Source organism: Terrabacter sp. C0L_2 (assembly GCF_036352015.1).
Taxonomy (GTDB): domain Bacteria; phylum Actinomycetota; class Actinomycetes; order Actinomycetales; family Dermatophilaceae; genus Terrabacter; species Terrabacter tumescens.
In genome coordinates this window covers 1410550-1871922 of sequence record NZ_CP143557.1, presented here as the reverse complement: position 1 = coordinate 1871922, position 461373 = coordinate 1410550, and the positions used below count along the sequence as shown (strand labels likewise).

409 protein-coding genes, 9 tRNA genes, 1 other RNA gene, 2 pseudogenes and 1 riboswitch (1 of these 422 only partly in view) are annotated in these 461373 nt (G+C 71.5%); of the genes and pseudogenes, 203 read left to right on the top strand and 218 right to left on the bottom strand.

The features are described from left to right. Positions 1–1009, bottom strand: partial view of an MFS transporter gene (locus U5C87_RS08685; protein WP_330476195.1) — the 5' portion only. It extends 458 nt beyond the left edge of the window; the window shows 1009 of its 1467 coding nt (coding positions 1–1009); it begins with the start codon at positions 1007–1009; its stop codon lies beyond the left edge, outside the window. A gap of 47 nt (positions 1010–1056) precedes the next feature. Next, a complete protein-coding gene (locus U5C87_RS08680) occupies positions 1057–1293 on the bottom strand; it encodes a hypothetical protein (protein WP_330476194.1) in 237 nt (78 codons plus the stop codon). 231 nt (positions 1294–1524) lie between these two features. Here U5C87_RS08680 and U5C87_RS08675 point away from each other — a divergent pair, with 231 nt between their 5' ends. The 4 genes from U5C87_RS08675 to U5C87_RS08660 all read left to right on the top strand — a co-directional run bounded on the left by U5C87_RS08675 (position 1525) and on the right by U5C87_RS08660 (position 4851). Next, complete coding sequence (locus U5C87_RS08675) at positions 1525–2073, top strand: TetR/AcrR family transcriptional regulator (RefSeq protein ID WP_030195527.1); 549 nt, start codon at positions 1525–1527, stop codon at positions 2071–2073. Between the two features lie 17 nt (positions 2074–2090). Beyond that, a complete protein-coding gene (locus U5C87_RS08670) occupies positions 2091–3026 on the top strand; it encodes an LLM class F420-dependent oxidoreductase (protein ID WP_330476193.1) in 936 nt (311 codons plus the stop codon). 140 nt (positions 3027–3166) lie between these two features. Continuing rightward, entirely contained in the window at positions 3167–3628 is a 462-nt protein-coding gene (locus U5C87_RS08665; RefSeq protein WP_330476192.1) for a MarR family winged helix-turn-helix transcriptional regulator, read from the top strand. Beyond that, positions 3625–4851: an MFS transporter gene (locus U5C87_RS08660; RefSeq protein ID WP_330476191.1), complete on the top strand. Its 1227-nt coding sequence runs from the start codon at positions 3625–3627 to the stop codon at positions 4849–4851. Before U5C87_RS08665 ends, U5C87_RS08660 begins: the two co-directional genes overlap by 4 nt. Positions 4852–4931: 80 nt before the next feature. Here the strand turns inward: U5C87_RS08660 and U5C87_RS08655 are convergent, their stop codons facing one another. From U5C87_RS08655 to U5C87_RS08645, 3 genes are all read right to left on the bottom strand, one after another. Then, positions 4932–5294 carry a hypothetical protein gene (locus tag U5C87_RS08655; RefSeq protein WP_330476190.1) on the bottom strand — a complete coding sequence of 121 codons (363 nt, stop codon included), beginning with the start codon at positions 5292–5294 and terminating at the stop codon, positions 4932–4934. A 203-nt stretch (positions 5295–5497) separates the two neighbouring features. Then, complete coding sequence (locus U5C87_RS08650; protein ID WP_330476189.1) at positions 5498–6838, bottom strand: MFS transporter; 1341 nt, start codon at positions 6836–6838, stop codon at positions 5498–5500. A gap of 17 nt (positions 6839–6855) precedes the next feature. After that, complete coding sequence (locus U5C87_RS08645; RefSeq protein WP_052358404.1) at positions 6856–8304, bottom strand: NAD-dependent malic enzyme; 1449 nt, start codon at positions 8302–8304, stop codon at positions 6856–6858. A gap of 198 nt (positions 8305–8502) precedes the next feature. Here U5C87_RS08645 and U5C87_RS08640 point away from each other — a divergent pair, with 198 nt between their 5' ends. From U5C87_RS08640 to U5C87_RS08630, 3 genes are all read left to right on the top strand, one after another. Next, positions 8503–10971, top strand: coding sequence for an HAD-IC family P-type ATPase (locus U5C87_RS08640; protein WP_330476188.1), 2469 nt, complete (start codon positions 8503–8505; stop codon positions 10969–10971). Positions 10972–11103: 132 nt separating this feature from the next. After that, positions 11104–12465, top strand: a complete 1362-nt coding sequence (locus tag U5C87_RS08635; protein WP_330476187.1) for a hypothetical protein — start codon at positions 11104–11106, stop codon at positions 12463–12465. Between the two features lie 272 nt (positions 12466–12737). Beyond that, positions 12738–13985, top strand: a complete 1248-nt coding sequence (locus tag U5C87_RS08630) for an MFS transporter (RefSeq protein WP_330476186.1) — start codon at positions 12738–12740, stop codon at positions 13983–13985. A gap of 327 nt (positions 13986–14312) precedes the next feature. Here U5C87_RS08630 and U5C87_RS08625 read toward each other — a convergent pair whose 3' ends face one another. From U5C87_RS08625 to U5C87_RS08615, 3 genes are all read right to left on the bottom strand, one after another. Continuing rightward, entirely contained in the window at positions 14313–14792 is a 480-nt protein-coding gene (locus U5C87_RS08625; RefSeq protein WP_330476185.1) for a GNAT family N-acetyltransferase, read from the bottom strand. Beyond that, the gene (locus tag U5C87_RS08620) at positions 14789–15919 is read right to left on the bottom strand and encodes a phosphotransferase (RefSeq protein ID WP_330476184.1); all 1131 of its coding nucleotides are present in this window, start codon (positions 15917–15919) and stop codon (positions 14789–14791) included. The genes U5C87_RS08625 and U5C87_RS08620 overlap by 4 nt, the downstream gene beginning before the upstream one ends. 365 nt (positions 15920–16284) lie before the next feature. Continuing rightward, positions 16285–16358 (bottom strand) — tRNA-Thr (locus U5C87_RS08615). Positions 16359–16640: 282 nt separating this feature from the next. Here U5C87_RS08615 and U5C87_RS08610 point away from each other — a divergent pair. Further along, on the top strand, positions 16641–17567 hold the full coding sequence (locus tag U5C87_RS08610; RefSeq protein WP_330476671.1) for an NADP-dependent oxidoreductase: 927 nt from the start codon (positions 16641–16643) through the stop codon (positions 17565–17567). A gap of 91 nt (positions 17568–17658) precedes the next feature. Here U5C87_RS08610 and U5C87_RS08605 read toward each other — a convergent pair whose 3' ends face one another. From U5C87_RS08605 to U5C87_RS08575, 7 genes are all read right to left on the bottom strand, one after another. Continuing rightward, positions 17659–19404, bottom strand: a complete 1746-nt coding sequence (locus U5C87_RS08605; RefSeq protein WP_330476183.1) for an alpha/beta hydrolase — start codon at positions 19402–19404, stop codon at positions 17659–17661. Next, positions 19335–21125 (bottom strand): alpha/beta hydrolase, encoded by a 1791-nt coding sequence (locus U5C87_RS08600; protein ID WP_330476182.1) that lies wholly within the window; start codon positions 21123–21125, stop codon positions 19335–19337. Before U5C87_RS08600 ends, U5C87_RS08605 begins: the two co-directional genes overlap by 70 nt. Further along, the gene (locus U5C87_RS08595; protein WP_330476181.1) at positions 21119–22672 is read right to left on the bottom strand and encodes an alpha/beta hydrolase; all 1554 of its coding nucleotides are present in this window, start codon (positions 22670–22672) and stop codon (positions 21119–21121) included. Before U5C87_RS08595 ends, U5C87_RS08600 begins: the two co-directional genes overlap by 7 nt. Before the next feature lie 121 nt (positions 22673–22793). Next, a complete protein-coding gene (locus tag U5C87_RS08590; RefSeq protein WP_030195472.1) occupies positions 22794–23954 on the bottom strand; it encodes a DNA polymerase III subunit delta' in 1161 nt (386 codons plus the stop codon). Continuing rightward, on the bottom strand, positions 23951–24664 hold the full coding sequence (gene tmk, locus U5C87_RS08585) for a dTMP kinase (RefSeq protein ID WP_330476180.1): 714 nt from the start codon (positions 24662–24664) through the stop codon (positions 23951–23953). Before tmk ends, U5C87_RS08590 begins: the two co-directional genes overlap by 4 nt. A 154-nt stretch (positions 24665–24818) precedes the next feature. Then, positions 24819–25853, bottom strand: a complete 1035-nt coding sequence (locus U5C87_RS08580; protein ID WP_030195467.1) for an aspartate-semialdehyde dehydrogenase — start codon at positions 25851–25853, stop codon at positions 24819–24821. Positions 25854–25915: 62 nt separating this feature from the next. Further along, complete coding sequence (locus tag U5C87_RS08575; protein ID WP_330476179.1) at positions 25916–26734, bottom strand: MerR family transcriptional regulator; 819 nt, start codon at positions 26732–26734, stop codon at positions 25916–25918. A 122-nt stretch (positions 26735–26856) separates the two neighbouring features. On the opposite strand from U5C87_RS08575, the gene U5C87_RS08570 reads away from it, so the two are divergent. The 8 genes from U5C87_RS08570 to U5C87_RS08535 all read left to right on the top strand — a co-directional run bounded on the left by U5C87_RS08570 (position 26857) and on the right by U5C87_RS08535 (position 34603). Next, positions 26857–27834, top strand: a complete 978-nt coding sequence (locus tag U5C87_RS08570) for a LysR family transcriptional regulator (protein ID WP_330476178.1) — start codon at positions 26857–26859, stop codon at positions 27832–27834. Between the two features lie 94 nt (positions 27835–27928). After that, positions 27929–28699 carry a dimethylargininase gene (gene ddaH, locus U5C87_RS08565; protein ID WP_330476177.1) on the top strand — a complete coding sequence of 257 codons (771 nt, stop codon included), beginning with the start codon at positions 27929–27931 and terminating at the stop codon, positions 28697–28699. A 72-nt stretch (positions 28700–28771) separates the two neighbouring features. Beyond that, positions 28772–29647: a tryptophan-rich sensory protein gene (locus U5C87_RS08560; protein WP_330476176.1), complete on the top strand. Its 876-nt coding sequence runs from the start codon at positions 28772–28774 to the stop codon at positions 29645–29647. Between the two features lie 88 nt (positions 29648–29735). Further along, complete coding sequence (locus tag U5C87_RS08555; protein ID WP_330476175.1) at positions 29736–30986, top strand: NAD(P)/FAD-dependent oxidoreductase; 1251 nt, start codon at positions 29736–29738, stop codon at positions 30984–30986. A gap of 515 nt (positions 30987–31501) precedes the next feature. Continuing rightward, positions 31502–32323 (top strand): DUF4397 domain-containing protein, encoded by an 822-nt coding sequence (locus U5C87_RS08550; RefSeq protein ID WP_330476174.1) that lies wholly within the window; start codon positions 31502–31504, stop codon positions 32321–32323. A 72-nt stretch (positions 32324–32395) separates the two neighbouring features. Next, a complete protein-coding gene (locus U5C87_RS08545; protein ID WP_330476173.1) occupies positions 32396–33130 on the top strand; it encodes a class F sortase in 735 nt (244 codons plus the stop codon). 23 nt (positions 33131–33153) lie between these two features. Then, positions 33154–33726: an RNA polymerase sigma factor gene (locus U5C87_RS08540; RefSeq protein ID WP_330476172.1), complete on the top strand. Its 573-nt coding sequence runs from the start codon at positions 33154–33156 to the stop codon at positions 33724–33726. Continuing rightward, positions 33710–34603, top strand: coding sequence for an anti-sigma factor (locus U5C87_RS08535; protein ID WP_330476171.1), 894 nt, complete (start codon positions 33710–33712; stop codon positions 34601–34603). Before U5C87_RS08540 ends, U5C87_RS08535 begins: the two co-directional genes overlap by 17 nt. Before the next feature lie 76 nt (positions 34604–34679). On the opposite strand, the gene U5C87_RS08530 is transcribed toward U5C87_RS08535, so the two are convergent. Further along, on the bottom strand, positions 34680–35159 hold the full coding sequence (locus tag U5C87_RS08530; RefSeq protein WP_330476170.1) for a MarR family winged helix-turn-helix transcriptional regulator: 480 nt from the start codon (positions 35157–35159) through the stop codon (positions 34680–34682). A gap of 156 nt (positions 35160–35315) precedes the next feature. On the opposite strand from U5C87_RS08530, the gene U5C87_RS08525 reads away from it, so the two are divergent. Next, positions 35316–37388 carry an MMPL family transporter gene (locus U5C87_RS08525; protein ID WP_330476169.1) on the top strand — a complete coding sequence of 691 codons (2073 nt, stop codon included), beginning with the start codon at positions 35316–35318 and terminating at the stop codon, positions 37386–37388. Positions 37389–37670: 282 nt separating this feature from the next. Here U5C87_RS08525 and U5C87_RS08520 read toward each other — a convergent pair whose 3' ends face one another. Continuing rightward, a complete protein-coding gene (locus U5C87_RS08520) occupies positions 37671–39257 on the bottom strand; it encodes an MFS transporter (protein ID WP_330476168.1) in 1587 nt (528 codons plus the stop codon). A gap of 101 nt (positions 39258–39358) precedes the next feature. Here U5C87_RS08520 and U5C87_RS08515 point away from each other — a divergent pair, with 101 nt between their 5' ends. Next, a complete protein-coding gene (locus U5C87_RS08515) occupies positions 39359–40093 on the top strand; it encodes a TetR/AcrR family transcriptional regulator (protein ID WP_330476167.1) in 735 nt (244 codons plus the stop codon). On the opposite strand, the gene U5C87_RS08510 is transcribed toward U5C87_RS08515, so the two are convergent. Further along, positions 40090–40884, bottom strand: coding sequence for a TetR/AcrR family transcriptional regulator (locus U5C87_RS08510; RefSeq protein WP_330476166.1), 795 nt, complete (start codon positions 40882–40884; stop codon positions 40090–40092). The two genes, U5C87_RS08515 and U5C87_RS08510, sit on opposite strands and share 4 nt — an antisense overlap. 122 nt (positions 40885–41006) lie before the next feature. Here U5C87_RS08510 and U5C87_RS08505 point away from each other — a divergent pair, with 122 nt between their 5' ends. Further along, positions 41007–42533, top strand: coding sequence for an MFS transporter (locus tag U5C87_RS08505; protein WP_330476165.1), 1527 nt, complete (start codon positions 41007–41009; stop codon positions 42531–42533). A 161-nt stretch (positions 42534–42694) separates the two neighbouring features. Here the strand turns inward: U5C87_RS08505 and U5C87_RS08500 are convergent, their stop codons facing one another. Next, complete coding sequence (locus U5C87_RS08500) at positions 42695–43135, bottom strand: GNAT family N-acetyltransferase (RefSeq protein WP_330476164.1); 441 nt, start codon at positions 43133–43135, stop codon at positions 42695–42697. A gap of 153 nt (positions 43136–43288) precedes the next feature. Then, positions 43289–44662, bottom strand: a complete 1374-nt coding sequence (locus U5C87_RS08495) for a serine hydrolase domain-containing protein (protein ID WP_330476163.1) — start codon at positions 44660–44662, stop codon at positions 43289–43291. A gap of 162 nt (positions 44663–44824) precedes the next feature. Here U5C87_RS08495 and U5C87_RS08490 point away from each other — a divergent pair, with 162 nt between their 5' ends. Continuing rightward, positions 44825–46414 carry a Rieske 2Fe-2S domain-containing protein gene (locus U5C87_RS08490; RefSeq protein WP_330476162.1) on the top strand — a complete coding sequence of 530 codons (1590 nt, stop codon included), beginning with the start codon at positions 44825–44827 and terminating at the stop codon, positions 46412–46414. Here U5C87_RS08490 and U5C87_RS08485 read toward each other — a convergent pair. The 16 genes from U5C87_RS08485 to U5C87_RS08410 all read right to left on the bottom strand — a co-directional run bounded on the left by U5C87_RS08485 (position 46380) and on the right by U5C87_RS08410 (position 67002). Then, positions 46380–47048, bottom strand: coding sequence for a sugar transferase (locus U5C87_RS08485; protein WP_330476161.1), 669 nt, complete (start codon positions 47046–47048; stop codon positions 46380–46382). The two genes, U5C87_RS08490 and U5C87_RS08485, sit on opposite strands and share 35 nt — an antisense overlap. Positions 47049–47051: 3 nt before the next feature. Continuing rightward, positions 47052–48089, bottom strand: a complete 1038-nt coding sequence (locus U5C87_RS08480) for a hypothetical protein (protein ID WP_330476160.1) — start codon at positions 48087–48089, stop codon at positions 47052–47054. After that, positions 48086–49426 (bottom strand): lipopolysaccharide biosynthesis protein, encoded by a 1341-nt coding sequence (locus U5C87_RS08475; RefSeq protein WP_330476159.1) that lies wholly within the window; start codon positions 49424–49426, stop codon positions 48086–48088. Before U5C87_RS08475 ends, U5C87_RS08480 begins: the two co-directional genes overlap by 4 nt. Continuing rightward, the gene (locus U5C87_RS08470) at positions 49387–50718 is read right to left on the bottom strand and encodes an O-antigen ligase family protein (RefSeq protein ID WP_330476158.1); all 1332 of its coding nucleotides are present in this window, start codon (positions 50716–50718) and stop codon (positions 49387–49389) included. The genes U5C87_RS08475 and U5C87_RS08470 overlap by 40 nt, the downstream gene beginning before the upstream one ends. Then, complete coding sequence (locus U5C87_RS08465) at positions 50715–51842, bottom strand: phosphotransferase (RefSeq protein ID WP_330476157.1); 1128 nt, start codon at positions 51840–51842, stop codon at positions 50715–50717. Before U5C87_RS08465 ends, U5C87_RS08470 begins: the two co-directional genes overlap by 4 nt. Beyond that, positions 51839–52279, bottom strand: a complete 441-nt coding sequence (locus U5C87_RS08460; RefSeq protein WP_330476156.1) for a hypothetical protein — start codon at positions 52277–52279, stop codon at positions 51839–51841. The genes U5C87_RS08465 and U5C87_RS08460 overlap by 4 nt, the downstream gene beginning before the upstream one ends. Beyond that, a complete protein-coding gene (locus U5C87_RS08455; protein ID WP_330476155.1) occupies positions 52276–53451 on the bottom strand; it encodes a glycosyltransferase in 1176 nt (391 codons plus the stop codon). The genes U5C87_RS08460 and U5C87_RS08455 overlap by 4 nt, the downstream gene beginning before the upstream one ends. Beyond that, the gene (locus U5C87_RS08450) at positions 53448–54470 is read right to left on the bottom strand and encodes a hypothetical protein (protein ID WP_330476154.1); all 1023 of its coding nucleotides are present in this window, start codon (positions 54468–54470) and stop codon (positions 53448–53450) included. The genes U5C87_RS08455 and U5C87_RS08450 overlap by 4 nt, the downstream gene beginning before the upstream one ends. Further along, the gene (locus U5C87_RS08445; RefSeq protein ID WP_330476153.1) at positions 54467–55849 is read right to left on the bottom strand and encodes a hypothetical protein; all 1383 of its coding nucleotides are present in this window, start codon (positions 55847–55849) and stop codon (positions 54467–54469) included. The genes U5C87_RS08450 and U5C87_RS08445 overlap by 4 nt, the downstream gene beginning before the upstream one ends. Before the next feature lie 326 nt (positions 55850–56175). Beyond that, a complete protein-coding gene (locus U5C87_RS08440) occupies positions 56176–60675 on the bottom strand; it encodes a PKD domain-containing protein (RefSeq protein ID WP_330476152.1) in 4500 nt (1499 codons plus the stop codon). A 22-nt stretch (positions 60676–60697) separates the two neighbouring features. Further along, positions 60698–62161 (bottom strand): RtcB family protein, encoded by a 1464-nt coding sequence (locus tag U5C87_RS08435; protein ID WP_330476151.1) that lies wholly within the window; start codon positions 62159–62161, stop codon positions 60698–60700. Positions 62162–62283: 122 nt separating this feature from the next. Next, on the bottom strand, positions 62284–63792 hold the full coding sequence (locus U5C87_RS08430) for a polysaccharide biosynthesis protein (protein WP_330476150.1): 1509 nt from the start codon (positions 63790–63792) through the stop codon (positions 62284–62286). Then, on the bottom strand, positions 63789–65000 hold the full coding sequence (locus U5C87_RS08425) for a DegT/DnrJ/EryC1/StrS family aminotransferase (protein ID WP_330476149.1): 1212 nt from the start codon (positions 64998–65000) through the stop codon (positions 63789–63791). Before U5C87_RS08425 ends, U5C87_RS08430 begins: the two co-directional genes overlap by 4 nt. Beyond that, positions 64993–65640 carry a response regulator transcription factor gene (locus U5C87_RS08420; RefSeq protein ID WP_330476148.1) on the bottom strand — a complete coding sequence of 216 codons (648 nt, stop codon included), beginning with the start codon at positions 65638–65640 and terminating at the stop codon, positions 64993–64995. Before U5C87_RS08420 ends, U5C87_RS08425 begins: the two co-directional genes overlap by 8 nt. Positions 65641–65703: 63 nt before the next feature. Then, positions 65704–66351: a response regulator transcription factor gene (locus tag U5C87_RS08415; protein WP_330476147.1), complete on the bottom strand. Its 648-nt coding sequence runs from the start codon at positions 66349–66351 to the stop codon at positions 65704–65706. Positions 66352–66375: 24 nt separating this feature from the next. Beyond that, entirely contained in the window at positions 66376–67002 is a 627-nt protein-coding gene (locus U5C87_RS08410) for a sensor histidine kinase (RefSeq protein WP_330476146.1), read from the bottom strand. Positions 67003–67385: 383 nt separating this feature from the next. On the opposite strand from U5C87_RS08410, the gene U5C87_RS08405 reads away from it, so the two are divergent. Together U5C87_RS08405 and U5C87_RS08400 are read left to right on the top strand one after the other, a co-directional pair. Then, positions 67386–69608 (top strand): NADP-dependent isocitrate dehydrogenase, encoded by a 2223-nt coding sequence (locus tag U5C87_RS08405; RefSeq protein WP_330476145.1) that lies wholly within the window; start codon positions 67386–67388, stop codon positions 69606–69608. Between the two features lie 98 nt (positions 69609–69706). Next, complete coding sequence (locus U5C87_RS08400) at positions 69707–70621, top strand: DUF2199 domain-containing protein (RefSeq protein ID WP_330476144.1); 915 nt, start codon at positions 69707–69709, stop codon at positions 70619–70621. Between the two features lie 97 nt (positions 70622–70718). On the opposite strand, the gene U5C87_RS08395 is transcribed toward U5C87_RS08400, so the two are convergent. Further along, positions 70719–71423 carry a FadR/GntR family transcriptional regulator gene (locus U5C87_RS08395; protein ID WP_330476143.1) on the bottom strand — a complete coding sequence of 235 codons (705 nt, stop codon included), beginning with the start codon at positions 71421–71423 and terminating at the stop codon, positions 70719–70721. Positions 71424–71582: 159 nt separating this feature from the next. On the opposite strand from U5C87_RS08395, the gene U5C87_RS08390 reads away from it, so the two are divergent. Together U5C87_RS08390 and U5C87_RS08385 are read left to right on the top strand one after the other, a co-directional pair. After that, positions 71583–72116 (top strand): gluconokinase, encoded by a 534-nt coding sequence (locus U5C87_RS08390; RefSeq protein WP_330476142.1) that lies wholly within the window; start codon positions 71583–71585, stop codon positions 72114–72116. Then, positions 72113–73507 (top strand): GntP family permease, encoded by a 1395-nt coding sequence (locus U5C87_RS08385; RefSeq protein WP_330476141.1) that lies wholly within the window; start codon positions 72113–72115, stop codon positions 73505–73507. The genes U5C87_RS08390 and U5C87_RS08385 overlap by 4 nt, the downstream gene beginning before the upstream one ends. 199 nt (positions 73508–73706) lie before the next feature. Here the strand turns inward: U5C87_RS08385 and U5C87_RS08380 are convergent, their stop codons facing one another. The 6 genes from U5C87_RS08380 to U5C87_RS08355 all read right to left on the bottom strand — a co-directional run bounded on the left by U5C87_RS08380 (position 73707) and on the right by U5C87_RS08355 (position 80399). After that, entirely contained in the window at positions 73707–74921 is a 1215-nt protein-coding gene (locus U5C87_RS08380) for an acyl-CoA dehydrogenase family protein (RefSeq protein ID WP_330476140.1), read from the bottom strand. Positions 74922–74932: 11 nt separating this feature from the next. Next, on the bottom strand, positions 74933–75400 hold the full coding sequence (locus U5C87_RS08375) for an SCP2 sterol-binding domain-containing protein (RefSeq protein WP_330476139.1): 468 nt from the start codon (positions 75398–75400) through the stop codon (positions 74933–74935). Positions 75401–75456: 56 nt separating this feature from the next. Next, a complete protein-coding gene (locus tag U5C87_RS08370) occupies positions 75457–76260 on the bottom strand; it encodes a PIG-L deacetylase family protein (RefSeq protein WP_330476138.1) in 804 nt (267 codons plus the stop codon). Between the two features lie 12 nt (positions 76261–76272). Next, on the bottom strand, positions 76273–76767 hold the full coding sequence (locus U5C87_RS08365) for a GNAT family N-acetyltransferase (protein ID WP_330476137.1): 495 nt from the start codon (positions 76765–76767) through the stop codon (positions 76273–76275). Positions 76768–76962: 195 nt separating this feature from the next. Then, positions 76963–79734: a type I DNA topoisomerase gene (gene topA, locus U5C87_RS08360; RefSeq protein WP_330476136.1), complete on the bottom strand. Its 2772-nt coding sequence runs from the start codon at positions 79732–79734 to the stop codon at positions 76963–76965. A 206-nt stretch (positions 79735–79940) separates the two neighbouring features. Beyond that, positions 79941–80399, bottom strand: coding sequence for a GyrI-like domain-containing protein (locus U5C87_RS08355; protein WP_330476135.1), 459 nt, complete (start codon positions 80397–80399; stop codon positions 79941–79943). A gap of 161 nt (positions 80400–80560) precedes the next feature. On the opposite strand from U5C87_RS08355, the gene U5C87_RS08350 reads away from it, so the two are divergent. The 15 genes from U5C87_RS08350 (at position 80561) to U5C87_RS08280 (ending at position 96924) form a co-directional block, all read left to right on the top strand. Continuing rightward, positions 80561–81340 (top strand): dioxygenase family protein, encoded by a 780-nt coding sequence (locus U5C87_RS08350; protein ID WP_330476134.1) that lies wholly within the window; start codon positions 80561–80563, stop codon positions 81338–81340. Between the two features lie 388 nt (positions 81341–81728). Further along, positions 81729–82997 carry a toxic anion resistance protein gene (locus U5C87_RS08345; protein ID WP_043416425.1) on the top strand — a complete coding sequence of 423 codons (1269 nt, stop codon included), beginning with the start codon at positions 81729–81731 and terminating at the stop codon, positions 82995–82997. A gap of 147 nt (positions 82998–83144) precedes the next feature. Then, a complete protein-coding gene (locus tag U5C87_RS08340; protein WP_330476133.1) occupies positions 83145–83666 on the top strand; it encodes a hypothetical protein in 522 nt (173 codons plus the stop codon). Between the two features lie 14 nt (positions 83667–83680). Further along, complete coding sequence (locus U5C87_RS08335) at positions 83681–85342, top strand: AAA family ATPase (RefSeq protein WP_330476132.1); 1662 nt, start codon at positions 83681–83683, stop codon at positions 85340–85342. After that, on the top strand, positions 85339–86685 hold the full coding sequence (locus tag U5C87_RS08330; protein ID WP_330476131.1) for a hypothetical protein: 1347 nt from the start codon (positions 85339–85341) through the stop codon (positions 86683–86685). The genes U5C87_RS08335 and U5C87_RS08330 overlap by 4 nt, the downstream gene beginning before the upstream one ends. After that, entirely contained in the window at positions 86682–87698 is a 1017-nt protein-coding gene (locus tag U5C87_RS08325; protein WP_330476130.1) for a glutamate ABC transporter substrate-binding protein, read from the top strand. Before U5C87_RS08330 ends, U5C87_RS08325 begins: the two co-directional genes overlap by 4 nt. Further along, positions 87695–88933 (top strand): hypothetical protein, encoded by a 1239-nt coding sequence (locus tag U5C87_RS08320; protein WP_443082109.1) that lies wholly within the window; start codon positions 87695–87697, stop codon positions 88931–88933. Before U5C87_RS08325 ends, U5C87_RS08320 begins: the two co-directional genes overlap by 4 nt. Further along, positions 88930–91371, top strand: a complete 2442-nt coding sequence (locus tag U5C87_RS08315; RefSeq protein ID WP_330476128.1) for a serine/threonine-protein kinase — start codon at positions 88930–88932, stop codon at positions 91369–91371. Before U5C87_RS08320 ends, U5C87_RS08315 begins: the two co-directional genes overlap by 4 nt. Then, a complete protein-coding gene (locus tag U5C87_RS08310; protein WP_330476127.1) occupies positions 91368–92714 on the top strand; it encodes a protein phosphatase 2C domain-containing protein in 1347 nt (448 codons plus the stop codon). Before U5C87_RS08315 ends, U5C87_RS08310 begins: the two co-directional genes overlap by 4 nt. Beyond that, a complete protein-coding gene (locus tag U5C87_RS08305; RefSeq protein ID WP_330476126.1) occupies positions 92707–93996 on the top strand; it encodes a VWA domain-containing protein in 1290 nt (429 codons plus the stop codon). The genes U5C87_RS08310 and U5C87_RS08305 overlap by 8 nt, the downstream gene beginning before the upstream one ends. Beyond that, positions 93993–94886: an FHA domain-containing protein gene (locus tag U5C87_RS08300; RefSeq protein ID WP_330476125.1), complete on the top strand. Its 894-nt coding sequence runs from the start codon at positions 93993–93995 to the stop codon at positions 94884–94886. The genes U5C87_RS08305 and U5C87_RS08300 overlap by 4 nt, the downstream gene beginning before the upstream one ends. A 69-nt stretch (positions 94887–94955) precedes the next feature. After that, positions 94956–95087, top strand: a complete 132-nt coding sequence (locus U5C87_RS08295; protein ID WP_330476124.1) for a hypothetical protein — start codon at positions 94956–94958, stop codon at positions 95085–95087. Positions 95088–95130: 43 nt separating this feature from the next. Further along, the gene (locus U5C87_RS08290) at positions 95131–95694 is read left to right on the top strand and encodes an AAA family ATPase (RefSeq protein ID WP_030195346.1); all 564 of its coding nucleotides are present in this window, start codon (positions 95131–95133) and stop codon (positions 95692–95694) included. After that, complete coding sequence (soxR, locus tag U5C87_RS08285; RefSeq protein ID WP_330476123.1) at positions 95695–96126, top strand: redox-sensitive transcriptional activator SoxR; 432 nt, start codon at positions 95695–95697, stop codon at positions 96124–96126. It begins immediately after the preceding gene. Between the two features lie 150 nt (positions 96127–96276). Then, positions 96277–96924: a peptidoglycan recognition protein family protein gene (locus tag U5C87_RS08280; RefSeq protein ID WP_330476122.1), complete on the top strand. Its 648-nt coding sequence runs from the start codon at positions 96277–96279 to the stop codon at positions 96922–96924. Between the two features lie 101 nt (positions 96925–97025). On the opposite strand, the gene U5C87_RS08275 is transcribed toward U5C87_RS08280, so the two are convergent. Further along, positions 97026–97562, bottom strand: coding sequence for a hypothetical protein (locus U5C87_RS08275; RefSeq protein ID WP_330476121.1), 537 nt, complete (start codon positions 97560–97562; stop codon positions 97026–97028). A gap of 236 nt (positions 97563–97798) precedes the next feature. Between U5C87_RS08275 and U5C87_RS08270 the strand changes: the two genes are divergently transcribed. Both U5C87_RS08270 and U5C87_RS08265 read left to right on the top strand, forming a co-directional pair. Beyond that, positions 97799–100942, top strand: coding sequence for an AfsR/SARP family transcriptional regulator (locus U5C87_RS08270; protein ID WP_330476120.1), 3144 nt, complete (start codon positions 97799–97801; stop codon positions 100940–100942). A 103-nt stretch (positions 100943–101045) separates the two neighbouring features. Beyond that, positions 101046–101207, top strand: a complete 162-nt coding sequence (locus U5C87_RS08265) for a hypothetical protein (RefSeq protein ID WP_330476119.1) — start codon at positions 101046–101048, stop codon at positions 101205–101207. Between the two features lie 245 nt (positions 101208–101452). Here the strand turns inward: U5C87_RS08265 and U5C87_RS08260 are convergent, their stop codons facing one another. The 6 genes from U5C87_RS08260 to U5C87_RS08235 all read right to left on the bottom strand — a co-directional run bounded on the left by U5C87_RS08260 (position 101453) and on the right by U5C87_RS08235 (position 108895). After that, positions 101453–101941 carry a hypothetical protein gene (locus U5C87_RS08260; protein ID WP_330476118.1) on the bottom strand — a complete coding sequence of 163 codons (489 nt, stop codon included), beginning with the start codon at positions 101939–101941 and terminating at the stop codon, positions 101453–101455. A 190-nt stretch (positions 101942–102131) separates the two neighbouring features. Then, complete coding sequence (locus tag U5C87_RS08255; protein WP_330476117.1) at positions 102132–104261, bottom strand: ABC transporter ATP-binding protein; 2130 nt, start codon at positions 104259–104261, stop codon at positions 102132–102134. Then, a complete protein-coding gene (locus U5C87_RS08250; protein ID WP_330476116.1) occupies positions 104261–105991 on the bottom strand; it encodes an ABC transporter ATP-binding protein in 1731 nt (576 codons plus the stop codon). Before U5C87_RS08250 ends, U5C87_RS08255 begins: the two co-directional genes overlap by 1 nt. Before the next feature lie 73 nt (positions 105992–106064). Further along, a complete protein-coding gene (locus tag U5C87_RS08245; RefSeq protein WP_330476115.1) occupies positions 106065–106823 on the bottom strand; it encodes a TetR/AcrR family transcriptional regulator in 759 nt (252 codons plus the stop codon). An 87-nt stretch (positions 106824–106910) separates the two neighbouring features. Next, complete coding sequence (locus tag U5C87_RS08240; protein ID WP_443082128.1) at positions 106911–108527, bottom strand: DUF7059 domain-containing protein; 1617 nt, start codon at positions 108525–108527, stop codon at positions 106911–106913. Beyond that, the gene (locus tag U5C87_RS08235) at positions 108524–108895 is read right to left on the bottom strand and encodes an anti-sigma factor antagonist (RefSeq protein ID WP_330476113.1); all 372 of its coding nucleotides are present in this window, start codon (positions 108893–108895) and stop codon (positions 108524–108526) included. Before U5C87_RS08235 ends, U5C87_RS08240 begins: the two co-directional genes overlap by 4 nt. A 219-nt stretch (positions 108896–109114) precedes the next feature. Here U5C87_RS08235 and U5C87_RS08230 point away from each other — a divergent pair, with 219 nt between their 5' ends. Further along, positions 109115–111427, top strand: a complete 2313-nt coding sequence (locus U5C87_RS08230) for a DEAD/DEAH box helicase (RefSeq protein WP_330476112.1) — start codon at positions 109115–109117, stop codon at positions 111425–111427. A 69-nt stretch (positions 111428–111496) separates the two neighbouring features. Here the strand turns inward: U5C87_RS08230 and U5C87_RS08225 are convergent, their stop codons facing one another. Together U5C87_RS08225 and U5C87_RS08220 are read right to left on the bottom strand one after the other, a co-directional pair. Next, positions 111497–111850, bottom strand: coding sequence for an aldo/keto reductase (locus U5C87_RS08225; RefSeq protein ID WP_330476111.1), 354 nt, complete (start codon positions 111848–111850; stop codon positions 111497–111499). Positions 111851–111864: 14 nt separating this feature from the next. Next, positions 111865–112404 (bottom strand): aldo/keto reductase, encoded by a 540-nt coding sequence (locus tag U5C87_RS08220; RefSeq protein ID WP_330476110.1) that lies wholly within the window; start codon positions 112402–112404, stop codon positions 111865–111867. A 223-nt stretch (positions 112405–112627) separates the two neighbouring features. Between U5C87_RS08220 and U5C87_RS08215 the strand changes: the two genes are divergently transcribed. The 5 genes from U5C87_RS08215 (at position 112628) to U5C87_RS08195 (ending at position 117212) form a co-directional block, all read left to right on the top strand. Further along, entirely contained in the window at positions 112628–113665 is a 1038-nt protein-coding gene (locus U5C87_RS08215) for a sulfate ABC transporter substrate-binding protein (protein WP_330476109.1), read from the top strand. After that, positions 113662–114645 carry a sulfate ABC transporter permease subunit CysT gene (gene cysT, locus U5C87_RS08210; RefSeq protein WP_443082108.1) on the top strand — a complete coding sequence of 328 codons (984 nt, stop codon included), beginning with the start codon at positions 113662–113664 and terminating at the stop codon, positions 114643–114645. Before U5C87_RS08215 ends, cysT begins: the two co-directional genes overlap by 4 nt. After that, positions 114642–115448, top strand: coding sequence for a sulfate ABC transporter permease subunit CysW (gene cysW, locus U5C87_RS08205; RefSeq protein WP_330476107.1), 807 nt, complete (start codon positions 114642–114644; stop codon positions 115446–115448). Before cysT ends, cysW begins: the two co-directional genes overlap by 4 nt. After that, positions 115445–116455, top strand: coding sequence for a sulfate/molybdate ABC transporter ATP-binding protein (locus U5C87_RS08200; protein ID WP_330476106.1), 1011 nt, complete (start codon positions 115445–115447; stop codon positions 116453–116455). Before cysW ends, U5C87_RS08200 begins: the two co-directional genes overlap by 4 nt. A 292-nt stretch (positions 116456–116747) precedes the next feature. Continuing rightward, positions 116748–117212, top strand: a complete 465-nt coding sequence (locus U5C87_RS08195; protein ID WP_330476105.1) for an RrF2 family transcriptional regulator — start codon at positions 116748–116750, stop codon at positions 117210–117212. A 32-nt stretch (positions 117213–117244) separates the two neighbouring features. Here U5C87_RS08195 and U5C87_RS08190 read toward each other — a convergent pair whose 3' ends face one another. The 8 genes from U5C87_RS08190 to U5C87_RS08155 all read right to left on the bottom strand — a co-directional run bounded on the left by U5C87_RS08190 (position 117245) and on the right by U5C87_RS08155 (position 124170). Next, entirely contained in the window at positions 117245–117727 is a 483-nt protein-coding gene (locus U5C87_RS08190; RefSeq protein WP_330476104.1) for an Rv3654c family TadE-like protein, read from the bottom strand. Beyond that, positions 117724–118068 carry a TadE family type IV pilus minor pilin gene (locus U5C87_RS08185; protein ID WP_330476103.1) on the bottom strand — a complete coding sequence of 115 codons (345 nt, stop codon included), beginning with the start codon at positions 118066–118068 and terminating at the stop codon, positions 117724–117726. The genes U5C87_RS08190 and U5C87_RS08185 overlap by 4 nt, the downstream gene beginning before the upstream one ends. A gap of 41 nt (positions 118069–118109) precedes the next feature. Beyond that, positions 118110–118325 (bottom strand): DUF4244 domain-containing protein, encoded by a 216-nt coding sequence (locus U5C87_RS08180; RefSeq protein WP_330476102.1) that lies wholly within the window; start codon positions 118323–118325, stop codon positions 118110–118112. A 166-nt stretch (positions 118326–118491) separates the two neighbouring features. Beyond that, positions 118492–119412 (bottom strand): type II secretion system F family protein, encoded by a 921-nt coding sequence (locus U5C87_RS08175; RefSeq protein ID WP_330476101.1) that lies wholly within the window; start codon positions 119410–119412, stop codon positions 118492–118494. Beyond that, the gene (locus tag U5C87_RS08170) at positions 119409–119912 is read right to left on the bottom strand and encodes a type II secretion system F family protein (RefSeq protein WP_330476100.1); all 504 of its coding nucleotides are present in this window, start codon (positions 119910–119912) and stop codon (positions 119409–119411) included. Before U5C87_RS08170 ends, U5C87_RS08175 begins: the two co-directional genes overlap by 4 nt. 515 nt (positions 119913–120427) lie before the next feature. Next, positions 120428–121726 (bottom strand): TadA family conjugal transfer-associated ATPase, encoded by a 1299-nt coding sequence (locus U5C87_RS08165; RefSeq protein ID WP_330476099.1) that lies wholly within the window; start codon positions 121724–121726, stop codon positions 120428–120430. Further along, positions 121723–122604, bottom strand: a complete 882-nt coding sequence (locus tag U5C87_RS08160) for a hypothetical protein (RefSeq protein WP_330476098.1) — start codon at positions 122602–122604, stop codon at positions 121723–121725. Before U5C87_RS08160 ends, U5C87_RS08165 begins: the two co-directional genes overlap by 4 nt. 693 nt (positions 122605–123297) lie before the next feature. Beyond that, positions 123298–124170: a hypothetical protein gene (locus tag U5C87_RS08155; protein WP_330476097.1), complete on the bottom strand. Its 873-nt coding sequence runs from the start codon at positions 124168–124170 to the stop codon at positions 123298–123300. Between the two features lie 239 nt (positions 124171–124409). Here U5C87_RS08155 and trpS point away from each other — a divergent pair, with 239 nt between their 5' ends. Next, positions 124410–125555: a tryptophan--tRNA ligase gene (gene trpS, locus U5C87_RS08150; RefSeq protein ID WP_330476096.1), complete on the top strand. Its 1146-nt coding sequence runs from the start codon at positions 124410–124412 to the stop codon at positions 125553–125555. Here the strand turns inward: trpS and U5C87_RS08145 are convergent. Together U5C87_RS08145 and U5C87_RS08140 are read right to left on the bottom strand one after the other, a co-directional pair. Further along, a complete protein-coding gene (locus U5C87_RS08145) occupies positions 125549–126373 on the bottom strand; it encodes a lysophospholipid acyltransferase family protein (protein WP_330476095.1) in 825 nt (274 codons plus the stop codon). The two genes, trpS and U5C87_RS08145, sit on opposite strands and share 7 nt — an antisense overlap. Positions 126374–126545: 172 nt before the next feature. Next, positions 126546–128213 (bottom strand): alkaline phosphatase D family protein, encoded by a 1668-nt coding sequence (locus U5C87_RS08140; RefSeq protein ID WP_330476094.1) that lies wholly within the window; start codon positions 128211–128213, stop codon positions 126546–126548. 280 nt (positions 128214–128493) lie between these two features. On the opposite strand from U5C87_RS08140, the gene acs reads away from it, so the two are divergent. After that, entirely contained in the window at positions 128494–130488 is a 1995-nt protein-coding gene (gene acs / locus U5C87_RS08135) for an acetate--CoA ligase (RefSeq protein ID WP_330476093.1), read from the top strand. 226 nt (positions 130489–130714) lie between these two features. On the opposite strand, the gene U5C87_RS08130 is transcribed toward acs, so the two are convergent. Beyond that, positions 130715–132127, bottom strand: a complete 1413-nt coding sequence (locus tag U5C87_RS08130; protein WP_330476092.1) for an HNH endonuclease signature motif containing protein — start codon at positions 132125–132127, stop codon at positions 130715–130717. A 67-nt stretch (positions 132128–132194) separates the two neighbouring features. Here U5C87_RS08130 and U5C87_RS08125 point away from each other — a divergent pair, with 67 nt between their 5' ends. Next, on the top strand, positions 132195–132518 hold the full coding sequence (locus U5C87_RS08125) for a hypothetical protein (protein WP_330476091.1): 324 nt from the start codon (positions 132195–132197) through the stop codon (positions 132516–132518). 125 nt (positions 132519–132643) lie between these two features. Here U5C87_RS08125 and U5C87_RS08120 read toward each other — a convergent pair whose 3' ends face one another. Further along, positions 132644–134449: a CotH kinase family protein gene (locus tag U5C87_RS08120; protein ID WP_330476090.1), complete on the bottom strand. Its 1806-nt coding sequence runs from the start codon at positions 134447–134449 to the stop codon at positions 132644–132646. A gap of 253 nt (positions 134450–134702) precedes the next feature. On the opposite strand from U5C87_RS08120, the gene U5C87_RS08115 reads away from it, so the two are divergent. The 7 genes from U5C87_RS08115 to U5C87_RS08085 all read left to right on the top strand — a co-directional run bounded on the left by U5C87_RS08115 (position 134703) and on the right by U5C87_RS08085 (position 145288). Continuing rightward, positions 134703–135248, top strand: a complete 546-nt coding sequence (locus U5C87_RS08115) for an NADPH-dependent FMN reductase (protein WP_330476089.1) — start codon at positions 134703–134705, stop codon at positions 135246–135248. Positions 135249–135501: 253 nt separating this feature from the next. Beyond that, on the top strand, positions 135502–136041 hold the full coding sequence (locus tag U5C87_RS08110) for a hypothetical protein (RefSeq protein ID WP_330476088.1): 540 nt from the start codon (positions 135502–135504) through the stop codon (positions 136039–136041). A gap of 28 nt (positions 136042–136069) precedes the next feature. After that, positions 136070–136894: an NYN domain-containing protein gene (locus U5C87_RS08105; protein WP_330476087.1), complete on the top strand. Its 825-nt coding sequence runs from the start codon at positions 136070–136072 to the stop codon at positions 136892–136894. Between the two features lie 95 nt (positions 136895–136989). Then, positions 136990–138792 carry a DEAD/DEAH box helicase gene (locus U5C87_RS08100; protein WP_330476670.1) on the top strand — a complete coding sequence of 601 codons (1803 nt, stop codon included), beginning with the start codon at positions 136990–136992 and terminating at the stop codon, positions 138790–138792. Positions 138793–139291: 499 nt separating this feature from the next. Beyond that, complete coding sequence (locus tag U5C87_RS08095) at positions 139292–139984, top strand: helix-turn-helix transcriptional regulator (RefSeq protein WP_330476086.1); 693 nt, start codon at positions 139292–139294, stop codon at positions 139982–139984. 60 nt (positions 139985–140044) lie between these two features. Beyond that, entirely contained in the window at positions 140045–140785 is a 741-nt protein-coding gene (locus U5C87_RS08090) for an AAA family ATPase (protein WP_330476085.1), read from the top strand. A gap of 372 nt (positions 140786–141157) precedes the next feature. After that, on the top strand, positions 141158–145288 hold the full coding sequence (locus U5C87_RS08085; protein WP_330476084.1) for a hypothetical protein: 4131 nt from the start codon (positions 141158–141160) through the stop codon (positions 145286–145288). A 1875-nt stretch (positions 145289–147163) separates the two neighbouring features. Here U5C87_RS08085 and U5C87_RS08080 read toward each other — a convergent pair. From U5C87_RS08080 to U5C87_RS08045, 8 genes are all read right to left on the bottom strand, one after another. Continuing rightward, a complete protein-coding gene (locus U5C87_RS08080; protein WP_330476083.1) occupies positions 147164–147967 on the bottom strand; it encodes a type II secretion system F family protein in 804 nt (267 codons plus the stop codon). A 115-nt stretch (positions 147968–148082) separates the two neighbouring features. Beyond that, positions 148083–150068: a type II secretion system F family protein gene (locus U5C87_RS08075; RefSeq protein ID WP_330476082.1), complete on the bottom strand. Its 1986-nt coding sequence runs from the start codon at positions 150066–150068 to the stop codon at positions 148083–148085. Continuing rightward, the gene (locus U5C87_RS08070) at positions 150065–151462 is read right to left on the bottom strand and encodes a CpaF family protein (RefSeq protein WP_330476081.1); all 1398 of its coding nucleotides are present in this window, start codon (positions 151460–151462) and stop codon (positions 150065–150067) included. Before U5C87_RS08070 ends, U5C87_RS08075 begins: the two co-directional genes overlap by 4 nt. Continuing rightward, positions 151459–152628 (bottom strand): AAA family ATPase, encoded by a 1170-nt coding sequence (locus U5C87_RS08065; protein ID WP_330476080.1) that lies wholly within the window; start codon positions 152626–152628, stop codon positions 151459–151461. The genes U5C87_RS08070 and U5C87_RS08065 overlap by 4 nt, the downstream gene beginning before the upstream one ends. Then, positions 152628–153422 carry a Flp pilus assembly protein CpaB gene (gene cpaB, locus U5C87_RS08060; RefSeq protein ID WP_330476079.1) on the bottom strand — a complete coding sequence of 265 codons (795 nt, stop codon included), beginning with the start codon at positions 153420–153422 and terminating at the stop codon, positions 152628–152630. The genes U5C87_RS08065 and cpaB overlap by 1 nt, the downstream gene beginning before the upstream one ends. A 43-nt stretch (positions 153423–153465) precedes the next feature. Further along, entirely contained in the window at positions 153466–154737 is a 1272-nt protein-coding gene (locus U5C87_RS08055; protein ID WP_330476078.1) for a pilus assembly protein TadG-related protein, read from the bottom strand. After that, entirely contained in the window at positions 154728–155117 is a 390-nt protein-coding gene (locus U5C87_RS08050; protein WP_330476077.1) for a TadE/TadG family type IV pilus assembly protein, read from the bottom strand. The genes U5C87_RS08055 and U5C87_RS08050 overlap by 10 nt, the downstream gene beginning before the upstream one ends. A gap of 345 nt (positions 155118–155462) precedes the next feature. Further along, a complete protein-coding gene (locus tag U5C87_RS08045; RefSeq protein ID WP_330476076.1) occupies positions 155463–155666 on the bottom strand; it encodes a Flp family type IVb pilin in 204 nt (67 codons plus the stop codon). A 183-nt stretch (positions 155667–155849) separates the two neighbouring features. Here U5C87_RS08045 and U5C87_RS08040 point away from each other — a divergent pair, with 183 nt between their 5' ends. Further along, positions 155850–157238 carry a hypothetical protein gene (locus U5C87_RS08040; RefSeq protein WP_330476075.1) on the top strand — a complete coding sequence of 463 codons (1389 nt, stop codon included), beginning with the start codon at positions 155850–155852 and terminating at the stop codon, positions 157236–157238. 970 nt (positions 157239–158208) lie between these two features. Here U5C87_RS08040 and U5C87_RS08035 read toward each other — a convergent pair. Continuing rightward, the gene (locus U5C87_RS08035) at positions 158209–158439 is read right to left on the bottom strand and encodes a hypothetical protein (protein WP_330476074.1); all 231 of its coding nucleotides are present in this window, start codon (positions 158437–158439) and stop codon (positions 158209–158211) included. A gap of 331 nt (positions 158440–158770) precedes the next feature. Here U5C87_RS08035 and nhaA point away from each other — a divergent pair, with 331 nt between their 5' ends. The 5 genes from nhaA (at position 158771) to U5C87_RS08010 (ending at position 164424) form a co-directional block, all read left to right on the top strand. Then, complete coding sequence (gene nhaA, locus U5C87_RS08030) at positions 158771–160132, top strand: Na+/H+ antiporter NhaA (protein WP_330476073.1); 1362 nt, start codon at positions 158771–158773, stop codon at positions 160130–160132. Between the two features lie 67 nt (positions 160133–160199). Further along, a complete protein-coding gene (locus tag U5C87_RS08025; protein ID WP_330476072.1) occupies positions 160200–162026 on the top strand; it encodes a hypothetical protein in 1827 nt (608 codons plus the stop codon). Between the two features lie 138 nt (positions 162027–162164). After that, entirely contained in the window at positions 162165–162662 is a 498-nt protein-coding gene (locus U5C87_RS08020; protein WP_330476071.1) for a phage holin family protein, read from the top strand. Between the two features lie 21 nt (positions 162663–162683). After that, positions 162684–163595: an alpha/beta fold hydrolase gene (locus U5C87_RS08015; protein ID WP_330476070.1), complete on the top strand. Its 912-nt coding sequence runs from the start codon at positions 162684–162686 to the stop codon at positions 163593–163595. A 1-nt stretch (position 163596) separates the two neighbouring features. Next, positions 163597–164424 (top strand): serine hydrolase, encoded by an 828-nt coding sequence (locus U5C87_RS08010; RefSeq protein ID WP_330476069.1) that lies wholly within the window; start codon positions 163597–163599, stop codon positions 164422–164424. A gap of 10 nt (positions 164425–164434) precedes the next feature. Here U5C87_RS08010 and U5C87_RS08005 read toward each other — a convergent pair whose 3' ends face one another. Continuing rightward, on the bottom strand, positions 164435–166732 hold the full coding sequence (locus tag U5C87_RS08005; RefSeq protein WP_330476068.1) for a hypothetical protein: 2298 nt from the start codon (positions 166730–166732) through the stop codon (positions 164435–164437). A gap of 155 nt (positions 166733–166887) precedes the next feature. Here U5C87_RS08005 and U5C87_RS08000 point away from each other — a divergent pair, with 155 nt between their 5' ends. Further along, positions 166888–168324 (top strand): sensor histidine kinase, encoded by a 1437-nt coding sequence (locus tag U5C87_RS08000; RefSeq protein ID WP_330476067.1) that lies wholly within the window; start codon positions 166888–166890, stop codon positions 168322–168324. Beyond that, positions 168321–168956 carry a response regulator transcription factor gene (locus U5C87_RS07995; protein ID WP_330476066.1) on the top strand — a complete coding sequence of 212 codons (636 nt, stop codon included), beginning with the start codon at positions 168321–168323 and terminating at the stop codon, positions 168954–168956. The genes U5C87_RS08000 and U5C87_RS07995 overlap by 4 nt, the downstream gene beginning before the upstream one ends. Here the strand turns inward: U5C87_RS07995 and U5C87_RS07990 are convergent. Continuing rightward, positions 168934–169227 carry a DUF6907 domain-containing protein gene (locus U5C87_RS07990; RefSeq protein ID WP_443082107.1) on the bottom strand — a complete coding sequence of 98 codons (294 nt, stop codon included), beginning with the start codon at positions 169225–169227 and terminating at the stop codon, positions 168934–168936. The two genes, U5C87_RS07995 and U5C87_RS07990, sit on opposite strands and share 23 nt — an antisense overlap. Before the next feature lie 494 nt (positions 169228–169721). On the opposite strand from U5C87_RS07990, the gene U5C87_RS07985 reads away from it, so the two are divergent. Further along, positions 169722–172589: an HYR domain-containing protein gene (locus U5C87_RS07985; RefSeq protein ID WP_330476064.1), complete on the top strand. Its 2868-nt coding sequence runs from the start codon at positions 169722–169724 to the stop codon at positions 172587–172589. An 87-nt stretch (positions 172590–172676) separates the two neighbouring features. On the opposite strand, the gene U5C87_RS07980 is transcribed toward U5C87_RS07985, so the two are convergent. Beyond that, the gene (locus tag U5C87_RS07980; RefSeq protein WP_330476063.1) at positions 172677–173876 is read right to left on the bottom strand and encodes a sensor histidine kinase; all 1200 of its coding nucleotides are present in this window, start codon (positions 173874–173876) and stop codon (positions 172677–172679) included. Between the two features lie 62 nt (positions 173877–173938). After that, the gene (locus tag U5C87_RS07975; protein ID WP_330476062.1) at positions 173939–174613 is read right to left on the bottom strand and encodes a response regulator transcription factor; all 675 of its coding nucleotides are present in this window, start codon (positions 174611–174613) and stop codon (positions 173939–173941) included. A 61-nt stretch (positions 174614–174674) separates the two neighbouring features. Here U5C87_RS07975 and U5C87_RS07970 point away from each other — a divergent pair, with 61 nt between their 5' ends. Together U5C87_RS07970 and U5C87_RS07965 are read left to right on the top strand one after the other, a co-directional pair. Continuing rightward, complete coding sequence (locus U5C87_RS07970) at positions 174675–176147, top strand: ferredoxin reductase family protein (RefSeq protein ID WP_330476061.1); 1473 nt, start codon at positions 174675–174677, stop codon at positions 176145–176147. Beyond that, positions 176144–176674 carry an FMN-binding protein gene (locus tag U5C87_RS07965; RefSeq protein WP_330476060.1) on the top strand — a complete coding sequence of 177 codons (531 nt, stop codon included), beginning with the start codon at positions 176144–176146 and terminating at the stop codon, positions 176672–176674. Before U5C87_RS07970 ends, U5C87_RS07965 begins: the two co-directional genes overlap by 4 nt. A gap of 190 nt (positions 176675–176864) precedes the next feature. Here the strand turns inward: U5C87_RS07965 and U5C87_RS07960 are convergent, their stop codons facing one another. Both U5C87_RS07960 and U5C87_RS07955 read right to left on the bottom strand, forming a co-directional pair. Then, entirely contained in the window at positions 176865–177548 is a 684-nt protein-coding gene (locus U5C87_RS07960; protein ID WP_330476059.1) for a response regulator, read from the bottom strand. Beyond that, on the bottom strand, positions 177545–179326 hold the full coding sequence (locus U5C87_RS07955; protein ID WP_330476058.1) for a sensor histidine kinase: 1782 nt from the start codon (positions 179324–179326) through the stop codon (positions 177545–177547). Before U5C87_RS07955 ends, U5C87_RS07960 begins: the two co-directional genes overlap by 4 nt. Positions 179327–179408: 82 nt before the next feature. On the opposite strand from U5C87_RS07955, the gene U5C87_RS07950 reads away from it, so the two are divergent. From U5C87_RS07950 to U5C87_RS07935, 4 genes are read left to right on the top strand one after another with little or no spacing between them, the layout of a single operon-like run. Continuing rightward, the gene (locus U5C87_RS07950) at positions 179409–180473 is read left to right on the top strand and encodes a Bug family tripartite tricarboxylate transporter substrate binding protein (RefSeq protein WP_330476057.1); all 1065 of its coding nucleotides are present in this window, start codon (positions 179409–179411) and stop codon (positions 180471–180473) included. Position 180474: 1 nt separating this feature from the next. Continuing rightward, positions 180475–181020 carry a tripartite tricarboxylate transporter TctB family protein gene (locus U5C87_RS07945; protein ID WP_330476056.1) on the top strand — a complete coding sequence of 182 codons (546 nt, stop codon included), beginning with the start codon at positions 180475–180477 and terminating at the stop codon, positions 181018–181020. Then, a complete protein-coding gene (locus U5C87_RS07940) occupies positions 181020–182564 on the top strand; it encodes a tripartite tricarboxylate transporter permease (RefSeq protein WP_330476055.1) in 1545 nt (514 codons plus the stop codon). Before U5C87_RS07945 ends, U5C87_RS07940 begins: the two co-directional genes overlap by 1 nt. Next, positions 182561–182950, top strand: coding sequence for a universal stress protein (locus U5C87_RS07935; protein ID WP_330476054.1), 390 nt, complete (start codon positions 182561–182563; stop codon positions 182948–182950). Before U5C87_RS07940 ends, U5C87_RS07935 begins: the two co-directional genes overlap by 4 nt. Positions 182951–183062: 112 nt before the next feature. On the opposite strand, the gene U5C87_RS07930 is transcribed toward U5C87_RS07935, so the two are convergent. The 4 genes from U5C87_RS07930 to nth all read right to left on the bottom strand — a co-directional run bounded on the left by U5C87_RS07930 (position 183063) and on the right by nth (position 186649). Further along, positions 183063–183842, bottom strand: coding sequence for a GNAT family N-acetyltransferase (locus tag U5C87_RS07930; RefSeq protein WP_330476053.1), 780 nt, complete (start codon positions 183840–183842; stop codon positions 183063–183065). A gap of 208 nt (positions 183843–184050) precedes the next feature. Then, positions 184051–185253, bottom strand: a complete 1203-nt coding sequence (locus U5C87_RS07925; RefSeq protein ID WP_330476052.1) for a MarP family serine protease — start codon at positions 185251–185253, stop codon at positions 184051–184053. Beyond that, complete coding sequence (locus U5C87_RS07920) at positions 185250–185984, bottom strand: NUDIX hydrolase (RefSeq protein WP_330476051.1); 735 nt, start codon at positions 185982–185984, stop codon at positions 185250–185252. The genes U5C87_RS07925 and U5C87_RS07920 overlap by 4 nt, the downstream gene beginning before the upstream one ends. Before the next feature lie 5 nt (positions 185985–185989). Continuing rightward, positions 185990–186649, bottom strand: coding sequence for an endonuclease III (nth, locus tag U5C87_RS07915; RefSeq protein WP_330476669.1), 660 nt, complete (start codon positions 186647–186649; stop codon positions 185990–185992). 180 nt (positions 186650–186829) lie between these two features. On the opposite strand from nth, the gene gntA reads away from it, so the two are divergent. The 3 genes from gntA to U5C87_RS07900 all read left to right on the top strand — a co-directional run bounded on the left by gntA (position 186830) and on the right by U5C87_RS07900 (position 189189). Further along, positions 186830–187777: a guanitoxin biosynthesis heme-dependent pre-guanitoxin N-hydroxylase GntA gene (gene gntA / locus U5C87_RS07910; RefSeq protein WP_330476050.1), complete on the top strand. Its 948-nt coding sequence runs from the start codon at positions 186830–186832 to the stop codon at positions 187775–187777. Further along, positions 187740–188426 (top strand): urea carboxylase-associated family protein, encoded by a 687-nt coding sequence (locus U5C87_RS07905; protein ID WP_330476049.1) that lies wholly within the window; start codon positions 187740–187742, stop codon positions 188424–188426. Before gntA ends, U5C87_RS07905 begins: the two co-directional genes overlap by 38 nt. An 85-nt stretch (positions 188427–188511) precedes the next feature. Beyond that, positions 188512–189189 carry a Crp/Fnr family transcriptional regulator gene (locus U5C87_RS07900; RefSeq protein WP_142179195.1) on the top strand — a complete coding sequence of 226 codons (678 nt, stop codon included), beginning with the start codon at positions 188512–188514 and terminating at the stop codon, positions 189187–189189. Positions 189190–189243: 54 nt separating this feature from the next. Here the strand turns inward: U5C87_RS07900 and U5C87_RS07895 are convergent, their stop codons facing one another. The 5 genes from U5C87_RS07895 to U5C87_RS07875 all read right to left on the bottom strand — a co-directional run bounded on the left by U5C87_RS07895 (position 189244) and on the right by U5C87_RS07875 (position 192353). Further along, positions 189244–189915, bottom strand: a complete 672-nt coding sequence (locus tag U5C87_RS07895) for a nucleoside/nucleotide kinase family protein (RefSeq protein ID WP_330476048.1) — start codon at positions 189913–189915, stop codon at positions 189244–189246. Between the two features lie 55 nt (positions 189916–189970). Next, on the bottom strand, positions 189971–190726 hold the full coding sequence (locus U5C87_RS07890; RefSeq protein ID WP_330476047.1) for an MBL fold metallo-hydrolase: 756 nt from the start codon (positions 190724–190726) through the stop codon (positions 189971–189973). A 120-nt stretch (positions 190727–190846) separates the two neighbouring features. Next, positions 190847–191698, bottom strand: a complete 852-nt coding sequence (locus U5C87_RS07885) for an NUDIX hydrolase (protein WP_330476046.1) — start codon at positions 191696–191698, stop codon at positions 190847–190849. A 20-nt stretch (positions 191699–191718) separates the two neighbouring features. Further along, positions 191719–192183, bottom strand: a complete 465-nt coding sequence (locus U5C87_RS07880) for a RidA family protein (protein WP_020145788.1) — start codon at positions 192181–192183, stop codon at positions 191719–191721. Between the two features lie 14 nt (positions 192184–192197). Then, positions 192198–192353, bottom strand: a complete 156-nt coding sequence (locus U5C87_RS07875; protein ID WP_142179199.1) for a DUF4177 domain-containing protein — start codon at positions 192351–192353, stop codon at positions 192198–192200. A gap of 73 nt (positions 192354–192426) precedes the next feature. On the opposite strand from U5C87_RS07875, the gene U5C87_RS07870 reads away from it, so the two are divergent. From U5C87_RS07870 to U5C87_RS07855, 4 genes are all read left to right on the top strand, one after another. Then, on the top strand, positions 192427–193197 hold the full coding sequence (locus U5C87_RS07870) for an alpha/beta hydrolase family protein (RefSeq protein ID WP_330476045.1): 771 nt from the start codon (positions 192427–192429) through the stop codon (positions 193195–193197). A 224-nt stretch (positions 193198–193421) separates the two neighbouring features. Then, a complete protein-coding gene (locus tag U5C87_RS07865) occupies positions 193422–194342 on the top strand; it encodes a hypothetical protein (protein ID WP_330476044.1) in 921 nt (306 codons plus the stop codon). Positions 194343–194507: 165 nt separating this feature from the next. Continuing rightward, positions 194508–195533 (top strand): ArsA-related P-loop ATPase, encoded by a 1026-nt coding sequence (locus U5C87_RS07860; RefSeq protein WP_330476043.1) that lies wholly within the window; start codon positions 194508–194510, stop codon positions 195531–195533. Beyond that, positions 195530–196732, top strand: coding sequence for an ArsA family ATPase (locus tag U5C87_RS07855; protein WP_330476042.1), 1203 nt, complete (start codon positions 195530–195532; stop codon positions 196730–196732). Before U5C87_RS07860 ends, U5C87_RS07855 begins: the two co-directional genes overlap by 4 nt. 75 nt (positions 196733–196807) lie before the next feature. On the opposite strand, the gene U5C87_RS07850 is transcribed toward U5C87_RS07855, so the two are convergent. Further along, positions 196808–197113, bottom strand: coding sequence for a WhiB family transcriptional regulator (locus tag U5C87_RS07850; protein ID WP_443082106.1), 306 nt, complete (start codon positions 197111–197113; stop codon positions 196808–196810). Between the two features lie 317 nt (positions 197114–197430). On the opposite strand from U5C87_RS07850, the gene U5C87_RS07845 reads away from it, so the two are divergent. Further along, positions 197431–199848, top strand: a complete 2418-nt coding sequence (locus U5C87_RS07845; RefSeq protein ID WP_330476041.1) for a transglycosylase domain-containing protein — start codon at positions 197431–197433, stop codon at positions 199846–199848. Between the two features lie 217 nt (positions 199849–200065). Here the strand turns inward: U5C87_RS07845 and U5C87_RS07840 are convergent, their stop codons facing one another. Continuing rightward, positions 200066–200521 carry a GatB/YqeY domain-containing protein gene (locus U5C87_RS07840; RefSeq protein WP_330476040.1) on the bottom strand — a complete coding sequence of 152 codons (456 nt, stop codon included), beginning with the start codon at positions 200519–200521 and terminating at the stop codon, positions 200066–200068. A gap of 79 nt (positions 200522–200600) precedes the next feature. Here U5C87_RS07840 and U5C87_RS07835 point away from each other — a divergent pair, with 79 nt between their 5' ends. Both U5C87_RS07835 and U5C87_RS07830 read left to right on the top strand, forming a co-directional pair. Then, complete coding sequence (locus U5C87_RS07835; protein ID WP_330476039.1) at positions 200601–201551, top strand: metallophosphoesterase; 951 nt, start codon at positions 200601–200603, stop codon at positions 201549–201551. 113 nt (positions 201552–201664) lie between these two features. Then, positions 201665–201741 (top strand) — tRNA-Pro (locus U5C87_RS07830). Positions 201742–201818: 77 nt separating this feature from the next. Here the strand turns inward: U5C87_RS07830 and U5C87_RS07825 are convergent. The 8 genes from U5C87_RS07825 to U5C87_RS07790 form a co-directional block, all read right to left on the bottom strand. Continuing rightward, positions 201819–202406: a site-specific integrase gene (locus tag U5C87_RS07825; protein WP_330476038.1), complete on the bottom strand. Its 588-nt coding sequence runs from the start codon at positions 202404–202406 to the stop codon at positions 201819–201821. Positions 202407–202453: 47 nt separating this feature from the next. After that, positions 202454–202987, bottom strand: coding sequence for a hypothetical protein (locus U5C87_RS07820; RefSeq protein ID WP_330476037.1), 534 nt, complete (start codon positions 202985–202987; stop codon positions 202454–202456). Next, complete coding sequence (locus U5C87_RS07815) at positions 202984–203181, bottom strand: helix-turn-helix domain-containing protein (RefSeq protein WP_330476036.1); 198 nt, start codon at positions 203179–203181, stop codon at positions 202984–202986. The genes U5C87_RS07820 and U5C87_RS07815 overlap by 4 nt, the downstream gene beginning before the upstream one ends. Positions 203182–203194: 13 nt before the next feature. Beyond that, complete coding sequence (locus U5C87_RS07810) at positions 203195–204823, bottom strand: replication initiator (RefSeq protein ID WP_330476035.1); 1629 nt, start codon at positions 204821–204823, stop codon at positions 203195–203197. 95 nt (positions 204824–204918) lie between these two features. After that, positions 204919–205311, bottom strand: coding sequence for a WhiB family transcriptional regulator (locus U5C87_RS07805; RefSeq protein ID WP_330476034.1), 393 nt, complete (start codon positions 205309–205311; stop codon positions 204919–204921). Continuing rightward, positions 205308–205697, bottom strand: a complete 390-nt coding sequence (locus tag U5C87_RS07800; RefSeq protein ID WP_330476033.1) for a WhiB family transcriptional regulator — start codon at positions 205695–205697, stop codon at positions 205308–205310. Before U5C87_RS07800 ends, U5C87_RS07805 begins: the two co-directional genes overlap by 4 nt. Positions 205698–205702: 5 nt before the next feature. Then, on the bottom strand, positions 205703–207307 hold the full coding sequence (locus tag U5C87_RS07795) for an FtsK/SpoIIIE domain-containing protein (RefSeq protein WP_330476032.1): 1605 nt from the start codon (positions 207305–207307) through the stop codon (positions 205703–205705). A gap of 91 nt (positions 207308–207398) precedes the next feature. Continuing rightward, complete coding sequence (locus U5C87_RS07790; RefSeq protein ID WP_330476031.1) at positions 207399–207824, bottom strand: hypothetical protein; 426 nt, start codon at positions 207822–207824, stop codon at positions 207399–207401. Positions 207825–207961: 137 nt separating this feature from the next. Between U5C87_RS07790 and U5C87_RS07785 the strand changes: the two genes are divergently transcribed. From U5C87_RS07785 to U5C87_RS07765, 5 genes are all read left to right on the top strand, one after another. Beyond that, positions 207962–208807: a GntR family transcriptional regulator gene (locus tag U5C87_RS07785; protein WP_330476030.1), complete on the top strand. Its 846-nt coding sequence runs from the start codon at positions 207962–207964 to the stop codon at positions 208805–208807. Then, positions 208804–209481, top strand: a complete 678-nt coding sequence (locus tag U5C87_RS07780; RefSeq protein WP_330476029.1) for an HAD family hydrolase — start codon at positions 208804–208806, stop codon at positions 209479–209481. The genes U5C87_RS07785 and U5C87_RS07780 overlap by 4 nt, the downstream gene beginning before the upstream one ends. Positions 209482–209669: 188 nt before the next feature. Beyond that, complete coding sequence (locus tag U5C87_RS07775) at positions 209670–210812, top strand: TIR domain-containing protein (RefSeq protein WP_330476028.1); 1143 nt, start codon at positions 209670–209672, stop codon at positions 210810–210812. Positions 210813–210954: 142 nt separating this feature from the next. After that, positions 210955–211446 carry a Pycsar system effector family protein gene (locus tag U5C87_RS07770; protein ID WP_330476027.1) on the top strand — a complete coding sequence of 164 codons (492 nt, stop codon included), beginning with the start codon at positions 210955–210957 and terminating at the stop codon, positions 211444–211446. 30 nt (positions 211447–211476) lie between these two features. After that, positions 211477–212172, top strand: a complete 696-nt coding sequence (locus U5C87_RS07765) for an adenylate/guanylate cyclase domain-containing protein (RefSeq protein ID WP_330476026.1) — start codon at positions 211477–211479, stop codon at positions 212170–212172. A 660-nt stretch (positions 212173–212832) separates the two neighbouring features. On the opposite strand, the gene U5C87_RS07760 is transcribed toward U5C87_RS07765, so the two are convergent. Further along, a complete protein-coding gene (locus tag U5C87_RS07760) occupies positions 212833–214185 on the bottom strand; it encodes a dihydrolipoyl dehydrogenase family protein (protein WP_330476025.1) in 1353 nt (450 codons plus the stop codon). Between the two features lie 285 nt (positions 214186–214470). Further along, positions 214471–214770 (bottom strand): DF family (seleno)protein, encoded by a 300-nt coding sequence (locus tag U5C87_RS07755; protein ID WP_330476024.1) that lies wholly within the window; start codon positions 214768–214770, stop codon positions 214471–214473. A gap of 55 nt (positions 214771–214825) precedes the next feature. Here U5C87_RS07755 and U5C87_RS07750 point away from each other — a divergent pair, with 55 nt between their 5' ends. Further along, a complete protein-coding gene (locus tag U5C87_RS07750; RefSeq protein ID WP_330476023.1) occupies positions 214826–215233 on the top strand; it encodes a heavy metal-responsive transcriptional regulator in 408 nt (135 codons plus the stop codon). Between the two features lie 329 nt (positions 215234–215562). Here U5C87_RS07750 and U5C87_RS07745 read toward each other — a convergent pair whose 3' ends face one another. Further along, entirely contained in the window at positions 215563–216144 is a 582-nt protein-coding gene (locus U5C87_RS07745) for a hypothetical protein (RefSeq protein WP_330476022.1), read from the bottom strand. A gap of 181 nt (positions 216145–216325) precedes the next feature. Between U5C87_RS07745 and U5C87_RS07740 the strand changes: the two genes are divergently transcribed. Next, entirely contained in the window at positions 216326–217066 is a 741-nt protein-coding gene (locus U5C87_RS07740; RefSeq protein WP_330476021.1) for a hypothetical protein, read from the top strand. A gap of 7 nt (positions 217067–217073) precedes the next feature. Here the strand turns inward: U5C87_RS07740 and U5C87_RS07735 are convergent, their stop codons facing one another. Continuing rightward, positions 217074–218237 (bottom strand): carboxylate-amine ligase, encoded by a 1164-nt coding sequence (locus tag U5C87_RS07735; RefSeq protein WP_330476020.1) that lies wholly within the window; start codon positions 218235–218237, stop codon positions 217074–217076. A gap of 251 nt (positions 218238–218488) precedes the next feature. Here U5C87_RS07735 and U5C87_RS07730 point away from each other — a divergent pair, with 251 nt between their 5' ends. Together U5C87_RS07730 and U5C87_RS07725 are read left to right on the top strand one after the other, a co-directional pair. Beyond that, positions 218489–219955: an MDR family MFS transporter gene (locus U5C87_RS07730; protein ID WP_330476667.1), complete on the top strand. Its 1467-nt coding sequence runs from the start codon at positions 218489–218491 to the stop codon at positions 219953–219955. A 58-nt stretch (positions 219956–220013) separates the two neighbouring features. Next, a complete protein-coding gene (locus U5C87_RS07725; protein WP_330476019.1) occupies positions 220014–220499 on the top strand; it encodes a pyridoxamine 5'-phosphate oxidase family protein in 486 nt (161 codons plus the stop codon). A gap of 87 nt (positions 220500–220586) precedes the next feature. Here U5C87_RS07725 and U5C87_RS07720 read toward each other — a convergent pair whose 3' ends face one another. Beyond that, positions 220587–221576: a DNA topoisomerase IB gene (locus U5C87_RS07720; protein ID WP_330476018.1), complete on the bottom strand. Its 990-nt coding sequence runs from the start codon at positions 221574–221576 to the stop codon at positions 220587–220589. 103 nt (positions 221577–221679) lie between these two features. Continuing rightward, positions 221680–221907 carry a hypothetical protein gene (locus U5C87_RS07715; RefSeq protein ID WP_330476017.1) on the bottom strand — a complete coding sequence of 76 codons (228 nt, stop codon included), beginning with the start codon at positions 221905–221907 and terminating at the stop codon, positions 221680–221682. Positions 221908–222087: 180 nt separating this feature from the next. On the opposite strand from U5C87_RS07715, the gene U5C87_RS07710 reads away from it, so the two are divergent. Next, entirely contained in the window at positions 222088–223422 is a 1335-nt protein-coding gene (locus U5C87_RS07710) for an FAD-dependent oxidoreductase (RefSeq protein WP_330476016.1), read from the top strand. A 97-nt stretch (positions 223423–223519) separates the two neighbouring features. On the opposite strand, the gene U5C87_RS07705 is transcribed toward U5C87_RS07710, so the two are convergent. From U5C87_RS07705 to recR, 4 genes are all read right to left on the bottom strand, one after another. Then, entirely contained in the window at positions 223520–224623 is a 1104-nt protein-coding gene (locus U5C87_RS07705) for a WD40/YVTN/BNR-like repeat-containing protein (RefSeq protein ID WP_330476015.1), read from the bottom strand. A 40-nt stretch (positions 224624–224663) separates the two neighbouring features. Further along, positions 224664–225935, bottom strand: coding sequence for an aspartate kinase (locus tag U5C87_RS07700; RefSeq protein WP_330476014.1), 1272 nt, complete (start codon positions 225933–225935; stop codon positions 224664–224666). A gap of 131 nt (positions 225936–226066) precedes the next feature. Next, positions 226067–226663 (bottom strand): DUF5063 domain-containing protein, encoded by a 597-nt coding sequence (locus U5C87_RS07695; protein ID WP_330476013.1) that lies wholly within the window; start codon positions 226661–226663, stop codon positions 226067–226069. A 297-nt stretch (positions 226664–226960) separates the two neighbouring features. Further along, positions 226961–227560: a recombination mediator RecR gene (gene recR, locus U5C87_RS07690; protein ID WP_030203716.1), complete on the bottom strand. Its 600-nt coding sequence runs from the start codon at positions 227558–227560 to the stop codon at positions 226961–226963. 89 nt (positions 227561–227649) lie between these two features. Here recR and U5C87_RS07685 point away from each other — a divergent pair, with 89 nt between their 5' ends. After that, the gene (locus U5C87_RS07685) at positions 227650–228882 is read left to right on the top strand and encodes an aminotransferase class I/II-fold pyridoxal phosphate-dependent enzyme (protein WP_330476012.1); all 1233 of its coding nucleotides are present in this window, start codon (positions 227650–227652) and stop codon (positions 228880–228882) included. Positions 228883–228916: 34 nt separating this feature from the next. Here U5C87_RS07685 and U5C87_RS07680 read toward each other — a convergent pair whose 3' ends face one another. From U5C87_RS07680 to U5C87_RS07665, 4 genes are all read right to left on the bottom strand, one after another. Further along, the gene (locus tag U5C87_RS07680) at positions 228917–230029 is read right to left on the bottom strand and encodes a HoxN/HupN/NixA family nickel/cobalt transporter (RefSeq protein WP_330476011.1); all 1113 of its coding nucleotides are present in this window, start codon (positions 230027–230029) and stop codon (positions 228917–228919) included. Between the two features lie 40 nt (positions 230030–230069). Beyond that, positions 230070–230744, bottom strand: a complete 675-nt coding sequence (locus U5C87_RS07675; RefSeq protein ID WP_030203711.1) for a lysophospholipid acyltransferase family protein — start codon at positions 230742–230744, stop codon at positions 230070–230072. 111 nt (positions 230745–230855) lie between these two features. Next, entirely contained in the window at positions 230856–231614 is a 759-nt protein-coding gene (locus U5C87_RS07670; protein WP_330476010.1) for a class I SAM-dependent methyltransferase, read from the bottom strand. Positions 231615–231832: 218 nt separating this feature from the next. Next, positions 231833–234469 (bottom strand): DNA polymerase III subunit gamma and tau, encoded by a 2637-nt coding sequence (locus U5C87_RS07665; RefSeq protein ID WP_330476009.1) that lies wholly within the window; start codon positions 234467–234469, stop codon positions 231833–231835. Positions 234470–234654: 185 nt separating this feature from the next. Between U5C87_RS07665 and egtB the strand changes: the two genes are divergently transcribed. From egtB to U5C87_RS07635, 6 genes are all read left to right on the top strand, one after another. After that, the gene (egtB, locus tag U5C87_RS07660; RefSeq protein ID WP_330476008.1) at positions 234655–235956 is read left to right on the top strand and encodes an ergothioneine biosynthesis protein EgtB; all 1302 of its coding nucleotides are present in this window, start codon (positions 234655–234657) and stop codon (positions 235954–235956) included. Then, positions 235953–236933, top strand: a complete 981-nt coding sequence (gene egtD / locus U5C87_RS07655) for an L-histidine N(alpha)-methyltransferase (RefSeq protein ID WP_330476007.1) — start codon at positions 235953–235955, stop codon at positions 236931–236933. Before egtB ends, egtD begins: the two co-directional genes overlap by 4 nt. A 73-nt stretch (positions 236934–237006) precedes the next feature. After that, positions 237007–237468, top strand: a complete 462-nt coding sequence (locus U5C87_RS07650; RefSeq protein ID WP_330476006.1) for a DUF3817 domain-containing protein — start codon at positions 237007–237009, stop codon at positions 237466–237468. A gap of 176 nt (positions 237469–237644) precedes the next feature. Beyond that, positions 237645–238301 (top strand): ABC transporter ATP-binding protein, encoded by a 657-nt coding sequence (locus U5C87_RS07645; protein ID WP_330476005.1) that lies wholly within the window; start codon positions 237645–237647, stop codon positions 238299–238301. A gap of 13 nt (positions 238302–238314) precedes the next feature. Continuing rightward, complete coding sequence (locus tag U5C87_RS07640; protein WP_330476004.1) at positions 238315–239844, top strand: hypothetical protein; 1530 nt, start codon at positions 238315–238317, stop codon at positions 239842–239844. A gap of 49 nt (positions 239845–239893) precedes the next feature. Then, the gene (locus U5C87_RS07635) at positions 239894–241195 is read left to right on the top strand and encodes a GNAT family N-acetyltransferase (protein WP_330476003.1); all 1302 of its coding nucleotides are present in this window, start codon (positions 239894–239896) and stop codon (positions 241193–241195) included. Positions 241196–241375: 180 nt separating this feature from the next. Here U5C87_RS07635 and U5C87_RS07630 read toward each other — a convergent pair whose 3' ends face one another. After that, positions 241376–242623 carry an MFS transporter gene (locus U5C87_RS07630; RefSeq protein ID WP_330476002.1) on the bottom strand — a complete coding sequence of 416 codons (1248 nt, stop codon included), beginning with the start codon at positions 242621–242623 and terminating at the stop codon, positions 241376–241378. Positions 242624–242779: 156 nt separating this feature from the next. Here U5C87_RS07630 and U5C87_RS07625 point away from each other — a divergent pair, with 156 nt between their 5' ends. Then, positions 242780–243853, top strand: a complete 1074-nt coding sequence (locus tag U5C87_RS07625; protein ID WP_330476001.1) for a LacI family DNA-binding transcriptional regulator — start codon at positions 242780–242782, stop codon at positions 243851–243853. A gap of 67 nt (positions 243854–243920) precedes the next feature. On the opposite strand, the gene ffs is transcribed toward U5C87_RS07625, so the two are convergent. Together ffs and U5C87_RS07615 are read right to left on the bottom strand one after the other, a co-directional pair. Then, positions 243921–244017, bottom strand: an RNA gene (gene ffs, locus U5C87_RS07620) — signal recognition particle sRNA small type. 24 nt (positions 244018–244041) lie between these two features. Then, positions 244042–245379, bottom strand: a complete 1338-nt coding sequence (locus U5C87_RS07615) for an MFS transporter (protein WP_330476000.1) — start codon at positions 245377–245379, stop codon at positions 244042–244044. Between the two features lie 109 nt (positions 245380–245488). Between U5C87_RS07615 and U5C87_RS07610 the strand changes: the two genes are divergently transcribed. Beyond that, entirely contained in the window at positions 245489–245971 is a 483-nt protein-coding gene (locus tag U5C87_RS07610; protein WP_330475999.1) for a hypothetical protein, read from the top strand. 239 nt (positions 245972–246210) lie between these two features. On the opposite strand, the gene U5C87_RS07605 is transcribed toward U5C87_RS07610, so the two are convergent. Next, a tRNA-Ser gene (locus U5C87_RS07605) sits at positions 246211–246298 on the bottom strand. Between the two features lie 79 nt (positions 246299–246377). Here U5C87_RS07605 and U5C87_RS07600 point away from each other — a divergent pair. The 4 genes from U5C87_RS07600 to U5C87_RS07585 all read left to right on the top strand — a co-directional run bounded on the left by U5C87_RS07600 (position 246378) and on the right by U5C87_RS07585 (position 250615). Next, on the top strand, positions 246378–247313 hold the full coding sequence (locus U5C87_RS07600; RefSeq protein WP_330475998.1) for an MBL fold metallo-hydrolase: 936 nt from the start codon (positions 246378–246380) through the stop codon (positions 247311–247313). A 43-nt stretch (positions 247314–247356) separates the two neighbouring features. After that, positions 247357–248364 carry an ornithine carbamoyltransferase gene (argF, locus tag U5C87_RS07595; protein WP_330475997.1) on the top strand — a complete coding sequence of 336 codons (1008 nt, stop codon included), beginning with the start codon at positions 247357–247359 and terminating at the stop codon, positions 248362–248364. An 8-nt stretch (positions 248365–248372) separates the two neighbouring features. Next, complete coding sequence (locus U5C87_RS07590; RefSeq protein ID WP_330475996.1) at positions 248373–249461, top strand: GNAT family N-acetyltransferase; 1089 nt, start codon at positions 248373–248375, stop codon at positions 249459–249461. A gap of 122 nt (positions 249462–249583) precedes the next feature. After that, positions 249584–250615, top strand: coding sequence for a metallophosphoesterase (locus tag U5C87_RS07585; protein ID WP_330475995.1), 1032 nt, complete (start codon positions 249584–249586; stop codon positions 250613–250615). A gap of 104 nt (positions 250616–250719) precedes the next feature. Here the strand turns inward: U5C87_RS07585 and U5C87_RS07580 are convergent, their stop codons facing one another. Together U5C87_RS07580 and U5C87_RS07575 are read right to left on the bottom strand one after the other, a co-directional pair. Continuing rightward, entirely contained in the window at positions 250720–251256 is a 537-nt protein-coding gene (locus tag U5C87_RS07580; RefSeq protein WP_330475994.1) for a LytR C-terminal domain-containing protein, read from the bottom strand. Positions 251257–251301: 45 nt separating this feature from the next. Further along, a complete protein-coding gene (locus U5C87_RS07575) occupies positions 251302–251598 on the bottom strand; it encodes a type II toxin-antitoxin system VapB family antitoxin (protein WP_020145941.1) in 297 nt (98 codons plus the stop codon). Between the two features lie 51 nt (positions 251599–251649). Here U5C87_RS07575 and U5C87_RS07570 point away from each other — a divergent pair, with 51 nt between their 5' ends. From U5C87_RS07570 to U5C87_RS07555, 4 genes are all read left to right on the top strand, one after another. After that, positions 251650–253254: a helicase HerA-like domain-containing protein gene (locus U5C87_RS07570; RefSeq protein WP_330475993.1), complete on the top strand. Its 1605-nt coding sequence runs from the start codon at positions 251650–251652 to the stop codon at positions 253252–253254. Between the two features lie 131 nt (positions 253255–253385). After that, positions 253386–253898, top strand: a complete 513-nt coding sequence (locus tag U5C87_RS07565; RefSeq protein WP_330475992.1) for an RNA polymerase sigma factor — start codon at positions 253386–253388, stop codon at positions 253896–253898. Then, positions 253891–254973 (top strand): hypothetical protein, encoded by a 1083-nt coding sequence (locus U5C87_RS07560; protein ID WP_330475991.1) that lies wholly within the window; start codon positions 253891–253893, stop codon positions 254971–254973. Before U5C87_RS07565 ends, U5C87_RS07560 begins: the two co-directional genes overlap by 8 nt. Positions 254974–255102: 129 nt before the next feature. Continuing rightward, a complete protein-coding gene (locus tag U5C87_RS07555) occupies positions 255103–255399 on the top strand; it encodes a hypothetical protein (protein WP_330475990.1) in 297 nt (98 codons plus the stop codon). 4 nt (positions 255400–255403) lie between these two features. Here the strand turns inward: U5C87_RS07555 and U5C87_RS07550 are convergent, their stop codons facing one another. From U5C87_RS07550 to U5C87_RS07540, 3 genes are all read right to left on the bottom strand, one after another. Next, on the bottom strand, positions 255404–256240 hold the full coding sequence (locus U5C87_RS07550) for a helix-turn-helix transcriptional regulator (protein ID WP_330475989.1): 837 nt from the start codon (positions 256238–256240) through the stop codon (positions 255404–255406). A 326-nt stretch (positions 256241–256566) separates the two neighbouring features. After that, a tRNA-Ser gene (locus U5C87_RS07545) sits at positions 256567–256656 on the bottom strand. A gap of 10 nt (positions 256657–256666) precedes the next feature. Next, positions 256667–257170: a nucleoside deaminase gene (locus U5C87_RS07540; RefSeq protein WP_330475988.1), complete on the bottom strand. Its 504-nt coding sequence runs from the start codon at positions 257168–257170 to the stop codon at positions 256667–256669. 17 nt (positions 257171–257187) lie between these two features. On the opposite strand from U5C87_RS07540, the gene upp reads away from it, so the two are divergent. Beyond that, the gene (upp, locus tag U5C87_RS07535; protein ID WP_030200991.1) at positions 257188–257826 is read left to right on the top strand and encodes a uracil phosphoribosyltransferase; all 639 of its coding nucleotides are present in this window, start codon (positions 257188–257190) and stop codon (positions 257824–257826) included. Between the two features lie 26 nt (positions 257827–257852). Here upp and U5C87_RS07530 read toward each other — a convergent pair whose 3' ends face one another. Then, on the bottom strand, positions 257853–258842 hold the full coding sequence (locus U5C87_RS07530; protein WP_330475987.1) for a small ribosomal subunit Rsm22 family protein: 990 nt from the start codon (positions 258840–258842) through the stop codon (positions 257853–257855). Between the two features lie 163 nt (positions 258843–259005). On the opposite strand from U5C87_RS07530, the gene U5C87_RS07525 reads away from it, so the two are divergent. The 4 genes from U5C87_RS07525 to U5C87_RS07510 all read left to right on the top strand — a co-directional run bounded on the left by U5C87_RS07525 (position 259006) and on the right by U5C87_RS07510 (position 262037). Beyond that, positions 259006–259176: a hypothetical protein gene (locus U5C87_RS07525; RefSeq protein ID WP_330475986.1), complete on the top strand. Its 171-nt coding sequence runs from the start codon at positions 259006–259008 to the stop codon at positions 259174–259176. An 18-nt stretch (positions 259177–259194) separates the two neighbouring features. Continuing rightward, entirely contained in the window at positions 259195–259992 is a 798-nt protein-coding gene (locus tag U5C87_RS07520; protein ID WP_330475985.1) for a PH domain-containing protein, read from the top strand. Positions 259993–260219: 227 nt separating this feature from the next. Next, the gene (locus U5C87_RS07515) at positions 260220–261719 is read left to right on the top strand and encodes an APC family permease (RefSeq protein WP_330475984.1); all 1500 of its coding nucleotides are present in this window, start codon (positions 260220–260222) and stop codon (positions 261717–261719) included. A 153-nt stretch (positions 261720–261872) separates the two neighbouring features. Next, on the top strand, positions 261873–262037 hold the full coding sequence (locus U5C87_RS07510; protein ID WP_330475983.1) for a type IV toxin-antitoxin system AbiEi family antitoxin domain-containing protein: 165 nt from the start codon (positions 261873–261875) through the stop codon (positions 262035–262037). 109 nt (positions 262038–262146) lie between these two features. On the opposite strand, the gene pntB is transcribed toward U5C87_RS07510, so the two are convergent. The 3 genes from pntB to U5C87_RS07495 all read right to left on the bottom strand — a co-directional run bounded on the left by pntB (position 262147) and on the right by U5C87_RS07495 (position 266185). Then, on the bottom strand, positions 262147–263523 hold the full coding sequence (gene pntB / locus U5C87_RS07505; RefSeq protein ID WP_330475982.1) for a Re/Si-specific NAD(P)(+) transhydrogenase subunit beta: 1377 nt from the start codon (positions 263521–263523) through the stop codon (positions 262147–262149). A gap of 6 nt (positions 263524–263529) precedes the next feature. Continuing rightward, positions 263530–265101: a Re/Si-specific NAD(P)(+) transhydrogenase subunit alpha gene (locus tag U5C87_RS07500; RefSeq protein ID WP_330475981.1), complete on the bottom strand. Its 1572-nt coding sequence runs from the start codon at positions 265099–265101 to the stop codon at positions 263530–263532. 175 nt (positions 265102–265276) lie between these two features. After that, entirely contained in the window at positions 265277–266185 is a 909-nt protein-coding gene (locus tag U5C87_RS07495) for an AraC family transcriptional regulator (RefSeq protein WP_330475980.1), read from the bottom strand. A gap of 388 nt (positions 266186–266573) precedes the next feature. On the opposite strand from U5C87_RS07495, the gene U5C87_RS07490 reads away from it, so the two are divergent. The 6 genes from U5C87_RS07490 to xylB all read left to right on the top strand — a co-directional run bounded on the left by U5C87_RS07490 (position 266574) and on the right by xylB (position 273659). Beyond that, complete coding sequence (locus U5C87_RS07490) at positions 266574–267938, top strand: ABC transporter substrate-binding protein (protein ID WP_330475979.1); 1365 nt, start codon at positions 266574–266576, stop codon at positions 267936–267938. Positions 267939–268079: 141 nt separating this feature from the next. Next, positions 268080–269027, top strand: a complete 948-nt coding sequence (locus tag U5C87_RS07485) for a carbohydrate ABC transporter permease (protein WP_030200966.1) — start codon at positions 268080–268082, stop codon at positions 269025–269027. Further along, positions 269024–269848, top strand: coding sequence for a carbohydrate ABC transporter permease (locus tag U5C87_RS07480; RefSeq protein WP_330475978.1), 825 nt, complete (start codon positions 269024–269026; stop codon positions 269846–269848). Before U5C87_RS07485 ends, U5C87_RS07480 begins: the two co-directional genes overlap by 4 nt. Beyond that, positions 269845–270630 carry an SDR family oxidoreductase gene (locus U5C87_RS07475; protein ID WP_330475977.1) on the top strand — a complete coding sequence of 262 codons (786 nt, stop codon included), beginning with the start codon at positions 269845–269847 and terminating at the stop codon, positions 270628–270630. Before U5C87_RS07480 ends, U5C87_RS07475 begins: the two co-directional genes overlap by 4 nt. Before the next feature lie 93 nt (positions 270631–270723). Beyond that, positions 270724–272241, top strand: a complete 1518-nt coding sequence (locus U5C87_RS07470; protein ID WP_330476666.1) for a mannitol dehydrogenase family protein — start codon at positions 270724–270726, stop codon at positions 272239–272241. Continuing rightward, positions 272238–273659 carry a xylulokinase gene (gene xylB / locus U5C87_RS07465; protein ID WP_330475976.1) on the top strand — a complete coding sequence of 474 codons (1422 nt, stop codon included), beginning with the start codon at positions 272238–272240 and terminating at the stop codon, positions 273657–273659. The genes U5C87_RS07470 and xylB overlap by 4 nt, the downstream gene beginning before the upstream one ends. A gap of 39 nt (positions 273660–273698) precedes the next feature. On the opposite strand, the gene U5C87_RS07460 is transcribed toward xylB, so the two are convergent. From U5C87_RS07460 to U5C87_RS07415, 10 genes are all read right to left on the bottom strand, one after another. After that, complete coding sequence (locus U5C87_RS07460) at positions 273699–274304, bottom strand: DUF4328 domain-containing protein (RefSeq protein ID WP_330475975.1); 606 nt, start codon at positions 274302–274304, stop codon at positions 273699–273701. 99 nt (positions 274305–274403) lie between these two features. Then, the gene (locus U5C87_RS07455) at positions 274404–275888 is read right to left on the bottom strand and encodes a DUF2252 domain-containing protein (protein WP_330475974.1); all 1485 of its coding nucleotides are present in this window, start codon (positions 275886–275888) and stop codon (positions 274404–274406) included. 19 nt (positions 275889–275907) lie between these two features. After that, entirely contained in the window at positions 275908–276288 is a 381-nt protein-coding gene (locus tag U5C87_RS07450) for an SHOCT domain-containing protein (RefSeq protein WP_030200941.1), read from the bottom strand. Between the two features lie 114 nt (positions 276289–276402). Further along, positions 276403–277176, bottom strand: coding sequence for a flavodoxin family protein (locus U5C87_RS07445; protein ID WP_330475973.1), 774 nt, complete (start codon positions 277174–277176; stop codon positions 276403–276405). Positions 277177–277293: 117 nt separating this feature from the next. Next, positions 277294–278121 carry a DUF4328 domain-containing protein gene (locus tag U5C87_RS07440; protein WP_330475972.1) on the bottom strand — a complete coding sequence of 276 codons (828 nt, stop codon included), beginning with the start codon at positions 278119–278121 and terminating at the stop codon, positions 277294–277296. A gap of 88 nt (positions 278122–278209) precedes the next feature. Then, positions 278210–279970 carry an arginine--tRNA ligase gene (argS, locus tag U5C87_RS07435; RefSeq protein ID WP_330475971.1) on the bottom strand — a complete coding sequence of 587 codons (1761 nt, stop codon included), beginning with the start codon at positions 279968–279970 and terminating at the stop codon, positions 278210–278212. A gap of 259 nt (positions 279971–280229) precedes the next feature. Further along, positions 280230–282137, bottom strand: a complete 1908-nt coding sequence (locus tag U5C87_RS07430; protein WP_330475970.1) for a sunset domain-containing protein — start codon at positions 282135–282137, stop codon at positions 280230–280232. 138 nt (positions 282138–282275) lie between these two features. After that, a complete protein-coding gene (locus tag U5C87_RS07425; protein WP_330475969.1) occupies positions 282276–283919 on the bottom strand; it encodes an AMP-binding protein in 1644 nt (547 codons plus the stop codon). Between the two features lie 94 nt (positions 283920–284013). Next, positions 284014–285666, bottom strand: a complete 1653-nt coding sequence (locus U5C87_RS07420; protein WP_330475968.1) for an MFS transporter — start codon at positions 285664–285666, stop codon at positions 284014–284016. Positions 285667–285815: 149 nt separating this feature from the next. Then, positions 285816–285888 (bottom strand) — tRNA-Arg (locus tag U5C87_RS07415). A gap of 430 nt (positions 285889–286318) precedes the next feature. On the opposite strand from U5C87_RS07415, the gene U5C87_RS07410 reads away from it, so the two are divergent. Both U5C87_RS07410 and U5C87_RS07405 read left to right on the top strand, forming a co-directional pair. After that, positions 286319–288163: a phosphoenolpyruvate carboxykinase (GTP) gene (locus U5C87_RS07410; protein ID WP_330475967.1), complete on the top strand. Its 1845-nt coding sequence runs from the start codon at positions 286319–286321 to the stop codon at positions 288161–288163. A gap of 193 nt (positions 288164–288356) precedes the next feature. After that, positions 288357–288854, top strand: coding sequence for a DUF6328 family protein (locus tag U5C87_RS07405; RefSeq protein WP_330475966.1), 498 nt, complete (start codon positions 288357–288359; stop codon positions 288852–288854). A gap of 207 nt (positions 288855–289061) precedes the next feature. Here U5C87_RS07405 and U5C87_RS07400 read toward each other — a convergent pair. Continuing rightward, positions 289062–289151, bottom strand: a tRNA-Ser gene (locus U5C87_RS07400). 207 nt (positions 289152–289358) lie between these two features. On the opposite strand from U5C87_RS07400, the gene U5C87_RS07395 reads away from it, so the two are divergent. Next, positions 289359–290933, top strand: coding sequence for an LCP family protein (locus U5C87_RS07395; RefSeq protein WP_330475965.1), 1575 nt, complete (start codon positions 289359–289361; stop codon positions 290931–290933). A 134-nt stretch (positions 290934–291067) separates the two neighbouring features. Here the strand turns inward: U5C87_RS07395 and U5C87_RS07390 are convergent, their stop codons facing one another. The 5 genes from U5C87_RS07390 to cysK form a co-directional block, all read right to left on the bottom strand. Further along, on the bottom strand, positions 291068–291271 hold the full coding sequence (locus U5C87_RS07390) for a cold-shock protein (protein WP_030200907.1): 204 nt from the start codon (positions 291269–291271) through the stop codon (positions 291068–291070). A gap of 226 nt (positions 291272–291497) precedes the next feature. Then, positions 291498–292433, bottom strand: a complete 936-nt coding sequence (gene folP / locus U5C87_RS07385; protein WP_330476665.1) for a dihydropteroate synthase — start codon at positions 292431–292433, stop codon at positions 291498–291500. A gap of 714 nt (positions 292434–293147) precedes the next feature. Then, positions 293148–293235: transfer RNA gene (locus U5C87_RS07380), tRNA-Ser, on the bottom strand. Positions 293236–293462: 227 nt separating this feature from the next. Next, a complete protein-coding gene (gene cysE, locus U5C87_RS07375) occupies positions 293463–294032 on the bottom strand; it encodes a serine O-acetyltransferase (RefSeq protein WP_443082127.1) in 570 nt (189 codons plus the stop codon). A gap of 175 nt (positions 294033–294207) precedes the next feature. Next, positions 294208–295137, bottom strand: coding sequence for a cysteine synthase A (gene cysK, locus U5C87_RS07370; RefSeq protein ID WP_330475963.1), 930 nt, complete (start codon positions 295135–295137; stop codon positions 294208–294210). A gap of 308 nt (positions 295138–295445) precedes the next feature. Here cysK and U5C87_RS07365 point away from each other — a divergent pair, with 308 nt between their 5' ends. The 4 genes from U5C87_RS07365 (at position 295446) to U5C87_RS07350 (ending at position 302970) form a co-directional block, all read left to right on the top strand. Then, on the top strand, positions 295446–297794 hold the full coding sequence (locus U5C87_RS07365; RefSeq protein WP_330475962.1) for a (Fe-S)-binding protein: 2349 nt from the start codon (positions 295446–295448) through the stop codon (positions 297792–297794). 157 nt (positions 297795–297951) lie between these two features. Then, positions 297952–299865 (top strand): glycosyl hydrolase family 28-related protein, encoded by a 1914-nt coding sequence (locus tag U5C87_RS07360; RefSeq protein WP_330475961.1) that lies wholly within the window; start codon positions 297952–297954, stop codon positions 299863–299865. Between the two features lie 90 nt (positions 299866–299955). Further along, complete coding sequence (locus U5C87_RS07355; protein ID WP_330475960.1) at positions 299956–300678, top strand: transporter substrate-binding domain-containing protein; 723 nt, start codon at positions 299956–299958, stop codon at positions 300676–300678. A 222-nt stretch (positions 300679–300900) separates the two neighbouring features. Next, the gene (locus U5C87_RS07350; protein ID WP_330475959.1) at positions 300901–302970 is read left to right on the top strand and encodes a hypothetical protein; all 2070 of its coding nucleotides are present in this window, start codon (positions 300901–300903) and stop codon (positions 302968–302970) included. Positions 302971–303053: 83 nt separating this feature from the next. Here U5C87_RS07350 and U5C87_RS07345 read toward each other — a convergent pair whose 3' ends face one another. The 3 genes from U5C87_RS07345 to U5C87_RS07335 form a co-directional block, all read right to left on the bottom strand. Further along, positions 303054–303503, bottom strand: a complete 450-nt coding sequence (locus U5C87_RS07345) for a DUF779 domain-containing protein (protein ID WP_330475958.1) — start codon at positions 303501–303503, stop codon at positions 303054–303056. A 14-nt stretch (positions 303504–303517) separates the two neighbouring features. After that, a complete protein-coding gene (gene exaC, locus U5C87_RS07340; protein ID WP_330475957.1) occupies positions 303518–305041 on the bottom strand; it encodes an acetaldehyde dehydrogenase ExaC in 1524 nt (507 codons plus the stop codon). A gap of 204 nt (positions 305042–305245) precedes the next feature. After that, a complete protein-coding gene (locus U5C87_RS07335) occupies positions 305246–306484 on the bottom strand; it encodes a helix-turn-helix domain-containing protein (RefSeq protein WP_330475956.1) in 1239 nt (412 codons plus the stop codon). Positions 306485–306670: 186 nt separating this feature from the next. On the opposite strand from U5C87_RS07335, the gene U5C87_RS07330 reads away from it, so the two are divergent. Together U5C87_RS07330 and pip are read left to right on the top strand one after the other, a co-directional pair. Further along, positions 306671–307402: a hypothetical protein gene (locus tag U5C87_RS07330; RefSeq protein WP_330475955.1), complete on the top strand. Its 732-nt coding sequence runs from the start codon at positions 306671–306673 to the stop codon at positions 307400–307402. A gap of 48 nt (positions 307403–307450) precedes the next feature. Beyond that, positions 307451–308422 (top strand): prolyl aminopeptidase, encoded by a 972-nt coding sequence (pip, locus tag U5C87_RS07325; protein WP_330475954.1) that lies wholly within the window; start codon positions 307451–307453, stop codon positions 308420–308422. A gap of 159 nt (positions 308423–308581) precedes the next feature. Here pip and rpmG read toward each other — a convergent pair whose 3' ends face one another. From rpmG to dcd, 7 genes are all read right to left on the bottom strand, one after another. Then, positions 308582–308749, bottom strand: a complete 168-nt coding sequence (gene rpmG / locus U5C87_RS07320) for a 50S ribosomal protein L33 (protein ID WP_030200825.1) — start codon at positions 308747–308749, stop codon at positions 308582–308584. Positions 308750–308854: 105 nt separating this feature from the next. Continuing rightward, positions 308855–309787 carry an ABC transporter substrate-binding protein gene (locus U5C87_RS07315; protein WP_330475953.1) on the bottom strand — a complete coding sequence of 311 codons (933 nt, stop codon included), beginning with the start codon at positions 309785–309787 and terminating at the stop codon, positions 308855–308857. Further along, positions 309784–310641: an ABC transporter permease gene (locus U5C87_RS07310; protein WP_330475952.1), complete on the bottom strand. Its 858-nt coding sequence runs from the start codon at positions 310639–310641 to the stop codon at positions 309784–309786. The genes U5C87_RS07315 and U5C87_RS07310 overlap by 4 nt, the downstream gene beginning before the upstream one ends. Continuing rightward, a complete protein-coding gene (locus tag U5C87_RS07305) occupies positions 310638–311279 on the bottom strand; it encodes an ABC transporter permease (protein ID WP_330475951.1) in 642 nt (213 codons plus the stop codon). Before U5C87_RS07305 ends, U5C87_RS07310 begins: the two co-directional genes overlap by 4 nt. Beyond that, a complete protein-coding gene (locus U5C87_RS07300; RefSeq protein ID WP_330475950.1) occupies positions 311276–312415 on the bottom strand; it encodes an ABC transporter ATP-binding protein in 1140 nt (379 codons plus the stop codon). The genes U5C87_RS07305 and U5C87_RS07300 overlap by 4 nt, the downstream gene beginning before the upstream one ends. 52 nt (positions 312416–312467) lie before the next feature. Beyond that, positions 312468–313193 carry an alpha/beta fold hydrolase gene (locus U5C87_RS07295; protein WP_330475949.1) on the bottom strand — a complete coding sequence of 242 codons (726 nt, stop codon included), beginning with the start codon at positions 313191–313193 and terminating at the stop codon, positions 312468–312470. Next, the gene (dcd, locus tag U5C87_RS07290; RefSeq protein ID WP_030200807.1) at positions 313190–313768 is read right to left on the bottom strand and encodes a dCTP deaminase; all 579 of its coding nucleotides are present in this window, start codon (positions 313766–313768) and stop codon (positions 313190–313192) included. Before dcd ends, U5C87_RS07295 begins: the two co-directional genes overlap by 4 nt. Before the next feature lie 79 nt (positions 313769–313847). Between dcd and U5C87_RS07285 the strand changes: the two genes are divergently transcribed. Then, on the top strand, positions 313848–315353 hold the full coding sequence (locus U5C87_RS07285) for an ATP-binding protein (protein WP_330475948.1): 1506 nt from the start codon (positions 313848–313850) through the stop codon (positions 315351–315353). Positions 315354–315415: 62 nt separating this feature from the next. Here U5C87_RS07285 and U5C87_RS07280 read toward each other — a convergent pair whose 3' ends face one another. Both U5C87_RS07280 and U5C87_RS07275 read right to left on the bottom strand, forming a co-directional pair. Then, a complete protein-coding gene (locus U5C87_RS07280) occupies positions 315416–316291 on the bottom strand; it encodes an SMP-30/gluconolactonase/LRE family protein (RefSeq protein WP_330475947.1) in 876 nt (291 codons plus the stop codon). Further along, on the bottom strand, positions 316291–316722 hold the full coding sequence (locus U5C87_RS07275; protein WP_330475946.1) for a hypothetical protein: 432 nt from the start codon (positions 316720–316722) through the stop codon (positions 316291–316293). The genes U5C87_RS07280 and U5C87_RS07275 overlap by 1 nt, the downstream gene beginning before the upstream one ends. 108 nt (positions 316723–316830) lie before the next feature. On the opposite strand from U5C87_RS07275, the gene U5C87_RS07270 reads away from it, so the two are divergent. After that, positions 316831–316901: transfer RNA gene (locus tag U5C87_RS07270), tRNA-Gly, on the top strand. An 8-nt stretch (positions 316902–316909) separates the two neighbouring features. On the opposite strand, the gene U5C87_RS07265 is transcribed toward U5C87_RS07270, so the two are convergent. Next, the gene (locus U5C87_RS07265) at positions 316910–317986 is read right to left on the bottom strand and encodes a M15 family metallopeptidase (protein ID WP_330475945.1); all 1077 of its coding nucleotides are present in this window, start codon (positions 317984–317986) and stop codon (positions 316910–316912) included. A 46-nt stretch (positions 317987–318032) separates the two neighbouring features. Here U5C87_RS07265 and U5C87_RS07260 point away from each other — a divergent pair, with 46 nt between their 5' ends. Next, a complete protein-coding gene (locus tag U5C87_RS07260; protein WP_330475944.1) occupies positions 318033–319676 on the top strand; it encodes a CapA family protein in 1644 nt (547 codons plus the stop codon). Between the two features lie 42 nt (positions 319677–319718). Here the strand turns inward: U5C87_RS07260 and U5C87_RS07255 are convergent, their stop codons facing one another. After that, positions 319719–320237: a C40 family peptidase gene (locus tag U5C87_RS07255; protein WP_330475943.1), complete on the bottom strand. Its 519-nt coding sequence runs from the start codon at positions 320235–320237 to the stop codon at positions 319719–319721. A gap of 66 nt (positions 320238–320303) precedes the next feature. Next, positions 320304–320461, bottom strand: a riboswitch (cyclic di-AMP (ydaO/yuaA leader). Between the two features lie 282 nt (positions 320462–320743). Between U5C87_RS07255 and U5C87_RS07250 the strand changes: the two genes are divergently transcribed. Continuing rightward, positions 320744–320817: transfer RNA gene (locus U5C87_RS07250), tRNA-Gly, on the top strand. Positions 320818–321090: 273 nt separating this feature from the next. Next, positions 321091–322953 (top strand): acyl-CoA dehydrogenase, encoded by a 1863-nt coding sequence (locus tag U5C87_RS07245; protein WP_330475942.1) that lies wholly within the window; start codon positions 321091–321093, stop codon positions 322951–322953. A gap of 96 nt (positions 322954–323049) precedes the next feature. Here the strand turns inward: U5C87_RS07245 and U5C87_RS07240 are convergent, their stop codons facing one another. The 8 genes from U5C87_RS07240 to U5C87_RS07205 form a co-directional block, all read right to left on the bottom strand. Further along, the gene (locus tag U5C87_RS07240) at positions 323050–324057 is read right to left on the bottom strand and encodes a GNAT family N-acetyltransferase (RefSeq protein WP_330475941.1); all 1008 of its coding nucleotides are present in this window, start codon (positions 324055–324057) and stop codon (positions 323050–323052) included. Between the two features lie 65 nt (positions 324058–324122). Then, complete coding sequence (locus tag U5C87_RS07235; protein ID WP_330475940.1) at positions 324123–325517, bottom strand: acyltransferase family protein; 1395 nt, start codon at positions 325515–325517, stop codon at positions 324123–324125. 124 nt (positions 325518–325641) lie between these two features. Next, the gene (locus U5C87_RS07230) at positions 325642–325935 is read right to left on the bottom strand and encodes a DUF6458 family protein (protein ID WP_330475939.1); all 294 of its coding nucleotides are present in this window, start codon (positions 325933–325935) and stop codon (positions 325642–325644) included. A gap of 105 nt (positions 325936–326040) precedes the next feature. After that, positions 326041–326919, bottom strand: a complete 879-nt coding sequence (locus tag U5C87_RS07225; RefSeq protein WP_330475938.1) for a hypothetical protein — start codon at positions 326917–326919, stop codon at positions 326041–326043. A 57-nt stretch (positions 326920–326976) separates the two neighbouring features. After that, positions 326977–328851, bottom strand: coding sequence for an NHL domain-containing thioredoxin family protein (locus tag U5C87_RS07220; protein WP_330475937.1), 1875 nt, complete (start codon positions 328849–328851; stop codon positions 326977–326979). Then, positions 328848–329654 (bottom strand): carbon-nitrogen family hydrolase, encoded by an 807-nt coding sequence (locus U5C87_RS07215; RefSeq protein WP_330475936.1) that lies wholly within the window; start codon positions 329652–329654, stop codon positions 328848–328850. The genes U5C87_RS07220 and U5C87_RS07215 overlap by 4 nt, the downstream gene beginning before the upstream one ends. A 117-nt stretch (positions 329655–329771) precedes the next feature. Continuing rightward, positions 329772–329963, bottom strand: a complete 192-nt coding sequence (locus U5C87_RS07210; RefSeq protein ID WP_330475935.1) for a DUF6767 domain-containing protein — start codon at positions 329961–329963, stop codon at positions 329772–329774. A 45-nt stretch (positions 329964–330008) separates the two neighbouring features. After that, a complete protein-coding gene (locus tag U5C87_RS07205; RefSeq protein ID WP_330475934.1) occupies positions 330009–332102 on the bottom strand; it encodes a cytochrome c oxidase assembly protein in 2094 nt (697 codons plus the stop codon). 26 nt (positions 332103–332128) lie between these two features. On the opposite strand from U5C87_RS07205, the gene U5C87_RS07200 reads away from it, so the two are divergent. Both U5C87_RS07200 and U5C87_RS07195 read left to right on the top strand, forming a co-directional pair. Next, positions 332129–332992 (top strand): maleylpyruvate isomerase family mycothiol-dependent enzyme, encoded by an 864-nt coding sequence (locus tag U5C87_RS07200; RefSeq protein ID WP_330475933.1) that lies wholly within the window; start codon positions 332129–332131, stop codon positions 332990–332992. Positions 332993–333323: 331 nt separating this feature from the next. After that, a complete protein-coding gene (locus U5C87_RS07195) occupies positions 333324–333989 on the top strand; it encodes a sigma-70 family RNA polymerase sigma factor (RefSeq protein WP_443082105.1) in 666 nt (221 codons plus the stop codon). A 77-nt stretch (positions 333990–334066) separates the two neighbouring features. Here the strand turns inward: U5C87_RS07195 and U5C87_RS07190 are convergent, their stop codons facing one another. After that, a complete protein-coding gene (locus U5C87_RS07190; RefSeq protein ID WP_330475931.1) occupies positions 334067–334822 on the bottom strand; it encodes a GAF and ANTAR domain-containing protein in 756 nt (251 codons plus the stop codon). Positions 334823–335069: 247 nt separating this feature from the next. On the opposite strand from U5C87_RS07190, the gene U5C87_RS07185 reads away from it, so the two are divergent. Continuing rightward, positions 335070–335579, top strand: coding sequence for a MarR family winged helix-turn-helix transcriptional regulator (locus tag U5C87_RS07185; protein WP_330475930.1), 510 nt, complete (start codon positions 335070–335072; stop codon positions 335577–335579). Position 335580: 1 nt separating this feature from the next. Continuing rightward, positions 335581–337329: an MDR family MFS transporter gene (locus tag U5C87_RS07180; protein ID WP_330475929.1), complete on the top strand. Its 1749-nt coding sequence runs from the start codon at positions 335581–335583 to the stop codon at positions 337327–337329. 84 nt (positions 337330–337413) lie between these two features. Here the strand turns inward: U5C87_RS07180 and U5C87_RS07175 are convergent, their stop codons facing one another. From U5C87_RS07175 to U5C87_RS07145, 7 genes are all read right to left on the bottom strand, one after another. Next, complete coding sequence (locus tag U5C87_RS07175; protein ID WP_330475928.1) at positions 337414–338613, bottom strand: MFS transporter; 1200 nt, start codon at positions 338611–338613, stop codon at positions 337414–337416. 93 nt (positions 338614–338706) lie between these two features. Then, a complete protein-coding gene (locus U5C87_RS07170; protein ID WP_330475927.1) occupies positions 338707–339444 on the bottom strand; it encodes an enoyl-CoA hydratase-related protein in 738 nt (245 codons plus the stop codon). A gap of 37 nt (positions 339445–339481) precedes the next feature. After that, on the bottom strand, positions 339482–340588 hold the full coding sequence (locus U5C87_RS07165; protein WP_330475926.1) for an acyl-CoA dehydrogenase family protein: 1107 nt from the start codon (positions 340586–340588) through the stop codon (positions 339482–339484). Next, positions 340588–341736: an acyl-CoA dehydrogenase family protein gene (locus tag U5C87_RS07160; protein WP_330475925.1), complete on the bottom strand. Its 1149-nt coding sequence runs from the start codon at positions 341734–341736 to the stop codon at positions 340588–340590. The genes U5C87_RS07165 and U5C87_RS07160 overlap by 1 nt, the downstream gene beginning before the upstream one ends. Positions 341737–342206: 470 nt before the next feature. Beyond that, on the bottom strand, positions 342207–343466 hold the full coding sequence (locus U5C87_RS07155; RefSeq protein ID WP_330475924.1) for an Nramp family divalent metal transporter: 1260 nt from the start codon (positions 343464–343466) through the stop codon (positions 342207–342209). A 116-nt stretch (positions 343467–343582) separates the two neighbouring features. Then, positions 343583–345046 (bottom strand): hypothetical protein, encoded by a 1464-nt coding sequence (locus tag U5C87_RS07150; protein ID WP_330475923.1) that lies wholly within the window; start codon positions 345044–345046, stop codon positions 343583–343585. A 54-nt stretch (positions 345047–345100) separates the two neighbouring features. Next, entirely contained in the window at positions 345101–345724 is a 624-nt protein-coding gene (locus U5C87_RS07145) for a hypothetical protein (protein ID WP_330475922.1), read from the bottom strand. A 249-nt stretch (positions 345725–345973) separates the two neighbouring features. Between U5C87_RS07145 and U5C87_RS07140 the strand changes: the two genes are divergently transcribed. After that, positions 345974–346336 (top strand): TraR/DksA family transcriptional regulator, encoded by a 363-nt coding sequence (locus U5C87_RS07140; RefSeq protein WP_030200704.1) that lies wholly within the window; start codon positions 345974–345976, stop codon positions 346334–346336. A 45-nt stretch (positions 346337–346381) separates the two neighbouring features. Here U5C87_RS07140 and U5C87_RS07135 read toward each other — a convergent pair whose 3' ends face one another. Beyond that, a complete protein-coding gene (locus U5C87_RS07135) occupies positions 346382–346990 on the bottom strand; it encodes a TetR/AcrR family transcriptional regulator (RefSeq protein ID WP_330475921.1) in 609 nt (202 codons plus the stop codon). 74 nt (positions 346991–347064) lie between these two features. Here U5C87_RS07135 and U5C87_RS07130 point away from each other — a divergent pair, with 74 nt between their 5' ends. Together U5C87_RS07130 and U5C87_RS07125 are read left to right on the top strand one after the other, a co-directional pair. Next, on the top strand, positions 347065–349197 hold the full coding sequence (locus U5C87_RS07130; RefSeq protein ID WP_330475920.1) for an MDR family MFS transporter: 2133 nt from the start codon (positions 347065–347067) through the stop codon (positions 349195–349197). A 186-nt stretch (positions 349198–349383) separates the two neighbouring features. Next, positions 349384–350205 (top strand): oxidoreductase, encoded by an 822-nt coding sequence (locus U5C87_RS07125; RefSeq protein WP_330475919.1) that lies wholly within the window; start codon positions 349384–349386, stop codon positions 350203–350205. Here U5C87_RS07125 and U5C87_RS07120 read toward each other — a convergent pair. Then, positions 350187–351098, bottom strand: coding sequence for a LysR family transcriptional regulator (locus tag U5C87_RS07120; protein ID WP_330475918.1), 912 nt, complete (start codon positions 351096–351098; stop codon positions 350187–350189). The genes U5C87_RS07125 and U5C87_RS07120 overlap by 19 nt on opposite strands. A 102-nt stretch (positions 351099–351200) precedes the next feature. On the opposite strand from U5C87_RS07120, the gene U5C87_RS07115 reads away from it, so the two are divergent. After that, positions 351201–352283 carry a YeiH family protein gene (locus U5C87_RS07115; RefSeq protein WP_330475917.1) on the top strand — a complete coding sequence of 361 codons (1083 nt, stop codon included), beginning with the start codon at positions 351201–351203 and terminating at the stop codon, positions 352281–352283. Positions 352284–352455: 172 nt separating this feature from the next. On the opposite strand, the gene U5C87_RS07110 is transcribed toward U5C87_RS07115, so the two are convergent. Genes U5C87_RS07110 through pdhA form a run of 3 tightly spaced genes read right to left on the bottom strand, consistent with a single transcriptional unit; the run spans position 352456 to position 356069 of the window. Beyond that, positions 352456–353913: a dihydrolipoamide acetyltransferase family protein gene (locus U5C87_RS07110; RefSeq protein ID WP_330475916.1), complete on the bottom strand. Its 1458-nt coding sequence runs from the start codon at positions 353911–353913 to the stop codon at positions 352456–352458. Positions 353914–353928: 15 nt separating this feature from the next. Then, positions 353929–354915, bottom strand: a complete 987-nt coding sequence (locus tag U5C87_RS07105) for an alpha-ketoacid dehydrogenase subunit beta (protein WP_330475915.1) — start codon at positions 354913–354915, stop codon at positions 353929–353931. Then, on the bottom strand, positions 354915–356069 hold the full coding sequence (gene pdhA / locus U5C87_RS07100; protein WP_030200681.1) for a pyruvate dehydrogenase (acetyl-transferring) E1 component subunit alpha: 1155 nt from the start codon (positions 356067–356069) through the stop codon (positions 354915–354917). Before pdhA ends, U5C87_RS07105 begins: the two co-directional genes overlap by 1 nt. A 234-nt stretch (positions 356070–356303) precedes the next feature. On the opposite strand from pdhA, the gene U5C87_RS07095 reads away from it, so the two are divergent. After that, the gene (locus U5C87_RS07095; protein ID WP_330475914.1) at positions 356304–356687 is read left to right on the top strand and encodes a hypothetical protein; all 384 of its coding nucleotides are present in this window, start codon (positions 356304–356306) and stop codon (positions 356685–356687) included. A 54-nt stretch (positions 356688–356741) separates the two neighbouring features. Here the strand turns inward: U5C87_RS07095 and U5C87_RS07090 are convergent, their stop codons facing one another. From U5C87_RS07090 to hisC, 7 genes are all read right to left on the bottom strand, one after another. Continuing rightward, positions 356742–358142, bottom strand: a complete 1401-nt coding sequence (locus tag U5C87_RS07090; RefSeq protein WP_330475913.1) for an AAA family ATPase — start codon at positions 358140–358142, stop codon at positions 356742–356744. Positions 358143–358231: 89 nt separating this feature from the next. Then, positions 358232–358789, bottom strand: coding sequence for a hypothetical protein (locus U5C87_RS07085; RefSeq protein WP_330475912.1), 558 nt, complete (start codon positions 358787–358789; stop codon positions 358232–358234). Next, on the bottom strand, positions 358786–359196 hold the full coding sequence (locus U5C87_RS07080; protein ID WP_330475911.1) for a glyoxalase superfamily protein: 411 nt from the start codon (positions 359194–359196) through the stop codon (positions 358786–358788). Before U5C87_RS07080 ends, U5C87_RS07085 begins: the two co-directional genes overlap by 4 nt. 120 nt (positions 359197–359316) lie before the next feature. Further along, on the bottom strand, positions 359317–360027 hold the full coding sequence (locus U5C87_RS07075) for a hypothetical protein (RefSeq protein WP_330475910.1): 711 nt from the start codon (positions 360025–360027) through the stop codon (positions 359317–359319). Between the two features lie 59 nt (positions 360028–360086). Next, entirely contained in the window at positions 360087–360779 is a 693-nt protein-coding gene (locus U5C87_RS07070) for a hypothetical protein (RefSeq protein WP_330475909.1), read from the bottom strand. Continuing rightward, complete coding sequence (locus U5C87_RS07065) at positions 360776–361582, bottom strand: hypothetical protein (RefSeq protein WP_330475908.1); 807 nt, start codon at positions 361580–361582, stop codon at positions 360776–360778. Before U5C87_RS07065 ends, U5C87_RS07070 begins: the two co-directional genes overlap by 4 nt. Positions 361583–361673: 91 nt before the next feature. Beyond that, positions 361674–362819 (bottom strand): histidinol-phosphate transaminase, encoded by a 1146-nt coding sequence (gene hisC, locus U5C87_RS07060; RefSeq protein WP_330475907.1) that lies wholly within the window; start codon positions 362817–362819, stop codon positions 361674–361676. A 147-nt stretch (positions 362820–362966) separates the two neighbouring features. On the opposite strand from hisC, the gene U5C87_RS07055 reads away from it, so the two are divergent. Together U5C87_RS07055 and U5C87_RS07050 are read left to right on the top strand one after the other, a co-directional pair. Beyond that, the gene (locus U5C87_RS07055; protein ID WP_330475906.1) at positions 362967–364055 is read left to right on the top strand and encodes a 6-phosphofructokinase; all 1089 of its coding nucleotides are present in this window, start codon (positions 362967–362969) and stop codon (positions 364053–364055) included. Positions 364056–364059: 4 nt separating this feature from the next. Then, entirely contained in the window at positions 364060–364437 is a 378-nt protein-coding gene (locus tag U5C87_RS07050; protein WP_030200652.1) for a phage holin family protein, read from the top strand. A gap of 97 nt (positions 364438–364534) precedes the next feature. Here U5C87_RS07050 and U5C87_RS07045 read toward each other — a convergent pair whose 3' ends face one another. The 3 genes from U5C87_RS07045 to U5C87_RS07035 are packed head-to-tail and all read right to left on the bottom strand — an operon-like array spanning position 364535 to position 366788. After that, positions 364535–365395 carry a biotin-dependent carboxyltransferase family protein gene (locus tag U5C87_RS07045; protein ID WP_330475905.1) on the bottom strand — a complete coding sequence of 287 codons (861 nt, stop codon included), beginning with the start codon at positions 365393–365395 and terminating at the stop codon, positions 364535–364537. After that, positions 365392–366021 (bottom strand): 5-oxoprolinase subunit B family protein, encoded by a 630-nt coding sequence (locus U5C87_RS07040; RefSeq protein WP_330475904.1) that lies wholly within the window; start codon positions 366019–366021, stop codon positions 365392–365394. Before U5C87_RS07040 ends, U5C87_RS07045 begins: the two co-directional genes overlap by 4 nt. Then, entirely contained in the window at positions 366021–366788 is a 768-nt protein-coding gene (locus U5C87_RS07035; RefSeq protein ID WP_330475903.1) for a LamB/YcsF family protein, read from the bottom strand. Before U5C87_RS07035 ends, U5C87_RS07040 begins: the two co-directional genes overlap by 1 nt. 290 nt (positions 366789–367078) lie before the next feature. Between U5C87_RS07035 and U5C87_RS07030 the strand changes: the two genes are divergently transcribed. The 3 genes from U5C87_RS07030 to U5C87_RS07020 all read left to right on the top strand — a co-directional run bounded on the left by U5C87_RS07030 (position 367079) and on the right by U5C87_RS07020 (position 371886). Beyond that, positions 367079–368275 (top strand): exonuclease SbcCD subunit D, encoded by a 1197-nt coding sequence (locus U5C87_RS07030; RefSeq protein ID WP_330475902.1) that lies wholly within the window; start codon positions 367079–367081, stop codon positions 368273–368275. A gap of 1 nt (position 368276) precedes the next feature. Beyond that, the gene (locus U5C87_RS07025) at positions 368277–371270 is read left to right on the top strand and encodes an SMC family ATPase (protein ID WP_330475901.1); all 2994 of its coding nucleotides are present in this window, start codon (positions 368277–368279) and stop codon (positions 371268–371270) included. A gap of 235 nt (positions 371271–371505) precedes the next feature. Then, the gene (locus U5C87_RS07020) at positions 371506–371886 is read left to right on the top strand and encodes a DUF1304 domain-containing protein (protein ID WP_330475900.1); all 381 of its coding nucleotides are present in this window, start codon (positions 371506–371508) and stop codon (positions 371884–371886) included. A gap of 22 nt (positions 371887–371908) precedes the next feature. Here the strand turns inward: U5C87_RS07020 and U5C87_RS07015 are convergent, their stop codons facing one another. Next, the gene (locus U5C87_RS07015; protein WP_330475899.1) at positions 371909–373186 is read right to left on the bottom strand and encodes an MFS transporter; all 1278 of its coding nucleotides are present in this window, start codon (positions 373184–373186) and stop codon (positions 371909–371911) included. A gap of 55 nt (positions 373187–373241) precedes the next feature. After that, positions 373242–374966 carry a phenylacetic acid degradation protein PaaN gene (paaN, locus tag U5C87_RS07010; RefSeq protein WP_330475898.1) on the bottom strand — a complete coding sequence of 575 codons (1725 nt, stop codon included), beginning with the start codon at positions 374964–374966 and terminating at the stop codon, positions 373242–373244. Between the two features lie 105 nt (positions 374967–375071). Between paaN and U5C87_RS07005 the strand changes: the two genes are divergently transcribed. Then, positions 375072–376316 (top strand): 3-hydroxyacyl-CoA dehydrogenase NAD-binding domain-containing protein, encoded by a 1245-nt coding sequence (locus U5C87_RS07005; RefSeq protein WP_330475897.1) that lies wholly within the window; start codon positions 375072–375074, stop codon positions 376314–376316. Further along, positions 376313–376801, top strand: coding sequence for a hydroxyphenylacetyl-CoA thioesterase PaaI (gene paaI, locus U5C87_RS07000; protein WP_330475896.1), 489 nt, complete (start codon positions 376313–376315; stop codon positions 376799–376801). The genes U5C87_RS07005 and paaI overlap by 4 nt, the downstream gene beginning before the upstream one ends. Before the next feature lie 149 nt (positions 376802–376950). Here paaI and U5C87_RS06995 read toward each other — a convergent pair whose 3' ends face one another. Beyond that, a complete protein-coding gene (locus U5C87_RS06995) occupies positions 376951–378537 on the bottom strand; it encodes a DEAD/DEAH box helicase (protein WP_330475895.1) in 1587 nt (528 codons plus the stop codon). Between the two features lie 474 nt (positions 378538–379011). Between U5C87_RS06995 and U5C87_RS06990 the strand changes: the two genes are divergently transcribed. The 6 genes from U5C87_RS06990 to U5C87_RS06965 all read left to right on the top strand — a co-directional run bounded on the left by U5C87_RS06990 (position 379012) and on the right by U5C87_RS06965 (position 385357). Continuing rightward, complete coding sequence (locus tag U5C87_RS06990; protein WP_330475894.1) at positions 379012–380046, top strand: ScyD/ScyE family protein; 1035 nt, start codon at positions 379012–379014, stop codon at positions 380044–380046. Between the two features lie 206 nt (positions 380047–380252). After that, on the top strand, positions 380253–381155 hold the full coding sequence (locus U5C87_RS06985) for an ABC transporter substrate-binding protein (protein ID WP_330475893.1): 903 nt from the start codon (positions 380253–380255) through the stop codon (positions 381153–381155). 8 nt (positions 381156–381163) lie between these two features. Further along, a complete protein-coding gene (locus tag U5C87_RS06980) occupies positions 381164–382105 on the top strand; it encodes an amino acid ABC transporter permease (RefSeq protein ID WP_330475892.1) in 942 nt (313 codons plus the stop codon). Further along, positions 382105–383004, top strand: coding sequence for an amino acid ABC transporter ATP-binding protein (locus tag U5C87_RS06975; RefSeq protein WP_330475891.1), 900 nt, complete (start codon positions 382105–382107; stop codon positions 383002–383004). Before U5C87_RS06980 ends, U5C87_RS06975 begins: the two co-directional genes overlap by 1 nt. A 123-nt stretch (positions 383005–383127) precedes the next feature. Continuing rightward, a complete protein-coding gene (gene paaK, locus U5C87_RS06970) occupies positions 383128–384468 on the top strand; it encodes a phenylacetate--CoA ligase PaaK (RefSeq protein WP_330475890.1) in 1341 nt (446 codons plus the stop codon). Positions 384469–384574: 106 nt separating this feature from the next. Beyond that, the gene (locus U5C87_RS06965; RefSeq protein ID WP_330475889.1) at positions 384575–385357 is read left to right on the top strand and encodes a DUF402 domain-containing protein; all 783 of its coding nucleotides are present in this window, start codon (positions 384575–384577) and stop codon (positions 385355–385357) included. A gap of 74 nt (positions 385358–385431) precedes the next feature. Here U5C87_RS06965 and U5C87_RS06960 read toward each other — a convergent pair whose 3' ends face one another. Then, entirely contained in the window at positions 385432–385758 is a 327-nt protein-coding gene (locus U5C87_RS06960; protein WP_330475888.1) for a hypothetical protein, read from the bottom strand. Positions 385759–386011: 253 nt separating this feature from the next. Here U5C87_RS06960 and U5C87_RS06955 point away from each other — a divergent pair, with 253 nt between their 5' ends. Next, positions 386012–386233: a hypothetical protein gene (locus tag U5C87_RS06955; RefSeq protein WP_330475887.1), complete on the top strand. Its 222-nt coding sequence runs from the start codon at positions 386012–386014 to the stop codon at positions 386231–386233. Between the two features lie 26 nt (positions 386234–386259). Here U5C87_RS06955 and U5C87_RS06950 read toward each other — a convergent pair whose 3' ends face one another. Further along, positions 386260–386628, bottom strand: a complete 369-nt coding sequence (locus U5C87_RS06950; RefSeq protein ID WP_330475886.1) for a GntR family transcriptional regulator — start codon at positions 386626–386628, stop codon at positions 386260–386262. Positions 386629–386785: 157 nt separating this feature from the next. Between U5C87_RS06950 and U5C87_RS06945 the strand changes: the two genes are divergently transcribed. The 7 genes from U5C87_RS06945 to galE are packed head-to-tail and all read left to right on the top strand — an operon-like array spanning position 386786 to position 395419. After that, a complete protein-coding gene (locus tag U5C87_RS06945) occupies positions 386786–388264 on the top strand; it encodes a cytochrome ubiquinol oxidase subunit I (protein WP_330475885.1) in 1479 nt (492 codons plus the stop codon). A gap of 16 nt (positions 388265–388280) precedes the next feature. Further along, positions 388281–389330, top strand: a complete 1050-nt coding sequence (cydB, locus tag U5C87_RS06940; protein ID WP_330475884.1) for a cytochrome d ubiquinol oxidase subunit II — start codon at positions 388281–388283, stop codon at positions 389328–389330. 51 nt (positions 389331–389381) lie between these two features. Beyond that, positions 389382–391121: a thiol reductant ABC exporter subunit CydD gene (gene cydD, locus U5C87_RS06935; protein WP_330475883.1), complete on the top strand. Its 1740-nt coding sequence runs from the start codon at positions 389382–389384 to the stop codon at positions 391119–391121. Then, positions 391118–393007 (top strand): thiol reductant ABC exporter subunit CydC, encoded by a 1890-nt coding sequence (gene cydC, locus U5C87_RS06930; protein WP_330475882.1) that lies wholly within the window; start codon positions 391118–391120, stop codon positions 393005–393007. Before cydD ends, cydC begins: the two co-directional genes overlap by 4 nt. A gap of 11 nt (positions 393008–393018) precedes the next feature. Further along, on the top strand, positions 393019–393429 hold the full coding sequence (locus U5C87_RS06925) for a BlaI/MecI/CopY family transcriptional regulator (RefSeq protein WP_330475881.1): 411 nt from the start codon (positions 393019–393021) through the stop codon (positions 393427–393429). Between the two features lie 35 nt (positions 393430–393464). Beyond that, positions 393465–394361, top strand: a complete 897-nt coding sequence (locus U5C87_RS06920) for a M56 family metallopeptidase (protein WP_330475880.1) — start codon at positions 393465–393467, stop codon at positions 394359–394361. A gap of 41 nt (positions 394362–394402) precedes the next feature. Further along, a complete protein-coding gene (gene galE, locus U5C87_RS06915; protein WP_330475879.1) occupies positions 394403–395419 on the top strand; it encodes a UDP-glucose 4-epimerase GalE in 1017 nt (338 codons plus the stop codon). 234 nt (positions 395420–395653) lie between these two features. Here the strand turns inward: galE and U5C87_RS06910 are convergent, their stop codons facing one another. Continuing rightward, on the bottom strand, positions 395654–397003 hold the full coding sequence (locus tag U5C87_RS06910) for an MFS transporter (RefSeq protein ID WP_330475878.1): 1350 nt from the start codon (positions 397001–397003) through the stop codon (positions 395654–395656). 9 nt (positions 397004–397012) lie between these two features. Next, the gene (locus tag U5C87_RS06905; protein WP_330475877.1) at positions 397013–397444 is read right to left on the bottom strand and encodes a YybH family protein; all 432 of its coding nucleotides are present in this window, start codon (positions 397442–397444) and stop codon (positions 397013–397015) included. Positions 397445–397732: 288 nt separating this feature from the next. Between U5C87_RS06905 and U5C87_RS06900 the strand changes: the two genes are divergently transcribed. The 10 genes from U5C87_RS06900 (at position 397733) to U5C87_RS06855 (ending at position 406311) form a co-directional block, all read left to right on the top strand. After that, positions 397733–398218, top strand: coding sequence for a low molecular weight protein-tyrosine-phosphatase (locus tag U5C87_RS06900; RefSeq protein WP_443082104.1), 486 nt, complete (start codon positions 397733–397735; stop codon positions 398216–398218). 4 nt (positions 398219–398222) lie between these two features. After that, positions 398223–399014, top strand: coding sequence for a VOC family protein (locus tag U5C87_RS06895; protein WP_330475875.1), 792 nt, complete (start codon positions 398223–398225; stop codon positions 399012–399014). Positions 399015–399134: 120 nt separating this feature from the next. Continuing rightward, positions 399135–400547, top strand: coding sequence for an adenylosuccinate lyase (gene purB / locus U5C87_RS06890; protein WP_330475874.1), 1413 nt, complete (start codon positions 399135–399137; stop codon positions 400545–400547). 100 nt (positions 400548–400647) lie between these two features. Next, positions 400648–401055, top strand: coding sequence for an MmcQ/YjbR family DNA-binding protein (locus U5C87_RS06885; protein WP_330475873.1), 408 nt, complete (start codon positions 400648–400650; stop codon positions 401053–401055). A 54-nt stretch (positions 401056–401109) separates the two neighbouring features. Further along, positions 401110–401391 carry a metal-sensitive transcriptional regulator gene (locus U5C87_RS06880; RefSeq protein WP_020143728.1) on the top strand — a complete coding sequence of 94 codons (282 nt, stop codon included), beginning with the start codon at positions 401110–401112 and terminating at the stop codon, positions 401389–401391. 65 nt (positions 401392–401456) lie between these two features. Beyond that, complete coding sequence (locus tag U5C87_RS06875) at positions 401457–401675, top strand: heavy-metal-associated domain-containing protein (RefSeq protein ID WP_030200559.1); 219 nt, start codon at positions 401457–401459, stop codon at positions 401673–401675. Then, positions 401672–404167 carry a heavy metal translocating P-type ATPase gene (locus U5C87_RS06870; RefSeq protein ID WP_330475872.1) on the top strand — a complete coding sequence of 832 codons (2496 nt, stop codon included), beginning with the start codon at positions 401672–401674 and terminating at the stop codon, positions 404165–404167. Before U5C87_RS06875 ends, U5C87_RS06870 begins: the two co-directional genes overlap by 4 nt. A 111-nt stretch (positions 404168–404278) precedes the next feature. Beyond that, the gene (locus U5C87_RS06865) at positions 404279–404617 is read left to right on the top strand and encodes a VOC family protein (RefSeq protein WP_330475871.1); all 339 of its coding nucleotides are present in this window, start codon (positions 404279–404281) and stop codon (positions 404615–404617) included. 126 nt (positions 404618–404743) lie between these two features. Then, complete coding sequence (locus U5C87_RS06860; protein ID WP_330475870.1) at positions 404744–405790, top strand: hypothetical protein; 1047 nt, start codon at positions 404744–404746, stop codon at positions 405788–405790. Beyond that, positions 405787–406311: an NUDIX hydrolase gene (locus U5C87_RS06855; RefSeq protein ID WP_330475869.1), complete on the top strand. Its 525-nt coding sequence runs from the start codon at positions 405787–405789 to the stop codon at positions 406309–406311. The genes U5C87_RS06860 and U5C87_RS06855 overlap by 4 nt, the downstream gene beginning before the upstream one ends. Positions 406312–406371: 60 nt before the next feature. Here U5C87_RS06855 and U5C87_RS06850 read toward each other — a convergent pair whose 3' ends face one another. The 5 genes from U5C87_RS06850 to U5C87_RS06830 form a co-directional block, all read right to left on the bottom strand. After that, complete coding sequence (locus U5C87_RS06850; RefSeq protein WP_330475868.1) at positions 406372–407085, bottom strand: hypothetical protein; 714 nt, start codon at positions 407083–407085, stop codon at positions 406372–406374. Between the two features lie 136 nt (positions 407086–407221). Further along, positions 407222–407857 carry a VOC family protein gene (locus tag U5C87_RS06845; protein WP_030200539.1) on the bottom strand — a complete coding sequence of 212 codons (636 nt, stop codon included), beginning with the start codon at positions 407855–407857 and terminating at the stop codon, positions 407222–407224. A 151-nt stretch (positions 407858–408008) separates the two neighbouring features. Next, positions 408009–408866: a TrmH family RNA methyltransferase gene (locus U5C87_RS06840; RefSeq protein ID WP_330475867.1), complete on the bottom strand. Its 858-nt coding sequence runs from the start codon at positions 408864–408866 to the stop codon at positions 408009–408011. Positions 408867–408969: 103 nt separating this feature from the next. Next, the gene (locus U5C87_RS06835; protein WP_330475866.1) at positions 408970–409398 is read right to left on the bottom strand and encodes a DUF2000 domain-containing protein; all 429 of its coding nucleotides are present in this window, start codon (positions 409396–409398) and stop codon (positions 408970–408972) included. A 163-nt stretch (positions 409399–409561) separates the two neighbouring features. Further along, positions 409562–410380: an AraC family transcriptional regulator gene (locus U5C87_RS06830; protein ID WP_330475865.1), complete on the bottom strand. Its 819-nt coding sequence runs from the start codon at positions 410378–410380 to the stop codon at positions 409562–409564. Between the two features lie 58 nt (positions 410381–410438). On the opposite strand from U5C87_RS06830, the gene U5C87_RS06825 reads away from it, so the two are divergent. The 7 genes from U5C87_RS06825 (at position 410439) to U5C87_RS06795 (ending at position 416497) form a co-directional block, all read left to right on the top strand. Further along, positions 410439–410876 carry a VOC family protein gene (locus tag U5C87_RS06825; protein WP_443082103.1) on the top strand — a complete coding sequence of 146 codons (438 nt, stop codon included), beginning with the start codon at positions 410439–410441 and terminating at the stop codon, positions 410874–410876. 76 nt (positions 410877–410952) lie between these two features. Next, the gene (locus U5C87_RS06820; protein ID WP_330475864.1) at positions 410953–411513 is read left to right on the top strand and encodes a cysteine hydrolase family protein; all 561 of its coding nucleotides are present in this window, start codon (positions 410953–410955) and stop codon (positions 411511–411513) included. A 53-nt stretch (positions 411514–411566) separates the two neighbouring features. Next, positions 411567–412037: a DedA family protein gene (locus U5C87_RS06815; RefSeq protein WP_330475863.1), complete on the top strand. Its 471-nt coding sequence runs from the start codon at positions 411567–411569 to the stop codon at positions 412035–412037. 197 nt (positions 412038–412234) lie between these two features. After that, the gene (locus U5C87_RS06810; protein ID WP_330475862.1) at positions 412235–413005 is read left to right on the top strand and encodes a response regulator transcription factor; all 771 of its coding nucleotides are present in this window, start codon (positions 412235–412237) and stop codon (positions 413003–413005) included. Then, on the top strand, positions 413002–414417 hold the full coding sequence (locus tag U5C87_RS06805; RefSeq protein ID WP_330475861.1) for a sensor histidine kinase: 1416 nt from the start codon (positions 413002–413004) through the stop codon (positions 414415–414417). Before U5C87_RS06810 ends, U5C87_RS06805 begins: the two co-directional genes overlap by 4 nt. 167 nt (positions 414418–414584) lie before the next feature. Next, the gene (locus U5C87_RS06800) at positions 414585–415277 is read left to right on the top strand and encodes an NADPH-dependent F420 reductase (RefSeq protein ID WP_330475860.1); all 693 of its coding nucleotides are present in this window, start codon (positions 414585–414587) and stop codon (positions 415275–415277) included. Positions 415278–415447: 170 nt separating this feature from the next. Beyond that, complete coding sequence (locus U5C87_RS06795; protein ID WP_330475859.1) at positions 415448–416497, top strand: TerC family protein; 1050 nt, start codon at positions 415448–415450, stop codon at positions 416495–416497. Between the two features lie 130 nt (positions 416498–416627). Here U5C87_RS06795 and U5C87_RS06790 read toward each other — a convergent pair whose 3' ends face one another. From U5C87_RS06790 to U5C87_RS06750, 9 genes are all read right to left on the bottom strand, one after another. Then, complete coding sequence (locus tag U5C87_RS06790; protein ID WP_330475858.1) at positions 416628–417260, bottom strand: hypothetical protein; 633 nt, start codon at positions 417258–417260, stop codon at positions 416628–416630. 124 nt (positions 417261–417384) lie between these two features. Then, positions 417385–417855 carry a hypothetical protein gene (locus U5C87_RS06785; RefSeq protein ID WP_330475857.1) on the bottom strand — a complete coding sequence of 157 codons (471 nt, stop codon included), beginning with the start codon at positions 417853–417855 and terminating at the stop codon, positions 417385–417387. 99 nt (positions 417856–417954) lie between these two features. Next, on the bottom strand, positions 417955–419334 hold the full coding sequence (locus U5C87_RS06780; protein ID WP_330475856.1) for an amidohydrolase family protein: 1380 nt from the start codon (positions 419332–419334) through the stop codon (positions 417955–417957). Further along, complete coding sequence (locus U5C87_RS06775; protein WP_330475855.1) at positions 419319–420152, bottom strand: uracil-DNA glycosylase family protein; 834 nt, start codon at positions 420150–420152, stop codon at positions 419319–419321. The genes U5C87_RS06780 and U5C87_RS06775 overlap by 16 nt, the downstream gene beginning before the upstream one ends. An 86-nt stretch (positions 420153–420238) precedes the next feature. Further along, positions 420239–421465: an RNA polymerase sigma factor gene (locus U5C87_RS06770; RefSeq protein WP_330476663.1), complete on the bottom strand. Its 1227-nt coding sequence runs from the start codon at positions 421463–421465 to the stop codon at positions 420239–420241. Between the two features lie 104 nt (positions 421466–421569). After that, the gene (locus tag U5C87_RS06765; protein ID WP_330476662.1) at positions 421570–422001 is read right to left on the bottom strand and encodes a YciI family protein; all 432 of its coding nucleotides are present in this window, start codon (positions 421999–422001) and stop codon (positions 421570–421572) included. A 46-nt stretch (positions 422002–422047) separates the two neighbouring features. Then, a complete protein-coding gene (locus U5C87_RS06760; RefSeq protein ID WP_330475854.1) occupies positions 422048–422974 on the bottom strand; it encodes a hypothetical protein in 927 nt (308 codons plus the stop codon). Positions 422975–422991: 17 nt separating this feature from the next. Beyond that, positions 422992–423849: an HAD family hydrolase gene (locus U5C87_RS06755; protein WP_330475853.1), complete on the bottom strand. Its 858-nt coding sequence runs from the start codon at positions 423847–423849 to the stop codon at positions 422992–422994. A 194-nt stretch (positions 423850–424043) separates the two neighbouring features. Continuing rightward, a complete protein-coding gene (locus U5C87_RS06750) occupies positions 424044–425411 on the bottom strand; it encodes a dihydrolipoyl dehydrogenase family protein (protein ID WP_330475852.1) in 1368 nt (455 codons plus the stop codon). Positions 425412–425499: 88 nt separating this feature from the next. On the opposite strand from U5C87_RS06750, the gene U5C87_RS06745 reads away from it, so the two are divergent. Then, the gene (locus U5C87_RS06745) at positions 425500–425877 is read left to right on the top strand and encodes a hypothetical protein (RefSeq protein ID WP_330475851.1); all 378 of its coding nucleotides are present in this window, start codon (positions 425500–425502) and stop codon (positions 425875–425877) included. On the opposite strand, the gene U5C87_RS06740 is transcribed toward U5C87_RS06745, so the two are convergent. Then, positions 425864–426850 (bottom strand): EamA family transporter, encoded by a 987-nt coding sequence (locus U5C87_RS06740; protein WP_330475850.1) that lies wholly within the window; start codon positions 426848–426850, stop codon positions 425864–425866. The two genes, U5C87_RS06745 and U5C87_RS06740, sit on opposite strands and share 14 nt — an antisense overlap. Between U5C87_RS06740 and U5C87_RS06735 the strand changes: the two genes are divergently transcribed. Both U5C87_RS06735 and U5C87_RS06730 read left to right on the top strand, forming a co-directional pair. Further along, positions 426830–427327, top strand: a complete 498-nt coding sequence (locus tag U5C87_RS06735; RefSeq protein ID WP_330475849.1) for a MarR family winged helix-turn-helix transcriptional regulator — start codon at positions 426830–426832, stop codon at positions 427325–427327. The two genes, U5C87_RS06740 and U5C87_RS06735, sit on opposite strands and share 21 nt — an antisense overlap. 51 nt (positions 427328–427378) lie before the next feature. Next, the gene (locus tag U5C87_RS06730; RefSeq protein WP_330475848.1) at positions 427379–428113 is read left to right on the top strand and encodes a sulfite exporter TauE/SafE family protein; all 735 of its coding nucleotides are present in this window, start codon (positions 427379–427381) and stop codon (positions 428111–428113) included. 12 nt (positions 428114–428125) lie between these two features. On the opposite strand, the gene U5C87_RS06725 is transcribed toward U5C87_RS06730, so the two are convergent. Then, complete coding sequence (locus U5C87_RS06725) at positions 428126–429940, bottom strand: chloride channel protein (RefSeq protein ID WP_330475847.1); 1815 nt, start codon at positions 429938–429940, stop codon at positions 428126–428128. A 23-nt stretch (positions 429941–429963) separates the two neighbouring features. On the opposite strand from U5C87_RS06725, the gene U5C87_RS06720 reads away from it, so the two are divergent. The 6 genes from U5C87_RS06720 (at position 429964) to U5C87_RS06695 (ending at position 435052) form a co-directional block, all read left to right on the top strand. Further along, entirely contained in the window at positions 429964–430473 is a 510-nt protein-coding gene (locus U5C87_RS06720) for a MarR family winged helix-turn-helix transcriptional regulator (RefSeq protein WP_330475846.1), read from the top strand. 4 nt (positions 430474–430477) lie between these two features. Then, positions 430478–431413 (top strand): ABC transporter ATP-binding protein, encoded by a 936-nt coding sequence (locus U5C87_RS06715; protein WP_330475845.1) that lies wholly within the window; start codon positions 430478–430480, stop codon positions 431411–431413. Further along, positions 431403–432191, top strand: a complete 789-nt coding sequence (locus tag U5C87_RS06710) for an ABC transporter permease subunit (protein WP_330475844.1) — start codon at positions 431403–431405, stop codon at positions 432189–432191. The genes U5C87_RS06715 and U5C87_RS06710 overlap by 11 nt, the downstream gene beginning before the upstream one ends. Before the next feature lie 24 nt (positions 432192–432215). Then, positions 432216–433064 (top strand): SCO6745 family protein, encoded by an 849-nt coding sequence (locus U5C87_RS06705; protein WP_330475843.1) that lies wholly within the window; start codon positions 432216–432218, stop codon positions 433062–433064. Positions 433065–433401: 337 nt separating this feature from the next. Beyond that, on the top strand, positions 433402–434142 hold the full coding sequence (locus U5C87_RS06700) for an alpha/beta fold hydrolase (RefSeq protein ID WP_330475842.1): 741 nt from the start codon (positions 433402–433404) through the stop codon (positions 434140–434142). Between the two features lie 73 nt (positions 434143–434215). Next, on the top strand, positions 434216–435052 hold the full coding sequence (locus tag U5C87_RS06695) for an alpha/beta fold hydrolase (protein ID WP_330475841.1): 837 nt from the start codon (positions 434216–434218) through the stop codon (positions 435050–435052). 7 nt (positions 435053–435059) lie between these two features. On the opposite strand, the gene U5C87_RS06690 is transcribed toward U5C87_RS06695, so the two are convergent. Both U5C87_RS06690 and U5C87_RS06685 read right to left on the bottom strand, forming a co-directional pair. Beyond that, complete coding sequence (locus U5C87_RS06690; protein WP_330475840.1) at positions 435060–435719, bottom strand: VOC family protein; 660 nt, start codon at positions 435717–435719, stop codon at positions 435060–435062. Positions 435720–435827: 108 nt separating this feature from the next. After that, complete coding sequence (locus U5C87_RS06685) at positions 435828–437411, bottom strand: alkaline phosphatase PhoX (RefSeq protein WP_330475839.1); 1584 nt, start codon at positions 437409–437411, stop codon at positions 435828–435830. A gap of 199 nt (positions 437412–437610) precedes the next feature. Here U5C87_RS06685 and U5C87_RS06680 point away from each other — a divergent pair. The 3 genes and pseudogenes from U5C87_RS06680 to U5C87_RS06670 form a co-directional block, all read left to right on the top strand. Beyond that, positions 437611–437859: pseudogene (locus U5C87_RS06680) on the top strand (DUF5655 domain-containing protein); the annotation flags it as partial. A gap of 217 nt (positions 437860–438076) precedes the next feature. Continuing rightward, positions 438077–439444, top strand: coding sequence for a ferredoxin reductase family protein (locus U5C87_RS06675; RefSeq protein WP_330475838.1), 1368 nt, complete (start codon positions 438077–438079; stop codon positions 439442–439444). Between the two features lie 81 nt (positions 439445–439525). Further along, entirely contained in the window at positions 439526–439897 is a 372-nt protein-coding gene (locus tag U5C87_RS06670; protein WP_330475837.1) for a hypothetical protein, read from the top strand. 83 nt (positions 439898–439980) lie between these two features. Here the strand turns inward: U5C87_RS06670 and U5C87_RS06665 are convergent, their stop codons facing one another. Then, positions 439981–449373, bottom strand: coding sequence for an RHS repeat-associated core domain-containing protein (locus U5C87_RS06665; RefSeq protein WP_330475836.1), 9393 nt, complete (start codon positions 449371–449373; stop codon positions 439981–439983). Between the two features lie 397 nt (positions 449374–449770). Between U5C87_RS06665 and U5C87_RS06660 the strand changes: the two genes are divergently transcribed. Continuing rightward, positions 449771–450634 (top strand): oxidoreductase, encoded by an 864-nt coding sequence (locus U5C87_RS06660; RefSeq protein ID WP_330475835.1) that lies wholly within the window; start codon positions 449771–449773, stop codon positions 450632–450634. Positions 450635–450700: 66 nt separating this feature from the next. Here the strand turns inward: U5C87_RS06660 and U5C87_RS06655 are convergent, their stop codons facing one another. Beyond that, positions 450701–450958, bottom strand: a complete 258-nt coding sequence (locus tag U5C87_RS06655; RefSeq protein WP_330475834.1) for a hypothetical protein — start codon at positions 450956–450958, stop codon at positions 450701–450703. 215 nt (positions 450959–451173) lie between these two features. Here U5C87_RS06655 and U5C87_RS06650 point away from each other — a divergent pair, with 215 nt between their 5' ends. Beyond that, complete coding sequence (locus U5C87_RS06650) at positions 451174–451836, top strand: ribonuclease H family protein (RefSeq protein WP_330475833.1); 663 nt, start codon at positions 451174–451176, stop codon at positions 451834–451836. An 8-nt stretch (positions 451837–451844) separates the two neighbouring features. Here U5C87_RS06650 and U5C87_RS06645 read toward each other — a convergent pair whose 3' ends face one another. Further along, positions 451845–452093 carry a hypothetical protein gene (locus U5C87_RS06645; protein ID WP_330475832.1) on the bottom strand — a complete coding sequence of 83 codons (249 nt, stop codon included), beginning with the start codon at positions 452091–452093 and terminating at the stop codon, positions 451845–451847. A gap of 132 nt (positions 452094–452225) precedes the next feature. Here U5C87_RS06645 and U5C87_RS06640 point away from each other — a divergent pair, with 132 nt between their 5' ends. The 4 genes from U5C87_RS06640 to U5C87_RS06625 all read left to right on the top strand — a co-directional run bounded on the left by U5C87_RS06640 (position 452226) and on the right by U5C87_RS06625 (position 455345). Continuing rightward, positions 452226–452822 carry a dihydrofolate reductase family protein gene (locus U5C87_RS06640; protein ID WP_330475831.1) on the top strand — a complete coding sequence of 199 codons (597 nt, stop codon included), beginning with the start codon at positions 452226–452228 and terminating at the stop codon, positions 452820–452822. 87 nt (positions 452823–452909) lie between these two features. Then, the gene (locus U5C87_RS06635; protein WP_330475830.1) at positions 452910–453353 is read left to right on the top strand and encodes an SRPBCC family protein; all 444 of its coding nucleotides are present in this window, start codon (positions 452910–452912) and stop codon (positions 453351–453353) included. Positions 453354–453396: 43 nt separating this feature from the next. Beyond that, positions 453397–454335 carry a patatin-like phospholipase family protein gene (locus tag U5C87_RS06630; RefSeq protein ID WP_330475829.1) on the top strand — a complete coding sequence of 313 codons (939 nt, stop codon included), beginning with the start codon at positions 453397–453399 and terminating at the stop codon, positions 454333–454335. Between the two features lie 98 nt (positions 454336–454433). Next, the gene (locus tag U5C87_RS06625; RefSeq protein ID WP_330475828.1) at positions 454434–455345 is read left to right on the top strand and encodes an alpha/beta hydrolase; all 912 of its coding nucleotides are present in this window, start codon (positions 454434–454436) and stop codon (positions 455343–455345) included. On the opposite strand, the gene U5C87_RS06620 is transcribed toward U5C87_RS06625, so the two are convergent. Both U5C87_RS06620 and U5C87_RS06615 read right to left on the bottom strand, forming a co-directional pair. Next, on the bottom strand, positions 455311–456453 hold the full coding sequence (locus U5C87_RS06620) for a DNA glycosylase AlkZ-like family protein (RefSeq protein WP_330475827.1): 1143 nt from the start codon (positions 456451–456453) through the stop codon (positions 455311–455313). The genes U5C87_RS06625 and U5C87_RS06620 overlap by 35 nt on opposite strands. Positions 456454–456504: 51 nt before the next feature. Further along, on the bottom strand, positions 456505–457812 hold the full coding sequence (locus U5C87_RS06615) for a hypothetical protein (protein WP_330475826.1): 1308 nt from the start codon (positions 457810–457812) through the stop codon (positions 456505–456507). A gap of 63 nt (positions 457813–457875) precedes the next feature. Between U5C87_RS06615 and U5C87_RS22655 the strand changes: the two are divergent. The 3 genes and pseudogenes from U5C87_RS22655 to U5C87_RS06605 all read left to right on the top strand — a co-directional run. Then, positions 457876–458211 (top strand): annotated as a pseudogene (locus U5C87_RS22655) (putative immunity protein); the annotation flags it as partial. A 165-nt stretch (positions 458212–458376) separates the two neighbouring features. Further along, on the top strand, positions 458377–458829 hold the full coding sequence (arr, locus tag U5C87_RS22650) for an NAD(+)--rifampin ADP-ribosyltransferase (RefSeq protein WP_443082126.1): 453 nt from the start codon (positions 458377–458379) through the stop codon (positions 458827–458829). A gap of 116 nt (positions 458830–458945) precedes the next feature. Continuing rightward, the gene (locus U5C87_RS06605; RefSeq protein WP_030203637.1) at positions 458946–459389 is read left to right on the top strand and encodes a PA2169 family four-helix-bundle protein; all 444 of its coding nucleotides are present in this window, start codon (positions 458946–458948) and stop codon (positions 459387–459389) included. A gap of 102 nt (positions 459390–459491) precedes the next feature. Here U5C87_RS06605 and U5C87_RS06600 read toward each other — a convergent pair whose 3' ends face one another. Continuing rightward, positions 459492–460175 carry a maleylpyruvate isomerase family mycothiol-dependent enzyme gene (locus U5C87_RS06600; RefSeq protein ID WP_330475824.1) on the bottom strand — a complete coding sequence of 228 codons (684 nt, stop codon included), beginning with the start codon at positions 460173–460175 and terminating at the stop codon, positions 459492–459494. 10 nt (positions 460176–460185) lie between these two features. Further along, entirely contained in the window at positions 460186–460818 is a 633-nt protein-coding gene (locus tag U5C87_RS06595; RefSeq protein WP_330475823.1) for a mycothiol-dependent nitroreductase Rv2466c family protein, read from the bottom strand. Positions 460819–460895: 77 nt separating this feature from the next. On the opposite strand from U5C87_RS06595, the gene U5C87_RS06590 reads away from it, so the two are divergent. Beyond that, positions 460896–461330: a MarR family winged helix-turn-helix transcriptional regulator gene (locus U5C87_RS06590; RefSeq protein WP_330475822.1), complete on the top strand. Its 435-nt coding sequence runs from the start codon at positions 460896–460898 to the stop codon at positions 461328–461330. The last annotated feature ends 43 nt before the right edge of the window (positions 461331–461373 follow it).

Genomic DNA, 461373 nt, shown 5'->3' with positions numbered 1-461373 from the left:
TCGGGCGCGGACCGACCTTGGCGACGAGGCGGGCGCTGACCCGCGACGTCGCGAAGATCGCGAGGCTGAGCGGCAGGAACGCGGCGCCGGTCGCGACGGGGCTGAATCCGAGGACGAGCTGGAGGTACTGCGTCACGAGGAAGAACGTCGAGAACTGGGCGCCGACGACGAGCGCCATGAGCACGAGCGCTCCCCCACGGGTGCGGTCACGGACGAGCGCGATCGGCAGGAGCGGCGCCGGGACGCGGCTCTCGGTGCGCACGAAGAGTGCGAGCAGGCCGAGGCCGACGACGAACGACGCGAGCGTCAGCGGCGCCGCCCAGCCGCGGTCGGCGGCGCTGATGAAGCCGTGGACGACGGCGACCGAGCCGAGCGTCGCCGTGACGGCGCCGACGACGTCGAAGCGGCCACGCACGCGCGGCGTCTCGGTGACGAAGCGACGGGCCAACACGAGCACGACGGCGCCGATCGGCACGTTGACGAAGAGGGTCCAGTGCCAGCTGACGAAGTCGGTGAGCGCGCCGCCGAGGAGCAGGCCGATCGAGGCGCCGGCGGACGAGACCGCGGTGAAGAGGGCCAGGCCGCGGTTGCGCGCGGCCTCGTTCGGGGCGCTCGTCGTCACGAGCGCGAGGACGCTCGGGGCGGCGAGGGCGGCGCCGACGCCCTGGAGGGTGCGCGAGGCGATGAGCCACGCCGGGGACGTCGCGAGGCCACCGAGGAGGCTCGCGACGGTGAAGATCGCCAGGCCGATCTCGAAGCTGCGCAGGCGCCCGAGGACGTCACCGAGCCGCCCACCGAGGAGCAGCAGGCCGCCGAAGGCGAGGGTGTAGGTGTTGAGCACCCAGGACAGGCCAGCCGGCGTGAAGCCGAGGTCGGTCTGGATGTGCGGGAGGGCGACGTTCACGACGGTCGCGTCGAGCACGAGCATGAGCTGGGCGACGAGGACGACGCCGAGGCCGATGGCGCCGCGGCGGGCCGTGCGGTCAGATACGGACGGTGTGGCTGCCACGGGCGGTCGGGTGGCGGGCGGGGTGGTGGTGGGCGACATGTTCTGCCTCAGGCTTCGTGGTGCTGGAACTGGGGGCGCGGCGTCGGGGCGGTGAGCGGGTCGCGGGTCATCGGGGTGAAGGCGGCGGCGCGGGTCCGGGTCGCACGGCCACCGGTCGCGGCGCGGGCCGAAGTGGCGGCGGCGCCGGTCTCCGGGCGGGCCACGAGCGGCGCGCGGTGGGTGGTGGCGAGGTGCGACAGGTGGACGCGGCGGGCCTGTCGGGTGGGCTGGATCATGGTGGTCATGGGTGCCGGACTCCTCTGTGACGACGGTCGGCGCTACGATTAGCGGAGAACCACTCCGGTTCTGCTCGACCAACAATACGGAGACAGTCTCCGTTTTAGCAAGGGAGTTTTCTCGTGACGCCTGCCGAAGCCGGCAAGGCGACGCTCGATCCGTCGCCGGGATCCGTTGCCGCCCAAGGGGATTCGGCCGACGGACCAGCCCAGGAATCGACGGGGAAATCTCCTCGCCCGATGCGCGCCGACGCCCGGCGCAACTACGACAAGATCCTCGCGACGGCCCGCATCGTCTTCACCGAGCGCGGCACCGACTCCTCGCTCGACGAGATCGCCAAGCGCGCCGGAGTGGGGCCGGGCACCCTCTACCGCCACTTCCCCACCCGCGAAGCCCTCGTCGACGCGCTCATGCAGGACTGGACCGACCGCGTCGCAGCCGACGCCGACGCAGCGATCGCGACAGGGCTGCCCGCCCGGCAGATGCTGCTCGACTGGTTCGAGCACTTCATCGACCACATCACCCTGCACCGTGGGGCCGCGAGCAAGATCTGCGCCGCCATGGACGACCCGGCCTCGCCGATGTACCGCAAGTGCCGCGTCATGAGCGACGCCAACCGCCGCGTCATCGACCACCTCGGCGCCGATGGCGAGCTCCGTCCCGGCGTCGACGCCGCCAACATCATGCGCCTCGTCAGCGGTGTCGCCAGCGTCGCCGACACGAGCCGCACGGAGCTCGACGTGCGCCCCATGCTCGAGGTCGTCGTCGATGGGATTGTTCGCGACTGAACCGTGGTTGCAGGGTCATGACCCTCGACCTACGCATCTTCACCGAGCCCCAGCAGGGCGCCACCTACGACGACGTGCTCGCCGTCGCCCGGGCGGCCGAAGACACCGGCTTCAGCGGGTTCTTCCGCTCGGACCACTACCTGTCGATGGGCGGTGACGGAGGAGCGGGACCGACCGACGCCTGGACCACCCTGGCCGGCCTCGCCCGCGAGACCTCGACCATCCGCCTCGGCACCCTCGTCACCTCCGCGACCTTCCGTCTGCCCGGCCCGCTCGCGATCCAGGTCGCAGGCGTCGACCAGATGAGCGGTGGACGCGTCGAGCTGGGACTCGGCGCGGGCTGGTTCGAGGCCGAGCACACGGCATACGGCATCCCCTTCCCACCGCTCGGCGAGCGCTTCGACCGGCTGGAGGAGCAGCTCGCCGTCATCACCGGACTGTGGGCCACCGAGCCGGGAAAGACGTTCAGCCACAAGGGAAACCATTACCCGATCACCGACTCCCCCGCGCTCGCCAAGCCCGTGCAGCCCGGCGGCGTCCCGATCATCATCGGTGGCGGCGGCAAGCGCCGCACGCCCGCTCTCGCGGTGCGGTATGCCGCGGAGTTCAACGCGCCGTTCGTGTCGGCCGACGACGCGGGCCGGCTGTTCGAACGCGTGCGTGACGTGGCTCGCGAGGCGGGACGCGAACCGTCGTCCTTGACGATGTCGGCCGCGCAGGTGGTCTGCGTCGCCCGCGACGACGCGACGCTGCGACGGCGGGCCGACGCCATCGGCCGGGACCTCGACGAGCTGCGCACCAACGGTCTCGCCGGCTCGCCCGACGAGGTCGTCGAGAAGCTCGCGACGTTCGAGGCCGCGGGCGCGGAGCGCCTCTACCTGCAGGTCCTCGACCTCTCCGACCTCGACCACCTGGCCGACATCTCCGACGCGGTCCTGCGCCAGCTCGCCTGACCCACCCCATCCCCGCCCCACTCGAGTGAGCGCCCCGCCGCACTCGAGTGAGCGCCCTGTCCCACTCGAGTGAGCGCCCCGACCCACCTCAGCGGTGTCGCGACTTGATATGCATAGGTTGTCTATGTAAATTGGAGCGGGTGACCGAACCGACCACCCTGGGCAACGACCTGCTGCGCTCGGCCGCGCGACTCTCGCGCTGGGCCAGCCGGCACGCGTCCTTCGACGTGCCCTTCGCGCAGGCCCGGCTGCTCGCCCTCCTCGACGAGCTCGGACCCTCGCGCGTCAGCGCCCTCGCGGCCGCCGATCACAGCAGCCAGCCGACGATCACGAGCCAGCTCCAGCGCCTCGAGGCGTCGGGCTGGGTGCACCGCGCGTCCGACCCCGACGATGCGCGCGCCACGGTGATCTCCCTCAGCGACGAGGGCCACGCCGCGCTCGAGAGCGTGCGCCGGGCCCGACTGGCCGTCCTGTCCCCCGCCCTCGACCAGCTCGACGGACCGGCCCTCGACCGGGTCCGCGTCGCCATCGACGTCATGAACGAGCTGCTCGCCGCCGCGGCGGACGCCCCTGTCCCCCACCCCACCCGAAAGGACGGATGACCACCACCATGTGGCGCCAACCCAAGACCGTCTGGTCGATCGCCTTCGCCTGCGTGATCTCCTTCATGGGCATCGGCCTCGTCGACCCCATCCTCAAGCCGATCGCCGACGAGCTCGGTGCGGGCCCCTCGCAGGTCTCGCTGCTCTTCACGAGCTACCTCGCCGTCATGGGCATCGCGATGCTCGGCACCGGCTGGGTCAGCAGCCGCGTCGGCGCCAAGCGCACCCTGCTGCTCGGCCTCGCGCTCATCATCGTCGGGGCGGCCTTCGCCGGCAGCCAGGACACCGTTGGCGGCATCGTCGCCTTCCGCGCCCTGTGGGGCCTCGGCAACGCCCTGTTCATCGCGACCGCCCTGGCGACGATCGTGAACGCCGCCTCCGGCTCGGTCAAGCAGGCGATCATCCTCTACGAGGCCGCACTCGGTGTCGGCATCGCGACCGGCCCGCTGCTCGGCGGCTGGCTCGGTGGCATCTCGTGGCGCTGGCCGTTCTTCGGCGTCGCCGTCCTCATGGCCGTCGCCTTCATCGCCACCGTCGCGACGCTGCCCAAGACGCCGCCGGCCGAGAACCCGACGTCGATCACCGCGCCGCTGCGCGCCCTCGGCCACCGCGGCCTGCTGACGGTCGGCATTACGGCGCTGCTCTACAACTTCGGCTTCTTCACCCTCCTCGCCTTCACGCCCTTCCCGCTCGCCATGGGCGCCCACGAGATCGGCTTCATCTTCTTCGGCTGGGGCCTGCTGCTCGCGATCACGTCGGTCTTCGTGGCCCCGATGGTCCAGCGCCGCTTCGGCACGATGGCCGGCATCGTCGGGGCGCTCCTCGGCTTCGCCGTCATCCTCGCGGTCATGGCGGTCGCGACGGAGAACAAGACGGTCCTCGTGATCGGGGTCATCCTCGCCGGCGCCTTCCTCGGCGTGAACAACACCCTCATCACCGAGACGGTCATGAAGGTCGCCCCGGTCGAGCGTGGCGTCGCGTCCGCGGCCTACTCCTTCGTCCGCTTCAGCGGCGGCGCGGTGGCCCCGTGGCTCGCCGGCAACCTCGGCGAGAAGTCGATCCACCTGCCGTTCTGGGTGGGCTCGGGCGCGGTCGTGCTCGCGGTCCTCGTGCTCCTCACGGCCCGCCGGATCATCAGTGCGCTCGACGAGGCACCCGACCACGGCGCCGAGGCCGTCACCTCGCGCACCGAGGCCGAGGCCCTCACGGTCGGCGACGCCTGACCGCACCCGCTCCACCCGTCGAGAGGCCACGAACCGCGGCCCCCGCGCAGGGCGACCCCGGTTTGTGGCCTTTCGACGGTTCAGCGCAGGAGGTCGGCGAGGTCGGTGTCCCCGCGTCGACGGCGACCACCGCGGATGTCGAAGGACTCGAGCAGCAGCTCGGCGAGCTCGCGCCGGTCCAGCCGGTCGAGTCGCGCCCACATCGTGACGCGGAAGCGGAACGTGTCGATCCACACAAACGTGTCGCGCCGACCCGCGAGCGCCTGCTCGGTGTCCATCTCGCCCGTCCACACCTGGACGAGGTCGCGCCCGTCGTCGTCCCGCCGCAGACGAGCGAACGTATGCCGTCCGGCCCGCCAGGCGGGCGAGCCCTCGTGGGCGACCGTCGCCTCGGCCCCGGGCAGGCGGGCGGCCAGCTCCTCCACGTCGGTCCACGTCGCCATCGCTCCTCCTGGTGCGCAGGCTAGACCGGGGACACCGACCACTCGTCCGTCCACGACCCGCAAACTCTGGCCTCTCGACGGTGGAGGAGGGGCCACACGTGGCCACTCGACGGTGGAGCAGGGGCCGGACGTGGCCTCTCGACGGTGGAGGAGGGGCTGGACGTGGCCTCTCGACGGTTGGAGGGAGCGGGGGTGGGGGCCTGTCAGTGGAAGGTGACGCTGCGGCCGGCCTGCATGGCCGCGTAGGCGTCGGGGTCGGCCTCCAGCGCCGCACGCCGCGCCTTGTGCCGGTAGCGCAGCACCTGCACGATGCCGAGCGCCCACACGGGGTACTGCACCGTCATCGCGCGCCGGAAGGCGTCGACGTCCCACGTCGACGGTCCGCCCGGCGCCACCCGGTCGAGGACGACACCGACGAGGGCGACCGCCGTCAGCGTCGCGATGAAGCCGCCCGTGTTGACGATGCCCGACGCGCTGCCGATGCGGGTCGGCGGGTTGAAGGTGCGGGCCAGGTCGAAGCCGATCATCGAGCCGGGGCCGCCGATGGCGATGAGCACGACCAGGACGACGAGCATCCACAGCGGTGCGCGCCCGGGCCACAGCAGCACGACGGTCCACGCGAGGATCGCGGCGGCGACGATCCACAGCACGAGCGTGCTGCGCGAGAACGGGTAGCGCATCGTGAGCGTGCCGATGACCGGGCTGGAGACGACGGTCGTGACGACCATGACCATGAGCAGCACGCTCGCCGTCGACGGCGAGAGTCCCTGTCCTGCAACGAGGAACGGGAAGCCCCACAACATCGTGAACATGTTGGCGGCAAACTGCGACGTGAAGTGCGACCACAGCCCGAGGCGGGTGCCGGGCACGAGCCACGCGGCCTTGAGGGTGCGGGCGATCGCGCGCAGGCGCAGCTCGTCGCGGTGGTGGTCGGTGTAGGGGCTGTCCTTGACGACGAGCACGAGCGCGACCCCGGAGAGCACGCCGACCGACGCGGCCACGGCATACGACGGGGTCCATCCGAAGTGGTCGAGCGCGGCGGCCAGCGGGCCGGCAGCGGCGAGCGCGCCGAGCTGCCCGAGCACGCCCGTCAGCTGGGTCACCATCGGCGTGCGCCGCGGCGAGAACCACAGCGCCACGAGGCGCAGCACCGAGATGAAGACCATCGCGTCGCCGATCCCGAGCAGCACGCGGCAGGCCAGCGCCGCCGCGAAGGAGTCGACGAAGGCGAAGCCGAGCTGCGCGACGGTGAGCAGCCCTAGCCCGAGACCGAGCAGCTTCTTGCTGCCGTATCGGTCGAGCAGCGCCCCGACCGGCAGCTGCATCGCGGCGTAGACGAAGACCTGCACGATCGTGAAGGTCGACAGCTGCGCGCTGCTGATGCCGAAGCGGTCGGCGGCCTCGAGCCCGGCGACGCCGAGGGACGTGCGGTGGAAGACGGCCAGGACGTAGACGGCGATGGCCGCCGCCCAGACCGCCCAGGCGCGGCGGCCGTCGAGGGGATAGCGCTGCCCCGGCTGGGCCGGCTGGGTCGTGCTCGTCATCCGGTCGGTCGTGCTCCTCAGTTGGCGCCGGTCATCGGGATGCTCTGCGCCGGGGCCTTGGGCACGCAGTCGACGATCGCCTTGGCGACGGTCTTGCTCATGTCGGGCTGGAAGACGCTCGGGATGATGTAGTTCGGGTTGAGCTGCTCGTCGGTGACGACCGAGGCGATGGCGTCGGCCGCCTTGATGAGCATCTCGGTCGTGACGTCGGTCGCGCGCGCGTCGAGCAGGCCGCGGAAGACGCCGGGGAAGGCCAGCACGTTGTTGATCTGGTTCGGGTAGTCGCTGCGGCCCGAGGCCACGACCGTCGCCCGCTGCGTCGCCTCGTAGATGTCGACCTCGGGGTCGGGGTTGGCGAGCGCGAAGACGATGCGCTGGTCGGCCATCTCGTCGATCCACTCGGGCTGGAGGATCCGAGGCGCGCTGACGCCGATGAAGACGTCGGCGCCCTGGAGCCCGTCGCGCAGGGTGCCGGTGAGGCCGCGCGGGTTGGTCTTCTCGGCGAGTTCGCGCCACGCCGGGGTGAGCGACTCGTCGGCCTTGTTGAGCAGGCCGGGGCGGTCCGAGACGGTGACGTCGATGGCGCCGGCGGCCAGCAGCAGCTGGACGATCGCGGAGCCCGCGGCGCCGCCGCCGGAGACGACGATGCGCGCGTCGGGCAGCTTCTTGTCGATGCAGCGCAGCGCGTTCTTCAGGGCGGCGAGCACGACGATGGCGGTGCCGTGCTGGTCGTCGTGGAAGACCGGGATCGAGAGGCGCTCGCGCAGCTTGGCCTCGACCTCGAAGCAGCGCGGGGCGGCGATGTCCTCGAGGTTGATGCCGCCGAAGCCGGGGGCGATGAGCTCGACGGTGCGCACGATCTCGTCGACGTCGGTCGTGTCGATGCAGATCGGCCAGGCGTCGATGTCGGCGAAGCGCTTGAAGAGCGCCGCCTTGCCCTCCATGACGGGCAGCGCCGCCATCGGGCCGATGTTGCCGAGGCCCAGCACGGCCGAGCCGTCGGTGACGACGGCGACCGAGTTGCCCTTGATCGTCAGCTTCGGCACGTCCTCCGGGTGCTCGGCGAGCGCCTGGCTCACGCGGCCGACGCCGGGCGTGTAGGCCATCGCGAGGTCCTGGCGGTTGCGCAGGTTGACCTTGGACTCGACGGAGATCTTGCCGCCGAGGTGCATGAGGAAGACGCGGTCGGAGACCTTGTGGACGCGGACCCCCTCGAGGGTCTCGACGGCGTCGACGACCTCGTTGGAGTGCTCGGCGTTGCTCGCCGAGCAGGTGAGGTCGATGACGAGACGGTCCGGGTGCGAGTCGACGATGTCGAGCGCGGTCGTGATGCCGCCGCTCTCGGCGACCTTGACGGCGAGGGCGCCGATGACCGCCGGGTCGGTCCCGGCGTGGATCCGCATCGTGATCGAGTAGGAGGCAGTGGTGGCGCGGGCACGTTGGATCGACTCAGTCACGCCTCCCATCGTCCCACGATCCGAGAAACGCCCCCGCCGTCGTCCGAAGACCGATCAGTAACCTTTGTCCGCTCGGGTCCGATGGCCGCCTCGCGCCCTCACCCGACCGACGGCGTATGCCGTGTCGCCCGGTTGCGTGCGCCCCCACCCGAGCGCTCGTGCGCGTTCCACCCCGGAGCCGGCGACCCGGCATACGACAATGGGTCGGTGACGACACCCGGGACGCCGCCCGTGACTGCCGGCCCACCCACCCTGACCGGGCCCGACGGGCTGACGAGCGCGGAGGTGGCCGAGCGGGTCGGGCGCGGCGCCGTCAACCGGCTGACCGAGCGCACATCGCGCTCCATCGGCGAGATCGTGCGCGCCAACGTGCTGACCCGCTTCAACGCGATCCTCGGGGCGCTGTTCGTCCTCGTCATGGTCACGGGGTCGTTCGCCGACGGGCTCTTCGGGATCGTCCTCGTCGTCAACTCCGCCATCGGCATCGTCCAGGAGTACCTCGCGAAGCGGAAGCTCGACCGGCTCGCCCTGCTCAACGCCCCGACGACCCGTGTCGTGCGCGACGGCGAGGTGCGCGTCGTGGCGACGACGGACGTCGTGCAGGACGACCTCATCGAGCTGCGCACCGGCGACGAGGTCCCCGCCGACGGCACGCTCATCGCGAGCGCCGGGCTCGAGCTCAACGAGGCCAACCTCACCGGCGAGTCCGACCCCGTCGCCCACGACGAGGGTGAGGCCATCATGTCGGGCACGAGCGTCGTCGCGGGGTCGGGCCGCTACCACGCGAGCAAGGTCGGCGCCGACGCCTACGTCAACCGGATCGCTGCCGACGCAAGGAAGTTCACGCGCACCCGCTCCGAGATCCAGGAGTCGATCAACACGCTGCTGACCTACATCACGTGGGTCATCGTCGCCGCCCTGCCGATCGCGATCTGGTCGCAGTGGCGCACCGTCGGCGACCAGGGCTGGCGCGAGGTCGTCATCCGCTCGGCGGCCGGGGTCGTCGGCCTCGTGCCCGAGGGCCTCGTGCTGCTGACCTCGGTGGCGTTCCTGCTCTCGGCCGTGCAGCTGACGCGACGCAACGTGCTCGTGCAGCAGCTCCCCGCGGTCGAGGGCCTGGCCCGCGTCGACGTGGTGTGCCTCGACAAGACGGGCACGCTGACCGCCGGCGAGATCGCCTTCGAGGACGCCCACACCCTCGACGGGCAGGACGGGGACGAGATCCGTTGCGCCCTGGGCGCGCTCGCCGACGACCCCAACGCCAACGGCACGCTGACCGCGGTCGCGGCGGCCGTCGACTCCCCCGGCTGGGAGCGCACGCAGACGATCCCCTTCAACTCCTCGCGCAAGTGGAGCGCGGCCTGCTTCGCCCAGCGCTCGACGTGGGTGCTCGGCGCGCCGGAGGTGCTGCTCGCCGCCGACCCGCAGCCGTCACCCCCCGAGGTGCTGGAGCAGATCCGGTCACAGGTCGCCCGGCTCGCCGACTCGGGCCGCCGCGTCGTGCTGCTCGCCCGCAGCGAGCAGCACCTCGCCGAGCCCACCCTGCCGCCCGACCTGACCCCGGCCGCGCTCGTGACGCTCACCGAGCAGGTGAGACCCGACGCGGCGGAGACGCTCGCCTACTTCGCCGAGCAGGACGTCGCGATCAAGGTGATCTCGGGCGACAACCCCGTCACGGTGGCTGCGGTGGCGCGCTCGGTCGGGCTCGACGTCGGCGAGCCGGTCGACGCACGCACGCTGCCCGACGAGCCCGAGGCCCTGCGCGAGGTGCTGGCCACGCACTCCGTCTTCGGGCGGGTCACCCCGGAGCAGAAGCGGGCCTTCGTGCACGCCCTGCAGGCCGACGGCCACGTCGTCGCAATGACCGGGGACGGCGTCAACGACGCGCTCGCCCTCAAGGACGCCGACATCGGGGTGGCCATGGGCAACGGCGCGCAGGCCACCAAGGCCGTCGCCGAGCTCGTCCTGCTCGACGGGCGCTTCTCGCACCTGCCCGACGTGCTCGCCGAGGGGCGACGGGTCATCGGCAACGTCGAGCGCGTCGCCAACCTCTTCGTCGCCAAGAACGCCATGAGCCTCGTCGCGATCCTCGCCGCGGCCGTGATCGCCGTGCCGTTCCCGTTCCTGCCGCGCCACCTGACGCTCGTCTCGGCGGTCACGATCGGCATCCCGGCGTTCTTCCTCGCGCTCGGGCCCAACCGGCGCCGCTACCTCTCCGGCTTCCTCGGTCGCATCCTGCGCTTCGCCGTGCCGTCCGGGGCGGTCGCGGGCCTCGCGGTCATCGCGTCCTACTTGCTAGCCGGCAGCAGCTACGGGGTGCCGCGCGACCAGTTCGCCGAGCGGTGCACCGTCGAGGCCGGAGCCAAGGCCGTCGCTGACGTCGAGTGCTGGCAGCCCGGCAGCGGCGCGACCATCACGCTGCTCACCGTCTTCTTCTGGATCCTCGTCGTGCTCTCCCGCCCCTTCCGGCCCTGGAAGGCGGCGCTCGTCGCGGCCATGGTCGCGCTCGCGGTCACGGCCTTCCTCTGGCCCTTCGCGGCCCGCTTCTTCAACCTCGACGCACCCCTGCCGCTCATGTGGCAGTCGCTCGCCATCGGCGCAGCCGGCGCCGGTCTCGTCGAGGTGATCTACCGGCTCTCCCCCTCCGTCCGCACCGCTCACCACATCCGGGACTGATCACCCCGAACCGGACAGCGCGTCGATGAGGTCACAAGTGGCACGCGAACGCCCACGGGTGTCTCCTGCCGGTGATACCTTCCGCAGGCACGCTGCCGCAGGGGCAGCTTTTCGTGAACAGGGGGACCTGCCGTGCGGCGGTCTGTCATCACTGGGCTCTCGGCAGCCCTCATCCTCACCTCGGCCGGCGTCGGCGGCGCGCTGACGGCCACGGCCGCTCCCTCGCTCTCGGCGTCCCCGGCTGCCACGACCGGCGTCGCGGACGGCCAGTTCGTCTCGCTCAAGCCGAGCCGTCTGCTCGACACCCGCGGTGGGTCGCTCGCGCGGCCGCTCAACGCCGGCGAGGTCTTCAACCTCAAGGTCAACGGTCGCGGTGGCCTGCCGTCCTCGGGCGTCATGGCCGTCGTGCTCAACCTCACGGTCACCGGCCCCACCCGGGCCGGCAACATCGTCGCCTACCCCAAGGGCGCTGCCGTCCCCAACGCCTCGAGCCTCAACTTCGTCGCCGGTGACACCCGCGCCAACCTCGTCACCGTCCCGGTGAGCAGCGACGGCTGGGTCAGCATCCGCAACGCCGTCGGCCAGACGCACGTCATCGCGGACGTCCAGGGCTACTACGTCGGCTCGACGACGACGAAGCCCGCCGGCGCCGACGACTACTTCCCCGACGACCCGTGGCGCGTCCTCGACACCCGCACCGACGCGAACGTCCACGCCCTCGACGCCGGCACCTACGTCGTGCAGTCGATCGACTACGGCCCCGACACCCCCGGCATCGCCGCCCTCGCCGTCAACGTCACGGCCGTCAAGCCGGAGACCAAGGGCTACCTCACCGCCTGGAACGGCGACGAGAACGCGGTTCCCAACACCTCCAACCTCAACTTCGCGGCGGGCATGACGACGTCCAACATGGTGCTCGTGCCGGTCACGCACCGTCTGGCCTCCGACAACACGACGCCGCTCATCGACTTCGCCGTCGGCAACTCGAGCAACGGCAAGGTCGACGTCATCGTCGACGTCGTCGGCCTCTACGCCACGGGTGACGGCCTCCGCTTCCGCAGCGCCGGCACCCCGAAGCGCATCGTCGACACGCGCACCAGCGTCGGCACGACGACCCTCGGCGCCGCCACGACCCGCACGGTGACGGCCCCGACCACGGTCGCCAACGCCAGCACCTACGCGCTCGTCGCCAACACGACCGCCGTGGGCCCGACGGCCGCGACGTACCTCACGCTGTGGGAGAACGGCACCACCCGCTCCTCCTCGAGCAACCTCAACCCGGCGGCCGGCCAGACCGTGGCCAACATGACGATGTTCGGCCTGAGCGACCTCCGCAAGTTCAACATCTACAACAACGCCGGCACGACGAACGTCCTCGTCGACGTCGCCGGTCGCTTCGACATCTCGCCCAACCTCGCCGGCTCCCCGATGCAGGCGTTCGCGAGCCGCACGGCTCCCAGGGCGACCTCGTCGAAGCCGGCTCCGCTGCGCTGACGCTGCATCACCGACGGCCGCTCCGGCGGTCGCTGTGACGGCCGCACGGGCGGGCACTCCCACACGGGGGTGCCCGCCCGTTCCCGTTCGTGCCGGGCCGCTTCGTGCCGAGCTGGTTCGTGAGGGTCCCGGACGCGCCCCGACGGACGGCGGCAGGACGCACCCCTGCCGACCCCGTAGAATCGAGGTGCACAGGGATCCGGCGTGACCTGATGGGCGGGTAGGCACGCACCCGCGTCGCGCACCCCGCGACCAGATCCGGAGCCGCCCTCGTGTCACCCATCGACTCGTACCGTCACCTCTTCGGCCTCACCGGCCGCACGTACATCGTCGTCGCCTTCCTCGCCCGCATGCCGCTCGCCATGAGCCAGCTGGGCACCCTCCTGCTCGTGTCGTCCGCCACCGGCAGCTACGGCGCCGGCGGCTTCTGCGCCGGCGCGCTCGCGGTGGCCAACGCCGTCGGGGCCCCCTTCTGGGGTGCCCGGGCCGACCGGCTCGGGCAGCGCCGCGTCGTGGCGTTCCAGTCCATCGGGGGCGGGATCGGGATCGTCGGCATCCTCGTCGTCGTGGCCGCCGGGCTGCCCTGGGGCGTGGCGGCGGTCGCGAGCGCGGTCGCGGGCCTGCTGCTGCCGCAGATCGGTCCGCTCGCCCGCGTGCGGTGGCGGCCCATCACCGCGGCCACCGGCTCGCGGCAGCACCGTCTCGTCGACGCTGCCTTCTCCTACGAGGGCGCGGCCGACGAGGCCTCGTTCGTGCTCGGTCCGGCGCTCGTCGGGCTCGGCGTGTCCGTGGCCGGCCCGACCGCGGCCCTGGCCCTCGCAGCCGCCGGCCTCGCGGTCTTCGGCACGTGGTTCGCGCTGCACGAGACGGCGGACGTGACGCACGCGGCGACGTCGCGCAGCACCGGTGAGGTCGGCCGCCTGCTGACGCCGGCCCTCGTCGTCCTCGGCGTGGCGCAGCTGCTCGTCGGCACGGTCTTCGGGTCGGTCCAGACGGGCACGTCGGTGCTCGCCACGGCAGCCGGCTCCCCCGGACTGACCGGCTACTTCCACGCCCTCCTCGGCGTGGGCAGCGTCCTCGCGGGCCTCGCCGTCGCAGGCCTGCCGGCCCGCTTCGCGCTCTCGACCAGGCTGCGCTGGTTCGCCGCCGGACTGCTCGTGCTGTCGGCCCCGCTGCTGCTCGTGGGGTCGCTGCCGGCGCTCGTGCCCGTGCTGCTCGTGCTCGGCTGCACCGTCGCGCCGTACATGATCACGACGTTCACCCTCGGTGAGCGGGTGACGCCGCCGTCGCGCACGGGCGCCGCCATGACCGTCCTCGCCGCCGCCACCGGGCTCGGCTACGCGGTCGGGGCCGCGCTCGCCGGTCGCCTCGCCGACTGGGGCGGACACACGCCGGCGTATGCCGTCACCGTCGGCGCCGGGGCCGCCGCGGTCCTCGTGTCGTGGGCTTTCAGGGGCGTGCTCGACCGGGCCCAGGCCGAGGTCGGCTCCGACCCGGCCGAGCCCGCGCCACACGCGTAAGGAAGAGCCGCCCCCAACCGCCTCAACAACTCCGCCAAGGCGGACCTACCGCGCCCCACGCACCCCCAACCCCCTCAGCTTCTCCGCCCGGGCGGACCTACCGCACCCCACGCACCCCCAACCGCCCCAACTTCTCCGCCCGGGCGGACCTACCGCACCCCACGCACCCCCAACCGCCTCAGCAACTCCGCCAAGGCGGACCTACCGCACCCCACGCACCCCCAACCGCCTCAACTTCTCCGCCAAGGCGGACCCACCGCGCCCCACGCACCCCCAACCGCCTCAACTTCTCCGCCAGGGCGGAGGAGCTGAGGCGGGGCAGGTGGGTCAGCGTTGCAGGCGCAGCCGCATCGCGGGCCAGGCGGTCGGCGTGAAGCCGAGCTCCTCGTAGAGTCCGGCCCCCTCGCCCGTGGCGAAGAGCTCGACGACGGTCGCCTCGGTCTCGTCGCGGAACCAGTCGAGGACCCCGACCACGCACGCCCGAGCCAGGCCCCGCCGTCGGGCCTCGGGGCGGGTCGCCACGTTGTTGACCAGTCCCCAGACGCCGTTGGGGTTGACCGGCGACGGCGTCTCGAAGCGCAGCCCGCCCATGGCGCCGGCGACGACGCGGCCCCCGGGATCCTCGGCGACGACGACGCAGGCGTGCGGCCCGCCGAGCGCGGCCTCGAACCAGCGGACGGCCGCCTCGCGCCATCCCGGGTCGTCGACGCCGGCCACGCCCATCGCCGAGAACATCAGCGCCCGCAGCTCGACCACGGCCTCGGCGTCGACTGCCGTGGCACGCCGGGTCGTCCACGCCGGGGTCATCGGAGGACTCCCCCGGCGAAGGCGGGCGCGAGCGGCACGTCGGTGGCGGCATACGTCGCCTCGACGGCCCGGGCCAGCTGCACGGCGGTGTCGGCGAGCTCGGGCAGGGCGCGCCCGGCCGCCGCGGTGCGCAGGAAACCCAGCACGCGGTCGGGCATGCGCGGCATCGGCTTGAGCGGGTGGGTGCGCCGGGGCTCGCCGTCGACGAGCGGCGCGAGGCACCAGCTGCCCGCCAACCATGCCCAGGCCTCGGTCGCGAGGTCGAGGTCGTGGTCGAAGTCCGGACCGAGCGCGGCCGGCCAGGACTTCCCGACCTCGTCGCGCCAGCGACCGAGCGCCACGTCCGCGGCGGCCGCCTCGAGGGACCAGGCGCACCAGCACGTCGGCCACGGCACGCGGAGGTAGGCCGCGTCCCAGACGACGGGCCGCCAGAGGGCGAACTCGAAGTCCAGCAGCGCGAGGCCCGAGTCGCGCACCAGATTGTTGTCGGGGCACATGTCGGCGGCCGACAGGCTGCTCGCGTCGACGCGCAGCCGTCCGGGCACCGTGGTCAGCACGTCGAAGGCGCCGTCCGCCACCGGCACGTCCAGAGCTGTCGCCAGCCGACCCCAGTCGGTCGCGGCCGCCTCGAGGAGGCCCGGCAGACCGTCGAGCTCCACCGGCCCGGCAGAACGCGCCAGCACCCCGGCCTCGAAAGCGTCGCGGACCTGCCGGCCCGCCCGGTGCAGCCCCGCCACGGCCGTCGCCCATCCGGCCAGGGTCGCCGCAGCGCGGTCCGCATCCTCGCCGAGCAGGACGTCCGCGAGGTGCTGGCCCTCGCCGAGGTCGTCCATGACGACCAGACGTGGGTCCCCGCACTCCGCGAGGAGCGAAGGGGTCCGGCCGAACCCCGCCAGCGCCGCGAGCGCCGAGGCCTCCCGGGCGTACGCCTCGGCCCCCTCGTCCCCGAGGTAGCGCTTGACGACGAACGTGCTGCCGTCGCTGGTCCTCGCCCGCACGACGAGCGTGCGCCGGCTCCCCGGGAAGGGCTCACCGACGACGGTGAGCGGCGACCCGAGTCGGTCCGAGGCCACCGCGAGCGTCTCCGCCACGAGGTCCGGGGTCGGGTCCGTGGAGGTCGTGGTCACCGGGTCACTGTGCCAGAGCCCGGCGGCCGTCCCGCCCGGCGCGTGCCCGAAATCCAAACTTCTCATGCCAAAACATCGAAAACCCGTACATCTGCCTACAGCTTCATTACTGTCACACCTGTAACACCCCCACGGCTGGCACGCACCCCCCCATCCGCACCAGCCTCGAAGGAGCCCGTTCTGCGCGCGCAGACGGGCTCCTTCGCCATTCCGGGGTCCGTATGCCGCGTGGCCCGGTCGGCCCCCTTTGCACGACAGCACGCGGCGCGGCAACCGACGCGAACGCGTGCGCCCAGCGCAGAGTCGCAGGAAACGGCGAAGGCCCCGCCTCCTGCGACGAACGCAGGTGACGGGGCCTCGGGCCGAGCCGCTTGTCGGAATCGAACCGACGACCTATTCATTACGAGTGAATCGCTCTGGCCGACTGAGCTAAAGCGGCTGGACGTGCCACCCGCGACGAGCGCGACCGGACACGGAGGTTGAGTATACGCACGACCCCGGTCGGAGAAAAATCGCCTCGGGTCGACGACGGTCGGCCGGCCGAGAGCCCTTGCGACGACGCTGCCGCCACGCGGGGAATGCCGCGCCATGGACAGCGCATTGACCTTGGGGAGACCGCGGCAACGACCGCCGCCCCACCCCGACGAACGACCACGACGAACCACCACGCCGAAGCAGGAGATCCCGGATGAGCGACACGACCGAGGCAGCCACCCCGACGATGCGGGCCATGACCTACGACACCTACGGCGGACCCGAGGTCCTGGCGCTCACCGAGCAGCCGCGGCCCAAGGTCGGCCCCGGTGAGGTGCTCGTACGGGTGCGTTCGGCCTCGGTGAACCCGGTCGACTGGAAGCTCATGTCGGGCGGCCTCGACCCCGTCATGGACGTGCGGTTCCCGGTCGTGCCGGGCTGGGACGTCTCGGGCGTCGTCGAGGCCGTCGGCTTCGACACCCCGGAGTTCTCCCCCGGCGACGAGGTGCTCGCCTACGCCCGCAAGGACTACGTGCACGGCGGCACCTTCGCCGAGCTCGTCTCCGTGCCGGTCCGGGCCCTGGCCAGGAAGCCCGGGTCGATGTCGTGGGACGAGGCTGCCGGTCTGCCGCTCGCGGGCCTGACGGCGCTGCGGCTGCTCAAGCGCCTCGAGGTCGGCGCCGGCGACACGGTGCTCGTGCACGCCGCCGCCGGTGGTGTCGGCTCGCTCGCCGTGCAGATCGCCCGCTCGCTCGGGGCTCGGGTCATCGGGACGGCGTCGGAGCGCAACCACGACCGGCTCCGTGAGCTGGGCGCCGAGCCCGTCGCCTACGGAGACGGTGTCGTCGAGCGCGTCCGTGCCCTGGCCCCCGAGGGCGTCGACGCCGTCGCAGACTTCGTCGGTGAGGTGCTCGACGTGACGACCGCCGTCCTCGCCGAGGGCGGACGGCACGCCTCGATCGCCGACGGCTCGGTCACCGAGGCCGGCGGCCACTACATCTGGGTGCGTCCTGACGGCGCCGAGCTGGCCCACCTCACGTCGCTCGTCGAGCGCGGCGAGCTGACCGTGCCGGTCGCTCAGACCTTCCCGCTCGAGGAGCTGGCCGACGCCTTCCGGCTCAACGCGGAGGGCCACACCGCCGGCAAGATCGTGCTGCGCGTGTCGACCGACTGACCGCCACCACACGGCATACGCCCTCGAGCCGTCGAGTGGGCACCCTCCCTACACGGGACGGTGCCCACTCGCCTGTCGCGGGACGGGTCGGTCAGGCGTCGCAGGTCTCGCCGTTGGGCGGCGCGAGACCACGCACGAGGTAGTCCTCGACGATCACGTCGGCACACTCGTTGCCGTTGGAGTAGACGCCGTGGCCGTCCGCGTCGACGAGCACGTAGCGCGAGTCGAAGATGCCGTGCCCCATCTCCCGCGTGCCGTCGGGCGGTGTCGTCAGGTCCCGCTCGTTGGCCAGCACGAGCACCGGCGAGGCCGCGTCGACCGTGAGGATGAGGTTGGTGCGCTGCGTGCCGACCCAGCCCTTGCAGGAGTCCGTCGAGGCGCCGTAGAGGTGCGCATAGACCGGGTGCGCGTCGAGCACCGCCCGGCTGGGCTCCATCTCGTCCGTCGCGTCGAGCGGCCAGTCGGCGCAGTGGATGGGGAGGTGGCTGGCCTCGAAGCCACCGACGTAGGTCCCGTCGTCGTCGCGCATGACGGTGTCCATCGCGGCCCACACGAGGTCGGTCCCGTCGCGGTCCTCGAGCGCCACGCGAAGGGCGTCCTCGACCTCCTCCCACGACTCCGGGTAGAGCAGGACAGCGTTGACCGCCGTCACCGCCCATCCCTCGGTGAGTCGCGGGATGCCCTGGGCGTCGCTCGGCAGCGGCTTGCGGTCGAGCCCGTCGAGGAAGGAGAGGAGCGTGGTGCGCGCGGTGTCGACGTCGTCGCCGAGCGGGCACTCGTCGCCGTCGACGCAGTCCTGCAGGAAGGCGTCGAGCCCCTCCTCGACCGTCCCGGCCTCGTCTCCGGCCCACCGGTCGATGTCGTCCTGCGACGCCGAGCTGCTCGGGAGGTAGTCGGGCGAGACCGCCGAGTCGATGACCATGAGGCCGATCCGGTCGGGGAACTGGGCGCCGTAGAGCGCCCCGATGAGGGTGCCGTAGCTGATGCCGTAGTAGTTGAGGTGGGCGTCGCCCACGGCGTCGCGCATGATGTCGAGGTCGCGGGCCACCTGCTCGGAGCCCATGTTGCGTGCCAGTGCGCCGCCGCGGGCGAGGCACCCCTGGAGCCGCGCGGTGCGCGACGCCACGGCCGCGGCCTTCTCGGCCTTGGTGTCCGGCGTGGGGTCGGCGGCGTACATCGCGTCGAGGTCCTTCGCCCGAAGGCACGCGAAGCCACCGGACTCGCCGATGCCGCGGGGGTCGAAGCCGACGACGTCCCAGACCTGCCGCACGTCGTCGGCGAAGAAGTCTCGCGCCTCCTTGGCGAAGTCGAGGCCGGAGGCGCCGGGGCCGCCCGGGTTGATGAAGAGGGTGCCCTTGCGCAGCGTCGGCTTCTCGGCCGGCACCTTGCGCAGCGCGATCTCGACCGTCTCGCCGCGGGGGTCGAGGTAGTCGACGGGGACGCGCACGGTGCCGCAGCGGTCGGCGCTCGACGAGCCGTCGCCCTTGCACGGGATCCAGCTGATCGCCTGGTCGTAGAAGGCGTCGAGCCCCTGGGCCGGCTTGGAGGTCGGGGTGCCGAGCTCGACCCGGTCACGCTCGTGGCCCTCGCCGTCCGGGGAGTCAGCCGCATCGGCGGTGTCGGTCGCGGCTGGGGCCGTGCCCGCCGTTCCAGACCGCCCGGCCTGCCCACCGGACGCGGTGGCGCCGGGCACGTGGGAGGGCCCGATGGCGAGCAGCAGGAGGGTCGCGAGGATCGCGAGGGAGATGAAGGGCGCGAGCAGTCGGCTCAGCAGGTCGTGCCGTCGGACGGCGCCGTTCCCCTGAGCAGGTACCCGTCCACGGCGGAGTCCACGCACGAGTTGCCAGCGTAGTAGGTGCCGTGACCGTCGTGGTCCGAAGTGAGAAGAACGCCCGATGCGAGGTCTTTGGCGAGCTGCTTCGTGCCGCCGATGGGCGTGGCGGGGTCGCGCTCGTTGCCGATGACGAGGATGGGTCCGGCCCCCTGCGCGAGCGTCGTGCCCTTGGGGGTGCGCCCGGCCGTCGGCCACGTGCGGCAGTTGTCGTAGAGCTCGCCGGTCATCCGGGCCCACAGCGGGTGGGCCGCCTGGGCGCGCTTCTGCTCCGCGACGAGCGAGGGGTCGCTGCTCGCCCGCGGCCAGTCCGCGCAGCGGACCGGGATCATCGCCTGCAGGTAGGTCGTCGGGGCGTAGTCGCCCGTGATGCCGCGCTCGACGACCGACATGCCCTTGGCCAGCAGGATGTCGCCCTTGCCGGTGAACGCCTGGGCGAGGCCCTTGTTGAGGGTCGGCCAGGACGAGTCGGAGTAGAGGCACATGAAGATCGAGAAGCCGACCCAGCCCTCTCCGATCGTGGTCAGCCCGGGCTTGCTCGTCGTCAACCCCTTCTTCTCGACGGCGTCGAGCAGGTCGACGATCTTCTGGCGGGCGCCGGCCCTGTCGGTGCCGAGCGCGCAGTCGCTGCGCCCCACGCACCAGGCGATGAACGCGTCGATCGAGGACTCGAAGCCCTGGATGTCGTAGGTCATCTCCTGCTGCTCGGTCTGGTTGGGCGACATCGCCGAGTCGAGCACCATGCGGCCGACCCTCTCCGGGAACGTATCGGCGTAGATCGCGCCGAGGAACGTGCCGTAGGAGCCGCCGAAGAAGTTGAGCTTGGTGTCGCCGAGCAGCACGCGCATGACGTCCATGTCGCGCGCCACCTCGGTGGTGCTCATGTGCATGGCGCGCTCGCCGCCCCGGGCGGCGCAGCGCTTGGTCACCCCGTCGACGTCGCCGAGCAGGGTCGAGCGCTCGGCCGGCGAGTCGGGCGTCGGGTCGGCGCTGAAGAGCAGGTCCATGTCGGAGTCGGTCAGGCAGCGCACCGGGCTGGACGCGCCGATCCCCCGCGGGTCGAAGCCGACGACGTCGTAAGCCGCCCGCACCGCGGGAGAGAAGACGAACGAGGCGTACTGGGCGTACTCCACACCCGAGCCCCCGGGACCACCGGGGTTGATGACGAGGGAGCCGAGGCGCTTGGCGGGGTCGGTGGCCGGGGCCTTGCGCAGGGCCAGGGTGAAACGCTCACCGCCCGGCTTGGCGTAGTCGACGGGCACCTCCATCGTGGCGCACCGGTGCTTGGCGTTGTCGGAGCACGGGGCCCAGTCGAGCTTCTGTGTGTAGAAGGCGGCCAGCGCGGCCGGATAGCCCTGCGCCGCAGGGTTGCCGGTGGTCGGGGTGCCGGCGGTGGGGCTGGGCGATGCGGAGCCCGAGGTGCTCGCCGTGCTCGCCGGGGTCCGCGGCTGGGGCTGTGCGACGGGAGGCGGGTTGCCGATGCGCCAGACCGCGAGGGCAAGCACAGCGATGACGGCGACCACCGCCACGGACGCGAGGACCGGGCGCACCCACGACCGTCCCGGATGCGCGCCGCCTGCCGCGGCTGCCCCGGTGAACCAGCCGGGCCCGGCGGGCGGGGTCGCCCCGTCGGCACCCGGGGGCGGCGGCGGGTAGGCGGACGGCAGGGCGGCATACCCCGTCGGTGCGTCGGGGAGGTCGTCGGGACGCGGGTCCTCGTTCAGCACTTGAGTCCGTCCTTGGGCACGCGCCCCTGCACGTAGAAGGCATCGATGGCGCTGTCGACGCACGTGTTGCTGCGACCGTACGCCGTGTGCCCGTCGCCGTCGAAGGACACGAGCACGGCGTTGTCGAGCTGGTCGCGCAGCCGCTTGGACCACTCGTAGATGGTCGCCGGGTCGCGGGTCGTGCCGACGACGACGATCGGCTCGCTGCCGGCCGCGTGGATCTTGTGCGGGCCCACGGCGGACTTGACGGGCCAGACGCCGCACGGCAGCGCGCCCCACGCGAGGTTGGCACCCCACGTCGGGGCCTTGGCCGAGAAGTCCTTGGCGTACGTCTCGTAGGCGGACAGGTCGGGGCTGTCGGGCCGGTCGAGGCAGTTGACGGCGAAGATCGACTCCATGAGGTTGCCGTCGTAGCCGCCGCCCGGGCGGCGGTCGGCGTAGGCGTCGGCGAGCTGCATGAGGCTCGAGCCGTTGCCGGCCTTGGCCTCCTTGAGCGCGTCGGTGAGGATGCCCCAGGAGCCCTGGTCGTAGAGCGCCACGGCCACCCCGAGGCGGGCCCAGCCCTCGGTGAGCAGCGGCGCGCTCGGGTCGCCGGTCGGCAGCGGGTTGCGGTCGACCTGGGTGAAGAAGTCGTCGAGTCCCTTGAGGGCGGTCTCGGGCGTGCTGCCGAGCGGGCAGTCCTCGGTGACGCAGTCCTCGACGTAGGCCTGCGTCGCGATCTGGAACCCGCGGGCCTGGCCCTCGCCGAGCTCGGCGCTCGTCAGGTCGGGCGGCACGACGCCGTCGAGGACGACGCGGCCGACCCGCTTCGGGAAGAGGTCGGCGTAGGTGGCGCCGAGGAACGTGCCGTAGGACTTGCCGAGGTAGTTCAGCTGCGTGTCGCCGACGGCGGCCCGCAGGATGTCCATGTCTCGGGCCGCGTCGGCCGTCGAGAGGTGCTTGACGAGGTCGGGGTTGGAGGCCTCGCAGCCGTCGGCCATCGCCTTGGCCTGCGTCAGCAGCGCCTGCTCCTCGGACGCGTCGTCGGGCGTCGGGTCGGCGGCGAGGAAGCGGTCGAGGGCCTTGTCGTCGAGGCAGTCGATCGGGTCGGAGCTCGCGACACCGCGCGGGTCGAAGCCGACGAGGTCGTAGTAGCGGCGGACCCCGGGCCCGCCGATCGTCTCGGCGCCGCCGCGGACGTAGTCGATGCCGGACGCCCCCGGGCCGCCGGGGTTGACGAGGAGCGAGCCGAGCCGCTTGGCCTGGTCGCGGGCCTTGACCCGGGCGACCTTGATCGTCAGGTCCTTGGCGGGGTCGGGGGCTGCGTGGTCGAGCGGGACCCGGAGGTCGGCGCACTCGAGGGTGCCGCACCTCTTCCAGTCGAGCTTCTGGGCGTAGTACGGCGCGAGCGCCGCGGTGGGGGGTGCCGTGGCAGCGGGGACCCCGGTCCGGGCGCCGGGCGCCACGGGCGCCTCGGTGGTCGTGCACGCCGCCGCCGACAGCACCAGCGCCAGGGTCGCCGCAGCGGCGGTCAGGGCACGGGAGATGGCGGCAGGGCGTGTCGTCATGCGCGAAACCGTAACGGGTCGACCTGTATGCAGCCTGCCCCGTCGAGGAGTCGTGACCGCATCGAGGCCGTATGCCGTGTGGCCCGGTCGAGGGTCGGGCGGCGTGGGTGTGGGAAGGGTCTCAGACGCCGAGGTCGCGGGGCACCCGCAGCTGCAGGGCCATGGCCTCGAGCGCGAGGAGGGGCGGCACGTTGGCGTTGATGCGGTCGCGGGCCTCGTTGATGGCGTCCATCGCCTCGAGCAGCTGCTCGGGGGTGAAGACGCCGGCCAGCGCCCGCACCTTGTCGACGGCGTCGGGGTTGACGAGGTCGACGTCGGAGCGCAGGCGCAGCACGAGGGCGTCACGGTAGATCGAGGTGAGGTCGACGAGGGCGCGGTCGACGACGTCGCGGGCGGCTCGGGTGGCGCGGGTCTTCTGCTCGCGCTCGAGGGCCGCGACCTGCGCACGGATGTGCGGCGGCTGGGTGCGTGCGGTCGGGTCGGCGCCGAGGGTCTCCATGAGCCGGGAGCGTTCGGCGGCGTCGCGCTCGGCGCTCGAGGCCGTGGACTCCTCGTCGGCGATCTGGGCGAGGTCGGCCGCGGCGCCGATGGCGTCGCCGACGCCGAGGATCTTCGTGGCCATGGCGATGACGTCGCGGCGGCGGATGCGGGCCTGCTCGTCGCGAGCCAGCCGACGCGCGAGGCCGATGTGCGACTGGGCGGCGCGGGCGGCATACAACGCCATGGCGGGGTCGACGCCGTCGCGGCGCTGGAGCAGGTCGGCGACGGCCTCGACGGGGGGCGTGCGCAGCCGCACGTGGCGCGAGCGCGAGCGGATCGTCACGATGACGTCCTCGAGGCTCGGCGCGCAGAGCATCCAGACGGTGCGCGGCGTCGGCTCCTCGAGCGCCTTGAGCAGCGCATCGGCGGGGGCGTCGGTGTAGGCGGTCAGGCGGTCGGCGTCCTCGATGATGATGATGCGCCAGCGGCCGACGGACGGGCGCAGGGCGGCCTCCTGGACCAGGGCGCGCGCCTCGGCGACCTTGATCGACAGGCCCTCCGTCGCGACGACCTTGACGTCGGCGTGGCTGCCGTCGAGCGCGGTGCGGCACTCGCGGCACTGCCCGCACCCGCCGTCGGGGCACTGGAGCGCGGCCGCGAAGGCGCGGGCGGCCGTCGACCGACCCGAGCCGGGCGGACCGGTGAACAGCCACGCGTGCGTCATCGCCGACTCGTCGGACACCGCCCGCGAGAGCGTCTCGATGGTCGGCCCCTGGCCGACGAGGTCGTCCCAGACGGTCACGGACGCGCCGCCTGTGCCCGCTGTGCCGCCTGTGCTGTCTGTGCTTCCTGCGCGGCTCGAGCTGCCAGGACGCGGTCGACGCCGTCGACGACGGCGGCGTGGATCCGCTCGACGGTCTGGGTCGCGTCGAGGACGAGGTAGCGGCCCGGGTCGGCCGCGGCCAGCTCGAGGTAGCCGCGGCGGACGGCCGCGTGGAAGGCGTCGGCCTCGGACTCGAGGCGGTCGTGGACGTCGCCGCGGCGCTCGCGTCCCACCTCGGGCGAGACGTCGAGGACGATGGTCAGGTCGGGCAGCAGGCCACCGACGGCCCAGTGCTGCAGGGCGGTGATCTCGTCGCGGCCGAGGTCGCGGCCGGCGCCCTGGTAGGTGATCGAGCTGTCGACGTAGCGGTCGGTGATGACGACCTGCCCCTCGGCCAGCGCGGGCCGGATGAGCTGGTCGACGTGGTGGGCCTTGTCGGCGGCGAAGAGCAGCGCCTCGGCCCGGGCCGACACGTGGTCGCCGTGGAGCACGAGCTCACGGATCTGCGCGCCGAGCGGCGTGCCGCCTGGCTGGCGGGTCACGACGACCTCGCGTCCACGCTGCTCGAGCACCTCGGTGAGCAGCCGCACCTGGGTGGACTTGCCGGCGCCGTCCCCACCCTCGAAGCACACGAAGAGCCCGGGGGCGGTGTCGACTCGATGGGTCGCGGCCGCGAGGTTCTCCGTCACCCTCCGAGCCTATGCCAGCACCCTGACACGGACCCCTTCGCCCGCGCCCGAGCCCACCGCCCTACCTGCGCGAACGCCGCGTTCGGTCTCGAACTCAGTGCTAGAACAGTGAGTTCGACACCGAACGCGGCGTTCGGTTCGAGAAGCGGGGGGGTCAGCGGCGGGCGACGAGCTCCTCGGCGATCTGGACCGCGTTGAGGGCCGCGCCCTTGCGCAGGTTGTCGCCGACCACGAAGAGCACGAGGCCCTTGCCCTCCGGCGCCGCCTGGTCGGCGCGGACCCGGCCGACGAAGACCTCGTCGCGGCCGGCGGCCTCGAGCGGGTTGGGCACGTCGGTGACGATGACGCCGGGCGCGTTCTTCAGCAGGTCGAGCGCCTCGTCCGGCGTGATGTCCTCGGCGAACTCGGCGTGGATGGCGAGGCTGTGCCCGGTGAAGACGGGGACGCGCACGCACGTGCCCGAGACCCGGAGGTCGGGGGCGTGCAGGATCTTGCGCGACTCGTTGCGCAGCTTCTGCTCCTCGTCGGTCTCGAGCGAGCCGTCGTCGACGATCGACCCCGCGAGGGGCACGACGTTGAAGCCGACGGGGACGGCATACACCTGCGCGTCCGGGACGGCCACGGCACGCCCGTCGAGCGCGAGCCCGGTGACGTCGCCCGCGGCATACGCTCCCTTGAGCTGGCGGTCGAGCTCGTGGACGCCCTTGCCGCCCGAGCCGCTGACGGCCTGGTAGCTGCTGACGTGCAGGCGCACGAGACCGGCCTTGTCGTGGAGCGGCTTGAGCGCGGGCATCGCGGCCATCGTCGTGCAGTTGGGGTTGGCGACGATGCCCTTGGGGATGTCGTCGAGGTCGGCGGCGTTGACCTCGGAGACGACGAGCGGGACCTCGGGATCCTTGCGCCACGCGCTCGAGTTGTCGATGACGGTCGCGCCGGCCGCGGCGACCTTGGGGGCGAGCTCCTTGGAGGCCGCACCGCCGTTGGAGAAGAGCGCGATGTCGATGCCGGAGAAGTCGGCCGTGGCCGAGTCCTCGACGACGACGTCCTCGCCCTTGAACGGCAACGTCGTGCCGGCAGAGCGCGCGGACGCGAAGAAGCGCACCTGCGTCACCGGGAAGTCGCGCTCCTCGAGAAGCGCGCGCATGACCCCGCCGACCTGACCCGTTGCACCGAAGACTCCGACTCGCATGTCACAAGGTTACGGCGGAGGAGGTGCCCTCCTCCGCCGCGTTCACCTTTCGGTCAGGTGAGTTACGTCGCCCGGTCGGCGCCCCGGTCGGCGCCCCGGTCGGCGCCCCGGTCGGCGCCCTGGTCGGCGGCCCGGTCGGCGTTGGCGTGGATCGCGTCGTGGACGTAGGCCGCGAGCCCGGGTGCGATGTCCTCGTACGTCTTCGTGAAGCGCGGGTCCGCGACGTACATGTCGGCGAGCCCGCGGTGGAAGTCGTGCGTCAGGTCGTAGAAGCGGTCGTGGATGTGGCGGCGGTGCTGCTCTGCGGCATCCATCGCCGCCTGACCCGTCGCCGGCTCCCCTGAGCGCAGGGCCGCGACGAAGGCGGCGTTGACCGCGTCCATCTCGGCCTTGACCTGCTCCCAGTCGGCCTTGGTGTAGCGGCTGGTGCGCGACTGCGACTGCTTCCACGCGTCGCTCTCGCCCCAGCGCTGCTGCGCCTCCTGCTCGTACTCGTCGCTGAAGCCGTCGCCGAAGAGCTCCTTGAGGTCCTCGGTCGTGGCGGGCTGGTCGTTCATCTCTCTCTCCAGTGCTCGGTCGATGGCCGAGACGAGCTCGCGCAGCTCGTCCAGCCGGGTCATGACCGTCGCGCGTTGACGGCGCAGGTGGTCGGCCGCGTCCTCGCCGCCGTCCAGCAGGGTCGCGATCTGGTCGAGCGGCAGCTCGAGCCGCCGGTAGACCACGACCTGCTGGAGGCGCGTGAGGTCCCCGTCGGTGTAGAGCCGGTAGCCCGCCCGCGAGCGCTCGCTCGGGACGAGCAGGCCGATCTCGTCGTAGTGGTGCAGCGTGCGCACCGTCACGCCGAAGAGCTCGGCGACCTGCCCCACCGTCCAGGTGGTCATCTCCTGCGTCCTTCCGGTCATGCAACGAGGTTGGCGCCTCACGTCGCGTGAGGGTCAAGTCCCATTGAAGACGAGTGCGCTTGCGTATGCCGTGTGGCCGGGTCCGCCCTACGCTCGGTGCCGTGGAGCTCGAGCTACGACACCTGCGCGTCGTCGCGGCGGTGGCCGAGCACGGCAGCATCGCGGTGGCGGCTGCCGCGCTCGGGGTGCCGACCGCCACGCGGGGCTCGGAGGTGGGCCGCATCGAGCGGGCGCTCGGGTGCATCCTGTTCCGGCACAGCGGCGACGACGTCACCTGCACGGCCGTCGGTGAGCGCGTCGTCGCGCGTGCCCGCACGGTCCTGGAGGAGCTCGCGCTCCTGCGAGAGGACGTGCGCTCGCAGCGGTCGGGCGACAGCCCGCTGCGCATCACCTCCGACTCGCTGCGCTACTTCACCTCCTTCGTCAGCCACACCTACGCGACCGACATCCGGCGACCGCTCCTGCCGGTGCCGCCGCTGGCCGGGGGCACCGCGACCGACGCGATCGCCGACGGCCGGGTCGACGTCGCGGTCGTCGTCATCGCCCTCGACGCCGACCGGCGCGAGGAGCAGGTCCGGCCGACGATCGGCGAGCGGGTCATCGTCGAGCGCGAGCCTCTCCTCGTCGCGCTGTCCGCGTCGCACCCGCTGGCGGCCCAGCGGTGCCTCGACATCCGGGACCTCGCGCGGGAGGACTGGATCCTGCCGCCGACCGAGGTCGACCCGGGCTCGGAGGCGACGGCCGCCGTGCTGGCGCGTCTCGGGGTCACGCTCCACTCGTCCTACGGTCCGCACGACCTGGGGCCGCTGTGGCCGGCGGTCGTGGCGGGACGCGCCATGTCCTTCGCGGTGCCCACCGCGTCGGCACCACCGGGCGGCGTGCTCCGTTCGCTGTGCGACCAGCCGATCACGGCGCGTCGGATCCTGCGGTGGCGCCTCGGTGCCCTCGACGACGAGGACGTCGAGCGCTGCGCGCGGGCGGCCGGCTCGGCCTACCGGGAGCAGCTGACGCACACGGCGCAGACGCAGGGGTGGTGGCCGACGGCCCGGTCCGAGGAGAAGCCGACCCTCGCCCACTGAGGCCGTCGCCGTTCGCTGCGACGCTCCTGCCTTGCGGCACAAGCGGATCCGGAGGGCGCGCCGGGCCGGATCGGCAGCGCCCTAGAGTGAGCGCGTGCACCGTCGCCTCGCTCTCGTCCGCCGCCCCTCCCCCCGACTCGCGGACGGGATCGTGACGCACATCGAGCGGTCGGGCTCGGTCGACGGCGCGCTGGCGCTGCGTCAGTGGCAGGAGTACGTCGACGTGCTGCGCCGGCGCGGCTGGACGGTGCTCGAGGCGCCTCCGGTGGACGACTGCCCCGACGGCGTCTTCATCGAGGACCAGGTGGTCGTGCACGGCGACGTCGCGGTGCTGTGCCGTTCCGGTGCGCCCGAGCGCCGCGGTGAGCGTGCCGGGGTGCGCGAGGCCGTGGAGGCGCAGGGCTACCGCACGGTCGAGGTGCAGGAGCCGGGGACGCTCGACGGCGGGGACGTGCTCAAGCACGGCCACCTCGTGTGGGTCGGCGTCGGTGGCCGCACCAACCTCGCGGGTGTCGACCAGCTGCGGCGGGCGTGGGAGGGGCACCGGGTCGAGGTGGTCCCGGTCCCCCTGTCGAAGGTGCTGCACCTGAAGTCGGCGGTGACCGCCCTGCCCGACGGCACGGTCATCGGCTATCCCCCGCTCGTCGACGACCCGACCGTGTGGGACGAGTTCCTCGCTGTCCCGGAGGAGTCCGGCGCCCACGTCGTCCTGCTGGGCGGCATGTCGGTCCTCATGTCGGCCTCGGCGCCGCGCACCGCCCAGCTCCTCGCGGCGCGCGGGCACGACGTGACGACGGTCGACATCTCCGAGTTCGAGAAGCTCGAGGGATGCGTCACCTGCCTGTCGGTGCGCCTCCGCGGCTGAGGGCGTCGCCACCACGGCTCTGTTAGGGTCGCTAACTGGATGAGCAATCTGCCGAGCGACCGAGGTGACGACATGTCCACATCCGCCAGCCGCCCGCCCTCCGCCCCGACGAGCGCTTCGACGAGCGCACAGACGACCACCCTGACGACCACCGACCAGGTGCGCCGGATCGCCGTCATCGCCGCCGAGATCTTCTGCGTCGTCGGCACGCTCTTCGGCGTCGGCGTCATCGGCACCCGCGTGGAGGAGTCGTCGGGCGGCGCCCTCGCCGCGACCGCGACTCTCATCGCGCCGGCCGGTCCGGCCTTCTCGATCTGGACCCCGATCTACCTGGGACTGCTGGGGTATGCCGTGTGGCAGGCCCTGCCCGCCAACGCGGTTCGCGAGCGCGTCCGCAGCACCGGCTGGCTCGCGGCCGCCTCGATGGTGCTCAACGCCGCCTGGCTGCTCGTGACGCAGCAGGGCTGGATCTGGGTCAGCGTCGTCGTCATCGTCGCGCTCGCCCTGACCCTCGGCACCTTGGTGCAGCGCCTGACCCGTGAGACCGCCGCGTCGACGCTGGAGCGCATCCTGCTCGACGTGACGTTCGGCCTCTACCTCGGCTGGGTCGCGGTGGCGACCTGCGCGAACATCACTGCGGCACTTGTCGATTCGGGCGTCGACCTCGGCGCCACCGCCAACCAGGTCGCGGCCGTGGTCGTCCTCGCCGTGGCCGCCGGTCTCGGCGTGCTCTTCGCCCGGCGCCTCGGTGGACGGTGGTCCGTCGCGGCCGCGATGGCCTGGGGCCTGGCCTGGATCGCTGTGGGGCGGCTCGGCGACGAGCCCCGTTCCGGCGCGACCGGCATCGCCGCGGTCGTCGCCGCGGTCGTCGTCCTGCTCGCGGCGCAGCGGCTGCGCGACCGCCGGACCCCGTCCGGGGAGTCGTCGCCCCGGCTCCGCGCCGTCTGAGGATCCCCAGGCTGCAGCCCCACCGCCGCACCCCGCCGAGGTCTACGCTGCGACGGGGGCCGGACTCGAGCAGTGGGGTGATCCTTTCGTGGACGCTGACGTCGTCATCGTCGGGGCAGGGCTGGCTGGACTGAGGTGCGCGCGGCGCCTGACCGAGCTCGGTCACGAGGTCGTCGTCCTCGAGGCCGGCGACGCGGTCGGCGGTCGCATCCGCACCGACGTCGTCGACGGCTTCCGCTGCGACCGCGGCTTCCAGGTGCTCAACCCGGCCTACCCGGCCGTGCGGCGGTGGGTCGACGTGTCGACGCTCGACCTCAAGCCCTTCGGTTCGGGCGTGCTGGTGCGCCGCAGCAACGGGCTGCAGGTCCTGGCCGACCCGGTGCGCGAGCCCCGGCTGCTCGCGCAGACGATGCGCAGCGGCTACCTCCACCCTCGCGAGCTGGCCGGCGTCACCCGGTGGACCGCCCGCGTCATCGCCGACCCGAAGACCGTCATCGCACAACCGGACAGGGCCCTGGCCGACTCGCTCGACGAGGCCGGCGTCACGGGGCGGCTGCGCCAGGAGGTGCTCGACCCGTTCCTCGCCGGCGTCCTCGTCGACAGCCACGGCGGGTCCTCGGCCAACTTCACCAAGCTGCTCGTGCGGATGTTCGCGCTGGGCCGCCCGGCGGTCCCGGCGAACGGCATGCAGGCCCTGCCGGAGCAGGTGGCCGAGCCGCTCGGTGACCGGGTGCGGCTGCAGAGCCACGTCGAGTCCATCACCCCGGTGCGCGGCGGCGTCGAGGTGCGCGTCGACGGCCAGCGCCTCAGCGCCCGCAGCGCCGTCGTGGCGACCGACCCCGTCGGTGCGTCCACCCTCACGACGCTGCCCGAGCCGGTGACCAAGGGCCTCGTGACGTGGTGGTTCGAGGCCCCGGAGCCGCCCCACTCGCTGCCGCTCGTCGCCGTCGACGGCCGGCGGCGCCACGACGCCGCGCCGCCCGGCCCGGTCTGGAACACCGCCGTGATGACCGCAGCCGCCCCGAGCTACGCCCCGCCGACGAAGCACCTCGTCGAGGCGACGTGCCTGCTCGACCGCCCCGACGGCGACGCCCCGGAGGCCGACGTGCTGCGCCACGTCGGCGAGATCTACGGCTGCGACACCTCCGGCTGGCGCACCGTCACCCGGCACCGCGTCGACGCCGCCCTGCCCGCGATGACGCCGCCGCTCACGGTGCGCTCCCCCGTCACGCTCGGCGACGGCATCTTCGTCTGCGGCGACCACCGCGACACCGCCTCGATCCAGGGCGCCCTCGTCTCCGGCCAGCGCGCGGCCGAGGCGGTCAACGTCCACCTCTGACACCGCCCCGGCGGAGAAACCGCGGTCGGCCGACCCTCCCCCGCCCCGAAACCTCCGCACCGGCGGAGAAACCGCGGTCGGCCGCCCCTCCCCCGCCCCGGAACCTCCGCCCCGGCGGAGAAACCGCGGTCGGCCGCCCCTCCCCCGCCCCGAAACCTCCGCCCCGGCGGAGAAACCGCGGTCGGCCGCCCCTCCCCCGCCCCGGAACCTCCGCCCCGGCGGAGAAACCGCGGTCGGCCGCCCCTCCCGCGCCCCGAAACCTCCGCCCCGGCGGAGAAACCGCGGTCGGCCGCCCCTCCCGCGCCCCGGAACCTCCGCCCCGGCGGAGAAGTCGCGGTCGACCCGCTGGCGGTGCGGGCAGAAAAAAGTTCGTGTCCGGTGCATCCACGGAGGGGGCGTCCTCGGAAGAGGGGGCAGACGGCATACGCAGTCGTCATCAGCCCGAAGCACGAGCTCACACGCCCGCCGGAGCGCAGCCGACGCTCCCGGGTGCAACCCCCTCGAAAGGAACCGTCATGAAGTCCCTTCGCATCGCCGCCGCCACCGCGCTCGCCCTCGCTCCGGCTGCGCTCGTGGCCGGCCCCGCGCACGCCGCCGACGCCACGGTCTCGATCCTGCACGCCGTCCCCGGCGCCACGGTCGACGTCTACGCCAACGGAAAGTCCCTCCTGACGAACTTCAAGCCGGGCACGTTGACCGACCCGCTGATGCTCCCCGAGGGCAGCTACGACCTCAAGGTCACGGCGGCCGGTGCCGGCGCCGGTGGCAAGGCGATCATCGAGGCCAAGGGCGTCGCCGTGCCCGGCGGCGCCAACGTCACGGTCGTCGCGCACCTGTCCGAGGCGGGCAAGCCGGTGCTGACGCCGTTCGTCAACGACACGTCCAAGGTGCCGGCCGGCAAGGCGCGCCTCACGGTCCGCCACACGGCAGCCGCCCCGGCCGTCGACGTCCGCGCCAACGGCGCCGTCGCCCTCAAGGGCCTGACCAACCCCAACGAGGCCAAGGCCGTCGTCGACGCCGGCACCATCAAGGCCGACGTCGTCCTCGCCGGGACCTCGACCGTCGCGATCGGCCCGGCCGACGTGAAGCTCAAGGAGGGCACCAACACGATCGTGTACGCGTGGGGCAGCGCCGCCGACAAGAACCTCGCGCTCGCGGTCCAGACCATCTCGGGCATGCACTCGGCGCCGGGCGGTGTGCCCGCCGGGGCCGGCGGACAGGTCGCCGACGAGAAGCAGGCGGCCGACGTGGCCCGCTACGCCGCCATCGGCGGCGCTGCTGCTGCCGCAGGCGGGCTCGTCCTGCTCGCCCGCCGTCGCACCGCCGAGGCTCGCTGAGGCCGCTGAGCGCGACTGAGCCGCAAGCGAACCCGCCACGACCAGTCACTGGATCAGGAGGATCGAGCCGAGATGGACCACAACGTCGACAGCCGACGTGACCGGCCCTCCCACCGTGGCTCCGGACGGACCAAGGGGGTGGCCGCCGCTCTGGCGGCCGCCCTCCTGGCCGGCGGGGTCACGACCTGGCTCACCCGATCCTCCGACGCGGCGACCCCACCTGCGACCTCCCTCGCGAGCTCGGCCGGCACCACCGGCGCGACCACCGCTCCACCCACCCCCGGTTCGTCGACCGGTGCCACGGTGAGCGATCGGCCCTCCCCCTCCGCCCGCCCTGCCACCGCCGAACCTGACGAGTCGGCCGCCGCGCCCGAGCGCCTGACGATCGATCGCGTCGGCATCGACATGCGGATCGTGCCCGAGGGCGTGGCGCGGGACGGAGAGATGGCGCTGCCGCCGACGCCCGCGACCGTCGGTTGGTACCGATACGGCCCACGGCCCGGGGACGCGACCGGCGCAACGGTGCTCGCGGCGCACCTCGACATGCCGGGCTACGGCGTGGGGCCCATCGCGGCCGTCGACGAGCTGCGCTCCGGCGACACCGTCGTCGTCCGCTCCGCCGGGGCGAGCCACCGCTACCGCGTGACGGCCGTCAAGAGCATCCGCAAGACGACCCTCGACCTCGACGCACTCTTCGCGCGCGACGGACCGGCCGTGCTCCACATCGTGACCTGCGGTGGTGACTTCGACCGGGAGAAGCGGCGCTACGACGAGAACGTCGTCGTCACGGCAGTGCCGACAACATGACCGTCACGTGGTTAGGTGGGCACGTGCACGTGCACGACGACCCTGACGTCGAGTCCGCAGAGCTCGCCGCCCGCCTGTCCGGTGGGGACCGTGAGGCCCTCGCCGAGATGTACCGCCGCTGGTCACCCCTCGTGCACACGATCGCGCTGCGCTCGCTCGGCACGCGTGAGGACGCCGAGGACGTCGTCCAGCAGGTGTTCGTCGCCGCCTGGCGGGGCCGGGAGACGTTGCGTCCCGACCGCGGCTCTCCAGCGGCGTGGCTCGTGGGCATCGCCAAGCACCGCATCGCCGACGTGCGCACCCAGCGCTACCGGACCCACCGCAACCTGCAGGCCCTCGCGACCGAGGCCGTCACGGAGGCGGCACCGCCGGGCGACTCCGACTGGGCCGAGCGGCTGCTGCTCGTCCACGAGCTCGAGCGCATGGGCGATCCGCGGGCGACGGTGCTCCGAATGGCTTTCATCGAGGACCGCACGCAGGACGAGATCGCCAGGGCGCTCGGCATGCCGCTCGGTACCGTCAAGAGCCACGTCCGCCGCGGACTGATCGAGCTGAGAGACCGACTGAAGGAGGTGGAACGTGTCTCATCCGAGTGACGACGAGCTCGTCGACCTCGCGGTCGGTGAGCCGGTCGACCCCGAGCGGGCCGCGCACGTCGCGGGCTGCGACACGTGCTCCGCCGCCGTGGAGCAACTGCGGCGCACCGCCCAGCTCGTCTCCGGCACGAGGACGTATGCCGCGTGGCAGGCTCCCGCGGACGACGTCTGGGCACGCGTCACCGCGGAGCTTGACGCAGAGACGGACGCGGAGAGCGACACCAGGACCGACACCAGGACCGACACCCGGACCGACGCCAGGACCGACACCAGGACCGAGATCGACGCAGCGGCCGATGCGAAGACACGTGCCGACGCCGAAGCTGATGCCGACACCGGTGCCGACACCGATGCGCACACCCCCCGGGTGGCGGACGCCCCGTCCGTCGTGTCGCCAGTGACGGCTCCGGAGCCTGCGACGGTCACGCGCCTCGACCGACGCACGCGTCGGCGCGCGGCTGGCTGGGCCGCGGGACTCGTGGCCGCCAGCCTCGTCGTCGGGCTGCTCGTCGGGCGAGCCATCTGGAGCCCGGACATGGACGGACAGGTCGCCCAGGTGGCGCTGTCCACGCTCGACACCCGCCAGCGCGGGGGCGAGGCCACGCTGGTCCGGGCCGCCGACGGCCTCGACCTCAACGTCGCGACGGCGCGGCCGCTCGACGCCGGCGACGGCTACCTCGAGGTGTGGCTCATCAACGCCGACGGCAAGCGCATGGTCTCGATCGGCGTCCTGCAGCCCGGCGAGTCGGGCACGTTCCCGGTCACCCAGGCCCTCATCGACCAGGGCTACGTCATCGTCGACATCTCCAAGGAGCAGTTCGACGACAAGCCTGCACACTCCGGCGACAGCCTGCTGCGCGGTCGGCTCCCTGCCTGACCACCCGGCCTGACCGTCCACGGGGCTGAGCGCCTGTCCCGCCCAGACATCGCGCCGGTCGGTGTCCTCCGTCAGGTCAGGACATGAGGCTCTTCATGGCCGCGGTGGCGCCGCGGAGGTAGCGCTCGACGACCTCGCGGTCGTCGTCGCTCAGGGTCGCGTCGAGGGCGGCGAGGCTCTCGAACATCGGGGTCATCCGCGCCAGCACCTCGGCGCGGCCGCTGGCGGTGATGACGACCTCGGTGCGCCGGCCGTCCTCGGGGTGAGAGCGCCGCTCGGCGTGCCCGTGCCGGACGAGCCGGTCGACGACGCCGGAGGAGGCGGCCGAGGTGACTCCGAGCACCTTGGCGAGGTCGACCGGGCCGATGGGGCCGCGCATGAGGTGGCGCAGCGAGTGCAGCTCGGACGTGCTGAGCCCGGCCTGGCGCGCGACGACGGCGGGCACGGCCTCGGACACCTCGACGAGCTCCTGCAGGGCCGAGAGCGTGCCGGTCGTGCGCCACGCGGGCACGCCAGGGACGAGCCCGACCTCGGGTCGGCCCGTGGGGTCGCCCACGGGAGCGGCCTGGGCCGTCGCCCCACCGGTCCTGCGGGTACGCCTCGGGGCCGCCGGTGTCCCCGCGCTGTCCTTGCTGCTAATATCACTCACCAACTTAGTAATCTTCTGAGTAACCTCGTTACTCATCCTATCTGGAGGTGCGGTGTGCGCTCGGTGACCGACAGGATCACGCGCAAGTGGTGGGCGGTGGCGATCGTCGTCCTGGCCCTGGCAGGGGCGATGGGCGTCGTCAGCGCCGTCGGCGAGGCCCAGCGGACGGCGAGCTCGACCGACGCCCTTCCGATCGGCTCGGACAGCGCCGCGGCGACGCAGCTGCGCGACCGGCTGCCCGAGTCCGAGGGCTCGACGGCCGTCGTGGTCTTCAGCAAGGCGTCCGGCACGCTGAGCCCGGCCGACGTCACGGCGATCGAGGACCGCGTGGCGCAGCTGCCCGGCGCCGGACGCGCGCCGGTGCAGCGCAGCGAGGACGGCACCGCCGCTCTCGCGGTCGTGCCCGTCGACGCCACCGACGCGACGGCCACGGCCGACCTCGTCGCCGACATCCGGACGACGGTCAAGACCGACCTGCCGTCGGGTGTCACCGCCCAGGTGACCGGACCGGCAGCCGTGCAGGCCGACCTCGCGGCCGTCTTCGCCGGGGCCAACACCCGACTGCTCATCGCCACCGCCTCCGTCGTCGCCCTGCTCCTCGTGCTGACCTACCGCAGCCCGATCCTGTGGATCTTCCCGCTCGTCGTCGTCGGCGTCGCGGACCGACTCGCGGCCGTCCTCGCGACACACACCCTCGCAGCCTTCTCGGTCACGTGGGACGAGTCGACCATCGGCATCCTCTCGGTCCTCGTCTTCGGCGCCGGCACCGACTATGCCCTCCTGCTCATCTCGCGCTACCGCGACGAGCTGCGCAGCCACCACGACCGCCGCGAGGCCATGTCGCTCGCGCTGCGCCGCACGGCCGAGGCCGTCCTCTCCAGCGCGGTGACCGTCGTCATCGGCCTGCTGACGCTGCTGCTCTCCCTCTTCCCCGCGACCCGCGGCCTGGGCCTCGCGTGCGCCGTCGGCGTGGTCGTCGCCGCGGTCTTCGTGCTGCTCGTGCTGCCTGCCGCCCTCGTCATCTTCGACCGCTGGATCTTCTGGCCCAAGGTCCCGCGTGAGGGCCAGGCGGCCCTGGCCGACGGCCACTCCCTGTGGCGCCGGGTCGGCGACCGGGTGGCCGCCCACCCGAAGCGGATCATCAGCGTGACCCTCGTCGTCCTGGCCGTCATGGCGGCCGGCATCGCGGCCATCGACACCGGCCTGAAGTCCTCCGACCAGTTCCTCAAGAAGCCCGAGGCCATCGCCGCGAGCGAGCGCCTGGCACAGTCGTTCCCGGCCGGCAGCGCCGACCCGGCGGTCATCGTCACCACGGCCGACCCCGACGCCGTCGCGTCCGCCGCGAAGGACGTCCCGGGCATCGCCGGGGCTCGCACCGTCAAGCAGGGCGGCGGCGTCGCCGAGGTGGACGCCGTCATCGAGGCGGCGCCCGGATCCGACGAGGCGGCGCAGACGGTGCGCGACCTGCGCACGGCGCTCGCTGCCCTGCCCGAGAGCCACGTCGCCGGCACCGAGGCGGTCGCGCTCGACCAGGCCGAGGCGTCCTCGCGCGACCGGCTGGTCATCTTCCCGATCGTGCTCGTCCTCGTGCTGCTCGCCCTGGGCCTGCTGCTGCGCTCGGTCGTCGCACCCCTCGTGCTCGTCTCGACCGTCGTGGCGACCTTCCTCGCGAGCGTCGGCGCGTCCTGGTGGATCTTCACGAAGGTCTTCGGCTTCTCGGCGCTCGACGACAGCGCCCCGCTCTTCGCGTTCGTCTTCCTCGTCGCCCTCGGCGTGGACTACAACATCTTCCTCGTGACGAGGGCCCGCGAGGAGTCGCGCCTGCACGGCGCGCGGCAGGGCATGCTGCGCGGCCTGGCGGCCACCGGTGGCGTCATCACCAGCGCGGGCGTGCTGCTGGCCGCCGTCTTCGCGGTGCTCGGCGTGCTCCCCCTCGTCGTGCTGGCCCAGATCGGCGTCATCATCTGCGTCGGCGTGCTGCTCGACACGCTCGTGGTGCGCACCCTGCTCGTGCCCGCCATCGCGGTCGTCCTCGGGGACCGCTTCTGGTGGCCCCGGCGCCCCCACCCCACGCCTGAAGGGTCGTCGGACGAGGCCCCCGAGCTGGTCGCGACGTCGTCCGCGAGCAAGCCGTGACGAACCCTTGACACGGCAGGTCGTGAGTGTGACATTGGTGCTGACCAACATGTGACAAACCATGGACAGCGGGGCAGCCGGCTCAGACCCCACCCGTACCGCCGGCTCCCCGGGCACGCTGCACGACCCTCCTCGCGCCGGGCCGACGCCCTCCCTCGTCGGCCGGGCAGGCCGTGGGCCACGCGTCGGACTCCCTTCCGGCGCGTGGCCCACACCCTTGCCCCCACGCATTCGGCCTGCGATCGGCTGGCGACCGGCCTGCGATCTCCCGAGTCGGACGGGTCAGGGCATCGACGTCAGGCGCTCCGCACTCTCGCCGGGCACCGGGGCGCCGTCGGCCGCCACCGGCGCGACACCGTCCCGGTGCCGGGGCAGGGTCGCCAGGGCGACCACGGCCCCGACGAGCAGCAGTGCCGCGGCCGCGAGGTCGGTGACGCGCATGCCGTGGACGTATGCCGTCCGCGCCGCCGCCAGCACGGCGCTCCCCTCCCCGCCGCCCACCTGACGCGCGACCACCCCCGCCTCGCCAAGTGTCTGCAGCGCCGCGTCGCGGGCTGCCGGCGGCAGACCGACGGGGAGCAGGACCTCGAGACGCGCGGCATACGCGGCACCGAGGATGCTGCCGAGGACGGCCATGCCGAGCGCCCCACCCAGCTCCCCCGCGGTCTCGACGAGGGCCGAGACCGACCCGGCACGCTCGGGCGGCGCCACGCCGATCGCATACTCCGTCACGAGGGTGGCGACCGACACGAGACCCATGGCCACGAGGGCGGCGCACACGAGCGCGACCCAGATCGAGGAGTCCACCCCGGCCGCCCTCATGGCGACGAATCCGACTGCTGCGACGACGAATCCTGTTGCCATTACGACGGGTCGGCCGACGCGGAGCGAGACGGCCGCGGCCGCCGGCGCCGCCATCCCCACCGCGACCGACGGCACCAGGCTCCACAGCGCAGCGGACAGCGGGCTGTAGCCCAGGACCGACTGGAGGTACTGCGTCATGAGGACGGCGTTGCCCATGACGCCGAACATCCCGATGACCTGGACCGCGATCGAGCCACCGAACCCGCGACGGGCGAAGAGCCGCGGGTCGACCATCGGACTGTCGATGCGGGACTGGCGGCGCACGAAGGCCACGGCCGCACAGAGCCCGGTGACGGCATACGGCAGCAGGGCGGGTGACCAGCCGTCGGCCGCGAGCTGCTTGAGCACGTGGACGACCGGGAGGATGGCCAGCAGGGACAGCACGGAGCTCGCGAGGTCGACACGGCTCGCGACCGAGCGCGACTCGGGCAGCAGGAACGGCGCGACGACGAGCAGCGCGACCATGACCGGCACGTTGACCAGGAAGACCGAGCCCCACCAGAAGCGCTCGAGCAGCACCCCGGAGATGACCGGACCGATGCCGACGCCGCCGGCCATGACCGCGGACCACACGCCCACGGCCTTGGCGCGCTCGGCGTCGTCGGCGAAGAGGGTGCGGATGATTGCCAGGGTGCTGGGCATGAGCGTCGCGCCGCCGATCCCCAGGAGGGCCCGGGCGGCGATGAGCCAGCCGGCGCTCGGCGCATAGGCCGCGAGCACCGAGGCTGCGCCGAAGGCCACGGCCCCGAGCAGGAGCAGCCGGCGCCGGCCGATGCGGTCGGCGAGGCCGCCCATCGTCAGGAGCAGGCCGGCGAGGACGAAGCCGTAGACGTCGAACACCCAGAGGAGCTGGGTCGCGGTCGGAGACAGCGCCTCGGCGATGTGCGGCACGGCGAAGAAGAGGACGGAGACGTCCATCGAGACGATGAGCAGGGGCAGGCAGAGGACCGCGAGGGCGGTCCACTCACGGCGACCTGCCTGCGGTGGTGACGGCTTGAGGGACACGACGCTCCTCGAGTTTCTGCGTACAACGCATAGTGTTTATCTGGCACACGGAAAGTACACTTCATCTGCGTATAGCGCAAGCAGTTGGCTAGGATGAGCCCATGGCCCTCCTCCCCCGCTACCTCCAGCTGCTCTGGGGTCGTGAGCCCGAGGGGCGCCGCGGCCCCAAGCCCGGCCGGAGCATCGCCGAGATCGGGGCGGCCGCCGTCGCCATCGCCGACGCCGAGGGCCTCGACGCCATCTCGATGAAGAGCGTGGCCAACGCGGTCGGCTTCACGACGATGTCGCTCTACCGCTACGTCGACAGCAAGGACGAGCTCTCGGCCGTCATGGTCGACGTCGCCTACGGACCGGCCGACCTGCGCTACGCACCCGAGCAGGGCTGGCGCGAGCGCATCACGCGGTGGGCGCGCGAGATCAGCGCCCGACGCATGGCCCACCCGTGGACCACCGAGGTGCGCCTCGCCTCACCGCCCTTGACCCCCAACACGATCGGCTGGATGGAGTCAGGCCTCGAGGCGCTCGAGGACACTCCCCTGACGAGCCAGCAGCGGCTCTCGACCCTGCTGGCCATCGACGGGTGGGGGCAGAACCACGTGCGCCAGACGGTCCAGATGGGCCTCACCGGCCCGGTGGCCCCCGACAGCCCGCAGGGCGCCTACCTGGAGCTCGTCGGTGAGCTCGTCGACGCGGCCGCCTTCCCGCGGCTCGCGACTGCCGGGCCGGAGGCGCTGGGCGATGACGACGACACCTTCTTCGACGAGGAGTTCGACCACGGCCTGGGCCTGCTCCTCGACGGCATCGAGGCCCTCATCACGCGGACGAGCCAGGCCTAGCGCGGGACCTGGCTCGCGATGCCGGCGATGAACATGTCGATGCCGAAGCGGAACCGCTCCTCGCCGTCACCCTCCATCATCTCCTGCAGGTGCGAGGTCATCATCGGGAAGCGCTCGCGGGGCAGTGAGGCGAAGAAGTCCCCCACCTGGTCGAAGTAGGCACGGCCGAGCTCCTCCGACTCCTCCGGCGTCGCCCCGCCGAAGCGCACCTGCATGAGCCAGCCCTCGTAGGCGTCGGCGGCGATGTAGAGCGAGATCCGGTCGAGCGCCCACGCGGCGACGTGGACGGGCACGTTGCCGCGCAGCATCGAGGCGAGCAGGTCCTCGGCCCCCTGGAGCGACTTCGCGGTCGTGGGGATGTCGGCGAAGCTGAGGAGCGCGATGTCGGCGTGCCGGCGGTAGACGTCGTGACAGCTGAGCGCGAACTGGCGCACCCCCTCCTGCCAGCGGAGCGCGCCGAAGTCGGGGAAGGGCACCTCCTCGATGACGCGCTCGTGCACCCGCTGGAGCAGCTCCTCGCGCGAGTCGACGTAGGCGTAGAGCGAGGCCGGGCCCGTGCCGAGCTCGTTGGCGACGCGGCGCATCGTCACGCCCTCGGTGCCCTCGGCGTCGACGATCGCGAGCGCGACGTCGACGATCCGCTCGAGCGAGATCGGGGTGCGGGCACGGATCTCGCGCGGGCGGGGACGCCACGGGGGCACCGGCAGGGGCTCGGCGGGGGCTTGCGCCGTGCCCTTGGCCTGGGCAGCTCGAGGGCCACCGGCCCGGCTCACCGCTCGGGGGTCCGTCATCGCGCCTCCTCGTCGACACCTAATGACGAACATCGTACTTGACTCGAACAGTGTTCGTGAGTAGAACAGTGTTCGTCACGTTGACGAACGCCGTTCGCCAGCCGCCCCGAGAGGAGACCCCCATGAACACGCCACCGTCCACCACCAGCCCACCAAGGGCCCGCACCTCCAGCGACGCCCCCACCGACGCTCCCACCGACGCTCCCACCGACGCTCCGGCCGACGCCCCGACGGCGCATCGGTGGCGCTGGGTCGCCCTCTTCGTCATCCTCACCGCCGAGGTGATGGACCTGCTCGACGCGCTCGTCACCGTCATCGCCGGCCCGTCCGTGGTCCGCGACCTCGGCGGTGGGGCGACGTTCATCCAGTGGTTCACGGCGGCCTACACCGTGGCGATGGCGTCCGGCCTGCTGCTCGGGGGTCGTCTCGGCGACGTCTTCGGACGCCGGCGGATGTTCCTCATCGGCATGGCCGGGTTCACCCTCGCCTCCTTGCTGTGCGCGGCGGCGGCCTCGCCGGAGATGCTGCTCGTCACCCGCATCGTCCAGGGCTTCTTCGGGGCCGCGATGATCCCCCAGGGCCTCGGCATGATCAAGGAGATGTTCCCGCCCGCCGAGATGGCCAAGGCGTTCGGCGCCTTCGGGCCCGTCATGGGACTCTCGTCGGTCGGCGGCCCGGTCCTCGCCGGCTGGCTCGTCAGCGCCGACTTCCTCGGGCTCGGCTGGCGGATGATCTTCGCCATCAACGTGCCGATCGGCATCGCCGGGCTCGTGGCTGGGCTGCGCTATCTCCCCGCGTCGACCCGGCACCCCGACCTGCGCATCGACGTGCCCGGGGCGCTGCTCGCCACGCTCGGCATGACGGCGCTCGTCGTCCCGTTGATCCAGGGCCGTGAGCTCGGATGGCCCCTGTGGTGCTTCGCCCTGCTCGCCCTGGCCGTCGCCTCCTTCGTCGCGTTCGCGGTGGTCGAACGGCGCCGGGACCGCGGTGGCAGGACCACCCTCGTCGTGCCCTCGCTCTTCGGCCGGCGGGCCTTCACCTCGGGCCTGCTCACCGGACTCGCGTTCTTCGGGTCGCTCATGGGCAGCTCGCTCGTCTTCACCCTCTTCGTGCAGCTCGGGCTGGGCTTCGACGCGCTCCACGCCGGGCTCGCGAGCCTGCCGCAGGCGCTCGGGATGATGGTGGGCTTCGGCATCGCACAGGCGCTCAACGCCCGCCTCGGCCGCAGGCTGATGCATCTCGGCGGCGTGGCCCTGGCAGCCGGCCTGGTGGCCCTAGGCACCACCATCTCGGTCGCCGGCGCGTCGATCGGCATCTGGGCCATGGCTCCGTCGCTGCTGCTCATGGGCATCGGGATGGGCCTGACGATGGCGCCGTTCTTCGACATCGTGCTGGCCGGCGTCTCGCCCGAGGAGTCCGGGTCGGCCTCGGGCACCCTGACCGCGGTCCAGCAGGTCGGCGGCGCCCTCGGCATCGCCGTCCTCGGCACGGTCTTCTTCAGCCGCGTCGACGGGCCCACCGCGCCCGACCTCGCCGCCTTCGAGGCGGCCACGCGCTCCGCCCTGGGGGTGGCAGTCGCCCTCGTCGCCGTCGGCTGGGGGCTGACCTTCCTGCTCCCGAAGAAGGCCGAGCACTACGGCGACCACTGACCCCGGACCCCCGTCCTCCTGACCGAACGCCGCGCTCGGTGTCGAGCTCAGTGCTCTACCAGCGTGTTCGGCACCGAACGCGGCGTTCGGCGGCAGCGGGACGGGGCGGACGGCATACGACAGCGGGATGGGAGCGTCGGGTGGCGGGTGCTGCGCGAACGTCAGCCCGGCCACTCCTCGCGCAGCAGCGCCCAGGTGTTGTCGTCGAGCCACGTGCCGTCCTTGCCCATCGACTTCGCGAGCACCGTCGACTCGTGCCGCATGCCGATGCGGCGCAGCACCCGGTTGGAGGCGATGTTGTCGGCGTAGGCGTCGGCGGTGATCCGGCGCAGACCGAGGTCACGAAAACCGCTGACGAGCAGCTCGGCCGCGGCCTCGGCGGCGAGGCCACGACCCTGCACGTCCGGGTGCAGGGCGTAGCCGATCGTCCCCTCCCACGCGTCGCTCGGCGCCGAGGCGATGCTGTGGCTCGGCTCGAGGCGCAGCATGACGTCACCGACGACGCGGCCGGTCCGCAGCTCCTCGACGGCGAGCCCGAGCAACGGCTCGGTCGCTCCCGGTCGCCCGCGTTCGATGCGCCTGGCGATCGCGCACCTGGTCACGGTCCAGCACGTCGTGGCTCAGGTGCACGACGACCTCGGGGAGGGAGCGGAAGGCGAGGACGGCGTCGACGTCGTCGAGGGTGAGCGGGCGCAGCGCGAGCCGCGCCGTGTTCCGCGGCCACGTCAGGCGGGACAGGTCCGGTGCCTCTCCCACTACCGCCAGCCACCCTCGTCGACGCCACCGGGCACGTCGGCCGCGGGGTCGTAGGGCGTCCGCGTGAAGCGGAACGACGCGAGGTCGAGGTGCGAGGGGGCGCCGTCGGCGGAGCGCACGACGCGCAGCGGCTCACCCGTGTGGTAGCCGTCGAGCCCGACCCACTCGTCGGGCCCCACGCGCTCGAAGCGCGACCCGCGCGCCTGGCCGGGCTCGCCGAGCACGAGGTGCTCGCCGACGACCTTCGCCGTCGACACCGACGGGCCCCAGTGCCACGTGCCGACGAGCTCGAGAGCCGACGGGTCGCCGGCCGCGTGCCACGGCTCGGGGGTGCGCGGCTCGCGCTCGAGGTATGCCGCGAGCAACGCGGGGGCGACCGGGCCGAGACCGCTCGTGGTGTTGGTCAGGGTCACGACCCCGTCGCCCGACTCGGTCTGCACGCGCAGTCCCGCGAGGAAGCCCGGCATCGAGCCGCCGTGCCCGGCATACCTCGTGCCCTCGAGGTTCCACACCTGCCAGCCGAGACCGTGCGCGGTCGTCCACGCCTGACCGGGCTCGTCGTTCACCGTGTGCGGCTCGTACATCTCGGCCAGCGTGTCGGGCGAGATCACCTCGGCCGTGTCGCCGCCGGCGAAGGCGGCCCAGCGGGCGAGGTCCTGGGCCGTGGTCCACAGCTGGCCGGCGGGCGCCATGGCCCCGGCGTCGTGCTCCGGCTCGGGCAGCAGGACGTCGGCGAACGGGTGGACCGCGAGGCCCTGCGCCGCCTTGCCGCTCGGACGGGTGGTCGTCCGCGTCATCCCGAGCGGCTCGAGCAGGTCGCGGCGGACCACGTCGAACCAGTCGGTGCCGTGGGCACGGGCGACGAGCTCGCCGAGCGCGGCGAAGCCGACGTTGGTGTAGTGGAAGCGGCGGCCGGCCCGGAACCGTTGTCCCACCAGCGATCCCGCGAGCTCGTCCCACGTGCCGCCGGGGGTGCGCTCCCACCAGGGGCCGTTGGTCTCGGCCTGCAGCCCGGCACCGTGCGAGAGCAGCTGGGCGATCGTGGCAGCGCCGAACTTGGCGCCAGGGACGTGGTCCTCGAAGCGGTCGAGCAGGTCGAGCCGGCCGGCGTCGCGCAGGCGCATGACCGCCACGGCGACGAAGGTCTTGGTGATCGAGCCCATGCGGTACTGCGTGTCGGTGTCGGCGGCCACGCCTCCCGCCCGTCCGTCGGTCGTGCCGATGGCGTCGGACCAGACGAGCGCGCCGTCCCGCACGATACCCGCGGTGATCGACGGGAGGCGTCCGCGACGCTGCTCGGTGGCGAGCAGGTGGTGCAGGTGGCGGGCCGTGCTGTCACCGACGGACGTTCCACGGGGTGGCGTGCTGGACATGCGAGCCACCCTAATGACGGGCCCAACCCAGCGGCGGACGGGGCGCGGGCGCGGCCTCCGGTGGCGATGGCCTGCGGCGCGCCCGACGTACGTCATCTGCTGTAGGCGGGGCTCCGTCCGCCGCTGGTGTTCGCGGTCGCGAGCGACGCCGATGCTGACGAGGTGGACACGCCTATCGTCACCTCCCTCGGACACGCCGGGCTGCGCATCGACGCACCGGGACTCTCCATGCTGTGCGACCCGTGGATGTCCCCGGGGGGCGCCTTCATGGGGTCGTGGTTCCCCTTCCCGGACAACTCGCACCTCCGGACGGCCGAGGTCCTGGACGCCGACTGGGTCGCGATCTCTCACGAGCACCTCGACCACCTCGACCTGGCCCTGTTGAGCGAGCTGCCTTCTCACGTCAGGCTCGTCATCCCGAGGTACCCGGCACCCGAGATGCACAACCGCATACGGAAGGCCGGTATCCGGAACGTCGTCATCGAGCTCGACAGCTGGGAGCGGCTCCAGCTCAACGACCGTGGGGACTGGGTCACGGTGGTGCAGGAGCAGTCCCCGATGTGCCACGACTCCGCCATCCTCGTCGTCACGGCGGGACACAGCATCCTGCACACGAACGACGCGCGGCTCTCGGTCGCCCAGCTGCGTCGCGTGGCCGAGGAGGCCGGGCGTCCGCCGGACCTCATGGGGGTGCAGATGTCAGGCGCCTCCTGGCACCCCATCTGCTACGACTATCCGCCCGAGGTCGTGGCGTCGGTCAGCGAGGGCAAGCGCATGGGCAAGTTCAAGGCGGTCAGTCGCCTGCTGCGCTCGGCACCGCCGCGCATCGCCCTGCCGTATGCGGGGCCGCCGTGCTTCCTGGATCCCGCCCTGCAGCAGCACAACGCCCACATGCGTCCCCCCGGGATCTTCCCGGACCTCGCGCAGGCCGCACGGTTCCTGGCCGAGCGCCTGCCGAACCAACAGGTCGCCACGCTCCTGCCCGGCGACCGCATCCACCTCGGTGACGGCCGGGTGGAGCGCGACTCGCGCTGGGACGGCTTCTCCTTCGACGAGGGGGACGTCGACGCCTACCTCGCCGACTACGCGGAGCGGCGCCGGCCCGAGATCGAGGCCCTCCACGACGCCTACCCCGACCCACCGAGGGGCAGCGGCCTCGCAACGCGGTTCAGCGACCACTTCACCGCGCTCGGGTCGCTCTCGGACTACTTCCTGCACCGGATCGCGATGGTCGTGCGCTTCGTCGTCGACGGCGCCGACGGTGGCGTGTGGGACGTCGAGCTCGGCCCCTCGGAATGCCGGATCGACCTCACCGGAAGCTCGCAGCACCCCGGCTACGAGCTGCGGGTCGAGGCCCGCTGGCTCGATGCCGTGCTGACGGGGCGCATGCGTTGGGAGGACCTCTTCCTGTCGTTGCGCATCCGCGCCTCGCGCGACCCCGACCGCTACAACGACTACCTCGTCGGTCTGCTCAAGCACGCCGACGCCGGGGCGCTGGAGGCGGTCGAGCGCTACGAGTCCGAGCGCGACCCGGAGGACACCGTCGTGGTGCGGGGCGACGAGGGCGCGTGGGAGGTGAGCCGCTACTGCCCGCACGCCGGTGAGGACCTCTCCTACGGGGCGGTGGTGCGGGACGGCGTGCTCCGCTGCCTCGGCCACAACTTCGACTTCGACCTGCGCACCGGGGAGTGCCTCAATGCTCGCTGCGACCCGCTCGTCAGCCGGTCGGTGGCACCCAGCGTCGTCCAGTGACGAGGTAGCGCGCCGTCCTCGCCAGCACGCCGACCGTAGCCGCCACGGTGGGTCGGGCCAGGAAGGTCAGGTCCACGGCGACCCGTCGCGGGACGACGTTGCCGAGGTACCAGCTCTCGACGTCGACGTCGGACCCCTGCAGCGCCACGTCGTCACGCATGCTGATCTGGGCCGGCCCGGTGACGCCGGGGGTGAGCTCGAGCACCCACTGCGCCTCCGCCGGGTAGCGCGCCGCCAGGTCGGGGGTCTCAGGGCGCGGACCGACGAGCGTCATCTCGCCACGCAGCACGTTGACGAGCTGGGGCAGCTCGTCGAGGCTCGTCCGCCTCATGAAGCGCCCGGGTCGGGTCACGCGGGCGTCACCCGAGCGCGTGACGCTGGGGCCCACCCCGTCGGTACGCATCGTGCGGAACTTGTAGATGGTGAACTCGCGCCCGCCGGTGGTGATGCGCCGCTGGCGGAAGACGACGGGCCCCGGGCCGCTGAGCCGGACCACGACGGCGAGGAGGAGCAGCAGGGGGGAGAGCAGCACGAGGGCCGACCCGGCGACCACCACGTCGAGCGCCCGGCGTCCGGAGGACACGCCACGCGGGATGGTGGTGCCGCCTGCGGTGCGATAGGTCTCGAAGGTCATGGCTCATCCCGTTCCTGATGCGACGAAGATGGTCGAGAAGATCGCGGTGGCGGCTGCGACGTCGGCCGCGGAGCCGACCTGGAGCGACGACGGCGTCATGTGCGTCCACAGCTCCACGCCGCGGCCCCGGCGCGCGCGCAGCTGCTCGACCAGGGGGTTGGAGGCGAGACCCGGGTCGGTGAGCTGGTACGTGCCGTCCTTGTATGGCTGGCTCCACGTCCAGACGTCGACGGCTCGGGCTCCGTGTGCCAGCGGCAGGTCGACGAACGTCTCCACGTCGGCGGCCGCCGACGCCGCGGTGCCCGGGTAGCGGCCCGGGTGCGCCAACGCCTTGCGGGCCTGCAGGCGGACCTGGCCGCCCCACCGACGGTGCGCCTCGTCCCAGGCCGCGGCCATGACGGCATTCCGCGTGGTGCCCCACGCGGCATACTCCCCCTCGCTGAGCAGCCCCGCGCTGAGATCGACGACGTCGAGACCGCCCGAGGCCACGTAGCCGTCGACCGCCGCCAGGGTCGCGGCAGGGTCACGCTCACGCGCAGCGCTCGCACACTGCGCCCGGCGCTCGTGAGAGGGGCCCGTCTGCTCGATCCAGGCGGCACAGCCGAGCTCAGGGACGATGAGGTCGACGAGCACCTTGCGACCGGGCAGCGCCCGGTGGATGGCCGCGGTCGTGTGGGTGAGGAAGTCACGGGCCTGCTGCGGTGACGCGCCGTCGCGGTAGCCGAGCTCGTCGGCGATCTTGACGCCGTCGACCCCGGGTCGGTCCGCGAGGACCACGACCCGGGAGAGCACGCCCTGATAGGCGTCTGCGCCCGCGAGCCACGCCTTGAGCAGGTCGGTCTCGATCCAGACCTTGCCGCCGTGCGCGACGACGGCGTCGACGAGGGCGGCATACTGCGGGCGCACCTGGCTCGCGCTCGGCGCGGACGGGCGGGGGTCGGGCGCGCCGGCCGTGCACGCGCTGGCGAGCAGCACCGCGGCCAGGATGGCGTACGCGGCCTGCACCCTCCCGCGCCCCGGCCGCGTTCGTGGGGTGGTCACGGGTCACCCCGCAACCTGCACCAGGCCCGGACGAGGAGGACATCGGTGACGAGGTAGGCGACGGCGCTCGCCCAAGCCGCGCCGTCCGACCCGTGCGTCGGGATGAGGACTGCATCAAGGGCAACCGTCACGACGAAACCTGCCCCGAGGATCGTCGAGTTGAGGCCCGGGCGGCCCGTGCCCAGCAAGAAGCCGGAGGCGACACCCGCCGCGGGCTCCGCCATCAGACCGAGGGCGATCCAGGCGGCGGGCCAGCACGCGGCGCGGAAGTCCTCTCCGTAGAGGGCGGGCAGGACGAGGAAGCCGCCGGCAGCCACGACAGCCGCCATCGCGGTGCCCAGACCGAGCAGCGCGCGGACGCTGGGGACCCGAACGGGACCCACCGGGTCAGCGGCCGCGGCGGCCTCGGAGCGGGCAGCGGCTCGTGCGGCGAACTGCGGGTACGTGACCCACGTCAGGGCCAGGGCCGGAAGACGGAGCAGCTCGGCCACCTTCGAGGCCACGACATACACCCCGACCGGCGCCGGGCCGGCGAGCGCGCCGAGGATCACGACGTCGAGTCGCAGGTTGAGCAGGCTCAGGATGCCGCCGACCTGCGCGCGCATCCCGAAGGTCGCCATCCTGCGGGCCAGTGGCAGGTCCCACCGCCCGACGAAGGGGTGCCCCAGCGTCCTGGCCCTCAGGCGTCGCCAGGCCAGGGCAGACACGAGCACGTCTGCGAGCAGCAGCGACACGACGAGCAGCGGTCCGCTTCTCAGGCCGATCCACCACCCGACGGCCAGGACAGGGACGAAGACGGCCTCCTCGGCCGCGGTCACGAGGTTCGCCCCCCGCGTGTCACCCAGGGCCTGCAGGCAGGCCTTGCCGACGGCCACCGGGAGCTGAGTGGCCACCGTGACGCCCGTCAGGACGACCACGGCGAAGGTCGTCGTCGACATGAGGTGGTCGTGGATCAGCCCGCTCAACAGCATCCAGACCGCGGTGCCGAGCGTCGCGCCGGCCGCCATGAGCACATGGATCGTGGGCCACAGGCGGGGGTGCGCGCGCTCCGCACCCCCCACGAAGAAGCCCATGGCACCGGGCAGCCCGCACGCCGAGACGACCCCGACGACGCCGGGCAGCACGCGCATCAGGGCCAGGAGGCCGACGTCCTCCGCGCCGCCGGAGCGGGCCACGAGGACGGTGACGAGGGCGACCGAGGCCAGGGCGACGAGGCGGGCTCCGAGGTTGCCGTAGACGTGCGAGGTCGGGGCCCGGTGCCGTCCACCGGCCCGGGTCGCGAGCGGTCGGGTGCGGCTCAGCGGCTGCATCGACGCCTCGCGGACGGCAGCATCCACGCGCCGGGGTCGATGCCCGCGACGAGGCCGAGAAAGGCCCAGAGGTGGCGGAAGTGCAGCACCTCGTAGAAGAAGGCGGAGACGAGGAAGGCGCAGCCTAGGCCCAGCAGGAACTCGGGGCGCGGAACCAGCATGCGGACCCACTCGGTCTGCGGCCGGCGGACCGTGCGGCCCAGTCGGGCGGCGACGGCGGCGATCAACAGGGTCAGGCCCACCCCGCCGGCGGCCCCACGCTCGACGATCGTGGCCAGGTAGTCGTTGTGGGCCTCCTTGACGTAGGGCGCGGCGGAGCCCTTGAGGGTGGCCTTGGTCCGGCCCGGGCCGACCCCGACGAGGTCGCCCTCGAGGTAGAGCTTGAGGGTCTCGGAGGCCAGAGCCTGCCTCGAGCCGCTGGACTCGTCGGTGCGGCCCAAGGAGTCGCGCAGCACCTGCGCGCTGTCCGCCGCCGACTGCCTGATCTGCGAGAGGCTGACGTACGGGGACACCAACGCCAGCGCGACGACGCCCAAGGACAGGAGCGAGGTGGCGGCGAGCACCCCGAACCGCCGGCGCAGGCGCAGCAGGCCGCCCACACCGACGAGGGCAGCGAGGGCCAGCGTGGCCCCGTTCGAGCCGGTGAAGACGATGGCCAGGAGCAGCACGGCCAGCGCGAGCACGCGAGCCCACGGACGCCGGATCACCGACGTCGCCAGCACGAGCGCGAGGATCACGAGGAAGTAGTTGGCCGCGAGGTTCGGGTCATCGAAGGTCAGGGACGCGCGACCGCCGTCCTTGGGGGTCACCCCGGCCAGCCAGTCGATGCCCGTCATCCGGCCGAAGCACATGACGGCCGCCCACCCGACGCCCGACCAGACCCACGTCCGCAGCAGCACCTGCAGCAGCCATCGACGGTGCCGGACGGCGTTCGCGACCGCCGCCCCCCAGACGAGACAGAAGAGGTCCTGGAGTACCGCGATCGCGGCGCTCTCCGCATGAGCGAGGTAGGCGGCCACCGCTCCGGACAGCATCATGATGCCGACCGGCAACGCGTACGGAAGGGTGACGACGAGCCGCTTCCGACGCATCCAGACGAAGAGCGAGACGACGAAGGCGAGGATTCCGACGTCGGCGAGTGCCGTGTTGCCCGGCCCGCTGGGGACGAGCACCGACAGCACGACGAGGGACGCGACGAGCAGGTGGCCGACGCGCCTGGGCCCGGCCTCGAAGTAGGGGTCGTCCATGGTGCGCAGGTCGTAGGGCGGCCGCACGCTGGTCAGGACCGGCGCCCGGTCCACCCGGTACGTCATGGTCATGGGATGCCTCCGCGTGCAGCGGACCGGCCGGACGTCGCCGCGGGCCCCGCGACCGCCGATTGAGGCCGTGCCGAGCCCGCCGGAGCGACCGATGAGGTCGACAACGAGGCGGCGAGCGCGAGGTGCTGGCCGGCGAAGACCTCGTGGTCGCTCCCGGCGGCCACCTCGGCGAGACCGACGAGGAGAGCGTCGCGCCACAGACCCGGGTCGCGGTCCGTCTGCTGGAGGCCGAGGGCGACGAAGGCCTGCACGAGCCGGGGGAACCACCCGGAGCCCTCCATGGCGTAGCGCACTCCCTCGCCCCAGCGACCCGCCACGAGGTCGGCGTGTCCGGTCACGCGGCGGCCCGGGCCGGTGTGCCGGTCGAGGTAGAGCGCATAGCTCAGGGCGAAGCGCACGCGGTCGCGCACCGGGTCCCCACCGAAGGCCGCGTGCTCCCAGTCGATCACCCCGGAGACGAGCCCGCCACGTCGCAGGACGTTGCCGCACCAGAAGTCGCCGTGCACCACGGACGACGACGATCCGCTCCCGACGAGGGCCCCGGAATCGCGGACGCGCTCTGCGAGCTGCAGCGCCACCGGGTCGGCCGGCCAGCGCGCCACGAGCTTGCGTGCGAGGGCTGCCCCCGGAGCGAGGGCATCGGACTCACCCGCCTCGACGACGTCCGCAAGGGGCACGAGGGCGAGCCGATCGAGCCACCCGGCGGCGCACCGGAAGTCGTGCTCGACCGTGCGGGGTCGAGCGGTGTGACGCCACCGGTGGTAGTCGACCGAGAGCGAGATCCCGCGTTGGGCGGTGGTCACCATGACGGCGCCGCGTGCGTCCTGGCGCTCCTCGATGAGCCGTGGGACGGTGTCGCCGACCAGGCCGGGGTCGGCCGCGACGACCTGGCGCAGAGCCGCTGCCTCGGCGGCCACCGCGGCTCGGGCGCCCGACGTCCACGCGACCTTCACCGCGAGGGTCGGCGCCGACGCGCGCTCGGGCAGCACCATGACCGTGGTCTTCGGGTTCTCGTCCTTGGACATGGCGAGGACGACGAGGCGGCGGGGCCGACCGACGTGGTCCTGCAGCACCTCGCGCAGGAGCTCTCCTGCGTCGGTGTCGACGAGGGTGTCCGGAGTCATCGTCGCCTCCCGACCACGATGCGAGCCGGCGCGACCGCGGTGAGCAGGCCTGCGGCAAGGCGCTCCCCCGGCGCACCAGCCGACGCCAGCGCCAGCCACAGCCGCAGGCCGGCCTCGAGAGCGAGGCGTCCTCGGCGGACGTGCGGCGGGACGGTGCCCAGTGTCCGCACCAGCCAGCGCAGGGACTCGGAGCTGTCGTCCGAGACGAAGACGGGGTGCTCCCATGTCGGCAGGAGGACGTACTCCGCCTCGATCGAGACCCCCAGTCGATCGGCGTGCCGGCGCAGCCTCCCGCGGCTCCCCAAGCGCCGGTCGGCCAGCACGACCGGCGTGCCCGACGAGGCCCCGCGCACCTGCTCGGCGTCGGCACGACGGTCCGGCCACGCCACGCGCGAGGCGACGGGGACGACGACGCGCGCAGCGGGGGGCAGGGTCACCGATGCCTCCCGGGTCCTGCACCCGCCAGCTCGCGGTGGGCCCGCGCCGGGGCCGAGGAGTAGATGTCGTCGAGGATGCCCGCTCCCGTCTCGACGTCGTAGCGGTCGCCGAGGTGCTCGCGCGCGCGCACCGCCCACCGTTCGGCCGTCTCCGGGTGACGCAGCGTGAAGTCCAGGGCGCCGGCCAGCAGGTCGGCCCGGCCGGGCGGCACGAGCAGACCGGTCTCACCCGGGATGACGACGTCCGGCACCGCGTTGACCGCTGTGGCGACGACGGGCACGCCGCACTGCTGCGCCTCGACGATGGCGCACGGCAGCCCCTCGTAGCGGCTGGCCATGGCAAACACGTCGAAAGCAGGCAGCAGCTCGGCGACGTCTGCGCGGTTGCCCAGCAGGCGGACGCGGCCGTCCAGCCCGAGCTCCCGCACCTGTCGGGCGGTCCGCTCGGCGAGATCTCCGTCCCCCGCCCAGACGAGGACGGCCGGCACCTCCATCCGACGCAGGGCTCCCAGCATGATCTCCGGAGCCTTCTGGAAGTCCAGGCGTCCGACGGTGCCGACGACCGGCGCGTCCTGGGCCAGGCCCAGCACGGCCCGCGCAGCGGCCCGGGACTCCGGCGTGCGCGCCACGTCCGAGAAGTCCACCTGGGGGCCGACCGTGTAGACCTGCTCGGGTCTCGCGAGCCCTCGTCGCAGCGCCTCGACGGCCACGCCCGTGCCGACCGCGAGGTAGGCGTCGGTGATGCGGGAGAGCCGCCTCTCGATGCCGACGTAGGTGGCGTGCACGGCCGGGTTCTGGAAGTCGTGGAACGGGAAGCCGTGCAAGGTGTGCACGATCAGCTCGACGCCGGCGTGGTGGGCGGCGAGCCGGCCGAGCACTCCGGCCTTGGAGCTGTGCGTGTGCACGACCTGCACGCGTCGTTCCCGCATCAGGGCGGTCAGCCGCGAGAGCGCCTGGGCGTCGTGCCGCGGGCTGATGGGAGCCACGAGGTCCGGCAGCACCACGACCTCCACGCCGTGGGCACGAGCTCGGTCGAGGAGCGTGCCCTCACGCGTCCCGGTCACCAGGATGCTCTCGTACCGCGTCGGGTCCAGTCCGACGGCTCCGCGCACCGCGACGCCGCCGGCGCCGGCGATGCACCTCGTGATGACGTGCATGACCCGGCGCCTCATGGCTGCCCCACTTCCATCGTCTCCGTGACGGGAGCCGAGCCCCCGCTCTCGACACCGCGCAGCAGCGCGGCCACCTGCGCGACGCCCGTCGTGGGTGTCGGCGGCAGCAGCAGTTCGAAGGTGCGCGTCCGGGCCACGAGCTCCTCGCACACCGCAGCGACCGGCGGATGCACCAGCCCGAGGCCGGTTCCCAGGCCCAGGGTCGCGGCGAAGCTCCAGTAGCGCCGCAGCTCCCCGGCGACGTACGTGCCTCCGACCAGCTCGCGAGCAGCGTCCTCGGCGCCGATGCGGCGCACGTGTGCTGTCGGCCCCTGACCACGCCGGATCACCACGACCGCGGTCGGGACGAGGGACGGGTCGAGCAGGCGCCACGGACTCTCCCGGCGGCCATGCGGCATACGGCGGCCCCCGGCGTCGTCACGACGAGCTGGCTCGAGCAGGCCGTGCACGCTCCGCGCGTCCGTGACGCAGACGTTGTCACTGACCGCGTGACCACCCGCGGGCTCGACCGTTGCCATGAGGGTGGACTTGCCCACTCCGCCCGGCCCGGCGAGCACGAGGCCCAACCCGTCGACCGACGCAGCCGAGGCGTGCAGCGGGACGTGGCCTCGCAGTCCCGCCCACCAGAGCGCGGGGTACTGCAGCAGCACGGCGCGGGCCAGCAGGATGCGACGGTCCGGTGCGGCCAGCCCGAGGAGCCGGTGGCGCCACGACGGTCTCGGCGTCGCAACGACCTCGAGGTGGTCGGGGCGTGGTGCGAGCTGCAGGTCCAACCCACTGGCGCAGGCGTCCTCCAGCACCACCCGGGCGCCGTCCGACCAGGCGCTGCGAGTGAGGGTCTGCAGGCCCGCCACGTGCGGACGGGCGTGGCCACCGACGACCCTGACGCGGACGTCCGCGGACTCCTCGCCCTGCGTCGGGAGCAGCTGACCCGCACCGGCCTCGACCACCAGCGAGGCCCAGGCGCCCTCCGCGTCCACCTCGACGACGAGGCCGGCCGTACGCATGCGCACCTTCATCGGTGGTACACCTCGCGCTCGTCGTGGACGGGGTGCCGCGACTCGTGCGGCACCGGCACGCTCGCCCGCGCCGCGTCGTGGCCCGCCCCGTTCCTCTGAGCGTCCATCCCGGCCGATCCCTGCACGGTCATGGCGGTCGGCACGCGGCCCGGGCGACCACCGCGGGGCGACGACGCGTGGTGACGGCGCCAGAACCGACGGCGTGTGGTCTCGTAGGTGACGACCCCGAGCAGCGGCCACCCCAAGCCCTCGACCATGGCCCGCACCGGCTCCAGGTCGCGCGCCAGCACGTTCCGCGGCACGAGCGCGACGGCCACCGGGCAGTCGCCCATGTCGACCCATCCCGTGCCGAGCACCTCGCTGGGCAGGCGGTGTGGGTGCTCTGTGGCGTCGGGCCCCAGGGACCCGACGAGCTTGCGCGCCCAGGCATCGTCCGCCGGGCGGCCGAGCGCGAAGAAGAGCCGGTCGGCGTCGTAGCGCTGCCCGAGCAGGGCGATCCGGTCGGCCACCTGGCCGGCTGCCGCCCTGACCCGCTCGTGGGAGAGCTGCCGGCGCGGGAGGTGGCCCAGGTGTGGGGCGTCCAGCGCGTAGGCGATGGCCCGGGCGCTGCGCAGTCGAGGACGCATGCTCTCCCGTCCGGCGGCGAGGCCCAGCCCGAGGAGCGCGCCGATGAACAGGGCGAGCACGGCCCGTTGCGCCGTGTCCGTCGGCACCGGGGTCGAGGGCAGTCGGACAGGGTCGAGCAGCACGGCCTTGGGTCGCGAGAGCTCGGCGATGTCGAGCTCCGAGAGCTGGCGCTCGTACTCGGTCTGGCTCGTCATCAGCGCGCCGAGCTGCGCCTGGATTGCCAGCACGTCGCCGGGTTGGGCGCGGCCCAGCTTGCCGACCAGGGCGCCCCGCTGCTTCCGGATGTCGGCGAGCTTCCGGTTGACCTGAGCCCGCCCCTCCGCGACCGTCTGCTGGTCGCCGAGGTTGGAGAACTGCAGCACGCTGGAGGTGATCGACTTGGCGATCTTGGCGGCGCGGGGCGGGCTCTCCTCGGTCACGGCGATCTCGACGACGGAGGAGACGCCCACGCGCCGGACGTCGACGTGGTCGCGGGCGAAGGCGACCGGTTCGGTCGCCAGGCCGGCGTCGTCCAGGGCCGCCCTCACGACGGAGACGCTCGTGGCGATGCCGAGCACGCGCTCGCTCGTGGCGTCGGCCTGGACGTTGGAGGCCGCCGGCTCGCGTCCCATCTGCACGCGCGCGACCGCTTCGTAGAGCTCGGGCGTTCGCGAGCCGATGTAGAGCGTCCCCACCACGGGCAGAGCCATGCACAGCAGCAGCAGGAACCAGTGTCCCCGGATCACCCGATGGACGGCCTCGTCGATCGTCATGCGCCCCACCCCTCCCGGGCCCGCAGGCCCGACTCGAGCTCGTTCCTCTCCTGCGACGGTAGGTCGCACGCGCGCTCGGCAGATCACCTGCGCGGCCGACCCCCGCCTACGTCAAACGACTGACTCCTGCGGCGCTCCCGCACGCCGCGTGGTTGGTGAGCGTCCTCGGCGCGGGAGTCGCCCGTCCCTGTCGGACCCGAGCGACGACCCGGAGGACGCGTGCCGAGCGCGCCAGCGGCCGGGACGACCGTTCCCGGGGGGCGTGGGAGAGGGGTCGTCCCGGCCTGTCCCGCGGCTGCGCGCTGCCGCGGGGGCCAGTGGGCTGGCTAGAGCCGGATGCTGGTCGAGGTGGAGCTGGTGAGGCCGACGGGGTCCGTGACCTTGAGGGTGATGGTGTAGCGGCCGGCGGTCGCGTAGGTGCAGGTGGTCTTTGCGGAGGACGTCGGCCCGACGACGACCCCGTTGCCGCAGGTGTAGGTGTAGCCGAGGGTGCCGCCCTCGGGATCGCTGGACCCCGTGGCGTCCAGGGTCGCGGTGGAGGGTGCCGTCCTGGACGAGAGCGTCACCGTGAGACTTGCGACGGGCGGCTTGTTGGAGCCGATGACGAGCTTGACGTTCGCGCTCGCCGCCTGTTGCCCGACATCGTCGGTGACGGTCACCTTGGCGTTGAACGTGCCGCCCGCGGCATAGCTGCACGTGGCGCTCGGGGACGCCTGCGGGCCGACGGTGGTGCCGTTGCCGCAGGAGAAGGTGTACGTCAGGGGACCTCCTTCGGGATCGGACGACCCGGACGCGTCGAACGTGGCCGTCGTGGGGGCCACCGGGCCCGGGCCCGAGGTCATCGTGAGGCTCGCCCTGGGCTCCAGGTTGACGGGGGCCGTCACCGTCACGGTTGCGGTCGCCGTCGCCGCGGCACCCGCCGGGTCGGTCACGGTCACCGACGCGGTGGCGGTGCCGGCCGTCGAGTACGTGCAGCTGACCGTCTGTGCAGTCTGCGGCCCCACCGGGGCACCGCCGTTGCCGCAGCTGAACGTGTAGTTCAGGGGCTGGCCCTCGGGATCCGACGAGCCGGACGCGTCGAGTGTGATGGTGACGGGCGCCGTCCCCCCGGGCGCCGACGTGGCCAGCTTCGCCACCGGCGGCTGGTTGGCCGTCGTGGTCACCGTGGTGGTCGCCGACGAGCTGAAGCCGCCTGCGTCGGTGACGTCGACCGAGGCGGTGAAGGTCCCGGCCGCCGAGTAGGTGCACGACGCCGTCGCGCCCGCCTGCGGCCCGATCGTGGAGCCGTTGCCGCAACGGAAGGTGTAGGCGGTGACGGGGTTGGCGCCGGCCGCCGTCGCTGCTGCCGACAGGGTCACGGTCAGCGGTGCGGTGCCGGACGCGGGCGTGGCCGACAGGCGCGCGACGGGCCCGGCGGCGGAGGCGTCCGCGCCCGCGTACTCGAGGGCTCCGCGGTCGCCGTAGGCGGGCGTCCCCGCACCCGTGTCCGCCACGGCGACGACGTCCACCGGGGCGATGCCGTCGTGGTCGTTCGCCGAGGTTCTCGGCACGCTCAGATCAGCCGAGTCCACGGCGGGCGAGCTCACCTGCAACCTCAGGTCCGAGGCGGCCGCGTCGACGAAGCGGGGGTCGCCCGAGAGGTCGCTCGCGCCCTGGCCGCTCCCGGCACGGAACGATGCGACGGTGGCATAGGAGACCGAGTTCCATTCGTAGAGAGGCCCGCCCGCAGTCATGTGAACGAGGTTGCGGTCCACGACCGACCCCGGGCTGGAGGCCTCGTCGAGCCGGACGTCCCCGATGGTCCGCGGGCTGCCGACGGCGTTGTCGACGCTGATGTTGTCGGCCACGACGGACCCGGAGCAGCCACCCTCGAGGTTGATGCCTGCGGTCGCGTTGCGCACGGCGGTGTTGCCGATGACCCGGTCTCCCGACGAGCGCACGCAGTCCAGACCGTGGTCGCCGTTGTCGTGGACGATGTTGCGGCGGACCGTCGCGTTGTTGGAGTCGGTGTAGATCTCGATGCCGGAGTCCTGGTTGGCGTAGGAGGTGTTGTCCTCGACGACGGCCCCGGTGGAGCCGAGGCTGACGTCGATGCCTGCCGCGAGGCGCTGCGTGGGCTGGACGTTGTCGTGGGCGACGTTGCGAGCCACCCGGGCGTCGGTACTGCTCTGGATGCTGATGCCGTGGTAGCCGTTGCCCGAGACCGAGTTGCCGTCGACCACGGCCGTCGAGCCGCCGGAGACGCGGATGCCGATCGAGCCGTTGGAGCGGCTCGTCGAGCCCGAGACGCGAGTGCCTGAGGACCGGTCGGAGGAGACGCCGTAGCTCGAGGCGCTCGAGACGTCCACGGCGGAGACCACCATGCCGGTCGAGTCCTGGACGCTGACGCCGACCCCGTTCTGACCGACCAACGAGAAGCCGTCGACGACCACCGAGGCGGTGCTCCACAGCTTGAACCCGTACGTGCGGGTGGATGCCTCGACCACCGCGTTGCCCGGGTTGGCTCCGCCCAGGTCGACGTACAGCGTTGCCGCGGCAGAGTCGTAGAACCAGGTGCCCGCCGTGGTGGTCGTCGCGCTGCCGGCTGCCGGCAGGCGGCTGCCGTCGCGGAACACCTGGGTCACCGGGGCGGACGAGGTGAGGGGGGTGCGCCAGGCAGACGTCGACGTGGCGGTCCAGCGGCTCGGGTCGGACAGGCTCGTCGTGCCGATGACGCGCACCTGCCCGTTGGCACGGAAGGTGAGTGGTGCGGCGCTCGTCCCCGTGCCCGTGGGGGTGACCTGCTCCCGGTAGTCCGCCGCCTCGACGAGGACGGTGTCACCGGCCTGCGCCACGGCAGCAGCGCGGCTGATCGAGCAGAAGGGCGTCGTCGTGCCGTTGCCGCCGTCCGAGCAGCCGGGCGAGGCGGCGTCGACGTGGTAGGTCACGAACGCCCGATCGGTGAGCGAGACCGAGGCGGAGTCCGTGGAGCTCAAACCCCCGCTGTCGGTGACCGTGACGCTCAGCATGTGCGTGCCGCTCGTGGCGTAGTCGTGCGAGGCCGTCCCCGAGCTCTGTGGCCCGACGACGGTCCCGTCGCCGAAGTCGAAGGTGTATGCCGTGATGCCCGCGAGGTCGACGTCGCTCGAACCCGTCGCGTCGGCCGTGACCCGCACGGCGGGAGGCACCTGACCGGTCGTCGTGGACAGCACGAGGCGGGCGTGCGGAGGGTTCGTGGCCCGGTCGCCGTCCTGGGGCATGCGCTCCAGGGCGCCGCGGTCGGCGTATGCCGGCGTGCCGAACCCGCGGTCGACGACCGTCGGGTCGTCGACGGGACCGTGCCCCGCGCGGTCGACCGGCTCGAAACCCGCGGCGGAGGCGTCTGCCGAGTCGATGGCGACCGACTGGGCGGAGAGCCTGAGGTCGCCGGCGGCCGCGTCGACGAACTGGGGGTCCTGCCCCAGCCCGGCGGACTCCTGGCCGGTGGCCTGTCGGAAGTCGGCCATCGTGCGGTAGCGGGTCAGGCCGACGCGCACGGCCGGCGCCCACGTGCTGTTCCAGAACACGTCGCGGTCCGCCGAGAAGCCGGTCATGGAGCTCTGCTCGACGTAGAGGTCGTTCTCCCCTGTCGCGATGCCGTTGTCGACGGCGATGTTGTCGCGCAGGGCGGCGCCGGTGCTCGATCCGGCCACCGAGAAGCCGTCCCTGCGGTTGCCGTAGGCGGTGTTGGAGACGTAGCGGGCGTCGAGCGCCGCCTGGGTGTCGAAGCCGTGGTCCCCGTTGGCGTAGCTGAGGTTGCGCACGACGAGCGCGCGCGCCGAGCCGTTGTACACCTGGATGCCGGAGTCCTGGTTGTCGTGGACGACGTTGCGGCGCAGCACCGTGTCGGTGGAGGTGGAGTTGACGTCGATGCCGGCGGCGGTGCTGGTCCCGGAGGTCACCACGTTGCCCGAGGACTCGTTGTCCTCGACCGTGTTGCCGGAGGCGCCCTGGAGCGAGATCCCGTGGAGTCCCGAACCGGTGACGGAGCTGCCTGCCACCCGTGACCCGGTCGTGGCCGACAGCTTGATGCCGATCGAGGCGCTCCGGGTGACCGTGGCGGCGGTGACGACGACGCCGGAGCTGCCCGACTCGACGAGCACGCCGTTGCTCCCGCTGTCGGCACTGGAGACGTGGTCCACGGAGACGGCGCTGCCGCCGCTGATGCGGACCCCTGCGAAGTTCTGTCCCCTGGTGACGAAGCCGGAGATCTCCACGTTCGACCGGCCGACGGCGTTGAAGCCATAGGACTGCGCGCCCGCGAGCACCGTCCTGCCGACGGGAGACGGTCCGCCGAGGTTGGCGTAGAGCAGCTTGGAGGTGCCGTCGTAGAAGAACGAGCCGCTCGTCATGGCGGTCCGCGAGGCGGCCGCGGCGAGGCGCGTGCCGTCGACGAAGACCTGGCGGGGCGCACTCGGGGGTGCGTACGGCGTGCTCCACGAACCGCCGGTCGCGTCGGTCCACGGACCGGCGGAGACGTCTCGCGTCCCGAGGACGACCACACCGGGCGCGGTCGCGACGAAGCGGATCGGGGCGCCGGCCGCACCCGAGGCCGCCACGGTCACCTGCTCTGCGTACGTTCCCGGTCGCACGTCGACGACGTCCCCGGCAGAGGTGGCCCGGGTGGCTGCCGCACCGATGCTGCAGAAGGGCGCTGCCTCGGACCCGGCGCCGCTGTTGGTGCAGGCCGTCGACGTGCTGTCGACCCAGTAGGTGGTCACGGCGAACGCGGGCGCCGCCGAGACCACGGTGGTGCCCAGGGCGAGCGCCACCGCGCTCACCGTGCCGATCAGGCCACGACGGTTCATGGCGACCTCCAGCGGTCTGGTCTCAGTGCAGGACGGCGAACGGACGCATCCGCGCGACCGGCCGCACGATGCGGTGGTCGGACAGGACGCTCATCGCGGCGTTGACGCCGTTGTCGTCCAGGTGGTGGGCGCGGGTCGGCTCCTTGTCGGAGTAGCGGAACCGCAGCGTGTGTCGGCCCGACGGGTCGAGCACGGAGCGACCGTCCTGCTCGAACTGGTCGATGACGGTGCCGGCCCCGTGGCACGCCGAGTGCAGGCTGTCGGCGCTGCGGTCACCGGCGACCGCCAGGTAGGACGATGTCCGGTGGGTCCCCGGGAGGAGGACCGCTTGGCCCGTTTGGGCGAAGACGGTGCCCTCGGGCATCCGGTCGGCCGGGTAGGCCCGGCAGGAGTTGTGCCGGTGGACGACCGCCCGGCGACCCTCCACCTCCTCCTCGTAGATCGAGTTGTGGGGCGAGTCGACGACGAGACGGCCGGGCTCGCCGCCGAAGACCCGTTGCGCGATGCTGCGCAGCGCGCCGTAGGTGGCGAGCCGGAACGCGTACCCGTAGTTCATCGCGGCGGCGTTGGCGAGCATGAGCCGCTGCCCCTCGTCGGTGTCGAGCTCGACCGGGGCGCAGCCGCTGGCGAAGTAGAGGCGCATGCGCTCGCGCAGCTGCGCCACCGAACGGGACGTCGCGAGGTGGAAGAGCGGCTTCTGCACCGCCATCGCGGCCTGCATGACGCGTGCCGTGTCGCGCCGCCGCTGGAAGAGGTGCCCGATCTCCCCGGTGAGGACGCCGCCGCCCGCGTGGTACTGCAGCGTCACCTGGCCCTCGCGCACACCGAGCAGCGCCGCGGCCTCGGGATCCAGGATCTCCTCGACCTCCTGCAGCTCGACGAAGTGGTTGGACGGGCCGATGGTGCCGAAGCGCAGCCGGGCCAGCTGCCACGTGAGCGCGGGGATCTCGCGGTGCAGCCGCGCGCCGCCACCCCAGGTCTCGAGGTCGACGCGGCCGCCCTCCTCGATGCGTTCGAGCTCGTCCGACTCGACGCCCCAGCGCTCTGCGGCGAACCTCGCGCCGTCGACGGCCGAGGCGGTCACCTCGTCCCGCGTCAGCTCTCGACCGCCACGCGTCGGGTAGGGATAGCGCTCCCTGACGGCACGGTAGAACTCCCCGATCGCGCGCTCGTGCGGTCGGTCGCAGTCGAGGGCGATGAGCGCCATGCCGCAGTTCACCGACGAGCTGGTGAAGGTGGGCCGGATCGTTCCCCGGGTCGCGACCGCAATGCTCGAGGGCATCTCCATGGCGCGCTTGTGGTGGAAGTCGGGCAGCACGACCGGCGGCGCTGCGAGATCCAGCCCGACGGCGCCCAGCTCCAGCCGCCGGAGCACGGCCTCGTCGGCCGCCATGCCGGGGCCGTCGAAGACCCGGGCGGTCGGCGTCGCCGGGGCACCCGGCCCGGGCAGGCCGGCGCCCTCGGCGCTGATGACGGTCAGGTCCACGGTCGTTCCTCTCGTCGTGATTCGATCTGGCGGTCTGGTGTGTGGCGGTCTCGCGGTGTCGCGGTGTCCCGACGGGCCGACGCGGGACAGCACGAGTCAGGCGCCGGGTGCCTTCGAGGGGTTCAGAAGTCGTCGGGGTAGAGCGCACCGAAGCTGGACGGCGCGCTCTGCAGGGGCCGGTCGTAGTTGCCGAGGATCTCGGCGAGACGGTTCTTCACCTCGTCCACCGCGTTGCGCGAGGCCGCCCGGAAGAGGCCCTCGAGCTGGGTGTCGAACTCCGGGTGCATCTGCCCGGCCGCGGTGCTGAAGATCCGCGGGTGCGACGTGTCGACCTGCTGCTCGTGCGAGGCGAAGAGCGCCTCATGGAGCTTCTCGCCCGGACGCAGCCCGGTGAACCGCACGTTCGGCCCCTCGAAGCCGATCTGGCGGGCATAGTTGTCGACGAGGTCCATGATCCGCACCGGCTTGCCCATGTCGAGGACGAACGTCTCTCCCCCTCGCGCCAGGTGCGCGGCCTCCAGGACGAGTCCCACCGCCTCCTCGATCGTCATGAAGAAGCGCGTGACGTCCGGGTGGGTGACGGTGATCGGTTCGTCGTTGCGCATCTGCTCCGCGAGGACGGACAGCAGGGACCCGCGGCTGCCCAGCACGTTGCCGAAGCGGACGGCGGCCACGACGGTCCCGGCTCCGAGCGGGGCGGCCTGCTTGATGACGAGCTCGGCGAGCTGCTTCGTCGCTCCCAGGACCGAGGTGGGGTCGGCGGCCTTGTCAGTCGAGATGAGGATGAAGCGACCGACGCCGGCGGACACTGCGGCGCGCACGAGGTTGAGGGTGCCGATGACGTTCGACTTCACGCCCTCGCACGGGTGACGTTCGAGCATCGGCAGGTGCTTGAGCGCTGCCGCGTGGAAGATCACGTCGGGGCGCAGGTCCTCGATGACCTGGGTGACGCGGTCGGCGTCCCGGATGTCGGCCACCACGATGTCGTCCGAGTCGAGCAGTCCCTCGCCCGTGAGCTCGAGCTGCAACCGGTGCAGGTTGGACTCGTCGTGGTCGAGCATGACGAGTCGCTCGGGCTCGAAGCCACTGACCTGGCGGCACAGCTCGCTGCCGATGGACCCACCGGCCCCGGTCACCAGCACGCGCGCGCCGGCGATGGTGCGTGCAGCCTCGGGCGAGACGACATGCATCTCCGGGCGCCCGATGAGCTGGCCCACCTCGAGGGACCGCAGGTCGGTGCCGGCGGCGTCACGCTGCAGCAGGGAGACGAACGACGGAAGGTGGCGCACGCTCGCCCCGACGCGCGCCGCCGTCATGGCGAGGAGCCGCACCTGCGCGGCCGGCAGTCCCGGGATTGCCAGGAGCACGACGTCGACGCGCTGCACCGTGGCCACGGCGAGCAGGTCGGCGAGCGCACCGAGGACGGGCAGCCGGCGAACGACTCGCTTGTCGGTGTCGTCGTCGAGGAACCCGATCGGCGCGAGGCCGAAGTCGGGCACCTTCTGCAGGTCGCGCGCCAGCGCCCGCCCGGCCTCGCCTGCTCCGACGATGAGGGTGCGAAGCCCCTTCTGCATCGTCGGGATGAAGCCGAGCTCGGCGGGGGTCCACTGGTACTGGAGTGCTGTGGTCACGAGGCCCTTCCCTCCTCGGCGAGCGCGGCACACACCGCGTCCACCTCTGCGTCCGAGATGATGGCGTCCATGGGCAGGGACAGGGTGCGTTCGAACACCCCGTCGGCGCCCGGGAGGCCGGCTGCTGGTTGCAGGCACTGACCCCGGTACCAGCTGAGCTGGTGCACCGGGATGAAGTGCACCGAGGTCCCGATGCCGCGCTCGCGCAGGCGGTCGATCAGCTCGTCGCGTCCGACGCGGTAGTCGGGCAGGACGCGGACGGCATACAGGTGCCACGCGTGGGTGCCGTCGACCGGGCGTGGGGGCAGCCGGAGCCCGGGCACCCAGGCCAGAGCCGCGTCGTAGCGGGCGGCGACCGCGCGACGACGGGTCTGCATCTGGTCGAAGCAGCGCAGCTGCGCACGACCCATCGCCGCCTGGACGTCGGTCATGTTGGCCTTGATGCCGTCGACGGCCACGTCGTAGCGCCAGCCGCCGCCCGGCAGGTAGCGGCGCCACGCGTCCTTCGACATCCCGTGCAGGCGCATCTGTCGGATGCGTGCCGCGAGGTCCGGGTCGTCCGTCGTGACCATGCCGCCCTCCCCGATGGGCAGGTTCTTGGTCGCGTAGAAGCTGAAGCACGTGGCGCGCGAGATGCTCCCCACGGGCGTCTGGCCGACCCAGGTGCCGAGCGCGTGCGCCGCGTCCTCGACGACGTGGTGGAGCGGGACCCCCGCGGCCTCGGCGATGGCGGCCACGTCGGTGGGGAGACCAGCGAGGTGGATGACGACGAGGGCATCCACCCCGCCACACTCCCGGGCTGCGGCCGCCGCGGTGGCCGGGGACGGCATACCCGTCACGTCGTCGACGTCGGCCAGCACGGCCAGGTGCCCCGCGTGGGCGATGGCTGCGGCTGCGCCGCAGAACGTCATGGTCGACATCAGCACCTTCGACCGTGGCGGCAGCTGGAGGGCACGCAGGGACAGCTCGAGCGCGGCGGTGCACGAGCTGACCGCCACGGCCTCGTCGGCGCTCACGTAGCGGGCGAACTCGTCCTCGAAGTCGACCACCTGCTGGCCGGAGGTGATCCAGCCCGTGGCCAGGACGTCGAGCACCGCGCGGCCGGCCTCGGGAGAGATGTACGTGCGCGTGAACGGCACCGGCGTTCCGTGGCCCTCGGGGGCCTTCCGGACGCGCGCCGCAGGGAGCGGGCGGGCCAGCTCAACCATGGGTGGTCTCCATCTCCTGGCTGACGGCGATGGCCGCCGCGGCCGATCGGACGTGCAGCTTGCGCAGGATGCGCCGCACGTAGGTGCGCACGGTGTTGTCGGACAGCTCCAGCGCGAGGCCCACCTCCTGGCGGGTCATGCCGGTGGCGAGGCAGGCCAGCACGTCCGACTCGCGCTGGGTCAGCCGGCGCGTCGAGAGCGTCGTCGCCCGACCTCGGTCGTCGAGACGGGACACCAGCAGCGCGCGCAGGGCCTCGGTCGGGAAGTAGGGCTCACCCCGGCTCACCTCCCGCAGAGCGGCCAGCAGCTCGTCGAGACCGTCGTTGAGCGTGACCCAGCCCATTGCGCCGGAAGCGATGGCGTCGAGGATCCTCGGCTCCTCCTCGGCGTCCGCGACGAGGACGATGCCGAGGTCGGGGTGCTCGCGCGAGGTGTCGCTCAGGACCTGGAGGAGCGTCTGGGCGCCGAACCCCAGCATCAGCACGTCGGACGCGTCGAGCAGACCCTCGCTGACGGCGAGGTCCAGCGACCTGCACGTTCCTGTCACCACCAGGTCGGTGGTCTCGCCGAGGCAGCGGCTCAGGGCATCAAGCAGGCCCTGGTTGCTGTCGACCATCGCGACTCGGGTGGCACCGTCCATGAATGGCAGCGTGCCGGTCCGTCGGCGAGGGCGAACCCTCCGCGCGCGGGACCTCGTCGTACGTCAAAAGGATGACGCCCTGACGTGCGCCGGCCACGGCACGTGACGGGCATGAGCCGCAACCAGGGCAGAGGCCTGCAGCCGCGAGTGGACGCCGAGCTTGGCCAGGACGTTCTGCACGTGCGTGCGCGCGGTGCTCGGGCGCACCTGGAGCATCTTGGCGATCTGGACGGTGCTCAGGCCGTCCACGATGCAGCGGAGCACCTGCCACTCCCGGTCCGTCAGGAAGTTCAGCATCCACAGCTGGTCGTCGCCGTGGTCCCGTGCCCTCAGGGAGTCCTGGAGGAGCGACGGGTCGATCGCGAGCTGTCCCCTCGCCGCCGTGGCGATGGCCTCGAGCAGCTCCCGGAGCGGACGGTCCTTGCGCACGAAGCCGGCTGCGCCCGCCGCGATGGCTCCTGTGACCACCTGCAGCGACGCGTCCCCGGAAAAGAGGACGACCTTGGTCTCCGGCGAGGCGGCGCGGATCTCGGCGATCGCCTCGATGCCGGACCCTTCCGGGTAGTGGGCGTCCAGGAGGCACACCTGGGGCTGGTGCTCGCGCACCGCGTCGATCGCCTCCTGCGGAGAACGGGTCTTGACGACGTCGTGTCCCTCCTCGGACAACGCGACGCCAAGGGCATCGAGGATCAGCGCATGGTCATCACACACGACCAGTCTCATGGCTCGCTCCGCTCACGAGACGGCAAGGTGCACGGTGCCCGCCGGCAGGGCTATCTCCGCCACGGCGCCGCCGCCGTCGGCCGCGCTGAGGGAGAAGGCGCCCCTGCACGCCGCGACCATGGCCCGGACCGTCGTGAGGCCGAGCGACGTCCGGTGCGCGACTCTTCCCAGACCCGGACCGTCGTCGCGGACGCTGACGTGCACGACGTCGTCGACCTCCGCCACCGTCACAACGACATGGCCGTCCGGGCCACCGGCCCGGACCGCATTGTCGAGGAGGCACCCCAGGGCACGACCGAGGGCCACGGGTCGAGCCCAGGCCCAGCCGTCGCTCACGGCTCGAACCGTGATGCTCGCCGCCGTGCTGCACCGCGCCCGTTCCGCTGCGGCCCTCGCGGCTGCCCCCACCTCGACCCACTGGAGATCGTCCTCGGCGGCTTGGTCCAGGCTCGAGGCCACGAGCTCCGCAAGCCACTGCGCTTGTCGGCTGATCGCCTCGAGCTTGCCGCCCACGTCCCCCTTGGCGGACGTCGACAGCAGCATGATCGCCGCCAGCGGCTCCCTCAGGTCGTGGCACAGCGCACGGATGGTGTCGATCTCCCCGGTCCCCCCGAGCAGGCCATCGCTCTGCTCAAACATCTTGGTGCCCTCCAGCTCCCTCGGCCATGCGACATGGCCGCCCTACCAGGCTCAACGTGGTTGTAAGCCACGAGGGACCGCCGACCCTCTTCGGAGGTAACCCTCGACGCGATCAGGGTAAGTCGCTGCGGAACCGATGGACGTGGATCCCCGAATCTGCTGGGAGCAACGGTGCCAAGAGCCGTCAAAGGTCGCCATCCGCACAAAGGTGGGAGGAACGGCAACGGGGATGCCTCAGGGCCGCCCTCCCGACAGGATGGGACGGCGGCCCCACCGCGCCACCCCATCGGATATCTTGATATCAAGATTTATCCGGGATCCACCGGCGTCGCACCGACACCATCGGACGACGGCACCACCAGCAACCCGAACGGAGCACCGCGTTGGACTCGACCATCATCTACACGCACACAGACGAGGCACCCGCCCTGGCCACGGCCTCGCTGCTGCCCATCGTCTCGGCCTTCGCCAAGCAGGCCGGCGTCGACGTCGAGACGCGTGACATCTCGCTCTCGGGTCGCATCATCGCGGCCTTCCCGGACGCCCTGAAGCCGGAGCAGCGCATCGGCGACGCCCTGGCCGAGCTCGGCGCCCTCGCCAAGACGCCCGAGGCCAACATCATCAAGCTGCCCAACGTGTCGGCGTCGATCCCGCAGCTCAAGGCCGCGATCGCGGAGCTCCAGGCTGCCGGCTACGCGCTGCCCGACTACCCCGACAACCCGAGCACCGACGAGGAGAAGGCGGCGCGGGCGGCCTACGACAAGATCAAGGGATCTGCCGTCAACCCCGTTCTGCGCGAAGGCAACTCGGACCGCCGCGCGCCTGCGTCGGTCAAGAGCTACGCGCGCAAGCACCCGCACTCCATGGGCGCCTGGACCGCCGAGTCCAGGACCAACGTCGCGACGATGGGCGCCGACGACTTCTGCCACAACGAGAAGTCCGTCGTCATCGAGGCCGACGACACGCTGCGCGTCGAGCTCGTCGGCGCCGACGGCTCCACCACGGTGCTCAAGGAGTCCATCCCCGTCCTCGCCGGCGAGGTCGTCGACGCGACGTCGATGAACGTCGCCGCGCTGCGCGACTTCCTCTCCGAGCAGGTGAAGCGCGCCAAGGACGAGGGCGTCCTCTTCTCGGTGCACCTCAAGGCAACGATGATGAAGGTCTCCGACCCGATCATCTTCGGCCACGTCGTGCGCGCCTTCTTCCCCGACGTCTTCGAGACGTATGCCGGGTCGCTGGCCTCCGTCGGCGCGTCCCCCAACGACGGGCTCGGCGCCGTGCTCAAGGCCGTCGAGGGCCTGCCCGCCGACGAGCGGGCCGAGGTCGAGGCCGCGGTCGCCAAGGGCTTCGAGGACGGGCCGGCCATCGCGATGGTCGACTCCGACAAGGGCATCACCAACCTGCACGTCCCGAGCGACGTCATCGTCGACGCGTCGATGCCGGCGATGATCCGCACGTCGGGCCACATGTGGAACCGCGACGGCGCCGAGCAGGACACCCTCGCGGTGCTGCCCGACAGCTCCTACGCAGGGATCTACCAGGTCGTCATCGACGACTGCCGCGCCAACGGCGCCTACGACCCCGCCACGATGGGCTCGGTCGCCAACGTCGGCCTCATGGCCCAGGCGGCGGAGGAGTACGGCAGCCACGACAAGACGTTCGAGATCCCCGCCGACGGCACCGTGCGCGTCGTCGACGGCTCCGGCACGACGCTCCTCGAGCACGCCGTGTCCGCCGGTGACATCTGGCGCGCCTGCCAGACCAAGGACGTCCCGATCCGCGACTGGGTCAAGCTCGCCGTCATCCGCGCCCGCGCCACGGGCACGCCGGCCGTCTTCTGGCTCGACGCCGACCGCGCCCACGACGCCAACCTCATCACCAAGGTCAACGAGTACCTCACGGAGCACGACACCGACGGGCTCACGATCGAGATCATGAAGCCGACCGATGCGATCGCCTACTCCCTCGGGCGCATCCGCAAGGGCGAGGACACGATCTCGGTCACCGGCAACGTGCTGCGCGACTACCTCACCGACCTCTTCCCGATCCTCGAGCTCGGCACGTCGGCCAAGATGCTGTCGGTCGTCCCGCTCATCAACGGTGGAGGCCTCTTCGAGACGGGCGCCGGCGGGTCGGCTCCCAAGCACGTGCAGCAGCTCGTCAAGGAGAACTACCTCCGCTGGGACAGCCTCGGCGAGTTCCTCGCTCTCGCAGTCAGCTTCGAGCACCTGGCCGACGTCACCGACAACGCGCGGGCGCGCGTGCTCGGCCAGACGCTGGACCGGGCGACCGGCACGCTGCTCGACGAGAACAAGGGCCCGGCCCGCAAGGTCGGCCAGATCGACAACCGCGGCAGCCACGTCTGGCTCGCGCTCTACTGGGCGCAGGAGCTGGCCAAGCAGACCGACGACGCCGCCCTGGCCGAGACGTTCGCGCCGGTGGCGCAGGCGCTCTCGGACAACATCGCCACGATCTCCCAGGAGCTCGTCGACGCCCAGGGCCACCCGGTCGACATCGGCGGCTACTACCGCCCCGACGCCGACAAGGTCGCGTCGGTGATGCGTCCGTCGAAGACCTTCAACGAGATCATCGACGCGCTCGCCTGACCTGACCCGCAGCGGACCCACCGCACGCACGAGGTGCCCACCCGACCGTCCCGGTCGGGTGGGCACTTTCGCGTGCGCCGTCGTGTGACACTTCGACCATGACCCTCGGCCTGGACTTCGCCCTCCGCGACGACGAGCAGCAGTGCCCCGACTGCGGCGGCCGCCGTGTCGCCCACGCCGGGTCGGTCGACGGGCTGGGCGACGGTCTGCAGGCACGGTTCCGCGCGTTCGAGTACGACCACGAGGCGCCCGAGGTCATCGTCGAGGTGACCTTCGGCCGTATGCCGGGAGCCGACTTCCGGCCCGACGAGACGTTCGCGGCCCGCTACGGCCACGTCCACGGGCAGGAGGATCCCGCCTGCACGCTCGTGACGGCCGGCGCGACGGAGGCACCGGCCGTCGACCTCGGGCGACGGCTGGAGAGGCCGGAGGCTCTCGGGCACCCTCGGCTCGAGCAGTTCTGGGAGGTCAACGACCTCGTGCTGGAGCACCTCGCCGGAGAGCACGGCACCGCCTGCTCGTGCTGCGGTGGCGACCTGGACGAGTTCGACCGGCACGTCCGCTTCCGCCTCCCGGACGTGATCGCAGCCCTGCCCGACGCCGAGCACACCGCCGGTGTCGGCCTGAGCAACCACGACCCGGAGCGCGCCGACTTCCTCGAGTCGGTCGACCACGGCTGCTTCGTCCGCTCGCTGCTGCGCCTGCCGTTGACGGGCGGCTACGCGCTCACCTTCGGCGTGTGGCTCGAGGTCTCACCCGAGACGGCCCAGCGGATCGGGCGGCTGTGGTCGAGCGACCTCTACTTCACGCTCGCCTTCGAGGGCAGGCTCGCCAACGCGCTGCCCCTCGTCGGCGCACTCGGCGCCCCGGTCACCGCGGGCGCGCCCATGCCCGCCGAGGGCATCCCGCTCGTGCGGACCTCGACGGACCCGGCACTGGCACAGGCCCTCACGGTCCCCCAGGACGCTGCCGCCGCGTTCGAGGCGGCCGGGATGGCGCCCCCGCTCGGCTGAGCACCGCCGAGCACCAGCCGGGCACACGGCATACGGCCTAGTCGAGGAGCACGGCCGCCAGAGATGACGACAGGTCCTGCGAACCACCTTGTGGGGTCTAGGAGTCCGACTCCCGCAGGGCGTCGCTGGCCTCGGCGATGATGGCCTGCATCGCCGCCGCTGCCGCCGCCCCGTCCCCGGACTGGACCGCCTCGGCGACGTCGCCGTGCAGGCGCACGGCGACGGGGTTGGGCGTCGTCGGCATGAGGTCGTGGTGGGTGCGGCCTGCCAGCACCTCGCTGACGACGTCGGAGAGGGCCGCGAGCATCTCGTTGCCCGAGGCAGCGAGCAGCGTCGAGTGGAAGAGCTGGTCGGCCTCGAGGTAGGCCTCGAGGTCACCGGACTTGGCGTGGACCGCCATCTGCATGACGGCCCCGACGAGGACCCCGCACTGCTCGGGGGTGGCCCGGGCGGCCGCGAGCTCGGCCGCGACGGGCTCGACGCCCCGACGCACGTCACCGAGCGAGAGCAGCTGCTCCTCCCGGCCCGGGCCGTCGAGGCGCCAGCGGATGACTCGTGGGTCGAAGACGTTCCACGAGGTGCTCGGCAGGACGCGGACACCCACGCGCTTGCGCGCCTCGACCAAGCCCATCGAGTCGAGCACGCGGACCGCCTCGCGCACGACCGACCGCGACACCCCGTATCGCTCGTCGAGCTGGTCGATGCGGATCACCGTGCCGGGTGCCAGCTCGCCGGAGACGACCTGCCGTCCGAGGGCGTCGAGGACGCTCGCGTGGAGCGCGGGGCGGCGGTCGGCGGGCACGGCCCCAGCCTGACACACGGCAGCCATGCTCCACGCCGACCGTCATTAAAACCGTTTTATTCGGCCTGAGGACTTGATAAGACGCCCTTCTTGCCTCACTCTAGGTCGAGCGACTCGACGAAGACGTCGTTCGAGCCGGACGAAGGAGTCACGGAGAACATGCAGCACCACCACCCACCACCCCTGGTCGTCGTCATGGGGGTGTCCGGCTCGGGCAAGACCACCGTCGGCGCGGCCCTCGCGCAGCGGCTGCGCGTCCCCTTCGCGGACGCCGACGACTTCCACCCCGAGGCCAACATCGCCAAGATGTCGGCCGGCATCCCGCTGACCGACGACGACCGCGGCCCGTGGCTCGCGACGATCGCCAGCTGGCTGGGTGAGCACGCGACGAGCGGCGGCGTCGCCAGCTGCTCGGCGCTCAAGCGCGCCTACCGCGACGTCCTCGCGGCAGCGGCCCCCCAGGTCTTCTTCGTGCACCTGCACGGCGACCCGGACGTCATCGCCGCCCGCGTGGCCGGGCGTCCCGGCCACTTCATGCCGGCAGCCCTGGTCGAGTCGCAGTTCGCGACGCTCGAGCCCCTCGAGCCGGCTGAGCACGGAGCCGTGCTCGACGTCGACCAGCCCGTCGACGACCTCGTCGGCCAGTCCGTCATCCTCCTGCACCCCCGCGACCCGGAAGCGACCAGCTCATGACCACCGACCTGCTCTCCCTGCTGCCCGGCTCGGCGCTGACGGCAGACACCCTGCCGGACATCCCGGCCGGACGACTCGTGCCCGCGGCGCTGCTCGGCATCGCCGTGCTCGTGCTGCTCATCGTGCGGTTCAAGCTGCACCCCTTCCTGTCCCTGACGCTGGGCTCGCTCACCGTCGGCGCGGTCGCCGGCGTGCCCATGGCCGACGTGCTCGACAGCTTCACCAAGGGCTTCGGCAGCACCGCTGCGGGCGTCGGCATCCTCATCGCCCTCGGCGCGATGTTCGGCAAGCTGCTCGCCGACTCGGGCGGCGCGGACGAGATCGTCGACACGATCATCGGCCGCAGCGGGCCCCGGACCCTCCCGTGGGCGATGGCCGGCGTGGGCGCGATCATCGGCCTGCCGATGTTCTTCGAGATCGGCCTCGTCCTGCTGATGCCGGTGATCTTCCTCGTGGCCCGACGCTCCGGGCTCTCGCTCGTGCGCGTCGGCATCCCGGCGCTCGCCGGCCTGTCGGCCATGCACGGCCTCGTGCCGCCGCACCCCGGCCCGCTCGTCGCGATCGACGCCCTCAAGGCCGACCTCGGCGTCACGCTCGGCCTCGGCATCATCGTCGCCATCCCGACGATCGCCGTCGCCGGCCCGTGGTTCGCCCGCCTGGCGGCCCGCTGGGTCGACGTCCCCGCGCCGGAGCTGTTCGAGGCGCGCGAGTCCGAGACCGGCCCCCGCCCGTCCTTCGCCGTGACGATGCTGACCGTCCTGACGCCCGTCGTGCTCATGATGGGCAAGGCCCTGGCCGACATCCTCGCCGACAAGGGCACGCCGGCCCGCACCGTCCTCGACTTCCTCGGCACGCCGCTCATCGCGCTGCTCATCGCCGTCATCCTCGCGATGTTCACGCTCGGCCGCGGCGCCGGCATGGGCATCAAGGAGGTCGGCTCCTCGCTCGAGGCCTCGCTCGGCCCGATCGCCGGCATCATCCTCATCGTCGCGGCCGGTGGCGGCTTCAAGCAGACCCTCGTCGACACCGGCATCGGCCAGCTCGTCGCCGACTGGATCGCCGGGAGCGGCCTGTCCGTGCTGCTGCTCGCGTGGCTCGTCGCGGTGCTCATCCGCCTCGCGACCGGCTCGGCCACGGTCGCGACGGTCACGGCCTCCGGCATCCTCGCGCCGCTCGCGGCCGGCATGCCGACGACCCAGGTCTCGCTCATGGTCCTCGCAATCGGGGCGGGCTCGGTGTTCTTCTCGCACGTCAACGACGCCGGCTTCTGGCTCGTCAAGGAGTACTTCGGCCTCAAGGTCGGCCAGACCATCAAGTCCTGGTCGGTGATGGAGACGATCCTGTCGGTGACCGGCCTCGTCCTCGTCCTGCTCCTCGACATCGTCGTCTAGCGCAGCTCCCGACACCCGCCACCGCAGACCACTGCAGACCACTGCACCGTCGAGAGGCCAGTGTCTGCGGGTGTCGCCGAGTCGAGAGGCCAGTTCTCGTGAGGAGAACTGGCCTCTCGACGTCTGGGGACCCACGAACTCTGGCCTCTCGACGGTCAGAGCTGGGTGGGTCAGAACTGGGTGGGTCAGAGGTGGATTGTCAGTGGATGCGGACTCCGCTGATGGCGCGGGCGATGACGATCCGCTGGATCTCGCTCGTGCCCTCGAAGATCGTGTAGATCTTCGCGTCGCGCGACCACCGCTCGACTGGGTGGTCGGTGACGTAGCCGGCGCCGCCGAGGATCTGCACCGCCTTGTCGGTGACCGCCACCGCGACCTCGCCGGCCTTGAGCTTGCTCATCGAGCCCTCGGCCGCCGTGAACGGCTGGTTGGTGCGGCCCATCCACGACGCGCGCCAGACGAGCAGCCGGGCCGCGTCGATCTCGGTCCTCATGTCGGCGAGGGCGAAGGCGATCGCCTGGTTCTCGATGATCGGCCGACCGAAGGCCACGCGGTCCTTGGCGTAGTCGAGGGCGTACTCGTATGCCGCCCGCGCGATCCCCAGCGCCTGCGCCCCGACCGTGGGGCGCGAGATCTCGAACGTCCGCATGGCTGCCTGGCTGCTCGACGCACCTCCCTCACGGGCCCGGGCGAGGCGCTCGTCGAGCTTGTCCTTGCCGCCGAGCAGGCACGACCCCGGCACGCGCACGTCGTCGAGGAAGACGTCGGCGGTGTGCGAGGCGCGCAGCCCGAGCTTGCGCAGCTTCTTCGCACCCTCGATCCCCCTGGTCCCGGGCGGGACGACGAACGCCGCCTGCCCGCGCGAGCCGAGCTCCGGGTCGACGACGGCAGTGACGACGTGCACGTTCGCGATGCCGCCGTTGGTGATGTAGGCCTTCTGGCCGTTGATCACCCACTCGTCGGTCGCCTCGTCGTAGCGGGCACGGGTGCGCATGGCCCCGACGTCGGAGCCGGCCTGCGGCTCGGTGGTGGCGAACGCCGCGAGCTTGGGGTCGTCGGCGTCGCCGTAGCACTGCGGCAGCCACTCGACCATCTGGTCGGGCGTGCCGGAGCCGTAGATGGCCGCCACGGCGAGGGTCGTGCCGAAGATCGACATCCCGATGCCGGCGTCACCCCAGAAGAGCTCCTCGTTGGCGAGGTTGATCGAGATGCCGGTGGGGTCGGACCAGCACTGCGCGAGGAACTCGAAGCCGTAGAGACCGTTCCTCGCCGCCTCCTGGATGACCGGCCACGGCGTCTCCTCGCGGGCGTCCCACTCGGCGGCCGCCGGGCGCACGACGTCGGCGGCGAAGCCGTGCACCCAGTCGCGCAGCTCGGTCTGGTCGTCGTCGAGCGCGAGCGAGAACTCCACCACGACAGGACCCCTCAGGCCTTGGGGATGTCGAAGAAGTTGGCGATGTTGGCGGCGAGGCCGAGGTCGCCCTTCGCCTTGATCTTGCCGGTCATGAACATCATGACCGGGTTGCCGCTCTTGGTGATGACCTTGGTGAAGTCGACCGGCGTCATGGCCAGGGTGAGGGTGGAGTCGCCGTCGTGGCCGGGGACCGTGGTGCACGTGCCGTCGGCGAAGCGCACGGTCCACTCGTCGGCTCCGCCGTCGGGCCGGCCGGTGATGCTCCAGTGCGTCGTGGCCGTCGTGGAGCCGGCCCGGTCGGCGCGGAAGAGCTCGGGCATGCGCCGGAAGATCGCGTCGATGATCGGCTCGCGGTTGGCGCTCTCCATCACCTGCTTGACGTCCTTGTCGGACATCTCCTTGACGATGCGGATGAACTCGCCCGGCTCGACGGCGGCGATCTGCTCGGCGGTGGCGGTCGTGAAGTCTATCTCGGTCATCGGGGGTCCCTCCGGAGGAAACGGCGCTGTCGCCACGGTTGGTTACCGAGAGTAGGTTACTGGACGGTTCGGTCGTCGAGGAACCAGCCCTCCACCATCCCGTCGGGACGGCCGGGCTCGATGTAGTGCTCGCGCGCGAAGCCGACGGCGAACATCTCCACCGGCATCTGGAGCATGCCCTGGGCGTCGGACTGGCTCGCGTGCGCCTTGAGGGCCGAGCGCTTGACCTCGAGGAACTCGCTGACGTCGCAGGCCCAGTGCAGCTCGCTCTCGAGGCTGCCGAGCGGGTTGCCGTCGTCCATCGGCGCGCTGGGGTCCCACTCCCCCACGTCGAGCCCGGCCGCCATCGCCGCCTCGTGCGAGCGGATCATCGCGTCGCGGTTCATCGAGCCCTCGAGGTAGCGCGGCGTGCCGGCGAGCTCGGCCGCACGCTTGGTCACGGCGTGCACCTTGACGTGGTCGGGGTGGCCGTAGCCGCCGTGCCAGTCGTAGCCGACGACGACGTCGGCGTCCTCGTCGCGCAGGACCGCGGCCAGGCGCTCGGCGGCCTCCTCGGTGTCGGCGCGGACGAAGCTCTCCTCGTGGTCGTTCTGCGCCCACCCGGTCATGCCGGAGTCGGCGTAGCCGAGGAACTCGACTCGGTGGGTCCCGATCACGGCGTTGGACGCGGCGGCCTCGGCCCGGCGCCGCTCGACGACGGTCTCGCCCTCGGCGAGGTCGTCGGGGGCGTCGCCGTGGTCGCCGTTGGTGGCGACGACGAGGACGACGCGGTGACCCTCGCTGACGGCACGCGCCATCGATCCGGCCGACTGCGAGGCCTCGTCGTCGGGGTGGGCGTGGACGAAGACAACGGTTGACATGTGCTCAGCCTCTCACCGCGCGCCGACGTTCCCACCATCGGCGGAGGCCACCCCCGCACCGCCGGACGCCTCCGCGACGGGCAGCGTGTAGACGACGTAGCCCTCGAACGTCGCCACCTCGTCGTAGAGCCGGCGCGCCACGGCGTTGGACTCGTGGGTCTGCCAGTAGACGCTGCCGCAGCCCTGCTCGCGGGCCCAGTCGCGCACGGCGTCGATGAGCGCGGTCGCCACGCCCCGACCGCGCACGGCCGGGTCGGTGAAGAGGTCCTCCAGGTAGCAGAGGTCGGGCTCGCTCGAGCTCGGGTGCACGAGGAAGTGGGTGATCCCCACGAGCTCGCCGTCCAGCCAGGCGCCGAGTCCGTGCAGCCTTGCGCCAGAGGTGATCTCACGCCACGCCCTGTCGTATGCCGTCTGGCTGAGCTCGCGCTCGTAGAAGCCGATGTAGGCGCGGAAGAGCTCTTCCCACCGGCCCCGGTGGGCGGGCTCGAAGCCTCGGATCTCGATCACGACCCGACGCTAGCGCGACGGCGCCGGCCCCGGGAGGGCCAGCACCCGGCATACGCAATGGACCACTCTGTGGGAGGTGTGACGACGGGGCCACCCGACGGGAAGGGTGGCCATGGACGTGGGACGGGGCGGCCACTCGAGAGTCGAGTGGCCGCCCCGTCACTGGCGTCGCCGGCGTCCCGGCCGGCCGGCGGGTCAGGCCTTCTTGGCGGCGGCCTTCTTCGTCGTGCGCGTGGTCGCCTTCTTCGCGGTCTTCTTGGCCGTCTTCTTCACGGCGCGCTTGCGGGTCGTCGGGCCCTTGGCGCGCTTCTCGGCGAGCAGCTCGAAGCCGCGCTCCGGCGTGATCTCGGCCGGGTCGTCGTCCTTGCGCAGCGTCGCGTTGGTCTCGCCGTCGGTGACGTAGGGACCGAACCGGCCGTCCTTGACGACGACGGGCTTGCCGCTGACCGGGTCGGCGCCGAGCTCCTTGAGCGGCGGCGCCGCGGCGGCACGACCGCGCTGCTTGGGCTGCGCGTAGATCGCGAGCGCCTCCTCGAGCGTGATGTCGAAGAGCTGCTGCTCGGTCGTCAGCGAGCGCGAGTCCGTGCCCTTCTTGAGGTACGGGCCGTAGCGGCCGTTCTGCGCCGTGATCTCGACACCCTCGGCGTCCGCGCCCACGACCCGCGGCAGCGAGAGCAGCTTGAGCGCGTCGTCGATGGTGAGTGTCGCGAGCTCCATGTCCTTGAAGAGCGACGCGGTGCGCGGCTTGACCTTGGCCGCCTTCTTGGCCTTGGGCTTGTCTGCGGCAGAAGGCTCGTCGTCCTCGATGACCTCTGTGACGTAGGGCCCGTAGCGGCCGGCGCGAGCGACGATGTCGCGGCCGGTCTCGGGGTCCTTGCCGAGCACCTTGCCGTCGTCGGCGGCGACCTCGAGCAGCTCGCGCGCCATCTCGGGGGTCATCTCGTCCGGGGCGATGTCGTCGGTGATCGTCGCGCGCCGCGGGTTGGCCGGGACCTCGGCGCCGTCGGCGACCTCGCCCGTCGCGAGGTCGACACCGGCGGGCACGACCTCCTCGACGTAGGGACCGTAGCGACCGACGCGCACGACGATGCCGTCGCCGATCGGGATGGTGCTGATCTCCTTGGCGTCGATCTCACCGAGGTCCTCGACGAGGCTGCGCAGGCCGGCGGCCGAGGTCGCCTCCTCGCCGAAGTAGAAGCGCTTCAGCCACTCGACGCGCCCCTCGTCGCCGTTGGCGATGCGATCGAGGTCCTCCTCCATCGAGGCGGTGAACTCGTAGTCGACGAGGTTGCCGAAGTGCTCCTCGAGCAGGCGCGTCACGGCGAAGGCGAGCCACGTCGGCACGAGGGCCTGGCCCTTGGTGAAGACGTAGCCGCGGTCCTGGATCGTGCCGATCGTCGCGGCATACGTGGACGGGCGGCCGATGCCGCGCTCCTCCATCGCCTTGACGAGCGTGGCCTCGGTGAAGCGGGCGGGTGGGCTCGTCTCGTGGCCGTCGGCCTCGGCGCGCACGACCTGGAGCGGGACGCCCGCCGAGAGCTTGGGCAAGCGGCGCTCCTCGGCGGCGGCGTCGGCCTTGGCGGTGGCCTCGTCGTCGCGGCCCTCCTCGTACGCAGCGAGGAAGCCCTTGAAGGTGATGACGGTGCCGCTGGCGCTGAACTCGACGGACTGCGCGCCCTCGATCACCGTGTCGACGGCGAGCTTGACCGTGGCGGTAGAGCCGCGGGCGTCGGCCATCTGCGAGGCGACGGTGCGCTTCCAGATCAGCTCGTAGAGCGCGAACTCCTCGCCACGCAGCGAGCCGGCGACCTGGGCCGGGGAGCGGAAGCGGTCACCGGCGGGGCGGATGGCCTCGTGGGCCTCCTGCGCGTTCTTGACCTTCTTCTCGTAGCGGCGCGGGCTGTCCGGCACGTACTCGGCGCCGTACATGTCGCGGGCCTGGCTGCGCGCTGCGGTCGTCGCGGCGTCCGACAGCGTCGTGCTGTCGGTACGCATGTAGGTGATGTAGCCGTTCTCGTAGAGCCGCTGCGCGACGCGCATCGCGTTCTTGGACGACATGCGCAGCTTGCGCGAGGCCTCCTGCTGGAGGGTCGAGGTCGTGAACGGCGCCGACGGGCGGCGGGTGTACGGCTTCTCCTGGACGTCCGTGACGCGCGCCGTCAGCGGGAGGCACGCGGCAGCGATCCGGGTCGCGAGCGCCTCGTCGAGGTGGACGACGCCCTTGCCGGTCAGGCGGCCGTCGTCGGCGAAGTCGCGGCCGGTGGCGACGCGGACGCCGTCGACGGACGACAGGCGCGCGGTGAACTGCTGGCTCGCGCTGTCGGGGGTGAAGTCGCCCTCGACGTCCCAGTAGGAGGAGCGGACGAACGCCATGCGCTCGCGCTCGCGCTCGACGACCATGCGGGTCGCGACGGACTGCACGCGGCCGGCCGAGAGGCCTTGGCGGACCTTGCGCCACAGGACCGGGCTGACCTCGTAGCCGTAGAGACGGTCGAGGATTCGGCGGGTCTCCTGGGCGTCGACCATCGCGGTGTCGATCTCGCGGGTGTCGTTGACGGCGCGCTGGATCGCCTCGCGGGTGATCTCGTGGAACACCATGCGCTTGACGGGAACCCGCGGCTTGAGCGCCTCGAGCAGGTGCCACGCGATGGCCTCGCCCTCGCGGTCCTCATCGGTGGCGAGGTAGAGCTCGCTGGCGTCCTTGAGGAGGCGCTTGAGCTCGGCGACCTTCTTCTTCTTGTCCGGGTCGACGACGTAGTACGGCTCGAAGCCGTTGTCGACGTCGACGGCGAACTTGCCGAACGGGCCCTTCTTCATGTCGGCCGGCAGCTCGGACGGGTTGGGCAGGTCACGGATGTGACCGACGGACGCCTCGACCTCGAAGTCCCCTCCGAGGTAGCCGGCGATGGTCTTCGCCTTGGCGGGCGACTCCACGATGACGAGCTTGCGGCCCTTGCCTGCGGCCATGGTGCACCTTCGACTTCCCGCATCTCACGTGCAGCGGATTCGTCGCTGCCCCGACGTGGACGCGGACCGACCGTAACAGCCCGGGCCGCGTGGGGTCTCCCAGCATCCGTGGGAGAGGGCGTATGCCGTGGCGCGCGGTGCGGCGCGTCGGTGCCCTCGAGCGGCCGGCCGGGACCGTGCCCTCGAGACCCTCGAGCTCTTCCGGCTCAGGCGACGGACCAGTGGATGACGGTGCGCCAGGTCGTGGGGTCGGGCTCGCGCTCGGGGTCGCTGAGGTAGCTCTCCCAGACGAGGGCTCCGGGGACCAGCCGCTGGCCGACCATCCACTGCTCGACCTGACCGTAGGTCTCGCCCATGGTGTCGTAGGGCCCGACGTGGACGGCCTCGACGGCGGGGCCGCCGGGCAGGGTGCTGGGCACCACCTCGCCGTCGGGCTCGAGCGGGGCCGTGACGGGGAAGCCGGCCTCGACGTCGACAGTCGTGCTCGGCATGCTGCGGTAGAGCCCGAAGGGCGGGCCCGCAAGAGCCCCACCCTGCTTCGCGACGGCCGCGGCGGCGGCGGTGAAGGCGCGGGCGAAGAACGCGGGCAGCTCGTCCATCGCCACCGTGTCCCGCAGGACCGCGGTGGGCTGCTGGGTCATCTCGACGGTGCGTATCTCGTTCATCGCTCCAGCGTGACCCGCCCACGCGGCCCTCGACAGGGCCCAAGGACCCGGGACGGCCGGTCCCAAAGCGGGCCCCACGGCATACGTCCTCGGGAATGATGGCGCCCGAGGCCACGTTCCCTCTGATAGTTTAGACTTCAACAACTTCGGAAGGAACCACCATGTCAGCCCCCGTCCTCTACCTCAGCCACGGCGCCCCGCCGCTCGCCGACGACGAGCGCTGGACGGGCGAGCTCGCCGGGTGGTCCGCCGACCTGCCGAAGCCCAAGGACGTCCTCATGGTGTCCGCGCACTGGGAGGACGCGCCGACGACGCTCGGCTCGACGACCGGCGCCCCGCTCACCTACGACTTCTGGGGGTTCCCGCAGAAGTACTACGAGGTGACCTACGACGCCCCGGCCGCCCCCACGCTCGCCGACGACGTGACGAAGCTGCTCACCTGGCCCGGCCACCAGGTGCACCGCGACGAGGCTCGCGGGCTCGACCACGGCGCCTACGTCCCGCTCAAGGAGATGTTCCCCGACGCCGACGTGCCGGTGCTCCAGATGTCGATGCCGACGCTCGACCCGCGCGGCCTCTTCGAGGTCGGCCGGCGCCTCGCCCCGCTGCGCGAGCAGGGCACGATGATCGTCGGCTCCGGCTTCACGACCCACAACCTGCGCTGGTTCAACCCGGCCGGTGGCTCCGACGGCACGCCGCCGCGGGCGAGCGCCGAGTTCGACCACTGGGCCCAGGAGGCCATGAAGGCCCAGGACGTCGACAGCCTGCTCGACTTCCTCGACAAGGCACCGGCCGCGCACGAGGCGCACCCGCGCACCGAGCACTTCGCGCCGCTCTTCGTCACGCTCGGCGCGGCCTACGAGTCCGGCGGCCTCGACAACAAGAGCGTCATCGACGGCTTCTGGTTCGGCCTGAGCAAGCGCTCCTGGCAGTTCGGCTGAGCCACGACCCCGGGGGCTCGACGACTCTCCGGCGGGACGGGGGAACCCGCGGGTAACCCCACCCGTTCGAGAGGTGTGGGGCCCCACATTCGCGGCCGCGGCTCGGAACCTCCCCTGACTCCGAGCCGCGGTCGCTCCCTCTCTCCTCGTGCTTCATCGAGGAGGTCCGGAGGGGGTCTGCGGGGCCACGGAACCCACTCGTTCACCCATCCGTCGCAGGCGCGCGGCACGTAGAGTGGCCGTACGCCCAGCGAGCGCGCCGCCGGCGTGTGTCGTGCGCCCTCCGCGGTGCACCTCCCACGGTCCCGGCGGCGGTCCCGCTCGACGGGCGAGGGACTTCGGTCGCGTCGCCGACGCGGCCGGCACGCGAGGGAAGGACCCGCAAGAGATGACTGACCAGCCCGCCGCCCAGCAGGCGACCGCGGCCGCACCCGCCCAGGTCGCCCCCCTCGAGCCGCCGCCCGGCGAGGCCTTCATCCTCACGGCGCCCGCGCCGACCGCGCCCGTGGCCGAGACCGCCGCCCCCAAGATGGCCCCGGCGGTGCCCGAGGCCGCGCTGCCCGGTCTCGACGCCAAGGTCGACACCTACCTCGAGTCCCTCAGCAAGGCCGCCGCCCGCTCCCCCGAGTGGGAGACCAAGGCCGCCGACGTGCGCAGCATGGGCAACGACGAGGTGCGCTTCGCCGCCGAGAGCAGCAACCGCATGCTCCAGATGCCGGTCAAGGCGCTCAACGAGGGCGGCCTGTCGGGCAACTCCAAGGTCGGCAAGACGCTGCTCGACCTGCGCCGCACGGTCGAGGACCTCGACCCGGGCCAGGCCACCGGCGCCAAGAAGTTCCTCGGCATGATCCCGTTCGGCGACAAGGTCACCGACTACTTCCGCAAGTACCAGTCGGCGCAGAGCCACCTCAACGGCATCCTGCACTCGCTCCAGTCCGGCCAGGACGAGCTCGTCAAGGACAACGTCGCCCTCAACCTCGAGAAGAAGAACCTCTGGGAGTCGATGGGCCGGCTCAACCAGTACGTCTACGTCGCCGAGCGGCTCGACGCCAAGCTCGCCGCCCAGGTCGCCACGGTCGAGTCCAGCGACCCCGAGAAGGCCAAGGCGCTGCGCGAGGACGTCCTCTTCTACGTCCGCCAGAAGCACCAGGACCTGCTGACCCAGCTCGCCGTGTCGATCCAGAACTACCTCGCGATCGACATCATCATCAAGAACAACATCGAGCTCATCAAGGGCGTCGACCGCGCGACGACGACCACCGTCTCGGCCCTGCGCACCGCCGTCATCGTCGCCCAGGCCCTCAACAACCAGCAGCTCGTCCTCGACCAGATCACGGCGCTCAACGTGACGACCTCGGGCATCATCGAGCGCACGTCCGAGGCGCTCAAGCAGAACTCGGCGCGCATCCAGGAGCAGTCGGCCAGCTCGACCCTGTCGATCGAGTCGCTGCAGAAGGCGTTCGCCAACATCTACGAGACGATGGACACCATCGACCAGTTCAAGGTGCGGGCGCTCGACAACATGGCCGCGACGATCGGCACGCTCGAGACCGAGGTCGCCAAGTCGCGCTCCTACCTCGACCGCGTCTCCAAGCAGGACGCCCGGCGCGCCGAGAACGCCGCACCCGGACTGCTCGACCTCGGCTCGAGCCGGTGAGCCAGGCGGCCTGACGCAGCAGGCCCGTCGAGCTCGTGCAGGATGTGCGTGGCCGGTCGACGGTCGGCGCACGACACACCAGAGGGGAACAACGCAGTGGGAATCCGGTCGTGGTTCGGGTTGGACAGGCCCGAGGCACCCGAGCCGGTGCGCTCGGGACCACCGACCACCGAGCAGCTGCTCGGCGCGCTCGACTCCATCGAGGCGCAGGCCCGTGAGGGCCGCGTGCCGGGCGTCGTGCTCTCCCGCCTGCTGCGCGTCACCCGGATCGTGCGCCAGACCCTGCCGCGCCTGGACACCCTCGGCCTCGGCAGCAGCCAGGGCTTCAGCGTCATGGCCACCGCCACCGACTACCTCCCGGTCGCCATCGGCAACTACCTGCGCCTGCCCCGCGACTGGGCCGACACCCGTCCCATCGCGGCGGGCAAGAGCTCGGTGATGCTCCTCGTCGACCAGCTCGACCTGCTCGGCACGACGATGGACAAGGTCTACGACGCCGTGTGCCGCGCCGACGCCGAGGCGATCATCGTGCACGGGGCGTTCCTCGAGCAGAAGTTCGGTCAGGCCTCGGCCGGGGGCGCGCTCGGGCTCGGCCCCGACCCGGTGCAGGTGGTGCCGCCGCCGCCCGGACCGTCCCTGTCGCCAGGCCCGCTGGCCCCGCCCGAGTGAGGATGCCCGAACGCATGAGCAGTGACGAGTCCCGCCTCGCCGAGAGCCTGGAGCAGCTGAGCGACGTCGCCGCCGAGGCCGGCCTCGACCCGGCCGCCGCCCGCGACGAGGGGCTGCGCGTCGCGGCCGCCCTGGCCGAGTCGGTGCCCGGCGCGGCGCCTGCGTGGGCCGAGGTGGCCCACCCGGGCCTGACCGACCTCGCCTCCATCAACGAGGCCTTCTTCGAGGCCGCGTCCCGCGGGCGTCGCTGGCGCGGCGCCCCGACCGAGCTGCTCGAGACGCTCGTCGGCGCTCGGCACGGCCTCGCCGCCGAGTACGCCGAGGCGCTGACCGAGGTCGCCTCCTCGGCCGTCATGCTCGGCACCGCGCCGATCTGGGTCATCGCCAACGCCTCTGCCGCGTCGGGCGCCTACCTCGCGGCAGCCCGTATGCCGTCGGCCGAGCGGGTGCCCGCGTTCCCCGGGAACGTGCCGGCCGGCATACCAGGGATGGGTCTCGGCTCCCCCGACACGATGCGGCCCAGCATCCCCGGCCCGCTGGACCCCCGGAGCGTCGACCCGTCCGTCGCACCGGGCGGTCCCGTCGGCGACCCGGTCGGTACCACCGCGGCTGCCGCGCCGACCGAGCCCGCCCCCGCGCCGGAGGAGCCCGCCGAGCCCGAGCGGACCGTCGAGGAGCTGCTCGCCGAGCTCGACGGGATGATCGGGCTGGCCCGGGTCAAGAAGGAGATCCACCGGCAGGTGGCCCTGCTCACCGTCGAGAAGATGCGCACCGAGGCCGGGCTCAAGGCCCCGAAGATGAGCCGGCACCTGATCTTCGTCGGCAACCCCGGCACCGGCAAGACGACCGTCGCCCGCCTCGTCGGCGGCATCTACAGGGCGCTCGGGCTGCTGCCCACGGGCCAGCTCGTCGAGGTCGACCGCAGCGAGCTCGTCGCCGGCTACGTCGGGCAGACCGCGATGAAGACGGCCGAGGTCTGCGCCAAGGCGACCGGCGGCGTGCTCTTCATCGACGAGGCCTACGCCCTGACCGGCGACCAGTACGCCCAGGAGGCCGTCAACACCCTCGTCAAGGAGATGGAGGACCACCGCGAGGACCTCGTCGTCATCGTGGCCGGCTACCCCGACCCGATGGTCGGCTTCATCGCCCAGAACCCCGGTCTCGCGAGCCGCTTCACGACGACCATCGAGTTCGACGACTACTCCGACGACGAGCTGCTCGCCGTCCTCGACTCCATCGCGGGCGGCAGCGACTACGAGCTGACCGACGACGCCCGCACCCGCGTCCGGCACCAGCTCGAGGCGACGCCGCGCACCCCCGCCTTCGGCAACGGGCGCTTCTCGCGCAACCTGTTCGAGCACGCCGTCGGCCGGCACGCGTGGCGGCTCAAGGACGCGACGGAGCCGACGCGCGACGAGCTGCGTCTACTCACCGCGGGCGACTTCACGGAGCAGCCCGACGAGACCGAGCAGCCCGACGACACCGATCAGCCCGAGCAGCCCGGCGAGACCACGCAGGATCCGGCGGGGGTCAGGGCAGACCCTGATGGTCCGGCGGCCCCCGATGGGGCAGTCTCGGACGACGAGCACGACCAGCACGACCAGCACGACGAAGCGGACGAGACGCACGACGAGCACGCCGACCCCAGCGCGACCGAGCACGAGGACACCGCATGAGCGCACCGACGACGAACATCCCCGTCGCCATCCCGGCGGGCGCGTCGTCCGGCGCGCCCGGCACCCAGCCGCCGCGGACCATCGCCGGCAGCCTGTCCGGCAGCCTGTCCGGCGGCGTCCCCGGCGCACGCGGCATCGCCGGCCGGCTCCTGCACGGCACGCCGGGCCGGATGCGCCTCTTCGGCCTGCTCGGGGTCATCGCCGCCGTGCTGCTCGGTGCGGTCAGTGCCAACGCGCTGCTCGCCTCGCAAGCCGCCGTCGAGCGCGCCGCCAACAACACGGCGCAGGTGGTGCGCGCCCAGTCGATCCACGTCGACCTGCTGCGCGCCGACGCCGTCGCCACCAACGCCTTCCTCGTCGGCGGCCTCGAGTCCGCCGAGTCCCGCGCCCGCTACGAGGCCGCCATGTCCCGCGTCGCGTCCGGCATCGCGACGGCGGCCGCCGCCCAGCCCGCCGACGGCAAGGCCCTCGGCGTGCTCGCCGAGCGGGTGCAGACGTATGCCGCCCTCGTCGAGCAGGCCCGCAGCAACAACCGCCTCGGCCTGCCGGTCGGGGCGCAGTACCTCACGCAGGCCAGCGCGGGACTCCGGGCCGACGCCATCCCGATCGTGACGCAGGTCGTCAAGGCCAACGAGGACCGCTCGAGCAAGGAGTTCGACCGGAGCAACTCGAGCCTGCAGCTGCTCGTCGGCGTCCTGTCCCTCATCGGGCTCGTCGCCCTCGCGGTCTGGCTCGCGAAGCGCACGCACCGCTACCTCAACCCGTCCCTCACCGGCGCCATCGCGCTGCTCCTCGTCGCGCTCTTCGTCACGGCGACGACGATCACCGGCATCGGCAGGGCGACCCGGGCCGTCGCCCTGGGCGACTTCCAGAGCGCCGTGACCCTCGCGAACATCACGACGGCCGCCAACGACGCCCGCGCCAACGAGAGCCTCACCCTCATCAAGCGCGGCTCCGGCGCCGCCAACGAGACGTCGTGGAAGACCGACAGGACGGACGTCGACACCGACCTCGACCGCCTCCAGGACGCGACCCTCATCTCGCTGTGGGGCGACTACGTCGCCTCCCACCAGAAGGTCCGCTCGCTCGACGACGGCGGCCGGTGGGACGACGCCGTCAAGCTCTCGACGAGCACGGCCACCGACGGGGCTGCCAAGACCTTCGGCGACTTCGACGTCGCCGTGACCAAGGCGCGCGACGACGCCGGCAAGACGACCGTCACCAACCTGCAGGGCCAGGGCGGGAGCGCACCGCTGCTCGCCGTCGTCGTCGCCCTCGTGGCGCTGGCCGCGTCGTGGCTCGTGGTCCGAGGTATCGGCCAGCGGATCGAGGAGTACCGATGAGCGCCCTCACGTCGTCGCTGCGGCGCCGCCTCTCCGTCCTCGTCGCGGTCGTCGGGCTCGGCGCGCTGGCCGGCTGCTCGGGCGTCACGTACGCCGAGACGCAGCTGCCCACGTCGTCGGCGCCCAAGCCGTCGAGCAGCGCGCCCGCCGTGGCCGCGCCGACGTGCGACAACGCCACCCAGTCCTACGCCCCCCTCTCGAGCCTGCCGAGCCGGGGCGAGATCAGCGACGCCGCGATGCGCAAGATCATCGACAAGGGCTACCTCACCGTCGGCGTCTCCGCGGACACCTACCTCTTCGGGGCGCGAAACGCCTTCACGGGCGGCATCGAGGGCTTCGACATCGACATGGCCCGGGCCGTCGCCAAGGCGATCTTCGGCGACCCGAGCAAGGTGCAGCTGCGCGTCATCACCGCAGGCGACCGCATCCCGCTCCTCAAGGACCGCGAGGTCGACATGGTCGCGCGCAACATGTCGATGACGTGCGGCCGCTGGAACGACATCGCCTTCTCCGCCGAGTACTACCGCTCCGGCCAGAAGGTCCTCATCTCCAAGAGCCTGGTCACCGAGGACAAGAATGCCGCCTCGTGGGGACTGGCCGAGCTCAAGGACAAGCGGGTCTGCGCCCCCACCGGCACGACGTCGCTGACCAAGCTCCAGCAGGTCGCCCAGCCCACCAAGGCCGACGGACCGGTCGTCGTCACCGCCGGCACGCACACCGGCTGCCTCGTGCTGCTCCAGCAGGGCAAGGCCGACGCCATCACCGGTGACGACACGGTGCTCGCCGGCCTCGCCGCCCAGGACCCCAACACCGTCATCACGAGCGCCAAGGCCATCACCGTCGAGCCCTACGGCCTCGGCCTCAACAAGGCCGACACCTACCTCGCGCGCTACGTCAACCGCGTCATCGCCGACCTCGTGGCCGACGGCGAGTGGAAGGCCATCTACAACCGCTGGCTCGCCGCGCCGCTCGGTCCGGCGCCGGCGCCCCCGACACCGGTCTACGGACGATGACCGCGGTGCCGCAGAGCCACCCCGACCCGGGCACCGCCGCGCCGACGGCGCCCGGTCGCCTCGGTGTGCCCGTCCAGGCGGCCGAGGCCCAGACGTACCTCTTCGCCCTGCGCGAGTGGGTCGCCCAGCGCCGGGCCGACCTCGGCGAGGTCGACCGCGCCGTGCTCAAGCTCTCGCAGGCCGAGCAGGTCGCGATCACCAACGACCTCACGGTCGCCCTGACCTTCTGGAAGGCCGTCAGCGACCGGCTGACCCTGCTCGAGACGACGTTCGACGGCGGCCGCGTCGGCCCGGTCGAGGCCGAGCGGCTCTCGACCCTCATCCACGGACGCCTCGACTCCAACACGACCGAGCACCTCGCGCTGCCGTCGAGCGGCTCGCTCGCCGTCAGCCTGCCCGAGGCGTGCCGGCTGCTCGACTCGCTGACCCGCACGCTCCAGGCGCGCGCCTCGCTCGCCCCCGGCGCCGCAGAGGCAACCCAGCGAATCACCTTGGTGCGCGCGGGGATCGAGCGCACCCGTGACCAGATCCCGCTCGTCCCGGCCGGCGCCCAGCGCGACGACGCCACCGAGAAGCTCGCGCGGCTCGACCGTCGCATGGAGGACCTCGTCGAGCGCGCGCGGCGCGGCGCCGACGTCGGCGGCATCATCGGCCCGCTCGAGATCGACGTGGCCGTGCTCGAGCGCGACCTCATCGTCGCCGCCGCCGAGCGCGCCTCCGCCGCCCGCAGCCGCGTCCGCACCCAGCAGCAGGTCGAGGAGCTCGACGCCCGCGCCGCCGCCATCCGCGCCCTCGAGCGCGCCTGCGTCGAGGCGATCACCCCCGCCCCGCACCTCGCCATCCCCAACGTCCGCGCGCTGGGACCGGTGCCGCAGGCGGCAGCCGAGCTCACGGCATACCGCGACAAGCTCGAGCGCGTCTCGCGGGCCCTCGACCTCGCCCACGAGACGTATGCCGCGGGGCTGGCCGAGCGCGACGAGGTCGTCGGCCTCGTCGGCGCCGTCGGTGCGATGGCCGATTCGGCCACGCTCGCACCCGAGGCGGCCGAGGACGTGGGCGAGCTGCGGCGCCGGCTCGACGAGACCCTCACCGCACGGCCCCTGCCGATCGCCCGCGCCCGTGCGCTGGCAGCCGCCTTCTCGGCCTACGTCGACACGGCCACCCGGCCCCAGCCGCGCGCCGGGCGCACGGCCCCCCGTCCTTCTTCACCCCGACCCCAGAGGCCACGCCCATGACCTGCACGCAGCCGGGCTGCACCGGAACGATCGTCGACGGCTACTGCGACCTCTGCGGCATGGCCGCCGGGTCCAACCCCGTCCCCGTCGTGGCGGGTGCCGCCGCGTCCCCGGGCAGCGCGGCATCCCTCCCACCCGTGCCCGCACCGAGCGGCGGTCCGGCCATCCCCGAGGGCGGCGCGTGCCAGCAGCCCGGGTGCACCGGCACGATCGAGGCCGGATACTGCAACGTCTGCGGCACGCCGGCCGACCAGCTGAGCGTCGCCGGCTACGCCGCTCCCGCCGACCCCCCGAACGGCAGCGCTGCCGGCGTCGAGACGGCAGTCTCCACCGCCACGGCAGGCGTCGGCCCGGAGATCTCGACGCGCTCCGCAGCCTCGAGCAACCTCGCGTCGGCGGCCTTGGGCTCCAAGCGGGCCCGCGAGTCGGGCTCGATCGCGACCCGCCGCACCGGAGGCTCGCAGCGCCTGCGCTCGGCCCGCCTCGGTGGCGGCATCACCACCGTGCGCCCGGCGCCCGAGATCGACGCCGCCAAGGCCCTGCTGACCAACCCGTCGGTCCCCGAGAACAAGCGCTACTGCCCCAAGTGCGGCGAGCCCGTCGGCCGCGGGCGGGACGGCAAGCCCGGCCGCACGACCGGCTTCTGCGCCAAGTGCCGCCACCCCTTCTCCTTCGACCCCAAGCTCAAGGCCGGCGACCTCGTCGCGGGACAGTACGAGGTCGCGGGCTGCCTCGCGCACGGCGGTCTCGGCTGGATCTACCTCGCGCGCGACAAGAACGTCTCCGACCGATGGGTCGTGCTCAAGGGCCTGCTCAACTCCGCCGACCCCGACGCCCTCGCCGCGGCCATCGCCGAGCAGCGCTTCCTCGCCCAGGTCTCGCACCCGAGCATCGTCGAGATCTACAACTTCGTGACGCACGACGACGCCGGCTACATCGTCATGGAGTACGTCGGCGGCACCTCGCTCAAGTCGATCCTCAAGCAACGCCTGCAGGCGGCCGGCAAGTACGACCCGCTCCCCGTCGACCAGGCCCTCGCCTACATCCTCGAGATCCTCCCGTCGTTCCAGTACCTCCACGACCTCGGGCTCGTCTACTGCGACTTCAAGCCCGACAACATCATCCAGGTCGGCGACGAGGTCAAGCTCATCGACCTCGGTGGCGTCCGCCGCGCCGACGACGAGGACTCGGCGATCTTCGGCACCGTCGGCTACCAGGCGCCCGAGGTCGCCGAGCTCGGCGTGTCCGCCGCCTCGGACATCTACACGATCGGTCGCACGCTCGTCGTGCTGACGATGGAGTTCCGCGGCTACCAGACGACCTACCTCAACGTCCTGCCCGCGCAGGACACCGTGCCGGTCTTCCAGCGCTACGACTCCTTCTACCGGCTCGTCGCCAAGGCGTGCGCGCCCAACCGCGACGACCGCTTCGTCTCCGCAGACGAGCTGCGTTCCCAGATGGTCGGTGTGCTGCGCGAGGTCGTGGCCCTCGACCGCGGGGCGGGCGCCGCGACGTCGACGGTCAGCTCGCTGCTCTTCGACGTGCCGACCCCCGGCAACGAGCCCGACGACTGGCGCAACCTGCCGGCGCTGCGGCGTGACCCGCACGACCCGCAGACCGGTTGGCTGACGACCGTGTCGGGCACGCCGGAGGAGCGGCTCTCCACGCTCAAGCGGGCCGCCGTGCGCACGACCGAGGTGCTGCTCGAGCAGGCCCGCACCGCCCTCGACGCGGGCCAGCCCGACGTGGCCGAGTCCACCGCGGCCGAGCTGCTCAAGGCCGACCCCTGGGAGTGGCGCGCGGTCTGGGTCCAGGGCCTCGCGGCGCTCGAGCGCGGCGACTCCCGGGCGGCCCAGGCGGCCTTCAACGCCGTCTACGGCCAGGTCCCCGGCGAGCTCGCCCCCAAGCTCGCCCTCGCCCAGGCGTCGGAGCAGGCGGGCGACGACGCGGTCGCCGAGAACCTCTACGTCGCGTGCGCGCGCACCGACGCGACCTACGTCCCGATGGCCGCCTTCGGCCTCGCCCGCATCCGGGCCGCGCGGTCCGACGTCGACGGCGCCGTCGCGGCATACCGGCTCGTCCCGATCCAGTCGAGCGCCTACCGCACCGCGCGGGCGGGCCTGGCCGAGCTGCTGGCCAAGGCCAACCGCGGGCTGCCCGACCTCGCCGAGGCGCTGCGCACGCTCGACGACACGTCGCTGTCGGCGCGGCGCCGGGCCGAGCTGACGACGCTGATCTACCGTGAGGCGCTCGTGACGGTGGAGAAGACCGGCAACAAGGCCGACGTCCGTCTCGGTGAGCACAAGGGCACCCCCAACGGTCTGCGAGTCGGGCTCGAGGAGGCCCTGCGCGAGCTGGCCAAGCGCACCCCCGACCTGTCCGAGCGCGTCCCCCTCGTCGACGAGGCCAACGCCATCCGACCCTGGAGCCTCTGGTGACCCACATCCCGACGACGGGAGCGCCCCACCCCGCTCCGGTCCCCGCTGACGCTGCGTCCGACCCCGGCCCTGCCGCTGCTCCTGCCAGTGCGACGCCGACGGCGTCGCGGGACTGCCCGGTCTGCGGCACGGCCAACCCCGCCGAGTCGAGCTTCTGCGAGGCCTGCGGCGCCGACCTCGTCGTCGCGCCCCGTGCGGCCGGCTCGCAGCCGCCCGGTGTGGCAGGGGCTCCCGGGACGCCCGCAGCCCCCGGGCAGGTCGAGGAGGCAGCCGTGCTCGCCTCCGCGACGCCGCAGACCGCCCCGGCCGGCGAGGAGTCGCCGCTCGACGTCGGCTGGACCGGCGCGGTGCCCTCGGCAGCGGTGGCCCCGGTCGACGACGAGCTGACCTGCCACGCCTGCGGCCAGGGACGCATCGTCGACGGCTACTGCGACCACTGCGGCACGCCGCCGCCCAACCCGCGCGACCACCTCGTCGAGTCACCCACCTCCTGGGTGGGCGGCGTGTGCGACATCGGCAGGCGCCACGCCCGCAACGAGGACGCCATGTCGCTCAGCGCCGCCGAGGCGCCGGGATCACGCGCGGTCCTCGTCGTCTGCGACGGCGTCTCGATGGCGACCGACTCGCACATCGCCTCGCTCGCCGCGGCCAAGGCGGCGCGAGCTGTCCTCGACCAGCCGTTCCCCAAGGGCGCGGGCACCCCGGACGCGTGGGCGGCCGGCGCCGGCCGGGCGCTGACGGGCGCCGTCGCCCGGGCCAACGAGGCCGTGGCCGCCGCCGTCGTCGAGGACGTGCCCAACCCGCCCTCGTGCACCTTCGTGGCCGCGGTCGTCGAGGACGACGTCATCGTCGCGGGCAACGTCGGCGACAGCCGCGTCTACTGGCTGCCCGACGCCGCCGACGAGCCCGCGCGCCAGCTGGGGCGCGACGACTCCTTCGCCCAGGAGCAGATGGCCGCGGGAGTGCCCCGCCAGGAGGCCGAGACCGGTCCGCACGCGCACTCGATCACGCGCTGGCTCGGCCGCGACGCCCCCGACGACCTCACGCCCCACCTGACGACGGTGACGGCGACGCCCGGCTGGCTCATGGTCTGCTCCGACGGCCTCTGGAACTACTGCTCCGAGGCCGAGGCGCTGCGCACCCTGCTGCACGAGGCGGCCGGCCGGCTCGAGGAGCCCACTCCCACCGCGGTGGCGCAGGCGCTGGTCGACTTCGCCAACGAGCAGGGCGGACGCGACAACATCACGGTTGCCCTCGCCAGACTGGCTGGGCGAGGATCGAGCACGACGAGCGAGGCGACCGCACCGGCGGCGCCGGTGGAAGGGGACCCGACGGATGGCTGACTTCACGGCAGAGGTGTTCCAGAACGAGTTCCTGCCCGACGGGGGCACCGACGTGCACGCCATCGTGCGGGTCACGTCCACGGGTGCGTCCACCGCGACGGCCTCGTCGGGGACGACCGATCCAGGGTCGGCCGCCGAGGTCATCCTCATCGACACCTCGGGCTCCATGGGCCGCCGCGGCGTGGCTGCCGCCGGAGAGGCTGCCAAGGCGGCGCTCGCCGAGATCGTCGACGGGACGCTCTTCTCGATCGTCTCGGGCAACGGCACGGCCCAGATCGTCTACCCCTACAGCCACCAGGGCGCCCTCGTGCCGATGTCGGCGCACACCCGGGGCGAGGCCAACCGCGCCATCGAGGGGCTGCGCGCCAACGGCGGCACGGCGATGGGCACGTGGTTGACCCTCGCCCGCCAGATCTTCGAGACCGTCCCCCACGTCACCAAGCGCCACGCGATCCTGCTCACCGACGGCGTCAACGAGGGCGAGACCCCGGCCTCGCTGCAGGCTGCGGTCGCAAGCTGTGTCGGCGCCTTCCAGTGCGACTGCCGCGGCGTCGGTGACCAGTGGCGCGTCGACGAGGTGCGCGGCATCGCCTCGGCGCTGCTCGGCACCGTCGACCTCATCCCGGCTCCCGAGGAGATGGCGGCCGAGTTCGAGGCGATGATGCGCGCCTCGATGTCGCGCGGCGTCGCCAACTCCGAGCTGCGCGTGTGGGTCCCGCAGGGCGCCGAGCTGCTCTTCGTCAAGCAGGTCTCGCCGACCCTCGAGGACCTCACCTCGCGCCGCACCGTCGTCAACCCGCTCACGGGCGCCTACCCGACCGGCGCGTGGTCCGACGAGAGCCGCGACTACCACGTGGCCGTCCGCCTCCCGGCGCGCACGCTCGGGCAGGAGCAGCTCGCCGCCCGCGTCCAGTTCTCGCTCGGCGGCGACCCCGTCGCGCAGGCGCTCGTCAAGGCCAAGTGGAGCAACGACGACTCGCTGACGACGCGCATCGACCCCGCCGTCGCCGCCTACACCGGGCAGGCCGAGCTCGCCACCGTCATCCAGGAGGGCCTGGCCGCCAAGGCCGCCGGCCAGGACGACGTCGCGACGTCCAAGCTCGGCCGCGCGGTGCAGCTCGCAGGCATGACGGGCAACGACGAGATGACCTCTCGCCTGCGCAAGGTCGTCGAGATCGACGACGCCGACACCGGCACGGTCCGCCTCAAGAAGGGCGCGTCCAAGATCGACGAGATGTCGCTCGACACCGCCTCGACGAAGACGAGCCGGGTGCGCCGATGAGCGCTGTCTGCCCCAACGGACACACGTCCGAGGCCGAGGACTACTGCGACACCTGCGGATCGCCCATCGACGCGAGCGCGCAGCCGGCGGCGAGCGCCGGGCCGGCCGGTGCCCCTGCACCGTCGTCGACGGGATCGTCGCTCGACCTCGGACCATCGGGTATGCCGTCCGCCGCGGCGAGCGCGCCCGTCGAGCCTCCGGCCACCCCCGGCGCGCTCGTGTGCCCGAACTGCAAGACCGAGAACCCCGACGGTGCGCTGTTCTGCGAGGCCTGCGGCTACGACTTCACGACCGGCGCCATGCCGCGCGACCCCTCGGCCGGTCCCGGCGAGCTCGACGACACCGAGCCCGACGGCGAAGCCGTCCCCGGCCCGGAGGCCGCGGCTGCAGCGACGGCAGGCTCGGCCACCGGTGCCGCGACGGGCTCGGCTGCTGGTTCGTCGGCGGGGAACGGGACGGGGGCGGCACCCGAGACGTTCGAGTGGCTGGCCGAGGTCTGGGTCGACCCCGACTGGTACCAGACCCAGGAGGCGGAGGACCCCTGCCCCTCCCCCGGGCTGCCGACGATCATGCCGCTGCGCCACCGCAGCGTGCTGCTCGGGCGCGTGTCGACGAGCAAGAACACCCACCCCGAGATCGACCTGTCGTCCGACCCGGGTGTCAGCCGCCGGCACGCCCAGCTGACCACCGACGGCACGCGCTGGTTCGTCGAGGACCTCGGCAGCTCGAACGGCACCTTCGTCGGACCGGCCGCCGGACCGCTGCCCGTCACGGCCATTGCCGTCGGACCCAAGACCGAGCTCAGTGACGACGACCGGCTCTACGTCGGCGCCTGGACCCGCGTCGTCGTGCGCCGGGCCACGCCCGACGAGGTCGAGGCCTACGCCTGACGACCGTCCCACCTACTCGTCGAGTGGCCTCTCCGTCACACCTGCCCCACACGTCGTCGGGTGACCGGTGTGACGGCGGGGCCACTCGAGCTCGTCTGCGGCCTGGCCATGGGTGTCCTGGCCATGGGACGACGGGGCCACTCGACGAGAAGGTGGGGGACGGCATACGCCATCGGTGAGGGGCACCTGGACGTCACCTGAGGTCCGGCGACTTTTGGGGCGCCGCCCCCTAGGGTGGTGCAACGTGAGCGACCGGCCCCTCCACCCCGCCGTCGACATCCCGCAGGTCATCGTCGTCACCGGCGTCATGGCAGCGGGCAAGTCGACCGTCTCCCAGCTCCTCGCCGAGCGCTTCTCGCGTGCCGTCCACCTCCGCGGGGACGAGTTCCGGCGGGTCGTCGTGCGCGGACGCGTCGACATGTCGCCGCACGGCGACCCGGAGGCCGAGCGTCAGCTCGCCCTGCGCCACGCCATCACGGCCCACTCCGCGAACGAGTACGCCGCGGCCGGCTTCACCGTCGTCGTGCAGGACCTCTTCGTCGGCGCGAGCCTTCAGCCGTTCCTCGACCAGCTGACCGCGCGGCCGCTCAGCCTCGTCATGCTGGCGCCCGACGTCGGCACGGTCATGCAGCGCGAGTCGGAGCGGGCCAAGGTCGGCTACGGCGACCTGTGGTCGATCCGCGACTTCGACCACAAGGTGCGCACCGAGACCCCGCACATCGGGCTCTGGCTCGACAGCTCGCAGCAGACGCCCGACGAGACCGTCGAGGAGATCGTCGCGCGGCTGGCCGAGGCTCGGATCGCGTAGATGTCGACGCTCACGATCGGCCAGGTCGCCGAGCGCACCGGCGCCGCGACGTCGGCGCTGCGCTACTGGGAGGACCTCGGGCTCATCGACTCGGTGCGCACTTCCGGCAACCAACGGCGCTACGAGCGGGTCACGATCCGGCGCGTCTCGTTCATCCGCGCCGCCCAGCGAATCGGCCTGTCCCTGGACGAGATCGGGGCCGCGCTCGCCACGCTGCCGGAGGGACGCACTCCAACCGCCGGTGACTGGGCCCGCCTCTCGCGCGCTTGGCGCAGTCGTCTCGACGACCAGATTCGACGCATCGAGCGGCTGCGCGACCAGCTCGACTCGTGCATCGGCTGCGGTTGCCTCAGCCTGCGCACCTGCGCCCTCAACAACCCGTCGGACGTGCTCTCCGAGCGGGGACCCGGCCCGGTGCTCCTCGAGCCCTGACGGCTCCGTGCCGCTCGGGGCCGTGGTCGGGCGAACGGCCCGTCACGCCGGACTGCGGCTGACGGTGGGGTCGCGGTTAGGGCGTTGTTACTGACGGTCGGCAGGGTTCGATCGCGACCGGATCGCCCGGCGTCATCGAAGGAGGCCCAGATGGCCCATGCACCGCGCGCCGGCGGCCCGCTCTCCCCGTCCTCGCCGGAGGACCTTGCCGCCGCGACGAGCCTCCTCTGGCTCGCGGACGCACTGTCCGACGCAGGCCTGACCGTCCACGAGACCCCGGGCTGGCAGTCCCGCGCGGCGACCGGACTGTTCGCGCCCGTCGGCGTGCTCCTGCACCACACCGGCGCCTTCGCGACGCCGGAGGCGCCGGCCCCGTCGCTCGCCGCGCTGACCGGCGACGGGACGGCCGGGACGGGGGGCGCGTCGGGCGCCCCGCGGTGCCACGTGCTCGTCGACCGCAACGGCGAGTGCTGGGTGATCGCCGCCGGACGCGCCCACCACGCCGGACGGGCCCTGGCCAACGGGCCGGTGCCCGAGGGCCCGGCCGACGTGCTCTACGTCGGGGTGCAGATCGAGTATGCCGCCACGTCGGCCGAGCCCACGCAGTACGCCACGAGCGTGCAGAAGTCCGTCGCAGTCGTGGTCGCGGCCCGGATCGTCGGCGCGCTCGGGCACGACCACCGCTTCGTGCGGGCCCACCGGGAGACAAGTGCCGCGGGCCGCGCCGACCCGTTCAACTGGGACATGGTCTCGATCCGCGACTCGGTCCGCCAGACGCTCGGCCGCACCGGCTGGTAGCACCGGCTGGTGGCACCTGCTGGTGGCACCGGCTGGTAGCACCGGCTGGTAGCACGACGGTGCCGGCCCCGGGAGGATCGGGGCGGGCACCGTCGGGTCGGTCAGTCGCGGATGTTGTCGGCGCGGCGGGCGACGTAGCCGGCGTAGGTGCTGAGGTTGGCGATGCGGTGGTTCATGTCGTCGGTCGGGTTGGACTCCTCGTAGAGCCAGAACTGCGTGTGGTCGGTGTTGGCCCACTTGTGGAAGAGCACGACGTGGTTGCCCGCGTCGACGAGGTAGTCGCCCGCTTTCATGTTGGCCTTCGAGATGCCGAAGCTGTACGTCGAGCCGGCGAGGGCCGTCGTGTTGGGGGCGCTGAGGCCGGTGGGGCCGAGCTTGAGGGCCATCGAGACGAAGCCCGAGCAGTCCCGGCGCCAGGAGTAGACGCCGTCCGGCCCGGTGGCCGTGCCGGACTGGCTGTACTGGATGTTGCGGTTCATCCAGTTCTGGGCGCGGGCGATGACGTCGGCGCGGGAGATCGGGTCGTTCGGGGCGGCCTGCGCCGTGAGCGCCGGTCCGGCCGTGAGGACCGCGGTCGAGAGCACTGCGGTCGCGAGCGCCGAGCGCAGGACGGCGCGGCGGGTGGGCTGGGTCTTCATCGAGTGTCTCCCTGTGGGTTGTGAGGCCGAGCCACGTCGGCCGCTCCATCGGCACGACGCGGACGTATGCCGTGTGCCACGTGCCGTGTGCAAGCGGGGTGCCTGCCACCGCACACGATTCGACGCTTCCCTAACATTCGACTAACCCCGCCAGCCGACCGAGCCGCCCCAGACCGAGCCGGGGCCACGGCGGTTCGGCTTGCCCCGCCATGTTCGGCGTCGGGTATCAATGACCCGTGCGATTTGGGGTGCTGGGGCCGGTCGAGGTCCTCACCGACGACGGGGTGCAGGTGCCTCTCGGCAGCGGCCGTGAGCGTCTGGTGCTCGCGATGCTCGTCCTCGGCGCCGACCGGCTCGTCCCCACCGAGCGACTCATCGACGTCCTGTGGACCGAGCCGCCCCCGACCGCGAAGCAGCAGCTGCAGAACCTCATCGCCGGGTTGCGGCGCCGACTCGCGACCCATGACCGCGATCTCGTGGCGACCCGCCCGTTCGGCTACCAGCTGCGGATGGGCCGGCACCGGCTCGACGTCGTGGACTTCCGCCGACTCGTCACGGAGGCACGCGGCACGGCCGAGGCGGGCGACCCGGCCGCAGCCGTCCGGGCTCTCGAGCAGGCGTTGGACCTCTGGCGCGGTTCACCGCTCAGCGACGCAGCTCCCGCCAGCACCGACACCGAGGTCGCGACCCTCGTGCAGTCGCTGCACGACGAGCGGGTCGGCGCCGTCGACCTGCTCGTCGAGTCGCTCGCGGCCGCAGGCCTGCACGACCAGGTTCTGGCTGCGACCGCGAGCCAGCTGCACCTCGACCCGTGGAACGAGCGGCTCCACGCCCACCGGCTCCGGGCCCTGTCCGCGACCGGCCGGCGCAGCGAGGCCGGTGACGAGTACAGGCGCCTGCGGCGCACCTTCGTCGACGAGCTCGGGGTCGAGCCCGGCGCCGCACTCGCCGAGCTCAACGTCGAGATCCTCGAGGGGCGCTCCGTCGCGGCAGCCCCCTCCCCCGGGGTCTCGCGGCCGAGGCCCGTGCCGCGCGAGCTGCCGGCCCTGGCGTGGACCCTTGTCGGCCGGGACGAGCTGCTGACCGCGCTGGCGGAACAGCTCGGCGGCACGACACCGGACCAGTCGCACCCCTCTCCCCCGACGTCGGCCCACAGCGGCCGACCCACCGTCGTCGTCCTCGTCGGCGTCGGAGGGGTCGGCAAGACCGCCCTCGCCGTCGCTGCCGGGCACGCGCTCGGGGACGCCTACCCGGACGGCACACTCCACGCGGCCCTCGGCCACGGTCCCCGGGGCTCCGCGGACGTGCACGACGTCGCCGCCCGGTTCCTTCGGGCGCTCGGCGTCGACCCGGCCGCCATCCCGGCCGACCCCGACGAGCGCATCTCGCTCTACCGCAGCACGATCGACCGCAAGCGGCTGCTCGTCGTGCTCGACGACGCCCTGAGCGAGGCGCAGGTGCGACGCCTGCTGCCCACCGGTCCCGGCTCTGCCGCCATCGTCACCTCACGCAGCAAGCTGGCGGGCCTCGTCGGGGTGCGTCGCCACACCGTCCCGCCACTGTCGCCTGAGGACGCGGCCGGGCTCATCGTCGAGCTCGCCGGTCCGGACCGGCACGTGGCGCCCGGGGTGGCCGGCACCCGCACCTCGAGGGGGGTGGACCCGGTCGTCGCCGAGATCAGTGCCCTGTGCGGCCACCTCCCCCTCGCGCTGTGCGTCGCCGGGGCCAAGCTGGCGACGAACGCCGACCTCGAGCTGGGCGAGCTGCGCGACCGGCTGTCGGGCGAGCACGCGCGGCTCGACGAGCTGTCGGTGGGAGACATCGACGTGCGGGCGAGCATCGGAGCCTCGGTGAGCGACTTGGGCGATCCGGCTGCCACCCTCTTCGCCCGCCTCGGCGCCACGTCCGGGGAGTGGCCCGAGTGGGTGCCGCGGCTGCTGATGGGCGACGCTGTCAGCCGTGGTGACGCGCGCCAGGCGCTCGACCTGCTCATCGACCGACACCTCGTCGAACCGAGCGGCCGCGACGCGGCAGGTCAGGCCCGCTTCCGGGTGCACAGCCTCGTCGTCGAGCTGTCCCGCGAGCGGTTGCTCGCCACCGAGGGTGCGGCCGCGCGCGACGCCCTGTCACTGGGCCTCGACTCCGCCTGGCTGAGCCTCGCCCTGGTGGCCGAGGCGCACCTCGGCGCCGATGGGCCCGCACCGTCGACGACGACTCCACTTGCCGGCACCGGTCCCTGTGCCGGTACCGGCACAGGGACCGGCACAGGGACCGGCACCCCGCTCACTTCGGCGCCGTCGCGGGCGCCGGCCGACTGGTTCGAGGCCGAGCGGATCAACCTCACGGCGGCCGTGCTGGGCGCCGTCGCCCTGGAGGAGCGCGAGCTCGCCGCCCGGCTCGCACTCGCGCTGCGCACCTTCCTCACGGTCCGGGCCTACGACGACGAACGGGAGCGCGTCCTGCGCCTGGCGCTCGACGACTACCCCGAGACGTGCGACCAGGGCCTGCTGGCCCAGCTGCTCGGCGCCCTCTTCGGTGTGCTCGCCCAGGCGGGGCGTTTCCCCGAGCTGCCCGCGGTCGCCTCGCGGCGGCTCGAGACCGCTCGCGCGCTGGGCGACATCGCCCTCGAGCAGGCCGCGACGGTCCAGGTCGGGTGGGCCGCCATGGTGCTCAACAGGTTCGACGAGGCCCTCGAGGCCTATGCCGCCGTGGCCGCCCTCGCCGAGCAGCGCGGGGACGAGTCGGGGCGGTTGGGCGCTGACGGTCAACGGGGCGTGCTGCTGCGCAACATGGGCCGCCCGGGTGACGGTGACCCCTTGCTCGCGACGATGGTCGAGGCCTCACGGCAGGGCGGGTCGACGCGGCGGACCTGCATCTGGCTCGTGACCCGGTCCGAGGGCCTGCTCGACCTGGGGCGGGTCGATGACGCCGAGGACCTGCTCACCGAGGCCTTGGGGATCGCCGAGGACCTGCGGGACGAGCTCGGGGCCGCCCACTGCCGACTCGCGCTCGCCCGGGCGCAGCTGCTGCGCGGCGCCCCCGACCGGGCCGGCGAGGAGCTGCAGGCCGCCCGTCCGCAGCTCGATGCTCACGCGCCCGGCGGTGAGGACCTCGACTGCCTGCGTCTGGCCGTCGACCTGGACTGCGCGGCCGGTGACTGGCGCTCGGCGCAGCAGCGGACCCGCCGGCTCGTCGACGCACGCCGGACCGAGGGGGACGAGCTCCAGCTCGCGTGCGACCTCGCTCGCCTCGACCGCGTCCGTGCGGCCGTCGGCTCGACCGGCGCCGAGCCCGACCAGCCCGACGAGGTGACCGCGATCCTCCAACGCCTGGGACTCGGCCGGGAGGCCCTTCGGCTCCCACCCCTCGCCACGGCCTGACCCCGCGAGCCAGTTGTTAGGGATTTGTTGGCGGGCGGCCCTTACATTGCAGACATCAGCAGGGCGCACCCGTCGCCCTCGACGAGCCAAGGGGACCGCCACCATGAAGCAGATCATCCGCATCGCCACGGCACTGACCGTCACTGCAGTGCTCGGCTTGGCCGCCGGCACGGCGAGCCACGCGAGCTCCGCTCCGGTCGATGCCTGGTGCGTCAAGGGCGGCCAGTCCGCCAACGGCCCGTGTGAGTGGCTCGCCGGGAGCTGACGCCCGCACCACCCGACCTCGAGGACCACGACGCGCAGGGGCGTCGTGGTCCTCGTTCGTGTGCGGCCAGGGGGTGGGGATACCGGGAGCTGCCAGGGGCGGAGGCGCGGGAACGAGGTCCTCCGAACAGCCGGGAGGCACGGCGATGCCGCGGGGACCGAGGTCCCCGCGGCGTCGCGGTGTCGAGCTGTCGAGCTGTCGAGCTGTCGAGCTGTCGAGCTGTCGTGCTGTCGTCGGCCGAACGTTCAGCCCTTGTGCCAGTAGTAGGCGACGCCGCCGTGGGACTCCGCGTGCGTCGTCGGGTTGTAGGTGTGCTCCCCGACCTTGTTGGGCGCCACGAAGTTCGAGTCGATGACGCGGATCTCGGCGCCCGCCGGGTCGCCCGAGACGATGGCAGTGTGGATACCCGTGGTGTGCGAGCCGGAGTCGGTCTCCTGGATGATGTCGCCGGGCACGACGTCGGCCTTGGCCACGCGGTGGTAGCCGGCGTTGATGTAGGCCTGGTAGTAGCCGGTGCCGAGGGTGTTGGGGTAGACCTCGGCGTAGATCTTCTGGACGAAGACCTTGCACTGCCCTTGGTAGGTGCCGACGTAGTTGCGGGCGTGGGTGACCATCGCGCTGGCGGCGTCGGCGGATGAGACGGCCCCGACGGGGACGACGCCGGCAGTCGCTGCAGCCAGGACGACGGTCGTGGCGAGGGTGCGGAAGGTGGCCTTCCGGGCTCGAGTGTTCATGGTGAATCTCCTTGTGGTGGCGTGTGATCGGGCCGGTCGGCCGGACTGCCCTTGCGGACCGGCCCGCCCCCGAGGGGACGTGGGAACAGAGTCCGGGAGTGCCCTAACCACGCGCTAACAAGCCCTTGGACACGGCAAGAGGCCCCGTCGTCCGCCGGGGACGTCGGGGCCTCTCGCCGTGCAGGTGCGCTCAGTCGACCTTGGGGTCGGCCGGCGTCGCCGAGTCCGGCGTGGGCACACCCGGGCCACCGCCGGGTCCCGGCGCGCCCGCACCGACACCGGCAAGCTCGGGTGTGCCGTCCAGCCCACCGGGAGCGCCCGCCGCGTCGTCGAGGTCAGCTGCGGCACCAGCGAACTGCGCGGCATACAACGTCGCGTAGGCGCCGCCGGTCGCGAGCAGCTCGGTGTGCGAACCCTGCTCGACGATGCGGCCGTCCTCCATGACCAGGATGAGGTCGGCGTCGCGGATCGTCGAGAGGCGGTGCGCGATGACGAAGCTCGTGCGGTCGGACCGGAGCGCCGCCATGGCGTGCTGGACGAGCAGCTCGGTCCGGGTGTCGACCGAGCTCGTCGCTTCGTCGAGGATGAGCAGGGCCGGGTCGGACAGGAACGCGCGGGCGATCGTGACGAGCTGCTTCTCGCCGGCCGAGATGTTGGACGCCTCGTCGTCGAGCACCGTGTCGTAGCCGTCGGGCAGCGAGTGCACGAAGCGGTCGACGTAGGTCGCCTTGGCGGCGGCCACGACCTCCTCGTCCGTGGCACCAGGTCGGCCGTACGCGATGTTGTCGCGGATCGTGCCGCCGAAGAGCCACGTGTCCTGCAGCACCATGCCGATGCGCGAGCGCAGGTCGTGGCGGGTCAGGTCGCGGATGTCGACGCCGTCGAGGGTGATGCGTCCGCCGTCGAGCTCGTAGAACCGCATGATGAGGTTGACGAGCGTCGTCTTGCCGGCGCCCGTGGGTCCGACGATGGCGACGGTCTGGCCCGGTCGCACCGACAGGTCGAGGTCCTCGATGAGCGGCTTGTCGGGCGTGTACGAGAAGGACACGTCCTCGAAGGCGACGGCGCCGTGCGGGTCGTCGATGCGGGCCGGCTCGACGGGGTCGGGCTCCTGCTCGTCGGCGTCGAGCACCTCGAAGACGCGCTCGGCCGACGCGACACCCGACTGCAGCACGTTGGCCATCGACGCAACCTGCGTCAGCGGCTGCGTGAACTGGCGGGAGTACTGGATGAAGGCCTGCACGTCACCGAGGGTCATGGTGCCGGACGCGACGCGGAGGCCGCCGACGACGGCGATGGCGACGTAGTTGAGGTTCCCGACGAACATCATGACCGGCATGATGATGCCGCTGATGAACTGGGCGCCGAACGCGGCCCCGAACAGCTCGTCGTTCTTCGTCCGGAAGTTCTCGCGGGTCTCCTTCTGCCGGCCGTAGACCTTGACGAGGCCGTGGCCGGTGAAGGTCTCCTCGACGATGCCGTTGAGCTCGCCTGTGTTGCGCCACTGCTGGACGAAGAGCTTCTGCGAGCGCTTGGCGATGAGGCTCGTCACGACGATCGAGATCGGAATGGTGACGAGCGCGATGAGGGCGAGCAGCCACGAGATCCAGAACATGATGCCGAGCACCGCGATCACCGTGAGCAGCGAGTTGAGCAGCTGCGAGAGCGTCTGCTGGAGCGACTGGCCGACGTTGTCGATGTCGTTGGTGACGCGGCTCAGCAGCTCGCCGCGCGGCTGGTTGTCGAAGTAGGGCAGCGGCAGCCGGTTGAGCTTGGCCTCGACCTCCTGGCGCAGGTCGTACATCGTGCGCTGGAGCACGCCCTGCAGGATCCAGCCCTGGATCCACATGAGCAGCGAGGCCGCGACGAAGAGCCCGACGACGAGCATGAGCACCCGGCCGACGGCGTCGAAGTCGATGCCCTGGCCGGGGGTGAAGGCGACGTTGCCCAGCAGGTCGGCATACGTCGTCTGTCCCCGCGCGCGCAGGGCGGCGACGACCTGCTCCTTGGTCGTGCCGGGAGGCGCGTTCTGGCCGACCTGGCGGCCGATGACGCCGGCGAAGATGAGGTCGGTCGCCCGGCCGAGGATCTTCGGGCCGATCGAGCTGAGCGCGACGCTCGCGACGGACAGCACGAGGACGAGGACGACCTTCGCGCGGTGCGGGCGCAGCCGACCGATCAGCCGCTTGGCCGACGGGCCGAAGTTGAGCGACTTCTCGCCCGGCTGGCCCATCTGCATGTGGGGCGGACCGCCCCGACGGGCCGGACCGCGGCGGCTCTCCGCGGCCTTCTCCTCGGCCGTCTTGACTCCCTCGGCCATCAGGCCGCCTCCTCCGCGCTGCGCTGGGACTCGACGATCTCCTGGTAGGTCTCGCAGGAGTCGAGGAGCTGGTCGTGCGTGCCCTGGCCGACGACGCGGCCGTCCTCGAGCACGATGATGTGGTCGGCGTCGACGATGGTCGACACTCGCTGGGCCACGATGACGACGGTGCTGCGGGCCGTGGCCGGACGCAGCGCCCGGCGCAACCGCGCGTCGGTCGATAGGTCGAGCGCCGAGAACGAGTCGTCGAAGAGGTAGATGTCAGGCCGCTTGACGATGGCCCGGGCGATGGCGAGGCGCTGGCGCTGGCCGCCGGAGACGTTGGTGCCGCCCTGGGCGATCGCCGCCTCGAGCCCGCCCATGGCCTGGACGAAGTCCTGCCCCTGGGCGATCCGCAGGGCGTCCCACAGCTCCTCGTCGGTCGCCTCGGGGTTGCCGTAGCGCAGGTTGGTCGCCACCGTGCCGCTGAAGAGGTAGGGCTTCTGCGGGACGAGGCCGATCCGGGCCCACAGCTCGTCGAGCTCGAGGTCGCGCACGTCGACCCCGCCGACGCGGACCTTGCCGGCCGAGGCGTCGAAGAGGCGCGGCACGAGACCGAGGAGGGTCGTCTTGCCCGCTCCGGTCGAGCCGATGATCGCCGTCGTGCGACCGGGCTCGGCCCGGAAGCTGACGTCGTGGAGCACGGCCACCTCGGCGCCCGGGTAGTGGAAGTCGACGCCGGCGAGCTCGAGCCCGGCCGACCCGGTGGGCAGGCGCAGGGGCTGCACCGACTCGACGACCGACGACTCGGTGTCGAGCACCTCCTGGATTCGGGTCGCCGAGACCGAGGCACGCGGGATCATCGTCGCCATGAAGGTCGCCATCATGACGGCCATGAGGATCTGCACGAGGTAGGACAGGAACGCCGTCAGCTCGCCGATCTGCATGTCGCCGGAGTCGATGCGGTGCCCGCCGAACCACATGACGGCCACGGTGGACAGGTTGAAGATGAACATGACGATCGGGAAGACGAGCGCCATGAGGCGCCCGACCTGGAGGCCGGCGTTGGTGAGCAGCCCGTTGGCCTCGGCGAACCGGGCCTCCTCGTGCTCCTCGCGGACGAAGGCGCGCACGACGCGGATGCCGGTGATCTGCTCGCGCAGCACGCGGTTGACCCCGTCGAGCGAGGTCTGCATGCGCCCGAACCACGGCACCATCCGCGAGATGACGAGCCCGACGAAGAGGCCGAGCAGGGGCACGGCGACGGCGACGAGCCACGAGAGCCCGACGTCCTCGCGCAGCGCCATGATGATGCCGCCGACCATCATGATCGGCGTCGTCACGAGCAGCGCGAAGCCCATGAAGACGACCATCTGGACCTGCGTGACGTCGTTGGTGTTGCGCGAGATGAGGGTCGGCGCGCCGAAGCGGGTCACCTCCTGCGCGGAGAAGTCGACGACGGTGCCGAAGAGGTTGGCGCGCACGTCGCGCCCCATCCCCATCGCGACGCGGGCCGCGAGGAAGGTCGCGCCCACGGACGCGGCGATCTGCACGAGGCTGACGGCGAGCATGAGGCCGCCGTGGCTGACGATGAAGCCGGTGTCGCCCTTGGCCACGCCCTCGTCGATGATCTCGCCGTTGAGGCTCGGCAGGTAGAGCGATGCCATGGTGCTGACCAGCTGGGCCAGGCAGATGAGCACGATCTGGCCCGAGTAGGGGCGCAGGTGACTGCGGAGCAGTCGGATCAGCATGAGGGTGCCTTTCGGTGCATGGTGTCGCTGGACGACGGTAGGGACTCACGTGGGGTGAGGGTCAACAGGTTTGTCACGGACGCGCCTCCCACTCGCCGCCCAGGTGGCGGGGATCGCCACCGAGCTGGGCGTGGAGCTCGGCGATGGACAGCCCGCTCTCGGTGGGAGGTCGGCGACACACGACCCCGAAGAGCACGGTGTCGACGATCTCCTCGGGCGTCAGCACCCGGCCGTCGGCGATGCCGGGGTGGCTGCCCGAGAAGGTGAGCAGCCGGATGCGGTGGATGACGTCCGTGCCGGGCACGACGAGGTGGTCCTCGTCGTGGATGAGCAGCGCGTGGACGGCGTCGAGCAGCGGCTGGTGGGCGGCCCCGTGCTCCTCCTCGTCGGCGTGCCCGCGCAGGTGGCGCCCCGCCTCGTAGCAGCTCTCGTGCGGGCCGCGGTTGGGCGGCTCGGTGAGGCCGAGGGCGCCCATGAGCCCGAAGACCTCGGTGAAGCGCAGCTGCATGATGCGGGTGAAGTCGACGAGCCGGTCGCGCAGCGAGCCCTCGGGGTCGATGGCCGAGATGCGCCGGCGCACCGGGGCCGGGCAGAACGCCGCCTGCACGGCCTCCTTCTCGAGGACCTCCTTGGTCGGGAACGCCCGGAAGATCGTGCCCTCGGCGACGCCGGCCTCCTGGGCGATCTCGCTCGTCGTCGGCTTGCGGCCCTCCCGGTGGGCGAGCCGCACGAAGACCTCGATGAGGGCGTCGCGCCGGTCGTCGGGGTCCATCGGGGCCGCCCTGCGCTGGGCGGTCCGGGCGGCCTTGCGTCCTTCCACGCGTGTCGACACCCGACCATCATGAATGAGTGAGCACTCACTCACAAGCGGTTTGTGACGACGGCCCGCGTTCCCACGATGACGGGGACACCCGTCGCGTCAGACGAGGAGCCCGTCGGCGACGAGGTCGCGCAGCTGCGGCACCGTCTCGGCCCGCACCTGCGCGGGGTCGAGGTCGAGCAGGGTCGCGATGGCGTCGAGCGCCGCCCGCGCCGTGAGGTCCCCGTCGGCGACGCCGAGGTATGCCGCGAGCAGCGTCCCGGCGCGCACGACGCGTCCCAACCCGCCGCCCTGGCGCACGAGGATGACGGCCGGGTCCTCGGCGCCCGGCCGGCCGTGCCGCTCCTCCGTGACGTCGGGCGCGCACGACCACGCGACGTCGAGGAGGTCGTCGTCGGAGTGCTCCGCCAGCCAGGTGCGTGCGCGCAGGCCCGCGTCGACGGTCGGGCCCATGGGCGCCGCGACCGGGCCGTTGGCCTCGTCGAGCGACCGCCAGACCGGGCGGTCGGTCGCCGGGCGCTGCAGCGTCACGACGCCGAACCCGACCCGCTCGACGTCGCGCGAGGCGAAGTCGCGCAACCACGCTGCATACAGCTGCGAGTGCGGCTCGCTGCCGGGCTGGGCGCCGCCGTCGCGGGCCCACAGCTCGGCGTACTCGGCCGGGTCCTGCGACTCGCGCTGGACCACCCAGGCGTCGAGGGCGACACCGTCACGGGCCTGCTCGTCGAGCCACTCGCCCCAGACCTCGCGCCACGTGCGGCCCGCGGGGACCTCCCAGTTGCCGAGGAACTGCGCGACCCCACCGGGCTCGAGCACGCTGCCGACCTGGCGCACGAGCGACCGCACGAGCGTGTCACCGGCGCGGCCGCCGTCGCGGTACTCGTAGAGCGGCAGGTGCTCGTCGCGCGGCGTGATGACGAACGGCGGGTTGCTCACGACGAGCGAGAACGACTGTCCCTCAACAGGATCCAGCAGGTCTCCGGACAGCAGCTCGACCGGCGGCACCGCGCCGGAGCGCTCGGAGGCGGCGAGCGCGAGGTTGAACGCGGCATACGCCAGCGCCCGCTCGGAGATGTCGGTCGCGACGATGGATCGGGCGTGTCCGGTCAGGTGCAGCGCCTGCACGCCGCACCCCGTGCCGAGGTCGAGCGCGCGCTCGGCCGGCCGGCGCACCGTCCAGGAGGCGAGGGTCGTCGACGCACCGCCGATGCCGAGCACGTGGTCGGGACGCAGGGGGCCGCCGACCGCGAGCTCGGACAGGTCGGAGGCGACCCACCAGTCGTGGGCGTCGTCGCCGTAGGGGCGCAGGTCGCACGTCGCGACGACCTCGCGGTCGGACGTGACCGGGCGGCCCGCGGCGAAGCCGGCCCTACTCGCCCCGAGACGCACGAGACCGAGCGCGACGGCCCCCTCGACCCCGAGGGCCGGCAGCGCGGCGGCCAGAGCGGACGCGGCGACCGGACGGCCGAGGGTGAAGAGGCGAACGAGCACGCCGCACGCGTCCGTGGCGTCGGAGTCGTCGGACGTTGCGGACGTCGCGGACGTCGCGGACGGCTCGGTCGCGAGGAGCGCCGGCAGCGGCTGCTCCCGGTGCAGCGCGGCGGACGCGACGGGACCGAGCCGTTCGGCGACGCCGTCGACGGTGAAGCGGGCCGCCGTCAGGTCCGCGCGGAGCAGCGCGACGAGGGCCTCGTCGACGACGGGCGTGTCGCTCAGGACCCCTCGCCCGGTGCGCTTACGCCGGCCTCGCTCGCCGCGAGCGCGGCGTCGAGGGTGGGGTGGATCTCGAAGACCTTGTCGAGCCCGGTGATGGAGAAGACCTTGAGCACGCGGTCGTCGGTGCCGACGAGCCGCATGGCGCCACCTCGCGTGCGGGTCAGCTTGAGGCGTCCGACGAGGACACCGAGGCCCGTCGAGTCGAGGAACGTCACGTCCGTGAGGTCGACGACGAGCTGCGTCCGGCCGCCCTGGATCTGCTCGTCCAGCTTCTCGCGCACCAGCGGCGCGGTGTAGACGTCGATCTCGCCGCCGAGGTGGACCACGGTCTGGTCGCCATGGTCGGCTCGGGTGATCGAGAGATCCACCTGTGCCCCTTCCTGTGCCCACGCGTGCAAAAGAACGCTTCCGGTTGCTTGCTCGGGGTGCTGCCACGCGACGAGCCGGTCATCTCCTGACGGGACCTGAGGGAGTCCTCGTCAGTCACGTTCCCCTGGTTGACCGACTGCGCAGTAACATGCCCCGCACGTCGGTTACCGTACCCCCACGGCATACGGTTGCTCCACATGAACCGGGAGCCAGCGCCCATGGGACCCGTGCCGGAGGACCTCCTGCGCACGCTCGTCGGCGACCATCCCGAGCGGCTCGTGCACGTGCACGAGGTGCCGGCGCGTCGCGCCGTCCATGCCGAATGGCCGGAGTGGGTCGACCCGACGCTCCTCGGGGCCCTGCTCGCGTCCGGCATCGAGGCGCCGTGGTCGCACCAGGTCGAGGTCGCGGAGGCCGCCCATGCGGGGCGGCACGTCGTCGTCAGCACGGGCACCGCGTCGGGCAAGAGCCTCGGCTACCACCTGCCGATGCTCAGCGACCTCGTCTCCGGGGCGAGCGCGCCCAACGGTCGCGGGGCGACGGCCCTCTACCTCTCCCCCACCAAGGCGCTCGCGGCCGACCAGCTGAGCCGCATCGACCGCCTCGCCCTGCCCGCCGTCCGGCCGGCGACCTACGACGGCGACACCCCCACCGACGAGCGGCGCTGGATCCGCGACCACGCCAACCTCGTGCTGACCAACCCCGACCTGCTGCACCACTCGCTGCTGCCCGGGCACGAGCGGTGGAGCTCGTTCCTGCGCGCGCTGCGCTACGTCGTCGTCGACGAGTGCCACGTCTACAAGGGCGTCTTCGGCGCCCACATGGCCGCCGTGCTGCGCCGCCTGCGCCGCGTGGCCGCGCGCTACCGCTCCGAGCCGACGTTCGTCTTCGCCTCGGCCACCGTGGCCGACCCGCAGGAGCACGCCTCACGCCTCCTGGGTATGCCGGTCGTCCCGGTCACGCAGGACGGCTCTCCTCGGGCGTCGATGACCTTCGCCCTCTGGGAGCCGCCGCTGCTCGTCGACGAGACGGGGCAGCCGCAGCGGGTCAGCACCATCACCGAGACGGGCGAGCTGCTCGCGGGGTGCGTGCGCGAGCAGGTGCAGACGGTGGCGTTCGCGCGGTCGCGCGCCGGCGTCGAGGTCGTGGCCCGCATCGCCCGCGAGCGGGTGTCGGTGACCGACGAGGGACGCATCGCGGCCTACCGGGGCGGGTTCCTGCCCGAGGAGCGCCGCGAGCTGGAGCGGTCGCTGCGCTCGAAGGAGCTGCTCGGCCTCGCGGCCACCAACGCGCTCGAGCTCGGCGTCGACGTCAGCGGGCTCGATGCCGTGCTGCTCGCCGGGTGGCCCGGCACCCTGTCGTCGCTGTGGCAGCAGGCCGGGCGCGCCGGTCGTTCGGGGGCACGCTCGCTCGCGGTGCTCGTCGCCGCGGACGACCCGCTCGACACCTTCGTCGTGCACCACCCCGAGGCGATCTTCGGCCGTGGGATCGAGGCCACCGTCGTCGACCCCGACAACCCCCACGTGCTCGCGCCGCACCTCGCGGCGGCGGCCGCCGAGCTGCCCGTCACCGAGGCCGACGTCGACGTCTTCGGGCCGCAGACGCGGTCGCTGCTCGACGCGCTCGTGGCCCGCGGCATCCTCAAGAAGCGTCCGCGCGGCTGGTTCTGGGGGCGCGAGGACCGGCCCGCCGACCACCTGTCGCTGCGCGGGGCGGGCGAGCCGGTGCGCATCATCGAGACGCGGACCGGGCGGGTCGTCGGCACCGTCGACGACGCCGCCGCACACTCCCAGGTGCACACCGGCGCGGTGCACCTGCACCAGGGCCAGACGTGGGTCATCACCGAGCTCGACCTCGACGACCACGCCGCGTTCGCGGTGCGCGGCGACCCCGGCTGGACGACGCAGGCCCAGTCGGTCAGCGACTTCCAGATCGTCCACGAGGTCGAGCACGAGGACTGGGGGCCGCTGCGCTGCTCGTTCGGGCACGTCAGCGTGCGCCACCAGGTCACCTCGTTCCTGCGCCGGCTGCCCGGCGGCGAGGTGCTCGGCGAGCACCCGCTCGACCTGCCGCCGCGCACCCTCGCCACCAAGGCGGTGTGGTGGACGATGCCGGTCGACGAGCTCGCGGCGGCCGGGGTGGCGGAGGACGGCATACCTGGAGCGGCGCACGCGGCCGAGCACGCCGCGATCGGCATGCTCCCCCTCTTCGCGACGGCGGACCGGTGGGACATCGGCGGGGTCTCGACCGCGCTGCACCCGGACACCGGACTGCCGACGATCCTCATCTACGACGGCCACCCCGGCGGTGCCGGCTTCGCAGAGCGCGGCTACCGACGAATCCGACCGTGGCTCAATGCGACCCGCGAGGCCATCGCGTCGTGCGAGTGCGCGACGGGTTGCCCGTCCTGCATCCAGTCACCGAAATGCGGCAACGGCAACGAGCCGCTCGACAAGGCCGGGGCGGTGGCGCTGCTCGACCTCACGCTGCGCAACGCCGGGCCATGGCTGGTGGGCGCTGACACCGCCTGACTGCTGCGGCTCGCGGCGGCTGAGAGCGGGCGGGCACGTGGGGCGCGCTTCGGGCCCAGTCCGGGCGGCTCAGGCCTGCGCGGCGCTGAGGCGGTCCAGCCGGCTCAGGTCGTCGGCGGTGAGCTGCAGCGAGCCTGCGGCGACATTCTCCTCGAGGTGGCGCAGGTCGCCGGTGCCGGGGATCGCCAGCACGTGGGGGCCCTGCGCGAGCGTCCAGGCGAGCCGGACCTGCGCGGGAGTGGCCCCACGGTCCCGCGCGACCTCGAGCACGACGTCGTGCTCGGCCGACGCGTCGACACCCCGCTCCTTGCCCTCACCGGCGATGGAGAAGTAGGGCACGAAGGCGATCCCGCGCTCGCCGCAGACCCGGAGCACGTCGGCGGCACCGGGCAGCCGGAAGTCGAGGCCGTGTCGGTTCTGCACGCAGACCACGTCGGTCACGGTGAGGCCTCGTCGAGCTGGGCGACGTCGACGTTCGACAGGCCGATGTGCCGCAGGAGGCCGTCGGCGCGCAGCTCGACCAGCGCGCCGACGTGGTCGGCGATCGGCCCTCGTCCGAAGGTGCGCAGGTTGACCACGTCGAGGTGGTCGCGGCCCAGCAGGCGAAGGTTCTCCTCGACCTGGCCGCGCAGCTGCTCGGGTCGGGCCCACGGGAGCCACTCGCCGGAGGGGTCCCGCCCCGGTCCGACCTTGGTGGCGATCACGAGGTCGTCGGGGTAGGGGGCGAGGGCGCTGCGCACCAGCTCGAGCGCCGAGCGCAGCGGCGAGAAGTAGAAGGCCGCGGTGTCGAGGTGGTTGACGCCGAGCTCGAGCGCCCGGCGCAGCACGGCGATCGAGGTGCTCCGGTCGCGTGGCGTCCCGAGGTCGAACGCCGCGGTCCCCGTGAGCCGCATGGTCCCGAAGCCGATCCGGTTGACGGTCAGGTCGCCGAGCTGCCAGGTGCCCGCGGCGTCGGCGGTGAAGGTCTGCGAAGGCATCCCGGGAGTCTGCCACCCACACGGCCCCCTCGCCCGGCACCTGGCGCGTGCGCCATCGACCACACTCTGAGACATAAGCACACGTTATTTGACCGGTAACGTGCCGCTATTCGAAACTCCCATGCAACGGATAGGGAAAGGGCCGCTCGCGGCCACGACCCCACCGGCGCGACGCACCCGCGGCGCGACCCCGATCCGGACGACACCCCTCAGGAGCTCCACCATGCGACGCCCCTCCATCGCCCTCGCCGCCATCGCCGTCACCGCGACGCTCGGCCTGACGGCGTGCGCCGGCGGCGGGGCCAGCGACAGCGTCGCGGCCCCGGGGACGGCAGCCGCCGCCGGGGCGGCGACCAGCACCGTCAACCTCTTCGCGTATGCCGTCCCGAAGGTCGGCTTCGACGTCGTCATCCCGGCCTTCCAGAAGACCGCGGCCGGCAAGGGCGTGCAGTTCCAGCAGAGCTACGGAGCCTCGGGCGACCAGAGCCGCAAGGTGGCCGCGGGAGCCGAGGCCGACTTCGTCAACTTCTCGGTCGAGCCCGACGTCACGCGCCTCGTCGATGCCGGACTCGTCGACCCCAGCTGGAATGCCAACGCCCACAAGGGGATTCCGTTCGGCTCGGTCGTCACGATCGTCGTGCGCAAGGGCAACCCCAAGGGCATCAAGGACTGGGACGACCTGCTCAAGCCGGGCATCGAGGTCGTCACGCCCAACCCGTTCTCGTCCGGCTCGGCCAAGTGGAACCTCCTCGCGCCGTATGCCGCCAAGAGCAACGGCGGCGCCGACAAGGCCGCCGGCCTCGCCTACGTCTCGGCGCTCGTCAAGGACCACGTCAAGGTCCAGCCGAAGTCCGGCCGCGAGGCCACCGAGACCTTCCTTCAGGGCAGCGGCGACGCGCTCCTCAGCTACGAGAACGAGGCGCTCTTCGTCGAGAAGAACGGCGACCCGGTCGAGCACGTGACCCCGCCGACGACGTTCAAGATCGAGAACCCTGCCGCCGTGCTCAAGGGCAGCAAGAGCCTCCAGGCGGCCACGGCGTTCAACGACTACCTCTACACGCCGGAGGCGCAGAAGCTGCTCGCCGAGGCCGGGTTCCGTCCCGTTGACGAGACGGTCGCCCAGGAGTACGCCTCGAAGTTCCCGACGCCGAGCAAGCTCTGGACGATCGCCGACCTCGGCGGCTGGAAGACGGTCGACAGCACGCTCTTCAAGAAGGACGTCGGTGACATCGCCAAGATCTACGACCAGGCGACCCAGTGACGGCCGACACCGACCAGCAGCGCAGGGGCCCGCGTCCGGGGACGGACGCGGCGCCCCTGCCGGCGCGTCCGGACGCGCCCCGGCCTGACGGCATACGACCGGAAGACAGCGGGTCGCTGGATCCGCAGGAGTCGGCACGTCCCGGCGACACCGTGGCGGGCGCACCACCACGTGCCCGGGGCGCGCTGGGCGGGTTGCGTCGACCGCTCGGCGTCGGCGTCGTCACGCTGTGGCTCAGCGTCATCGTGCTGCTGCCGCTGGCGGCCCTGACGGCCGAGGCCTTCGGCGAGGGACTGAGCGGCTTCTGGGCCGCGGTGACCGCACCGACCGCGCTCGCCGCGCTCTGGGTGACCCTCCTGGTCTCTGCAGTCGTGGCCCTCGTCAACGCGGTCCTCGGCACGCTCGTCGCGTGGGTGCTCGTGCGCGACGAGTTCCGCGGCAAGCGCGTCGTCAACGCGCTCATCGACCTGCCGTTCGCGCTGCCGACGATCGTCGCGAGCATCGTGCTGCTCTCGCTCTACGGTCCCAACAGCCCCATCGGCGTCGAGCTCAACGCGACCCGCTGGGGGCTCGTCGTGGCGCTGCTGTTCGTCACGCTGCCATTCGTCGTGCGCTCGGTGCAGCCCGTGCTCATCGAGGCCGACCGCGAGGTCGAGGAGGCGGCCGCGTCGCTCGGGGCGTCGGGGTGGACGACGTTCCGGCGCATCGTGCTGCCGACGCTGGCTCCCGCGATCCTCAGCGGCACCGGGCTGGCCTTCGCCCGCGCCATCGGCGAGTACGGCTCGGTCGTGCTCATCGGCGGCAACATCCCGCGCGAGACGCAAGTGGCCTCGCAGTACATCCAGCAGCAGATCGAGATCGACCGTCCGCTCAACGCGGCCGCCGTCTCCGTGGCACTGCTCGCCATCGCGTTCGTCACGCTGCTCGTGCTCCGAGTCGTGTCGAGCCGCACGCTGCGACGTGAGGAGCGGGACGCATGAGGGTCTCTCGTGGCACGCGCCTGTCGCTCCGGGTCGTCGCGCTCGGCTATCTCTTCGTGCTGCTCGCCGTGCCGATCGGGGTCATCCTCTGGCGCACCTTCGAGCCGGGGCTGTCGGAGTTCGTCGCCTCGATCTCGACGCCGGCCGCGAAGTCGGCGCTCAACCTCTCGCTGCTCATCGTCGCGATCACCGTGCCGGTCAACGTCGTCTTCGGCGTCGCGACGGCGATCGCCCTGGTGCGCGGTCGGTTCCGCGGACGCGGGATGCTCCAGGCGGTGGTCGACCTGCCGTTCGCGGTGTCGCCCATCGTCGTCGGCGTCGCGCTCATCATGCTGTGGGGCGCGGGCGGCTGGTTCGGGGCGGTGGACGCGGCCGGCTTCAAGGTGATCTTCGGGATCCCGGGCATGGTGCTGGCGACGATCTTCGTGACGCTGCCGTTCGTCGTGCGCGAGGTGGAGCCGGTGCTGCACGAGATCGGACTCGACCAGGAGCAGGCCGCCTCGACGCTCGGCGCGAGCGGGTGGCAGACCTTCTGGCGCATCACGCTGCCGGCGATCCGGTGGGGCCTGACCTACGGCGTCGTGCTGACGGTCGCCCGGGCCCTCGGCGAGTTCGGCGCGGTCATCATGGTCAGCTCGGGCTTCCCCGGGGTCTCGCAGACGCTGACGCTCCTCGTCCACTCGCGCTACATCGACGACCACAACACCTACGGCGCGTATGCCGCCGCCACCCTCCTCATGGGCATCGCGCTCGTCGTGCTGCTGCTCATGACCGTGCTCGACCGCAAGAGGAGCGACCGATGATCACCGTGACCAGCGCCCGGAAGAACTACGGCTCCTTCGCCGCCCTCGACGACGTGAGCATCGACATCCCGAGCGGATCGCTGACCGCGCTGCTGGGGCCGAGCGGCTCGGGCAAGTCGACGCTGCTGCGCTCCATCGCCGGCCTCGAGGGGCTCGACTCGGGCACCGTGACGATCGAGGGCCGCGACGTGACGCACCAGCCGCCGCAGCGACGTGGGATCGGCTTCGTCTTCCAGCACTACGCCGCGTTCAAGCACATGACGGTCCGCGACAACGTCGCCTTCGGGCTGACGATCCGCAAACGGCCCAAGGCCGAGGCGGCCAAGAAGGTCGACGAGCTGCTCGAGATCGTGGGGCTCGAGGGCTTCCAGCACCGCTACCCCGCGCAGCTGTCGGGCGGTCAGCGCCAGCGCATGGCCCTGGCCCGCGCGCTGGCCGTGGACCCGCAGGTGCTGCTCCTCGACGAGCCGTTCGGCGCCCTCGACGCGAAGGTGCGCACCGACCTGCGCCAGTGGTTGCGACGGCTGCACGACGAGGTGCACGTGACGACGGTGCTCGTCACCCACGACCAGGAGGAGGCGCTCGACGTCGCCGACCGGATCGCCGTGCTCAACAAGGGCCGCATCGAGCAGGTCGGCGACCCGGTCACCCTCTACGAGCGGCCCGCCAACGACTTCGTCATGGGCTTCCTGGGCTCGGTGGCGAGGCTCGGCGGGCAGCTCGTGCGCCCGCACGACATCGTCCTCGATCGGGACCGCGCGACGGCGCTCGCGCTCGACGCCAAGGTCGCGGACTCCCCCGGTGTCATCGACGCGGTCGTGGAGCGCGTCGTGCCCCTGGGCTTCGAGGTGCGGGTCGACCTGCGGGCCGACTCGGGCGAGCGCTTCGCCGCGCAGATCACCCGCCGCGACGCCGCGCAGCTGCAGCTGCGCGAGGGCGAGACGGTCCACGCGCGCGCCGTCGCACGCTCGAGCGTCGTCGACGTCGACCCGGCGCTCGCGATCTGATCTCACCCAGTCCAAGCCGGGTACGTCCGGATGAGACCGGGCTCCCATCCGGACGCGCAACGGCCTAACGTATGCCGTGAAGCTCCCTTCGTCGCCACGCGACAGGGTGGGTGGCTCGGGACACCGAGTGAAATGAGGCGGCGAGGGGACGACACCTCGCCGCCTCAGTCACACCCCGCCCCTTCCCGTCGAGTGCCCAGCTCTCCACGTCGTGAACTGGGCACTCGACATGGCAAAGGACGGGACCCGATGTCTGGCGCGTGCAGCACGTCCGGTGCGGCAGACTGCACGCGTGGACATCTCGGCACGAGTCGACTACGCGGTCCGCGCGATGCTCATCCTCGCCGAGGCCGACGCGCAGGGCTCGGGACCGATCAGCATCGACAGCCTCGCGACCCGGCAGGAGCTGCCGCGCAAGTTCCTCGAGGCCATCTTCGCGGACCTGCGCCGCAGCAACCTCGTGCTGAGCCGTCGCGGCGCCCGCGGTGGCTACGTCCTCGGCCGGCCGCGCGGCGAGATCAGCGTGGGCGACATCTTCCGTGCCGTCGACGGCCCGCTCGCCGAGGTGCGAGGTCTGCGCCCGCACGAGACGGAGTACCACGGCGTCGCGACCCACCTGCCGAGCCTCTGGGTGGCGGTCCGCGCGAGCCTGCGCGAGGTGCTCGACGAGACCTCGATCGAGGACCTCCGCACCGGCGATCTGCCCGACCGCGTCCGTCAGCTCCTCACGGCGCCGGACGCCTGGCAGAACCGCTGACCGTAAAGGCCGCTCGCCGCTGACGGGCCATCTCACTGTGTCGCGACCGACTCGGGCCCGGCTCGCGCCCGGGCGACAGCCGGGTCGGGCCACAAGGCGGAGCTCACGGCCACGGACAGGTCGACGACCGAGCCGTCCGACGAGCAGCTTTGTGCCGCAGCGCCATTGGCCACGGCAACCTGTCGCGCGGCTGCGCACGCGCCCGAGGGCGACGCCCCGTCCTGGACCGCCGAAGCCCCTGCGAGCGATCCGAGATCAGCAGCGAGACGGGCCCGTTGGCTGGCAATGAGCACCGACGCGATGACAAGAGCGCCCACGGTGAGTGACAGGACGACTCCGATGAGGGACAGCACCATGACGCTCGCGGCCCCGGACTCCGCGCTGGACTCCGCGCCGGACTCCGCGCCGGACGCCGGGCTGGACTCCGGGTTGAACTCCGGGCGCAGCTCTGCGCCGGTCGTCGTCGTGGGGCTGGCCGGTGCCGGCAGTCGCGGCGCCCGAGCCGGCCGCCTCACGGGGCCGACTCCACCGGGGTCACTGCTGAGGCACTCAGCTCCCAGCCGGGCAGGGCACCCCATCCGCCGGTGCGTACCGAGACCGTGACCCGCACTCCCCCACCCGCGTCACCGCCTCCGGATGCCGAACCCTCGACCCGGACGTTCGCGCCGGCCGGTGCCGACGCGGAGGCGAGCGCCCGCACCCGGGCCGGATCGTCCCCGCGCGCAGCGGCCCGGCTCGCCACTCGCGCGGCGTCGACGCACCGGATCTGGTCGACTCCCGCCTTGGCTGCCACGAGGCACAGAGCCAGGACGAGCACGACGGACGGGATGGCGACGGCGAGCTCCGCCGTCACCATCCCGCGCTCGGCGCCGGGTGAGGACCGAGCACGTCGTGACCTCACCCCGCGATCCCCAACGCGCTCTGGACGATGCCGGCCAAGGCGCTGCGCACCGCATCGGACTTCACGACCCCGAGCAGGACGAGGGCGAAGGTGCAGGCGGCCATGATGCCCACGGCGTACTCCGCGGTGGTCATCCCCCGGTCTCTGCGCGGGATCGAGGTCGTCAGACGCGTGAACTGACGAGTCAGTCTGTGGCTCAGTCGGTCGGTCATGGGCTTCTCCTTCTCCTGTCCGGGCCGTGGTGCCCGAGACGCTTTTTGGGGGGGCCTCGCACGTCGAGGCATGACGAGATCGGCGCCCGGCCTCGCGGTCGAGGTGCGCCGGGCCGGCGGGCCAGGTGGGCAGCGGCTCTGCGGGTGCGCCAGCCGCGACGCCGGTTCAGCCGGTCAGCAGGTCACCGGCCAGGGCGATGACGAGCGGCGCGACCGTCGTGAGGCAGAAGGCCGGCAGGAGCACGAGGCCGAGAGGCGCGACGAGTCGCACGCCGACCTTGGCTGCGGACACCTCTAGTCGCTCGAGCTCGGCGGCGCGCAGGTCGTCGGACGCGGCGAGCAGCATCGCCCCGGGCGGCACGCCGGCCTGGTGGGCGATGGCGACGGCACGCGCGGCAGGCGCCCACACCCGCCCGACCGAGGCCCAGGCTTCCGGTTCCGCGGCTCCCCAGCGCAGGGCCGTCGCGACCTGGCGCAGGTCGGCCGACGCCCGCCCGGTCAGGCCCGCAGCGACTGCCTCGAGGACGTCCCACGTGGGCAGGCCCGAGCGGTAGGTCAGGGCCAGCAGCGCCAGGGCCGACGACACCTGCGCGTCGTCCGCATCGCCATGGTCCGTGCCTTGACGGCGTCCCAGTCGGCGCAGTCCTCGGAGGGGCGGGGTGTGCCCTCCGGGCGCGGTCCCCTCACTCGCCCCTGCCGCGCCGCCCGTCACGTCCGCGGCGTCGAGCCCGGTGTCGAGCCCGGTGTCGAGCCCGGTGGCGGGCGGCTGCCGGTCCGGAGTGTCAGCGTCAGGGCGACCTCCGAGCAGGACGAGGACCGCTGCAGCCGCGAGACCCGCGGCCACGAGGCCGAGAGTCACCGGTCCGTGCAGCGACTGGGCCAGCCAGGTCACATCGGTCAGGCTGGTCGTCCCGGCGAGGACGGTCAGGACCGGTGCGTCGGTCATGACGGTCGGGCCGGGCACCTCGGCGAGGACGGCCAGGCCGGGCACCTCGGCAAGGGCGGTCGGGCCACGCACCTCGGTAGGGACGGCCAGGACGGGCGGCTCGGTAAGGAGGGCCAGGCCGGGCACCTCGGTGAGGCTCACGGTCGCACCGCCCGCCGGACCATACGGGTGCACCAGACCCGACCCAGCCACACGAGGGCGAGGCCGAGCGCGGCGCAGCCGGTGGCGATCGGTGACCCGAGGTAGAGCCCGACCGGGTCGATGCCGCAGGCCAGCCCGAACAAGGGACCGGTAAGAGGGAGCAGCGTGAGGACGGTGACCGTTGCGCGAGGTCCCGCAACGGCAACGGCGACCTTGCCGCGGCGGGCTCTCGCGTCGAGCAGGCCGCGGACCGCGCGGTCGACCGCCGAGGCCAATGGCGCACCGGTGGTCTCGGAGAGACGCCAGGCCGCAGCCACGAGGCTGAGCTCCGCCGACGCGCTGCGCTCGGCCCACGCCGCCCAGATCGGCGAGATCGGTTCCGCTCGGTCGCTCGCGTCGAGGAGGGCGCCGACGAGCCGGTCGATGTCGGCACGTGGTGGGGAGCCGGCCCCAGCCCCGGCCGCGGGGAGTGCCTCGTCCGTCGTGTCGACGTCGTCCATAACCGGCGTGGAACGCGAGGGCTTTTGCGGCATCGAGCCGGCGGCCGCCCTGCGTGACGGCCGCCACGAGACTCTGCGAGACGAGGTCCGGTCGCTGCGTCGGGAGCGCCGGTGCCTCGACTCCCGAGCGGCGCGCACACGGTCGGCGCCGAGGGTCGAGGTCGCCGCCAGCTCGATGGCACGCGTCGGAGTCAGACCAGCACCGAGCGCAGGGCCAATGCCTCGCAGCAGGTCGAGGACGTCGTCGATGAGGTCTGCGGGTCGTCGGCGCAGTCGCCACTGGCGGTAGAGGTCGATGGGGTCCTGCTGCCAGAGGCTCGGGGCCGCGTCGCCGGAGGCGAGGCCAGTGTCGGCGCCCGCCCCACGCCTTGCTCCGTGGCCGGCTGACGCGCACGGTGCCAGGACATCCTCCGCCCGGAGTCCGGCGACGGAGGATCGTGTCGACGCCCGTCCCGGCCACAGCACGACGGCAAGACCGAGGAGCACCGCGGACAGCACGCCGGCGGCGCCGACGTTCACGACGCGCTCCGTGCCGGCCGGACCGGCTGCATCGGCGACGAGTCCGGGCTGCCGGGGCCACCCAGCGCCGACGTCCTCGGAGTCGACTCCGACGCAGGTCCCTCCGACACCGAGGGCTGCGCGTGCAACCCGAGCCGTGCTGCGAGCGCCGGCCATCCGGCGCCGGACCGAGGTGGGTGACCGGGCCCGTCCCACTCGAGGGCCGGGACGATGCACGGATCGCCGTCGCGACGGAACAGCGCCGCCACCGAGGCGACGCGTCGCAGCCCGTGGTCGCGGGTGACGTGGACGACGACGTCGATCGCCGCGGCCAGCTGTGATCGGACGGCCTCGGGCGTCAGCCCGGCCAGCGCGCCAAGCGCCTCGAAGCGCGCCACCACGTCGGCCGGGGCGTTGGCGTGCACCGTGCCGCACCCTCCCTCATGGCCGGTGTTGAGGGCAGCCAGCAGCTCTCGCACCTCGGCGCCACGGACCTCGCCCACGACGATGCGGTCGGGGCGCATGCGCAGGGCCTGCCGCACGAGCGTCGTCAGGGTGACCTCGCCGGCCCCCTCGACGTTGGCCGGTCGGGCCTCGAGCCGGACGAGGTGCGGGTGGTCGACGCTCAGCTCGCGGACGTCCTCGACGACGAGCAGCCGTTCGACGGGGTCGATGCAGCCGAGTAGCGCGGCGAGGAGTGTCGTCTTGCCCGCACCCGTGCCGCCGGAGACGACGAATGCGAGCCGCCGCGACACCAGTGCCCGGAGGACGGTCTCCCACTCGGGCGGGAGCATGTCCCGGGCGCACAGCTCCGACAGGCTCACCGGCTCGCTCGGTGGCACGCGGATGGTGATGTGGGGCCCGCCGTCGACGAGGGGCGGCAGCATCGCGTGCAGGCGAGCGCCGGACGGGAGCTGCCCGTCGACCCAGGGACTCGCCTCGTCGAGGCGGCGACCGGCGATACCGGCCAGCCGGACCGCCAGTCCGCGGGCGTCGTCGGGGTCGAGGCGCTCGCCCACCGGCTCCATGCCGTGACCGCGGTCGACCCAGATGCGGCCGTCGCCGTTGACGGCGACGTCGGTGACTCCCTGCTCGGCGAGCCAGGGGTCGAGGGGTCCGGCGCCGAGCACTCTCGACGCCAGGGCTGATCGTGTCTCGGCCACACGGCGAGCCCCGAGGGCGCCTCGCTCCTGCTCGGCCACGGCGCCGACGGCGGTGCCGTCGGGCCCGACGCCCGCCCGGACGCGCTGCCACACGGCGGGGCTCAGGGAGCCACGGGACGACCGGCTGTCACCCGGAACCGGTTCGGCGCTCATGCGGCGACCGCCTGGTCGGTGAGCCGCAGGAGCAGCTCGTCCGCTGCACGCACCACGTCGCCGCGTCCGTGCAAGCCGGGCGGCAGCCCCTCGGCCACGTCCGCGACGACGCGCCGGTCGTCCCCGACCGTGGCCACGAGGGGGACGTCGAGCTCGTCCATGACGAGGTCCTCGAGGTCGGCCTCGATGCGACGGCCACGGAGCACGACCCACGGCTCGATCGGGAGCAACGGCTCGGCCTCCCACGGTCTCCTCGCGTCGCGCAGGCGGTGCAGCAGACCGCGCACGCCGGACACCACCGCCGACGCGGCCGCGAGCTGGGGCACCTGCGTGCCGACCACCACCACGACCGCGTCGACGAGGAGCGCGACGGCGTCGAGCACGGCCGGGTCGCGCGGCAGGTCGAGCACGGTCAGGGCATGCGCGTCGGCGAGCCCGGCCACGACGTCCGGCAGCGTCTCGAGCCACCCGTCGACGCCGCCGCGCCCATCGACTTCGTCGACCCCGTAGCCCCCGTAGCCCGCGTAGCCCGCGTCCCCTCCGACGACCGCAGCGCCCGCAGCGCCCATAGGTAGGCCCGCAGACAGCCCCCAGCCCCCGTTGCGCCTGCCTGAGAGCACCGGCACGCCGCACGACACGGGCAGCTCGTCGGCGAGGCCCAGGCCGTGGACGACGCCCGACACGTCGGAGAGCTCGGGCCAGCGCCAGCCCGGCTCCTGCTCCAGTCCGAACACGACGTCCAGGCACCCGGCGAGCGGGTCGAGGTCGACGGCCACGACGCTGCGGCCTGCGGCGCACGCACGGACGGCGACCGCGGCGGCCAGGGTCGAGGACCCGACCCCACCGGAGGCGGGCACGAAGGCGATGACGTTTCCCATGCGCCCACCGTCGCCGACCCGCGAGGCCGCGCCCACCGGCATACGACCAGCGGTGGACAGACGGCCTCGCCGCCGAGGAGGTGTGGACAACCCCCGCCCCGCACGCAATGAAGGAGCACGAAACAGCCCGGAAAAGAGTGGTGGCCCTCGTCCGGGGGAAGACGAAGGCCACCTCACGAGACTGGCGCCGGGGGGGAGGAGCCAGATCGCGTTGGTGCTCGACCCCTGAGGGGAGCACCACCAACAATGTTGGGCCTTCGGACCCCGGATTGCAAACCGAGATGTCCCGACACGCGGTGATTTCTCGCGCTATGTCACGACACGGGAAATTCGTTCAGATCGGGCCGCGCGACGGGAGAATTTCGCATACAGGGCGGAGGCCCCCCGACCGTCGGTCGGGGGGCCTCCAGAGAAGTTCCGGGCTACCAGGCGTGCATTCTCGAAGTGTCGCCCCGGTTGTGCGCCCGGGGGTGGACTGTTCAAAGTGAACTGCTTCGCGTGGGTACTCGGCCTCTTCTCGAGACTTCTGTCCTACGTGGATCCGGATCTACGCCTCTCGGCGATGTGGTTCCTGACTCCGTTCTACTCCAGACCGTCGGCGTGGCGACACCCCCCACCTGCCCCGCCGACCAAGAAACTGTCCACCCCCGTGGACATCCCGCACGAATCGGCGCATCCGACACCCGGCAGGGCTCAGGTGAGGCGGCCCGCCCGCACGGCGTCGCTGATCCGCCCACCCTCGGCGGCCCCCTGCACCATCGCCTGGCCCGCCTGGGAGAGCCACAGACCGACGCCTGCGGCGCCACCGCTCGCGTATGCCGTGAGCGCACCGAGGTAGGCCGGCCCGCCGTTGCCGACGTGGCCGGCTTCCGGGACGGCGACGCCGGTGGGGTCGAGCCCCAGTGCCTGGACGAGCGCCCGCTCCATGGCTCGCGCGACGAGTCCGTTGCCGTGGACGAAGGGGCGGACGGCCGCGATCTCGGCGTGGACGAGGGCCGCGACGACGGCGGCCGGGACCCGGTTGCTGCCGGCGGCGGCGACGATGACGTCGGACAGGGCGCCGAGGCGGGCAGCGACGACAGTGGGCGCGGGAGCAGGCCCGAGGTCGACGAGCTCGGTGCAGTCCTCGTCGCCGATCCTGGGGCGTCCGAGGGCGTCGCCGGTGACGACGGGCGAGGCGGCCGCGACATGGAGCCGTGCCAGGGCCTGGAGCGGCGCGGTCCGCACGAGGGAGACGACCCGCTCGCTCTCTGCCGTGGCTGCGACGGCGCCCTTGAGCGTGCGGAGGCCGGGGTCGAGGTCCTCGGGCCAGTCACGGGCGCCGCTCATCAGCTCCCGGACCACGTCGACGGGGAACTCGGCGCCGTCGAGGGCCGCGCTCGCCTGCGCGCCCCGGACCCGCGACTCGGCGGCGGCCTCCGGGATGCGCCGGCGCAGCGCCTCGTGAAAGCGCAGCTGCGTGCAGGCCTCGCGGGCGGCTTCGGCGCGCTCGCGCACGTCGGGCAGCTCGGTGAGGGCGGCGAGCTGGTCGAGGAGGGCGGTCTGGGCGGGAGTCGCGTCGGGCACCGGCCCAGCGTAGGAGCGTCCGCGAGCGCCGACGACGGATCGACAGCCGCGGAGGGCGTGAGTACCCTCACTGACATGAGTTCGAACCTCGCACCGACCCGCGCGTGGTGGCTGCCCAGCTGAGGCGGCCCGTCGAACCAACCCGAGATCCGGAGCCGCCCACGGGCGGCTCCTTGCATGTGTCCTGACGACGGGACGCGGCACCAGGTCTCCCGTGGGCCCCCACCACAGGAGAGAGCATGTCCACCGTCACGACCACCGAACCGCCCGTCCCGACCGACCCGTCCTCCTCGGCAGGTCCCGCCGGCGACGCGGAGGAGAGCGCCACGTATGCCGTGTCGCGAGACCGCAGCGCCGTGCTCGACGCGCTCATCGACGAGCACGCGAGCGAGGACCCGACGCGCTTCCGCATGCTGACCGGCGACCGACCGACGGGCCCGCTGCACATCGGGCACTACCTCGCCAGCCTGCGCAACCGGGCCCGGCTGCAGGACAAGGGAGTCGAGACGTTCGTCGTCATCGCCGACTACCAGGTGATCACCGACCGCGACTCGGTCGGTGAGATCGGGGCGAACGTCCACGGCCTCGTCCTGGACTACCTCGCCGCCGGTCTCGACCCCGCCCGGACGACGATCTTCACGCACAGCGCCGTCCCTGCCCTCAACCAGCTGATGCTGCCCTTCCTGTCGCTCGTCACCGATGCGGAGCTGCGGCGCAACCCGACGGTCAAGGACGAGCTCGCGCTCTCGGGCGGCCGGCCGCTGTCGGGCCTGCTGCTGACCTATCCGGTGCACCAGGCGGCCGACATCCTCTTCTGCCACAGCCGGATCGTGCCGGTCGGCCGCGACCAGCTGCCGCACCTCGAGCTGACCCGTGCCATCGCCCGACGCTTCAACACGAGGTATGCCGCGGGGCAGAGCGTGTTCCCCGAGCCCGAGGCCCTGCTGAGCGAGGTTCCCCTGCTGCTCGGGACCGACGGCACGAAGATGAGCAAGAGCAAGGGCAACGTCATCAACCTGCGCGACACGGCCGACGAGACGGCGGCCCGCATCCGGGCCGCGCGCACCGACTCCGAGCGGCGGATCACCTTCGACCCCAATGGCCGTCCCGCCGTCGCGAACCTGCTCACCATCGCCGGGCTGCTGCTGGACGAGTCGCCGGAGGCGGTTGCGGACCGCATCGGCGACGGCGGTGCCCAAGGCCTCAAGCGCGTGGTCACGGAGGCGGTCAACGAGACCCTGGCGGAGCACCGGGCGCGGCGGGCCGACCTCGCCCGGGACCCGGCCTACGTCACCTCGGTGCTGCACGAGGGCAACGCGCGCGCCTGCGAGGTGGCCGACCGGACCCTCGCGACGGTGCGGGCGGTGATGGGGATGAGCTACTGAGCAGACCGGTCCGCGAGGCAGGGGCGGCGGGCACGAGAACGCTTGCGGGAGCGACTGATCCGCGCCTCGGCCGCGAGGTCCGCCTTGCGCATGCCCTCCTCGTCGAGCCGCAGGCCCTCCTCACGCCCCGGAGCCGTGCCGCCCCGCGATGCCGGCAACCACCAGCGGTCGGCATCGTCGCGGGGACGGTCGGGGTGGGTCTCGATCGCCTCGTCGAGGAGGGTCTCTAGCCGTGCCCTGAGCTGCTCGGTCACGGCATACGGGTCGGCGTCCGGAGCTGGGCGCAACGGCTCGCCGACGAGGATGGTGACGGCAGTCCCGCGGCGCAGGCTGAAGCGGCCGCCGACGGTGAGGATGCGCTGGCTGCCCCAGACCGCCACGGGCACGAGGGGGACGTCGCACCACGCCGCGACCGCCGCGGCGCCGGGTCGGAACGGTCGCAGCTCCCACGAGTGCGAGATCGTCGCCTCGGGGAAGACACCGACGACCTCGCCCGCGCTCGCCCGGGCGACCGCCTGGCGCAGCGCGACCTCACCGTGCGCCCGGTCGACGGGGACGTGGCCCATGGCTCGCATCGCCGGGCCGACGACGGGTGGGTGGAAGACGCCCTGCTTGGCGAGGAAGCGCACGAAGCGGCCCCGCTCGCGGCCGACGAGCCCGACGAAGAGGAAGTCGAGGAAGCCGACGTGGTTGCCGGCGAGCACCGCTCCCCCGTGGGTCGGCAGGTGCTCGGCGCCGCGCACGTCGAGGCGCAGCCCGAGCCCGGCGAAGACGCCGCGGGCGGCACGGACGACGAGGCGGTAGGTCCGGTCGGTCACACCCCATCTTCGTCACGCCGGCCCCGCCCGGATGGGCCGACACACCCGCACCCTGCACTCGAGTGGCCCCGCCGTCCCAGCCGTCTCAGACACCGGGGGTCTGGTGCGGCGGTCCGCCTGTGGCAGGTGGGACGGCGAGGCCACTCGAGGGATCTGAGGTCTGGGGTCTGGGTCAGTCGGAGCCGTGGGTCTCCTCGCGGATCGTGTCGGCGACGATCTGCTCGTCCGTCGGGGCGGAGCGCCGCAGAGACGGCGTCGTCGGCAGCGGGTTGTCGACCGTCTGGCGCAGGCCGCGCACGCCGTCGTCGATGACGAACTCGGCGCGCGTGAAGGCTTCGGCGCCGGGGGTCGTCACGACCGGGACGCACCGGAAACGCGCCGTCAGCTCCGAGGCCGTGATCGTCGTCGAGACGTAGCCGCGCAGGTTGGTCCAGAAGCGCAGGTTCGGGTTCCACGCTGCCCAAGGGTGCTGGCCGGTCGGGCTGTCGTAACCGTTGCCGCCCGAGGTAATCGAGCTGGTGATGAGCTCGGAGCCGACGACCTCACCGGGAGCGGCGTAGTCGAGGTAGAGGTCCGAGGCCCAGTGCGCGTGCACGTCGCCGGTCAGTACGACGGGGTTGCGCACGCCCGCGTCGACCCAGCCCTGGGTGACCCGCTGCCGCGAGGCGCGGTAGCCGTCCCAGGCGTCCATCGAGACCGTCGTCGCCGCGGTGGGGTTGTTGTCCCGCTGGCCGAAGAAGACCTGCTGGCCGAGCAGGTCCCACCGCGCGGTCGAGGCCCGGAAGCCGTCGAGCAGCCACCGCTCCTGCTCCATCCCCGGCAGCGAGCGCGTGGGGTCGTCGGCGGCGGGGCAGTCCTTGTAGCCGTCGCCGCACGCCTGGTCGGAGCGGTACTGCCGGGTGTCGAGCATGTGGAAGTTCGCGAGGCGCCCCCACCGCACCCGGCGGTAGAGGTCGAGGTTCGGGCCGTCAGGCACCGACGAGCGGCGCAGCGGCATGTTCTCGTAGTAGGCGCGGTAGGCCGCGGCCCGCCGGGCGAGGAACGTCGGGGTCTCAGCGACCTTCTCCGGGATGTCGCCGGCGTAGTTGTTGTCGACCTCGTGGTCGTCCCAGACGGCGAGCCACGGCGCGGCGGCGTGCGCGGCCTGCAGGTCGGGGTCGCTCTTGTACTGCGCGTAGCGCTGGCGGTAGCCGGCGAGGGTCTTCGTCTCGGGGCCGGCGTGGTTGCGGCCGACGCCGTTCCCGGCGCCCTCGTACTGGTAGTCGCCCAGGTGCAGGATCAGGTCGGGCCGCTCCTCGGCGAGGCGGCCGTAGGCGGTGAAGTAGCCGGCGGGGAGGTTGGAGCACGAGACGAAGGCCATGGCGAGCGCAGAGGGCATCTCGGTCGCACTCGGCGCCGTGACCGCGCGCCCCGCGGGCGAGAGGTGCCGGGCGAGCCGGAAGCGGTAGAAGTACTCGCGGCCGGGTCGCAGTCCGCCGACCTTGACGTGCACCGAGTGCGCCCAACCGGGCTGGGCTGCAACGGAACCCGCCTTGACGACGTCGGCGAAACGGTCGTCCGACGCGACCTGCCAGTTCAGCTGGTAGGTCGCGGACGGCATACCACCCAGTCCGTCGGCGGCGAGCGGGTCGAGGGCGAGGCGCGTCCAGATGACGAAGCCGTCGGGCTCGGGGTCGCCGCTCGCGACACCGAGGGTGAACGGGTCGGCGGCGGGGATGACGGCGGCCGCGCTCGGGCGGCTGTCGACGACGAGGCCGGCGCCGGCGAGGGCGACGGTGCCGGTGGCGAGGCCACCGCGGATCAGGGTTCGGCGAGAGGGCAGCTGGTGAGTCGTGTCCATGTCGTCCACATTTGCGACTTCGCGCGCAGCCCGGCCCACGTGGCGGAGAACCTCAGGTGAAGCGTTGGGGTGAGAGGGCGTATGCCGTCCGGCCGGCCCCGGTGCTCCGGCGCCGCTACCGCTCGTCCTCGGACTCGGACCGCTCGGCGGGCTACTCGTCGGTAGCGATGAGACCCGCCTCACTCGACCCTTGATGCGCGAACTAGCCTGCGTTTGAGTTGTGCATCAACCACGTCCCCCCGCCGACACGTGCGCGGGTGGCGCGACCGCACCATCGTCGATGCGAAAGGGTGACACCGTGAGCGAAGAGCCGCTCGAGAACCTCGTCAAAGAGGGACAGACCTTCCCACCGCCGCCCGAGTTCGCCGCGCAGGCGAACGGCTCGGCTGACCTCTACGAGAAGGCAGCCGCCGACCACGAGGGCTTCTGGGCCGAGCAGGCCCGCACCTACCTGACGTGGAGCACGCCCTTCACGCAGTCGCTCGACTGGAGCAACCCGCCCTTCGCGAAGTGGTTCGCCGACGGCGAGCTCAACGCGTGCGTCAACGCCGTGGACCGCCACGTCGAGGCCGGTCGCGGCGACAAGGTCGCGATCCACTTCGTCGGCGAGCCCGAGGGCGACACCCGCGACATCACCTACGCCGACCTGCACGCCGAGGTGCAGCGCGCCGCCAACGCCCTCGCCGACCTCGGCGTCGGCAAGGGCGACACCGTCGCGATCTACCTGCCGATGATCCCCGAGGCCGCCGTCGCGATGCTCGCGTGCGCCCGTCTCGGCGCCCCGCACTCGGTCGTCTTCGGCGGCTTCTCAGCGGAGGCATTGCACTCGCGCATCAACGACGCCCAGGCGAAGGTCGTCATCACCTCGGACGGCGGCTACCGCCGCGGCGCGCCCTCGGCGCTCAAGCCCGCCGTCGACGCGGCGCTCGACCACGGCGACACGTCGGTCGAGCACGTCCTCGTCGTCAAGCGCACCGGCCAGGACACCGTGTGGAACGACCGCGACGTCTGGTGGCACGAGGCCCTCGAGAAGGCCGCCCCGACCCACGAGGCGCAGGCCTTCGAGGCCGAGCACCCGCTCTTCATCCTCTACACCTCCGGCACGACCGGTAAGCCGAAGGGCATCTTCCACACGACCGGCGGCTACCTGACGCAGGCGGCCTACACGAACGCCGTCGTGCACGACGTCCACCGCGACACCGACGTCTACTGGTGCACCGCCGACATCGGCTGGGTCACGGGCCACTCCTACATCGTCTACGGGCCGCTCACCAACGGCGTCACGCAGGTGATGTACGAGGGCACGCCCGACACCCCGCACCAGGGGCGCTGGTGGGAGATCGTCCAGGACTACAAGGTCACGATCCTCTACACCGCCCCCACCGCGGTGCGCACCTTCATGAAGTGGGGCGCCGACATCCCGGCGAAGTTCGACATGAGCTCGCTGCGCCTGCTCGGGTCGGTCGGCGAGCCGATCAACCCCGAGGCGTGGCTCTGGTACCACAAGCACATCGGCGGCGGCCGCGCCCCGATCGTCGACACGTGGTGGCAGACCGAGACCGGCGCGATCATGATCAGCCCGCTTCCGGGCGTCACGACGCTCGAGCCCGGCTCGGCGCAGAAGCCGATCCCCGGCATCAGCGCCGAGATCCTCGACGACGAGGGCCAGCCCTTCACGACGCCCGAGCAGGTCGGCTACCTCGTGCTGACCAAGCCGTGGCCGTCGATGCTGCGCGGCATCTGGGGCGACCCCGAGCGCTACAAGGAGACGTACTGGTCGCGGTTCGGCGAGAAGTACTACTTCGCCGGCGACGGCGCGAAGTACGACGCCGACGGCAACATCTGGCTGCTCGGCCGCGTCGACGACGTCATGAACGTCTCGGGCCACCGCCTCTCGACGGCCGAGATCGAGTCGGCCCTCGTGTCGCACCCGAAGGTCGCCGAGGCCGCCGTCGTCGGGGCCAACGACGAGACGACCGGCCAGGCCGTGTGCGCCTTCGTCATCCTGCGCCAGGAGTTCGTCGAGGAGGCCGACGAGCCGGGTGAGGGCGGCGACCTCGTCAAGGAGCTGCGCAACCACGTGGCCAAGGAGATCGGCCCGATCGCGAAGCCGCGCTCGATCATGATCGTCAGCGAGCTGCCCAAGACCCGCTCCGGCAAGATCATGCGCCGCCTGCTCCGCGACGTGGCCGAGGGCCGCGAGGTCGGCGACGTGACGACCCTCGCCGACAGCTCGGTCATGGACCTCATCAAGACGGGGATGTCGAGCAGCTGACCGCCCGACCGCGCGCGAGCGGTCCCCGACCGCCCGAGCACGTATGCCGCCCGCCTCGCCCCACGGTGAGGCGGGCGGTGTGCGTGGCGAGCCCACGACATCGGCTCACTGATGACGGGCGGCAGGTCGACGCAGCAGTCCGATCCCCCGTAGTCCGACCGGAAGCAGGCCGACCCTGGGCGTGCCACTGACCCCGCCGTGGCCGGCGGGGTGCGGGGCGAGGCAGCTACAGGTGCCAAGTGACGCCGGTCGGGGTGACGGTTGCCGTCAGACCCCGCTGGTGGACGACGGCGTGGTGCCGGCCGCAGAGCAGGGCGCCGTTGCGCAGGTCGGTGGGACCGCCGTGGAGCCAGTGCGTGACGTGATGGGCCTCGCACCACATGGGCGGCACGGTGCAGTCGGGATAGCTGCACCCCTGGTCGCGGACCGCGAGCGCACGGCGCTGCGTGGGTGTGAAGTAGCGCCGGGTGTAGGCGAGGTCGAGGACCTCGGACGGGGCGCCGAGGACCATGGGCACGATGCCCGCCTCGCAGGCCAGACGCCGCACCGCGGAGGGCGACAGCGCCGCGTCTGTGTCGAGCATGCCTACACCACGCAGGGCATCCATAAGCGCGTCGAGGGTCATCGTGATGACGAGGGTGGCCCGCGGGGAGCGGGTGACTCCCTCGGGCGAGGCGACGCCGCGACCGATGATCTCGAGCAGCGCGTCGGCCCGGCGCGTGGCCGCCGTGCGCGGGTCGGCCTCGCGCGCCGCGGTGGCGTTGCAGCCCTCTGAGGCCTGGCGGCTGTCCCCGTGCGACCCCGCGTCAGCTCTCTCAGCCCGGTCAGCCCGGTCAGCCCGGTCAGCCCGGTGCACCCCGTCGGCACCGTCGGTGTTGTCGGCTTTGGTGTCACCGGCCCCGTCGAACGCGAGGTCGGGGCGCGGCCTCGACAGTCGGTCGATGGCCGCTTCGACGATCGCGGCCCCCTCGGGGTCGAGGCGCAGCTCGAACACAGTGAAGCCGGCGCACGAGCGGACCTTGCGGAACGACCGTCCCAGCCGGAGCCCGGCCTCCTCGGCCTCGTGCTCGGCCGGCGGTTTGAGGGTGGCGCGGGCGTGCGCGATGAGCCGTCGGAGCTCGCGCGCAGTGAGGACGTCGCTGGCCTCGACCATCGACGCGACGATCGCGTCGAGGTGCTCGGGGTCGGCGATCCGGGCGACGTCGTCGTGAAAGCGGATGATCGCTGCGGCGTGCTCCACGGAAACCTCCGAGGCCACGACCCGGGCAGCCAGCGCAGCCCACCGAGGCTCGTTCATCGCGGCGCCGACCCGCGTCACGGCCGCCGCTGCCGGACCGTCGATCCCGGCGCCGCTGCCGTGGCCCGCGAGCCCGGCGCCCGCCTGCAGGCGCAGCCAGTCGACGCGCGAGAGCCCCTCGTCGGTGCCGAGACCACGCGCGTCGGCCTCCCGCGCCAGCACAGCCGTGAGCGACTGGCTCAGCTCTCGCACGGCCTGCGCCTGCCCGATGACCTCGCCGACGTCACTCTCGGGCAGCGACCACGTGGGGAAGTCACGGGTCAGCTCGCGCAGGGTCACCGCCATGGAACGCAGCACGTCGACGAGGCTCACGGCCGGGGCGACGGCGGGTGCTGTGCTCATGGGAACCACGATAGGCTCGACCACTGACAATGCACTACGTCGTCACACATCACCACTGAGGAGCGCGATGCCCGACACCTCCCGCGGGGCCGACCGCACGAAGGTCCTCTCCGTCCGCTTCACCGCCGAGGAGTTCGACGCCCTGTCGGCCCGGGCCACCGAGGTCGGCGTCGGCCCGTCGACGCTCGCCCGCACCTTCGTGCGACAGGCCCTGACCGCGCTCGCCATCGAAGCCCCACCGAACTCCCCCGCATCCAGCCCGACTGCCGCCCCGACCGCCACCTCAGCGCACACCCCGGAGTCCGCCCTCGAGGCCCGGCTCCAGACACTCCTCGACGCCGACCTCGTGGCCCGCGTCGAGGCGCTCGAGAGGCGCACCCCCGAGGACTGAGCCGGCGGCGCACGAGGGCGCACACGGCATACGCCATCGGTCGAGCAGCCGGGCACCCGCAAGCGCGCCGCCCACCCTCGGGAGAGGTGGGCGGCGCGTCCGTCATGACGTCGCGGGCGCGAGCGTCACTTCTTGGTGATGCGGATCTGCAGGGCCTCGATGCGCAGCGACAGGCCGGTCGTGCCCGCCGTCGCCCCGTTGGACACCCAGCTCATCCAGCCCTTGTTCTGCACCTGCACGCGGTAGCTGATGTTGTAGCTCGTCGCGAGGTTGCCGGTGAGCTTGAGCTGGATCGCCTCCATCCGGAGCGAGCGACCGACGGTGCCGATGACCGCGCCGGGCGCCTGGTAGCCCATCCAGCCGAGGTTCTGCACGTGGGCGTTCCCGACGACCGAGCCCGTGGTCGTCGTGTTGGTGTCGGTGATCTTCAGCGCCTCGGCCCGCAACGACTTGCCGACGGTGCCGGCCATCTGACCGGTCGACACGAGCGGCTGCCAGCCGATGCTCTGCACGTGCGCCTGGTAGCGCAGCACCGGGACGTTCGAGCCGTAGTTGTGCGCGAGGAAGCTCGCACGCTGCGTGGCCCACGTCTTGAGCAGCCCCACCTCGCCAGCCCACGTCGACAGGATGGGCGTGTGGCCGCCGTTGAAGGCGATGACCGACGTCTTGCCGAGGATGCCCGGCCACACGACGAAGTTGTGGGCCGCCGACTGTGCGATCTGCGTCTGGTAGGCGTCGATCCTGGACGGCACCGCGTTGACGAGGGGCTTGAGCGTCTCGTACGTCGTGTTGGCCTGCGCGGCGAACGCCTGGTTGCGGAAGAGCTGCGTCCACCAGTCGAACTGGCCGTTGCCGGTGATGGTCAGCAGCTCGTTCTTGACATAGTCCTCGGTCGGGTTGCCGCCACGGTTGGTGCTGGCGTAGTTGCCGAGGGAGATGTCGTAGTCCCACACCGGGCCGGCGTGCAGCTTGTCGGTCGGGCCGTCCTTGTAGAAGTAGACGCTCGAGGACGACACGTCCGGGTTCTCGACGAACTCCGAGACGAAGTAGTACTTGATGAACGAGTCGACGTCGATGAGGGCGCTGATCTTGGCCCAGTCCGGACTCGGTGCGTAGAGCAGCCCCTCCAGAGTGTTGATGGTGCTCTTGGCGTCGTTCCACCCGGCCAGCGTGTCGGCGTCGAGCACGACTCCCGGGTCGTTCTTGAAGCCGACGTAGGAGTCCTTGAGGACGAAGATCGACCTGCTCCTGGCCGTCGTGAAGTGGAACGGGTCGGCCGAGCCGTAGTGGTTGTCCATCTCGAGCAGCACGCCCTGGGGGCTCGTGAGCGCCACGTGGCTGTCGGGCTTGGTCGCGTCGTACTTCGTGACGGAGACCTTGTCGGTCAGCAGGTAGCTGCCCAGGTCCTTGCCGTCGACGACGAGGTCGACGAAGCGCGACTCGGGAGTGGCATACATGCCGAACTGCGAAGCGAGGTCGAGCGTCGCCTTGTTGCGCATCAAGGAGGCGTCCGCACGGTTGGCGATGAGAATCCACGTCTTGCCCGGCAGCATGCCGAGCAGCGCGGTCTTCTTGTCGAACTTCAGCTGGTACGACTTCTTGTCGAGCGTCCAGGTGAAGTTGCCGTGGCCCTTGATGGTCGGACAGCCGGTGCCGTCCGGTGCGGCGTCGGTCGGCAGCGTCGTGCACTTGACCGTCGTCGTGGTCGTCCCGTCAGCCACATCGACCTGGCTGGCGACGGGAATGTCCTTGTTGCTGTTGACAAAGCTCAGGCTGTCCTTCGCGGGAAGGTCGGTCAGCGTCACGTAGACGGTCGGCAGGTTCGTGACCGTCGCGGGCGGCGTGGGCACCACCGCGGATGCGGCTACGGCGGGTGCGACCAAGGCCAACGCCCCGAAGAGCGAGAGGCTCGCAATTCGTAGGTTTCTCATAGAGAAAGAATGCAGGGATCGCCGTCGGGGGAGATCTTTTTGGGAATTGTCGGAGATATTTGACAGAACCCATTCCTGACATCAACTTTTAAATACCGACAATGAGGATTTTGATGTCTGAAAGAAGTCTGGGAGAACCATTAAGTCGACCTGAGAGAGCGCCTCGGCCGACCGCCCGTCCCTGTGGCCTGGCTCACACCGAGAGCACGGCGGGGTCCGGAATGCCCGGACCCTCGTGATAGTTGGTTGAAGCGTGAAGCAACTTCGTATCGTCGTGTCCAGCACCCGCCCCGGCCGCATCGGCCCCAAGGTCGCGGAGTGGGTGGCCTCGCAGGCTCCCGCCTCCGACTGGGAGGTGGAGCTGCTCGACCTGTCGTCGCTGCCGTTCTTCGACGAGGAGGACATGCCGCGCAACGGCAACTACGCCAAGCCGCACACCAAGGACTGGGCCTCCAAGGTCTTCGAGTCCGACGCGATCGTCGTCGTCACGCCGCAGTACAACCGCAGCTTCCCGGCCCCCATCAAGAACGCGATCGACTACCTCTTCGCCGAGTGGGACGCCAAGCCCATCGCGCTCGTCGGCTACGGCTGGAGCGGCGCGAGCGACGCCACCGCCGACCTGACCAAGGTGCTCGAGCACGTCAAGGCCGACGTCGTCGGCGCGACCGGCCTCGTCTTCACCCAGGACGTCTCCCCCGCCGGTGAGCTCGACGTCACCGACGAGCGCCGCGCCGAGCTGGGCGCGCTCCTCGACGCGCTGGCGGCCAAGGTCGACGAGCCCGTCGGCGCCAACGCCTGACGCACTCCGCCACACCTGTCCCGAAGGGGGCCGCCCGCCGCGGGCGGCCCCCTTCGCCGTCCACCGATGGCGTATGCCGTCCCGCCACGTCTGCCTCTGCACGCCCCGACGCGGGTGCGCCAGGTTGCCCGAAGCTCGCCCCCGATCGGTCCTCGGGTGTCACCATCTCGTGAGAAGTGGCACGGCGACAGGGGCACACGATGGTTCAGACAGTCAGCGACGGCTGTCGTCGGCAGCGATGACAGGGGCGGCGGTGACGAGGGCGGCTGCCGTGGGCGTGGCCGTCGCGATGCTCGCCGGCTGCGGCACGACGTCCGCGCCGGAGGCGCCATCCCCAGGCATCCCGACCGGCGCAGGCGTCTTCCCGGCCCCGGGTGGCTTCTCCACAGCCGCCATCTCCACGGGCAGCGCGAGCAGCCCTGCGCTGCCGGCGCTCCCCGGCTTCTCCGTCGAACGCCGGACGTGGGGTGGAATGTGCCCGGGTGGCCCATGCCAGGCGACGCTGCTCGTCGTCGGCGACGGCAGGTGGAGCCTCGTCACCCAAGCCGCACGGACGACCGGCACACTGCCCCAGGACCAGGTCGCCGCCCTCGCCCGCGCTGTCACCCTCACGACCCTGGACCAGACCACGGGGACGCCCGACTGCGCAGCCGACCACGACGGCACGTCGGTCTCCTACACGTGGACCGTGGCCGGACGGCGGCTCTCCACCTCGTCGTGCGACCACCCGATCCCCCGGAGCGACCCGTTCGTCATCGAGGTCGAGCGCCTCGCCGCGAGGCTCGCACCTTGAGGGCCCTCAGGACCTGCAGGATGAGCCCATGACAGCAGACGGCAGCGCGTACTTCGCAGTCCTCATCGACGCCGACAACGCCGACGCGTCGGTCATCGAACCACTCCTGGCCGAGGTCTCGACCTTCGGTGTGGCCAGCGTGAAGCGCATCTACGGCGACTGGACCACTCCTCAGCTCGGGAAGTGGAAGGACACGCTCCTGGCCCACTCCATCCAGCCCATTCAGCAGTTCGCTTACACCAGCGGGAAGAACGCGACTGACAGCGCGATGATCATCGATGCCATGGACCTTCTCCACACCGGCACGTTCGACGGATTCTGCCTGGTCTCGAGCGACAGCGACTTCACCCGGTTGGCCTCACGGATCCGGGAAGCGGGCAAGCGCGTCATCGGTTTCGGTGAGGAGAAGACGCCACGGCCGTTCGTGACGGCTTGCGACCAGTTCATCCACGTCAGCATCTTCCGGTCACCCGCCGACCCGGAAGCCCTCCCGGTTGTGCCGCTCACCGGCCCGCAGCTGAGGCAGGACACAGCACTCGTACGCCAGCTCCGGGCCGCAGTGCAGGCCGCCAGCGGTGAGAGCGGCCAGTCCGACCTGGCCCACGTCGGGAGTCTGCTCGTGAAGCAGACTCCTGACTTCGACGCGCGACGCTACGGCTACGCCAAGCTGAGTGAGCTTGCCGAGGCAATCGGACTGTTCACCGTGACCCGCACCGCAGGGCGGGTGAGCCTGGCGCCGCTGCCGTCGGCAAAGGCTGCTGCCAAGGGGCCGAATACCGGGACATCCGTGTCCAGCCGACCTTCCGCGCGAAAGGCCACCGGCTCGGACGCACGGGATAGTGGGCCTGGTTGACGGTCTTGGTCCTCGCTGCTCCCGGCCTTGGGACGCCGAGGCGTGACGCGCACCCTGCCTGACGCACTACCGTCAGGGGGGTGAGTGACCAGAGCATGCAGTCCGAGTCCGCCCAGACCGTCGCCCCCGAGGCCGAATCGGGTGCCGGCGACGATCGCGTGTCGTTCGCGGACCTCGGTCTCGACGACAAGGTGCTCAAGGCGCTGCGCGACGTCGGCTATGAGTACCCGTCGCCGATCCAGGCCGCGACGATCCCGGCCCTGCTCGAGGGGCGCCACGTCGTGGGCCTCGCACAGACGGGCACGGGCAAGACGGCCGCCTTCGCGCTCCCGATCCTCAGCCGGCTCGACCTCAAGCAGAAGTCGCCGCAGGCCCTGATCCTCGCGCCGACGCGTGAGCTCGCCCTGCAGGTCTGCGAGGCCTTCGAGCGGTACGCCGCCCACCTCAAGGGCGTGCACGTGCTGCCCGTCTACGGCGGCCAGGCCTACGGCGTGCAGCTGAGCGCGCTGCGCCGCGGCGTGCACATCGTCGTCGGCACCCCGGGCCGCATCATGGACCACCTGGAGAAGGGCACGCTCGACCTGAGCGAGCTGCGCTTCCTCGTGCTCGACGAGGCCGACGAGATGCTCAAGATGGGCTTCGCCGACGACGTCGAGACGATCCTCGCCGACACCCCGGACGACAAGCACGTCGCGCTCTTCTCCGCGACGATGCCCTCGCAGATCCGGCGCATCTCGAAGAAGTACCTCCACGACCCGGTCGAGATCACCGTCAAGTCGACGACCTCGACGGCGCCCAACATCACGCAGCGCTACCTCACGGTCAGCTACCCGCAGAAGGTCGACGCCCTGACCCGCATCCTTGAGGTCGAGAACTTCGAGGGGATGATCGTCTTCGTCCGCACCAAGAACGAGACCGAGACGCTCGCCGAGAAGCTGCGGGCGCGCGGCTTCTCGGCGATGGCGATCAACGGTGACATCGCGCAGAACCAGCGCGAGCGCACCGTCGACCAGCTGAAGTCGGGCAAGCTCGACATCCTCGTCGCGACCGACGTCGCGGCCCGCGGCCTCGACGTCGAGCGCATCAGCCACGTCGTCAACTACGACATCCCGACCGACACCGAGTCCTACGTGCACCGCATCGGCCGCACCGGTCGTGCCGGCCGCAGCGGGGACGCGATCTCCTTCGTCACGCCGCGTGAGCGCCACCTGCTCAAGGCGATCGAGAAGGCGACGCGCCAGTCACTCGTGCCGATGACGATGCCGAGCGTCGAGGACATCAACGCGACGCGCCTGAGCCGCTTCGACGACGCCATCACCGAGGCGCTCTCGGGGGACCGGATCGACTTCTTCCGCGACGTCATCGCGCACTACGTCAACGAGCACAACGTGCCGGAGGCCGACGTGGCGGCAGCGCTGGCGGTCGTGGCCCAGGGTGACGAGCCGATGCTGCTCGACCCCGAGCAGGTCCGTCCCGCAAGGACGTTCGACGACCGCGGTCCCCGTGACCGGCGCGACGACCGACGCGATGACCGGCGTGACGACCGCGGCTCGCGTGGCCGCAGTGACCGCGGAGACCGAGCCGACCGAGGCCAGCGCCGCGGCACCTCCGGGCCCATGGCGACCTACCGCATCGCGGTCGGCCGGCGGCACCGCGTCGAGCCGCGGCAGATCGTCGGTGCCCTGGCCAACGAGGGCGGTCTCGGCCGAAACGACTTCGGGCACATCGACATCCGAGCCGACCACTCCCTCGTCGAGCTGCCGGCCACCCTGCCCGCGGGCACGATGGACAAGCTGCGCTCGACCCGCATCTCCGGTCAGCTCATCGAGCTGAGCGAGGACCGCGGCCCGCGCGGTGGCGGCACGAAGAAGCCGTACACCAAGCGCCCCCGCGACTGAGCCGGGCAGCATCGGTGCGCTGACGGCATACGGTCGTTGGCGTATGCCGTCGGGCTACGCGGCCCTGCAGCCCCGACGCGTCGTCGGTGTCGTCACGACCTTCGACGCGTCGGAGCTGCCAGACCTCCCACCCCCGAGTGACACTGCTGCCGCCGCCACGACACGCACTCGGCTCGTCGCCGTCCCAGGCTCCTTGGGTACAGCCCCACGGCGCCGGGTGTGGACGTTCGAGACCGAGCCGTGCGTCGCAACCTCCCCTGACGGCTCCCACCGTGCCATTCTGAAGAGGACGCGATCACGGCATTAGTGCCTCTTCGGACACCTTGACGCATGTCGCGATCTTCACCACGACAGGGGTTCGTGCGCGCGGAACCGCCGGACCTGCTCTGCAGGAGGATGAGTGGTGCCAGACCGTCGACGGCTCGCGGCAGCCACTGCACGTGATCTCGCGATCGCCGCTGCCCGTGGGAAGTCGCTGACTCCTTTGCTGCCTGCGGTCGTGGAGGCCCTCCGGGCCGAGGCCGGCATCGGCGTCACCCGGATCGACCGTTCGGGTCCCTCCGTCGGGATATCGGTCGAGACCGCCGGCCCGGGGCCCGTCTCGGACGAGCTCGCCGGGCAGGCAGCCGAGGTGGCCGACCAGCACCCGGCCCTGCTCTCGCTGTCGCCCACCGAGGCCGTGCGCGTCAGCGACCTCGTCGTCATCAAGGACTTCTGGCACACCGAGGTCTACGAGCGCATGCACGGCTACCTCGACGGCCGCTACCCGATGGCGATGTTGCTGCACGCGTCGCCGACGGAGGTGATGTTCATCGGCGCGCACCGCTCGTCGTCGGACTTCGCCGACGAGGACGTCGAGGCGCTCGAGCTCATCCAGCGCCCGCTCGCCGCTGCGCTGGCCTTCCGCGCCGCGCTGGACGCGACGACCGCCGTGCTGCGCGGCGACCCCTCGGAGTCGCTGGTGGGGCTCGTCCCGGCGGCTGCGCTGTGCGCCGAGTACCGCCCGACCCGCCGCGAGGCCGAGGTGCTGACCCTGGCCGCCGCCGGCTGGACGAATGTGCGCATCGCCCGACAGCTCGGCATCGCGGAGCGGACGGTGCGCAAGCACCTCAGCTCGGTCTACGAGCAGTCGGGTCGCTCCGGCAGGGCGGCCGCTGCCGCCTGGTGGGCGGGCGTCCAGGAGAACGGCTGAGCGATGGCGTATGCCGTCTGCTTCGGCCCGCACGCCGGCCCCTTCTCGTAGGGTCGGCTCATGGGGGACGACGACTGGACGGCGCCGCTGCCGGTCCGCCGCGTGCGGCGGTCCGAGGACGCGACGCTGAGCGACGGTCAGTGGCCGGCAACCCTGGCCCCGGTCGCGCAGGTGCTCCGCCACGGTCTCGACCTGGCCCAGGCCACCGTCGTCGTCGGTGAGAACGGGACGGGGAAGTCGACGTTCGTCGAGGCGGTCGCGACGGCATACGGCCTCTCCCCCGAGGGCGGCTCGACTGGTGCGCACCACTCGACGCGCGTCTCGGAATCGTCTCTGGCCGAGTCGATCTCGCTACTCCGCGGCCCCGGTGCCTCGCGCTGGGGCTACTTCCTGCGCGCCGAGACGATGCACGGACTCTTCACCTATCTCGAGGACAACCCGTCGGGCCGCGGCGAGACACGTTTCCACGAGCTGAGCCACGGCGAGTCGTTCCTTGCGATGCTCAACAGCAACCGCTTCACCGGCGAGGGCTTCTTCGTCATGGACGAGCCGGAGGCGGGACTGTCGTTCACCGCGCAGCTCGCCCTCGTCGGGGCGCTGCTCCAGCTGGTGTCGCAGCCGGGCGTGCAGGTGCTCATCGCGACCCACTCACCGGTCGTCGCCAGCCTGCCCGGCGCGACGATCCTCGAGTTCGACGACGAGGGCATCCACGAGCGCGCCTGGGAGGACCTCGACGTCCTCGAGCACCACCGCCGCTTCCTCGAGGCTCCAGAGCGCTATCTGCGTCATCTGCGCTATTGAGCGTCGGTGCTTCTGTCCGACCGCCACTCCGAAAGGCCGAGGACTTAGGCAGAAGGAAGGCCCACTAGTGCACACGGCCCGCCGGGCGGGGTCGGGGCGATTGCAGAACGCAATTCACGCGAATCACGAACAAGGCGGAACTTCACCTCTTAGCCTGACCGCGGACCACTGAGTCAGGGGAGGGTACGCATGTCCGGGGTAAAGGTGCGCCGTAGGGGCGCTTGGGCCGTGAGGGCCGTTCTTGCAGTCGTCGTGGCGGCCGCGGGGCTGCCAGTCATTTCGATCGCGGCTGGTGCAGCGAGCGCTCCCAGCGGATTGACGCCGTCGGCGGGCGGTGCGGCCTCGCCCTCACCGGTGCTGAAGTGGAATCGGGTGGCCGACGCGACAAGCTACGACGTCCAGGTCGCCTCGACGTCCGCCTTCAGCCCGACGCTCTTCGCGAAGACGACGACCAACCGTCAGATCGTGCCGACCTCCCTGCTCCCGGAGGGCACCGTCTACTGGCGGGTGCGCGCCAACGGCCCGTCGGGGTCGAGCTCCTGGTCGACCACGGACATCAACGTCGCCGCGACTCAGGCCCCGACACCCTTGAGCCCAGCCGACAACGGGCCGGCGCTCGAACAGCCCGCCAACCCGCCGCTGCTCTCGTGGACCGCCGTCCAAGGAGCCGTGAGCTACCAGGTGGAGGTCGACCCCGACAGCGACTTCATCGGGGCAGCGAAGTACGTCACCAAGAACCCGTCACTGCTGGTCCCGGACCCCGCCGCCAACGGCAGCTACTACTGGCACGTTCGGGCCCAGCTGGCCAACGGCCTCTACACGGCCTACTCAGACGCCAACTCGAACCCCTGGCGGTTCCAGATCGGGTCGTTGGCGCAGGTCCAGACGGTCGCTCCTACTGAGAACCAGGCCGCCGAGGACGTCTTCCTGGAATGGCAGCCGGTCAAGGGCGCGAAGACCTACGAGCTCCAGGTCAGCACCGACCAGGACTTCAACACGATCATCGACAGCAAGGTCAACATCAAGAGCACGCGCTACAGCCCGGCCACGACCTACCTCAACGACCAGTACTACTGGCGCGTGCGGGCCCGCAACAACCAGAACGAGACGATCGACTGGGTGTCGGTCGATCCAAAACCCGCGCACACCTTTCAGCGGAACTGGCCGGACAAGCCTTCCCTGGTCTACCCGCCGAACACCATGTCGCCACCGGTCTCCGACGACTTCTACTTCCAGTGGAGCCCAGTCGACCATGCGACCCGCTACCAGCTCGACGTGGGCACCGACCCCAACTTCACGCCGCTCACCTTCAACAGCTGCATCACCGCCAGCACGACCTACACCGCCGGGTACACCTACCCCAAGGCAGACCTCTGCATGCCGAGCCAAGGCTCCGTCACGTATTGGCGGGTGCGAGCGCTGGATGACCCGGCCAACGTCCAGGGCATCTACTCGAGCATCAGCTCCTTCGTCTACTCCGCCGGCGAAGTGCAACGGGTGAGCCCGGACAACAACTCCACCGTGTCCGTGCCCACATTGAGCTGGCAAGCCATGCGTGACACAGAGAAGTATCACGTCACCGTGGTCAACGGCGCTAATGCGACAGTCGCCAGTTTCGACACCTACTCCTTGAGCTGGACTCCCACAGGCGCAACGGCGCTTGACCCGGCGAAGGGACCTTACGGGTGGACGGTCCAGGCTGTCGACGCCAACGGCTCGCTCTCCCCGAAGTACGGGAACTGGACGTTCAACGTCACGAGCCCCAGTGGCGGTGGCGTGCGTCCTGACGCGACCGACATCACCGCACCGAGCGTCCGGTTCCCCTCGCTGACGTGGACGCCGGTCGCCAACGCCGCCTACTACCGGATCGACATCGGCATCAGCGGCAGCGGCTTCTTCTTCGACAACACCTACTCGCCGATCCTCAACGCCCAATACCCGTATGCGGCCGCTACCGACATCGGGAAAGCCCTGCTGACGCCGGGCACGTACGACTACCAGGTCGAGGCGTTCAACAGCGCGAACGCATCGCTGGGCCGAGGGACGCAAGCCTCGTTCACCATCGCCGACCTGCAGGCCACCGGAGGGCGGCAGGTGGCCCTGAGCGGGAAGCGGCTGGACACCTCCTCCGCCTGCACCTACTACCTCGACGCGCCGACTCTTCCCCGCGTGTGTGAGAACGCCTCGACGACGCCGGTGCTGGACTGGGACCCGGTTCCAGAGGCTGCCTACTACATGGTCTACGTCGGGCGTGATCGCGAGCTGACCAACCTCGTCTACGGATCCATCATCCCCCGGACGACAAGCACCCGGTGGACGCCGTCCGACGTCAACAACCCCAGCACCTTCCCCGACAGCCAGGCGGGCACTGCCTACTACTGGTTTGTCCGGCCCTGCAAGGCGAGCGGCGTCTGCGCGCCGGACCCCGTGTCCACGGCCAACGCCGCCACCAATGCCTTCAGCAAGACCTCCCCGCAGGTCAAGCTGCTGTCGCCTGCCGACAAGGCAACAGTGAGCAACGACGTGACCTTCACCTGGCAGGACTACCTCACGAGCAGCCTCACCAGCACCTGGGGTCCGACGAGCGAGTCTGGCAACCAGGCGGCGAAGCAGTACCGGATCCAGGTCTCCACGACGGACAGCTTCGCCACCCTGCTCGACAATCAGGTCGTCGACCAGGCGACGTACACCGCCTGGGACCGCACCTACCCGGAGGGCACGCTCTACTGGCGTGTTCAGGCCATCGACGCCGAGAACAACGGCCTCCAGTGGTCACCGACGTGGCAGGTCACCAAGTCGAGCCCCGCTGCGGCCCTCGCCACGCCGAAGGGCGCCGCGGGTCCGATCACCAGCGCCTGCCCGACGCCGACGATCACGGCCTCGTGCACGAGCGGCACCTCGCCCTTCGTCTGGGCTCCCAGCGACTTCGCCGGCGGCTACCAGCTCGAGGTCTACAAGAACGACGACACCAACTGGTCGCCGACCAACCGCGTCATCAGCGTCACGACGAAGCAGACGGCATACGTCCACTCCGTCCCGCTGCCAGCCAACACCTCGGCCTACGTGTGGCGCGTGGCGCGCCTCGACGCGGACAACCGGCCGGGCCAGTGGTCGGCCACCGGACGCTTCTTCTCCTTGGGTGTGTCGCCGACCCTCACCGCACCTGCGGTCAACGGGGTGGTCAACGGCTACGCGCCCTACATGACGTGGATCGGGGCGCCAGGCGCCGTCAGCTACCGCTTCGAGCGTCGCCCGGCTGGCGGTAGCACGCTTGCCGAGTCGGTGACGACGAATGCGCAGGCGTATGCCCCGACGTCCATCATTCCGACCGGCACGTGGGAGTGGCGAGTCGTCGCCATCAACGTGTCCGGAGCCGAGCTCGGTTCCAGCGAGTGGCGCCGGTTCACGGTCGACAACAACCGCGGATCGTTCACCCCGGTCACCCCCCAGCGCTTCCTAGACACGAGGACCGGCCTGGGCGCCCCCAAGGCCAAGGTCGGGGCAGGGCGGACGATCACCGTGACCGTCCCCGGCCTGCCGGCAGGGGTCAGCTCCGTCGTCCTCAACGTCACCGCGACCAACACGACGGCGACCGGCTACGTGCGGGTCTGGCCCTACGGGCAGCCGCTGCCCAGCACGTCCAGCCTGAACTTCACCGCCAAGAAAACGGTCCCGAACCTCGTGATGGTCCGGGTCGGCCCCGGTGGTCGCATCAGCCTGAACAACTCCGCGGGCACGACCGATCTCATCGCGGACCTCTCGGGCTACTTCGCACCCGACCTCGGCTCTGGCTTCACCGCCGTCCCGCCCCAGCGTGTGCTCGACACGCGCTCTGGCGTCGGGCACCTCGGGGCCGTGGGTGCCGGCCAGGCGATCACCCTGACGGTTCCGAACATCCCTGCGGGCACAAAGGCTGTCGTGCTGAACGTGACCGTCACGCGGCCCACGGCCTCCAGCCACCTGATCGTCTACCCGTACGGCACCACGCGACCGAACGTCTCCAACCTCAACTTCGTTGCGGGGCAGACGGTGCCGAACCTCGTGACGGCCCCGGTCGACGGTGCCGGGCGGGTGAGCATCTACAACTATGCAGGCTCGACGCACGTGGTCGCTGACCTCGCCGGCTACTACCGGGTGGGCAGCGGGAGCACGTACGCCGGCGTGACGCCGGTGCGCGTGATGGACACGCGCACCGGTGTCGGCGTCACCAAGGGGAAGATCCCGGCCGGTGGCTCCAAGACTCTGACCGTCCCGGGACTGCCCGCCGGAACGACTGCGGTGGCCCTGAACGTCACGGTCACCGGTCCCACGAACGGCAGCGTGCTCACGGTCTACCCGGCCGACGCAGCGCGGCCGACTGCCTCCAACCTGAACTACGTCGCCGGGCAGACGATCGCCAACATGGTGGTCGTAAAGGTGGGCGCCGGGAACAAGATCACGTTCTTCAACTCCTACGGCAGCGTCGACGTCATCGCCGACCTGGCAGGAAGCTTCGCGAGGTGAGCAAGTCGCACAAATGCCAAAGCTGTACGACCGCACATATGGGTGACTGCCTGCGGTGACCTAGGGTCGCGAGCCGGTCGAGAATCGCCATGTCGGCCGCGTGAGGATTGATGTTCGAGCTGGTCCTCGCGGTCCTGTGAGCGGGCCACCCCATCCATTGGCTCCGGACAGCAGAAGTGTTCACCACGTTCGCCGGACTTCGGACAGAGGGCCCGGGCGCCCAATTCCTTCATAGCTCGTGGTCCACCAAGCGTCATGGGAGGACGACTTCGTGGTTGATCGAGCCCTCCAACAACCCGGTGATGGCCGCTCCTGGGATCCGGGAGGGGTTCCGCGTCTGGCCTTGCGACGTGAGGCTGAGCCGAAGCCGATCTGGTGGTCGTCGGCATCGCCAACGGTCGATGCCATGACCTCGATTCCTGCCCTGACCAGCACAGTCTCCTTACCCGAGGGCGAGTCCGCGGTGCACCGGCCTGTCGCTGTCTCGCCCCCTTCGTACTTCAAGACCACCAAGACCGGCGCACGGCCACACGGCCGCGGAATCGATGCGCGCCCGACGCCTGTCAGCCGTCGCGCTGCGACTGCAGCAGCACATATCCCGCGACGCGCCGAAGAAGCCGCCAGTCCCCTGAAGCCTGCATCGCCGACGCAACAGCGGCAGTGTCGGGCAGCAGGCTGACGGTGCACCCGACGTCTCGGGTGTAGCTCTGGCACCAGCTTCGCGGCGATGAACCGCAGGTACGACGTGATGTGCTGCACGGTGTAGAGCTCGACGCGCGTGTCCATCGTGGGTCTGAGGCCGGGATGACGGAACATCAGCCACCCTCCGTGCACATGGTCGTTGCACATGACCGTGCCGATGGGCAGGCGGAACAAGTCCTCATTTGAAGGCCAGTCGGCCCGAGTTCCAGCGTTGCCGCCATCCTCCCGGCGAGGATGCCTGCAACGACGAGACCAGCGACTCCGGCGGCAACGTCCGCCGAACGTTCCGGTACCTCGAGGCGCGGCCTGGGCTGACGCGTCACGGCCTGCATGCCGGCTGCAGCCAGCGGCGCGAGGATCACTGCACCCCAGTCCGACGATGCGCGACCACGTGAGCGCGAGTGCCACGGCAAGCACCGTCAACAGGACGACGGTCCATCGACGGCGTCCCCAACGCAGCCGGTCGATGACAGCCATGGCCGCAAGCGCGCGGGCCGCGGGGACCGCAGTCTCAGCAAGCCCCGGCCGTTGCCATTCGGTGATGATGGCCGTTAGGCCACCGACCTGAAAGGGTGACGCGAGCAGGGTGGGACCGACTGGTGTCAGGGTCGCGACAGCGACGGACAAGGCGGGTATCAGCGCCAGATGGGCTGCACGGCGCAAAGTGGCGCGGCGCTTGAGCAGCAGACCGCCCACCACAGACCCGGTGAACCACCTGCCGTGGCTGCAAGCCCATATCCAGGACGTGGGCACCAACCATCAACGAGCGCGACCATCCTCACGCGTGCGCAGCTAGGTGTACTGACCGGGCACCTTGGTTGAGGGAATGCGACTCATCGCTGGGAGCTGCTGACATGGGAGGGACTCCCGGGGGCCGTATGCCGCGTGCGCCCAGCACATGAGCACCTCGGGCAGCCACTGGTTGACGATTCCAGGCTTTCTCGGTTGCGTCGCGGACGGGTCGCCGACAACGAACTGACCTCTCTGGAGCAGGCGTTCGCCGGCGACGACGTGCCATATGCGTCTGGTTCCTTGGCCGGAGCCAGCGGCCTCAGCCAGTACGGGAGGAGGACGAACGCAGGCAGCGCCTAACCAATGCTGGAGACCGGTGAGCTGATCGTGGATCCTCGATTGGTCGGGACGCCGGGGCCGGCGGCGACGGGCACCCTTCGGTCAACCGCCGAACGCCTGCATCATGCGGATCCCGCCCGGGCCGATGATCACGATGAAGAGGGCCGGCATGATGCAGAGCATCAGCGGAAACAGGATCTTGATGGTGACCTTCTGAGCCTTCTCCTCGGCCTTCTGCCGACGGACGAGGCGCATGTTGACCGTCTGCTCGCGCAGCACTCCAGCGATCGGCAGTCCGAGTCGGTCGGCCTGGACGAGAGCGGTGATGAAGTTCTTCACCTCAGGCAACGAAACGCGGTCGCCCATCGAGCTGAAGGCCTCTCCACGCGACTTGCCGATCTGGATCTCGGACAGCACCCGTGCGAACTCTCCGGAGATCGGGCCGTCGACGTTGCGGGCCACCTGGAGAAGAGCAGAGTCGAAGCCCTGGCCCGCCTCCACGCACACGCTGAGCATGTCGAGCGCGTCGGCGAGGCCCTTGCTCGTCTGCTCCTGCCGACGCATCGCGAGGTTCTTGACGAGCAGGTCGGGAAGGAAGAAGAGTGCGGCACCCAGACCTACCGCGAACAGCAGGCTGTTCGGGATCTGAAACTTGCCGTAGAAGGCGCCTAGGACGATGCCGAGCAGCAGCGCAGCGCCCTTGAGACCGAGGATGCGCTCGATAGTCCAGCCCGACGGGTTGCCGGCTTGGTCTAGCAGCCTGGTGTAGCGGTCGTCGACGCCGCCCGGTGACAAGGCACGCGCCAGGCCCTTGGTGCGCTCCAGGATCGGAGCGACGAGGCGGTCCTTCGCCGCCAGGTCGGTCGTGACAACCTCCCGACGGTCGATGGTCTGCTCGATCAGCATGAGCGACTTGGCGACCCCTCGCGGCTCACCGCCGCTGAAGCTCACGCTGAGGACGGCGATGAGCAGCCCGGCCCCGAGCAGTGCCGCCGCGACGTACACCAGGTTCACGTTCACCTCAGACCTCGATCTTCACGACTTTGCGCATCCACACGATGCCGATCCCGAGCGCGATGAGGCCGCCAACACTCATGAACATTCCTACAGTCGTCGTCCACAGCAGACTGACGTACTCGTAGTTCACCTGCGTCATGTAGACGAAGATGAAGACGGGCAGCGCGATAAGGATGTAGGCAGAGAGTTTTCCCTCCGCGGAGAGAGTCGCGACTTGTCGGTGCAGCGACTCTCTCTCGCGCAGCGTGGCCGCGGTCGTGCGTAGGGTCTCCGCGAGGTTGCCACCGACCTCCCGCTGGATGCGAATCGCCATGACCGTCCAGTGCATGGACTTGCTCTCCATACGGACGCCGACACGTTCGAGAGCGTCCGAGATGTCCGTGCCGATCCGCGTCTCGGCAAGGGCCCGGCTGAACTCCTTGCCGGCGGGCTTCGCGGCGTCTCTGGCCACAGCATCGAGCGCCTGCGGCAGACCGAAGCCACTGCGAAGGCTCGTCGAAATGAGAAGGAGGATCTGCGGTAGCTGCGCCTCGAACTTTCGGGCGCGCCGAGACGCGGCGAAGCGCAACCATCCCGGCATGACAAGCAGGCCCAGGACGACCCCGAAGAGCAGGCCGACGACCTTGGACTCGCCGACGAGAACGAGACCAAGAGCCGCCCCGACGATCACCGCCACGACTCGAAGGACGAGCCACTCACCCGCGCGGAACGGCAGGTCGGCGCGCTCGATGAGTTCCATCGTCTTGCTCGTCGACTTGCGGTCCTTCATGACGCGGTCGCCCATGTCGAGCAGCTGCGCGGTGATGGTGCTCTGGGCCGCCTTCATCTCCTGGCGAGAAATCGTCACCGTGTCTCCGACGTAGGCCTCGATGGAGGCCACGCGGCGCTCGCGCTTCGTCTGGAGCGTCGGCATCAACGAGGTCGAGAGGACGACGAAGAGCGCGAGGCCGAGCAGTCCGGCCGCGATGTAGGGCGTTCGGTTGGTGATGGTCTTCGCACCCAAGCCGACTCCGGCCACCTGCGGCGCCGGCTCCGCTGGGAGGACCACCGCGGGGGCGGGCGCCGCCGGAGCAGGAGCCGCGCTCGGAACGTCGAAGGCGATCTGCCGGCTGAAGCTGAAGGGAGTGCCGCCAGCGGTGCCGCTGACCTCGTAGCGATGGGAGCCGCTGAGGGTCTTGGAGATCGAGGCGGAGAACTGGACCTGGCGGTTCAGCGCCTGGGCCGACGCCTCGAACGCCGAAGACACGCCGGCCGAGTCGTCCGCGGAGACGACCGTGCCGTCGTTCGCGTCTGCGAACGCCACGAGCGCCGCCGTGGCGCCGGGGTCGTTGCTCTTGAAGCGGACGACGTCCACGCGGATGCCCAGGGTCTTGACCTTCGTCAGAGCGTCCTTGAGAGCCTTCGCCCTGTCAGCGGCGACGGTGTCGGCGCCGTCGCTGAGCAGCACGACGCTGCGGTCACCCGAGCCGGCAAGAGCCGCCGCGGCGCTCTGCATGCCCGCGTAGAGGCTGGTGTCACCCCGTGCGTCAAGGCCGTCGATGACGCGCTGCGCCGCGGCCCGGTCAAGGGTGGGTGCCAGATCCACCCCGGCTGTGTTGGCGAAGGACGCGACGCCGACCTTGACGTCGGTGGGGACCGTCTTGAGGTACGTGGCGGACGCCTTGCGCACGGTGGCCATCCCCTGGGCGCCCATCGAACCGCTCGTGTCGATGACGAGCATGGATCGGCGGTCCAGCTTCGCCGCCTGCTTCACGCTGGCCGGGTACTCCTGTCCGTCGAGGGTCACCTTCAACGAGGCTGGATCCACCTGCACGTCGACCTTGCTGCGCAACGTGATCACGCCGGTCAGAGTGGAGGCCGTGGCGGTCGAGGTGCCGTGGACGTTGCTCAGGGCCACCGAGACGTCGGCGGCGAAGGCAGCGCCAGAGGGCAGGACCACCAGCCCGACCGCGAGAGCGGTCAGGCCGGCGAGGACTCGGCGCTCCGTCACAGGACCGACCTGGAGAAGAGCGTGACCGGCAGGTCGACACCCACGTCGGCCAGATCGGCCGTGAACTTGGGTCGGATGCCGGTGGGCATGAGAGTCCCCAGGAAGCGGCCGTTCTCGTCGCGGCCAGCTTGGTAGTTGAAGGTGAAGATGTCCTGGAGCGTGATGACGTCGGACTCCATGCCGACGACCTCGGAGATGGCAACGATCCGACGTGAACCGTCCTTGAGGCGTGACTGCTGGACGATGAGGTCGACGGCGCCGGCCACCTGCTCGCGAATGGCTCGGACGGGCAGCTCGACACCGGCCATGAGGACCATAGTCTCGAGGCGCGCGAGGCTGTCTCGAGGGGTGTTGGCGTGCACGGTGGTGATCGAGCCGTCGTGGCCGGTGTTCATGGCCTGGAGCATGTCGAGCGCTGCGCCGTCACGGATCTCACCGACGATGATGCGGTCGGGACGCATGCGCAGGGTGTTCTTGACGAGCTCACGGATGGAGACAAGGCCGCGGCCCTCGATGTTGGCTGGACGGGCCTCGAGTCGAAGCACGTGCTGCTGCTGGAGCTGGAGCTCGGCCGCGTCCTCGATCGTGACGATGCGCTCGTCGTGCGGAAGGAAGGAGCTGATGACGTTCAGCGTCGTCGTTTTCCCCGAGCCGGTGCCGCCGCTGATGATGATGTTGCGTCTGCCCTTGACGCAGGCGTCGAGGAAGTCGCGCACGTTCTCGGTCATTGTGCCGAAGGAGATCAGGTCGCGGTCGGTGAAGGGGTCGGCCGAGAACTTACGGATCGTGAGCATCGAACCGTCGAGCGCGATGGGCGGCACCACAGCGTTGACACGCGACCCGTCGGGGAGGCGCGCGTCGACCATCGGGCTCGACTCGTCGACGCGGCGCCCGACCCGGCCGACGATCTTGTCGATCGTCCGGCGCAGATGGGTCTCATCGGAGAAGCGCGCGTCGACTGGATAGATCTTGCCCGCCCGCTCGATGTAGATGTCCTCCGCGCCGTTCACCATGATTTCGGAGACCTCGGCGTCACGCAGGTAGGGCTCAAGTGGACCGTGACCGAGGATGTCGTCCGACACGTCTTGGGCGATGCGAGTGCGGTCGGCGTGCGACAGCGGAGTCTGCTCGGAGTCGATGACCTCCTGCAGAGTCGTGCGCACTTGGGCGGCCAGCTCGTGTTCACTGAGGTTGGGGTCATAGAGTCGAGGTCCGAGCGAGGCCACGAGCGCCTGGTGCACGCGCTCCTTGACTCCCGCAAACGGGTCGACACCCCGACGGCGCACGGGAACGGCGCCGTTGACCATGCGGACCTGCGCGCCGTTGGTCGGTGCAGGCTCCGTGATCTGGTGGGAATGGCGGGCCCGTTCCAGGCGGTCGGCGAGGTTGCTCATCTCTTGCTCCCGAAGAGGCTGCGACGCTTGGCACCGTTCTGGAGGTCCTCGCCGAAGCGGCGACGGATTTCCTGGTCGGCGAGGTCACGAATGGCCAAAGACACCGGGTTGCGGGGGTCGTCCAGCACGAGCGCGACACCCCGATTGACCGACGCCGGCACCGTGAGGCTGTTCGGCACGTTCGCCGAGATGGCCGTCTTGAGCGCCGCCTCCACGTCGTCGGGCTTCAGGCCGACCTTGGCATCCGCACGGTTGAGCACGATGGTTCGCGCCTCCTTCGACGCGCCGAGGGTGTCGAGGGTGTTGATCGCGATGCGCAGGTTCTTGACGGCCGGGATGTCGAGCGTGGCGATCAGGACCGTGAGGTCGCTGACGTCGAAGGCTGCCAGCACGTGCTCGGTGAAGGATGGTGGCGTGTCGACGATGACGTAGTCGTACTGCCCGCGGGCCACCCGCAGGAGCTCGATGACGACGTGCGACGGGACCCGGTCGGCGTCGGCCGGATCCGACGGAGCGGCAATGACATCCAGACCGCTGTCCTCGTGACGCGTCACCACCGACTGAACGCCTTGGTCGTCCAAGTGTCCGCTCATGGCGACGACGTCGCGCACCGACCCGGGCGGCTGGAGCTGGAGGCTGATCGCGACATCGCCGAACATGAGGTCGAGGTCGACGAGCAGGGTCTTGGCACCGGTGGAGGCGAGGTAAACGGCGATGTTGGTCGACATCGTCGTCTTGCCGACGCCGCCCTTGGCGCTGAAGACCGTGATGATCTTGCCGTCGCGCGCACCGACGTTGGTGCCATGCCCGCTCAGCTGCTGCGTCAGGGCGAGCGACCGCCGGACCGCGTCTGCGAGAGCCGTCTGGTCGTCGGCCTGCACGACCTCACGCACCCCGCTGCGCAGGGCCTGAGCGAGCGCGGTGACGTCGAGACGGTGGCGCAGCAGGATGACGCCGAGCTCGGGGCGGTCGATGCGCTCTCGCTCTGCAAGGTCGCAGGCGGAGTCGAGGTCGATGTCGGGCCCGATGACGACGAGCTGCTGGTTCCGGTCCTCCTCGAGCGCCCGACTCACCCGCGGGGCCGAGTTGAGCAGGATCGCGTCACCGCCGAGCGCGAACCGGTAGGTGTCGATTGCTGCAGGGTCGAAGTCCCAGAGAATTGTCATCAGCCACCCACCGAGCTTCGTGCGTTGAGGTCGCTCACCTCGAGCGACGGGTCGAGCTTCACCTCGGAGCCGCGCAGGGCGGCATACAAGGTGCGGTTGTTGATGCCGTGGACGAGGACCGGGGCCTCGGTCGGCTTGACCGCCACAGTCACGAGGAAGTCACCACTCGCACCCTGAGCCGTCGTGGGGTCGCCCTCGGCCGCGGGCTTGGCCGCTGCGCCGGCGAGTGGGGCGTCGCCCATGCCGATGACGAGAACGTCACCGAGCAGCAAACTCGTGCCGTGGATGTCGTTCTCATTGAGGATCTTGGCCTCGGGCGTGTCGCGGAGGTCCTTGATCTTGTAGGACTGGTAGATCGCGATGTGCGACCCCGGGGTCACGAACTTGCCCACGCGAGCCGGGTCCGACAGCGCTACCGACACGGCCAGCATCCCGGTTGGGACCTCGATGGCCTTCGTGCCTGCCGGCGTGGTGCCGAAACGCGCCGACAGGAGGTACTCGCCGGCAGCGATGTCTGTCGTCGCCAACAGCGAGTTGTTGTCGGCGTTGATCTCCTGGAGCGCTCCGACGGGAACGGCCTTGGCGCTAACCGCGGTCTGGGCGATGAGCTTGGTTCGTTGCGCATCCTTGAGGGTCGTGCCTGCCGGGACCGGCTGCTGCGCCACCCACACGGTGGCTGGCGCCTCGGCCGCGATCGCTCGGGCATCGGCGTTGCGCGCATACATGATGACGAGCGCACCACCGCCCACGGCAAGCGCCAGGGCCACGATGATGGCGAGGATTCGACGGTTCATGCGGAGCTACCCCCAGAGACGAAGTGCATGGTCACGCTTGGTGTCAGCCCGCAGGCTTCACGATGGTCAGGCCGTAGTTCGGGTTGGTCGGAGTGGGCGGGATGAAGTCGCCCGTGGGGATGAGGTCCTTGAGGAACCAGCCAGAGAGACAGCGCTGCGAGCTGCTGCTCCCGCAGAGCGCGTTCGGTGGCCGGATGCTCACCTGGCTGCCCTTCGTGAGTCGCCAGCCGCTCAGGTAGAAGGCGGCGAACCCCGAGATGTGGTACCAGGTGTTAGTGCCCGCCCCTGCAGTGCAGTCGTCGGTGGCTATGGGCTCACGATTCAGGTTGCTCGCCGCCTTGCAGTCAAAGACAGGCACGTAGATCACTGTGCCGCGCAGCGGGTCGAAGTTGCTGGTATCGCAACCGTCAGCACCGGTGTCCCCGTGCACCCACTTACCGTCGGTGACAACACCCGAGCATGAGCCCACCATGCCGTCCAGCCAAGCGAATCCGCCCGGGGCCGTGCCGCCAGGACTCGACGTGTCGCACGTCGTGTCGTTCCCCTTGGAGTAGATGGTGTTCTCGCTGCTCGGCCAGTCGGGCCTCACATCGGTGTTGGAGTAGCCGGGCCACGTGCCGGACGGAGCCGGCGGGTAGTTCGTCGCACCGGGATAGCCCACCTGTCTCGCCCAGTCGCACTCGGACATGGCCAGCGGGACGACGGTGACGGAGGAAGGTCCGCCGGGTCCCCATGCGGCGCGGGCGCAGGCACCGACCTGAGTGCCACCCGCCAGCGTCTGGGCGAAGAAACTGGGCAGGAGCGTGTTGTCTGCCGCGTTGGACTTCGTTCTGATGTACGTCTCTACGTAGCCCAGGTCCTTGCCTGCGCCCGTCGTGTAGTAGTCGCTCAACGGAGGGCACAATCCGAGGTTGACGAGAGCCGCGCTCTTCTGCGCCGCCGTGGCGGTCGCCGACGCACAGGCCGGCATGTTCGTGTAGGTGACCCCTGCAGGCGGCCGAGCACACTGACCGTTCGTGCCCATGGTGGTGTTCAGCTGCTCTGTGTTGTCGAGAGCGTTAGCGCTGGCCAGCGTGTTGAGCGATGTGAGAGTCGTGCCGGCATTGCAGGCAGCGGCGCTGTCCGCACAGGTCTGCGCCAGAGACATCGACGTGGCGTCGGTCCCGTTCTGCAGCTGACGACGCTCGAACATGATGTTGCCGATGTCGACGCTCAAGGCAAGAGACGGGAGCGCGATGAAGGTCAGGACGAGCGCGGCAACGACAGCGGTTGCGCCGCGGTCGCGTCTGCGAGCGCGGAAGGCTCTCAAGGACATTTCACCACCGCCGTAGAGGAGAGGACATTGCCCGCGCCCCAGGTCCCGCCGACCATGCGAATGGCCGGGCCCATGATGAGCCACTGAAAGCTGGCTTGCACGGTCACGGAGGCGTTGGTCGTGCCACAGGTGACCATGCCGGGAAAGCTGAGGTCCGCTGCCGGAATTCCGCCCACGCCGGCCTTGGCGCGGTCCTGGATCTGGGTCGTGGTCAGCGTGCCGATCACGGCCGCTCTCGCGCCTTCACGGGCAGCGTTGGCGAGCTGGATCTGGTAGAAGTACGCGCGACCGAAGTCAACGATTCCGGCGATGACGAGAAAGAGGATGGGGAAGACGATTGCGAACTCCACGGCCGATGCGCCGCGTTCACTTCTGGCCATGCCAGATCGCCTCCCCAAAGTGGTGTGTGCAGTCGGCGCCCCCCGGCACAGACGTCAAGCAGAGCAGACCCCGATCCAGGCCGCGTCGCGGTTCACGCCGCGTTGGCGATGATTGGGTTCTGGAGCAGTCACGTCGACTGCCAATGGGCTGGTCGTGAGAGCTGGCTGACGACCTGGGCACCGGGCGACCCCGGGCGCACGTGCTGAACGGGCCGGAACGTTTGGCACGAAAGACTTTTCGTGGCGAGTTCTGCCGGCCGCGGTCTCGCAGTGGCCCACAGTGGAGCGGTGGGCCGGGGTGCGGGCGCGAAGCTGTTCCCCCAACTTCGCGCCCGCCGCAGATGCTCAGATCTTCGTGCCGACGTCGGTGAACGTGGAGTTCACGTTCTCGCCCAGTGTCGTGACGGCGACAATGATCACGGCGGCGATCAGGGCAACCATCAGGCCGTACTCGACAGCGGTCGCACCGCGCTCCTTGTTGAGCAGCGTCTGGAGCTTGGCAGCAATCTTGGTCATGGTGAAGCGTTCCTCCCAGTGATGCAGGGCCACCCGATGTGCCCCCCGCTGAAGGAAGATTAGGTGGCACGCCACGCCGTGTCTCGAAAATGCTTGAACTTCACTAGACCTTGCCAATCCCCGCGTTTCGGACGGGCCGGGATGGCAGGCTGCAGAGTGCCGAAAACAGTCCTTCCACGGCCCCCAGCGCAGGCGTGAGCACACCCCGGAGTCCCCATGACGAGCAACCTGGATACACGGCAGCAGCCGTCCGTCTCCACCCAATCAGTGCCAGCACTCGTTGTGGTGTTCCTCGGCTCAGCTGCAGTCGTGGCCGGCAGTTTATCCGTCGTTGGCACCGACGCGCTGTGGCTGCCCGCGATGGGTGATCGCATCCTCCAGGATGGTGCCATTCCACGCGGAATCCCTTTTGCCGCAGCACCATCCGCCGATTGGATCAACACCACCGCACTCGGCCAGGTCATCCTTTCAGGGGCGTACACGCTCGGCAGTCTCGGCGTCGTAGCTGCAAACGTGGTCGCCGTGACGGCGACGCTGTCGGCGCTCGCTCTGACGGCCGGACGACGCGGGGCAGCCCCGATGGCAACGTCCCTCACGGTCCTCACCGTTGCACTGGGTGCGGCCGCACCGCTGCTCATAGCCAGAGCGCAACTCCTCTCCCTTGTGCCCTTCGTCCTCCTGCTCGCACTCCTGCGTCGCGAGCACCACCGACCATCGCGTGCCATCTGGTGGACGGTGCCTCTGCTCGCTCTGTGGAGCAACCTGCACGGTGCGGTCCTGGTCGGCGTGGCCGTCACGGGCTGCTACCTGTGCTTGTCCCGCCTGCGAGTCACGCCGGCAACTGCCATCGCAGTCGGTCTCGCGTCAGTCGTCGCCACGTGTCTCAACCCGGGGCTGTGGTCCGCGCCCAGCTACTACCTCGGCGTCCTTGGCGGCGAAGCGACCACCGACGAGTCCGGCATGTGGGGTCCCGTCACCCTCACCAATCCCTTCGACGTCGTCTTGGTGATAGCGGCGGTCGCCCTCGGCGTCTCCGCTCTTCGCAAAGGGCTCACTCTCTGGGAGCTTGCCGCGACGGTGGGGCTCGTGGTGGCTACCGGACTCGCAGCTCGCAACGGCATCTGGCTTTTGCTCTTCCTCGCTGTGCCGGCCGCCACGGCGTTTGCGAGACGCAGGAGTCAGCCGCCTACCACTGCTCGGCTGTCACAGAGCCTTCCCATCGCGCTGGCTCTGGCGTTCCTCCTGATCGTGTCGGTTGTCCTGGCACTTCGAGCACCCGGCTTCCGAGCGGCAGACGGCGAGGCATCCCGTATCGCGGCCGCGACGTCAGGACAGGTCGTCCTCACGGTCGAGCCGCTGGCTGAGTCGCTCGCCGCCGTCGGCGCGACTGTCTGGGCCAGCAACCCGCTGGACGCCTTTGCACAGCACGACCAGGCGACCTACCTCGCCTTTCTTCGTGGCGACGCGGCGGGTGCCCGCGATGCCCTGGAAAGCGCGGACGTCGTCGTGGCCGTGCCCGGATCAGCACAGGCGCGCCTCGCCCTGGGCAGCGGGTTCTCGAGGAGCGGCACCATCGGGTCCTACACCGTGTTCCGCCGCGCCTGACACGTCGCGAGGGCCACGACGAGGACCACGACGACGCTGGCTGCGGCGGCCGAGCCGAACTCCTCGGACTGAAGCCAGGGTGCACTGAGGGCCAAAATCGCCGGGTGCGCCATGTAGACGCAGAATGACCTCTGCCCGAGGCTGACCAACAGATGGTGGCGAAGAGGCAGTAGGCCCTTCGACCACATCTGCTCTCGAAGACGCGTGATCAGCGGCACGCAGCTTCGCACCATGTCAAACGTGATGGCTCAGCGGTCCTCGAGTCGGTATCTGATGACGACGTGCGAGCAGGACCACAAGGTACGAGGCCACCAATGCTGCCGCCCATGGCACTCGCACGTCTGGAGTCCAGGCACGGATCATTACGCCCCAGCCAGACATCCACAGGTGAACTCGGCCATCGAATGCCGGGAGATGTAAACGGGCAGTACCAGCTCCGGATCTCGAGTGCCGAGGAGCAGACCCGTCACCAACACCCAGAAGACGACGGCTCGTTCACCTGCGTCGCCTGCGCCGCCCCAGAGAACGACCGACGCCACCTCGACAACTGCTGTGCAGGCCCAGCCGCCAGCTCGGTGAGGATCGAACGCACTTACCGCCGGCGACGGGGCCAACCTCGCCCACGCAGGTGACCCCGCGATTGTGACTTTGACCCCGACGACAGTCGGCGCCTACGTGGCCTTGTCGAGACTCTCGCACGTCCCTGCAACCGACGCGTCTTTCTGTCCCTATATACCCTTAGCAGCGTCTAGGAATGCTGGCACGAGTGCGGGGCCGATGAGGGCGACCGTCCCGGCGATGACGCCGGCGACGAGCGCCGCCAGCAGCGCATACTCTGCCGAAGTCGCCCCTCGATCCATGTGACTGTGGAGTCGCTCCGTGAAGCTGCGGCGGCCCCAGATTCGCACGCGGGAATGAGCTTTGAGCCGCCAAAGGCGTGAAGACTTGTCACCTCTGGCGGATGGCGACGTCATACCGACCCGCTTCGTCGGCCGCGAAGAACGGCGCGTCTTCTTGGGACCTTCGCAGACGCGGTTCGTTCCTCATCGCGCAACTGCTGCAGCAACGTCTTCGGGGCGGGCGGCGGCCAAGTCTGCGCCCGCGGGTCGCTGGTGTCCATGTAGTACTCGGTCCAGCCATAGTCGTCGCGGAAGCGCAGCTTGCCGTCGCCGACGTAGTACCAACCAGAAGACTTGTCCATCGTCACTCCCCCAGCCGAATCCACCGTTTCGGGAACCCCCTCCCGAAGCACAATGTACGGCTCCCGAACCGGCCAAACCACCGATGTCTAATTAGTCCGATTTGACCGAGTGACAGGACAATTGGCGATTCAGACTCGCCCGCCGCGCGGTCGCAGGTGCTGACTTTCTCAGCGCGCTCTTGCGCCGACCTCGACCGGCTCCGCGGCCGGCGTCGACTGTCGGGCGTTCCACGGCCGATAGGCTCGACTCGGAGCCCGCCGCCGCGCGGGCGACACGGTGTGCCGGGAAGTCTGGTCGGCGTCCGATGACGCATCCCCGAAGGAGCCCACCATGAGCGACCCGCACTCCGCGACTCCCGAGCGCGAGCCCGGCCGAGGACCTGCCACCCGCCTGCTGGGGCGCGGCAGCTGGCGGGAGGCTCGCTACGTCGCAGACCTGTTGCGGACGGAGACGGTCGGCGGCGCCATCCTCCTGCTGGCCGCAGTGGTCGCGCTCGTGTGGGCCAACTCCCCGTGGCGGGACGGATACGCCGCCCTGCGTGACACCGTGGTCGGCCCGTCCGCCCTGCATCTCGACCTCTCTCTCGGCACGTGGGCCGCTGACGGACTGCTCGCGGTCTTCTTCCTCGTGGCCGGCATCGAGCTCAAGCGTGAGTTCGTGGCCGGCGACCTGTCCGACCGGCGCAAGGCGGCGCTGCCCATCGCCGCTGCTGTCTGCGGAGTCGTCCTGCCGGCCCTTCTCTTCGTCGTGACCGCCACCCTGGTGAGCCAAGGAGGCAGCGGTGGGGAGCTGAGCGGCATCCTGCGCGGTTGGGCCATCCCGACGGCGACGGACATCGCCTTCGCCCTCGCGGTCCTGGCGGTGATCGGCACCCACCTGCCGAGTGCACTGCGTTCGTTCCTGCTGACCCTCGCAGTCGTCGACGACCTGATCGCCATCACGATCATCGCCCTCTTCTACACCGAGACCGTCAACCTCCTCTGGCTCGCTGCGGCGGTGATCCCCTTGGGCGCCTGGCGGCTCCTCCTCCGACGACGCATCACCAACCAAGCGTTGCTGGCCGTCCCGGCCCTGCTGGCATGGGGCTTCGTCCACGCGAGTGGGATCCACGCCACCGTGGCCGGCGTGCTGCTCGGGCTGCTCGTCCCGGTCAACCGTGAGGTCGAGGACGATCCTGACCGGCACTCTCTCGCCGAGCGGCTGGAAGACCGGATCCGACCGTTCTCCGCCGGCTTCGCCGTGCCCGTCTTCGCGTTCTTCGCAGCCGGGGTGACGGTCGTCGGCGGTGGTTTTGGAGCTGCGTTGCGCGATCCTGCCGCTGTCGGCGTCGTCGTGGGCCTCGTCCTGGGCAAGACCGTCGGCGTGCTCGGTGGCACCTGGGCTGTCGCGCGGTTCACCCGGGCAGAGCTGGACGAGGACCTGTCCTGGACCGATGTCTTCGGCCTGTCGCTGCTGGCGGGGGTGGGTTTTACCGTGAGCCTGCTCGTGGGCGAGCTCGCCTTCGGCACCGGCTCCGAGCGCGATGACCACGTGAAGCTGGCGGTGCTGTGTGGCAGCCTCATCGCTGCGCTGCTGTCCAGCGTCGTGCTGCGGCTGAGGAACCGGCACTATCGCCTCATCGAGGCTAGAGAGACGGCGGACCAGGACCACGACGGCGTGCCTGATGTCTACCAAGGTTCAGATCCGGCCTAAACCGACATCTGACTGGCAGCGGACGGTTAGCATCCCTGTGCGGCCCGGACCATAGCTGGGAGGACATGTGGCCACCCTGCAAGCGCCCGCGCCCGCGACGGTTGAGCCCGCCGGGTCGACTCGTGTATGGCAATGGCTCGCGCCGCTCACCATCATCGCCCTCAGCGTCGCGACCCTGGGCGCCGTCCTGGCCTTTCAGAACCGCGGCTTCAACCTGCTTGACGAGAGCTACCTCTGGCAGCTCATCGCCGATCCGGACGCTTCCAAGAAGGCCGGCGACGTCTACCTGTTCGGATTCGTGCTGTACCCACTGCAGACGCTGGCGGGCGGCGACATCTACGTCTACCGCATTCTCGGGCTCGTCCTGACAATCGGTACGGCGAGCCTCCTCGGCCTCGAGGCCGTGCACTTCGCGAACCGAGCACGAGGGACTGCGCCGCCGATCGGGCGGCTGTGGGGCATCGCGGTGGTGGCGTGCATGGCGGCCATGTCGACGCTTGCCTTCACGTACAACAACCGCATCCTCAGCTACAACTCGCTGACGGTGCTCGGTCTCATGGTTGCCGCCTTGGGGATGCTCCTGCTGACGCGGGGCTGGTTCTGGCGCGGCGCGGCCGTCCTGGGCGCAGGCTTCTGGGTGACGTTCGCGGGCAAGCCCACCTCGGCACTCGGCCTCGTGGCGCTGTCGCTGGGCGTGCTTGCCTACGTCCGCCCTGGCTCGCGTCGATGGCTCAGGGTCGCCGCCGTGGCGACCGGGGCGGGAGTCATCCTCGCTCTGATCACCATCCGCATGTCGCCCTCGGAGGCGATCGGTTACCTCGAGCGCGGAGTCGCTCGCGCGCGCCTGCGCGGCAACGCCTCGCCGTGGATGTTGCTGGGCTGGGGCACTCAAGACTGGAGCGCGCTGAGCATTCTCGGGCCGGCGACCGCGGCCGCTGCCATTGCCGGCTTCGCGCTCATGCGGCGAGCGTCTCCGCCGAGGGCTGCCGGGGTGCTGACGTTGCTCGTCCCTGTAGTCCTCGCTCTGTCTTTCGTCGACTTCGGTGTCTTCGCCCGCTCACTCGCGGCGGCCAACTCCGGCGATCGCATGCGGTCCCTGGCTCTACTCATTCCCCTTCTCGGAGTCGCCTTCGTTGTGATCGGCTCATGGCGTCGCACCGAGGGGGCGGCCAGACGCGACAGCCGACGAGCAGTCGCCTTGGCAGCGGCACTGTCACTGATGCCGTATGTCTATGCGCTGGGCAGCAGCACGCCCTTCAGCCTCGTCGTGAGCCACGCGGCACTCTTCTGGGTCGCGGCGATCACGGTCCTGGCCGCGGATCCCGAGCTGCGCAGTGCGATGCAGGTGTTGGTCCTGGTCAGTGCCAGCATCACCGTCGTCCTCGTCGGCAGCAGCTTCGTCGACGGCGCCCGAGGCGAGTCGCTGCTGGCCGCGACCCAGCAGGCGTCGGTCAACGGGTCGGCGCTCCTGGTGACGCCGACGGACCAAGGGGTCCTGCACCGGCTGGAGAGTGTGCGGCTGGAGCACGGCCTGAATGCCGATGTGCCCGTCGTCGACCTCACGGGCATCGCGCCCGGTTACGCCCTACAGCTCGGAGGCCGCCCTCTCGGTGGTGGCTTCTTCATGGGCATCTTCGACGGAGCTCCCGAGGCAGCGGCCTACGGCCTGTCCTGGGAGGACTGCTCGGACCTTGCGGAGGCTTGGCTGCTGTACGCCGCTGACAACACGGCCGACGTCAGTCGCGGCTTCACGCGTGGTCGGGTCGACCTCAAGCGTGACTACGACAGGGTCGCCACCTTCCATCCCACCCAGGGACCCGCGGAGTGGAGAACGCTGGACATCCAGGTGCTCCGCCCACGCGACTCCGTCAGGGCAGCCTTGGGCTGCTCCTGAACCACGCTCCCAGGTCGACGGCTTCGCTGCAGACTCGCGTCGAGCGTCCCGAGCCGTCCACGTCTGGGTACGACCGGCACAGTAGGGTGGCAACGGCGACGGAAAGCGTCGCCCCTGCACGATCGAGGAAGTGAGCTCATGAGCATGGATCCCCGGCAGGAGCGGACACTGGGCCAGCTGGTCGCGTCCGCGACACAGGACATCTCGACGCTGGTTCGCAGTGAGATCGCCCTGGCCAAGGCTGAGGTCTCGGTGCAGGTCAAGAAGGCGGGCGTCGGCGGCGGCCTGCTCGCCGGGGCGGCTGTCATCGCCTTCTACTCCGTCTACTTCATCTTCACGACGATCGCCGAGGGCATCCAGGCCTTGGGCTTGCCGCGCTGGCTCAGCTTCCTCATCGTCACCGTCTTCATGCTGCTCGTGGCCGGCGTCCTCGCCCTGCTCGGCGTCAAGAAGATGAAGACCGTCAACCCGACGCCGGAGAAGACGATCTCCGAGGCGCAGACGACGGTGGCTGCGCTGAAGTCGGCGACCGAGCACCCGGGCACCACGGTCCCCGCACCGCGTCCCGAGTGGGACCGCAAGGACCTCCCGTCGACGACGGCGGTCACCACGCCGGACCCGTCGCGCGACGCCTGACCGAAGGCCTTCATCACACCCATGTCCGTCGACGCTGCCTTCGTCAACATCGACGGACCGTGGGAGCACCGCTACGTCTCCGCCAACGGCGCCCGTTTCCACGTCGCCGAGCTTGGGGACGGGCCGCTGCTGCTGATGTTGCACGGCTTCCCGCAGTTCTGGTACGCGTGGCGCCACCAGATGGTCGCCCTCGCCGACGCCGGCTACCGCGTCGCGGCGATGGACCTTCGCGGCTACGGCGGCAGCGACAAGCCGCCGCGCGGCTACGACACCTACATGGCGACCCTCGACGCCGCGAGCGTCATCCGCGCGCTCGGTGAGAAGGACGCGGTCGTCATGGGCCAGGGCCTCGGCGGCTGGATCGCCTGGTGCATGCCGACGCTACGACCGGACGTCACGCGCGCCATCGCGTCACTGTCGATGCCGCACCCGCGGATCATGCGGCACGCGACGTGGACCAACCCGAAGCAGCGGCGCGCCTCCGCATGGATCGCCGGGCTGCAGAAGCCGTTCGGCCCCGAGCGCGAGATGGCGAGGTCGCACGACTACGTCGCCGACCTGCTCCGCTCCTGGGCCTCCCCCTTCGGCACGTTCCCCACGGCCGAGGACGTCTCCCGCTACGGCGACGCCATGATGATCCCCTTCGTGGCCCACTCCGCCGCCGAGCACTACCGCTGGCTCGGCCGCTCATCGGTGCGTCCCGACGGACCGATGTTCATGCGCCGCATCCGCCACGCCATCCGCGTCCCGGTCCTGCAGCTCCAAGGCGGCGACGACGGCTGCGTCATCCCTGGCGTGACCCACGGCTCAGGCGCGTTCGTCCCCGGCGACTACCGCCAGGTCAAGATCCCCGGGGCCGGGCACTTCCTCACCGAGGAGGCCCCCGACAAGGTCAACGCCGCCCTCCTCAAGTGGCTCGGATCCCTTGCCTGACATGGAGCTCGAGCTTCCTGACGCCGGCGGGGTCACGTGGTCGGTCTGCGTCCGTGACGGATCAGGTATGCCGCTTGCCTCCTCAGGCGCCGACCTGCCCTTGCGCACGGCGTCCGTCGGCAAGGTGCTGCTCCTCGTCGAGACCGCCCGGCTCATCGCGTCCGGCGAGCTCTCCCCGGACGAGCCGCTCACCCGGTCCGTCGACCTGTGGGTCGGCGACTCGGGCCTCTGGCACACGCTGTCGGTCGAGACCCTCCCCCTCGTCGACGTCGCTGCCCTGGTGGGCGCCGTCTCCGACAACCTCGCCACCAACGTCCTGCTCCAGCGGGTGGGCCTCGCCGAGGTCGCCGCCCGGGCCACCGCCCTGGGCCTGCGTGCGACCGCCCTGCACGACCAGGTCCGGGATGTCCGCGGCCTCGACCACCCGCCGACCCTCTCGACCGGGACCGCAGGCGAGCTCAGCGAGCTCATGAGCCGGCTTGCCAGCGGATCAGCCGCAGGTCAGGACGCGGATCGGCTTGTGCGGCAGTGGCTCTCGGCCAACGTCGACCAGTCCATGGTCGGCTCAGCTCTGGTGGAGCAAGGCGGCCTCGACCCCATCGCCCACCATTCCTCGCTCGACCTGCCGACGGCGTTCTGGAACAAGACTGGCACCGACGCAGGAGTGCGTGCCGACGTCGGCGCCGTGACCGTCGGCGAGCGCACGGTCTCGTGGGCAGCCATCGCCAACTGGGACCCCGCCCCCGGCACGACGCTCGACCACCTCACCGTCTGGGCGGTCCTGCGCGGCATGCGCTACGTCGGCGAGCAGGTGCTGGGCAGCGTCTGACGAGGGCGCGCTAGCGAAGTCCCAGCTCGGAGGGGGCGAGAGGCAGGGAGACCCCGGTGTCTACGGCTTCCGTCGACGTCATCGTCACCACCGACAGATACGGCAGTCCGTCCTTGTCGTAGAGCGAGTCGAAGTCGACGGCACTGCCACTGACGTCGGTCAACCGCACGGTTGAGACACCTGGCGGGGCCTTCACCACGAGTGCGAGCGTCTGGTCCTCCCCCATCGCCACGCGGGCCACGTCCGACGACCCCGCCGGGCCGTCCAGCCTCCCGGCGAACACCCCCACGCGCGGTCCGTGGAGACGAACACCGACCCGCACTTCGACCGATCGGTCGCCCATGTTGCTCAGCGTCAGCGACGTGCCTGGCCCCACGGCATACCTGATCTCCGGACGTTGCTCGAGCGGCCAGACGCCTCCCAGCGACGCGATCACGGGTGACAGGACCGCCGCCCGGCGAGCCGCGAGCCCAGAAGTCCCGGCGCGCTCGGTCAGCGCCGCGCGCTGGGGGCGCAGGTCGTAGGCGGTGAACTCGTCTCCCGCGGAGACGGCGACAGGCGCGCCGAGGACGGGCGGCAAACCCGAAGCGAGGGCGGGCAGCTGCCGGCTGAGGCTGCTGTGGACCACGACGCCGCAATAGCCCATGGTGGCAAGGTCATCCACGAGTCGCTGCGCGTCCGTGGTGGACAGTCCGAGCTGCCAGTCGGCACGGCTGGTCCCCTTCATCCCGCCGAAGCTCCAGCGCAAGTGGTCCGAAGCTAGTCCGAGGGTCAGGAACTGCTCCCTACCAACCAGCGACTCCTCCGGATATGGCAGCACCGGCAGGTTGAAGATGGTGCAGCCCTCACCCAACGACTTCTCGATCTGCCCCGTGAAGGTGCGCAGCGAGTCCATGCGCGCCCGGAGCGCCTGGTAGGCAGGCGCTCGACCGGGGTTCGTCTGGTCAAGGACTCCGACGACGAGGAGCAGCACGGCGAGCATTCCCGCGAAGACAGTCCCCTTGCTCCGAGCAAGGCGGCTCAGCCACCACGCGATGACGAGGAACGCGAAGGCCGCGACGAAGACCGAGAGCCGGGACCACGTGCGGATCTGCGGGGTGACCGTGAGAGCGAACAGCGAGCCCAGTCCGCCTCGTGTGAACCACGCCAGCGCGATGAGGACCAGCACACCCACGGGGATGACGAGGTCGCGGTCCTGGTGCTCACGACGAAGCACCCGCGCCGCCGAGATCACAGCAAGTCCCACGAGGCCGATCGAGGCCACGAGACCCAGGGAGGCGACCTCTCCGACGTTCTCGGTGAGCACGTTGTAGGTCTGGGTCGTCGTCGAGAGCGAGCCGACCCGGTGCCCGGCCCAGGGCAGGAGCAGGTCGATGGGGCGACCGGCATACGTGTCCGAGTCGACGAAGCTCCGACCGAAGGCCGCCACCCCTGTGACGGTGTCCCCCGAGGTCCTGGCCCGCGCCACCGCGACGCTCACCAGCGCCGGAACCGCCACGATGCCTGCGGGCAGCGCCAGGCGCACCGCCTCGCGGAGATCGGGTCGGCGGACCTGCCTGACGACCATGACCGTCGCCGTGAGCAGGAGCGTGAAGGCCACGTAGTAGACGTCGTTGAGGCCGATGACGAGCAACAGCAGCGCCGCGGCAAGCCGGGCCGCGCGGCCACGTCCCCACCCGTCCGTGATGACGCTGTGGCCGAGAGCCGTCTGGATCAGCACGTGCGCGGCGAGTGGAACCACCCAGTAGTGCGAGAGGAAGAGGTGCGGGAAGCGCTCCTGGTGGCCGGGCAGCAGGGCGAAGAGCACTCCGACGACGGTCGCCGCCACACGCCCCGCCCCATACCTGCGGCATAGCCAGTACATGGTGAGACCGGCGAGCGGGAAGCTGAGGAAGAAGTAGAGGGCCATGACCGTGAAGGGATCCGTGGTGAACAGCCCGAGAAGGGCAAAGGCCCAGGCATGGAGGTCGTCGCCAGTCGGGGCCCATCCGAGGTTCAGACCGAAAGGGGCCCCGAAGGTCGGGTCATCCGAGTACGGCCCGAACCACATGTAGCCGCGGACGAGGACGGCCATGGCCGGAGCGTCACTCGTCAGGCCCAACGGAGTTCCGGGCCTCCACTCCCAGACGCGCAGCGCCTGCCCCATGCCGAGCAGGGTCAGGACGACGGTCGCCGCCGGACCCAGGGTTCGGTCCCACCAGCGACCACGGCTCCGGTGCCGCCCGGTCGGTCCGGGACGCGCGGCCGCGTCAGCCTCGCTCGGCTCGTCCGCCTCGGCAACGGTTGTTGCCGCGCTCCCTGAAGTCACTGAGGCAGGCTAACGGCGCTCTTCGCATTTGTCGGCGAAGTGCGCAGGTTGCACGCGGCGCCCGAGTTCTGCCCGCTCGCGCGCCTTTACCGTTTATAGAACCAGTTGAACCAATTGGCAGACCTCCTGCTCACCGCGAACTTAAACTCCGCATCATGTGCCAGATGGGGACGGCCGGTCGGGGAGGACCGGGTCGTGGGTTGGCCGCCGCGGGCGGTCTCCCCACCCTTCTCGGTTGGGCGGTCGGCATCATCGTCACCGCGGCGATCCTTGGCACGCCCTACCTGCTCTTCGCCTACCACAGCCCTGATCTGCACCTCGTGCTCGACTCCCTCGACACGGGCGTGGCGCTTCTAGTGGCGTACCTGCTCTTCGGCCGCTACTCGCGCACCGGAAGGCTCCAGGACCTCCTCTTGGCTGCCGGCCTGCTGCTGCTCGGCCTCGCGGGGATCGGCCTGACGCTCGCGCTGCGACTGTTCGGACTCGACGACGACCGCGGCGGCGTGTGGCTCCCGGTCGCCGTGCGGGTGGTCGGCGCAGCCCTCGTCCTCGCCGCCTCGATGACGGCCACCCGGCGACCAGCCGGCCGGTGGAGCCGTCCGCTGAAGCTGCTGCCGTGGATCACGGTCACCGTCGGGCTCGCGGTCACGTGGGTGCTGCGCGACTCGTTGCCGCTCGCCCTGGCGCAGACGCCTCCCGCCTCGGCCCAGCGTCCGGTCATCGCGGGGCACCCAGGGCTGCTCGCCGCCCACGCCCTCACGGCGCTGTGCTTCGCGGCCGCCTCCGTCGCGTTCTCCGTGACCTCGCGGCCACGCGCCGGTGGGCGCGACGAGCTCATCCGGTGGCTCGGCCCCGCGTTCGCGCTGGCCGCCTTCGCGCGCCTCAACTACCTGCTCTTCCCCTCGCTCTACAGCGACTGGCTCTACACCGGCGACCTCCTGCGCACCGCGTCGTATGCCGTCCTCCTCATCGGCGCCGCCCGCGAGATCCGCCGCTACTGGTCGATGCAGGCGCAGGCCGCCGTCCTCGAGGACCGGCGCCGCCTCGCCCGCGAGCTGCACGACGGGGTCGTGCAGGAGCTCGGCTACATCCGGTCGGAAGCCCATACGTTGAGCGGCGATCCCAACAGTCGCCAGCGCATCGTGGCCGCGTGCGACCGCGCCCTCGACGAGGCCCGCGCCGCCGTCGACGCCCTCGGCCGCAGCAGCGACGAGCCCCTCGGCTTCGTGCTGCACCGCGCCGCCCGCCAGGTCGCGGACCGCTACAACGCGAGCCTCGAGGTCGAGGTCGACGACTCGGTGCACGCGGACGCCGACCAGCGGCACGCTCTCATCCGGATCACCCGTGAGGCGGTGTCCAACGCCATCCGTCACGGCCGCGCCGACCGCGTGCGGGTGCGTCTCGACCGTCACGGGCCGCGGCGGCGGTTGCTCGTCCAGGACGAGGGCGAAGGGTTCGACCCGAGCGTCGTGCGGACGCACGCGGGTGGCTACGGCCTGACGAGCATGGAGGAGCGCGCCTCCTCGGTGCGAGGCGCCTTCAGCATCGACTCGGCACCGGGCCGTGGCACCACTGTCGCGGTGACCTGGTGACCGTGCGCGTCGTCCTCGCCGACGACCACGCGCGCATGCGCGGCCGCATCCGGGAGGCCCTCGAGGCCAGCGGCTGCGAGATCTGCGGGGAGGGCGCGACGGCCGACGAGGCCGTGCGGCTCGCAGTGGAGCTCCGCCCCGACGTGGCCCTGCTCGACATCCACATGCCCGGCAACGGCATACAGGCTGCGCGCGACATCGTCCGCGCCGCGCCCGAGGTCGTCGTCGTCATGCTCACCCAGTCCGCCGAGGACGACGACCTCTTCGACTCCCTGCGGGCCGGCGCGTCCGGCTACCTCCTCAAGGACACCGACCCGGCGACCTTGGCGGACAAGCTCCGTGGCGTCCTCGACGGCGAAGCCGCCATGCCACCAAGGCTCGTCGCGCGCATCATGGACGAGTTCCGCGCGCCGGCCAAGCGCCGCTTCGCCCGCCGCAGCACGGCCGCCGCCAAGCTGAGCGCCCGCGAGTGGGAGGTCATGGAGCTCCTCGGTCAGGGGCTCACCACCGAGGAGGTGTCCAAGCGCCTCTTCCTGTCGGCCACGACCGTGCGCGTGCACGTGTCGTCCGTGCTCAAGAAGCTGCGCGTGAAGGACCGTGAGAGCGCCTTCAGGCTCCTGCGCGGCGAGTGAGCCCGAGCCCCTCGTCGACGAGTTGGGTCAGCGCGTCGATGAGCGCGTCCGCCTCGTGCAGCGAGTACTCCTCGCCGCCCACGAGGACGTAGGGCCCGTCGCCCTGCAGCGTCACCGGGTCGACCGTCGTGCACAGCCGCAGCGACGTGCCCCTCACGAGCAGCTCCCCGCTCACGTGGATGGCATCGTCCTCACCCTCCCGTATGCCGTGTCGCTGCACGCACCACGTCGGGCACCCCGGCGGGCGAACATTGTGCCTCTGGCGTCTCATGACATCCCTCTCTGTTGGAGATGCTCGGGGTGCTGCGGGCGGCGCCGGTAGCCGCGGACCCGCGCTCCCGGCCCATGCATTTGAGGCCCCCCTCCAAGGCTAGGCAGGAGTCACCGCGGACGACTACAAGGCAAGGCGTTCAATCCTCTGAACATGAGGCCAGTGAGGCTTGGAAGCAACACGGTGATGCCTCCAATTCACCACGACCACGGAGCGTTTAGAGATTTGAACGCCGTTTGCCCGACCGTTCAGCAGGTTGAACGTGAAACCTCTGCGACGCCCTTCTCCGCGAACTTACGGTTTACCCGGTCCATACCGAATCGCAACCAGCAACTGACGAAATCGAAGGTGCCCACATGGCCGTACAAACCTCGAGGAGTCGGCGCCCCGGCTCACGCACACAGACTGGGCGGCCGCTCCGGCGGCTCCTGGCCCTGACTTCAGCCACCACCCTTGCACTGCTCGCTTTCCCTGGCGCGGCTCACGCAGACCTGGTGCAGAACAACATCGTCGCCGGTGGCAGCCCCACCATCACGGCGGGTGGCAGCACCACGATCAGCTACAACATCCAGAACCAGAACAACAACGCCGGCGACCCGCAGAACAGCTGCAACCCGGCCGACGGATCGGCCGCCACGGTGAGCATCTCTGCCCCTGCCGGCGTGACAGCCACCCCGTCGTCCCTGACGTTCACCGGCTGCAGCCAGATCCTGCCCGTCAGCTTCACCTCGTCGACTCCCGGCCAGTATCCGATCACCGTCTCGGTGAAGGACTCGGGCGTCGGCACGTACTCGACGATCGACGCCGGCTTCACCCTCACGGTCAACGCTGCCCCGGTCACCAACACCGCTCCGACCGTCACGGTCGGGGGCGTGACCAACGGCGCCTCCTACGAGTTCGGCAACGTTCCCGCTGCCCTGTGCAACGTCGTCGACAAGGAAGACGGCACCAAGAGCTTCGCGGCAGGCCTGACCGGTCTGACGGGCGCGCGTGCCGCGGATGGCCTTGGAAGCCAGACTGCGTCCTGCAGCTACACCGACGCTGGCGGTCTCTCGGCGGCGGCGTCTGCGACGTACAGCATCGTGGACACCACCAAGCCGCTCGTCACCGCGACCGCGCCGGCCTCGGTCGAGGCCACGTCGGCGCTGACGCCGGTGGCCTTCTCCGCGAGCGCCTACGACGCGGTGGACGGCTCCAGGCCCGTGACCTGCAAGACGGCGGGCGGCACGACCTACGCCTCCGGTGACGGCTTCCCGGTCGGCACGACCACGCTCACCTGCTCGGCCACGGACAAGGCCGGCAACACCGGCACGAGCGACCTGTTCGCCGTGGTGGTCACCGACACGACGGGTCCGGTCGTCACAACTCCGGCCAACATCGTCGTGGGAAACTCCAGCTACACCGTCACCTACCCGAGGGCGACCGCGACCGACCTCGTCGACGGTGCTCTGACCACCAGCTGCAGCCCGGCATCCGGATCTACCTTTTCGCTCGGGACGACCACGGTGACGTGCTCAGCCACCGACAAGGCCGGGAACCTGGGCACCAAGACCTTCACGGTCGAGGTCCAGGACAGCACCAAGCCGATCGTCACCGTTGGGGCCGACCAGACGATCGAGGCGACCGGTCCTGACGGCGCCACCGTGACGTTCGACGCCGCGACCGCCACGGATGACGTGGACGGCACGCTGTCCACCACGTGCGACAAGGCATCCGGCACGGTGTTCCCGCTCGGCGACACCACCGTCACCTGCTCCGCCAAGGACAAGGCGGGCAACACCGGCGACAACTCCTTCGTCATCTCCGTCGTCGACACCACGGGGCCGCAGATCACGGTGCCGGATGACTTCACCAAGGAGGCCACCGCGTCAACGGGTGCTGAGGCCAGCTTCACGAGCTCGGCGACCGACCTGGTCGACGGATCGGTTGCCATCACCTGCGACCCGAGCTCAGGCTCGACCTTCGCTCTGGGCACACACACCGTGACATGCACCGCTGCCGACAAGACCGGCAACCAGAGTGATGCCTCCTTCACCATCACCGTGAAGGACTCCACGCCTCCGACCGTGACCGTGCCGGACGACGTCCTGGTCGAGGCCACCGGCCCCGACGGCGCCAAGGTGGCCTACGACTCAGTGACCGCCAGCGACATCGTCGACGGCACGGTCCCCGTCACCTGCTCCGCGGCCCCGGAGTCCGTCTTCAAGCTCGGCACGACCACGGTCAACTGCTCTGCGACGGACGCCGCGGGCAACACCGGCCACGCGTCGTTCACTGTCAAGGTCGAGGACACCACCGACCCGGTGGTGACGGTTCCTGCCAACGTCGTCGTGGGCAATACGTCGTCTACCGGGGCAAGCAACGTCACGTACGGCGCCGCGACTGCCCACGACATTGTGAGCGGCGACCTGCCGGTCTCGTGCACGCCCGAGTCGGGCAGCACGTTCAACCTCGGATTCACCACGGTCACGTGCTCTGCCACGGACGCCGCCGGCAATATGGGCACGAACTCGTTCACGGTCGAGGTCCAGGACCAGACCAAGCCCGTGGTGACCGTCCCCGCCGACATCACCGGCATCGAGGCCACCGGGCCCGCTGGCGCCGCCGTCACCTACGTAGGCGTCACCGCCCTGGACGACGTGGATGGTCTGCTGGCCGCAACCTGCGACAGGCTTTCCGGGTCGGTGTTCCCACTCGGAACCACCACCGTCACCTGCTCCGCCAACGACAAGGCTGGCAACAAGGCGGACAACACCTTCACAGTGACGGTTCAGGACACCACGGCGCCTGCGGTGAGTGTGTCGGACAATAAGGCCGCGACGGCGACATCTGCCACAGGGGCTGTCGTGACGTTCGCTGACCCCAAGGCGATGGACATCGTGGACGGCACTGTCGCAGCCAGCTGTGACCGGGCCTCTGGCAGCGTCTTCCCGCTGGGCTCCACCACGGTGACCTGCTCGGCGACTGATAAGGCTGGCAACAAGGGTTCGAAGACCTTCACTGTCACCGTCACGGCGGCGTGGTCGAACGTCCTGCAGCCCGTCAACGTCGACGGCAGCTCGGTCTTCAAGCTCGGCAGCACCGTGCCGGTGAAGTTCCAGCTGACCGGGGCCAGCGCCGGGGTCAAGGACCTGGCGGCCCGCCTCTACCTGCAGCGCCTTGCTGCTGTCGGCACGAGCGGCAGTGTCCTCGAGGCCATCTCGACCTCGAACGCGACGACCGGCAACCTCTTCCGATACGACGCGACGAGTGGGCAGTACATCTTCAACCTCGCCACCAAGACCCTCAGCGCGGGCACGTACCAGCTGAAGATCGACCTGGGCGACGGTGTGCCGCACACGGTCAACATCACCCTCCGGTGATGGACTGACCGAACCAAGTGATGGCCCCGGACTTCTCGTCCGGGGCCATCGCCGTCCTCGGCCTCCGACAGCGCGACCGCCTGCAGCTCAGTCGTCGCCGGCCGCGGGGATGAGCAGGCTAAAGGTCGCTCCCCCACCGGGGGTCGCCGCGACCTCGAGACGGCCGCCGTGCGACCGGACGATCTGGGTCACGAGGGCGAGTCCGAGGCCGACGCGTCGTACTCCGGATGCGCCGTCGCCGCGGGAGAAGCGCCGGCTCAGCCGTTCGACGTCCTCGACGTCGACGCCGTGGCCGTGGTCGACGACGTCGACCCGCACCTCGCTGCCCGCCATCGACGACCGCACCTCCACTTCAGATCCCTTGTCGGAGTGCGAGATCGCGTTGTCGACGAGGGCCAGCACCGACCGTCGCAGGCTCGGCGCGACCCCGTCCACGACGCACGCGCCGCCGCCACCGCCGCCAACACCGGCGTCCTCGTCGACGAGCGTCACTCCCCGCTCGGCGGCATACGGCATCAGCGACCGCACGACTTCGGATGCGAGCGCCCCCAGGTCGACACGCTCGGCGACCTCGTCGACGTGCTCGAGCTGCGCCGAGAGCAGCAGGTCGGAGACGACGTCGGCCATCGCCTGGGTGTCGTGGACGAGCTGGTCGACCTCGGCCAGCCGGCGCGCAGACGCCGCCCCACCTCCACCAGCCGCAGCATCAGCAGCGACGTGCCGGCGCAGCAGCTGCGCGCGCGTGCTAATGACGGCGAGCGGGGTGCGCAGCTCGTGAGACGCGTCCGCGACGAACTGGCGCTGCAGCTCCATCGCCTCGCCGAGCGGCCGCACGGCCCGGCGTCCCGCGAGCAGCCCCGTCAGCGCGGCCAGCAGCACACCCATAACGCCGGCCGCGATCGTCGACACGAGCAGCCGCTGCTCCTCCCCGGTGTGCAGCCGGATGTCGTAGACGGCGACGTACGTGACGCCGTCGCGCTGGTCGACCCACGCGGGCCACGACCGCCCGTCGGCGGTGAAGCTCGTCTGCCCGGTGACGTCGGGACCGACCCCCACCGCGGACGCAGCGAGGTCCGCCGGCATCGACCGGGTCGCCTCGTGACCGGACTCCGTCAGCTTGACCAGCCACGTGCCGGGCGGTGCGTCGACGACGTCGTCGGCCGTGCGCGCGGTCGTCTCGGTGCGTCCGCGGATCTCGGCGAGCTGCTGGCGGTCGAAGAGCACGGCCGTGCCGATGATGGCGAGCAGCACGACGAGCGCCGTCGTGGCGCCGACGCGCAGCGCCACCGACCGCGACGCCTGCCGCAGCGGATCCGCTTCAGCCCGAGACCGATCCGTCCATGGCCACCTCACGACGAGGCACCGAGGCGGTAGCCCACGCCGTGCACCGTGTCGATGACGGACTTCCCGAGCTTGCGGCGCAGGTAGTAGACGTACGTGTCGACGGCACCGAGCGTGTCGGCGTTGTCGAAGGCCGCGTCGAGCAGCTCGTCCCGCGTGAAGACCCGCGTCGGGCGGCGCGCGAGCACCTCCAGCAGCCGCGCCTCACGCCCCGAGAGCATGACCTCGCCGTCGTCGCCGACGAGCCGCTGCTCCCCGACGACGAGCCGCCGCGACCCGACGACGAGCTCCCCCGCAGCCCCACCCAGCGGCCGCAGCATCGCCCGCAGCCGCGCGAGCACCTCCTCGACGTCGAACGGCTTGACGACGTAGTCCTGCGCCCCCGCGTCGAGCCCCTCGACGCGGTCGGCCACGGTCCCCCGCGCGGTGAGGAAGAGCACGGGCGCCGCCATCCCCCGCGAGCGCAGCCGCGTCACGAGGTCGACCCCCTCGATCCCCGGCAGGCCACGGTCGACGACGAGGACGTCCCACTCGTCGACCAGGCCACGGTGCAGGCCGGCCTGTCCGTCGCGGACGGCGGTCACGGCATACCCCTCCTCGTCGAGCAGCTCGGCGAGCATCTGCGACAGGTCGGGGTCATCCTCGACGAGCAGCAGCCGCGGGCGCAGCGACGGAACGGTCATGCCGCAACTCTCCTTCGCACGTCTCATAACTTTCTGAGATCACCTGAGCACCATCGTCTATGTGAGCACCACCATCGCACCACACCGTGGGACCCCGAGCCGGGTCCGTCGTGCCCTGCGTGCCGGGGCGGACTTCCGCCGCTGGCAGGCCCGCACGGGCGACCTCCTCGAGTCCCTCGCCATCGCGAGCCTGCTCGCCGTCATGGCGCAGTTCCTCCTCGGCGGCGGCAGCCACGACCTCGTCGCCGGCCCGAGCAGCACGACGCTCATCGCCGTCGGACGCCTCACCGGCCTCGTCGCGATGGACCTGCTGCTCATCCAGCTGCTCCTCGCCGCCCGCGTGCCGTGGATCGACCGCGTCTACGGGATGGACCGCGCGCTCAAGGCGCACCGCATCCTCGGACGCATCACCGTGCCCCTCGTGCTCGTGCACGTCGGCGCCATCGTCCTGGGCTACGCCGCCCGCGACGAGCTGCACGGCCCCTTCGCCCCCGTCGTCGAGAGCTTCCGCCTGCTCACCGGTGGCAGCGACCTGCTCTTCGCGTTCGTCGCGACCGCACTGCTCGTCGTCATCGCCGTGACCTCGGTCAGCATCGCCCGCCGCCGCCTGTCCTACGAGTGGTGGCACCTCGTGCACCTGACGGCGTATGCCGCGGTCGTCCTCGCGGTGCCGCACGAGCTCTCGATGGGGTCGGACTTCACTGCAGCGCAGTGGGTTCGGACCTACTGGTGGACCCTGTTCGTCCTCGTCGCGGCCAGCGTCCTCTGGTGGCGCCTGCTCGTCCCCGTCGCCCGCAGCCTGCGTCACCAGCTGCGCGTCACCGAGGTCGTCGAGGAGGCCCCCGGCGTGTGGTCGGTGCGCATGGAGGGTCGTCACCTCGACAAGCTCCCGGTCCGCGCGGGGCAGTACCTCAACTGGCGCTTCGTCAGCCCGCGCCTGCTCGCGACCGCCCACCCGTGGTCGATCTCGAGCGCCCCCGACGGCCGCCACCTGCGCATCACGGTCCGCGAGCTCGGCGACCACTCGAGCCGCCTGGCCCACCTGCGCCCCGGCACCCGCGTCCTTTTCGAGGGCCCCTACGGCGCCTTCACCTCCCGCCAGCGCGTCCGCCGCCGCGTCCTGCTCCTTGCTGCCGGCATCGGCGTCACGCCGGTCCGCTCGATCCTCGAGGAGCTCGTGCGCCACGGCCACGCCGGCCGCGGCGACGTCACCGTCGTCTACCGCGCCAACTACGAGTCCCAGCTCGCCCTGCGCGACGAGCTCGAGCACCTCACCGCCCTCGGCGGCCACCGCCTGCTCCTGCTCGTCGGCCCGCCCGTCGACGGCTCGTGGCTGCCGCCGGACCACTCCCTCGGCCAGCGGGGCGCCCAGCCCGTCCCCGACGCCGAGCGCCTCGCCGAGCTCGTCCCCGACCTGCGCCGGCACGAGGCCTACCTCTGCGGCCCCGGCGGCTGGATGCACCTCGTGCACCGCAGCCTCCTCGAGGGCGGCATCCCCAAGTCCCACATCCACGACGAGAGGTTCTCCTGGTGAGGAAGGCAACGACCGCACTCGTCGGCCTCGCCAGCGTCGTCACCATCGGCGCGTCCTGGGCCTCGGGCCTGACGCCCAAGCACGCCGCCGTCATCGGCGTCCACGTCCTGTCCGGCGCCAAGGCGGGCACGCCCGTCGCGGCCGCTCCGCCGCAGCCGTCCGGCAGCTCGACGAGCAAGAGCAGCAAGGGCAGCTCCAAGAGCTCGTCCGGCGGCAAGGCCTCCAAGGCTCCCGCCGCGGCGCCCCGCTCCGGCACGGTCGACGGCGCCGTCGTCGGCACGCAGTACGGCTCCGTCCAGGTCCGGGTCAGCTTCACGGGCAAGAAGATCACCAACGTCCACGCCCTGCAGCTGACCGACAGCTCCGGCACCTCCGTGTCGATCAGCGCCGGCGCCGCGCCCACCCTGCGCCGCGAGGCCCTCGCCGCGCAGTCGGCCAAGATCGACGTCGTCAGCGGAGCCACCTACACGAGCGAGGCCTACCAGCAGAGCCTCCAGTCGGCGCTCGACGCCGCCCATCTGGGCTGACCGCCCACCCCGAGCTGCACCCGAGGGTGCCTGCGACGCGGCCCGCCGATCTTCCCCTGTGGTCGGCCGTCCGCAGCGGCCCGCCGACCTTCCCCTGAGGTCGGCGGGCCGCACTTCTCCACGGATCTCCTGGTGGCGTATGCCGTGTCCCCCCTCCCCGAGACCCGCGCAGTCGCGCTGGTGGCCGGGTTCAGAGCCAGCGGTAGCGGCGCTCCGGGCGACCGGTCGAGCCGTAGCGGAGCGTCACCTCGGCCCGCCCGAACGAGACGAAGTGCTCGAGGTAGCGACGCGCGCTGACGCGTGAGATCCCCACGACCTCAGCGCATTCCGTCGCCGAGAGCGTCTCGCGCGACTCTCCGGACTCCCGCAGCGCGCGCTCCACGGCCTCGGCCGTCTCGGCGCTGAGGCCCTTCGGCAGCGCCGCGACGGGCCCCCGCCCGACCGGCTGCGACGACGTGAAGGCGGCATCGATCTCGGCCTGCGTCAGGTCGTCACCGAGGTCGCGTGCCCGCTCGGCGGCATACGTCAGCAGGCGCTGCTCGAGGTCGGCGAACGCGAACGGCTTGAGGAGGTAGCCGACGACGCCCTGGCGCAGAGCTCCGCGCACGGCGTCGGCCTCCTTGGCCGCGGTGATGACGAGGACGTCGCACGTCTCGCCCGCCGCCCGCAGCCGCGCGACGACGTCGAGCCCGAAGGCGTCCGGCAGGTAGAGGTCGAGCAGCACGAGATCGGGCTTCAGCTCGGCGACGAGGGTCAGCGCCTCGTCGCCGGTGGGGGCGGTGCCGACGACCTCGAAGCCCGTGACGCGCTCGACGAAGCCGCGGTGGATGCGCGCCACCATGAAGTCGTCGTCGACGACGAGCACCCGGATCATCGCTTCTCCTCCACGGCCGCAACGGATTCGGTCGAGTCATCGGTCAGGGCAGTGGCGGGGCCGGGCCCCGGCTCCACCGTCAGCCGGGCGACGAACTTCGCACCCGTCGGGGTGCTCTCGACCTCGACCTCGCCGCCCCGACGCTGGCAGATGAGACGCGTCAGCGCCAGCCCGATGCCGCGCTCGCCCGCCCGGGCCGCCTTGGTCGTGAAGCCGTGGGTGAAGACCTCGGTGACGAGCTCGGGCGCGATGCCCGGCCCCGAGTCGACGACGCTCACCTCGAGCGAGCTCGCGTCCTGGCGGATCGTCAGCTCCACCCACTTGTCGTCGCCCTCGGACGAGGCCGCCGCGTCGATGGCGTTGTCGACGAGGTTGCCGACCACCGCTGCGACGTCGGCGGAGTCACGAGCCCCGATGCGCCCGAGCGACGTGTCGTCCGAGACCCGCAGCTCGACCCGGCGCTCGGTGGCCTGCGCCGCCTTGGCCATGACGAGCGCGGTCACTGCCGTGTCCCGGATGCGCCGCGCGACGGTGAGGTCGAGCTGCGCGCGGTGCTCGCTCACCGAGTCCACGTAGGCCACGACCTCGTCGTACTCCCCGAGCTGGATGAGCCCCGAGATGGTGTGCAGCTGGTTGGCGAACTCGTGCGCCTGGGCTCGCAGCAGCTCCGTCGTGCTGCGGAACGAGCCGATCTCGCGCTCGAGGTCGGCGAGCTCGGTCCGGTCGCGAAGCGTCGTCACCGACCCGAGCGGTCGGCCGTCCTTGCTGACCTGCATGCGGTTCATCACCAGCACGCGGCCGCGTCGCAGCACCACCTGGTCACGCTGCCCCCCGTGGGCACCGGACGCACCATCAGCACCGTTGCCCGTCACGTCGTCCGTGACGCCGCGCAGCACGTCGCGCAGCCGCGGGCCGATCGGCAGGTCGTCGAGCCGCATCCCGACGGCATGCTCCGGCAGGTCGAGCAGCCGGTGGGCGACGTTGTTGACCAAGGTGATCCGCTCATTCGTGTCGAGCGCGACCACCCCCTCGGCCAGCCCGAAGAGCATCGCCTCGCGGCTCTCCGCGAGACCCGTGATCTCCGCCGGTTCGAGCCCCAGCGTCTGGCGCTTGATGCGCCGGGCCAGCAGCCACGACCCGACGCCGCCCAGCACAAGCGCGATGCCGAGGTAGGTCGGGAGGTACGAGGAGTTGCCGAGCAGGCGGTCCCAGGCAGACGGCATACGCACGGCGATCATCACGGTGCCGAGCTGCGTGCCCACGGGCAGCTGCGGCTCCTTGACCCTCGGGTCCGGCACCGACAGCAGCGGGCTCTGCGCGACGATCATCCGCTCGCCGCCGAGCTCCATGACGCCCGTCCAGCTCGCCCCGTCGGCCACCGCCCGCGACCCGAGCGGCATCGGCGCCCGCTCGAGCGTCGGGTCCGACGACACGCGTACGACCTCGGCGGCGTCGGCGACGCTCATCGAGGTGATGTTGTACTGCGTCACGATCGACTGCACCAGGCTCGGCAGCACGTTGGGCACCCCGCCGGGCGACATCTCGGTGCGCACGATCGGGGTGCTCGCGAGCTGCTCGGCGACGGCCGACACCCGGCGCCCCTCCGTGCGGGTGAACGTCGCCTCCGACTGCGACAGCGAGACGAGGGCGACCGCCACGAGCACGCCGAGCAGAATGAGCAGCTGCACGGCGAACAGCTGCCCCGTGAGGGTCAGCCCGCCGAACCATCGGCCGAAACGGCGCCTGCTCTGCTTGACCACAACGAACTCAACCTTCATTGGTGACACAACGGCGACACCGCTCCGGGACGCGGGCACGATCATGCCGTTCCAGCCCAAGAACGCGAAAGAGATCTCAACGATGAGTACTCACCACACTGCCCGTCCCGGCACGTCCGGCACCAGCAGCGCAGTCCCCACCCGCCGGCGCATCGGCGCCCTCGTCGCCCTGGCCGCCGTCGGGACCCTCGCCCTGTCGGCGTGCGGCGCGACCGCCAAGAAGGACGACGCCTCCACCGGCGCGGCTGCAGGCCCGGCGACGGGCCTGCAGATCATGGTCCCCAACAGCCCCGGTGGTGGCTACGACACGACGGCCCGGACGGTGGCCCAGGTCATGGAGAACCAGAAGGTGACCAGCTCGGTGCAGGTGTTCAACCTGCCGGGCGCCGGCGGCACCGTCGGCCTCCAGCGGGTCGTCAACGAGAAGGGCAACGGCAAGCTCGCCATGCAGATGGGTCTCGGCGTCGTCGGCGCGGCCTACACGCAGAAGAGCAAGGCCACCCTCAACGACACCACCCCGATCGCCAAGCTCATTGAGGAGGCCGGCGCCGTCGTCGTCTCCAAGGACTCGCCGTACAAGGACCTCAAGAGCCTCGTCGACGCGTGGAAGAAGGACCCGTCGAAGATCAACGTCGGCGGCGGCTCGAGCCCCGGCGGCCCCGACCACCTCCTGCCGATGCAGCTGGCCAAGGCGGTCGGCATCGACCCGACCAAGGTCTCGTACATCTCCTACGACGGCGGCGGCGAGCTGCTGCCGGCGATCCTCGGCAACAAGATCGCCTTCGGCGCGAGCGGGTTCGGGGAGTTCCTCGAGCAGGTCAAGGCCGGCTCCGTGCGCGTCCTCGCCGTCACGAGCGACAAGCGCATCGACGCCCTGCCCGACGTGCCCACCGTCAAGGAGTCGGGCATCGACTTCACCTTCACCAACTGGCGCGGCATCGTCGCCCCTCCGGAGATCTCGGCCGGCGACAAGCAGGTGTGGGTCGACGCGCTGACCAAGATGCACGGCACCGACGCATGGAAGGCCGAGCTCGAGAAGCGCGGCTGGACCGACGCCTTCGAGACCGGCGACCAGTTCGGCACCTTCCTCAAGGCTCAGGACCAGGACGTCGCCGACATCCTCAAGGGCCTCGGGCTGACGAGCTGACATGACGGACACGACGCCTGACCGCACGCACACCGACACCGCGGCCCAGGATGTCGAGACACAGGGCGGGGACCGCGCGCAGTACGGCATGTGCGCGGCCCTCGCCGGCCTCGGCATCGTCCTGCTCGTCAACTCGGCCCAGCTCGCCCCCGTGGCGAGCACCAACGACTCGCTCGGCCCGAAGGTCATCCCCACCGTCCTGGGGATCCTGCTCCTCATCGTCTCCGTCTTCTACGCCGTCGACATCCACCGTGGCGGGGTCGGCGCCGCCGACGAGGGCGAGGACGTGGACCTCGACGCCAAGGCCGACTGGAAGACCGTCGGGCTGCTCGTCGTCATCTTCGCCGCGAGCGCCGCCCTCATGGAGCCGCTCGGCTGGGTCATCGCCGGCACGCTGCTGTTCTCGGGCAGTGCGTATGCGCTCGGCAACCGCCACGTCATCCGTGGCCTTCTCGTCGGGCTCGCGATCTCCCTCGCCACCTTCTACGCGTTCGCCATCGGGCTCGGGGTCAACCTGCCCGCCGGCATCCTCCAAGGAATCCTCTGATGGACAACCTCAACCACCTCCTCGACGGGTTCGTCAACGTCCTGACGCCGCTGAACCTGCTCTTCGCCTTCATCGGCGTCGTCGTCGGCACCGCCGTCGGCGTGCTGCCCGGCATCGGCCCGGCCATGACCGTGGCCCTCCTGCTGCCGATCACCTTCTCGCTCGACACGACCCAGGCGCTCATCATGTTCGCCGGCATCTTCTACGGCGGCATGTACGGCGGGTCGACCACCTCGATCCTGCTCAACACCCCGGGCGAGTCGTCGTCGGTCGTCACCGCCCTCGAGGGCAACAAGATGGCCAAGGCCGGCCGCGCCGCCCAGGCCCTCGCCACCGCCGCCATCGGCTCCTTCGTCGCCGGGACCATCGCCACGGCCCTGCTCGTGCTCGTCATGCCGCAGGTCGTCGCGTTCGCCGTCCAGCTCGGCTCACCCGAGTACTTCGCCATCATCATGCTGGCGTTCGTCGGTGCGAGCATGGTGCTCGGGACCTCCCGCCTTCGCGGGTTCGCCGCCCTGCTCGTCGGCCTGTCCATCGGCGTCATCGGCATCGACAAGGTCACCGGCCAGCAGCGCATGACCTTCGGCATCCCACAGCTCGCCGACGGCATCGACATCGTCGTCGTCGCCGTCGGGCTCTTCGCCGTCGGCGAGGCCCTGTGGGTCGCCGCCCACCTCCGGCGCAAGGCCGGGGGCGTCATCCCGGTGGGCCAGCCGTGGATGGGCAAGCAGGACTGGAAGCGGTCCTGGAAGCCGTGGCTGCGCGGCACCGCCCTCGGGTTCCCGTTCGGCGCCATCCCCGCCGGCGGCGCAGAGGTCCCGACGTTCCTGTCCTACGTGGCCGAGCGCAAGCTGACCAAGCACCCCGAGGAGTTCGGCCACGGCGCCATCGAGGGCGTCGCCGGCCCCGAGGCCGCCAACAACGCGTCCGCCGCCGGCACCCTCGTGCCACTGCTCGCGATCGGCCTGCCGACCAACGCGACCGCTGCGATCATCCTCACCTTCCTGCAGGGCCGCGGCCTCGAGCCGGGCCCGCTGCTCATCGAGAAGCAGCCGGTGCTGGTGTGGACCCTCGTGGCCAGCCTCTTCGTCGGCAACACGCTGCTGCTGCTGCTCAACCTGCCGATGGCTCCGCTCTGGGCCAAGCTGCTCCAGATCCCTCGGCCCTACCTCTACGCGGGCATCCTCTTCTTCGCGACGATGGGTGCGTGGGCCGTCAACGGCCAGGCCTTCGACCTCTACCTGCTCCTCGGCATCGGCCTGGTCGGCTTCGCGATCCGCCGCTTCGGCCTGCCCGTGCTGCCGCTCATCATCGGTGTCATCCTGGCCCCGATCGCCGAGCTGCACCTGCGCCGCTCGCTGCAGCTCTCGCACGGCGAGGTCAGCGGCCTGCTGGGCGGTCCGGTGGCCTGGGTCTGCTACGGCATCATCGTGCTCACGATCCTGTGGCCGCTCATCGCCAGGGCGATCCGCAAGGCCCGCGGCGGCAAGGGCGGCCCGGGCGAGGGACTCATGGCCGAGCTCAAGGACGAGGTGGCGGCATGATCCTCGTCGGCTACATCCCCACGCCGCAGGGCGAGGCCGCCCTCGCCGCCGCGATCGGCGAGGCCAAGGCGCACGACGAGTCGGTCCTCGTGATCAACATGTCGCGCGACGACAAGCTCGTCGACGCCCACCGCGCCGAGAGCTCGACCCTGGACCGTCTCGACCGCGACCTCGCCGAGTCGGGCGTGGCCCACGAGGTGCGGCGCATCGAGCACGGCACCGACCCGGCCGACCAGATCCTGTCGGTCATCGAGGACGAGGGTCCGCGCATGCTCGTCATCGGCATCCGCCACCGCAGCCCGGTCGGCAAGCTGCTGCTCGGCTCGACCGCGCAGCGCCTGCTCCTCGACGCCGCCTGCCCCGTGCTCGCCGTCAAGGCGGACTGAGCCACCCGGCATACGCACGCTCCACCCGTCGAGTGCCCATTTCCCGACGCTCCCCCGGAGTCGAGTGCCCACTTCACGGCGTCGGGAAGTGGGCACTCGACGTTGGGGATGCTCACGCGGGAGGCCGGGAGACGCCGACGTGGCGGGCGACCTCGGCGAAGCCGGCCCGCTGGTAGAGCCCGATGGCCGGGCCACCGTCCTCGGCGACGATGACGAGCCGCCCGACCGCGGGATCCTCGAAGGCCCACTCCCCCGCAGCGCGCACGAGGGCACCGGCCAGGCCACGTCGGCGGTGGCTCTCCAGCGTCACGACGTCCTGGTAGCGGGCGAGGTCACCGAGCCGCACGATGCCGAGCCGGGCCACGAGCCGGTCGCCGTCGAAGGCCCCGAACCACTGCGCCCGCCCCGCGTCGACGAGCCCGCGCTGGGCCGTGACGCGGCGCCGCTCGAAGACGAGCCGCGGATCGCGCTGCTCCTGCGGGGTGTCGCGGGCGCCGACCTGCGCCGACTGCTCCCAGTCGTCGTCGCTCGTCAGCGCACGCAGTTGTATGCCGTCCGCTGCGTCCGCGGCCGTCGGCAGCGTCGTCGTGGCGAGGTCGACGTCCCCTTCGACGTCCCAGCCGCGCGCGGCCCAGGCGTCGGTGCCGCCGCCGTCGTGGGCGAAGGCGACGGCGCGGTGCTGGGCGTCCGGGAACTCCTCCTCGAAGCGGGCGACCCACCGGTCGACCTCGTCGGCGTGGGCGGCGGTGGGGACGAGCACGAAGTTGCCCCACCAGAAGGTCGGGTTGGCCTCGGTCCGCACGACGAGGTGGTCGCCGTGGTCGGTCACCGTCGCCCCCTGCAGCCGCAGCAGGTCGAGGTCGGTGGTCAGGCCGGGACTCTCGAGACGCATCCCCCGATCATGACGCACCCCACCCACACCCAACCGTCGAAAGGCCACGAACGGCCCCCCTTGCACGTCGAAAGGCCACGACTGGCCCCCTCTTCCACGTCGAGAGGCCAAGTTTTGCGACCCCTGACACGTCGAGAGGCCAGAGTTCGTCGGGCGAACTCTGGCCTCTCGACTGCGAGGCACCCACGAACCATGGCCTCTCGACGGTTCAGCCAGCGACGCAGGCGCCGGTGTCGACCTCGGCCCCGGCGGCGGCGGCCTCGTCGAGGACCGGCTTGGCCTCGGCGAGCGTCAGGGCGTAGCCCGTCGAGTCGTCCTCGAGCGACTTGGCGAAGATGACGCCGACGACCTGGCCGTTGGTGTCGAGCAGCGGACCACCGGAGTTGCCCGGCTGCACCGTCGCGGCGAGCGAGTAGATCTCACGGACGACCCGCTCGCGGCCGTAGATGTCGAGGCCCCGGGCGTCGAGCTGGGCCCGGACGCGGGCCGACACGACGCGGTAGGGCCCGTCGAGGGGATAGCCCGGCACGGCTGCCGAGTCGCCCCGCTTGAGCTCGCCACCGAGCGGCAGCGGCGGCAGGAGGAGCCCCGGCACGCTGAGCACGGCGAGGTCGCGCCGCGAGTCGAAGACGACGACGCGGGCGCGCAGCACCTGGTCGCCGCCCTGGACGCGCACCTCGTCGGCGCCGGCGACCACGTGGGCGTTCGTGACGATGCGACCCGGCGACAGCACCCAGCCGGTGCCCTCCTGGCCGCGCTGGCACGACTGGGACTGCGTGGTCACCTTGACGACGGACCGGCCGGCGGAGCGGATGGCCTGGGACCGCGCGACCGACGGGTCCGGGTCCTGCACAGGCGTGATCGGCTCCGGCGCGAGACCGCCGAACACCTGCGGGAAGCCCTGGCTCGACAGGAAGCCGCGGAAGCTCGCGAAGACCTGGCCGGTCTCCTCGGGGACGACCGAGTTGACGACCTGCAGCACCTTGGACTCCGCCATGGCCTTGGACAGCGCCGGGCTGCCAGCCGTGCGCAGGGCGCCCCCGATGAACCAGATGATGAGGCTCGCCGCCAGGGTCACGACGACGGCGCCGAGCACCGAGTCGACGTGGCGCAGCGAGGTCTGGCCCATCCGTCGCCTGATCCGGGAGCCCAGCAGGCTGCCGAGGTACTGCCCGATCCAGCCGAGGACGACAACCCCGAGCAGCAGGACGAGCACCCGGGTGCGGTCGTCATCGGCCACCGACTGCCAGCGCGCGAGGAGCTCGGGCAGCTGCCAGACCCCGAGCATCGCGAACGCGAAGAAGCCGACGAGCGAGAACACGCTCTGGATGAGCCCCGACCGGTAGCCCGAGTAGCCGTAGGCGAGCAGGAGCAGGACGAGGGCGATGTCGAGCAGGACGCTGCCGCTCACGACCGCCTCCCCGCGAGGTAGCGCTCGGGCAGCGGCCGCATGACGTCCGCGTCCCACGGCTGCGCGAGCCCACCGAGCTCCAGCACGCTGCTGATGAGCCCGGCCGTGAAGCCCCAGAGGAGCAGGTGGTCCAGGTCGAAGCCCGGACCGACGTAGCCGGACGGGTGCGTCACCGAGAAGCGGGTCGCCGGGTCGACGAGGTGAGACACCGGCACGGAGAGCACGTCGTGCACCTCGGCGGGGTCACGGACCCCGATCGACGAGGGCCGGGCCCACCAGCCGAGCACCGGGGCCACGACGAATTGCGCCGGGGCGAGGAAGAGCGAGGGCAGCTGAGCGACGACGTCGACGCCCGCCGGGTCCACACCGGTCTCCTCCTCGGCCTCGCGCAGCGCCGTCGCGACGAGGTCGTCGTCCTCCGGGTCGCGCGAGCCGCCCGGGAAGGCGATCTGGGCCGGCTGGGTGCGCATCGTGTGCGAGCGCTCGATGAGCACGACGTGCTCGCCCTCGTCCTCGGCGCCGGCCGGCGGAGGACCGAAGAGGATGAGCACCGCGGACTCCCGTCCACCCTCCTCCGGCGGCAGGAAGCGCGAGAACCACTCGGGCGCAACGCTCTCCAGCCGCACGGCAAGCTCGTCCAGCCACGCGGGACGTGCGAGCGACCCGGCCCCGAGCGCCGGGGACGGCTCGATGGAACCCGACCTGCCGGCATACGCGATCCGGCTGACCACGTCGGTCACTTCGGCGCCAGCTCGTACTTCAGGAGCTTCGCCGCCTTGTCCGGGTCGGTCTCGCCCGCGCCGTAGCTCGGGCACCAGCGCGCGACCGGGCACGCCCCGCACGCAGGCTTCTTCGCGTGGCACGTGCGACGCCCGTGGAAGATCACGACGTGGCTGAGCATCGTCCAGTCCTTGCGCATGAACAGCCGCCCGATCTCGTGCTCGACCTTGACCGGGTCCTCCTCCTCGGTCCAGCCGAAGCGGCGCGCGAGGCGGCCGAAGTGCGTGTCGACGGTGATGCCGGGGACGTCGAAGGCGTTGCCGAGCACCACGTTCGCCGTCTTGCGACCGACCCCGGGCAGTGTCACGAGGTCCTTGAGGCGCGGCGGCACCTCGCCGTCGAACTGCTCGACGAGCGCCATGCCGAGCTTGATGAGCGAGTCGGCCTTGTTCCGGTAGAAGCCGGTGGGCTGGATGATCGTCTCGAGCTCGGTGCGGTCGGCGTTCGCGTAGTCGGCGGCCGTCGGGTACTTCGCGAAGACGATCGGCGTCACCTTGTTGACCCCGACGTCCGTCGTCTGGGCCGACAGGATCGTCGCGACGAGCAGCTCGAGGGGCGTCGTGAAGTCGAGCTCGCAGTGCGCGTACGGGTAGCGCTCGTGCAGCGCGCGGTACATCTTGCGGGCGCGTCGGGTCCGCGCGACGGGGGTCTCGTCGTCGATCACGAGTGCTCGGGGGGACACGGACGACACTGTATGCCGCTGGGCTGGGTCACGCCGTCCGCGTCCGGCTGTACAGGGTTTCGCGCAAACGGCACCCGAGGTGGGTACGTGCTGCCTGAGCGAGAGGAGTCCGACATGTCGACGGATACGCGCATTGCTGCCCACACCCCGGTCGAGAACGCCCGGCTGCACCTACCCGCCGAGGCGACCGGGTCGACCGGGCTGTCCGCGCCGGAGGGGCACCACGGCCTCGAGGCGACTCTCGACCTTCTCGCCGGCATGGACCTCGCCCACGCGTCCGACGCCGACGTGGTCCGGGCCCTCGAGCTCATGGTCACGCACGCCGAGTTCCCCTGCCTCGGAGCCAAGTCCGTCTTCCGACGCGGCAGCGTCGCGCACGCCGTCCTCGACGACATGGACGACCCCGACGTGCCGGCCGACCTGCTCGGGCGGCTCCAGGAGTTCGCCAGCTCCATCGAGGGCGAGAGCGGCTTCCACTCCTTCATCGCGACCTTCCGCGGGCCCCTGCCGAGCAGCGAGGCGAGCTTCGAGGCCTCGCTCTTCGGTCTGCTCCAGCGGCTGCACGACGCCGACGACGAGTCGTGGGCCGACGGCGTGGGCTCGGACCCCAACGACCCGCACTTCGCCTTCAGCGCCGGCGGCACGGCGTACTTCATCGTCGGCCTGCACCCGGCCGCCTCGCGCGTGGCCCGGCGGGCGCCGCTGCCGACACTCGTCTTCAACCCGCACGGCCAGTTCGAGCAGCTGCGCGCCGAGGGACGTTTCGACGGCATGCGCACCACGATCCGGCGCCGCGACGAGGACCTCCAGGGCTTCATCAACCCGATGGTCGCCGACCACGGCGACAGCACCGAGGCCCTGCAGTACTCCGGCCGTCGCCACGCGGCCGACTGGGAGCCGCCGCTCGACCTGAAGCCGGTCACCGACAGCACCGATGGCGCCGACGGCGCCGACGGCGCCGATGCGCCCGACAGCTCCGACACGCACGACAGCACCAGCACCCACATCGACCAGGGGAACAGGCATGACGATCTCGCAGGACGCACGACTCGGCACGACTGACCGCCACTTCGGACCCGGCGGCCCCGTCGTCCAGCCACCCGGCGACTACCGTGACGGGATGACCCTGACGCGGCTCGCCCCCCAGACCGGAACCGCCTTCTTGCTCAAGGCCGGGCAGCGCCTCACGGTCGTGGACCCGACGGGCGAGCAGGTCAGCGACTTCTTCGCCGTCATGGACGACGAGCGCGACGAGTGGTTCAGCTCGGGGCGCACCATCGACTACGCCAACTCGACCGCCGTGACGACCGGCAGCGTGCTCTACAGCAACCGGAGCCGGCCGATGGCGACCGTCGTCGAGGACACGTGCGGGCACCACGACATCCTGCTGACGCCGTGCTCGCAGCAGACCTTCGACCTGCTCTACCCCGAGTTCGAGGGCGCCTACCACCCGAGCTGCTTCGAGAACCTCGCGACCAACATGGCGACGTTCGGCGTGGAGCCCGACCGGATCTCGACGACGCTCAACATCTTCATGAACGTCTGGGCCGAGCGGAACGGCGAGCTGCACATCGACCCGCCGACGTCTCGCGCCGGCGACCGGTTCGTGCTCCGGGCCGAGGCCGACCTCGTCGTGGGCCTGACCGCGTGCTCCGCCGAGAAGTCCAACAACGGCGTGTGCAAGCCGATCGACTACCGCATCGACGACTGACGGCGCCGAGCCGCCGTCGCGGACCCGCAGGCGAATTGCCCACGGTGGCACGGCGACGGCGGGGGCGACGTGGCACACTGACCCCGTGGATCTCGACGTGGTGAGGCGTGCGCCCCTGTTCAAGGCTCTGGACGACGAGGCGGCCTCCGCCCTGCAGTCCGAGATGAGCCGGTCGCACATGGAGCGCGGCGACGTGCTCTTCCACGAGGGCGACCGGGGTGACACGCTCTACGTCATCGCCGAGGGCAAGATCAAGCTCGGCCGCACGAGCCCCGACGGCCGCGAGAACCTCGTCGCGATCCTCGGTCCGGGCGAGATGTTCGGCGAGCTCAGCCTCTTCGACCCGGGCCCGCGCACGATGACCGCCACCGCCGTCGCCGAGACGCAGCTGCTCGGCCTCGGCAACGACTCCCTCACCGCGATCCTCACGGGCCGCCCCGAGGTGTCCAAGACGCTGCTTGCCGCGCTCGCCCAGCGCCTGCGCCGCACCAACGCCCACCTCGCCGACCTCGTCTTCACCGACGTCCCGGGCCGTGTCGCCAAGGCCCTGCTCGACCTGTCCGAGCGCTTCGGGCGTCCGGTCGAGGGCGGCATCATGGTGAGCCACGACCTCACCCAGGAGGAGCTCGCGCAGCTCGTCGGGGCCTCGCGCGAGACGGTCAACAAGGCGCTCGCCGACTTCGCGACCCGCGGCTGGCTGCGCCTCGAGGCGCGCGCCGTGCTGCTCCAGGACGTCGAGCGCCTCAAGCGCCGCGCCCGCTGACGCCCACGTCTCCCACCCGTTTGAGGTGAACCCGCCGAGGTTACGACGGCGCGCCTACCTCAAAGCACCGAACGACCAGCCGTCCGGACCGTTGACCACGACCCGATCGGCCCGACTGGCCGCTGCTGCGACCACGGTCGCGTTCGGGTCGTCGTTCCGCGTGACCCACGCCTCGGCCGCCTCCTGCTCCTTGCCGAACGCCACGTGTCGCTCGACGAGCCGCGACCGGCGCAGCTGCTCGTCACCCGTGACGAACCAGACCTCGGCGAGCTCGGCGCGCGCCCGTTCCCAGCGCGCCTCGGCCAGCAGCAGGTAGTTGCCCTCGGTCACGACGAGCCGAGCCGACGGAGGGACGACCATGCTTGCGGCCAAAGGCTGCTCGAGCGTCCGCTCGAAGCCGGGCGCATAGATCCACGAGTCCGGCTCCGCCGTGATGCGTCGCAGCAGGTGGGCGTAGCCGTCGGCGTCGAACGTGTCGGGCACCCCCTTGCGCGACCTCGCCCCGAGCCGGTCGAGCTGCGCGTCCGCGAGGTGGAAGCCGTCCATCGGCACGTGCGCGACCCACCCGTCGCCCTCACGCGCGGCGACGCCATCGACGAGCGCCTCGGCCAGCGTCGACTTGCCCGCCCCCGGGGCTCCCGCGATCCCGAGCACCACGCGGCGCCGCTCCCCGACCAGCGCCACCGCCGCGGCGACGAGCGCCTCGAGGCCTGCCTCCGGGGTCATCGGTGGGGTCATCGGTGGGGTCATCGGTGGGGTCATCGGTGGGGTCATCGGTGGCTCATCCGTGCTCGCGGAGGTACTCCAGCTGCGCCTGCACCGACAGCTCGGCGGCGGGCCACACGCTCCGGGGCACGTCGGCATAGACCTGCCCCACGACGGCGTATGCCGTCTGCGCACCTCGGGCGACCGCGTCCCGCACCTGGTCCAGCCGTTCCGCGCGGTGCTTCAGGTAGAAGGTCACGGTGGCAGCCGCGTCGGCGACGAACGGCCCGTGCCCTGGCAGCAGGCTCGTGACCGTGCCGGCCTGCGTGAGGGACTCGATGCGCTCGAGCGAGGCGAGGTAGGACTCGAGGCTGCCGTCTGGCCAGGCGACGACGGTCGTGCCTCGCCCGAGGATCGTGTCGCCGGTGAGCAGCGTGTTGTCGGCCGGGAGCACGAAGGAGAACGAGTCGCGCGTGTGGCCGGGCGTCTCGACGGCGAGGATCTCGAGGCCGCCGACGCGGATGGTCTCCCCCGGCCACAGGTCGTCGTGCCCCCGGCCGAAGGCCCGCACCGGCGCCCCCGTCAGCTCGTGGAACCGGTCGGCGCTCTCGGCGTGGTCGGCGTGCCCGTGCGTGAGCAGGGTCAGCGCGACGCGGCGGCCGGACTGCTCGACCCGCCGCAGCACCGCCTGGAGGTGGCCCTCGTCGAGCGGGCCCGGGTCGACGACGACGACCTCGTCGGAGCCCGGCTCGGTGAGCAGCCAGGTGTTGGTGCCGTCGAGGGTCATCGGCGAAGGGTTGGGGCACAGCACGCACTCGGCGCGCTCGCTCATGGCCCCGCCGTGCCAGCCCGGGTCGGGCGCGGCGCCCTCCATCAGTCCCTCACCCGACCCGTCGGGTCCGTCGGGTCCGCCGGGGCCACCGGGGCCGGCAGGTCCAACGCGCTCGCCGGATCACTGCTCGGCCCACCGCTCGACGATCTCCATCGCCGCCCCGTCGGGGCCGTCGACGACCTCCGGCATGATGAGCGGCAGGGACTCGCTGTGCACGACCACCGCTGCAGCCGAAGGGGCGTCGCGGATCTCCTCCACGCACATGACCGTCGGGGGCAGCATGAGGGCCGAGCCCGCGGCATACGCCTCCAACAGCTCGGACGGGACGAACCAGTCGGCGTGGTCGGCCTCGGAGGTGTCGCCGTCGGCGACCTGGAAGGGGGGCATGACCGCGGCGAAGAACCACGTGTCGTAGCGCCGCGGCTCGAAGACCGGGGTCAGCCAGTGCGCCTTGGCGACGATGAGGTCCGACCGCAGGACGAGGCCCTTGTCGTGCAGCACGTCCGCGAGCGAGAGGCGCCGCTCGACGAGGCCGCGACGGATCTCGGCCCACTCCGGGCCGCCGACGAACGCCAGCGGGCCACTCGCCGAGGGGCTCGCGAGGAGCACGCCGCACTCCTCGAGGACCTCGCGGATGGCGGCGGCGACGTACATCTGCGCCTCGGCAGGCGAGCAGCCGAGCCGGTCGGCCCACTCGGCCGGCGAGGGACCGGCCCAGGGCAGCCCGAGCTCGCCGTCACGCTCGTCGACCCCGCCGCCGGGGAAGACCATCATGCTCGGCGCGAACTCCATCTCGGAGACGCGCCGCAGCATGAAGACCTCGGGCCCCGTGGCCCCGTCGCGCACGAGCATCACGGTGCTCGCGCGGCGCGGGACCGCCTCGTCCCAACGCTCGCCGGCGAGCCAGCGCGACGCCGCGTCGGAGATGCCGGGCGTCGTGGTCAGGGCGAAGCGTCGCTTCGTCTCGCTCACGCGTCCACCACCCTCACCGGTCACCGGGCGACGGAGACGATGACCTCGACCTCGACGGGTGCGTCCAGCGGGAGCGCAGCGACACCGACGGCCGAACGGGCGTGGATCCCCTTGTCACCAAAGGCTTTGACGAGCAGCTCGCTCGCGCCGTTGATGACCCCGGGCTGGCCGGTGAAGCCCGGGTCGGAGGCGACGAAACCGACGACCTTGACGACACGGGTCACCGTGTCGAGGTCGCCGATCTCGGACTTGATGGCCGCGATCGCGTTGAGGGCACACGTCTCGGCGAGGGACTTGGCGGTCTCGGCGTCGACCTCGGCACCGACCTTGCCGGTCGCGGCGAGGGAGCCGTCGACCATGGGCAGCTGACCGGAGGTGAAGACGAGGTCGCCCTCACGGACGACGGGGACGTAGGCGGCGACGGGCGGCACGACCTCGGGTACGGTGAGGCCGAGCTCGGACAGGCGGTCTTCGACTGCAGACATGGTGCGCTGGCTCCTCAGGACTTCGGGCGCTTGAAGTAGGCGACGAGGCTCGTGCCATCGGGACCGTTGACGATCTGGACGAGCTCCCACCCGTCCGCCCCGAAGTTGTCGAGGATCTGCTTGGTGTTGTGGATCAGGAGCGGTGCGGTGAGGTATTCCCACTGGGTCATGGCCCTCACCCTACTCAGTGTCAGCACGGCCCTCGCGGGGTGCGTCGGCGGGGCCGGTGGCACGATGACGCCCATGACGAGCAGCTCCTCGACGACGTCCGCCGCGAGCACTCCGGGGGCCCCGACGCGGTCCTACGGCAGCGACCCGGCGCAGGTCTACGACGTCCTCGCGCCGGCCGCCGGGGCGCCTGCCGTGACGGGCACGGTCGTCGTCGTGCACGGCGGCTTCTGGCGCGCGGAGTACGACCGTGAGCACGCCCGTCCCGAGGCGGCGGCGTTCGCCGGGGCGGGCTACCACGTGGTCCTGGCCGAGTACCGCCGAGTCGGTATGCCGGGTGGGGGCGTCCCCGGGACCCTCGACGACGTCCGCGGCCTCCTCGCGTCGGTGGCCGCCCAGCCCGACCTGCCCAAGCCGCTCGTGCTCGTCGGCCACTCCGCCGGTGGCCACCTCGTGACGTGGGCGGCCGGCCAGCCGTGGGCCCGCGAGCGCGGCATCGCCGGGGTGGTCTCGTTGGCCGGGGTCGTCGACCTCGGGACCGCGGACCGGCTGCACCTCGGCTCCGACGCGACGCGTGACTTCGTCGGGTCCGGCCCCGGCTCTGCCGCTTGGACGTCCGCCGACCCGATGTCGACCCTGCCCCCGAAGGTGCCGGTCCGCCTCGTCAACGGTCTCGACGACGACACCGTGCCGCCCGAGGTCGCCGACGACTACGTGGCCAAGGCGAGGGCGGCCGGCGGCGACGTGACGGTCGACCTCGTGCCGAACGCCGACCACTTCGCCGTCATCACCCCAGAAACCCCCGCCTTCAAAGGAGTCCGAGAGGCAGTCAACTCCCTCCTCTGACCCTCTCCTTCCCGCGGTTCGAGGTGATCCCGGGAGTCGCGTCGGCGCCGACATCACCTCGACGCGGCCCTCGGCGAGCCTTGGTTCGAGGTGATCGCGCACCTGACGTTGTTGCCGGGATCACCTCGACCGGGCTTCCACACCCCCGACCGCTGCGGCCTCGTCATCAACAGGCCTGCGTATGCCGGTCGCTGGCGGCCGGGACGCCCGCGACGTTGGGAGACATGAGGGGTCCAGAACGACGACAGATCGCCCGTGAGCTCGCCGACCGCCACGGCGGGGTGGTGTCGCGGGCGATGCTCCGGTCAGCCGGCATCGAGCGACGCCACGTGGCATACGAGGTCCGTTCGGAGCGATGGGTGGTGCACGGCGACGTCACGGTGGCGGTGCACACTCGTCCGCTGAGCCGTGAGGAGTCACTGTGGCGAGCCGTATGGGAAGTAGGCCCCGCCGTGACGGCCATCGACGGGGTCACGGCGTTGGAGCTCGCCGGTCTGAAGCACTACGACGATCCAGCCATCCACTGCTCCGTCGTTCACACGGCAAGAGTCATCTGGCCGAGCGGCGTGACTGCGCACAAGGTCATCCGTCGCGTGCCAGCCGAGGTTCTCCTGACGGGGATCCCGCGCACGCGGCCTGCCGTCGCGGCGGTTCGGGCGGCTCACTGGGCCGTCAGCGACCGGCAGGCCGCCCTCATCCTGCTGATGACCGCCCAGCAGGGACTGGCCTCGCCGGAGGAACTGCTGCGGACGAGCAAACAGCTGCGGGGCAGACGGCGCAGAGCCTTCGTCAAGAACGTGGTGCGTGACATCGCGCTAGGCGTGCAGTCCTTGGGCGAGCTCGACTTCGCCCACCTGTGTCGCGAGCGCGGACTTCCTGAGCCGGATCGGCAGGTGGTCGTCCACACGGACCGCGGCCGCGTCTACCTCGACGTCCGGTGGCGAAACGGGCTCGTGGTCGAGATCGACGGCGTCCAGCACCGGCGCGCCCTGGCTGTCTCGACGGACAACCTCCGCACCAACGCCCTCGTGCTCAAAGGCGACCGCGCCCTGCGCATCGACCTGGTCGGGCTCAGAGTCTTCACCGACGAGTTCATGGCCCAGGTGGCCCAAGGACACGCCCAGTTCGAGAGCGCCGCCGCCTGACCCTGGATGTCTCGCCGTTCAAGGTGAAACCGACACCCACGCGGGTCACGCAATCACCTCGAACCGCGGGTCCGCTGGGCACCATTGAAGGTGAAACCGACACCCACGGGGGTCACGCGATCACCTCGAACCGGGTGGGGGTGGGGGAGGTTCTAGGGTGGGAGCGTGACGAACGACTGGGCGCGGGCGCGGCTGCACGTCGTCACGGGCAAGGGCGGCACGGGCAAGACCACCGTCGCCTCGGCGATCGCACTGGCGCTGGCCTCCGCACCGGCCCACGTGCTGCTCACCGAGGTCGAGGGGCGGCAGGGCATCAGCCAGACGTTCGACGTCCCGCCGCTCGGCACCGACGAGACCCGGATCGTGCGCCTCTCCGGCGGCGGCGAGCTCGTCGGGCTGTCGATCGACCCCAAGGCCGCCCTGCTGGAGTACCTCCAGATGTTCTACAAGCTCGGCCGCGCCGGCCGACTGCTCGAGAAGTTCGGGGCCATCGACTTCGCCACGACCATCGCGCCGGGCGTGCGCGATGTGCTGCTCATCGGCAAGATCTACGAGGCCAACCGGCGCCGGCGCGACGGCAAGCACAAGGGCGACGCCCCACCGGTCTACGACGGCATCGTCCTCGACGCCCCGCCGACGGGCCGCATCGGCCGGTTCCTCTCGGTCAACTCCGAGGTGGCCGACCTCGCCCGTGTCGGCCCGATCGCGTCGCAGGCCTCCTCGATCACGCGCCTGCTCCAGTCAGACCAGACGGTCGTCCACGTCGTGACCCTCCTCGAGGAGATGCCGGTGCAGGAGACCCTCGAGTCGATCGACGAGCTGCGCGAGAAGGGCCTGCACCCGGGCGCCGTCATCGTCAACCTGGTGCGCGAGCCGCTGCTCGACGACGTCGCCCTCGACCAGGCGCGCGAGGGCCGCCTGCACAAGGCGTCGATCCGCACCCAGCTCACCGAGGCCGGGGTCAGCGCGACGCCCGAGCTCGTCGACGGCCTGCTCGAGGAGGCCCGCGACCACGCCGAGCGCATCGACCTCGAGCGCGAGCAGCTCGCCCTCCTCGAGGCCACCGGCCTGCCGATCGTCCAGCTGCCCGCGCTGCCGGCCGGCGTCGACTCCGGCTCGGTCCGCGAGCTCGCCGACCTGCTCGTCCCGCTCTTCCTGACCCAGTGCGCCGACGCCGAGGTCGAGGCGTGAGCCCGCAGAGCCAGGGCAGCCGGGGCACCCCCGGCCGGGTCTCGAGCGCCGCCCCCAGGCTCGACGTCGACGCACTCATCGACGACCCCCGCACCCAGATCGTCGTCTGCTGCGGCTCCGGCGGCGTGGGCAAGACGACGACCGCAGCCGCCCTCGGCCTGCGCGCCGCCGAGTCGGGACGCAGGGTCGTCGTCCTCACCATCGACCCGGCCCGGCGCCTCGCCCAGTCACTGGGCCTGACCGAGCTCGACAACACCCCGCGCCCGGTCACCGACATCGACGCCACGGCCGGCGGCAGCCTGCACGCCATGATGCTCGACATGAAGCGGACCTTCGACGAGGTCGTCATCGCCCACTCCGAGCCGGGCAAGGCCGAGCAGATCCTCGCGAACCCCTTCTACCAGGCGGTCAGCAGCTCCTTCGCCGGCACGCAGGAGTACATGGCGATGGAGAAGCTCGGCCAGCTCAAGGCGAGCGCCGGCACCCCGGACGCACCGTGGGACCTCATCGTCGTGGACACCCCGCCCTCACGCTCGGCCCTCGACTTCCTCGACGCCCCGAACCGGCTGGGAAGCTTCCTCGACGGCCGCTTCATCCGGCTGCTGACCGCGCCCGCCAAGGCCGGCGGACGCGCCGGGCTCAAGGTCTTCGGTGTCGGCGTCCAGCTCGTCACGTCGACGATGACGAAGATCCTCGGCGGCCAGATGCTCACCGACGTCCAGACCTTCGTCAACGCGCTCGACACGATGTTCGGCGGCTTCCGCGAGCGCGCCGACGAGACCTACCGGCTGCTCTCCGAGGACGGCACGGCCTTCCTCGTCGTCGCCGCACCCGAGCGCGACGCGCTGCGCGAGGCGTCCTACTTCGTCGACCGGCTCGAGGCGGACGGTATGCCGCTGGCCGGGCTCGTCGTCAACCGCATCGGTCGCGTCTCGGCGACGGGGGTCACCCCGGCGCGCGCGCTCGCGGCCGCGGAGTCCCTCGAGGACGGCGGCGGTCCGAAGTCGGCGTCCAACGCCGCCGGGCTGCTGCGCCTGCACGCCGCGCTCGTCCGTACGGCCGAGCGACAGCGCGAGCTCGCCGACCGCTTCTCACGGTCACACCCCGGCATACCCGTGGTGCAGGTGCCGGCGCTCGGACGCGACGTGCACGACCTCGACGGCCTGCGCGAGATCGGGCACGCGCTTGCGGGGTCGTGACGCACCCGATGGGTGGTCACGGCCCCGTTCACGTCTTCGATGTGGCGACCGGAGACCGGTCGATGTGGTGCCGGTTCAGTCGCGCTTGCCCTGGGAGGCCATGCCTGCCCGGAGCGCGGACTTCCACGACGTGATGTCAGGCCGCTTGCGCAGCAGGGCCCGGCGCTCGCGCTCGGTCATGCCTCCCCAGACACCGAACTCGGTACGGTTGTCGAGAGCCTCGGCCAGGCACTGCGCGAGGACCGGACACGTCTTGCAGACGGCCTTCGCGTCGTGCTGGGCCTTGCCTCGGACGAACAGCGCATCGGGATCCGAACCGGAGCAGCTGGCCTGACTGGCCCACTCGTCCACCCACGGATCCACCATGACGACAGCACTCATTGTGTTACCCCTCCCCGCTCGGCACCTCCCATGACACCGAGCAGACCCGGACCGTCCCACCGGTCCAGATCGTGCGGGCCCCCCTAAGGCCCAAACGAGACATTACGAGCGTGGAGCCCGGTCCGACATAGCCTCTATGGACCATTTAGTTGAGGGAGTGACTAGTCACCTGCCCCGGGCAAGCCCCGGGGAGCCCTGGTCATCAGGGTGGCGACGCGGGTCCCTGATACGTGCGGATGCCCGCGCGGCCGCACACGAAGGGTCTGCGCAGCGCCGGAAGCCCGGTGGCCATAGGGTGAGCGGTTACCCTAAGGCCCATGTCTTCACGCACTACCTCGATCGGTGGCGTCATCAGCCTGCTCGGCGCGTTCCTCGCGTCCGCGCTCGTGCTCGGACTGCTCGCCGCCGGCCTGGTGATGCCCGCGGTGGGCGCCACGGGCGCCCTCGCCCGCAGCGGCGTCGACGTCTTCAACGAGCTCCCGAGCGAGTTCACGACCAACCCGCTGGCCCAGACCTCGCGCATCCTCGCGGCCGACGGCACGGTCATCGCGACGCCGCAGGAGCAGAACCGCACGATCGTGCCGCTCGACAAGATCGCGCCGATCATGCGCGAGGCGCAGATCGCCATCGAGGACCACCGCTTCTACGACCACGGCGGCATCGACATCCAGGGCACCATGCGCGCGGTCATCTCCAACCTGCGCAGCGGCTCGTCGGTCGGCGCCTCGTCGCTCACGCAGCAGTACGTGAAGATCTCGCTGCAGTACTCCGCCCTCAACGCCGGTGACAAGGAGGCCGCGGCGGAGGCGGTGAAGAAGGACTACATGCGCAAGCTCAAGGAGCTGAAGTACGCCATCACGCTGGAGAAGAAGCTGACGAAGGACGAGATCCTCCAGGGCTACCTCAACCTCGTCTACTACGGCGACCGTGCCTACGGCGTCGAGGCCGCGGCCCAGCACTACTTCAGCATCCCGGCCAGCAAGCTGAGCCTGTCGCAGGCGGCCCTGCTCGCCGGGCTGACGCAGAACCCGGGCACGACCGACCCGGTCAACTTCCCGAAGAAGGCCATCGCCCGCCGCGACGTCGTGCTCGACCGCATGCACGAGCTCGGCCGGATCACCGACAAGCAGTGGCAGGACGCCAAGAAGCGCACGCTCAAGCAGGACATGCGGGTCTCGCAGCCGAAGAGCACCTGCCTCGCGTCGCCCTACCCCTACTGGTGCGACTTCATCGTCAACTACGCCCTCGCGATGCCGCAGCTCGGCAAGACGCTCGAGGAGCGCAAGCGCACCCTCTACCGCGGCGGCGTCACCATCACGACGACGCTCGACCCCAAGCTGCAGGACTACGCGCAGAAGGAGGTCACCAAGAAGGTGCCGATCGGCAACAGCGAGCGCATCGGCGCGGCCGCCTACGTCGCCGACCCCAACACGGGCCAGGTGAAGGCCTTCGCCCAGAACACGGCATACACCGTCGACAAGGAGACGAAGGGCAAGACGGGCATCAACTGGGCGCTCGACAAGAAGTACGGCGGCTCGATCGGATTCCAGTTCGGCTCGACGGCCAAGGCCTTCGCGCTCGTGACGGCCATGGAGTCCGGCATGACGACGAAGTCGAGCATCGATGCCAAGGGCGCCGGCGGCAACTCGCAGGCCGTCTACACCCCCAAGGAGTGGCCGGGCGGCATGGCCAACTGCGGCCCGGGTGGCACGTGGAAGGTCTTCAACGACAGTCCCTTCGCCGGCGGCAAGATCTCGCTCATGGAGGCGACGGCCAAGTCGACCAACACCGCGTTCGTCGCCCTCGCCGAGAAGCTCGGCGGCTGCAAGGTGCGTGACACGATGCTGCGCCTCGGCCTGCACCAGGCCGACGGTGAGCCGGTCGGACGCTACGCCCCGCAGTACATCCTCGGCGCCTCCGACGTCTCGCCGCAGGGTGTCGCCCACGCCTACGGTGTCCTCGCTGCCGACGGCAAGAAGTGCCCGATGGTGGCCGTCACGAAGATCACCCAGAACGGCAAGAACATCGCCCTGCCGGCGACGAAGTGCGCGCAGGTCGTCGAGCCGGATGTCGTCCGCGCCACCGACAAGTTCCTCGAGTTCAACATGACCCACGGCTCGGGCATCCGCAACCAGCTCGCCGACGGCAAGCGCCAGTCCGCCGGCAAGACCGGCACGGCCAACAACAACAACGAGTCGTGGTTCGTCGGCTACACGCCGCAGCTCGTCACGGCCGTCTGGGTGGGCACGCCCTACGACCCGATCGACCGCGTCATGAAGAACATCAAGGTCGGGGGCAACTTCTACCCCGTCATGCACGGCGCGGCGATCGCGGCGCCGATCTGGAAGGCCATCATGAACAAGGCCCTCGACGGCCAGCCGATGGTCGACTTCAAGGAGCCCTCGTCCAAGCTCGTCTCCGGCGACCAGGTCGACGTCCCCAGCGTCACCGGCATGTCGGTCTCGCAGGCCATCGCGACGCTGCAGGCCGCGGGCTTCTCGGCCGGCGTCGGCGGCACGATGAGCTCGTCGGTGCAGAGCGGCCTCGTCGCCGGCACCTCGCCCTACGGCAAGGCCCCCAACGGCAGCTTCGTGACGATCTACACCTCACGCGGCGCCGACCGCCAGCAGCTGCCGCAACCGCAGACAACCGTCGCGCCGCCCGCCGGTGGTGGGGGCAACACCAAGCCGGGCAAACCCGGCGGCAAGCCGACCAAGCCCCCAGGACGCGGCTGACGCAGTCCTGACGAAGGCCCGACGCGCTGCGCGTCGGGCCTTCGTCGTCCCCGCCACGCGGCACACGACCCAAGAGCGTGGTGCCGCACGCCGATCGCGTATGCCGTGTGGCGGGTGAGCGCGTGCGCCCGCCAGGGTGGCCGCGAGGTCAGGAACGGAAGGCGGCCACGGCCTCGGCGCGGTTCGACACGGCGGCCGACCAACGGCCAGCCGGTGGTCAGCCGGCGAGGACCCGGCGCACGATCGCGGCGACACGGCCGCCCTCGGCGCGCCCGTCGACGGCGGCGTTGGCGGCCTTCATCGCCAGGCCCATCTGCGGCATGCCGGTGGCGCCGGAGGACGCGACGGCCTCGCGGACGATCGCCTCGAGCTCGTCGTCGCCGAGCTGCTTGGGCAGGTAGGTCTCGAGGACGGCGAGCTCCGCCTCCTCCTTGTCGGCGAGCTCGGCGCGGCCGGCGCCGGTGTAGGCCTCGGCGGCCTCACGGCGCTTCTTGGCCTCCTTGGCGAGGACCTTGAGCACGTCGTCGTCGGTGAGCTCGCGGTGCTCCTTGCCGGCGACCTCCTCGTTGGTGACGGCGGTGAGGGCCATCCGCAGCGAACCGGCCCGGACCTGGTCGCGCTCGCGCATCGCGGACGTGAGGTCGGCCTGCAGCTGCTCCTTGAGGGTGCTCATGCGTCCAGTCTGTCAGGTCGGGCGCGCCCCATCGTCCGGCTGCGTCGGGCCGGCCGCCGTGGGTGCGAGGATGGGCCCCATGCGTGCCGCGACCAAGACCGTGCTCAAGACCGCGCTCGGACTGGGCGCGGCCGGTGCCGGGGTGCTCGGGTGGGCCTCCCTCATCGAGCGCAACGCCTTCGTGCTGCGCCGGTTCGACGTGCCGGTGCTGCCCGACGGCGCCGCGCCCCTGCGGGTGCTGCACCTGTCGGACCTGCACCTGCTCCCCCGCCAGCGCGCCAAGCGCGCCTGGGTGCACAGCCTCGCCTCGCTCGACCCGGACCTCGTCATCACGACGGGCGACAACATCGCGGCGGCCGACGCCGTGCCGGCCCTCCTCGACGCCTACGAGCTGCTCCTCGGCATCCCGGGCGTCTTCGTGCTCGGCTCCAACGACTACTTCGCGCCCAGGCTGAAGAACCCGCTCGGCTACCTGACGCGCAACTTCGCCAAGGGCGTCGGCACGACCCAGCGGTTGCCCACCGCGGACCTCGTGCGGGGCATGAGCTCGCGCGGCTGGGTGGACCTGACGAACCGGCGCGACTCGATCACGGTGCGCGACCTGCGCATCGACCTCGTCGGCGTCGACGACCCGCACCTCGGCTACGACCGCCTCGACCTCGTCCGCGGCCCGGCGTCGCCCGACGCCGACCTCGCACTCGCCGTGACGCACGCGCCCTACCAGCGCGTCCTTGACGCGTATGCCGCGGACGGCGCGGACCTCATCGTCGCCGGCCACACCCATGGCGGTCAGGTCTGCGTGCCGGGCTACGGCGCGCTCGTGACCAACTGCGACCTCGACACGAGCCGGGTCAAGGGCCTGTCGCGCTGGTGGCCGGGGGCCGGCTCGACGCCGTCGTCGCTGGCGCCGGAGGGGGCTGCGTGGCTCGAGGTGTCCGCTGGTCTCGGCACGGCGCCGACCGCTCCCGTGCGCCTCGCCTGCCGTCCCGAGGCGACGCTCCTGACGCTCGTCCCCCGCTCGCAGGACTGATCGGCGGCGGGGTCGTGGGTGGCTGCGACGGCCCGATTCGGAGTTGGGCCGGGGGCTGCGCTAGCATCTCTGCTTGCTGCCTCCGGTCCGCGGACCAGGGGTAGATGCAGCACCGGGGTGTGGCGCAGCTTGGTAGCGCGCTTCGTTCGGGACGAAGAGGTCGCAGGTTCAAATCCTGTCACCCCGACCAGTGTCTCCGCAGGTCAAAGGCCCTCTGCCAACCACAGGCAGGGGGCCTTCGCCGTCGCTGAGTGACAATCTGAGTGACTACCGATCCGCATCGCCCGTCCCGAACAGGCTGTCCATGGCAACCGCTCCGGTCTGGAGGACGGGGCGAATCTGGTGGCGGTAGACGAGCTCGGTGACGCTCGTCCCGCTGTGACCGACGAGACGAGAAATCTCCTCGATCGAGACACCCGAGTCGGAGAGCAACGACACGAACGAGTGCCGCAGCTCCCGTGGCGACCAGTCGCTCGGCTCGATGTTCGGCACCTTCGCGAGAGCCATGCGAAAGGCACGCAGGGCGTTGTTCCTGTCCATCGGGGTGCCGACCTTGCTCGGAAACACCAGGCCGCTGTCTGTCCAGCGCTCCCCCACCTGGAGACGCAGCTCGGCCTGCTCGACCCGCTGTCGCCGGAGAGCGTCGACCGCCCTGCTCGGAAGGGCCAGCGTCCGCCGCGACTTTCGCGTCTTGGTGTCCCCGCCTGACCGGACCGAACGCCAGACCTCCACGTAGGCAGGCACGGGCGGCGATGCGCTCGGGATGCCGTCTAGGTGTACGTGCTGCCACTTGAGCGCCCGCAGCTCTTCGGTCCGGGCACCCGTAAGCAGCGACACGACGATGTAGTTGTGCATCCAGTCGCCGGCCGTCTTGGTCAGGACGTCTCGTGCCTGCTCGGTTGTCAGCGACTTCGACGGGCGACCGGGTCGCCGGTCGGGACGGTGCAGAGAAGCACGACGTTGCGCTTGACCTTGTCGCGAGCCATGGCACGGTTCACCGCGCGGACGAGACAGGCGCGGACACCGCGCAGCGTCCGAGTGCTCAGGTTCCCCGAGAGCCCGAGCAGCCACGCATCGACCTCGCGCGCGGTCAGGTCCCGGAGGCGTCGCGCGCCCAGGTGCGGGATCACGTGGTTGCGACTGAGACTCTCGTTGGCGGCGCGGGTCTCCTCGTCGCGCGAGTTGAGGCCGAAGGCCAGCCAGTCCTCGACCGCTTGCTTCACGGTGTAGGTGTCATCACCGACGGCGACCCCGTCCTCGTGGTCACGAAGAACTTCGCGCAGCTTGCGCTTGGCCTCGGTCTTTGTCCGGCCCGAGCCCTTCTTGACGATGCGCTTGCCACGGCCGTCATAGCCGAGGGTGACGGTCGCGATCCATCGTTGTCGACGTTCGTCCCAGTGCAGCCCACCGTCGCCCTTCGACCTTCGCTCGGTCATGCGACGTCCTCGGAAAGCGACTCGAGGTAGTCGTGGAGCGCGACGACAGGGACCAGCCGCCGACTCCCCTGTTTGACCGTGCGCAGCCTGCCCGACCGGATCAGCTCGTAGATGACGGATCTGCTCAACCGGAGGGCCTCGGCCGCCTCATCAACGCGGTAAGCCAGTGCCGGAACTTCCTTCTGGTGCTTCATCACTGCTCTCCTCTCAATCGGGTTGCGCACCGGTCGGCGCGCACTGGGTCGTTGCCGAATGACTGTCCACAGGTGTGACGGGCGGTGAGCCGCGCTGACTTTCGCGTTGTGCCGCAGTGTGTTTCGCGTCCTCGTACTGGGTGCGCCAGCGTTGGGCTTGGTGCAGGGAGGCGCTGATGACGGCGGTGTAGTCGCGTTCGCGGAGGGGGACGTCTTCCCAGACGAACCGGGGCAGCCCGTCCTCGTGCAGGACGTCGGCGGCGAGCCGGTCGGCCTCGGGGGCCTCGATGCCGGCCTCGGTGAGGACGGCGCGGACGACGGCGGCGCGGTCGGCCTTGTGCTGGGTGAGGGTCTTGCCGGACCAGTGGCGGGAGACCAGGACGCGGCGGCCGCCGAGGCCGAGGTGGTCCCGGTCGTGGGCCTTGGACGGGCAGGCGCCCGGGATCAGGCCGGGGCCGGGGTCCTTGGGTTGGATGCCGTGGCGCAGCCAGTTCGCGCAGGCCGGGGAGCAGGGCAGCCACCGGACTTCGCGGTGCAGCCGGTCGATGTGCCGCTCGTATGCCAGGGCCGCCGCATCGGGTTCACGCTCCGGGCCATGAGGGTCCTGGCCGTCGTTGGCGGGTGTTCCGGCGTAGGTGTCGGCGATGGACTTGGTCAGGTACTTGCACAGGTACCGGACGGCGCGGTCGCTGTCGGGGGTGCCGCCGAGCAGGCCTTTGATGTCGACCTGCTTCCCGAGGGTGAGTACGTGCATCGGCTCGACGTCTTCGCCCACGGCGCGGTCTGCGTCGAGCCGGTCGAGGGCGTCCTGCCACCTGAGCAGCGGGGCTCCGGTGGTCGGGTCGGTGTAGGCCTCGCGGTCGCGGTCCCAGACCGGGAGGGTGTCGCCGTCGAAGACGACCTCGTCGATGGAGGGCCACCAGATGGCGGCGTAGGTGCCGCGGGCGACGGCCTTGATGGTGGCTCGCGGGATGGCGCCGCGGACGGCGGCGTGCAGGTGCGGGGCGAGCCGGCGTTGGGGTTCGACGGCGGCGAAGTATTGGACCTTGTAGCCGGCCGCGCGGCGCAGGTTCTGCCAGAACCGGTCGACCAGCCGCGGGAACAACAGCGCGTCGAGCGCGGCGCGGCGGTAGTCGTATCGGGCCGGGTTGCGGGGGACGCCGCTGCCGGGCAGCACCTTGCCGTAGGAGGGCAGGGTGAGAGTGAGGAACATCGAGGGCCGGTAGGTGCGGCCGGTGCGCTCGTCGGTGAACGCCGTGCCGATGGTGCGGTCCTCGACGGGGATCGTGGGCAGGTCGGGGAAGCCGGGCAGGTGCCGGGTCGAGCGCACCCGACGCGACGGGGCCCCGGCGTCCGGCGCCTCGTCGGCCTGGTCCGCCCCTTCCTCGTCTTCGAGCTGGTCTTCGTCGTCGAGCTGGTCGGTGTCGAGGTGGCGTGGTGGGTCCTCGGTGAGGTGCCAGCCTTCGCGGCACTGGTGCATCCGTAGCCGGCGGGCCTTCTCGGCGCAGGACGGGCAGACCTTCTCCCGGGTGGAGCCGCACGCGATGGGCACGGTGGTGACGGCGCCGGTCGCGCGGTCGGTGACCTGGCGCAGCAGCGGCCGGATGCAGACCCCAGCGCTCTCGGCGGCGGCGACGGCCATGTCGGTGGTGACGCCGTCGTGAGCGCGGGTCCGCAGCCGCCGCTCAACGCCAGTCCCGCGGCCAGTGGTCGCAGCAGGTGCCGGGCGGTGGCTGCTCATGCCGCGCCGCCGAGCGGGAGGACGCCCTGCCACGCAGGCCGGTCGTCGTTGGCGCCGGACGCTTTGACCCAGCGCGGCACCGGCGGGGCGACGTAGTCCGGGTCCCGGTTCGTCCCCGCCCACCATCCCGCGCACACCCCCGAGGTGTCGGCGTACGCGGCGCAGTCCGCGAGGACCGGGCATGCCGTGCAGAGCCCGCGCATGGACTCGGCATCCCACGGGCCGATGCGCTCGGGATCGGCGGTCCACGGCAGGTCGGTGCGGGCGCCGCACGAGCCGAGCGTCTGCCACGCCACCGAGCCGAGCGGGCGTCGAGCTGCGGCGTCCGCGGCCTGGCACCAGACGGCCTCCAGGGCGGCCCACCGGGCGGAGCGGGTCAAGGCGGTCATGCGATCTCACCCCCAGCAGCAGACCCAAGACCTGACGGCCGAGAGAGTGCGTCGTCGACGACGACGGCAAGGGGGACACCGCGCGCGAGCCGCTTCCGGAGCGGGCGCCGTTCTGGGGCACCGAAGCCGCCCCAGGTCCCGAACGGCTCGTCGAAGACGAGGGCCCAGGCCAGGCAGGGGCGGCGGACCGGGCAGTCGTCGCAGATGGACGCGGCGCGGGCGTGGACGCGGCGTGAGGTCTCGGCGAACCAGAGTTCGGCGTCGGTCTGGCGGCAGGTGCCGTACTCCTTCCAGCCGCCGGAGGCGAGGTCACGTGGCACCGGGCCGGTCGAGCGCGACAGGTCCGGCCCACCCGACAGGGCGGTCAGTGCGGTCTGGGTGCGCATGGTGATCAGGCCGCCTCAGGTCCGCGGTCGGCCGACCCCGACCGCAACCCCGACACGGATGAGGCGGGGTCAGCGTCCTCGCGCGGTCGGCGTTCCCGCGGCGTGCGGGGCTGGCGCGGGGTGCGCGTCGCGCGCGCAGGTCGCGGCGTGCGAGGCGTCGGCATAGAGGCGACGTCTGCCCGAGCCATCTCCTCGTGGGGCTGCGTGACGGCCGGGGCCTCGCTGGTGGTGTCTTCGATGACGAGAGCGGGGTAGGTGGCGGCGGTCTCGCGGACGAGCTGGTCGGGCCAGTAGTCGGCGCGGACCCGGTCGAGGGTGCCGTCCTCCTCGACGATCCAGGCGGAGCCGGGCGCGGCCGGGGAGAGCCGGTGCGCGGGGGCGAGGGCGGCGGTGCCGTCGCCGAGGACCATTCGGGTCTCCTCGGCCGAGCGGAGCCGTAGGGCGATGGTCTGGGTGAACAGGCCTCGCATCCCGACGACCTCTTTGCGGGGGTCTTGCACGCAGGCCAGGACGACGACGCCCAGGGCGCGGCCTTGGGTGAGGATCTCGGCGAGCAGCCGGGAGGCTTCCCGCTTGGTGTCCGTGTCGCTGTAGGCGGTCAGGGCGGCGAGCTCGTCGATCACGAGCACGTGCAGCGGGTCCCCGGGACGGGGCGCGTGGAGGCGGGAGACGCCGGCCATGGCCCGCCCGCGGTCCTCGATGACCTGCAGGAGTCGGGTCAGGGTCTGGATCGCGTCGGCGGGGGTGACGGCGACGGTGGTGAACAGGTGGCGGCCCATCATGACCTCGACGCCGCGTTTGAGGTCGACGCCCCAGAGCCGGACCAGGTCCGCCCGCACGGCGGGGGCGAGGCCTCCGCAGACGCCCCACAGCATGGAGCCCTTCCCGGAGCCTGAGCAGCCGACGACGAGGGTGTGCCGACCGCGGACCTGGAGCGCCCACGGAGTGTCGTCCTGCCGGCGTCCGAGGGTGATGGTGTCCACCGTCAGGTCTCGGCCGAGGGGTGCGGGCAGCTGCGCGTCGGCGGTCGCCGAGAGGGCCTCTCGCATGACGAGGGCGATGTCGAGGACGGACGGGGTCCGCTGCCGGACCCGGTATGACACCGCGGACGCTGCAGCGGCGAGGGCCGGAGCTGCCGCCTCGAGGTCCTGGACGGTCTGTCCCATCCGGGTCCGGACCCGCAGCGTGAGCGTGTCCCCGGCGGTGAGGACGTCGACCAGCCGGGGCGGGACCCACTCCGAGGCGGTGCCGGTCGAGGAGACCTGCACGCGGCCGTTGCGGCGGGCCAGCGCCCAGGTACGGCGGCGGACGTTGCGCTGCACCGACAGCCCGCACTCCCGCGTGAGGGCCGGCCACGTTCGGCGGGCCCACCGGCGCCACCCGAACCGACGCGACGGACCGGCAAGCCAGCGCTGATACCCGGCCGGCCACCGGTACTCCCAGACCGCGACCACCAGACCAGGCAGCGCCGCGACGGTGATGAGGACCCGCGCCGCCGCGGGATCGGGGTGGGTCAGGGCCGCCAGCAGCGCCAGCAGCGCGAACCCGAGCGCCCACCGCGGGTGACGTCGCGCCCACCGGCCCCAGCCTTCCGCGAGGGCGAGCACCACGCGAGCGCCCGCACCGGCCGAGCGCAGGGCCCGGGAGCCGACCGCAGCCGACCCCCGAACCCCACGCGGAACAGCAGTTGAGGACGTCATGTCACGCCGCCTTCGAACCCTGACCCGACGAACCAGACGCCGAACCGTTCGACTGGCCCGGCGCCTGGCCGGCGGCCTTGCCCTCGTCGACGAGCCGGTCCGCCCGCCACATCTCCGACAGGCCGCCGGCCTTGTTGACCCGCACCTCGACCGTCAGGTCGACGAACTCGACCGGCGCGAACTCCGCCAGCACCGGACGGTGCGGGCACCCCAGCTCGACGACACCTGTCGTCATCGACTCACGCCCGAACGTCGTCTGCTTGTAGACCACCTCGACCTGCCACAGCGGCATCCCCGTCGCCTCGTCCCGCGCCTGCATCTCGCTCGGGCGCCGCTTGCCGTCCCGCTCCTCCCACTCCCGAACCTCGTTGACGATGCCCGTCGAGCGAAGACCCGCCCGCTTGCTGTCGACCGCGTAATTCGACATGTTCGAACCCTTTCGCGAATGACTAGGTTGGCTAGTCAAATGGTTTGGTTCGATCACTGTGGACTAGGTTGGCTAGCCAAGTCAAGCATTTGGACGGATTTGTCCAGCCCGGCTAGCCAACTGGGTAGCCTGAGGCCATGAGCTTGGACCCTGACGACCCCCGCCCGCCGTATCAGCAGGTGGCTGCTGCGCTGCGCGCGGCGATCTTGACGCGTCAGATCGCGCCAGGTGACAAGCTGCCCTCGCAGATGGAACTTGCGCGACGCTACGGAGTCGCACGGATGACGGTCCAGCAGTCCCTGCGCATTCTCAAGGACGAGGGCCTGACCGTCTCCAGGCAGGGAAGCGGTGTCTTCGCGCGGGCTCGAACCGAGCGTCCAATCGGGCTACGTCCTCACATCGAGCGCGCCTTCGAGCAGCCCAACGTCGAGATCGACTTCTCCGGGTACACCGCTGAGACGCTGCACGGGATCATCGCCGAACCACTCGACAAGATCCGCAGCGGTCGCCTCGCTCCAACCTCCATCCGGATCCGGATGCTCCTGTCGGACATGAGCCGGCCGCTGTCGCTTCCGGTCAACGTCGACAACAAACCCGAAGCAAGCGGGCCTGCACGCGAGCGCATGGCCGAAATCAGCACGCGTCACGCGGGAGCCATCACCGCCACTGTCGAAGAGCTCGCAGACCTCGGCCTCGTCCCCGAGGCGACAGTCGAGACTCGGCTGCACGGTTCCGCCCCGCTGTTCAAGGTCTACATCATCAACCGCGTCGACGCCTTCTTCGGCTACTACCCCGTCGTACGTCACGAGGTCCGGATCGGGCGCAAGCGCCAGGCGATCTTTGACCCTATGGGCAAGGACGCAGTCATGTTCCAGCGCACTGACGACGGCGACGCCGAGTCCGCCGACGCTCTGTTCGTCGGCCAGACCCGACTGTGGTTTGACAGCGTCTGGGACACCATCGCCACGCCCCAAACGACATGAGCCATAACGCTGTACGACTCGTCCAGCGAGCCCACGCTGTCCTGCTCGACTTCGATGGCCCAGTCACCATCCTCATGTCGCCACCAGCCAACGCCCGCGCCGCGGATATGGCCCGTGTACCCCTCGCCGGACTCGACGCACCCCCTGATGTGGCAGCCACGACGGATCACCTCGCAGTCCTCCGCTGGACCGGCGCCAACGCACCAGATCGGCTCACAGAGGTGGAGCAGGCCTGCATCGACGCGGAGATAGAGGCCGCTCGAGTCAGCGACCCAACCCGTGGCGCGCTCGACTTCCTCGAAGCCTGCAAGCACAGCGACAAGCCCGTCGTGATCGTCAGCAACAATGCCGCCGGTGCCGTGCTCACATTCCTCAATCGCTACGACGCCACTAGCCTCGTGCGCGGCATCGTCGGCCGTGAACCGCGACGGCCGGACCTATTGAAGCCCCACCCCTCCCTAGTCCTCGCCGCACTCGACTTGGTCCAGGTCGCGGCAGTGGACGCGGTACTCATCGGTGACTCGGTGACAGACATCGAGGTCGCCCAAGTGACGGGTGCGCGGGCAATCGGCTACGCCAAGTCCGCTCTGCGGGGGCGAGAACTAACTGCGGCCGGCGCCGACGCGGTCGTGAGCGAAATGCGGTCGCTGTGGGACACGGCAGCCCCGGAGTAGATGTCGCAATGCCTCTGGCGAGCACTGTGTGGACGGTACGTCCGGATCTGCGGGATGCGCGCCGAAAGCGGCCCAAAACGTGTTGATCGCCGTCGCCACGCAGGCCGACATTCAGGCTACGCGCAACTGCCAGATCTCCCCCGTGGCGAAACCGCACCCTCAGCCCGCGATCTGTCAGGATCACCGTCATGTCTGAAGTGCACGTGGAGCAACTGCGAGCCGCTGCCACCCGTCTCGATTCCATCGCCGCGGAGCTCACCGAAGAGATGGAGGTGCACCTGGACCGCATGGAGACGCTTTCCGACCGAGCGGCGAAGGCTTGGTCAGGCTCCAATCTCGGCTACCACGCGACCGTCTACTACAAGGACCTCGAGAGCCCCCCGCCTGGCAATCACTTCAGCTCTGAGTGGGGACTTCGAAGCACCTTTGCGCCTGGGACGACGGGAGATTGGCGCGAGTACAACTTCGAGGAGGTGAAGGCGGCTCTGCTCCAAGAATCGGGTGCGCCCGATTTTGAGGAGTGGGCCCCATCGGTAGAGGCGGCAAGGTCGGCCTTTGAAACTGAGCAGAGCCGATTCGCTTCTCTAACTTCGGCTGCAGTCTCAGGCGTCCAGGACGAGTACATCGCTGACTTGCAGAGGCAGGCAAGCTCATTGCGTGCGCTTTCCATCGGAGATGCCATCCAAGCCCAGCTCCAGCAGGGCCAGATGATGACGCGTGACGCTTTGGCTGTCAGTGGCGGACGTAAGCACGCTCCACATCAAGAGATCCTCGCGGAAGTCGTCGCTGTTCGTGCGCCGTTCAGAATGAGCGCTGAACTAGCCCGTCTCTGCCGGCTCGCTGCGGATCATCTGGAAATGAGCGCCTCGGAACCAGTTGCAAGGATCGTGATGCAGGGCACCAAGGTGTTTATCGGTCACGGGCGGAGCGGCGAGTGGAGAAAGCTTAAGGACTTCCTGCAAGATCGACTCGGCCTGGAATGGGACGAGTTTAACCGCGTTCCCGTAGCAGGCGTGACCAATATCGCACGCCTCGGTGAAATGCTAGATAATGCCTCAATTGCATTCTTAGTCATGACCGCGGAGGATGAACAGGTCGACGGGGAAATGCGCGCGCGGGAGAATGTGGTTCACGAAGCCGGCCTGTTCCAAGGCCGGCTGGGATTCGAGCGGGCAATTGCAATGATCGAGGATACTTGCGGCGAGTTCTCAAATATCGCGGGACTCGGTCAGATTCGTTTCCCGCAGGGGCGTATCGAGGCCGTGTTTGAGGATGTCCGGCGGGTTCTCGAGCGTGAGGGGCTGCTGACGGATCCGGAGAGTGCTGACTGACGGCGAGGGAATTCGTGAGGCCCCTGCCGAGCGGTCACAACGTGTTGGTCGCCAGCGGCACGCAGCCCGCAACACCGCTATTCCAAGCGCACCCCGCCGTCCATTGGCTCTGCACGCCGCCATCGTCCGCTACATTTCCCGCATGACGGAGGAAGCTTGGCGGCTCTTGGGTTCAACGAACGAGTGGTTGAGGTATGCAGACGCGAAGGCAGCGGGTGCGCTCGCGGGAGCCGGAGTTCTGGGTGGCGTCCTCGTCCAGAGTGGATTGGACGATGCCAACGAGGGAGCGCCTGGCGGAGCCATCTTCTTCTTTGTAGTGGCTGCGCTGGCGGTGTTTGCTTCGGCGACGTTTGCCCTGATTGCATTAGCCCCTCGTTTGAAGGTGGGAGAGCCGAACTCACTTATCTACTTCGATCACGTCGCTCGGAAGTACGTCGGTGACCCTGATGGTCACGCGGCCGCGGTTAAGACGCTTCTGGAGGATGGTGACGCGCTCTTCTCCGACTTGGCTGCGCAGGTATGGGCGAATTCTACCGTGGCGCGCAAAAAGTTCTTCTGGAGCGGCTGGGCCATTTTCTTGCTAGGACTCGGACTGCTTCTTGCCGGCATCGCCGGAGCGTTTACGGTCCGCTGATTTTTAGTTTCCAACAGACAGGGGCCCACAATGTCTCTTAACGATGAGCTTGAGACCTACGTTAAAGGCGTGCTTGCCGAGAGTTGGCAGACCAGAGCAGGTCAGGTGGTTCCGGACCCGCAGGACCTGCCTCTACGGAACTTGGCCGTCACGCTCGAAGCGACAGTTCTCTATGCGGACCTGGCGTCGTCTACAGACATGGTTGCCACCTATACCCGTGAATTCGCGGCGGAAGTCTATAAGACCTACCTCTATTGCGCCGCGAAGATCATCCGCGCAAACAATGGATCCATCACGGCGTATGATGGCGACCGAGTGATGGGCGTCTTTATCGGTGATGCGAAGAACTCCAACGCAGCCAAGTGTGCACTCAAGATCAATGGCGCCGTGCACAAGATCATCCAGCCTGCCATCAAGGCACAGTACTCAACAACTTCGTACGAACTTGAGCACAAGGTGGGCGTTGACACGTCGAGCCTCTTCATTGCAAGAACGGGAATCCGCGGAAGCAACGACCTCGTTTGGGTGGGCAACGCCGCTAACAATGCGGCGAAGATGGCTGCGCTTCCTGCGACATACCAGTCCTACATATCGAGTGATGTCTACTCCGTGCTCAACGCCGCTTCAAGGTACGGCGCGGATGGCGAAACGAACATGTGGACGTCCCTAGGTTCCTCTGCGTTGGGGTATCCGATATATGGCTCTTCATGGCATTGGACCCCGTAAGCCGTCGCCCAGGTCCACGCGTTGACTTGAACTGGCAACACACTCGCCAGATGCCGTGAACATGGGCAGGGCCGTCACGCGGCGCCGCGAGCTGATACACAGAGCGGCCAAGCGCCGGACCGATGACGCCAAGACGTGGACGCTCAACTTGGGGCTGCGCTGGCTGAGCATCCGAGGGGCCGAGGACCGCGTGGAATCGAGGAAATGTCGGCCCACGCTGCATGCTGCGACGATCCTTGACCCGTCGACGGCAGCACTCCCTCAATGGAGCTCGCACCCGGTCCGTGCCGCGTCGAACACGAGTGTTTGCTGGGCCGGGCTCTAGGAGATCAAGGGCGCGGCTTCGCCGCGCCAACCGGCTGGCTCCGGCCGGCTCACGGCAGGGACCCCCGCGCTCCGGCGCTGGCGCGCCTACGCGCACCCCCACCACTCACCGGCCACGCCAGCCGGGACACCCGGGTGCCACGCCTCGTCACTGTCAGAGGCAACCAACCTCCGAGCCGCCGACCCGACGCTTGAGCATCCGCCCGACTCCGGACCGCATCAACGGCGCTACGCGTCACTGCGTGATGACCTTCGGCCACCGTTGACCCGGCCACTCCGTCAGGCTCTTGTGCTCCGCTATCGGTTCGGCAGCTCTCCCTGGCCGTGGATGCCGCGTCAGAGCATCGATCCGAGATCCGACCCAACGGTGGGGTAGGCGGCGGTCATGGATTTCAGCTGACGGGTCGTGAGGTCGAGTTTCATCGCGAGGCCGACGATGTTGATTAGTTCGGCGTACTCGGGACCGAGCAGATGCGCGCCGACGATCCGATCGGTAGATCGGTCGACCAAGATCTTCGCGGCCGCCGTGCTCTCCCCGATCCGGTAGTTGGAGTACCAGCCGCTGGTGTCTGAATACCGGACGGCCACGTCGATGCCCTGTTCTTTGGCCTCGGCCTCGAGCATGCCGACGCGCACGAGTTCGGGGATGGTGAAGACGGCAGTCGGGATCCCGGCATAGTCCGGGACGGTCGTGGTGCCCTTGATCATGTTGGACGCTGCGACCTTGGCCTCCGAGACCGCTACAGGGGTCAGTGGCATACCAGCGGTGTCGGCAGAGTCACCCGCGGCCCAGAAGGCAGGGTTAGTCCTGCTTTGGAGATGGTCGCTCACGCTCACTCCGTGCTCGCCCCATTCCACGCCAGCGGCATCGAGACCCAGAGTGGCGAGGTCAGCGATGCGTCCCGCACCGTGGACGACGAGGTCGGTCTCGATCGTCTCGCGAACGCCCGCGCGCTCAAGCGTGACTCGGTAACCCCCATCTCCCAGCTCGACACCTGCGATGGTCGAGGCGCGCCGCACGTCGACGCCAACCTTCCCGCTCCGCTCCACGAGGAGCTCGACAAGGTCCGGGTCGAAGCGCTTCAGCGGGCGATCCCCGCGGTTGACAATGATCGCGCTGCTACCGGCGCGGACGGCGATGTGAGCGAACTCGAACGAGATGAAGCCGCCGCCCACGAACAGAATCCGCTCGGGGATGGCGTCGAGGTCCAAGAAATCGGTGCTGTCGATCAGGTGCTCGTGGCCGGGGAAGTCGAGGGGACGGGGCCTTGCGCCGGTCGCGATCAGGAACCGGTCGGACTCGTAGGACTTGCCATTGACCTCGACCTGGCGAGCATCGACGAATTTCGCGTGCCCATGAAGCGTCTCGACTCCGTTGCCGGCAAGACCATCCTCCATGTTCTGAGGGACCGGATCAGTGAAGCCGTGTTTGTGCTCCATGAGGTCCGGCCAGTTGATGGCGAGTCCCGCATCATCGATGCCCTTGCCGCGCATGAGGCGCGCGCTGTCGATGACCTCGGCCCCCCGGCGCAGGATCTTCTTTGGGTCGCATCCCCGGAGCGCGCACGTGCCGCCGTAGGGGAGGGAGTCGACGATGGCTACACGCCAGCCCTGGGCGGCGCACTTGTTGGCGGCCGCAACACCGGCCATCCCAGCCCCAATCACGATCAGGTCAAACGTCCGACTCATGAGGAGAGTCCCTTCGTTGAGGCGTCCGGGGTGCGTTCAGGCTTGCGGTCGGGCACTGCGTTCGACCCGCCAACGGCACAGCAGGCATCAGCCGTCCGTCGGCTCTTTGCCCACCGCGCCCCTCCGAAGAGGGCGAGCGCGAGTCCGAGGCCGATCAGTCCCCAGCTCTGCAAAGAAACGCCAGCAACTGCTCCCAGCGCTCCGAGCGACAGAAGCGCGGGGAGGCCGCAGCAGAGCCCGAGGACTCCGATGACGGCGGCTACTGGCGCGAGGGCGGAACTCCGGTCACGCATCTGAAAGCACCCTCCGCAGTTGTTCGAGTGTTGGGGCGCCCTCGTAGCCGTTCGGAGTGGCGTACCGGCGGCATGCCAGCCCTACCCGCGCGCCTGGTTCGGCAAAGACGTCGACGCCAGCCACCTGGATGCTGGGTGAACCCAGGAACCCGGCACGTTCCGCCTGCTCGGGGGTCTCCACCAGCCGGTGAGTCACTGTGATGTCCGGGCGCTCGGCCGCCAGCAGGGTCAGCCGTGCCGCCGCGGTCTTCCAGTTCGGGCAGTCCTCGAAGTAGAGCAGTGTGATGTCCATGCGCCCGACCGTAGACCTTGATCCACGGTACAAGGTCAAGGCGTATGTTGAGCTCATGCGCATCGGAGAGGTCGCCGCCGCCGCGGGCCTGCCTACCCAGACCATCCGCTTCTACGAGCGCAAGGGTCTGCTTCCCCAACCTCAGCGCGGTCCCAACGGCTACCGGGTCTACGACGCGCCAACCCTGACCCGACTCCAGTTCATCCGCAGCGGACAAGGGGCAGGGCTCACCCTGGTCGAAATCGCCACCATCCTGGAACTGCGCGGCGAAGGCGCCACTCCCTGCGCCCACGTCCGAGAACTGCTCTCAACCAAGCTGCACGACCTCCACACCCGACAGCGAGAACTGGCAGCCCTGGAATGCGAACTGGAAAGTCTCATCAGTCGCAGCAACCGACTCGATCCAGCCGACTGCACAGACGCCCAGATCTGCCACATCATCGCGCCCCCACCCAACGCTTGAAACCCGGGAGCCGATTCGCTCACGGAGTAGCCGCACCCCATGAGACCAAGGACGAGCCATGGGTGAGTGACTATCTGAGTGACAATCGCACCGCGCCTCGCTGCTAAACAACGGACAGCCTTGGACAGCCGTTGTGCTGCCTCGGTCATCCAGCTCGCCCGTGGCCCTGCTTCGGGACGAAGAGGTCGCAGGTTCAAATCCTGTCACCCCGACCATCACCGAAGGGCCTGGTGGAGAGCGACGAGACGTCGCCTTCCACCGGGCCCTTCGTCATGCGGGGGCCGCGTTGGGTCGCCGTCGACCGAGCGTCCCGCACTCGTCGAAGGTACCTAGACCTTCGTGAGCGGCTGGTCGGCAGGGAGTCCGTGATCGGCCGCCGGTCCCCGGTCCAGTGCCCCTGCCAGCAGCAGGAGAGCGGCCAGCGCGAGCAGCGGGATCACGACGACGCCGGTCGAGCCGACGAAGAGGTCACCCAGTCCCGGTCCCTCGTGACCGGACTCCCGCACCAGGATCGAGGCGAGCGACAGGAACGGCACAGCGGCGACGACGACGAGCAGCGCCCCCGCGCGCAGCGCGTACGTCAGGCCGACCACGGCGATCGGCAGCGCCAGGACGAGAGCGATGATCGGGAGATCCGGCGCATCGACGAGATCGACGAAGAGCCCGATCACGGCCCACACCGCATACAACCCGACGGCGACCGCCAGGACCCGGGGCGCGAGCCGACGCCGGAGCGCGGCCAGCACGGTGAGGGCGGCGAGGGGCACGACGACCGCGGCAGCCAGCAGCACCGCCATGCCACCGCCCGGGTCCTCGAACGCGTAGCCGAGCGCGAAGAGCAGACCACCGCACACGAACACCGCCGTCAGGACGAGAGCCGTGCGACGCAGAATCACGGAGACGGTCCTCATCTCCCCACCTCCTTGCCTCACCTCGATCCTCACGCCGACAGCAGCGGTACCGACAGAGTCCAAGGGCCCGCACGGCAGACCCGCCCGAACCGGATGACGGAACACCCCGGCCGCGCGACACTGGGACGGACGCACCCCCGGGTCGCGTCATCGGCGCGACGCGACGGCTCCGGAGGCAGGCATGGACGTCGAGGGCTCGAACGATCCCGCGAGCGGGTCGGACGGCGGTGACCCCGAGCGCCTCGCGCCGAGCCTGCGCGATTCGACGGCGCCCGGGCTGCCGGTCTTCCTCTCGACCGAGCACTGGAGCCTGCTCGGCACCCGCTCGATGACGTGGTCGGAGGTGATGAGCCGCATCACGATCCACCTCACCGTCGTGTCGGCCTTCCTCGTCGTGCTGGCGCTGACCGCGCAGGCGACCGGCTTCGGCACGCCGTTCCGGGTCATGGCGATCGGTTTCGCGTCGGCGGCGCTCGTCATGGGTGTCCTCACCGCGATCCGGGTCAACACCGCGAGCCGCGAGGACGCCGACCTCATCCGCGCCATGAACCGCCTGCGCCACGCCTACGTCGAGTTCGCCCCCGAGCTGGCGCCCTACCTGACGGCCTCGACGCATGACGACGGGCCCGGTCTCATGCAGACGTATGCACTCGGGCGCCACCGCAACATCGTGCTGCACGTCGTGGGCAGCACCTCGATGTTCCTCATGGTCGTCAACGCGATCGTCGCCGGCACGCTGGGCGCGCTCGTGGGCAACACCGCCGGCGGAGGGACGGTCGTCGTCGTGGCCTCGGGCGTCGGCGCCGGGCTGTTGTATGCCGCGGGCCACCTCGAGGTGGGCCGCCGGGTCTTCGGTCCGCAGTCGCTCGACGTGCGGTTCCCGTCCCCCGAGCCTTCGGGGTCGTCCGATCCGGAGGCCTGAGGAGGCCTCAGGTCCGCCGCCCCGGGCACGGGGCAGCCGTGGTGCGCACGGAGTCGGTGACGACGTCGGCCAGCTGCCCCGTGTGCGCCAGCAGGGCGCGCTGCCGGACCGCGCCGTTGCCCTCCTCGCGGACGCGGGCCAGACCGTCCTGGACGGTGGCGAGGTCCCCGGCCGCCTCGAGCGCGGGGCCGACGTGGTCGATGAGGGTCTCAAGCACCGACCAGCACCGCGCGGGCAGCCCGGTGCGCCAGTCGAGCAGCTGCCCGCCCAGCCCCTCCCGCCCGGCCTGCCACGTCGCGCACCGCAGCAACCGCGTCGACACGTCCGGCGCCTCCTGGCCCGCCGCCCACTCCTGGGCGGCCGTCTCGACGAGCGCCCGGCACAGGGCCGCGACGACGACGGCCTCCTCGACGGTGGCGCACACGTCGGAGGCGCGCACCTCGACCGTCGGGTAGCGCCTCGCCAGACGCGCGTCGAAGTAGGCCATGCCCTCGTCGAGGATGACGGTGCTGCGCACGAGGTCCCGGACGAGGCGGTGGTAGGCCGCGGCGGAGCCGAACCGGTCGTTCGGGCCCCACGAGGGCAGCCGCGTCAGCACCTGCGCCCGGTAGCTCGCGTGACCGGTGTCCTGCCCCTGCCAGAAGGGCGAGTTGGCGCTGAGGGCGAGGATCGTCGGCAGCCAGACGCGGATGCGGTCGAGCACCCCGACCCCCTCCTCGTCGCTCGCGACCGAGACGTGGACGTGGCACCCGCCCACGAGGTGCTCGCGCGCCGTCAGCCGGTAGCGGTCCTCGAGCCAGAGGTAGCGCGGCGACCTCGACACGGCAGGCTCCACCGGCAGCGGCGAGGTGGCGAGCGCCGCGACGCCGACGCCGCACTCCCGGGCCGCCGCGACGGCCTCCCCGCGCCACCGCCACAGCTCGGACCGCAGGTCGTCGAGCTCGGCGGCAGGCGCCGTGTGCGTCTCGATCTGCTGCTGCCGGAACTCCCCCTCGACGGCGCCGTGCGCGCACACCCCGGGAATCACCGGCGGGCGCGTCACGGCCCCCTCAGTCGCCGCCGCCTGCGCCCGATCCGCCGCGTGCGTGAGCACCTGCTCCGACGCGGGCAGAGGCCGGCCGGTCCGTGCGTCGACGAGCAGCATCTCCTCCTCGACCCCCACGGTTCGCATGACGGCGCTCCTGCCCGACGTGGCGGCATCTGCCACGGCTCAGCCTTCAGTCTCGCGGCAGGCACGGTCCGGCGGCAGGGGCAAAGGGCCCACCTGTCGAGGTACGTGTCGAGGCACGTGTCCAGCCTTGGGAATGAACTGCCGCCGGATGCGTTGTCCCTCTTCGTCGCCCCCAAGACCTCAGGAGGATCGTGTCCACCTCGTCCAACCTGGGATTCCGCTCGGAACGCGGGCCGATCCTCATCGCCCTCATGCTGTCGACGTCGCTCATCGCGCTCGACTCCACGATCCTCGCGACGGCCGTGCCGTCGATCGTCGCCGACCTCGGCGGCCTGACCCAGTTCCCGTGGCTCTTCTCCGTCTACCTCCTCGCCCAGGCGGTGTCGGTCCCGGTCTACGCGAAGCTCGCTGACACGGTCGGGCGCAAGCCGGTGATCCTCGTCGGGATCGCGCTCTTCCTCGTCGGCAGCATCCTCTGCGGCTTCGCGTGGGACATGGGCTCGCTCATCGTCATGCGGGCCCTGCAGGGTCTCGGCGCCGGCGCGGTGCTGCCCATGACGACGACGATCGCCGCCGACATCTACACCGTGGCCGAGCGGGCCAAGACCCAGGGCTACATCGCGAGCGTCTGGGCCGTGTCGTCGGTCGTGGGCCCGACCCTCGGTGGCGTCTTCTCCCAGTTCGCCTCGTGGCGCTGGATCTTCTTCGTCAACATCCCCTTCTGCCTGCTCGCCGCCGGGATGATCTGGCGCAAGTACGACGAGTCCGTCGAGCGCCGTCGGCACCGCATCGACTACGCCGGCGCGGCCGTGCTCACGATCGCCCTGACCCTGCTCATCCTCGCCGTGCTCGAGGGCGGCCAGGCATGGGCGTGGACCTCGTGGCAGAGCATCGGCTCCTTCGCCGTCGGCGCCGTGCTGCTCCTCGTCTTCGGCCTCATCGAACGACGCGCGGCCGAGCCGATCCTGCCGCTCGAGGTGCTGACGCGGCGGCTCATCGTCGCGACCTGCCTCATCGGCATCGGCATCGGTGCGGTCCTCGTGGGCCTCACCTCCTACGTGCCGACGTTCCTCGAGCGCTCGACGGGGGCCACCCCGATCGTCGCCGGGCTCGCGGTCGCCGCCCTGACCATCGGCTGGCCGATCTCGGCCTCGCAGTCGGGCCGGCTCTACATGCGCATCGGCTTCCGCCCCACCGCGCTCATCGGCCTCGTCGTGGCCACGCTCGGCGCGCTGTCGCTGTGGCTCACCTCGTCGACACCGAACGTCTGGGCCACCGCCGGCTCGTGCCTCGTCGTCGGCCTCGGGCTGGGTCTCGTCGCGACGCCGACGCTGATCGCCGCGCAGGCCTCGGTGCCGTGGAACGAGCGCGCCGTCGTCACCGGCACCAACATGTTCATGCGCTCGGTCGGCAGCGCCGTCGGTGTCGCGATCTTCGGTGCCATCGCCAACGCCGTCATCGCGACCCGTGGCGGCGACGGCTCGAGCGAGGCCGTGCAGGCGGGCTCGACCGCCGTCTTCCTCGCCGTGCTCGTGGCCGCCGCCGTCAGCATCGGCGCCGGCCTGCTCATGCCGCACACCATGGCCGAGGACGTCGCCCACGGCGGCCCCGACGACGCCGCCACCGAGACCTCCGACGAGACCTCAGACGAGACCACCGGCGGGATCGCCGACGACGACCGGGTGCCGGAACCCTCGACAACGACGCACACCGCCTGACCGCATCGGGTAGGTGGCGAGGGACAGAGTCACCGACCCCGACGACGAGGAGAACGCGATGAGCGAGCACGACGGCACCCAGAAGGTCGCCGAACTGATCAAGGACATCCGGATCGCGATGCTGACGCACGCGGACTCGAACGGTGCGCTCGTCAGCCACCCGATGGCGACGCAGGAGGTCGAGTTCGACGGCGACGTGCTCTTCATCGCCGAGCGCGACAGCCACAAGGCCCGCGACATCGCGGCCCAGTCCCCCGCCAGGGTCAACGTCGCCTACAGCTCGAGCAGCTCGTGGGTGTCCCTCTCCGGCACCGCGACGATCGTCGACGACCCGGCCAAGCTGGCCGACCTGTGGAACAGCTTCACCGGCGCCTGGCTCGAGGGCGGCCCCGAGAACCCGAACAACATCATCATCGAGGTCAGCGCCGACTCGGCCGAGTACTGGGACTCCCCCGGCGCCAAGGTCACGCAGATCGCGAACTTCGTCAAGGCGAAGGTGACCGGTCAGCGCATGGAGGGCGACAACGAGGTCGTCGACCTCTGACCGCCTGAAACGTGGGCGTATGCCGTCGGGTTCCCTTCCGCGTGAAGGGAACCCGACGGCATACGTACGTCTCTGGGACGGAGTCGCTCAGGCGGCGCCCTTGACGAGCCGCATGACGGCCCGCTCGAGGGCGTCACGGTCGCGGACCTGTACGAGGTCGCCGAGCTCGAGGCGGCTGCGGTCAGCCTTGGTCAGGCGCGAGAGGCTGCGCGCGATGGTGCGGCCGACGGCGTACTCGTCGAGGACGCGCGGGTCGACGTAGGAGCTGCGGGCCACGGCCGGGGTGTTGCCCAGGTGCTCGGACACGACCTTCATCGCGTCCTTCTCGGCCCGCTTGAGCTCGCGCTCGGACTCGACGGGGCCGGTGCGGGCCAGTGCGACGGCCGCGGTGACGGTCGCCGCCCACGTGCGGAGGTCCTTGACCGTGTGCTCCTCGCCGACGAGCTCCTTGAACGCGATGTTGAGGTCGCTCGAGCGCAGCTCGTGCCAGCCGTTCGTGTCGCGGTAGGCCAGCAGCCGCTCGCCCGGGTAGCCGCTTCGCTTGAGGGACAGCACGATCCGCGCGAGCAGCTGGTCGGTCATGACCGCCTCGCGGTAGACGCCGGACTTCGCCGGGAACTCGAAGGTCACGTCCTCGCCGCTCACCGTGACGTGCGAGCGCAGCAGCGTCGCCACGCCGTGCGACCCGTGCTCGGCCTCGTACTCCTCACCGCCGCTGCGGAAGAGGCCGGCGTCGAGCATGCGGAGCCCGGCGGCCGTGACGCGCTTCTTCGTCAGGCCGTTGGTGCGCAGGTCGGCGGCGATCTGCTTGCGCGCCGCGGGGAGCTTGCGGGCGAGCACCATGACGCGGTCGTGCTTCTCGCGGCCCCGCTCCTCGTGCCACGCCTCGTGGTAGAGGTACTGGCGCCGGCCGGCGTCGTCGGTGCCGACGGCCTGGATGTGGCCGTTGCGGTGGGGGCTGATCCAGACGTCCTGCCACGCCGGCGGGATGACGAGTGCCGTCACCCGCTCACGCGTCTCGGCGTCGACGGCCCGCCCGTCGGCGTCGACGTAGCTGAACCCCTTGCCCCGTCGCACGCGACGGATGCCAGGCTTGTCGAGGACACTCCGCCGCAGTCTCACACGGAGGAGATACCCCGATCGCCGTCGGACGCGAACATGCGCCCGACGGCGCGGGACGTCAGTCGGTCTCGGGTGTCTGCTCCCGCACGCCCGCGGTCTCGCTCGTCGCGTCCTGCGTCTGTCGGGTGTCGCTCGCCCGGTCCGGGCCGTCCGGCGTCGACACCGGCACGATGTCGGGCACCTTGATCTCAGCCTGACCGGGTGGCGGCGGCGGGTCCGGAGTGACCGGCGGGAAGACCGATCCGTCGTTCTGGAGATGTGATTCGTGAGGGGTCACGTCGTTCACCTATCGCCCCGAGTAGGTGGTTGCTGCTTCGACTTCGACCATACCCACGCCCTGCTGCGACGAACCTGTGAGCGCAAAGGGGCATATGCCGTATATGGTGCGGTAGCGACCGGAGAGCGCCGAAACCGCTTGACGCGCAGCAGGACCGCTTCCACTGTGGAAGCGGAGGGGGTGGTGGTCGTGAAGGTGGCCGTCATCGGAGGAGGTCCCACGGGCCTCGTCACGGGGATCGGTCTCGCGCGCCGCGGACACCACGTCGTCACGGTCGACCGCGACCCCGGTCCCCCTCCGGACGGCAGCCGGTGGCCGCGCCGCGGAGTCATGCAGTTCCACCACGCCCACGCCTTCCGTGCCCAGGTCGGCGAGGTGCTGCGCGCCGAGGCGCCCGCAGCCTGGGAGGCCTGGGTTGGCCTCGGCTGCGAGGCGATCGAGCTGCCGCTGCCGGACGGCCGGACGGTGACCGCCGGCATCCGATCGCGCCGCGAGACCTTCGAGCGGGCCGTGCGCTCGGCGGCTCTCGAGCAGCCGGGCCTGGAGGTGCGCACCGGCCACGTCGACGGCGTCACGACGAGCCGGGGCCGCGCGCAGGGCATCAGCGTCGACGGCTCGGACCTCGAGGCCGACCTCGTCGTCGACGCGTCCGGGCGGTCGGGCCGGGTCAACCGGCACCTGCGCAGCCCGGGCGTCGGTGGCGAGTGCGGCATCGCCTACGTCGACCGCACCTACCGGCTGCGGCCCGGCGTCCCCGTCCCACCGATGACGAACGCCATTGCCTGGCAGGGCAACTACGTCGGCTTCATGGTGCTCGTCTTCCTGCACGAGAGTGGCATCTTCTCCGCCCTCATCATCCGCTCGACGGCCAACCGCGACCTCGTGGGCCTGCGCCACACCAGGGCGTTCGAGGCCGCGAGCGCCGCCATCCCGGGGCTCGCCGCGTGGACCGCCGACGACGTGGCCGAGGCCCTGACCGACGTGCTGCCCGGCGGTCCCCTCCTCAACGTCTACCGCGGCCAGCGCGGCCCCTCCGGGGGTCTCGCCCTGCCCGGCCTCGTCTTCGTCGGCGACTCCGTCTGCACGACGACCCCGATCTTCGGCCGGGGCATCGCGACCTCGCTGATCCAGGTGGCCCAGCTGCTGCGTCTCGTGGACGAGCACGGCTCCGACGTCGTGGCCGTCGGGGAGGAGCTCGACGCGTACGACGAGGCGCGCATGCGGCCCTGGGTCGAGGACCACATCGCGATGGACCACGCCCAGGCGCGGCGCTGGGCCGGCGACGACATCGACCTCGCGGGGCACCTGCCGTCCGACCTCATCATGACGGCGGCGTCGCAGGACGCGTCCATCGGCGAGGCGATCGGGCCCTACGCGTCGATGGAGGCCCTCCCCTCCGTGCTCGGCGCGGTCGAGGAGCGGGCGCGCGCCGTCTACCGCACCGGCTGGCGACCACAGCCGGACCCCGGCCCGACGTCCGACGAGCTCGCCGAGCTCGTCGCCGCGGCCGTCCCGACCGCGTAGGGAAGTGGGCACTCGACGCAAGAGGCTCGTCGAGTGCCCACTTCCCGACAGATCAACCCGTCGAGAAATGGGCACTCGACCCGAAGTTCTCGTGCGGTCAGCGGGTGAGGACCCCGACCCGGCCCTGCTCGCCCGAGGCCCAGCACGCGCCGTCGGCGGTGCACTCGACCGAGTCGAAGCTGCCCGTGTCGAACGTCGACCACGAGCGGCCGCCGTCGGTCGACACGTCCGATCCGGACGGTCCGACGGCCAGCACGGTGCGTGCCGTGCGCGGGACCCAGGCCGAGCCGGAGCGGTAGCCGGACGGGTTGCTCGTCGACTTGGTCCACGTCGCGCCGCCGTCGTCGGTCCACGCCGCGTTGTCGACGGCGCCCGTCGGAGCCGCGAAGTCGCCGCCGACGATGACGCCCCGGCGGGCGTCGCGGAAGCTCACCGAGAAGATGCCCGCCGACGCGCCTCCGGCCACCGGGCTGTCGGCGACCGTCCACGTGCGCCCGTGGTCGGTCGAGGTGAAGACGCGTGCCGGGTCGACGCCGCCGCTCACGAGGTAGGTGCGGCCGCCGACACCCGCGGACAGGCACGTGCCGGACGCCGCGAAGGCGAACTCGCCGGCTTTGGCCTCGGGCATGCCGGCCGGGTCGACGAGCGACCACGAGTGGCCCCCGTCCGAGGTCTCGACGAGGCGGAACCTGCCGTCGACCGGGTCGCTCATCGCGAGGCCCCGGCGCGGCGAGCTGAACGCCATGCAGTCGTAGAACGCGGCCGCGTCGGTGTTGCGGAACGACTCGGTCCAGCTCGCGCCACCGTCGTCGGTGGCGAGGATGCGCGAGTCCGTGCCCTCGCCGATCGAGAGCACGACGGCGTGACGGGCGTCGAACGCCTCGATGTCGCGGAACTGCAGCGCGTCGGTGCCCAGTCCCTCGGGGCTCACGTCGCTCCACGTGCGGCCTCCGTCGGTCGTGCGCAGCACCGTGCCGTTGGTGCCGCTGACCCACGCGACGTCGCGCGACACCGGGGCGAGCCCGCGGAAGCGCTCGGTCGTCCCCGTCGGCGTCACCGACCAGCCGTATGCCGTCACCTCGGCCCCCGCGGGAGCGTCACGTCCCGGCGAACCGGGCGACACGGCATACGCACTCGTGGCCGCGGCGACGAGCGCGGTGGTGGTGGCGGCGAGCAGGACGGATCGCGTCAGGAGTCTCATGCCTCCCGAAACTAGCGCCGTCGGAGGCGCTGCGGGGCGATCAGCGCCCGGTGCCGCCGTAGACGATCGCCTCGTCCGCCGAGTCGAGACCGAAAGCGGTGTGCACGGCGCGGACGGCGTCGTCGAGCTGCTCGGCGCGCGTCACCGCCGAGACGCGGATCTCGGACGTCGAGATCATCTCGATGTTGATGCCGGCCTCGGCGAGGGCGCCGAAGAACTTCGCCGAGACACCCGGGTGGCTCTTCATGCCGGCGCCGACGAGTGCGATCTTGCCGATCTTGTCGTCGAGGCGGAGGTCCTCGTAGGCGACGTCCTGCTTGATCGACTGGAGCACCTGCATGCCCCGGGCGCCGTCGGCCTGCGGCAGCGTGAAGGAGATGTCGGTCTTGGCGGTCGCGGCAGCGGACACGTTCTGCACGATCATGTCGATGTTGATGCCGGCCTCGGCGATGGCGCCGAAGATCTTGGCGGCGACGCCGACCTGGTCGGGCACCCCGACGATGGTGATCTTGGCCTCGCTGCGGTCGTGGGCGATGCCGGCGATGATCGGAGCTTCCACAGCGCCTTCTCCTTCGTAGGGGTTGTCCTTGATCCACGTGCCGGTCTTCTGCGACCAGGACGAGCGCACGTGGATGGGGATGCCGTAGCGGCGGGCGTACTCGACGCAGCGCAGGTGCAGGATCTTGCTGCCGTTGGCCGCCATGTCGAGCATCTCCTCCATCGAGAGGACGTCGAGCTTGCGGGCGCTCGGAAGGATGCGGGGGTCGGCGGTGAAGACGCCGTCGACGTCGGTGTAGATCTCGCAGACGTCGGCCTCGAGGGCCGCCGCGAGCGCGACGGCCGTCGTATCGGAGCCGCCCCGGCCGAGGGTCGTGATGTCCTTCGTCGTCTGGCTAACGCCCTGGAAGCCCGCGACGATCGCGATGTGTCCCGCGTCGAGGGCGCTCTGGATGCGGCCGGGCGTCACGTCGATGATGCGGGCCGCGCCGTGCGCGTCGTCGGTGATGACGCCCGCCTGGCTGCCGGTGAACGAGCGCGCCTCGGCACCGAGCTGCGCGATGGCCATCGCGACGAGCGCCATCGAGATGCGCTCCCCCGACGTCAGGAGCATGTCGAGCTCGCGTGCCGGCGGCGCCGACGAGACCTGCTTGGCGAGGTCGGTCAGCTCGTCCGTCGTGTCACCCATCGCCGACACGACGACGCACACGGAGTTGCCGGCTCGCTGGGTCTCGACGATGCGCCGGGCCACGCGCTTGATGGCCTCGGCGTCGGACACGGACGAACCGCCGTACTTCTGGACGACGATGCTCACACTGGCTCCGGATCTCCTCGGGGGGTCTGCGTCAGCACCGAGTCTAGGCTCGCGCGCCCCACGTCCACCGGGACGTCGCGATGGTGAGATGTACGGTTCGTCACCCCTCGCGCCGCACGTTCTCGCGCGGACTACGGGTGCAGCGCGTCGAACTCCGCCTCGCCGACGGTCTCCTCGTCGGCGTCGAGGCGCAGGTGGGCCAGGATCGACTGCAGCGCGCGCAGCGACGTCAGCGCGCGGTCGCCCCAGTCGGACAGGTAGCTGAACTGCCACCACCACAGGGCCTCGAGCTTGCGGCCGGTCGCGTAGTGCTTGAGCCCGTGGCTGAGGGCGACGGCCACGTCGACGAGGTCGTTGGTGATGGAGCCGTCGGCCCGCTCGGACGAGGTGATCGGGTCGATGACGTAGACGTAGTCGTCGATCCCAGCGAAGACGTTGGCCAGGCCCGTGCGCAGCGGGTCCGCGTCGTCGTCGGTGGCGTCGGGCTCGAAGCGCTCCTCCGGGACGACGTCCTCGACCGCGCCGAGCCGTGCGCCGGCCACGAGCACCTGCGAGAGCGCGAGCGTCAGCAGCGGCAGGGCCGTGTCGGGCGAGCTGCCCGAGGCGACCTCGGTCACCGACGTGAGGAACGCGCTCGCCTCGGCGGCGGTCAGGTCGGCCAGGCCCGACAGGTCGTCGATCTCGTTCGCCTGGCTCGGCTGGCCCTCGGTCACCGGATGGTCGGTCATGGGTCCCAGCATGCCGTATGCCGTGTGGCCCGGTCGCGCCGGCAACGACCACCCGCACCCAGTCGAGTGGCCACCCCGCCCCACCAGCCCCAACGGGCTGCCGCACTTCTCAAGTCGAGTGAGCGCTGCGTCCCACGAGCGCATGAGAGTCACGAGCGCATGAGACGCAGCGCTCACTCGACTGTGACGACGGGGCCACTCGACGCGGATCAGGTGTCCGAGGGTGTGACGAGGGGGCCACTCGAGGAGAGGGGTGTGTGGAACGGGCGGGACGGCATACGTCCTCGGTGGTGCGGGTCAGGCGTCGACGCGGCGGCGGCCCTCGAAGGCCCGCCCGAGCGTGACCTCGTCGGCGTACTCGAGGTCGCCGCCGACGGGCAGGCCCGACGCCAGGCGCGTCACGGTGAGGCCGACGTCGCGCAGCAACCGGCTGAGGTAGGTCGCGGTGGCCTCGCCCTCGAGGTTGGGGTCGGTGGCGATGATGACCTCCTGCACCTCCCCGGAGGCGAGGCGCGTCATGAGCTCGCGGACCCGCAGGTCGTCGGGGCCGATGCCGTCGATGGGGCTGATCGCACCGCCGAGCACGTGGTACTTGCCGCGGAACTCGCGCGTGCGCTCGATGGCGACGACGTCCTTGGGCTCCTCGACGACGCAGATGGCCGTGTGGTCGCGGCGCGGATCGGCGCAGATGCGGCACTTCTCGGCTTCGGCGACGTTGCCGCACTCCTCGCAGAAGCGGACGCGCGCCTTGACCTCGGTCAGTGCCGTGACGAGGCGCGTGACGTCCTCGGAGTCGGCCTGCAGCAGGTGGAAGGCGATGCGCTGCGCGCTCTTGGGACCGACCCCGGGGAGTCGTCCGAGCTCGTCGATCAGGTCCTGGACCGCGCCTTCGTACACACCGCAACCCTAAGCCTGCCAAAGCCGTCCCGAGGACCGCCGCTCCGGTCTAGCGTGACGAGGAGGTTGTCGTTCCTCCAGGAGGCAGCATGCCCGAGCCGAGTGCCGTGACGGGCGTCGAGCCGACCGTCGTGTCGAGACGCAGCGAGCGCATCCAGGCCGCCGCACCGTTCCGGGCCATGTTCGACTTCCGCATGCGCTCGGGCTACGCGCAGCGACGGCTCGACCCGGGCGTCCTCGACTTCACCTTCGGCGACCCGCACGAGGTGGCGACGACCGACTACGTCGAGGCCCTGCGCGAGTCCGCCGTCCCCCGCGACGAGCTGTGGTTCGCCTACAAGCAGAGCGAGCCGGCGGCGCAGGACGCGGCGGCCGCCTCGCTCGAACGCGTCGTGCCGCTCGGCTGGACCGGCGACGACCTGCGGATGACGACCGGCGGCTTCGGCGCGATCACCGTCGCGCTCAAGGTCCTCGCCGACCCCGGCGACGAGGTCGTCTACACGCTGCCGCCGTGGTTCCTCTACGAGCCGCTGATCCTCGAGGCGGGGCTCGTGCCGGTGAAGGTCGCCGCGCTCGAGCCGTCGTTCGACCTCGACCTCGACGCCATCGGTTCGGCCCTGACCGACCGGACCCGCATGGTCGTCGTCAACTCGCCCAACAACCCGAGCGGCCGGATCTACCCGCTCGAGCTGCTGCGGTCCCTCGCTGCGCTGCTCGACGATGCGTCGGCGCGGTCCGGCCGTCGCATCTGGATCGTCTCGGACGAGCCCTACAGCCGGATCGTGTTCTCGGGCAACGACTTCCACAGCCCTGCCGAGGTGTATCCCCACACGCTCGTCTGCTACTCCTACGGCAAGACGCTGCTCGCGCCGGGTCAGCGCCTCGGCTACCTCGCCGTGCCGCCGACGCTCGAGGACCGTGCCGACCTGCTCGAGGCGGTCGACATGATGCAGATCGCGGCCGGCTGGCTCTTCCCGAACGCCGTCATGCAGCACGCCGCGCCGCGGCTCGAGGAGCTGTCGCTCGACCTCGTGGGCCTGGAGGCGAAGCGCGACCGGCTCGTCGGTGCGCTGCGCGAGATCGGCTACGAGGTGGGCGCCCCCGAGGGGACCTTCTACCTGTGGCCGCGCTCGCCGGTGCCGGACGACGAGGCCTTCGTCGCGGACCTGTCGCGCCATGGCGTGCTCGTCATGCCCGGCACGCTGTTCGAGACCCCCGGTTGGTTCCGGATCTGCCTCACCGCGACGGCGGAGTCGGTCGAGGAGGCGATCCCGCACTTCCGGGCCGCCTTCGAGGCCGCTCGCCAGTCCCACCCGAGCTGAGCTCCCGGCCCACGGCTGCGCGTCGCGGCTCGGGTCAGCGGCCGTCGACGAGGGCGGCCGACCACCGCTCCTCGATACGGCCGAAGCGCCACACGGCGACCGCGACGAGCCAGGTGACGACGAAGAGCCCGACGACCCAGAAGCCGACGTTGCCGAGGTCGATGCCGCCGACCCAGGCGAGCGGACCGCTCGTGACCCCGAGCCGGTCGGTGAGCACCGACACGAGCTCGATGCCGCCGATGCCCAGCGCGACCGCGACCGACAGGGCCGTGACCGTGGCGTTGTAGTAGACCTTGCGCACCGGCCGGCTGAACGCCCACCCGTAGGCGACGTTCATGAACGCGCCGTCGGCGGTGTCGAGCAGCGACATGCCCGCGGCGAAGAGCACGGGAAGGGTGAGGACGGCATACCAGGGCAGGTTGGCGGCGGCGGCGCCTCCGGCGACGACGAGCAGGCCCACCTCCGTGACCGTGTCGAAGCCGAAGCCGAAGAGGACGCCGACGGGGTACATGTGCCACGGCTGGGACACGGTGCGCGTCACGCGCCCGAGGATCCGGGTCAGGAAGCCGCGCCGCTCGAGCTGCCGCTCGAGCTCGGCCTCGTCGAGGTGGCCGCCGCGCATCCGCCGGGCCACGCGCAGGATGCCGACGAGGGCGGCGAGGTTGAGCAGCCCGATGAGCACGAGAAAGACGCCCGACACGGACGTGCCCCACAGGCTCGTGACGTGCTGGAGCGTCGAGTCGCCGTCCTGGAGGGCGCCGGCCAGGGCGCGGATGCCCAGCGCGACGAGCATGACCATGACGAAGACGACCGACGAGTGGCCGAGGCTGAACCAGAAGCCGACGCTGAGCGGCCGCTTCCCCTCGCCCATCAGCTTGCGGGTCGTGTTGTCGATGGCGGCGATGTGGTCGGCGTCGAAGGCGTGCCGCATGCCGAGGGTGTAGGCCGTGACGCCGAGCCCCACGCCGAAGAGCTGGCCGGCGACGCGGTACTCCTGCGGCGCGACGACCCCGACGAGCAGTCCCCACCCGACGACGTGCAGCAGCAGGACGAAGCCGCCCATCCCGAGCAGGCTGCGCCGGTCGTCGCGTGAGAGCCGCTGGAGCAGCGGCGGGCTCGAGCGCGGGCGCGAGGACGTCAGGGTCACGGGCCCACGCTAGATGCGACAGGGTCGCATCTGCAACGCGTCAGGCGGAGGGCTCGCCGCCCGGCACCTCGTTGTACGCGTCCACCCGCTCCTGGCCGCTCAGCTCGGCGATCGCCGCCATGACGCGATCGGTCAGCAGGCGACGGGCCTTGCCGGCCGGCATACCGGCGTACTCCTCGACCCCGATCGGCTCGCCGAAGCGCACCGTGACCTTCGCCAGCCGCGGGAAGCGCGCCCCGACGGGCTGGATGTCCTCGGTGCCGATGAGCCCGACCGGCACGATCGGCACCTGCGCCGTGAGCGCGAGCCACGCCACGCCGGTGCGCCCGCGGTAGAGCCGCCCGTCGCGCGAGCGCGTGCCCTCGGGGTAGATGCCGAACGCGTCGCCTGCGCGGAGCACCTCGAGCGCGGTGTCGAGGCTCTCCTGCGCCGCGGTGGCCGAATGCCGGTTGACCGGCACCATCCCGACCGCGCTGAAGAAGCCCTTGCGCAGGAAGCCGCCGACGCCCGTGCCGGTCCAGTACTCCTCCTTGGCGAGGAAGCGCACCTGCCGCGGCGACGCGAGCGGGATGGCGAAGGAGTCGATGAACGAGCGGTGGTTGCTCGCGACGATGACGCCGCCTTCGCGCGGGATGTTCTCCTTGCCCTCGATGGTGGGCCGGTACAGCGCATGGGACAGCGGGTACAGGAGGTTGCGCCCGAGGCTGTAGAACATGGGCCACAGCCTAGGGCCGCGGGCCGGGCGCCCGGGGTGGGGCGTCCGTCGCAGCCGCTCGGTGACCACCCTTTGGTATGCCGTGTGCCCGGCTCGGGCGCGGCCGGACCGTCACGGGCGGGCGCGGACCGCCCACGCGGTGGCCATGACGTAGAAGGGCGGCTCGGGCAGCAGCTCGCGGCAGTGCTCGCGCAGCCGCATCCGGCCGACCTCGTCGAGGCTGCGGACGAACGCGCCGGCCGGACCGACCCCGAAGGTGTAGGGCTCCCACCAGTCCTCGAAGCTCGGGTGGCGCAGGGTGACCGTGAGGGCGGTGTCCTCGATCTGATTGAGGCCGGCCTCGTCGCAGAGCCGCGCCAGCTCGCCCTCCCGGGTGCCGGGCATGCCGGACTCGTCGTCGACCTCGGGGTCGAGGTCGCGTGCCGCCCGCCAGAAGGCTGCGAGCGGGGCGCCGCCTCCCGCGAGGTCCCACACGCAGGCCGACACCGTGCCGCCCGGGCGGGTGACCCGGCCCATCTCGCGCAGCCCCAGCGCCGGATCGGCCATGAAGCTGACGACGAGCTGCGCGAGCGTGTGGTCGAAGAGGTCGTCGGGGTAGGGCAGCTGCTCGGCCGGGGCCGTCTGCACGTCGAGGGTCGGGAACGAGTGCCGCAGGGAGGCCAGGAGCAGCTGCGACGGGTCGACCGCCGAGACGCCCTCGACCCCGAGCCGCTCGATGAGGACACGGGTCAGGGCGCCGGTCCCGCAGCCGACGTCGAGCGCCCGACCCGGTCCGGCAACTCCGGACCAGTCGGCGAACCGCACTGCGAGCGGCCCCGAGTAGCGCCCCATGAATCGGTCGTACGCGTCCGCCGCAACCTCGAAGGTCACCGTCCGACGCTACCGCCGAACACCCCTGCGCCGTCGAGGAACTGGCGATCGGCTCGGATCTCGTGAAGAGATCCTGCGGGCACCCGTGGAGGGTCGAGAACACCCCGCCCACCCCGTCGAGTGGCCCCGTCGTCACACCCAGCCCACGCCGAGTGGCCCCGTCGCCACACCCGACCGCCGCCGCCGATTGCCGGCCCCGACGTTCGGGCCGGACGAGGTCAGTTCTCGAGCTCCTGGACGACGCGCCCGCCGAGGACCTTCTCGATGACGGAGCGGCCGACGTCGCCGGACTGCTCGATGTCCTCGTCGTCGGCGCTGACGGCCGAGTCGTCGGTGACGGGCTGCCGCGGCTGGTCGTCGTCGCTGGGGCGTGCGCCACCGGCGCGCGAACGCGCCTGCGCGAAGGACTGGCGCACGGCGCTGGCGCCGCGGACCGCGGAGTCCGTGGGCACGTCGCCACCGGTGGGAGCCGCGGAGGACGCAGCCCCGGACTGGACCGGGGACTGCGCTACCGCGGGAGCGGCAGCCGGAGCGCCGGACGTCGGACCCGTGGCCCAGTCGGGGGCCGGACCCGTGGCCGAGCCCCAGCCTGCGTTGTCCTGGAGCGAGCGGCCCGCGACCGGGCTCAGGCCGGCGTCGGCGAGCGCCGTCGCGCCCCGCGAACCGGCGGCCGATGACGCCGCACCGCCACCGCCTGCACCCGCACCGCCGGACCCGGTGGCGCTGCCGGGGCCGGCGGACTCATGCCCCGCGCCGGCATCACCCCACGACGGACGATTCGCCCCGGGGTCGCCTTGCGACGAACCCTGACCGCCCTGACCGCCGGGACCGTCCTGACCGCCGGGTCCGCGCTGGCTGCCGCCGGACGGGGCCACCGACTCGCCCTTGCTCGGCGGGTCAGGCTCCCCGACCGGCGCGGCACCCGGTGGCGGCGCCACCGGCGCCTGCTGCGAGACGGTGTCGACGTGCACGCCGTCGACGACGGCGTCGACGCCGAGCTCGTCGATGAGGGCCTGGCGCACGATGTCGGCGTGGTTGCCGGCCCGGAAGGTCTGGGTGAGGCCGGCCGTGGCGATGCCGAGGGTCAGCTTCTTGCCGTCGAAGGCAGTGACCTGGGCGTTCTGCGAGACGAAGGTCCACGTGATGCGGCGCATGGTGAAGATGCGGCCGAGCACGTTTGGCCAGGCGCGACGGATCGCGTCGGTGTCCATGCCGCCGGAGGGGCCGCCCTGCGACGCGTCACCCGAAGGCCCCGCCGCCGCGGAGGGGGCCGCTGCCGGTGCCGTGCCGGAACCACCCTGCTCCGAGGCTCCCGACAGGTGCTGGCGCTCGCCGTGCGACTCGGCGGTGGCCGATGGGCCACCGACCGACTCGGCCGGCGTCATGACGGGCGGCGCGCCGACCTCGGCGCGGACTGCGTCGACGCGTCCGGCATCTCCGGGGCCCGCGTTCGACGAACTGGTCGGACCGGTCTGGCCCGCCGAGGGCGAAGAACCGACCGTGCTCTCGATGCCGGCGCTGCGTCCACCGCCACCCATGCCACCGGCGGCGTGCGACGCACCCCCGCCGCTCGACGGCGGCGTGTAGTCGGAGACCGTGCGCGGCGGAGCCGTCGCGGCCGGTGCGGGCGCAGGGGCGGGAGCAGACGTGGGCGCAACCGCAGGCGCGTCGCCGCGGGCGGCGCTCGGGACTCCCCCGACGTCGAGGCGACGCTCGAGACGGTCGAGGCGGGCGGCATACCCCTGCTCGCCGGACGCGGCCGGCAGGAGGATGCGCGCGCAGATCAGCTCGAGCTGCAGGCGCGGCGCGGTGGCGCCCGTCATCTCGGTCAGGCCCGTGTTGACGATGTCGGCGGCGCGCGAGAGCGCACCCGGACCGAACCCGGCCTGCTGGACCCGCATGCGCTCGAGCTGGTCCTCGGGCACACCGCGCAGCACCTGCCCGGCACCCTCCGGGATCGCGGCGACGATGATGAGGTCGCGCAGGCGCTCGAGAAGGTCCTCGACGAACCGGCGCGGGTCGTGCCCCGACTCGATGACCTTGTCGATCTGGCGGAACGTGGCGGCGCCGTCACCCGCCGCGAGCGCGTCGACGGTGCTGTCGAGCAGCTCGCCGTCGGTGAAGCCGAGCAGCGACACCGCGCCGTCGTAGGTCAGGCCCTCGGGACCCGAGCCGGCGATGAGCTGGTCGAGGACCGAGAGCGAGTCACGCACCGAGCCGCCGCCCGCGCGCGTGACGAAGCTCAGGACACCTGGCTGGGTCGCGACGTGCTCGGCCTCGAGGAGGCGCTCCATGTAGCTCGTGAGCTTGGCCGGCGGCACGAGGCGGAAGGGGTAGTGGTGCGTGCGCGAGCGGATGGTGCCGATGACCTTCTCGGGCTCGGTCGTCGCGAAGACGAACTTCACGTGCTCCGGCGGCTCCTCGACGATCTTGAGCAGGGCGTTGAAGCCCTGCGGCGTCACCATGTGCGCCTCGTCGATGATGTAGATCTTGAAGCGGCTCTGCGCCGGGCCGTAGGAGGCCCGCTCGCGCAGGTCACGGGCGTCGTCGACGCCACCGTGGCTGGCCGCGTCGATCTCGATGACGTCGACCGAGCCGGACCCGCCGCGGGCGAGCGCCACGCACGACTCGCACGTGCCGCACGGGATCGGCGTCGGGCCCTGCTCGCAGTTGAGGCAGCGCGCGAGGATGCGCGCGCTCGTCGTCTTGCCGCAGCCGCGCGGGCCGCTGAAGAGGTAGGCGTGGTTGACCCGTCCCGTGCGCAGCGCCTGCATGAGCGGCTCCGTCACGTGCTCCTGGCCGATCACGTCGGCGAAGCTCTCGGGCCGGTAGCGGCGGTACAGGGCGGTGGCCATGCCCGAAACCCTAACGGCCACGACCGACGCCGGGAACGCGGACCGAAGGCGGTCGACCGGGGACGAAGGGGTGAACAGCTCCTTACGGCGCGCGGTTCCGACGGGCGGCTGTCGGTGGGTGTGTCTAGGGTCGATGAACCGGCCCGTCGAGCGACCCGTGCGGCGGCCGGACGGAGGAGGACACCATGCCCGATTCGACCCCGCAGCACCAGTGGGACGCCGACACCCTCGTCGCCCGCTACGACGAGGTGCGCTCCCACACCGAGACCCTCGCCGCCCCGCTCTCACCCGAGGACCAGACCGTCCAGTCGATGCCCGACGTGTCACCGACGAAGTGGCACCGCGCGCACGTGACGTGGTTCTTCGAGACCTTCGTGCTCGCCGACCACGAGCCGTCGTTCAGGCCCTACCAGGACCAGTACTGGTTCCTGTTCAACAGCTACTACGAGGGCGTCGGCCCGCGCTACGCCCGCGCCGAGCGCGGCTTCATCACCCGCCCGGGCGCCCACGACGTCGGCCTCTACCGCGCCGATGTCGACGCCCGCATGCGCGACCTCGTGACCACCCTCGACGGCGGCTCGCTCGACAAGCTCGCCTCGACCATCGAGCTCGGCTTCCACCACGAGCAGCAGCACCAGGAGCTGCTGCTCATGGACATCAAGCACGTCCTGTCGGTCAACCCCCTCCAGCCTGCGTATGCCGGCGCCCCCCTCACGCCGTCCGCTCCCGACCCGTTGGGCTGGGTCGACGTCGAGGGCGGGCTCGTCGAGGTCGGTCACCGGGGCGGCGGCTTCGGCTTCGACAACGAGCTGCCCCTGCACCAGCAGTGGCTCGAGCCCTACCGCCTCGCCGACCGCCTCGTCACCAACGGCGAGTGGCTCGAGTTCATGGCCGACCGCGGCTACGACCGCCACGAGCTGTGGCTCTCCGACGGCTGGGGCCGGGTGCGGGCCGAGGGCTGGCGGGCGCCGTTCTACTGGCGCGAGGTCGACGGCGTCTGGTTCGAGCACACCCTGAGCGGCACCCGCCCGGTCGACCCCGGCCTGCCGGTGAGCCACGTCAGCCACTACGAGGCCGACGCCTACGCGACGTGGGCCGGCAAGCGCCTGCCCACCGAGGGCGAGTGGGAGCACGGGGTGGTCGCCGACGGTCAGGTCGAGACCGCGGCCGTGCGGGGCAACCTCGCCGACACCGAGACCTTCCACCCTCGGGCGGCCGGCCCGCCGACGGGTCACCTGCGCCAGGTCTACGGCGACTGCTGGGAGTGGACGAGCTCGGCCTACCTCGCCTATCCCGGCTACCACCCGCCGGCCGGGGCCATCGGCGAGTACAACGGCAAGTTCATGTCGGGCCAGATGGTCCTGCGGGGCGGGTGCGCCCTGACCCCTCCCGGCCATGCCCGAGCCAGCTACCGCAACTTCTTCCCGCCCGGATCCCGCTGGGCCCTCTCGGGGGTCCGTCTCGCCGATGGAGGTGCTCGCCGATGACCGCTCATGAGCCTGTCGTCACCGTCGCTCTCGATCCCGACTGGGCCTCCGGTGCTCTAGTCGACGATGTCCGCCGCGGGCTCGGCTCGCAACCGCGCACGCTCCCGCCGAAGTGGCTCTACGACGACGTCGGCTCCGACCTCTTCGACGAGATCACACGGCTGCCGGAGTACTACCCCACCGAGTGCGAGCGGGCGATCCTGCGCGACCACGCCGCCGACATCGTCGCTGCCTGCGACGCCACGACCGTCGTCGAGCTCGGCAGCGGCACGAGCGACAAGACGCGCACCCTGCTCGACGCCTTCGCCGCCGACGGCAGCCTCGAGCGGTTCGTTCCCGTCGACGTGTCCGAGCAGACCCTGCGCGACGCGGCGGCGATGCTGTCCGAGCGCTACCCGTCGGTGCGCGTCGAGGCCCTCGTCGGCGACTTCACGCTCCACCTCGGCCACCTGCCCCGCGGCGGCCGGCGCCTGGTCGCCTTCCTCGGCGGCACCATCGGCAACTTCTACGTCGAGGAACGGGCGGCCTTCCTCGGGGCGCTGCACGACAGCCTCGAGCCCGGCGACTGGTTCCTCCTCGGCACCGACCTCGTCAAGAGCGCCGACCGGCTCATCGCGGCCTACGACGACAGCCGGGGCGTCACGGCGCAGTTCGTCACCAACTGCCTCCGCGTGCTCAACCGCGAGCTGGGCGCCGACTTCGACATCGACGCCTTCTCCTACGTCCCCTTCTGGGACCCGCGCCAGGAGCGCATGGACCTGCGGCTGCGGGCCGACATGCCCCAGCGAGTCACCGTGCCGGGGGCCGACCTGACGTTCGAGCTGGCACACGGAGAGGAGATCCGGGTCGAGATCTCGACGAAGTTCCGGCCCGAGGGCTTGCGGGACGAGCTGACCGTGGCCGGCTTCGCCGTCGAGCGCACGTGGACCGATGACGCCGGCGACTTCGCCCTGACCCTCGCCCGGCGGGGTGAGTGACCCGATTCGGCGAATTCTCCAGGTGTGGGTGAGACTGGGCGCTCGAGTACGACACGACGTAGGAGACGCCCGTATGACCCCTCGCACGCTCTACCGCCGCATCGCGCTCGCCGAGGTGGTGACGTGGGCCCTGCTGCTGCTCGGGATGGTGCTCAAGTACGTCACCAGGACGACGGACCTCGGGGTCCGGGTCTTCGGGCTCGCCCACGGTGTCGTCTTCATCGCCTTCTGCCTCGTCACGGTGCTCCTCTGGGTCAACCAGCGCTGGACCGTGCGCGAGGGCGTGCTCGGGCTGCTCAGCGCGGTCCCGCCGTTCCTCACGGTCTGGTGGGAGCGACGCCTCGAGCGCCGCGGACGCCTCGACGGCGGCTGGCGCCTCGGCCGCGACGGCGAGGCTCCTGCCAACCCGGCGGAGCGGGTCGTGGCCACGCTGCTCGCCCGTCCCATGATGGCCGTCGGCGTCGGGATCGTCGCGGTGCTTGCCCTGACCGGGGTGGCCCTCCTCGTGGGACCTCCGGTCGGCAAGCAGGGCTGACCACGAGGCGCACCTGTTGCGAAGTGCCCACTCGACGTGATCCCCCCGTCGAGTGGGCACTTCGAAACATCGGGTGGGCCCTTTGAAACGTCGAATGGGCAGCGTGCTGCGGTCAGCGCGCTCGGAGCCACGCGGCATACGGTGGCCTCCTCAGGTTCGTCGAAGGGATGGTTCAGATGGGTGTGGTCGCAGTGCTGGCCGGCGAGGTCCGGGCGGAGGGTGTCGGCAAGACCATCGACGAGACGACCCTGCTGCTGCCCACCGATGTCAGCGCCGACCCCGGCGAGTGCATCGTCCTGCGCGGCCCCAACGGCTCGGGCAAGACGACGCTGCTGCGCATCATCGGCGGACTCCTCGCACCCAGTACCGGCACCGCGACCATCGGCGGGCGTGAGGCCGACGAGCGCGACCGGGCCGTGCGCGCTGCCGTCGCAGCCCTGCTCGGCGCCCCGACGACCTACCGCGACCTGACGTTGATCGACCACCTGGTCCTCATCGACTCGACGTGGGGCGGCGACCCCAACAGCTCCGACGAGCGCAGCGTGGCCCTGCTCGACCGGCTCGGCATCGCCCACCTCGACGACCGGTTCCCGCACGAGCTGTCGTCGGGCCAGGAGCAGCTCTTCCGCCTCGCGCTGACCTTCTCGCGCCCCGCGAGCGTCGTGCTCCTCGACGAGCCGGAGCAGCGCCTCGACACGGCCAAGCGCCAGGTCGTCGCGACCCTGATCCGCGAGCGCACCGCATCCGGTGGCACCGTCGTCATGGCCTGCCACGACCCCCAGCTGACGTCCGACCTCGCGACCCGCGTCGTCGACGTCGTGCCGGCGCGCTGAGCCGAGACCTCGCATGAGCAAGCGCAAGAAGCCGGGCCGCACGCAGCCCGCACCCGCGGACCAGCCGGACCAGCCGGGCCAGCCGGGCCAGCCGGACCAGCCGGGCCACACGGCATACGACACCCCGACCCCGGCTGCGACGACTCAGGTCCCGACCACGCAAGTCTCGACGGCGACCGAGGTCGACTACGACGACCACGACCTGCTCGGCCAGGCCGACTGGGTCATCGGCGGCGACGCCGCGCGCAAGGCCCGGCAGCAGGGCCTGTATGCCGGCTACGTCCTCTTCCTCGGCGCCCTCGTCTACGGCCTGCCGATCGTGCAGGCGGTCTTCCGCACCTCCGACGCGGGCTCGCTCGGTGAGCAGCTGCGCTCCCCCGTGGCGATCGCGCTCCTCGTCGCGTCGGTCGCCGCGCTGCTCGGCGCGGTCGTCTTCGCCGGCCGCTTCCGCGGCCCCGTCGTGCCGCCGATGCCGTGGATCGACCTCGTGCTGCCGGCGCCGCTCGACCGTGCGCTCGCCCTGCGCCGCTGGTGGCGCTACGCCGCGGTCGGTGGCCTCTTCGTCGGCGCACTGAGCGGCCTCACGGTCGGCGCGGGCCTGGCCTTCGCCCATCTCGCGGGTGTCGTCACGATCATCGTGACCACGCTCGTCGGGACCGCCCTCGGCGTGCTCGCGAGCCGGCTGTGGCTGTGGTCGCAGGTGCGGTCCTGGCCGGGGCCCGACCGCAGCCTGACCCTGCTGTGGCGCGTGCCCGACGCCCTGCGCGAGCTGCACGCGGAGTCCCTTCGCACCCACTCGGCCAACACCTCGACGATGGCCGGCTCGGCCCTCACCGGCAACCTCCGCACCGCGCGGCTCGCGCTGACCCGCCCAGTGCGTCATGGCCGCTCGGCGCGACTTCGACCCGGCAGCCCGTTCGCGGTGCTCGTGCGGCGCGACGTCCTCGGGCTGCGCCGCACGCCCGGCGCCTTCCTCTCCGGCCTCGGGCTCACCGTGCTCGGCGGCGCCGTCGTCACGTGGGCCTTCACGCAACCGGCTGCTCCGAGCATCGCGGCGACGATCGGGCTGCTGCCGCTCTACCTCGGCTTCGGCGCGTGGGCCGAGGGCCTGCGCCTGCAGGCCGACAACGTAGGCACCCCGTCCCTGCTGGGCACGACCGAGGTCACCGAGGCGGTGGCGCACGTGACCGTGCCGACCGCGCTGACGGTCATCGTCCTCGGCGGCTGGGTCGGCGTCGCGGCGGCGCTCGGCTCGCTCCCGGCCGACGCCCTGCTCTCGTTGTGGCTCGTCCTCGTGCTCGTCCTCGCCGGCAACGTGCTGGCTGCGTTCCGCGGCTCCCCCACCTTCGTGCTGCGCCCCCAGATGGTCGCGATCTGGTATGCCGTGCCCGCCCTCACCGTCGTCGTGCTCGGTTCCGTCGTGGCGGTGCTGACCAAGGCCGGCAACTACACGTGGCTCTCGGTCGTGAGCTGGGTCGTCTACGCCGTGCTCGCGTGGTCGGTCTCGAAGGTGCGCCGCCTGACCTACCTGCACCGCAGCTGACCGACAACCCGGTCGCCGCTCGGGTGGCCGGGTCGTTAGGTTCGGGGCCATGAGCGAGCTGCGCACCCGCGACGTCGTCGACGCCGACCTCCCCGCCGTCCTGTCGATCCGCAACCGGTCGTTCGGGCCGCTCGGCACCGGGGGCGAGCAGTGGTGGCAGCGGGTCTCGGTCGAGACGCTCGGCGGCCGCATGATCGCGGTCGTCGACGAGTCCGACACCGTCGTCGGCGCCGGTCGCATCCGCCCGTACGAGCAGGCGTGGGGCGGCCGGCACCTCCGGATGGGTGGTGTCGCCGGCGTCTACGTCGAGCCCAGCGCGCGCGGTCGCGGCGTCGCGACCACCCTGACCCGCGCCCTCATCGCGCGGATGGGCGAGCTCGGCGACGTCGTCTCCTGCCTCTTTCCGACCACGGCCACGCTCTACCGCCGGTCCGGCTACGAGATCGGCGGCGTGCAGACACGGACGACGTATGCCGCCCACCTCCTCCGCGACCTCGGCTCCCCTCGCGCAGGGCGGGGCGGGGTGGCCGCCTCGGGAGGTCTGCGACCGGCGACCCCGGACGACGCTGCGCTGATGCACGAGCTGTCCCGGGGCGCGCACGTCCGGCACGGCGTCAGCGGACCGATGCCACGCTCGACCGAGGCCTTGAAGGGGATGCTTGAGCAGGACGAGCTCATCGCCTACGTCGTCGACGGCGGCTATGTCGTCTACGACCTGTCCGACCAGGCCGTCACGGTCGAGGAGCTCGTCGCGACGACGCCGGAGGCGGCCGCCGCACTGTGGGGCGTCGTCGGCTCGGGCTCCTCCGCCGCGCCCACGGTGCACACCTATCTCGACCCCAGGGACCCGGTGACCCTCGGGCTCGGCGGCCTGCCGGCCACCGAGGTGACGCAGATCCCGTGGATGGGCCGGGTCATCGACCTCGCGGCGGCGTTCGGTGAGCGAGGGTTCGCACCCCACACCACGGCCTCGGCGGACCTGGTCGTCGACGACAAGGACGCCCCGGCCAACGCCGGCGCCTGGACCCTGTCGGTGTCCGGCGGGCGTGGCACCGCCACCCGCACCGCTGACTCCGACTCCCCGGTTCGAGGTGATGTCGGAGGCCCCGTGGCCGCCGGGATCACCTCGACTGGAGACGGCGTGAGGGGCGGCGAACGCGCAAACGGGCCCGGCGCGACGGGTGCGGAGGCCGCGCTGCGGGTCGGCGCGCGTGGGCTGTCGGCGCTGTGGTGCGGCTGGTCGGTATCCCGGCTTCGCCAGGCCGGCCTCGCCGGTGGCGGCAACCCCGACGGCGACGCAGCGCTCGACGCGATCTTCGCCTGCCAGCCCTTCATCACCGAGTACTTCTGACCCCACCCGCTCCAGCAACCACTCGAGTGGCCCCGTCGCCACACCCGTCACAGGACCGCTGTGACTCCAGGGACCACGAGGCCACTCGAGTGAGCGCTTGCTCCCAGACGTCACGTGGCACCTGGGGCGGGGCGCTCACTCGGCCGACGTGGAGTGGGACGGGGAGGCCACTCGACGAGGTCAGGTCGTCGGGTTGTGGACGGTGTCGTTGGGGGCGTCGGTGTCGGCGGATTCGGAGCGGGCGGACTCGCGCACGGCGGGAAGGGCCACGAGGGCCACGACCGCCATGGCGCCGACGACGAGGAGCGAGTGCAGCACCCCGACGTGGTCGCCGAGGAAGCCGAGCAGTGGCGGCCCGGCGAGGAACGCCGTGTAGCCGATCGTCGAGACGACGCTCATCCGGGCAGCGGCGCGCTTCGGGTCGTCCGCAGCTGCGCTCATGCCGACCGGGAAGCCGAGGCTTGCCCCGATGCCCCAGATCGCCGCACCGACGAAGGCGAGCACGGGTCCGCCGAAGACGACGAGCAGGCAGCCGACGACGGCCGAGACGAAGAGGACGCGCAGCACGGGGATGCGGCCACGCTGGTCGAGGACGCGCGTGCCGAGGAGGCGACCGGCGGTCATGGCCGTGAGGAAGACGGCGAAGCCGACGACGCCGACCCAGCGCTCGAGGCCGTAGCCGTCCGACAGCGCGACGGCGACCCAGTCGTTGGCCGTGCCCTCGGTGAAGGCGGCGGCCAGCACGACGACGCCGATGAGCAGGGTGCGCGGCTCGCGCCAGGCCGCACCGATGCCGGCCTCGGAGCGCACCTCGGCCCCGGTCTCGTCCGTCTCGACCGACCGGGGCAGGAAGGCGCGCAGGAACCACGGGGTCACGAGCAGGAGCAGCACGACGACGCCGACGAGGTGTGCGACGACGGGCACGTGCAGGAACGACAGCCCCGCCCCGATGAGGGCGCTGACGACCGTGCCCCCACTGAAGGCGGCATGGAAGTGCGGCATGATCGCGCGGCCGAGGAAGCGCTCGACCTCGGCGCCCTCGAGGTTCATCGACACGTCGAAGACGCCCGTGCCGATACCGACGAGCAGAAGGCCGCCCATGACGACGGCCCGGTTGCCGGCGACGTCGACGCCAAGGCCCACGCCGACGAGGCCGAGGCTCTGGATCACCGCAGCTCCGAGGAGGGTGCGGGCCGCGCCGAGGTGGTGGACGATCCAGCCCGAGAGCGGCAGGCCGATGACGGAGCCGAGCGAGGCCGCGAGCAGGGTGAGGCCGAGGGCCCCGGCCGACAGCCCGAGCGCGTGCTTGATGTCGGGGACGCGCGAGGCGAACGCTGCGAAGGCGGCCCCGTTGACCGCGAAGGCCACGAAGACAGCGGTGCGGGCCGCGCGGACGGTGGTGGCCGGCGGTGCGCTGGCGACGGACATGACTCAAGCCTCTCAGGGGCGACGGCCGGGAGGGCAGGGTCGGCGGCACGCAGGTGGTGCGGCCGAGGCTCCGCAACGACGGTCGGATGGATCGATGATGGTTCCCACATCGCTTCGAATCGATTCGACTCGAAACGTTTCGATAGCATGCCTCCCATGGTTGCCCGAGGTCAAGCCCGTCCGACGCTGCGCGACGTCGCCGAGCGCGCCGGCGTCTCGGTGTCGACCGCCTCCCTCGTCTTCAGCGGCAAGGGGCCCGTCGCCGAGGCCACCGGCGAGCGGGTCAGGGCGGCCGCCGGCGAGCTCGGCTTCACCGGACCCAACCCCCTCGCCTCCTCGCTGCGCCAAGGACGCTCGGGGGCCATCGGAGTCCTCGTCGAGGGCCGCCTGCGCATGGCCTTCCGCGATCCCTTCGCCATCGCGGTGCTCGACGGCCTGGCCGAGGTGCTCGAGGCAGTGCCGACGGGCATGCTCCTCATCGGGCAGCCCAGCGACGCAGGCGATTCCGTCGTGCCCCAGCTCGCACCGCTCGCCCTCGACGCCGTCGTCTTCTCCCTCTGCGGGCCGGGAGAGAACCCTGCCGTCGAGCACCTCGCGGCCCGCGGCATCCCGATGTTCAGCACCGGTGTGCCGAGCGACCGCCGCATCACCCAGGTCCGCGTCGACGAGCGCGCAGCCGGAGCCGCCATCGCGGAGCACGTGCGCTCGCTCGGGCACCGACGCGTGGCCCACGTCGCCATGCCGATGCTGCCGACGAGCGTGGCCGGCCCGGTGCCGGACGACGAGGTGGACCCGCGCGAGGCACACGCGCCGAGCGTCGGCCGGCTGCTCGGTTTCCGCGACGTCTTCGGACCGGACGCCCCGGCCGTCCAGACGGGCGACGGGTCCTCGTTCGAGGGCGGCGCCATCGCCGGCCGCGCGCTGCTCGACGTGCCCGAGCACGAGCGCCCCAGCGCGATCGTCGCCCAGTCCGACGTCATCGCCGCTGGGGTCATCACCGCCGCGGAGGAGCTCGGCCTTCGCGTGCCGGACGACCTCAGCGTCACCGGCTTCGACGGCGTCGACCTGCCGTGGCTCCCCCACCGGCTGACGACGATGGACCAGCACGGCCGCGAGAAGGGCCGCATCCTCGGCACGCTCGTGCGCAAGCGCCTCGACGGCGCGAAGCCGCGCAGCGTCACCCAGCCCGTGGAGCTCCGGGTCGGCACGACCACGGCCCCTCCGCCCTGACGCACCAGCCTTGGCGCGCTCAACCAGACGCGCTCACCGGGCCACCGACGCACCGCGCCGGCCGGGGAAAAGGGACACCCCGCGTACCTGGAAGAGCTCTCCTACCCTTGCTGCATTCCTGCCCTGGGGGAGTTCGGAGAGGTACCACCACGCGGGGTGCCGACGGCAAGCATATGCCGCAGCCGACGTCAGCCGGAAATCGCCCCGTCCGTCGCCGCCGGAGCCGTCGTACCCACCGCGGCCGCTGCCTCGACCCCGCGGACCCCGTTGACGTGCGGCGGCAGCCGCCGCTCGACGACGAGCGCGATGACTGCGAGCACGGCGCACCCGACGACGAGGAAGCCGATGTAGACCAGGCCGAGGTCGCGGCCGACGAGGAAGCTCGCGACGACCGGCCCGACGACGAAGGCCACCGAGAACATCAGCGAGCTGAGCGCGTTGTAGCGGCCGCGCAGGTGGTCGGGCGCGAGGTCGTTGACCATGGCCGCGCTCGTCGGCTGGAGCATCGTTTCTCCGAGGCCGAAGACGCCGGCGCACGCGGCGAGCAGCACCGTCGCCGTCACGGTGCCGGGCACGAGCGAGGTGGCCCCGAGCAGCGACCAGGCGACCATCCAGGTCAGCGCCATGACGACGGCGACCCGCGTGCGGCGCCGGCCCTCGATGCGCTGGAGGACGAAGAGCTGCAGCACGACGATGACGACGGTGTTGGCCGCGAAGGCGTAGCCGAGCCCCTCGGTCGAGATCTGCGCCTCGGCCCGGGCGTAGGCGGGCATCCCCGCGTTGAGCTGCGGATAGCTGACGAGGGCGGCGACTGCGACGAGGAGCAGCAGCGCCCGCAGCCGCGGGTCGCGCAGCAGGGTCAGGTAGGACACCGAGTCCGAGCCGGCGTCGACGGGCCGCTGCACCCGGTCGCGGGCATGGCGCAGCGCGACGAGCAGGATGAACAGCCCCGGCACGTAGCTCAGGGCGTCGAGCAGGTAGACCGTCACGAAGGTGCCCGGCCGGCCGACGTCGACGAAGCGGCCACCGACGATGCCGCCGATGCCGATGCCGAGGTTGAGCAGCGTGAAGTTGAGGCCGAAGTAGCGCTGCCGCTGCTCGGTCGGGATGAGGTTGCCGATGAGGGCGCTCGATGCCGGCCACACGATGCCGAAGCCGTAGCCCATGAGCACGAGCGCCGCCGCGGCCTGCCCCGTCGTCGTCGCGAGCGCCAGCAGCACGTCGGCCACGGCCAACGCGACGAGGCTGCTCGCGTAGACCCGGCGCGGACCGATCCGGTCGATGAGCGCGCCTGCCGGAGTGACGAGCACGATCCCCACGCCCGCCTGCAGCGCGAGCAGCAGGCCGACCGTCTCGAGCGGGATGCCGCGTACCTCGTGGAGGTAGACGACCATGAACGGCAGGACGAGGCCCGTGCCGATCGACTGGAAGACGACGGTCGAGATCAGCAGCTTGCCCTCGCGCGGCAGGTCGTGCCAGAACGAGGACGGCCGCGGCCGGTCGGGCGCAGGGCTGGTCGAGCTCACCGGCGCATTCTGCCGTGACCCACCGACAGTCCCTGCACCCCCGAGGACCTTCGCCTCTGGCGGCGCCTCCCGGCCCCGGACGAGCGTGGAGGGACCGAAGGAGGTCGCCATGTCGACCGTCGAACGACGCCACCAGGCTCCCAAGCAGGCTCCCCGGCAACCCGGGCTCCGTACGGAGACCAGAGCAGCCATAGGACTCGGGATCGCCGGGTTCCTCGTGGCCGGCGCCACGTTCGTCACCCCGAAGGGAGACGTGGCGGGCGCCTGCTGGACCGTCAGCTTCACCCTCTTCTTCGTCGCGCTCGTCATGGCCGTCGTCGGCATCGTCCACGCGCGCGGCGACCGCCTCAGCGCGTTGCCGACGAGCGCCGCCGGCTGGGTGGCCCTGCTGTGCTTCGTCGCCGGCGCCGCACTCCTCTTCGGCCCGTTCGCCGAGTTCAGCCTCGCCCTCGCGCTCGTGTCGGCCGCCGCCGCGGTCCTCGGCGTCGGCGCCCTCCGCGAGCGCTCGCTGGCCGTGATCGCGCTGCCGCTGCTGGGCGGCACCTTCGTGCTGGCCTTCCTGCTCGGCGAGCTGCTCATCGGGCACGAGTGACGAGCTGGCGTATGCCGTGAGCCCACCTCTGGACGACCAGCGCCGCCCGTTCCTTCTGCAGTCCACGACCCGCGAGGCTCAGGACACTCCGGCCCGCGGGGATGGGGGAACCGTCGGCGTGGGCCGGGCGGGGCCGCTCGTTCCTCGCGGCTGGCCGGCTCACGCCTCCTCCCAAATCCGGAGACTCCGCCACATGACAGAGGCCCCGCCGCGCTGAGCGCGGCGGGGCCTCTGTCATGTGGCGGAGGATGGGGGATTTGAACCCCCGAGGGTTTTATCCCAACACGATTTCCAATCGTGCGCACTAGGCCACTATGCGAATCCTCCGTCGCGCAGGTTACCCGAGGCGGACCCCGCACAAGAAATCGGCAGGCGCAGACACCCGTCATGCAGCACACTCACGCGCATGCCACACCCTGAGAAGGTCCCGCTCGACACCGACGTCGCCTGGATCCACGGCTCCCCGTCGCCGCGGCACCTCTCCGACCCGCCGCTGCAGGTCCACCTCCTCGCGCCGGGCACCGTCCTCATCCGGCAGAGCAAGGACCTCACCTACGAGGCGCCCTTCATCCTGCTGCTCCTCGGCGACGACCGCGCCCTGCTCCTCGACACCGGAGCCGTCGACGGCGCCGAGCTCCGGGCCACCGTCGACCGGCTCGTCGCGGACCACACGGCCACGCGAACGGGCGACACGGCATACGACCTCGTCGTCGCGCACACGCACGGTCACGGCGACCACGTGGCCGGTGACGCGGCTTTCGCCGACCGTCCGCACACGACGGTCGTGGGCCGCGACCGCGCCGACGTCATCGCCCACTTCGGCTTCACCGACTGGCCGAACGAGGTGGTGACGGTCGACCTCGGCGGCCGCTCGCTCGAGGTCGTCGGCATCCCCGGGCACCATGCCGCCTCGATCGCGGTGCACGACGAGCGGACGGGCCTGCTGCACACCGGTGACACCGTCTATCCCGGCCGCATCTACGTCGAGGACCCCACCGCCCTGCTCGACACCCTCGACCGGCTCGTCGCCTTCGCCGAGCAGCGCGGCGTCGAGCACGTGCTCGGCTGCCACGTCGAGATGACCCGACGGCCGGGCCGCGACTACCCGCTCGGCTCGCGCTACCAGCCCGACGAGCCGTCGCCCTTCATGACGGTGGACCGGCTGCGCGCGGCGCGCGACGCCTTCCGCACCGTCGCCGACCGTCCGGGCATCCACCGCTTCGACGACATCGTCTTCTGCGTCGGCACGGGGCCGCGCGTGCTCGTGCCGCTCCAGGCGCGGGCCCTCGTCGAGCAGGTGCGATGGAGGCTGGGACTGCTCGCCCGACGTCCGAGCACCTGAGACCGGATTGCCGCGCTCGACCGCGCCTGAAACCATCACGTGCATGTCGCTCGCCGCACTCCACCGCCGCAACCTCCTCAAGGAGATCGACCTGACGCCCGACGAGTTCCGGGCGCTGCTCGACCTCGCCGCCGAGCTCAAGGCCGCCAAGCGAGAGGGCCGCGAGGAGCGCCGCCTGGCCGGCAAGAACATCGCGCTGCTCTTCGCCAAGACCTCGACCCGCACGCGCTGCGCGTTCGAGGTGGCCGCGGCCGACCAGGGCGCGAGCACGACCTACCTCGACCCCGTCGGCTCGCAGATGGGCCACAAGGAGTCGGCGAAGGACACGGCGCGCGTGCTCGGCCGCTTCTACGACGGGATCGAGTACCGCGGCGCCGGCCACGACGTCGTCGAGACGCTCGGCGCCTTCGCCGGCGTGCCGGTGTGGAACGGCCTGACCGACGACTGGCACCCGACGCAGTCGCTGTGCGACGCCCTGACGATGCGCGAGCACGCGGGCAAGCCCGACGAGCAGATCGCGTACGCCTACGTCGGCGACGCGCGCTTCAACATGGGCAACTCGCTGCTCGTCACCGGGGCCATCCTCGGCATGGACGTGCGCATCGTCGCCCCGCGGTCGCTCTGGCCGTCCGACGCCGTCATCGCCATCGCGAGGAGGTATGCCGCCGAGACCGGTGCGCGCGTCACGCTCACCGAGGACGTGGCCGAGGGCGTGCGCGGTGTCGACTTCGTCCACACCGACGTCTGGGTGTCGATGGGTGAGGCCAAGGAGGTCTGGGCCGAGCGCATCGAGCTGCTGACGCCCTACCAGGTCAACGCGGATCTCCTTGCGCTGACGGGCAATCCGCAGGTCAAGTTCATGCACTGCCTGCCGGCCTTCCACGACCTGGAGACGGCCGTCGGCATGGAGGTGCACGAGCAGTTCGGGCTCAAGGAGCTCGAGGTCACCGACGACGTCTTCGAGTCCGAGGCCTCCGTCGTCTTCGACCAGGCCGAGAACCGGATGCACACCATCAAGGCGCTCATGCTCGCCACGCTGGTCGAGCTCTGACCGCGGCGGTGCCGGGCCACGACGAGCTCGACCTCGACATCGAGCAGCTCGACACCGCAACGGAACCCGGCTCCCCCGGCTGGGCCGACTTCGTCGCCACGAGCGCGCTCATCGACGACGTCTACGCCGAGCTCGAGGGCGACCGGGGCATGACCCGCACTCCCGAGCAGCGGCGGATCGCATGGCGCGAGAGGGACATCCACGAGATCAGGGTGTGGATCGCCCGCCTCCGCGGCGAGGTCGTCGGCTTCGCGTTCCACCGTCGACCATTGCACGAGGGCGCACGCGAGTCCTGGCTGTTCCTCGGGGTCCGGCCCGACGCACGGAGGCAGGGCGTCGGCTCCGCCCTGCTCGACCGGGTGGTCGACGAGGCGTGCCACGCAGGCTCCACGACGCTCCAGTCCTTCGTGATGTCGCCGTTGGCGGGTGACGAGGAGCTGCTGCCCGTCGAGGGCGGCGACGGCGGAGTCCCGGTCGGCGCTCCGTCGACCGGCCTCGCGCTGGCCCGCGGCTTCCGGCTCGTCCAGGCGCTGGTCGGCTCGTCGGTCGAGGTGCCCCTGCCGGCCGACCGGCTGTCCGCCCTGGAGTGCGCCCTCCCGGCCTCCGCGAGCGACTACGACGTGCTGACCTGGGAGATGCCGACGCCGCCCGAGCTCGTCGCCGACGTGGCCGCTCTCAAGACGCGCATGGCGACCGACGCCCCGTCGGGCGGCACGGCCGCCGGCCCCGACCCGTGGGACACGGACCGCCTCGTCGAGGCGGAGCACGGCCTGACCTCAATGGGCCGGCGACGGCTCTACGCCGCGGCCCGGCACCGCGCCTCCGGCCGCCTCGTCGCCTTCACCGAGATCGACCCGCCGCTCGTCGAGGGCGCACCCGCCAGCCAGGAGTTCACGCTCGTGCTCCGCGAGCACCGCGGCCACGGGCTCGGGCTGCTCGTCAAGATCGCCAACGCCCGCCACCTCGCCGAGGCCAGCCCGGGCACGACGCGGATCACGACCTACAACGCCGACGAGAACGCGCCGATGCGGCGCATCAACGAGGCGCTCGGCTACCGCCCGTCCGTCGTGTCGGGTGGCTGGCGCCTCGACCTCTGACCAGCGACAGCAGGGATCCCCGACGGTCCCAGCACACTCCCAGCGATCTCCGAGCCCGTGGACGCCTGGTGTTCACGCGCCCGAGGTGGTGCCGTTCGCCGGGGGTGCGGGACAACGAGACCATGCACCTGACTCGCACCCCAGTCCTCGCGGCAGCCGCAGCCGCCCTCATCGTCCTCCCCGCCGCCGCAGCAGCCTCGGCCGCCGACGCCCCCGGCCAGCAGAAGGACGGGCACTACCAGTTCGCCGTCATCGGCGACGTGCCCTACGGCGACGCCCAGGTCGCGGCCTTCCCGAAGTGGGTCGACCAGATCAACGCGACGCCGGACCTGTCGTTCACCATCCACGTCGGCGACATCAAGAACGGCTCGTCGACGTGCACCAACGAGTACTTCTCGATGATCCGCACCCAGTTCGACCGCTTCACCATGCCGCTCGTCTACACCCCCGGCGACAACGAGTGGACCGACTGCCACCGCACCAACAACGGCACCTACGACCCGCTCGAGCGCCTCGCCGCAATCCGGTCGACGTTCTTCAACCGCCCCGACCACACGCTCGGCGCCGACATGACGGTGGCGTCGCAGGAGGCGGCCGGCTTCCCCGAGAACGTCTCGTTCCGCCGGCAGGGCATCGACATCGCAACCCTCCATGTCGTCGGCAGCAACAACGGGCTGCTCCCCTGGCCCGAGCTGGGCCACCCCACGCCGACTCCCCAGCAGGTCGCCGAGGAGAAGGCGCGCATGGACAGCGCTGTGGCACAGGTGCGCTCGGCCTTCGCCGATGCCCGGCAGCGTCACGACCGGGCCGTGGCCCTCTTCCTCCAGGCCGACATGTTCGACCCGACGTATGCCGTGACGTGGGCCGACAACTCGGCCTTCCAGCCGCTCGTGCGCGAGCTCGTCGCGCAGTCGAAGGCGTTCGACGGCGAGGTCTACCTCTTCAACGGTGACAGCCACGTCTACAACTCCGACCGGCCGCTCGCCGCCGGGTCGACGTGGCTCGACTTCTACGGCGTGCAGGGCTCGGCCGACAACCTGACGCGCGTCACCGTCGACGGGTCGAGCAACAACAAGGACTTCCTCGAGGTCACGGTCAACCGGCCAGGCGCCGAGCACGTGCTCTCGTGGGAGCGCGTCCCCTACGCCTCCTGACGTCCAGCCGCCGGTTCGAGGTGGACGCGCCGTGGATTCCGCGGCGCGTTCACCTCGACCGAGCGGGCCCGACCCAGACCGAGACCGCCGAGACAGACGAGACCTCAGCCGCCGACCGTGATCGTCGGGCACTGGCGCAGGGTCTGGGTCGGCGTCGGCAGGGCCGGCACCTTGCCGAAGCTCTTCCAGCCGTTGCCCACGACGAGGTCGACGGTGTCGCCCTTGCGCTTGTCGTTGACGAGGACGGCCTGCGGCACGTGGCTCTTGACGAGCTCGGCCGAGTCGGCGCCCTCGGGTCCGAAGCGGACCTGGGCGACCTGCTTGATCGTCGCCTTCTTCGGGTCGTTGCCGATGGCCTTGACCTTGAAGCCGCGATCGGTCGCGGTCTTGGCGACCGCGGCGGCCAGCCCCTTGCGCGAGGTGGCGTTGTAGACGTTGAGGCTCACGTCCTCGGGGCTGAGCGGCGCGGCCGGGACCTCGGTCGTGCAGGGCCCCGGCGTCGGCGTCGTGTCACGGAAGTAGGTGGACGCGTAGTAGAACGCGCCGGCCAGGCTGAGCAGGACCACCGCGATGACGATCGTCGACCGGCGCTGGCGGCGCACCCGGTAGGTGCGGTCGTCCTCGTCCACGACCTCCGACATCCACGCTCCTTCGTCCGTCGCCCCCGATGGTCGGGCGGCCTCGTGTCAGGAGAGTACGAGGACTCGGGCGTGAAGGACAGGACGTTGCTGCAGCGCGGCGCGTAGTGCCCGGTGCAGCCCGTCCTCGAGGTAGAGCTCGCCCTCCCACTCCACGCAGTGCGGGAAGAGGTCCCCGTAGAACGTCGAGTCGTCCGCGAGCAGGCCACGCAGGTCGAGCGTGCTCTTGGTCGTGATGAGCTCGCCGAGCTGCACCACCCGAGGCGGGACGTTCGACCAGTCCTTGGTCGTCTCTAGTCCATGGTCGGGGTACGGGCGGGAGTCGCCGACGGCCTTGAAAATCACCGGGTCAGCATAGGCGGCGAACGTGGACGACCCACCACTAGAGTTCGAAGCGTGACCGAGACAGCAGCCTCAGGGGCCCCACAGACGGGCGGCACCAGCGACACGACCCAGATCGACGAGATCCGCGCCGGCTACGCCTTCGACGGGGGCGTGCTCAAGCTCGGCGCCGCCGTCGTCGACGGCCAGGCGCACGCCGACGCCCCGGTGCAGATCCCGCTCGGCGTGCTCAACCGCCACGGCCTCGTCGCCGGCGCGACGGGCACCGGCAAGACCAAGACGCTCCAGCTCATGGCCGAGCAGCTGTCCGACCAGGGCGTCCCGGTCTTCCTCGCCGACATCAAGGGCGACCTCTCCGGCCTCGCCACGCCCGGCGAGGGCGGTGACAAGATCACCAGCCGCGCGGCCGACGTCGGCATGCCGTGGACGGCGACGGCATACCCCACTGAGTTCTTCTCGCTCGGCGGCAAGGGCGACGGCATCGCGATCCGCGCCACGATCACGAGCTTCGGCCCGACCCTGCTCAGCAAGGTCCTCGGCCTCAACGACACGCAGGAGAGCAGCCTCGGGCTGATCTTCCACTACGCCGACAAGAACGGCTTGGCGCTGCTCGACCTCAAGGACCTGCGCGCCGTCATCAGCCACCTGACCTCCGACGAGGGCAAGGCCGACCTCAAGGAGCTCGGCGGCCTCTCGAGCGCGACGGCCGGCGTCATCCTGCGCAACCTCATCACCTTCGAGGACCAGGGCGCCGGCGACTTCTTCGGTGAGCCCGAGTTCGAGACGAGCGACCTGCTGCGCACGGCCGCCGACGGCAAGGGGATCATCTCCTGCCTCGAGCTGCCACAGGTGCAGGACCGACCGCAGCTGTTCTCCACCTTCCTCATGTGGATGCTCGCCGACCTCTTCCACGACCTCCCCGAGGAAGGCGACCTCGACAAGCCCAAGCTCGTCTTCTTCTTCGACGAGGCGCACCTGCTCTTCAACGACGCGAGCAAGGCGTTCCTGCAGGCCATCGAGCAGACCGTCCGGCTCATCCGGTCCAAGGGCATCGGCGTCTTCTTCGTGACGCAGTCGCCCAAGGACGTCCCTGCCGGCGTGCTCGCGCAGCTCGGCAACCGTGTCCAGCACGCCCTGCGCGCCTTCACCCCCGACGACGCCAAGGCGCTCAAGCAGGCCATCGCGACCTACCCGCACACGGCATACGACATGGAGAAGCTCCTGACGAGCCTCGGCATCGGCGAGGCCGTCGTCACGGTGCTGTCCGACAGGGGCGTGCCGACCCCGGTCGCGTGGACCCGGATGAAGGCGCCCAACTCGCTCATGGACCCCTCGCCCCAGGCGACGATGGACGCCGTGATCGCCGCGTCGACGATCAAGACGAAGTATGCCGCCGTCGTCGACCGCGAGTCCGCCTACGAGATGCTCGCGGCTCGCCTGCAGGCAGCACCCGCGGCGGCCGCCCCGACCGCCTCCGCCCCCACCCCAGCTCCCGCGGCGCCCGCTCCCGCCCCCTCGCCCAAGCGGGCCGCCAAGGAGGAGCCGAGCATCATCGAGCAGGTCGCCGGCAGCTCGGCCTTCAAGTCGATGCTCCGCTCGGCCGGCACCGTCATCGGCCGCGAGATCACCCGCAGCATCTTCGGCACGCGCAAGCGCTGACCCCACCGACTCCCAGCCGGGGCGCCTCGACCGTTCGTGGGTCGGGGCGCCCTATCGCGTGCCGATGCAACCAAACAGTCGGCCCGGGTCTCGTCCCAGTGGAAGCATCGGGAGGGACGGCAGGTGAGCTCATGCACGAGAGCGACGACGGTGACCCGCTCCGGGCCGTGTACGACCTGTCGTACCGACGGCTCGTGACGCAGCTGACCGCGCTCTGCGGCAACCTCGCCGAGGCGGAGGACATCGTGCAGGAGGCCTTCGTCACCGCCATGACCCACCGTCGGGACTTCGTCGAGGTCTCCAACAAGGAGGCCTGGCTGCGCACCGTCGCCGTCAACCTGCTGCGCAACCGCTGGCGCCGGGCCCGCGTGACCGCCCGGGTGCTGCCGAAGTTCCGTGCCGAGCTGAGCATCGACCTCGGCCCCGGCACACCGGAGGACCACGTCGCGATCGTGTACGCGCTCAGCCAGCTCAGCCTGCCGGTGCGGATCACCGTCGTGCTGCACTACATCGCCGACCTCAGCGTCGCCCAGGTCGCCAGGGAGCTCGGCGTGCCGGAGGGGACGGTCAAGGCTCGGCTGGCCCGGGCCAGGGCCCAGATGGCCGACCACCTCGTCGACCGTGCGGAGGCAGACCATGTCTGAGCTGACCACCTTCGCCCGCGACACCGAGCGGCGCGTCGAGCAGCCGTCCTTCGAGACCCTCGTGTGGCGCCAGCGCCGGGCCCGTCGTCGCCGTGCGGCGTGGGTCTCGGCGGCGGCCGTGGCTGCCGTCCTCGCGCTGGCGCTGGCCGTGTCGGGTCTCGGGCGGCTCGGCGCCCAGAGGCTGCCGTCGGCGCCGACCCCGCAGCTGACGTCGGTGGCCGTCCCCGACTGGAGCGCCGACGAGGTGGTCGGTCACCCGGATGCCTTCGTCGCCGCCCAGCTCGAGTCCCGCGTCGATCGCCGGACCGTCCTGACGGTCTGGAAGCGCTGCGTGGCGCCCCGCGCCGACCACGACTGCCTCGGCCGCGAGGCCATCGCCGTCGTCGACGGGACCGACCACCGGCTCCTCGTGCTCGGCGCGGTCACCGGGTCGAGCAACCAGCCCTCGCTGGGCGCTCCCGGGCTGTACCGCGAGGTGGGCGACGGCATCTGGTACTGGGCACACACCGGCCCCGGGCCCTACCTGCTCTCCGCAACGATGCACCAGCAGGTGCCGCTCACCGTCATGGACCGGCCCGCAACCAAGCCCTACGGGACACCGGCGGTCGAGTGCGCCGACGGCGTCGGGCTCTGCAGCCTTGACGTCAACGCACGCACCCTGGAGCGGCTCGCCGTGCCCACCCTCGACGGCGTCCGCTGGGCCACGCCCACCACGAAGGGCTGCGGCATCTGGGGCGTCGCCGGAGCCGGCGGCGACGTCAGGCTCGTCATCCAACAGCGTGACGGCTCCTACGCGAGCGCCGACCTGCCCGACGACTCGACGCCGATGTCCCTCGCCGAGGGCGGCCCCGAGTGCGAAGTCGCCTACTACCAGGGGAGCTCGGCGTCGGAGACCCAGCTCGCCGTCAGCCTCGACCAAGGCAGGACATGGCAGGCCCGCCGCGCCGCACTGCCGCAGCTGAGCGGGTTCATCGAGGAGAAGCCGCGCCTGCGGGTCCTCATCCCTCCACGGTGGGCGGCGCTGCCCGAGATCACCCGACCGTCGGACCTGCCCGGGCGCCTCGAGCCGCTCTGAGCACGTCGCAGGCTCCCGACCCTGGACAGACAGCAGACGGCAGGGCCGGGTCGGGTATGCCGACAGGGACGCGGCCTCGACCGCTGGGCACGCACCGCTGCCCCTCGTGGCCGCCGGAACGAGATCCCCATGACCGACATGCCGACCGAGCGCGACCTCGAGGAGGGCGCCCGATCCCGTGAGGCTCGCCTCCAGACCATCATCAACGACCTCGCTCGCGAAGGTGGACGTTCGCAGCCCGAGGTCGTCGACGCCCTGGCCAGGGCCATCGAGGCCGAGGGCCTCGGCACCCGACCCGAGCCGTGGCTCGACGCCGTCGCCGACGAGATCGCGCAGGGCAACGCGTACGTCGTCTCGGCTCACGCCGCCCAGGTGACGGACGTGCCGCACCCCTCGACCGACGTCCGCGGCGAGACGGTCGACTGACCGGTCAGGCGTCGAACTCGATGTCGTCGAGGTCGCCGTCGACGTCGGCGAAGTAGCTGATGACGCGGATGTCGGGCTCGTCGAGCACCTGCAGCACGAGCTGGCGCAGCTGGATGACCTGGCCGGTGTCGAGGCGGATCCGCTTGGTGCGGCCGCGCCGCGGGTCGCTGTCGTGCCGCTCCCACCACTCGACGGTCGCGGGGTTCGCCTTGAAGATCTCATCGAGGACGCGCTTGAACGACGGGTCGTCGGGGTGGCGGGCGTACGCCTCGCGGAAGAGCGCGAGCTGGTCGGCGGCCTCCTGCTCCCAGTCGACGAAGAGGCTGCGAGCGGCCGGGTCGCAGCAGTAGAACCACAGCAGGTTGCGCTCACGCTTCGTGCGCTTGCTCTCCCAGTCCGTGAAGAGCCGGCACGCCGTGTGGTTGGCGCCCAGGACGTCCCAGCGCGCGCCCACGACGTAGGCCGGGTTCGGGTCGAGCGAGTCGAGCAGCTCCTCGAGCTCCTCGGTGAGCTCCTCGTGGGGCTGCGGCCGCCGCGACGGGGCCCCGCTCGCGAGGGCGTGCAGGTGCGACCGCCCGTCGGCGTCGAGCTTGAGGGCGCGGGCCAGGCCGTCGATGACGCTCTTGCTCGGGCGCAGGTCGCGGCCCCGCTCGATGAGGTCGTAGTACGCCACGGAGATGTTCGCCAGCTCGGCGACCTCGGTCCGGCTGAGGCCCACCCGGCGGCGGCCCTTGACCCGCTTGATGCCGACCTCCTCGGGAGCGAGCTGCTTGCGGCGGGTGCGCAGGAACTCGCCCAGCGGTGAGGGGGTGCGCACGCTGAGCGGGACGTCCGTGGTCATGGCGCACATCCTGCCAGTGGGCCGAGCGTCCGACGGCGCCGACGCGGGCCGACCGTCCACCGATCGCGTATGCCGTGTCCCTCGCCCAGCGCGATGGATCGTCGGCTTGTGGTGCCGGTAGACCACCGCCTTGCGGGCTTCTCGGTCGTCTTCCGTGTCTCCGCGCTGCTTGCGCGCTGACCCGTCGCCTTCGGCGACGCGGTGGGACGCCGTCGTTCGCGGGCGGGTTCGTTCCTCACCCGACCGCGAACCCCTCCCAAATCCCGCAGCGTTCGATAAATGCAGCAGGACCCCGACGGTGAAGCGTGTCGGGGTCCTGCTGCATTTGGCGGTGGCGGTGGGATTTGAACCCACGGTGGAGTTACCCCCACACACGCTTTCGAGGCGTGCTCCTTAGGCCGCTCGGACACGCCACCGGGAGAGACCTTACCGGAGCCTGCGGCCCTCGAAGAAATCGACCAGCAGGGCCGCGGACTCCTCGGCCCGGACGCCCCCGACGACGTCCACGACGTGCGTGGCGAGCGGGTCCCTGGTCAGGTCCCAGACCGACCCGCACGCCCCCGCCTTGGGGTCCCAGGCGCCGAACACGATCCGCTCGACCCGCGCCGCCATCGCCGCGCCGGCGCACATGACACACGGCTCGAGGGTCACGACGAGCGTGCAGCCGTCGAGCCGCCACGAGCCCAGGGCGGCCGCAGCCTCGCGCAGGGCGACGACCTCAGCGTGCCCCGTCGGGTCGCCGAGCTCCTCCCGGACGTTGCGTCCCCGGCCCATCACCGCCCCTTCGGGGTCGACGACGAGCGCGCCGACGGGCACGTCCTGGGCTCCTGCCGTCGCAGCGGCCAGGTCGAGCGCCTGGCCCAGCCACGCGGCATACGTCTCGGGTGCAGGGACGGCGCCCTTGCCGGGGGTCTCGGATCTCTTCGCCACGCGCTAAGTTTCCACCCATGGACGTCCATGTCGCAGACCACCCGCTCATCGCCCACAAGCTGACCTACCTGCGCGACAAGCGGACCGACAGCCCCACCTTCAGGCGCCTCGCCGAAGAGCTCGTCACGCTCCTCGCCTACGAGGCCACGCGCGACGTCCGCGTCGAGCCGTTCGACATCGAGACGCCGGTCTCGCCGACCACGGGCATCAAGCTGTCCAACCCCAAGCCGATCATCGTGCCGATCCTGCGCGCCGGTCTCGGCATGCTCGACGGCATGGTCAAGCTCCTCCCGAGCGCCGAGGTGGGCTTCCTCGGCATGATCCGCAACGAGGAGACGCTCGAGGTCTCGACCTACGCCAACCGGCTGCCCGACGACCTCACCGGGCGCCAGGTCTTCATCCTCGACCCGATGCTTGCCACGGGCGGCACGCTCGTCATGGCGATCGACTACCTCACCGCCAAGGGCGCCCGCGACATCACCGCCGTGTGCCTGCTCGCCGCGCCTGAGGGCATCAAGCACCTCGAGGACGAGCTCTCCGACAGCGATATCCCGGTCAAGGTCGTGCTCGGCACCATCGACGAGAAGCTCAACGAGAAGGGCTACATCGTCCCGGGGCTGGGCGACGCGGGTGACCGCCTCTACGGCGTCGTCTGAGGGCCCTCCTTGCGTATGCCGTGTGCTCAGGGCAGCGCGTCGCCCCACTCGGCGTCGCGCGCCCTTCGGTAGCGCTCCCCCGCCTTCTTCGAGACGACCTCGCGGCCTGCGGTGCCGTCGGGGCGGCACACCTGGAACTCGACGAAGCCCTTGCGCTTCAACGGGTGCCGCAGGATGCGTCCTGAATCCGACTCTGCCGTGAAGGTTTCGGCGACCTGTGGGGCTGCGGCCGCGATCCACGAGAACTTCTCGTCCTCGTAGGACAGCTCGGCGCCCTTGAGCCGACGGTGCTCGGCGCTGCGGTTGACGCGAGCTGCGAAGTGGCACCAGTCGCCGTGCGCGAGTGGACATCCGGCGGCATGGGGGCACGGCCCGAGCAGCGTCCAGCCGGCGGCGATGAGGGCCGACCGCACCCGCAGCACCCGCGCATAGCCGTCGGGCGTGCCGGGCTCCACGACGACGACGGAGCGCCCCCGCCTCATCGCGTCAGCCAGGAGGGCGTCCTGCTGCGGCCCGTCGAGCTCGCTGAGGACGTACGACACGGTCACGAGGTCGGCCTCGAGGTCGGGCCACGCGCCGGCCCGGGCCTGCCGGAACGTCGCTGCCGCCAGAGTCGGCGAGGGGGCATCGGCGACGAGGTCGCGCCCCAGGGTCAGGGCGTCCTCGACCTGGTCGAGCACGGTCACCGACTCGAGCGTGTCGAACGCCTCGGCAGCCGCCCACGCGGCGGCGCCCGTGCCACCGCCGAGGTCGAGCACCGAGCGGGGCCGCAGCCCGCGGGCGGCGACCTCGCCGAGCACGCGTGACAGGGCGGCATGGGTCGCCGGCATCCGGTAGGTGGCGTAGGCCGCGACGTGCACTCGGGAGGCGAGGATCGGCGCCGAGGCGGGCGCGACCGAGCGGTAGCGGGCCACGAGCGCCTCGGTGGCACGGGTCAGCTCGCGCTCGTCGACCGCACCCACCGCGCGCCGCAGGGCGGTGCGCAGCGCGGCGGCATACTCTGGCGTTCGCGACACGCGAGGAGGATAGCGGCGCGCGGTCCGGCGGGCTCAGGACCTGACCGACACGCGGGGCACGGTGACCCACCACACCAGCCCCGTGCGGCACACTGTTCACACCCCTGTGCCGTGGGGCTGTCAGGGCAGCCTGCGCCACCTTCCCTCCAAGGAGCGACCCACCATGGGCCCCAAGGCCAAGAAGATCATCCTGATCATCGTGCTGGCGTTCTTCGTCTATGCCGTCTTCACCTCCCCTGACAAGGCGGCCGACATCGTCAGCAACATCTGGGGCGTCCTCGTCGACGGCTTCAACGCGATCCTCAGGTTCTTCAGCTCCCTGCTCAACCGCTGATGCGAGCAGACTGAGGTCATGGCCTTCCTGCGGAGCTCCGACGTCCCGGCGGGACTCGCTCCGATCCTGCTGCCCGGCGAGCGGCTCGTGACCGCCGTGCGCGCGCACTGGGCCAAGCTCGCCGAGCCGGTCGCGACGACCACGCTCGGCCTCGCCCTCGCCGTCTGGGTCGACTCCAACGTCACGAAGTCCACGCAGGCCGTCGGCACGATCTTCTGGTGGGTCTTCCTCGCGCTGCTCGTCCGGCTCCTGTGGTGCCTGCTCGACTGGAGCCACAACTGGTTCGTCGCGACCGACAAGCGTCTGCTGCTGCGCTACGGCCTCATCACGCACAAGGTCGCGATGATGCCGCTGCTCAAGGTCACCGACATGAGCTACGTCCGCTCCATCCCCGGCCAGTTCCTCGGCTTCGGCAAGTTCGTCCTCGAGAGCGCCGGCCAGGACCAGGCCCTCCGCGAGGTCAAGTGGGTGCCCAACCCCGACCAGACCTACCGCGACATCTGCGCCGAGATCTTCCACATCGTCCCTCCCCCCGGCGACGAGGACTTCGAGGAGATCGACGAGCTGCCCGACGAGCCGGGTCCGTTCGGTGGCGCGCCCACGCCCGGCAGCCCGGAGGCACCCGCGGGCAACACGGCATACCCCGACGTGCACCGCACCCACAACCCCATCCAGGACCGCCTCGACTCCTACTCGCGAGCCGTGCCGATCCACCGGCCGAGCGACCGGCCCGAGACCGTCTACGAGAGCGACGACCTCAGGCGCCGCCGGCGCGGAGCCGACACCGGGCCGATCTGGCCGCGCTCCGACGACTGACCGCCTGCCCCGTCGTCGACGGTCCGAACTGCCCGACGTGTCCCGTCGGCGCGGGTCGACCGGGACGTGACCGGGACGTGACCGGGACGGGGACGTTCGGGGTACCAACCGGTAGCCGGGACATCCGTCGACGGCACGTGGCCGACGGTGGCCGGCAGGACTCGCCGCCGGGCGCGCTCACCGATAGTTTGTGATGATCCCCATCACCGACCTGCTCGGAGGTCAGCATGAGTGTCTTTCGCACCAAGTCGATCGAGGCGTCGATGGCCTCGGCCGAGGACGCCGACCACCAGCTGAAGAGGACCCTCAGCGCGCTCGACCTCACGGTCTTCGGCATCGGCGTCATCATCGGCGCCGGTATCTTCACGCTGACCGGACGGGCGGCGAAGGACTACGCCGGGCCGTCGATCGCGCTGTCGTTCGTCATCGGCGCCATCGTCTGTGGACTGGCGGCCATCTGCTACGCGGAGTTCGCCTCGACGGTGCCCATCTCGGGCTCGGCGTACACCTTCTCCTACGCGACGCTCGGTGAGCTCGTCGCGTGGATCATCGGCTGGGACCTGCTGCTCGAGCTCATGCTCGGTGCCAGCGTGGTCGCCCAAGGGTGGTCGCAGTACTTCGTGACCCTGCTCGACCAGCTGGGGATCACCTGGCCAGAACCACTGGGGCCGGGGTCGCACTTCGACCTGCCGGCCTTCCTGCTCATCGCCGCGCTGACACTGCTCATCGCCAAGGGCATCAAGGAGTCGATGCGCGTCAACCTCGTGCTCGTCGGCGTCAAGCTCTTCATCGTCCTGTTCGTCATCTTCGCCGGCATCCAGTTCATCAACCGTGACAACTGGTCGCCCTTCATCCCGCCGAGCCAGGCGGGTAAGGCGGCCGAGGGCCTGACGACCCCGCTGCTCCAGGTGCTGACCGGCATGACGCCGGCGACCTACGGCGTCATGGGCATCATGGCCGGCGCGGCCATCGTCTTCTTCGCCTACATCGGCTTCGACGTCGTCGCGACCACGGCCGAGGAGGCCAAGAACCCGCAGCGCGACCTCCCCCGCGGCATCATCGGCTCGCTCGCCATCTGCACCGTGCTCTACGTCGCGGTCACGCTCGTCATCACGGGCATGCAGAACTACAAGGAGATCGACCCGAAGGCCGCCCTCGCGACCGCCTTCTCCAACGTCGGCAGGGACGGCTTCGCGACCCTCATCTCCGCGGGCGCGGTCGCCGGTCTCACCACGGTCGTCATGACGCTCATCATCGGCGCCACGCGCGTCACGTTCGCCATGAGCCGCGACCACCTGATCCCCGCGAGCCTGGGCCGCACCAACCCCAACACGGGCACCCCGGTCAAGCTGACGCTCATCATCGGCGGCGTCGTCGCCCTCATCGCCTCGCTCACGCCCATCGGCAAGCTCGAGGAGATGGTCAACATCGGCACCCTGACGGCGTTCATGCTCGTCTCGCTCGCCGTGCCGATCCTGCGCAAGCGCCGCCCCGACCTCAAGCGGTCCTTCCGCGTCCCGGGCAACCCGGTCGTGCCGTGGCTGTCCGCGCTCGCCTGCTTCTACCTCGTGCTCAACCTCTCGATCGAGACGTGGATCCGTTTCGTCGTGTGGATGGCGCTCGGCTTCCTCATCTACTTCACCTACTCGCGCCACCACAGCAAGCTGGCGACGGGCGAGGAGGAGGAAGGCAGCCGCAAGGCCCCCGAGGTCGTCAGCGAGCACTGACCCCACCCCGCTTGACCACCGAACGCGGCGTTCGGTCTCGAACTCAGTGTTCTGACAGAGCTTCCGAGACCGAACGCCGCGTTCGGTTCGTGGTGCCAGGGCTTATCCACAGGCTGCCCGCGGGCCGCTGTCGCATGCCGTCACTATGGCCCCATGGACCTGCACCGTCTCGCGCCTTCCGGCGTCTTCTCCGCCTCCGCTGCCCGTGCCAGTGGCATCAGTGGCGCACTGTTGAAAAGCCTGGTAGCACGCGGTCAGTGCCATCCGCTGCACCGCGGCTGGTACTCCGTGCAGCGTCCGACGAGCGACACCGGCTGACCCCTCGTCCCCACCGAACGCAGCGTTCGGTCTCGAACTCAGTGCTCTAACAGTGAGTTCGAGATCGAACGCCGCGTTCGGTGGGGCAAGCGGGTGGGGCGAGGGTGGGTCAGAGGGCCTTGATGATGTCCTCGACGCGCTCCTTGGCGTCGCCGAAGAGCATGGCGCTGTTGTCGCGGAAGAAGAGCGGATTCTGCACCCCGGCGTAGCCGGCGTTCATCGACCGCTTGAAGACGACGACGTCCTTGGCGTTCCACACCTGCAGGACCGGCATGCCGGCGATCGGCGAGGTCGGATCCTCCGCGGCGGCGGGGTTGACGGTGTCGTTGGCGCCGATGACGAGCACGACGTCCGTGTTGGGGAAGTCGTCGTTGATCTCGTCCATCTCGAGCACGATGTCGTACGGCACCCGCGCCTCGGCGAGCAGCACGTTCATGTGACCGGGGAGCCGGCCGGCCACCGGGTGGATGCCGAACCGGACGTCGACGCCGCGCTCGCGCAGCTTGGACGTCAGCTCGGCGACGGGGTACTGCGCCTGCGCGACGGCCATGCCGTAGCCGGGGGTGATGACGACGGAGGAGGCGTTCTTGAGCAGGTCCGCGACCTCGGCCGCGTTGGTCTCGCGGTGGTCGCCGTAGTCGACGTCGGAGTCGGACACCGCTCCGTCAGAGCCGAACCCGCCGGCGATGACCGAGACGAACGAGCGGTTCATCGCCTGGCACATGATGTAGGAGAGGTAGGCACCGGACGAGCCGACGAGCGCGCCGGTGACGATGAGCAGGTCGTTGCCGAGCATGAAGCCGGCCGCCGCTGCCGCCCATCCGGAGTAGCTGTTGAGCATCGACACGACGACCGGCATGTCGCCGCCGCCGATCGAGGCCACGAGGTGCCAGCCGAAGGCGAGCGCGATCGCCGTCATGACCAGGAGCGGGACGATCGAGTGCGCCGCGACGAACCACACGAGCAGCCCCGCAGAGACGACGAGCGCCGCGAGGTTGAGCCAGTGCCGGGCGGGCAGCATGAGCGGCTTGCTCGAGATGCGCGCCGACAGCTTGAGGAAGGCGACGATCGAGCCGGTGAACGTCACGGCGCCGATGAACACGCCGAGGAAGATCTCGACGAGGTGGACCGAGTCCCCGGCGCCGTCGGAGGCGAGGAAGGTGTTGAGCCCGACGAGCACCGCCGCCGCACCGACGAAGGAGTGCAGCATCGCGATGAGCTCTGGCATGCCCGTCATCTCGACCCGCCGCGCGCGCCAGATGCCGATCGCCGCACCGATCGCCATCGCCACGGCGACGGCGATCACGTTGCCCCACGGGGCATCCCGCAGGGCGAGCCAGAGGGTCGCCACGAGGGCGATGCCCATGCCGATCATGCCGAGCACGTTGCCGTCGCGCGCGGTCTCGTGCTTCGAGAGCCCGGCGAGCGACATGATGAAGAGCAGCGCAGCGATGATGTATGCCGCTTGGATGAGTGCGATGTCCATGTGCGGTCAGCCCTTCCGGAACATCGTCAGCATGCGGCGGGTCACGGTGAAGCCACCGAAGATGTTGATGCTCGCGATGAGCGTGGCGACGAACGCGAGGACGATGATGACGAGCTGCGAGCCCGACGAGCCCGGCGACGTCCGCGCGGAGCCGAGCTGGAGCAGCGCCCCGACGACGATGATGCCGCTGATCGCGTTGGTCACCGACATGAGCGGCGTGTGCAGGGCGTGGTGCACGTTGCCGATGACGTAGTAGCCGATGACCACGGCGAGCGCGAAGACGGTGAAGTGACCGAGGAAGCTCGCGGGTGAGACAGCAGCGATCACGGCGAACACGACCGCACCGACTGCCATGCCGGCATACCTCCGGCGTGGATCCTTCGGTGGCTCAGGCTCTTTGACGACCTTCTTGCCGGCCGGCGACTGCGCAACGGGGGCCGCGCTGACCTGGATCGCGGGTGGCGGCCAGAGCAGCTCGCCGTCCCGCGCGACCGTCATGTTGCGCTGCACGACGTCGTCGAAGTCGAGGACGAGCTGCCCGTCCTTGCCCGGCGTCAGCAGCTTCATCAGGTTGACGAGGTTGGTGCCGTAGAGCTGCGACGCCTGGGTGGGCAGCCGTGCCGCGAGGTCGGTGTAGCCGATGATCCGGACGCCGTTGTCGGTGACGACCATCTGGTCGGCGACGGAGCCCTCGACGTTGCCGCCGTTGGCCGCGGCCATGTCGACGATGACCGAGCCCGGCCGCATCGAGGCGACCATCTCGCCGGTGATGAGGCGGGGCGCGGGACGTCCGGGGATGAGCGCGGTCGTGATGATGATGTCGACGTCGGGAGCCTGCGCGGCATAGAGCTCGGCCGCGCGCCGGTTGTACTCCTCCCCCATCTCCTTGGCGTAGCCGTCGCTCGATGCCGCCGCCTCGTCGACCTCGGGCAGCTGCACGGCGAGGAAGTCGGCGCCCATGGACTCGACCTGCTCGGCCACCTCGACGCGGGCGTCGGTCGCGCGGACGATGGCACCGAGCGAGCGCGCCGTGCCGATGGCGGCGAGGCCGGCCACACCGGCCCCGGCGACGAGCACCTTGGCGGGCGGCACCTTGCCCGCCGCGGTCACCTGCCCGGTGAAGAACGAGCCGAACTCGTGTGCCGCCTCGACGACGGCGCGGTAGCCGGCGATGTTGGCCATCGACGACAGGACGTCGAGCGACTGGGCGCGGCTGATGCGCGGCACGGCATCCATGGCCATGGCGGTGACCTCGGCTGCCCGGAGCCTCTCGACGAGGTCGGGGCTGATCGCGGGCGCCATGAGAGAGACGAGGACGGTGCCCGGTCGCAACCGCGCGATCTCGTCGTCGGACGGCGCGTTGACCTTGTGCACGATCGGCGAGCCCCACGCCTCGTCGGCGGTGACCACGCGAGCGCCGGCTGCGGCATACGCCTCGTCGGAGAAGCTGGCGGCTGCTCCCGCCCCGCCCTCGACGGCGACGTCATAGCCGAGGGCGACGAGCTGCTCGACGGTCTTGGGCGTCGCGGCGACGCGTGTCTCTCGGGCGCGGGTCTCTCGGGGGACACCGATCTGCACGCTGGGCTCCTTCGCGCGGAGGGCTGTGGGCACTGGTTCACGAACCTAGGGCACGACCCGCGGGTAGCGGCAGGTCTGCCGGGCACGTCACACAAATGACGTGCGCCTGGGCCCGACCGTCTCTGATGGTGGGCACCCCGACGGCGCAGGGGCGCCCGTCGTGGTCGGTGCCGCGTCAGGGCGACGGCGCCCGCAGGCCCAGGCTGAACAGCTCCGGCGGCGGCTTCTGGTCGGACTCCAGACGGCGGTAGGCGCTCGGCGTGGTGCCCACCTCGGCGAGGAACTGCCGGTTGAAGTTGGCCATGTTGTGGTAGCCGCTGCGCTCGGCGATCTGGGCCACCGAGTCGTCGGAGGTGTCGAGGAGACGCCGGGCGTAGGCGATCCGCAGCTTCTTGACCATGTTGGAGAACGTCATGCCGGTCGCGGTCTTGAAGTACTTCGAGAAGGTCGGCTCGGACATGTAGGCCAGGCGCGCGGCCGTCGACAGTCGGATGTCGCCCGTCAGGTTGTCGAGGATGTAGCTGAGCCCGGCCTCGCCGGCGTCGCGCGACGCCGCGTCGTTGGGACGGCCCACCCACTCGCTCGCGACGAGCTCGTACTCGTCCGTCGGGGCGTGCGCGAAGAGCGCCAGCAGCTTGAAGAGGTGGCCGAGCTGCTCGACGCCGTGGCTGTGCACGCAGGCCAGGATGGTCTCGGCGGCCCGCCACGCGGTGGCGCCGGAAAACACGAGCCCGCGCGTCGACCGGTGGAGCAGCTCGGAGACCTCGGCGAGCTCGGGCAGGTGGTCGGTGGCCTGGCGGATCCACTCATCGCTGAACTGGATGACGGCGTCGCGGTCGACGGCCACCTGTCCCTCGGCGAGGTCGCTCACCCAGTCGTGCGGCAGGTTGGGCCCGACCATGCTGACGTGACCCGGGGCGAAGGTCCCGATGTGGTCGCCGGCGATGAAGCTGCCGCGCGTCTTGGTGATGAGGTGGATCTCGTACTCGGGGTGGTAGCCCCAGCCGCAGATCTCGCTCGGGAAGTCGTGGGTCAGGACGCGGATGGACGCCTGCGGGTGCGGCGGGATGACCTCCCGGCGCATCGGCCCCCCGAGTCGCAGGGCCGATGAGGCCGGCGAGGCCGACGAATCAGGCGCAGCGGTACTCCCCCCGCCCGCGGGTGCCGTTCCACGGTCGTGGGTCTGGCTGGATCGATACGAATCCATTTCGTCCTTCGTCGGCCTGGGACCTCGTCGTCTCCGCCTCGTGCAGGGAGCGCCACCTGAGTAGGCATCCCGGACGAGCCGCCGCGAAAAATCGTATCAACGACAGAGGGCTGATGGTGCTTGTTGGGGCTGCCGTCGCGTCATTACCGTTCCGGCAAGTTCCAGTCAAGAACTGTTGCGGATGCCACAACCGACGGTGTCCTGCCTCACCCGTGATCGTCGAGCTCGGGCCGGAACGAGAGATTGCCTACCAAAGGAGTTGGGAATGCTTGCGAACAAGCGCATGCTCGCGCTGGGGACGGGCGTGGTGGCGGTGGCCATGACGGTGACTGCCTGTTCGTCCGGCGCCGTGCAGTCCGGGAACGGGTCTACCGGCGCGGCCGGCGGAGCCGTCACCCTCAAGGTGGCCACGGTGAACAACGGCCAGATGAAGGACATGGAGAAGCTCAAGGCCGAGTACGAGAAGGCGAACCCCGGCGTCACGGTCAACTTCCAGGTCATGGAGGAGGGCGACCTCCGCGCCGCCGTGACGGCGGACGTCGCGAGCGGCGCCGGCCAGTACGACATCGTCACCATCGGCGCGTACGAGACGCCGCAGTGGGGCGCCAACGGGTGGCTCGTCGACCTCACCCCGGAGCTGCAGGCCGACTCGTCCTACGACGTGAACGACCTCCTCCCGCCGGTGCGCGACGTGAACAGCTACAACGGCAAGCTGTTCGCCGTCCCGTTCTACGGCGAGTCCTCGATCCTCATGTACAACAAGGAGGTCCTGGACAAGGCCGGCGTCACGATCCCGCAGAACCCGACCTGGCAACAGGTCGCCGACGCGGCCAAGAAGGTCAAGACCAACGACATGGCCGGCATCTGCATGCGCGGCAAGCCCGGCTGGGGCGACCTCTTCGCGCCGCTCACGACCGTCGTGCAGACGTTCGGCGGCAACTGGTACGACAGCAACTGGAAGGCGACGGTCAACACGCCGGAGTGGAAGGAGGCCGTCGGCTTCTACAAGCAGATGCTCGACGACTCCGGCGAGAAGGACCCGGTCTCGTACAGCTTCAACGAGTGCCTGACGGCGCTCAAGGAGGGCAAGGCCGCGATGTGGGCCGACGCCTCCGTCGCCGCCTCGATGCTCGAGGCCGCGGACTCGCCGGTCAAGGGCAAGATGGGCTACGCCCACATGCCGGTGAACAAGACCAAGGAGTCCGGCTGGCTGTGGAGCTGGAACCTCGCCATCCCCGCCTCGACGAAGCAGAAGGACGCGGCGGTCAAGTTCGTGAAGTGGGCCACGAGCAAGGACTACATCAAGCTCGTCGGCACCAAGATCGGCTGGTCCAACGTGCCGCCCGGCTCGCGCACCTCGACGTACTCGATCCCGGAGTACAAGGAGGCCGCCAAGGCGTACGCCCCCATCACCCTCGACGTCATGAGCTCCGTCAACCCGAAGCAGCCGGGCGTCAACCCGCAGGGCTGGGTCGGCATCCAGTACGTCTCGATCCCCGAGTTCCAGGACGTCGGGAACCAGTGCGCACAGCTCGTCGCGGACTACCTCGCCAACCGCGGCACGATCGACGACGCCCTCGGCAAGTGCCAGAGCATCGCCCAGGCCGCCGGCGACAAGCACAAGAAGTGACCTGCCGCTGACCAGCAGCTGACAGGTGGTGCCGGGTCCGGCACGCCCCGGACCCGGCACCACCCCACCCTCAGCACCGCTTTACCGTCTCCCAGTCGCACGAGCCGCACCAGCCGCACAACCGCACGAGGAAGTGCCGACATGACCACGACCACCACGAAACCGACCGAGCTCGAGGACGTCCCGGCCGCCACGGCGACCGACAAGCGTCGGGTGCAGCGCAAGGAGCTCTGGCGCAACCGGGGCCTGCTGCTGCCGGCCGTCATCTTCCTGATCCTGCTGACGCAGATCCCGTTCCTGACGACCATCGGGTTCTCGCTGACGAAGTGGAACCTGCTCTACCCCAACGACCGCGCCTTCGCCGGCTTCGACAACTACACGAGCGCCCTGACCTCCGGCGACCTGTGGCCCTCGATCGTCGCCACGGTGCTCATCACGGCCTTCTCGGTCGTCCTGGCCCTGCTGTTCGGGCTGCTCTTCGCGATGCTGCTCGACCGCAAGTTCCGCGGCCGCGCCCTCGCCCGGACCCTGATGATCACGCCCTTCCTCATCATGCCGGCGGCGGCCGCCCTCATCTGGAAGTACTCGATGTTCGACACGAACATCGGGATGCTCAACTGGCTCTTCCGGACCCTGCACCTGCCGGTCGTGTCGTGGAGCACCGAGCACCCGATGATGACCGTCGTCATCGTGCTGACGTGGCAGTTCACGCCCTTCATGATGCTGATCCTGCTGGCCGGTCTGCAGGGCCAGGACAAGGGCATCCTCGAGGCCGCCCAGGTCGACGGGGCCGGCGCGTGGCGCACCTTCACGTGGATCACGCTCCCCCACCTGCGGATGTACATCGAGATCGGGGTGCTCCTCGGCTCGGTCATCATCCTGCAGGTCTTCGACCCGATCGCCATCCTCACCAAGGGAACCGGCGGCACGAAGACCCTCGCCTACCTCCTCTACGAGCGCGCCTTCATCGGGCTCGACGTCGGGCAGGCAGCGGCATACGGCGTCGTGACCGTCATTCTCACGATCATCGTCGCGACCATCGCGCTCAAGAGCGTCTTCAAGGTCTTCATGGCAGGAGGAAGCCGATGAACAGCTCCAACAGGTCGGCCCGCGGGGCCCTCGTCACCCTCGCCACCTGGATCCTCGTCCTCGTCTTCTTCTTCCCCGTGCTGTGGATGTTCCTCAACGGGTTCAAGCCGGAGTCGCTCGCGTCGTCGGTCAACCCGACGTTCTTCTTCAAGCCCGTCACCGAGGGCTACCAGCTCGCGATGGACCGCGGGATGGCCGGCTATCTCCAGAACTCGCTGACGGCGGCGGTGACGTCGACGATCATCTCGGTGCTCCTCGCGATCCCGGCCGCCTACGCTCTGTCGATCCGGCGGGTGAAGAACGTCGAGAACTCCCTCTCGTTCTTCATCTCCACCCGGTTCATGCCGCTCGCGGCGATCGTGCTGCCGCTCTTCATGATCTTCAAGACGGTCGGCCTGCTCGACAACATCTACGTGCTCGCCATCGTCTACGGCGCCATGAACCTGCCGGTGACGGTGTGGATGATGCGCTCGTTCCTGCTCGAGGTGCCCTTCGAGATCATCGAGGCCGCGCGGGTGGACGGGGCCGGCATGTTCCGCGAGATCGTGCGGATCGTCCTGCCGCTCGTGCTGCCTGGGGTCGCGGCGGCTGCGCTCATCAGCTTCATCTTCGCGTGGAACGAGTACTTCCTCGCGCTGCTGCTGACGAGCTCGGCGGCCCGCACGACGCCGCCGTTCCTCGGGAGTTTCGTGGACGGCCGTGGCCAGTTCCTCGCCGTGCTGTCGGCAGCCGCGACCATCGCCGCCCTGCCCGTCATCATCGCCGGCTGGGTGGCGCAGAAGCAGCTCGTCCGCGGCCTGTCGATGGGTGCCATCAAGTGAGCGACGCTGCAGCAGAGAGCCGCTCGGGTGTCGGTCATGCCGTCGACCGCGCTCGGAGCCTCGAGGACACGGTCGTCGTGGTGACCGGCGCGGGCGGCGCCATCGGCGGCGCGATCTCCCGGCTCGTCCTCGAGGCGGGTGGGCGGGTCGTCGCCGGGGACCTCCGGCCCGACGCGCTGGCCCCGCTCCGGGACGCCTGGGGCGAGGACCGGCTGGCCGTCGCGGTCGGCGACGTCCGGGACGAGGCCACCGCCGACGCGCTGGTCGCGGCGGGTGTCACGGCCTTCGGCCGGGTCGACTCCGTCGTCGCCAACGCAGCCGTCGGCTTCTACGGCGGGGTGCTCGACTACTCCGCGGACGAGGTCTCGCTCATGGTCGACGTCAACGTCAAGGGCACCGTGTGGCTCTCGCGGGCCGCCGTGCGGCAGTTCCGCGCCCAGGGCGACGGCGGCGACATCGTCATCCTCGGCTCCGTCGCCGGCCTGCTCATCGGGGGCGGGAAGGAGGCGGTCTACGCCGCCACCAAGGCCGCCCAGATCAACCTCGGCTACGCCCTCGACCGCGAGCTGCGCTCCGAGGGGATCCGCACCACGACCATCGCGCCGGCCGGCGTCAACACCCCCTTCGCCGCCGCCGACGGGCGCTTCGGCGACCGGGACCCGTCCGAGGCCGACTTCCTCGAACCCGAGGACATCGCCCAGGCCGTCGCCTATACCCTGCGACAGCCGCGCCGGATGCGCACCGAGCTCTGGACCATGTGGAGCCTCTCCGAGTCGCACTGACCACCGTCGCCCGACGACCCGGTGACTGCCGCACGACCCGAGGCCCTCGCGACCTCCCAGACCCTCGAGACCTCCGAGAGAGGACCCACGATCATGACCAACTCCGACGCCGCTGCGTCATCGACGCCGATCCCCTTGTCGCAGAGCACGTATGCCGCCCTCCCGACCGAGGTGAGCCGGCCGGGCTACGACCGGGCGAAGGTCACGGCGAGCATCGTGCACTTCGGTGTCGGTGGCTTCCACCGGGCCCACCAGGCGATGTACGTCGACCGCCTCCTCGAGGACGGGCTCGCGCTCGACTGGGGCATCTGCGGGGTCGGGGCGCTGCCCCAGGACCGCCGGATCGTCGACACCCTCAACGCGCAGGACGGGCTCTACACGCTCGTGGTCAAGCACCCCGACGGGCACCGTGAGGCACGCGTCGTCGGCAGCATCGTCGAGATGATGTTCGCGCCGGACGACCCGCAGGCCGTCGTCGACCGGCTCGCCGACCCGCGCACGCGCATCGTGTCGCTGACGATCACCGAGGGCGGCTACGTCGTCAACCAGGTGACGGGCGAGTTCGACGCCGACGACCCGGCGATCCGCGCCGACCTCGAGGCGGGCGCCGTCCCGCGCACCGTCTTCGGCTACGTCGTCGCGGGTCTCGCGGCGCGACGGGATGCCGGCCAGGCGCCCTTCACCGTCATGTCCTGCGACAACCTGCCGGGCAACGGCGACGTGGCCCGCAGGATGATGACGGCCTTCGCGCGACTGAAGGACCCGTCGCTCGCCGACTGGATGGACGAGCACGTGTCGTTCCCGAACTGCATGGTCGACCGGATCACCCCGGTGACGGCGCTGGAGGACATTGACCGTCTGGCCGACGAGTTCGGTGTCGCCGACGGCTGGCCCGTCGTCTGCGAGCCCTTCACGCAGTGGGTCCTCGAGGACCACTTCACCGACGGCCGCCCGCCCTTCGAGCAGGCCGGGGTGCAGCTCGTCGACGACGTCGTGCCCTACGAGCTGATGAAGCTCCGGCTGCTCAACGCGAGCCACCAGGCCCTCTGCTACCTCGGCTACCTCGCCGACTACCGCTACGCCCACGAGGTGTGCCAGGACCCGCTCTTCGTCGACTTCCTCCTCGGCTACATGGAGCACGAGGGCAGCCCCACGCTGCCGGAGGTGCCCGGCGTCGACCTCGACGCCTACCGGCACGAGCTCATCGAGCGCTTCGCCAACCCGGAGGTGCGCGACACGCTCGCCCGCCTGTGCGCCGAGAGCTCGGACCGCATCCCCAAGTGGCTCGTGCCGGTCATCAACCGCAACCTCGAGACCGGTGGCGAGATCGGCCGCTCGGCGCTCGTCGTCGCGTCGTGGGCGCGGTATGCCGAGGGCACCGACGAGCAGGGCGAGCCCATCGAGGTCGTCGACCGCATCAAGGACCGGGTGATGGCTGCCGCCGCCCGACAGGGAGAGGACCCGCTCGCCTTCCTCCGTGACCGCGACCTCTTCGGCGGCCTCGTCGACGACGAGCGCTTCACCGCGGTGTTCACGGACGCCCTGTCGGCCTTGCACGAGAAGGGCGCCCGGGAGACGCTGCAGTCATGGAGCACCAGGGTGACCACGTGACCGACGGCCGAACGCTCGTCGCCGGGGTCGACAGCTCGACCCAGTCGACCAAGATCGTCGTCTGCGACGCCGAGACGGGGCAGGTCGTCCGGTCCGCCCGCGCCCCGCACCCGGACGGCACCGAGGTGCACCCCGACCGCTGGTGGGACGCCTACGAGCAGGCCGCTGCCGGTGGCATCCTCGAGGGCGTGGCGGCCATCGCCGTGGGTGGCCAGCAGCACGGGATGGTGACGCTCGACGACGAGGACACCGTCGTGCGCGACGCCCTCCTCTGGAACGACACTCGGAGTGCAGGCGCCGCCCGTGACCTCACGGCCGAGCTCGGCGGCGCTGCTGCGTGGGTGGAGGCCGTCGGCTCGGCACTGGTCCCGAGCTTCACGGTGACGAAGCTGCGCTGGCTCGCCGAGCACGAGCCCGAGCACGCTACCCGGGTGGCTCGGGTCGTGCTGCCGCACGACTGGATGACGGGTCGGATCCTCCAGCAGGGCAACGGCTTCGAGCGCTGGAGCACCGACCGCGGCGACGCGTCGGGCACCGGCTACTGGTCGGCGGCCGACGGCGACTACCGTCTCGACCTGCTCGAGCGCGCCCTCGGTCGCGTCGTCGAGGTGCCCGAGGTGCTCTCCCCCGCCCAGCCGGCGGGGCGCACGACCGGAGGCCTGCTCGTCGCTGCCGGGACCGGCGACAACATGGGCGCAGCGCTCGGCCTGACCCTGCAGCCGGGCGACGTCGTCGTGTCGCTCGGCACGAGCGGCACCGTCTTCACCCCCCACCGTTCCGCGATCCGCGACGAGTCGGGCGCCATTGCGGGCTTCGCCGACGCCACGGGCCACCACCTGCCCCTCATGTGCACCCTCAACGCCGCTCGCGTGCTGAGCGCCGCCGCCACGATGATCGGAGTCGATCTCGCAGAGCTCGACCGCCTTGCGCTGCAAGCGAGTCCGGGCGCCGCTGGCCTCAGCCTGCTGCCCTACCTCGACGGCGAGCGCACGCCCGACCTGCCCGACGCGACCGGCACGCTCGCGGGGCTGACGCGCTCGAACGCCACGCCCGAGAACCTCGCGCGTGCTGCCGTCGAGGGGATGCTCTGCAACCTCGTCGCCGGTGTCGACGCGTTGCGTGCCAAGGACGTCGAGGTTGGGCGCATCCTGCTCATCGGCGGCGCGGCGGCCTCGCGCGCCGTGCGCGAGGTCGCTCCCGGGCTCTTCCGAGCACCGGTCGTGGTGCCCGCGCCGGCCGAGTACGTCGGCGTCGGCGCCGCCCGACAGGCCGCGTGGGCCCTGTCGGCTCAGCCGGCCCCGCCGACGTGGGACCTCGAGATCGACTCGGAGTATGCCGTCCGGCCAGGTGACGAGCAGGCGCACGCCGACGTCGTGGCGCGCTACCAGGCGCTCGTCACCCGGACGCACGGGATCTGACCGGGCCTGGCTGCGCCGCACCTACCGGCTGCGCCGCACCTATCGATGCGTGAACGCGGTGATCCGGCCAACGACGAGCGCGAGGAGCACCGCCGCCCCGGCGAACAGGGCGTTGCCCACGCCCTTGACGCCGAGGTAGAGCTCCAGCGTCTGCAGGAGCGACTCGACCGAGGCCGGCGCGCTGAGCCCGACCCGGAGGACGCGTTCGACGGCGGCACACAGGACGGCCGGCAGGGCGACGAGCCACCAGGCGGTCACGAGCCTCGGGGTGCTCCGGTCGACGGGACCGTCGTGGACGCCGCGACGGGCGTTGTGCGTGCCGTGCCACAGGTCGCGCAGGGCATAGGCGCCCAGCACGACGTCGGCCACGGGGACGAACCATCCCCCGACGGCGATTCCGGTGCTGCGGGTGTAGACGTTGTGCGCCGACCGGTCAGAGGTCCAGAGACGGTGCAGCCAGACGAGGAACACCACGAACGCACCGGGAAGGACGTAGGTGATGGGCCACGTCAGGCCCATCAGGCCAGCGCGGGCCGGCGCGGCCGGCGCGACGGGGGCCAGCGTGGAGGTCGGAGCCGGCGGGGCAGCCGGCGCCGCAGCGACCCGGCTCGGTCCGGTCGGCGTGCTCGGTGGTTCGTAGGCCATGACGTTCCTCCCCTGTGAGTGGACGTCTGGAACCTATGGGAGGTCGAGGTGTGGCCGTCGCCGCTCATCCACAGGCCCGCGCGAGGCCCGATCGCCGGGTCAGAGCTCGCTCGCCGCCTGAAGGCGACCGGAGGCCACCGCCTCGGCGAGAGCGGCATGGTCGCCCTCGTTCTTGTCGGCATAGGCCACGGCGAAGTCCGCGACCGCCTCGTCGAACTCGATCCCCTCGCCACCGCCCCCGCCCTCACCACCGCCCGCGCCCTCGGCACCTCCCGCACCTTCGGCCGCGTCCTGCCCGCGCTCCCCCGACCCGAGGTAGGCAGCGATGTCGCGGTGGTCCCCCGACCGGGCATGCGCGCGGGCCAGCGTCCAGGCGCACATCTGCCCCAGCATGTCCAGGGTCGCGTCGTCGATGGTCTCGATCTCGAATCCGCCCTTCCAGTCACGGAACTGGCGGACGTAGAAGTCCCGCTCGACCCCGTCGACCCCGGCGGTGCGCTGCCACCCGAGCAGGATGTCGCTGCTCGCCTGCATGAGCCGCTGCCCCTCGACGACCCGTCGCCCCTGGTTGTCGAAGGTGGGGCCGGGCAGGTGCGCGGCGAGCACCGAGTCGACGGCCTCCTTGGCCTGCAGCATCAACGGGTCCCCCGACTCGTCGAGCAGCAGCATCAGCCAGGCGCGGGTGCCGACCGAGCCGACGCCGACGGCCTTGCGGGCGAGGTCGACCACGCGGAACCGGTCGAGCAGGACGCGTCGGTCGGCCTGCAGGGTGCCGCGGTACTGCACGAGGATCCGGTCGGCCCAGTCGTCGAGGTCCTCGGCGAGGTCCGGGGCGAGGTCGCGCACCGGCACGAGCAGTGGCGGGTCGCTGGCGAAGCGTGGCTGCCCGCCCTCGACGGTGGTCAGCTTGCCCAGCGCATGGGCGGAGTCCCGACTGCGGGACTTCTCCACGACCCGCCGCGTCGTGGCGCGGGACGCCGTGGGCAGCGCCTCCTTGAGCCGGGGCAGGCCGGGTTGCAGCTCGCCCCGGGCGTACCAGACCTCCAGCATCGACTGCGCTGCGAACCGTGCCATCGACAGCCGGTAGGACCGCACGGCTGCCGTCGTGATCGCGCGACGGCGTTTGCGGCGCAAACCGTTTCCGCGGCCGGCGATCTCGAGGCTGGCGGCCAGCCGCTTGACGTCCCACTCGAACGGACCGGGCCACGTCTCGTCGAAGTCGTTGAGGTCGAAGACCTGTCGCCGCTCCGGCGACGCGTAGAGCCCGAAGTTGGACACGTGCGCGTCACCGCACAGCTGGACCGTCAGCCCGGTGCCCGGTGCGGTCGAGAGGTCGGCCGCCATGACGGCCGCGGCGCCGCGGTAGAACGCGAAGGGCGAGGCGAGCATGCGGCCGTGACGGACGGGCAGCAGCTCCGCGATGCGGGCGCGACCCTGCTCCTCGAGGAGGGTGACGACGTCCTGGGCACCCGGGGGTGCGAGCTGCGCGTGGGCAGCGAGCGGCATCCGCGATCGGGCCTCCCGGACGCGCTCGGCACGTGCGGCCGAGGCCTCCGGGAGGGGCCCTTCGGGCGCCCCGCTCACGGGATCACTGCTCCCGCGGTCAGGCCAGCGCCTTGGCCTTGAGGGAGGCGAACTCGTCGGCCGTGATCGCGCCGGTGTCGAGCAGCTCCTTGGCCTTGGCGATCTGCTCCGGGGCCGACGTGCCCGTGCCGGCCACCGAGCGCACGTAGTCCTCCTGCGCCTGGCGGGCCTGCTCGTACGACTTCGCCGTGCGCTCGTTCATGCCACGGCCGCGCACGATGAGGTAGACGATCGCGGTGATGAAGGTGAAGAAGACGAGGCACACGACCCAGAGCGCCTTCATCCCGCCGGAGACCTCGGGGTCGCGGAAGAGGTCAGCGACGATCGAGAACAGCACCATGAGGTACGACGCGAACGCGAAGAAGATGATGATGAACCAGATGATGTCCCAGAACGACATGTTGGGGCGACCTTTCTCGTAGGGCAGCGACCCAGTCGGGTGTGCTCCCTGCCATCGTCACCACCACCCCCGCCCCGCGGCATCATCCTCACGGGGTGACTGTGGCCCGTGGGATCAGCGGTACTCGGGGTTGTGCCAGCCGAAGTGCTCGCCCTGGTTCCACGCCGATCGCACGTTGCCGTATGCCGGCACGCCGCCTGCGTCGTGCAGCATCCTCGCGAGGTGCATGAGGTTCCACGTCATGAACGTCGTGTTGCGGTTGGTGAAGTCGTTCTCTGGTCCCCCGCTGCCGGGGTCGAGGTAGCTCGGGCCCGGGCCGGCCTCCCCGATCCAGCCGGCGTCGGCGTTGGGCGGGATCGTGTAGCCGACGTGCTGGAGGCTGTAGAGCACGTTCTGCGCGCAGTGCTTGATGCCGTCCTCGTTGCCGGTGATGAGGCACCCGGCGACCCTGCCGTAGAAGAGGTACTGCCCCTGGTCGTTGAGCATGCCGCTCAGGGAGTAGATGCGCTCGATGAGGCGCTTGGTGACGCTGGAGTTGTCACCGAGCCAGATCGGTCCGGCGACGACGAGGATCTGGCTGTCGAGGATGCCGGGGTAGATCTCGGGCCAGGCGTCGGTCTCCCAGCCGTGCTCGCGCATGTCGGGGTAGACGCCGGTCGCGACGTCGCGATCGACGAGGCGGATCTCCTCGACGGTGACGCCGTGCTCGCGCATGATGGCCGCGCTCGCGTCGACGAGCCCCTGCGTGTGGCTGGGCTCGGGGCTCTTCTTGAGGGTGCAGTTGACGTAGGTGGCCTTGAGGCCGCTGAAGTCCCAGCCGCTCGGGCCGGCTGTGGTGCTCGTGCTGCTCGTCCCGCTCGTGTCGCTCGTGCTGCTCGTGTCGCTCATGAGCCGACTGTCCTCTGCCGCAACGGACCGCCGCAACGGCCTGGATGTGACGAGGTGCTGACGTCCCGTGGACGTCAGCACCTCGTCGACCGCGTGGCGGCGCCCCTCCCGGCGGTGTCAGCGACGCGTGAGCGCCATGACCTTGCGGATGTAGAGGATGGCGATCACGGCGCCGGCCGCGCCGGCCACCCCGCCGAGGGCTTCGTACGTGAGGCTCGCCTGGACCGAGGTCATGAGCGCGTCGATCGAGTCGGGGCGCTGCAGACCGCTCTCAGCACCACGACCCAGCATGACGAGCACGAGGTTGACGGCGATGACGACCCAGAAGGCGATGACGAGTCGCGGGGTCGCGGCCGGGCGGCCCGGCTTGGCCTGGGGGCTGGCGTGCTCGACGCCCCACAGCAGGTCTCGCAGGGCGAGCGGGCCGAGGACGAAGTTGGCGAACGGGATGAACCAGCCACCGATCGCCATGCCCGTGCCACGCGTGTAGAGGCTGTGGTCGGAGCGGTCCGAGGTCCACACGCGGTGGAACCAGACGAGCAGCAGGATGGCGCAGAGCGCCCCGACACCGAGGATGAGCATGTAGAGGCCGTCGGCGCTCTGGGCCTCGCGCTCCATGGCGGCGAAGTCACGGTCCTCGAGCAGGCCCTTGACCTTGACGTCCATCGAGGTGAGGTAGAGGTTTGCGAGCGCCCCGACGACGAACGCCGCCTGGGCCATGACGGCGACGACGGCCGTGGACTGGCGCCACGGCCGCACCGCGACGTTCTTGAAGTTGGCCGTGACACCCGTCTGGGCGGCGGGCGCAGGCGGCGGTGGTGGTGGTGCCGTGGCCGTGGCGGCCGGCTGGGCGCCGGCCGCGACGGGCGGGACCGTCGAGGCCGTCGAGGCCGTTGGAACCGCGGACGATGCCGGTGGTTCGTACGGTGCGGCGGGCTGGGTCATGTGCGTTCTCCCCTGTCGATGTGACGTGCGCCCGCAACGTAGCGCAGCGCCGACACCGACAAGGGCAGAACGGGACGAACCGCCGCGGTCACATCCGCTCTGGAGACTCCAGCCCGAGCAGGTCGAGACCCGTCGTCATGACACGGAAGACGAGGGCGCACAGGGTCAGGCGCGACTCCTTGACCTCGTCGTGCTCGGCCTTGAGCACGGGACAGTTCTCGTAGAACGCCGAGAACGCCTGGGCCAGCTCGAAGAGGTAGCCGGCGAGCCGGTGCGGCTCGTAGGTGTCGCCGACCTCGGCCACGACATCGCCGAACCCGAGCAGGTGCGTGGCGAGGGCACGCTCGTGCGGCTCACCGAGCAGGATCGGCGCGTGCTGGGCGGCCGGGTCGAGCCCCACCTGGCGGAAGATCGACCGGACGCGGGCCACGACGTACTGCAGGTAGGGGCCCGTGTTGCCGGTGAGCGCGACCATGCGGTCGAGGTCGAAGACGTACTCGCTGTCGTGCGCGACGGACAGGTCGGCGTACTTCACGGCCCCGATGCCGATCTGGCGCGCGATGGTCGCCCGCAGCGTGTCGTCGAGGTCGGGGCGCGTCTCGTCGATGACGGCGCGCGCCTTGTCGACGGCCTCCTCGAGGAGCGCCATGAGCCGCAGAGGTGCACCGGAGCGCGTCTTGAGGATCTTGCGGTCCTCGCCGAGCACGTTGCCGATCTGCACGTGGACGGGCACGACGTCGTCGGGCAGCCAGCCGGCCTTGCGCGCCGTGTCCCAGACCATGTTGAGGTGGAGCGACTGCGGCGCCCCGATGACGTAGAGCACCCGGTGGGCGCGGAGGTCGTGCACGCGGTACTTGATGGTCGCGAGATCCGTTGTGGCATAGCCGTATCCACCGTCGGACTTGCGGATGATGAGCGGCACCGGCTTGCCCTCGCGGCCGGTGTAGCCGTCGAGGAAGACGCACAGGGCGCCGTCGGAGACCTCGGCGATGCCGCGTGACTCGAGCTCCTCGCAGATGCCGGGGAGGGCGTCGTTGTACAGCGACTCGCCCGCGAGGTGCAGGTCGGTCAGCGTGACGCCGAGGGTCGAGTAGAGCTTGTTGAAGTAGACCTTGGACAGGTCGACGAGCTCGTTCCAGAGCCGCAGCGTCTCGGCGTCGCCGGCCTGCAGGAGCACGACCCGGGAGCGGGCCCTGACGTTGAAGTCGCCTGCGCTGCCGGCGGGTTCGGCCTTCTCGGCGGCGTCGAACTTGACGCGGGCCGCCTGGTAGAACGCGTTCGGGTCGGTGACGAGCAGACCCGCCTCGTCCGAGCCCTCACCGACGTCGAGCAGGTGCTCGATGAGCATGCCGAAGGGCGTGCCCCAGTCACCGATGTGGTTCTGGCGGATGACGTTGTGGCCCAGGTGCTCGAGCGTGCGGGCGATGGAGTCGCCGACGACCGTCGTGCGCAGGTGCCCGACGTGCATCTCCTTGGCGACGTTGGGCGCGGAGTAGTCGATGGGGATGTTCTGCGTCGGCTGGAGCGGGACACCGGCGCGCTCGTCGGCCTCGACCTCCTGGAGCAGGCCGGCGATCCACGCGCTCGAGAAGGTGAGGTTGATGAACCCCGGCCCGCTCACCTCGACGGAGTCGCAGACGCCGTCGAGGTCGAGGGCCGCGACGATCTTGGCTGCCACGTCGCGCGGCGGCATCCCGACCTTCTTGGCCAGGGCGAGCGCGGCGTTGACCTGCACGTCGGCGAACTGCGACGGACGCAGCACCGGGTCCGCCTCGCGGTAGTCGTCACCGAGAGCGGCGGCGATCGCGGACTGGACCTTGGGCGTGAGCGCGACGAGCGGGGAAACCATGCCGGTCAGTCTATTTGTGCGCACCGGGTGCCCGCGCCACCGTTTCCGCCGGGCACGGGCGATGGCGTATGCCGCGTGCTCGGGTCCACGTGCTCGCCCGGGTGATCCCGGGGCGTGCTGAGTCGCGGCGGCAGACCGACCCGAACGGGCTCGAAGAGGCGCGGAGGCACGCGGGACCGGCCCGGACAGGGGTGTGGCCACGTGCACCGGGTGCACGTGGCCACGTCGACCTGTGATGACGCGGGCCGTCAGGCCGTGGTCACTCCCCCTCGCGGCGGAAGCCCGCGCGGCGGGCTGCCTCCTCGTTGTAGAACCACACGTCGGGCTCGACGTCGTCGTAGCCGGCGTCGTCGGGGCCGAGGAAGGTCGTGCCGTCGCGACGTCCCTTGATCGCGTGGCCGAGCGGCTGGGCGCCGTCGGCGATGGGTGCGGCGGAGCCGAGTCCGAAGCCGCCGTCGACGACCTCGTCGAAGCCGGACGTCCGTCGACCGGACGCGGGCTGCTCCTCAGCGGACTCCTGCTGGGCCGACTCGTCCTGGACCGGCTGGGCCGACTCGTCCTGGACCGGCTGCTCGACTGACTCGTGGGCCGGCTCGTCGGTCGAGCCCTCCGTCGCGTCGGACGTCGGGTCGTCTACCGACCACGCGGTGTCCGTGGGCGCGGCGCCGTCGTCCTGCTGCTCGTCGCTCTCCTCCGCGACGGGCTCGTCGCCCGCGTCGGCGGTCGGGGCCGCACTCTCGGGGGCGTCGGGGGCGTCGGTCCAGGCCGTGTCGGTGAGACCGTCGTCGCCCGTGTCCGACCCGCGGTCATCGGTCGCGTCCGAGGCACTGTCAGCTGTCGCAGCGGACGCGGTGGCCGGTGCGTGGTCGGCGTCGTCGCTCGCCGGCTCGGCCAGCTCGTCGTCCTCGTCGCTCTCGTGGGAGTGCGGCGCCATGTCGACGTCGAGCCCCTGGTCGGCGGCGTCCTCGTCGCCGGCGTCCTCGTCGAGGCCGCGCTCGCCGGGGGTGGTCGCCCAGGCCTGGCCGCGATGGTCGCCCGGGTCGCTCGCGGGGGTGCCACCGTCCGAGAGGACGTCGTCACGCTCGTCCAGCGCGGGGACCTCGACCTGCTCGGGCTCCTCGGCGTCGGCCACGGGCGGGGCGAAGGAGTGGTCCGTCGCATCGGCAGCCGTCTGGGTTGAGGCGTCGGCGTTCTCGTCGGTGCTCGCGTCGGTGTCGCTGTGCTCGCTCATGGTCGTTGACCTTTCGTCGGGAAGCCCATCCGGTGCACTCCCAGTACCCACTGAGCCCTGCGACGTCGCGTCGTCCTCGTGACCGGCTTCGGCTGCCGCCTCGGGCGTCACCTCGTCCGTCGCCCGGTCCGTCTCCATGTCCGTCGCTGTTTCCGTGTCCTCGGCCGTGTCCTGCCGCGGCGTGCCGAGGACCTCGGGCTCCTCCGACGCGTAGGAGGACTCGTCGGCCGTCTGCTCGTCGACGTCACGGTCGGCCTCGCTCGCGAGGTCGGTGCCCTCGCCCGAGGCCACGGCGGGCTCGGCGGCAGCGGGTGCGAAGGGGTTCTCCGCGTCGGCGAGGTCGTCCTCGTCGTCGTCGTCACGCGTGAAGGCCGCAGCACCCACGGCGGACGCGCCCGCCACGGCTGCGGCACCGGGCGCGCCGCCCCGGTGCGCGGGCTCCTGCCCCGGGAGGCGGTTGCCGTCGTCGTCCACGCGGAAGCCCTCGTCGTCGGTGGCGACGTCGGGGTCGATGCGGTCGGCCTCCCGCTCGAGTCCCGTGTGCTCGACGCGCGCGGCCTCGGCGGTGGCGCGGTGCTGCTCGGCCTGTTCCTCGAGGCGTCGGGCCTCGGCAGCCTGCTGCTGCGCCTCAGCCGCCTGTCGTTCGGCCTGCGCCCTCTGGCGCTCGGCCTCGGCCCTCTGCCGCTCGGCCTCGGCGGCCTGCCGCTCGGCGTCGGCCCGCGCGTCGGCGGCCATGGCGGCGGTGACCGACGCCCGGTCCTGGGTGTCCTGCACCTCGGGACGACGGTCGTCGACGCGGGCGCGGAGCTCGCCGGCCTCGAAGCGACGCGCCTCGACCTCGCGACGGCGCCCTGCCGAGACGAACAACCAGATGATCACTGCAATGACGACGATCGCCACCACGATCCACAGAACCGTCTTGCCTGTGTCGGACATGCCATTCCCCTTACGGATTACGGGTCCTCGCGACCACGTCACCCGAAACCTACTGCGCCGGAGCGCTCCTGCGGCACCCAGCACACCGCTGGACTCGTCTCGCCGGCCGCCGAGCAGGTCAGCGCACGTGCAGGCCGGTCAGCCCAGTCCGAGCTTCTTCGCGGTGGTCTCGCGCATCTCGACCTTGCGGATCTTGCCCGTGACCGTCATCGGGAACTCCTCGACGATCTCGACGTAGCGCGGGATCTTGTAGTGCGCGAGCTGCCCGGTGCAGAACTCACGCAGCGACTCGGCCGTCAGGGGCGTCGCGCCGTCCTTCATCCGGATCCAGGCGCACAGCTCCTCGCCGTACTTCTCGTCGGGGACGCCGATGACCTGGGCGTCGAGGATGTCGGGGTGGGTGTAGAGGAACTCCTCGATCTCACGCGGGTAGACGTTCTCGCCGCCGCGGATGACCATGTCCTTGATGCGGCCGGTGATCTCGACGTAGCCGTCGTCGTGCATGACGCCGATGTCGCCGGTGTGCATCCAGCCGTCCTCGATGGCCTCCGCGGTCTTGTCGGGCTGCTCCCAGTAGCCGAGCATCACCGAGTAGCCCTTGGTCATGAACTCTCCCGCAGTGCCGCGCGGAACCGTCTCTCCCGTCAGAGGATCCGCGATCTTGATCTCGAGGTGCGGACCGACGCGACCGACGGTGCCGACCTTCTGGTCGAAGGTGTCGTCGGTGCGGTTCTGGGTCGACACCGGCGAGGTCTCGGTCATGCCGTAGCAGATCGTCATCTCCTCGATGCCTGACGCGATGAGCTTCTTCATCAGCTCTGCGGGACAAGGAGATCCGGCCATGATGCCGGTGCGCACGCTGGACAGGTCGTAGTCGGCGAAGTCGGGCAGGTTCCACTCGGCGATGAACATCGTGGGCACGCCGTAGAGCGAGGTGACCTTCTCGTCCTGCGTGGCCCGCAGGGTCGCCGCCGGGTCGAAGCCGGGTGCCGGGATGACCATGCAGGCGCCGTGCGTCGTGCATGCGAGGTTGCCCATGACCATGCCGAAGCAGTGGTAGAAGGGCACCGGGATGCAGACGCGGTCGGCCTCGGTGTAGTCGCAGAGCTCACCGACGAAGTAGCCGTTGTTGAGGATGTTGCGGTGGCTCAGGGTCGCGCCCTTGGGGAAGCCCGTGGTGCCCGACGTGTACTGGATGTTGATGGGGTCGGTGTTCTTCAGGCCTGCTTGTATGCCAGCCAGCTCGCTCTCCGGCACCTCGTCGGCGCGCGCGACCAGGTCGTCCCAGTCGGACGTGCCGATGTAGACGACGCGCTCGAGCCCGTCGACCTCGTCCCGCACCTCGTCGACCATCTGGCGGTAGTTGCTCGTCTTGAACGACTCGGCCGCGACCAGCGTCGAGATGCCGGCCTGGCCGAGCACGTACTGCAGCTCGTGGGAGCGGTAGCTCGGGTTGATGTTGACGAGGATGGCGCCCATCTTGGCCGTCGCGTACTGCACGAGCGTCCACTCGGAGCAGTTCGGCGCCCAGATGCCGACCCGGTCGCCGGTCTGCACCCCGATGGCCAGCAGCGCCCGGGCCAGCCGGTCGACGTCGGCCCGCAGCTCGGCATACGTCCACCGCTTGCCCTGCGCGACGTCGACGAGCGCCTCACGCTCGCCGAAGCGCGCGACGGTGGCGTCGAAGTTGTCGCCGATCGTCGTCTCGAGCAGCGGGGTGTCGGTCTCACCCCGGGTGTGCGAGAGCGAGGGGTCGAGGGTGGCGGGCGGAGCAGCGGTCATCGGTGGCCTCCCGGCGTGCGGCGTGGACGGTCTCACCACACCCAACCCCGCGAGGCGACCGCGCACAAGGCACCGCTCCCGATGTGGAGCGAACTCACACGTCGGCGTGGTCCCTGCGGTCATCCTCGTCGTCGTCCCCGCGGTCATCCTCGTCGTCGTCACCGGGCGCCCGGTCGGTGAGTCGCCCGGTGAACATCAGGGCGCCCGCGGCCAGCAGCGCCGTGACACCGAACGCCTCACGCAGCGCGTCGAGGCGCGCGCTGGCGTTGACCTCGGTGATCGCCGACGCCGTGGCGGCGTCGAGCTGGGTGGCGGCCAGGGCCTCGGTGAGCTGCTTGTCGGAGATGAAGGGCACGCCGCCGACGAGCTGGGTCGAGGCCTGGGCCTTGACCGACGCCGGCACGGCCGGGTTCTCCTGGATGCCCGAGGCGACCGAGGCGGTCAGCGTCGCGAGCAGCACCGAGCCAACGAGGGCGGTGCCCAGCGAGGCCCCGAGGTTGGTGCCGGTGTTCTGCAGGCCCCCGACCTCCGCGCTCTCGGAGTCCGGCACCGACGAGACGGTGACGCTGCCGAGCTGCGACGACAGCGCGCCGAGGCCGAAACCGATGAGCAGCATCGGGATCGCGACGACGCCGGCGTTGGCGCCCGGGTCCATGCCGGCGACGAGCACGAGGATGCCGGCGAGCACCGAGAAGAGCCCGATGCGCACGACCCGACGCGGGTTGGCCCGTGGCCACACCTTGGGGATGCCGGCGGCCGCCGCGAGCAGGGCGAACGACAGCGGCAGGATCCGAAGTCCCGTCTGGAGCGCGTCGAGCTCGAGCACGACGGAGAGGAAGAGGGGCACGGCGAAGAAGACGCCCGCCTGGACGATGTACTGCGAGAAGAACATCGTCAGGCCCGCGACGAGCCCCCGGTTGCGCAGCAGCGCCGGACGCAGGAGCGGCTCGCCGCCGGTGCGCACGAGGCGCTCCTCCCAGCGCATGAACGCGAAGACGACGAGCACGCCGAGCAGGATGAGCCAGATCGAGGGCGACGCGCCGAGCACCTTGGGGGCGCCCGGCTTGGCGACGACCCAGCCCCACTCGCTCGTGCGCAGCACGCCGTAGACGACCGAGCCGAGGCCGACCACCGAGAGCACCGAGCCGACGAGGTCGATGCGGGCGGGACTCGGCGGCACGTCGGCCACCTTGCGGAGGAAGGCGATGATCGCGAGGACGATGACGACCTCGCCGGCGAAGACGTAGCGCCACGAGGCGAAGGTCGTGACGGCGCCGCCGATGAGCGGCCCGGCAGCAACGGCCATGGCGCCCGCTGCGGCGACGAGACCGTAGGCGGCGGCGCGCCGCTCGGCTGGGAAGTTCGCGGCGACGAGCGCGACGATCGCCGGCATGATCAGCGAGGCGCCGAGCCCCTCGAGCAGCGACCAGCCGAGGAGCAGCACCAGGAGGTTCGGGGCGAGCGCCGTGACGAGCGAGCCGGCGCCGTAGACGAGCAGCCCGATCGCGAAGGCGCGACGCCGTCCCAGGATCGTGCCGAGCTCGCCGCCCGTGATCATCATCGTGGCCATGACGAGCGTGTAGAGCGTGATCGCGGTCTGGATCCCGCTGATCGTCGTGCCGAGGTCCGAGGCGACGACGGCCATCGAGACGTTCATGACCGAGCTGTCGAGGGTCATGAGGAACTGGCTCGCCGCGAGGACGGCGAGCACCAGTCCGGCGTTGCCCCGCACGGGTGTGCTCGACATGGGCCCAGCGTCGCGCCAGGGCCGGCGGCCGCTCATCACCCCCAGAGGATGAAAGTCCCCGTCGGCAGGGCTCCCCGCATCACCACCCGGAAAGCACGAGACCCCGACCGGCAACCGGTCGGGGTCTCGCGTTCTGTCTCAACACAGAGTGCACCCGTAGGGATTCGAACCCCAAACCTTCTGATCCGTAGTCAGATGCTCTATCCGTTGAGCTACGGGTGCGTCGTTCCTCACCGGGAGGAACGAAAAGTTACCTTAGCGCCTCGGGTCCGCATCCACGAAATCGGCCCCGGACCGCGCCACCCCGAGACCGTCCGGGCGGGCCCGCGAGAGGGACCACGCGGCATACGCAGGCGGTGTCGGGACCACCGGCCGAGCGCACCCCGACCCTACGGATGAGTACTGAAAATCCTGCAAGAAACCGACAACGAACCGTCGTAATTCTTGCGGCCTCGACGGGGTGTGAGGCGTCTCACCGGTATCGACTCGGCTTGCGGCCTGAGGCGCTCCCCGCGGCGCGTACCTTGAAGACATCACGTCATCTGTTCAGCATGTGGACACCTGCAGCCCGATCCGGGTCTGCCCAGGATCCACGTGGGGGACAGCTTCACACCGGCACGACGTGGTGCCGGGCGGCACCGCGCGCGAAGGGATGGGCCCCGAGTTGACCACGACCCACGAGAAACAGACACACACGACGCACGCGGGACTGTCCGCATGGGTCGAGCAGGTCGCCGAGCTGACGCAGCCGCGCGACATCCGCTGGATCACCGGCTCCCCCGAGGAGTGGACGGAGCTGACCGACCAGCTCGTCGAGGCCGGCACGTTCGTGCGCCTCAACGAGAGCAAGAAGCCGAACTCCTTCTACTGCGCGAGCGACCCGACCGACGTCGCGCGCGTCGAGGACCGGACCTACATCTGCTCCGTCGACGAGAAGGACGCCGGGCCCACCAATAACTGGATGGCGCCCGACGAGATGAAGGCTCGCATGACCGAGCTCTACCGCGGCAGCATGCAGGGCCGCACGATGTACGTCATCCCCTTCGTCATGGGCCACCTCGACGCCAAGGTCCCGATGTTCGGCGTCGAGATCACCGACTCGGCCTACGTCGTCGTCTCGATGCTCGTCATGGCGCGCTGCGGCGACGCCGTCCTGCGCAAGATCGAGGACACGAACGCCGACTACGTCCCGGCCCTGCACTCCGTGGGCGCGCCGCTCGCCGAGGGCGAGGCCGACGTCCAGTGGCCGTGCTCCGACACGAAGTACATCGTCCACTTCCCCGAGGAGCGCACGATCTGGAGCTACGGCTCCGGCTACGGCGGCAACGCCCTGCTCGGCAAGAAGTGCTACTCGCTGCGCATCGCCTCGGCGATCGCCCGCGACGAGGGCTGGATGGCCGAGCACATGCTCATCCTCAAGCTCACGTCTCCCAAGGGCTCGGTCCACTACATCGCGGCCGCGTTCCCCTCGGCCTGCGGCAAGACCAACCTCGCGATGATCACGCCCACCGTGCCCGGCTGGAAGGCCGAGATGGTCGGCGACGACATCGCCTGGATGCGTTTCGGTGAGGACGGCCGGCTGTACGCCGTGAACCCGGAGTTCGGGCTCTTCGGCGTCGCCCCCGGCACGGGCGAGTCGACCAACCCCAACGCGATGGCCACCATCGAGAAGGGCAACTCGGTCTTCACCAACGTCGCCCTGACCGACGACGGCGACGTGTGGTGGGAGGGCATGACCGACGAGCCGCCGGCCCACCTCACCGACTGGCACGGCAACAGCTGGACGCCGGCCGACGGCGAGGCCGGTACGAAGGCCGCGCACCCGAACAGCCGCTTCTGCACGCCGATCGCCCAGTGCCCGATCGCGGCTCCCGAGTACGACAACCCCGACGGCGTGCCGATCGACGCGATCCTCTTCGGCGGCCGCCGCAAGACGACCGTGCCGCTCGTCTACGAGTCGCGCGACTGGCAGCACGGCACCTTCATCGGCGCCACGCTCTCCTCGGAGACCACCGCTGCCGCGACCGGCGCCGTCGGCGTCGTGCGCCGCGACCCGATGGCCATGCTGCCCTTCATCGGCTACCACGCCGGCGACTACATGAACCACTGGCTCGAGATCGGCAAGAGCGCGGACGCCTCCAAGCTGCCCCGCATCTTCGGCGTCAACTGGTTCCGTCGCGACGACGAGGACGGCTCCTTCCTGTGGCCCGGCTTCGGCGAGAACAGCCGCGTCCTCAAGTGGGTCGTCGAGCGCCTCGAGGGCGACGTCGACGCCGTGGAGACGGCGATCGGGTTCGTGCCGACCGCGGACTCCCTCGACGTCGACGGTCTCGACATGACCCCCGAGCAGGTCGCCAAGGCCCTCAAGGTCGACGCGGCCGACTGGCAGAAGGAGCTGCCCCTCATCCAGGAGTGGTTCGACAAGTTCGGCGACCAGCTCCCCGCGGAGCTGTGGGCCGAGTTCGACGGTCTCAAGGCCCGCGTCAGCGGTCACTGAGGTCGGTCCACCGCCTGCTGGCCGGCGGGCGGCGGACGACGTGATGCAGGGCCCGGCACCTCTGGGTGCCGGGCCCTCCGTCATGCACGGACGGGCCACCCGAGGTCGCGTATGCCGTGTCGCCCGGCACCCGGCATACGCGATGCCCGCGTCCTCCCGTCCTCCACGGCACGCGGCGGGGTACATGAGAGACATGAGCGACCCCGACGGCTACAGCCGCGACGAGAGCGAGGCCGAGCGGCTCGACCGCAACTTCAACGAGCAGCTCCAGGAGCTGCGCATCGCCCAGGCCGGCGTGCAGATCCTCTTCGCGTTCCTGCTGACGATCCCCTTCCAGCAGCGGTTCACGACGTTGACCGACCTGCAGCGCGACATCTACGTCGTCACGCTCGTGTCCATCGCGATCAGCACGCTCGTGTTCATGACGCCCGTCGCGATGCACCGGATGCTCTTCCGCGAGGGCCTGAAGGACTTCGTCGTCCGGCACACCGACACGCTGATCGGCGCCGGACTCTTCTTCCTCGTCGTCGGCATCATCGGCGGCGTCGTGCTCGTGCTCGACGTCCTGCTCTCGCACACGACCGCCATCTGGATCGGCGGTGGCCTGACGCTGCTCGCGGTCGCGCTCTGGCTCGTGCTGCCCCTCTCCCAGCGCCGGCGCCGCCGCCGCGAGGACCCCGACACCCCCTGACACCGTCGATAGGCCAACGTTTGCGGGTCCTCACCCGTCGAGAGGCCAACGTTTGCGGGTCCTCGCTCGCCCGGCGGCGGGAACCGTCGCTGGGCAGGCCCCTCGTTCCTCGGGGCCTGCCCAGCTCCTCCCAAATCCCACGCGTTCGTTCAGCACAAGGCAGAAGGACCCCGACGAAAAGCGTGTCGGGGTCCTTCTGTCTTGTGCTGGCGGAGGCGGCGGGATTTGAACCCGCGAGAGGTTTTATCCTCAACCCGCTTAGCAGGCGGGCGCACTAGGCCACTATGCGACGCCTCCGTGCCCGCGATCGAGGCCGCCGAGGCGACGCCGGATGCACGGGCGGACACAGGCTACCGGGCCACGCACCGCAACCCAAACCCGGGTCCTCCGCCACGCTCATGTGACTGTCGACGCGCAATGAGGCGCTTCAAAGGATCACCGTGCACAATGGCAGGGTTGCCCACCCAGGACGACAGGTGACAATGCCCTGGCCGAGAGGATCCGATGACTGACGCCACCGCGCCACGGCCGCGGCGTGACGACGCACCCAGTGGTCGCGAAGCCATCCGTCGCCAGGTCAGGGCCGGCTTCCGTCGGGCGCTCGGACTCACCACCCTCGGCACCCTCCTACCCGGTGCGGGCCTGACCCAGACACGGAGCAAGCGACTCGGCTGGGCGGTCCTCGCCCTCTTCCTGCTGACCGGAGTCGTCGTCGGCTACGTCGTCCTGCGCGACGGCATCACCAACGCAGCCCTCTCGCTCGTCGCGCGCCCCTCCCTGCTGCAGGGCGTCGCCGTCGGTTTCGTCGCCATCGGCATCCTGTGGTGCGGCTCGATCATCCTCACCGCCGTCCAGTCCCGTCCGACCCGGCTGGACCGCACACGGACGAGGACCCTCGCCGCCCTCACGACGGTCCTCGTCTTCCTCGTCGCCGGCTCGACCTTCAAGGTCGCCGAGTACACCTTCATCACGACCGACACGGTCAACCAGGTCTTCGGCACCACCTCACTCGGCAGCAAGCAGGCCGGCTCCGGCGTCAACGTCACGACCGAGGGCGACGACCCCTGGGCCAACCAGCCCAGGGTCAACATCCTGCTCCTCGGCTCGGACGCGGGGGCGGACCGCACCGGTATCCGCACCGACTCGATGATCGTGGCCAGCATCGACACCAAGACGGGCCGCACCGCCCTCATCTCGATGCCGCGCAACCTGCTCTACGCGCCGCTAGCGCCCAACAGCCCGCTGCGCGCTCGCTACCCGTCCGGCCACTTCGGTGCGCCCGAACCGACCTGCGCCCAGAACCGGCCGGGCGAAAAGGGCCAGTGCATGCTGACCAACCTCTACGTCGAGGCGGAGAACTACGCTAAGGACCACCCCGGCGCCTACCCCGCCGGCTCGGTGCCGGGCCGCCAGGAGATCCGCGGTGCCGTCCAGGAGATCCTCGGCCTGCAGATGAACCAGATGGTCATCGTCGACCTCTACGGCTTCCAGCAGCTCATCGACGCGATGGGTGGGCTCGACGTCAACGTCAAGCTGAGCGCCAACGGCACACCGCTGACGATCGGCGGTCAGCACGACGCGTCGGGACGCGTCTTCGGCGTCAAGGGCTACTTCGAGCCCGGTCGCCAGCACCTCGACGGCTACCACGCCCTCTGGTACGCCCGGACCCGTGCCGCCGACGACGACACCCACCGCCAGATGCGCCAGCGCTGCGTCGTGCAGGCCATCGTCCAGCAGGTCAACCCGGCGTCGATGGTGAGCCGCTACCCCGAGATCGCCAAGATCCTCAAGCAGCGCATCTACACCGACATCGAGGCCCAGTCCCTGCCGGCCTTCGTGCAGCTCGTCGAGCGGGTGCAGAAGGCCAAGATCACGAGCGTCGCCCTCACGTCCAGCCAGGGCGTCTACTCGAGCGACCCCGACTACGCCCTCGTCCGCAAGCTCGTCCAGAAGGCCATCGCCCCGCCCAAGCCGGCGGCCACGCCGTCGACGACTCCGAGCACGTCGAAGCCCTCGTCGACCAAGACGAGGACGCCGTCGACCCCGAGCCCCACGACGACGCCGTACGAGCAGTGCTGACCGCGCCGAACGGCATACGCCCTCGGCGCTGAGCCCGGACAAACGAAGGCCCCCCGGTCGAGACCGGGGGGCCTTCGCACAAACGACTGTGCGGTGAAGCGGTGTCGCTCGTTAAGGGTGAACGATCCCTCAGATCAGAGCGGACGAACCGCGTCAGCCTGGGGGCCCTTGGGACCCTGGGTGACCTCGAACTCGACGCGCTGCGCCTCCTCCAGCGAACGGTAGCCGTTCGACTGGATCGCCGAGTAGTGGACGAAAACGTCGGGGCCGCCGCCGTCCTGGGCGATGAAACCAAAGCCCTTTTCAGCGTTGAACCACTTGACGGTGCCCTGTGCCATACGGGTAACTCTTCCTTCTTTAGCGTGTGGAACGACGCACTTCGCGCATCCCAAGCTGCCGCTTCGACTCCACTCGACGGGCGAACCCGTCTATGTCGAAAGAAATCCCGTCACCATTGCGGATGACGGGATCCTGCTCGACTACGAGGAACTGCAACTGCAACCGCGACGAACCTAGCAGAATACCGGCCGGTCGGCCCGTCGGATGACACTGGTTTTTGGGCGTTCAGGAGTCGTTCGTCACGGCGTCACGCCGGGTGCCCCGAAGGGCCAGTCGCGGGGCTCGGTCGCCGCGGATCGTCGCGACCATGTCGAGCACGCGCCGGGTGGCCCGGACGTCGTGTGCACGGAACACCGTGGCCCCCAGCCAGGCGGCGACCGCGGTGGCCGCGAGCGACCCCTCGAGACGCTCCTCGGCGGGCAGGTCGAGGGACTCACCGACGAAGTCCTTGCGCGACATCGCTTGCAGCACAGGGTAGTTCAGGGCAACGACGTCAGCCGTGTGCCGCAGCACCTCGAGCGAGTGAGCCGTCGTCTTGCCGAAGTCGAGCGTCGGGTCCACGAGGATGCGCTCACGAGGTATGCCGGCCTGCTCGGCCGCATGGGCACCGCTCGCCAGGGTGCGCACGACGTCACGCACCACATCGAGCGGGTCGTCGCCGTAGGTGACGTCGACGGGGTCGGTCCGGGGCGGCAGGCCTCCGGTATGTGAGATGACGTAGCCGGCGCCGATGGCCGACGCGACGTGGACGAGCTCGCGGTCGTGCCCGGCCCACGTGTCGTTGACGAGGTCGACGACGCCGGCGGCCTCGCGCGCGACCTCGGAACGCCACGTGTCGAGGCTGAGCAGGACGTCCGGATGCTCCGAACGGGCCCACTGGAGGAAGGGCACGACGCGCCGGATCTCCTCGTCCGCGTCGACGACCTCGCCCTCCTGGCCGGCGCGCACACCCCCGACGTCGACGAGATCGGCGCCGAGCTCGACGGCGTCGACGAAGGCCACCTTGGCGGAGTCGAGGTCGGCGTGCCGGTTGCCGCTGAAGAAGGAGTCACGGGTCCGGTTGACGATCGCCATGACAGCGGGGGACGCCGCGTCGAATCGCTTGCCGCGCAGCACGAGCGGGCTCGCCGACGGCAGGTCGAGCGGGGCCAGCCGGCCCAGGATCTCGGCGGTGTCGGGCGCGGGATCCGAGCCGGAATGTGTGGTCACACTGTCGTATCTCACGGTGCCCGGCAAAGGTCAACGGTCGTCCCGAGCATGGTTGCGGAACTGTTACCATTGCACTGCAGACCTCATCCACGGCCCGGCCACGCTCCCTGCCGGGTCGCGGATGGTCTGCCGGTCCTGATCGTCCCGCAATGACGGTCGACCACCGAGCCCTCCGACCACAGGTCAGCAGGGCTGCGCCATAAGGAAACTGAATACAGAGATGTCGTACATCGTGTCGTTCTTCGCGGCCATGAACCGTCCGTCCAGGTCACTGCCGGTCGGTCAGTACAACTCCAGCACGACGTTCGAGGAGAGGCTCGGCCTGCTCTGAGAGCGCGTGCACGTCCGGCCCCACCGATGAGGCCGGCGCATGAGAACAAAAGGGACTCCGGATCTCCGGGGCCCCTTTTTTCATGCCCGGATCCGGCGCGAGGTCCTCGGCGGCCGGCGCGAGATCGCGCATGAGATCGCGCAGGCGCTGCGCCCTGACGACAGCAGACGCGCGATCAGCCGCACGATCTCGCGGCAACCGAGTGGGGCCTGGTGGCGGAGGGCGTGGGACTCCGCGCTTACCGGGCTCGTTCCTCGCCCGAGCTCAGCGCTCCCCGTCATCGCACGCCTCCGCCCAACTGCTCCGAAGGCGCTCCGCGCCGACGGAGCATTCTGCGGAGGGCGTGGGATTCGAACCCACGATGGGCTATGAACCCATAGCGGTTTTCAAGACCGCCGCACTCGGCCACTATGCGAGCCCTCCAGTGTCCGCGGAAGTCTATCCGCGGCGCGCTCACCCGTCCGAATCGACCTCGTCCGGGTGTCGGCTCGTCGCTCACCGGCCACGGTCAGCAGACCTCCGATCGGGTCCGGACGCACGGCCAACCGCACACGTCGAGGTCAGCCGCACGCGGCACCCGGTGAGTCGATGACCTCTAGGTGTGCGGCCGAGTCCGACATGACGGCGCCGCGAGGGAGCAGCGGCTCGGCTCAGATGTAGATCGCGGGGTCGAGCCACTGGTTGGTGGCGTTGCGCTTCGGGAAGCGCACGACCGCCGGTATGCCGGTTGCCACCGCTCCGGACGGAACGTCCTTGACGACAACGGAGTTCGCGCCGATCTGCACGTCGTCGCCGACGTTGATCGGCCCGAGCACCCGGGCGCCGGCACCGATGGTGACGCGGTTGCCCACGGTGGGGTGGCGCTTGACGTGAGCGAGCGACCGACCGCCCAGGGTGACCCCGTGGTAGAGCATGACGTCGTCGCCGACCTCGGCCGTCTCGCCGATGACGACGCCCATCCCGTGGTCGATGAAGAAGCGGCGGCCGAGGCGGGCGGCCGGGTGGATCTCGACGCCGGTGATCGAGCGCGCCACCGTGGCGAGCACCCGGGCTGGCAGGCGCCCACCCGGCTGCTGGTACAGCGCGTGCAGCCCGCGGTGCGCCCAGATGGCGTGCAGGCCGGGCGAGGTCAGGACCAGCTCGAGGCGCGAGCTGGCGGCGGGGTCGCGCGCGATGGCTCCGTCGACGTCCTCCAGCGCGCGGTCGGCGAGCTTGCGCACGAGACCGAGCGGGCCGGCATACCGGCTCTCGTCCGTGACGACATCGGTGACGACGTCAGCGGCGGGAGCGGCGGGAGCGGCGGGGGGCGCTTCGGCTGGGCCGTCGCCACGCACGAGCGTCAGCGGCTTCTCGGCCGGACGGCCCTGGTGCTCGAACTTCGGTGCAGTGCTCATCTCAGTCGACGAGGCCCTCGAAGAGGATGGTGGACAGGTAGCGCTCGCCGAAGGAGGGGATGATCACGACGATGGTCTTGCCCTTGTTCTCCTCGCGCTGGGCGACCTGGACCGCGGCGGCGATCGCGGCGCCGGAGCTGATCCCGACGAGCAGGCCCTCCTCCGTGGCGGCGCGGCGCGCCCACTTCACGGAGGTGTCGGCATCGATGTCGATGACCTCGTCGTAGACCTCGGTGTCGAGGATCTCCGGGACGAAGTTGGCGCCGAGGCCCTGGATCTTGTGCGGACCCGGCTGCCCGCCGTTGAGGATCGGCGACTCGGCCGGCTCGACGGCGATGATCTTCACATCGGGCTTGCGGGACTTCAGCACCTGGCCGACGCCCGTGATCGTGCCGCCGGTGCCGATACCGGCGACGACGATGTCGACCTCGCCGTCGGTGTCCTTCCAGATCTCCTCGGCAGTGGTCTTGCGGTGGATCTCGGGGTTCGCGGCGTTGGCGAACTGGCGGGCCAGCACGCCGCCCCGCTCCGCGGCGATCTCCTCGGCCTTGGCGACGGCGCCCTTCATGCCGGTGGACGGGTCGGTGAGGACGAGCTCGGCGCCGAAGGCGCGCAGCAGCGCGCGACGCTCCTTGCTCATCGACTCGGGCATCGTCAGCACGACGTCGTAGCCGCGGGCAGCACCGACCATGGCCAGGGCGATGCCGGTGTTGCCGGACGTCGCCTCGATGATGGTGCCGCCGGGCTCGAGGTCGCCGCTCTCCTCGGCCGCGTCGACGATCGCGACACCGATGCGGTCCTTGACGGAGTTGGCGGGGTTGTAGAACTCGAGCTTGGCCGCGACCGTGGCCTCGGCGCCGTCGGTGATCCTGTTGAGGCGCACGAGCGGCGTGTTGCCGATCAGCTTGGTCACGTCGTCGTAGATCGGCATTGCGGGAGCCCTTTCAGCGGGGTGCGGCGGAACGGTCTGTCGACCCGGTCGTTGTCGACAACCGGGAGCTCGTTATACATATTCCAACACGTCGTTATCGCCTGCCAAGGCGTCGCCCATGATCCGGGCGTCCCGCGGGGCCGGCCACGCGGCATACGTACCCTTCGTCCGCCGGCCGGGTCCGGCGAGCGTCATGCGCTTCCCGAGGGCGTATGCCGTGTGGCGGGGGGACGAAGGGGACGAGCGTCACGCCGCGACGGCCGTCACATTCACTAAGCGCTTGCTAACTCGTCAGTAGACTCCCCGGCATGAGTGCGCTCCAGATCGTCGCCGTCGTCGTCTGCCTCGGTGTCAGTGCCGTCGCCGTCGCCCTGCTGGTCAAGACGGTCAACCACTTCCTCGCGACGTTCCGACTGGGACAGCCGGAGGACCGCGGCGACGACAAGGGGGCCCGCACCCGCATGCTGCTGCGCGAGTTCCTCGGCCACACCCGCATGTCGCGGCTGCCCGTCGTCGCCATCGCGCACTGGTTCACGATGGTCAGCTTCGGCGTCCTCTTCTTCACGCTCCTCAACGCCTTCGGGCAGCTCTTCTCGCCGGAGTTCGTGCTGCCGGTCATCGGCCACTTCTTCCTCTACGAGTGGATCACCGACTTCTTCGCCTTCGCCGGGTTCATCTCGATCCTCGTGCTCATGGCGATCCGGCAGAAGAACCACCCGCGCTCGGCCGCCGGCGAGGACGGTCGACGCAGCCGCTTCTTCGGCTCCACGTGGTGGCAGGCCTACTACGTCGAGCTGACGATCCTCGGCGTGACGCTCTGCATCGGCCTGCTCCGCGCGCTCGAGTGGACGCTCGCCCGCAAGCAGGGCACCGGCATGGACAACGCCCTGCACTTCCCGTTGACCGGCTGGATCGGCAACTTCTTCACCGGCCTGTCCATCGGGGCCATCGAGAACCTCATCGTGATCATCGCCGCGATCAAGATCCTCATCAGCTTCGCCTGGATGATCACCATCGCGCTGCAGCCGACGATGGGCGTCGCCTGGCACCGCTTCCTCGCCTTCTTCAACATCTTCTTCAAGCGCCACGCCGACGGCCGCACGAGCCTCGGCGAGCTCCAGCCGATCAAGGTCGACGGCAAGCCGCTCGACTTCGAGAACGTCGACGAGCTCGACGAGGACGCCGCGCTCGGAGTCGGCAAGGTCGAGGACTTCACGTGGAAGGGCCTGCTCGACTTCACCACGTGCACCGAGTGCGGCCGCTGCCAGAGCCAGTGCCCCGCCTGGAACACCGACAAGCCGCTCTCCCCCAAGCTGCTCGTCATGACGCTGCGCGACCACGCGCACGCCAAGTCGCCGTGGCTGCTCGCCTCCGAGGAGGTGCGGGCTGGCGGTATCGACTCGGCCGAGGGCTTCAGCGACGCCACGAAGGGCGCCGTCGCCACCGAGCAGCTCGTCGGCGAGACCGGCTACGACATCCGCCACCCGCTCCAGGCGTACAACCCGCACGGCCCCGACGCCGTCATCGACGAGGACGTCCTCTGGTCGTGCACCACCTGTGGTGCGTGCGTCGAGCAGTGCCCCGTCGACATCGAGCACGTCGACGCCATCGTCGACATGCGCCGCTACAAGAACCTCATCGAGTCGGCCTTCCCCGCCGAGCTCAACGGCCTGTTCAAGAACCTCGAGAAGAACAGCAACCCGTGGGGCCTCGCGCCGCGGCTGCGGATGGACTGGGCCAAGGACCTCCCCTTCGAGGTCAAGCAGGTCGGCCAGGACGTCGAGAGCCTCGACGAGGTCGACTACCTCTTCTGGGTCGGCTGTGCCGGCGCCTACGAGGACCGCGCCAAGAAGACGACGCGCGCCGTCGCCGAGCTGCTCGACACCGCGGGCGTCAGCTTCGCGGTGCTCGGTGACGGCGAGGCCTGCACCGGCGACTCGGCCCGCCGCGCCGGCAACGAGTTCCTCTTCCAGATGCTCGCCCAGCAGAACGTCGAGACCCTCAACGAGGTCGGCGCGACGAAGATCGTCGTCACCTGCGCGCACTGCTTCAACACCATCAAGAACGAGTACCCGCAGCTCGGCGGCCAGTACGAGGTGCTGCACCACACGCAGCTGCTCAACCGCCTCGTCCGCGAGAAGCGCCTGACCCCGGTCGCCCGCCCCGGCGACGCGTCGTCGGCCGGCACCCTGACCGGTGCCGCCTCGACCGGCGCCAAGGTGACCTACCACGACCCGTGCTACCTCGGCCGGCACAACCAGGTCTACGCCCCGCCGCGCGAGCTGCTCCAGATCCTGCCCGGCGTGGAGTACGCCGAGATGGAGCGCAGCAAGGAGAAGTCGTTCTGCTGCGGCGCCGGCGGCGCGCGCATGTGGATGGAGGAGAAGCTCGGCACGCGGATCAACACCAACCGCACCGAGGAGGCCCTCGCGACGGGCGCCGAGCGCATCGCCGTCGGCTGCCCCTTCTGCAAGGTCATGCTCTCCGACGGCCTCAACGCCGCCATCCAGGACGGCAAGGCCACCGACGCCGTGGAGGTGGTCGACGTCGCGCAGATGCTGCTCGCCGCCGTGCGCCGCGGTGACGACGGCGACGACAAGCCCGAGGCCGCGACGCCGGAGCCCCAGCCGGACCCGGAGCCCGCGCCGGTCAGCTGAGCCGGCCGGACGGCATACGTCCTCCGGTTGTCGAAGGCCCTCTCCATCCGGAGGGGCCTTCGTCGTCGTGCGGGCGCCCCGCACCCCTCGGAAACTCGCCGTGAGAACGCTCTCACAAACTCTTGCCCTCACCGCCGCGACAGTGAATCGTGAGCGCATGACTCATCGACGAGATCGACGCGGGTGGCCCTCCCGCGGGCTCCACCGACTGGCCCTCGCGGCCCTGGCCATCACGACCGCAGCCGTCCCGACCATCGCCGTCACGGGGGCCGGAGCGGCCGGAGCGGCCCCCGCGCCTTCGTCCGCCGTGGCTGCGGCCCCTGCCGCACCGGACCTCGGAGCGGGCACCCTCGTGCTCGACCCGTCCATGTCGACCGCCGAGATCCAGGCCAAGGTGGACGCCGTGGCCGCCTCGCAGGTGTCCAACGAGATGGGCCCCGAGCGGTACGCGATCCTCTTCAAGCCCGGCACCTACGGGTCCGCCGCCGACCCGCTGAACTTCCAGGTCGGCTACTACACCGAGGTCGCCGGACTCGGGAAGGACCCGGGCGACGTCGTCATCAACGGCTCGGTCTACGTGCACAACCAGTGCACGAACGGCAGCTGCATCGCGCTCAACAACTTCTGGCGCTCGATGTCCAACCTGACGATCAACGTGAACAACTCCAGCGCCGGCTGCTACACCAACGAGTTCTGGGCCGTCTCGCAGGCCGCTCCCCTGCGCCGCGTGCACGTCCAGGGCACGACGACGCTCATGGACTACTGCACGGGGCCGTCCTTCGCCAGCGGCGGCTTCATCGCCGACTCGAAGTTCGACGGGACCGTCATCAACGGCTCGCAGCAGCAGTTCTTCGTGCGCAACAGCACGCTGAACGGCTGGAGCAACGGGGTCTGGAACCAGGTCTTCTCCGGCGTCGACGGCGCCCCGGCCGAGTGCTTCCCGGCCGCGGCAGCGTGCGGCGGGCCCTACACGACCGTCGCCAAGACCCCGGTGAGCCGCGAGAAGCCCTACCTCTACGTCGACGACAAGGGCGCCTACCGCGTCTTCGTCCCGTCGGCCGCCACCGACACGACCGGGGTCTCGTGGGAGTCCGGGTCGACGCCCGGCCGCTCCATCGGCATCGGCGACTTCTACGTCGCCAGGCCTTCGGACTCCGCGCAGGCGATCAACCGCGAGCTCGCCCGCGGCCGCAACCTGCTGCTCACCCCCGGCGTCTACCACCTCGACCAGACCCTCAAGGTCAAGCGGGCCGACACGGTCGTCCTCGGGCTGGGCCTCGCCAGCCTCACCCCGACCAACGGACAGGTCGCGATGAGCGTCGCCGACGTGCCCGGCGTCGACATCGCCGGCATCACCTTCGACGCCGGGCCGGTCAGCTCGCCGGTCCTGCTCCAGATCGGCACCCAGCGTGCCGCCGGGACGCCGGCCGCGAGCCGGGCCGGGTGGAGCAGCGCCGCCGACCCGACCGCACTGCAGGACGTCTTCTTCCGCATCGGCGGACCGTACGTCGGCAAGGCCACCGTCAGCCTCGAGGTCAACAGCGACCACGTCGTCCTCGACGACATCTGGGCCTGGCGCGCCGACCACGGCAACGGCGTCGGCTGGACGAGCAACACCGCCGACACCGGGCTCATCGTCAACGGCGACCACGTCACTGCGACAGGGCTTTTCGTCGAGCACTACCAGAAGACCGAGGTCATCTGGAACGGCGAGCACGGGTCGGTCACGTTCTTCCAGAACGAGCTGCCCTACGACCCGCCGTCCCAGGCAGCCTGGCAGTCGCGGCCGGGCCACGACGGCTACCCGGCGCTGCTCGTCGGTGCGGGCGTCAAGAGCTTCACCGGGACCGGTATGGGGTCCTACAGCTTCTTCAACCAGGGCATCGACATCTTCGCCGACAACGCGTTCGAGGTACCCACGACCCCGGGGGTGCGGCTGCACAACCTGCTGACGATCTTCCTCGACCCGTCCAACGGCAAGGGCGGCATCCGCCACGTCGTCAACGGCATCGGCGGCTCGTCGACCATCGCCAACCCGGACGTGCCGGTCACGGTCGTCGACTACCCCTGACCACCTGCCCTCCCGGCCCGACGGTCGTATGCCGTCGGGCCGGGTCGGCTCGTCCCGCAACCTGGCCGCCCGGCACCGTAGGGTGTGCCGATGAGCGCCGACCTGACTGCCATCGCCCGCGACCTCGCTCCCACGGGGACGCTCAGGGCCAGCATCAACCTCGGCAATCCCGTTCTCGCGCAGGGCAGCCCGTTGCAGCCCTCAGGCGTAACGGTCGACATCGCCCGCGAGGTGGCCCGCCGACTCGGTGTGCCCGCGTCGTTCGTCTGCTTCGACGCCGCCCGCAAGTCCTTCGACGCGATGACCTCCGGTGACGCCGACCTGTGCTTCCTCGCCGTCGACCCGGCTCGCGCGGGCGAGGTGGCCTTCACCGCGCCCTACGTCGTCATCGAGGGCGTCTTCGTCGTGCCCAGCGAGTCGCCCGTGCGCGCGGCCGCGGACGTCGACCGCGACGGGGTGCGGGTCGGGGTCAAGGCCGGCTCCGCCTACGACCTGCACCTGACACGGACGCTCGAGCACGCGACGGTCGTGCGCGGCGACGAGGGTGTTGACGTCTTCGTCGCCGAGGGCCTCGAGGTCGGGGCCGGCATCCGTGAGCCCGTCACCGCCTTCGTCGCCGGTCGCGAGGACCTGCGCCTGATCGACGAGCCGTTCATGCAGATCCGGCAGGCCGTCGGCACCACCCGGACGCGCTCGGCCCAGACCGTGGCCTTCCTGCACGACCTCGTCGAGGAGCTCAAGGCGAGCGGATTCGTCGCCGACTCGCTGGCGCGATCCGGCCAGCGCGGCGCCGCGGTGGCCCCGCCGAGCTGATCACACGGCATACGCCGTCGTGCTCGTCGTGTCGCGTCTCGTCGCGTTCCGACCCCACGGGGGTCACAGCAGTGCCACAGTGGCCGGTGAGGACGACCCGGCTCTCAGGTGACCGCCGATAGCTCAAGGTCGGTCGGCCCCGCTCCGGTCTGGCACGCCAGACCGAGACCGCCGATCCACGTGGCGCGCCCCGGCCTGGCATCACCTCGAAAGGAATGCTCCATGGCCTTGCGCCGCACGCGCCTTGTGCGCACCAGTGCCCTCGCGGCACCCGCTCTCGTCGTCGCAGCCCTCTTGCTGCCGACCACCCAGGCGAACGCCTCGTCACCGTCCGTGCCGCTCACCGGCACCTCCAGCCCGGTCACCGGGGACTTCAGCCCCGACACCGGCCAGTACCCTGAGTTCCAGACCCCCGAGGACGAGAACTCCCCGGAGGTCGGCCCCACGCAGGTCGTCAACCGCACGATGTCCCAGGGCCACGCAGCCGGTCACGGCGTCACCGTCCGGGGCACGACACGCAGCAAGTCCAACCCGACGTTCGTCACCGGCTTCGAGGGTCTGAACCACTACCAGCAGCGCTACTCGCGCGGGGGCAACCAGTTCAGCATCGAGCCGCCCGACCAGGCGCTCTGCGTCGGCGGCGGCCACGTCGTCGAGGCCGTCAACGACGTCTTCAACGTCTACGACTCGAGCGGCGCGTCCCAGCTGACGGACAACACCGCGACCAACGTCGTCGGCGGCTTCCCGCGGGACGTCCACCACGCGGTCGACCTCAACTCGGTCTTCGGCTACCCGCCCGCGGTCAACCGGACGACCGGCGCGCTCGGTCCGGAGCTCACCGACCCGACGTGCATCTACGACGCGGCAACGCAGCGCTTCTTCCTCGTCGTCCTGACCCTCGACCGCGGTCCCTCAGGTGCCCTCAACGAGGTCAACCACCTCGACCTCGCGGTGAGCGCGACCTCCGATCCGACCGGGCGCTGGAACATCTACAAGATCGACGTGACCAACGACGGCACGAACACCGGCGGGCAGAACCCGGGACCCTACCTGGGCGACTACCCCCACATCGGCGCCGACGCGAACGGCGTCTACCTGACGACGAACGCCTATCCGTGGAACAGCGGCGGGTTCGCCGGGGCGCAGGTCTACGCCCTGTCCAAGGCGCAGCTCGCTGCCGGGGCCGGCAACGTCAACGTGCAGCACATCGACACCTCCGGCATGGTGGCGGCGCCCAGCGACGCCGGTGCCACCCAACCGGGCTTCACCGTGTGGCCGGCGCAGTCGCCCGGCACCGGGTCGTTCAACCTCGCGAACAACGGCACCGAGTACTTCCTCAGCTCGAACGCCGCTGACGAGGCCACGCATCCCGTCGCGGGTACCGGCGGCAACTACACGTCGTCCAAGATCGTCGTGTGGTCGATGACCAACACGGCATCGCTCAACTCCGCCTCGCCGGCCGTGCACCTGTCGAGCAGGCTCGTGGACGTCGGGCTCTACGCGCTGCCGCCGAAGCAGCACCAGCCCGGCTCGGGCCAGCCCGCTGGCCTCAACTCTCCGCAGGGCCACTGCACCAACGACACGACGACGCCGACCATCGCGGGTGTCGGCTGCTGGCGCCTGCTGTTCGGCGGCCAGCCGGCCCACAACGAGGTCGTCTCGACGCCCGACTCGAACGACACCCGCATGCAGCAGGTCATGTATGCCAACGGCAAGCTGTGGGGCGCGCTCGACACCGCGATCACCGTCAGCGGCGGCAACCGCGCAGGGATCGCCTGGTACGTCGTCAAGCCCGGAGGCGCGAGCCTGTCGCCGAAGGTCGCCCTGGCTGGCTACCTCGGTGAGACCGGCATGGACTTCACCTACCCGGCCATCGGCGTCACGCCGAGCGGCCGCGGCGTCATGGCCTTCACCGCCACCGGAGAAGCCACCTACCCGAGCGCCGCCTACGCGTCCATCGACGCGCTGACCGGCGTCGGCGCCTGGAACGTCGTCACCGGCGGAGCCGGCGCTGCGACGGCCGACGGCTTCACCAGCTACAAGGCCCAGGTCGGCAACCCGCCGCGCACCCGGTGGGGTGACTACGGCGCCGCATCGGTCGACGGCAGCTCCGTCTGGGTCGCGAGCGAGTACATCGCCAGCGCGTGCGACTACACCGCCTGGGGTGGACCGTTCTTCACCGGCGGCACGGGCGACAACCTCCTCGGCACGTGTGGCGGAGCCGACCACGGGCCCGGCGTCCGCACGGCTCTCGCCAACTGGTCGACGCGGGTCAGCGCCTTCACGCCGTGACCTCGTAAGACCGCACTCGAGCAGCTCACACGCATGACACGATGCGCCGGCCTCCCTGAGGAGGCCGGCGCATCGCCACGTCCTCAGCCCGTGACCCGTCCGATCTTCGGCGGCTCGAGCCCGAGCGCGGCGCTCTCCTCGTCGCTGAACAGCCGCGAGCGGATGAGGAAGCGCACCCCCTCGGGCGCCTCGACGGAGAAGCCGCTGCCGCGGCCCTTCACGACGTCGACGGTGAGGTGGGTGTGCTTCCAGTACTCGTACTGCGACACCGACATCCAGAAGCCGATCGGCGCCTCGACCTGATCGACGAGGAGGTCGGCCAGGTGCACGTCGGCCTCGCTCGTGATGAAGTCACCCGCCGGGAAGCACATGGGAGAGCTGCCGTCGCAGCAGCCACCCGACTGGTGGAACATCAGCGGTCCGTGGATCCCGGTGAGACGGCGGAGCAGGTCCGCCGCCTCACCGGTGAGGTCGACCCGGCTGGGGGAAGCCGATGGCTCACCGGGTGCGACCGTCTCTGGGGGTCTGGTCACGGGGACCCGCCCGATCAGAAGAACCCGAGCGCGTCGGGCGAGTAGGAGACGAGGAGGTTCTTCGTCTGCTGGTAGTGGTCGAGCATCATCTTGTGGTTCTCGCGGCCGATGCCCGACTGCTTGTAGCCACCGAAGGCCGCGTGCGCGGGGTACTGGTGGTAGCAGTTGGTCCACACGCGACCGGCCTTGATGCCACGGCCCATCCGGTAGGCGCGGGAGCCGTCGCGCGTCCACACGCCGGCGCCGAGGCCGTAGAGCGTGTCGTTGGCGATCGAGAGGGCGGCGGCCTCGTCGTCGAAGCTCGTCAGCGAGACCACCGGGCCGAAGATCTCCTCCTGGAAGATCCGCATCGAGTTGTCGCCCTCGAAGATCGTCGGCGCGACGTAGTAGCCCTCGGCGAGGTCGCCGTCGAGCACGTTGCGGTCACCGCCGGTGAGGACCTTGGCGCCCTCCTGACGGCCGATGTCGAGGTAGGACAGGATCTTCTCGAGCTGGTCGTTGCTCGCCTGGGCACCCATCGTCGTCTCGGTGTCGAGCGGGTTGCCCTGCTTGATCTTCTCGACGCGGGCCACGGCGTCGGGCACGAAGTCGGCGTAGATCGAGCTCTGGACGAGCGCGCGCGAGGGGCAGGTGCAGACCTCGCCCTGGTTGAGGGCGAACATCGTGAAGCCCTCGAGAGCCTTGTCGTAGAAGGCATCTCGCTCCTGCGCGACGTCCTCGAAGAAGACGTTCGGGCTCTTGCCGCCAAGCTCGAGGGTCACCGGGATGATGTTCTGCGAGGCGTACTGCATGATGAGCCGCCCGGTCGTCGTCTCGCCGGTGAAGGCGATCTTCGCGATGCGGGGCGAGGAGGCCAAGGGCTTGCCTGCCTCGACGCCGAAGCCGTTCACGACGTTGAGCACGCCGGGCGGCAGCAGGTCACCGACGAGCTCGACGACCTTGAGGATCGACCACGGCGTCTGCTCGGCCGGCTTGAGCACGACGCAGTTGCCGGCGGCGAGGGCCGGGGCGAGCTTCCACACGGCCATGAGGATCGGGAAGTTCCACGGGATGATCTGGCCGACGACGCCGAGTGGCTCGTGGAAGTGGTAGGCGACGGTGTTCTCGTCGATCTCGCTGCTCGAACCCTCTTGTCCCCGAAGGACGCCCGCGAAGTAGCGGAAGTGATCGACAGCGAGCGGCAGGTCGGCGGCGAGGGTCTCGCGGACGGCCTTGCCGTTCTCCCAGGTCTCGGCGACGGCGAGCGCCTCGAGGTTCGCCTCGATGCGGTCGGCGATGCGGTTGAGGATGAGCGAGCGCTCGCCGAGGCTCGTGCGACCCCACGCAGGGGCGGCGGCGTGGGCTGCGTCGAGAGCCGCCTCGATGTCCTCCTCGGTGCCGCGGGCGACCTCGCAGAACGGCTTGCCGTTGACCGGCGAGACGTTCTCGAACCACAGGCCCTTCTTCGGGTCGACCCAGTTGCCGCCGATGAAGTGGCCGTAGCGGTCGAGGACGGTCACGAGCGAGTCCGGCTGCCCGGGCGGTGCGTAGACGGTCATGGTTGATCTCCCAACATCCTTGGTGGTCTCCCCTCGAAGGGGTTGGCGAGACCGTAGGCAGCGCAACGTTGCAACCACGTTGCGTCGCGTATGCCGCGTGCTGGCGTCACGGCATACGCCCGGTTTGTGGCCTCTCGACGTGCGCACACCCACGAACTTTGGCCTCTCGACGGTTGAAACCGTCGAGTGGCCAGCGTCTCCGGGTCAGGGTGGGCCGAGCTCTCGGTCGAGGCGGTGGATCTGGTTCTGGACGAGCGGCATGAGCGGTGAGCCGGGACCGAGCACCCGCGCCTGGGCCTGCCACATCTCGTAGTCGTCGGCCCCGGAGGCCGACCTCGTCCACGCCGACATCAGGTCGGCGCGGCCGCTGCCGAGCACGGCGCGACGCAGGTCGCCCTCGACGCTCTCACGCAGCCGCACCACCCCGGGCGCCACCGACCGCGGCAGCAGCGGGCCGCGATAGGCGCGCATCGCGCTCGCGACGTCACCTGCGGCCAGGTGCGCCTCGACGCCGAGCCAGTCACCGGAGAGCTCGGCGACGAGCCGGTAGGGCCTTGAGGCGAGCAGGTCCTCGCCGAGCAGACTGCGCAGCCGCCCCATCTCGACCCGGAGCGTCGAGGCGCTGCTGTCCTCCTCGTAGAGCAGGACGGCGAGCTCGTCCCCGGACAGGCCCCGAGGGGCCGACGCGAGCAGGAGCAGGATCTCGCTGTGCCGCGGGCTGAGCCGCACCGTCTGGCGGCGTCCGCGGCCGTCGTCGACGGTCAGCAGGGTGTCGTTGCGGCCGAGGGACTCCATGAGCACCGAGAGACCGCGCGCCGAGGTGGGCGAGGGCGCGGCCGCCCGGCCGTGCACGAGCAGCTCGCGGGCGAGCTCGGACTCGGCCATGCGGGCGGCGGCCCGGACCATCGCCATCGTCTGCGGCACGACGATGTCGTCGCCGCCGGTGATGTCGAGAACGCCGAGCACGCTCTGGTCGGACGGGTCGTGGATCGTCGTCGCGGCACAGCTCCACCGCTGCACCGAGCGCCGGAAGTGCTCGGCCCCGACGACGTTGACGGACTGGTCGAGCCGCAGCGCCATCCCGGGCGCGTTGGTGCCGGCGAGCCGCTCGTCCCAGTTGCTGCCCTCGACGAAGCCGATCGACTCGGCGCGCCGGAGCACGCTCGGGGTGCCGCACACCCAGAGCAGCTGGCCCGACGCGTCCGAGACGGCCATGACGGCGTCACAGTCGCGCGCGGCCTGGCCGAGCACGTCGTCGAGCAGCGGAAACACCCGCGCCAGCGGGTGCGCCTCACGGTGGTCGCGCAGGGCGTCGGCGGGCAGGGTGATCGGGGCGTCGACCGTGTCGACGTGCACGCCGGCGGCCGCCGAGCGCAGCCACGAGTCGGCGACATGGGCGCGGACCCCGCTGCTCTCGGACTCGGGGTGCGCGTCGACGGGCATGCGCCGATTGTGCACACACTCCGGCGCCCGGCGACAGGAGTACGACCTATCCCACAGGACGCACGGGGGGCGGGCTGGCCAGAGGGGTAGGACCGGGTTGGACAGAAGGGGTGGTCAACCGGCGGATTGAGGCGCACCATGAAGGAACCCGCCAGGAGCCTTTTTGGGAAAGTCCGAGGAGCGACGATGTCACGACGAGCCCCCTTCGTGCCCGACGGCGTGCCGGTGCTGTCACGCGGTCGCCACCGCAGCCCCCGCAAGGGCGCCTGCTTCATGGAGATGGCCTCGTTCCTGGCCGGTGAACGCTGGAGCGACCACCCGTCGTGCACGCACCCCGTCCTGGCCACCCTGGCCCGCTGCGTCAACGACATGCTCGACGAGACGCACCGCCAGCGGCTCGTGACGATGATCCCCGAGGTGGTCGGGCTCAACCCGGACGACCCGCGCGTCGCCACGGCGCTCGTGCTGACCGCCGCCCGCGCGGCCCTGCCCATCTCGGCCGAGGAGCGCCAGAACGTCATGGCTCTCGCGATCCTCAACGCCGAGGGCGTCCTCGCCGAGCAGGACGGCCGCTCCCCCGGTCAGCTGTCCGAGGCCTCTCGCAAGGCGCTCACGTCCTCACCGGCGGCCGAGCGGTGGGCCCGGATCCACTTGGCCCGCATGGGATTCAACGCTGCAGCCGTGCGACCGCCGATGGCGGCCAAGGTCGTCGCTCTCGCGGTCGACGGCATCGCCCGGGCCTGCGTCGACGACCCCGAGGACCGACTCGTGACGCTCCTGCGTGACGGCATCGACGTCGTCGCGGCCTTCGCGCCGCTCGCTCCGACCCCGGTCGCCTGGGTGTCCCCCGAGCCGACGTCGGCCACCCGCGCTGCCGACCCGAGCACCGACCGGCAGGCCCGCACCGTCGCCCGCTGAGCCTCCGCTCACCCGCCCCACTGCGCCACGCGGTGGCATCCTGATCCGATGCATGCCGCCCACGAGCCGTTCGAGACCGGCACCCTCGTCACCGGGGACGGGCACGAGGTCCACTGGGAGCGGTCGGGGCGCCCGGACGGCACGCCTCTTCTCGTGGTTCACGGCGGTCCGGGCTCGGGCGCCTCGCCGTGGTGGACGACGTTCTGCGACCCGCAGCGCTACCGCGTCGTGCTCGTCGACCAGCGCGGCGCCGGGCGCAGCCGCCCGCACGCCGGCGACACCCCGGAGGCACTGCGGCACAACACGACAGCCCACCTCGTCGCCGACTTCGAGCAGCTCCGTGAGCAGCTCGGCATCGACGCGTGGGTGCTTTTCGGCGGGTCCTGGGGCTCGACCCTCTCGCTGGCGTATGCCGTCCAGCACCCCGAGCGGGTCCGCGCGCTCGTGCTCTGGGCCGTGGTCACGACCCGTCGCCACGAGGTCGACTGGCTGACCCACACGATGGGCCAGGTCTACCCCGCCGAGTTCGACGCGCTGCTCGCGTCCCTACCTGCCGGCGCGGACCGGGGCAACGTGCCGCTGGCCGTCAACCGGCTGCTCCTGGACGACGACCCGGTCGTGGCCGACGCTGCGGCACGCGCTTGGTGCGCCTGGGAGGACCGCCTCGCGACGCTGGCCGGGGCGGTGCGCCCGAGCCCGCGCTACGCCGACCCGCGCTTCCGGCTCGGGTTCGCGAGGCTGGTGACGCACTACTTCGGGCACCACGCCTTTCTGGCCGGCGACGCCATCACGGGCCATCTCGACCGGATCGCGGAGATCCCGGCCGTGCTCGTGCGCGGCCGGCTCGACATCGCCTCCCCGCTGAGGGTCGCCCACGAGCTGGCGCAGGGCCTGCCGCTCGCCGAGCTGCACGTCGTCGAGGACGACCTGCACGGGCCCGGCATCGAGGGCGAGCGCCTCATAGCCGAAGCCCTCGACCGTTTCGCCGGGCCGGACCGCCGAGCCGACCGGGCGGGCTGACCGGGCGGGCTGACCGGGCGGGCCGACCGGGCGGCCCGAAACCGCGCCGGGCTGACCGGGCGCACGGACCGTGGGACCGCGGCACACGGCATACGCCAGTGGCCACGTCTGCGATCGGACGTGGCCACTGGAAGGTTCACCGCAGCAGCTGCGACGACGTCAGCGGGTCTCGCGGAAGTCGACGTGCTCGCGGGCGATCGGGTCGAACTTGCGCAGCACCATCCGGTCGGGCTGGGTGCGGCGGTTCTTGGTCGTCACGTAGCTGAAGCCGGTGCCGGCAGTCGAACGCAGGGTGACTACGGGGCGCAGGTCGGTGCGCTTGGCCATGGGGTGCTCCTTCGGTCTGGGTCTCGGGTCACGGACAGCCGCGACAGTAATGAGAACCATTATCGACACTCAGGCATTCCCGGCCGACCTGCGCCGCACGTCACCTCAGGCGAGGCCGGCGCTGGCCAGCCAGGTCTTGGCGACCGCGCTGGCGTCCTTCTTGTCGACGACGACCTGCTTGACCATGTCGGCCAGAGCGGACGTGTCGAGCTTGGCCGAGACCGCGTTGAGCACGTCCTTGACGCTGTCGGCCTTGTCGGAGCGCACGAGCGGCACGACGTTGTCGGAGCCGAAGAGGCTCTGCGGGTCCTCGAGCACGACGAAGCCGTTGGCCGCGATCGAGGGGTCGGTGCTGAAGATGTTGGCGGCCTTGACCTGGCCGTTCTTCAGCGCCTCGACGGTCGCCTGGCTCTGGAGCGGGCGGAACTCCTTGGGCGTGATGTTGTAGACCGACTTGAGCCCGAGGAGGCCCTGCTGGCGGGTCTTGAACTCGGGCGGGGCGCCGATGGTCAGGTCGGCCTGGTGCGCCGCGAGGTCGGGGATGGCCTTGAGCGACCACTCGTTTGCGGTCTCCTTGGTCACCGCGAGGGAGTTCTTGTCCTCGGCGGCCGACTTGTCGAGCACCGTGAGGCCCTGGGGGACGGCCTTCTGCAGGGCGGCGTAGACCTCGTCGGGCTGCACGACCTTGGCGTTCTTGTCGTAGAAGTTGAGCAGCGAGCCCGTGTACTCGGCGAGCACGTCGACCTCACCGCCCGTGATGGCCTTGAGGTAGGTCTCGCGGCTGCCGATGTTGAACTGGCGGGTGACCTTGGTGCCCTTGGCCTCGAGGGCCTGGGCGTAGATCTCGCCGAGCAGGGCGGCCTCGGGGAAGTCGGCGGAGCCGATCTTGACCGAGCCGGCGGCCGCGGTGGAGCCACCGGTCGAACCCGCTGCCGGGCTCGAGGCGGGGGCGAGCGGGTCGCCGCCGCCACCGCACGCGGCCAGAGGCACGACGGCGGCGAGCAGCAGGCCCGCGGCGAGGAAGCGCGTGCGTGTCATGTTCGGTCCCTTTCGGATGGGGTGCCCGTGGCGGCGGTCGCCTCCGCGGGGCCGGTGCTTCCGGGACCGACGAGTGCGGCCTGCCGCGGGTCGGTCTCCGGGCGGTCTGCACCGGCGGAGTCTGGGTCGGATGGGGCATCGTGGTGTCGTGCGCGTGAACGGGCAACACGCGTGGCCCGTCCGCTGATTCCCGGTGAGACGGCTCTCTTCTCGAGCAGGGCCAGGACACCGTCGGCGACGAGCGCAAGGACCGCGACGAGGATGGAGCCGCAGATCATCTGGACGTAGTCGCGCGAGGCGAGCCCGTCGATGAGGTAGCGGCCGAGACCCCCGAGGCTGACGGAGGCCGCGATCGTGGCCGTGGCGATGACCTGGAGCGTCGCGCTGCGCAGGCCGCTGAGGAAGAGCGGCAGCGCGCACGGCGCCTCGACCTTGGCCAGCACCTGCCAGCCGGTCATGCCCATTCCGCGCGCCGCGTCGCGGGCAGCCGGCTCGACGCTGTCGATGCCGGCATACGTGCCCGACAGGAGCGGTGGGATCGCGAGCAGCACGAGGACGGCGATGCTCGGGATGACGAAGGCGAGGTCGCTCTTGATGAGCGGCCCGACGAACATCGACACCGCGAAGAGCAGTCCGAGGGTCGGCACGGCGCGGGCGGCGTTGGCCCCGGTGACGAGCCAGCGCATCCGGCCGGAGTGGCCGACCCACGCCCCGAGCGGCACGGCGATGACGAGCGCGATGAGCAGCGTCAGGCCGGTGTAGAGCAGGTGCTCGAGCACGCGGCTCGGCACGCCGTCGGAGCCCTGCCAGTTGGCGGGGTCGGTGAACCAGGCCCAGACCTGCGAGAAGGTCATGCCGCCACCGCCCGGGTCCACGGGGTCAGCAGCCGGGAGGCGACCTGGATGACGAGGTCGAAGATCAGGGCCAGCACGAGGCACGCGATGATCCCGACCCACACCTCGGTCGGGAAGGTGCGCGCGTAGCCGTCGGTGAGGAAGTAGCCGAGCTGCGAGACGCCGATGAGCGAGGCGACGCTGACGATGCTGACGTTGCTGACCGCCGCCACCCGCAGACCGGCGGCGATGACCGGCACGGCGAGCGGGAGGTCGACGGCGCGGAACCGCGCGAACGGGCCGTAGCCCATGGCGATCGCCGCCTGCCGGGTCGAGGGGTCGACCGACGACAGGCCGTCGGCGACCGTGCGGGTCAGCAGGGCCACGGTGTAGACGGTCATCGCGACGATGACGTTGACGGGGTCGAGGATCTTTGTGCCCAGCAGCGGGGGCAGCAGGATGAAGAGGGCGAGCGAGGGGATCGTGTAGAGCAGGCCGGTCGTCGTCAGCAGCACCGCCCGCAGTCTCGGCTGCCGGGCGGCCAGCCAGCCCAGAGGCACGGCGATGACGAGCCCGAGGACGAGCGGCAGCCCGGCCAGCCAGGCGTGCTGCCCGGCGCGCGACACGATGTCACCGAGGTGGTCGAGGGCCCAGGTCACCGGGCGGTCGCCCCCTCGGCGGGGGCCGCGTCGCGGCGGGCCTCGATCGCGGGGATCACCTCGGCGGCCCGGATGGTGCCGACGAGCCGGCCGTCGTCGTCGGCCACGACGCCGCGTCCGCTCGGGGAGGACAGGGCGGCGTCGAGCAGCGCGCGCAGCGAGCCGCTGGTCGAGGCGACGGTGCCGCCCCGGTGCAGCAGGGTGCGGGTCACCTCGGACTCGACGGCCGCGGCGCGCACCCAGCCGAGCGGCTCCCCTGCGTCACCGACGCACAGCACCCACGGGGTGCCGACGGCGCGCACCTCGGCGGCGCCGGCTCCCAGGCGCACCGTGGGCTCGTCGGCGAGCGAGAGCTCAGGCGCGGCGGCGAAGGACAGCGCGCGGTAGCCGCGGTCGCGCCCGACGAACTCGGCGACGAAGTCGTCAACGGGGTCGGCGAGGAGCTTGGCGGGCGAGTCCAGCTGTGCGAGAACGCCGCCCACGCGCAGCACGGCGACCTGGTCACCGAGCTTGACGGCCTCGTCGATGTCGTGGGTGACGAAGAGGATCGTCTTGCCGAGCTCGGACTGCAGGCGCAGGAACTCGTTCTGGAGCTGCTCGCGCACGACGGGGTCGACCGCCGAGAAGGGCTCGTCCATGAGCATGACGGGCGGGTCGGCGGCGAGCGCCCGGGCGACCCCGACGCGCTGCTGCTGCCCACCGGACAGCTGCGCCGGGTAGCGCCTGGCCATCGCGGGGTCGAGGCCGACGCGCTCGATGAGCTCCATGGCGCGGGTGCGCGCCGTCTTCTTGTCGGTGCCGAGCAGACGCGGGACGGTCGTGACGTTGTCGAGGACCGTGCGGTGCGGGAAGAGGCCGGCGTGCTGGATGACGTAGCCGATGCCGCGGCGCAGCTCGGCGACGTCGAGCGAGGCGGTGTCCCGGCCGTCGATCGAGATCGTGCCGGACGTCGGGGTGATCATGCGGTTGACCATGCGCAGCGTCGTCGTCTTGCCGCAGCCCGAGGGCCCCACGAGGACGGTGATCTTGCCGGTCGGAGCCTCGAGGGTGAGGTCGTCGACGGCCACCGACCCCTGCTCCTCGTCGGTGCCGGACGCATCGGCGTATCGCTTGGTCACGCCCTCGAAGCGGATCATGCTCCTCAACGTACCCGCCTGCACCGACCGCGCCGCGGACGTCGAATCACGGTCAGATGTCGATGATGACCCCCCCGTCGTGCACGACGCGGGCCACGACGGCCCCGATCGGGCCCGAGCGAGGTTCACGCGAGCTGCCGAGCTCACGCGCGAAGGTCGCCTCGACGACCTCCGTCACGAGCGCCGTCCACAGGCGGGCGCGCACGAGCATGGCGTGGTCGGCGCGCGCGACACGGACGAGCGAGGCGTCGAGCCCGCGCACCTGCATCTGCTCGACCGCCGTGCGCGTGCGCGCGAGGGAGCAGATGACGTCGCGGTCGCCGTGGAGCAGGACGGTGCGGGTGCCCTCCCCCGGCTGCGGGTCCCCGGGCTCCACCCACGGCGCGAGCCCGACGACGAGGCGCACGTCGGGGTCGTCACCGACGTGCAGCGCCACGCGTCCGCCCATCGAGTGGCCGACGAGCGCGATGGGGACTCCGGGGTAGGCCGCCCGCACCTGCTCCAAGGCCCACCTCGCGTCTTCAACGGGCATCGCGTCGCCGTTCCAGCCACGGACGCGGAAGCGCAGCCGCGCCACCGCGAGCGGCCCGGGCACGCGCCTCAGCGCGCGGGCGAACGGCACGAGCCGGGCGACGTTGTGCGACCACGGACGGTTGGGCTCGTGACCCTCCACGGCGCCGCCGTGCATGACGAGCGCGACGGCGGTCGCCCCGGCGGGCCGAGCGTCCCAGACGAGGGACGCCAGCGGCAGCCCGGATCGGTCGTCCGTGGCGCTCACACCTGGGTGCGGTGGAAGTTGGCGAACGACCGGCTCGCCGTGGGACCGCGCTGGCCCTGGTAGTGGGAGCCGTACACGCCTGAGCCGTAAGGGTTCTCGGCGGGCGAGCTGAGACGGAAGAAGCAGAGCTGGCCGATCTTCATGCCCGGGTAGAGCATGATCGGGAGGGTCGCGACGTTGGACAGCTCGAGCGTCACGTGACCCGAGAAACCCGGGTCGACGAAGCCGGCCGTCGCGTGGGTCAGCAGCCCGAGGCGGCCGAGCGAGCTCTTGCCCTCGACGCGGGCGGCGAGGTCGTCGGGCAGCGTCACCGTCTCGAGCGTCGACCCGAGGACGAACTCACCCGGGTGCAGCACGAAGCCGTCCTCCTCGGGCGTGACCTCGACGAGGCGCGTCAGGTCGGGCTGCTCCGCGGCGGGGTCGATGTAGGGGTACTTGTGGTTGTCGAAGAGCCGGAAGAACTTGTCCAGGCGCACGTCGACGCTCGACGGCTGGACCATCTGCGGGTCCCACGGGTCGAGCACGACCCTCTCGGAGGCGATCTCGGCCCGGATGTCCTTGTCGGAGAGCAGCACGGGACGAGGCTATAACGCCGCACCGAATTCGCCCCGCGACTCCTGCCCTGCGGACGTCGTGGCGGCCTATCGTCACGTCATGGACCCCGCGACCCGCGACGACGACGCCCTGCTCCGCGACTTCCACACCGTGCTGCGACGGATCCTCGAGGAGCTGCCGGGCGGCGACCGCGGTCGGCGCCTCTCGGACGCCCTCCACGAGCACCTCGGGACCCCGCCGCACCTGCTCGCCGTCGTCGCGGCGCAGGTGCCGCCGCACCGGCTCGTCGACGCCGACATCGCGCTCTCGGAGGTCATGGCCGCGGACCCGGACGCGACGGTCATCGGGATCGCCGGCGACGCCCGCCACCACATGTCGCTCGGCGACCTCGTGCAGGGCATGGGCGGGCAGGGCATGTCGGTCGGCCAGGTCGACTACGACCGCATGCCGACCGGTCCGGGCAAGGACGACCAGCGCCAGGTCGTCACGTCCGGAATTCGGCTCTTCTCCTTCGACGGCCAGCCGGTCGCGGTGCGCCAGCAGGGCATGAACCGGCAGTTCGGCCGCGAGGTCGGCAGCATCGAGGTCGTGGCCCGCGACCGCCACCTCTCGGACGCCCTCATGGCCCGTGTGCAGCAGCTCATGGACGAGCGAAGCGTCATCCGCGGGCAGGTCGTGACGTTCGGCTCGGACCCGTACGGGCCGGGCCTCGCCGGGGTGACCTTCATCGAGCGGCCGACGGTCGACGCGGCTGCGGTCGTGCTGCCCGACGGCGTGCTCGACCGGGTCGCCCACCACGTCATCGGGATGGGCGAGCAGCGCGAGCGCCTCGTCGCCCACGGCCAGCACCTCAAGCGGGGCGTCCTGCTCTACGGCCCTCCCGGCACGGGCAAGACCCACACGGTGCGCCACCTGCTCTCGGCGACACCGGGCACGACGGCGGTCCTGCTGAGCGGTGGGTCGCTCCGGTTCATCCACGACGCCGCCAAGGTGGCGCGGGCGCACCAGCCGGCCATCGTCGTCCTCGAGGACTGCGACCTCGTCGCCGAGGACCGCTCGTTCGCGCCGATGGGCGCGTCGCCGCTGCTCTTCGAGGTGCTCGACGCGCTCGACGGCCTCGACTCCGACGCCGACGTCGCCTTCATCCTCACGACGAACCGGGTCGAGGACCTCGAGGTCGCGCTGTCCCAGCGTCCGGGCCGGGTCGACCTCGCCGCCGAGATCCCGCTGCCCGACGCCGAAGGACGTCGAGAGCTGCTCCGCCTCTACGGCGGTCACCTCTTCGGCGCGGAGGCCATCTCGGCCGCGGCGGCGCGGGCCGAGGGCACCACCGCGTCGTTCGCCAAGGAGCTGGTGCGGCGGGCGGTCCTGACCGCGGCCCTCGTCGACGAGCCACCGTCGGACGACCACCTCGGGCTCGCCCTCGACGAGCTGATGTCCGACGCTCAGCGACTCACCCGCAGCCTCCTCGGGGTGGGCTCGCGCGACGACGACGTCCTCTACGGCGCCCGACTCGGTATGCCGTCCGGCCGGGTCCCGCGGCCCGCTCGCTCCGTCGCGGTCTTCGGTCCGTCCACGGACGGCGGGATGACCGAGCCGGGCTGAGCGCGCGACCCTGGCACACGGCATACGCCCTCGGTGGCCGTCGGCCGCCCGTCAGCCGTCTGTCAGCCGGCGAAGGGGCGCACGGGCTGCCCCGGGACCGAGACGCGGACGCGGAAGAGCGCGCCGGCCTCGGGCTCGGGGTCATCGAGGTTCTCGCGGGACGTCGTGACGTAGAGGTCGCGCAGGTCGTCGCCGCCGAACGTGCACGCGGTCGTCAGGCGCACCGGGACGGCGACCTCCGCGAGCACCTCGCCCGCCGGCGAGAAGCAGCGCACGCGTCCGGCGCCGTTGAGGGCGACCCAGACGTTGCCCGCACTGTCGACCGTGAGGCCGTCGGGGTGGCCGACGTCGTGGGTGACGAACGGGCGGCGGTTGACCAGCTCGCCGTCGACGACGTCGAAGACGTCGGTGCGGCCGGTCGGGGTGTCGTCGTAGTAGGCCAGCCGGCCGTCCGGCGCCAGGTCGATGCCGTTGGAGATCGTCACGTCGGGCAGGACGACCGCGACGCAGCCCGCCGGGTCGACGCGGAAGAGCCGCGCGCTCCCGGGCACCCGGTCGTAGCCCATCGTGCCCGCCCACAGCCGTCCGAGGCCGTCGACGCCGCCCTCGTTCATCCGCACGGACGGGTCGTCCCAGAGGTCGAACCACGGAGTGGGTATGCCGTCCGCCTCGTCCGCGCGGGCCAGCCCGCGCTCGGTGGCGACCACCCAGCCGCCACCGGTGCGCGGTCGCACGAACGCGGCGACGTCGCCGACGTGCAGGCGGTCGACGGAGCCGTCGGCGCGGAGGGTGAGCACGTCGCCGGCGAGCATGTCGACCCAGCGCAGGCCGCCCCATTCGGGCGACCAGACGGGGCCCTCACCGTGGTAGCAGAGGGCGTCGGTGACCTGCTCGAGCTCGCCGGTCACGACCGGGACCTCCGGGATGGCCGACCCCATCAGTCCCACCACACGCCGACGTAGTGGTGCCCCTCGGGCACGGTCGGCCCGTCGACGAGCCAGTCGGCTCCGGCAGCCGGACCGCCGCTCGGCTGGGTGTCGGCGTCGATCGTCATCGCGTCGACCTCCTCCGGCTGCAGCGTCGTGATGACGGCCACCCCACTCGCATAAGGCCATTCGTCGTCCGGGAAGTCCTGGAACTCGAGCACGTCGAGCTCGACCCGCACGTCGTGGACCTCCGGGTGCTCACGCAGCTCGGCGAGCACGCGACGGATGGTCTCGAGGGGCATGTCCTCGGGCCGGTTCGGCGCGATGCACCACTCGCAGTCGTTGCCGTCGAAGAACTGCTCGAGAGTCACGGCGACCTGGGCGCTCGCCCCGCCGCGCTGGCGCACGTGGTCGACGAAGGCGGTCTGCTTGACGAGATCCATGACGGTTTCGAGCCCCTGGGGTCGCGGTCTGGCCACTGGCGCGGCGTCGGCTACACTGGCGCCGCGTGCCGCTCACCGGCTCCCTGTCGGGGGCTCCCGGCGGCCCGTGCGAGCGTAGCTCAATGGTAGAGCGCCAGCTTCCCAAGCTGGATACGCGGGTTCGATTCCCGTCGCTCGCTCCGACTCCTCACCGGTCCGGTGCGCGTGCGGCACGCCGCCTCAGGGCGAGCGCCACACCCACGCCAAGCGCGACGGCTCCTGCGCCGCCCGCGACGACCACCGGGACGGGAATACCGCCGTCCTGCTCGACCTCCTGCGCGGCGCGCGCGTCGGTCGGTGTCGCGGCGTCCGGATCCGGCGTGGGCGGCGTCGTCCCGGTCGTTGTGGTGGTGCCGGCGGAGGTCGACGGTGAGGCGCCGGTCGTCGGCGTCGCCGTTGGCGTGGGCGCAGGCGCCGAGGGCGTGGCGGCACGTCCGGTGCGGTCGAGCAGCGTGTGGTTGCGCCAGAGGTACTCGCGGATCGTCAGGCCGGACTCGTGCACCTTCGCGGCCACCTCGCGGCCGAGATAGCGGTAGTGCCAGGGCTCGTAGCGGAAGCAGGTGCGGTCGCTCCAGCGCGTGCCGCCCTTGCCCCGCGGGTAGCTGTTGACCCAGCCGTACCTCCAGGAGTTCTCCCGCATCCAGGCGCCGGCCGGCGTCCGGCCCCAGTCCCCCGGCAGCGGGCTGCCACCCCCGGCGCTCATGAAGTCGACGCCGAGGCCGAGCTGGTGCTCGGAGTGGCCGGGCCGCTGCGAGTAGGTGATCGCGCTGTCGAAGCCGTTCTGCCTCGTGTACATCGTGAAGAGCCCGACCTGCTCGCGGTAGCTGCGGTAGCCGCTCCAGATCGCGATCGGCGCGCCTGCCGCTGCGGCCGCCTTCGCCATGGCCCGGGTGTCGTCGGCGGCCACGGCACGGATGCGACCGCCGCCGCCGATCCCGGCCTCGCTCGACCGGACCAGGTCCGGCGGCACGTAGTCGGCCTCGACGCGCAGCAGCCGGTCCACGAGCGTCACCGACCAGTCGTCGTAGCCGCGAGGGACCGTGAGCACGTCGCCGGGGTCGCACGAGGGAAGTCGGCCGAGCGCCGACGCCGGCGGCGTCGCGACCGAGGGTCCGACGACCAGCGCCAGCGCGAGACCGACGGCACCGGCGGCACCGGCGACGACCCGTGGGCGGCGCGCAGCCGACCTGCGGCGGGCGTCGTCGGGGACGGCGGTCTGGGGCATTCGCGGAACCTCCGCCTTTGGGGTGGCTGGCGCCTAGGCTAGCCGCGTGGGGAGCATCGGGAGGGCCCGTTACGCGTCGATCGGCGTATGCGTGTTGCTCGCGGCCGCGTGCACGACCGGGAGCCCGCCGCCCGACGCAGGCACGGCCACGGGCACGACGTCGACGCCCGCCGGCTCGTCGGCCCCGCCGTCACCCGCGACCTCCACCCCTGCAGCGACGACGTCGACGACCCCGGCGACGACCTTCCCGCTCGCCGTCGTCACCGGTCTGACGAACCTCAAGGCGAACGTCTCCATTGCCGAGCTGCGTGACCTCGCCGGCAAGGGAACGCTCGTCGTGCCGTGCGGTGTGAAGCTGACCGCACCGGATCTTCCTGCGCCACAGGCGTCCTCGGCGTGCGTCCCTGCGGACAAGATCGCTGCGGCCCTCGTGGCCGGGCAGAAGCGCATCGCGCTGCTCCCACCCGGCCTCGTCGAGCCGGCGACCAAGGTGCTCTCGATCCGGGGCAAGGGCCCGTTCGGCATGTTCGGCCCCGACCTCTTCGGTGACGAGCAGGCGCGAGCGATGGACTATCCCGTCACGGCGACCACAGCGCCCGGCGGGCCGAGCCTCGACCCGCGCTGGACGGCATACGACTCCTCACAGGTCTGGACCATGACCAACCTCGGCAGCCTCTGCTCCGACCGCGGCGCGGCGACGCAGGTCGTCTCGCGGGGCCGGGGGTGGGACTGGGTCTTCGGGGGCGGTACCGCTCGCTACGCCGCGCCGGCGGTCGTCGACCCGCCGGACCACGAGCCCTACCGCTCGGTGCTGCCTGTCGACACGGGCAACGCCGGCGCCACACCCCAGGTCATCAAGCGGTCGGACGTCGCGATCGCCGACCACGAGTGCCCGGTGGTGCCCGACTCGACGTGGAAGCCACAGCTCGGCACCACGGCGGTCTTCAGCGTCCCCGAGGCGGTGCTGCCCCGCTGGCGCGACACCCTGGGGCTCGACGTCGTCTACCTCGCGGCCAACCACATGAGCGACAAGGGCGTAGCCGGCATCGAGTCGACGCTGCGCCTCATCGACAAGTACAAGATCCCGCGGACGGGCCTGGGCCGTGACCTCGACGAGGCCATCGAGCCGGCCTACGTGCAGGTCGCGGGGCTCAAGGTCGGCTTCGTGGCCGTCAACGACGTCGCCGGGGTGGCCAAGGCTGACGCCGACACCGCCGGCGTCCCGTGGATCACCGAGAGCAACATCCGCGAGGGCGTCCGCCGGGCCAAGGCGGCCGGCGCCGACCTCGTCATCTGCAACCCGCAGTGGTGGGGCGGCGCGGAGTACCACGACGACCTCTGGCCCGTGCAGAAGCGCCAGCTCGGCTGGTTCGACAAGGCGGGCTGCGACCACGTGATCGGGTCCGGCACCCACGTCGCCGGCCCCTTGCTCGTCCGCGGCCCGGCGGCCGACCCGAACGTCGTGCTCGTCAGTCCGGGCAACTACCTCTTCGGCCAGGGCTGGTGGCAGGAGACGCAGGAGGGGGTCATCCTCGACTTGTCCTTCCGCGGCAGGACCCTCGTCAACGTCCGGCTCCGGCCGACGGTGATGATCCGTCAGGCCCGGCCGGCCCTGCTCGACCCGCAGGGCGACGGACGCTACGTGCTGCAGCGGATGTGGAAGTACTCGACGACTCCCTCGGCACGCTAGCCACCGACTCCCGGGTGCCGGCGTGCCGAGGGGTCGCGGTGGTCAGCGGATGCGACCGGCCACCCATCTCGTCGTCCAGAGCTTCGAGAGCTGGACGCGCTGCCCGGGCCGCGGCGAGTGCCACACCTTGCCGGCGCCGGCGTAGATGCCGACGTGGTAGGCGCGACCGCCGGACATGAAGAAGACGAGGTCACCGGGACGCATGCTCGACTTCGCGATGCGAATCGTCTTGAGGCGCTGGGCATTTGCCGTGCGCGGCAGTGAGACGTTGAGCCTCTTCTTGTAGACGTAGTAGACGAGTCCGGAGCAGTCGAAGGACGATGGCCCCGCACCGCCCCAGCGATAGGGCTTGCCCTTCTGTGCGGCCGCGATCCTGACGGCCTTGAGACCGCGCGGGATGGCGATGGACGCCGGGGTGACGTAGGCGACGGACGTCGTCCTGACCTCGACCGGCGCTCGGGTTGCGGGGGCCGAGGCGGCCGGTGCTACCGGGGCGCTCGGCGCGGAGGCTGTGGGAGCGGGCGAGGTGCCGACGGTCCCGACCAGCAGTGCTGCGGTCACGAGTGGTGCGATGGTCAATGACTGCAAGGAAATTCGGCGTGCAGAGGTAGAAGTGGACATGGCGGGTCCTTCCCACGCCTGTGAGGTGAGCTGTCGGGTTCGGGCGGAAGTTGCCCGGCCGCAGATGCGGCTTCACCCCGAGGACTGGCAGGCCGGTCCGAAGGTGGGTCCCCCACTCCTGTCCGTTTTTCCTTGACTGCCCCACCGGTGGACAGGACTCGGCGTCCGGCGGGCCGTCCGGGGAAGACCCCGGACGATGAACATTCATCGAATGTGACAGAGAAGGTCACGAAAGCATCGCGTCCGGGCAAATTCTGGCAAGAGTTGCCACCTCAAAGACCGCCGAACCGGGCAGATGGATAGGCCGAGCGGACCCTCCGCACTCGAGTCGCTCGGTCACAGCGCCATGTGCGCCTGGGGCGAGGTCGCGTTCGCACGGGTTCGTAGGGACGGCGCGTCGCATTTGGACGTCGGGCCCTGTCTGTTGCTACGGTTGGCGACGCCTCGCAGGCGTAGTTCAGTAGCAGAACAACCTTCTTCCAGAAGGAAGACGTACGTGCAATTCGTGCCGCCTGCTCCAGTCCAGAAGGGCCCGGTCACCGCGACCGGGCCCTTCTGTTGTCCTCGCCCGGACGACAGCCGGCCACAACCTGACTCCACGGACGACCCCGACCGGCCACCCGGCATACGCCATCGGTGCGGGCCGCAGCCCCTCGTGGCCCAACTGTGACCCCTCCCTCTTGCGGTCGTTACCGGTCAGTAGCATCATGGAAGTGACCGGCCAGTAACTTGGCGCGCCCGCCGACGACAGCGCGGACGCACGACGAGCGACAGAACGCGGAGGGTCCCGAAGATGGGCCACTACAAGAGCAACGTGCGCGACCTCGAGTTCAACCTGTTCGAGGTCTTCAACCGCCAGGACGTCCTCGGAGAGGGCATCTATGCCGACGTCGACGTCGACGCGGCCAAGGACATCCTCCGCGAGGTCTCGCGCCTCGCCGAGAACGAGCTGGCCGACAGCCTGCTCGACAGCGACCGCAACCCGCCGGTCTACGACCCGGCCAGCCAGACCGTGACGATGCCCGAGTCGTTCAAGCGCTCGTTCAAGGCCTACGTCGACGGCGACTGGGGCAACCTCGACGTCCCGGCCGAGCTCGGCGGGATGGTCGTCCCGGCCTCGCTGCGCTGGTCCGTCGCCGAGATGGTCTGCGGCGCCAACCCGGCCGTGCACATGTTCACGGCGAGCTACTCCTTCGCCAACCTGCTCTGGCACCTCGGCAACGACGACCAGAAGAAGCTGGCCAAGCACATCGTCGACAAGGCCTGGCACACCACGATGGTGCTGACCGAGCCCGACGCGGGCTCCGACGTCGGCGCCGGCCGCACCAAGGCCGTCCAGCAGCCCGACGGCACGTGGCACATCACGGGCGTCAAGCGCTTCATCACCTCGGCCGAGTCCGACATGGTCGACAACGTCGTCCACTTCGTCCTCGCCCGCCCCGAGGGCGCCGGCCCCGGCACCAAGGGCCTCAGCCTCTTCATCGTCCCGAAGTTCCACGTCGACCTCGAGACCGGTGAGCTGGGCGAGCGCAACGGTGCCCACGTCACCAACGTCGAGCACAAGATGGGCCTCAAGGTCAGCACGACGTGCGAGGTCACCTTCGGCGAGCACGAGCCCGCCGTCGGCACCCTCCTCGGCGACGTCCACGACGGCATCGCCCAGATGTTCAAGGTCATCGAGAACGCGCGGATGTTCGTCGGCACCAAGGCGATCGCCACGCTCTCCACCGGCTACCTCAACGCGCTCGAGTACGCCAAGGAGCGCGTCCAGGGCGCCGACCTCACGCAGATGACCGACAAGGCCGCGCCGCGCGTCACCATCACGCACCACCCCGACGTGCGCCGCTCGCTCATGCTCCAGAAGGCGTACGCCGAGGGCCTGCGCGCGCTCGTGCTCTACACCGCGAGCCAGCAGGACGCCGTGAGCCAGGCGCAGGCCGGCAACCCGGCGGCGCCGCTCGAGAAGGGCTCCGACGCGGCCCTCGCCAACAAGATCAGCGACCTCATGCTGCCGCTCGTCAAGGGCCTCGGCTCCGAGCGCGCCTGGGTGCTGCTCGGCACGGAGTCGCTGCAGACGTACGGCGGTTCGGGCTTCCTGCAGGACTACCCGATCGAGCAGTACGTCCGCGACGCGAAGATCGACACGCTCTACGAGGGCACCACCGCCATCCAGGGCCTCGACTTCTTCTTCCGCAAGATCGTCCGCGACAAGGGCCAGGCCCTGCAGCACGTCGCCGGCCAGATCCAGGAGTTCGCCAAGGACCTCGGCGGCTCGCTCGACACCGAGCGCGAGCTGCTCGGCAAGGCGCTCGAGGACATCCAGGGCATCGTCGGCCACATGATCGGCGACCTCATGAAGAGCGACCCGCGCATGGGTGGCGACGCCGCCAACCTCTACAAGGTCGGCCAGAACACGACGCGGCTGCTCCTGTCCGCCGGTGACCTCGTCGTCGGCTGGCTGCTGCTGCGCCAGGCCGAGGTCGCCCAGAAGGCCCTCGACGGCGGCGCCGCCGGCAAGGACGCCGACTTCTACCGCGGCAAGGTGGCGGCGGCGTCGTTCTACGCCAAGAACGTCCTGCCGAAGATCGCCGCGGAGCGCGCGATCGCCGAGGCCACCGACAACGACCTCATGGACGTGCCCGAGTCGGCCTTCTGAGCCACCCCTCACGACGAGGCGCCCTCCCCACCTCGGGGACGGGCGCCTCCTCGTTCTCAGCGGTCCTCGTCGACCTCGCGACGATCGCGTATGCCGTCAGGCCAGCGAGCGCTGGTAGGCGGGGTTGCGCTCGACGACGCGGAAGCCGAGGTCCTCGTTGATCGAGACCATCCACGAGTTCGTGTCGTCGTTGGTCGTGATGACCCGCGAGCGCTCGGGGTGGTCGGCCTGCAGGCGCCGGAGGTTCTCGACCTTGACCGCCATGCCGAGGCGCCGGCCCCGATGCGCCTTGTGCACCAAGGTCCCCCACTGCCACGCGACCGACGGCGCACCCGCCGGCAGCATCAGGTCGGTGTAGGCGACGACGTCGCCGCTGGCCTCGTGGACGGCCACCGTCGTGACCCTGGTGCGCCCCTGACGGCGGAAGAGCTCGAGGTGCTCCTCGTAGCGTGCGGGCGTGAGGCTCTCCTCCTCGAACTCGATGTCGCCGGTGGGTGCGTCGACGCCGAGCTGGTTCATCACGGCGCACAGGGACGGCTGGAGCGCGGCCGGGACGCCGCCGACATGGGTCTCGAGCCGGTAGCCGCCCTCCCAACGGGTGCGGGCGTGCTCGGCGTGGCGGGCGAGCAGGTCGTCGTCGACGGGCAGCTCGAGGTGGCGGGTGATCTCGGTGTTGCTGAGGCGGAAGCCGTGCTTCTCCGCGAAACGGCCGTAGGGGTGGCCGTCGTCGCCGGCCGGGACGATGCAGTCGGTGACGAGGGTGGGTCGGCCGACCTCCGTGGCCCGGCCGACGATGCGCTCCACGAGGGCCGAGCCGGCGCCGCGCCGGCGGTGGGCAGCGTCGACCTGGACGTCGTGCCACACCATCGAGGTGTTGTCCTCCATCGGCAGCCAGATGGTGGCGACGCCCACGAGGCTGTCGCCGTCCCACGCTCCCCACATCTCCATCGGCTCGGACTTGTCGACGTGCCGCCACTCGACGAGCGTCTCTGCCAGTGAAGGCGGTTCGTTCCACGGCCGCTCGTGGTTCTTGCTGGCGACGATGACGTCGTAGGCCCGGGTGCAGACCGCGTCGTCGTCCACGTCGATGAGTCTCGTCTCCATGGCTCGACCGTACGGTCCCGGGAGGTCTCCGAGCCATCGACTTTGCCCCGGTCGGGAGCGAGGCGTCAGAGGCGGGCGGTGGGGGTGGGTCGGGGCCGGGTCGCGCGCAGGAGCAGCAGCCCGAGGGCCAGGACGGCGAAGCCGACGATCGGGGTGACGTCGCCGACGAGGAAGAAGACCGGCCGGTTGCCGAGCACGTCGACCCCGACGATGGAGACGATGAGGATGCCGAAGAAGAGCACCGCGGCGGACACGGCGGCCACGGGGTCGACCCAGCCCCGCTGCTCGTCGCCGAGCCCGGCCGGACCCGCCCCACGCGCGCCATGGTCGAAGCGCACGAAGACCGCGACGAACGCGGCCGTCACCGCCGCCAGCACCGCGAAGAGCACCGGACGCGTCAGCCACCAGGCCCACGACGCGACAGCCGGCTGCTCGATGCCGAGCGCGCGGATCGTCAGGAGCACCGTCATCAGCGCGGTGAGGTGCCACAAGAAGGCGGTCATGGCGAAGGGGCCGGCCAGCACGACGACCCGCCAGGCCCGCGGCCGGGCGAGGACCCGAGTCATGACGGGCCGCACCACGACGGCCAGGCCGCAGATCCCGATGCCCTGCGCGAGCAGCGCCGCCGTCGGTGGCGCCATGTTGGAGACGGCCTCGCCGGGCAGGCCCACCATCGACGTCGGGTAGGGGCCGACCGTGATGGCCAGACCCATCGCGGCGAAGCCCACGACGGCCATCACCCAGCCACGCCCGGTCGTGAGCAACCCGTCACGCCAGGCGAACCCGAGCTGGTGCAGCGCCAGCCACACGAGCGCGAAGTTGAGGTTGCCGACGAGCTCGGGCCCGCCGCCGAAGCGCACCGCGTCGACGAGGCACGCCAGCGCGACGAGCACGACGACGACGCGAAGTCCCCACCGCCGGTGCAGGTTTCGCATGAGCGGCGCGAACGCGCAGGCGCCGAGGTAGATCCCGACGAACCACAGCAGCTGCGGCACCATGACGAGCGCATCTCGGGCCAGGCGGCCGGTTTCGCCGGGCCTCGACGTCAGGCCCGTGAGGTCGGCGACGACACCCAGGAGCACGTAGACCGCGAGGAAGGCGAGGGTGGGGCGCAGGAGGCGAGCGGCCCGCGCGCGGAAGAACGCGGCATACCTCCCCGTGGCTGCCGGATGGCGGCGCTCGAGCGACTCGAGCGTGTGCGCGTGGGCAACGCCACCGACGAGGAAGAAGAGCGGCATGACCTGCAGGACCCAGGTCAGCGGCTGGAGCGACGGCACGACGGCGAGCGCGTTGGTGATCTGCCCGTCCGGCGTGAGCGCGACCATGAGCCAGTGCCCGAGGATGACCACGAGGAGCGAGCCCACCCGGAGCGTGTCGACCCAGCGGTCGCGGTCGGGCGGGGTCGCCGCGTCGATGGCCGACGCCGTGCGCGGCGTTGCGTCAGGGCGGGTCCGGCTCACATCTCATCGAAGCACGAACGGCGGCCCGAGCAGGTGAGTTCTCCTGCTCAGGCCGCGCACCCCGCAACCGTCGAAGGGCCGCGAACCGGAGTCCGGTTCGTGGCCCTTCGACGGTCTGGCAGGTCTAGAGGGTCTCGTCGCGACGCTCGACGCGGCGCTCGACGACCTCGTCGCCGTCGACCCGGCGCTCGACGACATCGGGCGCGCCGCGGCGCTCCGTGACGACCGTGTGCTGCGTGCGGGCACGCTGGGCGTTGAGGACGAGCGCGAGGATGATCGAGAGCGCGCCGGCGATCATGAGGATGATGCCGATCGTGTTGCCCGTGCTGCTGCTCAGGTTGAGGACGCTGGAGTCGACGCTGGTGAAGTAGAAGATCGCTCCGACGACGAGCAGGAAGATCCCGAGTCCGATACCCATGAGGTCTCCTTGGCTGGGGCGCGCCCCGGTGGCACACCTACCGTCCCCATACCCGCACGCCGTCGAACACCCACGAAACGCCCATCGGGGCCGCCTGTCGGGCGCTCAGTGCGCGCGGCGTCGACCGAACGCGAGCGTGACGGCCGAGACGATGAGCATGACGACGCCCACGCCGACCGCGATGGCGATCTCGTAGTAGAGGTTGCGGGCGGCGAGGCCGTAGGCGGCGTCGGCGATGGTGCGCGCCACCTCGGGGTCGACCCGTCGCATGAGCGGCTCGCGCGCCACCATGACGACGAGCGCGAGCGCTAGGGCGGTCACGACCCAACCGATGCCGATGAGGGTCGTCGCCGCGCGCCAGCGTCGGGCGAGCGCGATGGACAGCAGGGCGAGGGCGGCCACCACGAGGGGCGCCCAAGGTCCCCACGCGTCGGCGATCCGGTATGCCGTCTGCGCCTTCTGCAGGTCGGTGGCCTTGACGAGGGGGATCGTCACGACCGGCGCGATCGCCCCCGCGTTCGGGACGCCGGCCTGCTCGAGCGTGGAGGTCAGGGCGGGCACCGGGATGGTGACGCGCACCGAGACCCGGCCCTGGTCGTCGAGCTCCGTGTCGCCCCGGCCCTGCATGACGGCGATGAACTGCGTGTGGAGTGCGCGGATGCCGGTGGTCCAGGCGGACGCGACCTGCGGGCTCGCGACGAGAGCGGCGGCCTGCGTGCGGATGGGCGCCTCGAGCGCCTTCTCGATCGCCGGGCGCAGGTCCACCGCGCCGAGGATGCCCTGCACGATGCCGTCGGTGAGGGCCTCCTGCACCTGCGGCTTGGCGACGACGGGCCGCAGCTCCTCGACGAAGACGTCGGTGCGGGTCAGCAGCACCGAGGCCCAGAAGCCGACGAGCGAGACGGGCAGCAGCACGATCGCCAGCAGCCCGCACACCGCCGAGAGGACGGAGCGCCCACCGCCGCCGGATGCCTGTCGAGCCACGTCTGCCACCTCGTCCGTTCGGTCTCGCGCGCACGGGGCAGGCGGCTGGTCGGCCGCCTACACGCCCCGCAGGTCGAGAGTCAGTGTGGCACCGGCGGTGGCGTCGAGGACGACCGGGATGCCCCAGTCCTGCTGGAACAGGTGGCAGGCCGCGTGCTCGGGCACCTCGCCGGTCTCGGGGTCGCCGTCGCACGCCGCGGCCTGCACCGAGATGTGCAGCGTGCCCGAGCCAATGCCCTCGCGCAGCACGAGGGTGCGGGTCAGGCCCTCGGCGCGACCGGCGCCGGAGACGAGCAGGGCGTCCGGGGTCGCGGACACCTCGAGACGGGTGGGGTCGCCCCACCGGTAGTCGAGCTTCTGGCCGGTCGGCGGCACGAAGGTCACCTCGAGCGCGACCTCGCCGGCGGGCAGCGGCGTGGACGGGCGCTGGGTGCGGTGGGCGGGCCCGTCGACGCACTGGGCGGCCTCGGGCAGCCCGACGCGGGTCAGGCGGTGGGCCGCCGACTCGACGACGACCAGACGCACCTCACCCGACTCGGGGTCGCGCTCGACGACGGCGTCGCTCGGCTCGGCGAGACCCTGCGCGAGGGTCGTGACCTGACCGCTGGTCGGGTCGAAGCGGCGCACGGCGCCGTTGTAGGTGTCGCTGACGGCGACCGAGCCGTCCGGCAGCTCGGTGACGCCGAGCGGGTGCTGGAGCAGTGCCTCGGCGGCTGCGCCGTCGCGGTGTCCGAAGTCGAAAAGCCCTGTGCCGACGTGGGTCTCGACGACGAGCGTGCCGTCGGGTGCTCGGGTGACCGAGCGCAGCGCCGACGTCTCGGAGTCGGCGACCCAGACCCGGTCACCGGTCGCGGAGGTCGCGAGGCCGGACGGCTGGGCGAACCACGCCTCGAGCGCCGGTCCGTCGACGAGGCCCTCGTTGGAGGTGCCGCCGACGACCTCGACCCGGCCGTCGGCGAGGGTCTCGCCCGGAGTCCAGGCCCATAGCTGGTGCGTGCCGGCCATGGCGACCATGAGCCGGTCGCCGAGCCACGCGAGGTCCCACGGCGTCGACATCGCCTGCCCGAGGGCGGGGCCACCACCGGAGCGCTCACGCAGCTGCGATCCGGTGCCGGCCACGACGTGAACCGAGCCGTCGGAGAAGCGGATTCCCTTGACCTGGTGGTTGACCGAGTCCGCGACGAGGAGGTCGATGCCGAGGTGCTCGGCGACCTCGGGCGTCGCGAGCAGGACGCCCTGCGGCTCGTTGAGCACACCCTCGCCGCCCCAGCGGGCGCGCTCGGTCTCGAGGTCGGGCTCGAGGTGGACGACCGCGTGGTTCGCGGTGTCGCTGACGACGAACGACCCGTCGGGCAGCGCGAGCGCCTTGCCCGGGAAGCGCAGCGCGGTGTCGAGGGCCGGCGGCGCGACGTAGGGGTCGTCGCCGGGCTGGAGCGTGCCCTTGGCGGCGTGCTCCTCGACGAGCTCGGTGACGAGGGAGGCGAGGCCGGGCCCGTGCCCCTCCCCCGACAGCGAGGCGACGACGTAGCCCTCGGGGTCGATGACGACGAGCGTGGGCCAGGCGCGGGCGGCATACGCCTTCCACGTCACGAGCTCGGGGTCGTCGAGCACGGGGTGGTGGACGGCATACCGCTCCACGGCGGCCACGAGCGCGTCGGCGTCGGCCTCGTGCTCGAACTTCGGGGAGTGCACGCCGATGATCGTCAACGCGTCGGGGAACTGCGCCTCGACGGGGCGCAGCTCGTCGAGGACGTGGAGGCAGTTGACGCAGCAGAAGGTCCAGAAGTCGAGGACGGCGACGCGTCCGCGCAGGTCGGCGAGCGACAGCGACCGGCCGCCGGTGTTGAGCCAGCCACGTCCGACGAGCTCGGCCGCGCGGACCCTGACGCGCGAGCGCAGCGAGCCGGTGTCGGTGCCGGCTCCCGCGGTCACCGGAGCCTCCGGTCGGCCAGCACGGGGAAGGAGCGGCGCCACTCGGGGGTCGCCGCGGTGTCGATGTCGATGCTCAGCACCTCCTCGTCAAGGCCCGCGGCGGCCAGAACCTTCCCGGTGGCGTCGACGACCTGCGAGTGACCGCCCATCTCGTGCCGGGCGTGCGTGCCGGCGGTGTTGCACTGGAGCACGACGCACTGGTCCTCGACGGCCCGCGCCTGGCCCAGCAGGGTCCAGTGCGAGACCCGCTTGCGCGGCCACGCGGCCGGGATGACGAAGACCTCGGCGCCCCGGTCGAGCAGGCGCCGGTAGAGCTCGGGGAAGCGCAGGTCGTAGCAGGTCGAGAGCCCGACGGGCACGGTGCCGCCGGCAGCGACGGGGACGTCGACGACGACGAGGTCCTCTCCGGCGTCCATGAGGCTCGGCTCGCCCTCGCCGAAGCCGAAGCGGTGGATCTTGCGGTAGGTCGCGACGAGCTCGCCGTCGGGCGAGAAGACGAGGCTGGTGTTCCACAGCCCGCGGCCGTCGGCACCGACGGGGGCGCCGCGCTCGACGATCGAGCCGCCGTGCAGCGTGACGCGGGCGTCGCGGGCGGCGTCCGCGAGCGCCCGCGCGACGGGGCCGTCGACGGGCTCGGCCCGCTCGTCCCACGCGGTGTAGTCGAAGCCGCCTGCCGGCCAGAGCTCGGGCAGGACGACGAGGTCGTGGCCCGCCTGGGCGCGGACGAGGGCGGCGACCCGCGCCGTTCGGTCGGCGACCGACTCGTCGTCGCCGTAGGCGAGCTGGATGAGCGCAACCTTCATGACCCCACTCTCACACGCGCCGCGCGGCCGGCGCGCGGGTGCCCACCGGATGCCGTCGGCGAGAGGGACCACGGGCGTGGCCCCGGCCACAGGGGGAAGGCCGGGGCCACGCCCGGGTCAGCCGACGCCGAGGTCGCGCGTCAGGTGACGCTCACGGCGTCGTGCCGCGAGCTCCTCGCGCTGCTCCGGGTCGCTCTGGACGAGGTAGACGAGGCCGCAGTCCTGCGGTCCGCGTGCTCCGGGAAAGCACAACGTGCACGGTTCGCCGAGTCGGATCGGGCACCGGGGGTTCGACGTTCGCTGTGGCATGTCCCCTCCTCCGACACCAATACTACATGGAGTAGTAGCGAGAGGTCATCGCGAGGAGCCGTGATCGCGCTTGGCCAGCGCGGCCAGCCGCTCGTTGTATGCCGTGAGCTCGGCATCGCCGTCCCGGTCGGCCCGCCGGTCCTGCCGCACGGACTCCGCGCTGTCGGTCCGGAACCACTGCAGGGCGACCGTCAGTGCGAGCACGAGGCTCGGCAGCTCGCCGATGGCCCAGGCGACGCCGCCGCCGTAGCGCTGGTCGGCGAGCGGGTCGGGCACCCACGGGATGGCGATCGTCGGGAAGAAGTCCCCGCCGAGCAGGGTCGTGCCGCTGATCATGGCGACACCGAAGAAGGCGTGGAAGGAGATCGTCGCGAAGAGCACGACGAGGCGCAGTGCCGGGCTCCACCGCTTGGGTCCGGGGTCGACGCCGACGAGCACCCAGGCGAAGAGGTAGCCGGTGAGCACGAAGTGCGCGGTCATGAGCAGGTGGCCCGTGTGCGTCTCCAGGGCCAGCTGGAACAGGCCCGTCCAGTAGAAGACGACGAGGCTCATGAAGAAGAAGGCGGCGGCGAAGATCGGGTTGCCGACGACGGCCAGGAACCGGGAGTGGACGAGCGCGAGGAGCATCTCGCGGGGGCCGAGCGTGCCGTCGGAGCGCGGCTTGACGGTGCGCAGCGCCAGGGTGACGGGAGCACCGAGCACGAGGAAGATCGGGACGACCATCGCCTCGATCATGTGCAGGGTCATGTGCCAGGAGAACGCGACCCGGCCGTAGATGCCGAGCACGCCGTTGGTCGCGTAGAGGAAGAGCAGCCAGCCCGTGACCCAGCTCAGCAGCCTCAGCACCGGCCACGCGTCGCCGCGTCGTCGCAGTCGCAGCACGCCCGCGACGTAGAGGCCGATCGCGAGCAGCCCGGTCGCGAGGAAGAGCCACTCGACCCGCCAGGCGGTCAGCCAGTCCATCGCGGTGGGCGCAGGCGGCGCGGGATAGCCCGTCAGCGACAGTGCCGCACTGGGGTCCGAGACGGTCTCGGGCACCGGCGGCTCGCTGCGGGCGAGCGCCGTGGCCACCCCGAAGGCGAGCGCCATGAGGAGCGTCTCGACGACGGCGAGCCGGACGAACAGCCGCCCCCGCAGCCCCGACGCGGTGCCCGTGCCCGTGCCGGTCGTCGCCGCCTCCACCGCGTCGATGCGGTCGAGGGTCACGCGTCGGTGGCGCACCCCGGCGGCGCCGAGGACCACGAAGGCCGCGACCTTGACGAGGATGAGCACGCCGTAGGGAGTCAGGAGGTCGGACCACGAGCCGAGCCGGGTCGTCGCGGACATGACACCCGAGACGCCGAGTGTGACGAAGCACCAGAGGGCGACGGTCGAGTAGCGCCGCGCCACGACGCCGAGCGCCTCCCCCAGGGGGCGGCGCAGCACGACGAGCGCGAGGAGCCCGCCGACCCAGACGGCGGCGCTCAGCAGGTGCGCGGCGATCGCGTTGACGGCCGTCTCGTGGTCGGCCGAGCCCCCGGCGTGGCCGGCCAGCCCGAGGACCAGCAGGCCGAACGCCGAGACGACGGTGAGGGCGAGCGCGGCCCCACGCGAGCGGGCGACCGCCGCCACGGAGGCGACGACGAACGCCGCGACGGTGCTGATGACCCCCACCCGCAGGGTCTCGATGGACCAGACCGACCCCATGAGGTTGCTGCCGAAGAGCGGGTCGGCCAGCGGCATACCAGCGGCGTCGGCGAAGGCAAAGACCACGCCGACCGCCCCGGCGACCGCCCATACGAAGGCTGCGGTGGTGGCGACGCGCAAGGCTGCGCTCCGGCGAGGCTCCACCAGGGCGGCGCTCTCGGCGCGCGTGCGTCCCGGGACCATCGTCGCGGCGAGCAGGAGCGACCCGATCGTGAGCGAGGCCGCGACGTCGTGGACGACCCGCACGAGGGGCAGGGACCACCGCACGACGGGCCCGGCGTCGGACAGGCCGCCGGGCAGGGCGTCGGCCGCGCCGGTGTAGCGCGCAGCGACCACGCTCGCCACCAGACCGACCGTGACGACACCGGCGACGACGAGCGCGGCCGCGGGCCGGCCCGAGGAGTCGGACCCGGTCCGCGGACCGATGAGACCGTCTCGCTCGAGGGTTGGCATGCCTCAAGGGTAAGTACTCTGATGACATGCCCATGCACCCGGCCGCCCCCGACGACCGCAACGGACTGATCGACGCGTTCGACCACTCCGTGCAGTCGATCATCGACCTCGGGTACTCCTGCCGAGACGAGGACTTCGAGCTCCAGACCGAGTGCCCCGGGTGGACCGTCAAGGACCAGATCGCCCACGTCGTCGGCGCGGAGAAGTCCTTCGCCGGCATGCCCCGCCCCCAGGTCACGGTGCCCGACTACCCGCACGTGCACAGCGACTTCGCGCGCTTCGTGGAGGTCGACGTCGAGGCCCGGCGCGGCGTCACCGGACGTGACGTCGTGGCCGAGCTGGCCGAGTTCCACCCGCAGCGGGTCGCCGAGCTGCGCGCGTCCGAGGCCGACATCGACACGGTCATCGGCGGTTTCTTCGGGCCGGACACGACCTTCGGCGAGCACCTGCACCGCCGCATCGTCGACGCGTGGGTGCACGAGCAGGACATCCGCGCCGCCCTCGATCGCCCCGGCAACCTCGACTCGGCGAGCGCCGCGGTCTTCACCGCCGACATCCTCGCAGCCCTCCCGCGCATCGCGTCGCGGGTCGCCGGGATCGGTGCCGGACACGCCGTCGTGCTCGACGTCAGCGGACCCGTCGTCGCCCGCGGCGGCGCGCGCATCGTCACCGGTGAGGACGGGCGCCCTTACGGGGAAGCACTATTCAGCGGTCACGACCGTCCGGAGGGCGAGGAGCAGCTCGACGTCACGTCGATCCACCTCACCACCGACGCGCTCACCCGGCGCGCCGCCGGTCGCCGCTCGGTCGAGGAGACGCACTACACCGTGACCGGTGACGAGCAGATCGCCCGCACCCTGCTCGAGTCCCTCGTCGTCGTCACGCACTGACCCCGGGAGGGTCTCCGAGCATCGGTGCGCGGTCGATTTCGCTCTGCGGCAACGGGCTGCGACGCGGGCCCGGGCGCACCCGCGTATACACCTCTTGGCCCCTGAACGGGGCCCGGATCCACCTTGTGTATCCGTGGACAACGGCCTAGCGTCACTAGTAGACGGTCAAGCCAGCGCCGCATCGGGGATCCGATCCATCGGAGTTGAAATGACCGACTCATCCGTGGGTCCGCGCAAGGATGCGCGAACCAGAGAGCTCATCCATACCCTTCGCACCTCGGACTCGGCGTCCGAACGCGCCAGCGCTCTCGAGACCGTGACGGTGCTGCACATGCCGCTCGCACGCTCCCTCGCCCACCGCTACTCGGGCAAGGGTCTCGACCGCGAGGACCTCGAGCAGGTGGCCTTCCTGGCCCTGCTCAAGGCCCTCCAGCGCTTCGACCTGTCCAAGCCGACCGAGTTCGGCGCCTACGCCACACCCACCATCACCGGCGAGCTGCGTCGTCACTTCCGTGACCACGGCTGGCTCGTGCGGCCCCCGCGGGAGCTGCAGGAGCGCCGCCAGCTCGTCACCGACACGAGGTCACGGCTCGAGCAGCGGCTCGGCCACGACCCGGACGCCGGCGAGCTCGCCTCCGAGCTCGACATCACGCTCGAGTCGGTGCGGGAGGCCCAGGTCGCGGCAACCAACCTGCGCCCCGCCTCCCTCGACGCGACCACCGCCGACGGCAACCGGCCCGTGCTCGACCTGCTCGACGCCCGTGGCGACCCGGGGTCCGACCCGGCGCTCGACGAAGGCATCGTCGTGCGCACGGCCCTCGAACGGCTCCCCGCCCGGGACCAGCGGCTCGTGCAGCTGCGTTTCGGCGGAGACATGACCCAGGCGGAGATCGCCGAGTCCATGGGCCTCAGCGCGATGCAGGTCAGCCGCCTGCTGCGGCGCACCCTGGACGAGCTGCGTCGACAGCTGTCCGCGGAGGGCATGGCCTCGGCCTGACCCCCGCCGTTCCTCCGAGTGGTCCCGACGCCCGCAAGGCGGGTCGGGGCCACTCGTCGTTCCAGGGCCCGGCAGGCTCAGACGGACGAGCTGGCCGTGGCGTTGCCGCCGCCGGGCGCCGAGCCGAACTGCGACTCCTGGCCCTCGATGACCTGCGAGGCCACCTGGGTCAGCTTCATGTTGAGCTCCTGCGACGTGCTCCGCAGCAGCTCGAAGGCCTGCTGGCCGCTGATGTGGTGCGCGGCCATGAGCAGGCCGACGGCCTTGCCGATCTCGCGGTTGCTCTGCAGGCCCTGGCGCAGCGTGGCGGCCTCCTCGCGGGCCCGGATCGCCATCAGGGCAACCGAGGCGAACGAGGCGATGACGGCCCCGACGTCGGCCGACTTGGACGTCAGGCCTCCGGGGGTGTCGGAGAAGAGGTTGAGCGCGCCGACCTTGTCGCCGTCGAGGAGCAGGCGGTAGCCGATGGCCGAGCGCACCGGCGTCTCGGCGACGATCCGCTCGGTGAAGCGCGGCCACGGGGTCTTGGCGTCGGTGAGGTCCGGGTCGTGCTGGTAGGCCTCGGAGACGATGGCGTCGACGCAGGGCCCCTCGCCGACCTCGAGCTCGATCTGGTCGATCCGACGCGCGATGTCGTCGGTGCTCGCGGCGGTGACGTAGCGGTCGCGGGTGCGCACGAGCAGCGAGGCCCGGTCGCAGCCCTCGACGAGTCGGCGGGCGGCGTCGACGAGGGACTGGTGGATCGACCCCGAGTCCGCGCCGGCATAGATCAGCGCCGACATCTGTCGGAAGGCGTCGTTGACCGTCGGGTCGATCGGCACGTCGCTCGTCATGTCACTCCCTGCACTTCTGCATTCTGGCGCCTGGGCCCGCACTCCTGCTCGGCGGTCCGGGTGCGTGAGCCATCCTCGCACCTCCCCCGTGGCGCGAGACCACAGACAACCACACGAGTGGTCTCCGTGGCGACACCGTCCCATCATTGTACAAACCTTGGACAGTGGCGACAGGCGAGTTGACGCGTCGTCGCGAGCGGCAGATACTTGCGTGCTGCAAGCAACTATAAAGACCGAGGAGCACCCCATGGCAGTCACCGAGGACGAGGCGAACGCCGTCTTCCTCGCGCTCCTGCGCGTGCAGAAGCTCCTCGTCGCGGCCAAGCACAGCGCACCGCGCCTCGAGGACGGCGTCGACGTCACGGCATACCCCGTGCTCTTCCTCGTCGCCGGCGCGGGCACGGTGCGCATCTCCGAGCTCGCCACGACGCTGCACAACGACGTCTCCACCGTCAGCCGCCAGGTCAGCGCCCTCGTCACGAGCGGCCTGCTCGAGAAGAGCGCCGACCCCAACGACGGCCGCGCCTGGGTCGTGTCCCTCACCGACCGCGGCCGCGAGGCCCTGGTCCGCATCCAGTCGAGCCGCGCCGCGTGGTTCCAAGGGCTGCTCACCGACTGGGACGGCCCGTGCACGACCGAGTTCGTCCACCGACTGCGTGAGCTCGGTGACGCGCTCGACGCCAACCTCCGGGCCCGGGGTGCAGCGACGCCTCCCATGCCCTTCGACTCCAGAAACCAGAAGCAGAAAGAGGACTGACATGTCCGACACCACCGCCGAACCGTCGCGCGCCGCCGCGCGCACGGCCAGCGCGAGCGGCGCGTCCGGCCCGGACGGGCAGCCGCTGCTCTCCCACAAGGAGATCATCACGATCCTCATCGGCCTGATGATGGGGATGTTCCTCGCGGCGCTCGACCAGACCATCGTCGCGAGCGCGATGCGTGTCATCGCCGACGACCTCAAGGACCTCGCCGGACAGGCCTGGGTCACGACGGCATACCTCATCACGAGCACCATCGCGACGCCGCTCTACGGCAAGCTCGGCGACATCTACGGGCGCAAGAAGCTCTTCATCTTCGCCATCTCGATCTTCACGATCGGTTCGATGCTCTGCACGCTCGCCTGGTCGATCCCGTCCCTCGCGGCCTTCCGTGCCGTCCAGGGCATCGGCGCCGGCGGTCTCTTCTCGCTCGCCCTCGCGATCATCGGCGACATCGTGCCGCCGCGTGAGCGCGCGAAGTACCAGGGCTACTTCCTCGCCGTCTTCGGCACCTCGAGCGTCATCGGCCCGGTCGTCGGCGGCATCCTCTCCGACCAGGACTCGATCCTCGGCATCACCGGCTGGCGCTGGGTCTTCCTCGTCAACGTGCCGATCGCCGTGGCCGCGCTCGTCGTCGTCACCCGCACGCTGCACCTGCGCCACACCCGCCTCGACCACCGCGTCGACTACTGGGGCGCGCTCAGCCTGTCGGTCGCGCTCGTGCCGCTGCTCATCGTCGCCGAGCAGGGCCGCGAGTGGGGCTGGGGCTCGGCCACGTCGATCGCCTGCTACGCCATCGGCCTCATCGGCCTCGTCGCGTTCTTCGTCATCGAGCGCTCGATGGGTGAGGAGGCGCTCATCCCGCTGCGCCTGTTCAAGAACCGCACCATCGCCGCCGCTTCGGTCAGCTCGGTCTTCATCGGCATGGGCATGTTCGGTGGCCTCGCCGCGATCCCGCTCTACCTGCAGATCGTCAAGGGCTCCTCGCCCATGGAGGCAGGCCTGCAGCTGCTGCCGATGACGCTCGGCATCATGAGCGGCTCGATCTTCTCGGGCCAGATGATCAGCCGCACCGGTCGCTACCGCAAGTTCCCCATCATCGGCGCGGCGATCCTCGTGCTCGCGCTCTTCGGCTTCCACTTCGTCGGGGCGGACACCCCGCTGTGGAAGACGATGATCGGGATGTTCTTCTTCGGCATCGGCCTCGGCTTCAACTTCCAGCCGCTGACCCTCGCCGTGCAGAACGCCGTGGACCGCCGCGACATGGGCGTGGCGACGAGCTCGGCGACCTTCACCCGCCAGATCGGCGGCACGCTCGGCACCGCGGTCTTCCTCTCGATCCTCTTCTCGCAGGCCGGCTCGAAGATCTCCGAGGCGTTCGCGAGCATCGCGCCGACGCCCGCCTTCCAGGCGGCGCTGCGCAACCCGACCGGTGGCGACCCCGCGGCCAACAAGGCGTTCATCGCCCAGCTCCAGGCCTCGCAGCAGGCGGGCGGCTCGGGTGCGGGTGCCGGCTCGTCGGCGCTGTCGGACAGCTCGTTCATCAACCAGCTCGACCCGCAGCTGGCCCGGCCGTTCCTCGTCGGCTTCTCCGACGCCATGTCGGTCGTCTTCATGGTCGCCGCCGGCGTGCTGGTCCTCGCGTTCGTCGCCTCGCTCTTCCTGCCGCACGTCGACCTCGGCCCCAAGCCGGGTGCCGCGCCGGCGAAGGACGACGAGGAGGCCGTGGTGATCCCCGCGGGTCACTGACCACCTGCTCCACCTCCAAGGGCCACCTCCCGTCACGGGAGGTGGCCCTTTCGCGTGCCCGATGGCGTATGCCGGGTGGCGCGGTCAGCGCAGGTCGTGCAGCTCTCGTCGGGTCAGGAACGCACGCGTGCCGAGCGCCATGACGAAGGCGAAGCCGCCGGCGATGATCGCGACCCAGTAGCCGTGCTGCGCCCCGATGTGGTCGACGACGGCGCCGGACACGGCCGACCCCGCGGCGATGCCGATGATAAGGCCGGTCAGCACGATCGTCATGCCCTCGTTGAGCTGCGCCTTGGGCACGATGCGCTCGATGAGGTTCATCGTCGTGATGAGCGTCGGGGCCGTCGCCATGCCCGCGACGAACATCAGCCCGGCGAGGATCCAGAGGTTGCCCGCGAAGAGCACCGGCATCTCGAGCACCGCCATGCCGAAGGTCCCGGCGATGAGGAGCTTGACGAGGCTGCGGCCGTGCGACACGTGACCGAAGACGAGGCCTGCGGAAGCCGACCCCACGGCATACAACGCGAGGATGGCACCGGCCGCGCTCGGCGCACCCGCATCCTGGGAGACGGCGAGCGTCACGACCTCGTTGACGCCGAAGATGGCGCCCGTCATGACCATGATGAAGGCGAGCGGGATGAGGCCCGGCACCGTGTAGGCGTGCTCGGTCGGGCGCTCGTGGTGCGGCACCACCGGCGGCTCGGTCGAGCGGGCGGAGATGAAGACGAGGACGCCGACGGTGTAGGCGAGCGCGGCGAACGCGAAACCCGCCTCGGGGAAGAGCGTCGTCGAGAGCCAGATCGCGAGGACCGGGCCGATGACGAAGGTGATCTCCTCCATGACCTGCTCGAACGACATCGCCGCGTGGAGGTTCTTCGGGTCGTGGGCGAAGATGTGCGACCAGCGGGCCCGCGCCATGGTGCCGAGGTTGGGGATGGCGCCGCACAGCGGGAAGGTGATGAACAGCAGCCACGACGGCCAGCCGCGCATCGACACGAGCAGGGTCATGACGACCCAGAAGCCCGACCACAGGAAGAACGGGATCGCGACGCGGCGCTGGCCGTAGCGGTCGACGAGCCGGCCGAGGAAGGGCGCGCAGAGCGCCAGGGACACCATGCCGACGGCCACGACGGCGCCGGCGAGCGCGTAGGAGCCGGTGCGGGCCGCCACCATCGCGACCACGGACACGGCGAACATCGAGCCTGCCGAGCGGGCGATCATCCCGCCGGTGATGAAGACGCGTGCCCCCGGTACCTCGAAGAGAGGTCGGTAGGACGCCAGCACTGGTGCTCCTTCAGGTCGGGGACGGCCAACTTCCCCATCCTTGCACCACGACCCCCGAGGAGCCGAAATGCCCGATACGCGGTGAGGCGCGTCTCACGCCCCGTGCTTGCGGCGCAGCGACCACATCTGCGGCGAGCGCTCGAGCTCGACGGAGACGTCCCAGGGGAGGCCCCCGGGGGCGGTCTCGCGGCGGAAGCTCGCGACCATCCGGCGGGCGAGCGCCGGGTCCTTCGCGACGCGTCCGGCGATCGCCAGCGCCTCGTCCTGCACGTCGCCGTCGTCGTATGCGGCCCAGGCCAGTCCCAGCGCGACGGCTCGCTCGCCGTCGACCTCGTCGCCGAAGAGGCCCAGGGCCGCGGCGGCCTCGCGCCCGGCGACCCGGTTGATCAGGGTGAAGTGGCCGCCGCCGGGGTGGATGCCGATCTGCGCGAAGCCGGGCAGCAGGCGCGCAGTGCGCGACACGATGCGCAGGTCGGTGGCCAGGGCGAGGTTGAGGCCGGCGCCGACGGCGGCGCCGCGGACGGCGGCGACGGTCGGGACGGCGATGGAGCCGACCGTCGTGAACGCGGCGTAGACGGTCTCGAGGTTGCGGTAGGCCTCGTCCTCGACGGGGTCCTGGCCCGTGTCGGCGAGGACGCTGCGGACCGCGCCGGCGCAGAAGTGGGCGCCGCCGGTGACGACGACCGCGCCGACCTCGTCGTCGGACTCGGCCGTGCGGGCCGCATCGATGAGCTCGCGCGACATCTCGACGGACAGGGCGTTGCGCCGCTCGGGCGCGTCGAGGGTGATGAGGGCGACGCCGTCGGTCACCTCGTAGCGGACCTCGGTCATGGGGGGGCTCCTTGCTCCGGTGTGCTCCGGCGCGCGCTCAGGCGCCGTCGTAGGGGTGGAAGCGGCCGCTCGACGGCTTGGCCCGGCCGGTGGTGATGAGCGTCCAGAGCCGGTCGTGGCCGGCCGAGGAGGCGAGCGCGGTGAGGGTCTCGTCCCAGTCCTGGAGCGAGCCGTACTCGCTGCGGCGCGCGAGGATCGGCCGGGTCAGGGTGTGCAGCTCGTGCTCGAGCGTCGTGCCGATGGCTCCGAGCGCCTGGTGCGATCCGCGGACGACGACCGAGGCGGCATGGCCCACGCACGACTTGGCGACCCCCACGGCGAAGAGCATCCCGGGGTCCTGCCAGTCGGAGGCGGCGGCGCGGGCGACGGCGGCGTCTGTGGCAGCCCGGGCCAGCGCGGTCTCCGAGGCGATGTCCGCGACGAGGTGCTGCACGGCCTGGAACCGACCGATCGGCCGGCCGAACTGCTCACGGGCGCGGACGTGCTCGAGGACGACCTCGACGACGCGCTCCATGGCGCCGACGACCTGGGCCGAGCGAGCCAGCGCGCCGCGCAGGTGGAACTGCTCACCGATCTCGTGCGCGACGACGATGCCCGACTCGAGGTCGTCGAGGTCGAACTCCACTGTGTCGCTTGGCTCCCCGGCGAGGTTGCGGCGCTCCTCGATGGAGACGCGGTCGACCGGGACGTCGGCGACGCGCCACTGGTCGCGGTCCTCCCAGAGGGCCACGATGCTGCTCGCGTCCCGCGCCCACGTGACGTTGAGGGCGACCCCGGACGGGTCGGGACGGCACACGGTCCGAAGGCCCCCGTCGTTCGGGAGGCCGGCGGACTCGAGCAGCCAGCCGCCCAGCACGTCGTGCTCGGCGAGCGGCACGGGAGCCGCGGCGGCGGCTGCGAGCCCGAGCAGCGCTGCGGCGTCGACCCATCCGCCGCCACTGCCGCCGGCCGCCTCGGTGCCGGTCAGGCGGGTCAGACCGAGGTCCTCGAGCCGCTGCCAGAGGTCGCGGTCGAGGTCGACGACAGCCGTCGGCGTCGCGCGGGTGGCGCGGTAGTCGTCGAAGAGCTCGGCCAGCACACCGACGAGGTCGGGGTCGGGCGTCGTGGGGGCAGCGAGGTCGTCGAGCCCGTGGCTGTCGGCCATCAGCGCATCCCCAGCCCGCGCGCGATGACGCCGCGCAGGATCTCGTTGGTGCCGCCCCGCAGCGTGAAGCCGGGCCGTTGCAGGATCGCGGCGTGCAGCAGCGTGTCGAGCTCCTCGTCGAGGGCCCAGCCGGTGGCGGTCAGGGTGTCGACGTAGTCGGCGATGTCGCCCTCCCCCGTCGTGCCGAGCACCTTGACGACGGCGGCCGCGGTGTCGGCGTCCTCGTGCTGCTCGAGCGCCGTCGAGACGGCGAAGGACATGTGGTGCAGCGCGGCGACGCGCGCGACGTGGCGCCCGAGGCCGGGGTCGGTGGGCAGGCGGCCGTCGTCCATGGCCTGGGCCGCGGCGGCGAGCAGCTGGAAGGTCGAGAGCACGCGCTCAGGGCCGCTGCGCTCGTAGGCGAGCTCGGAGGTCACCTGCGTCCAGCCCTGCCCGACCTCGCCGAGCACCCGGTCGTCGGGGATGAGGACGCCGTCGAGGTGGACCTCGTTGAAGTGGTGGTCGCCGCCCATCGAGATGATCGGGCGGATCGTGACGCCCGGCGCGCGCAGGTCGACGATGAACTGGCTCAGGCCGTCGTGCCGGTGGGCGGGGTCGAGCGGTGCCGAGCGCGCCAGGGCGAAGAAGGCGTCGGCCTCGTGCGCGCCGCTCGTCCAGACCTTGGTGCCGGTCAGGCGCCAGCCGCCGTCGACGCGGTCGGCGCGGGTGCGCACGCTCGCGAGGTCGGAGCCGGAGTCGGGCTCGCTCATGCCGATGCCGAAGACGACCTCGCCGCGGCTGATGCCGGGCAGGAAGGCCTGCTTCTGCTCCTCGGTGCCGTAGCGCAGCAGCGACGGCCCGATCTGCCGCTCGGCGATCCAGTGGGCCGCGACCGGGGCGCCGACGACGAGCAGCTCCTCGGTGATCACGAAACGCTCGAGGTAGGTGCGGCCCTGGCCGCCGTACTCCGTCGGGATGACCATGCCGAGCCAGCCGCGCCGCCCGAGCTCACGCGTGAAGTCGCGGTCCCAGCGGGTCAGCCACGTGTCGACGTGCGGCACGAACGCGCCTGCAGCCACCTGCTCGGCGAGGAAGGCGCGCACCTCGAGCCGCAGCTCGGTCAGCGCGGGCAGCTCCCTGGCTCCCGGGGGGACGAGTCGGGCCGACATGCCCACCTTCCTCATGCGACGTCGCAGCGGTTCGTGCGCCACTCTCCCACACGCTCCCCCGAGGAAGGCGAGGGCGTATGCCGTGTGGTCACCTACCGCAGTCCGCCCCCTCGCGCACCCACGTCGAGAGTGGCCGCCCCGCCCCACCAGCCCCACCCGCCACGGGACAGGCGTGACGACGGGGCCACTCGACCATCGACGGCCTCCCTCCCCCAACTCGAGTGAGCAGGCAGCCACACTCGAGTGAGCGCCCCGTCACACGGCTGCAGGACGGGGCGCTCACTCGACTGGGACAGAGCGCTCAGTCGACTGGGACGGAACGCTCAGTCGACTGGGACGGAGCGCTCACTCGACTGGGGCGGGGAGCTCACTTGACTGGCCGCCCCGCCTCAGCAGCCTCACGCGTCACGGGACGGGTGGGACGACGGGGCCACTCGACGGGGAGCGGTGGGGCGGGTCGGCGTCGCGGGTCAGAGGCCGGTGGCGACGAGGTAGGCGCAGAGGCCGACGATGACGGCGGTGATGAGGGTCGCGACGGCCGTTGTGAGCCGGTGGTTGACGAGCACGCCCATGATCCGTCGGTCGCGCGTGAAGAGCAGGAGCGGCACGAGCGTCCCCGGCAGCGCGAACGAGAGCACGACCTGGCTCCACACGAGCGCGTTGGTCGGCTCGACGCCGATGCCGAGGATGACGAGCGCGGGCACGACGGCGAGCAGGCGCCGCAGGAGCGGCGCGATGGGCCGGCGCCCGAAACCCTGCATGACGACGTCTCCCGTCTGGACCCCGACCAGGGTCGACGCGAGACCAGAGGCGAGCAGGGCGACGGCCAGCATCGTCGCGACGATCTGGCCGGCGCTGGCCGAGAGGGCGGCATACGCCGTCTCGATGCTCGCGCCCGCCTCGGACGGCAGGGCGGCGGAGAAGACGACGAGGCTGACGTTGGCGACCCCGGCGACGGTCATGGCGATGACGACGCTGCGCACCGTGCGCCGGCCGGCGCGGAGGCGCCCGGCCTGGTCGACCTCCGCGGAGCCGTCGTCGTGGCCCCGCGACGCGGCGGAGTGGAAGTGCAGGGCGTGCGGCATGACGGTGGCGCCGACGATGCCGACGGCGAGCAGCGCGGCCGACGAGTCGAGCGGGCCGGGGACCACCGACCTGAGGAGCGCGACCCGGTCGACGTCGGCGATGAAGACCTGCCAGACGAGCGAGGCGATGATGACGACGAGCAGCACGAGCACGACGGAGTCGAAGTGGCTGCGGCCGCGTACCTTGAGCGCGAGGACGGCGAGGCTGAAGAGGGTCACGCAGACGGCGCCGGCCATGAGCGGCATGCCGAAGAGCAGCTTGAGGGCGATGGCGCCACCGACGATCTCGGCGAGGTCGGTCATGATGACGACGAGCTCGGCCTGGGCCCAGAGCAGCAGCCGGCCGACGCCGGGGAAGCGCTCCGAGCTGTGCTCGGCGAGGCTCTTGCCGGTGACCATGCCGAGCTTGGCCGCGAGGTACTGGATGACCATGGCCGAGCAGCTCGCGAAGACGACGACCCAGACGAGGGCATAGCCGTGCTCGGCGCCCGAGGTGATGTTGACGCCGAAGTTGCCGGGGTCGACGTAGGCGATCGCAGCGAGCAGCGCCGGCACGAGGGTGCGGGGCGCGCTGATCGTGCCGCCGAGACCACGCTCCGGCGACCGGTCGTCCACGCGCGGCTGCTGCGCCACTCGCTCACCCATGGGACACAGCATCGGGCCTCACGGGCGGCCGCGCCAACTCCCTGGACGTCAGTGCGACCCACGCCTCACGCCGCGAGTCGCGGACCCAGCCCCGGGCCGGGCCGGACGTCCGGCGCTCAGCGGGCCGAGGCCACCCCGAGCAGCGCGGCGATCCCGAGCGCGCTGCGCGGGTCGTAGGCCGCGGTCCACAGACCTCCGTGGGCTGCGGCATACGCCTCGTCCTGCCACGGACTCGGCTGCGCGGGAGCGCCGGTGCGCAGGTCGTGGACGAGGAGCGCGGCCATGAGCGTGTTGGCCGTGCCGGGCTCGAAGACCTCGATGCCGAAGCGGTGCGCGCCGGCGTAGGCCGCCGCGAGCGCGCGGTTCTTGACGACCGACCGGGTGCGCGTCGGCGGGGCGACCTTGAACGACACGAGGCCGCCGTCGGCGCGGTATGCCGTCGCACGCCACCGCTGGAGACGCTTGGCGAGCAGGTAGTTGGGTCCCTGCTGGAGCACGACGCTGTCGTTGATGCCGGGGTCCTGGCCGGGCACGTAGTTGCGCCGCAGCAGTCGGCCGCCACTCACCGTGCGGAGCGGCACGCGCAGCACCTTCGAGGTGCGGCGGTGGGCGTAGCTGTCGACGGAGCGCTCGACCGCGGCACCCGGTACCGCGAAGACGTCGGTCGGGGTGGCGAGGAAGGCGAGGGCGACGTCGTCGCGCCCCTTCGCCTCGATGACGTGACGGGTCAGGGCGTCGACGGCCATCGAGACGCGGACGTTGGTCTCGCCGTCGGCGTAGACGTAGTTGCCGATCGCGAGGGGCCCCTCGAGGGAGGACACCCACCGGGTGACGGCGCCGAGGTCGTGGACGAGGTCGCCGCCGGCGCGCGCAGCGAGCGGCTCTTCGCCCGGACGCACCGGCACCGTGATCGAGCCTGCTAGCCGCCGGGTGTCGCCAATCAGCTTGTCCCACAGGTCCTTTCGCGGCAGGTCGACGGCTGCCACATCGGCGCCCCAGCGAAGCAGCGACCGGAGCGGGCCCATCTCCGCGGCCGCCCCGAGCACGACGACCGTGCGGTCGGAGAGGTCGAGCCACTCGGGGTTGTCGACGACCCGCCCCACGGCCTCGGCGCACGTCGGCTCGATGGTGCCCGCCTCGACCCAGAGGTCGAGACGACGGCGCAGCGCGTCCCCCGAGAGGCGCTCACCGGCATACGGCACCGAGAGGGTGCGGTCCGGCAGGCCCTTGCCGCGGATCGTCTCGGAGCCGAGCGGGCTGGTGCCGGCCTCGCTCGCGAACGCCGCGCCGAGGGGGTGGTCACCGCCGTCGCCGACCCAGCGCATCCGCTCGTGCAGGGACTCCAGGCCGCTGCGCGCGATGGTGCGGGCCGCGTCCGGAGAGGTCAGCCCCGCCTCGACGAGGCGGCGGAAGTGCGGGAGGTAGCCCTGGCGCCAGTTCGTCTCACGCTCGGCCGAGGCCGCGCCCACCGGGTCGACCGCGCGCAGGGCGTCGGCGACGACGGCCCGCCCGGTGGCGGTCGTGCTGCGGCGTCCGGACGACGGGTCGAGTGGGAAGACCACTCCGCGGGGCTCGCTCATGCGCCCATCCTGCCCGGTCGCCGACAGGGCGGGCGCGACCGGCGCGTGACGCGCTCAGTCCCGTTGGCGCCGGTCGAGCACGAGGTAGTTGACCGTGGCCGTCGCGACATTGCCGGCCCGGTCATGCGCAACACAGCCGACCGTGTGCATCCCCGGCCGTCGGGTGGACACGACGTGGCTGCCGTTGCAGCTCTGCGCGGTGACGCCGGACAGCGCGTCCGTCGCACGGGGAAGCACGACGACCCTGCCTCCCTGGTCCACGACGGCGGGCTCGGCGACGGGGTCCAGCTTCGGCGGGGTGCCGTCGTAGCGGTAGGAGAAGCCGGCGTATGCCGCCGCGTGCCCAGCGCCGTTGACGCACGTCCCGTAGACGGTCCGTGGAGTTGCCGTGTCGACTGTCACGACGAAACCGTCTTGGCACCAGTCGATCCCACTGCCGGAGTCCACGGCCGTCCATCGATAGCGGGTCGGGGCGGAGTACCAGCCGTCGGCGTTCGGGCCGTCCTCCAGGTGCAGACCGGTCGGTGGTGTGGGGTCGTGGACGGCCGCCACTGCACGGGGGGCGGGGCTCGCCACTCCGTGCGCCCCTGTCAGGCCCAGTCCACCCCACGTGAGGACCGCGAGTCCTGCGCCCCACGCGATGGCGGAGACCGTGCCGTGTGTGCTGGGTCCTGTCATGGCCGGCTCCCTGCCCGGGGCGCTCGTCCGGCGCCCACCACTGGTCGGAAGTCCTGGGTGGGAGCGGTGATACGCCCGCCGGTCATGTGAATCCGAATTCGTGGGACGGATCGCCCATGGGATCACATTCGGGACAGCCGGACGGCTTCGACCAGGCCTGCCGCGAGAGCCTGGTTCCGGCTCGGACGACCGGGGTGTGGTGCGCCACTCGGCCCCGCCGACCGGGCTGAACCGGAGGACGATGGGGACATGAGCACCAAGACGGCCGCCCACGCGGCAGAGCTGGCGTCGGACCGGGCCAACGAGGTCGAGCGGATCGCCGGACTCCGCCGCGAGTTCGCCGAGGTCGTCGAGGCCTCGGAGGCCAACATCGCCGACGACGAGCACGACCCCGAAGGCTCGACGATCGCCTACGAGCGCACCCAGATCGGCGCCCTCATCACCCAGGCCGAGCAGCACCTCGCCGAGATCGACGCAGCGCTCCAGCGGATCGCGGACGGCGACTACGGCCGGTGCGAGGTGTGCGGCGAGACGATCCCCGACGGACGGCTCCTGGCGCGGCCGACCGCCCGCACGTGCATCGACCACGCAGGGGCCGCGCTGCGCCGCTGAGCGGCTCCCACACGGCTCACAGCGGTTGGGCAGGGGCAGCGCGGCTCAGCGCACGCCGGCCCCGATGCGCTCGAACGCCTGGTCGATGTTGCGCTCGAGGCGGCCGGAGCCGCCGTTCTGCTGGTGCTCGATGCAGGCGCGCACGGCCGCGATGGCGACGGCCACGGTGAGCCGGGCCTCGAGCGAGGCTCCCGACCGGACGCCGAGGCGGCGCTCGAGTGCCGCCGTCAGGGCGTTCTCGATGCGGATGTTGTTGCCGACGAGGGCGGGCGCGAGCGAGGGCTCGCCGAGCAGGATCCGGCGCCGGCGCGCCCGCAGCTCCTTGTCGATCGAGCTGGGCGCGAGCATGGACGCGAGGATCCGGCGAAGGGACTCGAGCGGCGTCTCGCCGTCGACGTCCTCCTCGAGGGCGGCGGCATACGACTCGAGCTCCTCGGCCGTCGTGCCGATGACGGCGGCCTCCTTCGAGGGGAAGTAGTTGAAGAAGGTGCGGGCGCTGACGCCGGCGCGGGACGCGATCTCCTCGGTGGTGACGGCCGCGAAGCCCTTCTCCTCGACGAGGTCGAGGGCGGCGAGGTTGAGCGCGCGGCGGGTCTCGCGCTTCTTGCGCTCACGCAGGCCGCACGACTCGTCGGTCAGCAGGTCCGTGCTCATGACCTCATGGTGTCATGTTCGATGCATGGACTGCAATTTTGCAGTGACTGCACATTCGGCGTACCGTGGACGGCATGCCACAGAAGACCCAGGGGGTAGCCACGGACACCGCGACCGGCACAGCCAGATCGACGAATGCCGCCAAGGCGCCCGGACTCGACCGCTCCACCCGCAACATCTTCATCGCGCTCATGCTCGGCATGCTCGTGGCGTCGATCAGCCAGACGATCGTCGGACCGGCCATGCCGCGCATCGTCGCCGAGCTCGGCGGGATCGACCACTACTCGTGGCTCGCGACCGCCGCGATGCTCGTCAGCGCGATCACCGTGCCGATCGTCGGCAAGATGAGCGACCTCTACGGCCGCCGCGGCTTCTACCTCGGCGGGCTCGTCGTCTTCATGGCCGGCTCGATCCTCTCCGGCTTCGCGCAGAACTTCTGGTGGCTCATCGCCGCCCGCGCCATCCAGGGCGCCGGCATGGGCACGCTGATGCCGCTGTCGCAGACGATCATCGGCGACATCATCCCGCCGCGTCAGCGGGGCAAGTACCAGGGCCTCATGGGCGGCGTCTTCGGGCTCGCCTCGATCCTCGGCCCGCTCGTCGGCGGCTTCGTCACCGACAACTGGGGCTGGCGCTACCTCTTCTTCATCACGCTGCCCGTCGGCGTCTTCGCCTTCTTCGGCATCAGCCGCTTCCTCCACCTCGAGCACACGCCGCGCGAGACCGTCGTCGACAAGGCCGGGATCGGCGCGCTGTCGATGACGCTCATCCTGCTGCTCGTGCCCACCTCGCTCGGTGGCACGACGCTGGCCTGGGGCTCCCCCGCCATCATCGGGATGTACGTCGCCGGCATCGTCATGCTCGGCGTCTTCATCGCCATCGAGCGCAAGGCCGTCGAGCCGGTGCTGCCGCTCCGCCTCTTCAAGAGCCCGCTCTTCACCCTGTCCAACATCGCGGCCTTCATGGTCTCGGTCATGATGTTCGGCGCGATGATCTACCTCCCGGTCTACGCCCAGGGCGTGCTCGGGGCGTCGGCCACCAACTCGGGCCTCATCCTCATGCCGATGTCGGTCGCCATGATCGGCCTGTCGATCATCTCCGGCCTCGTCATCACCAAGACCGGCCGCTACAAGCTGCAGACCATCGCGGGCATCCTCATCATGGGCGTCGGCTTCTGGCTGCTGACCCAGCTGCACTACGGGTCGAGCCAGCTCGACCTCACCCTGTCGATGATCGTCTTCGGGGTGGGCCTCGGCATGGCCCTGCAGGTCTTCACCCTCATCATCCAGAACTCCTCGCAGCGCAAGGACCTCGGCGTCGCGACGGCCTCGACCCAGTTCTTCCGCAACGTCGGCTCGACCGTCGGCACCGCCGTCTTCGGCACGATCATGACGAGCGGCCTGGCGGGCAACATCGCCTCGCACCTGCCGGCCTCGGTGGTCAAGCAGATGCAGGCCTCGGGCCAGGAGATCAGCGCCGGCTCGGTGCTCGACCCCTCGGCGCTGGCCAAGCTGCCCCCGCAGGTCGCGACGGGCGTCCAGCAGGGACTCGCGGACTCGCTCCACAACGTGTTCGTCTGGGGTCTGGTGCCGTTCGTGCTCGCGCTGCTCGCAGCCCTCTTCATCAAGGAGGTGCCGCTGCGCGACACCGTGCACACGCCCGACGAGGCCGGCATCGAGCTGCTCGACACGATGTCGCAGTCGGCACCCGACGACGAGCTCAAGGTGCCGCTCGGTCGCGAGGCTGGCAACACGCGGACCCACGAGCGCCTGCTCGGCCTGCGCCTCGGCCTGCTCGCCGACTCGGCGCTGCGCGGTGACCGCCCGCTCCTGACCCAGGCCGTGACGCGGCTCGGCGAGGGCGACCTCGACGCCGGTGCGGCGCTGCTGCACCGCACGTCGCGGATGCTCACCTCGGAGGACCCCGCGCTCGTGGCCGAGACCGAGCGGTTCGCCGTCGAGGTCGCGGCTCGCGCCAAGGTGCCCGGCGGCATCCTCGACGAGTCGCTCAAGCGCGAGCTCGCCACCGCTGTGGCCGAGCGCGACGCCCGCACGGTCATGACGACGCGCGAGCCCACCGTCGCAGAGCGCCACGAGGCGGTCGACATCCGCCTGCTGTCCACCGTCGGTGACGACCTCACCGCCGCCTACCTCGTCGACCGGCAGAACGCCAGGGTCGCCGAGCAGGCCGAGGCCGCCGTGCGCTGACCGCGCCCGAAGCCCGACCTGAACCCTCGAGGGGCCAGAGCTCGTCACGAGCTCTGGCCCCTCGTCGTCCCCCCACCCGCACGCAGTGGCCCCTCGACGGCCGAAGGATGGCGTATGCCGTGTGGCCGGGGGCGCGCTCGAGCGAGCCCGGCGCTGGGGGCCGGCGACACGGCATACGGTGTCGGGATGACCAAGGTTGCCCTCGTCACCGGCGCGTCGTCCGGCATCGGTGAGTCCATCGCCCTCCACCTCGTCGAGTCCGGGTGGACGGTCTACGCCGTGGCCCGACGCGTCGAGCGCATGGCCGCGATCGAGGCGCGGGGCGTCATCCCCTTCGCGATGGACGTCACCGACGACGCGTCGATGGTCGCCGGCATCGACCGCATCATCACCGAGCAGGGGCAGGTCGACGCCCTCGTCAACAACGCCGGCTACGGCTCCTACGGCCCGGTCGAGCACGTGCCGATCGAGGAGGCCAGGCGACAGTTCGAGGTCAACGTCTTCGGACTGGCGCGGCTGACCCAGCTCGTCACGCCGCACATGCGCACGCGGCGACGCGGGCGGATCGTCAACATCTCCAGCATCGGCGGCAAGATCTACGAGCCGCTCGGCGCGTGGTACCACGCCACGAAGTTCGCCGTCGAGGGACTGAGCGACAGCCTCCGCATCGAGCTCGCGCCCTTCGGCATCGACGTCGTCATCGTCGAGCCGGGACCGATCATCTCGGAGTGGAACACCATCGCCCGCGAGAGCCTGGTCGAGCGGTCGGTCGGCACGGTCTACGAGGACATGGCCCGGCGCATGGCCGTCATGTTCGAGCGCGTCGACACCCCGCGGATGAGCTCAGGACCGGAAGCCGTCGCCGAGAAGGTGCTCAAGGCCCTCGAGGCGACGAACCCGGCCGCGCGCTATCCCGCGGGCAAGGGCGCCCGCGCCATCGTGACGGCGCGCAGGCTACTGCCCGACCGGGCCATGGACATGATCATCCATCAGGCCTTCAAGGGCTGACCGAGTCGTCGGGCGGTCGCGACGAGCTCGGCTGCGGGTCCGGTCAGGCGGCGGGGTTCGCGCCACACGGCCCGCAGACGTCGGTCCAGCGTCAACCCCTCCACCTCGACGACCCGCAGGGCCCCGGCCTCGACCTGTTCGCGCACCGCGAGGACGCTGACGACGGCGGGGCCGACGCCTGCGAGCACGCTCGCACGGACGGCAGCTCCGCTGGCCAGCTCGAGCAGCGGCTCGGCGCGGCGAAGGTCGCGCAGCGCGTCGTCGAGGGTGGTGCGCGTGCCGGAGCCCGGCTCACGCACGACCAGGGGCGTCGCGGCCAGCTCGTCCGGACGCAGGGGTCTGCGCCTCCGGGCCCACGGATGGTCCGGCGTGACCACGACGACGAGGCGGTCGCGACCAACGGTGCAGCTGTGCAGGCCGCGCGGCACCGAGGGTGACTCGACGAAGCCGATGTCGCAGCCGCCGGCCTCGACCTGCTCGAGGACCTGCGTCGAGTTGTGCACCAGCAGGTGGATGCGCAGGTCCTCGTGGTGCCGGCGCAGCTCACCGAGCCACGCCGGGACCAGGTGCTCGGCGACCGTCATGCTCGCGCTGACCGCCAGCTCGTGCCGGCGCGCGCCACGGAGGGCCTGGGCCGCATCGAGCAGGCGCCCCGCATCGGCCAGGACCTCACGGGCCCAGTGCACCACCACGGTGCCCTGCGGCGTGAGCGCCGAGCCTCGCGCACCACGTCGCAGCAGCGCCACCCCGAGCTCACTCTCGAGCCGGCGCACGGCCCGGCTCGCGTTCGGCTGGGCCATGCCCTCCCGGCGCGCAGCCGCACCGAGGCTGCCGAGGTCGTCGACGCCGACGAGGACGGCCAGCACCGCGAGGTCGGGCCAGGAGCGAGACATGCTCTGAGCATATGGCTCTGCCGCAGCCCATATCCCTTGGATATGGATGCATGCACAATCTCCGGCTACCGGTCGTGCGCTCCGGGGTCGAGTCTGGTCATCATGTCCACCACTGTCGGCCCGCAGCAGTCCGCCAGCTCGGCCCCACGCTCGCGCGGGGTGGCGCGTGCGCTCCCGGGCCTCGCGCTGGGTGCAGCGGTTTCGGCAGCTGCCCTCGGCTTCAACCGCTGGGTACCCTCGCTCAGCCCGCTGCTCGTGGCGATCGTCGTCGGCGCCACCCTCGCCAACACGGGCCGGGTCGGTGCCCGCCTCGAGCCGGGACTCGCGGTGGCGTCCAGACGACTGCTCCGGCTCGGCGTCGCCCTGCTCGGGCTCCAGCTGGCTCTCGGCGACGTGCTCCGGCTGGGCTGGGGAGTCATCGCCGCAGTCGTCGCGGTCGTGACCCTCGGGATCGCCGGCGGCGTGGTCGTGGGGCGGCTGCTCGGCCTCAGCCGCTCGCAGACCCTTCTCATCGCCGGCGGCTTCTCGATCTGCGGAGCAGCGGCCGCGGCGGCCGTCGACGGCGTCATCGAGTCGGAGGACGACGAGCTCGTGACGTCGGTCGCTCTCGTCGTGCTCTTCGGGACCGCCATGATCCCGCTGCTCCCCCTGGCCGCTGGATGGATCGGGCTGGCGCCGGTGCAGGCCGGCATGTGGGCCGGGGCCTCGATCCACGAGGTGGCCCAGGTGGTGGCCGCGTCGGACGTCATCGGCAGCAGCGCCTTGGCGGTGGGCGTCGTCGTCAAGCTGGGCCGCGTGCTCATGCTCGCCCCGGTGCTGGCCCTCATCGGCCTCGCTGAGCGGCGGCGCGCGGGCGAGTCCGGCGCAGGGACTTCGGGTGACGGGTCAGCGGCTGAGGAGTCGGCGGGCGGGGGCCGCGGCGGGCGTCCGCCCCTGGTGCCGCTCTTCGTCGTGGGCTTCGTCGCGCTCATGGCGCTGCGCACGACGGGGGTGCTGCCGACCGGCGTGCTCTCGCTGGCGAAGTGGGGTGAGACCGCCCTGCTCACGATTGCCATGTTCGCCCTCGGCACGGGCGTGCGGGTCGCCTCCCTGCGACGAGTCGGACCCCGCCCCTTCGTGCTCGCGGCGGCGACGACCGTGTGGGTGGCCGTGGTCGCGCTCGGCGGCATCCTCCTTGCGACCTGACCCACCCGACTCCACCGTCGAGAGGCCACGAGTGGCCCCCTCCCCCACGTCGAGAGGCCACGAGTCGCCCTGCCTCACACGTCGAAAGGCCAGCTCTCCGGACGAGAGCTGGCCTTTCGACTGGTGATCGAGGGCCAGACGTGGCCTTTCGACGGTTGAGTGGCGAGGCGGGTCAGCCCCAGACGAGCGCCTGGGCCGGGTCGGCCATGATGGCGGCGAGGTCACTGAGGAAGCGGCTGCCGAGCTCGCCGTCGATGAGCCGGTGGTCGAAGCTGACCGCGAGCTGCGTGACGTGGCGGATCGCGATCTCGTCGTTGCCGTCGGCGTCGGTGACGACCCACGGCTGCTTGCGGATCGCGCCGAAGCACACGATCGCCGACTCCCCCGGGTTGATGATCGGGGTGCCGCTGTCGACGCCGAAGACGCCGACGTTGGTGATCGTCATCGTGCCGCCCGACATCTCGGCGGGCTGGGTGCGACCCTCGCGAGCCGTCGCCGTCAGCTGCCCGATGGCCTGCGCCAGCTCGAGCATCGTCATGGCGTGGGCGTCCTTGATGTTCGGGACGATCAGGCCGCGCGGGGTCGCCGCTGCGATGCCGAGGTTGACGTAGTTCTTCTGGACGATCTCCTGGTTGGCCTCGTCCCAGGTGGCGTTCATGCCGGGGTTGCGCCTGACCGCGAGGACGAGCGCCCGGGCGAGCACGAGCAGCGGGGTGACCTTGACGTCCTTGAACTCGCGGCTGCCCTTGAGGCGGTCGACGAGCTCCATCGTCTTCGTGACGTCGATGGTGATCCACTCGGTGACGTGCGGCGCGGTGAAGGCCGATCCGACCATCGCCTGCGCAGTCATCTTGCGCACGCCCTTGATCGGCGTGCGCTCCTCGCGCTCCCCCGCACCGAACGGCATGCGGTATGCCGTCGCGGCCGGGACGGCGGTCGAGTCCGCTTGCGCTGCAGCGCCGTTCATGGACGCGCCACTCGCGTGGTTGGTCACGTCGTCGCGCGTGATGATGCCGTCGACACCTGTCGGGGTGACCGACGCGAGGTCGATGCCGAGGTCCTTGGCGAGCTTGCGGACGGGCGGCTTGGCCTTGGGCCGGCCACCAGCAGGAGCAACGGCCGGGACGGCGGGCGCCGGCGACTCGACGCGCGCGGCCGGGACCACGGGTTCGGCGACCGGGGCCGCCGCGGCGACCTGCTCGGTCTCCGTGCGGGCAGCAGCAACCGGAGCAGCGGCCACCGGTGCGACGGAGCCCTTGCGGGCCCGACGGGCGGTGGCGCCGGCCTTGGCGCCGTAGCCGACGAGGATCGCCTCGGAGGCACCTTCGGCCGGAGCGGCCTTCTCGCCGGGGATGGACGGCGCGACCGCGGGGGCTTCGTCACCGCCCAGGCCGTCGTCGATCGAGATGATCGGCGTGCCGACGTCGATGGTCTGGCCGACCTCGACGAGCAGGTCCTTGACGGTGCCGGCCCACGGGATGGGCAGCTCGACGAGCGACTTGGCCGTCTCGATCTCGAGCACCATGTCGTTGACCTTGACGGTGTCGCCGGGCTTCACCTTCCACTCCACGATCTCGGCCTCGACGAGGCCCTCACCGGGGTCGGGCAGGTTGAACGTCTTGATTGCCATGTGTCGCAGCCCTTCTCAGTACGCGAGCGCGCGGTCGACGCCGTCGAGGATGCGGTCGAGGTCGGGGAGGAACTCCTCCTCCATCCGGCTCGGCGGGTAGGGGATGTTGGCCCCGTTGACGCGGATGACCGGCGCCTCGAGCTCGTAGAAGCACTGCTCGGTGACCTGCGCCGAGATCTCCGACGCCATGCCGAGGAAGCTGCTCGCCTCGTGCACGACGACGAGGCGGCCGGTCTTGCGGACCGACGCGACGATCGTGTCGATGGGGAGCGGCGAGAGCGAGCGCAGGTCGATGACCTCGATGCTCGTGCCCTCCGCCTCGGCGGCGGCCGCCGACTCGAGCATCGTCTTGACGACGGGGCCGTAGCCGACGAGCGTCACGTCGGTGCCCTCGCGCAGCACGTTGGCCTCGAAGAGTCCCCGCGGGGCGCTCGTCAGCGACGTGTCGTACTCGGCGCGGTCGTGGTAGCGGCGCTTCGGCTCGAAGAAGATCACCGGGTCGTCGCACGCGACGGCCTGCTGGATCATCCAGTGGGCGTCCTCGGGGTTGCTGCACGCGACGACGCGCAGGCCCGCGGTGTGGGCGAAGTAGGCCTCGGGGCTCTCGGAGTGGTGCTCCGGGCTGCCGATGCCGCCGCCGAACGGGATGCGGATGACCATCGGGATCTTCACGGCGCCGAGCGCACGGGCGTGCATCTTGGCGACCTGACTGACGATCTGGTCGAAGGCCGGGTAGACGAAGCCGTCGAACTGGATCTCGCAGACGGGGCGGTAGCCGCGCAGGGCCATGCCGACCGCGGTGCCGACGATGCCCGACTCTGCGAGCGGGCTGTCGATCACCCGGTCCTCGCCGAAGTCCTTCTGCAGGCCCTCGGTGATGCGGAAGACGCCGCCGAGCTTGCCGATGTCCTCACCGATGAGCACGACCTTGGGGTCGGCCTCCATGGCCTTGCGCAGGCCGTTGGTGATGCTCTTGCCGAGGGTGACCTTCTCGAGCGCCATCAGTTCGCCTCCTCGAAGCTCGCCTTGTAGGCGAGGTAGGCGGCACGCTCCGCCTCCATGACGGGGTGGTCCTCGGCGTAGACGTGGTCCCACATCGTCTCGCCGGGCATCGTCTCCATCGTGACGCAGCCCTCGCGCAGCTCGGCGGCGAACTGGTCGGCCTCCTCGTCGATGCGGGTGAAGAAGGCCTCGTCCGCCATGCCCTCGTGGGCCAGCAGCGTCTTGAGGCGCAGGATCGGGTCGCGGAACTTCCACTCCTCGACCTCGGCCGAGACGCGGTACTTCGTCGGGTCGTCAGCGGTCGTGTGCGCACCCATGCGGTAGGTGTAGGCCTCGATGAGCAGCGGGCCGTTGCCGTTGCGGGCCTCGTCCAGGCAGTGCTGCGTCACGGCATACGTGGCGAGGATGTCGTTGCCGTCGACGCGGACGCCGGGGAAGCCGAAGCCGCGGGCGCGCTGGAAGAGCGGGATGCGGGTCTGCTTCTCGACGGGCTCGGAGATGGCCCACTGGTTGTTCTGGCAGAAGAAGACGACGGGAGCATCGAAGCTCGCCGCGTAGACGAACGCCTCGTTGACGTCGCCCTGCGAGGAGGCGCCGTCACCGAAGTAGCAGATCACCGCGGTGTCGCGGTCGGGGTCGCCGGTGCCGACGTTGCCGTCCATCCGCACGCCCATCGCGTAGCCGGTGGCGTGCAGCGCCTGGGCCCCGATGACGATCGTGTAGAGGTGGAAGTTGTTCTCCTGCGGGTCCCAGCCGCCCTGGCTGACGCCGCGGAAGAGCTGCAGCGAGCTCTGCGGGTCCATGCCGCGCACGAAGCCGACGCCGTGCTCGCGGTAGGTCGGGAAGACGAAGTCGTGCGGCTTGAGCGCGCGGCCGGAGCCGACCTGGGCGGCCTCCTGGCCGAGCAGGCTGGGCCACAGGCCGAGCTCGCCCTGGCGCTGGAGCGCGTAGCCCTCGGCGTCGAGGCGCCGGATGAGGACGAGGTCGCGGTAGAAGCTCCGCAGGTCCTCGGGCGTCAGGTCCGCGACGTACTTGTCGTAGTCGGGGTGGGACACACGCTGACCTTCGGGGGTCAGCAGCTGGATCATGTCCGGGCCACCGTCGCCGACCGCGGGGGTCGGCTCCTGCAGCTCGGCGACAACCTTGTCGCTCACTGGGGCTCCTTCGCCGGTGAGACCGGCCTACTCGTTCGGCCCGCAAACGGGGGTCACCCGCTCGTCGGCTTCTGGGGGCGCAAGGCCGCCGTTCGTGACGACGGACACGTGCTTGGTCCTCGACCCGGAACTTACCGGAGAGGCCTGCAAATCTCACAATGCGGGACGGGGACGCCCGCGCGAGGTCGTCCCACCCGTGCGACGATGACCGGACCGTCGAGGACAGGGGACCCCGTGGCAGCACCGGACCGCACGAACAGATGGGCCGTCAGCAAGACCTGGCGGTCGCTGCCGCTCCGGACCCGGCGCGAGCTGGTGCTCGCTGCCGTGAAGGGGCACCGACCTCGCACCGACCGCGCGACGTGGACCACGGCCCTCGACTGGGCGCAGCTCTACCCCGCCCTGGCCGGGTGGCGGGTCGTGGGAGCCGCCTGCTTCGTCTGGCTCACGGTCCGAGGGGTCTTCGAGCCGTTCACCTGGCTCGTGGGTGGCTTTGCCTGCTGCCTGCTGGTCGAGGCCGCCTGGACGACGTTCGCGGCCTCCCGGATCCGGCGCAGCCCCGGCCCCGTGGACCCGGACCAGCCTCCGGCGCGCACGGTCGGCAACGCCAGTTCCTGAGCCCCCACGGCCGAGGGCGTATGCCGTGTGGCCGGGGCGGTCTCGACGGCGCGGTCAGCGACGGGTGCCCCAGCTCCAGGCCGGGGTGCTGAGCAGGCCCTGACCCTGCACGAACGTCTCGCCGAGGTCCTTGACGAGGGTGATGCCTCGGGCGGGCGAAGCGAGCCCCACCGGGAGGTCGTCGTCCTCGTCGTCCGGGTCGACGACGCCGAGCTCGCGGATCAGGGCGTTGGAGTGGGAGACGACCATGACCTGGCTGCGCTCGGCCGCGGCGCGGATGAGGCGCGCCAAGGGCGCCAGCAGCTCGGGGTGGAGCGAGGTCTCGGGCTCGTTGAGCACCATGAGCGGCGGCGGGTCGGGCGTCAGCAGGGCCGCGACGAGGAGCAGGTAGCGCAGGGTGCCGTCGGAGAGCTCGGCTCCCGCGAGCGGACGCAGCATGCCCGGCTGGTGCAGCGCCACGTCGAAGCGGCCACCGTCGACGGTCACCTCGAGGATCGCGCCGTCGAAGGCGTCGGCGACGGCGCGGTCGAGCTCGGACCGGCCGTTCTCGCGGATCGTCTGGAGCGCCGCCGCGAGGTCGCGACCGTCGTCGGCGAGCACCGGGGTGCGGGTGCCGACCTGGGGCGTGCGGGCCGGCGCGCCGGCGTCGGCCCGGAAGCCGTCGTAGAAGCGCCAGCCCCGGATCATCCGACGGACACGGAGCAGCTCGGGCGCCCGCTCGGGGTCGGCGAGCTCGGTCAGCATGCTCTCCCACGGGCGCAGGGACCGGGTGAGCTCGGTCCACCCCGGACGTACCGTGCGGGAGCCGCCGCCGGGGGCTCGACCCAGGACTCCGGCCGGATCCTTGTAGGCCGCCAGCGAGCCGGTCCGCGAGCCGGGCTGCTCCACAGGGTCGGACTCCCACTCCGACGCACCGTCGTCCTCGCCGGCCCCGCCCCACTCCGAGCCCCAGCCGTCGTCGTCGGCGCTCGTCGCGCGGGTCTCGACGACGCCCCAGCGGCGCCGCACGAGGACGGACGCCGGCCGCATGACGGGACCGGCCCACACGACCTCGCGCTTGATCTCGGGGTCGCGCAGGAAGGCCGACGGCGAGCCGGCGTCGCTACCCGACGCCTGCTGCGGCAGGCCGAGGTCGACGAGGTAGCCGAAGTCGTCGGAGGCGAAGCCGAGCTGGAGGCTGATCGGGCCCTTGCGCCGGGTGCCCTGCACGGCGTGGCCACGGTCGCGCGCGCCGCCGAGCGTGGCCGGGCCGGCCCAGAGCGCGGACTGCAGACCGCCCTCGCGCGCGAGCGTGCCGATGACGTCGCCCCGACCGCAGCCGGCGAGCAGCCGCAGCGACCGGTAGAGGCTCGACTTGCCGCTGCCGTTGGCTCCGGTGACGACGTCGAGGCCGTGCAGCGGGACCACGACGTCACGCAGGGAGCGGTAGCCGGACACGGCGACGGCGGTGAGCATGCCCCGAAGGTAGGCGCCGGCGCCGACACCGGTCCCGATGTCGCCGGACGCCTCCCCGGTCGGCTCGCCGGAGGTGCTGCTGGTCCTCGTCAGGCCGTCGGGCGCCGACGGACCAGGGTGACGAGCATGGCGACGACGGCGAGCGCGCCGAGAGCCGCGGCAGCGGGCACGAAGAACGCGACGAGGGTGCGCTCGAACTCCAGCTGCCCGATCTCGCGGGTGGACGCCCACCCGAACGAGGCGGGCTCGCTGCGGGCGAGCACGACGGCGATCACCACGGTGGCCGCCGCGGCGAGGACTGCGGCGACCACCGCGGCTGCCGCCGGCCCTCGCGTGGCATGCGGTCCGCGACGGGCCGATGTCTCGTGCCCCGCCCACGACACCCACGCCGCAGCCGCCGTGAGCAGCAGCACCATGGCCGCGGCGACGAGCGCGACGCGCCCGGGTGAGCTGCCACCGTTCGCCGAGATCGCCTCGCTCACCCCGCGCACGCGCCCGTCGAACCAGATGCCGACCAGGTGTTCTGCGCCGGCGCCTGTGCGGGACACGAGGTGCTGCGCCGGCCACACCAGGACGGCGCCCAGCAGGACAGCCCCTGCGACGAGCAGCAGCGGGGCGGCTCGGCGGAGCGTCACCAGCACGGTCACGCGCTCGTCTGCGGATCGGCTCGCTCGTCGTCGGCAGCTGACCAGGCCGGCACCTCCTGCAGCGACCAGCGGTTGCCGTCGGGGTCGGTGAAGTAGGCGAAGCGGCCCCAGGGCTGCTCGTCGATCTCGGACACCGCGACGCCTCGCCCGACGAGCTCGGCCCGGATCGCGTCGGCGTCGGCCACGACCATCTGGAGGTTGTCGAGGCCCCCGGGCACGATCTGGGTCAGGCCCTTGCCGATGGCGATCGAGCAGGCCGAGCCGGGCGGCGTCAGCTGGACGAACCGCACCTCGTCGCTCACCGTGTGATCGTGGTCGGCGTTGAAACCGACCCTCTCGACGTAGAATTCCTTGGCCCGGTCGACATCGGTCACGGGCACCGCCACCAGCTCGAGCTTCATATCCATGCTCAGACGGTAGGCGCGGACACCGACACGCGGGGGCGAGCGGCACACGCGAGTTCCGGTTCGCTCCGCGCGGTGCGCCGTGCGTGCCGTGCCGCAACCCGCGGAGGAGGGCGCAGACCGTCAGCCGGGCTGTCGCCGCGGCGGCTCGTCGTCGTCCCTGAACCCCACCGAGGGCGTATGCGTGGAGCCGGGTGACGTGCCCTCGCGCAGGGTCGCGACGGGTCGGGCCACAGGCTGGGCCGCCGGGGCCGGGTCGGCCGGGTCCGTCGGGCGCCGTCCTGCGAGCCGGGCGGCTGCGGCGGACACCCGCGCGGACGCGGCAGTCGCCGGTCCCGGCAGCGCGACCGGCGCGACGACAAGGGCGAGGGCCAGCGCCAGCAGGACGGCCGCGGCCACCTCGAGCCATCCCGCGGCCGTGGTGATGTCGACGAGTCCCGGCTGCAGGCCCAGCGACCGGTCGTCGAACGAGACCCGCTCGAAGACGGACGCCGCCACCGTCGCCAGCGCCAGCGCCAGCCCGACGGCAGCGAGCAGCCGACCCTCGAGTCCGGGGCGGAGGAGCCACGCCGTGACGCCCGCCGCGGCCAGCAGCAGCACGACGACGAGGAGCACGAGCCGCGCCACGGGGTCGGGCTGGGCGAAGGCGTCGAGCGGGACCCCGTCGGAGGTGTAGACGACCTGCCGCCCCCAGGACCAGATGCTCTGCTCGTAGCCCTTGGTGAAGTCCCCGACCTCGGGCACGCGCACGGCGAGGATGCGCGTCGGCCACACCGCGGTGGACGCCGCCAGCAGCACCCCCGAGGCACCGAGCGCGGCGGTGGCCACACGCATACGCCATCGGTCCGGTCGGTCCCACCCGGCGGATGACGCGACGGCACTCGCTCCCCCACTCATCGCGAGCGCCCGAACCTCTCCGGGTCGGTGTCTGCCTTGTCGTCCGAGAATCCGACAGCCGGTCCCGTCGAGGCGGGTGGCCGGACGACCGCGGCTCCGCCTTCCCGGACCACCGGGTCGACCGTTCCGACGGCCATCTCGGGTCGCACGAGCGAGACGAAGGGACGCCACACGACGAGACCGAGGGCAGCGACGAGCAGGCCCGCCGACGCCATCTCGAGGACGCCCACCGGCAGGGTCTCGATGATGACCTGCTCCTCCCCGAACGCGCCGAAAAGGGCGTCGGCCAGCCGGCGCACGAGACCGCCGACCACGGCCGATGCCGTCCACGCCAGTCCGGCGGCGCCGAACACGATGCCCACCGAACCGGCACGGAACGCGTGCGCAGCCACACCGGCCAGCCCCACGGCCAGAGCGATGACGAGGACGACGAGTCCGGCCGTGTTGCTGATCTCGAAGACGTTCGCGTCGCGTGCGACGTCGAGGCCGGGCGTCGAGTCGACGGCGCGCCCCCAGCTCCAGTAGGACTGCTCGAAGGGTGGCAGGTCCGCGCTGGTCGGGACCGTGCCCTTGTCGCGGACCTTCTGTACGGGGAGCACCAGGGTGGGCAGCGCCAGGAGCACCCCGACGAGTCCGACGAGCGAGCCGCTCGCCCTGCCCGGGACGACGTGCTGCCTGAGGTCCCTCACGGTCCTGCCCCTGTCCCGCCCGGCTCGGCCGGCGTGTGCCTCTGTGCCCGCCCCTTGGCGTGCGCCCCGGGTGCCGAGTCTGCACTGCCCGTGCCGTCGACCGCACCGAACGACACGGGTGCGGCCGACAGGTGCTCCCCCGCGGGCCGCAGTCCGGCGGAGCGACCGGAGTCGGTGGGGGTCGACGGGTCGACGTCGTCAGGGCGCGACCTCCCGGGCGGCACGGTGACGTCGCGGTCGACCGGACGCACCGCCGTCAGCGCCAGGAGCACCACGGCCAGCAGCAGGACGACCGCTGCCGCCGTCTCGAGCGAGCCGGCCGAGGTCATCTCGGTGCGCACCGTGAGCCCGGACGCGCCCCGGTCGAGCTCCCCCAGCGAGCGGCCCACCCGGTCGCCCACCGTCGTCAGCACCCGGCCGGCGAGCAGACCGATCGTCACCAGCCCCATCGTGCGACCCCAGGCCACCCGCGGGAAGAACCAGACGACAACGCCCACGAGGGCCGCGGCGAGGAGCAGCACGAGCACGGCCAGGCCCAGCACGTTCCACTGGTCGCGCAGCTCGACGCCCTCGAGGCCGGTCACGCGCACGCGGCCCCAGCTCCACTCCCACTGGCGGGACAGGAGCGAGCCGTGCTCGCGGTCGGCCACCGACATCTCCCACGTCGGGGCGAGCAGCGACGGGACGACGAGCAGGACGCCGAGGAGCGCGACGCAGCCGCTGAGGCGCCGACCGAGCCAACGGCCACGCCTGCCCGTCCACGCCACGTCCGCCACGTCCGCCACGTCCGCCACGTCCGCCATGTCCGCCACGTCCGCGACCTCCGCCCACGACGACCGCCGCGCGTCGGCGCGGCTCAGGCCATTGTCGCCCGGCAAGGCGCGGATGGGCCCGTCAGCGAGGGCCGAAGGCTGCGGCGACCTCGATCAGGCGCGAGTTGGCCTCGACCTCGCCGATCGTGACGCGCACGCCGTCGTCGCCGTACTGCCGCACCGTGAGCCCGGCGTCGGAGCACGCCGTGGAGAACGCCGTCGAGTCGGCGCCCAGCGGGAACCACACGAAGTTCGCGTCGGACTGCGGCAGCCTCCACCCCTGGTCGGCGAGCGCCTGCACGACCCGGTCGCGCTCTGCGACAAGGGACTCCACGCGCTCGTTCAGCTCGTCGAACGCGTCGAGCGAGGCGATGGCCGCGACCTGCGCGACCGAGTTGACCCCGAAGGGCGTGGCCGTCTTGCGCAGGGCAGCGGCGACGGGAGGGTGCGCGACGGCATACCCCACCCGCAGGCCGGCGAGGCCGTACGCCTTGGAGAAGGTGCGCAGGACGACGACGTTGGGACGGTGGCGCCACACGTCGAGCCCGCGCACGGCCTCGGGGTCGCGGACGAACTCGACGTAGGCCTCGTCGACGACGACGATGACATCGTCCGGGACCTTGTCGAGGAACGCCTCGAGCTCGGCCTGGTGCACGCACGGGCCGGTCGGGTTGTTCGGCGTGCACACGAGGATGACGCGGGTGCGGTCGGTGATCGCGGCGAACATCGCGTCGAGGCGGTGGCGGGCCTGCTCGTCGAGCCCCACCATGACCGGCTTGGCACCGGCGAGCTGCGTGACGATCGGGTAGGCCTCGAAGGAGCGCCACGCGAAGACGACCTCGTCGCCGGCGTCGCACGCGGCGTTGACGATCTGCGCCAGCACGGCGACCGAGCCGGTGCCGGTCGCGATGCACTCGGCCGGCACGTCGAGCGCCTTGGCGAGGCGCTCGGTGAGCGCCGTGACGGCCATGTCGGGGTAGCGGTTGACCGTGGTCGCCGCGTCGTCGATGGCGGCGAGCACCGAGGGCAGCGGGCCGTACGGGTTCTCGTTGGACGACAGCTTGTAGGCCGTCACGCCGGCAGGTGCCGCCGCGGGCTTCCCGGGCTTGTAGTCGGGCATCTGCGCGAGCACCTCGCGCAGGCGGACCGTGGTCGCCGACGCCGGCGGGGCGGCATACGCCTCCTGCGGGGTGGCACTCTCGGTCACGCTCTCGGTGGTGTCGCTCATACCGGAACTGTAGAGGCAGTGTCCACGGGAGCGACCGGCCCATGGACGCTCCGCTGACGTGAGGCCCAGTCTGTGGCTAGGCTCACATCGTCGCGTCAGCGCCGCCACGACACCCTGTCTGCTGCCCACTCTCCGAAAGTCCTATCAATGCGCATCGGCATCCTCACCGGGGGCGGGGACTGTCCCGGCCTCAACGCCGTCATCCGCGGCGCGACCCGCGCCGCCGAGGTCACCTACGACAGCACCGTCATCGGCTTCCGCAACGCCTGGCGCGGAGTCATGGACAACGACTACGAGATCCTCGACGTCGACCGGTGCCGCGGCATCCTGCCCCTCGGTGGCACGATCCTCGGCACGTCGCGCGACCAGCCGTTCGCTCACGAGGACGGCCTCAAGCGCGTACGCAAGGCCTACGACCGGCACGGCCTCGACGCGATCATCGGCATCGGCGGCGAGGGCTCCATGGGAGTCGTCAACCGGCTGCACGAGAACGGCTTCCCCGTCATCGGCGTGCCCAAGACGATCGACAACGACATCTCCCTGACGGAGATGACCTTCGGCTTCCAGACGGCCGTGCAGATCTGCACCGACGCCATCGACCGGCTGCACACGACGGCCGAGAGCCACCACCGCGTCCTCGTCGTCGAGGTCATGGGCCGCCACGTCGGCCACATCGCGATCTGGTCGGGCCTGGCCGGCGGCGCCGCCATCACGCTGGTGCCCGAGGAGCCCTTCGACATCGACGAGGTCTGCGAGCGCATCGTCCACCGCCACAAGAAGGGCCGCTTCGCGACGATCGTCGTCGTCGCCGAGGGCGCCCTGCCCAAGGCGGGCACCATGGAGATCCCCGCGCCCGAGATCGACAAGTACGGCCACCAGATCCTCGGCGGCATCGGCTCGATCCTCGCCCGCGAGATCCAGGGCCGCACCGGCATCGAGAGCCGCATGACGGCGCTCGGCCACATCCAGCGCGGCGGGTCGCCCGTCGCCTTCGACCGCGTGCTCGGCACCCGGTTCGGCGTCGCTGCGGTCGAGGCCGCCCTCGACGGCGCCTGGGGCCAGATGGTCGCGCTGCAGAGGGGTCACATCGAGCGCGTGCCCCTCGCCGACGCCGTCGGCACGCTCAAGACGGTCGAGCCGGACCTGCTGCGGCTCAACGCGATGTTCCAGCCGCGCATCCCCGGCGACGAGCACCCCGGTCTTCCCGCCGACGCGCCCACCCCCGTGGAACACTGAGCGCATGCTCCTCAACTTCGCGCTGCAGACGGTGATCAACGCCGTCGCCCTGTGGGTGGCCGCGTGGGCCATCCCCGGCATCACCTTCGGCGGCGACACCACGGGTCAGGTCGTCAAGACGGTCGTCATCGTCGCCCTGATCTTCGGCATCGTGAACGCCTTCATCAAGCCGCTGCTCAAGCTGATCTCGCTGCCGCTGATCATCCTGACGCTGGGGCTGTTCGTCTTCATCGTCAACGCCCTGATGCTCGAGCTGACGTCGTGGCTGGCCGGCAAGTTCGACCTCGCCTTCCACGTCGACCACTTCTTCTGGGACGCCGTCTTCGGCGCGCTCATCGTCACCTTCGTGTCGATGATCCTCAGCTTCATCAAGACCGACTGAGGTCCCCTCCGTCGCTCGCAGACGTTGAATGCCGTGAGCCCGCCTTCCGTCCGGAAGGCGGGCTCACGGCATACGACCCTTCTCAGACGAGTGGGCGTCAGAGCAGCGGGCGCTGGAGCGCGAAGCGCAACGGCTGGCCGGGCCGCGCCTGCGCGGCGAGCGGCACGTCGTCGGGGTGCACGACGGCGACGACGGGATAGCCGCCGGTGACCGGGTGGTCGGCGAGGAAGATGACCGGGCGACCGTCCGGCGGCACCTGCACGGCGCCCTCGACGATGCCCTCGGACGGCAGCTCGCGGGTGCGCTGCCGCGTCAGGGCGGGGCCCTCGAGCCGAAGCCCGATCCGGTCGGACGCGGAGGTCACCTCGTAGGCGGCGCGGCCCAGGCGGGTGAGCGAGTCGTCGGTGAACCAGTCGGCGCGCGGACCCGGGACGGCACGCAGCACGACCTCGTCGGGGAGGGCCGCGACGGCGGCGTGGTCGACGCCCGGCATGGGACCCGCGGGCCGGCCCAGCTCGACGGTGTCGCCGTCACGCAACGGGGCCGGGCCCAGGCGCGAGAGCAGGTCGGTGGCAGCCGACCCGAGCACGAGCTCGCACGCGACCCCGCCGCGCAGCGCCAGGTAGGTGCGCACGCCGCGGGTCGGCATCCCCAGCTCGAGCACCTGACCCGCCCTGACGGTGATGGGCGTGCAGCCGGCGTGCGCGCGGCCGTCGACGCACACCGGGGCCGGGGCGCCGGTGACGGCGACCGTGGCCGCCTCGGCGAAGCGCAGGACCAGACCGCCGAAGGTCGTCTCGAGCGCCGGCGCGCCCTCCGGGTTGCCGACGAGCCGGTTGGCGAGGCGCAGGCTCGGACGGTCGACGGCGCCGGAGCGACCGACGCCCAGGTGCGCGAGTCCGGGACGGCCGAGGTCCTGGAGCGTCGTCAGCGGCCCGGCCCGCAGCACCTCGATCACGGGTCGCGCCTGGTGAAGCGCACCCGGGTGCCCGGGGCGAGCAGGGCCGGCGGCTCGCGGTCGAGGTCCCACAACGGCGCCGCGGTGCGACCGATGAGCTGCCAGCCTCCCGGCCCCTCCTGCGGGTAGATGCCGGTGAACTCGCCTGCCAGGGCGACGGAGCCGCGGGGGACGCGGGTGCGCGGGGTGTCCCGGCGCGGCACGACGAGGGCGGCGTCTCCCCCGACGAGGTAGGCGAAGCCGGGTGCGAAGCCGGTGAACGCCACGCGGTAGGTGGCGGCGCCGTGGCGGCGCACGACCTCCTCCACCGACAGGCCGGACAGGCGCGCCACCTCGTCCAGGTCGTCCCCGTCGTAGGTCACGGCCACCTCGACCTCGCGGTCGGGCCGCTCGTCGTCGGCCGGGCGCACGTCGAGCGACGCCAGCGCCTCGGCGACCCGGCCGTGCGAGGAGGTGTCGTCGAACGTCACGAGCACCGTCCGGGCCGCGGGCACGAGGTCGACGACGCCGGGCAGCGCGCCCCCGGCGCGGGCCTCCTCGAGCGTGCGGTGGAGGGCCATCACCTGGGGCAGGTCGTCGCACTCGACGAGGAGCCCGCGGTGTCCAGCCGCCAGCAGGCGTGTCATCAGGGCACGGCCGTGAACGGGCGGAGCGCGACGCCGGCGTCGTCGACCGCGCGACGCACGGCGAGCGCCATCTCGACGGCGCCGGGGGTGTCACCGTGGATGCAGATCGACTGCGCCGCAACGGAGATCGTGCTCCCGTCGATGGCGACGACCGTGCCTTCGGTGGCCATCTGGACGCAGCGGCGCGCGACGACGTCGGCGTCGTGGATGACGGCCCCCGGCTCACGGCGCGAGACGAGCAGGCCGTCGGGGGTGTAGGCCCGGTCGGCGAAGGCCTCGGCGACCGCGGTCAGACCGTCGGCCTCGGCGCGGACGAGCAGCTCGGAGCCGGCGAGGCCCAGGACCGGCATCGACCGGTCGAAGAGGGCGACCGCCTCGGTGACAGCGCCGGCAGTCACGGGGTTGCTCGCCGCTGCGTTGTAGAGGGCGCCGTGCGGCTTGACGTAGCTGACACGAGCCCCCTCCACGCCCGCGATGCCGTGCAGCGCCGCGATCTGGTAGATCAGCTCGTCGACGAGCTCGGCCGGATCCATCTCGATGTGGCGCCGGCCGAAGCCGGCGAGGTCCCGGTAGCCCACCTGGGCGCCGACCGCTACACCGAGCTGGGCGGCGCGGGCGCACACCCGGCGCAGGATGCTCGGGTCGCCGGCGTGGAAGCCGCAGGCGACGTTGGCGCTCGTGACGACGCGGAGCATGGCCTCGTCGTCGCCGAGGGTCCACCGGCCGAAGCCCTCACCGAGGTCGCTGTTGAGGTCGATGGCGCTCATGGGGCGGACCGTACCGCCGTGCCGACGAGAGGGTCGACCGGGGCCACGGGCGGGGTCGGGCTCATGTCGGCTGCTCCTGACGCCTGGCGATGACGAAGGTGGACACGACCATGGACGACGATAACCGCCGGCGAGCAGCGTGGACCTCTCCACGTTGTTCGAGGGGCTGCAGGCCGAGCTGCGCCCCGGCCTCCCCGGACTGCCCGACGCGCAGGCCGTGCCTCTGGCCGCGCCACGCCCACCGGGGTGTCGGTGGTGAGGGTGTCGGTGCAGGGTCCTACCGTCGTGGCATGCGGTTGCTCCACACCTCCGACTGGCACCTCGGGCGCACGCTCCACGGCGTGAACCTCCACGAGGCGCAGACGGCTGTCCTGGAGCGCATCTGCGAGCTCGTCGAGGACCCTCCCGACGGGGTGCCGATCGACGCCGTGCTCGTCGCCGGTGACGTCTACGACCGCGGCGTGCCGCCCGTCGAGTCGGTGCAGCTCTTCGAGTGGACCCTCTCGCGACTGTCGGAGGTGACGACGGTCGTCGTCACCTCGGGCAACCACGACTCGGCGATCCGCCTCGGCTACGGCGCGGGACTCTTCCGCGACAGCATCCGCATGGTCACCGATCTCGGCCAGCTCGACCTGCCCATGCTGCTCGAGGGCAGCGACGGCGTGCGGGCCGCGGTCTACGGCATCCCCTACCTCGACCCCGACCACGCGCGAGTTGCGCTGGCCGGTGGCAGGGAGCCGCTGCCGCGCTCGCACCAAGCCGTCGTCGGGGCGGCCTGCGACCGCATCCGCGCCGACCTCGCCGACCGTCCGGGTGTGCGCTCGGTCGTGCTGGCGCACGCCTTCGTCGCCGGCGCCGAGCCGAGTGACTCCGAGCGCTCGATCATGGTCGGCGGCGTCGACCGCGTGGCCGGCACCGTCTTCCACGACATCGACTACGCCGCGCTGGGGCACCTCCACGGTCCGCAGGCTCCCGACTCGGCCGAGGGGTCGGTCGTGCGCTACTCCGGCTCGCCGCTGCGCTACTCCTTCTCCGAGCAGGACCAGCAGAAGGTCGTCCTGCTCGTCGACCTCGACGCCTCGGGGCCGGCTCGCGTGACACCCGTCGAGGTCGTGCAGCCGCGCGCGATGGCGACATTACGTGGGTCCCTCGACGAGCTGCTCGAGTCGCCGTCGTTCGCCGCGGCCGAGTCGGCGTGGGTGCGCATCACGGTCACCGACCGGGTGCGACCCGACGCGCTCATGGACCGGCTCAAGTCCCGCTTCCCGCACGCCCTTCAGGTCTTCCACGAGCCCGAGGGCGCCATCGACCGCGGCCGGTCGGGCACGACGGTCGTCAGCGAGCGCGACCCGCGCGAGCTCGGCTCCGACTTCATCGCCTACGTCACCAAGACCGAGGCGAGCGGCGGCGAGGTCGACGTCTTCGAGGCGGGCTTCGAGGCTGCGGTCCGGGCCCAGCACCGCGCCGAGGCGCAGGAGGTGGGCTGACGTGCAGCTGCACCACCTGTCCATGACGGCCATCGGGCCGTATGCCGGCACGGAGGTCATCGACTTCACCACCGTCGGGCGCGCCGGCCTCTTCCTGCTCGAGGGCCCCACGGGCTCGGGCAAGTCGACGATCATCGACGCCATCACCTTCGCGCTCTACGGCAAGGTCGCGCAGGCCTCGGCCGACGTCGAGCGCATCCACTCCCACCACGCCGACCCGCGCACCGTGCCCGTGGTGGTGCTTGTCTTCGAGACCCAGTCGGGGCTCTACCGCGTGCAGCGCACGCCCCGCTTCGAGCGGCCCAAGTCGCGCGGCGAGGGCACGACCGTGCAGCAGCCGACCATCAAGCTGTGGCGGCTGCAGACCCCCGACGACCTCGAGGGCGGCGAGCTGCTCTCGACCAACATCGGCGACTGCGACGACGAGATCACCCGCGCCGTCGGCCTGACCCGCGACCAGTTCGTGCAGACGGTGATCCTGCCGCAGGGTGAGTTCGCGACCTTCCTGCGCGCCCGGTCCGAGGACAAGGGCAAGCTCCTCGAGAAGGTCTTCGGCACGGCGTTCTTCCGGCGGGTCCAGGACGAGATCGTCGAGGCGGGCCGCGTCGCCCAGGCCCGGCGGCAGTCGGCCGTCGACGAGATCCGGCTCGCCGTGCACGCCCTCGCCGTCTCGGCCGGTCTCGAGACCGAGCGCCGCGACGTGCTCGAGGCCCTGAGCCGCACCGCCCCCGAGTCCCTCGACGCCGAGCTGGCCCAGGTCGTCGACGAGCTGACGACCCGAGAGCGCCACGCCGGCAAGGCGAGCCGCGAGGCCATCGAGACCCACAAGCAGATGGCCGACATGGTCAGCGACGCGCGGCTGCGCATGCATCGCCGCGAGCGCCTCCTCCAGCTGCAGCAGCAGGAGCACGACCTCGGCAAGCAGGCGGTCGCCTTCCAGCAGCTCGGCGAGGAGGTGGCCCGGGCTCGACAGGCCCGGCCCGTCGCCGGCGCCGTGCGCACCTTGGCCCAGTCCGAGGCCTCGCTCAAGCGGGCCGAGGCGGCGCTGACCCAAGCCCGTGCGCGCGTCGACGCCGCCCTGCGTGACCACGGTCCCGCCGCCCTGCGCGAGGCCGCGGCGCAGGCTCGCGAGGTGGTCGGGTCGCTGACCGGCGCGATCACCCTCGAGGACGCACTGCCCGCCCGCGTCGCACAGCTGAGGCAGCTGCGCGAGCGGCTCGACGGACTGCACCGGTCGGTGACGGCCGTGACGACCGAGCTCGAGGCCCTCCCCCTGACGATCGCGACGCACGAGGAGGCGCTGACCGAGTCCCGACGCGTCGCCGCGCTCCTCGACGGACGCGCGCACGAGGGCGAGCGAGCCAAGGAGAGGCTCGAGGCCGCCGTCGCGCACGAGGCCGCCCTGGCCCGCGTGCCGCGCGCCGAGTCGGTGGCGACGGAGGCCCTGTCGGCGGTCGCGACCGCCGAGACCGCCCTGGCAGGGCTGCGCCGAGCCCGCATCGACGGCATCGCCGGAGAGCTAGGGCTCTCCCTTGTCGCGGGCGACCCGTGCCCCGTGTGCGGGTCGCTCGAACACCCGTCGCCGGCCCACCCGACCCTCGATGCCGTGACCCCCGAGCAGATCGAGTCCGAGGAGGGTAGCGTCGTCCGCCTCCGTGAGCAGGCGGCCCTCGCGGCCGAGGCCCTCGGCAACCTCCGGTCCGAGGTGCGTGAGCTGGCGGCCCGGTGCGACGGGCTCGACGTCGCCACGGCCCGGTCGCGCGCGGAGGACGCGGCCCGCGAGCTCGCGGAGTCCATGCGGGCGCGCGCCGACGTCGAGGCGGGAGCGGCTCGCCTGACCGAGCTGCGCGACCGCGTCGACACCCTCTCCACGCAGGCAGGCCGCCTCGGCGCCGACCTCGCCCGCACCGAGCAGTCGGCCACCGACCTCGAGGGGCGCATCGCCGAGGAGACGTCCGTCGTCGAGATCGCTCGCGACGGTCACCCGAGTGTCACGGCCCGGCGCGACGACCTCGTCGCCCGCGCCGCCCGCATCGACGCCCTCGTCGACGCCCTCGGCCAGCGGGACGTCGCGGCCGCGTCGGTCGCCGAGGACACCGCGGCGCGCGACGCCGACCTCGCCCAGTTCGGCTTCGCCGACGTCGCCGAGTGGATGGCGGCCGACCGTGGCGCCGAGTGGATCAACGCCAAGACCCGCGAGATCGCCGAGTTCGAGCGCGCCTGCACCCAGGTCCGGGCCGGCCTCACCGGCCCCGAGCTCGCCGACGTCCAGCTCGACGCCCTCTTCGACGACATCGAGCAGCTCGAGGCCCTCGCTGCCGCAGCCAAGAAGGAGATGGAGGCCGCGACCAACGAGCACGGCAGCCTCCGCGACCAGGTGACCCGCACCAAGCGACGGGTCACCGACGTGCGCGAGGCGAGGGCTCGCAATGCCGCCGTCATCTCCGAGACCGCCGACGCCGTGCGGGTCAGCCAGCTCGTCGCCGGCAACGGCGACAACCAGCTCAACCTCGACCTCGCCAAGTACGTCCTCATCCGGCGCTTCACCGAGGTGCTCTCGGCGGCCAACGCCGAGCTCGGCCGCTTCTCCGGCGGCCGCTACACCCTCGAGCACACCGACGCGAAGAAGGGCAACGCCAAGTCGGGTCTCGGGGTGCGCGTGCACGACATGCACACCAACCAGGTCCGCGAGGTCGGCACGCTCTCGGGCGGCGAGACCTTCTACGTCTCGCTGTCCCTCGCTCTCGCGCTGGCCGAGGTCGTGCGGGCCGAGTCCGGGGGCGTCGACCTCGGCACGCTCTTCGTCGACGAGGGCTTCGGCACCCTCGACCCCGACGTGCTCGACGACGTCATGCACACCCTCGAGGGACTGCGCGAGGGCGGACGCACCGTCGGCATCGTCAGCCACGTGACGGAGCTGAAGTCCCGGGTCGCCGACCGCATCGAGGTGCTCGTCAAGCCCGACCGCACGAGCACCCTGCGCATCACCGCCTGACCCTCCCGCCCTCCGCCCGACGCGCCCCTCCCGCTCGACTCACTCCCACGTCGAGTGGCCCCGCCGTCACACCCGTCGACCCGCTTCTGCGTCGAGTGGCCCCGCCGTCCCACGACGGTTGGGACAGGTGGGGCCGCGGGGCCCACTCGAGCGAGCGAGCCACACGGACGAGCGACACGGTCGACGTGGGACGAGTGGGACGGCGGGGCCACCCGACGGGGCCTACGATCCGAGCATGAGGATCGCCGCGAGCGTGTTCGTCGGGCTGGCCGCACTGCTGCACGTCTACATCTTCTGGATGGAGAGCGTCGGCTGGACCCGGCCAGAGGTCTGGAAGCGCTTCGGCGTCGCCGACCAGGCCGCGGCCGACGTCACCCGGTCGATGGCCTACAACCAAGGCTTCTACAACCTCTTCCTCGGGCTCGGCGCCGGGCTCGGGCTCGTCCTCTGGTGGACCGGCCACGACACGGCCGGTCGCACGCTGGTGCTCTTCTGCACCGCGTCGATGGTGCTCGCCGCATCCGTCCTCGTGACCACCGGCCGCAGCTACCTGCGCGCCGCGCTGACCCAGGGCACGCTGCCGCTCATCGGCTTCGTGCTGACCCTGCTCGGCTGAGCTCAGCCGAGCTCAGCCGAGTTCAGCCGAGCTCGGCCGCGGTGTGCCGCACGCGCGCAGCGCCGACGGCGAGGATGACGACGCCGACGACGGCGGACCCGGAGGCGAGCGCCGAGTAGCCGAGCGACCCGACGACCACGCCGGCCGCCACGCCTCCCCCTGCTCCGGCGAGCCCCATGAGCACGTCGGCGAAACCCTGCGTCGCCGGGCGCTCGTCGGTGGCGACCACCGACGTCAGCAGGGTCGACCCCGACACGAGCGTGCACGACCAGCCGACCCCGAGCAGGAAGAGCGCGACGAGCAGCAGGCCCGACCAGCCGGCCTGGGACCGCGAGGCGAGCAGGGACGCGAGCGTCAGCGCGACACCGCCGGTCATGGCGACGGGCGGAGCGCCCCAGCGGTCGACCGCGGCACCCACGAGCGGGGACAGGGCGAACATCCCGAGGATGTGGACCGAGATGACGAAGCCGATGACCTCGAGCTCGGCGTGACCGTGCTTCATGTGGATCGGCGTCATGACCATGACGCTCACCATCACGAGGTGGCCGAGGGCCATGACGAGCATCGCCTGCAGCGCCCGCGGGTTGCTGCGCACGACGGCGAGGCCGCGTCGCATCGACCCGTCGTGGTTGGGCACGTCGGCCACTCCCCCGGACGCCGGGTCGGCGACGAGGTCCGGCTCCGCCGCCCGGCGGGTCTCCTCACGAGCGGCGGCGTCGAGGGCGCGGGCCGTGAGCAGGGGGTCGGGCCGTAGCAGGCGGTCGACGACGACCCAGGCCAGCACGAACCCGACGAGCGAGAAGAGGAACGTCCCGGCCAGCTCGGGCAGCCCGAGGGCGTGCGCGAGCGCCTTGCCCGGGCCGACGAGGTTCGGGCCGGCGACGGACCCGATGGTCGTCGCCCAGACGACGATGGAGAGGTCACGACCACGGTGCACGGGAGCGGCGAGGTCGGCTGCGGCATACCTCGTCTGGTTGTTGGCGGTCGTGCCGCCGCCGAAGAGGAACATGCCGACGACGAAGAGCGGGAACGAGCGCAGGACGGCGGCGACGAGCACTAGCGCGGCGCCGACGAACGCCACCGCCAGGCCCCAGCGAAGCCCGACGCGGCGGCCGCGCGCGGCCGTCGCCCGTGCGACGGGGATCGTCAGCAGCGCCGTGCCGAGCACCTGGGCGGTGCTGCCGACGCCCGCCAGGGCCTCGGTGCCGCTCAGGTCCTCGGCGAGGAGGGCGCCGACCGCGATGCCGCACGCCATCCCAACACCGCTGAGGATCTGGGAGCCGACGAGAGTCCGAACCACCCTGCGCTGCAAGGCTGCCCGGTCGAGCGAGGCTGGAGCGAGGACCACCCGCGCCTCAGACGTGACGACGCGACGTGATGACCCTGAAGCGGTTCGCGACGAAGGCGGCGTCGGTGTAGGCGGAGTTGGCGGCGGGGTTGGCGCCCGTGCCGTGGAAGTCGGAGAACGCCGCCGTCTGGTTGACGAAGATCTGGCCGGTCAGGTTCTCGGACAGGGCAACTCCGCCCTCGGCCGCGGCGTCGCGCGCCGCGTCGAGCACCGACTCGTCCGTCGAGTAGACGGCGGCCGTCATCGCGCCGTGCTCACGCACGGTGTCGGCGAGCTGCGCGAGCGACTGCTCCGTCGAGGCGGTGCGGATGAGGAAGCCGACCGGCCCGAAGCACTCCTGCGTGTAGACGTCCTCGCGGGCGGCTTCGACGGCGACGAGGCCGGGCGCGCGGACGACGGCATCGGCATACGCCGGGTGCGTCACACGGCGCGAGTCGAGCACGACGCGACCGTCGGCGTCCTGCGCGATCGAGGCGAGCGAGTCCGCGTTGTCGCGCACCTGGTCGTTGACGGTGGCGCCGAGCAGCTCGACGGCCTTGGCGTCGTCACCGGTCAGGCGCCCGACGGCGCCGGCGAGGCGCTCGCCGAACTCGTCGAAACCCAGGTGCCCCTCGTCGGTGTCGATGCCACCCTCGGGCACGTAGAGGTTCTGCGGCGCCGTGCACATCTGGCCGGAGTAGAGCGTGAGGCTGAAGGCGAGGTTGCCGAGCATGCCGCGCAGGTCGTCGGTCGAGTCGACGACGATGGAGTTGAGGCCGGCCTTCTCGGTGTAGACGAGCTTGCCGTGCGCGGCCGCCGACTCCTCGAGCCAGGCACCGAACGTCGGGCCGCCGGTGTAGTCGATGATCGCGACCTCGTCGCGCTCGGCGAGTGTCTTGGCCAGACCCTGGCCGTCCGCCTCGGCGGCGAGCTGCACGAGCGCCGGGTCGAAGCCCGCCTCGGCGAGCACCTCGCGCGCGATTTCGACGGAGATCGCGAGCGGCAGCACGGCGCGCGGGTGCGGCTTGACGACGACCGCGTTGCCCGTGACGAGCGAGGCGAAGATGCCGGGGTAGGCGTTCCACGTCGGGAACGTGTTGCAGCCGATGACGAGCGCCACGCCGCGCGGCACGAGGCGGTAGTCCTTCTGCATGCGGGTCGGCGCCGGCTTGCCCTCGCGGTCGCGGCCGGGCTTCTCCCAGACCACCGACGCGGGCACGCGCTCCTGCTCGACGAGCCCCGCCGCGATCGCCTCGACGGCGCGGTCCTGGGCATGCGGGCCCCCGGCCTGGAAGGACATGACGAACGGCTGGCCCGAGGTGTGCATGACGGCGTTGGCGATCTCGAAGCTGCGCTTGTTGATGCGGTCGACGATCTCGACGCACACCGCGGCCCGCGCCTGCGGACCCGCGTCACGCCAGGCCGGCATCGCCGCCCGCGCGGCCGCGAGCCCCGCGTCGAGGTCGAGCGCCGGGTAGGTGACGCCGAGCGTCGGTCCGTAGGGCGAGACCTCGCTCCCCACGAAGGTGCCGTCGGTCGGCTGGCTCGACAGGCCGGCATACGCCGTGTCCAGGTGCGCCTCGTGCGCGGCCAGCCCGTCGGCGGCGGCGGTCTCGCCGTAGACGCGCGGGCTCGGCGACTCGGGGTAGCGGGAGTACCAGCTGCGGCTCGCCAGGGCCTGACGGATCTCGTCGAGGACTCCCGCGTGCGCGTCGAGCAGGGGGTGGGTGGGCGTCGTTGCCGGTGCAGTCACGGGTCGATGCTAGCCCCGGCGCACCCCGCGGTCGTATGCCGTGTGGCGCGCTCCGGCGACCGCCCACCGCACACTCGGGGCGGGCGAGACGGCAGGATGGCCGCCATGGACACGGACGTCACCGAGCCCGACCGCACCCACCACGACACGGCGCACGAGGGGTCGTCGTTCGGCCCCGTCGGCGTCGTCGGGGCCGGCGCGATGGGCGCTGGCATCGCCCAGGTGGCGGCGAGCGCCGGCCACGCCGTCACGCTCGTCGATGCCGTCCCCGGCTCGGCGGCCGCCGCCGTCGAGAGGATCGGGAGCGCCCTGTCGCGCCTCGTCGACAAGGGACGGCTCTCGGCCGACGACGCGACGGCGGTGCTGCAGCGGATCACCCCGGCCGAGTCAGTCGAGCAACTGCCGCACTGCGGGCTCGTCATCGAGGCCGTGCCGGAGGACCTCGACCTCAAGCGCCGCATCTTCGCCGAGCTCGCCGACCGCCAACCCCCGAACACGGTCCTCGCCACGAACACGTCGAGCATCGACATCGACGGCATCGCCGACGAGGTGACCGATCCCGAGCGCGTGCTCGGCCTGCACTTCTTCAACCCGCCACCCGTCATGAAGCTCGTCGAGGTCGTGCGCGGCGAGCGCACGGCGGACGCCTACGTCGAGCACGCCGTGGCCCTCATGAACGCCTGGGGCAAGACCCCGGTCCGGTGCCGCTCGACGCCCGGCTTCATCGTCAACCGGGTCGCGCGCCCCTTCTACGGCGAGGCGCAGCGCATCGTCGAGGCCGGCATCGCCGACGCGGCCACGGTCGACTGGATCCTCCGCGAGAAGGGCGGCTTCCCGATGGGTCCGCTCGAGCTCACCGACTTCATCGGCCAGGACGTCAACCTCGCAGTCGGCACCTCGGTGTGGGAGCAGACGGGCCGGGACGAGCGCTACACGCCGACGGCCTTCCAGCAGGAGCTCGTCGAGGCCGGCCGGCTCGGCCGCAAGTCGGGGCGAGGGGTCTACGCGTATGCGGCCGACGGCTCGGTGGACGCCTCGGCGGAGGGCGGCGAGCCCGACCTCGAGCTCGCCGGCCGACTCGTCGGCGGACCGATCGCGACCGACCCGCTCGCCCGGACGCTCGCGATGCTCGTCAACGAGGCCGTCGACCTCGTCGCCCGCGGCGAGGCGAGCGCCGACGACGTCGACACCGCGATGCGGCTCGGCACCCGCTACCCGAGAGGCCCGATCGAGTGGGGCCGCGAGATCGGCTTCGACGTCGTCGCCCGGCAGCTCGCCGAGCTCGACGAGGCCTACCCCGGTGGCCGCTACCGGCCGAGCCCGGCCCTGACCGACGGGAGCCTGTCGTGAGCGACGCCCCCGGTCGAGGTGAAACCGGCACCGACGTGCCCACCGACATCACCTCGAACGACAAGGACGCCGAGGACGCCGGGGTCGCCTTCGCCCGGCAGATGTGGGCCGACGACGAGGCCTCGCGCCGGCTCGGCATGGACGCCGTCACCGTCGAGCAGGACCACGCCGTCGTGCGGATGGCGATCCGCGACGACATGGTCAACGGACACGCCATCTGCCACGGCGGCTACATCTTCACCCTGGCCGACTCGTGCTTCGCGCTCGCCTGCAACTCGCAGGGGCGCCTCACGGTGGCGGCCGGGGCCGACATCACCTTCACCGCGCCGGGGCGGCTCGGGGACGTGCTCGTCGCCGAGGGCCACGTGCGCTCGGCGTTCGGGCGCAGCGGCATCACCGACGTGACGGTCAAGCGCGAGTCCGACGGCCAGATCATCGCCGAGTTCCGCGGTCGCAGCCGCACGCTCGCGAGTCCCCGCCCCTGACGCCGCGGCCCCCGCACGTCGAGAGGCCACAGTTCGTGGGTGTGCCGACGTCGAGAGGCCAACGTTCGTGACGAACGTTGGCCTCTCGACTGGTCGGAGGCCGCAAACTTTGGCCTCTCGACGGTTGAAGAGCTGGGTGGGTGCTGGGGTCAGCGGGAGCGGCGGCCGCCGGCACGGGTGCCGGCGGAGAACGACGCGGCGCTGCCACCGCTGCTCGTCGAGTAGACGGTCGAGGAGCCGCCGCGACGACCGGCACCACCAGCGCTACCGGCACCACCGGAGCGACGACCGCCCTGGCCACCGGCCGCCTGACCACCACGGCCACCGCCGGCGCCACGACCGGCACCGGGCGCACGGCCCGAGCCCTCGTCGCCGCGGCCACGACCGCGACCACCCTCGCCGGCCGGTCGAGCGGAACCGGCACCACGGCCACCGGCGGACGCCCCGCCGTTGCCGCCGCGACCACGGCCACGGCCACGGCCACCAGCGGCGCCCCCGCCACCGTTGCCGCCGCGTCCGCCGCCGGCACCCGCGGGCGCCTCCTCGCGGACGAGGCCACCGGCATACGACCGGTCGCCGGGGGCGAGCTCCGTCAGGAGCGGATGTCCGAGCTGGACGCGCGTCGTGGTCGGCTTGATGCCGGCCTTGCGCGTCAGGTCGCGCACGTCGCGCACCTGGTCGTCGAGCATCATCGTGACGACGGTGCCGTCGTTGCCGGCACGGGCGGTGCGGCCCGAGCGGTGGAGGTAGGCCTTGTGCTCGACCGGCGGGTCGGCGTGGATGACGAGCGCGACGTCGTCGACGTGGATGCCACGGGCGGCGATGTCGGTGGCGACGAGGGTTTGGGCGCGGCCCGAGTGGAAGTCGTCCATGTTGCGCGTGCGGGCACCCTGGCTGAGGTTGCCGTGCAGCTCGACGGCCGGAACTCCCGAGGCGTTGAGCTGCTTGGCGAGCTTCTTGGCCCGGTGCTTGGTGCGCGTGAAGACGACGGTGCGACCCGGCGCGGCAGTGAGGTCCAGCAGCACGGGAAGGTGCGAGCCGTTGTCGACGTGGAGCACGTGGTGGCTCATCGTCGAGACCGGCGACTGGGCCGAGTCGGCCTCGTGCGTCACGGGGTTGTTGAGGAAGCGCTTGACGAGGACGTTGATCGCGCCGTCGAGCGTGGCCGAGAAGAGCAGCCGCTGGCTCTTCGGCGGGGTCTTCTCCATGATCCGGCGCACGCCGGGGAGGAAGCCGAGGTCGGCCATGTGGTCGGCCTCGTCGAGGATGGTGATCTCGATGCCGTCGAGGAAGACGTGACCCTGCTGCATGAGGTCCTCGAGGCGACCGGGGCAGGCGACGATGACGTCGACACCGGCGCGCAGGCCCTGGACCTGCGGGTTCTGGCCGACGCCGCCGAAGATCGTCTGCGAGTTCAGGCCCAGGGCCTTGGCCAGCGGGGCCATCGCGGTGTCGATCTGCGTGACGAGCTCGCGCGTCGGCGCGAGGATCAGGGCCCGGGGACGGCGCGCCTGGCGACGGCCGCCCGACTGGGACAGGCGCGTGAGCAGCGGCAGCAGGAAGGCGTACGTCTTGCCGGAGCCGGTGCGGCCACGGCCGAGGACGTCGCGCCCGGCGATCGAGTCGGGCAGCGTCGCGGCCTGGATCGGCGTCGGCACCGTGATGCCGAGGTCGTCAAGGACGGTGACGAGGTGGGTGGGCACGCCGAGGACGGCGAAGTTGGAGTCAGTGGACACAGGTGGGTACTCCAATAAGTGGATGCGGTCGTTCTGCCCGGCGCGACGGCCTCAGCTGTGAGGTGTCGCGGCGCAAGAGCGAATCGACGGGGCCGGCGAACACTCCGCCCGGCCAAGAAGAAGCAGCCCGAGGCAGAACTGGGCGGGCCGCTGGTCTCCATGCTACCCGAGGGAGTCTCGTGCCCCGCACCGGCCGTCCACAGGCGCGGACCGCAGCGGATCTTCGGTGCCTTTGGGACAGACCTCCCATACGGCGGCCGCGATCCCAACAAAACGTGTGACGGGCGCCACAGCCTTGCCTACCGTCGGAACCACGACGTCGAGGACGCCGCAGGGGGCGGCACGGTTCGGGGGGCGGGCCCTTCCCTTGACATCGAGATGGGGAAACACATGCACCACAAGACAGGGAGCAGGACGCAAACACGCACTCGCTCGAGGCTGCTCGCCACCGCGGCGTGCGGTCTGGCCGTGGCCGTGACGGCAGCAGTCGGGGCGCCGCAGGCCTCCGCGGGCAGCGCCAACTGGCACAAGGTGCTCTCGGACTTCCAGCTGGGGCCGTTCAACCTCGCGGTCAACCAGCAGAACGTCTACGTCGCCGACGGGGCCTTCGGGACCCTGTCCAAGGTGGGTTCGGACACGCCGCTGGCGCAGGCGCCTGGCCTCGCCGGCGCCCACTTCTCACCGGACGGGAAGTCGTACGCGTACGCGTGGAGCAACGACGAGCACACCGAGGGTGGGCTCACGATCCACTCCCGTGGAGCGAGCGACGTCTTCGGCGACCTCGTGGGCTACGAGGCCGCGCACAACCCGGACTCCGTCAACACCTACGGCATCGTCGCGGGCGGCAACCCGTGCGCCGAGCAGATCCTCGGCGGACTGACCGGCGGTGCGGCGACCTACACCGGCGCCCTCGACTCGCACCCGTACTCCGTCGCGTGGAGCGCGTCGGGCTGGTACGTCGCGGACGCCGGCATGAACACGGTGATGAAGGTCGACGAGGGCGGTCACGTCTCGACCGCGGCGGTCCTTCCGCCGCAGCCGATCACCTTGACGGCGGAGATGGCCGCCGGCCTCGCCGCGGAGTTCGGGGCGCCTCCGGGCGCCTTCGACTGCCTCGCCGGGGTGACCTACGCCTTCGAGCCGGTCCCGACCGACGTCGAGTTCGACCAGGCCGGCAACATGTTCGTCTCGGTGCTGCCCGGAGGTCCCGAGAGCCCCGTCCTCGGAGCCCGCGGCAAGGTCTACCGCTACGACACGAGCGGCCACCGCTCCATCGTCGCCAGCGGCCTGCTCGGTGCGACGAACATCGCCGTCGCACCCGACGGGACGCTCTACGCCACCGAGCTCTTCGCCGGCAAGGTCACGAAGTTCGTGAACGGCTCGCGGTCGACGGCGGTCTCGCTCGACCGGCCGCTCGCCGTCGAGGTCCACGGCGCCTACCTCTACGTCGGCCAGCTCGCCGACTTCGAGACGGGCGGTCCGGGCTCGGTGCAGCGCTTCAAGCGCTGACCCGGCCGGACGGCATACGCAATCGGAACGATCGGAGCGATCGGGGACGCCCCGGGCACAGCGCCCGGGGCGTCCCTGTGGGCCCGCTAACGGTTCGGTCGCATCCGTGGGAACTCGCAGCGAAAGATGGCAGGATCGGCCGCATCAGCAGCCGCACCGCCGCGCCTGCCCCGATCGACCAGCTTGTCCCCGGAAGGACCCACTTGATGCGTCGCATGTCCCTCATCGCCGTCACCGGCTTCATGGCCGCCGGCCTCACGCTCTCAGCCTGCGGCTCGGACTCGCTGTCCACCAACCCGGGAGCAGGCAGCACGCCGGCCGGGACCTCGGCCGGCGGTGGCGTCGACCAGGCCCTCGCCGCCAAGGTCCCCGCCAAGCTCAAGTCGGCCGGCAAGATCGTCGTCGGCACCGACCCGACCTACGCGCCCAACGAGATGCTGGGCTCCGACGGCAAGACCGTCGAGGGCTTCGACGTCGACGTCTTCAATGCCGTCGCCGCCAAGCTCGGCCTCAAGACCGAGTACGTCCCGGCGGGCTTCGGCACCATCATCCTCGGCGTCACGAGCGGCAAGTACGACGTCGGTGTCTCGAGCTTCACCATCAACCCCGACCGCAAGAAGCAGGTCAACATGGTGAGCTACTACAGCGCCGGCACCCAGTGGGTCGTCGCCAAGGGCAACCCGCAGAAGGTCAGCATCGACGACGTCTGCGGCAAGAGCGTCGGCGCCCAGAAGGACACCGTGCAGGCCGAGGACCTCGCCGCCCGCAGCAAGAAGTGCACCGACGCCGGCAAGCCCGCGATCACCCAGGTCATCCAGACCGGCCAGGACCAGGTCACGGCCGACGTCGCGAGCGGCAAGACCGTCGCGATGCTCGCCGACTCGCCGGTCGGCCTCTACGCCGTCAAGCAGACGGGCTCGCTCGAGGCGCTCGGCGACATCTACGACTCGGCTCCCTACGGCTACGTCGTGCCGAAGGACCAGACGGACTTCGCGAACCTCCTCGTCGACGCGCTCAAGGCGAGCAAGGCCGACGGCAGCTACGAGGCGGCCCTGAAGAAGTACTCCGTCGAGGCCGGCGCCATCGACAACTTCGCCCTCAACCCCTGAGCGCGCGGATGACCGACACCACCACCGACCGGCCGGGCGTCATCGACGCCCGGCCGGTCCGGCACCCCGGCCGTTGGGTCGCGCTGGCCGTGATCCTCGTGCTCGTCGCGATGCTCGTCAGCTCGTTCCTGACCAACGAACGCTGGAACTTCCCCAAGGCACTCGAGATCATGCGCCAGACCCCGGTGCTCGAGGGGCTCTGGAAGGGCACGATCATCGGCACCATCGGCTCGATGGTCATCGGCATCGTGGGCGGCATCATCATCGCCGTCCTCCGCCTGTCGGAGAACCCCATCCTGCGCGGCGTCTCGTTCGTCTACACGTGGTTCTTCCGCGGCATCCCGCGCCTCGTCCTGCTCGCCATGATCGGAAGCGGTGTCGGCTTCCTCTACAACCGGCTCGACTTCGGTCTCCCGTTCGGCCAGCAGCTCGCCTCGTTCATGGGCCTGTCGAGCGACTTCACCTTCTTCACCCTCAACGTCAACCAGTTCTCGAGCACGCTCCTCGCCGGCATCATCGGCCTGGGCCTGTCCGAGGCCGCCTACATGGCCGAGATCGCACGCGCCGGCATCCTGTCGGTCGACAAGGGCCAGGCCGAGGCGGCGTCGGCGCTCGGCATGAACCGGGGCCAGGCCATGCGCCGCATCGTGCTCCCCCAGGCCATGCGCGTCATCGTGCCGCCGACCGGCAACGAGACGATCGCCATGGTCAAGGACACCTCGCTGCTCTCGGCGATCCCCGTCATCACCGAGCTCTACTACCAGACGAGCGCCATCGGCAACCGGACGCTGCTGATCATGCCGGCGTTCGTCGCCGTCACCGCCTGGTACCTCATCGTCGGGTCGGTGCTCATGGTCGGGCAGTACTTCCTCGAGAAGCGCTTCGGGCGCGGCTTCGGCACCCCGAGCAACAAGCGGTTCGCCCGTCCGGCCGGGGCAGGAGGCGCCTGATGTCCGACAACACCACCACCAGCACGACCGCGGAGTCCTCGCAGCCGCACGAACGCTCGCGCACCGGCGAGGACGCGCCGCTCGTGCGTGCGGTCAACGTGCTCAAGAGCTTCCACGGCAACGAGGTGCTCAAGGGCATCGACCTCGACGTGCACCGTGGTGAGGTCGTCTGCCTGCTCGGGCCGTCCGGCTCGGGCAAGACGACCTTCCTGCGCTGCATCAACCAGCTCGAGGCCATCGACGGCGGCCGCATCTGGGTCGACGGCGACCTCGTCGGCTACCGCGAGGAGGGTGGTCACCTGCACCACCTCACCGACAAGCAGGTGGCTGCCCAGCGCCGCGACATCGGCATGGTCTTCCAGCGCTTCAACCTCTTCCCGCACATGACGGCGCTCCAGAACGTCATGGAGGCCCCCGTCCAGGTGCGGGGCGTCGACAAGAAGAAGGCACGGGCCCGGGCGCTCGAGCTGCTCGAGCAGGTCGGTCTCGGCGACAAGCCGGACTCCTACCCGGCACAGCTCTCCGGCGGCCAGCAGCAGCGCGTCGCGATCGCCCGCGCCCTCGCGATGGACCCCAAGCTGATGCTCTTCGACGAGCCGACGTCGGCGCTCGACCCCGAGCTCGTCGGCGAGGTGCTCCTCGTCATGCGCGAGCTCGCCAAGCAGGGCATGACGATGATCGTCGTGACGCACGAGATGGGCTTCGCCCGCGACGTCGCCGACCACGTCGTCTTCATGGACGGCGGGGTCGTCGTCGAGGAGGGCAAGCCCAAGGACGTCATCAGCAACCCGCAGCACGAGCGGACCCGGACGTTCCTCAAGCGCATGCGCACCGAGGACGACGAGGCACGTGCCGACGCCACCAGCACCGGCACGACCACCACCACGGCCGACGTCTGAGCGTCCGCGGTCTCTCGACCGTCGAGTGGGCACTTTCACCCCCGGGTGAGAGTGCCCACTCGGCTTTCGGGGGGGCGGGCGGGCCCCGGGGTGATCCGGGCGCGGGGTGGGCACAATGGGGCCATGACGACGGAGTCAGCCGCCACCCGCCCAGCCGACCAGCCCGCCCAGCCGGGCCTGCCGGATCACGAGATCCCGACGATGTCGGTGGACGAGCTGCGCGCCACCCAGCTCGAGCGTCTCCGGCGAACCGTGCACGCGGCATACGACAACGTCCCGCACTACCGGGCTGCGTTCGAGGCCAAGGGATTCCACCCCGACGACCTGCAGTCGCTCGACGACGTGAGTCGTATGCCGTTCACGACCAAGGCGGACCTGCGGGCCAACTACCCCTTCGGGATGTTCGCCGTGCCCCGCGAGCAGGTCGTACGCGTGCACGCGAGCTCGGGGACCACCGGCCGTCCCACCGTGGTGGGCTACACCAAGCGCGACATCGACACGTGGGCCGACCTCATGGCCCGCTCGATCCGCCTCGCGGGCGGACACCCCGGCGACATCGTCCACGTCGCCTACGGCTACGGCCTGTTCACCGGGGGTCTCGGCGCGCACTACGGCGTCGAGCGGCTCGGCGCCACGGTCGTGCCCGTCAGCGGCGGTATGACCGAGCGACAGGTGCAGCTCATCCAGGACTTCGGGCCGCGGGTCATCATGGTGACGCCGAGCTACTTCCTCAGCCTGCTCGACCAGATGGAGAGCGAGGGCATCGACCCCGCTGCGACGAGCCTGCAGGTCGGCATCTTCGGCGCCGAGCCGTGGACCGAGTCGATGCGCCAGGAGATCGAGCGCCGCACCGGCATGGACGCCGTCGACATCTACGGCCTCTCGGAGGTCATGGGCCCCGGCGTCGCGCAGGAGGCGGCGACGACGAAGGACGGGCTGCACATCTGGGAGGACCACTTCTACCCGGAGGTCATCGACCCCATCACCGAGGAGGTGCTGCCCGACGGCGAGGTCGGCGAGCTCGTCTTCACATCGCTGACGAAGCAGGCGATGCCCGTGATCCGCTACCGCACCCGCGACCTGACGCGGCTGCTGCCCGGGACGGCCGTCCCGTCGATGCGCCGCATGGAGAAGATCACCGGCCGCACCGACGACATGATGATCATCCGCGGCGTCAACGTCTTCCCGACCCAGATCGAGGAGCACGTGCTCGCCGAGCCGCGGCTGTCGCCGTACTTCCAGTGCGTGCTGACCCAGCCCGGCCGGATGGTCGAGCTCACCGTCCTCGTCGAGCCGCTCGCGCGCCTCGAGGCGGGCACCGCCGACGAGATCGCGCGCACGCTCCAGCACGCGATCAAGACCCACATCGGCACGACGTGCCGCGTCGAGGTGCGCGACCCCGGCACGATCGAGCGCTCCATCGGCAAGGCCCGTCGCATCGTCGACGAGCGACCCCGCGGCTGAGCCGGCACCGCGCCGCGCGTGCCGGCTGCCCGACGAGGTCCGGTCGCGGGATCGCCGCGGGCCGGCTGACGCCGACGAGCTGACCGCGGCTCGTAGGGTGGGGCGCGTGCCCGACACCCCACCGCTGTCCGCTGCCCCGGTGCTTGCGCCGTACCCCGTGTGGCCGCCGGAGGGCGCCCGCCCCCTCGGTGTCCCGCCGTTCCTCGACGCCGGGGACGAGGTCATGTGGCGCTACCGGGACCTCGGCTGGCGTCCCGGACGCCCCGAGAGCGTCGCACCGATGCGGGTCGTGCGCGACGACGAGCAGGGCCTGGTCGCGTGGCTCGCGCCCGGCACGGTGCAGCTGACGAAGAGGTATGCCGACGGCTCGGACCTGCGTGACGTGCCCATGGCCGAGCGGTTCCTCCGGGACGCGCAGCGCGTGCAGGCCCGGACGCGCTGGCGCGGCGCCGGCATCCTGCGCATCGCCCCGGCCGAGCTGCCGTGGTCGGTCTGGCTCTTCTGGGACGTGCCCGAGGGCGATCACCCGGGCGACCCTGCGGCGCATGACCGCTGGACGTTCGAAGGGTGGTACGTCAACCTCGAGACCGCCCACCGTCGCGACGGACGCGACACGTGCACGGGCGACCACGTGCTCGACCTCTGGATCGAGGCCGACGGCACGGTCAACGTCAAGGACGCCGACGAGCTCGAGGCGGCCGTCGAGCAGGGTCGGGGGACGGCCGAGCAGGCCGAGGCGATCCGGCACAACGGCCGCCACGCGCGGGCCTCCTTCGCGGCCGGCGACTGGCCCTTCGACGAGTCATGGACCCGGTGGCGACCCGACCCCGCGTGGACGACTCCCGCGCTGCGCGACGACGAGTGCTGGGACATCGACCTCGTCGACTGACCGCCGGTCGGACGGTGGAGTCCTGTCGAAGCACGGGCGACGACAGGACTCCACCGAGCGACTGGAGGAGGTCGTCAGCTGCGGTAGATGACGCGGACCGTGACCTCGGGCAGGGAGACCATGTCGTACGCCTGGAAGTAGGTGGTCTTGCGCGTGCCGCTGAAGGTGTCGTACGTGACGTAGCCGGACCGGCTGCCCGCGTCCACGAGGGTCACGCGGTAGAGCGTCACCCAGGCGGTTCCCGTGCCGGACCAGCACGTGTCACCCGAGATCGAGTGGGTGTGGAGGGTGCTGCTGGAGCAGCTGACCCGGGTGATCGCCGAGGCGGGTGACGCGACGACCGCGGTCATGCCGAGGACCGCCATCAACGCGACGGCGATCCGAACGATGGTGTTGCGCATTTCTCGTTCCTTCCCTGTGTCGCCGTTCGCGCCGCTCCGCGACTCCGCGGGGCACCAGACAGCGAACGGTCAGCGGCACCTTCGCAGCGAGTCGCCCGCGTCCGCCCTGCGAACGGCTCCTCGCTGCACGAATGTGCACCGACAGGTGCTCGGACTCGCAGGGTCTGCCGTTGCGCGGTATCAGCACGCCGGTTGTCGGCTCTGACTGTCGGGTGTGACCCAATGTCCGCCCGGCCGACCCGAGGAGCACGTCATGACCATCCCCCCGCACGCCGCACGTCTCGCCGGCGCCTGGGCCGTCAGGAACACCCAGCCGGCTCCGGAGCCCGTCGCCGCACCCGCGCGCCGACGCGCCCGCGACCGGTCGTCCCGCCCGACGGTCGCCCGGATCCTGCACCCGCTCAGTCGACCGGTTCCACTGTCGCGCAACGAGTCCCAGAGCCCGGTGGGCACCCAGCCCGTCCGGCACGCCTGACCCGGGCACACGGCATACGCCCTCGGTCAGCTGTTGCGCTGCGCGCGACGCACGATCTCGACGGCGGCCGCGTCGCGCACCCCCGCCTCGCGGGCCGCCGCGACGAAACGAGCGGCGAGAACGTCGAGCGCGGCCGCAGCGGCATGCTCCCCCGACGCGACGACCGTGCCGGCACGGCCGCGCGTCTCGACGAGACCCGCGGCCTCGAGCTCCTTGTAGACGCGCGCCACCGTGTTGGCCGCGAGCCCGAGGTCGGCGGCGAGCGCCCGGACGGTGGGCAGCCGGTCGCCCGGGACGAGGCGGCCGGAGCGGACGAGCGCCTCGATCTGGGACCGCAGCTGCAGGTAGGGCGGCTCGTGGGAGGCGGGGTCGACGACGACGTCCAGTTCGGTCACCCGGGAAGTAAGGCAGCGGCGCGCGGCCGTGTCAACGCCGAACCCGCGCGTGAGCGGCGTCACGCCCCAACGCTGGACACCGGCGGGGTGAGCCAACGAGGCACCCGCTAGCATCTACTACGTAATGTAGTTCTGGCGCGACCCTCGCGGAGTCCCAATGGATGCAACGGACCTGGCACGGTGGCAGTTCGCCATCACCACCGTGTACCACTTCCTCTTCGTGCCGATCACGATCGGCATGTCCCTCATCGTCGCCGTCTTCCACACCGCCTGGGTGCGCACGCACAACCCGGAGTGGATGAGGCTGGCCAAGTTCTTCGGCAAGCTCTTCCTCATCAACTTCGCGCTCGGTCTCGTGACCGGCATCGTGCAGGAGTTCCAGTTCGGGATGAACTGGAGCGACTACTCACGCTTCGTGGGTGACATCTTCGGTGCCCCGTTGGCGATCGAGGCGCTGCTCGCCTTCTTCCTCGAGTCGACCTTCCTCGGCCTGTGGATCTTCGGGTGGGGCCGGCTGCCGGAGAAGCTGCACGCCACGACGATGTGGCTCGTGCACATCGGCACGGTGCTCTCGGCGTACTTCATCCTCGCCGCCAACTCCTTCATGCAGCACCCGGTCGGCTACACCTACAACAAGGCGAGCGGCCGCGCCGAGCTCACCGACTTCTTCGCGGTGCTGACCAACAAGGTCCAGCTCGTCACCTTCCCGCACGTCGTCCTGTCGGCCTACATGGCCGGCGCCGGCGTCGTCATGGGTGTCGCTCTGTGGCTCATGCGCCGCGAGGCCAAGCGTGCTGCCGACGACGCGCAGGACGTCGCGCGGACCGACGCCCCGATGTACCGCCGGGCCACGCGCATCGGCGCGGTCTTCGCTCTCGTCGCCGCCGTCGGCGTCATCATCTCCGGCGACGTGCAGGGCAAGATCATGACCGAGGTGCAGCCGATGAAGATGGCCGCCGCCGAGGCGCTCTACGACTCCGTGCCCGCCGGCCAGGGAGCACCCTTCTCCGTGCTGACGATCGGCTCGCTCGACGGGTCCCACGCCAACGCGCTCATCGAGGTCCCCGGCCTGCTCAGCTTCCTCGCGACCGGCGACTTCAAGGGCGCCGTCCGGGGCATCAACGACCTCAAGGCCGAGTACGCCCAGACGTACGGCGCGAGCGGCAACCCCCGCGTCGCCGACGTCGCGACCGCCTTCGTGCCCAACATCCCGACCACCTACTGGTCGTTCCGTCTCATGATCGGGCTCGGCATGGCGACGGTCGCCATCGCGCTGGCGGTGCTCTGGTTGACCCGCAAGGGCCGCACCCCCACCTCGAAGTGGCTGGCGTATGCCGCCGTGGCCGCTCCGCTCCTTCCCGTCTTCGCCAACAGCTTCGGCTGGATCTTCACCGAGGTCGGCCGCCAGCCCTGGCTCGTCTTCGGCCTCATGACGACGGCCAACGGCGTCTCCCCCGGCGTCTCGATGGGCGAGGTCATCACGTCGATGGTCGTCTTCACCCTCCTCTACGGGGCGCTGGCCGTCGTCGAGATCAAGCTCTTCCTGCACTACGTCCGCAAGGGGGCCGAGCCCTTCGAGGAGCCGCAGGACCCCGCCGACCGGGACGAGGACGCACCCCTCGTCTTCGCCTACTGAGAAGGGCTGAGCTGCAATGGATCTCGCCACCTTCTGGTTCATCGTCCTCGGCGTCCTGTGGACGGGTTACCTCGTCCTCGAGGGCTTCGACTTCGGCGTCGGCATGCTGCTGCCGGTCCTCGGCGGCAAGCGCTACGCCTCCGACGCCGTCGACGCCGAGAAGCGCCGCCGCGTCCTGCTCAACACCATCGGCCCGGTCTGGGACGGCAACGAGGTGTGGGTGCTCACGGCCGGCGGCGCGACCTTCGCGGCCTTCCCGCACTGGTACGCAACGCTGTTCAGCGGTTTCTACCTGCCGCTGCTGCTCATCCTCGTCGCCCTCATCCTGCGCAACCTCGGCTTCGAGTACCGCCACAAGCGGCCCGAGGCCCAGTGGAAGGCGCGCTGGGACCAGGCGATCTTCTGGGGCTCGCTCGTGCCCGCGCTCCTCTGGGGCGTCGCGCTGACCAACATCGTGCGCGGTGTGCCGATCGACGCGAACAAGGAGTTCACCGGCAACCTCTTCACGCTGCTCACCCCGGCCGGACTGCTCGGCGGCCTCGTCTTCGTCGCGCTCTTCCTCACGCACGGCGCGATCTTCATCGCCCTCAAGACCGACGGCAAGATCCGCCACGAGGCGCGCCAGATCGCCGAGCGCGTCGGCGTCGTCGCCGCGGTGCTGGCGGTCGCCCTCCTGCTCTGGATCGGCCTCACCGACGGCAAGCTCGCCTCGTGGGTCACGACCGTCGTCGCCGCGGTCGCGCTCCTCGGCGGGCTCGCGGCGAACCGTGCCGGGCGTGAGGGCTGGGCCTTCATCGGCACCGCCGTCACCATCGCCATGGCCGTCGCGACGTACTTCCTCGTGCTCTTCCCCAACGTCATGCCCAGCTCGACCAACCCGGCGTGGAACCTCACCATCGACAACGCGTCGAGCACCGACTACACGCTCAAGGTCATGACGATCGTCGCGCTGGTCTTCACGCCGATCGTCCTGCTCTACCAGGGCTGGACGTACTGGGTCTTCCGGAAGCGTTTGACCGTCAAGCACATTCCCGAGGACGCACCGCTCGAGACGGTGTCGCACTGACCCGCGACAGCCGGCCACCCATCACCCGACACTGAAGAGAGCACGGACTCCGTGAAGCCCTTCGACCCACGCCTCCTCCGGGCGGTCCCCGCCGCCCGGAGGCCCGTCGCCGTCCTCGCTGCAACCGGCATCGCGAGCGGCCTGGCGACGATCGCCACGGCCTTCGCGCTGTCGGCGGTCGTCGTGGCCGTCGTCGAGGGGCGTGACCTCGTCACCCCGCTCGCCTGGCTGCTCGGACTCTTCGCGGTGCGGGCCGTGCTCGCCGCCGCCACCGAGTGGGTCGCGGCGTGGGCCGGCGTCTCTGTGTCGTCGGCGCTGCGGGCGGCGCTGCTGCGGCGCTGGGGCACCGTCGACGCGGACGCCCGGCTCGAGCCCGGTGCAGCCGTGTCGCTCGCGACCGCGGGCACGGCGGCCGTCGAGCCGTATGCCGCCCGCTTCCTGCCGACGCTCGTCACCGCCGCGGTCGTGCCGGCACTCGCCATCGCCACGCTCGTAGTCGTCGACTGGCCGAGCGCGCTCGTCGTCGTGCTGACCCTGCCGCTGCTGCCGGTCTTCGCCGCCCTCATCGGCAAGGCGACGGCCGAGTCGACAGAGCGCCGCTGGTCCGCCCTCGCAGCCCTGTCGGGCCACTTCCTCGACGTCGTCCGCGGCCTGCCGACGCTCGTGACGTACGGCCGCGCGCGGCGGCAGGTGACGACCGTTCGCGAGGTCAGCGACCGGCACCGGCGCGCCACGATGGAGACGCTGCGCATCGCCTTCCTCTCGTCGGCTGCCCTCGAGCTGCTCGCGACGATCTCCGTCGCCATCGTCGCGGTCACCGTGGGCCTGCGGCTCTCGACCGGGTCGATGGCCCTCGGGCCGGCCCTCGTCGCGATCCTGCTTGCGCCCGAGGCCTACTGGCCGGTGCGCCGGGTCGGCGCGGAGTACCACGCCGCCGCCGACGGCGCGGTCGCCCTGGACGCGATCCTCGCCCAGCTCGAGCCCACCCCGACCCCCACCCCGGCTTCCGCACCGAACGCCGCGTTCGGTGCCGAAAGCGCTGTTGGAGCACTGAGTTCGCCGTCGAACGCTGCGTTCGGTCGGGCAAGCGGGGGTGGGGGCGCCGGCGCGGTCGGGCGGGTGCGCCTGACCGGCGTCACCTACGCGTATGCCGGGTCGCCGGCTCCCGTGGTCCGTGACCTCGACCTCGCGGCCGGGCCCGGGCTCACCGTCGTGACCGGCCCCTCGGGGGTCGGCAAGTCGACGCTGCTCGACCTGGTCGCCGGACTGCGCCGGCCGGGTGCGGGCACGGTCGAGGCCCCGGCCTCGCACTACGTGACGCAGCGCCCGTTCCTGGCGACCGGCTCGGTGCGCTCCGCCCTGACGATCGGCCACCCCGCCACCGACGACCAGCTCTGGGAGGCCCTGCGCGCGGTCGAGGTCGACGGCGTCGTCGCCGCGCTGCCCGGTGGCCTGTCGGCGGACCTCGGCGACGACGGCTTCGGGCTGTCGGCCGGGCAGCGCCAGCGCCTGGCCCTCGCGCGCGCCTGGCTCGCGCCCGAGACGCTGCTGCTCCTTGACGAGCCGACCGCCCACCTCGACCCCGAGGGAGCGGCCCACGTCGCGGCCGTGGTGGCCGAGCTCGCCGAGCGCCGGGTCGTCATCGCCGTGACCCACCGAGACGAGCTGCTCGCCCACGCCGACCACCACGTCGTCCTCGCCGTCGCAGACGCCTCGCCGGTGGAGGTGATGTCGCGCCCCACGTCCGTGCCGCCATCACCTCGAACCGCTGGAGAGGAGGGGACACGATGAGCACCGCCTCCTCCCCCGACCCGCGCGTCGAGGTGATCGCGCGCCCCACGTCGGTGCCGGCGTCACCTCGAACCGCCGGTGAGCGGCGGCGGGTCTGGTGGCCCTCGGCCGGCACGGTCCGCGGCGGCCTCCTCGGCGGCATCGCGACCGCCTCGGGCATGGCCCTCACCGCGACGTCGGGCTGGCTCATCGTCCGGGCCTCCGAGCGGCCCGTCATCCTCACCCTGCTCACCGCGATCGTCGCCGTCCGCGCCTTCGGCATGGCGCGTCCGGTCTTCCGCTACTGGGAGCGCCTGACGAGCCACGACGCCGCACTGCGCCTGCTCGCCGAGCGCCGCACCTCGGCCTACGAGGCCCTCATCCCCCTCACCCCGGCCCGCCTCGGGCGCCGTCGCCGCGCCGACGTGCTCACCGGCGTCGTGGACGACCTGACGGACGTCGTCGACGCCCAGGTGCGCGTCACCGTCCCCGCTATCTCGACCGCCGTGGCAGGCGGCATCGTCATCGCCCTGACGATGGCGCTCGCGCTGCCCGTCGGTCTCGTCATGCTCGGCCTCGGCGTCGTCGTGTGCCTCGTCAGCGCCCTCGCGGCCCGCCTCGAGTCCCGTTCGCTCCCGGAGCTGCTCGCAGCTCGCGCCGAGGTGACGCGCGTCAGCGAGCTCATGGCCAGCCAGGCCGGCGAGCTGCGCGCCGTCGGCGGCTGGACGACCGCGCTCGGCTGGCTCGACGACGCCCACGCGGCCCTCGACCGGGTGACGCGCCGCATCAGCGCCGGTCGCGCGACCGCGGCCTCGCTCTTCCTCGTCGCCGTCGGCGCAGCCGTCGCCGTCACGGCGGTCATCGCTCGCGACCTGCCCGTCTCGACCCCCGTCAAGGCCCTGCTCGTGCTCACGCCCGTCGCGGTCTCGGAGGCGATCACCCCGCTCGTCGACGCCATGCGTGCCCTCGCCCGGGCCCGCGGCAGCGAGCGCAGCATCGACGCCCTGCTCGACCTGGCTCCCGCAGTCGCGGCCGAGCCCAAAACCCTCGAGGCGTCCTCGCCCGACCAGGCGCAAGAGGACGCGTCGGGCACCCCGGCCGGGCACACGGCATACGCCAGCGGTGACCGCAGCGACGTCGAGACGCGAGCGCTCACGGCCTCGTGGACGGGCGCCCGCACCGACCTCACGGCGACCGACCTGCACGTGCCGGCCGGCAGCCGCATCGCGATCACGGGTCCCAACGGCAGCGGCAAGTCGACCCTGCTCGCCGTCCTCGCGCGCCACCTCGACCCGTCCGGTGGGACCTACCTGCTCGGCGGCGCCGACGCCCTCGACCAGCCCCTCGAGCAGACCCGCTCCCGGATCGCCGTCGTCGACGACGAGACGCACGTCTTCAGCACCTCGCTGCGCGCCAACCTCGCCCTCGCCCGCCCCGACGCCGACGACGCCGACCTCGAGCGGGCTCTCGGCGCGGCCGGGCTCACCCCGCTGCTGCACGCGATGCCCGACGGGCTCGACACGACCCTCGGCGCAGGCGGTCGCGGTCTCTCGGGGGGCGAGCGCGCCCGCCTCGGCATCGCCCGGGCCCACGTCAGCAAACGACCCGTCGTGCTGCTCGACGAGCCCGTCGCCCACCTCGACCCGCCGACGGCCCGCGCCGTCGTCGAGGACCTGACCAGAGGTGGCGGCGCACCGGGTACGTCCCAGGGGGAGGCTGCGGGGACGCCTCCGCAGACGATCATCATGGTGACCCACCGCGACGACGGGGCCGACCTGTTCGACCACGTCGTGCAGGTGCGGCGCCGTCCATCGGCGACGATGTCTCCGAACACCGCTCAGCACACCGCAGAAACGGACGTCCGGCCGGACGACCGCACGCACGAACCCGACCCCCCACGTCGGTAGATTGGACCGCCATGCCCAGCACCCCGAAGAACCGTCTCGGCGACCTCGAGCGCGTCGTCATGGAAGAGCTCTGGACCACCGCCGAGGCCCACCCCGAGGGCCGCACCGTGCGTGAGGTCCACGACGCCATCGGGGTCGAGCGCGGGCTCGCCTACACGACCCTCATGACCGTGCTCGACCGGATGGCCAAGAAGAGCCTCGTCAACCGCGAGCGCGACGGGCGGGCCTGGCGCTACACCGCGGCCTCCACCCGCGCCGAGCTCACGTCCGAGTCGCTGCACCACACGCTCGGCGAGCTCGCCGGCGACAAGCGCCGCACGGCGCTGCTCCACTTCCTCGACGAGTCGACGCCCGAGGAGATCGACGAGCTCAAGGCCGCGCTGGCCGAGCTCGAGGCCCGCCGACCAGAACGTGCCGGCTGACCCCGAGCGCGCCCCGGACCCTCCACACTGATCACGTGCTCCTCGTCGCGTCCCTCGTCGTCCTCGCGATCCTGCTCGCGTGGCCGGTGCCGCGCGTCCTGGCTCGCGCGACGGCTCTCCGACGCGCGCCCCGGGCCGCGCTCGTGCTGTGGCAGTCGACCGCCGTCGCCGCCGTGCTGGCCGCGCTGCTCGCGGCCCCCGCCGCGATTCCGCTGCTCGTCGGCCGGCAGGTGCGGCTCTCGGAGCACTGGGCGGTGCTCGCCGTCGCCGCAGCCCTGAGCGGGGTCGTCGCCGTGCGGCTGCTCCTGTCCGGCGACCGTGTCGGCCGCAACCTCCGGGCCGCCCGCCGCCGCCACCGCGACCTCGTCGACCTCCTCGGCGTGCCCGGCGAGGGCGCCGACCGCCACATGCGCGTGCTCGAGCACACGACGCCGACGGCCTACTGCGTGCCCGGTGTGCGCCGCCGGGTCGTCCTCACCCAGGGCACCCTCGACCGGCTCGGCCCCGACGAGCTGTCGGCGGTCCTCGCCCACGAGCGCGCCCACCTCAGCGCCCGGCACGACCTCGTCATGGAGTTCTTCACCGTCGTCCACGAGGCGATGCCCGGCTTCCTGCGCTGCGACGCTGCGCTGCGCGAGGTGGGCCTGCTCATCGAGGTGCTCGCCGACCGGGCCGCCGTGCGGCACGCGGGCCCCGTCCACACCGGTCGCGCCATCGTCGCGATGGCCGGCGGCCCCAAGCCGGCGGGCGCCATGGCGATGTCCGACAGCACCCGCGTCGCCACCGCGCGGATCGGCCTGCTCGACGCGGAGCACATCGGTGGCCTGCCGCTGCCCGTCGCCGCGGCGGGGATGTATGCCGTGTCGGCCCTTCTCGTCGTCGCGCCCCTCGCGCTCTACTCGGCCGCGATCACCGAGCTGACGCTCGTCTGATCCCCTCCCTGCCCGGCGACGCCGGTCGATAGGGTGACCGCATGCGCGTACTCGTCAGCGGCGGAGCCGGCTACATCGGCTCGCACACCGTGGTCCAGCTCATCGCCGCCGGGCACGACGTGCTCATCGTCGACAACTTCGCCAACAGCAAGCCGACGGTGGTCAACCGGCTCGAGGCCCTGACCGGCACGCACCTGCCGGTCCACTCCTTCGACCTGACCGACCACGACAAGACCGAGCACCTCTTCGCCAACGAGAAGATCGACGCGGTCATCCACTTCGCTGGCCTCAAGGCCGTCGGCGAGAGCGTCGAGCTGCCGCTCGAGTACTACGAGAACAACCTCGGCTCGACCTTCTCCCTCGTGCGGGCCATGCGGCTGCACGGCGTCGACAAGCTCGTCTTCAGCTCGTCCGCCACGGTCTACGGCACCAACCAGGAGGCGGCCACCGAGGACCGCCAGACCTCGGCGACCAACCCCTACGGCTGGACCAAGGTCATGCAGGAGCAGATCCTGCGCGACGTCGCGGCCGCCCACCCGAGCATGCGCTTCGCGCTGCTGCGCTACTTCAACCCGGTCGGTGCGCACGTCAGCGGCACGATGGGCGAGGACCCGCAGGGCATCCCCAACAACCTCGTCCCCTACATCTCCCAGGTCGCGGTCGGCCGGCGCGAGTACCTCCAGGTCTACGGCGACGACTACGACACCGCCGACGGGACCGGCGCGCGGGACTACATCCACGTCGAGGACCTCGCCGCCGGGCACCTCGCCGCGCTGACCAAGCTCGGCTCGATGGACGAGCCCGTCGGGGTGTGGAACCTCGGCACCGGCCACGGCACGACCGTGCTCGAGATGCTGCACGCGTTCGAGCGGGCCGTCGGCCGCGAGCTGCCCTACCGCGTCGTCGAGCGTCGCGCCGGTGACGTCGCCGTGTCCTACGCCGACCCGACCAAGGCCAACCACGAGCTGGGGTGGCGGGCGACGCGCACCATCGACGACATGTGCGTCGACACGTGGCGCTGGCAGAGCGCCAACCCCACCGGCTACCCCGACGACTGAGTCCCGCTCTCCACTCGAGTGGCCGCGCCGTCCCACCAACTCCACGACTGAGTGGTGTGACGACGGGGCCACTCGACGGTGGTGTGGGGCGGGGCGCTCACTCGACGATGGTCTGAGACCGGGACGCACACTCGAGTGAGCGCGTCGTCCCATCCGTTTCACGGATGAGTCGCGTGACGACGTGGCCACTCGACGGCTTTGATGGCGGTGTGGGGCGGGGCGCTCACTCGACGGTCAGGGTTGGGGGTCGAGGGCGTCGTAGTCGCGGAACGAGGTGACCCGCGAGACCGTGACGACGACGAGCACGACGACGAGGACGCCGCCGACCACGGACGGGACCCACGTCGCCGTCAGCGTGGCCAGGGTGCCGGCGAACATCTGACCGAGCCGGGGCCCTCCGGTGACAACCACGGTGAAGACGCCCTGCGTGCGGCCGCGCAGGTGGTCCGGCACCGCGGCCTGCAGGATCGACTGGCGGAAGATCGCGCTGATGTTGTCGGCGCCACCCGCCACGGCCAGCCCGACCGCCGCCAGCGCGAGCGCCCACCGGTTGACGTCGCCGAAGTCCATCGAGGTGACGGCGAAGCCGCCGAGCGTCGTGACAGCCAGCACGACGCCGAAGCCGAGGATGCCGAGGCCGTACGCGACGATGGAGTTGCGGATCGCCCGGCCCTGCCAGCGCAGCCCGGTCACCCGCCCCGAGCCGAGGCTCGACAGGATGCCCCCGACGGCGAACGACGCGAGCAGGATCCCCGCCGTGACCGAGCCGCCGCCGATGATGATCGCGCCCACGGCGGGGAAGAGCACCATGGGCTGGCCGAAGGTCATGGCGATGATGTCGACGACGAAGCTCATCCGGACGTTGGGCGCCCGTCGCAGGTGGGCGAGCCCGTCGACCACCGAACGGAACCCGCCGGCCGGCGCGTGCTCCCCCTCGGGCCGGATGCGGGGCAGGGTCCAGAGGCCGAAGAAGCCGGCGAAGAAGAGCACGACGTCGACGGTGTACGTCCACGCGTAGCCGGCCCGCGCGACGAGGACACCCGCGATGCCGGGGCCGACCGTCACCATGACACCCGCCGAGATGCCGAGCAGGGCCGCCGCCTTGGGCAGCTGGTCGCGCGGCAGCAGCCTCGGCGTGATCGCCTGCCGGGTCGCCGAGGCGATGGTCGCGGCCACGGCGTTGACGGTCGTGATGACGTAGAACATCCAGACCTGCTCGGCGCCGAGCCACACGATGGTCGCGAGCACGACCGTCGACGCCCACGCCACGGTCGAGGCCGACAGGGCCACGGTGCGCCGGTCGAAACGGTCGGCGATCGCGCCGCCGTAGAGGCCCGCGACGATCATCGGCAGCAGCGAGAACCAGGCGACGAGCGAGACCATGAAGGTCGAGCGGGTCAGGTCGTAGATGTGCAGTCCGACGGCCGTGTTGGTGACGAACGTGCCGATGCCGGCGAGGGTGTTGCCGAACCAGAGCCGCGCGAAGGCCGGGCTGACCCGCAGCGGCCTCAGGTCGACGAAGTGCGAGCGACGCGTACCCTCGGGCGGCGCCGGAGCCTCGGGGCCGGGAGGTGCGTCGGTCACAGAGCGAAACTACGCCACGGCGAGAGCGCCCGGCACCGCGGGCAGAGCGGCCTCGACCTCGCGCAGGCGCGACCCGTCGCGGACCCACACCCACCGGCCCTCGGCGGTGCGCCGCGCGACCTGGGTGCGCACCGTGCCGTCGCCGGTCGTGGACGTCGTCATGGCGAGGTCGCCGCTGACGACGGCACGCGAGCTCACAGCCGTGTCGTCGCCACCGAGCACGCCCGCCGCCAGGGCCCGCGCGAAGGCCTCGCGGATCGCGGCGGACCCGGCCGCCTCGCGACCGCGCGGCAGGCTGACGACGGCGTCGGCGGCATACAGCCCGACGAGCGCGTCGAGGTCGCCCGCGGCGACGCAGGCGGCGAAGGCGGACTCGAGGGCCTCGGGTGCGGTGGCGCCCTGAGCGGTCGGGTGCGCGGTCGGCTGCGCGGTCGTCGTCATGGCCACACCGTGGCATCGACCACCGACAACACCCCGTCACCCCCGTCACACGAGCCACTCCGGCCCCTCGCTGACCCCGGCCGACCCCCGACGACGACCCTGTCGACGCCCGGAAAGGCCCCTGGCGGACGCCGTGTCGACACCCGGGACGAACCAAGGACAAACCCGGGACGAGGAGTCGTCGCGCTTCGGGCCTTGGCGCCCCTTTCGCAGTGTTCAATGGGCACCATGTCGTCGCGCCCACTCCATGTCACCTTCGTGTGCAGCGGCAACATCTGCAGGTCTCCCATGGGTCACGTGATCCTCCAGCGCATGGTCGACGACGCCGGCCTGACCGGGCACGTCCGAGTCTCCTCGAGCGGCACCGGTGACTGGCACGTCGGCGAGCACGCCGACCCGCGCACCGTCGCGGTGCTCGCCCGGCACGGCTACGACGGGTCGCGTCACCGCGCGCGCGAGTTCGACCCGGAGGAGTTCGACGAGGTCGACCTCGTCCTCGCCTCCGACGAGGGGCACGTGCGCACCCTGAACCGCCTGGCCCGCACGCCGGACAACCGGGGCAAGATCCGTCTCGTGCGCGAGTTCGACCCCGCCGCCGTCGCGGCCGGCACCCTCGAGACGGGCGACCCCTGGTACGGCGACGAGGAGCACTTCGCCCGGTGTTTCGCGGAGGTCGAGGCCGCGTGCCGTGGCATCCTTCACCACGTCAGGGGACAGCTGGACGGCCGGCTGGCCGACCAGACGCGCCGCCGCGTGGACCCGGAGCAGCCCTGACCTGATGCGAGACCTGAACCTGACCGTGCCTGACTATCCCTATGGATCCCCGTGCTGGGTCGACCTGCTCGTCAGCGACGTCCCGCGCGCCAAGACCTTCTACAGCGAGCTCTTCGGCTGGCAGTGGCTCGCCGGTGACCCCGCCACGGGCGGCTACACGATGGCGCTGCTCGACGGCCACCCCGTCGCCGGCATCAGCCGCAAGCCCGACGCCGCGCCGATCCCGAGCCAGTGGACGACCTACCTCCGCGTCGGCGACATCGAGGTGGCGGCGCGCGCCATCAACGCCTACGGCGGCCGCACGCTGGGGCGCCCGGTCTCCATCGGCGCCCTGTCGCGCACCCTCATCGCCATGGACCCCGGCGGCGCCTACTTCGGCCTGTGGGAGCCCGGTGACCTCCCGGGCAGCGGGGTGCTCGACGAGCCGGGTTCGCTGACGTGGAACGAGCTGCTGACCCGCGACTACGACCGCGTGCAGGGCTTCTCGCTGGCCGTCTTCGGGCACGAGTTCACCGACGAGACCGAGCCCGGCGGCCCGCGCTGGGCGACGGCGCACACCGGCGACGGCAACCCCGCCTTCGGGCTCGCCGAGATCGACGACGAGTGGCCGGCCGAGATCCCGCCGCACTGGGTCGCCTCGTTCGCGACGCGCAACGTCGTCCCCGGCCTCGCCCGCGCGCTCGACCTCGGCGCCACCCTCCTCCAGGGCCCCTTCGACGGCCCCTACGGCGTCGGCGCGGTGCTGAGCGGCCCCGAGGGAGAGGTGTTCTCGCTCCTCGTCCCCGACCTGGACTGACGCGCCGCCCGACCGACAGACGCACCGACCGCGTATGCCGTGTGCCCGGGACCGCGCCCACCCACCCGACCGGGGCGGACGGCATACGAACCACTCCCTGCGCTCTGGGAGGATGGCGCCATGGCTTCGCTTGCTGACGCATCCCCGCCCATCGCGCTCGGGGCGCTCGACGGTCGCTACCGCGGCGCCGTCGCGCCCCTCGTCGACCACCTGTCGGAGGCGGCGCTCAACCGGCAGCGGGTGCACGTCGAGATCGAGTGGCTCATCCACCAGACGAGCCACGGCGTCGTGCCGGGCGTGCGGCAGCTGACCGACGACGAGGTCGCGGCGCTGCGGGCGGTCGTCGAGCACTTCGGCACCGGCGAGGTCGCCGAGCTCGGCGAGATCGAGCGCGTCACGGTCCACGACGTCAAGGCCGTCGAGTACTTCCTCAAGAAGCGCCTGAGCGCCATCGCGCCGGCGGACGAGGACAAGGGCCTGGCCGAGCTCATCCACTTCGGCTGCACGAGCGAGGACGTCAACAACCTCTCCTACGCCCTCATGGTCAAGGGCGCCGTCGAGCAGGTGTGGCTGCCCAAGGCGCAGGCCCTCGTCGCGCAGGTGTCGCAGATGGCCCGTGAGCTCAAGGACGTGCCGCTCCTCGCGCACACCCACGGCCAGCCGGCGACGCCGACGACGATGGGCAAGGAGCTCGCGGTCCTCGCGCACCGCCTCGGCCGGCAGCTGCGCCGCATCGAGCAGCAGGAGTACCTCGGCAAGTTCAACGGCGCCACCGGCACGTTCGGCGCCCACGCGCTCGCCCTCCCCGACGTCGACTGGCCCGCCGTGTCCAAGGCGTTCGTCGAGGCCCTCGGCCTGACGTGGAACCCGCTGACGACCCAGATCGAGAGCCACGACTGGCAGGCCGAGCTCTACGCCGACGTCGCGCGCTTCAACCGCATCCTGCACAACCTCTGCACCGACGTGTGGACCTACATCTCGATGGGCTACTTCGCGCAGGTGCGTGGCCAGGGCACCGTCGGGTCGAGCACCATGCCGCACAAGGTCAACCCGATCCGCTTCGAGAACGCCGAGGCCAACCTCGAGGTGAGCAACGCGCTGCTCGACGTCCTCGGCGGCACGCTCGTCCAGAGCCGGCTGCAGCGCGACCTCACCGACTCGAGCATGCAGCGCAACATCGGCACGGCCTTCGGCCACTCGATGCTCGCGCTCGACAACGTCGCCCGTGGCCTCGCCGGCCTCGACGCCGTGCCCGAGCGCATGGCGGCCGACCTCGAGGCCAACTGGGAGGTGCTCGGCGAGCCCATCCAGTCGGCCATGCGGGCCCTCGGTGCCCAGGGCGTCCCCGGCATGGAGGAGCCCTACGAGCGGCTCAAGGAGCTGACCCGCGGGCGCCGCATCGACGGCGACGACCTGCGCGAGTTCGTGCGTGGGCTGGGCCTGCCCGCCGACGTCGAGGCCCGTTTCGTGGCCCTGACGCCGCAGACCTACACCGCCCTCGCGAGCCGGCTCGTCGACGACTACCTCGCCTGACGGCATGCGCCCGACTCGTCGGGACCCACGCTCTCGCCACGCGGCGTTCGCTGGTGACTTCCGCGCCTGAGGTCAGCGCTCGGCGGTAACGTGCCGAGGCATGGCCCGCTCACGCGCCGCCCGGCTCAGCGACATCGACGAGGCAGCCCTCGCGCTGCCCGAGGTGACGCGCGACCCGCCGTCCGGTGGGCGGCCCTCCTTCCAGGTGCGGGGCAAGACGTTCGCGTTCGCCCGCGGACCGCGCAAGGACGCCGTCGACCCGGAGACGGGTCAGCCCTACGAGGACGTGCTCGCCTTCTCGTGCACGGCCGAGGACAAGGAGTCGATGGTCTCGGACCCCGACTCGCCGTGGTTCACGACGCCGCACTGGAACGGCTACAACGCCGTGCTCCTGCTCGAGCGCGACATCGGCCGGCTCACGGCGCAGGAGATCCGCGAGGTCGTGACCGACGCCTGGCTCGCCAAGGCCCCGAAGCGGCTGACCACGGAGCTGCTCGGCGAGCCGTGACCCGTCAGGAATACCCCAGAGGGGTATCATGTTGACCACGACGAGGAGGTGCCCATGGCTGGATACACCGGCAGCAAGGACGACTACCTGAAGCGCCTGCGCCGCATCGAGGGTCAGGTGCGCGGCGTGCAGAAGATGGTCGACACCGACACGTACTGCATCGACATCCTGACCCAGGTCAGCGCCATCACCAAGGCCCTGCAGGCCGTCAGCCTCGGCCTGCTCGAGGACCACGTCGCCCACTGCGTCGTCGACGCCGCCCGCGAGTCCGACGAGGCCGCCGCCGAGAAGGTGCGCGAGGCTTCCGAGGCCATCGCCCGCCTGGTCCGCAGCTGAGTCCACAGCCGAGTCCGCAGCCGAGCGCCCCGACGCAACCCGACCACCGCCTGAGGAGGCACCCGATGAGCACCACCCAGACCGAGATCACCGTCGCCGGCATGACGTGCGGCCACTGCAGCGCCGCGGTCAGCAACGAGCTGTCGTCGCTGCCCGGCGTCACCGCCGTCGCGGTCGACCTGCACCCCGGCGAGGACTCCCCCGTCACCATCACGAGCGAGGCCCCCCTCGACCCGGCCGTCGTCGCCGACGCCGTCGCCGAGGCGGGCTACAGCCTCCGATGAGCGAGGGCCAGGCGCCGGTCGCCACGGCGAAGCGGGACCCCGACGAGGTCCGCCTCGCCATCACCGGCATGACCTGTGCCTCCTGCTCCGCGCGCATCGAGCGCAAGCTCTCCAAGGTCGCCGGCGTCGAGTCGGCGACCGTCAACCTCGCCACCGAGAAGGCGCTCGTCTCGTTCACCGCCCCCGTCACGGTCGAGCAGATCCTCGCCGAGGTGAAGAAGACCGGCTACGGCGCCACCGTCATCGACGGCTCGCGCCCCGCCTCCGGGGCGGCCCCCTCGCAGACGGCGTATGCCGCGTCGCCCGAGAGTGCCCCCGTGGAGTCCGCGGACGGCCGGGTCGACACGCCTGCCGCCGACCGACCTGCCGCCGGGGCGCTGCTCGAGAAGCTGCGCGCCCAGGAGCTGGCCCGGCAGAAGGTCCGGGCCGCGGCGCCGCAGGAGAGCCAGGCCCGGACGGCCCCGGCCTCCTCGACCCAGTCCGCCACACGGCATACGCCCTCGTCCGGATCGTCCGGCTCGTCAGCGCACGGCTCGGGAGGGCACGCAGGCGCCGGTGGCGAGGACCACCTCGAGCACACGCCCGCCCAGAACGTGCTGAAGCCGCGCCTGCTCGTCGCGATCGCGCTGACCGTCCCGGTCCTGCTGCTCGCCATGGTGCTGCCGTCGTTCGGCGCCAGCCCGTGGCTGCAGCTGCTCCTCGCGACGCCCGTCGTCTTCTGGTGCGCGTGGCCCTTCCACCGCGCCGCCGCCGTCAACGCCCGCCACCTCGCCTCGACGATGGACACCCTCGTCTCGCTCGGCGTGCTCGCGGCGTGGGGCTACTCCGTCGTCAAGCTGCTCCAGGGCGGCATGCACCTCTACTTCGAGGTCGCGTCGGTCGTCACGACGTTCCTGCTCGTCGGCCGCTTCCTCGAGGCGCGCGCCAAGGACTCGGGCAAGGACGCGCTGCGCTCGCTGCTCGACCTCGGCGCCAAGGACGTCTCCGTCCTGCGCATCGACCCGCAGTCGCGGATCACGAGCGAGCTGCGGATCCCGGTCGACCAGCTCGTCGTCGGCGACCAGTTCGTCGTGCGCCCGGGCGAGAAGGTCGCGACCGACGGCGTCGTGCGCGACGGGTCGAGCGCCGTCGACGCGAGCCTCGTCACCGGCGAGTCGACCCCGGTCGACGTCTCCCCCGGCGACGACGTCACCGGCGGCTCGATCAACACGACCGGGCGCCTCGTCGTCGAGGCCCGCAAGGTCGGGGCCGACACGATGCTCGCCGGCATCCAGCGCCTCGTCGAGACCGCCCAGACCGGCAAGGCCGACGTGCAGCGCCTCGCCGACCGGGTCTCGTCGGTCTTCGTCCCGGTCGTGCTCGTGCTGGCCCTCGTGACGTTCGTCGCGTGGCTCGCGACGGGCCACGACCTCGGCACCTCGCTCGCCGTCGCCGTGACCGTCCTCATCATCGCCTGCCCCTGTGCGCTCGGCCTCGCGACCCCGACGGCGCTGCTCGTCGGCACCGGGCGCGGCGCGCAGCTCGGCACCCTCATCAAGGGCCCGCAGGTGCTCGAGGACACTCGCCGCGTCGACACCGTCGTGCTCGACAAGACCGGCACCGTGACCACCGGCGAGCTGCGACTGCGGAGCATCGCGGTGCTCGGCAAGCTCTCGAAGAAGGCGGCTCTCACCGCGGCCGCCGCCGTCGAGCAGGGCAGCGAGCACCCCATCGCGCAGGCCATCGTCGACGGCGCCCGCCTGGCCCGGCTCGAGCTGCCGCGGATCCACGACTTCGAGGCCAACCCCGGAGAGGGCGCCACCGCACGGATCAAGGACACCGAGGTCACTGTCGGCAAGGCGGTGCTCTTCGAGAGCGTCGCCCCCGAGCTGCTCGAGCACGCCCGCGCGAGCGCCGGCACCACGGTCTTCGTCGGGTGGGACGGCGTCGCGCAGGCCGCCCTCACCGTCGAGGACACCGTGCGCGAGTCGTCCAAGGCGGCCATCGCCCGGCTGCGCGCCCTCGGCCTGACGCCCTACCTCCTGACCGGCGACAGCGCCTCCAACGCCCGCAGCGTCGCCGAGCAGGTCGGCATCGACGCCTCGCACGTGCGCGCCGACGTGCTGCCCGCCCAGAAGCACGCCGTCGTCACCGAGCTGCAGCAGTCGGGACGCGTCGTGGCCATGGTCGGCGACGGGGTCAACGACGCCGCGGCGCTCGCCCAGGCCGACCTCGGCCTCGCCATGGGCTCGGGCACCGACGTCGCCATGGACTCGGCCGACATCGTGCTCGTGCGCCCCGACCTCGACGCGGTCGGCGACGCGATCGGCCTCTCGCGCGAGACGCTGCGCATCATCAAGCAGAACCTCGCCTGGGCGTTCGGCTACAACACGGCCGCCATCCCGCTCGCCGCGTTCGGCCTGCTCAACCCGATGATCGCCGGGGCGACGATGGCCCTGTCGTCGGTGCTCGTCGTCAGCAACTCGCTGCGCCTCAAGCGCTGGGGCCGCTGAGAGCTCCGGTCTCCCTCTGTCGCCGCCGGTTTGAGGTATGCCGGTAGCGAGCCCTGAGGCGCGCCTACCTCAAACGGGTGGTGGCGAGCGGCGGGCGGCTAGGTTCGGGGCATGGTGGCCTTCGTGAAGTCGGTGACGTTCGACTGCTCCGACCCGCTGCGGCTCGCGGGCTTCTGGGCCGCGGCCCTCGGCTCGGACGTCGACGAGGACAGCACGGACCGGCGCGCGTGGGTCGAGCCGGCGGGCTGGGGTGGGCCGACCCTGTGGTTCCAGCCCGTGCCGGAGGGCAAGACCGCCAAGAACCGGCAGCACTTCGACCTTCGCGCCGTCGGCCCGGTCGAGGCCGAGGTGGACCGGCTCACGGCCCTGGGCGCGACGGTCATCGGCCGCGACGGAGACGTCGTCGTCATGGCCGACCCGGAGGGCAACGAGTTCTGCGTCGAGTCCTGACGAGGCGTCGCCACTCGTTGCGACCCCCGCGAGTCGCCCCTGCCGTTTGACGCGCCCGCCACGCTCTGGTGGGCTCTGGTCACCGACGACGGACCGGTCGTCGGTGACGACAGGGGAGGTCAGACGGTGACGTCGACGACGACAGCACCACAGCAGGCGCCGCCGGACGAGGGCCGCGGGACACGGCTCGGGTCGGGGCTCTGGTCGAGCCCGTGGGTGGTGCCGATCGCTGCCGTGCTCGGCTGGTTCGTCGGCCTGCTGCCATGGATCGTCCGGCGATCCCGGCAGGGCACCTTCGGCACGCCGTGGAACCCGCGCAACGACCTGCGCGACGCCCTGCTGCCCTATCACCACCAGCTGCTGCCGCTGCTCGTCGTCGTCACGGTCGTGGCCGGTCTGCTCGCCGGCAGCGCCCCGTGGTGCAGCACCTCCCGCCGCTCCCGGCGCCTCGTCCTCGCCGCGCTGACGACGCTCGGCGCCCTTCTCGCTGCTGGCTGGTCGGTCGTGCAGACCCTCTCCCCCGACCCCGACCTCGGCGGCTCCGGGACGACCGCCGACCAGGTGCGGGTGGCGTTCGTCGCGGTGACCGTCGCGGGTGCGCTGCTCGGTCTCGTCCTCGGCCTCACGGTGTCGCTCGGTGGTGCCGCGGTGCGGGCGGTGGCGTCGGCGCCTGCCGCCGTCTTCATCGCCGACTGGTTGGGCCAGCTCGTGCTCGGCGGCCTCGGGTCGCCGGGACCGACGTGGCTGCCGACGCTGCTGCCGACGCTGCTCGCCGCCTTGGCCGGCGCCGGCGTCGGCTTGGCTCTCGTGGGAGCCGCGCGAGCCCACCTGCTCGCCCGCGTCGCCGCGTGGGTCGGCTCGCTCGTCCTGTTCGTCGTCACCGCGTCGGCGCTGACGGCGGTGCGCTACGTGCTCGAGGCACTGCGCGGCACGCCGATCCGTCGCGAGGCCCTGGTCGAGTTGATCGTCGACGGTCTCCGCGTCATGGGCGCGTCCCTGCAGACGACCCTCACCGCCTGGGGCCCGCCGCCGGCGCCGCCGCTCGTGGCCGTCGTCGTCGCTGCGACGGTCGGCGCCGTCGGCACGCTCCTCGCCGTTCGTCGCGCCGACCGCGCCGACCGAACCGACCGAGCCGACCGCGCACCCGACGGCTCGACGAGGACCACGGCATGACGGACCGCGGACCAGCGCCCGACGGTGCCTCCGCACCGACACCATGGACGACGACCGTCACGGCCTTCACGGTCCCGCGCCGGGGCTCCGAGTGGCTGATGATCCGCCACGAGCGCCTGGGCGTGACCTCGTGGGAGCTGCCCGGCGGTCACGTCGACCCCGGCGAGGACCTCGAGCAGGCCGCGGCCCGGGAGACGCTCGAGGAGGCCGGCGTCGCGGTCGAGGTCGGCGCCCTGCTCGCCACGTGCGTGCACGAGTGGCACGAGCGGCGCGCCCGCAAGCTCATCTGCTTCTTCGACGCGGCGGTGCAGCCCGGGCCGGCGCCCCGGGTCCCGGACGGCGAGCCCGACATCCGCGACGTCGCGTGGCTCGACCCTCTCGGGCTCCCGACCGACGACGTCAGCCCGTTCCTGCTGCCCCTCGTGGAGCAGCAGCGGCGAGGCTGGCTCGAGGCCCCGACACACTTCCGGATGACCCATCGGCGCAACGCCGCCGGCCTCTGGCAGCCCGCCGCGGTGTGAGGCGGCACGCCCTCAGCCGCGCCTCGGACAGGCCCCCAGCACCCACAGGGCGCCGGGGGTTCACGGCTGTGTGCCGACCCCGTCGGTCGGTGCCCACGGCAACGTCGCGACCGGCCCCGGCGCCGAACTGCCCGCGGTCAGCTGCGGCGCACCCGAGCCGGTCAGGTAGGCGTGCACGTTGGCGGCCACCTCGCGCAACGGGCGCGGCGGCAGGTAGGCCGAGGCGCCGGCGTCGAGCAGCCGGCTCACGGGCCCCGGCGCACTGACGCCGAGCTCGTCGTCCTCGATCTCGGTCACGATGATCCGAGCGTCGGGGAACATCATCCGCAGCGACCCGAGCAGCTGCGGGCTCACCGGGTGGGTCAGTACGACGTCAGCGCTCGTCGGGGCCCTGAGCAGGTCGAGCACGACGTAGCCCTCGCCCAGCTCGTCCGACAGCCGCTGACGGGCCGCCCTCGACAGCTTCGTCGCCGTGGCCACGACCACGGCGCCGTCCGGCACCCGCGGCGCAGCCTCCTTGGGGTCGCCGTCCCCGTCCGCGCGACCCGGCTCCGGCCCGCCCACGACGGTCCCGACGAGCACGCTCGGGCGGTGCGCCAGCACGCCGATCTCGCGCCCGTCCCGCCGGAGCGTGACCTCCTGACCGGCGAGCATCGCGTCGACCGCGGTCCGGACGTCCGGCGGCAGCGCCTCGAGGTCGAGGGACGGGGCCCTGCGGAGCCTCCCCCACCCGCGGACCTGACCGTCCAGCTCGTGCACCGGCTCCTGGGGCATCCAGGCACCCTAACCCGGCCACCCCGGCAGACCGGGCACGACCGCCCGGCGCGCGACACGGCATACGCCATCGGGGAACGACGAACGGCGGCCACCCCGAAGGGTGACCGCCGTCTGGCGTGCGAGTTGGGGCGGGTCAGATGGTGACCTTGCCGCCGGGGGTGTCGAAGGTGACCGACAGCAGGCCGGGCGTGCCGTGCGGAGCGACGAACGTGAAGTCGATGCCGCCCTTGTCGAAGGTGTCCTCCGGGCCGAGCCACTCGCGCACGCGCTTGGGGTCACCGGCGATCTGGAGGTTGTCGATGGAGACCGACGTGTCGGCGCCCGCGGAGGGGTGCACCGTCATGTCGTCCCACTCGATGAAGTAGGGGACCTGGGGGTCCGCCATGAGGCCCTTGATGCCGAGCTGGCGCCACTTGAGCTCGGTGCCGTCGGGGCGGTGCCGGTTGCCCGGGACCGACTCGCGGCCGAGGCGCTGCTCGACCTTGGCGATGTCGTCGACGGCGACGACCCAGCCGAGCCAGCCGCCGCCGGCCTCGGAGGCAGCACGGACGGCCTGGCCGAAGGGGGCCTTGTCGCTGGCCGGGTGGTCCAGGACCTCGACGACCTCGAGGTAGTGGTCCTTGGCCAACGGGAAGATGACGTTGCGCGTGCCGAATCGGGGATGCACCCCACCGTCGACCGGCGCGACGCCGATGAGCTCGGACAGGCGGGCGGCCGTGGCCTTGAGGCCACCAGCCTCCGCTGCATAAGAGACGTGGTCAACTCGCATACAGAACATCGTGGCACACGCCAAGGGGTGCTCTTGACCACCCCTCCCCACCGGCTGCGGGGCTCGTCACACCCGTCACATGGATGAAACCTGAACGTCATCGCGTATGCCGTGTCGCGCCCTCCGGACGTCGCCCTCAGGGGGTGCCGGGTCAGCGGGCGTCGCGCTGGCGGACCGCCTCGTAGAGGACGATCGCGGCCGACGCGGCGACGTTGAGGCTGTTGGCCTTGCCGTGCATGGGGATGCGGACCCGGTGCGTGGCGGCGTCGAGCAGGGTGCGGTCGGCGCCGTGCTTCTCGCTGCCGACGGCGATGGCGACGCGGCCGGTGTAGTCGACGTCGGTGTGGAGCAGGTCGGTCTCGGGGGTCGTGACGACGAGGCGGATGTCGTTGGCGCGGATCCACTCGAGGGCCTCGGCCGTCGTGGCGCTCGCGGCAGGCACCGCGAAGACGGTGCCCTTGCTCGCGCGCACGACGTTGGGGTTGCCCCAGTCGGTGACGGGGTCGGCCGCGATGACGGCGTCGACCCCGGCGGCGTCGGCGGTGCGGAGCATGGCGCCGAGGTTGCCGGGCTTCTCGACGCCCTGGCTGAGCAGGGTCAGGTGGTCGGGGCCGTCGACGCGCAGGTCGGCGAGCGGGACGCCGATGCGGTCGACGACCGCGATGAGCCCGTCAGGCCCCTCCCGGTAGCTGACCTTCTCGAAGGCGCTGCGGCTGAGGTGCACGACCTCGACGCGGTCGTCGCGCAGGCGCGCGAGCAGGTCGCCCTGGTGACCGATGTCCTGGCTCCCGGCGCGGCCGGCGGGGCTGAAGAGCTCCTCGCAGACGTAGACCGTGCCGGGCCGCACGCCGGCCGACAGGGCGAGGCCGATCTCCTCGTAGCCCTCGACGAGCGTCTGGCCGGTCTCCTCGCGGGTGCGCCGGCGGCGCAGGCCGAGCAGGGCCTTGAGGCGGGGGTTGGCGGCGGACGTGATGGTCAGCTCGCGGGTGGGGTGCATCGGGTTCGTCATGGCGGGCCCAGCATCCCACTGCCGCCGGCTCGCCACACGACCTGCGCTTCGTGTCACGGCATGCTGGGGGAACAGCCGCCCGTGACGCGAGGCGCAGTCCGCGTCACGGGTGCAGGCGGGCGCCCTTGAGGATGCGGTCGACGGCGTTCTTCGGGGCGTGCAGCGCGAGGCCGACGAGGTCGAGGTCCGCCGCCGTGACCCCCGCCACCGCGGCGCGGTTGTCGGCGTCGTGGCCGGTCGCGAACATCTCCCGCGTGTAGACGGCGAGCGCCGTGCCGCGTCGGAGCGCCCGGTCGTGGGCCGAGGTCAGCGTCGCCGACACCCCCTCGAAGACGAGGACCGGCATGCCGAGGAGGGGCAGGTAGGTGTGACCGTCGGCGTCGGCATACGGCTGCCCGACGAGCTCGGGGTGCGCGGCCGTGACGCCGCTGACGAGGAAGGCCGTGACGTTGAGGCGCTGCCAGGGCTCGAGGTCGTCGCGCACGAGGACGGCGATCTTGGTGTCGAAGGGCGGGGTCAGCAGGTCGTCCATGCGCCCATGGTCCGGCGCGGCGGCGGCCACCGTCTTGTACGTCGTTGATCCTGCGGCAGATCGGGCGCGAGATCGCGCAGGTGGTGTCGTCCTACGACAGCGGGCGCCCGACCACATGCCCGATCACGTATGCCGGGTGGTGGCGTCGCGCCCGTCCGTGCCGTCAGACGCCCCGCTGGTAGCGGCCGGGGGTCGTGCCGAGGAAGCGCTTGAAGTGCCGCGTCAGGTGCGCCTGGTCGTAGAAGCCGGACTCGGTCGCCACGAGGGCTGCCGGGACGCCGTCGCGCAGTCGTCGACGGGCGAGGTCGAGCCGGCGGCCGACGACGTACTGGTGCGGGGCGATGCCGTAGGCCGTGACGAACGACCGCACGAGGTGCGGTGTCGTGACCCCGAGCGAGGCCGCCACGGCGGCGATCCCGTCGGCACCGACCGGGTCCGCGTCGAACGTCTCGCGCGCCAGCGCCGCGACCCGGCCACCCACGACCCGGCCACCCGCAGACCGGGCGGTGGGTGCGGGCGGGGCGACACGGCATACGAGATGGGAGGTGAGGCGCTCGACGACGAGTGCGAGGCGCGACTCGGCCTCGAGGTCGTCGCGCGCGACGAGGGCGCGGTCGAGGAGGGAGACGGCGCGGCGCAGGTCCGCGTCCGGGACGAGCGGCGCGTCGACGGCCCGACCGACGAGGTCGGGCGCGATGACGTCCTCCTCGAGGTAGACGACGCGCTTGCGGAAGCCAGCCGACGTCAGGGCCCGACCGTCGTGGACGACGTGCGGCGGCAGGAGGGTGACCCCAGAGCGGACCGCGGTGTGGTCGTGGCGGTCCAGGTCGTAGCCGATGACGCCGTCGTCGACGACGAGAAGGGTCCACGTGTCGTGGGTGTGGACCGGGTAGGCGTGGTCGTGCCACTGCGCATGGAAGACCTCCGCGACGCCCGCGACCGCGGGCCGCCACGAGACCGTGCGGTCGGTCCGGGCCTCCACACCGGCACCGTAGCCCCGGCGGCGCTCGTAGGGTGGGGACGTCCACCGAGGAGGGCTCGTGACGGAGCAGACGGCATACCCGCGACTCATGCACACCGCGCTCGACACGGAGGACGCCCGCGGTCTCGCGGAGTTCTACCGCGAGCTGCTCGGGCTGCACTACCGACCCGGTGACGAGCCGCCCACGGAGGCCCCGGACGACGCCGACTGGCTCGTGCTGCTCGACGCGGACGGCATGCGACGGCTCGCCTTCCAGCGGGTCGACGAACCGCTCCCCCGCCCGACGTGGCCGTCGCACGACGTGCCGATGCAGCTGCACGTCGACTACGCCGTGCCGTCGCTCGTGGAGCTCGAACGGCACCGTGACCGGGCGGTCGCGCTGGGAGCCGAGGTGCTCCTCGACCGCACCGCCGACGAGGTCGAGCCGCTCGTCGTCCTCGCCGACCCGGCGGGCCACCCGTTCTGCCTGCTCGTCGCACCTTCCGTCGCGCCGTGAACGCCCCGGCTGTCGGTGCGTCGGCGTAGCGTCGACAGGACAACGCGGCAGACCGAGACACGGAGGTGCGAGCACCATGACCACTCTCGAAGGGCGGCCCAACACGGCCCTGCTCGTCATCGACGTGCAGCAGCAGGTCGTCGCCGACGCCTGGGACCGCGACGGCGTCATCGGCCGCATCAACACCCTCGTCGACAAGGCCCGGGGCGAGCACGTCCCCGTCATCTGGGTGCAGCACTCCGACGACAACATGCCGGTCGACAGCGACGGGTGGCAGTACGTCCCCGAGCTGACGCGCGAGGAGAGCGAGCCGCTCGTGCACAAGCGCTTCGGCGACTCCTTCGAGGACACCGACCTCGAGACGCTGCTCGCCGAGCGGCAGGTCGGGCGGCTCGTCGTCACCGGCGCGCAGACCGACGCCTGCATCCGCTCGACCCTGCACGGAGCGCTCGTCCGCGGCTACGACGCGACGCTCGTCGGGGACGCCCACACCACCGAGGACCTGCGCCAGTGGGGCGTGCCGGTCAGCGCCGAGCAGGTCATCGCGCACACCAACACCTACTGGTCCTGGTCGGACTCGCCCGGGCGCACGGGCGACGTCGTGCCGGCGGCCGAGGTCGACTTCCGCTCGCGCTGACGGAGGGCCACACCGGAGGCAGGTGGCGCGCTGGGCCCGCCTAGGGTTGGACCATGCTCGACACGTTGGCGGCGCTGCCCTTCTGGCAGGCGTTCCTCGCGCTCTTCGCGAGCGCCATGGTGCGCTCCAACGGCACCTACTGGGTGGGCCGGGGCGCCATCGCCGGATGGCGTCGCTACCGCGGAGCCCACGGTGACCTGACCGCGCGCGCCGAGAGGCTCCTCCACCGCTTCGGGCCCTTCGCCGTCACGCTCTCCTACCTCACCGTCGGCATCCAGACCGCGATCCACCTGACGGCAGGCGTCGTCCGGATGCCGTTGCGCTGGTACCTCCCGGCCGCCGTCGTCGGGTCGGTCGTCTGGGCCGTGCTCTACGCGACGGTCGGGCTCGCGGTCGTGCAGGCCTGGCTCGCGGCCGAGGCCGGCTCGTGGTGGGGCGCCGTCGTCGTGCTGGCCGTGGTCGCCGGCATCGTCACCTGGGTCGTGGTCCGCCGCCGCGCCGTGCGCCCCGCCCCACTCGACTGAGCGCCCCGCCCCACTCGACTGAGCGCCCCGTCCCACTCGACTGAGCGCCCCGCCTCACGCGCACCGCCAAGGATGGTGCGGAGCGCTCACTCGACTGTGGTCGAGCGCTCACTCGACGAAAGGGTGGTGGTGCGGTCCTGACACGACTCGAACACGAGCGTGACGTGCGCGGCGCCTGCGCTCACTACGCTGCGATCGTGTCCACCGAGCCCGGCGCCGGCCCTGACCGCCGCTCCGACCATCGCCCTGACACCGGTCGCGGCCTCGTGCTCGTCGTCGAGGACGAGCCGGCCATCGCCGACGTGCTGCGCCTCAACCTGCGCGCGGCCGGCTACGGCGTCGAGGTGGTCGGCGACGGCGCCACCGCTCTCGACGCGGCGCGCGACCTGCGGCCCAGCGCCATCGTGCTCGACATCGGCCTGCCGGTGCTCGACGGCATCGAGGTGTGCCGGCGCCTGCGCGGTCGCGGCGACTGGACCCCCGTGCTCTTCGTGACGGCCCGCGACGACGAGGTCGACCGCATCGTCGGGCTCGAGCTCGGTGCCGACGACTACGTCACCAAACCCTTCTCCCCGCGCGAGCTCGTGGCACGTCTCGGGGGCGTGCTGCGGCGCACGCGCGGGGAGAACACGGCTCCCGAGGTGCTGCGCTTCGGCGAGCTCACCCTCGACCTGACGAGCCACGAGGTGCGCGTCGCCGGGCGCGAGATCGCCCTGACCGCAACGGAGTTCGACCTGTTGAGTCATCTGCTGCGACGGCCGGGTGTCGTCTTTACCCGTGAGCAGCTGCTCAGCGACGTGTGGGGGTATGCCGCGACGGCCGGTGCGCGCACCGTCGACGTCCACGTCGCGCAGGTCCGCGCCAAGCTCGGCGACGCGAGCCCGATCCGGACGGTGCGCTCGGTGGGGTATGCCGCCGAGCGGGCTCCGCGTGACGGCGCGGACCCGGCCGGGCCGGGGTCGCGGTGACGGCCGACGCGGTGACCGCGGGTGCGGCCGCGTCGCGCGGGTCGCTCTCGCGCCGGATCGTGCTGCTCGCCGTCGGGATCGCCGTGCTCACGGCCCTGCTCGCCGGCCTGCTCGTCGTCGGCCTGACCCGCACGTCGGTCGACGAGTCGGCCCGGACCACGCTCGCGCGGATCGCCGACGCGGCGGCGGAGCGGGCCGACTCCGGGGCGGCCGCGCGCGTCGCCCAGAACCGGGCCGTGCGCACCCTCGGGGCTCTCGGGATCGAGTCGGCGAGCGTCGGGCGCGGCGGGGCCGTCACGTCGACGAGCCCGCTCGCACGGGACGCCCTGACACCGGCGCGCCAGCGGGCCCTGCTCGCCGGACGCACGGTCTCGGCGCGCGATGACCTCGGCGGCACCCTCGTGCTCGTCGAGGGCCGGCCGACCGACGCCGGCGGCATCGTGCTGGTCCAGCGCCGGTCCGACGCGACGGCGGACTCGGACCGACTCGTGCGACGGGTCCTGCTGGCCCTGCTCATCACCGCCGCGGTCGCCGTCGTCGTGAGCGTCGCCATGGCCCGGCGGCTGTCGATGCCGCTGCGGCGCACGGCCGACGCGGCCCACGCCCTGGCGGCCGGCCGGCGAGACGTGCAGGTCCCCGTCGAGGGGCCGGACGAGGTGGCCGAGGTCGCGAGCGCGCTCAACTCCCTGTCGGGCTCGCTGTCCCGGTCCGAAGGGCGCCAGCGCGACTTCCTCCTGTCGGTGTCGCACGACCTGCGCACGCCCCTGACCGGGATCAGCGGCTACGCCGAGTCGCTCGCGAGTGAGGTCGTGCCGCCCGAGGAGACCGCCCGCGTCGGCGGAGTCGTGCTGACCGAGGCCAAGCGGCTCGAGCGGCTCGTCGGTGACCTGCTCGACCTGGCCCGGCTCGGCGCCGACCGCCCGAGCGTCGCCCCCGAGCGCACCGACCTCGTGGCCCTCGGTCGTGAGGTCGAGTCGGTCTGGGCCCGGCGCTGCGCTGCCGTCGGCGTGCCCTTCGCCTTCGTCCCTGCCGTCGCCGACGCCTGGACCGTCACCGACCCGGCCCGGGTGCGCCAGCTCGTCGACGGGCTGCTCGAGAACGCCCTGCGGGTCACGCCGGCCGGACGTCCGGTCGTCGTCGAGGTGCGGCGGGAGATCGGTCCCCGTGGCGGTGTCGACGTCGTCGAGGTGCGCGACGGCGGCCCGGGACTCACCGACGACGACCTCGCCGTGGCCTTCGAGCCGTCGGTGCTGCACGAGCGCTACCGGGGCCTGCGCCCCGTCGGCACCGGCCTCGGCCTCGCCATCGTCGGCCGGCTCGCCGAGGTGCTCGGCGGCACGGTCGAGGCGGGGCACGCAGCCGAGGGAGGGGCGCGCTTCACCCTGCGCCTCCCCCACCCTCACACCCCGTGACGCCACCCGAGCCGCGAAGGCTGCGGACGGCGTACCTGATGACGCTGCCGATGGTCCTGCGGTCGGTGGGGTGATCACCCCACCAGCGGCAGCACCATGCGCCGGTTCATCGACGCGCCAGGCCAGCCCCGCGGAATGTGGACCACGGCAGCACGGTTGACCACATCATGACCACCTGGGGATTCATCGGCAGCGGCAACATCGGCAGCACCGTCGCCCGGCTCGCGATCGCTGCCGGCCACGACGTCGTGCTCAGCAACAGCAGGGGTCCCGAGACCCTCGCGGACCTCGTCGGCGAGCTCGGCCCGCACGCTCGCGCGGCCACCGCGCAGGAGGCAGCGGCCGCCGGCGACATCGTCGTCGTGACGATCCCGCTCAAGGCCTACCGCGACGTGCCCGCGGACGCGCTCGCCGGCAAGGTCGTCATCGACACGATGAACTACTACCCCCAGCGTGACGGCCAGATCGAGGCCCTCGATGACGGGTCGACGACGAGCTCCGAGCTGCTCCAGGCGCACCTGCCGCAGTCGCACGTCGTCAAGGGCTTCAACAACATCTTCTTCCAGCACCTGCGCGACCTCGCCCGTCCGGCTGACCCGGCCGGCTCCGACGAGCGCAGCGCCCTCGCCATCGCCGGTGACGACGCCGCGGCCAAGGACACCGTGCGCCGGGCGCTCGACGCCCTGGGCTACGACACCCTCGACCTCGGGCCGCTCGCCGAGGGCTGGCGCACCCAGCCCGGCCAGCCGGCCTACGGCATGCAGTACGCCGCCGACGAGAGCGACTGGGCGGCCGGCGCCCGCCGTGCCGGGAGCGACGAGGTGGCCGGCCTCGCCGTACGGGCCGTGCGCGAGGTCTGACACCCAACCCTCGACAGCCGTTTGGGCGGGGGGACCGCCACCCGTAGACTGACCGGCGAGGGGAGTACTTCCTCGCGCGCTCCGGTCAGTACGGCGGTCCCACGTCCGCCCCGGTCCGCGGCCGACGGCAGTCGGTGAAGGAGACCTCAGACATCGTTCTGAGGAGACCCATGCTCACAGCCCTGTCCGCCGCCACCCCGGCGCCGCCCGCAGGCTCGCTCGAGTCGATCGGCTCGCCCACGCTGTGGATCGCGACGATCGCCGGCGTCGCCGCCCTCTTCGTCATCGACTTCCTCATCACCCGCCGTCCGCACGACCCGAGCATGCGCGAGGCGATCGGGTGGTCGGTCTTCTACATCGCCGTCCCCGTCGTCTTCGGCGGCTGGCTGTGGTGGCAGTACGGCTCCCAGCAGGGCGTCGAGTACTACACCGGCTACCTCGTCGAGAAGTCGCTCTCGGTCGACAACCTCTTCGTCTTCATCATCCTGCTGTCGGCGTTCGCCGTGCCGCGCGAGCTGCGCCAGCGGGTGCTGCTCATCGGCGTCGGCGGCGCGCTCGTGCTCCGCGGCATCTTCATCGCGCTCGGCGCGCAGATGATCGCGAGCTTCGCCTGGACCTTCCTGCTCTTCGGCGCGATCCTGCTCGCCACCGCGGTCAAGGTCGGCCGCGACGCGCTCTCGCACTCCGACCACAACATCGACGTCGACCAGCTGCGCAGCGTCAAGCTCATCCGCCGCATCTACCCCGTCACCGACACCTACGAGGGCACCAACCTCACGGTGCGCAAGGACGGCAAGCGCGCCCTGACGCCGCTCGCCCTCGTCGCGATCGCCATCCTCGGCACCGACATCGTCTTCGCCATCGACTCGGTGCCCGCGGTCTACGGCATCACCGGCGACCCCTACCTCGTCTTCGCGACGAACGCGTTCGCCCTGCTGGGCCTGCGGGCGCTCTACTTCGTCCTCGAGGGCGCCCTGGCCAAGCTCGTCCACCTCGGCCACGGGCTGTCGCTCATCCTGGCCTTCATCGGCGTCAAGCTCGTCCTGCACTGGGCGCACGGCGTGTGGCCCGGCGTCCCCGAGATCCCGACGCTGCCCTCGCTCGGCGTCATCCTCGGCATCCTCGCCGTCGTCACCGTGACGAGCCTGCTCTCCAACCGGCGCTCCGACGAGCCCGCCGGAGCGCCCGAGGACGAGAAGTCGTCGGTGCCGCAGGGCTGACGAGCCCGCCACACGGCATACGTGGTCGTATGCCGCGTGGCGACGTCACGAGGGAGGCGTCCCGCCGGGTGCGGGGCGCCTCCCTCGTCTGCGGCACCGGTCCGGCCCGTCCCCGGCCCGGTGCCGCGCCTCAGCTCGTGGCGCTCGGGGAGGATGAGCCGCCGGGCTGGGACGTCATGACCTTGAAGACGACGACGCGGGCGGCGGGGTTCGTCGCGCCGACGCCGGTGACGAGGGCCTTGGCGCCGACCTTGACGGCCGAGATGGTGGAGTCGGCGCCCTTGCCCTGGGACCGCTGACGCACCTTCGTGTCGGCACCGACCGAGAAGGTCAGCGAGAAGCCCTCCTTGGCCTTGACCGTGATCGACGTGCCCGAGACGGCCGTGACGTCGCCGCGGATCGCCTGGTGCGTGACCGGGCCGGTCTTGCCCTCGGTGACCCACGTGCCGTGCAGGGCCCGGAGCAGGCGGGCGCGCAGACCCTTGCGGTCGCCAGCGCGGTCGCCCTGGCCGGCGTCGACGCCCTGGCTGGTGTCGGCCGACGCTGGGGTGACGAGGGCAGCGTCGACGAGGTCGACGGTGTCGCGGTCGGTCGCCGCGTCCTGCTGGGACTGGGACTGGGCCCCGATCGCGCTCGCGGCGGTGCCGGTGGAGTCGGTCTTGGAGCAGGCCCCGAGGGCGAGGCTGCCGAGGACGAGGATGGCGGCGCCCAGGGCGGTGGAGGAGCGGAGCAGGCCGGTCGTCCGGCGCGTGTCGGTGTTCATGCCCCCTACGCTCCCGCTCTCAGGTGAAGCCCCGGTCCGGGTCGTGTTCGGATCGTGTTCGGGCGGCCCGAAGGCTGCGTGCGGATCACGAGAATGAGCCCCGCAGTCCTTCCGCAGTCCCCCGCTATGCGCCGAGGGCTGCGTCGAGGGCCATGACGGCTGCCAGGTCGACGGCGACTGCCGCGACGAGCGTGCCGATCATCAGGGCGACCTTCACGCTGTCGCGCTGCTCGCCGCGCACGATGCCCATGTTGACGGCCGTCCCGCCGAAGGCGACCGCGAAACCGATCGCGCCCTGGACCAGGAGCAGGGTCAGCATCGGCAGCAGCGCCAGGACCTGCTGGAGTCTCGGGGTGTCCGGGCCGGTCGCGTACTCCGTGCCGCCGACGACGAGGGCCGGGTGCGCCCGAGCCAACCCACCCTTGATCTTCGCCTCGACGGAGCCGGACGCTCCGGGGAGCGTCAGCCGGTTGCGGGGGAAGCCGTGGGGCTTGACCTGCCGTCCGTCGACGGTGAACCGGTAGCCGCTCCAGAACGAGAAGTCGGTCGAGACGGTGCCGGACACCCCGGGGATGGTGAGGTCTGCGAATGCCATGGCACGGATGATGGCAGGTCGTCGGCCGCCGGGGGCGCTTGGCCAGTCGTGTCCTTCGTGTCCCTCGTGTCCTTCGTGTCCTTCGTGTCCTTCGCCCCGTCAGGCGAAGATCGGTCCGACGGCGGGGTAGGCCGCGGTGAGCGCGGTGCGCACCGCCGTCAGGGACGGCACGTCGGCGCCGCCCTGGTAGCCGGTGTCGAGCCGCATCGGCTTGCCCCACGCGGTGAGGTCCTCGATGGTCGGGCCGGCCGCGGCGCCGGAGAGGGTCGCGAACCAGTCGGCCCGGGCATAGGTGACGTCGCCGCCGATGCAGACGAGGTCGACCCACGAGGGGTCAGCGAGGCACACGTTCTCGTACGGGTCGCTGTGGTGGCGCTCGAGCACGACGAGGTCGGCCGGCCGTCCCTCGGCGAGCGAGCCCAGGTGCCCGTCGAGCCCGGCGAGGCGTGCCGCGACGGACGTGACCATGGCGACGAGGTCGGCGGCCGCGACGGGGTGGCCCTGTCGGGCGAGCTCGCGCCGGGCGACCTTCATCTCCCCCAGCAGGCTGGTCGACCCGGACGGCAGCCAGTCGGCGCCGAGCGCGACGGGCATGCCGGCCGCCAGGGCCTCGCCGGCCAGCGTCGTCTCGCCGTAGAGCCGGAGGTTCGACTGCGGCGACCAGACGAGCCGGCAGCCGAGCCCGGCAACGGTGTGCAGGTCGTCGGCGGTGAGGGCCGTCCCGTGGATGATGTTCGTCGCGGGAGTCGCGCCGCCGAGGTCGAGGAAGTGCTGGAACTCCTTGGCGCTCACCGCATCTCCGCGCCGGCCCTCGGCCAGGTGCAGGTAGAACGCGTTGACGTCGCCGGCGGCGATCCGCTTCATGACCGCCTCGAAGCTCGGCAGCCCGAACGACCCGGACGGCAGGTCGATCATCGACCGCGCCCGGTGCGCGCCGAAGGCCCACTGGTCGATGTTGCGCACGAGCGGCTCCGACGAGGCGCTGCTCGCGCCCGAGGCTCCCTGGATGCCGGTCACCCCGCCGACGAGCGCGCGCACCTCGGCGTAGCGGGTCTGGGTCTTGGGCGGGACCCGCGTCAGCAGCGTGTTCTGCGGGTCGCGGACGAGCTCCTGGTAGGGCTTCGAGCGACGCCACGCGTAGCGGTTGTCGTAGAGCTTCGGCGGCTCCCAGGCCGCAAAGACGTTGAACTCCGGGTGCCCGTGCAGGTCGAGCAGACCGGGCAGGATGACGCCGTCCGTCTCGAGCACCTCGACGTCCGTGGGCTTCTGCTTGGACACGCGGTCCACGAGCCCGCCGGAGACGGTGACGTAGCCGCTCGACCACGCACCGTCCGGGGTGATGACGGCGCCGTGCAGCGCGAACGGCGCCGGGGGCAGCGCGCGCGAGCGGCGCGTCGGCTCGGGCAGCTCCTCGGTGATGCCGCGGGCATAGGCCTCGTCGAACGGCCCTGCGGCCGCGTTGATCACAGTGCCGGCCATGTCCGGGCTCCCTTCGGGACGACGACGCTGATCGTCGCGCGCTTCGTCTGCGTGTCGGCGCCGGTGCGGGTCGCCCAGGCGTCCACGTCGCGCCACCACGCGGGCGCGCCTGCCGGAAGGTCGATCTCGGGGATCGGCGCGAAGTCCGTGGGACCCCACGACGCGGCATACGCACTCAGGTCGGTCGGCCCCTCGGGCGTCACGTGGGCCGCGAGGTCGTCGAGGTGCTCGTTCCAGTTCGCGAGCAGGGCTGCCGTCGTCTCGGCGAGCGGCTTGCCGGACGCACGCGCGAATCCCTCTGCGTACGTGGGGTGCCGGATCGCAGCCAGGTGAAGTGACGCTGCCGCGTCCGGCTGCGTCTTCGCCCACATCCGGTAGGCCGTGGCCGCGAGGTCACCGAGTGCGACGACCGCGGTGACGCCCGTGCCGACGAGCAGCGCGTCGAGCCAGCGGTGCCGGTAGTCCGCGATGTGCTCGTCCTTGGCGTGCCTGCTGCCGGCAGCCTGCCCGAAGACGCTGTAGAGGTAGACGTTGACCATGACGTATGCCGTGTCGACACCGACCTTCGCGAGCAGTCCCTGCACGCGCTGGCCGGCCTCACCGACGAGGATGCGCCGTGAGATCGCCTCGTGCGTCGCAGGGTCCTGGCCGAGGACGAGCACGCGGGCGCTGCCGTCGAGCCGCCCCCGGTGGAAGATCGGTCCCCACTCGGTGCGGAAGTCCCCCGACGGGTAGACGTCGTCCCCGGGATAGTCGGCCACGAGGGACGCGAACGGCTCGGCGCCGTACCCGACGCAGCTCTGGTGCACCACGGCCATGGCTGACCTCCACCCGATCGACGGCCTTGTCAGTGCAGGGTGATTCGACGGTAGTCCTGATACATCCGGCGCGTCGGTGGAACCGCTCAGTCCTCGCCGGACGCCCGGCGCAGCAGGATGGCCCTCTCGGCGTCGTTCTGCGTCATCTCGGCGGCGCGGGCGAACTCGGCCCGCGCCTCGTTGTCGCGACCGAGCCGGGCGAGGAGGTCACCCCGGACGCTGGGCAGCAGGTGGTAGTCGGAGAGCGCGCCTGCGGCGACGAGCCCGTCGACGACCTCGAGGGCGGCCGCCGGCCCCTCGGCGTAGGAGAGCGCCACGGCCCGGTTGAGGTCGATGACCGGGGACGGCCGGATCGCGGCGAGCTGCGCGTAGAGCGCGACGATGCGGCCCCAGTCGGTCGCGTCGGCCGTGCGGGCGCGCGCGTGGCAGGCGGCGATGGCTGCCTGCAGCACGTAGGGCCCGGCCCCGCCCCGCTCGGGGTCGACGAGCGACACCGCACGGTCGAGGGCCGCGAGCGCGTGCCGGATGAGGGCCCAGTCCCAGGTCGTGCGGTCCTGGTCGAGGAGCAGGACCGGCTCGCCGTCGCGGCCGATGCGGGCCCGGGTGCGCGAGGCCTGGATCTCCATCAGCGCGAGCAGCCCGTGGACCTCGGGCTCGCCGGGCGCGAGGGCGGACAGGACGCGACCGAGCCGGATCGCCTCCTCCATGAGGTCGCCGCGCGCCCAGTCGCGACCGGACGTCGCGGCATACCCCTCGTTGAAGATGAGGTAGACGACCTCGAGGACCGACGCCAGCCGCGGGGCCAGCTCGGCCCCGGACGGCACCTCGACGGTGATGCCGTCCTGGCTCAGCGTGCGCTTGGCGCGCGAGATGCGCTGGGCGATGGTCGGCTCGGTGGTGAGGAAGGCGCGCGCGATCTCGCGGGTGGTCAGGCCGCCGATCATCCTCAGGGTCAAGGAGATCCGCGCCTGGGCGGTGAGGGCTGGGTGGCACGCGGCGAAGACGAGCCCGAGGACGTCGTCGTCGATGTCTTCGAGGGCCGCGTCGAAGTCGCCCTCGGCCAGCTCGGCCACCCTGAGCTCCTCCATGTGTCCCACCTGCTGCAGCTTGCTCGCGAGGTTGACGTCGCGCCGGATGCGGTCGATGGCACGCCGGCGCGCGGTCGAGGTGAGCCACGCACCGGGCTTGTCGGGGATGCCGTCGCGCGGCCACTGCTCGAGCGCCTGCACGAAGGCGTCCTGCGCGAGGTCCTCGGCCAGGCCGACGTCGCCGATGACCCGCGCGACGACGGCCGTCACCTTGGCGGCCTCCATGCGCCACACGGCCTCGAGCGTGCGCTGGACGTCGTCGGTGGACAGGCGTGGTCCGGTGGTGGGTGACACCCCGTCACTCTGGCACGAAGGGGTGTCGTGACGGGTCAGCCGCGGGCCGCGTTGCGGGCGGCCTCGATGCGCATCTGCTCGTCGCGCTCGCGCAGCTCGGGCGTGTAGCCATCGCCGAAGTCCTCGGGGGCGAAGACCTGTCGAAGCTCGAGCGCCTGGCCGGCGCCGGGCGCGCACGAGACCGGCCACTTCCTGAGCCACTCGAGGGCCTCCTCGCGGGAGCTGACGTCGATGATCGTGAAGCCGGCGATGAGCTCCTTGGCCTCGGCGAACGGCCCGTCGGTGACGACCCAGTCACCGTCCTCGAAGCTCACACGCGCCCCCTTGGAGCTCGGGTGCAGGCCCTGGCCGTCGACGAAGACGCCGGCCTTGAACATCTCCTCGTTGTAGGCCTGCATGTCGGCGAACTGCTGCTCGGTGCCGGTGGTGCCCTGCTCGGTCTCCGGGGACGCGGGGACGATGATCATGAAACGCACGGGGGTCTCCTTCGTCGGTGCGGGTCGGTCGCCCGCCTCACTCCTTCGTCGAACGGGACAGCCACGTCTCGACACGAGAGGCGAGGGCTGTGTAGAAGTCGGCCTTGGCGAGGTAGCGGTAGTGGTCCGTCGCGAGGCTGCCCGCGGCGAAGTAGGCCGAGTCGTCGACGCCGTCGACGATGCCTTCCGCGCGGAAGCTGAGCAGGTCGGCGTGGTCCCAGACGTTCCACCAGCCGCCGAGGTGCTCGGAGGGAGGGTATGCCGTGGGCTCGGGCCCGCGGTCGGGCGCGCTCTCGAGGAAGAGCCCCAGCTCCTCGAAGAGCCCCACCTGGGACGCGGCCGCGCACCAGTAGTCGATGCGGATGCCGCGGTGCTCGGGCATGCGGGGCAGGAAGTGGGTGACGAGATCGTAGACGATCTGTCCGCCCATGCTGTGGGTCAGCACGACGAGCGGCTCACCCCTGCTCTCGGCGGCGAACGCCGCCGCGTCGAGACCGGCCAGGACCCGCTCGATGATCGGGCCCGGCGCCTCGGCGGTGCCGCGCGTCGAGATGTAGGTCATGACGTCGCCGAGGAAGACCGGCACGAAGTCCTCGAGCGGGCGACGCAGCGACGTCGCCGCTCCGCGCAGCCTGCTGACCCGGCGCGACTCCGGGACCGGGGCCGGCGTCGCGGCTGCCGTCGCGGCTGCCGCGGTCTCCTCCGCCTGCTCGGCCGCGTCCGGCAGGTCGAGGGGGCGGGAGACGAGCGAGCGCCCACCGAAGGCGAAGTGGGCGGCGAGGTCGCCCCAGTAGATCCGCATGACCGGGACGCCGCCGGGGTCGTCGGAGATGGCCGGCGCGACGTGCTGACGCAGGTGCGCCTCGATGGCCGTCCACGGCACCTCGCCGAAGGCTCGCGTGGCCCGCGCGAGACCCGGGTCCTCGTCGCGGACCGCGACGCCGTGGACGAAGACGATGGGCACGCGCGGTCCGCCGTCGGCTAGAGCTCGAGCCGGACGGTCGCGGCCGACTCGACGCCGTCGCGGAAGGGGACGCCGTCGCGCGCGGCCTGCGCCACGGCCTCGAGGACCGGCGCGAGCCCGTCGTCGTCGACGTGGCCGGTGACCTCGTCGGCGACGGCCTTGACCTGGTCGGGCGCGTTGCCCATGGCGACGCCCCACGCGGCCCAGTGCAGCATCTCGAGGTCGTTGCGCTGGTCGCCGCAGGCGACGGTGTGGATGGGCTCGACGCGCAGCTGACGACGCACGAGCTCGAGGGCGCTCGCCTTGGACACGCCCTCCGGGTTGATGTCGAGCCACGCGGACCAGCCGACGGCATAGGACACGCCGTGCAGGCCGGCACGCTCGACGAGCTCCATGAACTCCTCGGCCGTGGCCTCGGGCTGACGCAGGGTGACGCGGGTGACGGGGTGGGCGATGAGCTCGTCCCACCCGACCTCGCGGGACTGGCCCATGAGCTCGCCGTCGGGGAAGTGCTTGCTCACCTTGAAGCCGACGCCCGGCTCCTCGACGGCGATGAGCGCGTCGGGCAGGGCGACACGCATCTTCTCGAGCACCGGCCGCGGGTCGAAGGTCACCATGTCGATGATCGAGTAGCCCTCGTCCGAGGACGGGTCGAGCTGGAGCGTCAGGGCTCCGTTGGAGCAGATCGCGTAGCCCTCGCGCAGGCCGAGCGCCTCGAGGATCGGGGTCGTCGCGATGATCGAGCGGCCCGTCGCGATGACGACGGCGACGTCGTCGGGCAGGGCCTGGACGGCGTCGCGGACGCGGTCGGAGAGCTCGCCCATGTGGTTGAGGGTCGTGCCGTCGAGGTCGAGGGCGAGCAGTCGCTGTGCCATGCGCTCACCGTATCGTCCGGGTCCGGGCGCCTTGTCGGGCCCGGACGTCCGTCGCCCGCGCGTCGCGCAGCCGACGCCCGCCCGTCACCCGACGGACGACCATTGGTCGCATCACCGCTGCGACGCGCCGCCCAACACGCCGCGACCGCGCGACCCCGCCGACCAACGGTCGTCCGTCGGCGCGCGGGCGAGGCTCAGGCGAGGCGGCCGAGCGCGTCCTCGATGCCGCGGTGCAGCGTCGGGTAGGCGTAGATCATCGACCGCAGCCGCTCGATCGGCACCTCGCCGTGCACGGCGACGGCGAGCGCCCCGAGCACCTCTCCCCCGGCTGGTCCCATGGTCGTCGCCCCGACGAGCACGCCGCGGTCGGCATCGGCGACCACCTTGATGAGCCCGTCCGCCTTGGCGATCCAGCCGCGCGTCGTCTCGCCCAGCGGCGTCAGCCCGACCTGCACGTTGCCGAACTTCTCGCGCGCCTGCGCCTCGGTCATCCCGACGGCACCCACCTCGGGATCGGTGAAGGTGACGCGCGGGAGGGCGGCATACTCCGCCGGCGGCCCGTCGTCGCCGAGGACGTCACGGATGACGACGCCGGCCTGGTACATCGAGACGTGGGTGAATGCGCCCTTGCCGGTGATGTCGCCGACGGCCCAGACGCCGTCGCTGACCCGGCAGCGGTCGTCGACGGGCGCCGTGCGCGAGTCCTTCGCGACGCCGACCGTGTCGAGCCCGACGGCCGCGGGGTCGGCGCGGCGGCCGGTCGCGACGAGGAGCTTCTCGGCCGTCAGCGTCGAGCCGTCGGCGAGGGTGACGGTGAAGCTCGAGCCGTCGTGGCTGACCTTGTCGGCGCCGACGCCCTGGCGCACGGTGACGCCCTCGGCCTCGAGGGCCGTCAGCAGCGCCGCGGAGGCCTCGGGCTCCTCGAGCGCGAGGATACGGTCGGCGGCCTCGACGATCGTGACCTCGACGCCGAACCGGGCCATGACCTGGCTCAGCTCGCAGCCGATCGCGCCACCGCCGAGGACGACGAGCGACGCGGGCAGCTCTGTGGCCTCGACGATCTCGTGATTGGTCCAGTAAGGGGTGTCGCGCAGGCCCTCGATCGGCGGGACGGCGGCCGTCGTGCCCGTGTTGACGACGATGCCCTTCGTCGCGGTGTAGGCCGTGCCGTCGACGTCGACGCGGCCGGGCCCGGCGATCGTCCCGGTGCCGCGCACGAACGTCGCGCCCTTGCCGGTGAGCCGGTCGACGGCGACCGTGTCGTCCCAGCTGTCGGTGGCCTCCTCGCGGATGCGCTTGGCGACGACCGACCAGTCGGGCGTCACCTCACCGACCGAGCCCGCCAGCCCGTCGACGCGTCGCGCCTCGGCGAGCGCGTCGGCGGCGCGGATCATCATCTTCGACGGGATGCAGCCCCAGTAGGGGCACTCCCCGCCGACGAGCCCGCGGTCGACCCCGAGGACGCGCAGTCCGCGCTCGGCGAGGCTCCCGGCGACGTGCTCACCGCCCGGCCCGAGCCCGATGACGATGACGTCGAAGGTGTGGTCGCTGTCCGTAGCCATGCTCCACCCTTACCCGTGAGAGCGTCGCTGGGAAGAGGCGAGGTCGTATGCCGTCCGCCGCGTCGCCCCGCCCGGCTAGGGTCGACGCGTGGAACAGGGGAACACCGACGTCCGACTGCTGCTCTGGGGAGCCTGGGCCTTCGCGGCCGTCGTGGCGCTGGCGCTCCTCGCCGTCCTGGTGTGGGTGTGGCGTGGCTTCGCGCTCCCGGTCTTCGTCGAGGTGGCGCAGGCGCGCCGGACGGGTGACTGGTGGCGGCCCTTCCTGCCACGCGAGGACGGCTCATGGGGACCGCTCTGCGACAACCGCTACTGGTCGGCCATGCGCGCCGAGCGGCCGGGCGGGGCCTCGGGTCTCGCCGTGCGGTGGGGCTTCTGGGGCTTCGTCGCCGTCGTCTACACGGCCGTCCCGCTCTATGGCCTGGTCCGGGCCCTGGTGGCCGGGGCGCACTACCTCACGAGCAGCTGACGGGAAGGCCGGTCCGGTCGCTCGCCCGGACGCGCAGCCGGGCGATGCGGGCCCGGACCGGCTCCTGAGCCACCAGGACGCTGCCGACGACGAGGACCATGGCGACGAGGTGCACCGGGCCGAAGTGCTCGCCGAGGAGCGCGACGCCCAGCAGCACGCCGACGACGGGATTGACGAGGCCGATGATCGAGGCGGACGTCGGACCGAGAAGGGCGAGGCCCCGGAACCACAGGACGTAGGCGACGCCGCTGCCGACGAGCCCGAGGTAGAGGAGCGCCCCGACGGCCGGGAGGTCCAGAGCCGGTGGCGCACCCTCGGCCACGAGCCCGATCGGCAGGAGCACGAGGCCGCCGGCGACGAGCTGCCACGACGTCATGGTCACGACGTCCTCGGTGGGCGTCCACCTCCGGGTCAGGACGAAGCCGACCGACGAGAGCACGACGGCGAGCAGGCCGGCGGCGAGGCCGACCGGGTCGAGCGGCTTGTCGAGGCCGTTCCGGAGCACGAGGAGCCCGACCCCGACGAGGCCGACGAGCCCGGCCGCCACCGAGATCCGGGCCGGCCGCTGACCCAGCAGCAGCCGGGCGACCACCATCGTGACCATCGGGGCCGTCGCGACGAGCGTCGCGCCGAGGCCGCTCGGGAGGCGGTAGGCCGCGATGAAGAGCAGGGCGTAGAAGAGGCCGATGTTGAGCGAGCCGAGCACGAGCGAGCGCCACCACCAGTCGCCCTTGGGTAGCCGTCGCAGCCAGAGCAGCATGAGCAGCCCGACGGGCAGCGCCCGCACGGTGGCGGCGAAGAGCGGACGGTCGGGCGGCAGCCAGCTCTGCGTGACGGCATACGTCGATCCCCAGACGACGGCCGGGACCGCCGTCAGCGCGACGTTCCCCCAGCCCACGTGATTGTCTTCCATGGAAGATAAAATACCTTCCAGAGAAGATATATTCCACCCATGCAGCAGTTCGAGGACCATGCCCAGCACGTCGTCGACCAGTGGGCGGCCGTGCGGCCCGAGCTCGACGCGAGCCCGGTGCTCGTCATCGGACGCCTGCACCGCGTCGCGCTCGCCCTGACGACCGAGCTCGTCAAGGTCTACAACGCGCACGGCCTCGGCGAGGGCGACTTCGACGTGCTCGCGACGCTGAGGCGCACCGGGGAGCCCTACGAGCTGACCCCGTCCGAGCTCATGGACCAGACGATGGTCACGTCCGGCGCGGTGACGAAGCGGCTCGACCGGCTCGAGGGCGCGGGCCTCGTCGAGCGACGGGTCGCGGAGGGCGACCGCCGCAGCCGCATCGTCGTGCTCACCGACAGGGGCCGCGAGCTCATCGACCGGGCGGCGCCCGAGCACTTCGCCAACGAGGCCCGCCTGCTCGAGCCGCTCAGCGCGGCGGAGCGCGCGACGCTCGCACGCCTGCTCGGCAAGCTCGGAGCCCCGCTCGGCGTCTGACCCGGCGGACGGCCGGACGCGCGCGGCGGCGTCGGCCTACGCTGCGCTTCCATGACCGTCTCGACGCTGGTGCTGCTCGGCCTGGCCGCGCTGCTCGTCGGCTTCGCCAAGACGGCCATCGGCGGCGTCGGGAGCATCGCCATCGCGATCTTCGCGTTCGTCCTGCCGACCAAGGAGTCGACGGCGGCGATCCTGCTGCTCCTGCTCGTCGGTGACGTCGTCGCGGTGTGGCACTACCGTCGCGACGCCGACCTCGGGCTGCTGAAGCGCCTCATCCCCGCGGTCCTGCCCGGCCTCGTCCTCGGCGCCCTCTTCCTGGCCTGGGTGGACGACACGACCCTGCGCCGGGCCATCGGCGGGCTGCTGCTCGCGCTCGCGGCGCTGCAGCTCTTCCTCACCTGGCGGTCACCCGACACGGCCCGGGTGGGGGCCTCGCGCACCGCCGCCCTCGGGACCGGCGCCGCCACCGGCTTCGCGACGATGACGGCGAACGCCGCCGGTCCCGTCATGACGCTCTACCTCGTCGCGCAAGGGGTCGAGAAGCGCCGCTTCCTCGGCACGAGCGCCCTCTTCTTCTTCGGCGTCAACCTGTGCAAGGTGCCCTTCAGCATCGGGCTCGGGCTCTTCGGCAGCGAGACCCTCTGGCGCGCAGCGCTGCTCGCGCCACTCGTCCTCGTCGGCACCTGGGTCGGCCTGCACACGGCACGGCGCCTCAGCCAGACCCGCTTCGACCAGGCCGTGCTCGCCGCCACGGTCGTGTCCGCGCTGGCCCTCGTCATCCGCTGACCGGCTCGTCGGTCACGCGAGAGCCGGGGTGACCCCCTTGCTCTCCGCGAGCAGCAGGGTGCGGTAGTCGATCCAGCCGACCACGACGCCGCCGTCGTCGACGACCGGCGCAGCATCGACTCCGTTGCGGGACAACGACTCCGCCGCACCAGCCAGAGGCTCGTCCGCCCCGACGGTCGCAGGGATCTCCGTCACGAGGCCGGCGGCGGCCGCGTCGTGCCGACCGTCCGCGAGCGCGTCGGACACGCCGCGGGCCGACACCACTCCCACCGGCGTGCCGTCGGGTTCGACGACCGGGAGCACCCCGCAGGGAGTCCCGGCCAGCGCTGCGGCCACCTCCACGAGGGTCGAGGTGCTGACGACCGGGGTGGGCACCGGAGTCATGACGTCGCGCACCAGCCGAGGCGGATGCCCACCGACGGTCTCGGACGGCAGGCCGAGGTCGACGCCCCGCCGGCGCAGCTTGAGGGTGTAGATCGTGTCGGGGCTGAGACGGTGGCTGATCCCGGTGGCCAGGACGATCGCGAGCATGAGCGGCAGGATGATCGTGTACTCGCCGGTCAGCTCGAAGAGGATGATGACCCCCGTGATCGGCGCCCGTGCGGCACCGGCGAAGACCGCACCCATGCCGATCAGGCTGTAGACGCCCACCGGTCCCGCGACCGAGGGGACGACGAGGTGGGCGGCCTCGCCGAAGGCGGCGCCGAGCATCGCACCGATGAACAGGCTGGGAGCGAAGACGCCCCCCGAGCCACCGATCCCGATGGTGAGGCTCGTGGCGACCATCTTGCCGACGAGCAGCACGAGCAAAAAGGCGATGGCGTAGCCGCCGGCCACCGCCTTCCCGAGGACGGGATACCCCACGCCGTACATCTGCGGCAGGAGCAGCAACACCGCGCCGAGCAGGAGCCCGCCCAGGGCCGGCCGCAGCCACTCGGGTCCGCGCCAGATCGCGTCGCAGACGTCCTCGATGGCGTAGAGCACACGGGTGAAGAGCACGCCGGCTCCCCCGGCGAGCACGCCCAGCACCGCGAACAGCAGGTACTCCGCCGGATGCCCTACCTCGAAGGCGGGCAGGCTGAGGAACGGGGTGTCCCCGAGCACGGCACGGGCGATGGCGCTGGAGGCGACGGACGCCAGCACGACCATGCCGAAGGCCTGCGCGGTGAAGTCGGCGAGGATGAGCTCCATCGCGAAGAAGACGCCGGCGAGGGGCGCGTTGAAGGTGGCGCTGATCCCCGCGGCGGCCCCGCAGGCCACGAGCACCCGGAGCCGCGACTCGGGCAGCTTGACCCACCGGCCGGCCGTGGACCCCAGCGCCGACCCGATCTGCACGATGGGCCCCTCGCGCCCGACCGACCCGCCCCCACCGATGCACAGGGCGGAGGCGAGCGCCTTGACCGCCGCCACCTGGGGGGCGATGCGGCCACCCCGGCGCGCGACGGCATACATGACCTCCGGCACCCCGTGCCCGCGGGCCTCGCTGGCGAAGAAGTGCACGAGCGGGCCGTAGAGCAACCCGGCCACGACGGGAGTGAGGAGCACGAACCACCGGCCCAGGGAGGGCAGGTGCGGGTTCGCCGCGCCTGGCGAGGCGGCATAGTCCGCGTGGCCCGTGAAGAGCATCGTGAAGGTCTGGATGAGCCAGCGGAAGAGGACGGCGAACCCGGCCGCCCCCACTCCGACGACGAGCGCCATGACGAGAAGACCCGTGCCGGAGGTGCGCAACCCGACGACCGCCCGGCGCCACACCTCAGGAGGCGCCCAACCAGCCACCGCCGCGCGGCGGCCCGCCGGGACGGAGGCGGTCACGGGGTCTGGCGCCATGGATTGCATGGTGCAATAATTGCATGGTGACAGCAACGAAGCGAGCTCGTGGAGACGGACCCGACGACGGCGGGACCGACGACCTCGTCACCGCCCTGCTCACCGGGTCGCGCGTCCTGGTCGGCGTCTCGGCGCGGTCCCTGGCCGAGGTCGAGGACGCAGTCACGCTCAGCCAGTTCCGCACGCTTGTCGTCCTGCAGGCGCACGGCCCGACGCGCCTCAACCAGCTCGCGACCCGGCTCGCCGTCGGACCCTCCACGGCCCTGCGCTCGGTCGACCGGCTCATCGCCGCAGGCTTCGTGGCGCGCACCGAGAACGCCCAGGACCGGCGCGAGGTGGTCATCGCCCTGACCGATGCCGGCCGCGCCCTCGTCACCGAGGTCACCGAGCGGAGGCGCGCCGCCATCCGCGCCATCGTCGAAGCCATGCCCGCGTCGCAGCGGCACACCCTCGTCGACGCGTTGGTCGCCTTCAGTGCTGCCGCCGACGAGCCGGCCGCGCTCGCCGACGCGGCCACCCGGCTCGGCTGGTGACGCCATGGCTCTCGTCGGTCACGCGTGCGGGGACACCCCCGCCATCCGCACCGACGACCTGACCAAACGCTTCGGCACCCGCCGAGGCATCGAGGGCGTCACGATCGAGGTCCCGGACGGGGAGGTCTTCGGGTTCCTCGGGCCCAACGGGGCCGGCAAGTCCACGACGATCCGCCTGCTCATGGGTCTCCAGCGCCCGAGCCGCGGCGTCGCACGGGTCCTGGGGCTCGATCCGGTCGCCGACGGCGCCGCGGTGCGCCGCGACGTCGGCTACCTGCCCGGCGAGCTGGCGCTCTTCCCCCGCCTGACGGGGCGCGAGACGCTGGAGCGGCTCGGCGGAGCGCGCGACCTGCGGAGCACGGCCTGGCGGGACAGCCTGATCGAGCGGTTCGGCGCCGAGGTCGACCGCCCGGTGCGGGCGCTGTCGAAGGGCAACCGACAGAAGATCGGGCTCGTCCTGGCCTTCATGCACCGCCCTCGCCTCCTCATCCTCGACGAGCCGACCTCTGGCTTGGACCCCCTTCTGCAAGAGGAGTTCTCGCGCCTCGTCCAAGAGGTGTCGGCCGACGGGGCCACGGTCTTCCTCTCCTCGCACGACCTCGACGAGGTCCAGCGGCTCGCTTCCACCGTGGCGATCATCCGCGAGGGCCACGTGGTGGCCGTCGACACGGTCGACGGGCTACGACGCACGGCGCCCCAGGTCATCGAGCTGCGTTTCGCACACCCACCGCGGACCCGCTTCGCCGACCTGCCGGGGGTCAGCGTGACCGCCCAGGGCGAGCGGGACGTCACGTTGGGCGTCACCGGACCGGTGTCGGCCGTCCTCCGCGCGGCCGTGTCCGACGACGTCACCGGCATCACGGCTCGGCCGGTGGATCTCGAGGAGCTCTTCCTGCGCTACTACGACCCCCTCACCGAGGAGAAGGACCATGCGCACTGACCTGATGCGCCTCGACGTCCGGCTGCGGCGTCGCGGGCTCGTGGGCTACACCGTCGGGATGGGGGCGTATGCCGTGCTGGTCGTGGCGCTCTACCCGACCTTCAAGGGCGACACGGGTCTCGACGCCATCACCTCGGGCAACTCGTCCCTGTCCGCCCTGCTCGGCGTCAGCGGACCCCTGACGTCCCCGGACGGATGGATGAACGCCAACATCTACGCCAACTTCCTGCCGCTCGTCGTGCTCCTCATGACGATCGGCTACGGCGCCTCCGCCGTGGCCGGCCAGGACGAGGACGGGGTGCTCGGGCTCACGGCGGCCCTCCCCCTGGGCCGGGTCTCGCTCGCCGTGCAGAAGATCTTGGGCCTCGTCGTCATCGCCACACCGGTCGCGGCCGTGACGATGCTGGCCGCCGTCGCGGGCCGTCGCTCCGACATCTACCTCGCGACGGGGCCGCTGGTCGCCGCGACGGCCGCGGTCATCGGCCTCGGGATCGTGTTCGGACTCCTCGCGTTGGTCGTCGGCGCGCTGTCGAGCAGCCGGACCACCGCCCTCGGCGTCACCTCGGCCGTGGCCGCACTCTCCTACGTCCTCAGTGCGCTGGCACCCGTCGTGCACTGGGTCCATGCCGTCCGGTGGCTGTCACCGTTCTACTGGGCCCTCGGTGGCGAGCCACTCACCCGTGGCATCGGGGCCGCGGCGACGTGGACGCTGGTGCTGTGCATCGGCGGCCTGGCGACAGCCTGCGTGTGGGCGGTCGACCGGATGGACGTGCGGTGAGGCAGCCCGCCTAGGGTGCTGGGCATGAGCCGCACCGACGACGTCGACCTCATCCGCGCCTCCCGTCAGGCCTGGGGCGCCCTCGAGACCGTGCACGTGCTCGGCTACTTCGCCGACGACGTGCGCGACGCCTTCGTGGCCCTCGGCCTGCACCCGCGCCTCAGCTACTTCGCCGCCCGGTCGGCCGCCTTCGGTGCGGTCGGGCCCGAGGTGCCGACCGCGACCTTCTACGTCTTCGCGCCGTGGCTGCACGCCAAGGCGCTACCGGCGTCGTGGTCGGTCGCGAGCCCGGAGCAGGTGCAGCAGGCTCGCCGCGACGGCATGGCGGTCGTGCTCGACCGTGTCGTCGCAGATGCCGACGTCAGCGAGCTGCTCGACCTCGCCCGCACCGTCTGCGCCGGCCTGACCGCTCACGGTCGCCCTTTGTATGCCGCTCACGCCGGGCTCGCGTGGCCCGACGAGCCGCGCCTCGCGCTGTGGCACGCCGCGACCCTGATCCGCGAGCACCGCGGCGACGGGCACGTGGCGGCCCTGCTGCGTGCCGGCCTCGACCCGGTCGAGTCGATCGTCGTCGGCGGGCTCTTCGCCGGCAACACCGGCTTCATGCGGTCGAGCCGTGGCTGGTCCGACGAGGAGTGGGCCGCGGCGACCGAGCGACTCCGCGAGCGCGGCCTCGTCGACGGCGACACGCTCACCGACGAGGGCCTCGCCTTCCGCAAGGACCTCGAGCGCGAGACGGACCGGATGGCCGTCGAAGGATGGGCGCACCTCGGGCTCGACGGCACGCGCCGGGTCGCGGAGCTCGCCGCGCCGCTGCGGGCTGCGGCCATCGGGAGCGGCATCCTCCCCGAGTGGATCAGCTCCCGCGGTTGACCGCTCCGCACCTCGCAGATCCGGACCTGATCGCTCTGCCGGTGGCCCCGGTGAACCCGCACGCCACGCGGGGCGTCAAGGACCGGACCGAAGCTGGTGGAGCGCTCTAGAGTCGCGGCGTGGGACGCGAGAAGGTCACGACGGAGCACGCCGCCGCACGTGCCGGCGGCGCGCGCGTGCGCCGGGACGCCGAGCGGCTCGCGGGCGAGACCGTCGTCCGGTCCAGCACGGGGCGGCCGCTGGGGGCTGCGCCACCGAGGCCCCCTGGTCGATCATGACTCGGGACCGAGTGGGACCAGACGTCCGCGAGCACCTGACGACGGTGCGGGGTCGAGTCGTGCGATCACTGACCGTCGGCGAACAGCGTTCCAGCACAGGGCCGCTCGTCGTCATCGTGCCGGGTCTCGGGCTCCCCTTCTACACGTTGCCGACGGCACGCGCCGTCGTCGCGCGAGGGCTCGACGCCGCCGTGCTCGACCTGCCAGGCTTCGGGTCGAGCCGCCCGTGGCCGACGCGCCCGTCGATCCACGCCATCGGGCTCACCGCGGCCCGCTGGGTCGAGGAGACGGCGAGCGGACGCCCGGTCGTCGTGCTCGGCCACTCGACCGGAGGGCAGGCCGCGCTGACCACCGGCCTCGCCCTCAGCGCCCGGCGACGCGCCCTCGCCGTCGTGCTGGCCGGCACGACGTTCGCGCCCGAGCAGCGCCGGCTGTGGCGACTGGCCGCGGCCACTCCCCTCGCCTACCGCGACGACGGTCCGGCGGAGCTGGACCCTGGCGAGCTCTACCGCGGCCGGACGGGCATCGTCGCGATGCTGCACTCGGGACTGCGCGACGCACCGGAGCAGCGCATCAGCCACCTGCCCGTGCCACTGACGGTCACGGCGGGCGTGCACGACGCCTTCGTGCCGGTCCCGTGGCTGGACCGCCTGGCATGCTCGGCACGCAGCGCCCCGAGCGTGCGCACCTCCCTGCTCGACGGCTCGCACAACAATCTCTTCACCCATCCCGACGCGGTGGCCGACCTCCTCGCCCTGGCCGCCGAGGATGCCGTGCAGGACGCGGCCCACGCCGGCTGAGCCGGCTCCACGCTGCCCGTCCGCCACGGAAACCGGGGCGCGCAACCGGGGGCGCCTCTGGCACGTTGGACCCATGCCGACCTTCCCGTCCTACGACGGCACCGAGCTCGCCTACCGTGTCGAGGGATCGGGCGAGCCGCTCGTCGTGTGGCCGGGCGGCCCGGCCCGGGACGCCGCCTACCTGGGCGACCTCGGCGGCCTCGCCGAGGCCGCGCACCGCTCGATCGTCATCCCCGACCCGCGCGGCACCGGGGCGTCGCCGCGCCCGGCCGACCACACGGCATACGCCGCCTCTCGCCTCGCCGACGACCTCGAGGCGCTGCGCGAGCACCTGGGCCTCGAGACGCTGGACCTGCTCGCGCACTCGGCGGGGTGCTCGGTCGCCCTGCTGCACGCCGCCCGCCACCCGGCCCGGGTCGGGCGGCTCGTGCTCGTCACCCCGGCCAGCTCGGCGGTCGGGCTCGACGTGACCGACGATGAGTGGGACGCCAGGGTAAGGCTGCGCGCAGAGGAGCCGTGGTTCGCCGACGCCAAGGTCGCGCTCGACGCCAACGACAGCACGCCCGAGACCCGACAGGCGATGTCGCCCTTCCTCTACGGCCCCTGGACCGACGCGGCCCGTCGACACGCAGCGACGGACGGCGCGCAGCGCAACCCCGAAGGCACCCGGGCGTTCCGGAGCGAGCTCCCGGACGTCGAGCAGACCCGGCGCGCCGTCGGCGCCGTGACCGCTCCGGTGCGGGTCCTCGTCGGCGAGCTCGACCTCATGCCCGGGCCGGACCTCGGTGAGCAGCTCGCGGCCCTCTTCCCCGACGGGCGGTGCGTGGTGCAGCCCGGCGCCGCCCACTTCCCGTGGGTCGACGACCCGGCACTCTTCGCGCACCTCGTCACCGAGGCCCTCTCCGACTGAGCGCGTCTCAGGCCGGCGGAGCGGGGTCGCGCCCCTGCCACGTGCAGACGCAGGCCTCGTTGCCCTCGGGGTCGGCGAGGATCCAGAAGGCGGGGGCCCTGTCGTCGGACACGAGACGGCCGCCCGCTGCGAGGGCGCGCTCGATGCGGCCGGGTGCCTCGTCGTGGGCGACGGTGACGTCGAGGTGGATCCGGTTGCGTTGCGGCCGTGGCTCGTCCATCTGCTGGAACCACACCGCCGGGCCGAGGCGCAGCGGGTCCTGGAGGTCGTCGCGGGCGACGACGTCCCAGCCGAGCACGGCGTCCCAGAAGGGCCGCACCGCGTCGATGTCCATGGCGTCGATGGCGACCTCGACGACCGTCAGCGTGCCCGGCTCGGACGCGAGCCCCAGCTCCGCGACGACGGCGTCGACGGCGTGCCCCACGGCGATGTCGTCGTCGGTGACGCCACCCACCGAGGGGGTGGACACGGCGAGGTGCACGACGTCGCCACGCACGTCGACGTCCGGACCGCGACCGAGCGCGGCCGTCACCTCGCCGACCCGCGCCACGAAGCCGAAGGCGGCCGCCGCGTCGGGCGCGCGCACCGTGAGGTGCATGCGCTGGAGCAGGAAACGCCAGGTGGGCAGGGCGTCGGACGCCGCCCGACGGGAGAGCTTGTCGGCCATGGCCCGACCGTAGCCCGCGTCGCCCACGGCCGGCGCCCGTAGCGGAATGAGGTATGCCCGCCGCGGGAGCTGCGGCGGGCATACCTCAAACAGGTGGTCAGGACGGAGTCAGCCGTTCCAGCGGATCTCCCACGTCGTGTTGTCGCCGTGCTGCTGGGTCCAGAACGTGCGCCAGGCCGGCGACGTCGTGGGCTGGGGCAGCTTGGCGCCGAGCAGGCCGCCGACCGAGGCGTCACCGTCGGAGACGTGGATGCCGGTGATCTCGTTGTCGCCGTCGTTGTAGGACGGGCCGCAAATCGAGTCGAACGTCGCCGACGCGTCGCGGCCCTCGGCGAGGAAGCGGACCGGGCGGGGAGCGTGGCCGCGGCCCGCGGCATACGACCCCTCGTCCTCACGGCTGTCGCCGAGGCGGAAGACGTAGCCCGAGTCGAGCGCGCCCCGCTGCGTGTGCAGGCCGTCGCCGGCGTCCTCGACGACGAGCAGGTCGTCCTTCGTGGCGAAGGTGATGTTGTCGAAGCCGGTGTGCTCCTCGTCGCCGACCGCGGCGATCGAGATGCGCCCGGTGTCGGCGCTCGGGCTCTTCTGCGAGATGCGGAAGACGCCACCGTAGGCGCCGGGAAGCGTGCTCGACGTGCTCGTGTCACCCGTCTCGGTGAAGTAGAACTCCCGGAAGCCGGTGCCGGGACGGAAGACGCCGTTCTCGGGGCGCTTCATCGGCGTCGCGTCGGCGGCCTTCGCCGCAGCCGTGGCGTCGAACGCCTCGGTCGTCCCCGTGTGGATCGTCACCCACTTCGTCGCGAAGGAGGAGCCGTATGCGTGGAGCTGCCTGATGAACGCGTCCGACGGGTTCGCCTGCAGCGCAGCGGTGGTCGCAGGCGTGCCGTCCTTGCGCTCGATCTGCAGGGCCTGCAGCGAGCCGCCCTTCGTCAGGTCGTGCTTGTCGGTCGGGACGAAGCGGTAGGCGAAGCTGTTGGGCACCTTGCCGCCGCTCGCGCCCTTGCCGCCGATGTCCTCGAGCATCCAGACGTTGCCGTCGGCGTCGTTCTGGATGCCCTCGAAGCCGCCGGAGCCGAGGGCTGCGAGCCGGGTGGCCTTGCCGCCGTCGACCGGGTCACCGTTCGCGTCGAGGCCGACGGCGAAGACGCCGCCCTTGGGCGCGCTCGACTCGGCCGTGAGCAGCAGCTGCTGGGTGAACGGGTCCCACGTGATGCCGTCGATCGTCGGGTAGGCGTTGCCGGCCGTGTCGGTGTCGGAGATGAGCGTGACCCGCTTGAGCGGGTCGCTCTCGTCGAGGTTGATGCGCGTGACGTAGCCGCGCGGGCCGATCTCGTGGCCCTGGTAGAGGTAGTGCTTGCCGCCGAGGACGAGGTAGACGTTCTTGTCGGGCTCCGTCTTGTGGGCCTCGTCCGTGGTCTGCGTCAGCGGCGCGCCGTCGAGGGTGTTGTAGCCGTAGTGCGTGACCCCGTTGGCGGTGTCGGGGTTGGTGAGCGGCAGGTTGCCCCAGGCGACGGACGTCTGGGTCGCCGACGGCGTCAGGACGTTGTTCTGCACGCCGGACCTCGGGTTGGCGTGGGGAACGTTGACGACGGGCAGTCCGTCGTGCGCCTCCGCGGACGTGCCGCCGAGGGCGAAGGCGGCCGCCGCGGCGAGCGTGCCGACGAGCCCTGCCTTGAGGATGGTGGGAGTGTTCACGGAGAGGCCTCTCGTGGGTTTCGGAACATGTGTCCGGGTGAGTTCGCAGACGCCCCAACACTTTCCATGAAGTCTGGGAGAACCCTTCGGATTGCGTGAACGGCGTGGGAGATCGGGCGGACCAGCCGGTGAAGTCTGGGCGACCGCGCCGCGACCGCGACCTCGACTCGGTCTCGGCGACCGGGACTACCGTGGTGCTGTGCCCACCGAGAGCACTCCGGACGAGCTCTTCGCCGGCCACCCCGACGGGCTCGGGGTCCTCGCCGCGGTCGACGCCGCCATCCACGCCCTGGGCGACGTCGAGGTCCGCGCGACGAAGAGCCAGGTCGCGTTCCGGCACGGCCGGCGTGGCTTCGCCTACGCCTGGAGGCCGGGTCAGTACGTCGCGAGCGAGGAGGCCGCCGTGCTGTCGCTCGCCCTGCCGCGCGAGCTGGCGTCGCCGAGGTTCACGTCCGTCGTCCACCCGTCGACCCGGGTGTGGATGCACCACCTCGAGCTGACGGCGCCACGAGCAGGTCGACGCCGAGGTGCAGGACTGGCTGCGCCAGGCGTACGAGGCCGCGTCCGCCACGCCACGCTGAGGTGCCGGGGCGCGCCGGGCCGGCCACACGGCATACGCGATCCCGGCACGCCGGTCACGGGCTCCGGGAGGGTACGTGTTGGGCATGGCGATCGACACGGCCGTGCGGCACCGGCGGCCCTACCGGGGTGCGCACCTCATCACCCGACTCGTCGGCCCACTGACGATCGCGGCGCTCGTCGTCGCCTTCGCGCTTCTCTGGCTGGTCGCCCGGCCGCTCGGCGACGTGGGACAGTTCGTCGGCCAGCTCATCGGCGCCGAGGGGGTGCTGCTCCTGTCTGTCGGGCTCGTCCTCATCAGCACGCTGCGCTGGGTGGAGCAGTTCTTCGACGGCGTCGACAAGGCAGCCGTGTGGCACCGGCGGGTCGCGATCGCCGGGACGATCCTCATCGGCGTGCACATCGCCTCGACGGGCAACCCGAACGCCACCCAGCTCGGGCCGACGCTCGGCACGATCGGGATCGTCGGCCTCGCGACCCTCACCGTGTGGGCCATCGCCCCGCGCTGGCGCTCGATCACCCCGCGGCCGCTGCGCGGTGCGGTGGAGCGGGTGATGGAGACCGCACCCGTCCGGCTGGTCGGGCGCTGGGTCGGCAGCTACGGCCTCTGGCGCGGGTTCCACCGGCTGACCGGCGTCTTCCTCGCCTTCGGTTTCGTGCACGGGCTCATGGACGCCACGCTCTTCGGCTCGCCCCTGCTGCGCTGGTCCTACGTGGCGGTCGGCGGCATCGGGCTCGCCTTCTACCTCTACCGCGAGCTGCTGGCCCGGCGTCTCGCGCAGAGCCACGACTACCAGGTGTCGTCGGTGGCGCCGATCGACGACGCCGCCTTCGAGATCTGGCTGCGGCCGCTCGGCGACCGCTTCGCCTTCCGGCCCGGGCAGTTCGCGCTCGTCAACCTCGAGGCGCGCGACGGCTGGCACCGCCACCCCTTCACCATCGCGAGCGCCCCGCAGGAGAAGGAGGTCCGGATCACCGTGCGCGCCCTCGGCGACTTCACCTCCAGCATCGGCGAGCTCGTCGCACCCGGCATGCCGGCCGTCATCAGCAGCCCCCAGGGTCACTTCGACCTCACCCGGGGCACCGAGCACCAGGTGTGGGTGGCGGGCGGCATCGGGGTCGCGCCGATGCTCAGCTGGCTGCGGTCGGCCAAGCCGGGCGAGCTGCCCCACCGCGTCGACTTCTTCTACACCGCCCGCGGGCCGGCCCCGCTCGCCGACGAGGTCAGCCACCTCGCCGGGCACCACGAGGAGATGCACCTCCACCTCGTCGACACGGCGACCGACCCGCGGTTGACCGCCGAGCACGTCCTGGCGACCGTCGGCGTCGAGCCACGGCAGCTGTCGGCCTTCCTCTGCGGTCCCGAGCCCATGGTCAACGCCCTGCAGCGCGACCTCGTGCGCGCCGGCGTCAAGCCCGCCAACGTCCACCGCGAGTACTACAACCTGCGCTGATCGCGGCTCCTGAAGGGACCGGGACCTTCGGCCCTCTCTCCCGTGCGCGCGGAGCGGGATGCTGGAGACAGGAGGCGCACCATGGTCGACACGTCAGGCCCCACCACCCCGTCCAGCACCCCTTCAGCCGGTCCAGGGCCCCGCGACCGGGCGCCGCTGACCCGCGCCTGGATCTCCGTCGCGCTCGTCCCGGTCTTCTTCTTCGTCGCGTTCGCGGCAGCGCAGGGCATCTACGCATTGACCGGCTACGACCCCAGCGCCGGAGCCACGCCGCCGCTCTGGGCAGACCTCGTGGCCGGCATCCCGGCCCTGCTCATCCTCTTCCTGCCCTGCGCAGGCGCCGTCGTCTACGGGCTGCGCGCCCGCCGGGAGGGAGCTCGTGCCGGGCTCGTGCCGGTGGTGCTCGGGGTCCTGGTCGCCGTCGGTGGCGTCCTGCTCGTCGTCCTCCAGTGAGCCGACCACTGGTTTGAGGTAGACCCGCCGCAGATTCTGCGGCGGGTCTACCTCAAACGGGTGGCGCTACTGGCGCTGAGGCGCTACTGGCCCTCGGACCCCTTGGGCTGGGCGCCCGCCGACGTCGCCGGCTTGGTGCCGCCCTGGCTCGGCGGCGCCCCGGACCCGCCGCTGCCGGTCGTGGCCGACGATCCCGTGTCGGCGACCGTCGTCGTCGTCGGCGCAGTCGACTTGCCCGATCCACCGGGGCCGTTGGCGTCGCCGCCGGTCGCCGCCGCCGAGCCGCCGGTCTGGTTCGACGCCACCGGACTGGCCGCCTGGGGTGTGGCGCCGGCGCCCTTGTCGGCGACCTCGAACTTCAGCCGCTTGCCCACGCCGAAGCCGAGCTTGACCGCCTTGAGCTTGCCGTCCTCGAGCTCGAACTCCAGGACCGGCCGCGAGTCGAGCCGGTTGAAGTACTTCGCCTTGCGCTCCTGGGCCGTGTTGAAGCCCTTGAGCAGGCTCAGGGTCGCCCGGCCGCGGAGCGTGTCGGTGTTCTTGGCGAAGAAGCCGAGCAGCTTGGTGGACTGCGCCTGCGTGATCGGGTCGCCGTCCGGCTTCAGCGAGGCGATGGTGCGCAGGACGGAGATGGCGTCGGCGTTGGCCTTGTTGGGCACGCGGCCGTCGCGGTCGACGTAGCCGATCGGGTCGGACTGGCCGTAGGTGTAGGCCGTCGTCAGCGTCGGGTTCTCCACCAGGGCCGTCTCGTCGTCGGTGAGGATCGGGTCCACGGTGAGGAAGCGCGCCTGCTGCGTGGAGTACCACCGGTCACCGAAGTTGATGAGGTTGTGGTCCTCGTCGACGTAGCCACCGGCGTACTGCCACGGCGTCCGGAAGATCGTGCTGTCCTCCTTGATCCACACCTGCCCGGTCGGGAAGTACTCCTGGTGCTGGAACACCGTGCCGACGCGGTCGGTGACGATGTTCGTGCTGCCCTGAAGGTCCTTGTGCATGAAGTAGACCTTCTGGTCGAACGAGTCACCGGTCGTCGTCATGTTGACGGCGAGGCGGTCGTTGCCGGCCCAGATGTTCTTCAGCATCGTGCCGTTGCGGACCGTCACCCAGGGGTTCACGTAGTAGGTGACGCCCTGCTCCTTGATCTCGATGGCGAGCTGGCCGGCGTAGTCGTAGACGTAGCTCGTCGTCTTGCGCCCGTTGCCCTTGGCGTTGTTGTCGACGATGTCGGTGAGCTTGCCCGCCCAGTCCCACGTCATGTTGCGGATCATGTCGGGGTTGGTGACGGTCGTCTGCTCGCCGTCCGAGTCGTACGCGTACGTCTCGGTGCGCTTGTTGAGCGAGTCGACGACCTTCGTCGCCTGGTTCGGCTTGGTCGCGTCGTAGGCGTAGGCGCTGCGGTCGAAGCTGTTGGCGAGGACCGTGGCCTCCTTGCACTTGTTCGTGCACCCGGTGTCGACGGTCCAGTCGCGCTGGGCCATCCGGGTCACCTTGCTCGTCGCGTCGTCGAGCGTCGCGGACCACGTGTAGTTCCGCGTCGTCTTCGGCGCGTAGTCCCACGTGCCGACCGCGTTCGTGAGGCGGTAGCGGCCGTCGTAGGTGTAGGTCTGCGACGTCGGTCCGCCGAACAGCGACGGCACGTCGGGCGGCAGCTGGTTCTTCACCGACTTCACGTTGCCGACGAGGTCGTAGGCGTACTTGAGGTTCATCAGCAGCCGGGTCCCGTCGGGCGACATCGCCGACCGACCGGTGAGGCGCCTCGTGTCGACGTCGCGGTAGGTCGTGTCGACGACGCCGTCGCCGGTCCGGCGCTGCGAGGTCTGCCCGTAGACGTCGTAGCGCTGGTCGTCGAGGTAGCTGTGCACGCATGGCACGGCGACGTCGACGCGGACGGTGGCACCGGAGGCGTGCGGCGCCGCGGTGGGCGTCAGGACGGTGCCGTTGATGCCGCGCTCGACGGTGTAGTCGAACGTCCCCGGCACCGTGCCTGGGGTCCGCGCGGTGACGCGGAGCTGCTCGCCGTCGAGGCGGATCGTGAACGGCAGCGTCGGGTTCCAGCTGGAGGCGGGGTCGCCGTGCTGGAACTCGGTGACGGTGACGGTCGTCGCGGTGGCGTCGACCGACGTCGTGAGGCGTCCGAGCTCGGTGCAGTCGTTCGTGCCGACGACGCGCTTGAGCCGTCCGCCCGTGTCGTAGTCGTTGCGCACGGTCTCGCCGTCCGGCAGCGACACGGTCGCGAGCCGGCCGAGCCAGTCGTTGTCGTAGCTCGTCGTGAACGGGCCCTTGTTGGGGTGCGGCCCGGTCATCGTCGTGACGTCCTGGGCGAGCCGCCCGTTGACGTCGTAGCCGAAGGTCTGCACGCGTGCCTTGTCCTCGACGTGGACCATCTTGCCGGCGGCGTTGCCCGCGGTGGAGTGGCCGAGGTAGCCGCCGTAGTCCATCGTGACCGGCTTCTCGCCGGGGTAGGTGATGGAGGTCATGAGGCCGAAGTCGAAGCCGAAGACGGTCTTGACGTCGCCCTCCTCGCGCAGCACGGGGCTCTGCTCGGAGGTCTTGTTGCCGGCGAGGTCGTAGGTCCACTGGACGAGCCCACCGTCGGGCGTCGTCGTCGAGGTCCTGCGGCCGAGCAGGTCGTAGGTGTGGGTCGTCACGAGACCACCGGGCGAGCTCACGGTGAGCAGCTGCCCGAGCCGGTCGTAGGCGTAGGTCGTGAAGAGCGACACGCCTGCGGCCGTGCGGTCCTCGTTGCGCAGGACGTTGTCGTGCGCGTCCATCCACGTCTTCGTGTGCCGCCCGAGCGGGTCGGTGACGTCGACCGTCGCGACGGTGCCGAAGCCGCCGTACGCCTCGTGGGCGTATGCCGTGAGCGTCGTCGCGCCGTTGGAGAGCCGTTCCGCCGTGGTGCGGTCGAGGGCGTCGAAGGTCGTGATCGTCGCCTGGCCGTAGCCGGGGTTGCTCGTGTCGACCGTGTAGTCGGCGAGCGCCGAGCCGGTCTGGAGGAACGGCTTCCACTGGTGCACCGTGCGGCCGAGGCCGTCGACGTCCGAGCCGCCCTCGGCGGCGAAGCCGGAGCCCGTGACACCGGTGACGGGGTCGTAGACCTGGGCGTCGCGCTTGCGTCCGGTGACGAGTCCCGAGCCGTCGGCATACGTCGCCGTGTCGATGGTCGTGCCCGGGTGGAACTCGTCGGTGTGGGTCACCGTCGCGTACGGGTACTGCGCGTCGTCGGGGTGGTAGGCGAACGTCGCGACGCCGCCGTCGGGCGAGGTGATGGTGCGCACCCGGCTGTAGGCGTCGTAGGTGTAGCTCGTGACGTTGCCGTTGGCGTCGGTCCGGGTCCTGACCCGCCCGGTCGGCCCGTCGAAGGCGGCCGTCGAGGTGAGGCCCACCGCTGCGCCGGCCGGGTCCTGGTCGTCCTCGATGAAGGCGCGGGTCGTGTCGGCCGGGTCGGTGCCCGCGGGGTCGCCGGAGCCCGTCAGGGCGTAGTCGGTGACGGTGCCGACGTTCGCGTGGTTCGCGTCGTCGTAGACGTAGCGGACGGCATACCTCTTCCCCTTGGCGTCGGGCGGCATGACGATCCGGTTGTAGCTGCCCCACTGGTCGTAGGTCAGCCGGGTCTCGGCGTAGCTCGCGGGCGTGGGTCCGCCCGGGAGAGTGAGGAACTCGCGCTGGACGGTCACCGAGTTGTTGTCGCAGTAGGCGGTGTTGCCGGTGCGCGACCGCAGCACGGTCCCGTCCGGCGCGGTGACGGTGAGGGCGACGGGCTGGCTGTCCCACGTCTGGCAGTTGGTGTCGGACCAGAATGGGGCGACCTTGGCGGGCCGATAGATCGGCTTCAGCGTCGGCCCGCAGCCGAAGAACGTGTTCATGTCCTCCGACGTGCTCGTCACGCAGTTGGCGTAGGCGATGCCGACGACGGTGTCGTCGGCCGTCGTGCCAGGCAGTCCGTCGTCGGTGATCTGGACGGGGTTGCCGAGGCGGTCATAGGCATACGACACGGACGTCGTCTGCATGAGGGACCCGCCTGAGTACCAGTCCTGCTCGACCTTCGCGACGCGTGGGGTCGCTCGCAGGGCGAGGAGCTGCTCGACGGTGACGCCGCCGAGATCGAGCGGGGCGTAGTCACCGCCGCCACCCACCGCGTTGCGGTCCAGGTCGCGCAGCGCCCACGTCGTGCGGGTGCGCTGCATGACCGGCCCGCTCGTCGTGCCGTCGTAGACGGTCGTCTCGTACTCGAGCCCCGACTCGAAGACGGAGCCGTTGCGGTACTTGTGCTCGGTCGTGCGCACCTTGTCGGTCGTCGCCGGGTGGTCGACGTCGGCGCTGTGGTCGTAGGAGACGTAGTGCTCGCTGACGGTCACCGAGTCGTAGCCGAGGTCGGTGCGGTTGACGAAGTCCTGGGCGGTGGCGCCGTAGGAGATCGTGCTGTGGCGCTCGGCGATGCCGTCGGCGCCGCGGCTGGACTTCACGTCGACGTCATCGAGCACCCACTGGCTGTCGGGGTGGCTCGTCGTGTTGCCGTCGCGGTGGTAGTCGAGGCCGATGGTCCCGCCCAGCGGGGTCGTCACCGTCTGGAGCAGGTTGGTGCGGCCCTGGGTGTTGAGGGCGACCTTGATGTCGGAGCTGCCCTTGACCCGCGAGACGGAGTCGGCGTAGCCGTCGCCGTTGACGTCGGTGAGGTCGACGTCGGTCGAGGTCATGCTGTTCTCGTAGTGCCCGCCGGGGTTGAGGATGAGGTAGCAGGCGACGAGGCAGAGCGGGATGCCGACGGTGACGTCGGCGCCGCCGCCGAGGCTCTCGGAGCTGTCCTGGCGGATCTGTGGCTTGCCGTCGACGTTGATGACGCCGAGCACGTTGAAGTCGGACTTCTGGTGCGTGCCGTAGACGGCCTGGTCGACGAGCCCGGTGCCGTTGCTGAAGGCGACCTTGACGTTGCCGTTGTCGCTGTAGACGGCATCGAGCAGGCCGTCGCCGTTGACGTCGTCCCACGAGACGTTGGGCAGGTCGACGTTGGAGTTGGCGGCGACGCCGCCGGCGAAGCCGCCGTTGTCGATGTTGAAGCCGAAGCTCGCGCCGACGGAGCCGCTGTAGGAGTTCGTCGAGCTGAACGAGCTCACGGTCCAGCGGAACTGGGGCGTGAAGGAGTGGCCGAGGTTGAGGCGCACCCGGATCTCGTCGTCGTCGACGGTGATCCGGTCGGGCAGTCCGTCGCCGTTGATGTCGCTGAGGGTCTCCTGCACCGGGATGGTCGCGTCGCGCGGGACCTTCTTGAGCGCGGCGTCGTCCTGGTGGGTGTTCTGCGACGTCGGGTTGGTGAAGCTCGCACCCGCACCGATGGACCCGCCGATGTTGGCGCCGTAGGAGGTGTCGGAGGCGCTGCTGCCCTTGGTCGAGGAGCTGCCCTTCGTCGAGTTGGTCGTGCCCTTGTTGTTGCCGGAGATGCCGATCGGGGCACCGCCGAAGCCACCGGACACCGCGAGGGTGGTCGAGGAGTCGACGACGTCGACGCCACCGCCGGTGCACGCGACCCGTGCGTTGGCCGGGCCGCACTCCTGCGAGCCGCGGGCGTTCGTGTAGGTCACGGAGTCGGGCCGGACCGTGTCGGGGTAGCCGTCACCGTTCATGTCGAGGAAGTCGACGAGGCTGCGGCTCCAGCCGGCGGCGAAGCTGCCGCCCAACGGGCCGACTCCCGCCATGAGCATGAAGATCGGTCCGGTCTCGCCGAGCAGGTTCGGGGCACTCGTGCCCCCGCTGCTCGCCGCCCCGGTGATCGGCAGGTCCTCGCCGAAGCGGGCCGAGCCGGTCAGGCCGTCCTCGCCGGCGTAGATCTTGGCCTTGGGGCCCTGCCAGCGCTGCGCGAGCGTGTCGGGGTCGACGACGGCGTTGTAGGCGAAGGCCTTGGGGATGTTGGCGGTCGCCTTGCTCGTGTCGAACTCCGGCGGGGCGCCCGAGCCGGGCGGGTAGTTGCCGAAGCCGGTGTCGTTGACCGACGTGTCGGTCGGGCACGACCCCCCGAACATCGCCTGGCAGGCGTCGTCCTTGTTGTCGTAGGGGTCGCCCGAGGCCGTCGTCGTGCGGAAGTCCGCCTCGTCGATGGCCGTCGTGGCGCGGGTCCCGGTCGCGGTGTAGCCGGCGGCAGCCCAGCCTCGGTAGGCGACGGGGAAGTAGCCCTGCGGGCCGGCCCAGTTGACCGTCTGGGGGACGTCCTCGGACTTGGCGACGGAGCTCTCGGTCCACTTCATCGTCAGGTTGAGGCCGCTGACGTGCGACGACAGGCCGGGGCTGCGCATCGTGACGTCGAACCAGTAGGGCGTGCCGTTGGTGAGCGTGAGGTCCGGGAGCGCCTTGTCGATGGCGCCGGAACCGGACGGCACGGCATACGTCGTCTTGTAGACGAGCCCGGTCGACGTCTTGGCCGTCACGACGACCTCGCCACCGGGGTTGTCGCTGTCGCGGGTGCCGGTCAGCGTCGGCGTCACGGTGCGGCCGAGCGTCGAGGTCCAGGCGCTCGCGGGAGCGCCCCGCGTGGTCAGCGGGTAGGTGTCGAGGTCCATGTGCGGCGTGACCGTCGTCTTGGACGCGTCGCAGCTGCCGCCGCTGAGGAAGCAGAGCTTGCCCGCCTCGACCCACGAGATGGTGGAGAGGTCGATCGGGCTGTCGACGAGCACGCGCGTGCGCACGGAGTCGTATGCCGTGACGACGCCGTCCGCGTCCTTGATCGGTGCCGCGACGGTCGGGTCGGCGGTGATCCTGAAGCGACCGGTCTCGGTCTGGCCGATGACCCCGAGGCGCGCGTTGGCGGCGGCCTGCGTGGCGAAGCAGCCGAAGCTCGTCGTCGGGTCGGCGACGCACCACTGGCCGCCGTTCTGCGTGACGGTCTTGACGCGGGCCGCGTCGGTGGCGCCGGACGAGGTGATCGGCGTGATGGTCACGGGGCTGGACGTCACGGCCTTCGTGGTGCCGTTGCGCACGGCGACCTCGGGGCGCAGGTCGTCGGTCGTGGCGGCGGCCTTGTCGAGCGCTGCGCTGAAGTGCGCGGTGCCGCCGTTGCTGACCGAGGTGAACAGGTCCGGCCGGCCGGCCAGGGTGAAGTCGTCGGCCAGGGAGTAGCTGCGCTGGTCGAGACCGTTGGCATCGGGAGCCGAGCCCCCGGCATACGTGATCGTCGCGTTCCACGTCACGGAGTCGCCGTTGCCCTTGGGGCGCGAGCCCGCGCGGAAGTAGAGAGACTGCCCCTTGTCGACGTGGATGGTCTGCGCAGCGGGCTGCCAGGTCGGCGAGGCGGCGCTGATGCTCGCGCTGCCGAGCTCGGTGCCGGCCCTCTGGATGGCGACGCGGACGGAGCCGCCGGCGGAGTCCGGCACCGGGGTGCCGAGGGTGGCCTTGGCGGTCACGGTGACGGTGCCGTCGAGGGGCGCGGTCCAGCGGCGCACGGTGTCGATGGGCGGCACGGCCTCACGGAGCCGGTCGACCATGGCCTCGAAGGCGGGGTCGCTGACGGGCACCGTCTGCGGGGTCAGCGGGACGCGCGTCTGGGCGTCGGACGCGCTGAAGGTGGGCTGGCACGCCTCGACGCCGGTGACGCCGGGGGCGCAGACGAGGTGGTTGAAGAGGACCTGGGTGCCGCTCACGAGGTCGACGAGGCCGTCGCCGTTGGCGTCGGTGAAGTAGCTGTCGACCCAGCTCCACTGGCCACCGACGTTGAAGACGCCGTAGACGCCGAAGTAGGCCTCGATGCCGCCCTGGATGCCGATGGAGCGCTGGACGGGCAGGTCGGAGAAGCCGGAGAGGACGTGCATCGGGCCGAAGCTGAGGTCTGCCGTGTGCGCCGTCGTCGGGCGGCTCGTGTTGAGCTGGTAGCGGATCTGGCCCGAGGGTCCGGTGCCCGAGATCGCCTCTCGGTAGACCTTGTCGGGCAGGGCGTCGCCGTTGAGGTCCATGAACTCGATGACCGAGCGGTTCGTCGTGCCGTTCATGGCGAACGAGCCGCCGACCGACCCGGTCTTCTCCGGGTCGGCGAGGTTGAAGCCGACGTAGATCTTGCCATCCCCGGCATCGGTCATCGACGACCCGAGGCCGCTCAGCTTCTGGTTGATATAGGCGGCGGTGCCGCCGCTGGACGGGTTGGCCCCGGTGTTCCACTTGGCGGCGGTGTCGAAGCCGCTTCCGGCGGCCGCGACGTCGTCGAAGTAGGCGAAGGTGTGCTTGAGTCCCGTCGCAGGACAGGCGGCCAGGCCGTTGCAGCCGATCTGCGTGACGGACCGCAGGCGCGTCTTGCCGAAGTGCGGGTCGGCGTCGTAGCCCAGGGTGTAGCGCGTGACGACCGTGTTGGTCTTGCGGTAGACGACGTCGATGTTGGTGAGGACGTCCTGGTCGAGGTCGAGCACGCCACCACGACCATCGAGGACGGCGTCGGTGCGACCGCCCGGGGTGCGGACGAACCGCACCTCGTAGGCGGGGTCCTCGGGCTCACCGCTCACCGTGCTGGCGGCGGTGTAGAGGATCTTGCTGAGGTAGACGTGCTTCGGGCAGACCTGTCCGCTGGGGCAGCTCGCGCCCGCGGCGAGGGCGACCCAGCCCGTGGGCTTGGAGTCGTCCTGCTTGTAGGTGACGGTGTCGTAGACGTAGCGGAACATGTTGACGCCGATGTCGCGCTTGGCCGTGAGGAACCAGCGCACGCCGTTGCCGTTGGCGTCGGTGAGGATGCCCTTGGGGTCGCGGGTGCGGTCGTCGATGCCTGCCTGAGTACCGGCCTCACCGAGGGGACCGCCGCTGTCGGGGGTGCCGCCGTAGTAGCGGATGTTGCCCTGCTTGTCGCGGACCTCCCACCAGTAGTTGCTCGGCTTGTCACCGTGCCGGATGACCTGCTCGAACTCGGTCTCGACCTTGCGGGTGAAGTCCTGGCGCTCGGCGATGCGCGGCTCGAGGACGGCCTTGACGGCGTTGGGCACGAGGGCGTCGCCGTCAAGGGTGTAGGACTCGCTCTCGACGTTGCCGCACGGCGGGCTCTTGGTCGTGCCGTCGCAGAAGCGCGGGGCGCCGAAAGAGGTGTCCACGGCGACCTCGGGCGGCGTCAGGTCCCAGCCGAGCCCGGCCCAGGACGGGCCGCCCTCGGAGCTGTAGCTGAGGCTGACGTCGGGCGTCATGCCGCGGCCCTTGGGCAGCTCGATGGGATAGGTCAGCTCGGCCGTGCCGCTCGGGTTCGCCTCGGGCGGCATCATCCGCGACAGGCCCTCGGTGACGTCGGCGTAGAGCAGGTCGGCGGTCGAGCCGTCACCGATCTCCTGCGGCGTCGTCGGGGCGATGCCCGGCAGCGTCGAGTCGATGATGCCGCCGCCGGGACTGCCCGCGACCGCCATCGGGATCGCCGTCGTCAGCGCGAGCAGCGCCGCGAGGACGACGGCCCGGAAGCTGCGGCGTCGGTGCGGGCGGTGGTGCGAGCGGTGGGTGGCGTCGTCGACGAGAGGGCGGCGTGAGGGCATGGCGAGGCTCCCGGTTGCTACTCCCCGAGTCACACGGGCCCCAGGTGGGTGGGCCCGCGAGCGCCACGGCTCGTGGAGCAGCAGCGGCGAGGTGCACGTCCTCGGTGGGACGCAGGTGGGTCGGCGAGGGGCGGCCTGGAGTGAGGGGTCTCCCGGGGCGTCGGCCAGCATCGGCGTTCGGCGGTACGGCAAATGACGCTATTGGTCCGTCGCCGCGGATGTGCAGGAAACGACGAACTTCGGTCACGTTCGGCCGAATTCGACGGAATCCGTTGTCACAGCGGTCGAATTCGCGGATTCGTGCGGCCATGGCGGCCACCACTGGACACTGGGTGTCGAAGGTTGCAGCTGACAGCGGCTTGCGTTGGAGCGCGCTCCAACTCCTAGCGTCATTGGGATGACAGACACCTTCCCCCTGGCAGACCGCACCGTCCGACGCGTGGGGTTCGGCGCCATGCAGCTCCCCGGTCCCGGCGTCATGGGGCCGCCGCGCGACCGGGACGAGGCGCTGCGCGTGCTGCGCCGCGCCGTCGAGCTCGGCGTCGACCACATCGACACGGCGCAGTTCTACGGACCCGACGTCAGCAACGAGCTCATCCGCGAGGCACTCCACCCGTATGCCGCCGACCTGGCCCTCGTGTCCAAGGTGGGCGCGCGCCGTGACCCGTCGGGTGCGTGGCTGCCCGCGCAGACGCCCGCTGAGCTGCGCGCCGACGTGGAGGCGAACCTCCGGTCGCTCGGCGTCGACCACCTGACGGCCGTCAACCTGCGACGGATGGACGAGGGCATGGCCGGTGCCGACGACGTGGCTCTCGAGGACCAGGTGGCCGAGCTCGCCGCGCTGCGCGACGAGGGCAAGATCGCCGGGGTCGGCTTGTCGACGGTGTCCGCCTCGGACCTCGCTGCGGCGCAGGCGATCACGGAGATCGTGTGCGTGCAGAACCCGTTCAGCCTTGTCGACCAGAAGGACGCCGACGTGCTCGATGCCTGCACCGCCGCGGGGATCGCCTACGTGCCGTACTTCCCGCTCGGCTCCGCCTTCCCGCACCTGCCGAAGGTCGTGGACCAGCCGGCCGTGCAGGCCGTGGCCGCTCGGCGCGACGTGCCGGCGGCGCGGGTCGGCCTGGCGTGGCTGCTCACCCGGGCCGACAACATCCTGCTCATCCCGGGCACGTCGTCGGTCGCCCACCTCGAGGAGAACATGGCCGTCGCCGACCTCGTGCTGACCGACGAGGACCTCACCGAGCTCGCCGCCGCCTGACGTGGTCGCACCGCGGGAGACCGGCCGGGGCACCGGCCGGTCTCCCGCCCTGCCCCTGCGCGGGGTCTAGATCGCCGCGAGGCCGGCGTTGACGAGCAGCACGATCTCGTTGTGCAGTCGGCGCTTGTCGACGGTCGGCGTCTGCGCGTACTCCTCGGCCAGCGTCAGGACCAGATGGCCGACGACCGCAACCGGCAGCTTCACCGGTGACGGCGGGACCGGCATGAAGGCGGCGGCCGGGTGCGGCACCACCAGGACGGCCGCGGTGACGAGGCCCGCCACCCCTGCACGGCGGGTGGTTCGGGGTCGGTTCGAGGCGTTCATCGGAGTCCACCTCCAGTCTCACGAGAGCTTCCGATGCCCCACTGTGGGCCGCATCCCGCGAGCTGTCTGTGCGCGTGACGACACAGGTGTCACGGCATACGGGAGCAGGGGTGCGTCCGGGGCACCCGAGGTCGCCGTTACGCTCGGTCCCGCAGATCGAGGGCGCAACCCGGATCCGCGAGTGGACCGAGTCGACGTAGTCACGAGGAGTAACGGTGCTGGCCAAGTTCCCCGGACGGTGCGCACAGTGCCAGGGACCGATTCGCGCGGGCGACGAGATCGTCAGCGCAACGGGCAACGGCACCGCGTGGGTGCACGCCGCGTGCCGGACCGAGCTCGCCCTTCCCGGGCTGGGCGTGACACCGCCGGCCACGTCCCAGGCACCGCGCGGCACGACCGCGAACAAGGCAGGCAAGGCGACGAAGGCGCCCAAGGCGCAGATGGTCGCCCCGGAGGGCGCGACGTTCGTCTACACCGACGGTGCGTGCTCGGGAAACCCCGGACCCGGTGGCTGGGCCTGGGCGATCGACCGCGACCGCTTCGCGTCAGGCTCCGAGCGACCGAGCACCAACCAGCGCATGGAGATCCGCGCGGCGCTCGAAGCCGTCACCGCGCTGGCCGGGCCGTTGGTCGTCGTCAGCGACTCGACGTACGTCGTCAACTGCTTCCGCGACCAGTGGTGGGACGGCTGGCTCAAGCGGGGCTGGACGACGTCGGCGAAGAAGCCCGTCGCGAACCGCGACCTCTGGGAGCCGCTCGTCGCGGCGGTGACGGAGCGCGGCGACGTCGCCTTCCAGTGGGTCAAGGGCCACTCCGGACACGAGTTGAACGACCTCGTGGACGAGCTCGCCGTCGCCGCGAGCCTCAGCCGGGACTAGGCCCCGGCTCAGCCGCCGAGGGGCGAGCCACCGGCCGGGCCGCCGACTCCGCCGAAGTTGCGTTCCCCGCCGACGCAGTAGTCGGTCGTCTTCGCCGACAGGTCCTGGGCGCTGCCCTGCCTCTGTCTGTCCTGCTCCGTCATCGCCACCGCACCGTGACGCTGCTTGGCGCGGCGGTCGGAGAGCCAGGCCGCGAGCAGCACCAGGGCGAAGAGTCCACCAACGATCGTCCAGAACATCTGCGTTCCCCTGTCCACGAGCGGAGCGTGCTGCGTTCGCTGGCATCGTCTCACCCCGCAGGCCTCGGTGGTGTCCGATCGGGGCGTGGTGGTTCGTGGTAGGGGTGAGGCGTCCCGACCGGGGCCGACCGCCTGGAAGGAACCACCACCATGTCTGACGTTGTCGCGATCATGTCCATGTCGCTCGACGGCTTCGTCGCCGGGCCCGAAGACGACGTGATGCAGGTGTTCGACTGGTACTTCTCCTCCGGCGACGTCGAGATCGACACCGGCGGGTCGGATCGCATGACCTTAAAGGTGTCCGAGCCGAGCGCCCGGCACCTCCGTGACCTCACGCCCCGTCTCGGCGCCGTGCTGACGGGTCGCCGCACCTTCGAGGTCGCGCAGGGGTGGGGCGGCAACCACGCGTGGGGGCCGGCCTTCGTCGTGACGCACGAGGTCCCGGACGGGTGGCCGCGGCCCGACTCGACGGTCCACTTCGTGACGGACGGCATCGAGAGCGCGGTCCGGCAGGCGCAGCTCGCAGCGGGCGCGAGGGCCGTCGGGGTCCACGGGGCCGACACCATCCAGCAGTGCCTGAACGCCGGCCTGCTCGACGAGATCCAGGTCGACCTGGCAGCCGTCTTGCTCGGCTCGGGGGTGCGTCTCTTCGACCACCTCGTGGGGACGCCTGCGGTCCTCGGCACCCCGACCGTGGTCGAGGGCGTCGGCGTGACGCACCTGCGCTACCCGGTCCGGAACAGGTAGCCCGTTCGACGCGCGGCAGGGCCACGAGCCGACGGACGCTGGCCCGAACCCACCACGTCGCGCGCGCAGGTGTGCTGACATGGATGGGTGCGATTCGACATCGAGACGCGCGCGTCGCCGGAGCAGGTCAGGCGAGCCCTGACCGACTTCAGCGACGCCCGGGTGCGCACGTGGCACCGCACGCTCGACGCGAAGACGTATGCCGTCCTGGGCCAGGGCGAGAGCTGGGCCGAGGCCCGGGAGAGCTCGCCCGGCTCGCCGTTCTGGGTGGTTGCGCGCTACGACTGGTCCGATCCGGAGGTCGTCCGCTGGACGGTGACCGACAGCAGCTACGGCGGCGGCGGCGACGGACTGGTGCGGGTGACCCCCGGCGTCGACGGCGGCAGCCGCGTCCACGCGGAGTGGCGTAACGTCGACCCTCGCCGGCAGAAGCTCCTGCTGTTCCTGCTCAGGCACGGTCCCGCGAGTGCTGTCATCTCGCGGATGTGGACGGCCTCCCTCGACCGGTACGCGACTGCAGACGGCACGTGAGCCAGGGGAGGTCCTGACCCGCACCTCTTCGGAAGGGACGCCCATGAGCACCACACCGTCACCCGCTCCGAGCACCCGATCGGCTACCGCCTCCACCGACAGCTCGACCCGCGCCCTCGTGCTCGCCGGAGCCGGCGCGGCCGGCAACGCCTGGGAGCTCGGCCTCATCGCCGGCCTCGCCGACGGCGGGGTCGACCTCACCGACGCGGATCTCGTCGTGGGCACGTCGGCCGGGTCCACCGTCGCCGCCCAGATCACCTCTGGCACAGCGCCGTCGGAGCTGTATGCCGCCATCCTCGCCGAGGTGCCCGTGCCACCGTCCCGTGTCGCCGCACCTACTCGTCCCCGGACGCCTCAGGTCTCGGGGCCGAGCTACCTCGAGTGGTCCGACGCCATCATCGCCGAGGCCTCCGATGCGGCTGACATGCGCCGCAGGCTGGGCGCCGCTGCCCTGACGAGGGATGCCGCCGCCGGCTCGCCGCAGAACCGCTGGCGCGACATCGTCGCGTCCCGGCTCCCCAGCCACGACTGGCCGAGGCAGCGGGTGCTCATCCCGGCCGTCGACGCCCGCACCGGGGAGCCGGTCGTCTTCGACCGCGACAGCGGCATCGACGTCGTGGACGCCGTCGCCGCAAGCACATCGGCGATGACGCCCTATCCGATCGGCACGCACCGCTACCTCAACGGCGGCTACCGACGCAGCGAGAACGCCGACCTGGCAATGGGATTCGACCGCGTGGTCGTGCTGTCACCGTTCAGTGGCAGGAGCCGGATGCCGCTCGCGTGGCGCATGGACCTGGCGTCACAGGTCGCCGACCTGCACGCAGCCGGCAGCAGGGTAGAGACCGTCTTCCCCGACGTCCGCGCCGGTGACGTCTTCGACGCCAACGCCCTCGACCCTTCGACCCGCCCGCCAGCCGCGCGAGGTGGCCACGCGCAGGGGCAAGCTCTCGCGGCCACGTTGGCGGACTTCTGGGGCTGACCTCGCCCTGTGTCGCCGAAGGCACAGACAGCCGCACGCCCTCGGCCCATCGTGGAGGTGGAGGCAGCAACGCCTCCCACTCCGCTGGGGAGATCGCCATGGGAACGACAACGGGACTCGGGCGCCGGCTCACGGCGCTGGCCGCGGCAGCACTCGCCCTGGGGCTGTCGGCGTGCACCGCGACGGGCGGGCCGGCGTCCACCACCGCCACCACACGGCATACGACCTCGTCGACCCCCGGAGCGGCGAGCGCGACGCTCGAGCCCGAGCGCGACGTCACCGTGGCCGGGAGGCACTTCAAGGCGCGGTGCGCCGGCAGCGGGCCGTCGGTGGTCATGGTGGCCGACTACGGACGGTCGATGGACGACGCGTGGGGCACGGTCCCGCAGACCCTCGCGGCGAGCGCCCGGGTCTGCGTCTACGACCGGCTCGGGATCGGGCGCAGCGACTCGGCGCCGGACCGGCAGACCTTCGCGACGCTCGCATCCGACCTCGACGGCGTCATCACAGGCCTCGCACTGACGCGTCCGGTCGTCGTCATGGGGCACTCGATGGGCGCTCCCATCGCGTTGTCGTGGGCGAGCCGGCACGGCGCCGACACGCGTGCCGTCGTGCTGATGGACCCGATGCCTCCGGGCTACTTCGGCCCCGACGGCGCGCTGCTGACGCTGTTGCCGCCCAAGGACGTCGGCGATCCCGAGCTGAGCAGCCTGTGGACCGAGCTCGACCACTTCAACGACCCGTCGAGGAACAAGGAGAGCCTCGACCCGCGCTCCTGGGCGGCCTACGCAAGACTCGCCACGATGTCGGTCCCGCTCTACGACCTCGTCGAGGCCCAGCCGCAGGCGTGGCCCGCGGCCGTCGACGCGAAGAAGGTCGATGCGGCGTGGCGCGCCGCCCAGCGTCGGGTGCTCACCCTGGCGTCGCCGTCCGAGCTGGTGAACGTGCCGACGCCGGACGCCTGGCCGCAGGCGATCAAGAGCGTCCTCGACCGGGCCCTTCGGTCGTGACGCGCAGCTCGGTGCCGAGGAGGTCGCCCAGCCGGGTGGCCTCCTCCTCGATGGCCGCGGTCGGCGCCGTCCCATCGGGCCACGTCACCATGAGCTCGTCGCGTTTCCTCGCCCAGGTGCCGCGGACGACACCGCCGACGATGACAGGGTTCGCCTTGCGGGTCATGGCCTCGCGCAGGTTCGGCGGGACGACGCGGACGTCCTTGGTGCCCGCGCCCATGACCCACTGGTCGTGACCGGGCAGCAGCCTGACTGCATCCGAAACCTTTGCGGCAGTGAGCGACTCGACATCCTCATGCATGACGTAGGCGGTCGTGCCGTCGATGTCGACCGGCACCAGGGCGTCACCCAAGCCGGCGATCCAGCGATCGAGCCGTCTGCGTCCGGCAGACAGACCGTTGCCCAGCCAGTAGTGGACGCGGTCGAGGGTCGCCGGCCCGTAGCTCCGGAAGTAGGCGGCCACAGCGCGCGGTCCCGCGTCATCGAGGTCCGGGATGCCCGCCCACCGCGGGTTGCGGTCGAGCCGCTGGAAGGTGAGCCGGCCGTCGCGCAGCGGGCCGAGGCTCATGTCGCCCTGCCACGACAGCGGCTTCATGAGCGTCCACGCCCCCTCGTCGAAGACGGTCCTGAGGTGGGCGTATGCCGTGTGCTTCGTCAGCGCGTCCCCGAGCTCCGTGACCGTCAGGGATCCGTCGCCGAGCGCCTCGCGCACGGCCGCGCGGAAGTCCGGCCAGTCCTGCGGCGTGAGCCGGTAGTGGTCCACCCAGCTCTTCAGCTCCCACTGGCGACCGGCCGCCCGGACCGCGAGGTGGACGCCGGCGTCCTCCGGCGCCATGTAGTGCATGGCCCCGCGGTAGGCGAAGGCCTTGATGACGCTCCCGTCGGCGAGGGCCGACGCGAGGTCCCCGGGGCGCGCCGTCGAGCTCCGGGTGCCGACGGCGAGGTCGGCGAGCACGTCGTCCATCGAGAGCACCGCTCCGAGCCGGCGCACGACGTCGGCCGCAGGCACGGACCCGACGGGATCGAGCAGCTGTCGCTCCATCCGCCAGGCCAGTGCCTGCGGCCAGGTGGCCTTCACCTCGGGTGTGCCCTCCGTCGAGGTCGTCATCCCTGGATGGTGGCACCGATCCCGGACGAAGGACGCCCGGTGCAGGGACTCTCAGTGGGCCTCGATCTCGGTGCGGACGGCGGGTGCGCTCGACGAGGACTGCTCGGTCAGCTCGCCGTCGCTCGACACGGTGGCCGTGTGCCAGGTGACCGGCCCCAGGGACGACGTGCGCGGATCGCCGCTCGTCCCGTCGGCCGAGGCGCCCTCCATCGCCAGGTCACGGGTGGCCAGCGAGCCGGACTCGGTCTGGGACCCGATGTAGATCACCTGCTGCGGCTGGTTCTGGATGAGCGACACGTCGGTGCAGATGTTGAGCGGCGAGCCCCAGCCGACGGTCACCACGAAGGTGACGCCGTGGTTCGGGTCGAAGGGCGGGCCGTGCGGCGTCACGTTGTCGACGGTGATCGACGCGGCACCGACGAAGCGCTGGGCGCTGTTGTCGGCGAGCTTCTGCCCGCCCGTGACGTACTCGCTCGCGGACACGGCGACGACGGAGTCGGCGCTGAGCGCTCCCCAGTTGAGGTTCACGACATTGCGCCCCGGGTTCATCCTCCAGTAGATGCGAATGGACATGGGCACTGCTCCTTCGTAGAAGTCGAGCGGGTAGGGGTTGTCGGGGTTCGGGCCCGGCAGGGTCCAGTCGCGCACGGAGCCATCGGGATTCGTCCGGGGGAAGTGCGCGTCGAGCTGCGCCTTGAAGGCGGGGAACGGGTCGTCGTTGCGGCCGGTGAGGTTGCGGAAGACGCCCGTGAGCGTCGGCGCAGCGGCGGCGATGATCCGTTTGATGTCGTAGCCGAGCTGGTACGACAGGTAGTTGATGAACAGCGTCGCGCATCCGCTCTTCTCGTCGGGCGCGTGGTCGTGCTCATCGATCGTGTTGACGTAGTCGAGGCGGTCGCTGTTGAGCCAGAAGCGTGCCGTGTCGAAGCCGGGCTCGTTGAACCCCAGGCCTGTTCGGCGGAGGAACTCCGCGGAGAGCACCCGTGAGAGTCCCTCGCCCGCTGATCCCTCGTTGCTTCCGTCGCTGGCGAACCAGCCCTTGTTCTGGGCGAGCATCAGCATCTCGACGACCTCGGCCACCAGCAGGTAGCGCACGACGTCGAGCCCTGAGCCGTTGCCCGGGCGCAGCGAGATGGGAGGTCCCCACCCGGCCCCGGCGTAGCCTCCCGGCACGATGTTGACCTCGATCGGGAGTGGGTACGGCAGCGCGATGCCGCCGAACCAGTCGGACATGATCTGGTAGTCCGCCTCGCACACGTTCATCAGGGCTTGTGCCCGCTGGAGGCCGTCAGCGCTCGACAGTGAGGTGTCGTAGCTGATCCGGTAGTGCGTGGTCGAACCGACTGTGGAGAGGGTCATGGTGAGCAGAGGTGCGCGTGCTCACCGGTGATACGCCCTCGCCGCTGTGCGAAACTCGATGCGATGCAGACACGCTCGGGTGACTTCGCACTGACCACCGACGAGCTTCGGGCCGTCGTCGCGTATGCCGTCGCGTGCGCCGAGCCTGCCCTCGTGATCTTCCAGCGGGCGCACCCCGACGACCCGCGGCCGGCGGCCGCGCTCGACGCAGCGCGAGCCTTCGCCGGCGGGGCACCCCGGTCACGACTCCAGCGAACAGCCGCGACCGACGCCCACCGCGCGGCCAAGGAGGCGTCGACCGAGCCGGCCCGGCACGCAGCGACCGCTGCAGGGGATGCGGCCGCCGCGGCATACCTCCACCCCCTGTCCAAGGCGACGCAGGTGCGCCACATCCTGGGAGCCGCCACCCACGCGGCCCGGGCGGCCGAGCTCGTGCGTGGCGACGACCCCGTGGTGGCCGAGTACGTCGTCACCGCCGCGGCCAAGCGCGCCACCCCCGTGGTCCTCGACGTGCTGAGCCGCTATCCGCGAGCACCCAAGGGGCGCAGTCGAACTGCCGCGCTCATGACGCGGCTCGACAGCCTGCTTCGCGACCCTCCCCCGACGCCGCGCGTCGTCAACGACCCCGGGCCGTTCTTCCACGGCACGAGGGCCGACGTGGCCCCGGGCGACCTGCTCACCCCGGGCTGGCGCTCCAACTACGGCTCGCGGCGCCAGTCCAACCACATCTACGTCACGGCCACGCGCGAGGGCGCGCCCCTGGCCGCCGAGCTCGCCCGCGGCGACGGCCCGCCACGCGTCTATCGCGTCGAGCCGCTTGGCACCATCGAGGACGACCCGAACGTCACCGACAAGCGCTTCCCCGGCAACCCGACCCGCTCCTACCGCACGACCGAACCGCTGCGGGTGGTCGAGGAGATCACCGGCTGGGAGGCCCCGCCGGCCGAGATGGTCCGGCACATCCGCGAGCGCATGGGCGAGCTCGCCGAGCTCGGCATCGAGGCCATGGACGACTGACCACCGAGCGGTCCGGTGAGGCTGTGAGGTGCCTGTACGTCTGTGCCGGCGACGGTTGGGCGGCCGGTGGGGCGGGTAGGACTCGGAGGTACAGCACCCCGAACGAAGGAGCGCACATGTCGGACGACGCCAAGGTCGCCAAGGACCTCGTGGAGACCCTGAAGGACGGCGAGCGTGGTTTCACCTCCGCTGCCGAGAAGCTGCGTGACAGCGACCGCGCCGAGTGGGCCACCACCCTGCAGCGCCTCGCAGAGCAGCGCGCCGGGTTCCGCCGCGAGATCGTCGAGATGGGCCACGACTACGGTGACGACGTCGACGAGAGCGGGTCGGCTGCCGCCGCCCTGCACCGCGGCTGGATCACCCTCAAGGACGCCCTGACCGGTGACGACGCGGGCGGCGTGCTCGGTGCCGCCGTCAAGGGCGAGGACCACGCGGTGTCGGAGTACGAGAAGGCCGAGAAGGCCGATCTCAGCGCCGGCTTCCGCACGGTCGTGGCCCGTCAGCACGCGGCTGTCGTGGCCGCCCGTGACGAGGTCAAGGCTCTGCACGTCGCAGACTGATCTGCTGCCGTCCCCGAGACGGCGACGACAACGACGAGCACCCCGTGGAGGACCTGTCCTCCACGGGGTGCTCGCTGTTGGTGCACCCTCCCGGCGAACGTCTCAGGAACGGAGGACGACGGGACGCAGGCTGTCCATGCCCGGCCCCGTCAGCTGGTCGAGCGCGACGGGACGACCGGTGAGCAGCAGCAGGATCGCGCTGATCGGCCCGGTGACCTCGAGCCCCTCGCCCCGGGTCCAGTCGGTGTCGGTGGCCCGAAGGCGGTAGCCGTCGAGCGGGATCTGGTCGAAGACCCTGTCGAGCCACGAGCCGCGCGTGTCCCAGCGACGCGTGGCGGCCAGCTGCCCTGCGGTCAGCACGATCGGCAGGTCGAGTCCGAGCGGGACAGCCAGGTCCTGACCGTGCACGAGGGTGTCGGTGAGTGTGTCCAACGGGGTCACACCGACGTTGTGCCGCCGCGATCCGATCATCGACCGGATCCGCGCGACGATCTGCTCGCTCGAGAGCTCGCGCGCCACGATCAGGGCGGAGTCGTGGATGGCTGCGTTGAGGGTGAGGCTGCGCAGCATGCGCGGATGACGGGAGATGAAGGCGATGGCGTCGCCGACGTGCTGCTGCTGGAGGGTCAAGTGCGCGGCGACGTGGCGCACCGTCCAGCCCTCGCACAACGACGGGTGCTCCCACTGCTCGTCCGTGAGCTGCTCGAGCAGGTCGGCGGTGCGGCCTCGCTGGTCGTCGATGCCATCCCAGATGGTGTCGGCAGGGTCAGGGGTCTGCAAGGTCATCTCGTCCTCCTCAGGTGAAGACCGGTGGGCGGGTGCGGGTGCGTTTGAGCTCGAAGAACTGCGGATAGCCGGCGAGCAGCCGGGCTCCGTCGAACACGCGGACGGCCTCCTCGCCGCGCGGGATCGCGTTGAGGACCGGGCCGAAGAACGCCACGCCGTCGAGGCGCACGATCGGCGTGCCGACCTCGCTTCCGACGAGCGCGACGCCCTGTTGGTGGCTGCGTCGCAGGGCCGCGTCCTGGCCGTCGGAGTCCATGGCGTCCTCGAGGTCGGCGGGCAGACCCGTGGCGGCCAGCGCCGAGCGCACCGCCAGGTGGTACTCCTCGGCGCTGGGATGCCGCCACCGGTCGAAGACGAGCTGACCGAAGGCTTGGTAGAAGGCGCCGAGCGCCCGCTCGCCGCTCCGCCCCACCACGGCGGTCGCGACTCTCGACGGCCCGCGCAAGCGCTCGACGTTCACGCGATAGTCGTCCGCGACGTCGGTCCGGTGCTCGTTGAGGAGGTAGAGGCTCAGGACGTGGTGGTGCACCTGCAGCGGACGGCGCCGACCTACCTCACCCAGCCAACGTGAGGCGGTCCACGAGTACGGACACACCGGGTCGAACCAGAAGTCGACGACGGTCTCGTCGGGTGTCGTGACCATGAGCAGTCCCTCGCTCGCTAGAATAGTCCCGTTATCGAACTACTATAGTTCGTTCATGGGACTATGCAAGGGGTCTGATGAGTCGGGATCTGCCGAGCAGCCTGTTGATGTTCATCGCTTCACGAGCGGCTGCTGACCGGGTCTTCCACGCCCTGCACAGGGCGGGCTTCGACGACATCACCATCGCCCAGAGCCGGCTGATGATGGGCCTCGACCCCGACGGCACCCGCCTCAGCGTCCTCGCCGAGCGCGCCCAGATCGCGAAGCAGACGGCCACCGCCCTGGTCGACAAGCTCGAACGCGCCGGCTACGTCGAGCGCGTGCCCGACCCCTCCGACGGCCGGGCACGGTTGGTGCGCCTGACTGCTCGCGCCGAGGCCGCCCTCCCTCTGGCTCGCGCCGAGGAGGAGCGCATCGAGGCCGAGTGGCGCGAGCACCTCGGACCCGAGCTCATGGGTCAGCTGCGCCAGGCCCTGAACGCACTGCGCGAGATCACCGACCCGTACCGGTAGATATCTCTGAAAGCGAGACAGAGCAGGCGCTGCGCCGGACACT

Bases quoted from the DNA above. Each gene is read 5' to 3' on its own strand.
- U5C87_RS08560 (WP_330476176.1), top strand. From the start codon at position 28,772: ATGTCCACATCCGCCAGCCGCCCGCCCTCCGCCCCGACGAGCGCTTCG.
- U5C87_RS08575 (WP_330476179.1), bottom strand. From the start codon at position 26,734: ATGACCACCTGGACGGTGGGGCAGGTCGCCGAGCTCTTCGGCGTGACG.
- U5C87_RS06590 (WP_330475822.1), top strand. From the start codon at position 460,896: ATGAGTCGGGATCTGCCGAGCAGCCTGTTGATGTTCATCGCTTCACGA.
- U5C87_RS07695 (WP_330476013.1), bottom strand. From the start codon at position 226,663: ATGACCGACCATCCGGTGACCGAGGGCCAGCCGAGCCAGGCGAACGAG.
- U5C87_RS08625 (WP_330476185.1), bottom strand. From the start codon at position 14,792: ATGACCCCGGCGTGGACGACCCGGCGTGCCACGGCAGTCGACGCCGAG.
- U5C87_RS07960 (WP_330476059.1), bottom strand. From the start codon at position 177,548: ATGATCCGGGTGCTCGTCGTCGACGACGACTTCATGGTGGCGCGCATC.
- U5C87_RS06800 (WP_330475860.1), top strand. From the start codon at position 414,585: ATGACCACCTGGGGATTCATCGGCAGCGGCAACATCGGCAGCACCGTC.
- U5C87_RS06600 (WP_330475824.1), bottom strand. From the start codon at position 460,175: ATGACCTTGCAGACCCCTGACCCTGCCGACACCATCTGGGATGGCATC.
- U5C87_RS07565 (WP_330475992.1), top strand. From the start codon at position 253,386: ATGCACGAGAGCGACGACGGTGACCCGCTCCGGGCCGTGTACGACCTG.
- argF (WP_330475997.1), top strand. From the start codon at position 247,357: ATGTCGCTCGCCGCACTCCACCGCCGCAACCTCCTCAAGGAGATCGAC.
- U5C87_RS07275 (WP_330475946.1), bottom strand. From the start codon at position 316,722: ATGGATCTCGTCAAGCAGACCGCCTTCGTCGACCACGTGCGCCAGCGC.
- U5C87_RS06640 (WP_330475831.1), top strand. From the start codon at position 452,226: ATGTCTGACGTTGTCGCGATCATGTCCATGTCGCTCGACGGCTTCGTC.
- U5C87_RS08035 (WP_330476074.1), bottom strand. From the start codon at position 158,439: ATGGACAAGTCTTCTGGTTGGTACTACGTCGGCGACGGCAAGCTGCGC.
- U5C87_RS08100 (WP_330476670.1), top strand. From the start codon at position 136,990: ATGCAGTCCGAGTCCGCCCAGACCGTCGCCCCCGAGGCCGAATCGGGT.
- pntB (WP_330475982.1), bottom strand. From the start codon at position 263,523: ATGGACATCGCACTCATCCAAGCGGCATACATCATCGCTGCGCTGCTC.
- U5C87_RS07870 (WP_330476045.1), top strand. From the start codon at position 192,427: ATGACGAGCAGCTCCTCGACGACGTCCGCCGCGAGCACTCCGGGGGCC.
- U5C87_RS08670 (WP_330476193.1), top strand. From the start codon at position 2,091: ATGACCCTCGACCTACGCATCTTCACCGAGCCCCAGCAGGGCGCCACC.
- paaK (WP_330475890.1), top strand. From the start codon at position 383,128: ATGACGACGGAGTCAGCCGCCACCCGCCCAGCCGACCAGCCCGCCCAG.
- U5C87_RS06870 (WP_330475872.1), top strand. From the start codon at position 401,672: ATGAGCGAGGGCCAGGCGCCGGTCGCCACGGCGAAGCGGGACCCCGAC.
- U5C87_RS08010 (WP_330476069.1), top strand. From the start codon at position 163,597: ATGGAGCTCGAGCTTCCTGACGCCGGCGGGGTCACGTGGTCGGTCTGC.
- U5C87_RS07705 (WP_330476015.1), bottom strand. From the start codon at position 224,623: ATGAGACTCCTGACGCGATCCGTCCTGCTCGCCGCCACCACCACCGCG.
- U5C87_RS06775 (WP_330475855.1), bottom strand. From the start codon at position 420,152: ATGGCCGTGGTGCACCAGAGCTGCGTCGGGTACGGCGCCGAGCCGTTC.
- U5C87_RS07600 (WP_330475998.1), top strand. From the start codon at position 246,378: ATGCCACACCCTGAGAAGGTCCCGCTCGACACCGACGTCGCCTGGATC.
- U5C87_RS07360 (WP_330475961.1), top strand. From the start codon at position 297,952: ATGACTCATCGACGAGATCGACGCGGGTGGCCCTCCCGCGGGCTCCAC.
- U5C87_RS07555 (WP_330475990.1), top strand. From the start codon at position 255,103: ATGACCGACATGCCGACCGAGCGCGACCTCGAGGAGGGCGCCCGATCC.
- U5C87_RS06985 (WP_330475893.1), top strand. From the start codon at position 380,253: ATGCGTCGCATGTCCCTCATCGCCGTCACCGGCTTCATGGCCGCCGGC.
- U5C87_RS07665 (WP_330476009.1), bottom strand. From the start codon at position 234,469: ATGGCCACCGCCCTGTACCGCCGCTACCGGCCCGAGAGCTTCGCCGAC.
- U5C87_RS06945 (WP_330475885.1), top strand. From the start codon at position 386,786: ATGGATGCAACGGACCTGGCACGGTGGCAGTTCGCCATCACCACCGTG.
- U5C87_RS06770 (WP_330476663.1), bottom strand. From the start codon at position 421,465: ATGGAGGCCGCCAAGGTGACGGCCGTCGTCGCGCGGGTCATCGGCGAC.
- U5C87_RS08470 (WP_330476158.1), bottom strand. From the start codon at position 50,718: ATGACCATGACGTACCGGGTGGACCGGGCGCCGGTCCTGACCAGCGTG.
- U5C87_RS07315 (WP_330475953.1), bottom strand. From the start codon at position 309,787: ATGACACGCACGCGCTTCCTCGCCGCGGGCCTGCTGCTCGCCGCCGTC.
- U5C87_RS07420 (WP_330475968.1), bottom strand. From the start codon at position 285,666: ATGTCGAGCACACCCGTGCGGGGCAACGCCGGACTGGTGCTCGCCGTC.
- U5C87_RS07485 (WP_030200966.1), top strand. From the start codon at position 268,080: ATGACCACGACCACCACGAAACCGACCGAGCTCGAGGACGTCCCGGCC.
- U5C87_RS07735 (WP_330476020.1), bottom strand. From the start codon at position 218,237: ATGCGAACCGTGGGGGTCGAGGAGGAGATGCTGCTCGTCGACGCACGG.
- U5C87_RS08655 (WP_330476190.1), bottom strand. From the start codon at position 5,294: ATGGCGACGTGGACCGACGTGGAGGAGCTGGCCGCCCGCCTGCCCGGG.
- U5C87_RS06710 (WP_330475844.1), top strand. From the start codon at position 431,403: ATGCGCACTGACCTGATGCGCCTCGACGTCCGGCTGCGGCGTCGCGGG.
- U5C87_RS08080 (WP_330476083.1), bottom strand. From the start codon at position 147,967: ATGCTGATCGAGCAGACCATCGACCGTCGGGAGGTTGTCACGACCGAC.
- U5C87_RS06845 (WP_030200539.1), bottom strand. From the start codon at position 407,857: ATGCGAGTTGACCACGTCTCTTATGCAGCGGAGGCTGGTGGCCTCAAG.
- U5C87_RS08505 (WP_330476165.1), top strand. From the start codon at position 41,007: ATGAACACGCCACCGTCCACCACCAGCCCACCAAGGGCCCGCACCTCC.
- U5C87_RS07335 (WP_330475956.1), bottom strand. From the start codon at position 306,484: ATGCCCGTCGACGCGCACCCCGAGTCCGAGAGCAGCGGGGTCCGCGCC.
- U5C87_RS06855 (WP_330475869.1), top strand. From the start codon at position 405,787: ATGACGGACCGCGGACCAGCGCCCGACGGTGCCTCCGCACCGACACCA.
- U5C87_RS08105 (WP_330476087.1), top strand. From the start codon at position 136,070: ATGACAGCAGACGGCAGCGCGTACTTCGCAGTCCTCATCGACGCCGAC.
- U5C87_RS07170 (WP_330475927.1), bottom strand. From the start codon at position 339,444: ATGACCGAGGTCCGCTACGAGGTGACCGACGGCGTCGCCCTCATCACC.
- U5C87_RS07445 (WP_330475973.1), bottom strand. From the start codon at position 277,176: ATGAGCGACACGAGCAGCACGAGCGACACGAGCGGGACGAGCAGCACG.
- U5C87_RS07495 (WP_330475980.1), bottom strand. From the start codon at position 266,185: ATGCGCCGGGAGGTCATCCCGCCGCACCCGCAGGCGTCCATCCGCGTC.
- U5C87_RS06885 (WP_330475873.1), top strand. From the start codon at position 400,648: ATGGCCCGCTCACGCGCCGCCCGGCTCAGCGACATCGACGAGGCAGCC.
- U5C87_RS08160 (WP_330476098.1), bottom strand. From the start codon at position 122,604: ATGGGAAACGTCATCGCCTTCGTGCCCGCCTCCGGTGGGGTCGGGTCC.
- U5C87_RS08220 (WP_330476110.1), bottom strand. From the start codon at position 112,404: ATGCCTTCGCAGACCTTCACCGCCGACGCCGCGGGCACCTGGCAGCTC.
- U5C87_RS08180 (WP_330476102.1), bottom strand. From the start codon at position 118,325: ATGACCGACCGACTGAGCCACAGACTGACTCGTCAGTTCACGCGTCTG.
- U5C87_RS07300 (WP_330475950.1), bottom strand. From the start codon at position 312,415: ATGATCCGCTTCGAGGGCGTGACCAAGCGATACGCCGATGCGTCCGGC.
- acs (WP_330476093.1), top strand. From the start codon at position 128,494: ATGCGAAAGGGTGACACCGTGAGCGAAGAGCCGCTCGAGAACCTCGTC.
- upp (WP_030200991.1), top strand. From the start codon at position 257,188: ATGGACGTCCATGTCGCAGACCACCCGCTCATCGCCCACAAGCTGACC.
- U5C87_RS08215 (WP_330476109.1), top strand. From the start codon at position 112,628: ATGCGACGCCCCTCCATCGCCCTCGCCGCCATCGCCGTCACCGCGACG.
- U5C87_RS07630 (WP_330476002.1), bottom strand. From the start codon at position 242,623: ATGTCCGTCGCCAGCGCACCGCCGGCCACCACCGTCCGCGCGGCCCGC.
- U5C87_RS07160 (WP_330475925.1), bottom strand. From the start codon at position 341,736: ATGTCGGCCCGACTCGTCCCCCCGGGAGCCAGGGAGCTGCCCGCGCTG.
- U5C87_RS08610 (WP_330476671.1), top strand. From the start codon at position 16,641: ATGCGGGCCATGACCTACGACACCTACGGCGGACCCGAGGTCCTGGCG.
- U5C87_RS07975 (WP_330476062.1), bottom strand. From the start codon at position 174,613: ATGACCGTTCCGTCGCTGCGCCCGCGGCTGCTGCTCGTCGAGGATGAC.
- galE (WP_330475879.1), top strand. From the start codon at position 394,403: ATGCGCGTACTCGTCAGCGGCGGAGCCGGCTACATCGGCTCGCACACC.
- U5C87_RS07150 (WP_330475923.1), bottom strand. From the start codon at position 345,046: ATGAGCGAGCCCCGCGGAGTGGTCTTCCCACTCGACCCGTCGTCCGGA.
- U5C87_RS06750 (WP_330475852.1), bottom strand. From the start codon at position 425,411: ATGGCTACGGACAGCGACCACACCTTCGACGTCATCGTCATCGGGCTC.
- U5C87_RS07890 (WP_330476047.1), bottom strand. From the start codon at position 190,726: ATGAGCGAGCGCGCCGAGTGCGTGCTGTGCCCCAACCCTTCGCCGATG.
- exaC (WP_330475957.1), bottom strand. From the start codon at position 305,041: ATGACCGTCTACGCACCGCCCGGGCAGCCGGACTCGCTCGTGACCGTC.
- U5C87_RS06815 (WP_330475863.1), top strand. From the start codon at position 411,567: ATGCTCGACACGTTGGCGGCGCTGCCCTTCTGGCAGGCGTTCCTCGCG.
- U5C87_RS07405 (WP_330475966.1), top strand. From the start codon at position 288,357: ATGAGCGACCCCGACGGCTACAGCCGCGACGAGAGCGAGGCCGAGCGG.
- U5C87_RS07005 (WP_330475897.1), top strand. From the start codon at position 375,072: ATGGACACGGACGTCACCGAGCCCGACCGCACCCACCACGACACGGCG.
- U5C87_RS07825 (WP_330476038.1), bottom strand. From the start codon at position 202,406: ATGCACAACTACATCGTCGTGTCGCTGCTTACGGGTGCCCGGACCGAA.
- U5C87_RS06975 (WP_330475891.1), top strand. From the start codon at position 382,105: ATGTCCGACAACACCACCACCAGCACGACCGCGGAGTCCTCGCAGCCG.
- U5C87_RS08255 (WP_330476117.1), bottom strand. From the start codon at position 104,261: ATGGCCGAGGGAGTCAAGACGGCCGAGGAGAAGGCCGCGGAGAGCCGC.
- U5C87_RS07190 (WP_330475931.1), bottom strand. From the start codon at position 334,822: ATGACGAGCGACGTGCCGATCGACCCGACGGTCAACGACGCCTTCCGA.
- U5C87_RS07075 (WP_330475910.1), bottom strand. From the start codon at position 360,027: ATGCGTGTGGCCACCGCCGCGCTCGGTGCCTCGGGGGTGCTGCTGGCG.
- U5C87_RS07810 (WP_330476035.1), bottom strand. From the start codon at position 204,823: ATGGCCGTCGCCGCCGCCGAGAGCGCTGGGGTCTGCATCCGGCCGCTG.
- U5C87_RS06625 (WP_330475828.1), top strand. From the start codon at position 454,434: ATGGGAACGACAACGGGACTCGGGCGCCGGCTCACGGCGCTGGCCGCG.
- U5C87_RS08375 (WP_330476139.1), bottom strand. From the start codon at position 75,400: ATGACCGAGATAGACTTCACGACCGCCACCGCCGAGCAGATCGCCGCC.
- U5C87_RS07280 (WP_330475947.1), bottom strand. From the start codon at position 316,291: ATGGGGTCGGCCATCCCGGAGGTCCCGGTCGTGACCGGCGAGCTCGAG.
- U5C87_RS07840 (WP_330476040.1), bottom strand. From the start codon at position 200,521: ATGAGCACCCTCAAGGAGCAGCTGCAGGCCGACCTCACGTCCGCGATG.
- U5C87_RS07950 (WP_330476057.1), top strand. From the start codon at position 179,409: ATGAGTACTCACCACACTGCCCGTCCCGGCACGTCCGGCACCAGCAGC.
- U5C87_RS06865 (WP_330475871.1), top strand. From the start codon at position 404,279: ATGGTGGCCTTCGTGAAGTCGGTGACGTTCGACTGCTCCGACCCGCTG.
- U5C87_RS07520 (WP_330475985.1), top strand. From the start codon at position 259,195: ATGGCCTTCCTGCGGAGCTCCGACGTCCCGGCGGGACTCGCTCCGATC.
- U5C87_RS07240 (WP_330475941.1), bottom strand. From the start codon at position 324,057: ATGGAGACGAGACTCATCGACGTGGACGACGACGCGGTCTGCACCCGG.
- U5C87_RS06695 (WP_330475841.1), top strand. From the start codon at position 434,216: ATGCCGACCTTCCCGTCCTACGACGGCACCGAGCTCGCCTACCGTGTC.
- U5C87_RS07065 (WP_330475908.1), bottom strand. From the start codon at position 361,582: ATGGCGGACGTGGCGGACGTGGCGGACGTGGCGGACGTGGCGTGGACG.
- U5C87_RS07050 (WP_030200652.1), top strand. From the start codon at position 364,060: ATGCTCCTCAACTTCGCGCTGCAGACGGTGATCAACGCCGTCGCCCTG.
- U5C87_RS06880 (WP_020143728.1), top strand. From the start codon at position 401,110: ATGGCTGGATACACCGGCAGCAAGGACGACTACCTGAAGCGCCTGCGC.
- U5C87_RS07815 (WP_330476036.1), bottom strand. From the start codon at position 203,181: ATGAAGCACCAGAAGGAAGTTCCGGCACTGGCTTACCGCGTTGATGAG.
- U5C87_RS08020 (WP_330476071.1), top strand. From the start codon at position 162,165: ATGAGCATGGATCCCCGGCAGGAGCGGACACTGGGCCAGCTGGTCGCG.
- U5C87_RS06655 (WP_330475834.1), bottom strand. From the start codon at position 450,958: ATGAACGCCTCGAACCGACCCCGAACCACCCGCCGTGCAGGGGTGGCG.
- U5C87_RS06665 (WP_330475836.1), bottom strand. From the start codon at position 449,373: ATGCCCTCACGCCGCCCTCTCGTCGACGACGCCACCCACCGCTCGCAC.
- U5C87_RS07490 (WP_330475979.1), top strand. From the start codon at position 266,574: ATGCTTGCGAACAAGCGCATGCTCGCGCTGGGGACGGGCGTGGTGGCG.
- U5C87_RS07875 (WP_142179199.1), bottom strand. From the start codon at position 192,353: ATGACCCAGTGGGAATACCTCACCGCACCGCTCCTGATCCACAACACC.
- U5C87_RS08125 (WP_330476091.1), top strand. From the start codon at position 132,195: ATGCCCGACACCTCCCGCGGGGCCGACCGCACGAAGGTCCTCTCCGTC.
- U5C87_RS08510 (WP_330476166.1), bottom strand. From the start codon at position 40,884: ATGACGGACCCCCGAGCGGTGAGCCGGGCCGGTGGCCCTCGAGCTGCC.
- U5C87_RS07820 (WP_330476037.1), bottom strand. From the start codon at position 202,987: ATGACCGAGCGAAGGTCGAAGGGCGACGGTGGGCTGCACTGGGACGAA.
- U5C87_RS06960 (WP_330475888.1), bottom strand. From the start codon at position 385,758: ATGCGCAACACCATCGTTCGGATCGCCGTCGCGTTGATGGCGGTCCTC.
- U5C87_RS07685 (WP_330476012.1), top strand. From the start codon at position 227,650: ATGCCCGAGCCGAGTGCCGTGACGGGCGTCGAGCCGACCGTCGTGTCG.
- U5C87_RS07090 (WP_330475913.1), bottom strand. From the start codon at position 358,142: ATGCTCACCGCCGTCGCCGTGTCCGGCTACCGCTCCCTGCGTGACGTC.
- U5C87_RS06630 (WP_330475829.1), top strand. From the start codon at position 453,397: ATGAGCACCACACCGTCACCCGCTCCGAGCACCCGATCGGCTACCGCC.
- egtB (WP_330476008.1), top strand. From the start codon at position 234,655: ATGCCCGATTCGACCCCGCAGCACCAGTGGGACGCCGACACCCTCGTC.
- U5C87_RS07180 (WP_330475929.1), top strand. From the start codon at position 335,581: ATGTCCGACACCACCGCCGAACCGTCGCGCGCCGCCGCGCGCACGGCC.
- U5C87_RS06675 (WP_330475838.1), top strand. From the start codon at position 438,077: ATGGCGATCGACACGGCCGTGCGGCACCGGCGGCCCTACCGGGGTGCG.
- U5C87_RS07560 (WP_330475991.1), top strand. From the start codon at position 253,891: ATGTCTGAGCTGACCACCTTCGCCCGCGACACCGAGCGGCGCGTCGAG.
- U5C87_RS08065 (WP_330476080.1), bottom strand. From the start codon at position 152,628: ATGACAATTCTCTGGGACTTCGACCCTGCAGCAATCGACACCTACCGG.
- U5C87_RS08345 (WP_043416425.1), top strand. From the start codon at position 81,729: ATGACTGACCAGCCCGCCGCCCAGCAGGCGACCGCGGCCGCACCCGCC.
- U5C87_RS07895 (WP_330476048.1), bottom strand. From the start codon at position 189,915: ATGACCCCGGAGGCAGGCCTCGAGGCGCTCGTCGCCGCGGCGGTGGCG.
- U5C87_RS08650 (WP_330476189.1), bottom strand. From the start codon at position 6,838: ATGACGAGCACGACCCAGCCGGCCCAGCCGGGGCAGCGCTATCCCCTC.
- U5C87_RS08015 (WP_330476070.1), top strand. From the start codon at position 162,684: ATGTCCGTCGACGCTGCCTTCGTCAACATCGACGGACCGTGGGAGCAC.
- U5C87_RS07200 (WP_330475933.1), top strand. From the start codon at position 332,129: ATGCCCATGCACCCGGCCGCCCCCGACGACCGCAACGGACTGATCGAC.
- U5C87_RS08040 (WP_330476075.1), top strand. From the start codon at position 155,850: ATGACGAGCAACCTGGATACACGGCAGCAGCCGTCCGTCTCCACCCAA.
- U5C87_RS08265 (WP_330476119.1), top strand. From the start codon at position 101,046: ATGAAGCAGATCATCCGCATCGCCACGGCACTGACCGTCACTGCAGTG.
- U5C87_RS07135 (WP_330475921.1), bottom strand. From the start codon at position 346,990: ATGAGCACGGACCTGCTGACCGACGAGTCGTGCGGCCTGCGTGAGCGC.
- U5C87_RS07245 (WP_330475942.1), top strand. From the start codon at position 321,091: ATGGGCCACTACAAGAGCAACGTGCGCGACCTCGAGTTCAACCTGTTC.
- U5C87_RS08455 (WP_330476155.1), bottom strand. From the start codon at position 53,451: ATGAGGCGCCGGGTCATGCACGTCATCACGAGGTGCATCGCCGGCGCC.
- U5C87_RS07745 (WP_330476022.1), bottom strand. From the start codon at position 216,144: ATGAGGACCGTCTCCGTGATTCTGCGTCGCACGGCTCTCGTCCTGACG.
- U5C87_RS07155 (WP_330475924.1), bottom strand. From the start codon at position 343,466: ATGGGTGAGCGAGTGGCGCAGCAGCCGCGCGTGGACGACCGGTCGCCG.
- U5C87_RS07755 (WP_330476024.1), bottom strand. From the start codon at position 214,770: ATGGACATCACACTGCTCTACTTCGAGGACTGCCCGAACTGGAAGACC.
- U5C87_RS07805 (WP_330476034.1), bottom strand. From the start codon at position 205,311: ATGACCGCCTTGACCCGCTCCGCCCGGTGGGCCGCCCTGGAGGCCGTC.
- U5C87_RS07650 (WP_330476006.1), top strand. From the start codon at position 237,007: ATGACCCCTCGCACGCTCTACCGCCGCATCGCGCTCGCCGAGGTGGTG.
- U5C87_RS07780 (WP_330476029.1), top strand. From the start codon at position 208,804: ATGAGCCATAACGCTGTACGACTCGTCCAGCGAGCCCACGCTGTCCTG.
- U5C87_RS06905 (WP_330475877.1), bottom strand. From the start codon at position 397,444: ATGACGACGACCGCGCAGCCGACCGCGCACCCGACCGCTCAGGGCGCC.
- U5C87_RS08680 (WP_330476194.1), bottom strand. From the start codon at position 1,293: ATGACCACCATGATCCAGCCCACCCGACAGGCCCGCCGCGTCCACCTG.
- U5C87_RS06755 (WP_330475853.1), bottom strand. From the start codon at position 423,849: ATGGCACAGCGACTGCTCGCCCTCGACCTCGACGGCACGACCCTCAAC.
- U5C87_RS08250 (WP_330476116.1), bottom strand. From the start codon at position 105,991: ATGCTGATCCGACTGCTCCGCAGTCACCTGCGCCCCTACTCGGGCCAG.
- U5C87_RS07880 (WP_020145788.1), bottom strand. From the start codon at position 192,183: ATGTCTGCAGTCGAAGACCGCCTGTCCGAGCTCGGCCTCACCGTACCC.
- U5C87_RS07195 (WP_443082105.1), top strand. From the start codon at position 333,324: ATGCCGCTCGCACGCTCCCTCGCCCACCGCTACTCGGGCAAGGGTCTC.
- U5C87_RS08120 (WP_330476090.1), bottom strand. From the start codon at position 134,449: ATGAGAAACCTACGAATTGCGAGCCTCTCGCTCTTCGGGGCGTTGGCC.
- U5C87_RS06895 (WP_330475875.1), top strand. From the start codon at position 398,223: ATGCGAGACCTGAACCTGACCGTGCCTGACTATCCCTATGGATCCCCG.
- U5C87_RS07145 (WP_330475922.1), bottom strand. From the start codon at position 345,724: ATGACAGGACCCAGCACACACGGCACGGTCTCCGCCATCGCGTGGGGC.
- nhaA (WP_330476073.1), top strand. From the start codon at position 158,771: ATGAGCGACCCGCACTCCGCGACTCCCGAGCGCGAGCCCGGCCGAGGA.
- U5C87_RS07440 (WP_330475972.1), bottom strand. From the start codon at position 278,121: ATGACCCAGCCCGCCGCACCGTACGAACCACCGGCATCGTCCGCGGTT.
- U5C87_RS07835 (WP_330476039.1), top strand. From the start codon at position 200,601: ATGCGTGCCGCGACCAAGACCGTGCTCAAGACCGCGCTCGGACTGGGC.
- U5C87_RS08070 (WP_330476081.1), bottom strand. From the start codon at position 151,462: ATGAGCAACCTCGCCGACCGCCTGGAACGGGCCCGCCATTCCCACCAG.
- U5C87_RS07775 (WP_330476028.1), top strand. From the start codon at position 209,670: ATGTCTGAAGTGCACGTGGAGCAACTGCGAGCCGCTGCCACCCGTCTC.
- U5C87_RS07930 (WP_330476053.1), bottom strand. From the start codon at position 183,842: ATGCGTCTCGAGAGTCCCGGCCTGACCACCGACCTCGACCTGCTGCGG.
- U5C87_RS08390 (WP_330476142.1), top strand. From the start codon at position 71,583: ATGCAGCACCACCACCCACCACCCCTGGTCGTCGTCATGGGGGTGTCC.
- U5C87_RS07350 (WP_330475959.1), top strand. From the start codon at position 300,901: ATGGCCTTGCGCCGCACGCGCCTTGTGCGCACCAGTGCCCTCGCGGCA.
- arr (WP_443082126.1), top strand. From the start codon at position 458,377: ATGACGCGGCTCGACAGCCTGCTTCGCGACCCTCCCCCGACGCCGCGC.
- U5C87_RS08450 (WP_330476154.1), bottom strand. From the start codon at position 54,470: ATGAAGGTGCGCATGCGTACGGCCGGCCTCGTCGTCGAGGTGGACGCG.
- U5C87_RS07330 (WP_330475955.1), top strand. From the start codon at position 306,671: ATGTCACGACGAGCCCCCTTCGTGCCCGACGGCGTGCCGGTGCTGTCA.
- nth (WP_330476669.1), bottom strand. From the start codon at position 186,649: ATGTACCGCGCGCTGCACGAGCGCTACCCGTACGCGCACTGCGAGCTC.
- U5C87_RS06740 (WP_330475850.1), bottom strand. From the start codon at position 426,850: ATGGTCCTCGAACTGCTGCATGGGTGGAATATATCTTCTCTGGAAGGT.
- U5C87_RS07230 (WP_330475939.1), bottom strand. From the start codon at position 325,935: ATGGGTATCGGACTCGGGATCTTCCTGCTCGTCGTCGGAGCGATCTTC.
- U5C87_RS08185 (WP_330476103.1), bottom strand. From the start codon at position 118,068: ATGGTGACGGCGGAGCTCGCCGTCGCCATCCCGTCCGTCGTGCTCGTC.
- U5C87_RS06980 (WP_330475892.1), top strand. From the start codon at position 381,164: ATGACCGACACCACCACCGACCGGCCGGGCGTCATCGACGCCCGGCCG.
- U5C87_RS06605 (WP_030203637.1), top strand. From the start codon at position 458,946: ATGTCGGACGACGCCAAGGTCGCCAAGGACCTCGTGGAGACCCTGAAG.
- U5C87_RS08325 (WP_330476130.1), top strand. From the start codon at position 86,682: ATGAGCGCCCTCACGTCGTCGCTGCGGCGCCGCCTCTCCGTCCTCGTC.
- U5C87_RS06660 (WP_330475835.1), top strand. From the start codon at position 449,771: ATGACAGACACCTTCCCCCTGGCAGACCGCACCGTCCGACGCGTGGGG.
- rpmG (WP_030200825.1), bottom strand. From the start codon at position 308,749: ATGGCCAAGCGCACCGACCTGCGCCCCGTAGTCACCCTGCGTTCGACT.
- U5C87_RS08545 (WP_330476173.1), top strand. From the start codon at position 32,396: ATGGACCACAACGTCGACAGCCGACGTGACCGGCCCTCCCACCGTGGC.
- U5C87_RS07310 (WP_330475952.1), bottom strand. From the start codon at position 310,641: ATGACCTTCTCGCAGGTCTGGGCCTGGTTCACCGACCCCGCCAACTGG.
- U5C87_RS07185 (WP_330475930.1), top strand. From the start codon at position 335,070: ATGGCAGTCACCGAGGACGAGGCGAACGCCGTCTTCCTCGCGCTCCTG.
- U5C87_RS07395 (WP_330475965.1), top strand. From the start codon at position 289,359: ATGACTGACGCCACCGCGCCACGGCCGCGGCGTGACGACGCACCCAGT.
- cysW (WP_330476107.1), top strand. From the start codon at position 114,642: ATGAGGGTCTCTCGTGGCACGCGCCTGTCGCTCCGGGTCGTCGCGCTC.
- U5C87_RS06900 (WP_443082104.1), top strand. From the start codon at position 397,733: ATGGGTCACGTGATCCTCCAGCGCATGGTCGACGACGCCGGCCTGACC.
- U5C87_RS06715 (WP_330475845.1), top strand. From the start codon at position 430,478: ATGGCTCTCGTCGGTCACGCGTGCGGGGACACCCCCGCCATCCGCACC.
- U5C87_RS07935 (WP_330476054.1), top strand. From the start codon at position 182,561: ATGATCCTCGTCGGCTACATCCCCACGCCGCAGGGCGAGGCCGCCCTC.
- U5C87_RS07480 (WP_330475978.1), top strand. From the start codon at position 269,024: ATGAACAGCTCCAACAGGTCGGCCCGCGGGGCCCTCGTCACCCTCGCC.
- U5C87_RS06780 (WP_330475856.1), bottom strand. From the start codon at position 419,334: ATGGCCGGCACTGTGATCAACGCGGCCGCAGGGCCGTTCGACGAGGCC.
- U5C87_RS07580 (WP_330475994.1), bottom strand. From the start codon at position 251,256: ATGTCGGAGGTCGTGGACGAGGACGACCGCACCTACCGGGTGCGCCGC.
- U5C87_RS07955 (WP_330476058.1), bottom strand. From the start codon at position 179,326: ATGAAGGTTGAGTTCGTTGTGGTCAAGCAGAGCAGGCGCCGTTTCGGC.
- U5C87_RS06690 (WP_330475840.1), bottom strand. From the start codon at position 435,719: ATGGCCGACAAGCTCTCCCGTCGGGCGGCGTCCGACGCCCTGCCCACC.
- U5C87_RS07210 (WP_330475935.1), bottom strand. From the start codon at position 329,963: ATGCCACAGCGAACGTCGAACCCCCGGTGCCCGATCCGACTCGGCGAA.
- U5C87_RS07390 (WP_030200907.1), bottom strand. From the start codon at position 291,271: ATGGCACAGGGCACCGTCAAGTGGTTCAACGCTGAAAAGGGCTTTGGT.
- U5C87_RS06670 (WP_330475837.1), top strand. From the start codon at position 439,526: ATGGTCGACACGTCAGGCCCCACCACCCCGTCCAGCACCCCTTCAGCC.
- U5C87_RS07430 (WP_330475970.1), bottom strand. From the start codon at position 282,137: ATGTCCGACACAGGCAAGACGGTTCTGTGGATCGTGGTGGCGATCGTC.
- U5C87_RS08400 (WP_330476144.1), top strand. From the start codon at position 69,707: ATGACCCTCGGCCTGGACTTCGCCCTCCGCGACGACGAGCAGCAGTGC.
- gntA (WP_330476050.1), top strand. From the start codon at position 186,830: ATGTCGACGGATACGCGCATTGCTGCCCACACCCCGGTCGAGAACGCC.
- U5C87_RS06875 (WP_030200559.1), top strand. From the start codon at position 401,457: ATGAGCACCACCCAGACCGAGATCACCGTCGCCGGCATGACGTGCGGC.
- U5C87_RS08660 (WP_330476191.1), top strand. From the start codon at position 3,625: ATGACCACCACCATGTGGCGCCAACCCAAGACCGTCTGGTCGATCGCC.
- U5C87_RS06620 (WP_330475827.1), bottom strand. From the start codon at position 456,453: ATGACGACCTCGACGGAGGGCACACCCGAGGTGAAGGCCACCTGGCCG.
- U5C87_RS08465 (WP_330476157.1), bottom strand. From the start codon at position 51,842: ATGACTCCGGACACCCTCGTCGACACCGACGCAGGAGAGCTCCTGCGC.
- U5C87_RS07215 (WP_330475936.1), bottom strand. From the start codon at position 329,654: ATGAAGGTTGCGCTCATCCAGCTCGCCTACGGCGACGACGAGTCGGTC.
- trpS (WP_330476096.1), top strand. From the start codon at position 124,410: ATGTCCACCGTCACGACCACCGAACCGCCCGTCCCGACCGACCCGTCC.
- U5C87_RS07725 (WP_330476019.1), top strand. From the start codon at position 220,014: ATGAGCGAGCACGACGGCACCCAGAAGGTCGCCGAACTGATCAAGGAC.
- U5C87_RS07645 (WP_330476005.1), top strand. From the start codon at position 237,645: ATGGGTGTGGTCGCAGTGCTGGCCGGCGAGGTCCGGGCGGAGGGTGTC.
- U5C87_RS07945 (WP_330476056.1), top strand. From the start codon at position 180,475: ATGACGGACACGACGCCTGACCGCACGCACACCGACACCGCGGCCCAG.
- U5C87_RS07525 (WP_330475986.1), top strand. From the start codon at position 259,006: ATGGGCCCCAAGGCCAAGAAGATCATCCTGATCATCGTGCTGGCGTTC.
- U5C87_RS07425 (WP_330475969.1), bottom strand. From the start codon at position 283,919: ATGACCGCTGCTCCGCCCGCCACCCTCGACCCCTCGCTCTCGCACACC.
- cysK (WP_330475963.1), bottom strand. From the start codon at position 295,137: ATGCCGATCTACGACGACGTGACCAAGCTGATCGGCAACACGCCGCTC.
- U5C87_RS07040 (WP_330475904.1), bottom strand. From the start codon at position 366,021: ATGACACGCCTGCTGGCGGCTGGACACCGCGGGCTCCTCGTCGAGTGC.
- U5C87_RS07080 (WP_330475911.1), bottom strand. From the start codon at position 359,196: ATGGATATGAAGCTCGAGCTGGTGGCGGTGCCCGTGACCGATGTCGAC.
- U5C87_RS06820 (WP_330475864.1), top strand. From the start codon at position 410,953: ATGACCACTCTCGAAGGGCGGCCCAACACGGCCCTGCTCGTCATCGAC.
- U5C87_RS07120 (WP_330475918.1), bottom strand. From the start codon at position 351,098: ATGTCTCGCTCCTGGCCCGACCTCGCGGTGCTGGCCGTCCTCGTCGGC.
- U5C87_RS08305 (WP_330476126.1), top strand. From the start codon at position 92,707: ATGGCTGACTTCACGGCAGAGGTGTTCCAGAACGAGTTCCTGCCCGAC.
- egtD (WP_330476007.1), top strand. From the start codon at position 235,953: ATGACCGCTCATGAGCCTGTCGTCACCGTCGCTCTCGATCCCGACTGG.
- U5C87_RS07035 (WP_330475903.1), bottom strand. From the start codon at position 366,788: ATGAGCGCCATCGACCTCAACAGCGACCTCGGTGAGGGCTTCGGCCGG.
- U5C87_RS07410 (WP_330475967.1), top strand. From the start codon at position 286,319: ATGGGCCCCGAGTTGACCACGACCCACGAGAAACAGACACACACGACG.
- U5C87_RS08300 (WP_330476125.1), top strand. From the start codon at position 93,993: ATGAGCGCTGTCTGCCCCAACGGACACACGTCCGAGGCCGAGGACTAC.
- U5C87_RS08200 (WP_330476106.1), top strand. From the start codon at position 115,445: ATGATCACCGTGACCAGCGCCCGGAAGAACTACGGCTCCTTCGCCGCC.
- U5C87_RS06595 (WP_330475823.1), bottom strand. From the start codon at position 460,818: ATGGTCACGACACCCGACGAGACCGTCGTCGACTTCTGGTTCGACCCG.
- U5C87_RS07905 (WP_330476049.1), top strand. From the start codon at position 187,740: ATGACGATCTCGCAGGACGCACGACTCGGCACGACTGACCGCCACTTC.
- U5C87_RS08385 (WP_330476141.1), top strand. From the start codon at position 72,113: ATGACCACCGACCTGCTCTCCCTGCTGCCCGGCTCGGCGCTGACGGCA.
- U5C87_RS07140 (WP_030200704.1), top strand. From the start codon at position 345,974: ATGAGCACCAAGACGGCCGCCCACGCGGCAGAGCTGGCGTCGGACCGG.
- U5C87_RS08090 (WP_330476085.1), top strand. From the start codon at position 140,045: ATGGGGGACGACGACTGGACGGCGCCGCTGCCGGTCCGCCGCGTGCGG.
- U5C87_RS06720 (WP_330475846.1), top strand. From the start codon at position 429,964: ATGGTGACAGCAACGAAGCGAGCTCGTGGAGACGGACCCGACGACGGC.
- U5C87_RS07355 (WP_330475960.1), top strand. From the start codon at position 299,956: ATGAGCGCCGACCTGACTGCCATCGCCCGCGACCTCGCTCCCACGGGG.
- U5C87_RS07130 (WP_330475920.1), top strand. From the start codon at position 347,065: ATGCCACAGAAGACCCAGGGGGTAGCCACGGACACCGCGACCGGCACA.
- U5C87_RS07265 (WP_330475945.1), bottom strand. From the start codon at position 317,986: ATGCCCCAGACCGCCGTCCCCGACGACGCCCGCCGCAGGTCGGCTGCG.
- U5C87_RS07125 (WP_330475919.1), top strand. From the start codon at position 349,384: ATGACCAAGGTTGCCCTCGTCACCGGCGCGTCGTCCGGCATCGGTGAG.
- U5C87_RS06840 (WP_330475867.1), bottom strand. From the start codon at position 408,866: ATGACGAACCCGATGCACCCCACCCGCGAGCTGACCATCACGTCCGCC.
- U5C87_RS06835 (WP_330475866.1), bottom strand. From the start codon at position 409,398: ATGGACGACCTGCTGACCCCGCCCTTCGACACCAAGATCGCCGTCCTC.
- U5C87_RS08485 (WP_330476161.1), bottom strand. From the start codon at position 47,048: ATGACCTTCGAGACCTATCGCACCGCAGGCGGCACCACCATCCCGCGT.
- U5C87_RS06735 (WP_330475849.1), top strand. From the start codon at position 426,830: ATGCAGCAGTTCGAGGACCATGCCCAGCACGTCGTCGACCAGTGGGCG.
- U5C87_RS07105 (WP_330475915.1), bottom strand. From the start codon at position 354,915: ATGGCGCTCGAGAAGGTCACCCTCGGCAAGAGCATCACCAACGGCCTG.
- U5C87_RS08645 (WP_052358404.1), bottom strand. From the start codon at position 8,304: ATGGGAGGCGTGACTGAGTCGATCCAACGTGCCCGCGCCACCACTGCC.
- U5C87_RS07585 (WP_330475995.1), top strand. From the start codon at position 249,584: ATGCACCTGACTCGCACCCCAGTCCTCGCGGCAGCCGCAGCCGCCCTC.
- topA (WP_330476136.1), bottom strand. From the start codon at position 79,734: ATGGCCGCAGGCAAGGGCCGCAAGCTCGTCATCGTGGAGTCGCCCGCC.
- U5C87_RS07845 (WP_330476041.1), top strand. From the start codon at position 197,431: ATGTCTTCACGCACTACCTCGATCGGTGGCGTCATCAGCCTGCTCGGC.
- U5C87_RS08260 (WP_330476118.1), bottom strand. From the start codon at position 101,941: ATGAACACTCGAGCCCGGAAGGCCACCTTCCGCACCCTCGCCACGACC.
- U5C87_RS06615 (WP_330475826.1), bottom strand. From the start codon at position 457,812: ATGACCCTCTCCACAGTCGGTTCGACCACGCACTACCGGATCAGCTAC.
- U5C87_RS08595 (WP_330476181.1), bottom strand. From the start codon at position 22,672: ATGACGACACGCCCTGCCGCCATCTCCCGTGCCCTGACCGCCGCTGCG.
- U5C87_RS07865 (WP_330476044.1), top strand. From the start codon at position 193,422: ATGAGGGGTCCAGAACGACGACAGATCGCCCGTGAGCTCGCCGACCGC.
- U5C87_RS07030 (WP_330475902.1), top strand. From the start codon at position 367,079: ATGCGGTTGCTCCACACCTCCGACTGGCACCTCGGGCGCACGCTCCAC.
- U5C87_RS07770 (WP_330476027.1), top strand. From the start codon at position 210,955: ATGACGGAGGAAGCTTGGCGGCTCTTGGGTTCAACGAACGAGTGGTTG.
- U5C87_RS07610 (WP_330475999.1), top strand. From the start codon at position 245,489: ATGTCGACCGTCGAACGACGCCACCAGGCTCCCAAGCAGGCTCCCCGG.
- U5C87_RS07515 (WP_330475984.1), top strand. From the start codon at position 260,220: ATGAGTGTCTTTCGCACCAAGTCGATCGAGGCGTCGATGGCCTCGGCC.
- U5C87_RS06785 (WP_330475857.1), bottom strand. From the start codon at position 417,855: ATGGCATTCGCAGACCTCACCATCCCCGGGGTGTCCGGCACCGTCTCG.
- U5C87_RS08675 (WP_030195527.1), top strand. From the start codon at position 1,525: ATGCGCGCCGACGCCCGGCGCAACTACGACAAGATCCTCGCGACGGCC.
- U5C87_RS08050 (WP_330476077.1), bottom strand. From the start codon at position 155,117: ATGGCCAGAAGTGAACGCGGCGCATCGGCCGTGGAGTTCGCAATCGTC.
- U5C87_RS07165 (WP_330475926.1), bottom strand. From the start codon at position 340,588: ATGGCCGACAGCCACGGGCTCGACGACCTCGCTGCCCCCACGACGCCC.
- U5C87_RS07470 (WP_330476666.1), top strand. From the start codon at position 270,724: ATGACCAACTCCGACGCCGCTGCGTCATCGACGCCGATCCCCTTGTCG.
- cydC (WP_330475882.1), top strand. From the start codon at position 391,118: ATGAGCACCGCCTCCTCCCCCGACCCGCGCGTCGAGGTGATCGCGCGC.
- cydB (WP_330475884.1), top strand. From the start codon at position 388,281: ATGGATCTCGCCACCTTCTGGTTCATCGTCCTCGGCGTCCTGTGGACG.
- U5C87_RS06765 (WP_330476662.1), bottom strand. From the start codon at position 422,001: ATGATCATCGTCCCCGCGTCCCCGGAGACCGAGCAGGGCACCACCGGC.
- U5C87_RS07110 (WP_330475916.1), bottom strand. From the start codon at position 353,913: ATGGCAATCAAGACGTTCAACCTGCCCGACCCCGGTGAGGGCCTCGTC.
- U5C87_RS07800 (WP_330476033.1), bottom strand. From the start codon at position 205,697: ATGCGCACCCAGACCGCACTGACCGCCCTGTCGGGTGGGCCGGACCTG.
- soxR (WP_330476123.1), top strand. From the start codon at position 95,695: ATGTCGACGCTCACGATCGGCCAGGTCGCCGAGCGCACCGGCGCCGCG.
- U5C87_RS08320 (WP_443082109.1), top strand. From the start codon at position 87,695: ATGACCGCGGTGCCGCAGAGCCACCCCGACCCGGGCACCGCCGCGCCG.
- U5C87_RS08495 (WP_330476163.1), bottom strand. From the start codon at position 44,662: ATGTCCAGCACGCCACCCCGTGGAACGTCCGTCGGTGACAGCACGGCC.
- U5C87_RS06790 (WP_330475858.1), bottom strand. From the start codon at position 417,260: ATGAACACCGACACGCGCCGGACGACCGGCCTGCTCCGCTCCTCCACC.
- hisC (WP_330475907.1), bottom strand. From the start codon at position 362,819: ATGAGCGACACCACCGAGAGCGTGACCGAGAGTGCCACCCCGCAGGAG.
- U5C87_RS08055 (WP_330476078.1), bottom strand. From the start codon at position 154,737: ATGTCCTTGAGAGCCTTCCGCGCTCGCAGACGCGACCGCGGCGCAACC.
- U5C87_RS06725 (WP_330475847.1), bottom strand. From the start codon at position 429,940: ATGGCGCCAGACCCCGTGACCGCCTCCGTCCCGGCGGGCCGCCGCGCG.
- U5C87_RS08140 (WP_330476094.1), bottom strand. From the start codon at position 128,213: ATGGACACGACTCACCAGCTGCCCTCTCGCCGAACCCTGATCCGCGGT.
- U5C87_RS07750 (WP_330476023.1), top strand. From the start codon at position 214,826: ATGCGCATCGGAGAGGTCGCCGCCGCCGCGGGCCTGCCTACCCAGACC.
- U5C87_RS08330 (WP_330476131.1), top strand. From the start codon at position 85,339: ATGAGCGCACCGACGACGAACATCCCCGTCGCCATCCCGGCGGGCGCG.
- U5C87_RS07790 (WP_330476031.1), bottom strand. From the start codon at position 207,824: ATGTCGAATTACGCGGTCGACAGCAAGCGGGCGGGTCTTCGCTCGACG.
- U5C87_RS08445 (WP_330476153.1), bottom strand. From the start codon at position 55,849: ATGACGATCGACGAGGCCGTCCATCGGGTGATCCGGGGACACTGGTTC.
- U5C87_RS06730 (WP_330475848.1), top strand. From the start codon at position 427,379: ATGACCGTCTCGACGCTGGTGCTGCTCGGCCTGGCCGCGCTGCTCGTC.
- U5C87_RS08315 (WP_330476128.1), top strand. From the start codon at position 88,930: ATGACCTGCACGCAGCCGGGCTGCACCGGAACGATCGTCGACGGCTAC.
- U5C87_RS07625 (WP_330476001.1), top strand. From the start codon at position 242,780: ATGGTTGCCCGAGGTCAAGCCCGTCCGACGCTGCGCGACGTCGCCGAG.
- U5C87_RS07450 (WP_030200941.1), bottom strand. From the start codon at position 276,288: ATGTCGTTCTGGGACATCATCTGGTTCATCATCATCTTCTTCGCGTTC.
- U5C87_RS07990 (WP_443082107.1), bottom strand. From the start codon at position 169,227: ATGAGACGCCAGAGGCACAATGTTCGCCCGCCGGGGTGCCCGACGTGG.
- U5C87_RS08370 (WP_330476138.1), bottom strand. From the start codon at position 76,260: ATGTCAACCGTTGTCTTCGTCCACGCCCACCCCGACGACGAGGCCTCG.
- U5C87_RS07675 (WP_030203711.1), bottom strand. From the start codon at position 230,744: ATGTTCTACAGCCTCGGGCGCAACCTCCTGTACCCGCTGTCCCATGCG.
- U5C87_RS08425 (WP_330476149.1), bottom strand. From the start codon at position 65,000: ATGGTTGAGCTGGCCCGCCCGCTCCCTGCGGCGCGCGTCCGGAAGGCC.
- U5C87_RS08170 (WP_330476100.1), bottom strand. From the start codon at position 119,912: ATGGACGACGTCGACACGACGGACGAGGCACTCCCCGCGGCCGGGGCT.
- U5C87_RS07205 (WP_330475934.1), bottom strand. From the start codon at position 332,102: ATGCCAACCCTCGAGCGAGACGGTCTCATCGGTCCGCGGACCGGGTCC.
- U5C87_RS07285 (WP_330475948.1), top strand. From the start codon at position 313,848: ATGGACCCCGCGACCCGCGACGACGACGCCCTGCTCCGCGACTTCCAC.
- cpaB (WP_330476079.1), bottom strand. From the start codon at position 153,422: ATGAACCGTCGAATCCTCGCCATCATCGTGGCCCTGGCGCTTGCCGTG.
- U5C87_RS07785 (WP_330476030.1), top strand. From the start codon at position 207,962: ATGAGCTTGGACCCTGACGACCCCCGCCCGCCGTATCAGCAGGTGGCT.
- U5C87_RS08165 (WP_330476099.1), bottom strand. From the start codon at position 121,726: ATGAGCGCCGAACCGGTTCCGGGTGACAGCCGGTCGTCCCGTGGCTCC.
- U5C87_RS07640 (WP_330476004.1), top strand. From the start codon at position 238,315: ATGAGCAAGCGCAAGAAGCCGGGCCGCACGCAGCCCGCACCCGCGGAC.
- U5C87_RS07055 (WP_330475906.1), top strand. From the start codon at position 362,967: ATGCGCATCGGCATCCTCACCGGGGGCGGGGACTGTCCCGGCCTCAAC.
- U5C87_RS07765 (WP_330476026.1), top strand. From the start codon at position 211,477: ATGTCTCTTAACGATGAGCTTGAGACCTACGTTAAAGGCGTGCTTGCC.
- pip (WP_330475954.1), top strand. From the start codon at position 307,451: ATGCATGCCGCCCACGAGCCGTTCGAGACCGGCACCCTCGTCACCGGG.
- U5C87_RS08275 (WP_330476121.1), bottom strand. From the start codon at position 97,562: ATGAAGACCCAGCCCACCCGCCGCGCCGTCCTGCGCTCGGCGCTCGCG.
- U5C87_RS07365 (WP_330475962.1), top strand. From the start codon at position 295,446: ATGAGTGCGCTCCAGATCGTCGCCGTCGTCGTCTGCCTCGGTGTCAGT.
- U5C87_RS07550 (WP_330475989.1), bottom strand. From the start codon at position 256,240: ATGACCACGGACGTCCCGCTCAGCGTGCGCACCCCCTCACCGCTGGGC.
- U5C87_RS08420 (WP_330476148.1), bottom strand. From the start codon at position 65,640: ATGGACGGTGCCACCCGAGTCGCGATGGTCGACAGCAACCAGGGCCTG.
- U5C87_RS07740 (WP_330476021.1), top strand. From the start codon at position 216,326: ATGGACGTCGAGGGCTCGAACGATCCCGCGAGCGGGTCGGACGGCGGT.
- U5C87_RS07635 (WP_330476003.1), top strand. From the start codon at position 239,894: ATGAGCGAGCTGCGCACCCGCGACGTCGTCGACGCCGACCTCCCCGCC.
- U5C87_RS08335 (WP_330476132.1), top strand. From the start codon at position 83,681: ATGAGCAGTGACGAGTCCCGCCTCGCCGAGAGCCTGGAGCAGCTGAGC.
- U5C87_RS07115 (WP_330475917.1), top strand. From the start codon at position 351,201: ATGTCCACCACTGTCGGCCCGCAGCAGTCCGCCAGCTCGGCCCCACGC.
- U5C87_RS08230 (WP_330476112.1), top strand. From the start codon at position 109,115: ATGGGACCCGTGCCGGAGGACCTCCTGCGCACGCTCGTCGGCGACCAT.
- U5C87_RS08355 (WP_330476135.1), bottom strand. From the start codon at position 80,399: ATGAACGAGATACGCACCGTCGAGATGACCCAGCAGCCCACCGCGGTC.
- U5C87_RS08130 (WP_330476092.1), bottom strand. From the start codon at position 132,127: ATGAGCACAGCACCCGCCGTCGCCCCGGCCGTGAGCCTCGTCGACGTG.
- U5C87_RS08550 (WP_330476174.1), top strand. From the start codon at position 31,502: ATGAAGTCCCTTCGCATCGCCGCCGCCACCGCGCTCGCCCTCGCTCCG.
- U5C87_RS07850 (WP_443082106.1), bottom strand. From the start codon at position 197,113: ATGAGTGCTGTCGTCATGGTGGATCCGTGGGTGGACGAGTGGGCCAGT.
- U5C87_RS06795 (WP_330475859.1), top strand. From the start codon at position 415,448: ATGCTCACAGCCCTGTCCGCCGCCACCCCGGCGCCGCCCGCAGGCTCG.
- U5C87_RS08350 (WP_330476134.1), top strand. From the start codon at position 80,561: ATGTCAGCCCCCGTCCTCTACCTCAGCCACGGCGCCCCGCCGCTCGCC.
- U5C87_RS06925 (WP_330475881.1), top strand. From the start codon at position 393,019: ATGCCCAGCACCCCGAAGAACCGTCTCGGCGACCTCGAGCGCGTCGTC.
- U5C87_RS07460 (WP_330475975.1), bottom strand. From the start codon at position 274,304: ATGGCCTACGAACCACCGAGCACGCCGACCGGACCGAGCCGGGTCGCT.
- U5C87_RS06850 (WP_330475868.1), bottom strand. From the start codon at position 407,085: ATGCCCCAGGAGCCGGTGCACGAGCTGGACGGTCAGGTCCGCGGGTGG.
- U5C87_RS08580 (WP_030195467.1), bottom strand. From the start codon at position 25,853: ATGCGAGTCGGAGTCTTCGGTGCAACGGGTCAGGTCGGCGGGGTCATG.
- U5C87_RS07510 (WP_330475983.1), top strand. From the start codon at position 261,873: ATGGACCTGCACCGTCTCGCGCCTTCCGGCGTCTTCTCCGCCTCCGCT.
- U5C87_RS08000 (WP_330476067.1), top strand. From the start codon at position 166,888: ATGTGCCAGATGGGGACGGCCGGTCGGGGAGGACCGGGTCGTGGGTTG.
- U5C87_RS08515 (WP_330476167.1), top strand. From the start codon at position 39,359: ATGGCCCTCCTCCCCCGCTACCTCCAGCTGCTCTGGGGTCGTGAGCCC.
- U5C87_RS08280 (WP_330476122.1), top strand. From the start codon at position 96,277: ATGGCCCATGCACCGCGCGCCGGCGGCCCGCTCTCCCCGTCCTCGCCG.
- U5C87_RS07020 (WP_330475900.1), top strand. From the start codon at position 371,506: ATGAGGATCGCCGCGAGCGTGTTCGTCGGGCTGGCCGCACTGCTGCAC.
- purB (WP_330475874.1), top strand. From the start codon at position 399,135: ATGGCTTCGCTTGCTGACGCATCCCCGCCCATCGCGCTCGGGGCGCTC.
- U5C87_RS06705 (WP_330475843.1), top strand. From the start codon at position 432,216: ATGAGCCGCACCGACGACGTCGACCTCATCCGCGCCTCCCGTCAGGCC.
- U5C87_RS08410 (WP_330476146.1), bottom strand. From the start codon at position 67,002: ATGTTTGAGCAGAGCGATGGCCTGCTCGGGGGGACCGGGGAGATCGAC.
- U5C87_RS07730 (WP_330476667.1), top strand. From the start codon at position 218,489: ATGCTGTCGACGTCGCTCATCGCGCTCGACTCCACGATCCTCGCGACG.
- U5C87_RS07760 (WP_330476025.1), bottom strand. From the start codon at position 214,185: ATGAGTCGGACGTTTGACCTGATCGTGATTGGGGCTGGGATGGCCGGT.
- U5C87_RS08440 (WP_330476152.1), bottom strand. From the start codon at position 60,675: ATGAACCGTCGTGGCCTGATCGGCACGGTGAGCGCGGTGGCGCTCGCC.
- argS (WP_330475971.1), bottom strand. From the start codon at position 279,970: ATGGTTTCCCCGCTCGTCGCGCTCACGCCCAAGGTCCAGTCCGCGATC.
- U5C87_RS07940 (WP_330476055.1), top strand. From the start codon at position 181,020: ATGGACAACCTCAACCACCTCCTCGACGGGTTCGTCAACGTCCTGACG.
- U5C87_RS06955 (WP_330475887.1), top strand. From the start codon at position 386,012: ATGACCATCCCCCCGCACGCCGCACGTCTCGCCGGCGCCTGGGCCGTC.